Source organism: Paenibacillus sp. V4I7, assembly GCF_030817275.1.
In the GTDB taxonomy this organism is placed as follows: Bacteria; Bacillota; Bacilli; order Paenibacillales; family NBRC-103111; genus Paenibacillus_E.
In genome coordinates this window covers 519,043-980,415 of the sequence record NZ_JAUSZD010000002.1, presented here as the reverse complement: position 1 = coordinate 980,415, position 461,373 = coordinate 519,043, and the positions used below count along the sequence as shown (strand labels likewise).

Annotated in this window: 430 protein-coding genes, 1 tRNA gene, 1 other RNA gene, 8 pseudogenes, 3 riboswitches and 1 other annotated feature (2 of these 444 cut by a window edge); of the genes and pseudogenes, 141 read left to right on the top strand and 299 right to left on the bottom strand. The window is 44.2% G+C overall.

Annotation, left to right across the window (positions count from 1 at the left end; translation table 11 throughout):
- Both QFZ80_RS05700 and QFZ80_RS05695 read right to left on the bottom strand, forming a co-directional pair.
- Nucleotides 1-549 carry the 5' end (the start) of a glycoside hydrolase family 88 protein gene (locus QFZ80_RS05700; RefSeq protein WP_307555657.1) on the bottom strand. 561 nt of this gene lie to the left of the window's left edge, so the window shows 549 of its 1,110 coding nt (coding positions 1-549); the start codon lies at nucleotides 547-549; its stop codon lies beyond the left edge, outside the window.
- 70 nt (nucleotides 550-619) lie between these two features.
- Nucleotides 620-3,130: a glycoside hydrolase family 2 TIM barrel-domain containing protein gene (locus tag QFZ80_RS05695; RefSeq protein ID WP_307557699.1), complete on the bottom strand. Its 2,511-nt coding sequence runs from the start codon at nucleotides 3,128-3,130 to the stop codon at nucleotides 620-622.
- Nucleotides 3,131-3,262: 132 nt separating this feature from the next.
- Here QFZ80_RS05695 and QFZ80_RS05690 point away from each other — a divergent pair, with 132 nt between their 5' ends.
- Nucleotides 3,263-4,141 (top strand): helix-turn-helix domain-containing protein, encoded by an 879-nt coding sequence (locus tag QFZ80_RS05690; RefSeq protein ID WP_307557697.1) that lies wholly within the window; start codon nucleotides 3,263-3,265, stop codon nucleotides 4,139-4,141.
- 63 nt (nucleotides 4,142-4,204) lie between these two features.
- On the opposite strand, the gene QFZ80_RS05685 is transcribed toward QFZ80_RS05690, so the two are convergent.
- The gene (locus tag QFZ80_RS05685; protein WP_307557696.1) at nucleotides 4,205-5,158 is read right to left on the bottom strand and encodes a fused MFS/spermidine synthase; all 954 of its coding nucleotides are present in this window, start codon (nucleotides 5,156-5,158) and stop codon (nucleotides 4,205-4,207) included.
- A gap of 209 nt (nucleotides 5,159-5,367) precedes the next feature.
- Here QFZ80_RS05685 and QFZ80_RS05680 point away from each other — a divergent pair, with 209 nt between their 5' ends.
- The gene (locus QFZ80_RS05680; RefSeq protein WP_307557693.1) at nucleotides 5,368-6,624 is read left to right on the top strand and encodes a glycoside hydrolase family 18 protein; all 1,257 of its coding nucleotides are present in this window, start codon (nucleotides 5,368-5,370) and stop codon (nucleotides 6,622-6,624) included.
- A gap of 2 nt (nucleotides 6,625-6,626) precedes the next feature.
- Here the strand turns inward: QFZ80_RS05680 and cdaS are convergent, their stop codons facing one another.
- From cdaS to QFZ80_RS05645, 7 genes are all read right to left on the bottom strand, one after another.
- The gene (gene cdaS, locus QFZ80_RS05675; RefSeq protein WP_307557691.1) at nucleotides 6,627-7,268 is read right to left on the bottom strand and encodes a sporulation-specific diadenylate cyclase CdaS; all 642 of its coding nucleotides are present in this window, start codon (nucleotides 7,266-7,268) and stop codon (nucleotides 6,627-6,629) included.
- A 494-nt stretch (nucleotides 7,269-7,762) separates the two neighbouring features.
- A complete protein-coding gene (locus QFZ80_RS05670) occupies nucleotides 7,763-8,113 on the bottom strand; it encodes a DoxX family protein (RefSeq protein WP_307557688.1) in 351 nt (116 codons plus the stop codon).
- Between the two features lie 38 nt (nucleotides 8,114-8,151).
- Nucleotides 8,152-8,418 (bottom strand): VOC family protein, encoded by a 267-nt coding sequence (locus QFZ80_RS05665; protein WP_307557686.1) that lies wholly within the window; start codon nucleotides 8,416-8,418, stop codon nucleotides 8,152-8,154.
- Between the two features lie 224 nt (nucleotides 8,419-8,642).
- Complete coding sequence (locus QFZ80_RS05660) at nucleotides 8,643-9,611, bottom strand: ROK family protein (RefSeq protein WP_307557683.1); 969 nt, start codon at nucleotides 9,609-9,611, stop codon at nucleotides 8,643-8,645.
- A gap of 213 nt (nucleotides 9,612-9,824) precedes the next feature.
- Nucleotides 9,825-10,139, bottom strand: coding sequence for a hypothetical protein (locus QFZ80_RS05655; protein ID WP_307557680.1), 315 nt, complete (start codon nucleotides 10,137-10,139; stop codon nucleotides 9,825-9,827).
- A 357-nt stretch (nucleotides 10,140-10,496) separates the two neighbouring features.
- A complete protein-coding gene (locus tag QFZ80_RS05650) occupies nucleotides 10,497-10,976 on the bottom strand; it encodes a CBO0543 family protein (protein ID WP_307548132.1) in 480 nt (159 codons plus the stop codon).
- A 190-nt stretch (nucleotides 10,977-11,166) separates the two neighbouring features.
- The gene (locus QFZ80_RS05645) at nucleotides 11,167-12,039 is read right to left on the bottom strand and encodes a hypothetical protein (protein ID WP_307557678.1); all 873 of its coding nucleotides are present in this window, start codon (nucleotides 12,037-12,039) and stop codon (nucleotides 11,167-11,169) included.
- 344 nt (nucleotides 12,040-12,383) lie between these two features.
- Here QFZ80_RS05645 and QFZ80_RS05640 point away from each other — a divergent pair, with 344 nt between their 5' ends.
- A complete protein-coding gene (locus QFZ80_RS05640) occupies nucleotides 12,384-12,557 on the top strand; it encodes a hypothetical protein (RefSeq protein WP_307548134.1) in 174 nt (57 codons plus the stop codon).
- On the opposite strand, the gene QFZ80_RS38815 is transcribed toward QFZ80_RS05640, so the two are convergent.
- From QFZ80_RS38815 to QFZ80_RS05580, 13 genes and pseudogenes are all read right to left on the bottom strand, one after another.
- A complete protein-coding gene (locus QFZ80_RS38815) occupies nucleotides 12,514-12,762 on the bottom strand; it encodes a MerR family transcriptional regulator (RefSeq protein WP_373460373.1) in 249 nt (82 codons plus the stop codon). The genes QFZ80_RS05640 and QFZ80_RS38815 overlap by 44 nt on opposite strands.
- Nucleotides 12,763-12,877: 115 nt before the next feature.
- Nucleotides 12,878-13,657 (bottom strand): IucA/IucC family C-terminal-domain containing protein, encoded by a 780-nt coding sequence (locus QFZ80_RS05635; protein ID WP_307557675.1) that lies wholly within the window; start codon nucleotides 13,655-13,657, stop codon nucleotides 12,878-12,880.
- 68 nt (nucleotides 13,658-13,725) lie between these two features.
- Nucleotides 13,726-14,511, bottom strand: coding sequence for an HpcH/HpaI aldolase family protein (locus QFZ80_RS05630; protein ID WP_307557674.1), 786 nt, complete (start codon nucleotides 14,509-14,511; stop codon nucleotides 13,726-13,728).
- A gap of 54 nt (nucleotides 14,512-14,565) precedes the next feature.
- Entirely contained in the window at nucleotides 14,566-15,759 is a 1,194-nt protein-coding gene (locus QFZ80_RS05625; RefSeq protein WP_307548137.1) for a type III PLP-dependent enzyme, read from the bottom strand.
- A 2-nt stretch (nucleotides 15,760-15,761) separates the two neighbouring features.
- Nucleotides 15,762-17,006: an MFS transporter gene (locus QFZ80_RS05620; protein WP_307548138.1), complete on the bottom strand. Its 1,245-nt coding sequence runs from the start codon at nucleotides 17,004-17,006 to the stop codon at nucleotides 15,762-15,764.
- Nucleotides 17,003-18,820 carry an IucA/IucC family protein gene (locus QFZ80_RS05615; RefSeq protein ID WP_307548139.1) on the bottom strand — a complete coding sequence of 606 codons (1,818 nt, stop codon included), beginning with the start codon at nucleotides 18,818-18,820 and terminating at the stop codon, nucleotides 17,003-17,005. The genes QFZ80_RS05620 and QFZ80_RS05615 overlap by 4 nt, the downstream gene beginning before the upstream one ends.
- A 48-nt stretch (nucleotides 18,821-18,868) precedes the next feature.
- Complete coding sequence (locus QFZ80_RS05610; RefSeq protein WP_307548140.1) at nucleotides 18,869-20,083, bottom strand: type III PLP-dependent enzyme; 1,215 nt, start codon at nucleotides 20,081-20,083, stop codon at nucleotides 18,869-18,871.
- Nucleotides 20,067-21,980, bottom strand: coding sequence for an IucA/IucC family protein (locus QFZ80_RS05605; protein ID WP_307557671.1), 1,914 nt, complete (start codon nucleotides 21,978-21,980; stop codon nucleotides 20,067-20,069). The genes QFZ80_RS05610 and QFZ80_RS05605 overlap by 17 nt, the downstream gene beginning before the upstream one ends.
- 3 nt (nucleotides 21,981-21,983) lie before the next feature.
- Nucleotides 21,984-23,771, bottom strand: a complete 1,788-nt coding sequence (locus QFZ80_RS05600; protein WP_307548142.1) for an IucA/IucC family protein — start codon at nucleotides 23,769-23,771, stop codon at nucleotides 21,984-21,986.
- A 22-nt stretch (nucleotides 23,772-23,793) separates the two neighbouring features.
- Nucleotides 23,794-24,849: a 2,3-diaminopropionate biosynthesis protein SbnB gene (sbnB, locus tag QFZ80_RS05595; protein ID WP_307557669.1), complete on the bottom strand. Its 1,056-nt coding sequence runs from the start codon at nucleotides 24,847-24,849 to the stop codon at nucleotides 23,794-23,796.
- A gap of 23 nt (nucleotides 24,850-24,872) precedes the next feature.
- Entirely contained in the window at nucleotides 24,873-25,859 is a 987-nt protein-coding gene (gene sbnA / locus QFZ80_RS05590) for a 2,3-diaminopropionate biosynthesis protein SbnA (protein WP_307548144.1), read from the bottom strand.
- 149 nt (nucleotides 25,860-26,008) lie between these two features.
- Nucleotides 26,009-26,428, bottom strand: coding sequence for a helix-turn-helix domain-containing protein (locus QFZ80_RS05585; protein WP_307557667.1), 420 nt, complete (start codon nucleotides 26,426-26,428; stop codon nucleotides 26,009-26,011).
- A gap of 51 nt (nucleotides 26,429-26,479) precedes the next feature.
- Nucleotides 26,480-26,761, bottom strand: a pseudogene (locus tag QFZ80_RS05580) (iron chelate uptake ABC transporter family permease subunit); the annotation flags it as partial.
- Nucleotides 26,762-26,947: 186 nt separating this feature from the next.
- Between QFZ80_RS05580 and QFZ80_RS05575 the strand changes: the two are divergent.
- Nucleotides 26,948-27,130, top strand: coding sequence for a hypothetical protein (locus QFZ80_RS05575; protein WP_307557665.1), 183 nt, complete (start codon nucleotides 26,948-26,950; stop codon nucleotides 27,128-27,130).
- 402 nt (nucleotides 27,131-27,532) lie between these two features.
- Here the strand turns inward: QFZ80_RS05575 and QFZ80_RS05570 are convergent, their stop codons facing one another.
- Nucleotides 27,533-27,895, bottom strand: coding sequence for a nuclear transport factor 2 family protein (locus QFZ80_RS05570; RefSeq protein ID WP_307548149.1), 363 nt, complete (start codon nucleotides 27,893-27,895; stop codon nucleotides 27,533-27,535).
- Nucleotides 27,896-28,326: 431 nt separating this feature from the next.
- Between QFZ80_RS05570 and QFZ80_RS05565 the strand changes: the two genes are divergently transcribed.
- Complete coding sequence (locus QFZ80_RS05565; RefSeq protein ID WP_307548151.1) at nucleotides 28,327-28,569, top strand: hypothetical protein; 243 nt, start codon at nucleotides 28,327-28,329, stop codon at nucleotides 28,567-28,569.
- A 147-nt stretch (nucleotides 28,570-28,716) separates the two neighbouring features.
- Here QFZ80_RS05565 and QFZ80_RS05560 read toward each other — a convergent pair whose 3' ends face one another.
- The 4 genes from QFZ80_RS05560 to QFZ80_RS05545 all read right to left on the bottom strand — a co-directional run bounded on the left by QFZ80_RS05560 (nucleotide 28,717) and on the right by QFZ80_RS05545 (nucleotide 30,652).
- Nucleotides 28,717-28,845 (bottom strand): stalk domain-containing protein, encoded by a 129-nt coding sequence (locus tag QFZ80_RS05560; protein ID WP_307557663.1) that lies wholly within the window; start codon nucleotides 28,843-28,845, stop codon nucleotides 28,717-28,719.
- On the bottom strand, nucleotides 28,842-29,780 hold the full coding sequence (locus QFZ80_RS05555) for a hypothetical protein (RefSeq protein WP_307557661.1): 939 nt from the start codon (nucleotides 29,778-29,780) through the stop codon (nucleotides 28,842-28,844). Before QFZ80_RS05555 ends, QFZ80_RS05560 begins: the two co-directional genes overlap by 4 nt.
- 279 nt (nucleotides 29,781-30,059) lie before the next feature.
- Nucleotides 30,060-30,395, bottom strand: coding sequence for a hypothetical protein (locus QFZ80_RS05550; protein ID WP_307548155.1), 336 nt, complete (start codon nucleotides 30,393-30,395; stop codon nucleotides 30,060-30,062).
- 14 nt (nucleotides 30,396-30,409) lie between these two features.
- Nucleotides 30,410-30,652, bottom strand: coding sequence for a hypothetical protein (locus QFZ80_RS05545; protein ID WP_307557659.1), 243 nt, complete (start codon nucleotides 30,650-30,652; stop codon nucleotides 30,410-30,412).
- A 75-nt stretch (nucleotides 30,653-30,727) separates the two neighbouring features.
- Here QFZ80_RS05545 and QFZ80_RS05540 point away from each other — a divergent pair, with 75 nt between their 5' ends.
- On the top strand, nucleotides 30,728-31,123 hold the full coding sequence (locus tag QFZ80_RS05540; protein WP_307548157.1) for a MerR family transcriptional regulator: 396 nt from the start codon (nucleotides 30,728-30,730) through the stop codon (nucleotides 31,121-31,123).
- 16 nt (nucleotides 31,124-31,139) lie between these two features.
- Nucleotides 31,140-31,466, top strand: a complete 327-nt coding sequence (locus QFZ80_RS05535) for a YnfA family protein (RefSeq protein ID WP_307548158.1) — start codon at nucleotides 31,140-31,142, stop codon at nucleotides 31,464-31,466.
- 117 nt (nucleotides 31,467-31,583) lie between these two features.
- Here the strand turns inward: QFZ80_RS05535 and QFZ80_RS05530 are convergent.
- Nucleotides 31,584-31,823: pseudogene (locus QFZ80_RS05530) on the bottom strand (AraC family transcriptional regulator); the annotation flags it as partial.
- A 61-nt stretch (nucleotides 31,824-31,884) separates the two neighbouring features.
- Between QFZ80_RS05530 and QFZ80_RS05525 the strand changes: the two are divergent.
- On the top strand, nucleotides 31,885-32,934 hold the full coding sequence (locus tag QFZ80_RS05525; RefSeq protein WP_307548160.1) for an acyltransferase family protein: 1,050 nt from the start codon (nucleotides 31,885-31,887) through the stop codon (nucleotides 32,932-32,934).
- Nucleotides 32,935-33,185: 251 nt separating this feature from the next.
- Here QFZ80_RS05525 and QFZ80_RS05520 read toward each other — a convergent pair whose 3' ends face one another.
- Both QFZ80_RS05520 and QFZ80_RS05515 read right to left on the bottom strand, forming a co-directional pair.
- Entirely contained in the window at nucleotides 33,186-37,610 is a 4,425-nt protein-coding gene (locus QFZ80_RS05520) for an OmpL47-type beta-barrel domain-containing protein (protein WP_307557656.1), read from the bottom strand.
- A gap of 776 nt (nucleotides 37,611-38,386) precedes the next feature.
- Nucleotides 38,387-38,602 carry a helix-turn-helix domain-containing protein gene (locus QFZ80_RS05515; protein WP_216625547.1) on the bottom strand — a complete coding sequence of 72 codons (216 nt, stop codon included), beginning with the start codon at nucleotides 38,600-38,602 and terminating at the stop codon, nucleotides 38,387-38,389.
- A 206-nt stretch (nucleotides 38,603-38,808) separates the two neighbouring features.
- On the opposite strand from QFZ80_RS05515, the gene QFZ80_RS05510 reads away from it, so the two are divergent.
- Complete coding sequence (locus QFZ80_RS05510) at nucleotides 38,809-39,198, top strand: helix-turn-helix domain-containing protein (RefSeq protein ID WP_307557654.1); 390 nt, start codon at nucleotides 38,809-38,811, stop codon at nucleotides 39,196-39,198.
- A gap of 7 nt (nucleotides 39,199-39,205) precedes the next feature.
- Here the strand turns inward: QFZ80_RS05510 and QFZ80_RS05505 are convergent, their stop codons facing one another.
- From QFZ80_RS05505 to QFZ80_RS05485, 5 genes are all read right to left on the bottom strand, one after another.
- Nucleotides 39,206-39,928, bottom strand: coding sequence for a metallophosphoesterase family protein (locus tag QFZ80_RS05505; protein WP_307557652.1), 723 nt, complete (start codon nucleotides 39,926-39,928; stop codon nucleotides 39,206-39,208).
- A 23-nt stretch (nucleotides 39,929-39,951) separates the two neighbouring features.
- Nucleotides 39,952-40,260, bottom strand: coding sequence for a Dabb family protein (locus QFZ80_RS05500; protein ID WP_307557650.1), 309 nt, complete (start codon nucleotides 40,258-40,260; stop codon nucleotides 39,952-39,954).
- Between the two features lie 29 nt (nucleotides 40,261-40,289).
- Nucleotides 40,290-40,979, bottom strand: a complete 690-nt coding sequence (locus QFZ80_RS05495; RefSeq protein ID WP_307557648.1) for a metal-dependent hydrolase — start codon at nucleotides 40,977-40,979, stop codon at nucleotides 40,290-40,292.
- Between the two features lie 93 nt (nucleotides 40,980-41,072).
- A complete protein-coding gene (locus QFZ80_RS05490) occupies nucleotides 41,073-41,978 on the bottom strand; it encodes an ATP-dependent DNA ligase (RefSeq protein ID WP_307557646.1) in 906 nt (301 codons plus the stop codon).
- A gap of 75 nt (nucleotides 41,979-42,053) precedes the next feature.
- Nucleotides 42,054-43,160 (bottom strand): threonine aldolase family protein, encoded by a 1,107-nt coding sequence (locus QFZ80_RS05485; protein ID WP_307557644.1) that lies wholly within the window; start codon nucleotides 43,158-43,160, stop codon nucleotides 42,054-42,056.
- Between the two features lie 88 nt (nucleotides 43,161-43,248).
- Here QFZ80_RS05485 and QFZ80_RS05480 point away from each other — a divergent pair, with 88 nt between their 5' ends.
- A complete protein-coding gene (locus QFZ80_RS05480; protein WP_307548177.1) occupies nucleotides 43,249-43,542 on the top strand; it encodes a Rieske (2Fe-2S) protein in 294 nt (97 codons plus the stop codon).
- Between the two features lie 76 nt (nucleotides 43,543-43,618).
- Nucleotides 43,619-45,016: an amino acid permease gene (locus tag QFZ80_RS05475; RefSeq protein ID WP_307548179.1), complete on the top strand. Its 1,398-nt coding sequence runs from the start codon at nucleotides 43,619-43,621 to the stop codon at nucleotides 45,014-45,016.
- Between the two features lie 2 nt (nucleotides 45,017-45,018).
- Here QFZ80_RS05475 and QFZ80_RS05470 read toward each other — a convergent pair whose 3' ends face one another.
- The gene (locus QFZ80_RS05470) at nucleotides 45,019-45,645 is read right to left on the bottom strand and encodes a LysE family transporter (protein WP_307548181.1); all 627 of its coding nucleotides are present in this window, start codon (nucleotides 45,643-45,645) and stop codon (nucleotides 45,019-45,021) included.
- Nucleotides 45,646-45,805: 160 nt separating this feature from the next.
- On the opposite strand from QFZ80_RS05470, the gene QFZ80_RS05465 reads away from it, so the two are divergent.
- Nucleotides 45,806-46,570 carry a MerR family transcriptional regulator gene (locus QFZ80_RS05465; protein WP_307557642.1) on the top strand — a complete coding sequence of 255 codons (765 nt, stop codon included), beginning with the start codon at nucleotides 45,806-45,808 and terminating at the stop codon, nucleotides 46,568-46,570.
- 179 nt (nucleotides 46,571-46,749) lie between these two features.
- Here the strand turns inward: QFZ80_RS05465 and QFZ80_RS05460 are convergent, their stop codons facing one another.
- Nucleotides 46,750-48,117, bottom strand: coding sequence for an MATE family efflux transporter (locus tag QFZ80_RS05460; protein WP_307564036.1), 1,368 nt, complete (start codon nucleotides 48,115-48,117; stop codon nucleotides 46,750-46,752).
- Nucleotides 48,118-48,311: 194 nt separating this feature from the next.
- On the opposite strand from QFZ80_RS05460, the gene QFZ80_RS05455 reads away from it, so the two are divergent.
- On the top strand, nucleotides 48,312-48,434 hold the full coding sequence (locus tag QFZ80_RS05455) for a hypothetical protein (protein ID WP_307548185.1): 123 nt from the start codon (nucleotides 48,312-48,314) through the stop codon (nucleotides 48,432-48,434).
- Nucleotides 48,435-48,494: 60 nt separating this feature from the next.
- Here QFZ80_RS05455 and QFZ80_RS05450 read toward each other — a convergent pair whose 3' ends face one another.
- Nucleotides 48,495-49,514, bottom strand: a complete 1,020-nt coding sequence (locus QFZ80_RS05450) for a Gfo/Idh/MocA family protein (protein WP_307557640.1) — start codon at nucleotides 49,512-49,514, stop codon at nucleotides 48,495-48,497.
- A 5-nt stretch (nucleotides 49,515-49,519) separates the two neighbouring features.
- Nucleotides 49,520-50,362, bottom strand: a complete 843-nt coding sequence (locus QFZ80_RS05445; RefSeq protein WP_307548189.1) for a sugar phosphate isomerase/epimerase family protein — start codon at nucleotides 50,360-50,362, stop codon at nucleotides 49,520-49,522.
- Between the two features lie 159 nt (nucleotides 50,363-50,521).
- On the opposite strand from QFZ80_RS05445, the gene QFZ80_RS05440 reads away from it, so the two are divergent.
- Nucleotides 50,522-51,421, top strand: a complete 900-nt coding sequence (locus QFZ80_RS05440) for an AraC family transcriptional regulator (RefSeq protein ID WP_307557638.1) — start codon at nucleotides 50,522-50,524, stop codon at nucleotides 51,419-51,421.
- Between the two features lie 108 nt (nucleotides 51,422-51,529).
- Here the strand turns inward: QFZ80_RS05440 and QFZ80_RS05435 are convergent, their stop codons facing one another.
- The 10 genes from QFZ80_RS05435 to QFZ80_RS05390 all read right to left on the bottom strand — a co-directional run bounded on the left by QFZ80_RS05435 (nucleotide 51,530) and on the right by QFZ80_RS05390 (nucleotide 64,059).
- Nucleotides 51,530-53,242: a hypothetical protein gene (locus QFZ80_RS05435; protein WP_307557636.1), complete on the bottom strand. Its 1,713-nt coding sequence runs from the start codon at nucleotides 53,240-53,242 to the stop codon at nucleotides 51,530-51,532.
- A 36-nt stretch (nucleotides 53,243-53,278) separates the two neighbouring features.
- Nucleotides 53,279-54,577 (bottom strand): efflux RND transporter periplasmic adaptor subunit, encoded by a 1,299-nt coding sequence (locus QFZ80_RS05430; protein ID WP_307548195.1) that lies wholly within the window; start codon nucleotides 54,575-54,577, stop codon nucleotides 53,279-53,281.
- A 12-nt stretch (nucleotides 54,578-54,589) separates the two neighbouring features.
- The gene (locus QFZ80_RS05425) at nucleotides 54,590-57,694 is read right to left on the bottom strand and encodes an efflux RND transporter permease subunit (protein ID WP_307557634.1); all 3,105 of its coding nucleotides are present in this window, start codon (nucleotides 57,692-57,694) and stop codon (nucleotides 54,590-54,592) included.
- A gap of 307 nt (nucleotides 57,695-58,001) precedes the next feature.
- Nucleotides 58,002-59,570 (bottom strand): IS1182 family transposase, encoded by a 1,569-nt coding sequence (locus tag QFZ80_RS05420; RefSeq protein ID WP_307557632.1) that lies wholly within the window; start codon nucleotides 59,568-59,570, stop codon nucleotides 58,002-58,004.
- Nucleotides 59,571-59,692: 122 nt separating this feature from the next.
- The gene (locus QFZ80_RS05415) at nucleotides 59,693-61,093 is read right to left on the bottom strand and encodes a sensor histidine kinase (RefSeq protein ID WP_307557630.1); all 1,401 of its coding nucleotides are present in this window, start codon (nucleotides 61,091-61,093) and stop codon (nucleotides 59,693-59,695) included.
- Nucleotides 61,090-61,767 carry a response regulator transcription factor gene (locus tag QFZ80_RS05410; protein WP_307548203.1) on the bottom strand — a complete coding sequence of 226 codons (678 nt, stop codon included), beginning with the start codon at nucleotides 61,765-61,767 and terminating at the stop codon, nucleotides 61,090-61,092. The genes QFZ80_RS05415 and QFZ80_RS05410 overlap by 4 nt, the downstream gene beginning before the upstream one ends.
- 28 nt (nucleotides 61,768-61,795) lie before the next feature.
- A complete protein-coding gene (gene queC / locus QFZ80_RS05405; protein WP_307548205.1) occupies nucleotides 61,796-62,512 on the bottom strand; it encodes a 7-cyano-7-deazaguanine synthase QueC in 717 nt (238 codons plus the stop codon).
- 54 nt (nucleotides 62,513-62,566) lie between these two features.
- Complete coding sequence (locus QFZ80_RS05400; protein WP_307548207.1) at nucleotides 62,567-63,247, bottom strand: 7-carboxy-7-deazaguanine synthase QueE; 681 nt, start codon at nucleotides 63,245-63,247, stop codon at nucleotides 62,567-62,569.
- Complete coding sequence (queD, locus tag QFZ80_RS05395; RefSeq protein WP_171640389.1) at nucleotides 63,247-63,720, bottom strand: 6-carboxytetrahydropterin synthase QueD; 474 nt, start codon at nucleotides 63,718-63,720, stop codon at nucleotides 63,247-63,249. Before queD ends, QFZ80_RS05400 begins: the two co-directional genes overlap by 1 nt.
- Nucleotides 63,721-63,789: 69 nt before the next feature.
- On the bottom strand, nucleotides 63,790-64,059 hold the full coding sequence (locus QFZ80_RS05390) for a hypothetical protein (RefSeq protein ID WP_307555661.1): 270 nt from the start codon (nucleotides 64,057-64,059) through the stop codon (nucleotides 63,790-63,792).
- Nucleotides 64,060-64,263: 204 nt separating this feature from the next.
- On the opposite strand from QFZ80_RS05390, the gene QFZ80_RS05385 reads away from it, so the two are divergent.
- Nucleotides 64,264-64,893, top strand: a complete 630-nt coding sequence (locus tag QFZ80_RS05385; protein ID WP_307548209.1) for a nitroreductase family protein — start codon at nucleotides 64,264-64,266, stop codon at nucleotides 64,891-64,893.
- Between the two features lie 62 nt (nucleotides 64,894-64,955).
- On the opposite strand, the gene QFZ80_RS05380 is transcribed toward QFZ80_RS05385, so the two are convergent.
- From QFZ80_RS05380 to QFZ80_RS05350, 7 genes are all read right to left on the bottom strand, one after another.
- The gene (locus QFZ80_RS05380; RefSeq protein WP_307548210.1) at nucleotides 64,956-66,035 is read right to left on the bottom strand and encodes a hypothetical protein; all 1,080 of its coding nucleotides are present in this window, start codon (nucleotides 66,033-66,035) and stop codon (nucleotides 64,956-64,958) included.
- A gap of 145 nt (nucleotides 66,036-66,180) precedes the next feature.
- Nucleotides 66,181-67,611 (bottom strand): glycosyltransferase, encoded by a 1,431-nt coding sequence (locus tag QFZ80_RS05375; protein ID WP_307548212.1) that lies wholly within the window; start codon nucleotides 67,609-67,611, stop codon nucleotides 66,181-66,183.
- Between the two features lie 20 nt (nucleotides 67,612-67,631).
- A complete protein-coding gene (locus QFZ80_RS05370) occupies nucleotides 67,632-69,257 on the bottom strand; it encodes a hypothetical protein (RefSeq protein ID WP_307548215.1) in 1,626 nt (541 codons plus the stop codon).
- Nucleotides 69,258-69,373: 116 nt separating this feature from the next.
- Nucleotides 69,374-70,171 carry a Cof-type HAD-IIB family hydrolase gene (locus QFZ80_RS05365; RefSeq protein WP_307548216.1) on the bottom strand — a complete coding sequence of 266 codons (798 nt, stop codon included), beginning with the start codon at nucleotides 70,169-70,171 and terminating at the stop codon, nucleotides 69,374-69,376.
- Nucleotides 70,172-70,287: 116 nt separating this feature from the next.
- A complete protein-coding gene (locus QFZ80_RS05360; protein ID WP_307557628.1) occupies nucleotides 70,288-74,793 on the bottom strand; it encodes a PKD domain-containing protein in 4,506 nt (1,501 codons plus the stop codon).
- Nucleotides 74,794-74,821: 28 nt separating this feature from the next.
- Nucleotides 74,822-77,269: a CARDB domain-containing protein gene (locus QFZ80_RS05355; protein ID WP_307557626.1), complete on the bottom strand. Its 2,448-nt coding sequence runs from the start codon at nucleotides 77,267-77,269 to the stop codon at nucleotides 74,822-74,824.
- 12 nt (nucleotides 77,270-77,281) lie between these two features.
- Nucleotides 77,282-78,325, bottom strand: a complete 1,044-nt coding sequence (locus tag QFZ80_RS05350) for an S-layer homology domain-containing protein (RefSeq protein WP_307557624.1) — start codon at nucleotides 78,323-78,325, stop codon at nucleotides 77,282-77,284.
- Nucleotides 78,326-78,872: 547 nt separating this feature from the next.
- Between QFZ80_RS05350 and QFZ80_RS05345 the strand changes: the two genes are divergently transcribed.
- The 4 genes from QFZ80_RS05345 to QFZ80_RS05330 all read left to right on the top strand — a co-directional run bounded on the left by QFZ80_RS05345 (nucleotide 78,873) and on the right by QFZ80_RS05330 (nucleotide 81,637).
- Nucleotides 78,873-79,319 (top strand): flavodoxin, encoded by a 447-nt coding sequence (locus QFZ80_RS05345; RefSeq protein ID WP_307548221.1) that lies wholly within the window; start codon nucleotides 78,873-78,875, stop codon nucleotides 79,317-79,319.
- A 21-nt stretch (nucleotides 79,320-79,340) separates the two neighbouring features.
- Entirely contained in the window at nucleotides 79,341-80,051 is a 711-nt protein-coding gene (locus tag QFZ80_RS05340; RefSeq protein WP_307548222.1) for a hypothetical protein, read from the top strand.
- A 17-nt stretch (nucleotides 80,052-80,068) separates the two neighbouring features.
- Nucleotides 80,069-80,902 (top strand): beta propeller repeat protein, encoded by an 834-nt coding sequence (locus QFZ80_RS05335; protein WP_307548224.1) that lies wholly within the window; start codon nucleotides 80,069-80,071, stop codon nucleotides 80,900-80,902.
- Between the two features lie 138 nt (nucleotides 80,903-81,040).
- Nucleotides 81,041-81,637, top strand: coding sequence for a hypothetical protein (locus tag QFZ80_RS05330; protein ID WP_307548226.1), 597 nt, complete (start codon nucleotides 81,041-81,043; stop codon nucleotides 81,635-81,637).
- A 73-nt stretch (nucleotides 81,638-81,710) separates the two neighbouring features.
- Here the strand turns inward: QFZ80_RS05330 and QFZ80_RS05325 are convergent, their stop codons facing one another.
- Together QFZ80_RS05325 and QFZ80_RS05320 are read right to left on the bottom strand one after the other, a co-directional pair.
- Nucleotides 81,711-82,451 carry a pseudouridine synthase gene (locus tag QFZ80_RS05325; RefSeq protein WP_307548227.1) on the bottom strand — a complete coding sequence of 247 codons (741 nt, stop codon included), beginning with the start codon at nucleotides 82,449-82,451 and terminating at the stop codon, nucleotides 81,711-81,713.
- 6 nt (nucleotides 82,452-82,457) lie between these two features.
- Nucleotides 82,458-83,966: an RsmB/NOP family class I SAM-dependent RNA methyltransferase gene (locus tag QFZ80_RS05320; protein ID WP_307548229.1), complete on the bottom strand. Its 1,509-nt coding sequence runs from the start codon at nucleotides 83,964-83,966 to the stop codon at nucleotides 82,458-82,460.
- A 145-nt stretch (nucleotides 83,967-84,111) separates the two neighbouring features.
- On the opposite strand from QFZ80_RS05320, the gene QFZ80_RS05315 reads away from it, so the two are divergent.
- Nucleotides 84,112-84,621, top strand: a complete 510-nt coding sequence (locus QFZ80_RS05315) for a thioredoxin family protein (RefSeq protein WP_307548231.1) — start codon at nucleotides 84,112-84,114, stop codon at nucleotides 84,619-84,621.
- Nucleotides 84,622-84,672: 51 nt separating this feature from the next.
- Here the strand turns inward: QFZ80_RS05315 and QFZ80_RS05310 are convergent, their stop codons facing one another.
- The 12 genes from QFZ80_RS05310 to QFZ80_RS05255 form a co-directional block, all read right to left on the bottom strand.
- Nucleotides 84,673-85,761 carry a GerAB/ArcD/ProY family transporter gene (locus tag QFZ80_RS05310; RefSeq protein ID WP_307548233.1) on the bottom strand — a complete coding sequence of 363 codons (1,089 nt, stop codon included), beginning with the start codon at nucleotides 85,759-85,761 and terminating at the stop codon, nucleotides 84,673-84,675.
- Between the two features lie 129 nt (nucleotides 85,762-85,890).
- On the bottom strand, nucleotides 85,891-87,090 hold the full coding sequence (locus QFZ80_RS05305) for a Ger(x)C family spore germination protein (RefSeq protein WP_307548236.1): 1,200 nt from the start codon (nucleotides 87,088-87,090) through the stop codon (nucleotides 85,891-85,893).
- 21 nt (nucleotides 87,091-87,111) lie between these two features.
- Nucleotides 87,112-88,638, bottom strand: a complete 1,527-nt coding sequence (locus QFZ80_RS05300) for a spore germination protein (RefSeq protein ID WP_307548238.1) — start codon at nucleotides 88,636-88,638, stop codon at nucleotides 87,112-87,114.
- 253 nt (nucleotides 88,639-88,891) lie between these two features.
- Nucleotides 88,892-89,059: a hypothetical protein gene (locus tag QFZ80_RS05295; protein ID WP_307548240.1), complete on the bottom strand. Its 168-nt coding sequence runs from the start codon at nucleotides 89,057-89,059 to the stop codon at nucleotides 88,892-88,894.
- On the bottom strand, nucleotides 89,052-89,480 hold the full coding sequence (locus QFZ80_RS05290; protein ID WP_307548241.1) for a DUF309 domain-containing protein: 429 nt from the start codon (nucleotides 89,478-89,480) through the stop codon (nucleotides 89,052-89,054). The genes QFZ80_RS05295 and QFZ80_RS05290 overlap by 8 nt, the downstream gene beginning before the upstream one ends.
- Nucleotides 89,481-89,483: 3 nt before the next feature.
- The gene (yjbM, locus tag QFZ80_RS05285; protein ID WP_307440529.1) at nucleotides 89,484-90,281 is read right to left on the bottom strand and encodes a GTP diphosphokinase; all 798 of its coding nucleotides are present in this window, start codon (nucleotides 90,279-90,281) and stop codon (nucleotides 89,484-89,486) included.
- 26 nt (nucleotides 90,282-90,307) lie between these two features.
- Entirely contained in the window at nucleotides 90,308-91,405 is a 1,098-nt protein-coding gene (locus QFZ80_RS05280) for a quinone-dependent dihydroorotate dehydrogenase (RefSeq protein ID WP_307557621.1), read from the bottom strand.
- A gap of 154 nt (nucleotides 91,406-91,559) precedes the next feature.
- On the bottom strand, nucleotides 91,560-92,393 hold the full coding sequence (locus QFZ80_RS05275; RefSeq protein ID WP_307557619.1) for a PRD domain-containing protein: 834 nt from the start codon (nucleotides 92,391-92,393) through the stop codon (nucleotides 91,560-91,562).
- A 17-nt stretch (nucleotides 92,394-92,410) separates the two neighbouring features.
- Nucleotides 92,411-93,859 carry a PTS transporter subunit EIIC gene (locus tag QFZ80_RS05270; protein WP_307557617.1) on the bottom strand — a complete coding sequence of 483 codons (1,449 nt, stop codon included), beginning with the start codon at nucleotides 93,857-93,859 and terminating at the stop codon, nucleotides 92,411-92,413.
- Nucleotides 93,860-94,001: 142 nt separating this feature from the next.
- On the bottom strand, nucleotides 94,002-94,841 hold the full coding sequence (locus QFZ80_RS05265; protein ID WP_307557615.1) for a carbohydrate ABC transporter permease: 840 nt from the start codon (nucleotides 94,839-94,841) through the stop codon (nucleotides 94,002-94,004).
- A 42-nt stretch (nucleotides 94,842-94,883) separates the two neighbouring features.
- Nucleotides 94,884-95,789, bottom strand: a complete 906-nt coding sequence (locus QFZ80_RS05260; RefSeq protein WP_057306952.1) for a carbohydrate ABC transporter permease — start codon at nucleotides 95,787-95,789, stop codon at nucleotides 94,884-94,886.
- A gap of 86 nt (nucleotides 95,790-95,875) precedes the next feature.
- Nucleotides 95,876-97,231 (bottom strand): ABC transporter substrate-binding protein, encoded by a 1,356-nt coding sequence (locus QFZ80_RS05255; protein WP_307557612.1) that lies wholly within the window; start codon nucleotides 97,229-97,231, stop codon nucleotides 95,876-95,878.
- Between the two features lie 369 nt (nucleotides 97,232-97,600).
- On the opposite strand from QFZ80_RS05255, the gene QFZ80_RS05250 reads away from it, so the two are divergent.
- Nucleotides 97,601-97,735, top strand: a complete 135-nt coding sequence (locus QFZ80_RS05250; RefSeq protein WP_281366891.1) for a hypothetical protein — start codon at nucleotides 97,601-97,603, stop codon at nucleotides 97,733-97,735.
- Nucleotides 97,736-97,880: 145 nt separating this feature from the next.
- Here the strand turns inward: QFZ80_RS05250 and QFZ80_RS05245 are convergent, their stop codons facing one another.
- The 7 genes from QFZ80_RS05245 to QFZ80_RS05215 all read right to left on the bottom strand — a co-directional run bounded on the left by QFZ80_RS05245 (nucleotide 97,881) and on the right by QFZ80_RS05215 (nucleotide 107,215).
- Nucleotides 97,881-99,434: a L,D-transpeptidase family protein gene (locus tag QFZ80_RS05245; protein ID WP_307557610.1), complete on the bottom strand. Its 1,554-nt coding sequence runs from the start codon at nucleotides 99,432-99,434 to the stop codon at nucleotides 97,881-97,883.
- A 129-nt stretch (nucleotides 99,435-99,563) separates the two neighbouring features.
- The gene (locus QFZ80_RS05240; RefSeq protein ID WP_307557607.1) at nucleotides 99,564-101,186 is read right to left on the bottom strand and encodes a stalk domain-containing protein; all 1,623 of its coding nucleotides are present in this window, start codon (nucleotides 101,184-101,186) and stop codon (nucleotides 99,564-99,566) included.
- A 19-nt stretch (nucleotides 101,187-101,205) separates the two neighbouring features.
- Entirely contained in the window at nucleotides 101,206-103,053 is a 1,848-nt protein-coding gene (locus tag QFZ80_RS05235) for a FecR family protein (RefSeq protein ID WP_307557606.1), read from the bottom strand.
- Nucleotides 103,054-103,080: 27 nt separating this feature from the next.
- On the bottom strand, nucleotides 103,081-104,928 hold the full coding sequence (locus QFZ80_RS05230; protein ID WP_307557604.1) for an adenylate/guanylate cyclase domain-containing protein: 1,848 nt from the start codon (nucleotides 104,926-104,928) through the stop codon (nucleotides 103,081-103,083).
- Nucleotides 104,929-105,098: 170 nt separating this feature from the next.
- Nucleotides 105,099-105,332, bottom strand: a complete 234-nt coding sequence (locus QFZ80_RS05225) for a ferredoxin (RefSeq protein WP_047686106.1) — start codon at nucleotides 105,330-105,332, stop codon at nucleotides 105,099-105,101.
- 74 nt (nucleotides 105,333-105,406) lie between these two features.
- Nucleotides 105,407-105,907: a molybdopterin-guanine dinucleotide biosynthesis protein B gene (gene mobB, locus QFZ80_RS05220; RefSeq protein WP_307557602.1), complete on the bottom strand. Its 501-nt coding sequence runs from the start codon at nucleotides 105,905-105,907 to the stop codon at nucleotides 105,407-105,409.
- Between the two features lie 6 nt (nucleotides 105,908-105,913).
- Nucleotides 105,914-107,215, bottom strand: a complete 1,302-nt coding sequence (locus QFZ80_RS05215; RefSeq protein ID WP_307557600.1) for a DNA polymerase IV — start codon at nucleotides 107,213-107,215, stop codon at nucleotides 105,914-105,916.
- A gap of 214 nt (nucleotides 107,216-107,429) precedes the next feature.
- On the opposite strand from QFZ80_RS05215, the gene cimA reads away from it, so the two are divergent.
- Nucleotides 107,430-109,049 carry a citramalate synthase gene (gene cimA / locus QFZ80_RS05210; RefSeq protein ID WP_307557599.1) on the top strand — a complete coding sequence of 540 codons (1,620 nt, stop codon included), beginning with the start codon at nucleotides 107,430-107,432 and terminating at the stop codon, nucleotides 109,047-109,049.
- 76 nt (nucleotides 109,050-109,125) lie between these two features.
- Here the strand turns inward: cimA and QFZ80_RS05205 are convergent, their stop codons facing one another.
- Complete coding sequence (locus QFZ80_RS05205; RefSeq protein ID WP_307557597.1) at nucleotides 109,126-109,659, bottom strand: TlpA family protein disulfide reductase; 534 nt, start codon at nucleotides 109,657-109,659, stop codon at nucleotides 109,126-109,128.
- A 136-nt stretch (nucleotides 109,660-109,795) separates the two neighbouring features.
- Here QFZ80_RS05205 and QFZ80_RS05200 point away from each other — a divergent pair, with 136 nt between their 5' ends.
- Nucleotides 109,796-111,100 carry an MFS transporter gene (locus QFZ80_RS05200; RefSeq protein WP_307557595.1) on the top strand — a complete coding sequence of 435 codons (1,305 nt, stop codon included), beginning with the start codon at nucleotides 109,796-109,798 and terminating at the stop codon, nucleotides 111,098-111,100.
- Nucleotides 111,101-111,151: 51 nt separating this feature from the next.
- On the top strand, nucleotides 111,152-111,580 hold the full coding sequence (locus tag QFZ80_RS05195) for a M67 family metallopeptidase (protein WP_307564034.1): 429 nt from the start codon (nucleotides 111,152-111,154) through the stop codon (nucleotides 111,578-111,580).
- Here QFZ80_RS05195 and QFZ80_RS05190 read toward each other — a convergent pair.
- Genes QFZ80_RS05190 through QFZ80_RS05180 form a run of 3 tightly spaced genes read right to left on the bottom strand, consistent with a single transcriptional unit; the run spans nucleotide 111,574 to nucleotide 114,858 of the window.
- Nucleotides 111,574-112,308: an exonuclease domain-containing protein gene (locus QFZ80_RS05190; protein WP_307548271.1), complete on the bottom strand. Its 735-nt coding sequence runs from the start codon at nucleotides 112,306-112,308 to the stop codon at nucleotides 111,574-111,576. The genes QFZ80_RS05195 and QFZ80_RS05190 overlap by 7 nt on opposite strands.
- Before the next feature lie 37 nt (nucleotides 112,309-112,345).
- Nucleotides 112,346-113,434 carry a DUF294 nucleotidyltransferase-like domain-containing protein gene (locus tag QFZ80_RS05185; protein ID WP_307548273.1) on the bottom strand — a complete coding sequence of 363 codons (1,089 nt, stop codon included), beginning with the start codon at nucleotides 113,432-113,434 and terminating at the stop codon, nucleotides 112,346-112,348.
- A 38-nt stretch (nucleotides 113,435-113,472) separates the two neighbouring features.
- Nucleotides 113,473-114,858 carry an ammonium transporter gene (locus QFZ80_RS05180; RefSeq protein WP_307548275.1) on the bottom strand — a complete coding sequence of 462 codons (1,386 nt, stop codon included), beginning with the start codon at nucleotides 114,856-114,858 and terminating at the stop codon, nucleotides 113,473-113,475.
- 305 nt (nucleotides 114,859-115,163) lie between these two features.
- On the opposite strand from QFZ80_RS05180, the gene QFZ80_RS05175 reads away from it, so the two are divergent.
- Both QFZ80_RS05175 and QFZ80_RS05170 read left to right on the top strand, forming a co-directional pair.
- Nucleotides 115,164-115,604: a MerR family transcriptional regulator gene (locus tag QFZ80_RS05175; RefSeq protein ID WP_307548277.1), complete on the top strand. Its 441-nt coding sequence runs from the start codon at nucleotides 115,164-115,166 to the stop codon at nucleotides 115,602-115,604.
- 21 nt (nucleotides 115,605-115,625) lie between these two features.
- Nucleotides 115,626-116,318 (top strand): zinc metallopeptidase, encoded by a 693-nt coding sequence (locus QFZ80_RS05170; protein WP_307548278.1) that lies wholly within the window; start codon nucleotides 115,626-115,628, stop codon nucleotides 116,316-116,318.
- A 57-nt stretch (nucleotides 116,319-116,375) separates the two neighbouring features.
- Here QFZ80_RS05170 and gltC read toward each other — a convergent pair whose 3' ends face one another.
- Nucleotides 116,376-117,260 (bottom strand): glutamate biosynthesis transcriptional regulator GltC, encoded by an 885-nt coding sequence (gene gltC / locus QFZ80_RS05165; protein ID WP_307548280.1) that lies wholly within the window; start codon nucleotides 117,258-117,260, stop codon nucleotides 116,376-116,378.
- A 161-nt stretch (nucleotides 117,261-117,421) separates the two neighbouring features.
- Here gltC and tpx point away from each other — a divergent pair, with 161 nt between their 5' ends.
- Nucleotides 117,422-117,940 (top strand): thiol peroxidase, encoded by a 519-nt coding sequence (gene tpx, locus QFZ80_RS05160; protein WP_307548282.1) that lies wholly within the window; start codon nucleotides 117,422-117,424, stop codon nucleotides 117,938-117,940.
- Between the two features lie 162 nt (nucleotides 117,941-118,102).
- Here tpx and QFZ80_RS05155 read toward each other — a convergent pair whose 3' ends face one another.
- On the bottom strand, nucleotides 118,103-118,492 hold the full coding sequence (locus tag QFZ80_RS05155) for a DUF1499 domain-containing protein (RefSeq protein ID WP_307557593.1): 390 nt from the start codon (nucleotides 118,490-118,492) through the stop codon (nucleotides 118,103-118,105).
- Between the two features lie 208 nt (nucleotides 118,493-118,700).
- Here QFZ80_RS05155 and QFZ80_RS05150 point away from each other — a divergent pair, with 208 nt between their 5' ends.
- Together QFZ80_RS05150 and xylB are read left to right on the top strand one after the other, a co-directional pair.
- Nucleotides 118,701-119,195, top strand: a complete 495-nt coding sequence (locus tag QFZ80_RS05150; RefSeq protein ID WP_307557591.1) for a GNAT family N-acetyltransferase — start codon at nucleotides 118,701-118,703, stop codon at nucleotides 119,193-119,195.
- A gap of 146 nt (nucleotides 119,196-119,341) precedes the next feature.
- The gene (xylB, locus tag QFZ80_RS05145) at nucleotides 119,342-120,859 is read left to right on the top strand and encodes a xylulokinase (protein ID WP_307564031.1); all 1,518 of its coding nucleotides are present in this window, start codon (nucleotides 119,342-119,344) and stop codon (nucleotides 120,857-120,859) included.
- Between the two features lie 63 nt (nucleotides 120,860-120,922).
- On the opposite strand, the gene ssrS is transcribed toward xylB, so the two are convergent.
- The 3 genes from ssrS to cshA all read right to left on the bottom strand — a co-directional run bounded on the left by ssrS (nucleotide 120,923) and on the right by cshA (nucleotide 123,980).
- A non-coding RNA gene (gene ssrS, locus QFZ80_RS05140) (6S RNA) lies at nucleotides 120,923-121,104 on the bottom strand.
- Nucleotides 121,105-121,154: 50 nt separating this feature from the next.
- Nucleotides 121,155-122,000, bottom strand: a complete 846-nt coding sequence (locus tag QFZ80_RS05135; RefSeq protein ID WP_307548287.1) for a YesL family protein — start codon at nucleotides 121,998-122,000, stop codon at nucleotides 121,155-121,157.
- A gap of 366 nt (nucleotides 122,001-122,366) precedes the next feature.
- Complete coding sequence (gene cshA / locus QFZ80_RS05130) at nucleotides 122,367-123,980, bottom strand: degradosome RNA helicase CshA (RefSeq protein WP_307548289.1); 1,614 nt, start codon at nucleotides 123,978-123,980, stop codon at nucleotides 122,367-122,369.
- 280 nt (nucleotides 123,981-124,260) lie between these two features.
- Here cshA and QFZ80_RS05125 point away from each other — a divergent pair, with 280 nt between their 5' ends.
- The 5 genes from QFZ80_RS05125 (at nucleotide 124,261) to QFZ80_RS05105 (ending at nucleotide 127,236) form a co-directional block, all read left to right on the top strand.
- Nucleotides 124,261-124,797 carry a DUF4178 domain-containing protein gene (locus tag QFZ80_RS05125; protein WP_307548290.1) on the top strand — a complete coding sequence of 179 codons (537 nt, stop codon included), beginning with the start codon at nucleotides 124,261-124,263 and terminating at the stop codon, nucleotides 124,795-124,797.
- 50 nt (nucleotides 124,798-124,847) lie between these two features.
- Nucleotides 124,848-125,537: a DUF4247 domain-containing protein gene (locus QFZ80_RS05120; RefSeq protein ID WP_307548291.1), complete on the top strand. Its 690-nt coding sequence runs from the start codon at nucleotides 124,848-124,850 to the stop codon at nucleotides 125,535-125,537.
- Between the two features lie 176 nt (nucleotides 125,538-125,713).
- A complete protein-coding gene (locus tag QFZ80_RS05115) occupies nucleotides 125,714-126,532 on the top strand; it encodes a YitT family protein (protein WP_307557589.1) in 819 nt (272 codons plus the stop codon).
- Between the two features lie 141 nt (nucleotides 126,533-126,673).
- Nucleotides 126,674-126,868, top strand: a complete 195-nt coding sequence (locus QFZ80_RS05110; RefSeq protein ID WP_029193437.1) for a hypothetical protein — start codon at nucleotides 126,674-126,676, stop codon at nucleotides 126,866-126,868.
- Nucleotides 126,869-126,999: 131 nt separating this feature from the next.
- Complete coding sequence (locus QFZ80_RS05105) at nucleotides 127,000-127,236, top strand: Sec-independent protein translocase subunit TatA/TatB (protein ID WP_057306978.1); 237 nt, start codon at nucleotides 127,000-127,002, stop codon at nucleotides 127,234-127,236.
- A 46-nt stretch (nucleotides 127,237-127,282) separates the two neighbouring features.
- On the opposite strand, the gene QFZ80_RS05100 is transcribed toward QFZ80_RS05105, so the two are convergent.
- Nucleotides 127,283-128,437: an MFS transporter gene (locus tag QFZ80_RS05100; RefSeq protein WP_307548295.1), complete on the bottom strand. Its 1,155-nt coding sequence runs from the start codon at nucleotides 128,435-128,437 to the stop codon at nucleotides 127,283-127,285.
- Between the two features lie 108 nt (nucleotides 128,438-128,545).
- On the opposite strand from QFZ80_RS05100, the gene QFZ80_RS05095 reads away from it, so the two are divergent.
- Complete coding sequence (locus QFZ80_RS05095) at nucleotides 128,546-129,727, top strand: putative glycoside hydrolase (protein ID WP_307548297.1); 1,182 nt, start codon at nucleotides 128,546-128,548, stop codon at nucleotides 129,725-129,727.
- Between the two features lie 72 nt (nucleotides 129,728-129,799).
- On the top strand, nucleotides 129,800-130,753 hold the full coding sequence (locus QFZ80_RS05090; protein ID WP_307548299.1) for a D-2-hydroxyacid dehydrogenase: 954 nt from the start codon (nucleotides 129,800-129,802) through the stop codon (nucleotides 130,751-130,753).
- A 57-nt stretch (nucleotides 130,754-130,810) separates the two neighbouring features.
- Here QFZ80_RS05090 and serS read toward each other — a convergent pair whose 3' ends face one another.
- From serS to QFZ80_RS05065, 5 genes are all read right to left on the bottom strand, one after another.
- Nucleotides 130,811-132,094 carry a serine--tRNA ligase gene (gene serS, locus QFZ80_RS05085; protein WP_307557587.1) on the bottom strand — a complete coding sequence of 428 codons (1,284 nt, stop codon included), beginning with the start codon at nucleotides 132,092-132,094 and terminating at the stop codon, nucleotides 130,811-130,813.
- Nucleotides 132,095-132,402: 308 nt separating this feature from the next.
- Nucleotides 132,403-133,371 carry a 6-phosphofructokinase gene (pfkA, locus tag QFZ80_RS05080; protein WP_307548302.1) on the bottom strand — a complete coding sequence of 323 codons (969 nt, stop codon included), beginning with the start codon at nucleotides 133,369-133,371 and terminating at the stop codon, nucleotides 132,403-132,405.
- 34 nt (nucleotides 133,372-133,405) lie between these two features.
- Nucleotides 133,406-134,431, bottom strand: a complete 1,026-nt coding sequence (locus tag QFZ80_RS05075) for a tetraprenyl-beta-curcumene synthase family protein (RefSeq protein ID WP_307555667.1) — start codon at nucleotides 134,429-134,431, stop codon at nucleotides 133,406-133,408.
- Between the two features lie 31 nt (nucleotides 134,432-134,462).
- Nucleotides 134,463-135,095, bottom strand: coding sequence for a hypothetical protein (locus QFZ80_RS05070; RefSeq protein ID WP_307557585.1), 633 nt, complete (start codon nucleotides 135,093-135,095; stop codon nucleotides 134,463-134,465).
- 28 nt (nucleotides 135,096-135,123) lie between these two features.
- Nucleotides 135,124-135,438, bottom strand: a complete 315-nt coding sequence (locus tag QFZ80_RS05065) for a hypothetical protein (RefSeq protein WP_307557583.1) — start codon at nucleotides 135,436-135,438, stop codon at nucleotides 135,124-135,126.
- 226 nt (nucleotides 135,439-135,664) lie between these two features.
- On the opposite strand from QFZ80_RS05065, the gene QFZ80_RS05060 reads away from it, so the two are divergent.
- From QFZ80_RS05060 to QFZ80_RS05005, 12 genes and pseudogenes are all read left to right on the top strand, one after another.
- Nucleotides 135,665-136,999 carry a multi antimicrobial extrusion protein MatE gene (locus QFZ80_RS05060; RefSeq protein ID WP_307557581.1) on the top strand — a complete coding sequence of 445 codons (1,335 nt, stop codon included), beginning with the start codon at nucleotides 135,665-135,667 and terminating at the stop codon, nucleotides 136,997-136,999.
- Nucleotides 137,000-137,021: 22 nt separating this feature from the next.
- Nucleotides 137,022-138,206 carry an MFS transporter gene (locus tag QFZ80_RS05055; protein ID WP_307557579.1) on the top strand — a complete coding sequence of 395 codons (1,185 nt, stop codon included), beginning with the start codon at nucleotides 137,022-137,024 and terminating at the stop codon, nucleotides 138,204-138,206.
- Nucleotides 138,207-138,231: 25 nt separating this feature from the next.
- A complete protein-coding gene (locus QFZ80_RS05050) occupies nucleotides 138,232-138,921 on the top strand; it encodes an ABC transporter ATP-binding protein (RefSeq protein WP_307548312.1) in 690 nt (229 codons plus the stop codon).
- Nucleotides 138,918-140,270 carry an ABC transporter permease gene (locus QFZ80_RS05045; protein WP_307557577.1) on the top strand — a complete coding sequence of 451 codons (1,353 nt, stop codon included), beginning with the start codon at nucleotides 138,918-138,920 and terminating at the stop codon, nucleotides 140,268-140,270. The genes QFZ80_RS05050 and QFZ80_RS05045 overlap by 4 nt, the downstream gene beginning before the upstream one ends.
- Nucleotides 140,271-140,283: 13 nt before the next feature.
- Nucleotides 140,284-141,387, top strand: a complete 1,104-nt coding sequence (locus QFZ80_RS05040) for an efflux RND transporter periplasmic adaptor subunit (protein WP_307548315.1) — start codon at nucleotides 140,284-140,286, stop codon at nucleotides 141,385-141,387.
- Nucleotides 141,388-141,473: 86 nt separating this feature from the next.
- A complete protein-coding gene (locus QFZ80_RS05035; RefSeq protein WP_307557575.1) occupies nucleotides 141,474-142,121 on the top strand; it encodes a nitroreductase family protein in 648 nt (215 codons plus the stop codon).
- Between the two features lie 316 nt (nucleotides 142,122-142,437).
- Nucleotides 142,438-143,538, top strand: coding sequence for an amidohydrolase/deacetylase family metallohydrolase (locus QFZ80_RS05030; RefSeq protein WP_307557573.1), 1,101 nt, complete (start codon nucleotides 142,438-142,440; stop codon nucleotides 143,536-143,538).
- Nucleotides 143,516-144,619: a DgaE family pyridoxal phosphate-dependent ammonia lyase gene (locus tag QFZ80_RS05025; protein ID WP_307557571.1), complete on the top strand. Its 1,104-nt coding sequence runs from the start codon at nucleotides 143,516-143,518 to the stop codon at nucleotides 144,617-144,619. Before QFZ80_RS05030 ends, QFZ80_RS05025 begins: the two co-directional genes overlap by 23 nt.
- A gap of 1 nt (nucleotide 144,620) precedes the next feature.
- Nucleotides 144,621-145,376 carry a 2-dehydro-3-deoxy-phosphogluconate aldolase gene (gene dagF, locus QFZ80_RS05020; RefSeq protein ID WP_307557569.1) on the top strand — a complete coding sequence of 252 codons (756 nt, stop codon included), beginning with the start codon at nucleotides 144,621-144,623 and terminating at the stop codon, nucleotides 145,374-145,376.
- Nucleotides 145,369-146,385 carry a sugar kinase gene (locus QFZ80_RS05015; RefSeq protein ID WP_307548325.1) on the top strand — a complete coding sequence of 339 codons (1,017 nt, stop codon included), beginning with the start codon at nucleotides 145,369-145,371 and terminating at the stop codon, nucleotides 146,383-146,385. The genes dagF and QFZ80_RS05015 overlap by 8 nt, the downstream gene beginning before the upstream one ends.
- A gap of 11 nt (nucleotides 146,386-146,396) precedes the next feature.
- A complete protein-coding gene (locus tag QFZ80_RS05010) occupies nucleotides 146,397-147,110 on the top strand; it encodes a GntR family transcriptional regulator (RefSeq protein ID WP_373460372.1) in 714 nt (237 codons plus the stop codon).
- 82 nt (nucleotides 147,111-147,192) lie between these two features.
- A pseudogene (locus QFZ80_RS05005) lies at nucleotides 147,193-148,021 on the top strand (GntT/GntP/DsdX family permease); the annotation flags it as partial.
- Between the two features lie 162 nt (nucleotides 148,022-148,183).
- Here QFZ80_RS05005 and QFZ80_RS05000 read toward each other — a convergent pair.
- Both QFZ80_RS05000 and QFZ80_RS04995 read right to left on the bottom strand, forming a co-directional pair.
- Entirely contained in the window at nucleotides 148,184-148,381 is a 198-nt protein-coding gene (locus tag QFZ80_RS05000) for a cold shock domain-containing protein (RefSeq protein ID WP_028556542.1), read from the bottom strand.
- A 127-nt stretch (nucleotides 148,382-148,508) separates the two neighbouring features.
- On the bottom strand, nucleotides 148,509-149,225 hold the full coding sequence (locus QFZ80_RS04995) for a class I SAM-dependent methyltransferase (RefSeq protein ID WP_307557565.1): 717 nt from the start codon (nucleotides 149,223-149,225) through the stop codon (nucleotides 148,509-148,511).
- 253 nt (nucleotides 149,226-149,478) lie between these two features.
- Between QFZ80_RS04995 and QFZ80_RS04990 the strand changes: the two genes are divergently transcribed.
- The 5 genes from QFZ80_RS04990 (at nucleotide 149,479) to QFZ80_RS04970 (ending at nucleotide 153,475) form a co-directional block, all read left to right on the top strand.
- On the top strand, nucleotides 149,479-149,670 hold the full coding sequence (locus QFZ80_RS04990; RefSeq protein ID WP_307449492.1) for a hypothetical protein: 192 nt from the start codon (nucleotides 149,479-149,481) through the stop codon (nucleotides 149,668-149,670).
- A gap of 275 nt (nucleotides 149,671-149,945) precedes the next feature.
- Nucleotides 149,946-150,782 carry a TerC family protein gene (locus tag QFZ80_RS04985; RefSeq protein ID WP_307548332.1) on the top strand — a complete coding sequence of 279 codons (837 nt, stop codon included), beginning with the start codon at nucleotides 149,946-149,948 and terminating at the stop codon, nucleotides 150,780-150,782.
- 88 nt (nucleotides 150,783-150,870) lie between these two features.
- A complete protein-coding gene (locus QFZ80_RS04980; protein ID WP_307548333.1) occupies nucleotides 150,871-151,053 on the top strand; it encodes a hypothetical protein in 183 nt (60 codons plus the stop codon).
- A gap of 248 nt (nucleotides 151,054-151,301) precedes the next feature.
- On the top strand, nucleotides 151,302-153,092 hold the full coding sequence (gene pepF, locus QFZ80_RS04975; protein ID WP_307555669.1) for an oligoendopeptidase F: 1,791 nt from the start codon (nucleotides 151,302-151,304) through the stop codon (nucleotides 153,090-153,092).
- A gap of 65 nt (nucleotides 153,093-153,157) precedes the next feature.
- Complete coding sequence (locus QFZ80_RS04970; RefSeq protein WP_307548336.1) at nucleotides 153,158-153,475, top strand: LapA family protein; 318 nt, start codon at nucleotides 153,158-153,160, stop codon at nucleotides 153,473-153,475.
- Nucleotides 153,476-153,530: 55 nt separating this feature from the next.
- Here QFZ80_RS04970 and QFZ80_RS04965 read toward each other — a convergent pair whose 3' ends face one another.
- Nucleotides 153,531-154,352, bottom strand: a complete 822-nt coding sequence (locus tag QFZ80_RS04965) for a DUF92 domain-containing protein (protein ID WP_307548338.1) — start codon at nucleotides 154,350-154,352, stop codon at nucleotides 153,531-153,533.
- 245 nt (nucleotides 154,353-154,597) lie between these two features.
- Between QFZ80_RS04965 and QFZ80_RS04960 the strand changes: the two genes are divergently transcribed.
- Entirely contained in the window at nucleotides 154,598-155,785 is a 1,188-nt protein-coding gene (locus QFZ80_RS04960) for an HD domain-containing phosphohydrolase (protein WP_307557563.1), read from the top strand.
- A gap of 66 nt (nucleotides 155,786-155,851) precedes the next feature.
- On the opposite strand, the gene QFZ80_RS04955 is transcribed toward QFZ80_RS04960, so the two are convergent.
- Both QFZ80_RS04955 and QFZ80_RS04950 read right to left on the bottom strand, forming a co-directional pair.
- Nucleotides 155,852-156,478 carry a fumarylacetoacetate hydrolase family protein gene (locus tag QFZ80_RS04955; protein WP_307548343.1) on the bottom strand — a complete coding sequence of 209 codons (627 nt, stop codon included), beginning with the start codon at nucleotides 156,476-156,478 and terminating at the stop codon, nucleotides 155,852-155,854.
- A gap of 17 nt (nucleotides 156,479-156,495) precedes the next feature.
- Nucleotides 156,496-157,773: a CapA family protein gene (locus QFZ80_RS04950; RefSeq protein ID WP_307548345.1), complete on the bottom strand. Its 1,278-nt coding sequence runs from the start codon at nucleotides 157,771-157,773 to the stop codon at nucleotides 156,496-156,498.
- A gap of 154 nt (nucleotides 157,774-157,927) precedes the next feature.
- Between QFZ80_RS04950 and QFZ80_RS04945 the strand changes: the two genes are divergently transcribed.
- From QFZ80_RS04945 to QFZ80_RS04935, 3 genes are all read left to right on the top strand, one after another.
- Nucleotides 157,928-158,701, top strand: coding sequence for a metallophosphoesterase family protein (locus tag QFZ80_RS04945; protein ID WP_307557560.1), 774 nt, complete (start codon nucleotides 157,928-157,930; stop codon nucleotides 158,699-158,701).
- A gap of 76 nt (nucleotides 158,702-158,777) precedes the next feature.
- A complete protein-coding gene (locus QFZ80_RS04940; RefSeq protein WP_307557558.1) occupies nucleotides 158,778-158,996 on the top strand; it encodes a hypothetical protein in 219 nt (72 codons plus the stop codon).
- 131 nt (nucleotides 158,997-159,127) lie between these two features.
- Complete coding sequence (locus QFZ80_RS04935; protein WP_307557555.1) at nucleotides 159,128-160,696, top strand: IS1182 family transposase; 1,569 nt, start codon at nucleotides 159,128-159,130, stop codon at nucleotides 160,694-160,696.
- A gap of 91 nt (nucleotides 160,697-160,787) precedes the next feature.
- On the opposite strand, the gene QFZ80_RS04930 is transcribed toward QFZ80_RS04935, so the two are convergent.
- Nucleotides 160,788-161,423 carry an O-methyltransferase gene (locus QFZ80_RS04930; protein WP_307548349.1) on the bottom strand — a complete coding sequence of 212 codons (636 nt, stop codon included), beginning with the start codon at nucleotides 161,421-161,423 and terminating at the stop codon, nucleotides 160,788-160,790.
- A gap of 136 nt (nucleotides 161,424-161,559) precedes the next feature.
- Between QFZ80_RS04930 and QFZ80_RS04925 the strand changes: the two genes are divergently transcribed.
- Entirely contained in the window at nucleotides 161,560-162,711 is a 1,152-nt protein-coding gene (locus QFZ80_RS04925) for a THUMP domain-containing class I SAM-dependent RNA methyltransferase (RefSeq protein ID WP_307548352.1), read from the top strand.
- A 379-nt stretch (nucleotides 162,712-163,090) separates the two neighbouring features.
- Here QFZ80_RS04925 and gloA2 read toward each other — a convergent pair whose 3' ends face one another.
- The 5 genes from gloA2 to QFZ80_RS04900 form a co-directional block, all read right to left on the bottom strand.
- Nucleotides 163,091-163,486, bottom strand: coding sequence for an SMU1112c/YaeR family gloxylase I-like metalloprotein (gene gloA2 / locus QFZ80_RS04920; protein ID WP_171690071.1), 396 nt, complete (start codon nucleotides 163,484-163,486; stop codon nucleotides 163,091-163,093).
- A 76-nt stretch (nucleotides 163,487-163,562) separates the two neighbouring features.
- Nucleotides 163,563-164,441, bottom strand: coding sequence for an exopolyphosphatase (locus QFZ80_RS04915; protein ID WP_307557552.1), 879 nt, complete (start codon nucleotides 164,439-164,441; stop codon nucleotides 163,563-163,565).
- Between the two features lie 169 nt (nucleotides 164,442-164,610).
- Nucleotides 164,611-164,916: a hypothetical protein gene (locus QFZ80_RS04910; RefSeq protein WP_307548358.1), complete on the bottom strand. Its 306-nt coding sequence runs from the start codon at nucleotides 164,914-164,916 to the stop codon at nucleotides 164,611-164,613.
- 102 nt (nucleotides 164,917-165,018) lie between these two features.
- Nucleotides 165,019-165,113, bottom strand: a riboswitch (cyclic di-GMP riboswitch).
- 111 nt (nucleotides 165,114-165,224) lie between these two features.
- Nucleotides 165,225-166,448 (bottom strand): MDR family MFS transporter, encoded by a 1,224-nt coding sequence (locus QFZ80_RS04905; protein WP_307557550.1) that lies wholly within the window; start codon nucleotides 166,446-166,448, stop codon nucleotides 165,225-165,227.
- 377 nt (nucleotides 166,449-166,825) lie between these two features.
- Nucleotides 166,826-167,827: a glycine-rich domain-containing protein gene (locus tag QFZ80_RS04900; RefSeq protein WP_307557548.1), complete on the bottom strand. Its 1,002-nt coding sequence runs from the start codon at nucleotides 167,825-167,827 to the stop codon at nucleotides 166,826-166,828.
- Between the two features lie 111 nt (nucleotides 167,828-167,938).
- Here QFZ80_RS04900 and QFZ80_RS04895 point away from each other — a divergent pair, with 111 nt between their 5' ends.
- On the top strand, nucleotides 167,939-168,823 hold the full coding sequence (locus QFZ80_RS04895) for a TIGR01777 family oxidoreductase (RefSeq protein ID WP_307564029.1): 885 nt from the start codon (nucleotides 167,939-167,941) through the stop codon (nucleotides 168,821-168,823).
- A 54-nt stretch (nucleotides 168,824-168,877) separates the two neighbouring features.
- Here the strand turns inward: QFZ80_RS04895 and QFZ80_RS04890 are convergent, their stop codons facing one another.
- Nucleotides 168,878-170,368 carry an esterase-like activity of phytase family protein gene (locus QFZ80_RS04890; RefSeq protein WP_307557546.1) on the bottom strand — a complete coding sequence of 497 codons (1,491 nt, stop codon included), beginning with the start codon at nucleotides 170,366-170,368 and terminating at the stop codon, nucleotides 168,878-168,880.
- Between the two features lie 170 nt (nucleotides 170,369-170,538).
- Here QFZ80_RS04890 and QFZ80_RS04885 point away from each other — a divergent pair, with 170 nt between their 5' ends.
- A complete protein-coding gene (locus QFZ80_RS04885; protein WP_307557544.1) occupies nucleotides 170,539-171,033 on the top strand; it encodes a glutathione peroxidase in 495 nt (164 codons plus the stop codon).
- Between the two features lie 52 nt (nucleotides 171,034-171,085).
- On the opposite strand, the gene QFZ80_RS04880 is transcribed toward QFZ80_RS04885, so the two are convergent.
- Together QFZ80_RS04880 and QFZ80_RS04875 are read right to left on the bottom strand one after the other, a co-directional pair.
- Nucleotides 171,086-171,307 carry a YuzB family protein gene (locus QFZ80_RS04880; RefSeq protein WP_307440352.1) on the bottom strand — a complete coding sequence of 74 codons (222 nt, stop codon included), beginning with the start codon at nucleotides 171,305-171,307 and terminating at the stop codon, nucleotides 171,086-171,088.
- Nucleotides 171,307-171,609 (bottom strand): iron-sulfur cluster assembly accessory protein, encoded by a 303-nt coding sequence (locus tag QFZ80_RS04875; protein WP_307557542.1) that lies wholly within the window; start codon nucleotides 171,607-171,609, stop codon nucleotides 171,307-171,309. The genes QFZ80_RS04880 and QFZ80_RS04875 overlap by 1 nt, the downstream gene beginning before the upstream one ends.
- A gap of 217 nt (nucleotides 171,610-171,826) precedes the next feature.
- On the opposite strand from QFZ80_RS04875, the gene QFZ80_RS04870 reads away from it, so the two are divergent.
- Genes QFZ80_RS04870 through ytvI (QFZ80_RS04860) form a run of 3 tightly spaced genes read left to right on the top strand, consistent with a single transcriptional unit; the run spans nucleotide 171,827 to nucleotide 174,103 of the window.
- Complete coding sequence (locus QFZ80_RS04870; RefSeq protein ID WP_029199371.1) at nucleotides 171,827-172,186, top strand: winged helix-turn-helix transcriptional regulator; 360 nt, start codon at nucleotides 171,827-171,829, stop codon at nucleotides 172,184-172,186.
- A 38-nt stretch (nucleotides 172,187-172,224) separates the two neighbouring features.
- The gene (map, locus tag QFZ80_RS04865; protein WP_307557540.1) at nucleotides 172,225-172,971 is read left to right on the top strand and encodes a type I methionyl aminopeptidase; all 747 of its coding nucleotides are present in this window, start codon (nucleotides 172,225-172,227) and stop codon (nucleotides 172,969-172,971) included.
- 19 nt (nucleotides 172,972-172,990) lie between these two features.
- Nucleotides 172,991-174,103, top strand: coding sequence for a sporulation integral membrane protein YtvI (gene ytvI, locus QFZ80_RS04860; protein WP_307557538.1), 1,113 nt, complete (start codon nucleotides 172,991-172,993; stop codon nucleotides 174,101-174,103).
- Nucleotides 174,104-174,163: 60 nt separating this feature from the next.
- Here ytvI (QFZ80_RS04860) and QFZ80_RS04855 read toward each other — a convergent pair whose 3' ends face one another.
- Nucleotides 174,164-174,946: an AraC family transcriptional regulator gene (locus QFZ80_RS04855; protein WP_307557536.1), complete on the bottom strand. Its 783-nt coding sequence runs from the start codon at nucleotides 174,944-174,946 to the stop codon at nucleotides 174,164-174,166.
- Nucleotides 174,947-175,069: 123 nt separating this feature from the next.
- Here QFZ80_RS04855 and QFZ80_RS04850 point away from each other — a divergent pair, with 123 nt between their 5' ends.
- The 4 genes from QFZ80_RS04850 to QFZ80_RS04835 all read left to right on the top strand — a co-directional run bounded on the left by QFZ80_RS04850 (nucleotide 175,070) and on the right by QFZ80_RS04835 (nucleotide 179,210).
- The gene (locus QFZ80_RS04850; protein WP_307557534.1) at nucleotides 175,070-177,319 is read left to right on the top strand and encodes an FAD-dependent oxidoreductase; all 2,250 of its coding nucleotides are present in this window, start codon (nucleotides 175,070-175,072) and stop codon (nucleotides 177,317-177,319) included.
- An 80-nt stretch (nucleotides 177,320-177,399) separates the two neighbouring features.
- A riboswitch (ZMP/ZTP riboswitch) is annotated at nucleotides 177,400-177,479 on the top strand.
- Between the two features lie 60 nt (nucleotides 177,480-177,539).
- Nucleotides 177,540-178,391 (top strand): bifunctional 5,10-methylenetetrahydrofolate dehydrogenase/5,10-methenyltetrahydrofolate cyclohydrolase, encoded by an 852-nt coding sequence (locus tag QFZ80_RS04845; protein ID WP_307557531.1) that lies wholly within the window; start codon nucleotides 177,540-177,542, stop codon nucleotides 178,389-178,391.
- 126 nt (nucleotides 178,392-178,517) lie between these two features.
- Nucleotides 178,518-178,697 (top strand): hypothetical protein, encoded by a 180-nt coding sequence (locus tag QFZ80_RS04840; RefSeq protein ID WP_171690084.1) that lies wholly within the window; start codon nucleotides 178,518-178,520, stop codon nucleotides 178,695-178,697.
- A gap of 312 nt (nucleotides 178,698-179,009) precedes the next feature.
- Nucleotides 179,010-179,210 (top strand): DUF2524 domain-containing protein, encoded by a 201-nt coding sequence (locus tag QFZ80_RS04835; RefSeq protein ID WP_173185512.1) that lies wholly within the window; start codon nucleotides 179,010-179,012, stop codon nucleotides 179,208-179,210.
- A gap of 38 nt (nucleotides 179,211-179,248) precedes the next feature.
- On the opposite strand, the gene QFZ80_RS04830 is transcribed toward QFZ80_RS04835, so the two are convergent.
- The 7 genes from QFZ80_RS04830 to QFZ80_RS04800 form a co-directional block, all read right to left on the bottom strand.
- Complete coding sequence (locus QFZ80_RS04830) at nucleotides 179,249-179,458, bottom strand: hypothetical protein (RefSeq protein ID WP_029199363.1); 210 nt, start codon at nucleotides 179,456-179,458, stop codon at nucleotides 179,249-179,251.
- Between the two features lie 103 nt (nucleotides 179,459-179,561).
- Nucleotides 179,562-180,437, bottom strand: a complete 876-nt coding sequence (locus QFZ80_RS04825; RefSeq protein WP_307557529.1) for a M14 family metallopeptidase — start codon at nucleotides 180,435-180,437, stop codon at nucleotides 179,562-179,564.
- Nucleotides 180,438-180,597: 160 nt separating this feature from the next.
- Nucleotides 180,598-181,407: a glutamate racemase gene (gene racE, locus QFZ80_RS04820; protein WP_307548377.1), complete on the bottom strand. Its 810-nt coding sequence runs from the start codon at nucleotides 181,405-181,407 to the stop codon at nucleotides 180,598-180,600.
- Nucleotides 181,408-181,524: 117 nt separating this feature from the next.
- Nucleotides 181,525-182,511 carry a polysaccharide deacetylase family protein gene (locus tag QFZ80_RS04815; RefSeq protein WP_307548379.1) on the bottom strand — a complete coding sequence of 329 codons (987 nt, stop codon included), beginning with the start codon at nucleotides 182,509-182,511 and terminating at the stop codon, nucleotides 181,525-181,527.
- A gap of 87 nt (nucleotides 182,512-182,598) precedes the next feature.
- The gene (locus tag QFZ80_RS04810; RefSeq protein WP_307548381.1) at nucleotides 182,599-183,018 is read right to left on the bottom strand and encodes a disulfide oxidoreductase; all 420 of its coding nucleotides are present in this window, start codon (nucleotides 183,016-183,018) and stop codon (nucleotides 182,599-182,601) included.
- A 108-nt stretch (nucleotides 183,019-183,126) separates the two neighbouring features.
- The gene (locus QFZ80_RS04805) at nucleotides 183,127-184,290 is read right to left on the bottom strand and encodes a glucose 1-dehydrogenase (protein WP_307557526.1); all 1,164 of its coding nucleotides are present in this window, start codon (nucleotides 184,288-184,290) and stop codon (nucleotides 183,127-183,129) included.
- An 18-nt stretch (nucleotides 184,291-184,308) separates the two neighbouring features.
- Nucleotides 184,309-186,345: a glycoside hydrolase family 15 protein gene (locus QFZ80_RS04800; RefSeq protein WP_307548386.1), complete on the bottom strand. Its 2,037-nt coding sequence runs from the start codon at nucleotides 186,343-186,345 to the stop codon at nucleotides 184,309-184,311.
- Nucleotides 186,346-186,517: 172 nt separating this feature from the next.
- On the opposite strand from QFZ80_RS04800, the gene QFZ80_RS04795 reads away from it, so the two are divergent.
- Nucleotides 186,518-187,177 carry a helix-turn-helix domain-containing protein gene (locus tag QFZ80_RS04795; RefSeq protein WP_307548388.1) on the top strand — a complete coding sequence of 220 codons (660 nt, stop codon included), beginning with the start codon at nucleotides 186,518-186,520 and terminating at the stop codon, nucleotides 187,175-187,177.
- 122 nt (nucleotides 187,178-187,299) lie between these two features.
- Nucleotides 187,300-188,415: a phosphodiester glycosidase family protein gene (locus tag QFZ80_RS04790; protein WP_373460014.1), complete on the top strand. Its 1,116-nt coding sequence runs from the start codon at nucleotides 187,300-187,302 to the stop codon at nucleotides 188,413-188,415.
- A gap of 48 nt (nucleotides 188,416-188,463) precedes the next feature.
- On the opposite strand, the gene QFZ80_RS04785 is transcribed toward QFZ80_RS04790, so the two are convergent.
- Together QFZ80_RS04785 and QFZ80_RS04780 are read right to left on the bottom strand one after the other, a co-directional pair.
- Entirely contained in the window at nucleotides 188,464-188,835 is a 372-nt protein-coding gene (locus QFZ80_RS04785) for a YtxH domain-containing protein (protein WP_307557525.1), read from the bottom strand.
- Nucleotides 188,836-188,849: 14 nt separating this feature from the next.
- Nucleotides 188,850-189,296, bottom strand: coding sequence for a DUF948 domain-containing protein (locus QFZ80_RS04780; RefSeq protein ID WP_307548390.1), 447 nt, complete (start codon nucleotides 189,294-189,296; stop codon nucleotides 188,850-188,852).
- A 169-nt stretch (nucleotides 189,297-189,465) separates the two neighbouring features.
- Here QFZ80_RS04780 and QFZ80_RS04775 point away from each other — a divergent pair, with 169 nt between their 5' ends.
- Nucleotides 189,466-190,098 carry a bifunctional 4-hydroxy-2-oxoglutarate aldolase/2-dehydro-3-deoxy-phosphogluconate aldolase gene (locus tag QFZ80_RS04775; protein WP_307557522.1) on the top strand — a complete coding sequence of 211 codons (633 nt, stop codon included), beginning with the start codon at nucleotides 189,466-189,468 and terminating at the stop codon, nucleotides 190,096-190,098.
- Between the two features lie 43 nt (nucleotides 190,099-190,141).
- On the opposite strand, the gene QFZ80_RS04770 is transcribed toward QFZ80_RS04775, so the two are convergent.
- Complete coding sequence (locus QFZ80_RS04770; RefSeq protein WP_307557521.1) at nucleotides 190,142-190,774, bottom strand: helix-turn-helix transcriptional regulator; 633 nt, start codon at nucleotides 190,772-190,774, stop codon at nucleotides 190,142-190,144.
- An 84-nt stretch (nucleotides 190,775-190,858) separates the two neighbouring features.
- Nucleotides 190,859-191,290 (bottom strand): DUF86 domain-containing protein, encoded by a 432-nt coding sequence (locus QFZ80_RS04765; protein ID WP_307548396.1) that lies wholly within the window; start codon nucleotides 191,288-191,290, stop codon nucleotides 190,859-190,861.
- Between the two features lie 272 nt (nucleotides 191,291-191,562).
- Here QFZ80_RS04765 and QFZ80_RS04760 point away from each other — a divergent pair, with 272 nt between their 5' ends.
- Nucleotides 191,563-192,615 (top strand): acyltransferase, encoded by a 1,053-nt coding sequence (locus QFZ80_RS04760; RefSeq protein ID WP_307548398.1) that lies wholly within the window; start codon nucleotides 191,563-191,565, stop codon nucleotides 192,613-192,615.
- Between the two features lie 13 nt (nucleotides 192,616-192,628).
- On the opposite strand, the gene QFZ80_RS04755 is transcribed toward QFZ80_RS04760, so the two are convergent.
- Complete coding sequence (locus QFZ80_RS04755) at nucleotides 192,629-193,294, bottom strand: tetratricopeptide repeat protein (RefSeq protein WP_307548400.1); 666 nt, start codon at nucleotides 193,292-193,294, stop codon at nucleotides 192,629-192,631.
- 222 nt (nucleotides 193,295-193,516) lie between these two features.
- Here QFZ80_RS04755 and QFZ80_RS04750 point away from each other — a divergent pair, with 222 nt between their 5' ends.
- Nucleotides 193,517-193,777 carry a hypothetical protein gene (locus QFZ80_RS04750; protein WP_307548401.1) on the top strand — a complete coding sequence of 87 codons (261 nt, stop codon included), beginning with the start codon at nucleotides 193,517-193,519 and terminating at the stop codon, nucleotides 193,775-193,777.
- Nucleotides 193,778-193,795: 18 nt separating this feature from the next.
- Here QFZ80_RS04750 and QFZ80_RS04745 read toward each other — a convergent pair whose 3' ends face one another.
- Complete coding sequence (locus QFZ80_RS04745) at nucleotides 193,796-194,197, bottom strand: hypothetical protein (RefSeq protein ID WP_307557518.1); 402 nt, start codon at nucleotides 194,195-194,197, stop codon at nucleotides 193,796-193,798.
- A 60-nt stretch (nucleotides 194,198-194,257) separates the two neighbouring features.
- Nucleotides 194,258-196,084 (bottom strand): SgrR family transcriptional regulator, encoded by a 1,827-nt coding sequence (locus tag QFZ80_RS04740; protein ID WP_307557516.1) that lies wholly within the window; start codon nucleotides 196,082-196,084, stop codon nucleotides 194,258-194,260.
- A gap of 114 nt (nucleotides 196,085-196,198) precedes the next feature.
- Between QFZ80_RS04740 and QFZ80_RS04735 the strand changes: the two genes are divergently transcribed.
- Nucleotides 196,199-196,348, top strand: a complete 150-nt coding sequence (locus QFZ80_RS04735; protein ID WP_307548407.1) for a hypothetical protein — start codon at nucleotides 196,199-196,201, stop codon at nucleotides 196,346-196,348.
- Here QFZ80_RS04735 and QFZ80_RS04730 read toward each other — a convergent pair.
- On the bottom strand, nucleotides 196,326-196,841 hold the full coding sequence (locus tag QFZ80_RS04730; protein WP_307557514.1) for a VanZ family protein: 516 nt from the start codon (nucleotides 196,839-196,841) through the stop codon (nucleotides 196,326-196,328). The genes QFZ80_RS04735 and QFZ80_RS04730 overlap by 23 nt on opposite strands.
- A 16-nt stretch (nucleotides 196,842-196,857) precedes the next feature.
- Nucleotides 196,858-197,145, bottom strand: coding sequence for a hypothetical protein (locus tag QFZ80_RS04725; RefSeq protein ID WP_171690102.1), 288 nt, complete (start codon nucleotides 197,143-197,145; stop codon nucleotides 196,858-196,860).
- 210 nt (nucleotides 197,146-197,355) lie between these two features.
- Here QFZ80_RS04725 and QFZ80_RS04720 point away from each other — a divergent pair.
- The 4 genes from QFZ80_RS04720 (at nucleotide 197,356) to QFZ80_RS04710 (ending at nucleotide 199,527) form a co-directional block, all read left to right on the top strand.
- Nucleotides 197,356-197,428, top strand: a tRNA-Ala gene (locus QFZ80_RS04720).
- Between the two features lie 832 nt (nucleotides 197,429-198,260).
- The gene (locus tag QFZ80_RS38810; protein ID WP_373460371.1) at nucleotides 198,261-198,668 is read left to right on the top strand and encodes a CBO0543 family protein; all 408 of its coding nucleotides are present in this window, start codon (nucleotides 198,261-198,263) and stop codon (nucleotides 198,666-198,668) included.
- Nucleotides 198,669-198,742: 74 nt separating this feature from the next.
- Nucleotides 198,743-198,964, top strand: a complete 222-nt coding sequence (locus QFZ80_RS04715; protein ID WP_307548411.1) for a hypothetical protein — start codon at nucleotides 198,743-198,745, stop codon at nucleotides 198,962-198,964.
- Nucleotides 198,965-199,143: 179 nt separating this feature from the next.
- Nucleotides 199,144-199,527, top strand: a complete 384-nt coding sequence (locus tag QFZ80_RS04710; protein WP_307557512.1) for a VOC family protein — start codon at nucleotides 199,144-199,146, stop codon at nucleotides 199,525-199,527.
- Between the two features lie 140 nt (nucleotides 199,528-199,667).
- Here QFZ80_RS04710 and QFZ80_RS04705 read toward each other — a convergent pair.
- A pseudogene (locus tag QFZ80_RS04705) lies at nucleotides 199,668-200,540 on the bottom strand (carbohydrate ABC transporter permease).
- A 72-nt stretch (nucleotides 200,541-200,612) separates the two neighbouring features.
- Nucleotides 200,613-201,563 carry an ABC transporter permease gene (locus tag QFZ80_RS04700; protein WP_373460013.1) on the bottom strand — a complete coding sequence of 317 codons (951 nt, stop codon included), beginning with the start codon at nucleotides 201,561-201,563 and terminating at the stop codon, nucleotides 200,613-200,615.
- A 145-nt stretch (nucleotides 201,564-201,708) separates the two neighbouring features.
- On the opposite strand from QFZ80_RS04700, the gene QFZ80_RS04695 reads away from it, so the two are divergent.
- The 3 genes and pseudogenes from QFZ80_RS04695 (at nucleotide 201,709) to QFZ80_RS04685 (ending at nucleotide 203,210) form a co-directional block, all read left to right on the top strand.
- The gene (locus QFZ80_RS04695; protein ID WP_307548415.1) at nucleotides 201,709-201,870 is read left to right on the top strand and encodes a hypothetical protein; all 162 of its coding nucleotides are present in this window, start codon (nucleotides 201,709-201,711) and stop codon (nucleotides 201,868-201,870) included.
- A gap of 80 nt (nucleotides 201,871-201,950) precedes the next feature.
- A pseudogene (locus QFZ80_RS04690) lies at nucleotides 201,951-202,466 on the top strand (TerD family protein); the annotation flags it as partial.
- Nucleotides 202,467-202,535: 69 nt separating this feature from the next.
- Nucleotides 202,536-203,210 carry a vWA domain-containing protein gene (locus tag QFZ80_RS04685; RefSeq protein ID WP_307555675.1) on the top strand — a complete coding sequence of 225 codons (675 nt, stop codon included), beginning with the start codon at nucleotides 202,536-202,538 and terminating at the stop codon, nucleotides 203,208-203,210.
- Between the two features lie 186 nt (nucleotides 203,211-203,396).
- Here the strand turns inward: QFZ80_RS04685 and QFZ80_RS04680 are convergent, their stop codons facing one another.
- Nucleotides 203,397-204,566 (bottom strand): MFS transporter, encoded by a 1,170-nt coding sequence (locus QFZ80_RS04680; protein WP_307557509.1) that lies wholly within the window; start codon nucleotides 204,564-204,566, stop codon nucleotides 203,397-203,399.
- Between the two features lie 139 nt (nucleotides 204,567-204,705).
- Between QFZ80_RS04680 and QFZ80_RS04675 the strand changes: the two genes are divergently transcribed.
- The 4 genes from QFZ80_RS04675 (at nucleotide 204,706) to htpG (ending at nucleotide 208,129) form a co-directional block, all read left to right on the top strand.
- Nucleotides 204,706-205,038 carry a winged helix-turn-helix transcriptional regulator gene (locus tag QFZ80_RS04675; protein WP_307548419.1) on the top strand — a complete coding sequence of 111 codons (333 nt, stop codon included), beginning with the start codon at nucleotides 204,706-204,708 and terminating at the stop codon, nucleotides 205,036-205,038.
- Nucleotides 205,039-205,082: 44 nt separating this feature from the next.
- Entirely contained in the window at nucleotides 205,083-205,742 is a 660-nt protein-coding gene (locus QFZ80_RS04670) for an NAD(P)H-binding protein (RefSeq protein ID WP_307548420.1), read from the top strand.
- Between the two features lie 16 nt (nucleotides 205,743-205,758).
- A complete protein-coding gene (locus QFZ80_RS04665; protein WP_307557507.1) occupies nucleotides 205,759-206,106 on the top strand; it encodes an MmcQ/YjbR family DNA-binding protein in 348 nt (115 codons plus the stop codon).
- A gap of 142 nt (nucleotides 206,107-206,248) precedes the next feature.
- Complete coding sequence (gene htpG / locus QFZ80_RS04660) at nucleotides 206,249-208,129, top strand: molecular chaperone HtpG (protein WP_307557504.1); 1,881 nt, start codon at nucleotides 206,249-206,251, stop codon at nucleotides 208,127-208,129.
- 182 nt (nucleotides 208,130-208,311) lie between these two features.
- Here the strand turns inward: htpG and QFZ80_RS04655 are convergent, their stop codons facing one another.
- Both QFZ80_RS04655 and QFZ80_RS04650 read right to left on the bottom strand, forming a co-directional pair.
- The gene (locus QFZ80_RS04655; protein ID WP_307557502.1) at nucleotides 208,312-208,503 is read right to left on the bottom strand and encodes a transposase; all 192 of its coding nucleotides are present in this window, start codon (nucleotides 208,501-208,503) and stop codon (nucleotides 208,312-208,314) included.
- A 563-nt stretch (nucleotides 208,504-209,066) separates the two neighbouring features.
- A complete protein-coding gene (locus QFZ80_RS04650; RefSeq protein ID WP_307548426.1) occupies nucleotides 209,067-209,240 on the bottom strand; it encodes a hypothetical protein in 174 nt (57 codons plus the stop codon).
- A gap of 83 nt (nucleotides 209,241-209,323) precedes the next feature.
- Nucleotides 209,324-209,420: riboswitch (cyclic di-GMP riboswitch) on the top strand.
- Between the two features lie 39 nt (nucleotides 209,421-209,459).
- Between QFZ80_RS04650 and QFZ80_RS04645 the strand changes: the two genes are divergently transcribed.
- Nucleotides 209,460-209,651, top strand: a complete 192-nt coding sequence (locus QFZ80_RS04645) for a hypothetical protein (protein WP_307557500.1) — start codon at nucleotides 209,460-209,462, stop codon at nucleotides 209,649-209,651.
- 164 nt (nucleotides 209,652-209,815) lie between these two features.
- On the opposite strand, the gene nrdR is transcribed toward QFZ80_RS04645, so the two are convergent.
- The gene (gene nrdR, locus QFZ80_RS04640; protein WP_029199331.1) at nucleotides 209,816-210,295 is read right to left on the bottom strand and encodes a transcriptional regulator NrdR; all 480 of its coding nucleotides are present in this window, start codon (nucleotides 210,293-210,295) and stop codon (nucleotides 209,816-209,818) included.
- A gap of 115 nt (nucleotides 210,296-210,410) precedes the next feature.
- Here nrdR and QFZ80_RS04635 point away from each other — a divergent pair, with 115 nt between their 5' ends.
- A complete protein-coding gene (locus QFZ80_RS04635; protein ID WP_029199330.1) occupies nucleotides 210,411-210,635 on the top strand; it encodes an alpha/beta-type small acid-soluble spore protein in 225 nt (74 codons plus the stop codon).
- A gap of 101 nt (nucleotides 210,636-210,736) precedes the next feature.
- On the opposite strand, the gene QFZ80_RS04630 is transcribed toward QFZ80_RS04635, so the two are convergent.
- The 5 genes from QFZ80_RS04630 to polA all read right to left on the bottom strand — a co-directional run bounded on the left by QFZ80_RS04630 (nucleotide 210,737) and on the right by polA (nucleotide 216,475).
- Nucleotides 210,737-211,315, bottom strand: coding sequence for a lytic transglycosylase domain-containing protein (locus tag QFZ80_RS04630; protein ID WP_307548432.1), 579 nt, complete (start codon nucleotides 211,313-211,315; stop codon nucleotides 210,737-210,739).
- The gene (coaE, locus tag QFZ80_RS04625) at nucleotides 211,312-211,908 is read right to left on the bottom strand and encodes a dephospho-CoA kinase (RefSeq protein ID WP_307548434.1); all 597 of its coding nucleotides are present in this window, start codon (nucleotides 211,906-211,908) and stop codon (nucleotides 211,312-211,314) included. The genes QFZ80_RS04630 and coaE overlap by 4 nt, the downstream gene beginning before the upstream one ends.
- Before the next feature lie 81 nt (nucleotides 211,909-211,989).
- Complete coding sequence (locus QFZ80_RS04620; protein ID WP_307557498.1) at nucleotides 211,990-212,733, bottom strand: MntP/YtaF family protein; 744 nt, start codon at nucleotides 212,731-212,733, stop codon at nucleotides 211,990-211,992.
- A 97-nt stretch (nucleotides 212,734-212,830) separates the two neighbouring features.
- The gene (gene mutM, locus QFZ80_RS04615) at nucleotides 212,831-213,691 is read right to left on the bottom strand and encodes a DNA-formamidopyrimidine glycosylase (RefSeq protein ID WP_307557495.1); all 861 of its coding nucleotides are present in this window, start codon (nucleotides 213,689-213,691) and stop codon (nucleotides 212,831-212,833) included.
- Between the two features lie 123 nt (nucleotides 213,692-213,814).
- Entirely contained in the window at nucleotides 213,815-216,475 is a 2,661-nt protein-coding gene (polA, locus tag QFZ80_RS04610) for a DNA polymerase I (RefSeq protein WP_307557493.1), read from the bottom strand.
- Between the two features lie 133 nt (nucleotides 216,476-216,608).
- Here polA and QFZ80_RS04605 point away from each other — a divergent pair, with 133 nt between their 5' ends.
- Nucleotides 216,609-217,358, top strand: coding sequence for an HAD family hydrolase (locus QFZ80_RS04605; protein WP_307548442.1), 750 nt, complete (start codon nucleotides 216,609-216,611; stop codon nucleotides 217,356-217,358).
- On the opposite strand, the gene QFZ80_RS04600 is transcribed toward QFZ80_RS04605, so the two are convergent.
- Together QFZ80_RS04600 and QFZ80_RS04595 are read right to left on the bottom strand one after the other, a co-directional pair.
- Nucleotides 217,344-218,015 (bottom strand): GGDEF domain-containing protein, encoded by a 672-nt coding sequence (locus tag QFZ80_RS04600; protein WP_307557491.1) that lies wholly within the window; start codon nucleotides 218,013-218,015, stop codon nucleotides 217,344-217,346. The genes QFZ80_RS04605 and QFZ80_RS04600 overlap by 15 nt on opposite strands.
- A 38-nt stretch (nucleotides 218,016-218,053) precedes the next feature.
- Nucleotides 218,054-219,091, bottom strand: a complete 1,038-nt coding sequence (locus QFZ80_RS04595) for an EAL domain-containing protein (RefSeq protein WP_307557489.1) — start codon at nucleotides 219,089-219,091, stop codon at nucleotides 218,054-218,056.
- Nucleotides 219,092-219,282: 191 nt separating this feature from the next.
- Here QFZ80_RS04595 and QFZ80_RS04590 point away from each other — a divergent pair, with 191 nt between their 5' ends.
- Nucleotides 219,283-220,860: an ATP-binding protein gene (locus QFZ80_RS04590; protein WP_307548446.1), complete on the top strand. Its 1,578-nt coding sequence runs from the start codon at nucleotides 219,283-219,285 to the stop codon at nucleotides 220,858-220,860.
- Nucleotides 220,861-220,920: 60 nt separating this feature from the next.
- Here the strand turns inward: QFZ80_RS04590 and phoU are convergent, their stop codons facing one another.
- The 5 genes from phoU to QFZ80_RS04565 all read right to left on the bottom strand — a co-directional run bounded on the left by phoU (nucleotide 220,921) and on the right by QFZ80_RS04565 (nucleotide 224,970).
- Nucleotides 220,921-221,580, bottom strand: coding sequence for a phosphate signaling complex protein PhoU (phoU, locus tag QFZ80_RS04585; protein WP_307548448.1), 660 nt, complete (start codon nucleotides 221,578-221,580; stop codon nucleotides 220,921-220,923).
- A gap of 305 nt (nucleotides 221,581-221,885) precedes the next feature.
- Complete coding sequence (locus QFZ80_RS04580) at nucleotides 221,886-222,725, bottom strand: MBL fold metallo-hydrolase (protein ID WP_307557487.1); 840 nt, start codon at nucleotides 222,723-222,725, stop codon at nucleotides 221,886-221,888.
- 164 nt (nucleotides 222,726-222,889) lie between these two features.
- A complete protein-coding gene (motB, locus tag QFZ80_RS04575; protein ID WP_307557485.1) occupies nucleotides 222,890-223,696 on the bottom strand; it encodes a flagellar motor protein MotB in 807 nt (268 codons plus the stop codon).
- Nucleotides 223,693-224,487 carry a flagellar motor stator protein MotA gene (motA, locus tag QFZ80_RS04570; protein ID WP_307548454.1) on the bottom strand — a complete coding sequence of 265 codons (795 nt, stop codon included), beginning with the start codon at nucleotides 224,485-224,487 and terminating at the stop codon, nucleotides 223,693-223,695. Before motA ends, motB begins: the two co-directional genes overlap by 4 nt.
- A 24-nt stretch (nucleotides 224,488-224,511) precedes the next feature.
- The gene (locus QFZ80_RS04565; RefSeq protein ID WP_307548456.1) at nucleotides 224,512-224,970 is read right to left on the bottom strand and encodes a MarR family winged helix-turn-helix transcriptional regulator; all 459 of its coding nucleotides are present in this window, start codon (nucleotides 224,968-224,970) and stop codon (nucleotides 224,512-224,514) included.
- A 310-nt stretch (nucleotides 224,971-225,280) separates the two neighbouring features.
- Here QFZ80_RS04565 and QFZ80_RS04560 point away from each other — a divergent pair, with 310 nt between their 5' ends.
- A complete protein-coding gene (locus QFZ80_RS04560; protein ID WP_307557483.1) occupies nucleotides 225,281-226,150 on the top strand; it encodes an aldo/keto reductase in 870 nt (289 codons plus the stop codon).
- Nucleotides 226,151-226,235: 85 nt separating this feature from the next.
- On the opposite strand, the gene QFZ80_RS04555 is transcribed toward QFZ80_RS04560, so the two are convergent.
- From QFZ80_RS04555 to QFZ80_RS04480, 16 genes are all read right to left on the bottom strand, one after another.
- Nucleotides 226,236-226,499: an HPr family phosphocarrier protein gene (locus QFZ80_RS04555; RefSeq protein WP_307548460.1), complete on the bottom strand. Its 264-nt coding sequence runs from the start codon at nucleotides 226,497-226,499 to the stop codon at nucleotides 226,236-226,238.
- Nucleotides 226,496-228,223, bottom strand: coding sequence for a phosphoenolpyruvate--protein phosphotransferase (ptsP, locus tag QFZ80_RS04550; RefSeq protein WP_307555677.1), 1,728 nt, complete (start codon nucleotides 228,221-228,223; stop codon nucleotides 226,496-226,498). Before ptsP ends, QFZ80_RS04555 begins: the two co-directional genes overlap by 4 nt.
- Nucleotides 228,224-228,252: 29 nt before the next feature.
- Nucleotides 228,253-229,410 (bottom strand): mannitol-1-phosphate 5-dehydrogenase, encoded by a 1,158-nt coding sequence (locus tag QFZ80_RS04545; protein ID WP_307557481.1) that lies wholly within the window; start codon nucleotides 229,408-229,410, stop codon nucleotides 228,253-228,255.
- On the bottom strand, nucleotides 229,407-229,844 hold the full coding sequence (locus QFZ80_RS04540) for a PTS mannitol transporter subunit IIA (RefSeq protein ID WP_307548464.1): 438 nt from the start codon (nucleotides 229,842-229,844) through the stop codon (nucleotides 229,407-229,409). Before QFZ80_RS04540 ends, QFZ80_RS04545 begins: the two co-directional genes overlap by 4 nt.
- Nucleotides 229,845-229,867: 23 nt before the next feature.
- On the bottom strand, nucleotides 229,868-231,907 hold the full coding sequence (locus QFZ80_RS04535) for a BglG family transcription antiterminator (protein ID WP_307557479.1): 2,040 nt from the start codon (nucleotides 231,905-231,907) through the stop codon (nucleotides 229,868-229,870).
- Between the two features lie 63 nt (nucleotides 231,908-231,970).
- Entirely contained in the window at nucleotides 231,971-233,404 is a 1,434-nt protein-coding gene (locus tag QFZ80_RS04530; protein WP_307557477.1) for a PTS mannitol transporter subunit IIBC, read from the bottom strand.
- A gap of 755 nt (nucleotides 233,405-234,159) precedes the next feature.
- Nucleotides 234,160-234,903, bottom strand: a complete 744-nt coding sequence (locus QFZ80_RS04525) for a LutC/YkgG family protein (protein ID WP_307557475.1) — start codon at nucleotides 234,901-234,903, stop codon at nucleotides 234,160-234,162.
- Nucleotides 234,896-236,413 (bottom strand): LutB/LldF family L-lactate oxidation iron-sulfur protein, encoded by a 1,518-nt coding sequence (locus tag QFZ80_RS04520; RefSeq protein ID WP_307548472.1) that lies wholly within the window; start codon nucleotides 236,411-236,413, stop codon nucleotides 234,896-234,898. The genes QFZ80_RS04525 and QFZ80_RS04520 overlap by 8 nt, the downstream gene beginning before the upstream one ends.
- The gene (locus QFZ80_RS04515) at nucleotides 236,400-237,143 is read right to left on the bottom strand and encodes a (Fe-S)-binding protein (RefSeq protein ID WP_307557472.1); all 744 of its coding nucleotides are present in this window, start codon (nucleotides 237,141-237,143) and stop codon (nucleotides 236,400-236,402) included. Before QFZ80_RS04515 ends, QFZ80_RS04520 begins: the two co-directional genes overlap by 14 nt.
- A gap of 112 nt (nucleotides 237,144-237,255) precedes the next feature.
- Nucleotides 237,256-238,023 carry a DeoR/GlpR family DNA-binding transcription regulator gene (locus QFZ80_RS04510; protein WP_307548476.1) on the bottom strand — a complete coding sequence of 256 codons (768 nt, stop codon included), beginning with the start codon at nucleotides 238,021-238,023 and terminating at the stop codon, nucleotides 237,256-237,258.
- 9 nt (nucleotides 238,024-238,032) lie between these two features.
- Nucleotides 238,033-239,532, bottom strand: coding sequence for a rhamnulokinase (gene rhaB, locus QFZ80_RS04505; RefSeq protein WP_373460011.1), 1,500 nt, complete (start codon nucleotides 239,530-239,532; stop codon nucleotides 238,033-238,035).
- On the bottom strand, nucleotides 239,529-240,749 hold the full coding sequence (gene rhaI, locus QFZ80_RS04500; RefSeq protein ID WP_307548478.1) for an L-rhamnose isomerase: 1,221 nt from the start codon (nucleotides 240,747-240,749) through the stop codon (nucleotides 239,529-239,531). Before rhaI ends, rhaB begins: the two co-directional genes overlap by 4 nt.
- Nucleotides 240,750-240,781: 32 nt before the next feature.
- Entirely contained in the window at nucleotides 240,782-242,851 is a 2,070-nt protein-coding gene (locus tag QFZ80_RS04495) for a bifunctional aldolase/short-chain dehydrogenase (protein ID WP_307557470.1), read from the bottom strand.
- 387 nt (nucleotides 242,852-243,238) lie between these two features.
- Nucleotides 243,239-243,808 (bottom strand): 50S ribosomal protein L25, encoded by a 570-nt coding sequence (locus tag QFZ80_RS04490; RefSeq protein WP_307548483.1) that lies wholly within the window; start codon nucleotides 243,806-243,808, stop codon nucleotides 243,239-243,241.
- A 98-nt stretch (nucleotides 243,809-243,906) separates the two neighbouring features.
- Nucleotides 243,907-244,848 (bottom strand): DUF1861 family protein, encoded by a 942-nt coding sequence (locus QFZ80_RS04485; RefSeq protein ID WP_307557467.1) that lies wholly within the window; start codon nucleotides 244,846-244,848, stop codon nucleotides 243,907-243,909.
- Entirely contained in the window at nucleotides 244,820-245,113 is a 294-nt protein-coding gene (locus QFZ80_RS04480; protein WP_307548487.1) for a helix-turn-helix domain-containing protein, read from the bottom strand. Before QFZ80_RS04480 ends, QFZ80_RS04485 begins: the two co-directional genes overlap by 29 nt.
- A gap of 207 nt (nucleotides 245,114-245,320) precedes the next feature.
- Between QFZ80_RS04480 and QFZ80_RS04475 the strand changes: the two genes are divergently transcribed.
- Genes QFZ80_RS04475 through QFZ80_RS04465 form a run of 3 tightly spaced genes read left to right on the top strand, consistent with a single transcriptional unit; the run spans nucleotide 245,321 to nucleotide 248,719 of the window.
- On the top strand, nucleotides 245,321-246,541 hold the full coding sequence (locus QFZ80_RS04475; RefSeq protein ID WP_307548488.1) for a glycosyltransferase family 4 protein: 1,221 nt from the start codon (nucleotides 245,321-245,323) through the stop codon (nucleotides 246,539-246,541).
- Nucleotides 246,541-247,647: a glycosyltransferase gene (locus tag QFZ80_RS04470; RefSeq protein WP_307548490.1), complete on the top strand. Its 1,107-nt coding sequence runs from the start codon at nucleotides 246,541-246,543 to the stop codon at nucleotides 247,645-247,647. The genes QFZ80_RS04475 and QFZ80_RS04470 overlap by 1 nt, the downstream gene beginning before the upstream one ends.
- Nucleotides 247,640-248,719 carry a mannose-1-phosphate guanylyltransferase gene (locus QFZ80_RS04465; RefSeq protein ID WP_307548492.1) on the top strand — a complete coding sequence of 360 codons (1,080 nt, stop codon included), beginning with the start codon at nucleotides 247,640-247,642 and terminating at the stop codon, nucleotides 248,717-248,719. Before QFZ80_RS04470 ends, QFZ80_RS04465 begins: the two co-directional genes overlap by 8 nt.
- Before the next feature lie 7 nt (nucleotides 248,720-248,726).
- Here QFZ80_RS04465 and QFZ80_RS04460 read toward each other — a convergent pair whose 3' ends face one another.
- The 4 genes from QFZ80_RS04460 to QFZ80_RS04445 all read right to left on the bottom strand — a co-directional run bounded on the left by QFZ80_RS04460 (nucleotide 248,727) and on the right by QFZ80_RS04445 (nucleotide 253,191).
- The gene (locus QFZ80_RS04460) at nucleotides 248,727-249,932 is read right to left on the bottom strand and encodes an MFS transporter (protein WP_307557465.1); all 1,206 of its coding nucleotides are present in this window, start codon (nucleotides 249,930-249,932) and stop codon (nucleotides 248,727-248,729) included.
- Nucleotides 249,933-250,116: 184 nt separating this feature from the next.
- Entirely contained in the window at nucleotides 250,117-250,734 is a 618-nt protein-coding gene (locus QFZ80_RS04455; RefSeq protein ID WP_307548494.1) for an SLOG family protein, read from the bottom strand.
- Nucleotides 250,735-250,857: 123 nt separating this feature from the next.
- Nucleotides 250,858-251,883, bottom strand: a complete 1,026-nt coding sequence (locus QFZ80_RS04450) for a dienelactone hydrolase family protein (RefSeq protein ID WP_307557463.1) — start codon at nucleotides 251,881-251,883, stop codon at nucleotides 250,858-250,860.
- Nucleotides 251,884-251,907: 24 nt separating this feature from the next.
- Nucleotides 251,908-253,191, bottom strand: coding sequence for a Gfo/Idh/MocA family protein (locus QFZ80_RS04445; RefSeq protein ID WP_307548497.1), 1,284 nt, complete (start codon nucleotides 253,189-253,191; stop codon nucleotides 251,908-251,910).
- Between the two features lie 169 nt (nucleotides 253,192-253,360).
- Here QFZ80_RS04445 and QFZ80_RS04440 point away from each other — a divergent pair, with 169 nt between their 5' ends.
- The gene (locus QFZ80_RS04440; protein WP_307557461.1) at nucleotides 253,361-254,182 is read left to right on the top strand and encodes a helix-turn-helix transcriptional regulator; all 822 of its coding nucleotides are present in this window, start codon (nucleotides 253,361-253,363) and stop codon (nucleotides 254,180-254,182) included.
- Between the two features lie 96 nt (nucleotides 254,183-254,278).
- Here QFZ80_RS04440 and uxaC read toward each other — a convergent pair whose 3' ends face one another.
- The 3 genes from uxaC to QFZ80_RS04425 all read right to left on the bottom strand — a co-directional run bounded on the left by uxaC (nucleotide 254,279) and on the right by QFZ80_RS04425 (nucleotide 257,779).
- A complete protein-coding gene (gene uxaC / locus QFZ80_RS04435) occupies nucleotides 254,279-255,679 on the bottom strand; it encodes a glucuronate isomerase (protein WP_307557459.1) in 1,401 nt (466 codons plus the stop codon).
- A gap of 193 nt (nucleotides 255,680-255,872) precedes the next feature.
- Nucleotides 255,873-256,805 (bottom strand): VanW family protein, encoded by a 933-nt coding sequence (locus QFZ80_RS04430; protein WP_307548502.1) that lies wholly within the window; start codon nucleotides 256,803-256,805, stop codon nucleotides 255,873-255,875.
- A 164-nt stretch (nucleotides 256,806-256,969) separates the two neighbouring features.
- Nucleotides 256,970-257,779 (bottom strand): phytanoyl-CoA dioxygenase family protein, encoded by an 810-nt coding sequence (locus tag QFZ80_RS04425; RefSeq protein WP_307557457.1) that lies wholly within the window; start codon nucleotides 257,777-257,779, stop codon nucleotides 256,970-256,972.
- A gap of 169 nt (nucleotides 257,780-257,948) precedes the next feature.
- On the opposite strand from QFZ80_RS04425, the gene QFZ80_RS04420 reads away from it, so the two are divergent.
- On the top strand, nucleotides 257,949-258,722 hold the full coding sequence (locus QFZ80_RS04420; protein ID WP_307548507.1) for a helix-turn-helix domain-containing protein: 774 nt from the start codon (nucleotides 257,949-257,951) through the stop codon (nucleotides 258,720-258,722).
- 70 nt (nucleotides 258,723-258,792) lie between these two features.
- A complete protein-coding gene (locus tag QFZ80_RS04415; RefSeq protein WP_307557455.1) occupies nucleotides 258,793-260,025 on the top strand; it encodes an aminopeptidase in 1,233 nt (410 codons plus the stop codon).
- 64 nt (nucleotides 260,026-260,089) lie between these two features.
- Here the strand turns inward: QFZ80_RS04415 and ileS are convergent, their stop codons facing one another.
- From ileS to QFZ80_RS04385, 6 genes are all read right to left on the bottom strand, one after another.
- Nucleotides 260,090-263,170: an isoleucine--tRNA ligase gene (ileS, locus tag QFZ80_RS04410; RefSeq protein WP_307557453.1), complete on the bottom strand. Its 3,081-nt coding sequence runs from the start codon at nucleotides 263,168-263,170 to the stop codon at nucleotides 260,090-260,092.
- 78 nt (nucleotides 263,171-263,248) lie between these two features.
- Nucleotides 263,249-263,507, bottom strand: a binding site (T-box leader).
- Nucleotides 263,508-263,564: 57 nt separating this feature from the next.
- Nucleotides 263,565-264,965, bottom strand: coding sequence for an allantoinase (locus QFZ80_RS04405; protein ID WP_307548512.1), 1,401 nt, complete (start codon nucleotides 264,963-264,965; stop codon nucleotides 263,565-263,567).
- Nucleotides 264,966-265,047: 82 nt separating this feature from the next.
- Nucleotides 265,048-266,112 (bottom strand): ABC transporter substrate-binding protein, encoded by a 1,065-nt coding sequence (locus QFZ80_RS04400; protein WP_373460370.1) that lies wholly within the window; start codon nucleotides 266,110-266,112, stop codon nucleotides 265,048-265,050.
- A 102-nt stretch (nucleotides 266,113-266,214) separates the two neighbouring features.
- Entirely contained in the window at nucleotides 266,215-267,096 is an 882-nt protein-coding gene (locus QFZ80_RS04395; protein ID WP_307548516.1) for an ABC transporter permease, read from the bottom strand.
- The gene (locus tag QFZ80_RS04390) at nucleotides 267,096-267,839 is read right to left on the bottom strand and encodes an ABC transporter ATP-binding protein (protein WP_307440174.1); all 744 of its coding nucleotides are present in this window, start codon (nucleotides 267,837-267,839) and stop codon (nucleotides 267,096-267,098) included. The genes QFZ80_RS04395 and QFZ80_RS04390 overlap by 1 nt, the downstream gene beginning before the upstream one ends.
- Nucleotides 267,840-267,961: 122 nt before the next feature.
- The gene (locus tag QFZ80_RS04385; protein WP_307548518.1) at nucleotides 267,962-268,651 is read right to left on the bottom strand and encodes a GntR family transcriptional regulator; all 690 of its coding nucleotides are present in this window, start codon (nucleotides 268,649-268,651) and stop codon (nucleotides 267,962-267,964) included.
- 357 nt (nucleotides 268,652-269,008) lie between these two features.
- Here QFZ80_RS04385 and rocF point away from each other — a divergent pair, with 357 nt between their 5' ends.
- Nucleotides 269,009-269,926: an arginase gene (rocF, locus tag QFZ80_RS04380; protein WP_307548520.1), complete on the top strand. Its 918-nt coding sequence runs from the start codon at nucleotides 269,009-269,011 to the stop codon at nucleotides 269,924-269,926.
- A 58-nt stretch (nucleotides 269,927-269,984) separates the two neighbouring features.
- On the opposite strand, the gene QFZ80_RS38805 is transcribed toward rocF, so the two are convergent.
- Together QFZ80_RS38805 and QFZ80_RS04370 are read right to left on the bottom strand one after the other, a co-directional pair.
- Nucleotides 269,985-270,083, bottom strand: a complete 99-nt coding sequence (locus tag QFZ80_RS38805) for a galactosyltransferase-related protein (RefSeq protein WP_373460010.1) — start codon at nucleotides 270,081-270,083, stop codon at nucleotides 269,985-269,987.
- A 207-nt stretch (nucleotides 270,084-270,290) separates the two neighbouring features.
- The gene (locus QFZ80_RS04370; RefSeq protein WP_307548524.1) at nucleotides 270,291-270,566 is read right to left on the bottom strand and encodes a glycosyltransferase family 2 protein; all 276 of its coding nucleotides are present in this window, start codon (nucleotides 270,564-270,566) and stop codon (nucleotides 270,291-270,293) included.
- A gap of 92 nt (nucleotides 270,567-270,658) precedes the next feature.
- On the opposite strand from QFZ80_RS04370, the gene cysC reads away from it, so the two are divergent.
- Nucleotides 270,659-271,183, top strand: a complete 525-nt coding sequence (cysC, locus tag QFZ80_RS04365) for an adenylyl-sulfate kinase (protein WP_307548526.1) — start codon at nucleotides 270,659-270,661, stop codon at nucleotides 271,181-271,183.
- Nucleotides 271,184-271,261: 78 nt separating this feature from the next.
- On the opposite strand, the pseudogene QFZ80_RS04360 reads toward cysC, so the two are convergent.
- A pseudogene (locus tag QFZ80_RS04360) lies at nucleotides 271,262-271,717 on the bottom strand (GDP-mannose 4,6-dehydratase); the annotation flags it as partial.
- A gap of 62 nt (nucleotides 271,718-271,779) precedes the next feature.
- On the opposite strand from QFZ80_RS04360, the gene QFZ80_RS04355 reads away from it, so the two are divergent.
- The 5 genes from QFZ80_RS04355 to QFZ80_RS04335 all read left to right on the top strand — a co-directional run bounded on the left by QFZ80_RS04355 (nucleotide 271,780) and on the right by QFZ80_RS04335 (nucleotide 274,350).
- On the top strand, nucleotides 271,780-272,289 hold the full coding sequence (locus QFZ80_RS04355) for a hypothetical protein (protein WP_307548527.1): 510 nt from the start codon (nucleotides 271,780-271,782) through the stop codon (nucleotides 272,287-272,289).
- Complete coding sequence (locus QFZ80_RS38800; RefSeq protein ID WP_373460009.1) at nucleotides 272,249-272,725, top strand: glycosyltransferase; 477 nt, start codon at nucleotides 272,249-272,251, stop codon at nucleotides 272,723-272,725. Before QFZ80_RS04355 ends, QFZ80_RS38800 begins: the two co-directional genes overlap by 41 nt.
- A 95-nt stretch (nucleotides 272,726-272,820) precedes the next feature.
- Nucleotides 272,821-273,096, top strand: coding sequence for a DUF1796 family putative cysteine peptidase (locus QFZ80_RS04345; RefSeq protein WP_307557448.1), 276 nt, complete (start codon nucleotides 272,821-272,823; stop codon nucleotides 273,094-273,096).
- 160 nt (nucleotides 273,097-273,256) lie between these two features.
- A complete protein-coding gene (locus QFZ80_RS04340; RefSeq protein WP_307548531.1) occupies nucleotides 273,257-273,964 on the top strand; it encodes a DUF1361 domain-containing protein in 708 nt (235 codons plus the stop codon).
- A complete protein-coding gene (locus QFZ80_RS04335) occupies nucleotides 273,961-274,350 on the top strand; it encodes a glyoxalase superfamily protein (RefSeq protein ID WP_307557446.1) in 390 nt (129 codons plus the stop codon). Before QFZ80_RS04340 ends, QFZ80_RS04335 begins: the two co-directional genes overlap by 4 nt.
- A 137-nt stretch (nucleotides 274,351-274,487) precedes the next feature.
- On the opposite strand, the gene QFZ80_RS04330 is transcribed toward QFZ80_RS04335, so the two are convergent.
- Nucleotides 274,488-275,906, bottom strand: coding sequence for an aspartate ammonia-lyase (locus QFZ80_RS04330; RefSeq protein ID WP_307548535.1), 1,419 nt, complete (start codon nucleotides 275,904-275,906; stop codon nucleotides 274,488-274,490).
- A gap of 602 nt (nucleotides 275,907-276,508) precedes the next feature.
- Here QFZ80_RS04330 and QFZ80_RS04325 point away from each other — a divergent pair.
- Entirely contained in the window at nucleotides 276,509-277,708 is a 1,200-nt protein-coding gene (locus QFZ80_RS04325; RefSeq protein ID WP_307557444.1) for an ornithine--oxo-acid transaminase, read from the top strand.
- Nucleotides 277,709-277,952: 244 nt separating this feature from the next.
- Here the strand turns inward: QFZ80_RS04325 and QFZ80_RS04320 are convergent, their stop codons facing one another.
- The 3 genes from QFZ80_RS04320 to QFZ80_RS04310 form a co-directional block, all read right to left on the bottom strand.
- Nucleotides 277,953-278,630, bottom strand: a complete 678-nt coding sequence (locus QFZ80_RS04320; RefSeq protein WP_307557442.1) for a carbohydrate-binding family 9-like protein — start codon at nucleotides 278,628-278,630, stop codon at nucleotides 277,953-277,955.
- A 24-nt stretch (nucleotides 278,631-278,654) separates the two neighbouring features.
- The gene (locus tag QFZ80_RS04315) at nucleotides 278,655-279,098 is read right to left on the bottom strand and encodes a DUF2663 family protein (RefSeq protein WP_307557440.1); all 444 of its coding nucleotides are present in this window, start codon (nucleotides 279,096-279,098) and stop codon (nucleotides 278,655-278,657) included.
- 118 nt (nucleotides 279,099-279,216) lie between these two features.
- Nucleotides 279,217-279,450 carry a cold-inducible protein YdjO-related protein gene (locus QFZ80_RS04310; RefSeq protein ID WP_307440156.1) on the bottom strand — a complete coding sequence of 78 codons (234 nt, stop codon included), beginning with the start codon at nucleotides 279,448-279,450 and terminating at the stop codon, nucleotides 279,217-279,219.
- Between the two features lie 156 nt (nucleotides 279,451-279,606).
- On the opposite strand from QFZ80_RS04310, the gene QFZ80_RS04305 reads away from it, so the two are divergent.
- The 5 genes from QFZ80_RS04305 (at nucleotide 279,607) to QFZ80_RS04285 (ending at nucleotide 287,318) form a co-directional block, all read left to right on the top strand.
- On the top strand, nucleotides 279,607-280,872 hold the full coding sequence (locus QFZ80_RS04305) for an MFS transporter (protein WP_307557438.1): 1,266 nt from the start codon (nucleotides 279,607-279,609) through the stop codon (nucleotides 280,870-280,872).
- Nucleotides 280,873-280,991: 119 nt separating this feature from the next.
- Nucleotides 280,992-283,361, top strand: coding sequence for an AraC family transcriptional regulator (locus tag QFZ80_RS04300; RefSeq protein ID WP_307557436.1), 2,370 nt, complete (start codon nucleotides 280,992-280,994; stop codon nucleotides 283,359-283,361).
- Between the two features lie 412 nt (nucleotides 283,362-283,773).
- The gene (locus tag QFZ80_RS04295; RefSeq protein WP_307557434.1) at nucleotides 283,774-285,426 is read left to right on the top strand and encodes an extracellular solute-binding protein; all 1,653 of its coding nucleotides are present in this window, start codon (nucleotides 283,774-283,776) and stop codon (nucleotides 285,424-285,426) included.
- Nucleotides 285,427-285,496: 70 nt separating this feature from the next.
- The gene (locus QFZ80_RS04290; RefSeq protein WP_307557432.1) at nucleotides 285,497-286,426 is read left to right on the top strand and encodes an ABC transporter permease; all 930 of its coding nucleotides are present in this window, start codon (nucleotides 285,497-285,499) and stop codon (nucleotides 286,424-286,426) included.
- Between the two features lie 73 nt (nucleotides 286,427-286,499).
- The gene (locus QFZ80_RS04285) at nucleotides 286,500-287,318 is read left to right on the top strand and encodes a carbohydrate ABC transporter permease (protein WP_307564024.1); all 819 of its coding nucleotides are present in this window, start codon (nucleotides 286,500-286,502) and stop codon (nucleotides 287,316-287,318) included.
- Between the two features lie 67 nt (nucleotides 287,319-287,385).
- Here the strand turns inward: QFZ80_RS04285 and QFZ80_RS04280 are convergent, their stop codons facing one another.
- From QFZ80_RS04280 to QFZ80_RS04240, 9 genes are all read right to left on the bottom strand, one after another.
- Nucleotides 287,386-288,219 carry a CPBP family intramembrane glutamic endopeptidase gene (locus tag QFZ80_RS04280; RefSeq protein WP_307564022.1) on the bottom strand — a complete coding sequence of 278 codons (834 nt, stop codon included), beginning with the start codon at nucleotides 288,217-288,219 and terminating at the stop codon, nucleotides 287,386-287,388.
- Nucleotides 288,220-288,221: 2 nt separating this feature from the next.
- A complete protein-coding gene (locus tag QFZ80_RS04275) occupies nucleotides 288,222-288,776 on the bottom strand; it encodes a PadR family transcriptional regulator (protein WP_307548554.1) in 555 nt (184 codons plus the stop codon).
- A gap of 313 nt (nucleotides 288,777-289,089) precedes the next feature.
- A complete protein-coding gene (locus tag QFZ80_RS04270) occupies nucleotides 289,090-290,412 on the bottom strand; it encodes an IS4 family transposase (RefSeq protein WP_307557430.1) in 1,323 nt (440 codons plus the stop codon).
- 199 nt (nucleotides 290,413-290,611) lie between these two features.
- Nucleotides 290,612-292,369, bottom strand: coding sequence for a glycoside hydrolase family 2 protein (locus QFZ80_RS04265; RefSeq protein WP_307557428.1), 1,758 nt, complete (start codon nucleotides 292,367-292,369; stop codon nucleotides 290,612-290,614).
- Nucleotides 292,370-292,543: 174 nt separating this feature from the next.
- Complete coding sequence (locus tag QFZ80_RS04260; protein ID WP_307548558.1) at nucleotides 292,544-292,822, bottom strand: hypothetical protein; 279 nt, start codon at nucleotides 292,820-292,822, stop codon at nucleotides 292,544-292,546.
- Between the two features lie 59 nt (nucleotides 292,823-292,881).
- Nucleotides 292,882-293,967, bottom strand: coding sequence for a GerAB/ArcD/ProY family transporter (locus QFZ80_RS04255; RefSeq protein WP_307548559.1), 1,086 nt, complete (start codon nucleotides 293,965-293,967; stop codon nucleotides 292,882-292,884).
- 274 nt (nucleotides 293,968-294,241) lie between these two features.
- Complete coding sequence (locus tag QFZ80_RS04250) at nucleotides 294,242-295,441, bottom strand: Ger(x)C family spore germination protein (protein WP_307557426.1); 1,200 nt, start codon at nucleotides 295,439-295,441, stop codon at nucleotides 294,242-294,244.
- Nucleotides 295,442-295,455: 14 nt separating this feature from the next.
- A complete protein-coding gene (locus QFZ80_RS04245; protein ID WP_373460008.1) occupies nucleotides 295,456-297,024 on the bottom strand; it encodes a spore germination protein in 1,569 nt (522 codons plus the stop codon).
- A 25-nt stretch (nucleotides 297,025-297,049) separates the two neighbouring features.
- On the bottom strand, nucleotides 297,050-298,288 hold the full coding sequence (locus QFZ80_RS04240; protein WP_307557424.1) for a GerAB/ArcD/ProY family transporter: 1,239 nt from the start codon (nucleotides 298,286-298,288) through the stop codon (nucleotides 297,050-297,052).
- On the opposite strand from QFZ80_RS04240, the gene QFZ80_RS04235 reads away from it, so the two are divergent.
- Nucleotides 298,283-299,962, top strand: coding sequence for a DUF2339 domain-containing protein (locus QFZ80_RS04235; protein WP_307557422.1), 1,680 nt, complete (start codon nucleotides 298,283-298,285; stop codon nucleotides 299,960-299,962). The genes QFZ80_RS04240 and QFZ80_RS04235 overlap by 6 nt on opposite strands.
- 161 nt (nucleotides 299,963-300,123) lie before the next feature.
- On the opposite strand, the gene QFZ80_RS04230 is transcribed toward QFZ80_RS04235, so the two are convergent.
- Both QFZ80_RS04230 and QFZ80_RS04225 read right to left on the bottom strand, forming a co-directional pair.
- A complete protein-coding gene (locus tag QFZ80_RS04230) occupies nucleotides 300,124-300,939 on the bottom strand; it encodes a putative periplasmic lipoprotein (RefSeq protein ID WP_307557420.1) in 816 nt (271 codons plus the stop codon).
- Nucleotides 300,939-301,955, bottom strand: coding sequence for a hypothetical protein (locus QFZ80_RS04225; protein WP_307557418.1), 1,017 nt, complete (start codon nucleotides 301,953-301,955; stop codon nucleotides 300,939-300,941). Before QFZ80_RS04225 ends, QFZ80_RS04230 begins: the two co-directional genes overlap by 1 nt.
- Before the next feature lie 200 nt (nucleotides 301,956-302,155).
- On the opposite strand from QFZ80_RS04225, the gene QFZ80_RS04220 reads away from it, so the two are divergent.
- Nucleotides 302,156-302,950 (top strand): HAD family hydrolase, encoded by a 795-nt coding sequence (locus QFZ80_RS04220; protein ID WP_307557416.1) that lies wholly within the window; start codon nucleotides 302,156-302,158, stop codon nucleotides 302,948-302,950.
- Between the two features lie 213 nt (nucleotides 302,951-303,163).
- Here QFZ80_RS04220 and QFZ80_RS04215 read toward each other — a convergent pair whose 3' ends face one another.
- The 3 genes from QFZ80_RS04215 to QFZ80_RS04205 all read right to left on the bottom strand — a co-directional run bounded on the left by QFZ80_RS04215 (nucleotide 303,164) and on the right by QFZ80_RS04205 (nucleotide 306,669).
- Nucleotides 303,164-303,919: a DUF975 family protein gene (locus QFZ80_RS04215; protein WP_307557414.1), complete on the bottom strand. Its 756-nt coding sequence runs from the start codon at nucleotides 303,917-303,919 to the stop codon at nucleotides 303,164-303,166.
- 13 nt (nucleotides 303,920-303,932) lie between these two features.
- Complete coding sequence (locus QFZ80_RS04210) at nucleotides 303,933-305,507, bottom strand: phytoene desaturase family protein (protein WP_307557412.1); 1,575 nt, start codon at nucleotides 305,505-305,507, stop codon at nucleotides 303,933-303,935.
- 388 nt (nucleotides 305,508-305,895) lie between these two features.
- On the bottom strand, nucleotides 305,896-306,669 hold the full coding sequence (locus QFZ80_RS04205) for a phytanoyl-CoA dioxygenase family protein (RefSeq protein ID WP_307548569.1): 774 nt from the start codon (nucleotides 306,667-306,669) through the stop codon (nucleotides 305,896-305,898).
- Nucleotides 306,670-306,808: 139 nt separating this feature from the next.
- Between QFZ80_RS04205 and QFZ80_RS04200 the strand changes: the two genes are divergently transcribed.
- On the top strand, nucleotides 306,809-307,678 hold the full coding sequence (locus QFZ80_RS04200) for an AraC family transcriptional regulator (RefSeq protein ID WP_307548571.1): 870 nt from the start codon (nucleotides 306,809-306,811) through the stop codon (nucleotides 307,676-307,678).
- A gap of 63 nt (nucleotides 307,679-307,741) precedes the next feature.
- On the opposite strand, the gene QFZ80_RS04195 is transcribed toward QFZ80_RS04200, so the two are convergent.
- Entirely contained in the window at nucleotides 307,742-308,590 is an 849-nt protein-coding gene (locus QFZ80_RS04195; RefSeq protein WP_307548573.1) for a phytanoyl-CoA dioxygenase family protein, read from the bottom strand.
- Between the two features lie 166 nt (nucleotides 308,591-308,756).
- Here QFZ80_RS04195 and QFZ80_RS04190 point away from each other — a divergent pair, with 166 nt between their 5' ends.
- Nucleotides 308,757-309,641 carry a helix-turn-helix domain-containing protein gene (locus QFZ80_RS04190; RefSeq protein ID WP_307548575.1) on the top strand — a complete coding sequence of 295 codons (885 nt, stop codon included), beginning with the start codon at nucleotides 308,757-308,759 and terminating at the stop codon, nucleotides 309,639-309,641.
- Between the two features lie 144 nt (nucleotides 309,642-309,785).
- Here the strand turns inward: QFZ80_RS04190 and QFZ80_RS04185 are convergent, their stop codons facing one another.
- Entirely contained in the window at nucleotides 309,786-310,868 is a 1,083-nt protein-coding gene (locus QFZ80_RS04185; RefSeq protein WP_307557409.1) for a Gfo/Idh/MocA family protein, read from the bottom strand.
- A 189-nt stretch (nucleotides 310,869-311,057) separates the two neighbouring features.
- Between QFZ80_RS04185 and QFZ80_RS04180 the strand changes: the two genes are divergently transcribed.
- On the top strand, nucleotides 311,058-312,158 hold the full coding sequence (locus QFZ80_RS04180; protein WP_307557408.1) for a MerR family transcriptional regulator: 1,101 nt from the start codon (nucleotides 311,058-311,060) through the stop codon (nucleotides 312,156-312,158).
- Between the two features lie 34 nt (nucleotides 312,159-312,192).
- On the opposite strand, the gene QFZ80_RS04175 is transcribed toward QFZ80_RS04180, so the two are convergent.
- From QFZ80_RS04175 to QFZ80_RS04165, 3 genes are all read right to left on the bottom strand, one after another.
- Nucleotides 312,193-312,909, bottom strand: a complete 717-nt coding sequence (locus QFZ80_RS04175; protein ID WP_307557405.1) for a response regulator transcription factor — start codon at nucleotides 312,907-312,909, stop codon at nucleotides 312,193-312,195.
- A 97-nt stretch (nucleotides 312,910-313,006) separates the two neighbouring features.
- The gene (gene pnpS / locus QFZ80_RS04170) at nucleotides 313,007-314,803 is read right to left on the bottom strand and encodes a two-component system histidine kinase PnpS (RefSeq protein ID WP_307557403.1); all 1,797 of its coding nucleotides are present in this window, start codon (nucleotides 314,801-314,803) and stop codon (nucleotides 313,007-313,009) included.
- A gap of 149 nt (nucleotides 314,804-314,952) precedes the next feature.
- On the bottom strand, nucleotides 314,953-316,503 hold the full coding sequence (locus QFZ80_RS04165) for a fumarate hydratase (RefSeq protein ID WP_307548587.1): 1,551 nt from the start codon (nucleotides 316,501-316,503) through the stop codon (nucleotides 314,953-314,955).
- 116 nt (nucleotides 316,504-316,619) lie between these two features.
- On the opposite strand from QFZ80_RS04165, the gene QFZ80_RS04160 reads away from it, so the two are divergent.
- Together QFZ80_RS04160 and yfbR are read left to right on the top strand one after the other, a co-directional pair.
- Entirely contained in the window at nucleotides 316,620-317,756 is a 1,137-nt protein-coding gene (locus tag QFZ80_RS04160; RefSeq protein WP_307548589.1) for a polysaccharide deacetylase family protein, read from the top strand.
- A 35-nt stretch (nucleotides 317,757-317,791) separates the two neighbouring features.
- Nucleotides 317,792-318,373 (top strand): 5'-deoxynucleotidase, encoded by a 582-nt coding sequence (yfbR, locus tag QFZ80_RS04155; RefSeq protein WP_307548590.1) that lies wholly within the window; start codon nucleotides 317,792-317,794, stop codon nucleotides 318,371-318,373.
- Between the two features lie 106 nt (nucleotides 318,374-318,479).
- Here yfbR and QFZ80_RS04150 read toward each other — a convergent pair whose 3' ends face one another.
- From QFZ80_RS04150 to citZ, 5 genes are all read right to left on the bottom strand, one after another.
- Nucleotides 318,480-318,914: a hypothetical protein gene (locus QFZ80_RS04150; RefSeq protein WP_307548591.1), complete on the bottom strand. Its 435-nt coding sequence runs from the start codon at nucleotides 318,912-318,914 to the stop codon at nucleotides 318,480-318,482.
- A gap of 242 nt (nucleotides 318,915-319,156) precedes the next feature.
- Nucleotides 319,157-320,731 (bottom strand): DNA-binding protein, encoded by a 1,575-nt coding sequence (locus QFZ80_RS04145; protein WP_307548593.1) that lies wholly within the window; start codon nucleotides 320,729-320,731, stop codon nucleotides 319,157-319,159.
- 197 nt (nucleotides 320,732-320,928) lie between these two features.
- Nucleotides 320,929-321,870 (bottom strand): malate dehydrogenase, encoded by a 942-nt coding sequence (gene mdh, locus QFZ80_RS04140; RefSeq protein WP_307548597.1) that lies wholly within the window; start codon nucleotides 321,868-321,870, stop codon nucleotides 320,929-320,931.
- A gap of 52 nt (nucleotides 321,871-321,922) precedes the next feature.
- A complete protein-coding gene (icd, locus tag QFZ80_RS04135; RefSeq protein ID WP_307548598.1) occupies nucleotides 321,923-323,221 on the bottom strand; it encodes an NADP-dependent isocitrate dehydrogenase in 1,299 nt (432 codons plus the stop codon).
- A gap of 350 nt (nucleotides 323,222-323,571) precedes the next feature.
- Nucleotides 323,572-324,684 carry a citrate synthase gene (gene citZ, locus QFZ80_RS04130; protein ID WP_307548599.1) on the bottom strand — a complete coding sequence of 371 codons (1,113 nt, stop codon included), beginning with the start codon at nucleotides 324,682-324,684 and terminating at the stop codon, nucleotides 323,572-323,574.
- A 301-nt stretch (nucleotides 324,685-324,985) separates the two neighbouring features.
- Here citZ and QFZ80_RS04125 point away from each other — a divergent pair, with 301 nt between their 5' ends.
- On the top strand, nucleotides 324,986-326,521 hold the full coding sequence (locus tag QFZ80_RS04125; protein ID WP_307557400.1) for a Ppx/GppA phosphatase family protein: 1,536 nt from the start codon (nucleotides 324,986-324,988) through the stop codon (nucleotides 326,519-326,521).
- Here the strand turns inward: QFZ80_RS04125 and QFZ80_RS04120 are convergent.
- Entirely contained in the window at nucleotides 326,487-328,619 is a 2,133-nt protein-coding gene (locus QFZ80_RS04120) for an RNA degradosome polyphosphate kinase (protein WP_307548602.1), read from the bottom strand. The genes QFZ80_RS04125 and QFZ80_RS04120 overlap by 35 nt on opposite strands.
- 194 nt (nucleotides 328,620-328,813) lie before the next feature.
- Here QFZ80_RS04120 and ytvI (QFZ80_RS04115) point away from each other — a divergent pair, with 194 nt between their 5' ends.
- A complete protein-coding gene (gene ytvI, locus QFZ80_RS04115) occupies nucleotides 328,814-329,950 on the top strand; it encodes a sporulation integral membrane protein YtvI (protein WP_307548604.1) in 1,137 nt (378 codons plus the stop codon).
- Between the two features lie 24 nt (nucleotides 329,951-329,974).
- Here the strand turns inward: ytvI (QFZ80_RS04115) and QFZ80_RS04110 are convergent, their stop codons facing one another.
- From QFZ80_RS04110 to QFZ80_RS04075, 8 genes are all read right to left on the bottom strand, one after another.
- Entirely contained in the window at nucleotides 329,975-330,370 is a 396-nt protein-coding gene (locus QFZ80_RS04110) for an FxsA family protein (protein ID WP_307548607.1), read from the bottom strand.
- A 14-nt stretch (nucleotides 330,371-330,384) separates the two neighbouring features.
- The gene (locus tag QFZ80_RS04105) at nucleotides 330,385-330,849 is read right to left on the bottom strand and encodes an acyl-CoA thioesterase (protein ID WP_307548610.1); all 465 of its coding nucleotides are present in this window, start codon (nucleotides 330,847-330,849) and stop codon (nucleotides 330,385-330,387) included.
- Between the two features lie 154 nt (nucleotides 330,850-331,003).
- On the bottom strand, nucleotides 331,004-332,758 hold the full coding sequence (gene pyk, locus QFZ80_RS04100) for a pyruvate kinase (protein ID WP_171691116.1): 1,755 nt from the start codon (nucleotides 332,756-332,758) through the stop codon (nucleotides 331,004-331,006).
- Complete coding sequence (locus tag QFZ80_RS04095; RefSeq protein ID WP_307548612.1) at nucleotides 332,751-333,725, bottom strand: acetyl-CoA carboxylase carboxyltransferase subunit alpha; 975 nt, start codon at nucleotides 333,723-333,725, stop codon at nucleotides 332,751-332,753. The genes pyk and QFZ80_RS04095 overlap by 8 nt, the downstream gene beginning before the upstream one ends.
- Nucleotides 333,715-334,581 carry an acetyl-CoA carboxylase, carboxyltransferase subunit beta gene (gene accD / locus QFZ80_RS04090; RefSeq protein WP_307548613.1) on the bottom strand — a complete coding sequence of 289 codons (867 nt, stop codon included), beginning with the start codon at nucleotides 334,579-334,581 and terminating at the stop codon, nucleotides 333,715-333,717. The genes QFZ80_RS04095 and accD overlap by 11 nt, the downstream gene beginning before the upstream one ends.
- 67 nt (nucleotides 334,582-334,648) lie before the next feature.
- Nucleotides 334,649-334,837: a hypothetical protein gene (locus QFZ80_RS04085; RefSeq protein ID WP_028554922.1), complete on the bottom strand. Its 189-nt coding sequence runs from the start codon at nucleotides 334,835-334,837 to the stop codon at nucleotides 334,649-334,651.
- Between the two features lie 174 nt (nucleotides 334,838-335,011).
- On the bottom strand, nucleotides 335,012-335,512 hold the full coding sequence (locus QFZ80_RS04080) for a phosphatidylglycerophosphatase A family protein (protein WP_307548617.1): 501 nt from the start codon (nucleotides 335,510-335,512) through the stop codon (nucleotides 335,012-335,014).
- A 71-nt stretch (nucleotides 335,513-335,583) separates the two neighbouring features.
- Nucleotides 335,584-339,213, bottom strand: coding sequence for a DNA polymerase III subunit alpha (locus QFZ80_RS04075; protein ID WP_307548619.1), 3,630 nt, complete (start codon nucleotides 339,211-339,213; stop codon nucleotides 335,584-335,586).
- A gap of 124 nt (nucleotides 339,214-339,337) precedes the next feature.
- Between QFZ80_RS04075 and QFZ80_RS04070 the strand changes: the two genes are divergently transcribed.
- The 3 genes from QFZ80_RS04070 (at nucleotide 339,338) to QFZ80_RS04060 (ending at nucleotide 340,556) form a co-directional block, all read left to right on the top strand.
- Nucleotides 339,338-339,670, top strand: a complete 333-nt coding sequence (locus QFZ80_RS04070) for a YtrH family sporulation protein (RefSeq protein WP_171642929.1) — start codon at nucleotides 339,338-339,340, stop codon at nucleotides 339,668-339,670.
- An 86-nt stretch (nucleotides 339,671-339,756) separates the two neighbouring features.
- On the top strand, nucleotides 339,757-340,158 hold the full coding sequence (locus tag QFZ80_RS04065) for a sporulation membrane protein YtrI (RefSeq protein WP_307548622.1): 402 nt from the start codon (nucleotides 339,757-339,759) through the stop codon (nucleotides 340,156-340,158).
- A gap of 104 nt (nucleotides 340,159-340,262) precedes the next feature.
- Complete coding sequence (locus tag QFZ80_RS04060) at nucleotides 340,263-340,556, top strand: YtpI family protein (protein ID WP_307548624.1); 294 nt, start codon at nucleotides 340,263-340,265, stop codon at nucleotides 340,554-340,556.
- On the opposite strand, the gene QFZ80_RS04055 is transcribed toward QFZ80_RS04060, so the two are convergent.
- From QFZ80_RS04055 to QFZ80_RS04035, 5 genes are all read right to left on the bottom strand, one after another.
- Nucleotides 340,553-341,881 carry a DRTGG domain-containing protein gene (locus QFZ80_RS04055; protein ID WP_307548626.1) on the bottom strand — a complete coding sequence of 443 codons (1,329 nt, stop codon included), beginning with the start codon at nucleotides 341,879-341,881 and terminating at the stop codon, nucleotides 340,553-340,555. The two genes, QFZ80_RS04060 and QFZ80_RS04055, sit on opposite strands and share 4 nt — an antisense overlap.
- A gap of 179 nt (nucleotides 341,882-342,060) precedes the next feature.
- The gene (locus tag QFZ80_RS04050; RefSeq protein WP_307548628.1) at nucleotides 342,061-342,348 is read right to left on the bottom strand and encodes a hypothetical protein; all 288 of its coding nucleotides are present in this window, start codon (nucleotides 342,346-342,348) and stop codon (nucleotides 342,061-342,063) included.
- A gap of 93 nt (nucleotides 342,349-342,441) precedes the next feature.
- Nucleotides 342,442-343,170, bottom strand: coding sequence for an oxygen-insensitive NADPH nitroreductase (gene nfsA / locus QFZ80_RS04045; protein ID WP_307548629.1), 729 nt, complete (start codon nucleotides 343,168-343,170; stop codon nucleotides 342,442-342,444).
- Nucleotides 343,171-343,383: 213 nt separating this feature from the next.
- Nucleotides 343,384-344,439, bottom strand: a complete 1,056-nt coding sequence (locus tag QFZ80_RS04040) for an acyltransferase (protein ID WP_307548631.1) — start codon at nucleotides 344,437-344,439, stop codon at nucleotides 343,384-343,386.
- Between the two features lie 189 nt (nucleotides 344,440-344,628).
- Nucleotides 344,629-344,964 carry a YlbF family regulator gene (locus tag QFZ80_RS04035; RefSeq protein ID WP_307548633.1) on the bottom strand — a complete coding sequence of 112 codons (336 nt, stop codon included), beginning with the start codon at nucleotides 344,962-344,964 and terminating at the stop codon, nucleotides 344,629-344,631.
- Nucleotides 344,965-345,136: 172 nt separating this feature from the next.
- On the opposite strand from QFZ80_RS04035, the gene QFZ80_RS04030 reads away from it, so the two are divergent.
- From QFZ80_RS04030 to QFZ80_RS04010, 5 genes are all read left to right on the top strand, one after another.
- Nucleotides 345,137-346,513 (top strand): YheC/YheD family endospore coat-associated protein, encoded by a 1,377-nt coding sequence (locus tag QFZ80_RS04030; protein WP_307557398.1) that lies wholly within the window; start codon nucleotides 345,137-345,139, stop codon nucleotides 346,511-346,513.
- A gap of 9 nt (nucleotides 346,514-346,522) precedes the next feature.
- On the top strand, nucleotides 346,523-347,650 hold the full coding sequence (locus QFZ80_RS04025) for a YheC/YheD family endospore coat-associated protein (RefSeq protein ID WP_307548637.1): 1,128 nt from the start codon (nucleotides 346,523-346,525) through the stop codon (nucleotides 347,648-347,650).
- 99 nt (nucleotides 347,651-347,749) lie between these two features.
- Entirely contained in the window at nucleotides 347,750-349,114 is a 1,365-nt protein-coding gene (locus tag QFZ80_RS04020) for a YheC/YheD family endospore coat-associated protein (RefSeq protein ID WP_307548639.1), read from the top strand.
- Complete coding sequence (locus QFZ80_RS04015; protein WP_307548641.1) at nucleotides 349,114-350,241, top strand: YheC/YheD family endospore coat-associated protein; 1,128 nt, start codon at nucleotides 349,114-349,116, stop codon at nucleotides 350,239-350,241. The genes QFZ80_RS04020 and QFZ80_RS04015 overlap by 1 nt, the downstream gene beginning before the upstream one ends.
- A gap of 6 nt (nucleotides 350,242-350,247) precedes the next feature.
- Entirely contained in the window at nucleotides 350,248-351,381 is a 1,134-nt protein-coding gene (locus QFZ80_RS04010) for a YheC/YheD family endospore coat-associated protein (RefSeq protein WP_307548643.1), read from the top strand.
- Between the two features lie 44 nt (nucleotides 351,382-351,425).
- Here QFZ80_RS04010 and QFZ80_RS04005 read toward each other — a convergent pair whose 3' ends face one another.
- The 4 genes from QFZ80_RS04005 to QFZ80_RS03990 all read right to left on the bottom strand — a co-directional run bounded on the left by QFZ80_RS04005 (nucleotide 351,426) and on the right by QFZ80_RS03990 (nucleotide 354,003).
- The gene (locus tag QFZ80_RS04005) at nucleotides 351,426-351,806 is read right to left on the bottom strand and encodes an ArsR/SmtB family transcription factor (protein WP_373460007.1); all 381 of its coding nucleotides are present in this window, start codon (nucleotides 351,804-351,806) and stop codon (nucleotides 351,426-351,428) included.
- A gap of 23 nt (nucleotides 351,807-351,829) precedes the next feature.
- Nucleotides 351,830-352,828, bottom strand: coding sequence for a cation diffusion facilitator family transporter (locus QFZ80_RS04000; protein WP_307557394.1), 999 nt, complete (start codon nucleotides 352,826-352,828; stop codon nucleotides 351,830-351,832).
- 203 nt (nucleotides 352,829-353,031) lie between these two features.
- A complete protein-coding gene (locus QFZ80_RS03995; RefSeq protein WP_307548649.1) occupies nucleotides 353,032-353,256 on the bottom strand; it encodes a spore germination protein in 225 nt (74 codons plus the stop codon).
- 78 nt (nucleotides 353,257-353,334) lie between these two features.
- Entirely contained in the window at nucleotides 353,335-354,003 is a 669-nt protein-coding gene (locus QFZ80_RS03990; protein WP_307557392.1) for an HAD family hydrolase, read from the bottom strand.
- 265 nt (nucleotides 354,004-354,268) lie between these two features.
- On the opposite strand from QFZ80_RS03990, the gene nagB reads away from it, so the two are divergent.
- From nagB to QFZ80_RS03970, 4 genes are all read left to right on the top strand, one after another.
- Entirely contained in the window at nucleotides 354,269-354,997 is a 729-nt protein-coding gene (nagB, locus tag QFZ80_RS03985; RefSeq protein WP_307557390.1) for a glucosamine-6-phosphate deaminase, read from the top strand.
- A complete protein-coding gene (gene nagA, locus QFZ80_RS03980; RefSeq protein WP_307557388.1) occupies nucleotides 354,994-356,166 on the top strand; it encodes an N-acetylglucosamine-6-phosphate deacetylase in 1,173 nt (390 codons plus the stop codon). The genes nagB and nagA overlap by 4 nt, the downstream gene beginning before the upstream one ends.
- Before the next feature lie 176 nt (nucleotides 356,167-356,342).
- Nucleotides 356,343-357,101 (top strand): YdcF family protein, encoded by a 759-nt coding sequence (locus QFZ80_RS03975; RefSeq protein WP_307548658.1) that lies wholly within the window; start codon nucleotides 356,343-356,345, stop codon nucleotides 357,099-357,101.
- 784 nt (nucleotides 357,102-357,885) lie between these two features.
- Nucleotides 357,886-359,208 carry an IS4 family transposase gene (locus QFZ80_RS03970; protein ID WP_307556960.1) on the top strand — a complete coding sequence of 441 codons (1,323 nt, stop codon included), beginning with the start codon at nucleotides 357,886-357,888 and terminating at the stop codon, nucleotides 359,206-359,208.
- Between the two features lie 240 nt (nucleotides 359,209-359,448).
- Here the strand turns inward: QFZ80_RS03970 and QFZ80_RS03965 are convergent, their stop codons facing one another.
- Genes QFZ80_RS03965 through QFZ80_RS03955 form a run of 3 tightly spaced genes read right to left on the bottom strand, consistent with a single transcriptional unit; the run spans nucleotide 359,449 to nucleotide 360,533 of the window.
- Entirely contained in the window at nucleotides 359,449-360,018 is a 570-nt protein-coding gene (locus tag QFZ80_RS03965; RefSeq protein ID WP_307548660.1) for a manganese catalase family protein, read from the bottom strand.
- A 15-nt stretch (nucleotides 360,019-360,033) separates the two neighbouring features.
- Nucleotides 360,034-360,300 (bottom strand): spore coat protein CotJB, encoded by a 267-nt coding sequence (locus QFZ80_RS03960; protein WP_307548662.1) that lies wholly within the window; start codon nucleotides 360,298-360,300, stop codon nucleotides 360,034-360,036.
- Nucleotides 360,297-360,533 (bottom strand): spore coat associated protein CotJA, encoded by a 237-nt coding sequence (locus QFZ80_RS03955; RefSeq protein WP_307557386.1) that lies wholly within the window; start codon nucleotides 360,531-360,533, stop codon nucleotides 360,297-360,299. The genes QFZ80_RS03960 and QFZ80_RS03955 overlap by 4 nt, the downstream gene beginning before the upstream one ends.
- A gap of 211 nt (nucleotides 360,534-360,744) precedes the next feature.
- Between QFZ80_RS03955 and QFZ80_RS03950 the strand changes: the two genes are divergently transcribed.
- Complete coding sequence (locus QFZ80_RS03950; protein ID WP_307557384.1) at nucleotides 360,745-361,431, top strand: C40 family peptidase; 687 nt, start codon at nucleotides 360,745-360,747, stop codon at nucleotides 361,429-361,431.
- A gap of 76 nt (nucleotides 361,432-361,507) precedes the next feature.
- Here the strand turns inward: QFZ80_RS03950 and QFZ80_RS03945 are convergent.
- The 9 genes and pseudogenes from QFZ80_RS03945 to QFZ80_RS03905 form a co-directional block, all read right to left on the bottom strand.
- A pseudogene (locus QFZ80_RS03945) lies at nucleotides 361,508-361,711 on the bottom strand (HAD family hydrolase); the annotation flags it as partial.
- Between the two features lie 51 nt (nucleotides 361,712-361,762).
- Entirely contained in the window at nucleotides 361,763-362,809 is a 1,047-nt protein-coding gene (gene ytvI, locus QFZ80_RS03940; RefSeq protein WP_307548666.1) for a sporulation integral membrane protein YtvI, read from the bottom strand.
- 14 nt (nucleotides 362,810-362,823) lie between these two features.
- Complete coding sequence (locus tag QFZ80_RS03935; protein WP_307548667.1) at nucleotides 362,824-364,161, bottom strand: hemolysin family protein; 1,338 nt, start codon at nucleotides 364,159-364,161, stop codon at nucleotides 362,824-362,826.
- Nucleotides 364,162-364,186: 25 nt separating this feature from the next.
- Nucleotides 364,187-365,314, bottom strand: a complete 1,128-nt coding sequence (gene yfkAB, locus QFZ80_RS03930; protein WP_307557382.1) for a radical SAM/CxCxxxxC motif protein YfkAB — start codon at nucleotides 365,312-365,314, stop codon at nucleotides 364,187-364,189.
- 128 nt (nucleotides 365,315-365,442) lie between these two features.
- The gene (locus QFZ80_RS03925) at nucleotides 365,443-367,671 is read right to left on the bottom strand and encodes an MMPL family transporter (RefSeq protein ID WP_373460006.1); all 2,229 of its coding nucleotides are present in this window, start codon (nucleotides 367,669-367,671) and stop codon (nucleotides 365,443-365,445) included.
- A 64-nt stretch (nucleotides 367,672-367,735) separates the two neighbouring features.
- Nucleotides 367,736-368,866 carry an HD-GYP domain-containing protein gene (locus tag QFZ80_RS03920; RefSeq protein ID WP_307548672.1) on the bottom strand — a complete coding sequence of 377 codons (1,131 nt, stop codon included), beginning with the start codon at nucleotides 368,864-368,866 and terminating at the stop codon, nucleotides 367,736-367,738.
- 118 nt (nucleotides 368,867-368,984) lie between these two features.
- Entirely contained in the window at nucleotides 368,985-369,797 is an 813-nt protein-coding gene (locus QFZ80_RS03915; RefSeq protein WP_307548674.1) for an undecaprenyl-diphosphate phosphatase, read from the bottom strand.
- A 112-nt stretch (nucleotides 369,798-369,909) separates the two neighbouring features.
- A complete protein-coding gene (locus QFZ80_RS03910; RefSeq protein ID WP_307557378.1) occupies nucleotides 369,910-371,370 on the bottom strand; it encodes a bifunctional metallophosphatase/5'-nucleotidase in 1,461 nt (486 codons plus the stop codon).
- 68 nt (nucleotides 371,371-371,438) lie between these two features.
- The gene (locus QFZ80_RS03905) at nucleotides 371,439-371,909 is read right to left on the bottom strand and encodes a hypothetical protein (RefSeq protein WP_307557376.1); all 471 of its coding nucleotides are present in this window, start codon (nucleotides 371,907-371,909) and stop codon (nucleotides 371,439-371,441) included.
- A gap of 128 nt (nucleotides 371,910-372,037) precedes the next feature.
- Between QFZ80_RS03905 and QFZ80_RS03900 the strand changes: the two genes are divergently transcribed.
- The 3 genes from QFZ80_RS03900 to QFZ80_RS03890 are packed head-to-tail and all read left to right on the top strand — an operon-like array spanning nucleotide 372,038 to nucleotide 374,932.
- On the top strand, nucleotides 372,038-372,739 hold the full coding sequence (locus QFZ80_RS03900; protein ID WP_307557374.1) for a molybdenum cofactor biosynthesis protein: 702 nt from the start codon (nucleotides 372,038-372,040) through the stop codon (nucleotides 372,737-372,739).
- A 22-nt stretch (nucleotides 372,740-372,761) separates the two neighbouring features.
- The gene (locus QFZ80_RS03895) at nucleotides 372,762-373,826 is read left to right on the top strand and encodes a ThiF family adenylyltransferase (RefSeq protein ID WP_307557372.1); all 1,065 of its coding nucleotides are present in this window, start codon (nucleotides 372,762-372,764) and stop codon (nucleotides 373,824-373,826) included.
- Between the two features lie 56 nt (nucleotides 373,827-373,882).
- Nucleotides 373,883-374,932: an HD-GYP domain-containing protein gene (locus QFZ80_RS03890; protein ID WP_307548685.1), complete on the top strand. Its 1,050-nt coding sequence runs from the start codon at nucleotides 373,883-373,885 to the stop codon at nucleotides 374,930-374,932.
- Here the strand turns inward: QFZ80_RS03890 and QFZ80_RS03885 are convergent, their stop codons facing one another.
- From QFZ80_RS03885 to QFZ80_RS03820, 14 genes are all read right to left on the bottom strand, one after another.
- A complete protein-coding gene (locus tag QFZ80_RS03885; protein WP_307548687.1) occupies nucleotides 374,933-375,322 on the bottom strand; it encodes a DUF350 domain-containing protein in 390 nt (129 codons plus the stop codon).
- Complete coding sequence (locus QFZ80_RS03880) at nucleotides 375,319-375,966, bottom strand: signal peptide protein (RefSeq protein WP_307557370.1); 648 nt, start codon at nucleotides 375,964-375,966, stop codon at nucleotides 375,319-375,321. The genes QFZ80_RS03885 and QFZ80_RS03880 overlap by 4 nt, the downstream gene beginning before the upstream one ends.
- Nucleotides 375,963-377,159, bottom strand: a complete 1,197-nt coding sequence (locus tag QFZ80_RS03875; RefSeq protein WP_307557368.1) for a glutathionylspermidine synthase family protein — start codon at nucleotides 377,157-377,159, stop codon at nucleotides 375,963-375,965. Before QFZ80_RS03875 ends, QFZ80_RS03880 begins: the two co-directional genes overlap by 4 nt.
- 5 nt (nucleotides 377,160-377,164) lie before the next feature.
- Nucleotides 377,165-377,797 carry a hypothetical protein gene (locus QFZ80_RS03870; RefSeq protein ID WP_307557366.1) on the bottom strand — a complete coding sequence of 211 codons (633 nt, stop codon included), beginning with the start codon at nucleotides 377,795-377,797 and terminating at the stop codon, nucleotides 377,165-377,167.
- Nucleotides 377,794-378,015: a hypothetical protein gene (locus QFZ80_RS03865; protein ID WP_307548694.1), complete on the bottom strand. Its 222-nt coding sequence runs from the start codon at nucleotides 378,013-378,015 to the stop codon at nucleotides 377,794-377,796. The genes QFZ80_RS03870 and QFZ80_RS03865 overlap by 4 nt, the downstream gene beginning before the upstream one ends.
- Nucleotides 378,016-378,130: 115 nt before the next feature.
- Nucleotides 378,131-379,234, bottom strand: a complete 1,104-nt coding sequence (locus tag QFZ80_RS03860; protein ID WP_307557364.1) for a C40 family peptidase — start codon at nucleotides 379,232-379,234, stop codon at nucleotides 378,131-378,133.
- Between the two features lie 180 nt (nucleotides 379,235-379,414).
- Entirely contained in the window at nucleotides 379,415-380,812 is a 1,398-nt protein-coding gene (sufB, locus tag QFZ80_RS03855; RefSeq protein ID WP_047676683.1) for a Fe-S cluster assembly protein SufB, read from the bottom strand.
- Between the two features lie 72 nt (nucleotides 380,813-380,884).
- Complete coding sequence (sufU, locus tag QFZ80_RS03850; RefSeq protein ID WP_307548698.1) at nucleotides 380,885-381,319, bottom strand: Fe-S cluster assembly sulfur transfer protein SufU; 435 nt, start codon at nucleotides 381,317-381,319, stop codon at nucleotides 380,885-380,887.
- Nucleotides 381,306-382,532 carry a cysteine desulfurase gene (locus QFZ80_RS03845; protein ID WP_307548700.1) on the bottom strand — a complete coding sequence of 409 codons (1,227 nt, stop codon included), beginning with the start codon at nucleotides 382,530-382,532 and terminating at the stop codon, nucleotides 381,306-381,308. Before QFZ80_RS03845 ends, sufU begins: the two co-directional genes overlap by 14 nt.
- Nucleotides 382,529-383,824: a Fe-S cluster assembly protein SufD gene (gene sufD / locus QFZ80_RS03840; protein WP_307557362.1), complete on the bottom strand. Its 1,296-nt coding sequence runs from the start codon at nucleotides 383,822-383,824 to the stop codon at nucleotides 382,529-382,531. Before sufD ends, QFZ80_RS03845 begins: the two co-directional genes overlap by 4 nt.
- 88 nt (nucleotides 383,825-383,912) lie before the next feature.
- Nucleotides 383,913-384,743 carry a Fe-S cluster assembly ATPase SufC gene (gene sufC / locus QFZ80_RS03835; RefSeq protein ID WP_307548704.1) on the bottom strand — a complete coding sequence of 277 codons (831 nt, stop codon included), beginning with the start codon at nucleotides 384,741-384,743 and terminating at the stop codon, nucleotides 383,913-383,915.
- Between the two features lie 167 nt (nucleotides 384,744-384,910).
- The gene (locus tag QFZ80_RS03830; RefSeq protein ID WP_307548707.1) at nucleotides 384,911-385,480 is read right to left on the bottom strand and encodes a DUF1802 family protein; all 570 of its coding nucleotides are present in this window, start codon (nucleotides 385,478-385,480) and stop codon (nucleotides 384,911-384,913) included.
- 155 nt (nucleotides 385,481-385,635) lie between these two features.
- Nucleotides 385,636-385,848: a hypothetical protein gene (locus QFZ80_RS03825; protein WP_307557360.1), complete on the bottom strand. Its 213-nt coding sequence runs from the start codon at nucleotides 385,846-385,848 to the stop codon at nucleotides 385,636-385,638.
- Nucleotides 385,849-385,897: 49 nt separating this feature from the next.
- The gene (locus QFZ80_RS03820; RefSeq protein ID WP_307557358.1) at nucleotides 385,898-386,350 is read right to left on the bottom strand and encodes a Dps family protein; all 453 of its coding nucleotides are present in this window, start codon (nucleotides 386,348-386,350) and stop codon (nucleotides 385,898-385,900) included.
- Nucleotides 386,351-386,557: 207 nt separating this feature from the next.
- Here QFZ80_RS03820 and mtnK point away from each other — a divergent pair, with 207 nt between their 5' ends.
- Both mtnK and mtnA read left to right on the top strand, forming a co-directional pair.
- Entirely contained in the window at nucleotides 386,558-387,784 is a 1,227-nt protein-coding gene (gene mtnK, locus QFZ80_RS03815; protein WP_307548713.1) for an S-methyl-5-thioribose kinase, read from the top strand.
- Nucleotides 387,781-388,872, top strand: coding sequence for an S-methyl-5-thioribose-1-phosphate isomerase (gene mtnA, locus QFZ80_RS03810; protein ID WP_307548715.1), 1,092 nt, complete (start codon nucleotides 387,781-387,783; stop codon nucleotides 388,870-388,872). Before mtnK ends, mtnA begins: the two co-directional genes overlap by 4 nt.
- A gap of 57 nt (nucleotides 388,873-388,929) precedes the next feature.
- Here the strand turns inward: mtnA and QFZ80_RS03805 are convergent, their stop codons facing one another.
- The 13 genes from QFZ80_RS03805 to QFZ80_RS03745 all read right to left on the bottom strand — a co-directional run bounded on the left by QFZ80_RS03805 (nucleotide 388,930) and on the right by QFZ80_RS03745 (nucleotide 403,300).
- Nucleotides 388,930-389,886, bottom strand: a complete 957-nt coding sequence (locus QFZ80_RS03805) for an AraC family transcriptional regulator (RefSeq protein ID WP_307548717.1) — start codon at nucleotides 389,884-389,886, stop codon at nucleotides 388,930-388,932.
- Nucleotides 389,887-389,916: 30 nt separating this feature from the next.
- A complete protein-coding gene (locus QFZ80_RS03800) occupies nucleotides 389,917-390,936 on the bottom strand; it encodes a Gfo/Idh/MocA family protein (protein WP_307557356.1) in 1,020 nt (339 codons plus the stop codon).
- A gap of 104 nt (nucleotides 390,937-391,040) precedes the next feature.
- Complete coding sequence (locus tag QFZ80_RS03795; RefSeq protein ID WP_307548721.1) at nucleotides 391,041-391,871, bottom strand: M15 family metallopeptidase; 831 nt, start codon at nucleotides 391,869-391,871, stop codon at nucleotides 391,041-391,043.
- 305 nt (nucleotides 391,872-392,176) lie between these two features.
- Nucleotides 392,177-393,472, bottom strand: a complete 1,296-nt coding sequence (locus QFZ80_RS03790) for a homocysteine synthase (RefSeq protein ID WP_307557354.1) — start codon at nucleotides 393,470-393,472, stop codon at nucleotides 392,177-392,179.
- A gap of 176 nt (nucleotides 393,473-393,648) precedes the next feature.
- Complete coding sequence (locus QFZ80_RS03785; protein ID WP_307548725.1) at nucleotides 393,649-394,533, bottom strand: ABC transporter ATP-binding protein; 885 nt, start codon at nucleotides 394,531-394,533, stop codon at nucleotides 393,649-393,651.
- A 2-nt stretch (nucleotides 394,534-394,535) separates the two neighbouring features.
- Nucleotides 394,536-397,421: an ABC transporter permease gene (locus tag QFZ80_RS03780; protein ID WP_307548726.1), complete on the bottom strand. Its 2,886-nt coding sequence runs from the start codon at nucleotides 397,419-397,421 to the stop codon at nucleotides 394,536-394,538.
- 19 nt (nucleotides 397,422-397,440) lie between these two features.
- Complete coding sequence (locus QFZ80_RS03775) at nucleotides 397,441-398,475, bottom strand: efflux RND transporter periplasmic adaptor subunit (RefSeq protein WP_307564017.1); 1,035 nt, start codon at nucleotides 398,473-398,475, stop codon at nucleotides 397,441-397,443.
- Entirely contained in the window at nucleotides 398,465-399,133 is a 669-nt protein-coding gene (locus tag QFZ80_RS03770; RefSeq protein ID WP_307555687.1) for an ABC transporter ATP-binding protein, read from the bottom strand. Before QFZ80_RS03770 ends, QFZ80_RS03775 begins: the two co-directional genes overlap by 11 nt.
- Before the next feature lie 257 nt (nucleotides 399,134-399,390).
- Nucleotides 399,391-400,113 (bottom strand): amino acid ABC transporter ATP-binding protein, encoded by a 723-nt coding sequence (locus QFZ80_RS03765; protein ID WP_307564015.1) that lies wholly within the window; start codon nucleotides 400,111-400,113, stop codon nucleotides 399,391-399,393.
- Between the two features lie 13 nt (nucleotides 400,114-400,126).
- Nucleotides 400,127-400,774: an amino acid ABC transporter permease gene (locus QFZ80_RS03760; protein ID WP_307548727.1), complete on the bottom strand. Its 648-nt coding sequence runs from the start codon at nucleotides 400,772-400,774 to the stop codon at nucleotides 400,127-400,129.
- 83 nt (nucleotides 400,775-400,857) lie between these two features.
- The gene (locus QFZ80_RS03755; RefSeq protein ID WP_307564012.1) at nucleotides 400,858-401,649 is read right to left on the bottom strand and encodes a basic amino acid ABC transporter substrate-binding protein; all 792 of its coding nucleotides are present in this window, start codon (nucleotides 401,647-401,649) and stop codon (nucleotides 400,858-400,860) included.
- A 223-nt stretch (nucleotides 401,650-401,872) separates the two neighbouring features.
- Complete coding sequence (locus QFZ80_RS03750; protein WP_307548728.1) at nucleotides 401,873-402,175, bottom strand: YunC family protein; 303 nt, start codon at nucleotides 402,173-402,175, stop codon at nucleotides 401,873-401,875.
- A 105-nt stretch (nucleotides 402,176-402,280) separates the two neighbouring features.
- On the bottom strand, nucleotides 402,281-403,300 hold the full coding sequence (locus QFZ80_RS03745) for an AI-2E family transporter (protein WP_373460368.1): 1,020 nt from the start codon (nucleotides 403,298-403,300) through the stop codon (nucleotides 402,281-402,283).
- A gap of 200 nt (nucleotides 403,301-403,500) precedes the next feature.
- Here QFZ80_RS03745 and QFZ80_RS03740 point away from each other — a divergent pair, with 200 nt between their 5' ends.
- Nucleotides 403,501-403,998, top strand: a complete 498-nt coding sequence (locus QFZ80_RS03740) for a hypothetical protein (protein ID WP_307557352.1) — start codon at nucleotides 403,501-403,503, stop codon at nucleotides 403,996-403,998.
- Between the two features lie 45 nt (nucleotides 403,999-404,043).
- On the opposite strand, the gene QFZ80_RS03735 is transcribed toward QFZ80_RS03740, so the two are convergent.
- From QFZ80_RS03735 to QFZ80_RS03695, 9 genes are all read right to left on the bottom strand, one after another.
- Nucleotides 404,044-405,909 (bottom strand): sensor domain-containing protein, encoded by a 1,866-nt coding sequence (locus QFZ80_RS03735; RefSeq protein ID WP_307557350.1) that lies wholly within the window; start codon nucleotides 405,907-405,909, stop codon nucleotides 404,044-404,046.
- 14 nt (nucleotides 405,910-405,923) lie between these two features.
- Nucleotides 405,924-407,459 carry a PAS domain-containing sensor histidine kinase gene (locus QFZ80_RS03730; RefSeq protein ID WP_307557348.1) on the bottom strand — a complete coding sequence of 512 codons (1,536 nt, stop codon included), beginning with the start codon at nucleotides 407,457-407,459 and terminating at the stop codon, nucleotides 405,924-405,926.
- Nucleotides 407,460-407,594: 135 nt separating this feature from the next.
- Nucleotides 407,595-407,957: a DUF423 domain-containing protein gene (locus QFZ80_RS03725; protein ID WP_307555693.1), complete on the bottom strand. Its 363-nt coding sequence runs from the start codon at nucleotides 407,955-407,957 to the stop codon at nucleotides 407,595-407,597.
- A gap of 36 nt (nucleotides 407,958-407,993) precedes the next feature.
- Complete coding sequence (locus QFZ80_RS03720; protein WP_307557346.1) at nucleotides 407,994-408,296, bottom strand: hypothetical protein; 303 nt, start codon at nucleotides 408,294-408,296, stop codon at nucleotides 407,994-407,996.
- 89 nt (nucleotides 408,297-408,385) lie between these two features.
- On the bottom strand, nucleotides 408,386-409,306 hold the full coding sequence (locus tag QFZ80_RS03715; protein WP_307557344.1) for an AEC family transporter: 921 nt from the start codon (nucleotides 409,304-409,306) through the stop codon (nucleotides 408,386-408,388).
- A gap of 34 nt (nucleotides 409,307-409,340) precedes the next feature.
- Nucleotides 409,341-409,781 carry a MarR family winged helix-turn-helix transcriptional regulator gene (locus QFZ80_RS03710; protein ID WP_307557342.1) on the bottom strand — a complete coding sequence of 147 codons (441 nt, stop codon included), beginning with the start codon at nucleotides 409,779-409,781 and terminating at the stop codon, nucleotides 409,341-409,343.
- Nucleotides 409,782-409,960: 179 nt separating this feature from the next.
- A complete protein-coding gene (locus QFZ80_RS03705) occupies nucleotides 409,961-411,544 on the bottom strand; it encodes an extracellular solute-binding protein (RefSeq protein WP_307557340.1) in 1,584 nt (527 codons plus the stop codon).
- Nucleotides 411,545-411,608: 64 nt separating this feature from the next.
- Nucleotides 411,609-412,523 carry a carbohydrate ABC transporter permease gene (locus QFZ80_RS03700; RefSeq protein WP_373460003.1) on the bottom strand — a complete coding sequence of 305 codons (915 nt, stop codon included), beginning with the start codon at nucleotides 412,521-412,523 and terminating at the stop codon, nucleotides 411,609-411,611.
- Complete coding sequence (locus QFZ80_RS03695) at nucleotides 412,510-413,433, bottom strand: ABC transporter permease (RefSeq protein ID WP_307548743.1); 924 nt, start codon at nucleotides 413,431-413,433, stop codon at nucleotides 412,510-412,512. The genes QFZ80_RS03700 and QFZ80_RS03695 overlap by 14 nt, the downstream gene beginning before the upstream one ends.
- 272 nt (nucleotides 413,434-413,705) lie before the next feature.
- Here QFZ80_RS03695 and QFZ80_RS03690 point away from each other — a divergent pair, with 272 nt between their 5' ends.
- From QFZ80_RS03690 to QFZ80_RS03680, 3 genes are all read left to right on the top strand, one after another.
- Nucleotides 413,706-415,979 (top strand): helix-turn-helix domain-containing protein, encoded by a 2,274-nt coding sequence (locus QFZ80_RS03690; protein ID WP_307557338.1) that lies wholly within the window; start codon nucleotides 413,706-413,708, stop codon nucleotides 415,977-415,979.
- A gap of 42 nt (nucleotides 415,980-416,021) precedes the next feature.
- A complete protein-coding gene (locus tag QFZ80_RS03685; RefSeq protein ID WP_307557336.1) occupies nucleotides 416,022-416,954 on the top strand; it encodes a hypothetical protein in 933 nt (310 codons plus the stop codon).
- A 79-nt stretch (nucleotides 416,955-417,033) separates the two neighbouring features.
- Nucleotides 417,034-417,273 (top strand): NHLP leader peptide family RiPP precursor, encoded by a 240-nt coding sequence (locus QFZ80_RS03680; protein ID WP_307548749.1) that lies wholly within the window; start codon nucleotides 417,034-417,036, stop codon nucleotides 417,271-417,273.
- A 50-nt stretch (nucleotides 417,274-417,323) separates the two neighbouring features.
- On the opposite strand, the gene QFZ80_RS03675 is transcribed toward QFZ80_RS03680, so the two are convergent.
- The 10 genes from QFZ80_RS03675 to QFZ80_RS03630 form a co-directional block, all read right to left on the bottom strand.
- A complete protein-coding gene (locus QFZ80_RS03675) occupies nucleotides 417,324-419,222 on the bottom strand; it encodes a sensor histidine kinase (protein WP_307557333.1) in 1,899 nt (632 codons plus the stop codon).
- Between the two features lie 166 nt (nucleotides 419,223-419,388).
- A complete protein-coding gene (locus tag QFZ80_RS03670; protein ID WP_307557331.1) occupies nucleotides 419,389-420,609 on the bottom strand; it encodes an amidohydrolase family protein in 1,221 nt (406 codons plus the stop codon).
- A 59-nt stretch (nucleotides 420,610-420,668) separates the two neighbouring features.
- Entirely contained in the window at nucleotides 420,669-421,448 is a 780-nt protein-coding gene (locus QFZ80_RS03665; RefSeq protein ID WP_307564008.1) for an ABC transporter permease, read from the bottom strand.
- A gap of 134 nt (nucleotides 421,449-421,582) precedes the next feature.
- Nucleotides 421,583-422,920: an FAD-binding oxidoreductase gene (locus tag QFZ80_RS03660; protein ID WP_307557329.1), complete on the bottom strand. Its 1,338-nt coding sequence runs from the start codon at nucleotides 422,918-422,920 to the stop codon at nucleotides 421,583-421,585.
- Between the two features lie 21 nt (nucleotides 422,921-422,941).
- Nucleotides 422,942-423,739: an ABC transporter ATP-binding protein gene (locus QFZ80_RS03655; protein WP_307555700.1), complete on the bottom strand. Its 798-nt coding sequence runs from the start codon at nucleotides 423,737-423,739 to the stop codon at nucleotides 422,942-422,944.
- A gap of 47 nt (nucleotides 423,740-423,786) precedes the next feature.
- Complete coding sequence (locus QFZ80_RS03650) at nucleotides 423,787-424,608, bottom strand: creatininase family protein (protein ID WP_307555702.1); 822 nt, start codon at nucleotides 424,606-424,608, stop codon at nucleotides 423,787-423,789.
- A 220-nt stretch (nucleotides 424,609-424,828) separates the two neighbouring features.
- Nucleotides 424,829-426,208, bottom strand: coding sequence for an amidohydrolase family protein (locus QFZ80_RS03645; protein ID WP_307557327.1), 1,380 nt, complete (start codon nucleotides 426,206-426,208; stop codon nucleotides 424,829-424,831).
- 36 nt (nucleotides 426,209-426,244) lie between these two features.
- On the bottom strand, nucleotides 426,245-427,339 hold the full coding sequence (locus tag QFZ80_RS03640) for an ABC transporter substrate-binding protein (RefSeq protein ID WP_307548758.1): 1,095 nt from the start codon (nucleotides 427,337-427,339) through the stop codon (nucleotides 426,245-426,247).
- 201 nt (nucleotides 427,340-427,540) lie between these two features.
- A complete protein-coding gene (locus QFZ80_RS03635) occupies nucleotides 427,541-428,536 on the bottom strand; it encodes an aromatic ring-hydroxylating dioxygenase subunit alpha (RefSeq protein ID WP_307557325.1) in 996 nt (331 codons plus the stop codon).
- A 59-nt stretch (nucleotides 428,537-428,595) separates the two neighbouring features.
- Nucleotides 428,596-429,981 carry an amidohydrolase family protein gene (locus tag QFZ80_RS03630; RefSeq protein WP_307557323.1) on the bottom strand — a complete coding sequence of 462 codons (1,386 nt, stop codon included), beginning with the start codon at nucleotides 429,979-429,981 and terminating at the stop codon, nucleotides 428,596-428,598.
- 268 nt (nucleotides 429,982-430,249) lie between these two features.
- On the opposite strand from QFZ80_RS03630, the gene QFZ80_RS03625 reads away from it, so the two are divergent.
- The gene (locus QFZ80_RS03625; protein WP_307557322.1) at nucleotides 430,250-430,711 is read left to right on the top strand and encodes an Lrp/AsnC family transcriptional regulator; all 462 of its coding nucleotides are present in this window, start codon (nucleotides 430,250-430,252) and stop codon (nucleotides 430,709-430,711) included.
- A gap of 62 nt (nucleotides 430,712-430,773) precedes the next feature.
- On the opposite strand, the gene QFZ80_RS03620 is transcribed toward QFZ80_RS03625, so the two are convergent.
- The 21 genes and pseudogenes from QFZ80_RS03620 to QFZ80_RS03520 all read right to left on the bottom strand — a co-directional run bounded on the left by QFZ80_RS03620 (nucleotide 430,774) and on the right by QFZ80_RS03520 (nucleotide 460,514).
- Nucleotides 430,774-431,730, bottom strand: a complete 957-nt coding sequence (locus QFZ80_RS03620) for a 3'-5' exoribonuclease YhaM family protein (protein ID WP_307548767.1) — start codon at nucleotides 431,728-431,730, stop codon at nucleotides 430,774-430,776.
- 188 nt (nucleotides 431,731-431,918) lie between these two features.
- Nucleotides 431,919-433,169 carry an NAD(P)/FAD-dependent oxidoreductase gene (locus QFZ80_RS03615; protein WP_307548768.1) on the bottom strand — a complete coding sequence of 417 codons (1,251 nt, stop codon included), beginning with the start codon at nucleotides 433,167-433,169 and terminating at the stop codon, nucleotides 431,919-431,921.
- A gap of 93 nt (nucleotides 433,170-433,262) precedes the next feature.
- A complete protein-coding gene (locus tag QFZ80_RS03610) occupies nucleotides 433,263-435,902 on the bottom strand; it encodes a winged helix-turn-helix domain-containing protein (RefSeq protein ID WP_307557319.1) in 2,640 nt (879 codons plus the stop codon).
- A gap of 81 nt (nucleotides 435,903-435,983) precedes the next feature.
- Complete coding sequence (locus tag QFZ80_RS03605) at nucleotides 435,984-437,234, bottom strand: stalk domain-containing protein (RefSeq protein WP_307557317.1); 1,251 nt, start codon at nucleotides 437,232-437,234, stop codon at nucleotides 435,984-435,986.
- Between the two features lie 13 nt (nucleotides 437,235-437,247).
- On the bottom strand, nucleotides 437,248-438,459 hold the full coding sequence (locus QFZ80_RS03600) for a VWA domain-containing protein (protein WP_307557315.1): 1,212 nt from the start codon (nucleotides 438,457-438,459) through the stop codon (nucleotides 437,248-437,250).
- A gap of 3 nt (nucleotides 438,460-438,462) precedes the next feature.
- Nucleotides 438,463-440,835 (bottom strand): DUF5682 family protein, encoded by a 2,373-nt coding sequence (locus QFZ80_RS03595; protein WP_307557313.1) that lies wholly within the window; start codon nucleotides 440,833-440,835, stop codon nucleotides 438,463-438,465.
- Nucleotides 440,793-441,884: an ATP-binding protein gene (locus tag QFZ80_RS03590; RefSeq protein ID WP_307564005.1), complete on the bottom strand. Its 1,092-nt coding sequence runs from the start codon at nucleotides 441,882-441,884 to the stop codon at nucleotides 440,793-440,795. The genes QFZ80_RS03595 and QFZ80_RS03590 overlap by 43 nt, the downstream gene beginning before the upstream one ends.
- A complete protein-coding gene (locus QFZ80_RS03585; protein WP_307557310.1) occupies nucleotides 441,860-443,674 on the bottom strand; it encodes a HEAT repeat domain-containing protein in 1,815 nt (604 codons plus the stop codon). Before QFZ80_RS03585 ends, QFZ80_RS03590 begins: the two co-directional genes overlap by 25 nt.
- Before the next feature lie 313 nt (nucleotides 443,675-443,987).
- Nucleotides 443,988-445,427 (bottom strand): SWIM zinc finger family protein, encoded by a 1,440-nt coding sequence (locus tag QFZ80_RS03580; RefSeq protein WP_307557308.1) that lies wholly within the window; start codon nucleotides 445,425-445,427, stop codon nucleotides 443,988-443,990.
- A gap of 133 nt (nucleotides 445,428-445,560) precedes the next feature.
- Entirely contained in the window at nucleotides 445,561-447,927 is a 2,367-nt protein-coding gene (locus QFZ80_RS03575; protein ID WP_307557306.1) for a helix-turn-helix domain-containing protein, read from the bottom strand.
- Nucleotides 447,928-447,970: 43 nt separating this feature from the next.
- Complete coding sequence (locus QFZ80_RS03570) at nucleotides 447,971-451,165, bottom strand: glycosyl hydrolase (RefSeq protein WP_307557304.1); 3,195 nt, start codon at nucleotides 451,163-451,165, stop codon at nucleotides 447,971-447,973.
- Between the two features lie 78 nt (nucleotides 451,166-451,243).
- Nucleotides 451,244-451,954 (bottom strand): exo-alpha-sialidase, encoded by a 711-nt coding sequence (locus QFZ80_RS03565; protein ID WP_307557302.1) that lies wholly within the window; start codon nucleotides 451,952-451,954, stop codon nucleotides 451,244-451,246.
- Nucleotides 451,893-452,279: an exo-alpha-sialidase gene (locus tag QFZ80_RS03560; protein WP_307557300.1), complete on the bottom strand. Its 387-nt coding sequence runs from the start codon at nucleotides 452,277-452,279 to the stop codon at nucleotides 451,893-451,895. The genes QFZ80_RS03565 and QFZ80_RS03560 overlap by 62 nt, the downstream gene beginning before the upstream one ends.
- Before the next feature lie 14 nt (nucleotides 452,280-452,293).
- Complete coding sequence (locus QFZ80_RS03555; protein WP_307557298.1) at nucleotides 452,294-453,217, bottom strand: dihydrodipicolinate synthase family protein; 924 nt, start codon at nucleotides 453,215-453,217, stop codon at nucleotides 452,294-452,296.
- A 31-nt stretch (nucleotides 453,218-453,248) separates the two neighbouring features.
- Entirely contained in the window at nucleotides 453,249-454,901 is a 1,653-nt protein-coding gene (locus QFZ80_RS03550) for an extracellular solute-binding protein (protein ID WP_307548780.1), read from the bottom strand.
- A 124-nt stretch (nucleotides 454,902-455,025) separates the two neighbouring features.
- Nucleotides 455,026-455,910, bottom strand: coding sequence for a carbohydrate ABC transporter permease (locus QFZ80_RS03545; RefSeq protein WP_307548782.1), 885 nt, complete (start codon nucleotides 455,908-455,910; stop codon nucleotides 455,026-455,028).
- 18 nt (nucleotides 455,911-455,928) lie between these two features.
- Nucleotides 455,929-456,837: an ABC transporter permease gene (locus tag QFZ80_RS03540; protein ID WP_307548783.1), complete on the bottom strand. Its 909-nt coding sequence runs from the start codon at nucleotides 456,835-456,837 to the stop codon at nucleotides 455,929-455,931.
- 383 nt (nucleotides 456,838-457,220) lie between these two features.
- Nucleotides 457,221-457,442, bottom strand: a pseudogene (locus QFZ80_RS03535) (RtcB family protein); the annotation flags it as partial.
- 1 nt (nucleotide 457,443) lies between these two features.
- Nucleotides 457,444-458,226, bottom strand: a complete 783-nt coding sequence (locus tag QFZ80_RS03530; RefSeq protein WP_307557296.1) for a nucleotidyltransferase domain-containing protein — start codon at nucleotides 458,224-458,226, stop codon at nucleotides 457,444-457,446.
- Between the two features lie 392 nt (nucleotides 458,227-458,618).
- Nucleotides 458,619-459,074 (bottom strand): DIP1984 family protein, encoded by a 456-nt coding sequence (locus tag QFZ80_RS03525; RefSeq protein WP_307548787.1) that lies wholly within the window; start codon nucleotides 459,072-459,074, stop codon nucleotides 458,619-458,621.
- 27 nt (nucleotides 459,075-459,101) lie between these two features.
- A complete protein-coding gene (locus tag QFZ80_RS03520; RefSeq protein WP_307564003.1) occupies nucleotides 459,102-460,514 on the bottom strand; it encodes an RtcB family protein in 1,413 nt (470 codons plus the stop codon).
- Between the two features lie 163 nt (nucleotides 460,515-460,677).
- On the opposite strand from QFZ80_RS03520, the gene QFZ80_RS03515 reads away from it, so the two are divergent.
- Nucleotides 460,678-461,373: the 5' portion of a helix-turn-helix transcriptional regulator gene (locus QFZ80_RS03515; protein WP_307557294.1), read on the top strand. 630 nt of this gene lie beyond the right edge of the window; the window shows 696 of its 1,326 coding nt (coding positions 1-696); it begins with the start codon at nucleotides 460,678-460,680; its stop codon lies beyond the right edge, outside the window.

Sequence of the window (461,373 nt, the reverse complement as noted above, 5' to 3'; positions counted from 1 at the left end):
GATAAAGTGTTCCACCACCGTATCTGCATGCGCCTTGCCTACATGCTCAAACCGTGGATCAGCAGACTCTTGTGCGGCCCAAAACAAAAGAGACAAGTTCATAGACGAATCTACGATAGACCAACCGATTTTCTCTTGATTCCAAGCTCTCAGAAACTGACCAGCCAGATTGAAGCGTCCAGTCAAGAAGTTTGCCGCAAACAATCCACGGCGCTTACCGTCTTGATCGCCTGTCAGCTTGTATTTGATGATTGCCGTCGGCAGGAATTGAAAGCCTACATCATGATGATAGTTATTAGTCTCGATCATCTTCTTTTCAAACTTCTCGTCCCAGCTCCAAGCCGCTTTTTTGTAATGCTCCTTGCCGGTCATCTCGTGCATAATCCATAGGATGCCTGGCCAAAAGCCGGATGTCCACCAATCGTGCCGCATGTCATCGTAGATACCATCTGCCTTAGCCACATGCGGAGATTTATCCCCAAGCTGTTCGATCATTCTATCTACTTTAACCTGCAGCGCCTCCCATACGAGGGGCAGTGCTTCCTTCATGCTTGCCGCGTTCTTCCACTTGTCAGCTTGAATCGTTGTCTTGTTCTCCATTCGATTCACTCCCTTGGTTTTATTGTAAAGTGATAAAAGCAGTAGCCATGCCTTCACACTTCGCGCTAACGACCGAAGTCGGCAGTTGAGCTACCTTGCCTGCTTTGACAGCAGCCATGGCTGGCCCGCCCGCAGATATGAACGCAGTCTCACCGATGGCAGCCGCACTTCCACCCTGCGGATCGATATAAATCCCCGCACGTCCAGTTGCCAGCTGTACAAGCCGCGAGCCATGGATCGTGCCAAGACCATCAAGCAGCTTGCCATCGCCGCTAAGACCGAAACGAATGAAATGAGAAGCATCCGGGCAAAAAACACCCTTCTCGTCAAACATACGCGCTTCCACATAGATACGACCATCATCCTGCTTTACTGACGTAAGCTGAAGCTCTGTCGGCTCCCCCCATGTCTCTGTCTGGTAATTGAAGGTCAGCTCATCTTTCACGATGATGCCTTCCTTCTCAGCGATAACCTGCACATGGTTCACGCCAGGCTTGAAGGCCGTGTTCCAACGTAGACCCGCACAAGGAAAGTCATTGGAATCTCGCAGTTTTAAGCCTAAACTAACCCCATTAAGGAAAAGCTCCGCCTTAGAGCAATTGGAATAAACCTTTAGGTACTTCTGCTCATCCTCATCACCCCAACGAACTGGCATCGTGTGACCGTAGATGCGCACCATAGGTTCCTTAGACCAATAGGATTGGAAGACATAAAATGCTTCCTTCTTCGTCAAATCACGTTCAACGATTCCCTTCATATTCAAATACGGAATCGGTGAATCCGGACGAACTGGTGTGGCGAAATCCTTGAAGGACCATTGTGCCGCGCCTGTCAGCCAATCCATCCCCTCTTGGCATTTTAAATACCAATCGATCATTTCACAGAAGTAGGTCTCCGACCAATCACCGTCCCGAGAGACTCGCGTTTCGCCACCAGTAAGTAAATAATCCCCATCTCGCTCTTCCGTAGCTCCGTTTCCACGAGGGATATACTCGAAACCCGTGTAAGTTTTCTCTACATGCCGAGTTGGCAAATTATCTGCCCCCCATTCCATATGGAAAAAGGAGTCTACCTGTTCAAAGGCCATCCTGGAGCTTTTCTCGTAGTCGGTGTATATACCTCGATACCACCCAGCCCAAATCGAAGGCGAGTAGACATCAATAATATCTTTGCAAAACTCACATCGCCGTATTGCGGTCAGACGCCCCGCATCCAACTGGTGTGACAGGTCATGAAGCTCTTTCATAAAGCCACGGATTTCTTCTTGGTCAAAATAATCAAAATCGCATTCCCAATCATTTTCATTGCCAAGCCCCCAAAGAATCACGGATGGATGATTGTAATGCTGAGAGATCATCGCGCTTAGCATGTCGCGACATTGCTGCCGGTAAGCTTCGCCCCCTAATCCTCCACGACACCAAGGAATTTCCTCCCAAACCAATATACCGAGCTCATCGCAAAGATTCAGTACAATCCTCGATTGCTGGTAATGCCCGAGTCGAATAAAGTTAGCGCCCATGCGCTTAATCAATTGCATTTCTTCACGAATCATCTCTTCTGTCATTGCAGGCCCAACACCAGCATGATCCTCATGTCGATGTGTACCGCGAAGCAATAACCGCTCACCATTCAGCTTGAAAGGACCTTGCTTCATGAACTCAAAGAAACGAACCCCGAATTTCTCGTTAACCGTAGTCTCTCCATGGACACTCGAAAGTGTCACATTACAACCATACAAGACAGGTTGATCCGTCGACCAGAGCTGAGGGGTATCAAGCTCGAATACCGTTAACTCCTTTTCCCCTTCCCACGGCATGAAGCTCACGTTTGAAACCGCTATCACACGGCCCGTTGGGTCTGTTAATTGGATCGTCAATTGCAGGTTTTCGTTCAAGCCCTTCGGATTATATAACGCAGCACGAACTTTCACTGTACTGGAGGATATCGAATCCGAACCGGAATCCATCGACTTTTGCAGGGCTTGTGTGTCTGTCTCGATATGTACTTTCTCCAGCGATATTGCTGGCACATAGACCAAATTCAGATAGCGATACACACCGCCATATAGGTGGAAATCACTAGCATCTGATGGAATCGTCTCAAGCTCACGGCTGTTATCGCACATGACGGCTACGGAGACTTTACCCACATAGCGTTCAATTTCCCGCGCTCGTGCAGCTGCTTCCGTCATATCAACCGTGAATTCATCATACCCCCCAAGGTGCTCGCCCACCTGCTCGGTATAAACAAATACGCTAGAACGCTGTCCAGCTCCTTCGAAGTGCAAGAGCGTTCGCCCGTTCGGATACGGATTGTTCACCTCCAGCTTTGTGCGATACCAGCCCTGACCTTGATAGTACTTACTGTCAGGGTCCATCGTGTCCAAAGCATTGTAAGAATGCGGTAGCTCGACTTGCTGCCATGGGACATTATAGTGATTTTGGAGCTTATCGCCCCGCCATACCTCCCACACGCCTCCTAGACTCCCACAGTAATGCTCCCAATTCTGAATCAACCGTTGACCAAGCAATGTCTATCACTCCCACCGAAATTCTTGCCCTCAGTATAGCAAAAATCAATCGAACAGAGTGTAGTGCTCTTATGGTAAAATGTTGTTGTGTTATGATTTAACATATGAGAGAAGATGGGAGTCATTTGGACCATGAAGGTAATGAATTACTTGAACCTTAATCAACACCCTGCACATCTTCAATTTTACCGAAATCGGACAAATGCATTTGCTGAAATCTATCATGCGCATCAAGGTATGGAAATCCTTATTGTCCACGAAGGCACTGGTACTGTCGTTGTGGAACAACAAATTTTCGACCTGGCTCCTGGCATGCTCTTTTACTTCAGACCTTTCCAACTACATCGGATTCGCATGAACGAACTAGCCCAGCAAGCGTACATCCGATCTTTTTTCGTATTCGAACCTGCGCTGCTTGATGGCTGTTTGACGGCATTCCCTTCTACACGTGAATTTTTCCAGAAACTTTGGAAAGACCCCCTGTCTATTCAAAAGATAAGCGGATTAGACACGGAGGCTCTGCATAACTTGCTCCAAGCACACCAACATACAATTGAGCATGCCAAACCGGAACATTTGCTGGAAGAGCAATTGTTCTTCTTGACCAACCTGATGCATCATTTGAAAACTTCCTATCCATTAACCGGGTACAACCTATCCACAGAACGCAGTTCCAAAGTAAAGTCCTCATCCATTGCTGAGAAGGTCATGGAATGGATTGAAATCCATTACATGGAGCCCTTTGAGCTTAATCAACTCGCACAGGCCATTCACTTATCGCCAAATCACATTTCCGCGGTCTTTAAGCAAATCGTAGGCAGCAGCATTACGGAATATTTGACCGCGAGACGCATTCGTCAAGCCTGCTTATTGCTTAAAACAAGTGACATCTCTATACAGGGAATCGGTCAGGCTGTAGGTCTTGGGAACTTCTCTTATTTTTGCCAAATGTTCAAAAAACACGTGGGATTGACCCCCCATCAGTTTAAACGGGCGTCAGACCAACCATGAAAGATTCATATATTAAAAACAGCAAGAAAAAAAGAGGACTATCCCACAGCCCTCTTTTTATCCTTAGCGCGCTACGGCGCTTTTCTGATCAAGATGATAATATTTATATAACCTCAGGTTTTTCAAGCTATTGGGTAGCGCTGTATTTCTTGATTCAAGAACTTCTTCCGGCAATTTGAACAATGTTGAAAGGTTTTTGGGTAGTGTTTGGTTGGGGACAGAAACTTTCTTTCTGCCAGGGATAAAGTTTTTAAACGAAGCGATTTGGAAGCCCCAATCTCCGAAAGATGGGACATAAACAAAATAGCTTTTCGTATTCATGCCTATGCTTTTCAACGTATGATGAATGCTCCAATATACGCGCGGCATATCTTCAGTTGAATTAGATTGGATGACAATCATGCCGTCTGGAGCAAGCGATTTGACTACACGTTTAAAAAATTCTTTTGTGTACAGCTTACTAATCATTTTGTCTGATGGATCGGGAAAATCAACGATAATCACTTGATAGGATTTGGAAGTAGGGAAAAATAATTTTGCATCCATTTGATGAACCTTTACACGTTTATCAAATAATGAACGATGATTTAATGTAGATATAGGCTTTCTTTTGGCTACTTTGATAATTTGGGGATCCAACTCAACCAGATCAACCGTTTTTACATCCTTGTATTTAAGCACTTCTCTTACTGCGAATCCATCGCCACCCCCTAATATCAAAACATTACGGCGATTAGGCGACATCGTCATTGCCGGGTGAACAAGTGCCTCGTGATAAAAGCGTTCATCCAATGAACTGAATTGCAGCTGCTTATCCAAATACAACCGTACATCTTTCGCTTCGAGCAGGATGATGTTTTGAAACCGACTTTTACCTTTATATATGATTTTAGGTTTCCTTTGCAATAAATGCTTTAGTGTGTACTGATCCCATATATCCCCCCGCATTTGAATAGAGGTCGTTTTTTTAGGTATCAACTTTTTAATCTTACTTGTAGTCTTTGCTATTTTTTGCAATGATTTCACCTCACATAATAATTACTGTCTCCTTGAATTTTCCAAGCAAATTAAAATTATGATATGCCATAATTTTCAAGAAAGTGTGGGCTGCGGTTCTCCTCGAATGGCCTAGCGTGCCAGTACGATGCAGCTGTTCTGAAACATGCTCACTAACGAATATCTATGAAAGGAAGTATCTTTGCTCAGCTGGGGGGAATAAATTTCATATGTTTATTTATACTGTAAAAAATGGAGATTCTCTTTTTTCTATTGCTTCACAATTTCAATTTCCCCTCGATAAAATTCGTGAAATAAACGGCTTGATCGATCCAACACTAGTTCCTGGTCAAGCTTTGATAGTTCCATCAACTGTTTATATTGTTCAGCCCGGAGATTCGCTCTACGAGATATCCCAGATGAGTTTTCTATCCGTGGATACCCTTCGTAAAGCAAACGGGCTTCAAAGCGATATATTATCTATAGGCATGAAGCTGTACCTCCCAGCGCGAATCAAATATCCGGAAGAAGGTTTGAGTTATTTCATTCCTGCTACACCTGAACAAATTGAAATGACTACCCGTAACTTCTCACCATACAATGCCTACTTTGGCATTTTTGAATACCACATTACCGCGGAAGGGAACTTGAGCACTCTAAATAACGATGAATTAGCCGTAAGAGCTTCGCGGAAACATAGAGTTGCTCCACTGGCGACAATTACAAATTTAACTCCGGAAGGGTTCAGTCCCAATGTGACAAGACAAGTACTTAACTCTCCTGAATTAAGGAACCGTTTAATTAACAATATTTATAATTTAGTGAAAACAAAAAATTATGCTGGCGTTAATATTGATTTTGAGCAGATTCGTGCAGGGGAAAGGGACTTGTATACCGGTTTTTTACGCTCATTGAACGATCGTTTGAATCCGGAGGGATTCTTGACATCGGTCGCCCTTCATGTAAAAAAAAGCGATAGCGATTATCCTGGTTATGATTACGGAGGGATCGGTGCTGTCGTGGATTTCGTTTTCATAATGGCCTATGATTGGCATGAAACGCATTCTGGTCCTGGACCTGTCGCCCCAATCGATGAGATACGTAAAACCCTCGATTATGCCGTGCAGCGCATGCCTCGGAACAAAATTATTCTAGGGGTACCCAGGTATGGGTATGACTGGACGATGGATAATGGAAATGTACTCAACGCTAAAGCTGTTTCCGTTACTGCAGCTACCGAAACAGCTATGAAGTATGAAGTGCCGATTCAATATTCAATTCAGCATCAACAACCCTATTTTACATATTGGGACGAGAACGGTAAGAGACACAGCGTGTGGTTTGAAGATGCGCGAGCCCGTGCAGCAAAATTTCAAATAGTTGTCGATTATCGTCTTAAGGGTGTAGGGGCGTGGCAGCTCGGTTTGAATTTCCCGCAATCCGTTTTCTTAGTGGGACAGTTTTTTTATCAGAAAAGAGTGATTTGAATCTATCGCTCAGTTATCGGCTGGACCATTGTATCCAAAGAATTAATGGGGTGCAGGACTCCCTTATAGGCAAAGGAAGCATTGCCGGTTTCCTCTGAAACGACGAGTACAAGAGCATCGGTTCGTTCTGTCAAGCCTATCGCGGCACGGTGTCTTGTCCCCAGTTTTTTGTCAACCGTTATATTAGATACTGGTAAAACATTCGCAGCCGAAACGATTCGATCGGATTGAATCAATAGAGCCCCATCATGCAGCGGGTTGCCAGGGTAAAAAATGGCTTCCAATAACGAGTAAGTCAACGTTGCTTCCAACCTAATGCCTGAGTGCATAAACATATCCAGCAGATCGTTCCTCTGGATCACGATCAAAGCACCATGTCGGCGTTCCGACAGATGCTGAATACAAATGGACAAGTCTAAATAATGGGTCGTGAAAGAGGATAAATAACATTGCAGATAGAAGGAAGCCGCTGTGGACTCAACTTGTTTAAAGGCTTCTCGAATATCGTCAAATCGACTTAAAAGACAGTTATTTTCATCATTATCTAAGGTATCCAAGCTGCATTGAATTTCAGCGGAGATGTGGCGCAGCTGTTGCCTCAACTGTTCTTTCATCGGGGATATATCACAATTTTCTTGCTGCACTCGTCACACCTCAGAACTTCATATTATATTCACGAATAAGTTGATCAACCTTCCGTATTCCTATGAATTAATATGTACATCCTTCCTTATATGTATTACTTTAATTAGCATTCTGAAACAATTCTAATAAAAAAGGACCCACAGCAACATGCTGCGGGTCTTCGTTTACATATATCTTCACAATCATTTCCATTCGGGACTACATCTCAATCAGAAACAATTCTTCCAAATCCTTATCTAGCAAATCACTCAAAAAACAATTACCTACAACCTGAACGGGCAGTATTCCAGCTTAACCGGAATGGTAGGTCAACTGTCTCTGAATGCCGTCTCCTTTACACCGGAGGGTTCTTCTGCGTTGTATTCCAAGTTCTTCGCGCGTTCCATGGCCTTCGCCGGGGCAGTCGTGGCTCGGCTCCTCTTGTCCCCTTCGGGTTCAGTTTCACGATGCGGTAGGATTCATTTTCATATGCTTTCTTAAGAAAAGGGAAGTATCAGACCGCCGCATTAACGATGGTTAGAATGATGATTAACGAAGTAAACATGAGGGCCGGTGCCGTTTTACCAATCGGATCTTTGACCCTGAAATGCGCGAGGCACGCCAGTAACATCGTAATTCCAAGCCAAATGCAAGCCCACGTGACCGCCTCTGAATACCAGTAGCCGATGATGAGTATAGCGGCACCGACTAACTGGACGACGCCTGTGACGACACGAAACGACTGTGGTATTCTAAGATTGTTGAAAATATCTACCCAATATTTGGCCCCTAAGGTCTTTGCAGTGCCTGAAAATACATAGTATAAGGCCAGCAAGCTTTGAAGAACGATGAAAAGAACAGTCATTAGGATTTCCTCCCTTTATTTTAAGTAACAGTGATTGATCACTGGTGTCCTCTTGTGAGAATTCGGAACGTGACGCCAAATTTATCCGTTACATTGCCGTAAGCGGGGCTGAAAAAACTTGCCTGCAGCGGCTCATTTACTTGACCGCCCTGCTTCAGTGCTTCAAAATATTGGGTAGCTTTGTCTTTGTCATTGGTTTGAACAACTATGGTCACTTGCGTTCCCTTCTGGTAGCTGCTGCCGGTAACATTGTCGGTGAGCTGAAGCTCCGATTCGCCGATTTTCAAGATGGTGTAGCCTATCAAATCTTTCTTTTCTGGAGGTCGATCTTGTTATGAAGCTATCGTTTTCCGTTAGCGCCGAAGGGATCACCCAATTACTTCCATAACCATGACCCGTATTTGGCGATACCTTCGCCTATTCTTCTTTCTCCCAGAAGCAGCAAAAAAGATGTGACCGCATGGATTGCAGTTACATCTTTTGTCTCGTTCATCGTTTAGGCTACATAATCCCCATCGATGAAACTCGCTTATGAAGGCATCTTATTGTTCGCATATGCGGCTGCGCCGATCATACCAGCTTGTCCACCTAATTTCGCTTGTTCTATCTTACAAGCATGGGAAGAAAGCTTTAATGCATGATTTCGGGCAGTATCGCGTACTGAATTTAGCAAGCGATCACCAGCCGCCGACATTCCACCACCAACTATAATTACTTCTGGATTTAATAGGTTGATTACATTCGAAAGACCAAATCCAAGAATTTTTCCTGTTTCATGCATAACCTCAATTGCAAGAGAATCTCCCAGATCGTATGCCTTTGAAATCATTTGGGCAGTAATTGCCGTCCGATCGTCTCCCACCCATTGCAATACGGCACTTGACCGACCTTCCTCAAGCTTGTCTGTAAAGGTTTTGACCATTCCTATCGCAGACACGTATCTCCCTAGACAGCCTGAGCTTCCACAACGACAAGGACGACCTTCCCGGTACATATTCATATGCCCAATTTCGCCCGCGCTAGATGTTGTACCGTAGAAAACCTTTCCATCATTTATAATACCCGACCCTAAACCGGTACCTAACGTTATCAATACCAAGTTTTTGTAACCAACGCCTGCACCAAACAGCCATTCACCGTACATATTTACCCGCACATCATTGTCGATAAAAACAGGAAAGTCAAAATTACTTTTCATTTGATTCACAACATGAATATTTTCCCAATCTGGAAAGTTTGGTGAAAATATGGATAGACCTTCATCTGGATTAAGTAAACCAGGGATTCCCATACCCATGCACTTAATAGAAGTTTGATTGATTCCTTCGAACAACATCATCTTTTGAACAATTTCTTTAATTCTGTTTAACACATAAGTAGGTCCTTTTGCTGCTTCCGTGGGGTCACTTCTTTCGTGAATTTTTTGAAACTCCGTGTTGAAAATTGCAGACTTAATATTTGTTCCACCAAGGTCAATTCCAATCATATATTTACTCATAACAATCTCCGTCCTCATATATATATTCAAATATTGTAAATTACTTGATTATTAAAATGAATGGACTTTTGAGACTATTATTATGGAAATTTATCACTAAAAAAGCCGCAATATAAGCGGCATGTAATGGGATAATATTCTTTTCATCTGACAGATGGGATGATCTCAGTCCTGTCTTTCGCAATCATGAAGCTTATCATCGAGTTGATCTCTTTATTGAAGAAAGGAATCGTTTCTAAGCCAAGACCCACCTTCATCAGTGCTTCGGTAACACATCGTTGCAGCTTGGAGTGCTCCCTTTGCCGCTTCCTCTATCGAATTATAACGGTTTTCCATTGCAACAAGAGGTCCGGCATTGTCTGCACCTCTATAATAATGACTGAGCTCATAAAAGTAACTGCTCTCCCGATTTTTGAGAATGTGAATTCCAATATATATGCCATCTATTCTTGCTTTTAAACATTGTACGACTTCGTGTACGGATTCAATATTTGCATGGACATTCTCGAGCTCAGATAAATTTAACATGCTTTATGCCTCCATGTCATCGTTCATAATAAGATAATCGATCCACTTCAAATCAAGGTATCGAGGATAGTTTATCCAGATTACTGAAATCGATTCAATTTCAGAGGTCAGCTTCCTTCTCCTATTTATTGAACTCTCGTTCCTCTTAGCGCAACGAGGCGACCGTATTTTTGTTATCCTGGAACTTTAGAGTGATTTAAACAACTCTCCTTCTTTTCTTCACCTGTGTTTCCACGAGATGGTCCTTTTTTCAGTATTCAAACTTCGACTGACCAATTGGTCTGCGTTTAACGGGTTAAAGCGGTTTGTATGTTACCACTGTATACGAAAATTTCCCATCAAAAAAAACTTAGTCAGCTAGTCAGTCGAGTTGTTTGTCATCCACTTCCGATAGATTCTTACATGGATAATTAACATGTAATATATAAAAGGGTAGATTAAAAATGAATAAAATAAGTTCCATTTAATATGCCACAAAATACCGACCACTAAAGTTAACCACTCGTACAGAGTAGAAAAAATGGCCCAGCCCATAAGGTAAGTAAATTTTTTCCACCTAGAAGATGCGTAAGGATACCAATTAATAATCATAGCTGCTGCTGCTGGATAAATTCCTAACACTATTAACAGTGCACTAAACTCTACTTTTTCCACCTCGAAAAAACCCCATGCTTTAAAATGAAAGCTTGCATAACCATCAGCTATTGAACACGCAACAAGCGCAAAAAGTACTGTTGAATATAATTCAGAATAGCTCAAGCGTTTACGCATAAAAAATGATGTGGTGTTAAAAAGTAAAATTGTAATAATTAATACAATCCACTTCAGATAGACCATCCCCTTCTTCAATTAGTATTGGCGTAGGGGTAGGGAATTAATTCCTCATATTTAAGCTTATCTTCCTGATTCTCAAACTTCTGAATCATTTCCCATGATGATCATATCCATTGTTAGAATCTGTCCTTGTAGGCTCGGTTTCACGAAGGGTCAGCTCTGAAGATTCTTCAAAGCTTCATATTGGACATCCTTATGTGTTGCCTTTTTGCCGCCTTTTTTGTTCGTAGGATAACTCCCAACGGTCGTACAGCAATACGAGGAAAACTGGCACGACATACCGCAAAGCCATTAAAACATGGTTCCAACGATGGTAGATGAGCCACCCTTTATAATGAGAGTAGTACGCGAATGAGATTCCCAAACACGCGATGGCCGCGAAAACAACATATTTTAGCCGGCGTGGAAACATTGGAATGAAAAGCACGCATAACCATGTCAGAACATCACCTGAAACAAGATCGGTAAACCGGCAATCGGCCATACGGTCGGCAAACACTCCCGGTCTGTATTGATACATCTTAAGAAGCGGCTCTGCAAAAAGGGCGCCTATCCACATGATGATCGTGTGAGAAAAGCAGAGCAGTCGAACCCTATAAGGTAAGGGCGGATCGTAGGTGGCAAGACGCGGTGCCAGGTAGGCTCCGACGCGGAAGCCGACCACATAAAATGCGGCGGAATAAGACAAGTTCCAGCGAATGTATTTCATATACCCGGTTTCCAGGTAAATCCACTCCAGTAGTGTAAACAGCGCTGCAAATAAGAGAGAGATCGCCCAAGGGCGGTTGCTTTTTCTCGCGAAGTAAACAAATATTATGAAAGCGACAGGCAGTATCAACGTATCGGCAAAAATAATGCCCAGCTCATTTTCGTCCACCGGATTTTTCGCCAAATGGGTTGGAAATTTGTACAGATTAAGCAGCAGATTTAAAGATACCTCGAGCATATCTGCGCAAAATACGGCGATCGAGTAGGAAGCGAGAAGCGTATGCCAGGAAAGTTTCTTTTTCCGAAGAAGCGCTATCATCCAAACGACAAAAACAGCCAGATTGATAATATAAAGCATCTTGATGCCACTCCCGATCTGCAAAATGATTTTTCTAGTATTCGTCTGGGGATGAACATTTATGTAGTTAGGGAACTTGGCCAGCAATCTCATCTATAACAATCCCCGGGCCTGCGTTTCCAGTACCCGGGGATTGTTTAAGTTACGGCAGCGACGGCGCAGCGCTAAGCACGATGTGCGCGACCGTTAATTTAGAGATGGATAAAGTGAACATGTTGCCAAGTTAATTCCGCTATTACCAAACACAATCTACTATTCTGAATAATATAAATCATTTATAAGAGGTGAGATTTTAACAAATATAATGGAAGCTGTTACAAGTTTTTTTAAGACATTTACCGACGATGAGCCAAAACCTCCTCTATGTCGGTGACGTTATGGATGTATGGAAATATCTTGTATTTATTGAGCAGGCTATCGTCCTCGAACAAGTTGGAAGGAATACGACTACGGACCCAGATCTTCTCGATTTACTTAATGAAGCCATTGCCTTATGTGGATCACATTCGGGACTCTAACAAAGAAAATAGGATGATCCATTTCGGACCAGCCTATTTCTTCGTTACATATCGAAATATCTGCAGTATCCAGCTCGTTGTACAATAGATGGTCGAAAAACCGGTACCAATTCCCCTCCCTTCGTGGAATTCGGAGCAGCCCGGCTTTTTCCCAGTGGCGGATGGTCGTAATCGGAATACCGGTTTTCTCGGAGACCTCACAGATCCCCGTTGAGCGACTGGTCCATTGAGAAGAATTCCTATGAATTTATCATGGCCTTGTCGGGAATGAGATAAAAAAAACCGCAATTTAAGCGGATTGTAATGGGATAATGTTCTTGTCACCCGATATCATGTACGGCTAAGTACTTCTCGATGCGCCGCTCATCAGTAATTAGCGGACATGTGTAGCAGTAGCGGTCTCCGCCTGGCAGACAGTAATTCAAACAACACTTTTCACGCAGCAAAATATGCCGATCGTTATAACAAGGAACTATAACTTGACGAAAACTGTGTATAAGCGGATTTACCGTTTTCTCCCGGAACCACAGGTGATTCGCTTCTTCCATCATAAAGCGGTAATCTTCTTCAATTCGTTCTCTTAACCACAGTGACTGAGCTTGATGAATCCATTCCTCTTTCCAGTATGTGAGATTGTACGATAAAGTTGCCCATAAATTGGATTCCTGTATGCCAGTGTACCTCTCTGTCCGTTCAAAGACACGGCATACGTTGTCCGAAAACAAATGCCGGAAGTAGAGTTCTCTTCTCTGTTCACGTGTTTGCAGTTGTTGAAGCTGTTGAAATTCACCGGAATCTACAATCCGATAATGAATCCCTTCCTCTCCAACGACAACCCTTACGTTTGGCAACGACAGGTCGAGGCCGTATTGGTGATGCATATATGTATGGACAGCGCCGGCAATTAACGAGCAGTACCTTTTGGCAAATAACGAACCGGTCACCTTCGGGGCAGGTGATTTCATGAAATCCCCAAAATCCTCCATGAGGTGAACAAACTCGATCTCATCCTCCAAACAGGAACCGGATTCAGGATTACTGCCGCTTCCGAAGACGATGTTATGGCTATTATGCAAAACGGTTGAATCAAAGGGGAGCATATTCACAATCTCCTGATCAAATAAGATAAAACTCTCATTGATTATGATAATCGTTATCAATTAAGATGTCAAATAATCTTAATTTTCATTTCCTTCACATATTTGTTTAAGTGGTCTTGAAGCGCCCGAAAAGCAATGCCTCTCTCGTCACTGAGCACATAAGCTTTAACATCCGATTCTCGCCACTCATCCATTTCGTCAAGTTTTCGGGGAATTGCACAAAATGGGATGTCCTTCTTAACCGCTGAGGAACAGACGGTTCGCACTGCTTTTCTCACAACTTCATGTTGTGTTTGCCAGGGTACTCCGTACGATTGCGAAAGATCGGCCGTACCTACCATAATCATATCTATACCTTCGACACTTACAATTTCCTCAATCCGTTCAACGCCTTGTTTGCTTTCTATCATCGGGATCACCATGATTTCATCATTGGCTCTACTCATATACGCGAGAAGACTGTTTTTACCGAACGCACCTGGGCGTCCGCCGTTTAAACTCCGTTCCCCTTGCGGGAAATAACGGCTCGCTTTCACAATAAATTCTGCCTGTTCTATGCTTTCAATATGCGGAACGACGATACCGTAAGCACCGCCGTCCAAAGCACGAAGAATCGCTCCGGCATCAGCCTCCGGTACTCTGACCAAAGCGGTCAGATCAACAGCTTCCGCCGCACGAATCATATGCTCTATAGTCTCGGGATTGATCAGTACGTGTTCTGTGTCAATAATGACGAAATCATAACCGGCTAAACCGATCATTTCTACCACAACTGGCGAAGGGATGGAACAGAACAGCCCGAATACTTCCTTTCCTTCCCGCAATTTTTGTTTCAGACGATTAGTTCGAAGCATAGTGGCCCTCCTTAGAGCTTTCCGTAGGAAAGCTTTCTACGTAAGCATGGACATTTACTCGATAAATATATGATCCGGATGCTTAAGACTGCTAAAATCATGAGCGGAAATCGACCACCCGTATGCCCCTGCATAAGTAAAGACGATGACATCCCCTATGCGTACATTTGGAACGAACACGTCACGCGCCAAGACGTCCTTGTGGCTGTTCATCCTGCCGACAATCGTGACAGGGGAATTCTGAGTCCCTCCCCGCGGAAATGGATACGACCAACGATCGATCGACAAAACTTCAAACGGATGATTGTGCTTCCAAGCCCCAGGGAGCAGAAAATGATGCAACCCGCCTGCAATTACAACAAATGTAGTTCCCTCTTTCTCCCTGATATCCAATACTTCAACAGCGTAATATCCGCAGGAGGCGACGGAATACCGGCCGCACTCGAACAGAATGGAAGTCGGTATGTCTGCCGCTATGCCGTTTAGTTGCTGCACCAATTGCGAAGTAAAAGAGGTGGCTAAGAACTGTTTATCTATTCGTTCATAATTAACGCCAATGCCCCCGCCCACATTTAAAATGGTCACATTCAACCTGTATTTTCGTTTCCAGAATTGAAATCGGTCAAGATAATACGCGATCAATTCCGCGTGCTTACAGTCATCAAGGTTATTGGATAAAGAATGCAAATGAAAACCTTTTAACCTGAGCTGGGGGAATTTTCGGATAAACTCGAAAGCCTCGTCTATTTGGCTTTCATCAACTCCGAATTGCGTAGGCACTCCCGCCATCTGCAGTGTCCCGACGGGTAAAGGCCCCTTTAGATTTACTCGTAATAAGATATCCACCTTGGTTTGGCGTCTCAAAGCAATCCATGCGAGCCGTTCTACTTCATGGAAACTTTCAACATGAATCAAACTTACTTCCTGATCAATAGCACCTTCGAGTTCTCCATCAGTTTTACCCGGACCGCCGAAAATAATAGGAATATCCTTATCTACAGCTCTTACTTTGCAAACCTCTCCTATAGAGGCAACTTCAAATCCGTCAACAATCGGCGCTAATGCTTTCAAAATGGCTGCCTCTGAATTGGCTTTGATCGCATAATAAAAACGATAAGGGGGAGGCAATTGGCTCTTCCATTTGCGCACATGCTCTTGTAAGCGCTCGAGATCGTATAAGAATGCGCAAACCGGAAGCTGCGGATGATAATCTTTCAATTGGTGAATGTGTTTCACGATCCGTTCCATACTTACTCCTTTACTATTTTTCCATTTACAGGGCTGCGTGCGGAGATCGGCGGAATGTCTCTATGACTCCGAATAACCATTGCAGCAATAATAAAAACAAATCCAAAACCGGCCATCGTCATCTCCAGATTCGCAAATCTGCCTAACCAAGCTGCACTCATTCCTCCCGATATTTGTCCAACAACTAACACACTGCTTGTCAGACCCATTCGAAATCCGCGATTTTCCTCCAAAGATGCTCTTGAAACTACGAAAAAGACAGACTGGATTAATGCGCTGAAGCAAAATCCTTGAACCAATCGCAGAACTAAGATCCATTCGATCTGATTGCATAACGGCTGGAGCATAATCGAAACACCGCAGCCAAGCGATGCCCAGAAGAAGTTCTTTTCCACAGGATATCCGTCATTTCGCCTGCCCCACCAAGAAGAACTTAACCAGCCTGCGCCCCATGTTAGCGCTTGACTCACACCAACCCACGCGGCGGCATTCTCCGGAAGAACAATTCCTTCCAGAAACTGGGCAAATACGATAACGAGTCCATACACACCCACATTTGCGCACAAGCCTACAAACAGGAAAGATCTGATTTTACGGTGAACCAGTAAGTCTGTTAAGGATTGAAGCAAGTTACGGCCGCTATATCCGGTTGCATGCTGAACACGATGTCCGCGATCCTCACGAAGGAATGCCATAATTAGAAGGGACAAAAGGATCAGCAAGCCTCCCATCGTCAACAATACCGCTTGAAACCCTAACATGCCGACGAGCAATCCGCCAATGAGCGGTCCGGCCAACGAGCCGGCGGCGACGGCACCCTCCAGCTTGCCGAATACTTTGCCGCGAACGGCTTCCGGCGCTTGAGAACCTACAAAAGCTGCACCTGCGTCGACGACTCCGCCAAACGCTCCTTGAAACAGACGAACGATTAATAATTGAAGGGGGGTTTGAACGAACCCCATTAGAATTAATGCGCCCGATAAACCGATCAGAGCCCGGACAACCATCCGCTTTCTTCCCCATCGGTCCCCTAACCTTCCCCACAACGGCGCTGCAACCATATAGGAAACTGCCGGTGCGGAGAGCGCAAGGCCGCTCCAGAACAAATTATCGGATGTTTCCGAAACCCCTAAATCCTTCATATAAAAAGGCAATAAAGGCACAATCATGGTCAGGCTTACCACAGAGAGAAAATGCCCGCTCCAGAGCATGCGAAAATTGAGCTTCCACCGGTTTTCGTCCATCATCGCATCAGCTCTCCAACGATCAGGAACGGATTGGTCAATGTGCCTTTGCCTGACGGCATACTGCCGACCGCACCACCCTGCTGTTCGAGCAAAGGGGTTATGCACAATTTGTAAGGCCAAGTTTCCCTGTGAAAAAGGATATCCTCGATCAAGATGCGCTGCGGCTCAGTAAAGCCCGCTCCCTTTACATGAAATTCTAAACTTTCTTTCAACACATCCCATAAATCCCATTCGGAAATGCGATATCGCTGAGAACATGCATCCATAATCGAACACAGATTTACCTGTATACCAAGAGACTGTAAGTAAAATAACAACTCCTCAGGTGTGCTGTTGTATAACGAATTTGCGCGGTTGGCATTGACGATATAGCCAGGATCTTGAAGCCCAGCCTGGGTTACCCAAGGAAGATAAAGTCTGGTTGTATCCAAATCACGCAATAATAAGCCTTCAATTCGACCGTGCTTGATAACGAGCATGACATTTTGCCCGTGAATTTCCGGTAATATGCCGCAGCGCAGGAGACGTAATACAACACAGAAAAAACGATCGCATACCTGTTTAAAGAAAGTGACGATTTGATCTTTCTCGACATCCCCTTGATTCACCAATAAATCATCCAAGATATGAAACGTTCTCTCGGGATCAACGACTGCAAAAGCGGACATCGGTAAACATTGTACCGAATCATCCGCCATGAACGTTTGCGGATAATTTCGGATCAAACAGGAAAGATGGCGCGGGCGATCATCGAAGAAGTCAGCTTCATGCGGATGATAAGCCCACCATTTCGTCTCATCACACAGGTGCAGGCGTTCTGCAAGATGAGGATCCGAACGCTTTGCTTCCTCCAATAAACGTTGGGCCTTCTCTCCGTTAATCATGTACAAAGCCGGTAAATACCGCACCGCACCAAGCGAAACAATACCTAACGGAAGCTTCAAGTGATCTTCGCCGCCATGCATAGGAGCAAGGGAGCGTACCGAGGATGTCGGCACGTAGTCACCGATTTGTACAGGTAAGGGCACACATATTTGATTGCTGAACTCCTGACCAAACTCTCGTAATAATACGGATTTCATTTGCCATGGATGTACCGGGAAAGCGACGTAGTCATTTCTGGAAATTCCGCATCGTTCCATTGCCCCCGTTATCTGTTCTTGCTCATTTGGCGATAGCAGATAACCATCTGGCGATTGCTCAGGAACGGTCTGTCCGCTTAACACATAATCCCGCCTTACCGCCACCCACTTCATGGTGAGCGTTTGATGAAATTCTGCGCCATACGTACGGTATTCCTCCGCATCCCAGCCTCTTTTTATTCTTGACGTAGGGTGAAAGGGGCGGTCACGGAATGATGACCACTGCTCCGCATCAATGAAACGGGACAGAGCTGGCCGGCGATTCGACACATAGTTTCGATACGCTTCCATAGACAAACTAGTTTGTTCCTCAGCCAGCTGAAGATCCGCGATAAACGGCTCCAAATTTGGATAGGAGATCCCCTTTTTTTCGGCAGCGAGCGAGCTGAGCAACCACATTAACGTTGGTGGATCAAGATGCCTTGTTTGTGTGTTTCCGTTGTTATCCCGATCAACCTCAATCACTTCCCACGAACCTAATTGGTAGGGAAGGAGGCAAGTAGAAACGGCAGGAAATACAATATAATGATGCTCCGATTCCAATGGAATTTTGATAAAACATACGTCTCCCCGATCCAAATGATCAAATACGGATATCGTAAAAGGAGCCGTTCTCATGATTTCCATCTTTTCCAGAATGCCAAACACATTTTCCGCTAATATCGCATTCATCAAGTCTATTCCTATTTGTCGTGAAGCTCCGAGCATGATGACATCAACCTACCTTCCAACAGGGATAGGCGTCGTTTGGCTTACATAGATGTGTTCCGGATGCGGATGGCTCAAAAAATCGTGATGCGAAATCGACCAACCGTATGCCCCGGCGTATACAAATACAATCACGTCGCCGATTCTTAATCTGTCTAAACGCACATCTTTGGCTAATACGTCTTTTGGGGTGCAAAGCTGCCCGACAATCGTAACGCTATCATCTGTCAGTTCTTTTCGTTTAAACGGATATTTCCAATTCTCGATAGGAACTACTTGAAAAGGATGACTGTGCTGCCAAGACACGGGTAGACGGAAATGGTGCGTGCCGCCTCGAACGATAACGAAAGTTTTTCCATGATTCTCTTTGATATCCAGCACTTCGACCGCATAATATCCGCAGGAAGCAGCGATATATCGGCCGCATTCAAATAAAATCGTCTTATTGTGAAACTGATGCCGATCGATACATTGCTTCAATCCATTCACAAAGGTATCCCATTGAAATTGTGCTTGCAGGTTCGAATAATTGACCCCAATGCCACCGCCTACATTGATATAGGAAACTTGAAGCCGGTAGGCTTGTTCCCATTCCTTCACTTTCGTGAAATAAACATCCATCAACTCGACATGCTTCTCCGCATCCAGTTGATTAGAGATGCAGTGCAGGTGAAATCCTTCTATATTCACATGCGCACAAGAGGCAGCTTGCAACAGCACAGACTCTATTTCGCTTTCATGTATACCAAATTGCGTTGGGGTTCCGGCCATCTGTAAGGTAGCCGAAGGCAAAGGGCCATTTATATTCATCCGCAAAAGCACGGAAACTTGCCGTTCCATCGTTCCAGCGATCCATTCCAATCGCCGCAGTTCATGGATACTCTCGATATGAATCAACTTGACGTTATGTTCAATGGCTCCCCTTAGTTCGTCATCCGTTTTGCCCGGTCCGCCGAATATAACGGGAATATGCGGATCCGCTTCTCTAGCCTTCATGATTTCACCTATCGATGCGGTTTCAAAGCCGTGAACGACATCTTTTAACTGCTGCAAAATTCGGCGTTCCGAGTTCGCCTTCATGGCGTAAAACAACCGGACATTTTCCGGCAGTGGGCGCACGACTGCTGAAGCGTGCTCCTTCAAAGCATCTAGATCGTAAATGTATGCACAAAAAGGCTGTTCTTGGGATTGCTTAACCTCCCGAATCAAATCAACTACTTTTTCCATCGTTAACTCCTAATATAGGGATCTTTGAGCGTAGCTCAAAGTCTCTCCGCTTTGGCAAAGTTCCAAAAGTATTCAGAGGGTTTTGAACGTCATGTACGCGAAATTCGGAATCGCCAAACAATCTTCTTTTCGTTAACTGTTCGACCTGAATCGTTTCCGCAAACAAATCAAAAAGTTCGAACCGCTGCTGAAGCTGCGGGTGCTGCTCTTGATATTGCCTTATCGTATGAGCTACTTTCGACCAGAATACCGTTTCCGGAACCTGATAGTGCTCTTCCATAAAAAGTGCGGCCTCAGCCAAGTTAATAAAAAAGAACGCGTCGTGAACAAAGTCTCTGACCACATCAGGGCGATCCGTTTCAATGAACGAATTGCGGTTAATTTTCGGATGATGGGAAGGAACAGGCATGAGCGCCGGATATTGCTGCGGATCCGCAAGGTGCTCTCTGGAGAAGCGTATCCCATCGTGGAAATCTTTCAGCGCAAGCCGTGTCGGGAAGCCGTTTTCATGGACTAGAATCATGTTTTGGGCATGAGACTCCAAAGCGATTCCATGAGCGTAGAGCATGTGAATAAGCGGAACCACCGAAACTTCAATATAACGTTCCATCCACCGCTCAATTCCATGCTCCTTCACCCAACGGTCTATAAAGGGACGACCGTTCACTTCCACATGCGTAACTGCATTAAACGGCACTGCCTCTTCCTTCGGCTTCAAATATGTATGAATACTTTCCCGCCAAATGGTCCCAAGCACCCCATATACTTTGGATTGCAGCAGCTCGGAAACATCCGCCGAACGATAAGCTGCGCCTGCGATTTCCTTCAGCAGAATGAGGCTGCACTTTTCTTTCAGGAACAGGTCTTGATCCAGTAATTGCGACAGCCAATCGGATATAATCGGCGCATTCAATATCGTATGAGCAGCCAGAATTCGCCCTGTGGATGTATTAGTTATGCTTAGCGGCAGCTTTACATAGGGTTTTGTTGGAAGCGATGCATTGGCCAGTGTACGAATTGACTGCTGCGGCCGGTAATCTTCCTGCCCTTCTCCAAGCCAAATCACTTCATCTTCCCAACAATGCTGATTAAATTCAGTCGAGATCACGTTTTCCCACTGCCATGGATGAACAGGCAAATAGGTATACTGGTCAGGGTTCTTCCCTCTGTTCCGCAAATTCGTTTGAAATTCACCATACAAGGAATCACCCAGCTGCTGTTTGATAAATGCAGCATACTCTTTTCTGCTGGTTACCAGGCAATTGATTCTCTCTTTAGCAACAGCAACCCATACAAGGCGAATCGAAGGTTTAAATTCCGGGCCATACGCCATATGATCCGTTAAATCAAAACCGATTCTCGATTTATAGCAGGGATGATAAGGATGCCCGTCGATCAGATTGGATTCCAACAGGTCATAGCTTCTCTCCTTGCCTTCCAAGGTTTGAGGGGATCGGTAATAATGCGCTAATGTATCTTTCAACAACGTTTGTTGGATTTCATCGATGAATTGCAATAACCGTCCGGTATCGACATCGGTGTTCTGAAATATTTCAACTAGAAAAGTCGCTAACGATACGGCCTCGTGCTCATGCTGCGAGGTCACGCGCTGGACAGGCTGGGCATTTAACCGTATTCGTTCGAAGCTCACCTTTCGCTTTCCTTGACACATGTACTTGACAATGGATCCGTCATTTCCGGTTCCGTTAATGGTAAAAGCTACGAAACCACTTTCTAGATGCTGCATGTTGGGCTGCACAATTCCTTCATATATTAGCGATTCTATCAATTGCCGGAAAATTCGTCTGCGGACATCTATATACGCCTGGGAACGAATGATTTGATCCCACTGCTCCCATAGTTCTTTATGTTTCTTTTCAATCATGAAAATACTCATTATTCACCTCATGGACATTGGATTGGGAATTTCTACATATATCGGCGTTTCGCCTCGCTCAAGAAAACGACTGATTAAATTCGCTTTGGCAGGTAAAGTTGGGCGGCTTAGCAAATCTTCAATACATGCATTCAGATAGGAAGGCTCGTTTGTCTGCATTGTCAATAAAACGTCTGTCACAATGCCCCATAATTGCATCTCTTCTATCGAACCGTATCTCGCCAGCGTACTGACTAGGTGTCCGATGTGATTGACGAAGAAATAATATTGCAATCTGGACCATGCTTCGTCTGTCGAGTAGAGTAAAGGACTTTCAGGTTGGACGATCGTAGGGATCCATCCCCGTTGCTGCGCATGCGAGCAGGAGACGCTTACTCCCTCAAGATCGCGCACATAACAAGTGAACGGCATGCCCCGATGTATACGAAGCAGACAATTTTGGACATGCGCTTCCAAGCTAACCCCTTTCTCACTGAATAATCGCAAAATGGGTTTCACAGTAATCTCAGCATAAGCGCGGAACCATGGTTTCAAATCCGGCACTTCATTACCGTACTGGCTGCGCATCAACCTGAATAACAGGGGCTCAGTCTCATCAGGCTGCACTTCGAGCAATGACGCAAGAACGTGCGGTGGGTTATCATCCTGAAATTCCGGAGGATTGTCGCGAAACAAAACCGCAAAGCTTGCTAGTAATTGTTCATCCTTAGCCCCTGAAGCATGTTTCACTGAAACGGTTCTAAAGCCTTTTTCCAGCAAAATGGTAAAGGATTCGTTTTCGATCTCATTTTGCAGGCTGCGAATTAGCCTGCTTGCGGCCAATGTCCGCTCGATCTGTTCAAGCGTGTTGACGCGAATAAAATTCGTGATCCTTACATTGAGCGGCAGTTTATAAAAATAATGGTGCTCAGGATCCCAAACCGTTCTCACCGAAGAGGTAGGGTAAACCGGATCGCCAAGAGGTCCCAAATAGACCAGCTTGCCCGTCTGAAGCAGTTCTCCGACCCGCGATTGCTGCAGACAATATTGTGCCTGCCAAGGGTGGCAAGGGATCAAGGCATAATCCGTCTGGTTCGCTCCCAGTTTGCCTTTGGATTGCAGAATCACACTTTCCGCAACCGGCTCTGCGAACTCTTCTTCAAGGTACTGTTGTGCGATACTGTCCGGACTCACTGCGAAATAATGAAGCTGAAAGGCTGAACCCATTTCCGGCGGGAACGCTGACAGATCATCGGGTGAGAAGCCTTCCGAACTTTTGGGTGTTGGATGAAAAGGGTGCCCCCAAATCAACGATTGCTCTGTCTGGATATAGAGATAACCGTTTGCTCCATTTGATTTTCGGTCCCTGAAAGAATCGGCATAACGGACCGTCTTATCGATACTATTATGAATCTCTTTGTGCAATTGAGAATGCTTCTGCGCCGTATCGGATGACTCATGTATGCTTGCGATCTCATCCAGGATCCACTCGATGACATCCCTATTCGAAATCGGTTTAACCAATTTTGTAAGTAACCATTCGGCATAAAAGTCACTTCCAAATCCATGGTGCCCAAACAGCGACCAATAGCTCAATTCACCATAAATCGTTTTGTCGACATGCTTGAGTTCAATTTTGAATGGAGTTCCTTTCCATTTATCGTCGAACACCATAGGTAAATCCGTTATCCTTGGATCGAAAATGCCGCACTCCCGTAAAAAAGTGTTCAGCAGTCTTTCAACCGCAGCTTGTTCAGCCACATTAATCTCGAGGGAACGTTGCTGCTGTATCATAAATCCGCCTTGTACCATGTTGATTCCTCCCCGCTTTCTCTCAATATAGAGGAAGCCTTACTCCGACACGCTCAGAGCGCGCCTTGTCATAGATAACTTTCGCGCAAGCAATATCTTCAATCGCCATCCCCATCGGGTTAAGTATAATAATTTCATCGTCGGATTCCCTGCCGGGCTTCCGGCCGATCACAATCTCCCCTAATTCGGCATGCAGCCGTTCACGGGAAAACTTTCCTTCAAGCACCAGCTGATTTATCACTTTCTTCTCGCGGTTGGACTGCTCCCAGTCATCAACAATCACTTTATCCGCTTTAAGGAAAACGTCTTTATGCACATCCATGATCGAGATATTGCTGACAAAAGTCCCCTTTTGCAGCCACTCAAAAGGAATATAGGGTTGATCCGTTACCGTGCAAGTGACCACGACCTCACCCTGCCGTACTGCCCGCTCGGCGGTCTCAATCAGAATGATATTCACAGCAGGGAAGCTTCGGTTTAATTCTTCTTGTAATGCTGCGGCGGACTGCTTATTCAGATCGAATAAGTAAATCGTTTCGATACGGGGGAACTGTTCAAGCATCGACCGCATCTGTGTCTTGGCGATAATTCCGCAGCCTAAGCAGGCTACCTGAGTAAACTGTTTTCTTGCCAAATGCTTCGCCGCGATAACGGTTACCGCCGCCGTCCTCATGCTGCTGATCAACCCTGCTTCCAAAACCGCAACGGGATAATTGCTTTCCGGATCATTGAGGATAAGAAGCCCGCTGGCCCGTTCCAATCCGCGCTTTGCCGGATTATCGTGCTTGCTGCCAATCCATTTAATCCCCGAAACCGCCGTTTCGCCGCCAACATGAGCAGGCATGGCAATGATCCGATCGGCAATATGTCCCTTCTCCGCATCCACCCGCAAATACGGTTTGAGCGGTTGTACGAATTGACCCTGCGCATGCAGGGTCAGCGCCTCCGTAATCCCCTCTACATAAAGGTCCGAATGATTGCCGCCCACCTGTGCAATCGACGCTTTATTTAAAAACAAGATCTCCGGCTCTTGAATGCCCCCCTCTTCTATTTGTTCCATAAGCTGCTCTGTTTTCATCTTTACCTTCCGCCTCTCTGTTTTTATCGTGCAAGCTTGGCTGACCATTCGTCGTTATACACCGTATCCAGATACCGTTCTCCGCGATCCGGCAGGAGCGTAACGATACGAATAGGCCTTGCGTCCGACGGTTTGAGCGTAGGGATTAGCTTGTGAATCGCAGCAATGACAGAACCTGACGAACCTCCCGCAAAAATGCCTTCCATCCGCAGCAGCTCTCTGCATCCCTGAACAGACTCTCGGTCACTGGCGTGTATCACGCCATCAATCTCCGCCCGATTCAGAATTTCAGGCACACGACTTGCGCCAATACCAGGGAGTTCTCGATGAGCAGCTGGCGAACCGAAAATAATGGAACCAAGCGCATCGACCGCGATCACCTTCATTTGTGGGAACTTCTGCCTCAGCCTCCTGCTCGTGCCCATGATGCTGCCGGACGTACTGACTCCAGCGATAAACAGGTCCACATGGTCGAGATGCTCAGCAATCTCGCTGCCCGCCCCATGAAAGTGCGCTTTCCAGTTGTTTTCATTGGCATATTGATTGATCCAGAATCCGTTCGTTGTTGTCTGCAGCAGCTCTTGTACCCGCTTTATTCTCGTTTGCAAGTAACCTCCCTGGTCGTCTCGCTCTTCCACCATATCGACGTGAGCGCCCATCTGCCGTAAAATATGTAAATTGGTCTGAGCGATTTTGGGGTCTACCACACAGGTGACCTTTATGCCGTAAATGAGCCCCATCATTGCGAGCGCAACACCTAAATTTCCGGAAGTGCTTTCAATCAAATGCGTATGTTCATGTATGTATCCATCCCGAAAGCCTTGCTCAATAATGAAACGAGCTGGGCGATCCTTCATGCTTCCCCCCGGGTTCATGTACTCCAGCTTGGCGATAACCTCAATGTCCTGCTGCGGGAATAACCGGCTCAATCGAACTAACGGTGTGCCGCCAATGCAATCCTTAACGGAATCCTTGATACCCTCTTTGAAAGCCACTTGCTCCGTGATCATTCTTGTACAACCTCCTTCATCCATGGATGTTCAATGTTTAACCAGGATCTAATTTTTGATAATGATTATCATTATCATATATAAATCGTAACATTGAACAAATGGAGTTGTAAATGATCATTTCCGACGATAAAAACCAGTAAAGATCATCAGATCTGATTACGCACTTCTTCTTGTCTACTCTTCAACGCATAGATGAAATCGACTCCAGATTCGTGGATGCCCAATATCTTTTTGATATTCTGGATATGCTTTCTTACCGTATTTTCAGAAAGAAACAATTGTTTGGCGATTTTTTGCACGGAGTAATTGGCTGCCAGGAGAATGGCAATCTCCTGCTGTCTCACGCTTAATTCCGGATAGCAGGAACCGCTTCTTCCGTCACCCGTCCGCTCTTGTGTATCCATTTCAGTATTCGCTTCCTTCGTTTGGGAAATCTGAACGGATGAATGAAGCTCCAGGCTAGACACTTCCCCGATGATGCGGTTTAACATAGCAATGACTTGTTCCTTTTCATCGGTATTAGTTGTATAGGCATCTATAAGGAGTCTGTGCTTCGTATAGGACATTGTCTCACCTCCAACAAAAGAGGGCATAATTCGCGAGAATATGCCCCTGTTTTATTTAGTCTCATCCTTATTAAGCTGATTTTCGTGTTGCTGAATATCGATAAAGCAAATGATAAAGAACGGCGCGCCGACACCAGCCGTAAATACACCAACAGGAATATCGTGCGGCATAAAGGCCGTCCTTGCAATCAAGTCTGCCAATACGACCATCAAACCGCGAATTAATGCCTACATGGGAAGAACACCGCCGAAGGGAGGCCCGACCAGCTTTCGGGTCATATGTGGAGCAATGAGATCGACGAAACTGATGCCTCCGGCCACCGCAACTGTGGATGTCATCACTCAATTGCATATATTGATAACGATTATCATTGTCAATACAAAGTTTACTTTGACTGGGTTAAATTGTCAATAATTAATTGATAATGATTATCAATTTCGAATTTGAACACGTAAGAAAAGTAGGTACTCCCGGACCCGGAAGCACTTTAAAGGAGACGATGAACATGAGAACGGTGTATGACACGCAGCTACTTGGAAAAGGCTATTTTGAAAAACAACGATTTAACTATCACGGTCCTTGCTGAGGTTCAGGAGAGATGGGATGAGTTTGGCAACGAGTTTCCGTTTTTTTTCTTTGCTGACAAACTACTCAACCTAGCAGCAGATGCTTTTACGGAAGGATACGATGAAGTAGAATAGCAGGTTAAAAGCGGTTCAAAAAGGTGGAAATGCTGAAAAAGAGCTGGGGGTTCCCAGCTCTTTTTTCAATGTTGCGAGTAAAAGAAAACCGTCTCTTGGTAAGGTGGTTATTGAACTAACGTTCTGCGTTTAGAATTCCTGTAAAACGAATAATTTGGTCTTTGTAAAAATACAAAGCTAAACAAGTTGATCGTCGGTGTGGAGCCGACCGGACACTACTGGCTCTGCCTTGCCCATTGGCTGGCCGTTGAACATCAGGCCACCGAGTTTATCACTTGTAGCTTGCTTGTTCATTGTAAATGGAACTATCGTTCCCCGTTAATGTAATGACATCTTGTGCAAAATCTGCATTTACTCCAAGCAGCTGCAATGATCAACTTTGAATAAGCAATAACTGAAGTATCACGATACGGAACTACAATGTCCTGAGACAATTTGCCATTTCTCCATACGATACTGCCAAACACGAGTGTAACAGAAAACGCCTTCAAATGGAGTTCCGAAGGTGCCAGTTAGAGTCACTCGTGTAACTGTTACGGCTAACATATCTAAGAGTCTAATTCTTTGGTCCAAAACATCAATTCCAGTAATTTTCAAGTTTCCTGATCGATGAGCTTCAATATCAGTTTCTTTTGATAAAATTTGTCCGAAATGATTGACGAAGATAAGGTCGTCAGCGATCAGTTCATCTAACAGTTTCACATCACTGGTTAGCATTGCTTTCCGAAGGAGTTCTTCACAAGCAATAATTTTAGTTTCATCCACAAAAAAACCTCCTTTTAGTGTCTGTCTAATAAACCATTCTGTCAAAGTACGATTAACTATACAACCATTTTGTCACTCTCAAATAACATTCTTCTTAATCAAATCTATTTCGTAATCCTGCCCGTTAGCGGAGTGAAAGTCTGCCACGCGGCAGCCCTTCTGATGTTGAACTATTGTTTCTCGTTAGCTCAATGACTGACCCAAATTATTTTAAAGCATTCGTTGTGTCATATTCCTTAGTGCGTAAATTAATTTTCATGACTCCCCCCTACTTATCCATTTTTCTTCTCGAGTAGGTGATATCTTTTAGACGTTTATTAAATGAAATGTAAATGGGTGTCTGACACGGTGCAAAAGTACTGCTGCGAGAATATATTGACTAGGGTAATGACCATCCGCTACAGACCATTTTCCGAAGGGAATGACTATTAATGCCTATCCGTAATCAAGTACTAAGCGCTGTGCAGCCGGTTGTCCATTACGGTTTAAGAGAAGCAGCACATACTTCAGTTGAACATGCAATGTTTGAAGTTGCTGCTATAACCTATTTGATGGGAAGAGGCTTTGATTACTACACGGCTCATCGACTGGTAGAAAGCTGGGAAATAGCAGAAGCATTTCCTCCTTATCAGGGACCATCGATGCCCCATTATCAAATGTACCATCCGATATAAAATGGTAACAGGCAGACGGTTCGGAATAATTTCCGGGCCGGTTGTGTTTCTTTCTGTCAACCGACAAGACTCCCCGCACTGAGCACTACCTGGACGTAATACAAAAAAAGGAGCCCGACAAATTTAGTCGAACTCCTTGAAAATTGATTATTTTTTTGGTGTGATGGTAATTCGTTTTGCGGAAATTTCATATTGTACGTGCTGTTTCAAATTCTCGCTCACAAACCGAACAGGAACCATCGTCGTATCATCAATAATTTGTGCAGGAGCATTCATCGATGCTTTTGCTCCATTGACAATAGCATCCGGATGATTTCCGAATCTTTAGGTTCTGAATCGATGTCTTTTTGTTCTTGAGACGCAGAACCTTCACTTTTCTCCACTGGCTCTGCCGCCTCTAATACATAAGAAAAATGGACTTTTGTTGCCGTTATTTTATCGAATTGCACTTTGGCAAACGTTTCATCCGAAGTAGTGAGAAGAACCAAATCTCCGACTTGGATTTCTGCTTTGACTACAGTGCTTAATTCTTCACGTGTGTTGGTGATTCTTTTGATCGGGTCGGTCAGCTCTTGGTCATAGAGAACTTTACCGCCTTTTCTATAATCTATTGCCCATAATTTTAAATTATCAAATTTAAAGTCCACGGCGCTCGCGTTTTTCGTCATTTTTTGTGTATGTAAATCATATCCAGTTAATTGACCTTGCTCGTTAAGAATCGGAAACTCCAGATCGTAGATTCCGGTTCTCACCTCACCCCAATAGATAAGATCTAATTGATCATTAGGAGTTACACTGGAGCTTTGCGGTTCTTTCGGTTTAGTCACAGGTTGTTTCTCCACCGGTTCAGCCGCCTCTAATACATAGGAAAAGTGGATTTTTGTTGCTGTTATTTTATCAAATTTCACTTTGGCGAACGTTTCATCCGAAGTAGTGAGAAGGACCAAATCTCCGACTTGGATTTCTGCTTTGACCACAGCGTTTAATTCTTCACGTGTGTTGGTGATTCTTTTGATCGGGTCGGTCAGCTCTTGGTCATAGAGCACTTTACCGCCCTTTCTATAATCTATTGCCCATAACTTTAAATTATCAAAATTAAAGTCCAAAGCACTTTCGTTTTTTGTCATTTTTTGCGTATGTAAATCATATCCAGTTAATTTACTTTGATCGTTAAGAATCGGAAACTCCAGATCGTAGATTCCGGTTTCCACTTCACCCCAATATGCTGGGGAGCGACATTTCCCCTTATTTTTCACTCCTAGTTTAATAACTGAGAGAAGCTAGCGACCTTGATGCATCTAGTATATGATGACGTAATTCTGAACAAAAAAATGAGATAGTGTCTGAGACCAGGGTAGCAGTTTATCGAGCAGTTCCTGATCCCAGTACTGCAAGTATCGGCCCCTATGTTAGGCTGCCGCAGATTCCGGCAGCCCTTATTGATTGAACTATAGTTCTGCGTTAGCGTAATGAGTACACAATCTCGCTGATTAACTGATTATTACATTAATCTTATCGATAATATCAGAACGTAAGAATGCTTTTGCTTCATGGTTACCAGTTAATTGAAGCAAAACTGACTCAGTTTCGCTACTTGCTATCACAGTAAAGGTTAAAAACGGACAGCATTTTCTCTCCATACTAACCCATTCATTCACAAGGTGCAGCGTTTCCGAGTCACCCTGGAATTGATACTGGTACCCATTTTCAATCTCCATAATACCGATCCTTCTTATTTCAAGCTCTGCCCAAACGTTTTTGTATTCGACACGCTGCTCTTTTGTAAAAACAGTATGGCAACAAGTATCCGGTATTTCTTTACCCATACTTTTATCCCCCTTCACTTCGAACAAGATTTACAACTGCATCCTGATATTGAACACGATGCTCCGGATGCCTTGCGCCGCTTATAGATAACGACTCCCGCTATGATAAATACAAGTGCCAATACGGCGATAAATTCCAAATCCAGGAAAAACGATGAAAACCCAAGAGCTGCTGCCCCGCCGAGCAGCGGTATCGCACAGCACAGAGCGCACGCGCCCAACAATCCAAGACTTGCAAGAAATCCCTTTTTTTTCATTTACTTCATCCTCCCATGTGAGATATAGTGTAAGTATAAAACTTAAAGTCAACTTTAAGTCAAGGGGTGAAATTTATGGCGGAGTTAAGTATTGGTCAGCTGGCGGAAATGGCAGATGTGAACGCATCAACACTTCGTTATTATGAATCCATCGGTTTGTTACCTCCTCCGAATCGGAAAAACGGTCAACGTCGTTATGATGAAAGGCTACTTGACCGCATCAATTTTATTAAAGTTGCACAGCAGACTGGATTTAGCATTCAGGAAATCTTAGTTTTATTAGAGGGCTTTGAAACGGATAATTCACTTTCCGAGCGATGGGAGCAGATGGCAGAGCAGAAACGCTCCGAGTTAGAGGAGAGAAAGAGACAGATCAATTCAATGATCAAAATTTTGGACAACGGTTTAAGCTGCAAATGCATTACCTGGTCAGAATGCATGGAGAATATTCAAACCAAAGGTACGTGTTAGGAAGGAGAATTTCTTTGTGCTGTTAACTATATTCATTTTTGTGCTTGCTGGACTCGCTGAAATTGGCGGAGGTTACATGGTTTGGTTGTGGTTACGAGAATCAAAGCCCCTTTGGTATGGTATTGTCGGGAGTATCATCCTCATTTTGTACGGTATCATTCCAACTTTGCAAAGTTTCCCTTCGTTTGGACGGGTCTACGCGGCTTATGGTGGCGTATTTGTTATTCTCGCTGTTTTATGGGGATGGTTAGTGGATAAAAAAGCACCTGATATGTACGATTGGCTAGGAACTGGTATTTGCATTGCAGGCGTGTCTGTAATGTTATGGGCACCTAGAAGTTAATGCTCTGATGGTACATCTCACCACACAATCCTACCCGTTAACGGAATAGGCCACCGAATTTATCACCGGCAGCCTGCTAGATCTTGTTATGAAACTATCGTTTCCTTTAGTTTCATAACAAACTTTCCCAACTCGCCTTTCAAGTGTGCATTTGGTTTTTTCCCACGACATATCAATTAGTTTCTGCATAAATCCATCTTTTTTCGCACTGTTCCAAAGTGTAGGAATTGCTTTAAATGCTCTACATATTTTTACTGGAATACTTTTTCCAATTATTCTTAATTCATAATCAAGATTCTCGATTCTATACTCCAATTCGGCAACTCCTTTAATTGAAACTTGAAAGGAGATCCTAGGAGTGGAAACAATTGCCTCTATAAGTTATAATGTTCAAAACTGAGTAAGGGGAATGTTGCCTATGAAGATAAGGATGCAATATTTGGATGTATGCAAAGGCATTGGTATTATTTTAGTTGTGTTAGGGCATATATTTCTAACAAATCCTATACGAACTTGGATTTATTCTTTTCACATGCCCTTTTTCTTCTTTTTATCTGGGTATACCCTTTACCTTAGTAGGACTACGGATTATAAGGAATTTGTATTAAAGCGACTTAAGTCTTTAATTATTCCATACTTTATTTTCGCTTTTATTTGGTACATCTATTGGCTTGTAATCGAAAGAAAATTCAGACCTGAAAGCCTAGACATAAACAGATTCAAACCTTTGTTGGGAATACTTTACGGAACCGGTAGTGACACATGGCTAGTTTTCAACATAGTTCTGTGGTTCTTGCCGTGTTTCTTTTTTACAGAAATATTTTTTCAATGGCTTGCCCAAAGCATAAAGAAAAGTAGAAATCTATTTATTGTTTTGCTGGTCAGTTCAGTTGTTGGGTATCTTATAAGTCTCTTCTTAGGATTTAGACTTCCATGGGGAATTAACATTGTATTTACCAGTGTGGTTTTTTACGGATTAGGATACCTTTTTCATAAGAGTAATTTGAATAACAAATTAACATCCACACATGAGTACATTTTTATTATTTTACTATTGATTATCAATGTAATTGCAGCCTTTATTAACAAACCTGTTGATATGAATTTTCTTATTTTAGGGAATTATTTTTTGTACTATATCGCAGGCATAAGCGGCTCGTTATTCCTATATTTAGTCTCCAAGAAAATAAAGAGTGGCAATTGGTTAACTTTTCTAGGTAAGAACACCCTTATTATTATGTGTATCCATGACCCAATAAAAAGAATTGTTGTAAAGATTATCTCTGCGGTATCTCATATTCCAGCGGATACTTTAAGACAGTCAACATGGGGATCGATGATTTGTCTAATTGTATTAATGTTGATACTCGTACCTGCTATTCACATTATTAATAAATACATGCCATTTCTATTAGGTAAAAAATACACGATTGTCAAAGAGCCAAAAGTTTCAAAGGTTAATGTATAAACCTTCAGCATTCTTTTACTAACGAAGTTCGTATGCACAATAAGAAGTCCCTCGCTCCGAGCCGATCGGGGCTATTTTATTTTCGGGAGCGCTAGTAAACTCCTATTTCCAGTAATGGTCCCAATGTAATGAAATGGACTATCGCCTCGAATTATGAGCTCGGTGGCTATCCAAAGCGGAGCGAAGGGCTGTCAGCGTTAATTTCAAATCAAAGAAAAGCCGCCCCACAAAAGGACGACTTTTCATTAATCTTATTGTGTTGACCATAGTTTGATCAATGCATTTGCATCTGCATGAAGAATAGCTTTTACGCTATTGTCTACATCTTTTCCTAAAGCCGGATTGTTAAGATGTTTCACAAAGTCCTGCATGTGCTTTGCAGCCTGATCTTGTCGGTTTTTATCAAGTTGATGCTGCGCTTGATTGAGGGCATTGCTCAGTTGAGATGTTAATGCGTTGCTAAGCAGCGATTGATAGCGATTAAGCAAAGCATTCATAGCATTTATGCTGGTTGTCACATTGAATTGGAAATTCTTTTGAAGTCTATTTCCAGCTATATCTTCCATAACGATAGCTGCAGAATAGCTGCCAACCTTACCTGATAAATCAATGACGATGCTTGCTCCCTTTGTCAGATCTACCGCATATACAGCATCACTAACACTGATCTGTGCAGAAGCTACACCTGACAGATTATCGGACACCTGGAAGGTTAATGGAAGATTGTCATCAAAGGACTCTCCCTCCTTTAACTCATTCCCATTAATCATAAATGCAAAGTTAGGAAGTGTCGTGTCGACTTTTACTGTCTGTTGCCTAGTATCTTCAACATTTCCAGCGCGATCCTCTGAGTGATACTGAATGGTATATGTTCCGTCTTGCGGTAGTGTAAACGGTCCGTAATAAGCCATCCAATCCCCATTCTCACTTAGTTTGTACTGAGTCTTATCTACGCCGGACATATCATCCGTTGCATTTAGTGTTACTACATTGCTGGTGTACCAGCCGTTGTTAGTCGTACCTGCCATAACTAGTTCGGTAACCGGCTTCGTTTGGTCTAATAATAACGATATGGAATCTGACATTGGTGATTCTACGGATACGCTTGTATGGCTAACCTTATAATAATATCTTACAGCAGGATCAATTCCGCTGTCAGTGAAGCTCGTTGTGCTCCCTTGATAAATAGGCGTGTAGGTTCCATCCGCATGATTGGATCTGTATAGCGTATAGGACGTAGCTCCTAAAGCTTTTTGCCAGGAAAGTGCAGCAGAATTTGATGTTGTCGAATCTACCTTAAGCCCCATCAAAGGATTATGAGTCTGCGAATTGTCAACGATCATCATCCAGTTAATCAATGGATCTTGCGACGCAGTATTTCTCACGGTTATTGTGATTGTGCCGTCCGTTACGTCAACTATATTGCCATAGACCGTATTTGATATAAAAGTGATGGCATTCTTTTTAACCCCATTCATATACAAGTCTGCTTTTCTGGTGGTATTATTCCAAATATCATTAAAGCCCGTATAAACGGTGTAGGACCCATTTTTTACAGTAAACTTGTAGGTCAGGTCAGTCCCTGCCGGGGAATTACTTACATTTCCACCATTTAGGTATCTGAGTGTTGAAAAAATATCTCCACTGGCTGAACCTGCAGGATTAGAATTCGTTCCTACATAGCCCCAAGGTACTATATCAGCTGAATTATACGCCTGTTCAACAACCTCCTTATTAACAAGTGTATCCTGAAGGTATGAGGTCATAAGGTTGTAATCACTCGTCGCATATCCGCCGCTGTTTACGACATATATGGTCTTATCAGGAACTGCGTAAATTTTAAAGCGTAACGTTTTGTTGTTAAACTGCGGAAGTGTGGCCTGTAAAGAATAGACACCCGGAAGTGCAAATGTATTTGCCGTTATTGGCAAAGAATTTACTGACCAAGTCACAGAAGTTGTAGTTGCTGCTGCTGCACCACTTGGTATAACTTCTATTTGACTCGGTAAATCCAGTACAGTTCCAGTTGCAACAACCTCAGGTAATTTAATATTTATGTCCATCTTCCCCATGCTGTCTAATAAATCTGTAGACCAACTGCTGTACCATCTTATGGATATATCCGTACCTTGCCCAAATTCAATCGGCAGCCAGACATATTTGGCACCGCCATTTGTAGTAAACTGTCCACCATTCCAATCATCCCCCACGTAGATAAATTTTCCTTTCGCCGGATCAACAGGAATAACAGATGCTGATTGAGATTTAAAAGCTGACATTGGGTCTGGATCCGATGACGATGTTCTGACAAATGGATTAACCGGAGCTGACCATGGCCCAAACATTTGATCGGCAACGCTGAATTTATTTTCATTCGGAGCCCACCCCGTCGCACCGGAGGTGATTAGATAGTACTTTCCGCTAAATTTGAATACGGCTGGAGCTTCACGCTGTGTGCCTGGGCCAACTCTAACATAATCTATGCCGTGAACTCCCTTATAGCTTGTATCGCGGACAAGATGACCATTTGCATCTACATTGCCGTCCTTATGCCAGCCTGCAACATCTGAATAATCATCCAATAGCTTGGAAATGTAGAGGGTCAGGTTTTCTTCGCTGGAATAAATGAGATAGGCCGTACCGTCATCATCTTTAAATAGATTCATATCACGTGCCATGCCCGGGTTGCCAGGCTGATAATCGATCTCACCCGGTGGAGCTTGATCCATACGGTAGCTCTTTTGGTAGATGAATGGACCCGTAGGTGAATCACTGAATGCATAACCTGCTTGCGCTTTTCCATAGTTTGCACTGTTATTATAAGGGTCTTTATCTCCGTCAATATGAGCCCACATGACATATTTCTGTGTTTTATCATTATAAATAACTTTTGGTCTTTCAATAATTCTGCCCGCTCTTATATCAGCCCAGACGTTTAACGTATCGGTCCGACCGGCATAAAGTTTAGAAATTAACGGATCGTTAGTAAAATCGTCCATTGATTTCACCATCGTTAATGCCATGCCCTCGTCAGTCCAATTGTAAAGATCCGTGGAAGAGTAAACTCTCACCCCGGCCGCAGGCCACGCACCTGTATGATATTCGCCATACCAGTAGTATTTTCGAGTTTTTTGATCATACATAATACCTGGTCCATGGGCATCAATTGGACTGCCATTGGTACTTGCCCATGTCGTACCAGGCGTAATTGATGTTCTCACGGTTCCTACACCAAGAGGGTCCGATAAGGACGAGGTGACCCCATCTATAACCGCATTGATTTTATAAAAATACCCCGTACCCTGCGTTAATCCAGTATCTATAAATTCCGAATTAGTGCCGCTGTAAACCTGATTATAGGTTCCGGTTGCGCTCGAAGACCTACTTATCTTATAGGTTGTTGTTGTCCCCTGCACTTTGTCCCAAATTAATGTTACGGATGTATCAGAAATTGAAGCTGCTGCAAAGCTTCCTGGAGCATCATATCTAAATGTGGTAGCCTGTACGGAAGCTGAAGTGGATTCTCCGATCGTGTTGTAAGCTCTTATCTGATAACTATATGCTGTGTTTGGTGTTAATCCTGTATCAGAATAGCTTAAGGCGATTCCATCATACACCTTAGTGAACGTATTACCTGCATCAGATGATCTGTATACTCTGTAGCCGGTTGCTTTAGCTGCTGCTGTCCAACTTAAATTGATTTTTGACGAATTTACGGCAATAGCCGTCTGTCCCGTAGGAGCAGGAGGTGGCGCTGGAGTCGTCCGTACACTTAGTTCGGGTGACCACTGAGATTCCGTCAGTCCGCCATATACAAACGCTATTTTATAATAGTATGCTGTGTCAAAGATTAGCCCGGTATCTACAAAGCTGTTAGTTGTGCTGTTGGAAACAAACGAATATCCTCTGCCAGCTGTCGTTGAACGGTAAATATTGTAACTTGCTGCTCCATCTACCGGAGTCCAATTTAATGAGATAGAGGAATTGTTTTGGGAGTCGGATTGAAGGACTGAAGTGTTGACAGCCGGCGCGCCTGTTACCCTAACATCATCGACATAAACGGCCTGCCACTTATTTCGGATTCCTATTTTGCCATTATTGAAGGTAGAGTCAGTCTCATCAAAAACAAGCTTATCGATTCCGTTGTTAACGATGTAGCATCGAATGGAATTGCCGACCAATACCATTTTTAACGTATACCCTGTATTTTTGCTCAATGCGTAACTTTGACTTTTTATAACCGTGTCTGTACCGTTGACCCTTTTTGAAAGAACCAAAGTACTCGTTGTTTGCATTTGAAAATAATAAAAATTTCTAGAGTCCTGAACACGTGCCAGAATTCCCGGATAAGCCCCGCCTGCTCCTGTGTTGAAACGCATTGTAACGGTCGAATCCGTCCATGCAGAATCTCCTGCGGTTATGATTCCTTCACCGGTGTCCGTCTGATTCAATGCCTTATTACTGGCATCAGCTGGATCAGGATTGACTTTCCATGTTCCGGAGGTTGGTGTCCATATGGGATTAGCCGTATAATCTCCATCCGAAAAATCATCTTGCAAATAAATCGCAGGTGCTGCGGGTGCCGCTGAAACAGATGTGGAATGTCTGAAATTAAGAGATATTACTAATGTCAAGAGCAGAAACCATGCTAATCGTTTGTACTTTTTATTCACCATTTTCCCTCTCCTTTGCTGATTTGAGTATTAATTGTAGCAATCCTCCAAGTCATCAAATTTTGTGCAGCGCTTTCATCACAGTTTATATTCTAGAGACCAAGTGCTCTCAAACATAGTCTACATTCAATAAAATACTGAACATTTCTAACTTCTTAGAGTGAACAAACCATACTTTTATGAACTCATCAAAAAGCAGGTGGTTTCTTCCACTCTACCATTCCTGATCATCTTGTTTTACATAATATTCATGATATGAGAAGAAGAGATAATTCTTATGACACCTAAAAGACTCTCACCATTTCCCCTCCTTTATGACATGTACAAGAATATGTCCAGTTCACGTCTTCAATGTTTATCAGCATAAAAAAATGACCCACGACCAGGCGGCTCGCCTTCGCGGATCATTTCATATTTGTAGGGGTTAATAATGTTCATCCTCCCGCCTTATCCTCTTCTCCCTTATGATTCAGGTATAACCACTGAGGAGGAATAATGAATGAGAATGGAGCAAGGAATCAAAAGTTTTGCCCTAGTAGGTGCTATCGGAGCCTGTGTGTTCGCGACCGTACCACTATGGTTAGTTCGCATTGAATTTATCTCTCCATGTTGACCATCAAGTTCCTTAATTGCCCCGCACAAAAGTGAACACCCGCTAACGAACTTTATTTTCCACTAACAATCTTTATTTTCCTTGATCACTAAAAAAAGAGGACCCACAGCAACATGCTGCGGGTCTTTGTTTACATATACCTTCACAATCATCATTTCAATTCAGACTACATCTCAATCAGAAACAATTCTTCCAAATCCTTATCTAGCAAATCACTCAATTTCTTAGCTGTGGATGGGCCCACTGATTTAATAGATCGCTCAAGCAGACTGATATAAGCATGACTTAAACCCGAGTGCTTCGCCAACTCTCTCTGGGAGTAACCTTTAATGACTCTCGCTTTAATAAAAACATCGGTCTTCGCCAAGATCTTTATATTCATTCTGCTGCATAGACCCCCGTTCTCATTTTGTTCCCCTCACGAACATTATACCATTGATTTTTACTTATGCAACCATTTTTGTTTACATAAGTAACCAAATGTGGATCTATTTTATCCGTTACTCCAATTGTAATTACTTTAGTAAACTGCTACTATTATATCGTTTACTAATGTTTACTTTTGTAAGTGAGGGTGAGTGAGAGTCTATGTATTTCTACGATAAATTAAAAGATATGCGCAAACTAAAAGGCTTCACCATCCGTGAGCTTGCCGACCGTTCAGGAGTCTCAGCAGCTTATATTTCCCAACTAGAGAACGGGAATCGCGGCATACCTTCACCGGAAGTATTAATGAAGCTTTCAGAAGGGCTTAACACTTCCTACTCCGAACTGATGGATATCGCTGGATATCTAGAGTCTTCTCCCTCTGAACAACAATTTCAAAGCAATCCCGTTAATTTGCGACGTTTTCTCCGAGAGAATGAGCTCATGTTTGATGGTTTTGTACTTACGACCGAAGATAAAGAATGGGTAGAGCGTATGCTAACCGTCTTATTTTGGAAAGATCGTCAAATGAATACATCCGACGGTCAATGATTCTTTCTTATTTCACAAGACCGTTTCGAACAATTCTTGTCATCATTTCTGCGTTTGGATACTTAGCTTCTTCATATTGCTTGACCACGTCTTCAATCCGATATGGAACACGTTCAATTGAGGTTCGGATTTGTCCATTTTCAATTTCTACAATGGCATAGGCAGCTTTAGGCATACCGTCAAAAGGCAGACCTACACTTCCGATATTCAACAGTATTTCACCTTCCATATAACGAATAAAAGGCCTGTGGATATGAGCATAAATGAATATATCCGCATCAGAAGCGGACATTAACTTCGACTTCAGCACCTCATCGCCAGCACCTGGAAGAACAATTTCGAACAAGCTTTCTGGTGTCGCATGGAACGCATGAATAGAGATCCCCTCTATCTCAAGCTTCATTTCAGTCGGCAGACTCGCCAGATATTCGATATCCTGCTTGTCCAATTGCGCAACCGTCCACTCCCGTTCCATCTTCATCATTTCAATAACCTGTTCCGGGACTTCTCCTTGATTTACGCCGCGCACAACCCATTCATCAGCGTTTCCTTTAATAACCTGAGTGTTTAAAGATCGGATCAAGGCAAGAGATCGTTTGGGATCCGGTCCACGGTAGCAAAGATCGCCAAGCACATAAATACGGTCTATCTCTTTCTTAGTTATATCTTCTAAAACGGCTTCGAGAGCGATTGAATTCCCATGTATATCCGAAATAAAGGCTAATTTCACTCGGTTTTCCCCCTGTTTATCACTCACTTCACGATTGGGTAGTCAATCACTATGACATTCTCGATAATTCCCTCTAAAGATTTCACGAATTGCTGGTGCAAAGGATGTGGTCCGTATTGTCGTAAAGATTCTTGATCTTGAAAAGTCACACGAAGCCCTAATGTGTATCCTTGCACTTGCTCTGTTTCTTCTGTCACATTTATACCGGCAGATAAATCGACGATCCCAGGGATATTATTTTTAAAAGACAATATGGTTTCAAGCAATTTCTTTTCCTTCTGTGGATCTAAGTTCTCATTAAATTTGAACGAAACCAGGTGCTCAAACATCATGGCTAAAAAAGCCTCCTTTAGGATTAATTTTAGATTGTTAGACTTTGACCAGGTTCTATGACAACACCCTTAATCCCCTCAGAAGCCAGACTATCAACAAAAGCCTTCGGATCCTGCTTAATGAGAGGAAAAGTATTGTAGTGCATGGGAACGACCATTTTTGCTTGTAAGAACTGTGCAGCGATAACAGCGTCGCGTGGGCCCATGGTATAGTTGTCGCCAATTGGAAGGAAGGCAAGATCAATAGCATTTAATTTGCCCAACAATTGCATATCTCCAAAAAGGCCCGTGTCCCCTGCGTGGTATATCGTTTTCCCCTCTGCCGTAATGAGAAAACCACTAGCCATCCCTGTATAAATATTTTCTTTAGTTCCGGGCGGGTTATAAGAAGAATCGTGCAGCGCCAGTGTCATTTTTACTTTACCAAAGGGAAACTCATATTCTCCGCCGATCCCCATTCCATGGGATTGTGCGCCTTGGAATGACAAGTACCTTCCCAAATCATTGGGTGCAATAATGGTGGCTTGATTGCGCTTTGCAATCTCTAGTGAATCACCTAAATGATCGGCATGCCCATGTGTGACGAGTATGTAATCGGCCTTAATATCTTCCGGTTTCGTAACGGCTAGAGGGTTATGGTTCAAGAACGGATCTATGATGAGCGTATGTTCCTTTAATCGAATCTCAACACAGCTTTGTCCATGAAAAATAATGTTCATTATAATCGCTCCTTTGTAATTAACTGATTTAAATTAAGTGTTCTTGATTGGACCTGAGCCTATTTTAGCATACTTTATTTACCACTTGTTTCTTTAAGATTCCCATTTACATTCCTCAGGCTTCTTATCCGGCAAAAAACCACGAAATATTGTAGTCCTTAGTTGATGCGTGTCTGTTCGTTCCAAATATTCTATCCGGCAGCACAAGCGAGGTTCGATCCACTGCGTTTTCTCATCCCTGACCGTGTTCAATTGCTTAACTATTACTAAAAACATTTGCTTATCTTCTGATAGAAAACCAAACTCAACCACACCAACAGGTTTATTCTTCACCGTTCTGAAATTCAAGCCGATAACAAGGCCAAAAGGATTCGTTCTGTAGCCCAAAATAACAACGTCAATCGACTTAAAGTATTTCATTTTCAACCAATCGTCACTTCTGGTATCCAGTTGGTATTTGGAATTCTTTCGCTTCGCTACAATGCCTTCCATATTTCGTTCTTTCATTAACTCAAACAGCGCCTTACCTTGTCCTCCTACGAACATGGTAGGCATAATAACGGGTGTAGAATCGACGATGTCGCCAAGCCGCTGCTTTCGCTGCGTTAACGATTCATCCAAATGAGCTCTATCTGTGTAAAGGACATCAAATACAACAAATGTTACGGGATGTGTGTTAAGAGCGCGATTAATCCTAGCAGAATTACTCAACCGGCCACGATAAGAGAAATCATCAAATACGGGTCTGCCACCACGTAAAACAATTCCCTCACAGTCAAAAATCGCCGTATGAGCCTTGATTGCCGCTGCTGCTTCCTTTAATTCCGGAAATTTGCTTGAAATCAGCATACCATTACGTGTGAAAGCTTCAATACGATTCCCCTGCTTATGTATGAGGATTCGCCACCCGTCCCATTTGGGTTCAAATATATAATTCTCGTCATCAAAGGCTTCTTTACCGATACTGACAATCATTGGCTTTATTGGCGCAAAGAGCATTTCTAACCACCCCATAACACCAGTGTGGCTCTTTCGTATCCGATCTAAACAGCTTTCATGGGTTCGGGTTATCTATCAGCCGCTCACACCGGTTGCTTCTCTCATTTTCACATCCAGCCGCTGGAATGCTCTCCTAAGCTCATCTTTGGGTATATTCGCAAAGCGATCACCAATCGTTACTTCATAACAACTAGTTGTCTCGCTGCTCTCTCTTACATAGTGCGTTAAGCCCATTCCCGTCTCCTCGTACAAGGCTACTAATATAGGTTCAAGCTTCTCTTTCGGCAGATCAACATGCACATGAAACATGTTAGTCACAGGTACTAACGGTTTTGTCACAACGCCTTGGCATTGATTATAGTATCCAGCAAGAACTTTGGCTTCTTCATAATACTGATTCATTTTAGGCAATCTCTGTTTGAAATAATAGCTGGCACTGAGGATATACGGATAAAGGCTAATTAAATCGCCTCCGTATCGTCTTTTCCATACTTTGGACTCTTTTGTAAAAGCTTCATTGCCTGCAAGTATGGCTCCTGCGATCCCGCCAATCCCTTTGTAAAAAGAAATATACACACTATCAAAAAGCTCACAAATTTCTGCTGCTGTTTTTTGATAATAGGGGAGGATCTCGTACAATCTGGCTCCATCTAGATGCAGTTTAATCCCTTTTTCCCGACAATAAGTACAAATGGCAACAAGCTCCTCGTAATCCGGCAGCTGTCCGCCAATTTCACGTTGAGGTAATTCTATCAATAGACAAGCTATATCGTCCTTCATATGAAGAACATCTTCTAGTCGGATCAATCTGTCTTTATCCCCAAGCAAAATAGTTTCAATTTGATGCAATTCTTTTAAACCATCTTCTTCATGTATTTCCAAATGACTTAACGGATGATAAGCCACTTTCTTAATGCCTTTCCTGTCACACCAGATTCTTAAGGCAATTTGTTGTGCCATGGTTCCACTAGGGAAAAATACGGCTGTTTCTTTACCCAAGAATGTGGCCATTTCTTCTTGAAAATTTTCGATAATTTGACCTGAACCATAACTATCACTGTCCAGGTTCCCATCCAACTCATTGAATGCTTCTTTCAAAATTTGAATGTTTCTTTTACTATGGCTGCCTACTGGATAACTAGCTTGATTAAATGCCTCTAATAATGGGTTATTCTTGCTCATTTTTATATACTCCTTTGTCACTTTTTCATTTGGTGAAATAATAGCCGTGACTTATAATCAATCTAACCTGGTTGAAAAGGAGAACAACATGAAAGAAATCAAAATCGGAACAAAAGATCAATTCACATCATTTCCGGCAGAGGTTGAAGTCGAGGATAACCTGTATTTCCTAACGGAGATGGAAGGTATTTATACCCTACTATCTAGTGTTTGCCCTCATGCCGGTTACACCGTTGACCTTGAAGATGGAGAACTCGTGTGTCCGCTGCATGGATGGACGTTTGAAGTACATACGGGTCGTTGCCATAATGTGCCAAGTGCTAGACTCCACTCGTATGAGGTCATCCTAAGAGACAGCACTCTTTTAGTTCAGATGGGTTAATTTCTAAGTATATTTTACCAATGGATAAGCTATACTAACAGCTGTTATTTCTAGACGAACGGCATTAGGAGGCTATATGTCCACAAAAGCAAAGAGTGATAAGTCAGGACAGATGAAGTGGTGGCAGCTATCTTTGCTTGGAGTTGCCTGCACGATTGGTACGGGTTACTTCTTAGGCTCTGGGATTGGTATCAAAATGGGCGGTGGATCCGTCATTTTCATGTTCATTCTGGCAGCCATAGGCACTTATATTGTCTTTGATGTCTTGGCCCGAATGACGGGAGCGGATCCACAGCAAGGATCTTTTAGGGCATATGCCAAAAAAGCATATGGGCGCTGGGCAGGCTTCAGCAGCGGATGGGTCTATTGGAGCTCAGAGCTCTTAATTATGGGAAGTCAGTTAACAGCTTTGTCCCTCTTTACCCGATTCTGGTTTCCAGCGGTACCTATGTGGATTTTCGCAACGGTTTACGCCTTGATTGGACTGGGTGTTATCTTACTCGGGACAAAAGCATTCGAGCGCACAGAGCATGTTTTTGCCATTATCAAAGTATCAGCTATCGTTATGTTTCTCCTTATAGCAGGCGCTGCTGTCTTTGGATTTATTACAGGTGGAGCTCATCAACCGAGATTCCGGGCGACCACAGAAACCTTTTTGCCAGCTGGGTTAATGGGCTCTTGGTCCTCTTTTATTTATGCTTTTTACGCCTTTGGCGGTATTGAAATCATGGGCTTAATGGCCACACGATTGAAGCGGCCCGAAGAGGCACCTAAAGCAGGAAACATCATGATCCTTCTTTTAACGACGATCTATATCGCATCTCTTATTCTTGCTTTAACCTTGATCCCCTTGAATGCCTTACAGGGAAAGGAAAGCCCGTTTCAGGTTGCTTTGGGAAGTTATAATCTGCCTTTTGTCCCTCATGCGTTTAACGCTATCCTAATTATTGCTGGATTCTCTACAATGGTGGCTTCTTTATTTGCGGTGACAACTATCCTTATCACTTTAGCCAAAGATCATGATGCCCCCTCAATCTTTGCCAAAAAAACATCAGGGAAAAGAAAAATGCCTTTATTCGCCATCGGTTTTACGACTGGAGGTATAGCTGTAGCGGTATTGATGGCTCTCTTGCTGCCTGAGGAGCTCTATGAATATGTAACAACAGCAGCAGGGATTATGCTGCTCTTGAACTGGCTCTTCATCCTACTATCATCAGGACGCTTACTACAACTATCCGTTTGGGGAAAGATTAAACGATATCTGGGCATGGCTCTAATCCTTACCGCGATCACGGGTACAGTCTTTCATGAAACGAGTCGACCAGGATTCTGGATAAGCCTCTTATTTGTCGTGATTATAGGCTTGGTTACATGGGGCATGAGCTTCAAATGGAAAAAGAACGTTCACGCAGCATCTTATAAAGCGAAAGAACTGCCAAATCCTAAACATAATAATCGTGAAGGAGCGACCTAACGTTATCCAAAGAGGGCATGGAAGGCCTTAATCCCAAAATGTAACCCAAAGCCGATCAGGGATAGTCCTGATGCGATAGATATGACAGAAAGTGCGCGAGTCGTGAGAAATCTTCGAAACGTACTGGCTAACGAAGCCATAAAAACATCCCACATACAAATACCAGTGAACATAACTCCCGTATATAATAATACGTGGTTTCTATCGAATTCAGCAATTGTTTCCGCTAAAACCGACCCATAGATACCAAGCCAAAAGAGTATGGACAAGGGACTTGTTATAGACATGAAAAAACCGGAGAAAAACGATTTCGAAAGTGTAACTTCGTTTCTATAAGCTTCTTCTTTTATTTTCCCCGCATCAATCAAACTTTCGATACCCGAGTAGAGTAAAATAAAGCAGCCAAATAACCAAAGAAACGTTTTCATAAAAGGCGTTGTTAGAAAATGTACAAGTCCGAAGTAAATGAGGATCATTAACAATGCATCAGCTATCAGTGCTCCAATACCCACTACCCAAGCATGAAAAAAACCTTTCTTAATTCCTCTGTCTAATACAGCTGCATTAATAGGACCAATAGGTGCAGCCAGCGATAAACCCAGAAGAAAAAAACTAAGAATCGTATACAACTAAATCACCCATTCATTAATTGATATGTACATGCTTCAAGGCTCGTATCATCCTATTCCTAGAGTAAGACTTGTATTACTTACAGAATTAAATTTCAAAAAAGCAGTTGACATTCACGCTACGTAAAGCTGTACAGTTATGTTGTCAGGAGGTGAACAGATGGAATACACCGTGCAGCATCTGGGCAAATTGGCTGGGGTTAGCACCAGAACGCTTCGATATTATGATGAGATTGAACTTCTTAAGCCGGCAAGAATCAACTCGTCAGGATATCGAATCTATGGTCAAGCGGAAGTGGATCGATTACAACAAATTCTGTTCTACAGAGAACTAGGGGTAAGTCTGGACAGTATTAAAGAAATAGTTACCGCCCCTTCCTTCAATGGAGCCAATGCCCTGAAAGAACACCATGAACAACTCCTCGACAAAAGAAAACAATTAGATTTACTAATTACAAATGTAGAAAAAACAATTGCCTTAACCGAAGGGAGAATAACCATGACAGATAAAGAGAAATTTGAAGGCTTCAAGCAAAAGATGATCGATGATAACGAGGATAAATACGGGAAAGAAATTCGCGAGAAGTATGGCGATGAAACCGTAGATATATCTAACCAAAAAATCAAAAACATGACACAAGAACAGCAGGACGAGGTAACGCGATTGACGAATGAAGTAATAACTACATTGGCTGAAGCTTTCAAAAATGGGGACCCTGCCAGCGAACTGGCTCAAGCAGCCGCGGATTTGCATAAACAGTGGTTAACCTATTACTGGAACGAGTATAGTAAAGAGGCGCACGCTGGCCTAGCCCAAATGTATGTGGATGACGAACGGTTTAAGGCTTACTATGATGAAAAGCAGCCCGGTACGGCTGAGTTTCTAAGAGATGCCATCCATATCTACACTGGTTTGAAGAAGTAATTCTATTGAACGGGACACTAGCACTATTTCTATTATCTCCGTTAACATCCAGCTCTTTTTAGAAGAAACTGAATATACTAGTATTGCACCAGTCACCAGCAGCGACCGTGCATGTCACTCCAACGAAAGAAGCACAGAACCCTCAAGGGTCCTGTGCTTCTTTACATTCTAATCGCATTCTACTTGGCGATTGTTCCTACATTTGGCTTCACCAGCGCCTTGCTCTGCCATACCCGGCTCTTCCACCTTAGATACATGAATAGACCTCTCACCCATTCATCTACCGCAAATGCGACCCACACGCCAAGCAGTCCCATTTTCATTACAATGCCAAGCCAATACGCAAGCGGCACCGCGATTCCCCACATGGATAGAATCCCCATGAGAACGGGAAATCTCGCATCTCCAGCGGCACGAAGGGAGTTAATGACAACTAGATTGAATGTCCGGCCAGGCTCTAAGAGAATAGAGAGTACTAATATACTCGAACCCATCGCAATAATTTCCGGATTGTCAGTGAATAGCCCTATCAAATCTTTACGGAAAATAGATGCAATTCCCACAACTACAAAAGTCACAAGGAAGCTAATCTTTAAGCTTCGAATTAGCTTATGATAGGCCGCCTTGAATGCTCCAGCACCTACCATATGACCAACAATAATCTCAGTCCCCATGCCTATTGCCATGGCTAACGCCATGAAATAGTTGGTTATATTCATCATGTATACATGAGTGCTCAAAGCCGATTGACCGATAATATTAATAAAACTGACGATCATCATATGCTGAGATTGCCAGGACAGATGCTCGCCGGCTGCAGGTATGCCAATGCTCATGATTTGCTTCACAATACGGTTATCAAATGTGACATAGTGTTTAAGACGAATCGGTACGGGAATACGGCGATATAAGATGACAATCAGAACGATAAGCCCAATAAGACGACTTCCCACAGTGGATACTGCGGCTCCAGTTACTCCCCATTCGGGAAAACCAAGGTTTCCAAAGATAAGAAGAATGTTACCGGCTACATGGATCAGGTTCACTCCCAACGTCACGAACATGACGTCTCTCGTTTGACCATTGGAACGAAGCACAGATGAGATAGCGTAGGACAACGCCTCAATCCATATGAAAGCGCCAATGATGCTTAAATATCTTTTGGCGATCTCCGTCTGCTCCGGCGCCAAATTCATTAGCCGCATCAGCGACTCACCAAAGACAACCAATAAAATGCTAACCAAAATACCAAATATCAAATTTATCGTTATGGCGAGCGCTGAAATGCGGCTGGCTTCTTTGGCCCTGCCGGCACCAAGATTTTGTGCGACTGCTACACTCGTTCCAAGCCCAACGAAGCCAAACATCAATATACAGAAAACAATGATTTCGTTAGCCAAGCCGACCGCTCCGGTCACTTGATCCGAAATACGGCTGAGCATAAACACATCTGCCGTTCCCAGCATCATCCGCAAGACGGAATCAATGAATATCGGCCATGTGACCGCGAATAGACCAAGCTTTTTCCAAGATGCTGTTGACTCCATGTTTTTCAATCCCTAACTCCCTTAAGTTCAAATGCTATTAGTGTAGGATACGGAAGCGATTACAGTCAAATGCTATTAATATCCATCAAATTAAACTTTGTCACGTGATACCTAAAATTGAACTAAACGTGAATAATAACCCTGAGACTGCTCACAATAATGAAGGTTTGAAATATATCTAAGGATGTGGGCTAATGTCGAACAAACAAAAAAATCAATCCAATCAACAAAAAGGTCAAAAAGCAAGTGAAGACAACAAAAACAATAATAACAGCAATAATGGCATTGATGATGCAAATAAACATCCAGGCAATTAATAATCTTACAAAAAACCTTGGAAATCATAATGATTTCCAAGGTTTTTCGTACACACCAAGCTATTTTACCTTAACCCATGCACCACGGTTGTCCGCAGATTCGATTTCAGCCTCAGCAATTTCAATGCTGCCCATCGTACTGGAGGGAGTCGCTACTGCAATACTTTCACCGGAAAGTAACGTCTCAATAAAATATTTAAGTTCGTTATAATAGCCCATTTCCGAGGATAGCTCAGGACTGAAGCCTTTTCCTTCGTTCACATTTACTTGTAAGGAATCACCTTTGAAAACGATATTGCCTTTTTCAAAATTAACTCGGAACTGCATGTCGAAGCCATAGTCGCCTTCAAGCGTCCAATCTGCTTGAGCATTGATGACTTTGCCATCTTCATATAGATAATTGGCAGAAACCACATCATATCCGCTGCCGGGAACAACATTGCGTGCCAAACACGATACGGATTCTGGCTTACCGAACAGCCAATGTATCATATCAATATCATGAACGTGCATATCTAACAATGCTCCGCCGCTTTTCTCCTTCTGTGTAAGCCAAGGTCCCCAGGTCGGAGTAGCTCCCCCGCGATAGAAATAACCACCCAATGCTTGACCAAACGTCTTCTCTTCAACCACCTGCTTCAGGTATACATAGGCCGGCCAGAATCTCAAGCATTGACCTATCATTAGCTGCTTGCCATTCGCCTCGGCTGCCTGAATCATATCTTTACATTCCGCAGCATTCAGCGCCATCGGTTTTTCACACAAAACATGAAGACCATGATTCAAACATTGAACCGCTATGTCTCTGTGCAGATAAGTAGGCAATGCAATATCCACGTAATCAAGCTGTTCCTTCTCAAGCATTTCGGTCACACTTGTATATTTATTGTAGCGACCGAAGTCAATGCCAGATGAACCCGTATCAATGTTGCCGGCAGCCGCGCGACCTTCGAGCTTCTCATTGTCAATATCACATATAGCCACAATCTGAATGGGAACTCCTTCTGACTCCAGGCGAACGTAATTTTCTAGATGAGTCCTACCCATAAAGCCTAATCCAATTAATCCGATTCTCAGCATGTTGATTACTTCCTCCCTAAGATGGCGTCCATTGCACCCGATGTATTATAAATAATCTGTTCGCCATGATGCGTATAACCCGGAATCATTTCGGCAATGACATAATCGTCATACCCGATAGCTTGAAGGGCTTTCATAACCTCTGGATAATTCACATCACCGGCTAGAAGATCAACAAAACCATGCAAACCTCCTGCGGCGCGGCGGTAATCTTTGAAATGCACTTTTTTGATACGTTTATTTAAAATGGAAATCCAATGCTCCGGATAGCCGGCATATAAGACATTCCCTACGTCAAAGTAAGCGCCCACATATGGCGAATTGATTTTATCGATAAAGTCTCTCATTTCAAGCGGGGATAGTAAGAATTTATTCCATACGTTTTCTATACCAATGGAAACCTTCAATGATTGTGCAACATTGGAAAGCTCGCTTATGCCTTCCAAAGCGTAGTCATAGGCTTGATCATATGGAACCACTTCAGAATCCGGAATGAAATCAACGCCAACAGCACCTGGCACAACCAATATCGTATCTACACCCAAAATAGCAGCGTTCTCCAATTGTTTCTTGACGATGTCTTTTGCTTTTTGACGCGTTTGTGCATGTCCACTTGTTAAAGAATATGTCCAGTATAATCCACTGGCTAAACTCGAGAGCGCAATGCCCTGATCTTCCGCAATCTTACGGTATTCCTTGATTTCGCTTTCTTTACTTTCCAAGCTTAATTGGCCCGTCTCGTTTAAAGCCAGCTCAATGCCGTCAAATCCGGCTTTCTTAGCAACAGCGATACATTGTTCTACCTTCATGGAGCCTGGAAATGACCACATATTGATCCCTTTTTTCATTGTTATCTCCTCCGTCTCTTCCCTTTATTATAAAAGAGCTACACTCGATAAGATTTATCCAAAAAGCCGATTTATTTGCACTTTTGCAAAAATGGATATGGTAAAATAAGATTAAAAATGAGTTTGGAACAAGAACCACCCTGAGAGAGGACGAGCAGCATGGATTTCCCAAGTATACAACTACAGGAATCACTTACCATTCAAACCCTCTTTTCCTTTCATTACTTCGAGTACGCAAAGGGATTTGTATTTGACGGAGAACAGCATGACTTCTGGGAGATTCTTTACGTGGACAAAGGGGAAGTTGAGATTCGAGCCGATGATCACATTCATACCCTTCATCAGGGAAATATGATCTTTCACAAACCCGAGGAATTCCATACGGTTAGCGTTAAGCATGAGCATACACCGCCAAATCTTATCGTCATATGCTTCGAGTGCACGTCCCCAGCCATGACTATTTTCGAGAAAAAGATTCTGGCATTAGGAGACCGGGAAAGAAATATCCTATCCCTCATTATCCAAGAAGGGTTTCAGGCGTTCCTGCCCCCTTTTGACAAGCCAACCGTTCATCATTTGGAAAGAAATCCGCATGCGCCTTTTGCCAGCGAACAAATGATCAAATCCTATTTAGAGGTTTTGTTAATCACACTCATTCGGAATCAAGAGCAAGCTTCCACGCCAGATTCTATGAAATACAAGCAATCATCCCTTCAAAAAGAAAAAGCCGAACAACGAATCGTTCAGCAAATCATGGAATATTTGAAAGCCAATCTCTCTCAATCCTTCACACAAGACCATTTATGTCAAAAGTTTCACTTGGGCAAAAGCCGATTAAAGGAGCTTTTCCAATCTCAGATGCAGACAGGCGTCTTGGAAGCCTTCAAATCCCTCAAAATTGAACAAGCCAAAACTTTTATTAGAGATGGCCGTTATAATTTTACTGAGATAGCAGCAATGTTGGGGTACGCCAGCATTCACTATTTTTCAAGAGATTTCAAGAAAACCGTTGGCATGCCGCCATCTGACTATGCAAAGTCCGTTAAAGCTCGTCTGTAGCGATGAACAGTGGCTGTTTCAAACTAACATGGCCTGATAGCCACCACCATAAAAATGAGAAGGCAAGAATAACCTTGCCTTCTCATTTTTTATTTATTCAACTGGCACTTATTTGATGACTTTCAATAAGCGTTTAGCCGTTCCATTCTGCGTTTCGATGGTTTCATACACATTGACAGTGAAAGGATAGCTGAATTGATCAGTTGTAATATTCGTAGCATCCAACAATTGTTTCCCACTGATTAATTTATTTACACCTGTGAAGGAAGCGTCCTTAGAACCGACAACACGTCCGGCGTTATCAACAATTTCAAATTTCAATTTCGAGAAGTTGTTGTCAACCACGACATTTTCTTTTTGTTTAATGTCTAGATCAAGTCGGAACTTGTACGTATAGGTCAATTGAGCAGTCGTCTGTGTGCTTACTGTTACATCATTGAACGTCAGATCAAATGGATATAAGGAGATGGTAGAATCCGTCTCTTCCTTCTGTACATCCGTTTGCAGAGCGGCAATCGTTGTTGTAAAAGGTGCAGCAGCCACTGAATCGAGCAGCTTTAACGAGAAGCTGGTGCTCTCTTCGGTTTGCGGCACAATGTAGGAGTAGCTTACCACGTAGCTTAATCCAGGATTTAGCATCGTCGTTACATTCGTTTGACGGGACCCTTGATAAGTAACACCCTGTGCATTGACCAATTCCGATAGGAAAGCAGGAGTAGCAGTAGGCGTTGTACTTGTATTCGTTAATTTGAACTTAGCTACCGCAGTTTGGTAGCCTTCACCTGGATTCTCATGCAGATGAAGCTCCATAAGCGATACTTCTGTTGATTTACCAACAACTTTGGTCAAAGCATCAAATGTGATCGGCTGACCAATTGTATAAGGTGCTGCAGCAGAATTCCCTTGCTCTTTCGGCCATGCGATAGCTAGTTTACCTGTTGTTAGCGTGGTGGCTTGACCTCCACCTTTGGGTACAAACGTATCCGTCGATAAAACGAGAAGGTTAGACAACGTCACACCATTTTCAACGGGAATCGCAAAATGAATGTATTTCTTTTCGCCGGCCTCCAAAGTCACCGGGTCTACTTCGGAACGATTGCCTTCATAGTTCTTCTGCTCAGACTGAGCGTCCGTACGGAAAGCAGGAACTGTTTCCCGCCCAGCTCCAGGATTACTAGCCAATACCGTCACAACAGCCGCGCGGCCTGATGCCGTATTTTGCATAGAAACCTCGACAGGTGAATACGTCAATCCTGAATTAACCCCAGGAATGGTGAATGCTTGACCCCATGCTAAGTTTTCGAGGCTCTGCAAAGCCGTATTTCCCGTACCTCCGTACCACACGGATTTAGTTGGCATAGCTAGCAGTGTTGTTTCCACCTTTGGATAGGAATAGATATCCACATTGACGAAAGATAATTGCTCAATTTGACCAATTTCCTTGCTATCAATGGAAGTCATGTACACAAGCTCGCCGATTTCTTTGGGCTGCAAAGCTTCTTTATTGCTAGCACTTGGTTTCAATGTATACGAAACGCCACTTGCCGTTTGAACACGAAGCTCGTGTTCGGGAACTCTGTTCTGTACGGCGCCTCCGTTATACAATCGAATAGTAACCGCAAGCTGGGAACCTGACGCGGTTGGCGTCACCGCTGCACTTTTAATTGCAGCTCGTATATCAGCTGTCAATCCGTAATTGACAGTTGGTGCAGAGACAATTGGCGTCGTCGAGTCAGCCGCCCATACGGTTGTGCCTCCTTGAACGATCATTGCTCCTAGCATGATGGCTGTCAGACTAGATTTCCATGGTTTGTTTTTCATTTAAGTATTCTCCTTATTGTGAAATTTCGCTGATGTCTATTTGGCTGCTGGTGTTGTTGTTGGTTGCTGCCCCGCGCTAGCAATGTCTACTTTTTGTCCGTCTTTCAAAGTATTCTGTCCGGTAGTAACCAATTGCTCGCCGTCTTTCACGCCTTCGATTACTTCTTGATACTCCCCGTTAATGCGTCCTAATTTCACTTTCCGTTTCTGATATTGGTCACCTTGCTGAACAAAGACAATCGTATCGGACTCTTCACGAATGATGCTTAATGTAGGAATAGCAATCACTTGTTCTTCCGTTTCAGTCGTAAGCTGTACCATAAATCGATTACCAGGCTGCAGCAGATGATCGCTATTTGGAACTTCCAGTTCTAACGTGTACGTTTTTGTTGCAGCACTCATAATAGGTGCCAAGTAGCTAATTTTAGCTGTTCCTTTTTTGTCAGGCGAGTCCGGATTATAGTAAATGAGTTCTTGCTTTCCTTTAACAAGTAGGAAATTCGTTTCCGTAAGCTCCGTTTTGATTTTGATCGGATCAATCTGTTGGACTTGCCCAACTTTCCCTGCCGCGGCAGCTACGGTTTGCCCAACCACTACATTGAAATCGGTAAGAATGCCGTTACCTGGTGCCTTTACTTGATAGTTCTCTAAAGAACGAGTCGCATCTTCTAGTGCTAGACTTGCAGACTCTGCTTGCGTTTGAATAGCCGAAATCGAATCGGAGTTATCAAACGCTGAAAGCTTGCTTTGTGCAGCATCTAGATTCATCTGAGCGCTATCTAGTGCTTGTTTGGATTGATCCACCTGATGCTGAACGGCGATGCCTGCATCATATTCATTACGAATTTTGTTGTATTCCTGGGTAGCATTCTTGAGTGCAGTTTGCGATCTAGTTACATTGTCCAACAGATCTTTGCGGTTATTTACTTTATTATCCTTTGCTTGTTGCAAGGATTCTTGGGCACTTCTTACAGAAAGCTCACTTTTCCTTTTGGCAGATAAGGCATCTTTATTATCAATAACGAAGAGTATTTCCCCCTTCTCAACATACTCTCCTCGTTTTTTCAGCACTTCCGTTACCTCACCGCCCGCTTTCGATACAACATCAAGCGTCGTTCCTGCCGCTACATCAGCAACTTGTTCGATCGGATTGCTAATTTTCTGCTTCTTTATGACATCTGTTTTAATCGCCCTTGGTGCTAACTGCACCGTTGCAGCCCCTTTTGCACCTGGTGCTGAACAGGCTGACACCAAGACCGCTGCTGCGGTCAATAACGCTATCACTCCCATCGAACGGGATTTGATTTTTCGTTTTTGCGAACTATCGTTAATCATCTATGTGCCTCCTTATACCTCTAACATCGTTTTTTCGTTTTCTTTATTACGCTTGGACATACGACCTATACGGCTCTTTATACTTTCAATCAATTCGTACACAATCGGTACGACAACTAATGTCAATAGCGTAGAGGTAATCAGACCACCGATAACGACTACACCCAGTCCTTTACCGATTAATCCACCTTCTCCAGAAATACCGAGCGCTAGAGGAACCAATGCCATAATGGTAGCTCCAGCGGTCATAATAATGGGACGAAGTCTTACTTTCCCCGCTTCAATTAAAGCATGGCGTACCGTGTATCCCTCTTCGCGCAGTTGTTGTGCACGATCAATTAGTACAATCGCATTCGTTACTACGATCCCAATAAGCATGAGGAAACCAATCATAGAGGTTACGGTTAAAGGCTCTCTTGCAATGACAAGTCCTAGAAGGCCCCCAATCACAGCAAGCGGTAGAGAGAACAAGATGGCGAATGGTGCACTTGCGTTCCCAAAGGCCAGGACCATAATCAAGTAAACCACGAATATGGCGGCAGCCATCGCGATGAACAATTGCATAAAGCTTTCATTCACATCATCCGAAACACCGCTAATTTTTGGTGTCACGCCATCAGGCAATTGGATATCATTCATCGCTGCAGCAAGCTTGGCGCTCACACCTGTCTTATCTGCAGAATTGATTTTTGCTGTTACTTTCACAAGTTGCTGCTGTTCCTCACGTGCAAGTGAGGCAGCGCCTTTTGTTTCATTAACCTTAGCTACTTCCTTCAGTAAGACCCTTGAACCATTCGCGCTGGTCAATGGGATATTACCTAGTTTTTCTAGTGTATCTTTGTCTGATTTGTCTAACGATACCGTTGTTGTATAAACGATATTATCGAATTTCATGTCTCCTAGATTTTGCTTTTGAATCCACGCACGTGCAGTATCACGAACGGTCGATGAGCTTAATCCGTATGCTCTCGCTTTCTTCTGATCTACAGCAATTTCTATTTCTGTTTTCGCATCACTCAGGTTATCCTCAACTTCACTAAGCTCAGTGAATGTATTCAACTTTTCTTTAACCAAACCGGCTGCTTTCTCTAATTGAAGCTGATCCTCACCTTGCAAGGTATAGGCAAAATCAGTGGATGAAACACCGAAATCCCCTTCCATGGCTTTAGGCTCTACTTCGGATCCGCTTGGCAGCTCAGAGAGTATATAAGCTTTCATTTCATCTTTCACTTGATTCGGATCTACTTTATCATTCACTTGGACAAAAATTTGCGAAGCATATGGCGTCCGTTCGTCATCGTTGCCAGCATACCCAACTAATGATTCGACGAATTTAAAAACAGGTTCGCCATTGGAATCTTTCGAATCTAACAAGATGGTTTCGATTTCTTTTGTTTTCGCATCTGTTGCCTCAAAAGAGGTTGCATACGGCATCTTTATCTGAAAATACATCGTTGTCGCAGGCTTCGTACTAGGCAAGAACGAAACCGATAGAAACGGTACCGTCGCCGCAATAGTTACAACAAGCATTAGCCCTGAAATCAACAGTGTTTTAATCCGATTTGTCAAACTCCACGTCAATGCTTTTTCATAGAATGTTGTTAGTTTAGTTGGCTTTGATTCATCATGATGCCCTTTACCCGGCTTACTGCGAAGAACGAGCAATTTAGCGAGCATTGGAATAACCGTCAAAGCTACAATTAAGGAAGATAAAAGTGCACAAGCAATCGTTAATGCAAAGGGTCTAAAGAACCCTCCCACAACACCCGTTACCAGAGCAAGTGGAGCAAAGACCCCTACAGTTGCCAAAGTTGAGGACGTAATAGCCATCGAAACCTGCTTTGTTGCCAAGGCGATAACGGATTCTTTGCGTTCTTGTGCTTTTTCCAATGAGGCATATATATTTTCAATAACAACAATAGAATCATCGACTACACGACCTACTGCGATAAAAATACCACCAAGAGTCATCGTATTAAGTGTTAAGTCTAATGTCGACATCAATAACAATGTGATCAAAATGGAAAGTGGAATGGAGACGAGAACAATGAGTGTCATCCGAATGTTTCTCAGGAAAATGAGAATCATCAAGGAAGCCAATACCGCCCCTACAACTCCTTCACGTACAAGTCCTGTAATGGACTCTTTAATTTGATCTGCACTATCATAAGTATTTTTGAAAGTAATGTTTGGTAGTGTCGTTTCCCACTCATGAATCAGCTTCTCGATGGATCCTGAGAAATCAACCGCATTCGCACTGCCTGCTTTGTATAAAATCATACCAATAGCTGGCTTGCCATCCAATCTACCATTGAAGTCAGATTCCGTTATCGCCTTTACCTTGGAGACTTGATCTAGTGTTACGATATCTCCTTTAGGTGTGGTGATTTCGACCTGTTCCAAATCGTACAAGCTTGATAAATTACCAGTGACACGAGTCATCTTATTGTTGCCGCTAATTTCTACACTACCGATCGGACTCTTCGTCGCGGCGGAATTAATCGCATTGCTCACTAGAGCCGGTGACAATCCATATACATCAAGCGCAGCAGCATCTAGCTCAATATCGAGCGATGTGCTTCTGGCACCAATAACGTCCATATGGTCGATCCCTTTAATTCCTTCAAGACCTGGCTTGATTTTATCTTTAAAAGATTTGTCGAGCTCTGTTTGGCTTACCCCGTCATTGGCAAAAGCGACTAAGTAATTCGAAGGGAATGATGCCGCACCAAAAGTGGAGGCTTTAGGCGCACCTGCCGTTGCTGGAAGAGAAACTTCAGCCAGCATGTCTTGAACGGCCTGTTTTTTCTTATCAATATCTACATTTTGTTTGAAAAGAACGATAATCATGGAGAAATTATCACTCGAAGTTGAAGTAATGGAATCCAGATCTTCAATGTTCGCTAGCTTTTCTTCAATCGGAGCCGTAATTTCATCCATGACATCCTTGGGAGCCCCTGTATAAGTTGTTGTTACAGCAACTACTGGAAAAGAAACGTTTGGCATGTTCTCTACTTTAAGCTGCGTGGATGAATAAAATCCGCCTACAAAAAGCATGATCATGATAATGAATAATGCCGAGACATTCTTCATGGAAAATTGTGTTAATCGATTCATTCCTGTACTCCCCTCATGACAAGCGTAAACTTATTTTCATCAAATGTTTATACGCTAACCATACAGGTTCAATATGAACCCAATATGAACAAAATAAAAAAGAAGGTCACCAATATCTCCGAAATAATCACGGGGATCTATTGGTGACCTGTCTATAAGAAACTTCAAGATTACGTATGTTATGGGTTAAGGCTTGGCAGGGTTACATGCTTTAATAGGAAAGAGGGTGTCCCAAAAGCCATGATAGTCTTGGTGTGTAGGACACTCCAGATCGTTAGAAAAAGTGAATATTTGAATGAAAAAGGAGCTAAGCGGCTTGTACGTGCTTAGCTCCTTTATTTTTAGCGTCCATCGCTGCTTTCTTCAGCAAGTTATGGGCAAGCGAAAGCCACCCGACCTCTAGACTTACTTTGGGTAAGCCTCGAAGCAGGAATCTTTTGAATCCGCGGTTGTTCTTGATGTCACCAAACACAGGCTCTGGCTCAATCATACGCCGTACTGCTAGCGCGTAACCTTCTTCGCTACGGAGTTTGTTGCGCGCTTGGTTCTTTAATCGCAAGTAGTTCATGCTTACTTTAACTTCGCGATTACCTTGGGCTTTCGTACACTGTGGTTTCAGCGGGCAACCTTCACAGCTTGCACTCCGGTAATGGCGGTACTCGATTTCATATCCACTCTCCGTTTTCTCTTTGCTTGCTCTGCGGAAAATGAGGGGTTGTCCTGTCGCACATGTCCACGTATCTTGTTCTTCGTCATAGGTCCAGTTGTCGATTTTACTAATATCCTTTTGCCACGCTTTGTTTTTCTCACGGTGATAGGTGCTATATTTGACGATGGCTTCGACTTCATTTTTCTCTAAATAGTCGTAGTTCTCTTCGCCGCCATATCCCGCATCAGCGATGATCGTGCTCGGCAGCTTGCCTAGTTGCGATTTTACTTTTTCAAGATGAGGGATGAGGCAGCGTGTATCGGTAGGCCGTTGGTGTACGCTGTAGCCGAGGATAAATTGATTTTCAGTGCCGATCTGTACATTGTAACCCGGCTTAAGTTGGCCGTTTCGCATATGATCTTCTTTCATCCGCATGAACGTAGCATCTTTGTCGGTCTTACTGTAGCTATTCCGACTCCCTAAAATTTCTTCATGTGTTTCATACTTTTGAAGTCGAGGAAGAAGATCTTTTCGAAGTGTGCGTACGGCTTTCTTTAGCGACTTGTCCTTCGGGTTTTCCTGCAGTCTTTCTTCCAATTGTTTGACAGCGATCTCTAATTTTTCACTTGTGATCTCAGACGCTCCGCCCAGTTCGCTTAGGTCTTGGCCAACATGCATCTGCTCTTCTTGCTTCTCAGCTTCTTCGATCGTGGCAAACAGCGTCTGCACTTTCTCCTGAAGCTTGGCCTTATGCTTCACAACCGCTTTACCCCAAACAAAGGTATACCGATTGGCATTCGCTTCAATTTTAGTACCGTCAACAAAATAGTGCTCTAGTTGAACGTACTTCTCGTCGGCCAAAAATTGAAGAACCGCGGTAAATACGGTCTCCAGCAGGGCTTTCATCCGTTCAGAACGAAAACGGTTAATGGTGCGGAAGTCGGGTCGTTGTCTGCCTGCAATCCACATGAACATGACGTTTTCGCGGACAGCCTTGGCGATCTGTCGGGAGGAGTAAATACGCTGGGTGTAGGCATAAATGATCACTTTTGTTAGCATCTTAGGGTGATAGCTATCTCTTCCGCCTCCAGGGTAAGCTGCGTCGAAAATGACGTCATCCAGTTGATTCACGGCGGCGTTTACAATGCGAACGAGGTGATTTTGAGGAATATCTTCCTCCAAGTCCATTGGCAGGCAAAGTTGATCCATGGTATATTGAATGTACAAAGAAACCGTCTCCTTTTGTAAGTGGTTGGGTGGTACCTCCATTTTACCAAAGAACGGTTTCTTTTTGTTTACAAAATGAGAGGATGCCCCTCAGTCATTTTATGACTTTTGGGACACCCTCCTTATTTTTTAGTTGGATATCTCAGTATCGGTATCGTAACGATAAACAACGTTCCTATATCGATCTCACTCTGCAGTTCAATAGTACCATGGTGTAGCTCAACAATTTTCCGTACAATCGCAAGTCCCAAACCGCTTCCGTCTGTTTCGCGATGTCTGGACGCATCCGCCTTATAAAATCGTTCAAATATCCGTTCTTGATCAGAGGCAGCGATTCCCATTCCACTATCTTGAATGCGAATACGAATCCGGTCATTGAGAGGTTCCAACTGAATTTGTATCTTCCCTCTTGAAGGTGTGAACTTGATTGCGTTCCCAAGAAGATTCATCCATACCTGACTTAATTGGTCTGCATCCGCGGTCACTTTCACTCGAGGAAGCTCCAAGTCAAGCTCCAATTGCTTACTGGACCACTGCGGCTCATAGAACACAACAACTCTACGTAATTGTTCATCTAGATCGTATGTGGTTGGGTGAAAAGGATGATGCTCTGATTCCAGAGAGGCCAGCTTTAATAGATTATCACTAAGGCGGGATAATCGCTCACTCTCGCGTTCAATGATTTCCAAGTAGCGTCCACGCTCCGCCTCGTCAATTTCTGAACCCCTAAGAGCCTTCGAAAAGCCTCGGATCGACGTAAGAGGGGACTGGATTTCGTGGGAAACGTTCGAAACAAAATCTTGCCGCATCTGCTCCAACTGCTTCAGTTCGCCAGCCATATGATTAAAACTTTGGGCTAGCTGCCCTAATTCATCCTTTTGTTTCACAGAAACATGCACATTGAAATTGCCTCGAGCTAACCGTTCCGTAGCCAACGTCAACTTCTTTAATGGATTTACCAGATAACGAGATGCGATGAGAATGAGTAAACTGCCGACAATAAGTACGATGAGAAGTACAGTAATGACAGCTGTCTTCACTTGACGACGAGCTACCTCGGAGAAGGTTGGATGAATGAAAAGGGCAAAAGTTTTACCATCAACTTGAAGAGGCAGTCCTACCTTAACCCGATTGAATGGATCTTTGGGCATCCCGTAGTCTAGGCTTTTATAAATGCTGCCATGTAGAACATAGGCCACTTCCGATGCTTCAATAAGAGGATTCCCTTTTTTATCTAAAGTGATCGCCGTCGCCGGCTCTCCGTTTTCGTAAAATAAAGTCAAGACGTAGTTATCATTTAATCGGTTGCTGCCTGCCACAAAAGAATCAAGATTCTTCGGCTGAATTTCTTCACTCAATGTGACTAGCTGCCGGCCTATCGCGAGCATTTCTGCTTGAAATTCCGTGGTAATCAGATTTCTGAAAAAGACCGTTGCCAGCGGAAAGGCGACTGACACACTAACTACAACAATGGCCAGAAATGTCAGCACAACGCGCAGATAAAGCGACTTAATCTTAATCATGTATTCACCTCGAGCCTGTACCCAAGGCCGCGAATGGTCGTAATACGAAATTCTTCCGTTAGTGGTTCGAAACGCTCTCGCAAACGTTTAATATGCACATCAACCGTTCGGTCATCACCTTCATAATCCATACCCCAGATCTGCTCAATAAGCTGCGTACGGGTGAAGATTTGTGCCGGATAACTAGCAAGCTTATAGAGGAGCTCGAATTCTTTTAAGGGAAGCGCCAAGCGTTGATCCTGCAATCGAACCTCAAATGCCGTCCGGTCAATCATCACATTACCGAGTGTGATCGTCTGAGAGGCGTTGATCCGATAACGTTTAAGCAAAGCTTTTACACGCATCACTAACTCCACAGGGTCAAAAGGCTTCACAAGATAGTCGTCCGTGCCAAGCTGAAAACCTTTCACCTTGTGGACTGATTCGCTTTTGGCTGTCACCATAAGGAGGGGCAAATCTGTATATTGCGCTCTTAATTCGCGACAAAGTTCCCAACCGTCCATCAATGGCATCATGATATCCAATACGACTAAATCCGCCGGTGTTGTTTCAAGCATGCTGAGCGCTTCTTGTCCATTGCTTGCCTGCATGACTGTTAAGCCTTCTCTAGCCAAATAAACGCGAATCAACTCTCTGATATCTGCGTCATCATCCACCACCATGATTCTGGTCACGAAACGCTCCGCCTTTCTTGCAGGAAACTTAAGCTAGATATGGTATTGGATCTTTTGAACCCGCTTCTTCAAAGCCTTTCAACCGTAAACGACAGCTGTCACAAACGCCGCAAGCTTCCGCTTTTCCATTGTAACAAGACGTAGTTAGTTCGTAAGGAACGCCGATCTTCAAGCCTTCTTCCACAATTCGTGCCTTGGTCCAGTCAATAAGTGGGGTTTCAATCGTGATCCCTTTCCCTTCAACACCGACCTTGGTCGCAAGGGCAATCACTTCTTCCACTTTATGAATAAATTCCGGACGACAATCCGGATATCCACTGTAGTCGAGGGCATTCACTCCGATATAAATGGCTTCTGATCCCGTTACTTCGGCATAAGAAGTTGCTATGGAAAGGAATAGCAGATTGCGTCCAGGTACATACGTAACTGGGATCTCAGATTCCTCTGACCCTTCCATCAATCCATCCACAACATTAGGAACATCAATGTTATCATCCGTTAATGCGCTGCCGCCGAAATCACGCAAGAAATCTAGCTTGATGATCTTATGACGACCACTGACACCATAATGCTCAGCGACTTGCTTGGCATTCTCGATTTCAATTTTGTGACGCTGACCATAGTCAAAAGAAATCGGATATAGCTCGTATCCCGCTTCTTTGGCAAGTCCCATGCATGTTGTACTATCTAATCCGCCACTTAGAATGATGACGGCTCTTTTATTATTTTCATTGCTTGCGCTCATAGTAGACACCTCTTTTTCTTCTTGTGAAAAATGAAAAATAAGTAGATACGCGCTTTAAACGCCGCGCATCGCTGGATCCCAAATGATCTTATGCAGCTGCATGTTCAGCTTCACCTTGGACAACCCTGCGTCAAGCATGAGCTCGACGAGCTTGCGCGGCGGCATGGTCTCCCACACCGGGCTGAACATCGGCTGCGCTTTCGTCGGGTGCTGCTCAAGCACTTCCACCGCGGTGCGGAAGTCATGCTCGCTGCCGATGACGAACTTCAACTCGTCCTGCTCGCGCAGCAGGGCGAAATTGCTCATGATCATCTGCCCCATCTCGCCAGAGTCGGGCAGCTTAAAGTCCATGATGTATCGCACCTTCGGCGATGCGACACGCTCCACGAACAGTGCGAGATCGATCGCGCCGTTCGTCTCGATATGCAGGTCATCGACCTGCTCCAGTTCAGCGAGCGCGTCGATTAACGCGAGTGACTTCTCGCCGTACAGGAGCGGTTCGCCGCCGGTTAGGCAAATATGCCGGGAGCGATACGTCTGGACCTTGCTGATAATTTCAGCAATGGTCATGACGTTCTCCGCTTCCGCGGGCGGGTAGCTGTACTTGGTATCACACCAGGTACAGCGCAGGTTGCAACCAAAAAGACGGACGAAGACCGTCGGGAACCCGGCACGGGTCCCTTCGCCTTCAACCGTCTCGAAGATCTCGACCATCGGAATGCGGATATCTCGCATTACACATCCTCCTCCATCATCGAGCGTGTGATGGCCGCATAACTAGTCGGCGTTTCCCACAGCCGGATTTCTTCCAGCATGATCGCTGGATAAAGTTGTTCTTCAAGCAAAGCTTGATGAATTTCCTCATACATCCAGACGACCATATTTTCAGCGGTTGTATTCATAGCAGGCAGCACATCATTCAAATATTTATGGTCCAATCGGTCAACGACACGTTCTTTTGCAATACGTTTAATATCACCAAAATCTATAGCGATCCCCCGGCTATCCACTTTTCCGCGCATAATAACTTGCAGCTTATAGGTATGTCCGTGCAGATTTTTACATTTTCCCTCATAACAATGCAAATGATGCGCACTGTCAAACGTAAATTCTTTGGAAATCAAAACGGATTTGTGATGATATTTTAATTGGTTCTCTTGGATGTCACGCCCCAACATTTGCACATCTCTGGGGATATCGTAGCTCATATCTATCACCTCATAATTATGAAAAAAACAGTACTCTACATTCTATCACGAAGAGACCGTTTTTCACAATCAATCTTGCAGTTTTCGTCTTCCCTTTTGAGACCAGTCCAAATGACCGCGAATTTCCTGAATCCGTTCATTCTCATTGCGTAAATCCGATTCAATTAGAGCTGTAAGACTTTCAATTTGATCTACCACAGTATCGGGAAGCTCAACCTCTTCAACTGATTTTACAATATAGAGTAAACATTGCAGCGTCTCATCCATAAGGCTCTTCTTCTTGCCGGTTAAGACGACTTCTGAGAGAAAAATAAGGTGACTCAGCTCTTTTTGCGTCATTTTCAAGAGGAACATCCCCTTTCTTGCTTCCATTATCCAACATTTTCCGACATCGTGAAAGACTCTCTTGACAACTTAAACTATAACATTTATGATTACAGTAATCAGTTTGCTGATTGGAATTTTTTTCAAATGATAAAATTGAATGCTTTTAAGCAATGGAAACACACTAAAAAGAATTTATAAACCTTGGAGGGAAACCTAATGAGTACAGAAGTTAAATCCGAAGTTCTTAAAGTTTTAGAAGAGCGTCATTCCGTAAAGCAATATCAAGCTGGGCACAAAATGCCGAAAGCCGATTTGGAACAGCTTTTGACGTCCACGTCACAAGCACCATCTTCATGGAACCTTCAACACTGGAAGCTTCTAGTTATTGAAGATCAAGCTCAAAAAGAGAAATTGCTTCCTATCGCATATGGACAAAAGCAAATCGTAGAAAGCTCCGTTGTTATCGCTATTCTAGGCGATCTCGAAGCTAACAAAAACACAGAACTCGTTTTTGGTCCAGCAGTTGAAGCTGGCCACATGACAAAAGAATTATATGACACTCTTGCCGGACAAATCGAAGGCGCATATCAATCCCCACAAGTTGCTCGTGACGAAGCTATTCGTAACGCTTCCTTAGCAGCTATGCAGCTAATGATTGCTGCTAAAGCACTTGGCTATGACACATGCCCAATGGGTGGTTATGATGCTGCCAAATTCGTTGAAGCTTTCAACGTTCCAGCACGTTATGTACCTGTTATGCTGATTAGCGTAGGCTTGGCTGCTACCCCTGCTAGATCCGCAGGTCGCCTTCCTTTGGATCAAATCATCGTTTCCAACTCTTTTTAATTAAAGAAAAGGCATGACTTCCATCTAGTATGGGAGCATGCCTTTTTTCATTTGGTGCTAGCTCAATGATACTGATCCGTTTCAAACCAAATTTCATCAATTAGCTTATTTCTATACAGCATGGATACATTAAATGTTTCATACTCTTTTTCTTTATCCAACTCTTCAAGCAATAATGTCGCAATTAGCTCTCGATCATCTGAATCCCCTGGTTCGCGGAAATCAATGAAACCTGTTAGTTGGCGCGAACTAATATCCACCGTTGCAGTACCAATCGGCAAGCCACCGTAGGATTGCTGATAAATTTCATACGTGAGTGTATCGCCATCATCTCTGGCCAAATTAATCGTGTAATCTTCCGGAGAAAGAGGCATCGTATCTTCTTCTATGTCATCAACCAAATCTAATAAATCAATGTGCGTTAATTCCACCGTATCTACGGTTTCCCCATTATAGATCATGTTAAAAATAAACGTATCCGTTTCATCCTCATTGAAATCTTCGACAATGAGCTCTGACACCCTATCCATTTCCTCATCAAAAGGATCAAATCTCCATGATATATCGCCAATCACATCAGTACCATACATATGAAGCGTAATTTCAGCTATGAGCTCCGAGTCATTATCATAAACATGATAATCCACACGGTTTCTACTTTCACCTACAATTACAAGCTCATAGCCCTGTTGATTCTTGCGTTCCCGGATCATCTCCATTTGATCTGGGGCATTCTCTGAGTCGATGTCATCGAATCGGGTTTCGTCCCTCACCCATTCATAATCAACTTCATCGTCATGCTCGTGACGCGTGTACGAATGCGAGTCCTCTTCGAGCATGGTAGGTTCTAAGGCATGATCTGACGCGATAACGAAATCATAATCACTATAACTAACTAAAACCTCGCACTCTTCAATAGCCAGTGCATCAATGACATTCTGAATATACGACTGAACGAATTCATACACCTTCTGTTTGTCCATGGTCGTAATGGACTGCTGCTCCAGATGAATCGAGCCTTTGAGTCGATCCGATTCCCTGTAGACTAGCGTTAACGTACCGACAAACTTCCCATTGTACATAATATCGCAGACTTCTCCGCCTGCCGTTTTCAGGTCGGGTCTAAGCATAATATCGGCCACGACTTATCTCGCCTCCTCTACAGTTCTTTTGATACTTCTGTAGATTGTCCCAACATCGTCCAAAATATGAGTATTCAGGATAAACGAAAAAAGACGGTTCCAAAAGTCATGGTCGTACATGACCGAGGAACCGTCCTTTTGTTATTTACTTTGGATTATTTAAGCGTTGGCGTTCGGCTTCGATGGTTGCGAGTCGTTGACCAACGACTTTCACCAGGCGTGGATATTGCCTTAACATATTAGAATAAGCTGTCCTCGCTGTAGAAAACTTTCCTGCACAAAACGCGATGTCTCCCAAAGCCATATCTGCCTTCCACTCCCCAATCTCATGATTAGGGGAAACGATACTCCGAAAGGAATGGAATGATTCTTTCGCCTTTTTAAAGCCAGACTCTGCATCTCTGTAAAGCTGATCGGCTTGCTTCATTCGAACTTGTGCAAGCATATAGTGCGCATCAGGGAAATCCGATTGGTAATCCAAAGCTTTCGTACAATACACGGCTGTCTGCTCCCAATCCTTGCGTTGGAAATAAATATCCATTAGATATTTATAGATATCAAGCAACCTTCCAAAAAGCGGGTGAGGTATCGCTCTTCGCTCCGCTTCGATCAGAGCCTCCACCGCATCTGCTTCTTTACCCGCTCCAAGTAGTTCTCTACCCATATAGAACCACCAAGCTGGATTATCCGAATCTTCCTCAATCATTGTTCGCAACAAGTTCAGGTTCCGATCAATCTTCTGCTTACTTGCCATAATATCTGGTTCATATCCATCGTGAAACACTCTAACCTTTACTTTGTGACGAGCGGCTTCATTGTTATAAATACCCGATTCCGTTCCTACCTGTTCATGAACCCTCCCCCAGTAGCGAAGCCCACGGCCCAGGGGAAATAATCTCGTCTGTGAGAAATTATGTTTCACATGATTTTGAATCTGATTGATTTGCCACAAACATAAAATAGTTGGTACTACCGAATCATGATAGATACCTGCCGCCTCTCTGACAGCATCTCTATCTTCTTTCACTAAATACTCGTCTGCATCGATCCAAAAAACCCAATCCGTATGCATATGCAGCAATCCTGTATTGCGAGCCGCGGCAAAATCGTTCGTCCACTCATAAGGAATGATCGTAACATTGGGATACCCCGATGCAAGCTCCGCTGTGCGGTCCGTGGAACAATCGATAAGAACAATGTGATCGACTGCGCCTTGAAGTGAGTCTAAACATCGCTGGATGGTATCCTCCATATTATACGAGATGATGCCTGCTGTAATGCTGACCTTCCTTACGTGAAGCAAGCCTTCGATATCTACACGTTCATCGCCTGAAGGAACTGATTTGAGTGCTTCCAACACAGGAGCAACCCATGTAGCTTCCGGATCGAGCAGCCATGCTCGCTGGAACGCTTTATTCGCGGCGTCGCCGTAGCTTTGATGCATTAATGCTTCTCCGAGAAACACCCAGTTTTGTGCTTCAAGGGGGTTTGACCTAATCATGTCCTTTGCCGCCAACTCTGCTTCCTTGTATCTTTGTTGTTGTAGATGTTCGATGATAAGAGCGCTACGTTGCATAGGTCACCTTATTATTCTGTTTAATAGGTAAAAGGTACAGTGTATACAAATTCATTTTTATAATTTAAAGTAACTGAAGTTGAACCTGTTCCGTTACTCTCTGAATAAACCGTATTATAACTTCCAAAAGGGGATCCATTTTTAATAAAAGGAGAACTTACTACTACATCGTCCCATTCTAAATCACTTGTAAATAATTGTGTAACTTCAAATCCACGATTTGAATTAGTTATTACCAAAGGGATCGCTCTTATTTGCATTTTATCTTTAATAGTTACATTATTTGTTTCATCTTTTGCTGTTACCGTGATGTCTATCGGACTATTAGTTGCAGCATTAATTTCCGAACTAAAATACAATGAATTTGTATTATTATCAATACCATAAGTTAATCCAGTGACTGATGAATTGTTTAAATACACCGAATATGTAACAGAAGAGCCAGGAAAAGGTACTAACAAACTTTGCAAATTCAAGTTTAAGTGACTACCTAAAATTATCTTCCTATTCACTAGACTATCTCTAGGAGTAACAATAAACTTACGATCTTCTCTCTCATCTCCGTTAATGGCCGATATTGTATAAGTCTCAGCATTTAAGGCTGGTGTGAAAGTAGCCTCTGTACCCAAAATAGTCAAATGGTCTGAGGCTCCATTAAGATCAAAATAAGTATTAGGATTAGTAGTGAAGTAGTTAGCTAAATCAATAGTAATGGAAGATTCTGTGTCTAAGATAAAGTTTTCAATTTGAGCAATATGAAACGGGAGCTTCCCTTTCGTCAATCCTCCATGATGATCAACTATAAGAACATTTAGGTCAAAGTCACCTACATTTAACGGGGTTAACTCATAACCAAAAATGTAATCTCCCTCATATTTCGGTGTAATTTGAATATTCTCATTATTTTTATCTATAAAGATTACATCCAACATGTTTTCATCATTATCACCAAAGTAATTATTGATTTGCTCTTCAATTTCCCAACTTTGAATTGGTTCTCCTACTACGCCTTGAATTTTATCCGTTGTTTCCAATTGGTAAGGAGCTGAATTTATTGAGTCATACTCAAATGGGTCATAGTTATTTACCGTTTTAGGACTTACATTTCGGAGTAATCCTTTAACTTGGTCATTCGTCTGATCTTGTTCAGAGGATTGATTCATTAGTTTAAGAACATCAGAAATATCAAACTTATATTCATCCGGATTCCCTGTATTAGGGACTACAATAACTTGGAAAGTATCTGTGATCTGAGTGTAAGATAGTTCTTCTTCTTCTTCTTCTTCTTCTTCTTCATACCTTATTCCAGTTACGGTAAATGTCGCTTTACCTACGGAACTAGTAGTAATTTCATAGACCCCATGATTTCCTAAAGTGAATTTGCCCTTAGCGATGTTCAACTCAGTCTCATTCTGTGCGACAGACATATATTCAGCACTGTACAATGAATCTAAATCAATATATTTGGTTCCGTTTAATGGTATAACAATCGTCGTTATTTTCTCTACTGGAGTTGGAGGTTCAGAAGATGTTGCATACCCCTGCTGAGCAGGAGCCACCATAAAAGGCACAGCCAAAATCGCTGTGCTAGCAATTGCCCCTACTATTTTCTCCTTTTTACTATAAGCTTTCTTCTCTTGCCCCATTTTTACACCACCGTTATCAATTTTCTTTCTCTTATTCTACCATACGACATAATATGGAAGAACCCCCTAAAACGACAAAAATCCTCAAAAACCGAGGATTTTATCGAATTTTTATATTATAAACAATATTTCAAGATAGCCTCACGCACACCCTCGTCATTATTAGAAGATGTTACCGCATCCGCTGCTTCTTTCACACCTTCTGGCGAATTCTCCACAGCGATGCCGAGTCCTGCAAATTCCATCATTTCGAGATCATTATAGTAGTTGCCGATAGCCATAATCTCACTAGGATCAATCTCTAATGAAGCAGCCAAAGCTTTCAAAGCGTTGCCCTTATTGGCCTTTGCACTCATCACATCAATAAAGAGGTCGCCACTGCGAATCATCCGCAAATGACCGTATAGCCTCTGTTCTTCCCATTCCTTTTGAACGCGATCCAAATCATGCTGGCTAAAAAGTGTAAATTTCACAATCGGCAGCCCCAGCTCCGAGACATCTGTTACGAGTTTGGGGTTAATCAGAAACTTTTGATACATCTGTTTTTCGTACTCGCTGATCCGTTCAATATACATGTTAAAAGAGGTACATACATCAAAATGAATACCTTCTCTCCGCACATAATCCAACATAGGCTCAATTTCAGGATGCGTAAAAGCAAACTCATTGACTAACGTCTGGCCCCGTTCATCCGCGTGAACTGTCGCCGCGCCATTGTGTGTAATCATCGTTCCCTCAAGCCCAAGTTGTTGTAGGATTGGAAGCGTGCTCGCTGGAGCTCTTCCGGTACATAACACAATGTGACACCCTTGATCATGTACCTCTTGAATCGTTTCAATCGTGCGTTCTGTTAATTCATGCTCATCATTTAAAAGAGTTCCGTCTACATCCAGTGCTATTAATCGATATTTCAAGGTTTTCTCTCTCCCTTGTACTTCGCCTTTTTATCGATTTATTGTACCATAGGAACATTGTGTATTCATCGATTTACATAAAAAAAAGACAGTTATCCGAAGATAACTGCCACCAATTATTGAACCCTATGAACTCCGACTGACTTATTGACATTGCCAATGATTTGGACAGGAATGTCCTCCTTTTTCACAACACCGTTGTGGTAACGAATTTGAAAATGAATGGTTTGCAGCCCTTGAGGCAAGCCCTCCGCGAATGACTGGAATTTCGCATCAAATAGTTCTCCGCTAAAAGAGGTCGCATCCCCTCCCGCTGCAACTAAACGTTCAGTCACATAAAGCGCATGCCCATCTAACCCTGTCGTATCAATCCAAGCTGTCACTTCGTCCACAGGAGCAGGTGAACTCTTGCTAGAAACTATGAAAATTTCCCCAGAGTAGAAGTCCTTAGGTGCCGAAACTGTTTGGTGACCGCTCTTTTCATGCAAAATCAACCAGTTGTCTGTATAAGTTACATCCGATTGTATCGTCAAGGGCATTGCAGCAATCATTCTAACTGCGGTATTGGAAAGACGTCCATCTGATACAGTTAACGACACCTTATACATACCAGGCACTAGGTAGTGATGCGAAAAATCCTTTGTGGAAAAAGTAGTTGTAACCCCATCAGGCTGCTCTAACTTCCACGCATAAGTTAGAACATCACCATCTGGGTCGAAAGAGGTATTGATGCTTGTCACTACCTCTCCCTCCCAAACCGGCTTTGGAGTCCAATCAAATTCAGCTGCAGGCGCTCGATTGATATAAAACCATGTTTGGGCTGAATAATCTGACCAAGTAGCCCCATCAAATACTCTGACTCTGACGCGGAGTTTTTGACCAGCTGGCAGCTCCTGATTGACCATCCAATTCCCTACGTTTGCATTAGTCCCCTGATAGAACTGCCCTGAGTCCAGTAACAATACATCATTAGCCTCATTGGTAATTTGCATTTGGAAATAAGTGAAGGTTGTACCCGGATCAGGATCGGTTTGGCTCCATTCAAAAGTAGGCCGCAGCTCGGAAAAAATGGTAGGCGCAGCTTGCGTCCCGCTCGGAATCGTCATGCTGGCTACTGGAGGTCTATTGGTTGTGAACCAACCAGTGTTTGACCATTCAGACCAGTATCTCTCATCGTGAACTCTTACTTGAACTTGGAAAGGTCCATTTTGATCCTGGATGTAAGGAAGATAAAACCACTCTGTAGCATGAGTATTCCAAGTAGTAGCGATTGTATAGTAATCGCAGTCGTTCCAAGAATTACTTTCGCTATCATAACTACAAAAGTGTGCATAGTTACCGTATCTTTGAGCATCGTACACATTCCCATACTGATTATACTTAACTTGAACACCATTAGCGTCTAGAATACGGTATTGGAATGTGCGATATTCCGTAGGAGTGTCTGGGTCACTCTGATTCCAAGAAGGTTGCAAAAATCCAGAAGTGATAGGTGTAGGATTAGACTGTGAGCCATTCGGATATGTCAACGTTGCGGTTGGAGGAAAGCCCTTTGCGAAATATCTCTCAGACCAGCCTGACCATTCACCCTTCTCATCCTGAACTCTAATTCTCACCTTATATGTTTGATTAGGCTGTACGGTCATCGGGTAGGAATAATTCAACGAAACAACGTTACCATCACTAAGCGAATTATGCGTTCTAGCAACAACGGGGTTATTCTGACTAACCCATTGATATTGCGGATTGTTGTAGTAGTTGTAATAGTAGTATTGCACGTCTATTTCCGAGCGTACAATTCGGCTATCAGCATCGTAATCTACCGCATTCCAAGTAAATAAAGGATTACTCCCTGCTGCTCCAGACGGATTATTCATATCCGTACTTGTATGGCTCGTGATATCAACAAAAGGCGCATGATTCGCAGGTGGTGAGTCTAGCCACAATATAGCTTCTGCCCAATCAGACCACGCACCGTATTCATCTTTAACAGCTACCCTAAACGTATAAGCCCCCATTTCTTGTACTCTCGTTAATTTTCCATTTACCGTTGTACCATCTGGTTTTATGTACTCATATCTTCGCTCAATTATTCCTCGAGAAGCCGAATAATCAATGCCAGTTGGTTCCGTAGAGTAAGTCCAGCTGTTTAACCAACGATCAGGATCATAGCTCTGATCATCGTAAGTTACGTTATAATAGATATCTTGATTTACATTCAAAACCCCTATAGGTCTACGATGGATCAATACATTTCTAGAATACGGGTCAGATTCAGACATGTACTCAGCAAAGGCTGAATTCGGATATTTAAAGCCAACAGGTGTAGGATCATCTGCACCAATAAAGGTTAATTTATAAACCCCTACCTTATCTAGTGTTTTTATCGGATCTCCATTAAATGTTTGATTATTGTAGGCTGAAAGTCCACTTTTACCATCCCCCGAATCTAAAAATTTCGTCGAGTTCGTTTGCTCGTACTTCCATTTATCCTTACTAATCAAATGATCGTCACTTTCAGGATCCACAAACTCCGTAGAGTACGTCAGTTCTTCCCCCACAATGCCGGTATCGCTAATTTTATTGTTGTCTACAATCGGCACTTTGACATAGAAATTACGGAAGTGAGAGCCATATCCACCAATGAAAAATCCATAAGTACCTTCTGTTATTGCAAGATCGGTTACTTCCATAATAGGAACTGTACCCATCCGTACCTTTATTTTTCCACCTCTAACACTAACCTTCATGTTGTTAAAAGAGGTCGTAGACAACCAGACTGGCGTTGACTGTAACTCGGTACGCACACCACCAACGAACTTCGATAAGCTTATTTTGTTTGTTGTAAACTCTAATCGATACATCGTATTGTTATTAGTTGCCCTGAAGATTAAACCCGAAGGGGCATTCACATTCGTATTCACACTTGATTGTAAGAAATCGAACACGTAATCTGCGTCTGCAACACTCGTATCCTTCTTCATGGTTTGACCAATTTCCGCTAAAGCGTAGCTAGAAGGACTAGTCGTTCCACCATTTATCTTATAGTAGTAGAATTTACGTTCAGATTGACTATCATCTTCATCATAGTGAGAAACATAGCTGCCTACACTACAAGAACCACAAGACGTCCATTGGAAGTTCCATCTTCTCAACTTATAATGCTCTTCTTGAAGAACGACTTGAAACTCTCCATCTGCACTTAATCCTGCCGAGGATACCGTATATCTAAACCTCTCTTGAAGCGTTTGTTCGTGAGAGAAGGTATTAGTTGGTCTAGTTCCTTTGGTCGTATATGATGCGAGTTGGTTTGCATACTTATCGGCAACAACGATTTTGTTCATACCATCAACGATATAGACATATCCATCAGCCGATACAGAATAATTCACATCGACTAAGGTTGAACTATCACTATCTGAACCGTCACCTCGTATTACGCTGCCATCCTCATACCTAGAACGATTATTAAAGTAGATATCTTTGTATATTTCTAATTTTTTAGTAACACCTGTTTGTTTATTATAAGAAACAAAGTATTCACTAATCGTTCCTGCTCGGTTACTACTAGAACCCCAACTCCCAGAACTATATGTATCCGTAGTTAAATTCATTGGTTGTTCTCGATATAGATATACTTCTGAGTCCTCATAAATGCCCGTTAGAGTAGGAGCAGGTGTTACTGTATTCGCAGGTACTTCTAAACCAGTCTCTACATCAAGCCAAGTCGTCACTACACACCAACATCCGTAGGAATAGGTACCTCCAAGTGATACCTTAGTTCCATCATTGTTTAGTTTCAAGTTAGGATGAGGTGATCTTACTCCACTTTCACTAGAAGAACAGTCACCAGAACAGCCATCATAGTTGTATTGACCAGAACGTTTCCAAGATACTGTACCATCAGCAGTTTTACGATAAATAGTCCATGTCTCAATATAATCATTATCGTTATAATTGTAGGCATTGTAGTCTACTGAATAAGCTCCACCTTTAGCATCATATGCTAGATACTTGCCTGGATTATCCGGTGTAGGCTTATTAGGAATATACTTTTGTTGTACATAATCATAAGTATTTCCCAAACCTCCATCTATCCTAGTATTAGTCCCGTCAAAAAATGGAATGGAACCAATAGAACCAACTCCATATCTGTTACCCAAAAATTGTGTATTAAATAACTGAGGAACAGGGAAAGTATGCCAAGCGTTATAGTTTGTTTTTTGGTACTGTTCAGGGGTAATAGTTAACCCAGTGGCAGGGCCATTAAAAGGCTGTTTACCATAATGAGATGTTAAACCATTGGTAGCAGTGTTGTAAGTAAATCCAATATCCTTAACTTTATTCAAATTAGGATTAGTTAAAGATGAACCTTGCCACTGATCCCCATATGCCATTAGCATTTCATTTTCCAGTGTTGTATGAAACAAAGGAGGTTCTGGATTCGCACTTGTGACCGTAAACGAAACTTCGGGAGAGTCATTTTTGATATCAACCACATAGCTTCTGGTATTCGTTAAACCCCAATCCTCCTTTGTTTTTACCGTTAATCTATACTTACCTACCTTAGGAGCTGTAAGAATAGCCGGCCCACCAACGGATATCGGTATATTTAAAGGCATATGGTCGTTGAAAATTCCATCGTCATTGCTATCGTACACATATGTAATTGACGTTTCTACGATTACATCTCCATCGGGACTGTAAGATAAATCCCTGAACTGAACATTTCCTCTTACAGCAAAAGATTGGTAGGTTGATAACAGCTACTGGAGGTTTATCCTCTACAACGTTTATGTTTTTAATTGCTATGTTTTCCGGCAAGCTGCGTACTCCGTAATTGTCCTTTACTTCTAAGGTTACAGTCTCTATACCGACATTGGGATAAACGGGGAGATTATTCGTCCAAAAATACTCCGTTATCGTTCTGTTCTTAGCTGGTTTGCTGCAAGCTCCATTTATCGCATTAGCTGCAAGTGGGCGGTTTTGTACGACACGGTTTGGTACGTTAATACAGGGTAAAGGCTCAGGACGCATGATAGTTATGGTTGCATCCTTTTGTGTACAAGCTCCCTTATCATCACACATTTTCGCAGTTATAGTATGGTCACCGGCTGTCGATGCCGTTAACCATGTAAGCTTATCCTCACCCTTTAGATAACCCATAGAAGGAAAGCTCTTGATCCAATTACTTGAGCTGCTTGGAAATAACCACTCGAAAGTTACGATATCATCGTCAGGATCGTAGTGGTTAGGTGCAATTTCTGGCAACAACCTTACATTTAATTTATCACCAACAATGGAATCGGATATAGGAGTCCTACTATAGTAATCAGCATCAGCAAACCATCCAATCTCAAATTGAGGTGGTCTATTCGGAGGTTTTGGACCAACTGTAAACTTGCCTTCATAGAAATATGAAGTTCCCCCACAACTATCCTCAAGCTTATATTCAATAACTACTTCGCCGCTTGTAATATTGCCTGGATAACCCGTAAAACCCATCATCCCATAAGCAAAAATGGACATATCACTCACAGAAGTACTACTTAGCGAACTCCAACCGTACTGAATATATGCACCCGTAGTTTGGGATAAAATGAACCTACCTCTAACAGGTGTACAACCAGAGGGAATCGTCCAATCTGCTTTAATGAGGTTGGAATCTTTCCAAGGAATTGAGGGCTTATCGGCTGAGGTAGTTCCGCTAAAGTTTCCACCGCTTGGTGTACAGCTGGCTTGGGGAGTAATGATCTGAGTAAGTATGTTATTAGAGGCAGTTGTTTCTGAGACAACGTCATTGGAGTCAACGGCTAGCGTGATGCTTTTCATACTGCTGAAGGTGTAGGGGATAATCTCGGTTTTGGTCTCTCCTGAGGTAAAACCAGATGTGTAGGAAAAAGTTTTGAACACTGTGCCGTCTGCGGCTAGGGTTACTTGGAAGGATGTTCCACTTGAGATGGATACTCCGGAGTTTTTGAACTTGATGGTGAGGTTGGTGCTAACATTTGATAGTACGCAAGCGCCTGCGTCGATGGATATGGATGCTAGATCGGGTTTGTCGGGTGGAACAAAAGTGACTTCTATGTGGGTTTGGTACTTGTAGGTTTCGCCTTTCCATTTGCCGATAGCGTACATGTGGTAATTACGTAATAGACCATATGGTGGTGTTTGGCCCCCCGTGATTGCATCCAGTTCTTCATAGTCTGTAGGACCCACTGAATCGTCAAGGGCTAGCATTGTTCTGATCATCCCTTGGCCGTCTGTTTTCCCTTTTCCATATGATAACGGAATTGCCTGTGAATCTGGATGCTGTTCAGCTCCAACAATTGCGATGGCACTCTGGACTAACTTATCGCCATCTGTTATTTCAGGTGATCCGAGTTTTAGTGAGACAGAAGACTCATCCAAAAACCAACGATTGGGTCGAACTACCTCATAAGCAGTTGTAACTGCCCACCCTTCTTTACTAAAATCTTTTATACCATCTCCGCTTGCAGGTGAATCAGATTGACCTGAAATTTTGTATTGATCTGTATCATAGTTATAACGTAAATCTGGTCCATTTATTGTACCTCCAATAACACGATAATCGAAAGGCATTGCTGTATACCTATATCTTCCTGCAGTAGGTATACGACCAGGATAGGGAGAAGGATTTCCGTATACGCCGTTAAACTCAACAGCAGGAGTCTCTTCACCCATGTGTTCCCATATAATTCCTGGAGGTTGTCTATAAATTTGGTGTCCTGGTTTTGTTTCAGATATACCATATACAGGAATTTCGATCCCATTTAAGGATGCTATATTAATTGTGGAACCCATAAAACAGCTCGAACATGCTAGTTCTGTTCCATTATTAAATATTTTTACGGAAGTAATAGTACCAGATAAAAAAGGACTAATATCCTTATTTATCTGCTTTGACGCTAAGGCAGAATACTGTGTATCCACAAAATACTCCTTAAATAATCCTTGTTCATAATCATAATACAAAGTTTTGGAGCTAGCAGCACTCGCTGGGAAACTATCAATAAAAGGTGCAATTAACTGTGATATTAATAAAATTAAAACGATCCTCGAGATTAAGCTTCGCAAAATAATTACCTCCTAAGGCCTTGCCACATCAACCTCACTACCTATCACGTCAAATACTAAACCAGTTTTAGCGAGGTCTTTTTTTATACCATAAGCTACATAACCCGAATAAATTCCTGGGACAGCGAAACGTACAGTTCTTGGTAATCCGTCCATAGAGAGAAGCAAAGTTCCAGTTCGATCATATAAAGTGATAAATTGATTGACGAAAAGATTAAAATTGTCCTCAGCCAATTCTTCTACTTTAACAGTGAATTTTGCTAACACCACAATATCCCTGTTTTTATCTACGTTACGATGCCATTTTGACATATCGACATATCCCATATATGGATCATTCTCATCCGACGGATCTGCAATAACCACCTGGTCTAAAGTAACCGTAGCACCCTGCCCCGCACTCCATGTCTCGCCAATATTCTTGGGCTTTAGTCCAAGAACATACTCGACATTACTATTCGCCGTCTCAATCAGTGCCTGACTAATCGCATACTTATCTACCGGTAACTTTTCACCTTTTTTTGCGGACAAGATACGCTCAATAATCGTTATCGCCTGTGCTCGAGTACTTGTCCCATAAGGCGCTAAATCTGTCGTACTAACACCATGAATCAAACCTAATTGAACAGCATCAAGCATTGACCCCTTCAGAGCTTTATCCACACTCCGAGCACTTAACATAGCCATTTCAAAGCGTTGAAGTGGTTCATTATATCTTTCTGGAAATTCCACTGGAATAACACTTAACTCCTTCAGCCTGTTAACATAAGGCACGTACCAATCATTTCCCTCAACCTTTTCTACTTTTTCACCTGCTGCAGAAGATAACATTTTGATAAACTCTGCACGGCTAATCGGTAAATCCGGTTTAAAACTTCCATCGTCATAACCATCCACGTATTTCTTTTCAACGGCTGTTTGAATGGAAAGCTCTGCCCAATGCTGATATGTGTCCATGAACTTACTCGGGCTTTGTGCTGAGGAATTAATCGCATCATACCCAATGGATGCTGCGCATAATACCGAACATAAAATAATTGAAAACCTTTTTCTCATAATAATCCCCTCTTTCTATTGGTCATCTGTATATACAAAACGTGACATATCAATATCGATCGATAGTAGCGAATTATATAAAAAACCGCCCAGCAATCGCCTAGCACACAGCGACACATGGGCGGTTCTTCCGCACACATTCCATATTCTTCTTGTTTAAAAATACCATAAACTAGTAGTTTTGTAAATCTCTAATTTTAAGATGTTACTTTTCCGCTTCGTTATCCTCCTCCTTGAACTTAAAGTTTTTTAAGATAATTGTTGCAAATGGATTGACTTTACAAATGAGAATGGTTATCATTCAAAATAGTAAATGAAAATGAAAATCATTATCAATATAACTTTATTCAGATTGGAGTGTGTTAGAACGTGGGACTTTTGTTTGAAATGGTTAAAAACAGGGAAAGTCACCGAGATCAGGAGTGGACCTATTCTCAAGAGAATACGAATTCCATGAATGTACAGGAACTATCGACATTATTTGTTTTACAAACTGGAGAACTTCGTAAGCAGGAATATGACATCATAACAATTAGGGGGAATTAGGATGAGTAGAATCATTATAGTTTTTGCAAGTATGACAGGTAATACGGAAGAGATGGCAGATGCGATTGCAGAAGGATTGATAGAGGTAGGCATTGAGCCTGTTGTAAAGAACGTAATCGATACGAACGCTGAGGAGATTACCCACTATGACGGTATCCTACTTGGCAGTTACACATGGGGAGACGGAGATTTAGCAGACGACTTTCTCGACTTTTACGAAGAGATGGATGACATTCAGTTAGATGGGAAAAAGGCGGCAGTATTCGGATCATGTGATTCTTCCTATTCCGAGTATGGAGCAGCCGTTGATACATTAGTGACGAAACTGAAGGACCTAGGAGCGGAAGTAACTCTGGATGGCTTAAAGATTGAACTGTCTCCTTCAAAGGATGACAAAGCACTATGCCGACAATTCGGCAAACAGTTCGTGCAATCGTTGGGCGTATAGTCCACTAATTATAAATTTACAATGAACATACAAACTGAGTATAAGGTTGCATCACTGCCGCTACTTGCCGATTACCAACTCGAGAGTTGGATACGTGCTTACTTTTCCGAACATGGTCACACATCTCCCCAAGACTTGGATTGGAAGCAATTAACCCAATATGCAGCGTATCACGCTATTAACGAGTGGTATTCCCTGTATCCTAAATCTAGAACTAAGCAAACACTGACCGAATTGTTTGATCGACGATGGACCAATAAAGTACATAAGTTCCTTTCGTCAGAGTTTTATGAAGATGTCAAACACATTGTGACCGCTCATCTGTATGGTTTCCTATCAGATACTGGTAGCTCGGAAAACCCCCTTATACTGTTCGAAAATATGAATGTTTGGGTCAAAGAGCTTGACATTAGTCTATCGATGATCGTTCAGGTCATGGAATCATTCAAGAGTTCATTCGTTATCCATAAATATATGATAGATCCGTGTCAAGCGGCGATGGAACTATTCGTCCATATGACAGTCGTATTCTGCTATAAGGCATTCGGTCAGCTTCCAGAACATCTGAGTATCTTTCAGTTGATGAGTGGCGAACGTCATACCATATCTACACTGGACTGCGATCTGAGTAAATCGATGGATTATCTTCGACTTGTAAAAGAGGTCTATAACGAAAGCCGCACTTGTTCGTGCTGCGCCACCACATCCAGTACCGGACGAACTATCATGTAAATAGTAGGAGGAGCTTCATGGATTCAAATCAATTATGGCACTCAACCTATGATATGCTGCCGCTCGGCTTCTCAACATTAGCCGCTTCAGATGATGGGATTTTATTTGCTGGTACATTGGGTTCAGGCGTGTATCAATTCTCCGCCCTTCGCTCCTGGGAACGCGTTTCCCAGGGTTTCCCTGAAGGAATCCTGATCCATCGACTTGATTGGGTAGATGCACAATTATTCGCGTCTACAAACCATGGGCTGTATCGATTGGATGATGATGTTTGGCAAGCAACGTCATTACGTGCCCCCTGCTATCATACACTAAGTTGGGGAGATCAGTTAGCATTAACGGATAGTGGATTGATGTGTAGAGGTAATGGGAAATGGCTGCCATTCGCTTATCCTGAGAAGAAAACATTCGATCTAATGGTCACGCCGCATTTTCTTTTTCTTGGCTACGAAGAAGGTATCGCCTACTATGATGTGTTTATGAGCGAATGGTGGAGTGTCTCCATGGATCAGCCGATTAAGAGCTTGGCAGTATACAATCAGATGGTTTTGGGAACAACAGCCAAAGGTGGTTTGGTACTGGGGAATAAAAATGGCGGTTTTCAACAAATACAGTTTGAAGGTATATTCATCTATCGCTTGGTAGCCAATAACGGAGATGTCTACGCGTGCGCGAACTCAGGTATTTATAAAATATCTGATTTAAAGGGGCGCATTATTCTTCGCTCTATGAACATACAAGCGGCTGTGACGGACCTCGTAATATCGAACAATATCATGTTTATTTCCACGCTGAACTCTGGTATACGGTATAGTACGTTGAATAGATCTGGTTTTCAAAGCAATTTGTAATTCCAATAGTATAGGGCCTGTGGCTGCTTGTTTCTTATTTGAAACGGCAGATCATAGGCTCTTTTTGCCATAACGATTGTCATATGTGTGCTAGATTTAGAATAAGTAGTAATAGAGAAGAAAAGGAGGACCGCTTGTATGCTAACTTTAAAATCATGGACTAGTTTTTTTAACAAGGAAACACCTGAATTGTATGAAACCGTTAAAGTCCGTGCACCTCGCGATTTTTTTAACCGGGCAGAAGTTTTTATTGAGGATATCCAATACACAACAAATCAAGAACTGCTTGGTATGAATATAACGTTCCTCGTAAAACTATTATTTGATAATTTTCTTGATCACGTACGCCAAGATAAAGATTTGTATGATTACTTGTTGGATTTGAGAGAAACCTACAGTCATTTTTTAACCACGAATCCTAACGTTGTAGGTAACAATCTGCGAGATATCAATAGAGTTGCGAAGTTTCAATGGAGTTTGTCTAACGTGTCTAGTTTGGCCAGTACAAGAGATTATTTGACCCTTAATATAGACATCCATCCAAAAGAAGTCAACCGAATAGCCGTATTTTTCGATGATTGGGATTGTAAGTATGAGATTCCTTTAGGTATGGACCTGAATGAGCTTTTGTCGTTACTCTTTATTGAATTCATCACAGAACTAAGGAACGGACTTGCTGAGGAGACCAAAAAGGAGATTATTGCATCCATCTTAAAGAAATGGGAAGAGCGTTAGCAAGATCCAAAATAAAACACGCACAATCTGTTTCGTACAATCCCGTGACTGTGCGTGTGATTCGTTATTAACTTTAAGTGGCATTCTGCAAAGCAAGAAGTTCATCTTTACTCAACTCTCTCGCCTGACCCAATTCTAAACTTGGATCTAAGGCAAGTGGCCCCATCGAAATTCGTTTCAAGTATACGACTTTTTTGCCTACGGCTTGAAACATTCGTTTCACTTGATGGAATTTGCCTTCCATGATCGTTAGTTCGATTTCCGAAGGCTCATCTTCAGACTCTTTGCCGGTCTTTAAAATTTTTAAAATACCAGGAAGTGTTTCATAACCATCGTCCAAAGTAACGCCTTGGGAAAATGCTTCGCGGTCTGATTCGCTTACCTCCCACTCCACTTTCGCGAAGTAGGTTTTGGGTACATGTTTACGTGGAGAAAGAAGATTGTGGGCCAATTTCCCATCGTTCGTTAGCAAAAGAAAGCCTTCTGTATCCTTGTCCAGGCGTCCAACAGGGAAAACCTCGAATGGTGCATAGGCCTTATCCAAAAGGTCCACAACCGTGCGGTCACGATTGTCTTCTGTGGCAGAGACGACCCCCTGCGGTTTATTCATCATGAGGTAAACGAATTCACGGTACATCACCGGTTCACCGTTTACAGTGATGATATCGGTATCGGGATTCACCTGCATACCGCTGTCTTTGACTTTCACACCGTTGACGAAAATCGCGCCTTCTTTAGCCAGGCGTTTGAGTTCAGAGCGTGTGCCGATGCCTACATGGGCGAGTATTTTATCGAGCCTTTGTGTTTGTTTCATGACCGCTTAGGTCCACCTCCAGCCGGGCGGGTATTCGTTCTTCAGCATCCCGTCATGCCATTTGCCCCAGCCGACGGGATGCCCTTCAATGCAGACCAGGCAGTAGCCTTTGGCTGCCTTGGTCACTTCCGGGTCGCGGATGATCTCGCTCTCCGCGACTTCGAGCGTCTCGCCCTTCAGGTACCGAAGGGCTCGCTCGTCGCTCGAAGCCAAGCTCAGCGCTCGCTTGGCTTCGAGCATGCGCAGTCCCATGGCTAGCGCATGGGACGGTTCGAATCGGCCGCGGTGCAGCGCGCCGATGTACCAGCCCGGCCGCACGACTTTCAGTCCGTGCAGCTCGGGCAAACCTGCCGGCGACGCATACGCGTGCTCGCCGTAACACACGAGCCGCTCTAGTGCGAAGGGCTCGCTGCGCAGCAGCTCGCCCGAGAACGCCTCCAGCGGCTCCAAGCTCACAGCCGCGCGAGTCGACGTCTCCGCGCGCCCCTTCCGCAGCGCCTCACGGCTGCTGCGCTTCCCCGCTACTGATGCCGACATAACGTCGGCTTCAAAAGATTCTACGACAGCTTCCACATCCGAATCCCGCCGAAGCACAGCAACAAAATGCCCCTCACCCCGCAACCGATGCGGCCAAAGCCGAGCAGTCCCAGCCACCGCCTCCCGAGCGCGGTCAGAAAACTCCCCCTCACACCAAGGCAACCGCAGCCAATCCGGCCTTCCAGCACCAAACCCCTCTACCGGAACCACATCAAACGCCGAATGCTTGTCCAAAAACTCTGCGATCTGCGCTTCATTCTCCTCCGGTGAAAACGTGCAGGTCGAATAAACAATCAGTCCACCGGGCGCAAGCATTTGGGCAGCCTGACCCAGCAGTTCTCTCTGCATGCTAGCAAATTCCTGAACAGAATGACGCTCCCACTGCTGCATCATCTCTTCTTCTTTGCGGAACATCCCTTCACCCGAACAAGGCGCATCTATTAATATTTTATCAAAATAGCCATGGAAGGCCTTTAACATCCGCTCCGGCTTCTCATTCAAAACGATCGCGTTTCTAACACCCAAAAGCTCAAGGTTTTTCACTAGTGCCTTCACACGATCAGAATGAATGTCATTAACAACAAGAACCCCTTCGCCTTGAAGCTTAGCGGCTATTTGCGTTGACTTCCCGCCAGGTGCGGCACATAAATCGAGTACACGCTCCCCTGGGCGTACTTGCAGCAATTCTACAGGAGCCATTGCGCTTGGCTCTTGAATATAGTAAAGCCCAGCATGATAATAGGGATGCTTACCCGGGCGTTCACCTTCTTCATAATAAAACCCCTCGGAAACCCAAGGCACCGCTCTCAGCGCAAATGGACTTTTCGCCAAAAAATCCGCCTTTTCCACCTTTACTGTGTTCACCCTTAATCCAAACGTTCTCGGTTGGTCATACGATTCCAGAAATTGCTCAAATTCATTTTCACCCAATAAATCAATCATCTTTTCTCTAAAAAGAGCAGGCAGCTGCTTCGTCATCCGGACATCTTCTCTTTCATCTTTTAATATCGGTATTATATCTAACTTGTCACCAAACAGCCAATTATTTTCAAAATACCAACAGGATATGCTATACTTTTTATAGAAGGTAGTAGAAAGTAAACATTATAAAGAGGTGCATACATTGAAGAAGCTGCTTATTTATCTAGGCATTGTTCTTGTTTTATTTGGAGGCTTATATTTCGTTAATCAGCAGTCTACCAAATCTTCGGACAAAGCTAATGCAGGCAATCCATATGGCGTTGCCGCATCCAAATTAAATCCGGAAACAGTGAAACAATTAACGGATCCGAACTACCAGAACCTCATTCTACCGAAGGATTTGGATCAAAGACTGAAGAACAAAGAAACATTTTTCCAATATTATTACGCTTCGACCTGTCCACATTGTAAAGTAACGACCCCTGTTCTTGTTCCGATACAAAAAGAGCTTGGTATTGATGTTAAACAGTTCAACTTGGAGGAATTCAAGGATGGCTGGCAGAAATATAAAATCGAATCCACACCTACACTTGTCTACTACAAAAATGGTGTAGAAGTCGAGCGAATTGTGGGCGGAGTTCCTGAGCCAGGCTCAAACGGTGGTAACACGCCAGAAACTTTCAAAGCCTTTTTCCAAAAGTATAAAGGTTAATCCTACGATAAAAGCAGCGGAGATTCCGCTGCTTTTTCTATTCACCTAACGTTATCGTGTTTTTCGAAAAATAGCCATAACGAGTAATAACAGAGGGATGACAAACCCGAATGTCCCTGAATAGAAGACCCATATTTTAGACGCAAATTGAATGAAATAAGCCGTGTTAGGGTAAGCAATGACCGAAAGAACGACTAATATCATGCCCAAAGGTAGATAAAGCTGCCGAACATCCCTCAGATTAAATATTTCACCGAAAGTCATTGTGGCCGCATAGAAGCATATGGAAAGCTTGAAGTAAATGGTAATAAACCAGATCCCTGCCATGAAGACCTCTAGACGTTCAAGGATAGAACCAATACTAATTTTTTTGGCTAAACTATAGCTCGGATACATTAGAACTGCCGTTAAAGCATCTCCCATTACAAGAATGGATAAGAGCGATATGATACTTAATAAACTTCCGCCAATGGAAACCCCGACTAGGAATGATCTCCTCAGTTTTTTCGTTGAATTCACGAAAGGAATAATCATTAAGAAGACAACAAGCTCCAAGTATGGAGTTCCAATAAGTGGAACCGCTGCACGTACGATAGGTTTCAATCCATAGCCAAAAATAGGCTTCAAGCAGTCAATTTGCATTTCGGTGGGGAGTAGAACGCACATAAGGAAGAAGAATATTAATACCCATGGCAGGAAAATTTCCGAAGTTCGAGTGAATGTCTCCAACCCATTTCGAATACCAAGAATGATGACGCCTAAGAAGAAGATATGTGTGAATGGCAGTGGCGTGTCCACTAAAACCTGTGCTGAGATAAAATCCCCAAGATTGCGAAGAACGAGTGCCGCCAGAATGAAAAAAAAGAAAAAATAAAGTAAGGACACCGTTTTTCCCATCCACTTCCCCATAAGTTCCTCACTATAAGCAACCAATGTTTGTTGGGGGAATCGTTTTCCAAGCGCTTGATACAGGATAACTAGCAATAAACCGACAAGTAGACCCAGAATAGAGGCAATCCATGCATCCTGCTTAGCCTCATAAGCAAGTCCCGAGGGAGCTATGAGAATAGAGCTGCCAATTGTAAACAGGATAGTTAGTATGGTAAATTGATGGACGCCAATTTTTCCTTTCTCGATCATAGGACACACCTCTACTTTAGGATACCAAAAACGAAATCACTGACAGGCTTATAGAAGAAGGTAATCAAGTCAAGTGGGTTAGGTGTTTGGAAGCAATGATCATGTTCAAGAGAATTGTTAGCATTCGAATCAATCCTCCCCTGAACGCTCGATAATCGAATTATTCGTTGTTCCCAAACCACGAATATGAACATCGGTATCGATGTTCACTTTCAACTTGGAGAATTCGTTCTCCCAATCCGATTTTACTTTCAACCAGGTCTTGGGGGAGACATCTTCTATGGCTTCACCAAAGCCGAAAATATCAGCTTTGTTCTGTTTGGCCTTTTTAATTGCAGAAGTCATAATCTGTTTTAGCTTAGTTTCAGTGATTTGTTCTAGTTCATGAATGGTGTTAGGATCCAACAAATCGATCTGGCATTGAACTTCACTTATATTTTCCTCCACGAATAAACTTATGTTAATTTCTGGATTGCCGTTTACAATTTGACCTTTAACCTTTGTATTTGTTCGGTTGACCTCAATGGATAATGTTTCGCCTTGGGGACAGTTGAGATGCCCCATCGTACTTTTAACGTTTCCCATGATGTAGTTAAATCCTTTACTTTCTTCTTCGTTAAGCCAGTCTACAAGCTTATCTTTCTTAAATAGAGCTATTCCTGAATACTCCAAATAAGAAGGAGGCGTAGTCTTTGATAAATTAGATTCCGACATTCCTTTCTGCTTATCTCCTTGAATCCGAATTCCAGTCAGTACAGAATTTTTTGTAGGTGTAGCAAGGTTGGAAATAAACCGATCCAGTTCAACGCTAATGGTTGGTGCCCACGCTCTCTCAGACGACTCTAGTGTTTTAAACATTTTATTAGCTGGAATTCTTTCTATTGGGGTCAAAATTTTAAGAATACTGGCAGCCGTCGTGTCTCTGGCAACAATTATAAAGAAATCTGATCGGACTTCATGATCTCTTGCGAGGCCATCCATCACCTTGGAAATACCTTCCCGTGCAAGTTCTTCGCCAATCACGAGGATACGTAAATGAGAAGCAAATATTTTCCGAGGGCTTAATGTCGTCAACTTTCTAACTGCTTCTAACGTTGAAACCCCCGTCGCTGAAATGGTTGTAATTGAAGTACTATAGCCACTCCCTTTTTTAGCTGCTACTTCGCTCGGAATCACTATCTGTGCTGTAACTAGATAATCTTTTCCACTTTTATCTATTCCTACACCAACCGTTATGGCCAGATCATTTAATTCATGTCGATCCCAACAACCGGAGAGCACGGCGCTAAATAAGATAAGTGTACAAAGAATACGACCTAATCTTTTCATCTGGCATAGCCCTCCTCCCTTTTACTTCCGTGTTGGTTTCGTTGTTGGGGTATTATTTTCCCGAATGTTATTTTTTTGACTGATGAAACGTGGTCTAGAGAATAGTCCCCATTGAGGGAATCTAAGAATGGTATCTTTCTGGTCATCAAGGACAAAAGGTGCCATAGGAGCCATATACGGCACACCGAAGGAGCGCAAGCTGCATAAATGTTGGACCATCGCGATTAAGCCAACGGTGATTCCGAATAAACCAAACGTTGCGGCAAAAATCATCAGAATAAACCGTATAATGCGTATGGAAATGCCCATGCTAAAAGCCGGGATTACAAAGTTGGAAATAGCCGTAATGGCAACGACAATTACCATTGCCGGTGAAACTAACCCTGCATCGACAGCACCCTGCCCAATAACCAAGGCACCTACGATAGAAACAGCTTGGCCTACTGTCTTGGGGAGACGGACACCAGCTTCACGCAGGATTTCGAAGGTAACTTCCATAAGAAGTGCCTCAACAAAAGCCGGAAAAGGTATGCCTTCTCGCTGGGCGGCTAAGTTAAACAGAAGCGAGCTGGGCAATAGCACTTGATGAAATGTTGTTATGGCGATATAGAACGAAGGTGCCATCAAAGAAATAAAGAAGCACATATATCGCAATATGCGAATAAGTGTGGCAAATTCAGCCCGTTGGTAATAATCTTCAGCGGATTGGAAAAACTGGGTGAACAGTGCGGGCGCCTCAAGCACGAAGGGAGTTCCATCTACTAGGATGGCCACGCGACCCTCAAGCAGTCCTGACGCAATGACATCGGGTCGCTCTGTATTGTACAGAGTTGGAAAAAACGTTAAGGTTTCATCCTGAATAAGTTCCTCGATATTGCCACTTTCCAGAATCCCATCAATATCGATTCGTACAAGCCGGAGACGTATCTCTTCAACAATTTTGTCATTTACGATTCCATTTATGTACATGATAGACACTGTGGTTTGAGTGACTCTGCCAATCGCCATGGTTTCTAACCATAAATTGGGGCTCTTTATTCGTTTGCGAATGAGGGATATATTCGTGCCGATCGATTCCGTGAATCCATCACGAGGCCCTCTTACGACGGATTGCGTTGAAGGCTCTTCCACAGAACGCATATCTCCGCCAGCCGTATTCACAGAAAGTGCAAGTGCATAGCCATCGATTAGAATAACAGTCTCACCAGATAACATATTCTGGCACAATACTTGAAAATCTTCGATCGTTTTGACTTCTCCACAGGCATGAATGCTGTTCCTAATCAAATCTGTTGAATCATATAAACCGGTATTTATAGCTTCGATGAGCTGGGCTGTTCCTGTAAGTAGAGCATTCGTCACTTCTTGAAAAAATGATTTATTAACTAATTGATCTAAGTATACGTAGCCAATCTTATTGTTATTTTCGGTATCCAAGCACAATTCGCCGATTACAATATCGGAGCTATGTCCAAAAATCATTTTGATTTGAGCGATGTTCAGTGCAATATCAAGATAAAGGCTTTGCTGCAAATCGGGTTGCTCCATTGGCTCCCGCTCCTGTGAAAGGGGGGGAGTTGATTTCTTTCTGTTAAATAGTTGATGTAGCGTTTTCGTCCAAGATTTCAAGAGCTCGCCACCACCAAATTCATAGGAATAACTATAACTATGTCTTATGGAAAAGTTTTCCCACTTCCCGTCATTTTATGTATGAAAGGCCGGGCAACTCACTCCACACAAAAAAAGGACTTCTACCACCGCAAGGTGGGAAGTCCTTTCTCTATTTCAACCCCTCAAAAACTCAACTACTTGCACTGGTATATTGGCGTAAAGCAATCTTCCATAACGCCCTCGTCAATCCGAAACAAACCATTGCAATCCCAACACTCCAAATGACTTGCCATCCACTGATTCGAGGCTCTCGCTCATGTACTTGATAATATTTGCTCAGCTGTCGAACCTCAATCATGGCCTTCCTCCTCTTCCTGCCCAGGAGGGTGCAGCTTCAATTTCGCAAGAAGTTCACTCAGTTCATCATCTAGGATGTGAATGTTAAGGTCATAAGGAGCGAATGGTTCTTCCTTTATACGCAACAGCTTTGTTAAGTACTCCCCACTATCTCGGACCAATCTTTCCAAATCAATGCCGAGCGTATGTGCAGGGTATGGCGCTAGCTTATCAAGTCCTGCGCTAAAGAGTTTGATAGAACCGCTTACGTTTCCATTGGCATGATGATAAAGGCCCACTGCAACCTGCAGTAGACCTTGGTATAAGGGACTTCGGCCTTCCTCCAGCCAAAGCTCCTCCATCACTTCATGACATTCGAAATAGTCTCGCTGATCATTGAAATAGTATAAGTAAGCCACATATAAACGATCGTAGGAACTCATAGATCAGTTACTGTCTCCTTTTTTCGCTCTAGCGATTGCAGCCTCAATATCGGACGACAGATCACTCAAACCTTCTTCTGTCTCCCATATTTCGTTAAATCTCAGCTGAAATTGAGCGGCTTCCCGAACTCTATGATAGAAATAAAGCTCCTGAATGTTATTGAGTACGATATTTACCAAATTCGAGTTATCCTCAAACATCTTCTGAGACGCAACAATCTCACCACGAATGCTGGACATTTCCTGATCCAACAGATAAGCAGCCTCGGCTGCTTTACTAAGGCGTGCTCTAACCTCAGATGGCAATTGTTCTTTATATTTATAATTCAAAGAATGCTCGATCGTCGCCCAGAAATTCATAGCGAGCGTCCGAATTTGCACCTCAGCTAATATTCGTTTCATACCTAAAGCGGTTTGAACGGGATATTCAATAATAATATGAAAACTACGATAGCCACTCGGTTTCTTATTCGCAATATAATCTTTTTCGTAGACTACATTCATATCCTGTCTGCTGCGAATCAGCTCGGCCAAGCGATCAATGTCTTCTACAAACTGACACATAATCCGAATCCCAGCGATATCCTCGATACCGGACTCTAATTGATCCATCGGGACACTCAAACGCTTCGCTTTCTCTAGTACACTTGATATCTTTTTGACACGTCCCGTTACAAATTCAATAGGTGCATACTCTTCTCTACTCTTGAGTTCGCCACGCAGTGTCTTAAATTTTACTTTTAGCTCCTCCACCGCTTGTTCGTAAGGCAGGAGAAATTTCTTCCAATCTCGTCCATCCATCCTTTTATCCTCCATTCTGAATGAAGTCAGTGCTGATCTGCGCCGATTGCCTGGGAAATATGTGTATATCCGTCTCTCCTCAGCAAATCTTGAAGACCTTTATTCAAGCTTGTAAGCATCCCGGGTCCTTCATAAATAAAGCCCGTATACACTTCAACTAAGCTTGCTCCTGCCCGAATTTTGTCATAGGCATCTTGCGCAGTAAATATCCCCCCGGAACCAATGATCGGCAGCTTGCCTTCCGTCAGTTGATAGACACGTCTAATAACCTCCGTTGTTCGCTGAGTTAGAGGCTTTCCGCTAAGTCCGCCTGCTTGCTCGCGATTAGGGTGTACCAGTCCTTGTCTGCTGAGTGTTGTGTTCGTGGCAATAATCCCAGAAATACCGCTATCCTTAATCGTATGCACGGTTAATTCAAGTTCTTCATCCGAAAGATCCGGCGCAATTTTAACCAAAACAGGTTTACCTGAATGACCATTCTTTTTCTCTTGAAGCTGCATTTCCGTTGTCACTGCATCAAGCAATCGCTTCAAATCGTTCCCATGCTGTAAATTACGCAAATCCGGTGTATTTGGTGAGCTAATATTCACAACAAAGAAATCACCATATGTATATAACTCCCGAATACATGCTCGATAATCCTCTTCGGCCTGTTCATTCGGTGTCGTCTTATTTTTACCTATGTTAATAGCAACAGGTATGTCACGTTTACCTGTCTTCATCAGGTTTTTTGCCATTATGTCAGTACCTACATTATTAAAGCCCATTCGGTTGATAAGCGCCTTGTCTTCCGGAAGACGAAATAGCCGCGGCAGCTCATTGCCCGGTTGTGGCTTTGGTGTAATTGTGCCTACTTCCATGAAACCAAAGCCTAGTTGTGAGAATCCCTTAACAGCCTTGGCATTTTTATCTAAACCAGCTGCCAGACCTATTGGATTTGCGAATTGTAGTCCCCATAATTGTTGGGCCAAGAGGGGTGAAGAGGGCACTCCATACATGGATTTCAGTAATTGCTTCCCACCTGGCAAGCTCCCTAAAGCACTTAGCCCGTCAATCGTAAGATGATGCGCCTTCTCCGGATCCATTCGGAACAAGATTGGTTTTCCTAACTTCTTATACAGCATGTCCTATGCACTCCGTTCTCTAATGACTCTAACAGTCAGTTTAGCTGACAACGTGCAAATATGCAATCCACTGAAAGGCATTTCACCTCTATTTCAAACAAAAAATCCCTGCTCCATGAAGGTTGCAAGGGAATCCAGATTAGCTATTAACAACCTACGCTTCTGTTCGTTGAAGCAGTCGTTCCAGATGCATCGTCAAGTAACCCGTTTCATCGTCAGGCACTTCTAATTGAAGAGAATCACTTAGCATGAGAGATAATACCTTCGCCTTCACATAGGTGTCTCCATACTCCTCTTTAATCTTTTCAAGCAGCGAGTTCTGGAGTGTCTTTTTTTGTTTAACCCGTTCAATGACACCTTTCAAATGACTAATGAACCGCAGCGTTGAGAAGGAATCATCGAAATTAAAGCCCAATTCTTTGGCAGACTCGATCGTTTGCGAGACTACTCTAACTACCGCTAAGGAATCAGAAGCTTGCTCTTTTTTACGTGCGCCATTGAAATGCATCGCCAAGAAGGCAACCTCATCTTCCGGCAATTTCACATCCAAATGATCATTGAGGAAATCTACGGACTTCTTGGCTACTTTGTATTCCTCAGGATACATATACCCAATTTCATAAGCGAATGGATTCGTGATGAAAATACCGCGCTTTTGCCGTTCGACAGCAAAGTTAATATGATCGACCAGCGAGGCGTGAATCGTTTCGGAGAAGTCGCCTTCCAGCACGCTCTGCGCATAAGCGATGACTTCCTCCGTAATCCCGATAATTTTCAAATCAACCGCATTCAGAATTTGTTCGTAGTTTTTAAGAACTTCAGATGTATGCAGGAGAAATTCTTGTGTGATTTCGCCTTCGCTAATGAGCATTCCTGGCGTTTTTTTGAATCCAATTCCTTTACCAAAAGCAATTGAATTTTTCCCTGATGTCAAATGTGCCATCACCACATTATGGGACAGTACATGAATGATCGTCCGTTCAATCATAAGACACCTCCGCGTTCTTAGGCTTGTCCTGATTTGTCTTTTTGCTGGTGAAGCAAGGGTTTAATACTTTCTCTAATTTGTTCCGATTCCGTACCAAAAACAACGTGTACGTTTCCTTTACCAAGTCTGATAACCCCAATAGCACCAAGGTCTTTAAGCTCACTGTCCATAATTAAATTTTCTTCACTCACTAGGAGGCGTAGCCGTGTAATGCAAGCATCGATCGAAATAATGTTAGAAGGTCCGCCAATATGCCTTAGAATGCTGGCTGGACGGTCTTCTTTCTTTTCTTCGATGGCCACCAGGGCTTCTTCTGCTTCAAGCTGAACAGCTTCGTCCTGACTGGGCACTTTGAATGGAAAAAAATGAAGATAGGTCCGAAATACAACATAATAAAGGAAGAAGTACCCTATCCCAACAAGGACAATCCAATAAGGATTCGTAGATTGATGCCAGCTAAGAACGAAATCAATAAATCCGGCTGAGAAACCGAATCCCATTTTAACCTGAAGCATATTCATTAACACCATGGAAAAGCCAGTTAAGACGGCATGAATCAGATATAAGCCTGGTGCTAAGAACATGAAGGCAAACTCAATTGGCTCTGTTATGCCTGTTAGGAAGCTGGTTAATGCTGCACTAAGCATCACAGGAACAACAAACTGACGGTTAGAAGATGAGCTTCTAATTAAAGCTAAGGCTGCTGCAGGAAGCCCAAACATAATCACGGGATAAAAACCTGTCATGAATAGTCCCGCTTCTGGGTCTCCAGCGAAAAATCGTGAGATATCGCCATGCAGCAATTTTCCCGTTGGTGTGACATAATCTCCGATTTGAAACCAAGCTATATTATTAATAATATGATGCAAACCCGTTGGGATGAGTAGCCGGTTCATCATTCCGTAAATGAATACGCCAATGTTCCCATTATCAACGATCCACAACCCGATAACACTTATGCCCCTTTGAACGGGAGGCCAGATGAAACCCATCAACACCCCTAGGAAAACCATGACCAAAGATGTAATCAACGGAACGAATCGCTTGCCTCCGAAAAATCCGAGTGCCTTGGGCAGCCGGGTATGTTGGAACCTGTTAAAGAACATGGCAGATAGCATGCCAACGAGCATACCGCCTAGAACACCCATATCCAGCCGGTCCGCAGAGTCAGTCCCCACTTGAAAATGTTTCAAGACATTGTCGAACACTAAATAGCCAACTGCAGCAGCAAGTGCTGCTATCCCGTCTCCGGACGTTAGTCCAATGGCTATACCTATTGCAAATATGAATGGCAAATTATCAAAAATCGCACTTCCGCCTAACTCAAAAATCTGAGCCACCTGCATAAGAAATGGATCACTAAACGTCATTTTTCCAATACGTAAAAGAATGGATGCCGCCGGCAGCACCGCAATCGGAATCATCAATGAACGTCCTATTTTCTGCAATATATACATAGCTCTCATGTCATGATCCCCTATAGAAGCCTACAAGTTTGGCCGTTTCTTGTTTGCTCTTACCTATCCCAATTATAGTAGAAAGAACACCCTCCCGAAAGGATAAAATCCTCTAGGATAAGGTGTTTTTTCTATGCAACCAATTATACAATTATTTCACGGCACCTGCAGTAATTCCACTCGCGATTTGACGTTGAAAGATCATATATACAATCAACGTTGGAAGTGTCGTTATTAGCAGGCCTGCGAATAACGGTCCCCACTCAACTCGATACTGCATCTCTGCCTGCATAACAGCAAGACCGATTGGAAGCGTGTACTTGGTTGGTTCATTGGTCAAGACAACCCCAAGAAAGTACTCGTTCCAGTTATTCAGCATATTTGTAATCATCACCGTGATTAGACCCGGTTGAGACAATGGCAGCATAACACGGAAGAACGTACCGTAATGGGAGGTCCCGTCAATAATTGCCGCCTCTTCAATTTCTTTTGGCAGCGATTTGTAGAACCCTACAAGCAAGAAAATTCCAAAAGGAAGATTGAGTGCCGCATAGACCAGAATTAATCCTAACCATGTATTGATTAAGTGCAAATCATTCAATAAGAAGAACAATGGAATCAGTGCTAGTGCGAACGGTATCATCATGGACGAGATGTAGATCGTAAAGAGGATTTTGTTCCCTTTAAAATCATACCTAGCTAGGATATAGGCTGTCATTGCAGCAAGAATCATCCCCAGAAGGGTACTTCCAACCGTCACAACAATGGAGTTCAAGAAATAAGTGCTAAAATTATATTTGCTCCAAACATAGGAGAAGTTTGACCAAAGCAGCGGGTATTTAGGCAATGCCCACGGGGCATTTAAGAAAAATTGCTCATTATTTTTGAGCGCATCCAGCAGTGTCCAAATCAATGGATACAGGACGGCGACGCTCCAGATAAGAAGAATGATCCAGACAAACATTTTGGCTAACGGGTTTTTAATGATCATACGATGGTTCCCCCTCCTTCAGTATCATTTTCTAGAATGACCTTAATGCATTTCGATTGTTTCTTGGCGCATGATACGCTGCAGAACAAGGGTAGTAATCAGTGAAACGATTAGGATCATGACACCGATGGCTGCTCCATAACCGAAATGATATTGTTGAAAAGCCATCCGATACAGATAAGATCCCATAACTTGGGTCGTATTATCAGGCTGTCCGCCGTTTGTCATTAATTGAACAATGACGAATGATCCATTAAGTGTTGTAATGACAATGTTAACAATGGAAACCTTAATTTGCTCCCAGATGAGCGGCATGGTAATGTGGCGGAATTGCGACCATTGACCAGCTCCGTCTATATTAGCTGCTTCGTAGTAGGAAGCAGGAATATTCACGATTGCAGCAATCATCAAGATCATATAGAAGCCGATACCAGCCCAAATCGTAGGGGGTAATAGCATCCAGATCGTATGCTGTGGAAATCCTAACCAAGTAATATCGACTTTATTTCCTGTGAATAGTGACAAGAACGCATTCAGGAATCCAATTTGTGGATTGTAGATGAAGTTCCAGAGCACACCAATAACAACAACGGAGATCACATTCGGGATAAAAAATATGGCACGGAAGAAGCCAGAGCCTCTCAGCTTGAAACGAGTTAAAGCAACAGCGAAGAACGTCGCCAGAATCATAATGCCAATGACTTTACCTACGACTAAAAAATAATCATTCCCGATGGCTCTAAGTACAATCGGATCCTTAAATAATTCGACGAAATTATCAAACCCAATAAACGTGCTATTCTCTGACATTCCTGACCAATCATAGAATGACTTCTGCAAAGCCTGTATAACAGGGTAGATCGTAAACACACAGAAGAAAAGAAAAGTCGGAATGATGAATGAAGCGATGAACAAATTCCGTTTCCACATTTTCGAGTTGGTCTTCATTCTATCCTCACCGTCCTATCATTAAAATGGCGGAGAACTCCTAAGGCTAATGCCTTCCTAGTTCTCCGCACTGCTTCATTCAGTTCCTATTTCTTTTGTTTCGCTACGACATCAGATACACGTTTTACCCACTCTTCTGGGGTAATTGTACCAATCGTTAAAGCCACTGATGCATCTTGCATCGCTTTGTCAACGTCAGCCGCGAAGGAGACTGTTGGCACGACAACTGTTTCAGGAGATGACAAGAATTTCGCCGCATCTTTAACGAAGTTAGGTGCTTTGGAGGAAGAGATGTCACCTTTTATATTAGAAGGAGCACCGCTCAACTCCGCCCACTGGGAAGCTTGTGTTTTAGAGAATACGAATTGCATAAACGCTTTTGCTGCATCTTTGTTTTTCGCTTTTTTCGCAATTGCAAAAGTTGAAGTGGACGTATTAGCTACAACTTTTCCACCTTTATCTTGTGTGATGGAAGGAATGAATCCGAAATCAAAGGAAGCTGGAACGTCCTTGGCCATTTCGTTTGGCAGCCATAGACCGTTCGGGATGAAAGCATCTTTGTGCTGCAGGAATAAGGATTGGGAATCCGTGTGGTTGATTTGTACGGATGCTTTATCGATGTAACCTTTGTCACGAAGCTGAACGATTTTATTAAGACCTTTAATGATAGCTGGGTTTTTCCAAGCTTCTAGATTATTCGTAGACATGTCTTGCAGTAATTTGTAGTCATTGTTGTTTGCGGACACGATTGCTGGAAGCAATACGCTGCCGTTGATGTAGTATGGATATTTACCCGTGTGGATGAAAGGATTAATTCCAGCACCTTTAATTTTCTCACTGACCGCTAAGAATTCTTCGAAATCTTTTGGCTCAGCCCAACCTTTATCTTTGAACAGTGCTTTATCGTAGAAAATACCCCATGAGCTCATTACGAAAGGAATGTTGTAGATTTTGCCATCAAACTCTTGGGGTTTCTGAGCAAGCAAATCAATGATTTTATCACCGTCAACGTTTTTAGCATCTTTGATCCAATCCGTTAAATCTTCAAGCTGTCCGTCTGTAACCATTTGGCGATCGAACAATTCAGGTCCGTCGATATATACGAAATCAGGTGGGTTACCAGCGATCCAACGGGGTTTCATTTGTTCGTTGATTTTTGGTCCCGCACTTTCTTTAATTTTCAGATCAGGGTTTGCTGCTTGGAATTCAGCAATAACTTTTTTCCACCATTTGTCGCCATAACCGCCAACAAAGTACTGGATTTCAAAATCACCGGTTAATTTTTTTGGGCCAGCAGCTGTTGGAGCCGCTGAAGCTGCTGTCGTAGGCGCCGCCGATGCAGCTGGTTTCGTTGTTTCAACTGGTGTTGATTTACCACAGCCTGCTGCTATAAGTACCATGGACGCAGCTAAGCCCATTGTTGACCATTTTTTCATATTCATGTGTTCATCTTCTCCCTTTTTTAATAAGTCTGATGGTATTTTATGAAGTAGCGTAGTCCTAAATTTAACTTGCTTAGTAGTTTGCGCTACCAACCCCCTTCAGGTTTCATCATTTTTGGCAAAAATAAAAAGGGCATAGTTATAGAAGAAGACTTACATTCTTCAATAACTAATGCCCTTACGGTAACATGTTATTAAAACTGACATATTCAATTGATATTCGTGTTTCGTGTGATTAAATCTTACAATAAAATGACATAGTCGTCAATACTTGATTAAAATTCATTTATACATTCATATTCTATGAACGACCCTACTTATGCTATGATAGAACCATATTCTTTAATCCCTAAGGAAAAGGTGATTCCTATGTCCAAACGTAAACCGATCATGTCCAATCGTAGAGCCAAAGAAGAAGTTAATAAGAAAGCGATCATTTGGACAGGATCCATTTTGCTTGTTGTCATCATTACTATGACGTTACTGATCATTTTGGACAAATGATTAAGAAATAAGTGATTGAAATCATCACATTTTGAATTGTAATCGCTTTCTACATGGTTGTCAAGAGTAAAGCTTGGAACGCTAGTACAACATGACAAAAACCGTCCGAAGTATATTCAGACGGTTTTGTTATGTTTCCACTGAGTTAATCAAGCCATTTATATTTCTTACTGGGATTGCTGTCATTGGTCTGCAATGGAAGGCCAAAGGATTGATCCGGCTTCCCTCCCCCAGCACCGAGACCCGGGCTACCGCCGCCATTACCATTTCCACCATCCGAATTTGAAGAAGGAGGTAATACCCCTTTACCAATCGTCACCTTCGTTTCATGGGTCACCATGTTATAGAGCTCTTCAACGTCCGCTTGCTGCATGCGAACACAGCCATGTGATTCATCTTTCCCGATGCTGGAAGGCTTATTCGTACCATGAATCGCATAAAGTGTATCCGATAAAGTCATCCCTCGACTGCCAAATTCCCCATTCGATTTGCCATTCGGATTGCGCACCTTTTCACTAATGAAGAACTCTCCCTGCGGCGTTTTCTCGCCTCCTAAGCCAACTTGATAGCTCCGGATGATGAAATCACCACTAACGAGAGCCAAACGATGCTTATCGGTATCAATAACAATCCTAAGCGGTTCCAGCAATGGGTCTGCGGAAACTTTCGGTTGCGAATTAGATGGCGCGGCCTGCTCTTTGAGCTCTTGTTTCGGCTGCTCTGTTTTATCCGCCGTTTGTACCGGATCCTGCGCATTCCCCGCTTTCCCGCTTTCGTTAATCTTACTTATAGCTTGAGGGAACGCCTCCTGCATCTCAGGAGTGAGTCCTGGCAAGAGATTATTGGGGTAAGGTTTCGTGAGCTGTTCAGGTTTCTCTGGCAGTGTCCCTGTCTTTTTTTGGTAGGCCTGGATTGCGCTTTGTAAGACAATAGCTTGCTCACGCTCATGCATCCAATTAGCTATGACGGGAACAAGCGCGGAGCCATCTGCGACCTCACAGGAACAAATCTGAGACTGGTAATACGTTAATGCTGCCGAACCCCCGCCTCCCCCGTTACCCTCAACGCTGATCAAAGGCTTCACTGACCTGTTCCACTCGTTCCATTTACCATCTGCACTCCGGGGAGCTTCCATGATGACAGATTCCCCAGCTCCTGATCCTGAAGATGACAGAACTTGCTGCAGCTTCTTACCCCAATCCCCATTAGAGAAATAGAGCTTTAATCCAGAAGGTCCTTCCTGTTTAGGAGTTACAGGTACATTCACTGCCGCTTGAGCTGCAGCAACAGTCTCATTCGGAATGTCCCCCATATCCTTCTTCGCTAAATCCATTGCGGCGGGAACAGCTAGCAGGATTAGAATAACCATGAAAGGCATCCATTTCCCTTTACCGCTGGACTTACTTTTAACAGACGTCTCAGTAGTGCCTTTATGTAAGACTGAAGAAGGTCTAGTAGGTAAAGGACCTTCTATCGTTATTTTCTGGCGTTCGAAAGCTTCATAGATCTCCCCAGACTGCGCGAAACAATACGCCGCTTTGCCTTCCTTTCCTTGCGCTGCGTATTCTCTGCCTAATAAGTACCAAGCCATTTTATGATCAGGATGTTCTTTCACATATTTTTTGAGATAAAGAGGATCTTCGATCGGATTATGTTGGAAAAATCGTTCCAACTGATCAATGCGATTCTTGTCCTTCAATCTAGAAAACCTCCTATCGACTACTTTGTAACTCTCTTTCATTTATCGGCAAAAATTGCCTAGAGATGAAGTCATGAAAAAAAGAGCCTGGACAAGGGTTTCCCCTGCCAAGCTCGTCTTGCGGATTGCTTATTTCACATATGATTTCGTGCGTAAAATGGCTGTTTGGTGAGCGGCATCCCACTGGACATCCAAGCCGATTTGCTCTGCGAAGAAACGTACCGGCACATACGTACGATCTTGCTTCACATAAGGAGAAACATCCGTCACTTGGTTGCTGTCTGTTTGACCTATTTGTTTTCGTACAACGCTTGTTTCACCAATCGTCAGCTCAACCGTAACATCACCTTTAATAAGCTGAACGACAGATTTCCCAGCTTGCCGGGCATATTTGACTTCATAGCCAAATGTTTCACTTATGGCACGAACTGGAACCATTGTACGTCCACCCTGAATCTCAGGCTCTGCATCGAATGAAATCACTTTATCACCATTCACTACTTTTACTCCGTTATTGTTTGCTAGATTTCCCGGCAACTGATAAGGAGCTATTCTACGAATTTTGTTATTAGAGGAGTCTGCTACCACAATATTACCTTGAGCAGTTACTAGAACGTCGCTAGGATTGTAAAACTCAGCTGCTTGTTCCACGCCGTCCGCTTCACCTGTTTGGACTGTTCCTGCAATCGTTGAAACCTCTCCATTCAGCAAATAACGAATCACATGATTCAGACTATCTGAGATTAAAACTCCGCCTTCGGAAGTTACTGCAAGCCCTTTAGGGAAGTCAAACTTCGCCTTAAGCGCGTCTCCATCTGCAAAGTCTCCACCTGCATATAACTCATTTTTATCATAGATTGTCTGATTGCTTAAAACGGGTGTCGATCCAGCCACCGTAGTCACAGTCCCTGCTTGGAGGTCGATATAACGTATACGTTGGTTGCCTGTGTCACTTACATACAAATTGCCTTTGCTATCTAAAACCAATCCAGCGGGTTCATTGAACTTCGCTGTGGCTAAGCTGCCATCTTGGAATTCACCCGCGAAGGAAGCTTCCCCTGGACGGATTTCAATAGCTCGAGTCGCAGCCGCATTCAAAGTAGTAACACTGCCGTCAACTGCTATTTTACGGATAACATGATTGAGTGAATCCGCGACATACACGGTTCCATCTGCAGCTACCGCAACATCACTTGGGTGATTAAAGTTTGCCTCAACACCTTTTCCATCCTTACTACCAGGAACGCCATTTCCAGCCAACATGGAAACTTGTCCATTCATATCCACTTTCCGAATTGCATTATTAGCTGAATCAGCTACATACACATTCCCATTAGCATCTACAGCTAACCCTGTGGGCGCATTGAAAAAGGCTTCTGACGATTTCCCATTAACAAGCCCTCCCGTAGGAAAGCCTTGGTTATTCTTCGTCACGACAACTTCTGGACCTGCGAAAGTCGTTACTTTTCCATCTAAAATTTTACGAATGAGATGATTCCTTGTATCAGCTACAAGAATACTGCCATCTGAAAGTTGAACAACACTGCCCGGAGCACGGAATGCCGCACTTAGCGCATCCCCGCTCTTATCTTCAAAATCGCCGATTCCCGCGAAGGTAGACACGTCCGATAGGATCTGTCCACTGCTGGATAATAGAGCATCCGTCGACAATCCTGCCGCCCATACGGATGAACCTCCCAAAAAGGTTGCGGCCATTAGGGATGAAACGAGTATATGTTTTAAGGGTTTCATTGGTTTCTCCTTATTCTATTTATAAATTGTTAGGACCACTATTGGGAGGTAAAGTGACAGTTGTCTCAGGTTTCACAGGAATTTCTATTTTTTGAACGTCTAAACCATTTTTATGAACAATAACGATTTTTTCGACTTTAATAGTATATGTCACTGGGGCTGGAACTACTGTTGTCTCTAACAAATGGACATTAAACGGAATTGTAACTAACCTTTTAGTCCCATTTATCGCTTCAACATTATCAGAACCCGAGCCAAAATTTGTCACTGCATACACAAGCTCTTTCTGTGAGACGTTAGAATATTCTTTAATATGATCTGCACTATTGCTTTGGCTAAAAATATCAGAATTACTCACCCAAGGGTGATCCTCATCAACGTTAAGAGTAATATTGGAACCGTAGGATAAGTGCACTTCTACTCCATAGATTGTGTTGCTGCCGACAAAGTTACTTAGATTTACATCTAAATTGAATAATCCGAAGTTGCTAACAGAGCCTGGTGTAAGACTAATACTTGGTGTTAATACTGGTGTCCCTGGATCTGTATCCCCTGAATTCCCCGAATTACCACCTGATCCCGGTACTGAAGTATTTGTCCCATTCTTCTTATCATCAAAATCCTTCTTCTCTTTATCTGTGTAGCTTTCTTTCAATTTAGCTTCAGCATCTGCTTTAGCCTTCTCCTCTGCCACTTTCGTCGCTTCGAGAATCTTTTTCTGTTGTTCTTCCAAAACTTTAAGCGCAGCAGCCAGCTTTTTTTTGAGTTCTTCTTGCTTCTTCGCTTCTTCAAGTTGCTTTTTGAGCTTTTCAGCTTCAAGCTTTTGAAGCAGCTCTTTCTTTATTTTTTCTTTCTCTGCATCAACACCTGCAGTTTTATCTAATTCTTTAACTTTGTCTAAATCTAATTTCTTCTCTTGTTTATCGATTTTTGCATTTGCTTGTTCAATGATTTTATTCAAAGACTCTTTATCAACCTTATTTTCTGTGAGAGCCTTCTTGGCAATATTACCAATTAAGTTATCTAAGTTTTGTTTCACTTTATCTAATCCAGCTTGATCCTTCACAGTTAAAGAAGTATCATCCACGAATTTACCATCTTCGATTTCTTTCTTTTTCTTAGCGATAAAAGCATCGTTCTCTTTATCTATTTCGGCTTTGTTCAAGATAATCTCTCTAATGATTTCAGGTGAAGCATCCTTAATAAAATCATCTAAATCAAGGAAATCTACTTTAAGTGACAGATCATCCGTCTCATCCCTAGAATCCAAAGAAATTTGTTGTGTTGGATATAAGTATGTAATTGAAGACTTTTGAGTAGAGTCAGTTCCATTCTTTACAGTCGATGCAGAGACTTTCCCTGCTCCAACCGCCATCTTAATTGCGCCCGTTTTCGGGTCGACGGTAACAAAGAACTGCGTTCCACGTACACCCATTACGGCCGTTGGTGTCTCAATTTCAAATTCATCATCTGATCCAGCTAATGATTTCACCTTGACCCACATGGAACCGGCCCATACTTTAAGCTTGGATTTCTTATTTCCATCTGAGGTATTAAGGTCTGACACGTTAATCTCAGCATTTTCGCCTAAAGTTACATCTGCATCCCCATTGCTCAAATTAAGGGTGACAGATGAGCTAGCTCCTGTGTAAACCGTGTCGCCTTGATTTAAACTCATACTTTCATAGGCATCGTACGATTTGGAACCTCCGCCTTTCTTGATCGTTACATCACCGGATAATGCTGCAATGACAGCTACTCGAACGGTTTTTGCGTCTACAGGTTTTACAAGCAGCGCTGAGACCAAACTAAACACTAAACAAAAACTTAAAAATAATGACACAAATGATTTCTTAGTTTTTCCCACACCAAATTCCTCCCCAGCATTCATTTATTAGAGATTCCCGATAACTTCATAAACAGCCACGGGCTTTTCTTTTCCTTTTACCTTAATTTCACCGATGGATTCTATCTCAAAAAGGTCTTTGACCCTCGCGTAGGTCTGTTCACTGATTAGAATTTGACCTGGTTTCGCGTTCGCTTCTAATCTAGCTGACAAGTTGACCGTATCTCCTATAGCCGTATAATCGAGCCTTAGGTCTTCAGAACCAATGTTTCCAACAACCGCAGGTCCGCTGTTAATACCTAGACCGAACTTCACTCCGATGCCATACTTTTCAATCAACCTCTGCTCAAGAACAGTAGCCTGCGACTTCATCTCAATAGCTGCTCGCACAGCCATCTCCGGGTGATTGTCATATTCAATCGGAGCGCCGAACATCGCCATGACACCATCACCAATAAATTTGTCAAGCGTCCCATTAAATTTGAAAATAGCTTTCGTACATACATCCAGATACTCATTCAACACTTGAATAACTTGCTCTGGCTCTAGTCGTTCCGACATAGGGGTAAACCCGCGAATATCAACGAAAATAAGCGAGATATCTTTACGACTGCCGCCAAGCTTAACATCTTCGCCTGACTGCAGCAGCTCGTCTACAACCGTTTTGGAAACGAACCTTCCGAAGATACCGGTTACACGGTTGCGCTCCTTCCGCTCTTCCAGGTAATGACTCACCAACGACCAAATGTAGATCGTAACTAAAGCAAATTGCGGGTATACAAGAGGTGCGAAGGTTGATCCCGCAATGTAGAAGGTTAACCATACGCCACCATAGATCACGAACATTCCCAGAAAAATAATTAGAGCAGTTTTGCCTTTATATCTATGAAATAAGAAAATGGCAAGCAAAGAAATAAGCAAGATAATACTTACGCCAAAAGGCTTACTTGTATCTTTATAAAACTTGCTTTCTAATAAAGTTTGAATCATATTCGCATGTATTTCGATTCCAAACATCTTAACAGAGCTGATCGGTGTTGGGTATTCATCCTGCATGGCCGTGACGAAAGGCCCTACCAGAACTATACTGCCTTGCAATGGTAAAGGATTTTTACTATTAATTACATCAATGAAAGATAGTGATTCATAGCCTGTTGTTGCATCTACTTTCTGCCTTGGCAGTGTGAAAAATTCAGTCGTAACTTGATTTCTTTCGTTTGTTGGCATTACTTTATTGCCGCGCTTCCATTGTCCAGTTGCTTCATCTCGCTTCACTTTGTCCTTATCATCCAAAACTAGATTGGCGAGCGCAACGCTGAACGCAGGTATGTATGCTCCATTCTCATCCGGCAGCCCAACTGGCAGCTTCCGAGCCTTACCATCCTTATCGACAAACACATTAATATGTGCCATTTGCTGTCTACTGGTTGTTAGTGTTGGAGTGGGGTAGTCTATTTTCTCAGGCACAAGATCGCCTGCTTGCTTTTGCTTGGAGGGATAGTTAATTTGGACGGGCACGATAACATTTTGATACTTGGCCAAAACATCAGCCAATGCTTTATCGTCAGCGGGGTTTTTCGAAGGTTCAGCTAACACGACGTCGATACCAATTGCTGCTGCGCCTGACTGCTCTAGCTTTTCTATCAATTGCGCATAGGTAGATCGATCCCACGGAAATTTCCCAATTGCTTTAAGTGATTTCTCATCAATCTTAATAATTTTGATGCGATCCTCTGGCTGACGTTCATCCACAGATTTAGCTTTCCGCAAAACATCTTGGAGGGGACCCTCAACAAAATAAAACAAGCCGCTAGAGTTAACGGTGTAGAAATATGTCGAAAATAACATCAACACAAGTCCTACTGCTAAAGTCTGAATCCATTTCTTCTTACCCATAAGATCCTCCCCATGTTTACTAGATTCATTGTAAGATGGCAAGTAGAAAATGGCAATAAATAGTTACAAGTAAATACAATTTTTATCAAAAAAAGAGCTCAATTCCTTTGCAGGAACTGAGCTCTTTCGACATTCTGCGAATCACTTCACAAAATTATGTTTTATACTGATTAGCTAAAAGGTGTATCCGCAACTTTAATGGAATCCGTTGGGCAGCCATCTTGTGCATCCTGTAGATCATCAAACAGATCTTCTGGGATTTCAGTTACCCCTTTGTTGCCATCTCCATCAAAAATCACTTCAGCCAAACCTTCATCATCGTAATCATAGATGTCTGGAGCTGTAGCTCCGCAAGCGCCACAAGCGATGCAAGTATCTTTATCAACAAATGTATACTTTGCCATGATTTCTAACTCCTCCTCAAATTATCCTCAATGTAAAATATAATATAAATACGGACAAAGTTCAAACCTTAAAATTATTTGCTCCCAAAATATCGTTCAATAAAGTCAGCCATACCAGGGATATTGTTCAAATCGAAGGAAGGAAAAGCAGATAATTGAAAGTTGAAATCGTCCATATCTGTTGCAATAGCTATGGGCTCAGGCTCAAGAGCTTGAATTATTTCACTTTGCTCTATTGTACGAAAAACGGCAATCTTTGGATGCTTTTCCTTCTTGAAGCCTTCGATAAAAACATAGTCTAGATGTGCATAAGCACTTAACTGTTCTTCTAGACTTGGATTTCGCTTCTTCTCGAACACATGAATCCCATCTGGAGATAGAGTTACAACTGCTTCTGCACCCGACTCTACAAAAGTCGTGGAGTCCGTCCCTGCGGCTTCTTTATAATGTCCATGCGCATCATGTTTCATTACGGCTATCCGATAGCCGCGCTGCTTCATTTCCAAGATTAGCTTGGCCACTAACGTTGTTTTTCCACTGTCCGAATAGCCGGCAAAGCCAATACAATGTGCCATTTTTCATCACTTCTCCTCTTCTTTGTGAAGGGGATTGTTCCTCAAATGGTCCATTTGCAGGGATGTCCCTCTCGCTTTATGATTTCTAATCAACGTTGCAGGATTGTCGCCCATCATCCCCGCGGTTAGAATCGCATTTTCCCCGAATTTATCACGAAGCCCGTCCATAATGCGGTTCAAATTTTCTCGTTTGGGCTGCTTTTCATAATCGAATAGATCCAACTGAACGAACGTTTCTTCCTTCATCGTTAAATTTTGCAGCGTAATCCCAAGCAGCCGAACAGGGTTACCTTCCTCCCATTGATGATCATATAACTGACAGGATGTTCGATAAATATCGTCCATATGTTCGGTTGGCGTAGGCAAGGTGACGGATCGTGTAATCGTCCTCATCTCCGGATCACGAATCGTAATTTGGATCGTGGATGCCATTAGCTCCTGCTTGCGAAGTCTTCTAGCTACTTGATCCGCCAGATTTAAGAATACTCGGTGAATTTCTTTGGTATCAGTAAAATCCTGCGGCAGCGTCGTAGTATGCCCAATTGACTTGCTCTGTTCTTGTTCGGGGTTTACAAGTGAATGGTCAATCCCATTAGCCGAACGCTTCAGATGTGCACCTAAGATGCCAAAGTGCTTACTAAGCAGCACCTCGTCCCCTACCGCTAGCTGACCTAACGTATGGATGCCAAGTCTAGTCAGCTTATCCGCCGTCTTTTTGCCAATCCCATATAAATAGTTACACGGTTTGTCCCACAATACAGAGGGAACATCCCGCAGACGCAGCACAGATATCCCATTCGGTTTCTTCATATCGGAGCCCATCTTGGCAAGCAGCTTATTGGGAGCAACGCCAATCGAACAAGGCAGCTTCAATTCCTGCATGATCTTCTGTTGAATGTTATTCGCAATCTCAAGTGGGGTTCCAAATTGTTTGGACCCTGTTATATCGACGAAACACTCATCGATTGACATGGATTCCACCATAGGCGAATAGCTATAAGCAATCTGCATAAACCGTCTTGAGAAACTTCGATACAGTTCGAAATCAGGTCTTATCAGTATCAAATCTGGACACAACTTCAGCGCCTGCCTAACTTGCATGCCTGTCTTGATCCCTACAGCGCGCGCAGCATAGGATGAAGTAACAATAATCCCTTTACGAAGCTCAACACTACCAGCAACAGCCAGAGGCTTTCCTTTATATAAATCAGGCTCAACAGCCTCATGAACAGAGCAGTAGAAGGCATTCATATCTATATGCAAAATGACTCTACCTTGCTTGGGATAATGATGCTGAGTTGTCACCATTTATATTCCCTCCCATTGATAAACGACCTACTATTAGAGCCATTTTCAGCATACAAAAAATTATTCTTTCAAGCAAACGTATTTTTGCGTTATGATGTCTTTACCCATACTCTTATGGTATAATCGTAAATTATACATTAGCGCTTTAAAGCAAGCACAAGCACCTACACATCAAGCACCGAAGTCACTTTGCTAGCTTTTGAAGGAGGAACCTATGCCAACATCAGTCAAAATCTTCGACACCACACTACGAGACGGAACGCAAGGAGAAGGCATCAGCTTATCCGTCGAGGATAAAATTAAAATTGCCCGCAAGCTCGATGAGCTTGGGGTTCATTATATTGAAGGCGGATGGCCTGGCAGCAACAGCAAAGATATTGAATTCTTTGAGCGTGCTCGTGACATGAAGTTCACGAATGCGAAGATTACTGCATTCGGAAGCACACGTCGTAAGGATTCCATCGCTGCGGATGACATTAATCTAAACAGACTCGTGGAGTCAGGCGCTCATGTAGCAACCATCTTTGGTAAGTCCTGGGACTTCCATGTCACAACAGCTATTCAAACTACACTTGAAGAAAACCTTGCTATGATTTATGACTCCGTTCTTTATTTAAAAAGCTGCGGACTTGAAGTCATCTATGATGCAGAACATTTCTTCGACGGTTACAAGAATAATCCCGAGTACGCCTTGCAAACAATCAAAAAAGCACAGGACGCTGGAGCTGATTGGATAGTCCTTTGTGACACCAACGGCGGCTCTTTACCTGGCGAAATTACCTCTATTGTCACTACCGTTAAACAGAATGTCACCACTCCCGTTGGCATTCATGCTCATAATGATTGTGAATTAGGTGTGGCAAACAGCCTTGCTGCTGTACAAGCAGGAGCAAGACAAGTTCAAGGAACCATCAATGGCTATGGAGAACGCTGCGGTAATGCTAATCTTAGCTCCATTATCCCTAACCTTCAGTTGAAGCTTGGCTATTCGGTTATTTCCGAGGAGCAACTGAAATCATTAACGCCTGTTTCGAGATACATTAGCGAAATCGCCAACATGCATATGCCTGTTAATCAGCCTTATGTTGGGAATGCTGCATTTGCGCACAAAGGCGGTATTCACGTTTCAGCCATTCTCAAAGATGCTAGTACGTATGAGCATACGAAGCCTGAACTCGTCGGCAATAAACAACGTGTACTTGTTTCAGAGCTTGCAGGGCAAAGCAATGTGCTTGTGAAAGCCCAAGAACTGAATCTAGACTTTAATAAAGAACATCAGAAAACCAAAGAAGTCATTGAGAAAATTAAAGATCTCGAGCATCAAGGCTATCAATTCGAAGGAGCCGATGCCACACTTGAGCTTTTGCTGCGTGAAGCATTCGAAGGCCTGGAAGAGATTTTCACATTAGAATCGTTCAAAATGCTTGTTGAGAAATCCGCTAATCAATCGGTCGTTTCCGAAGCCATCGTTAAAGTGAAGGTTCATGGGGAAACGATCTATACCGCGGCTGAAGGCAACGGTCCTGTAAATGCTCTTGACAATGCCTTACGTAAAGCGCTGATCCAATATTACCCCGATATTAAGAACGTCCATCTCTCCGACTATAAAGTACGTGTCCTTGATGTCAAAGGTGCTACTGCCGGTAAGGTTCGGGTTCTAATGGAATCAACTGACTTCAACACAACGTGGAACACGCTTGGTGTATCTAGTAACATCATTGAAGCTAGCTGGTATGCACTTGTAGATAGTTTACGCTATGCACTAATCGGAAGAAAACGCGTAGAGCCGGTAAATATAGACCAACAAGAGCGCCTAGGTTTAGTAAATCATTAATGATTTATCTCTAAAAGAACATACAAGAAAAGCTGCAAAGAGTAAGCCAACAATCGGCGCTCTCTTGCAGCTTTTTTTATTCTTTAATGAGACCTGCAATTTTCTTGTCCAAATCTTTAGGAGAAAGTACATGAACGACCTCGCGAATGACCCCATTTTTATCGATTAAAAAACTGGTTGGTATCGCAACCACTCGATAGGCATCCGCATTCGTTCCTTGCTTATCTATTAACACCGGGAATGGAAATTTGTAGGTTTCCACAAACTTCGTAATGTTCTCCATTTTATCGCCGGGTGTCACATTGACCGCATAGAGATCAAACTGCCCTTGATATTTGTTATACACATTTACCAAATCCGGCGCCTCTTCCTCACATGGACCGCACCATGAAGCCCAGAAATTAACGAACAAAGGCTTCTCACGCGCTCCGCCAATCGTGTAGTCTTTCCCATCAAGCCCTTTCAACGTAAACGAGGGGGCCAAGAAATTCACTTTTGGCGCTTGCTCAGTAGGCATAAGCGTCTCTTTATTCTGACGCTGAGCGTTTTGATAAATAGCAAATCCTGCTAATATAACCACCAGGGCTATCACAAACATATTCTTTTTCAATGCATATCCACCTCCACTCTGTCTATATTATCTCCAATTCCGCGTAAATTCCAACATCAATGAAAATCCAAAGTATGCTTTCAACTATTATGGGAAAAGTAAACATACATTATGTTCTGAAAGGACTCACATTATCATGCATACAAAAGAAGCCAATGGCAAAAAAAATTCGGAAAACATATTTGAAGACAAGTCTGAAAACAACACTAAAAACAACACTAAAAACAAATCTAAAAACAAAAAAGGCCACATTTGGGAATACATCGCAATAGCAACGATTCCCTTAGTTCTTGTGCTAGGTAATTCGATGCTAGTCCCCATTCTACCTGATATGCAGGAAAGGATGGGCATCTCGCGCTTCCAGAGCTCTCTCGTCATCACCTTGTTCTCCATTACAGCCGGTCTTATCATTCCTGTATCGGGTTATTTATCAGACCGCTTTACACGCAAAGCTGTTATCGTCCCTTCACTTATTGTTTACGGCTCTGCTGGCGTTCTAGCAGGCCTTGGAGCTGTTTGGAACTCCTATCCTATCCTGATAACAGCACGAGCTATACAAGGCTTAGGAGCAGCTGGGACAGCCCCTATCGCGATGGCGCTTGTAGGAGATTTGTATAAAGGCGGGACCGCGAGTAAAGCGCTTGGGCTCATAGAGGCTTCTAATGGAGCTGGTAAAGTCGTAAGCCCGATATTAGGTTCTTTATTAGCTTTGATCGTTTGGTTTGCACCATTTTTTGCTTTCCCTATCTTCTGTGTGTTGGCACTGCTCGCAGTTATCTTTATGATTAAGGAACCTCCTAAAGAAAAGGAAGCGGAACCTCTTAAGGCTTACTTGAAGCAAATTCGAGGCATTTTTCGGGAAAAAGGTCGCTGGCTCATCCCTGCGTTTTTCGCTGGCTCCATTTCGTTATTCATTCTGTTCGGTGTCCTTTTCTACTTGTCTCAAATATTGGAAGAAGAACCATATAGCATCGAAGGCGTTCGCAAGGGACTTATTCTCGCGATTCCTTTGCTTGGTATGGTCATTACCTCCTATACCACCGGTGCCAAAATCAAAGAGAACGTCAAATTGATGCGCTGGTTAATGAACATCGGGCTCATCATGATGACCGTTTCGCTAGCATTAGCTATCTTCCTAAATACCAATCTCTACATATTCATCGGTTTACTTACACTAAGTGGAATAGGCACTGGTCTGCTGTTGCCTTGCTTAAATACACTGATTACCGGATCTGTAGAGCGTGAACAGCGCGGAATGATAACCTCGTTATACAATAGTCTCCGATTCATTGGTGTAGCTTGCGGTCCACCACTTTTCGGATGGCTCATGAACATTTCGGACCAAGCCATATTCATCACTGTGTCTTCCTTGGCACTTCTTATGCTTGCACTCGTGTTCTTCTTTATTAAACCTAAAGGGGAAATGACTAAAAAAGCATGATATACTAACCTCATTCTAACATGCACATTGATTAGGAGGGGCGGATTGAGGGTGATTGTCCATATAAATGAAGTACTATACGAAGATCTTATCATCCACAGCTTGCAACGCCTTCCTGAAGAAGCATGCGGCTTCATTCTCGGCGGACAATCCCATGAGAAGAATGCGGAACTGCAAGCTCGCACCTTCATTCCTTTACGGAATAGCGCAAGTAACCCACTGAATCATTTCCAAATAGATCCTGCAGACATGCTTCCTTATCTAATGGACAGGAATAATCCTATAATTGGCCTTTTCCATTCGCATCCGACGGCACCTCCGCTCCCCTCGGAACAGGATCTACAAACACTCTGGCATTCGATTCCTACCTATTGGATCTTATCCTTCCAGCAACCGCAACACCCTGAACTACAGCTTTACCAAATAAAAAAAGCCCCCCAGACCTCTTATCACAAACTTGCGTTTGTCATCGGTCAGTGATGGCTTAATAAGGCGTACAAATCACCTAAGGTATCTACATTCCTTGATTTTATTTCTTCCATGAATCTAGACCACAGCTGCGCAGTCATAAGGGAATCCTCAAGCGCATGGTGACGATTCGTTACCGGAATATCATAAGCATGAAGCAGAGAGTCTAAACTCAAATTTTTCCTCTTTGGCATTAGCCATTTGGCGATCATCATGATATCGAGAACACGATGTGATAAGCTCACTTTGGACGTGCGCCATAGGGCCGAATTCAAGAAGTTTTTATCGTGCCCTGTTGCATGAGCAACCAATATTCTTTGCCCAACAAACTCCAAGAAGTCACTTAACACTCCTATTAATTCAGGTGCTTCAGCAGCCATTTCGTTCGTAATGCCGGTAAGCTCAACAATCTCATCTGGAATCTTACGCTTTGGATTTACCATACTATAGAAGGTATGATTACTTTGCACTTCACCGCCAATGACAGAGACGCCACCGAACGAAATAATTTCATCACCGTTATATGGAGAGAAGCCCGTCGTTTCCAGATCAAAAACAACGATTTCCATCGAGTGAAGCGGTATCTCAAAAAGGGAATCTTTCCTTTGTTCCTTTAACATGGAGCGAATAAAAGCCATCTGCTGAGCACTTTGCACATCAAACATAGACGTAAGAGCTGGTGTAAGACCACCCATTTTGTACAAATGCCACATTCGCCCAGCTGTACGCATGTCTTTCATCTCGAATCACCACTCCCTATCCCTGACATAAACTCCGTTATTTCAAATCTTTTCCCGTCTCTATATGTGAACTAATGGATTTTCTAACATATTTTTGTAATCCCATCCCAGTACGCAGGCAATGTTTTAATTCTTGCTTTATCTCCTTGGTCAACTGATTAGCGTTTAGTTTACCTCTTGTCGTATACATCTCATCGTCGAGTTGATAAGGTGTCAAATCTCTAAGCTTAAGCGCAACTCCAAAAGCAGCCTGCCATTCAACTGCTAATTGCATAGGAATGAAGGAAGCTTCCTGCAGCAATCTAATTCTCTCCAACGTAGATGAGTGCATGATCCCTGCTTCAATAGCAAGGAGTCGAATCCCATTTACGATAGGAATATAGGCACCATATTTAATATCAAACCCACCTGCATCCTCCCCATATCTTTCTGTAATCAGATGCCCGAATATACCCATTGTTATTCGATGATGGAGTGTATTGGATAACAAATACTTCAAGACACTAGGATGTTCCTTAACATAAGCAAGAAACTCGCTTTTGAGCCGATCTACCAAAGCTTTAGAACCGAAGATACAGCGCATGTCAGCCAGTATGAGTAAATATCGAGCATTTTCCCAATTCGGCTCCATAAACCATGCTGTCATCATCTCAATATACATGGATAATGGCTTTCGCCATTGCTTGTTACTCGAGATCACATTGCCTTCACAAGGCGGATAGCCTAAAATATCAAGCCCACGAAGGATACAATCTACAAGTTTGATAAAATAGTCATCTAATTGTTCCTCTGTGTGATCTTCACTTTCTTCATATATAAGTCCGTTATCTTGATCGCTCCACAGCGTTTGTTCACGTCTTCCTCCACTACCCAGCAAAATAAATGCATATGGAACAGGCGGTTTCCCATACCCTTCATCCTCCAACATATGTTCTGCAAGTTCTATCGTTCTGTGAATGAAAGCATCGTGTATTTGATTTACTTTTTGCCCAATTTCAGTTGAATGAGAGAAAAGGAGATGCTCCCGAAACATCTCATGCACCTGATCTCTGGTTATTCGCATCTCATCGAACTGTTCCGATTGATAGATGCGTTCCAGGATCTGTTCCATTGAGAGATGATTCATGTTGCATCCCCTTTGCCTAGTAGAAAGTGTATGTTGTATTAACCGGACATGCCGTTTTGAGCTGCTTTTTTCATTTGTTCTGGATATCCGTAAGAACCATGTTCAGACAAATCCAGACCGATAATTTCTTCTTCTTCTGTAACACGAAGACCAATTGTAGCTTTAAGTATACCTAGGATAATGAAAGAAAGAACAAGTACGAATGCGAATGCTCCAGCTAAGCCCAATGCCTGAATGCCCAATTGGTGTAAACCACCGCCGTAGAATAATCCTGCACCACCAACACCAACCTTCGCTGAAAGCTCAGGTGTAGCGAACAAACCAGTGGAAAGAGTACCCCAAATACCTGCGATACCATGAACGGAGAAAGCGTAGATCGGATCGTCGATTCCAGCTCTTTCAAACCATTGTGCTGTGAAGAATGTAACAATACCAGCTACCGCACCAATGACGATGGCAGCCCATGTATCAACGAATGCACAAGCTGCTGTAATCGCAACAAGCGCTGCAAGAACACCGTTTAACATACTAGGAATATCTGCTTTTCCGAAGTACATCCAAGAAATGATTAGAGCCGCAACTCCACCTGCCGCAGCAGCCATGTTCGTTGTAAGAGCAATATAACCAAAGAACCCATCACCCATTGCACTTAGTGTACTACCTGGGTTAAACCCGAACCAACCGATCCAAAGAATGATAACACCGAGGACGGATAACACTTGGTTGTGACCAGGAATCAAGTTTGGCGTTTTATCTTTATTATATTTGCCAATACGAGGTTTTAACAAGATGGTAGCTACAAGCGCTGCTGTTGCACCTTGTAAGTGAACAACCGTGGAACCCGCGAAATCTTGCATGCCAAGTTTACTCAACCAGCCGCCGCCCCATACCCAGTGAGCAACAATTGGATAAATGATGACAGTGAATAAAATTCCGAAGATAAAGTAAACAGGAAGCTTTGCTCTTTCTGCAAATCCACCCCATGCAATCGCTAAGGATACGCCAGCAAAAGCAAGTTGGAACAAGAATTTAATACCAATAGGTACATCAGAGTACGAAAGGGAAGCGAATGCCGCTGTAGCTTGATCTTCTAAGCCAGTAACGAAGAAGCCCGTTGTTCCGAAGAACGCATTTCCGTCACCGAAGGCGAAACCGAAACCTACAGCCCAGAAAGCAATGGCGCATAAACCGAAAGTTAAAATTGTTTTACCGGCTACGTGACCGGCATTTTTCATTCTAGTAGACCCCGCTTCTAATAAAGCAAAACCAGCTTGCATGAAGATGACCAAAATAGCTGCCAACATAATCCAAACCGCATTAATTGCACTTTGAAGTTGGGGTACTGTTGCATCGTCCGCAGCAAATGCGAGAGTAGGGAATAATAATGCCATAACGCCGAAAGCTAACAACAATTTCTTAACCATACGACCACTTCCTTTTAATGTTATATTAAGTAACATGTAATGAAACTCTTAATGTCATTATATACAGGTTAAATGGGTTTGACAATAGGATTCTCTTTAAAAAATTGAAAAAAGCGAAAAATAACCTCACATCGAAGAGGCATAATTCGTGTTTTCGTTCATAGATCGAGCCAAATATTACGATTCCTACCCTGAATTCAATGTCAGCTTTGATAAGTAATACGTTTGACTGTACGGTTTGTAATCAGGTATCATTAATATATAGTAGAATTCATACATAACATTGGAGTAGAGGTGAACTTATTATGGGGAATGAGAAGCTTTATAAAATCGGGGAACTAGCCAAACTTGCCGATGTCAGTTCTCGAACCATTGATTACTACACCAAGCTGAGCTTGATCGAACCCGAGAAAAGATCAGATACGAATTACCGCCTTTATAGTGCTGAAACTTTAAATCGACTTAAACGTATTGAATCTATGAAGAACGAGAAATATACCTTAGAGGAAATCAAAGCGAATTTACAACAATGGAGTAAAGTGTCGCCAGATGATACAGTGAGAGATAAGCTGACATCTATCCAGATTCATCTAGAGCAGTTAATGAAAGAAGCTAAAGAGCTGGGACCCATCATCCAACAGTTGAAACCAAATCAAATGAAGAAGCTTTCCCGTATTCTTACTCAGCCAACCGCGGCCTGTATTGAAGCGCTAATTGTTCTTCTAGGTAAAAATCCGTTCTCATAACGAAATACGGAGGAATGTCAAATGTTCTTTTTTCATCCCATGGATTTTCTAATAATAATTGCATTCGGACTTTCGTTGTGGGCCTCGTTTCGTGTTCGGGGAACATTCAACAAATGGTCCAAAGTTCCAATTTACTCAGGAATGACGGGGGCTCAGGCGGCAAGGCGCATGCTTGATGCTAATGGACTATATGATGTCCCTGTTGAAGCTGTACCCGGAACCCTATCCGATCACTATGATCCGCTAGCCAGAGTAGTACGTTTATCTGAACCCGTCTACTACCAAAGCTCCATATCTGCTGTTGCTGTGGCCTGTCACGAGGTAGGTCATGCCATTCAACACCAAGTTCACTATCCAATGCTTGTAGCAAGGCACCGCATGTTCCCGGTTGTTAATATCGCTTCCGGTGTAGCTCCCTTGCTCATACTAGCCGGTTTCTTTTTCCAACAGATCCCATACCTACTCGGTCTTGGTATTATCTTTTTCGCAGCAGCCGTTGCTTTTCAATTAGTTACATTACCAGTAGAATTTAACGCCAGCTCAAGAGCCCGAGATTTAATGATCGCTGAAGGCTTCATCTCTAATGAAGAAGAACGCGGGGTGGCCAAAGTATTGAATGCAGCCGCTCTTACGTATGTTGCAGCAGCTTTAATCTCCGTTCTTGAACTTCTGAAATATATCATGATATTTAATGGTCGTAATAGTGACGACTAAACAACATAAAAGCTCATCTTGTGAGGTGTCATTCACACCCACAAGATGAGCTTTTTTTCATTGAAAATATTCACATAGAAACCGTCTGAAAACTTCAGCTACCAAAGGTAGCTTTTCACCTTTTCGGCGAATTAAACCGACAGTTCTAGTGACCACAGGATCGGTCACGCGAATTTTGACCGGTTGCATTTGACCGCTTTCCATTAAAGCCATGGACGGAAGCAAGCTCACCCCCATACCCGCGGCTACTAATCCACGAATGGTATCTGTTTCTTCACCTTCGAACTCAATCTTCGGAACGAAGCCCGCTTTCAAGCACGCCTCCATCACAATCGTACGCAGCGTATATTCTTCACTAAACATAACGAATGGCTCATTCTTTAACTGCTCCAGTCGTATGGATGTGTAATCAGCAAGGATATGGTTGGAGGGAATAATCGCATACAGCTCTTCAGTTAGCAAGATTTCACCCGTAACATGTTCATGGGATTCTGGAAATGGCGAAATGAAAGCCAGATCTATCTCTCCCTTAGAAACATCTCGGATTAAGGATGTATAGGTCCCTTGACGAAGCCGAAATTTAACGTTAGGATGATCTTTTTTAAAGGCTGCAACGACAGCAGGGAGCAAATTGATGACAAGGCTATGTGGAAACCCAATGCGAATTTCCCCGGCTTCCGGGTCAAGAAATTCATGTATTTCGCCAACAGCGCGTTCCAAGTCCGTTAGTATCCCCTCGACCCGGCTTAAGAATAAATGACCTACTGACGTAAGATGAAGATTACGACCTTTTTGCACAAACAAATTAATGCCCAGCTCTTCCTCTAAAAGATGAATCTGCCGGCTAACAGCTGACTGTGCCACATGCATTTCTTCTGCTGCTTGGGTTACATGCTGCTTTCTTGCTACTTTTACAAAGTACTGCAATTGTCTTAATTCCACTTGGATAAATCCCCCGACTTTTCTTACATGATTACGAGCTTATGCGATCTTTAAACATTTAAATTATAGCCTTACTGTAACGATTGGACAACCTAAGTTGAAAAAGCTTATAATAAATAAGTTGTTATTTAGCATGGAAAATAAAGGAGGAAACAATTCAAATGGCACAAGAACGTACTGGTGTTGCTACCATTAAAGGCAATCCGATTACTTTAGTAGGACCTGAAATTAAAGTGGGTGATAAAGCACCTAACTTCACGGTTAACAAAGATTTGATGACTCAAGTTTCCCTCGCAGATTATGCAGGTAAAGTAAAGCTGATCAGCGTTGTTCCATCTTTGGATACAGGCGTTTGTGACGCACAAACACGCCGCTTCAATGAAGAAGCAGCAGGTCTGGGCGACAATGTTGCTGTTCTGACCATCAGTGTTGATCTTCCTTTTGCACAATCCCGTTGGTGTGGTGCGGCAGGTATTGATAAAGTAATCACTTTGTCCGATTACAAAACAAAATCCTTCGGCGAAGCTTATGGCGTATTGATCAAAGAGCTTCAACTTGATATGCGTTCCATTTTTGTCATCGATGCGAATGATACCGTTCAATACGTTGAGTACCTGAGCGAAATGACGGCTCACCCTAATTATGAAACAGCCGTAGAAGCTGTCAAAAAATTAGTTTAATACGCACAAAATAAAACAGCAAGGAGGCCTAGCTTCCCTGCTGTTTTTGTTTCCACATAAGTAAGGCTAGTTTTCGTTTTCCGAAAACCACTTTCTTATTAGCGATACAACTTTCATCTAACCGCGGTCGCTCATCATTGAATGGCCTCGATAAGAGTTTTCTCATCCTTCAATCTTATATGAAGCAAGTTTTCTGTCTAATTGTTTATAAATATCTATAATAGTACGGTAATTGGAACCCAGATCCCCCATTGAGCCTCGGGATGCTGAATAAATGTCTACCGCTGTTTTCACGGGATTAATCCCAAATAGCGTTAACGTAACATCCTGTGTTCGTCCAGTCACTGTTTTACGTTCCGCAAGAATTTCACCTACATTTTGAACTTCGTGGAGAAGTTTATATCCCGGCGTTTTTTTCAGAACGGCTGTGACTTCTTCCCATACTTGTTCTTTCGGAAGCTTGTAATATCTTGTTTTAAGCAAAGGATCTTTGGCTTTATCTCCGGTCGTTTCATGACTGCGAATTAATCCGATTAAAGTTCTCTTAAGCAAAAGCCTTTTCCCCCTTCAATGAAGTGCATATAGACCACTTGCCATTTCTACACTGCTCTCTATCTTACCATTGTTTAGGCTTAAGAAAAAGAGGGGAAATAAAAATCGGAAGGATTGCTCCCAGATTTAACATTAATATTCCATATTTTATTATCCAACTTAGGACTCATTCACTTTGGCGTTATAAACAAGGAGGTATTCAACGATCATGCTGATTCGCCCAGCTGAAAGCGATACAGATATTAGGAAGGCTTATGAGATCGAAACTGCTGTTTTCTCAAAGGAGGCGGCTGCCTCATTAGAAGCTTTTCAGATGAGAAAGCATGTGTATGGATCCTATTTTCTTGTAGCAGAAAATGAGCTTGACCATCAAATTATCGGCGTAACCAATAGCGTTAAGATACATAATAAAGAACTGGCTGATGACAGTATCAAGAAAGAGACACAGCACGCTGAGGAAGGACAATACCTCTGTGTATTAACTATAGCCGTACATCCGTCCTACCAACGACGCGGGGTTGCCACTGAACTTCTGCAACGTATCATCGAAGTAGCCAGAAAAGATGATTTAAAAGGCATTGTTTTGATGTGTGAAGAGCATTTAATTTCATTCTACGAAAGAAATGGATTTCTTTATGTAGCTCCATCAAATTCTCAGCATGCTGGCATCCAGTGGCATGAAATGAATTTACTATGGAAATAAATATCGCCATAAGCAGGATTTCTGTTATAACGTGCGAATATAATAACAATAATCTTTGTATATTTATTAAACAAACAAAGAATATAGAGGAAACTACTAAAATACAACAACTAACCAACAAAGGGTGAATCTTCGTGTCGTATTTCATGGGCTTAGATTTAGGAACTTCTGCAGTTAAATGCATTCTAGTGGATGACACCGGTCAGGTGATTGGCAGCCATAGCGTTGAATATCCGCTTCAACAGCCCCATCCGGGATGGGCAGAGCAGCATCCTGAGGATTGGTGGAACGCCACAGTCAAGGGTATCCGCGCTCTCTTAGAGAAAACAAGCGTCGCTGGCGAAGCCGTCGCTGGCATTGGCTTCTCCGGCCAGATGCACGGGTCGGTATTCCTGGACGAGGCGCAGCAGGTCATCCGGCCTGCGCTGCTTTGGTGTGATCAGCGCACCGCGGAGCAGTGCGCTTACATCGAGTCGACCGTCGGCGAAGCCGAACTCGGACGACTAACGGGCAACCGGGCGCTGACCGGCTTCACCGCGCCCAAGGTCATTTGGCTCCGGCAGCATGAGCCGGAGCATTACGCGCGCGTTCGGCATCTGCTGCTGCCGAAGGACTATGTCAGGCTGCGCCTGACGGGAGCGTTCGGCATGGACATGGCCGACGCAAGCGGCACCCTGCTGCTGGACGTCGCGCACCGCAGCTGGTCGCAGACCGTCACTGAGCGGCTGGACATTCCTATGGAATGGCTGCCGCCGCTCTATGAGTCCGGCGATGTGGCCGGACACCTGCTGCCTGAAGCGGCCACCCTAACCGGCCTAGCCGCAGGCACGCCTATCGTAGCTGGAGGCGGCGATCAAGCTTGCGGCGCCGTAGGTGTTGGCGTCGTACGCCAAGGCATCGCCTCTGTGGCGCTCGGCACGTCCGGTGTCGTCTTCGTTCACGACGACACCTACCAAGTCGATGAAGCTTATCGGCTTCATTCCTTCTGTCACGGTGTGCCTGGAAAATGGCACCGCATGGGGGTCATGCTGGCCGCTGGCGGCTCGTTCCAGTGGTGGCGCAACCACTTTGCGCACGAGGAGCTTGAGCGTGCGCAGCAGGAAGGCAAAGACGTCTACGAGATCCTGACGTCTACAGCCGCCACAGCTCCCCTCGGGAGCGAAGGCTTGCTCTTCTTGCCTTACTTATCCGGTGAGCGGACACCACACCCCGATCCGAAGGCTCGCGGCGCCTTCATCGGTCTAAACCTACGGCACGAGAAAGCACATCTCACCCGTGCCGTTCTCGAAGGCATTACCTTCGGGCTCCGCGATTCGCTGCAGCTAATCCGCGAGTCCGGCATTGAAGTTACCGAGCTTCGCGTGAATGGCGGCGGTGCCAGAAGTCCGTTCTGGCGTCAAATGATTGCTGATATCTTCGGTATCCCTGTGGTCACTGTTAATTCCACAGACGGCCCTGCGTATGGCGCTGCTATTATGGCTGCTTCCGGCGTACTCCAAGAGGATATAACTACTCTCTGTGAGAAATGGATTCATGTCACCGATCGTGTAGAGCCAATTATGGATAATCAAAAACAGTATGAAGCCTATTATCAAATATATCGCGGTCTTTACGGAACTCTGCAGAATACATTCCATCAGCTAAGTGATTTGGCTGGTCATTGAAAATAAAATAAAATAAAAAGAGGTTGAATCAGGAATCTACCTGATCAACCTCTTTTTAATACAAAAAAACCCGCCTATGCCGTCCGGTTTTGGTGCTTCAAACCCGCTCTCGCAGGTGGGTGTCCGCAGAGGTGTATTTGAGGTCCCCTTTCGAGGGCATGTCAGCCACACTTCAATGTAGGTCTCCCTAGAAACAGTCATTGGTTTAAAACAACTTAAAACCGTTACGTACATCGCAGGATTCTTTTGTAGTTCTTATTATAGTGCCGTACCGGTTGATTATCAACTGGTAGGTTTAGTCTCTAGTCTTTTCATTCTCATCTTTTTTATGCAAGCTAATTTCTGTCTTACTTTCTTCTTCACTTTCAGTTACAGCTTCTGCTTCGCTTTGTGCTTCCTCTTCTTGCGCTTCAGCAAGCCTCTGTTGTTCCTTCTCTTCTAGTTCTTGCTGCTTCGTTTGGAGTTTGGTGAAGCTGCGGTTAAACTGCCAGAACGAGAAGGTCGCCATAATACTTCCCATAAAGAAAACGACAAGGAAGAAATTAAATTTGGTCATACAAATGTAAAGGATGGCTCCGTTGCAAAGCAGCAGAACAATCGAATTGATTGGATTGCCAATGGTAATCAATATAGCATTCTTCAAAATTTGAAAAATCTTCATATGCAAATGAACCATAATCGAGAAGAAATTGAACAAAGAAATGATAATAATGACCGTGAAAGCGATAAACAATACGGCCAATAGTTTCAGTGAACTCCCCTGTTTCAAATAAAAGAAGTAGTTCACCGCAATGATCACGAAAATGATGACGAAGAAAATACCACCTACCATGCTCTGCAGGTAGTTTTCTTTATATCCGCGGAAATATGTTTTCAAAAGTGGTACATCTTCTTCTCCAGTAACCCATTTCCGAGCTACAGCAAACATCGCGGAAGTTGCAGGAAATAAAGTAAACGGTGCCAAAATGGCGATAATGGGTAGTGATGCCTTCAATGCATCAACGGATGGACTCACCAAGCCCATAAAAGCAAAAAAGAAAACCGGAATCGAACATAGCATCCAAAGCAGATTAATGACTGACAACCGCATAATCCACTCCGATATTCTGTACAGTCCTCCCATAACTCCTCTAAACTCCAAAACTGCTTCCTCCTTAGCGTTTCCTTCCGGAAACTTTCTACGTTGATTGTTAAAACGCATACATCTTAAGCTGTCTTACTTTTTACATTGGTTTAATTATAGCCTATTTTTCAACATATAGGTAGACGTCTAGTCGATCTAGGTTCTTTTACATAGTATAGTATTGTCAATAAGAACTACACCCAAAAATTTTTCAGGAGGTTGATATGATGTCTCATCCAGTTGGAACATCCGCAGGTGCCATTTTGGTTCTCTTCATCTTGCTCGTTATCATTACTAGCTCTTTCGTACTGTAAACCATATACGCAAGGTAAAAAGGCGAAGATCCTTCAGGATCTCCGCCTTTCTTTTTTTGGGTTTTAACCCTTATTTATTCACTAATGTATCTTCGCTCTTACGAGGAGCTCTGGAACGATCGCGGTTCCCGGAATTGTTGCTTCCGTATTCACGGTTTCTGGAAGATGAACTGCTTCCACCTTCTCTGTTTGAACCGTAATCTCTGCTATCTTTACGCGGGTAACGGGAGTTCGAGCTGCTGCTGGAACCAGCACCGGAGCTGTATCCGCCACCTTGACGACGATCTCCTGATCCTGAACTTGAGCCATAGCCGCCGCCAACTCGTCTACCTGAGCTGCGTACATCGAATTTTTTCTTTCTTGCACGAATTGGATCCTCTGGTGTTAACTCAATATTCGTTTCCTTTTTGTCGCCTGTCAGAAGCTTCATAGCTGCAGCAAGGAGATTTACGGAATCATATTGTTCTAACATTTGAATAGCTAGGCCTTTGAATTCTGCTTGAGCATCATTTTGAAGCACATCAAGAATACGCTCAGCTGTCATTTTTTGTTTACCTTCAATGGCTTCAGCCAAGCTAGGTAATGGTTTTTTATTAATTTTGTGGCGTGTAACTTTCTCGATAAAGTGCAAGTGATCGATCTCTCTAGGTGTTACGAATGTCCAAGCTGTACCTTCTTTACCAGCGCGGCCTGTACGACCAATACGGTGAACATAGCTTTCTGGATCTTGCGGAAGGTCAAAGTTAATTACATGCGTAACGCCGGATACATCTAGACCACGCGCGGCAACGTCTGTTGCTACAAGTACATCAATGCTGCCGTCACGGAATTTTCTCATGACATTATCGCGTTGATTTTGGGATAAGTCACCATGAAGACCTTCAGCTGCATAGCCTCTTTTTTGAAGAGCTTCTGCCAATTCATCAACCCGGCGTTTTGTACGACCGAAGATGATGGCAAGATCTGGAGCTTCCATGTCGATCAAACGGCTAAGCGCTTCGAATTTTTGTTTTTCGTGCAATTCGATATATGCTTGGTCAATCAATGGTGCACTAACTTGTTTCGGGATAACCGATACGTGCTCAGGGTTACGAAGAAACTGTTGTGCCAATTTTTGAATATTGGATGGCATTGTTGCAGAGAACAACATCGTGTGACGCTCTTCTGGTACTAATTTCAAAATGGACTGGATATCATCCATGAAGCCCATGTCAAGCATTTCATCCGCTTCATCCAAAACCACTGTTTGCACATCGTCTAATTTGATTGTTTTTCGGTTAATGTGGTCAAGTAGACGTCCCGGTGTACCGATAATGATTTGCGGTTTTTTCTTCAATGCACGAATTTGTTTAACGATATCCTGTCCACCATAGATGGGCAAGGAACGAATGCCTTTGAAACGACCGAGTTTCTCAATCTCTTCCGCAACCTGGATGGCAAGTTCCCGTGTAGGACACATGATAAGAGCAGAAATGCGCTCTTCTTTCATATTGATTTTGTGAATAAGCGGAATACCGAAAGCAGCTGTTTTACCCGTTCCTGTTTGCGCTTGCCCGATTAAATCCCGGCCTTCCATAGCCAACGGAATCGTTTTTTCTTGGATCGGTGTGGACTCTTCAAAGCCCATCTCGGTAATAGCGCGTAAAATCGTTGGCTCTAAACCAAACTCTTGAAATGTTTTCAAATATATTCAATCTCCTTTTGTACAGGGCAGGCTAATGCCTTGTATCTTTTTTACCCTTAAGTACGACTTCCTATCCGTGTCTATAGTTTTATTGGTGGAATACACTTTCGATTTATCATCTTCCATGATCCAACTGGCCGCCCTTAAGAACATCTAAAATATTATAGCACAAGTCATACACACATTTCCAGTAGCGTCTTACATAATGCGAACGAAACCTAACGCATAAGCTAAACGTATTACAAGGTAGCACAATAAACGGAATAGAGGAGAGTTTGCAATGTCCATATTTAAACGAGTCAGCAGCATCCTGCGTAGTCAAAAACAAGAACCAACAACAACACCTATAGGTAATCCACTTGAAGATGCCCGAGTTGGGGATATTGTTAATGTAGACTTAGAGGAGTATGTTGTTTCCGGCAAGGTCATTTATTTTGACCGCGGGTTTGCTCCACATCGTTACGCTTATTATTTACAAAACGGCAAAAATATTCAGTGTTTGATTGTGGAAAAAGGGCGAACCTATGACTGTTTCCTTTGCAGCTTTGTGGAAGGCGCATTAGATGACCCGAATGATGTCCCTACTCGTTTAGAGCTTGACGAAGATGTTACCTTCGAATTGGAGTTTCATCGCAATGATGTCACTCGGACTGAAGGAAACACCGATTTCCGCAGCGGAGACGATATCATCTTTTGGAGATATTTTGGACCGGACCATAGATTCTTCTTTCTCCAATGGCAGGATGGCAAATTTATTGCTCTTGAAGGAGAGCGCACACCGGGCAATCAGATTAAATTTTTAAAATCGACGCCCTAGACAACCTATGTTATCATTAGAAATGTTTGGAAAGGAGGGATTACTGAAAAGTGAAAAGATGGACTTCATGGGTTTCTTTCTTATTGATCATCGCCCTTCTTACCGCGTGTGGCGCTGATGCCGGACGTTATATCAAAGATCAGTATCCGTTAGTTAGTGTTGACGGCAAAGGGAGCAATCTCTCCAAGGTTTATTTAGTAGAAAACAAAAGCGTCCCAACTGTATCAGCTGAATTAGCTGCGAAAGAGTCACCGAAGGAAAAGAGCAAGGATTCTGACGATCAAATGTTCCTTGTTTATAATGATAAGGTCATTAACGTCCAAAAGGACCCTAGTGAGAGTAAAAACACACTTGTTCAAATCGATAGTATTGAATATGCCAAATCACATTACGACTCCTCGTTCTTGCAAGGTTATTTGACAGCCACCCTGCTTCAATCCTTATTCGGTGGGGGATGGTACAATAGCAAACGGCCTTACGACTATAGAGGCTATACCCGGACACCGACTTATAACACAGGTGGCGGTAAGGCGACTACACCAACTACGGATGTATCAAAGGATAAGAAACCAACAACATCTGATCGAACGGGCACCTTCAATGGCGGTACAGGCACCCCAAGTTCAGGAAGCGGCTCCACAACACGTAGGAACGACGGCTCAACACCTAATAAGGTAACTAAGCCATCCGTTAGTAAGCCAAGTACATCTAAGAAGACGGGCTCCTTCAAGAGACGCTAATCACTACTTCTATAAAGCTGTTGTCCATGAATTGGACACAGCTTTTTTTCATCCGTAAAGGGTTATCTATTTCCATTACAGGTCATTTAATTGAACTAAGGTAAATTATGATTGAAGTTTTATAAGAATGAATTATACTTGCTTTATGCTGCATACTATTTTAGAGGTGATTTTTTTTGAAAAAGGCGCTAGATGCTTTCATTATTCTAGTTGGCGCACTGCTTGTTGCGGTCGGCTTCAACATGTTCCTCATTCCTCACCAATTGCTTAGCGGCGGGGTTTCTGGATTTGCCATGATTATTGGTTATTTTACGAATTTTAACATTGGCTTCTTGTATTTATTGTTTAACCTGCCATTGATGATTTGGGGATTGGTTTCAATTGGTCGCAGATTTATTATGATCAGTGTGGCATCGGTCATATTAACGGCATGGTTAATGCAAATTATACCTACCAGCTATGTCGCGCAGGAACCCATTCTTGGTGCAGTCTTTGGGGGAGTACTTATTGGTATAGGAAGCGGTATCACCTTAAGAATAGGTGGCTCAAGTGGAGGCTTTGATATCGTTGGCTTGATTTTGACCCGAAAATTCGATTTCCCTCTCGGTACCATTCTTTCATCAATGAACGGTGTTGTCATTGTTGCACTTGGCTATTTCAAGCAAAATTGGGACCTAGCTCTTTACTCGATGCTTGCCATTTATATCAGTGGCAAAGTTGTAGATTCTATACATATTCGCCATGTCAAAGTGACAGCGTTCATTGTAACAAAACAAAAGGAAGAGCTGCTTAACGAGCTCCTTCTACTCCCTAGAGGAGTAACTTTAGTTAAGACGGAAGGCGCTTATACGAAACAGCAGCATGATATGTTAATGACCGTCACTACGCGCTATGAACTCGTAGAGCTAAAGCGAATTATTAAGAAGATAGACCCGAAAGCATTCGTAAATATCGTTGAAACCGTTGGTGTCGTCGGAGAATTCCGCAAGGCTTAAGTGAGAAACCTCTATAATCGTGCATCCGCCTCTTTATTCCAAGTTGAATTGTGTTATAATGATAATAATTTCATATAGTTCTGGTTTCATCGTGAGTGGTTCAGGCGTAGTTCTTATTCTAATCTTTTGATTGGAAGGGTGATGCTTGTGGAGACAGTCAAATTATCCAGGATTGTAATGAAATTAACACCCGAGTTGTACCCCTTCTTAACCAGCTATGAGCTGGACTCCGAGATCGTCCTCCGTTTTGGTATTGAGGCGCTCGAAGCGGAAGATGTTATGGAAATTATTCAGTTCAGTATTACGGAACATCATAAAGACGCCCTTTATCATTAAGGGGCGTCTTTTTCTGGTCAGCTATCGCTTTATTCATACAATGTTATTGAGTTTGTAATAATTAGGGTATATAGGTTATGATAAGAACATGATATAATAGTACGAAAGATAAACTAATGGAGGTGTCTGGAATGGGAGCATTATCTCCTTGGCACATCATCTTAATTGCAATTGTTGCCCTTCTTTTGTTTGGGCCTAATAAACTGCCTGAGCTTGGCAGAGGTTTTGGCAAAATGTTTCGTGAATTCAAAGATGCAACGAATGGAAATGGCGGTAATACAGCTACGGATGATCAACCTGTACCGGTCCGTAAAGAGATTAATCCTGCAGAGGTCACGAATACCGAATCAGGACAAGTTCAGAAATAAGTCCAAACACCCGGCTAATTTTGCTACCGGGTGTTTTTATTTGCGATTAGCTTCTTCTACGCATTACGACTTGTGTACCGAAAAACATACCTGCGGCTATTGCCGACATAACTGACGCAAACACATACATGCTTGCGCCTCCCCACTGCTCACTCAACCATCCGCCTACCGATCCACCGATAATACCGGCAAGGCCCATGAACACCATCGCAAGAATGGATTGACCCGTTGAGCCAAATTGCTCGGGAAGCAGACGCACAACATACTGTACCGCAACGATCCACAGAACAGCAAAGGTGAGCATATGTGTCGTCTGCAAACCAATTAGCACCCAAGGATCGCTGAATAACGTGTAGAGTAACCAACGTATCGTATATAAAATCGAAACAAGACCTAAGATGGTCAGTTCGTGATAGCGATGTATGTACCGATTGATATAGGCAAATACCGGAATTTCGGTGCATGCCGCAATTGCCCATGCCCAGCTGACCATAGAGTCCGTAGCACCTAATTTATTCAGATATAAACCTAATAGTGCATCGTTCATTCGATGTGGAATTGATATCATCAGAACCATGACCATAAACCATAAGAAGTTTTTATTTTTGAAAATAGTACCGATCGCACTTAATGTTATACGCTGTCCGCTGCCCTTCTCGTCTTTAATAAAAGCAAGCAGTAAAAATGGGAAGATCCACAACGCCCAATAAAAATAAGGTATGTTGGCTACCCCGCCTAATTCTTCGAGGAAAAGACCCGAAATTAGAGCAACACCCGAGAATCCGATAGAACCCCATAATCGGACGGATCCATAAGACATTCCACGCTGCGCCGTTGATTTGACAACCAAATTATCGATGAGTGGAACAGATGGCAGCAAGAAGAAATAAAGCAGTAAAATAAATCCAAGTGTAAGCCCAAAGCCTTTTGTTAAAAACAGACCAAAACTTCCTAGTAAGGAAAGGCTCCAAAGTAAAAATACGATATTCTTCACCGAGTTGAATCGGTCGCTGACATATCCCCAGAATGGCTGTGCGAATATGGAGATGAACGGACCAATCATCATTAAGAGTCCAATCTCGCTAGCTGAATAGCCCTTGCTTTGCAAATATAAAGGTAAATAGGGCAATAAAATGGCACTAGAAGCATAGTAAAAAAAATTAACACCAGATAACGAAATAATTTGTTTATCAAGTTTCAACAACGGCTACCTTCTTTCTACAAACCTCAACAAATTTCCTCTGTGCGTAGTTTCATGCTTGCTTTATAATAAAAGCTAGAATCAAAGATTGGAGAGGACTTATACATCATGGAAATATTACTTGCTTCACTTGCCCTTATCTGGGGTAATGTAACGGCCGCTAACCCGGATGCCAGCTTTGAACAGCTCGTGCAAGCTTCTCTGAATGCGAAGAATGCAGTGGCGATTGTTCAACCTACACCATCCCAAGAAACAGATCCTTTAGCACCTGTAAACAAATTGGATCCGCAGAAGGACGCACCGGCAATTAAAGGTGTTTACGCCACAGCTCATAGTGCGGGTGGATCTCGGCTCAATACACTTGTGAAGCTGCTCGACGACACAGAACTGAACTCACTGGTCATTGATGTCAAAGATGATTGGGGCTACATCACTTGGGAAACAGGGAACACCGAGCTTGATGCAATGGGCACGACTCAGAAAATTATTGGTAATATGCCAGGTTTAATGACCACCTTGAACGAACATAACATTTATCCAATTGCTCGTATCGTTGTATTCAAGGACACGATTCTTGCCAAAAAGAAACCAGAATGGTCTTTCGTCAATCCAGATGGAACTCTGTGGGGTAACGGTAAAAACCCACCGGATAGCTTTGTAAATCCATATAACAAAGAAGTATGGGATTACAATATCGCTGTAGCAAAAGAAGCCGTAAAAGCTGGATTTAAAGAAATTCAATTCGACTACGTCCGATTCCCGGAAGGTTTTGAGAAAAGAGCTGACATTCTCAAATATACAAAGGATGAACGTTCACGTATTGATACTGTCGCTTCCTTCGTCAAATATGCCAAAGAACAATTGCAGCCACTTGGCGTTCGTGTATCTGTCGATATATTTGGCTATGCGGCCTCTGTTCCGGCAGCCGAAGGCATTGGTCAAGATTTCGAGAAAATCTCTCAGAATGTCGATGTCATCGCTCCCATGATCTATCCGAGTCATTACAGCACAGGCTGGTTTGGCTCCAAAGTGCCGGATGCAGCGCCTTTTGTCACGATCGATGGAGCATCCAAGGATACAACCAAGAAGCTGGAAGCTATTGATAAGAAAGGTTGGAAGCCGATCGTTCGACCTTGGATTCAAGATTTCACCGCTTCTTGGATACCTGGTTACATCAAGTATGGTAAACATGAAGTGGAAGAGCAAATACGTGCGTTGAAAGAAAACGGCGTTGAAGAGTTCCTCCTATGGAACGCCAATAACAACTACACACCTAATGTAAAATACTAACATGGAGACACCCTGAGGGCACTAAGAGCTCTCGGGGTGTCTTCTCACAGACATTAAAAGGAGTTGAAATGAATGAAAATTGTCGCCATTACTGGAATGGATTTGACTACCATGCAAGAGCAGATGCCGCAAGACTTGAAGGAACGCTGCCGATTTCATTGGTTTAAATCTTCAAGTGAAGCCGGGGAACATATTGCAGATGCAGATGTAATTATCACAGCTGGCCGCATGAATCCGGATACGCTCAAGCAGGCATCCAAACTGAAATGGATGCAAACCATTTCCGCCGGCGTGGATAAGCTTCCTCTCCAAGAGTTTGCGCGGCGTAATGTCATACTGACGAATGCCCGTGGGGTACATACAATCCAGATGAGTGAGTTTACGCTAAGTCTCATGCTGCAATGGGTTCGTAAAGCGAATCTTCTTCATGAGCGTCAGCAAAGTAAAGTTTGGGACAATCAAGTTAGTTTTGGTGAGCTTTATGGTAAAACGATTGGCATTATTGGTGCAGGTGCAATCGGCGAAGCTGTTGCTCGCAAAGCAAAGGCTTTTGACATGACTGTCATTGGGTTGAATCGTTCCGGTTCGCCTGGGCCTGCCTTCGATTCAACGGTCAGCGGAGAAGAAGGCTTAAAATCTTTGCTTACACAAAGTGATTTCGTCGTTCTTCTACTTCCTAGTACTGCTAAGACGCGAGGTTTCTTGACCAAAGAACATCTGCGCTTAATGAAACCAAGTGCTTTCTTAATCAATCTGGCTCGCGGTGATGTCATTGAAGAAGAGGATTTGATACTTGCGCTGCAAGAAGGCCAGCTGGCAGGCGCTGCACTCGATGTTTTTGAGCAGGAGCCATTACCGTCAACCTCTCCCCTGTGGAACATGAATAATGTTATCCTGACTCCACATATCGCTGGATCTTCGGCTCACTATGCAGAGCGAGTTTCCGCCATTTTCTATCATAATGTGAGAGCTTTTATAGATGGCACCGACATGATGAATGTTGTTGATTTAACAGAAGGTTATTAACATACGATAACGTACCACATCCCCAAAGTGGAACCCCTAGGGATGTGGTACGTTATTTTATTTGTTCGGTATGACCGTGAGCCCTCTCATATAAGGTCTTAGAGCGGCTGGCAGATAGATCGAACCATCTGCTTGCTGATGATTCTCTAGTAAAGGAATTAGAATTCTTGGTGAGGCGACAGCCGTATTGTTAAGGGTATAGCAATAACGCAGCTCACTGTTCTCATCTCTATAACGTAAGCCGCTGCGACGAGCTTGAAAGTCAAGAAGGCTTGACGACGAGTGCGTTTCACCATAAGCATTACGGCTAGGCATCCACGTCTCAATGTCATACTGCTTGTAGTTTTTGGCGCCCATATCTCCTGTACATACAGCAACGACGCGATAAGGAAGCTCAAGTAAATCTAGAATATCTTCTGCATTCCGTGTAATTTGATCTAACATCTGATCAGCTATGGCGGGATCATTCTCGCAAAGAATTACCTGCTCAACTTTAGCAAATTGATGAACACGATATAATCCGCGTACATCTCTGCCTGCCGAACCAGCTTCTTTGCGGAAACAATTCGATACGGCTGCCAGTTGTATCGGCCCTTTTGATAAATCTATCATTTCACCCGCATAATACGAAACCAATGGACCTTCCGATGTGCCAACTAACCATTTTTTTTCATCCTGCAATTCATAGGTCTGATCCTTCCCAGCGGGGAAAAAGGCTGCATTCTGCAGCGTCTCTTCCCGCACCATCAGAGGGACATCCATCACCGTGAACCCTCGATCTGATAGCAGATCAAGAGCAAGCTGTTGAACAGCTCTGTGTAGGTATAGCCCCATCCCTTTGAGGTAGTAATTCCTGCTTCCAGCCACCTTAACTCCACGAGGGAAATCGATTAAATCCAATTCCTCACCGATTTGCATATGATCACGAGGCACAAATTCAAACGAGGTAGGCTGACCTACTACTTTCCGTACAACATTATCTTGATCAGTAACCCCGAGTGGAGTTTCAGGTGAAACCAGATTCGGAACAGTAAGCATCAGCTCCTTAAACCGCTCTTCCAGTTTCGCAAGCCCCTCTTCATTCTCCGTTAATGTTCGGTTCCAGCCGCGAACCTGATCTTTCAAAACCTCGGCTTCTCCCATTTTCCGCTCAGCCATACACTGCGCGATCTGAGCAGATGCACGATTGCGTTCTGAGCGCAGCTGATCCACTTGTTGATGGAGCAGCCTTTTCTTCTCATCTACCTTCAACAGCTCATCGAGAGGACATTCTACACCTTTATTTTGAGCCGCTTCCTTCACTTGATCTCGATGCATACGAATCCATTTGATATCCAGCATACTACTCACCGCTTCCTTTTCTATTATGGGAAAAAGACAAAGAACGCCCCTGTCCGATTGGGACGAGGAGCGTTCTGCTCGCGGTGCCACCCAACTTGATGACGACATCATGATGTCATCATCCGCTTGGTTCCGCGATAACGGGCGGTGCCGGTTTATTTAGAGCAAGGCGATGTATTCTGCGCCTTACCGATCATGAACGTCTCCGAGTTGGATGCTCTTCACAGACCTAATGTCGATTTGTATATTGTTCGATATTATAAACGAAGATATGAGTCAGGTCAATAGCGTTTGTTCCCATGTAGAATTCACTGGGATAAACGGCTTGCCAATTCATAAAGTTCTGTATTAAATGGACGCTTCGTATTGACAACTAAATCAATATCGGTAGCTACTAATTCACCTTTGATAACACCGCATGCTTTGGAAGAATCGCCTTCCATGAGCTTACGAACAGCGAAATCACCGAGACGGCTTGCCAAGATTCGGTCATTATGCGTAGGTGCTCCGCCGCGTTGAATATGGCCAAGAACCGTTACACGAGGCTCAATACCAACATACTCTGTAATCTGCTTAGCAATCCCATCACCGGTTCCCGCTCCTTCAGCAACGAGAATGATACTGTGACGTTTGCCATGGGAGAAGTTATCCTTCATACGGTTAGCTACTTCATTAACGTCGACCTCAACCTCAGGAACGATAATCGTTTCCGCACCGCTAGCTAGTCCAGCGTAGAGAGCTATCTCCCCACAGTGACGTCCCATCACTTCTACAACGGATGAACGTTCATGTGAAGTCATCGTATCACGAAGCTTGTTAATCGCATCCACAACAATGCTCACTGCTGTATCAAAACCGATTGTAAAATCAGTGAATGGGATGTCATTATCAATTGTACCAGGCAGGCCCATCGTTTTGATGCCCAATTTGCTTAACTTATTGGCACCTTGATAAGACCCATCTCCTCCAATAACGACCAACCCATCGATACCGCGTTTACGCAAGTTCTCGGCACCAATTTGTTGCCCTTCCGGCGATAAAAACTCTTTGCATCGAGCCGTTTGTAGAATCGTCCCCCCGCGTTGAATGATATCTCCAACGCTGCGCAAATCCATTTTGCGAATATCATCGTTAATTAAACCATGGTATCCACGTTGTACGGCATAGACTTCGAGACCATGGAATAATGCGCTTCTTACGACCGCACGGACCGCCGCATTCATTCCCTGAGAGTCTCCGCCGCTTGTTAGAACGGCAATTGATTTTACTGCTGACATTTCATTTCCTCCTTCAAATTCTTCTGAATGTCATTCATGATGACGTACGGATGTACATGCTATTTAGCCAGAAAAATAACCGGGTTAATGGACTATTTTTCATAAGACGCTTCGATATTTTCTTCACTTGCTGTTGGCCGTTGACCTTAGGATCCGACAAATATAGCGCAAGCAAACCTTCGATTATCATACGATGAAATCGCGGATGTTCCAAGAACAAAATTTTGCTACGAGCCTCTTGCACGATAAAGGCAATTCTCTCAACGGTTGTTTCCATGGATTCATAATAGCTGCAAAAGTTCAGGTCTCCACCCAAGATATCTTCTTCCTGGTCGATTAAATAATCAAGCAGAATATGCAGCCCGCACACATAGGGGAAATAAGCCTCCCGTATAGAATCGACCTGCTTTTCACTCAAATGAGGATCACAAGCTGCAAGGAAAAGCATAAACATGCCTAACGTTGAACCTGTGGCTGCTGCAAATTCATTCCAAGAAATTTGGCTATACCTATGATGATGTTGATCCCACCACTGATGAAGCTCAGGCTCACGCATATCCTTGCGAATATGCTTGTACACTTGTAAGTCGCAGTATAAAGCTACGAAATCTCGCACCTGATCGGCTACTTGTGTATATGACGGAAGCAGACTAATACAGGACTGACACTTTTGGACGAGCTCTGTTAAATAGTTTCCGTCCTCTTTCTCATGTCTGTATGCATAGTAATCGTTCAAAGGCTTAGAAGGATCAACAGCATCCAACATCGATTGGTGTAATTGACGAAAATCTTGGGGATCCAAGGATGTACTGCGATCACATAGATTATCCAGATAATCGCTAATCGTTTGAAACGCAACAATGAGCGGGATGAGCACATGACGCATTGACAAATTAGCAGCCGCATAAACAGCGCCGCCTTGACAATGAAATTGTTTCGTTGAGATGCTGGCTAGTGCTTGAGTACGCAGCTCGCTATCTGGGATATTTTTCGCCTTTGCTTTCCATATGGAAAGCTGATCGCTTACGTCCGGTAAAATGTAACGGTACACCCTGACCATTAATCTAACTGGGCCTTTTGGAACCTTTGTGCTACTTCTGTCCAATTGCTTCAAGCAGACTTCCTCCACAACTTTGTTCATAGCAATATTGTAACAATAACTGCATTTCATATCGTTGAATGTGCCGTAACCATTGATCAACAATAGGATTTTGAACTAAGGATACTTGTAACTCTACGATATCTATGAATACACAAGGGATCCATTCCGGAGAAGTAATAAGCACTTCAAGCTTCAAACGAAGGGCTTCATTGTCCAAATCAGCCAAGTCTTTTACAGTCAAATAATCGCTCACACATTGTAGTAAGTTAGAGAAAATAGGATGATGACCGACATCGTTGAACCAATACTTCGCATTGCTGTAGTCCCCCTCCATCCGATGCATTAGAGCATGCCAGTAGCTGCCTGTTGCATTCGTGATTTCCTGGGCAATATCATGCGATTTATCTAAACTCTCATTCAGTAAAAAAAGACCCGCTTTAATCGCCAATCCATAAGACTCTTGCCCCGGACTGCCTTGGATCATCATAGCTGGGACAAGCGCTTCAATGCGTGCATCCATACTTACATCCCATTCTTCAATCGGATATAAAGTAGGTAGATGCTCCAAGAGCGGCTTTGCAATAGCTTCCAGCCAGTTATCTCCATCCTTATTGCTATGCATGCAGTCATTCTCCCTTCATTGACAACCATTATTGGTGGGTTTTCGATTCCAATTCCTGATTCGCCCGGAACCAAAGATGAAGATCATTTATGATAGAAGCTAAGTCAGCAATTTCGGAATTCAAACGGCATGATGCGGGAAAATCGTCTTCCTTGTCCAACTGATTTTGTTTGTAAATAATCGTTGCCTCTAGCTTCATAATGCGGTCCGGAATTGCACCGCGAATTTGTTCCCAATGTAATAAAATATCAACACGCACACTGGGCGGATAATCCTCCCACTCTACTTCTATCACGGGAATCTCAATGCCAAGTCTGGCATCATACTGGAAATAGCAGCTCATTCTTCTGTTAAACCTCCTTGCAGTAAAAACTGGCTGCGACTTGTTCAAGAAACATTCTACCTTTAAATGTATCACTTCAAACCTTGGGTTTCCAGTTAAAATTGTATGTCAACCTGATTTCATTTTCTGGTATACTTAAATAACGTTTTTAAAAGGGGATTTTTAGTAAGAGTTATGCTTACAAAGCTAGTTTTGCTAAAGCAAAACTCTAAGGAGTGCGATTTAGATGACCGCTAAGACAATAAAAGAAAACATCACTTGGAAACAGCTCATCTCCTTTTTCCTCCCTCTCGGCCTTTCAGCAACACTAGTTACCCTCTCGCATGTTATTATCAATAGCACCTTGGCCAGGGCCGATAATCCGGAAGTGGTCATTGCCAGCTATGCGCTGCCTTTAAGCTTACTTGGCTTAACCGAAAGACCCGTTGTTTTGCTGCGACAAGCTTGCTCAGCTCTTGTAAGAGACCGTATCTCCTTTCGAGCCATGGCTGCAGTAAGTTCTTATGTATTCGCCTGCATCATCCTAATTGGTCTCATTTTATGTTATACGCCTGTTGGAGAATGGGTATTTCTTTATTTTTTTGGAGTTGAACGTGAATTATTAGACACTACACTTAGTGTTTATCGCATCTTGATGTACGTTAGCATTTTCTCAGGACTACGGTGCTTATTTCACGGTATCATTATTTTTAATATGCGGACCAAATGGTTGACTATTGGGATGTGCGTGCGAATCATCGCTATGTATTTGTTATCGTTATATTTTATTACTACAGATAGTGTTTCTAGTGGCCGTGTTGGCGCGATTATTTTCTTAGTGGGAATGATTATTGAAGCTATGGTTGCTGTATGGGAAGGAACCACCTTACTTCGAACCGTCATTCCAGAGAAGGCGCCTGATCATCCGATTGAAACCAAACAACAAATTTTCAGCTTCTATAAGCCCCTTCTGTATTCTTCGATCATTGCCGTCGTCATTGGACCCGCCATCAATGCCATACTAGGTAAAACAACGCATATTCATTTAGCGATCTCCTCTTATGCGATTGCCGGTTCCCTGACTCAATTGGTTTTGAGCTTCTTTTCCTACATTCATCAAATTGTTTTGAATTTCTACCGCAAAGATGCGAGAACTGTCGTCCGTTTCGTATTCCTTCTTAGCTTTATTCCAGGAGCACTCATCGCTATACTTGCCTATACAGCTCTAGGACCTTGGTTTATGACACATGTCATGGGTGTTAATTCCGAGCTGATGCATGCAAGCTTACTTGCCATGCGTATATTTATGATCATGACGATTGTATTCCCTTGGCTTGATTACATGAACGGTATTATTATGCTGAGAGGCCAAACGAAAATCATGGTTTTATCTCAATCTGCGAATGCTATTGTTACCGTGTTAACCTTATTCATCACCATTTCTAATGCACCCGGCTGGAATGGCTTGATCGGCGCTCTCGCGCAATCTGTTGGTATGCTAGCTGAGCTTCTAGTCGTGTTCTTTATACTCAAACGAACGTCTGAAAACGGGCAAACATATTTTTCTACAGAAAATTTGTAAAGAAATCGAGTGATAACCACTGATGAAAACGTCTAATCCTACAAAGCCACAAGACCAACTACTCAAATTGTTCACGTTTTCCTTTTTTATGACGATGGGTATTGTCGTTACTTTTTTCCCGCTTTACTTTGATTACAAAGGATATTCCAAAATTCAGATCGGTTTGCTGTATGCCATTGGACCACTGATTGGGATAGCGACCAACTTGCTGTGGGGATTCCTTAGTGATCGCTTCCAAACGGTAAAGAAAATTATGATCATTCTGATTATTGGGCAGTTGATCACTGCCATCTTGGTATTTACAGCGGGTTGGTTCTCCCTGCTGTACATATGCTTAGCGATGTTTTTCTTCTTCCAGCAGCCCGTAAATTCATTGAATGACAGCCAGTTAATGCTAAGTATTCGAGATAGCGGTAAGAGCTACGCCTCCTTCCGCGTCTGGGGTTCCATCGGTTTCGCCGTATCAGCCGGTGGTTTTGGGTTGCTTCTTCGACACTACGGTACAGGGCTTACGCCAATACTATGCCTACTTACTATTAGTTGCACGTTAGTCATCGTCTTTTTGCTAAAAGATGCGCGTCAAGGTGGCAAGAAGATGGCCTTCGGGGGCATGCTTAATATCATTCGTTCCAAGAAATTCATCTGGTTCTTAGTGTTAGTTATTATTATGTCCGTTTCACATCGTTTCAACGATGGATTCCTAGCCTTGTACATGCGCCAGCTTGGGGCATCTGATTCCCTGATTGGGTATGCTTGGATGACCTCGGCGCTTAGTGAAATACCGGTGTTTTTCTTTCTGAGCAAACATGGACATAGGTTCAAAGAATTACCCCTGCTTGCCTTTGCCGGAATCGTATATGCCGTACGATTCTTCATTATGGGCTCTATTCAAGATCCTACTTGGGTCATTGGCGTTCAATTGTTACATAGTTTAACATTCGGTATCTTCTTATTCACGGCCAATCGCTATATTAGCCAAATTGTACCTGATGAGTATCGCTCTTCTGGGCAAGCCATCTTCGCTGTTGCTTGGTCTAGTATTGCGGGACTAATTAGCGGCACGTTAGGCGGTTGGATTTTTGATTTAGCTGGTGGAAGCACAGTCTATGTCTTTGCAGCTTGCTTATCGATCGTCGCGGCCATTGGGTTCCTAGGTACGCATATATTTCAAAACGATGAAAGTGAAAGTATGCCCAGTGGTCGATGAGTTTTAAAATGAAGGGGTTGTTCACGTGTTAGCCATTGAACGGTTATCTCACAGTTTCCGCACAGGCCAAGAAGAAACTCCCGTACTTCATGAGCTTAATTTCCGAGTGGAGCAAGGAGAAATGGTTGCTCTACTCGGCAGTTCAGGCTCTGGGAAATCAACACTGCTAAATTTAATGGCAGGCCTGATGAAGCCCACCCGTGGTAGTATTTTAATCGCTGGACAGGCCATTGAGAAAATGAGCGAAAACCGCTTGGCGGAATTTCGGCGGACTCATATCGGATTCATCTTCCAATCTTATGAATTAATACCACATTTAACCGTTCGCGAGAATGTAGAACTGCCACTTGTATTCCAAAGTGTCGCAAGTCAAGAACGTAAACAAAGAGCGATGGCTCTCTTACAGCAGGTCGGTATCGGGGACAAGGCAGATATGTTTCCGTCTCAGTTATCTGGAGGACAACAGCAGCGTGTCAGTATTGCCCGCTCCTTGATCACGAAGCCAGCTATCGTTTTTGCTGACGAACCAACGGGCAATCTGGATACGAAGACAGAAAAAGAGATCATCGATCTACTCATTGACTTGAACCGGAATGGCATTACGTTCGTTATTGTTACCCATGAGCATGAAGTTGCACGCAGAACGCAGCGCATTTTGCAGCTTCGCGATGGTTATTTACTGGAAGGAAACGATCAGGAAGGTGAAGCCGGATGAAACTTAAAGATTACCTTCGTCTTGGCTGGGACCAGCTGCAGCGACGCAAGGTTGTGACGGCCCTTTGTACCGTTGGAATTGCCATTGGCTCGGCTTCCATTATGGTTGCCCTTGGCTTTGGTGAATCTATTCAACACTACAGTCAGAAGCAAATGAGCTTTTATCTCAAAACCGATGAAATCACCATCGTTGATCAAAACAGCGATCCTAACAGTCCTTCTAAAGTTACGTCAAGTAAGCTCGATCTCATTCGTACGTTTCCGCATGTTAAATCGGTGGCTAGTTTTCAAGATTTAGGACAATTCAGATTCACTGTCGATGATGGTAAAGAAAGCTACCTTGACCTCAAGGCAACAGAGTTGAGTACTTTAGAGGACTTCGACTCCAAGTTCCAACAGGGTGAGGCGAGTGATCAGGATAATAATATCGTTCTCAACTATGGGGCTACGCTTGGTGTCTTGGATACAAAGACGCAGGAAGTACGTAATAAACTTATGCAGCAAAATCCTAGCAAGGAACAGTCTGAAACCTACCGTCAAATGGGTGCTATTCCATACCCGCTATATCAAAAACAAATCTCGTTGAAATCGAATAGTAACCAAGAGCAGCCAGGGAACCCATCAGGGACGAACACCATCCAACCAAATGAGGTGACAGTTCGCGTCGTCGGAGTACTTAAGAAACCCGATGGATTGCCAGAGTCCATGCTGCAAGGGAACAAAGCTGCCTATGTATCCCCAGAAACAGGTCTCAAAATTCTACAAGCCCAAAATAAGTCCTCAACAAATAGACATGTTCAATATTCAGAAGTTAGAGTCAAAGTTGATAGTAGTATGAATGTGAAACAAGTAGATGAAATGATTAAAAAACTTCAACTCACAACACAGACTAATTTGTATCAAGAAGATCGTATGAAAGGCGAGTTTGCCATTGTTAGATTGCTGCTCACCGGTGTTGGCCTATTTGTACTCTTCGTAGCTTCCATTTCCATCGTGGTCGCGATGACGATGTCCACTCATCAGCGCCGGCGACAGATCGGAATCATGAAAGTACTTGGCGCGAATTTGAAACAAATCCGCAATATGTTTATCGTGGAATCTTCACTTCTAGGCATGCTTGGTGGCTTTGTTGGTATTTTGCTCTCTTATTGGGTCATATGGGGAATTAATCTTCTCATTATCAAATTCGACTCCACTAATAGCAGTGATCCCGTTGAAATTTTGTTTATCAGTTTTTGGATTCTTCCTGTCGGCATGTTTTTTGCGATTATGACAGGCGTCCTTTCGGGTTTATACCCCGCAGTTAAAGCTTCTCGAACCGATGCACTAACAGCAATTAAACGAGAATAGGAGATTGTTTAGCATGAGGAAAAAGAAAACATGGATGCTAATTCTAACAGCCGTCATTGTCTGCGGCATTAGCAGCTTTCTATACATATCAAGCCATCCTAACCAAATGAATACAAAAAATGCCGATGCAGGTTCTGCGTTCAATGCCCTACAATTCAAAGTCACAAAAGAAGATCTGGTTAACAGCATTGAAGTGAAAGGGAAGTCTTCTTATGAGAAGGAGACGCGCGTCTACGCACCCTTCAGTGGTGAAATAAAAGCTTGGCACATAACAGACGGAGCTCAAGTAACAAAGGGACAGCCGTTATTTGAGCTTGATGCCTCACCGCTAAGAAGTGAAATTGCAACCTTGCAATCTAACTTGAAGAAACAAAAGTTGGAAGCCGATCTAGCCAATTTCAAAGCTGCTGGGCCTGGGGGGGATACTGGCAGTGTCGCTGCAGGTGCTGTTAGTGAAGATGATGCCCGCCAGCGCTTTGCCGCGTCAGAAGGGCGTAAAATTCAAGAGCAGTTGAATGCAGTCAATGATCAATCCATTCAATTGCAGTTGGCGAAGAAACAAGAGAAAGTGGAGCAAGCTTCCTACGTTGCACCTGAGAATGGCATCTTCTTATTCGAAGACTCCTCCAAAATCCCTAAGTCTATCGAGGAAAGCGTGCGTATCGGTAAAATCGTAGATTTGACGAAATTACAGTTGGTTTGCACGGTTGGTGAATTTGATGTATTTCGTATTAAGCCAGGCATGCTCGTACAAGTAAAAGTAGATGCCCTAAAGCAGAGGAAGCTTCAAGGTAAAGTTGAAAAAGTGTCCAAATTTGCCAAGACTGGTACGGAGCAAGGCACAGGTTCCGCTCAATTCGAGGTTACCATTTCTTTAGAACCAAATGAGCAGTTAATTGCCGGTCTCAGCCTCTCAGGCACGATAGAAACAGATAAAAAACCTCAAACCATAGTCGTACCCACTTTAGCCGTACTTCATGAGAAAGAAGTCTACTACGTGATGCTGCAGACTGCTCAAGGCGTAGAACGCCGTGATATTGAGATTGGGATGGAAACCCCCGAGAAAACCGAAGTACTAAAAGGTCTGAATGAAGGCGACACGGTTGTGCTGCAATAGCAACTGCTTTATAATAAGGATAAAGTCTTAGTACCAAGTAACAAAATATGCACATTTCAAGCAGCAAAGGTAGGTAGTTGTTCTTTATGAATTATGAAGATTTTAAGACGATTGTACTAGAGCGCCGCAGTGTTCGAAACTTTACAGAGCAAGAAGTTGCCACGGAAGATATTCGTGAAATTATCGATTGCGCCAGATATGCACCCAGCGATACGAATTCCCAGACATGGAAGTTTATTGCGATAAGAAATACAGAGAAAATCAAACATATCGAACAATTAACCTGGGACCAACTCCATCTCCGTGCGGCGGCTGCCGAGGAAAAAGGACTTTCTAGAGAAGCCCGCTTGTTGGTGAAGTCTTTCGGCCCCTACGCTACCGCATTCTCCGATGCTCCTGTTCTTATCATTTGCTTAGCAACGCCTTACGAATCGAAGTTCCGTGATCGTATTTTTGATCCGATTCAGCTCGTCGAAGACACTGTATGGGCCGAAGAAGGCATTAAGAGCTCCTGCTTAGCCTCTCAGAACCTGATGCTCGCCGCGCACGCTAGAGGCTTGGCAACATGCCCGATGACGGGCCCTGTGCTTCTGGCCCAAGATCAAATTCGCGCTTATCTGGACATTCCAGAAGAATGTCAGATTAATATGGTCATCGCCCTCGGTTATCCGAAGGATCGTCCAGGCAAACTGGCACGCAAAGAAGTCGATGATATTCTTCAAATCATCGACTAATACGATTCATGATTGGAGCTGCCGCCTTCGCGGACAGCTCCTTTTGTTTTTAGACGCGTTTGTTTTCAAATCCGCCTTATTGTGTGATTTCCCCCGGTCAGAGGAATTGAATTCCATTGCTTATTTCTTGGCAAAATTTAATTTTCAAACATTATAACGTTATATTTACTTAGCTGCTTTTCTGTGCTATTGTAACATTATAACGTTATATTATTTACATCATTATCACAACCCTCTCCTACATATGTGAGGAGATATCTAGGCAATCATAAATGTAAGCGTTAATAAATTGAGTTGCAGAAAAAGGTGATAAGCATTGCAAGAGAGATTCGTATTGCACAATGTAATGCACGTCAATGGAGATTGTCTCGATATTGTAATTGAAGACGGAAAGATCGCCGAATTGACCAGCTCTGGGGATGGACATGGGCAGCCTATTTTTGATTATTCTGGTGTTTATGTCTCGAGTGGCTGGATTGATCTACACACCCATGCCTTTCCTGATTTTGATCCCTACGGCGATGAAATTGATGAAATCGGAATCAAACAAGGCGTAACCACCATTGTAGACGCTGGAAGTTGCGGAGCTGACCGAATTGCTGACTTAGTTGCAAGTAAGGAACGAGCTCTAACGAACTTATTCGCTTTTTTGAACATTTCACGAATTGGTTTAAAAAGAGTCGATGAATTATCCAACATGGCGTGGATAGATCATGAAAAGGCTGTGCAGGCCGTAAAACAATATAAAGATATCATTGTTGGATTAAAGGCAAGAATAAGCAAAAGTGTTGTTCGTGATTGCGGCATTGAACCTTTACTCGCTGCGCGTGCACTTTCTCATGAAACCTCTCTCCCCTTGATGGTTCACATCGGTTCAGGACCGCCGAGTATCGAAGACATCCTTTCACTTTTAGAGAAAAAGGATATCATTACACATTATCTGAATGGGAAAGCTAATAATCTTTTTGATGAAGCTGGAAAACCGTTACAGGCGTTTACGAAAGCCATTGAAAGAGGCGTACATCTGGATGTTGGCCATGGCACTGCAAGCTTTTCCTTTAAGGTTGCGGAGGCAGCAAAACAACATCAGATCGGTTTAGATACCATTAGCACAGACATCTACCGAGGGAACCGATTGAACGGCCCAGTATATAGTTTGTCCCATGTACTCTCGAAATTTCTTTACTTAGGCTACACTCTTAAAGAGGTCATCGCAGCGGTCACCTCACATGCAGCGAATTGGCTCCATAAGCCAGAGCTTGGTCGAATTCAAATTGGTGACGTTGCCAATCTAACCCTGTTTACGGTTCAAAATGAACCGACTACACTTGTCGATTCTGAAGGTGACCAGCGTATAGCAGATCAAATCATACAAGCCAAAGGAGTGGTTGTGAATGGCTCTCTCATTAAATGCTAAATATGGTCTAAAGCGTGTAATCAATGCAAGCGGACGAATGAGCATTCTAGGTGTATCTGCTCCGACAGATACGGTCATGGAAGCCATGAAGCATGGCGGGCAAAACTACGTTGAGATTGCGGATCTCGTTGATAAAGCAGGCAACTATATCGCCCATATCCTAGGTTCCGAAGCTGCGGTTGTCGTCAATTCGGCCTCAAGCGGCATTGCACTCTCTGTCGCGGCTGTTGTGACGGAAGGAAATCGCCGCAAGAGTGAACGACTGCATCAAGATCCTATTGCCAAAAACGAAATCATCATGCTAAAAGGTCACAACGTTCAATACGGAGCCCCTGTTGAAACAATGCTCTACTTGGGAGGCGGTAAGCTCATTGAAGTTGGTTACGCCAATGAGGGTAAAGCTGAGCATATCGAAGATGCGATTACTGAACATACAGCTGCTATTCTTTACGTGAAATCTCATCATGCCGTCCAAAAAAATATGATTTCTGTTGAAGAAGCCTGGGAGATTGCACAGCGTAATGGTGTTCCGCTGATCGTAGATGCAGCTGCAGAAGAAGATATTCAAAAGTATGTAAAATACTCAGATCTTGCCATATACAGTGGTTCAAAAGCCATTGAAGGTCCTACTTCAGGGATTATTGGCGGGAAGCGTAGCTATATCGAGTGGGTAAAAGTACAACTGCATGGTATTGGTCGAAGCATGAAGGTTGGCAAAGAAACCACTTTTGGGTTACTTCAAGCACTTGATGAATATGGCGTCAAAGAAGATAAAAGCGAACAAGAAAAAGCAGCTTTACAAGTGTTAATGCCTCTCAGTGAAATGAAAGGTTTAAAAGTGACCATTGTACAGGATGAAGCAGGTCGTGCGATTTTCCGTGCACGCATTCAAATTGATCCTGAGCAAGCAGGAACTACGGCCAAGGAAGTTGTCACAGGACTGCAGAGTGGTGAGATTGCTATCTACACACGCGATTATGGCGTGAGACAGGGTTATTTCGATATCGACCCACGTCCGCTTCAAGGCGATGATATTGAAGTTATCGCTGCTCAAATACGTAAACTAGTAGGAGGCAAATAACATGCCCAACATTACAAAACGTTTCTACAAAGGCCGTGCGGCATTGAATGTATTGGCTAATAGTGTAGAGAATGCTAAAGATATATTTGAAGCAGCGGAAGGTTACGTACTTGTCGGCGTTCTATCCAAAGATTATCCGACGGTTGAATTAGCTGTAGCCGCAATGAAAGAATACGGAAAAGCCATTGATGAAGCCGTATCAATCGGACTTGGCGCTGGCGATAATCGTCAAGCTGCGGTTGTCGCAGCCATTGCGAAGCACTATCCTGGCAGCCACATTAACCAAGTATTCCCTGTCGTAGGTGCAACGCGCGCCAATCTTGGTGACCAAGAAAGCTGGATTAACAGTTTGGTCTCCCCTACTGGACGCGTTGGCTACGTCAATATATCAACAGGTCCAGTAAGCGCTGGGCAATCCGAGCATGCCATTGTACCTGTGAAAACGGCCATCGCGCTTGTCCGCGACATGGGCGGCAATGCCTTGAAATATTTCCCGATGAATGGCTTAAGCTGTGAGGACGAATTGTGCGCTGTCGCGCAAGCATGCGGAGAAGAAGGTTTTGCGTTAGAACCGACCGGCGGTATCGACATGGATAATTTCGAAACCATTCTGCGTATCGCGCTGGAAGCTAAGGTTCCACAAGTCATCCCTCACGTGTATTCATCGATCATTGATAAAGATACGGGGAAAACGAATACCCAAGACGTTCGTAAATTACTGGCGATCATGAAAAAATTGGTTGATCATCATGGCTAAACGAATTGCTGCTTTTGGAGAGGTCATGATGCGATTGCAGGTGCCGGGATATGAACTCTTGTCCCAAGGCAGCAGCTTGAATTATTCTTTCTCCGGTACAGGCGTGAACGTAAGCTCAGCACTGGCGCGTTTAGGGCATACCGGGTACCTGATATCCAGATTGCCGACTAATGCCGTGGGTGATGCTGCGGAATCGTATTTGCGCAAATTAGGTATCACACAATCGTTCATTGTTCGAGGCGGCAGTTACTTGGGCATGTATTTTTTAGAAAATGGATTCGGTGCGCGGCCCAGTCGCGTGACCTATTCTAATCGTCAGGAAAGCAGCTTCAACACAGCCCCTGAACATACTTATCCTATTACTGAAATCGCTAAAAATATGGATATCATACATTTCTGTGGTATTACACTGGCTATGAATGATCGGGTGCGTGAGCACATGAAAGCCTTGGCTAGAGCGGTCAAAGCGCAGGGCGGCACTGTTGTTTTCGATTGTAACTATCGTCCCGCCCATTGGGGCGAAGGCGGTTATGCCAAGGCTAAACCGCACTATGAGGAAATGCTGCAGCTGGCTGACATTGTCATGATGAACGAAAAAGACGCGATGTTTACCCTCGGCATGCATACCGATCAGATCGAAAGTCAAGAACAACTGATGGAGCTGATTCCAGCAGTTGCGGGGCAATATCAGATCTCTGTCATAGCAGGTACACACCGTCAGATTAACGGTGACAACACGCATTCGTTGCGCGGATTTATCTATAAAGACCAAAGCTTCACCTTTTCTAAACTGCTCACGTTTTCTATCTATGATAGAATTGGTGCAGGAGATGCCTATACGAGCGGTATTGTACACGGAGAAGTTCAGGGATTTTCACCGGAGAAAACCGTTGGATTTGCAGCGGCTGCCGGCATGCTTGCACATACCATTGTAGGCGATACTCCGATGTCATCAGAAAGCGATATTCTTCGTGCGATGACCGAAGCCGTAGGCGATGTAGAAAGGTAGTGATTGAATTGGTGAACTTATCCCGCAATAAAAGACCTTTATATTTACAAATCATGAATATCCTGAAGGATCGCATCTTACACGGTGTGTATCCCTTAGGATCGAATATACCGTCGGAGCCACAGCTAGAGCAGGAATTCGATGTCAGCAAGATCACAATTCGCAATGCCATCAAAGAACTTGCGCAAGAGGGATATTTGGAAAAGAGCAGCGGCAAAGGGACCAAGGTTATACGAAATGCTTCTACATCCAAGCTTTCCAAATGGAAGCGTTTCACAGAAGTTTTGGTTGAAGAGGGCCATCAAATTCATAAGCAATTGTTGCGAGCCGAAGTTGTAACGAATGAGGTAGGCACAGAACCTTATCAATTATTTGGAGAGCGCTGCTTGTTCATCGAGCGTCTTTATCACTTGAATGACACACCTTATATTCACTACTCCCACTATCTATCTATGCAAATGTCAAATTTCGAACTTTCGGATTTGAATGATCAATCCTTGTACGAATTGCTTGAGGAGCACGGAATTGCCTTAGAAAAGTATCGAGATGAGTTTGCTGCTGCCACTGCTCCTTCTCATGTGGAAGAAATCTTGCATGTAAAAGAAGGAACCCCTCTATTGAAGAGAATACGTTATTCGTATGATGAACGAGGCAATCTGATCGAATTCAGTAAAGGTTATTACAGCACGGTCATGCACAACTATGTAGTTAATTACGACAGTTAAGATACACGGAAAAGCGCAGTACCTTTTCTCGCCCTACACGATGATAACGCTTACTACACCATGGAGAAGAGGGATTATATAAGCGTTAGGTACGATTTTAGGAAAAATGATGTCAGATTCAGGCGCTGGTACACAAGTCGCCAATTTCTTTATACGAGTCTTTGGTGAAAAAAGATTGCCTTGGGCCATGCTGCTCTCCGGTTTTATTATAGGGATCCCTGTATTTTTTGATGTAGGGATTGTCATGCTGCTGCCTTTGGTCATCTCCATTCATAAATCAACGAAACAAAATATTTTGTTAATCGGCTTGCCTGTCATCGCCGTATTATCCATTGTTCATGGTCTTGTGCCGCCGCATCCCGGGGCAATGACGGCCAACGGCATCTTTAAAGCCGATATCGGAAAAGTTCCTATCTACTCTCTCATCATTGCGATCCCTGCAGCGATCATTGCAGGTCCATTGTTTGCTAAATGGGTGCATAAGCGCGTGACTCCAGAGAATGATTATCGGTGCTGGCGGCGGGTTTAAACAGATCCTTATCGCGAGCGGCGTTGGTACATCCATTGCTCAAATGGCCGAGAATATCTCCCTTTCTCCTATTGTTCTAGCTTTCATGGTTGCTGGATTAATCCGAGTCGCAACAGGTTCGGCGACAGTTGCATTAACGACAGTGGCTGGTATTGTTTCGCCGATTGTTGAGCATATGTCAGGCGTGAATTTGGAGCTGCTCGTTATCACCACAGGCGCAGGGTCGCTCATGCTCTCCCACGTCAATGACGCCGGTTTCTGGATGGTAAAAGAATACCTCGGGTTAACGGTCAAAGAAACGTTTAAAACGTGGACGGTACTCGAGACACTGCTCTCGTTTATTGCTTTTGGAACCGTGCTGATCGTCGATATATTCGTATAACATTGTCTGCTTTCAAAAATATAAATAAGCCTGTACATCTCCTCAGGGGAAGTGTACAGGCTATAGAAGAATTGCAAAAAAGACAGCCCCGAGTGGATACGGGTACTGTCTTTTGTTGTTTGTGCTATGACACTCTATTTATAAGTGGGAAGTCCCAGTTTCTTATAACTTGGTGACGTTAGCTGCTTGAGGACCACGGTTGCCTTGAGTAATATCAAACTCAACGGATTGGCCTTCTTCTAATGTTTTGAATCCTTCGCCCTGAATTGCGGAGAAGTGAACGAATACATCGTCGCCTCCATCAACAGAAATGAAACCGTAGCCTTTTTCTGCATTAAACCATTTAACTGTACCCTTCAAATGAACAACCTCCTAAAAATATCGCCATCTATGACGAATAAGGAAATTATACCATTATCAAGGTTATAAATCAACGAAAAAAACGCTGTGGATAAGCTAATATTAGTTGATGTACCAACGTTTTCCACTATGTAGAAGGGTGTTTAATTATGCATAAATATTGATGAGAATTCGGCAAAAAAGGCAGTCTCGCTTCTCTTTTTTGGACCAAACAACCTTCATTTGTGAGCTCATTTATTAATTCTGAGAGCTTGCCATATTCGACTTGCCGAAAATTCAATAACGGATAAATACGCACTTCGCCACCAGGCTTACAGGCACGAAGCAGTTCCTTAACGGCTGCCCGATGAAAAGCGTAGTCGAATTGTTCTTCATATAGAAAGAGAAAATGACTGCATAAAACAAGGTCAAAGCTCGCTTCTGCAAATGGAAGTGAAGGAAGACAAGCTGCATGATACCTGGAAGCTGCATCTTTACTCGAGAAATCATTTACAAACTGCTTAAGGCCTTTGACACGTCCAGCTTTGTGTTTGTCAACAGAACCATAATACGTCCAATCATACACATCTACTAACTTTTCCATTTTGGCTGCAACAAGCTCAATCTCTTGCAGACCATGCTCCGCGATCGCCTCAGCAGATTTCTCATACAAAGGATCAACCGCTTCTGAAAATATACCTAGCTGCCGCGCCTCTACCGTAAAGGAAGATGCACCGCCTGCAACATCTAAAACTCGCTTACCCATTAAATTTTCGGTCTGCAACATAAACATTTTCTCATATTCTGCGTACGATCTTGAGGTCATCGCAACCCCAACCTGCTCATAAACACGCTTTTGTTCCATGCTCATCTCTCCTCTGCTCAACTCTTGGCCTTGCCTAACTGCCTCATAACCCATTCCCTATGGAAAGGATTAGGAGGATTTTATCATGGGACCGTGATTGGAGGCAACAAGAAATTGACAGCTGCTTGTTTGGAAATCGCCACTTTTTGTGGTACGATTGCTTATATCTTTGAGCTCAATGCAGAAACGAGGAAAACAAGTGTCAAATCAACCTTTTAAGAAACACGTTATTTACAAAAAAGATAAATGGAACATGCTGAATGTCGAGGTACAGGGCAGTAAAATCGTTCTCACCGAAATAACCGATCAATGGGGCGAAGAGTGTCATACCTTCATCGGACGACCAGCTATGTTGCACTGGGCTAGTGAGCGGTTTGCTAAGGACAAGTTCCAAGGTACGGATGAAGAATGGCAAGCTATCATGGATGCTTTCAAAGAAGTTTAATTCTTTGGTCCAAATGCCTTGACTTTCACATCCACCCTTCTTATAATTAAGTTATAAGTTCATACGTATCACTCCAAAGGGGAGTAGCTGATACAGTAAAGTCGTCAATTCGGATCCTCATCAGGTCCCGGCTTTATTGGCAACGACAAACGTTGTTAGCAAGACCTTTGCCATGTTTATTGGTGAAGGTCTTTTTTGATGAATTAGAGCCTTCACCGGTCACCGGTGCTAGGCTCTATTTTTTTCAAAAAATACGCTAAAGGGAGTGTTCGCTCATGGATTGGTTATCATCAGGTTTCTTCGTCTCACTACTCAGCATTATTCTCATTGATTTGGTACTTGCGGGGGATAACGCGATCGTTATCGGTATGGCTGCACGTAATTTGAAAAAAGAAACACAAAAGAAAGTTATCCTCTTGGGTACGGTTGGCGCCATCGTTATTCGTGCTCTGGCAACAATGGTCGTCGTTACTCTTCTGAAAATCCCTGGTCTTCTACTGATCGGCGGTATTCTTCTCCTTTGGATTTCGTATAAACTGCTTAGTGAAAAGAAAAATCACGATCATATTAAGGTCAAAGACGGCATCTGGGCAGCCATTCGAACGATTATTATTGCTGATGCCGTGATGGGTCTCGATAATGTCATTGCTGTAGCCGGTGCTGCTCATGGAAATTTTTTACTTGTAATTATCGGGCTTCTGGTTAGTGTACCTATCGTTGTTTGGGGCAGTACGCTGTTCATCAAATGGATTGAGAAGTATCCGTCGATCCTATATATCGGTGCAGGTGTGCTCGTATTAACAGCTGGTAAAATGATTACCGGTGAGAGTTTCCTTGCCCCTTATTTCAACTCAAATCCGCTTGGCAAATGGTTGTTCATTGGTTTACTCATCGTAGTAGTGCTTGCAGCAGGCAAATGGTCGAAAATGATTGGCTACCAGGTCGAAGTTGGGGACAGCGGTCAGCTTACACTTCCTAAGGAATTAAGCGATGAGGCACAGATTGCTGCTGAAGATCGGTTTACCGTCAAAATGGATTCTCGCGGCAAGTTCATACTGGTCAAAGCGGAGGATGATGAAAATCCGGATGAAACGATGCAGCATGCTGGCTGAAAAAGGAGTTTTCATTTGCACAGCGAAAGTTAGTATCATGCGTTAGTTAGCAAGTGTCATACTCTATAGGGATAAGGATGATTCAACAATGACCGATTCCGGATCTATCATCACATTTGTACTCGTATCCTTCTGCCTTGCCATCATTTTGATTATGAAAAAAGACAGCCTTCCGGCACAAATGAAACGTTACTTAGCCTTACTGGCGATTGTTATGGTCTCGTTATCGTTTGTACTAATCTTAATTAGCTTCTTTGGAGCCGGAATGTAAATTTACTTCCTTCCAGCTTTTTCATATAATCATAAATGAGTGGATTAACGGTCATACTAGGTGAAAACCATGTTATGGGATTTTATCAAACACATCCCATGTGGGAATATGCCGGGAGCGTGACCGTAATGCGCTGGATTTATGTGACTGCGGCAATGGGACTGCTTCTAAGCTCGATCCCTGCAGTCGAATTACACGCAAGAGATAGCCGATTACCCCAATCTCAAAACAAGGACAGGAGGGCTCCGATGACTCAAATATTGGAACGCAAGCAAGTACCGGCCGAGCACCGATGGAATCTGGAGGATTTATTTGCCGATCAGAAGGCTTGGGAACAGGAATTTCAGGATGTGAAAAACTCGCTTGGCAAAATCAGCGCCTTCCAAGGAAAACTAAGCGATCCCGCAACGGTAAAGCAGTGTTTCCAGTTGGAGGATGAAGTCTCTGTGAAAACAGAAAGACTGTATGTTTATGCCAACATGAAGCACCATGAAGATACAGCAGAACCAACCTACCAGGCCTTATCTGATAAAGCAAAAAAAATTAGTGTCGAAGTAGGAGAAGCGCTCTCCTTTGTTTCACCAGAAATTCTCAGTTTATCGGATGAAAAGCTTAAGCAGCTGGTGGAAGATCCTTCTTTATCTTTCTATAAGGACACACTCGAAGAAATGATTCGCCAGAAGCCGCATACCCTATCCAAGGATCAGGAAGCCCTGCTTGCCCAAGCGGGTAACATGGCTGGAGCGCCAAGCACCATCTTCGGTATGCTGAACAATGCTGATTTGAAATTCCCGAAAATTAAGAACGAAAAAGGCGAAGAAGTCGAACTTACGCATGGAAGTTACATTCAATTCCTAGAGAGCCGCAACGCCGAAGTTCGAAAAAATGCCTTCCATGCTGTCTACGAAACTTATCGCAACAATAAGAATACAATTGGCGCAACGCTTAGCGCGAATATTAATAAGAATATCTTCTATGCCAAGGCTCGTCACTATCCTTCCGTTCTTGAATCCACCCTGTTTGGGGACAATATTAAGAAAGAAGTGTACACGAACTTAATTTCTACTATTCACGATTCTTTGCCGCAGCTGCAGCGTTACCTGAAGCTCCGCAAGAAGCTGCTTAAAGTCGATGAATTACATATGTACGACCTATTTGCCCCGCTGGTTGAAGAGTTCAAGATGGACATCACTTACCAGCAAGCCAAAGAAGAAATTATGAAAAGTTTAGCCCCACTGGGCGAAAACTATTTAAAAATTCTTCAAGACGGCTTCGATAACCATTGGATCGATGTCTATGAGAACAAAAATAAGCGGAACGGCGCTTATAGCTGGGGTGCCTATGGCACACATCCTTACGTGCTTCTGAATCATAAGGACAACTTGAACAGCATGTTCACATTGACACACGAAATGGGTCACGCCATTCATTCGTATTTGTCCGATGAGAACCAAGAGTACCGTTATGCGCAGTATACGATTTTCCTTGCTGAAGTCGCTTCTACGCTTAATGAGGCACTGCTCATGGACTATTTATTGAAACGCGTAACGGATCCGAAAGAAAAGCTTTATTTGCTAACTTACTACGCGGATCAGTTCAGAACAACGGTATTCCGTCAGACAATGTTTGCTGAATTCGAAATGATTACCCACGAGAAATCAGAAAACGGAGATTCCCTGACTCCACAGGAATTCAGCGAAATCTACTATGGCTTGAATAAGCTGTACCATGGGGATGCCATGGTCGTGGATCAGGATATCGAGATGGAATGGGCTAGAATTCCTCATTTTTACAACAGCTTCTATGTGTACAAATATGCAACGGGCTTCTCGGCAGCAACCAGCTTTGCGAAGCAAATTCTGGATGAAGGCCAGCCTGCCGTAGACCGTTACTTGGGCTTCTTAAAAAGCGGCGGCAGCGACTACTCACTTAACATCTTGAAAAAGGCCGGCGTAGACATGTCCACACCGGAACCAATCAAGCAAGCGATGAGTGTCTTCAGCTCCCTACTTGATCAAATGGAAGAGTTAACGAAGTAATTGTTCTGATAAAGGTTGAGGGCGTACGCCTTCAACCTTTTCTCAGGTGAAAGGATGACTGATGGATGAAGATGCAATGGATTCTCATATCTGCTTTAATATTCGCCCTCATAACGGCAGTTTTTGCCGTCATTAATGTCGAACCGGTTCAAGTAAATTTCATGTTTGCTCAGACATCCACACCCTTAATCCTTGTCATTTTAACATCCACCTTGTTAGGCGGTCTGATTGTCGGCCTCTTCGGAATGGTACGTCAATACAAGCTGCAGCGTACAGTTCGCCATTTGGAAAAGCAGCTACAGGATGCCTTATTCCCCCCAGCTCCCCCGCAACCGGCGAATGATAAAGACCAATCTGAACCAAGTGGTTCAACGGTTCATTAAGCATACAAAAACAACCCTGCTGCACAGATTGCAGTAGGGTTGTTTTGTAGTTATTTTAAAACAGAGGATTTATCCAAACACTTAATGCTAAGCACATAATGCCTCCGACTAGCGAGGATACGGCATTGACCATATCATTTGTCATCCATCTCATACCGCGAATCTGTACGGCTTTCTGGCCACAATGAAACTGTTTCTCGATGGTTTTCCCGCAAACGTTACACCGATACATCACTTGAAACGTCGCTCCTAGCCAAGAATCTGCCAACGAACCAATCAAACCAGAAACAGCACCCAGTATGAATAGTACTGCAATTGCCCCTCCCTCATACTCTAACTCAATCATCTGACTGAACCATCCACTAACCAAACCAATGAATGCTCCTCCCAGCAATGAAGCCAGCAGTCCTAATCCCGTTACACCACCCGATGTGCCAGCCGGAACACGCTTGCCGTTAATAATTGAACGCGGTGTAGATAAACTCATTCCACCGATTTCCGTAGCCCAAGTGTCTGCATTGACCGTTGCCATAACCCCAACAAATACAATCCACCAAGCTGGATCGGGCCAAACCGCATTCCCTATACATAGCAATAAACCGAGACCGCCATTTGCAGCAACTTGTCCGGCATCGCGTCTTCCACCTTTGGCATAACCGCTTTCTGCTGTAGATTTACGTTGATGCTTGAGTTTAGATAATAAGGTAGAAGATATGAAGAAGGCGATAAGTGTCCCAAACCAAGCTAAGTTTCCCAGTGCAAACATCGACGTACCGAGCAGCATAGCAGCAGCCAAGCCCGATAAGGATAAGGAACCCTTCCAATAGGCCGCACCTGCGATGATCAAGCTTCCCGCTAAACCCCAAATCCACTCCACATGCAGCACTCCTATTCTTCTTTCCATACAATATATAGGGATCTTTGGTCGGAGACCAAAGTCTCTCCGCTTATAAACCGTTCAAATATCTCTTATTGTATCATAGTCGTATTCGAGGCTGTATGTTTACAATCCTTTCGTTAAGATCGACAAATTCATCTTAATTTTCAGTTAACTCGACAAGATGTAACCAATTTCTATGAAATTTATGATAAACTAAGTTCGGTGAATGTTAGGAGGCTGACATGGAAAACGAACAATTCGATATAAATTCCCAGTTAAAAAGAGACCTGGATCCTCAGGAGATGCTGCGCGTCATCTTTGACTATGCAGCCAAAATTGCTAACGAACGAATCCTAGACAATGTACTTATGCTGATGGCCGATATGGGACGAGAAATGATTGTCTCTGATCGATGTACGGTCTGGTTGCTTGATACGAACAAAAATGAGTTATGGTCCAAAGTAGCTCATGGTCTCGATGAAATTCGCATACCTAGTACGGCTGGTCTTGTCGGCTATGCTGTAACGAATGATAAAGCTGTATTTATTCATGACGCTTATTCGAATGAAGAGTATAAGTCCTATCTCATGAATGGAGCTCTTCGAACGGACCAACAAACGGGTTACCGCACCAAAGCGCTCTTGGTTATTCCGTTCCGAAACAGCCAAGGTGAAATTATAGGTGCTTACCAAGCCATTAATAAGCTAACGGCAAGTGAGCAATTTTCAGATAAAGACATGGAATATTTAACGTTAGCTTCCTCCTACGCGGGTAAGTCCTTAGAATCTGCTTTGCTTACGAATGAGATCGAGGAAACGCAGAAGGAAATTATTTTTCGAATGGGGGAAATTGGTGAGAGCAGGTCCAAGGAGACAGGAAATCATGTGAAGCGTGTAGCGGAATATTCTTATCTCTTAGCCTTAGGATTAGGTATGAATCAAGAAGAAGCTGAATTGTTGAAAATGGCTTCTCCCATGCATGATATCGGTAAGGTAGCTATCCCTGATAGTGTCTTAAACAAACCAGGGAAATTAACGGATGAAGAATTCAAATTGATGCAGAACCATACACGTATTGGCTATAACTTGCTCAAAAACTCCAATCGCCATATTCTGAAGACGGCTGCTGTTGTCGCTTATGAGCATCATGAGAAATGGAACGGGCGCGGATACCCACGCGGAATCAAAGGTGAGGACATTCACATCTATGGCCGAATTACAGCGATTGCTGACGTATTCGATGCACTCGGCAGTGAGCGTGTTTACAAAAAAGCTTGGGAGCTCGATCGGATCTTGCATTTGTTTAAAGAGGAGCGGGGCGAGCATTTCGACCCCAAAGTGGTTGATTCATTTTTCCAACAGTTGCCAGACATCCTTCGGGTTCGAGATCTATATTCGGATGCTGCTTTAGAGGATCCAACAGAAGTATGATCAAGGAAAAATAAAGGGCAGTTCTCTCAGGTCATCAATGACCTTAAGAGACTGCCCTTTAATCTGTTACATGTTAATCGTAACAGCTCCGAATAATTCTTCGCCCCATATTAGCTCCAAGCGATCACCCTGATGTACAGGACCTACCCCTTCAGGAGTACCTGTGTAGATGATATCGCCAGCACCTAAACCATAATGTTTTGCAATGTAATCAATGATGGTTTGAAGATCGAAGATCATATTACTGATATTGCCGTTCTGCACAACCTGTCCATTCTGACGAAGCTGGAAGTTCGCTTCTGTCAGCTTTGAAGCTCCAGGAAATGGTCGGAATGTACTGATTGGTGCAGACTTCAGAAAGCCTTTGGCAGGCAGCCATGGCTGACCTTTCTTCTTAATGACGTTCTGAACATCCCGAAGTGTGAAGTCAATGCCGAGTGCATACTTGTCGACAATCTCATCCACTTGGATGCCTTCTGTATAAGGCTTAGCGATATGTAAGACAAGCTCGGCTTCATAGTGAATCTCACCTTGATCACCGGGAAGCGTCAACTCTCCCCCATTTAGAGGGGTGAGTGCATGTGTCGGCTTGGTAAAAATCATGGGTTGATCGGGAACATCATTCCCCAGTTCAGCGGCATGTGCCCGGTAGTTGCGACCTACGCAGTAAATATTGCGAACAGCATCTGTCATGTTAATTGCTCCTCATCTTATTTCTTGCTAACATTTCCTTGCGCGTCCACTTGAGCGCCTATTGAGATTTTACTCAAACGCTGAAAGAGCTTTGCACCATCTTCCGTACTCATCGGAGTCGGCAGAGCTGCTTTGGTCAAAATTGGCACAAGGTGGATATCGCATTGTTTATCCTTAGAACATGAAGCCTCTAGGATAACCGTCTCCCAAGTCTTTGGGTTATCATTCGTTGTAAAAATGAAATTGCCTAGACTATAGGCAATCCATTTGCCTTTGTATTGCTCAAAGCCTTGTAAGACATGTGGGTGACCGCCTACGATGAGATCAGCGCCAGCATCGATGTAGCGATGGGCCAGGTCTTTCTGATTCTTATCCGGATTATCGCTTCTTTCCACTCCCCAATGGGCAACGACAACAACCAGATCAGCGCTTTCTTTTGCTTTCTGAATGGCTTCGACTGGCAGCTTGTAGCTATACGTTTCAGCTACGCCTGCATGGCCAGGACCTGCTTTCCACGAAGCCTCTGGAACGACACGGCTGAAGCCGAAGAAAGCAATCTTCACACCCGCTTTTTCCACGATGACTGGTCGGTAAGCTTCTTCCAAATCTTTGCCCGCTCCAACTCGCTTAACGCCCTCTTGATCAAGGGCATCCATCGTGTCCAGTAAACCTTCTGTCCCATAATCCATCACGTGGTTATTCGCTAGATTAACGAGATCAATGCCAGAAGCTTTCAGGGCAGGTAACGCCATCGGTGAAGAACGATAGACGTAATCCTTACTTTGAACTGTCCCTCTAGTTGTTATGGGTGTTTCTAGATTAGCAATCGTATAATCGGGCGTGCTCAGAAAGTCTTTTACATTTGTATAAGGGTAATCATAGCCTTTTTGTTTTAAAATATCTTCCACTTTGGAGGCCATCAACACATCACCCACAAAAGTTAACTTCACTTGCCCGCCACTGCTCGTGGGCTTACTCGATGCGATAGGAGCAGGAGTCGGGATAACGGCCTTTGCCGTAGACTCTGGGCTAGGCTTTGCGCTTGGCTCCGCACTAGCTGTACTTTCTGTATTCGTTGGTTTGGTTGGAACAGGCGAAACACTAGCCACTGGTGAGGATGCTGAATCTTGCTCTTCTGCTGATTTACTGTTCGATGTCCAATAGGAAGCGCCTATGCCAATAGCAAAACAGGCTGCTGCGGCAAGCGTGAGTCCCCCAATTGCTTTAAGCGGGGTCTTCTTGTTTGCAATGCGTTCTTTTTTCGGTTTACGGTGACGATCTTGTCTGGATTCCAATCAAAACATTCCCCTTTCCCCCTACAAATTATAGCAGAAGAAACCCTCGTTGGGTAATAGTAAGAGACTCTCATTTTCAGATTCATCATCCTTGTGGTATAACAGAAGCATAATGAAGTTCATTTGAGTTTATCAGAGAAAGGGAACGAAAACGTTGGAGAAAATCGCAATCATATCGGATATTCATGGTAACTTACCCGCACTGGAAGCTGTGCTTTTAGATATTGAACGCCGAGGCATTAAACGCCTTATTTGTTTGGGCGACCTTGTGGGTAAAGGGCCTGATTCCGCTGCTGTCGTTGACCGTATCAAGGAGGTATGTGAATCCGTTGTTCAAGGAAACTGGGATTTGGGGATTACCCTCCCGCAGGAGCAGACTGCCGGATTGTGGCATCAGCAGCAGCTTGGTAAGGATCGGCTCACTTATTTGAAACAGCTGCCTTTCTCCGTTGATTTGAATGTAAGCGGCAAATTGTTCCGACTGTTCCACGCTTCTGCACAAAGTGTTTATCATAGAGTGAAACGTAAAGCATCCAAGGAAGAGCGTCTCGCGATGTTTCAAAATACGGAGATGACAGGTGCGTCGACGGATGGGAAACAGCCTGATATTGTCGGCTACGGAGACATTCATATTCCCTATCTCATAACGATCAAAAACCCATCGGAGAAATGCCCTGTGAAGCACGCGAGCAGCGGTCTGATGCTCTTCAATGTTGGTAGTGTGGGAACACCCTATGACGGTATTCCGCAAGCCTGCTACTGTGTTTTAGAGGGGGAAACCGATAGCAATGTGCAAGCTGGATTTGCGATTCAATTCGTACGCGTACCTTATGATATTGAATTTGCTGTTCGCTTGGCTTACGCTGCGCAAATGCCAGAAAGTCAACGATATGAACTAGAGATTACTACAGGTCTGGTTCATAAATGAAGAGTGAGAAATAATCATGGGAATTTCTTCCACAATATGATAATATAGGCGTATCATTGAAAGTGAGGATCTATCCATGAGGCTGAACTGGCGTAAAATTGTTTTGATCGTCGTATGTGCAGAGTTATTATTTATCTATTGGAACGGCATCAATGCTATTTCTTTCAAGAAGCAAGAAGTCACTCACCCTAGTACCACATCACAACCAGTGCCTCCGTTAACGCAAATCAAACCAATTACTCCTGGCAAATTAAGCGAGTCTGACTTCCATATACCAGATCAAAAAGCATCTTAAACCAATGAAAGAGGGTGTCCCAAAAGTCATAAAATGACTGAGGGGCATCCTCTCATTTTGTAAACAAAAAGAAACCGTTCTTTGGTAAAATGGAGGTACCACCCAACCACTTACAAAAGGAGACGGTTTCTTTGTACATTCAATATACCATGGATCAACTTTGCCTGCCAATGGACTTGGAGGAAGATATTCCTCAAAATCACCTCGTTCGCATTGTAAACGCCGCCGTGAATCAACTGGATGACGTCATTTTCGACGCAGCTTACCCTGGAGGCGGAAGAGATAGCTATCACCCTAAGATGCTAACAAAAGTGATCATTTATGCCTACACCCAGCGTATTTACTCCTCCCGACAGATCGCCAAGGCTGTCCGCGAAAACGTCATGTTCATGTGGATTGCAGGCAGACAACGACCCGACTTCCGCACCATTAACCGTTTTCGTTCTGAACGGATGAAAGCCCTGCTGGAGACCGTATTTACCGCGGTTCTTCAATTTTTGGCCGACGAGAAGTACGTTCAACTAGAGCACTATTTTGTTGACGGTACTAAAATTGAAGCGAATGCCAATCGGTATACCTTTGTTTGGGGTAAAGCGGTTGTGAAGCATAAGGCCAAGCTTCAGGAGAAAGTGCAGACGCTGTTTGCCACGATCGAAGAAGCTGAGAAGCAAGAAGAGCAGATGCATGTTGGCCAAGACCTAAGCGAACTGGGCGGAGCGTCTAAGATCACAAGTGAAAAATTAGAGATCGCTGTCAAACAATTGGAAGAAAGACTGCAGGAAAACCCGAAGGACAAGTCGCTAAAGAAAGCCGTGCGCACACTTCGAAAAGATCTTCTTCCTCGACTTCAAAAGTATGAAACACATGAAGAAATTTTAGGGAGTCGGAATAGCTACAGTAAGACCGACAAAGATGCTACGTTCATGCGGATGAAAGAAGATCATATGCGAAACGGCCAACTTAAGCCGGGTTACAATGTACAGATCGGCACTGAAAATCAATTTATCCTCGGCTACAGCGTACACCAACGGCCTACCGATACACGCTGCCTCATCCCTCATCTTGAAAAAGTAAAATCGCAACTAGGCAAGCTGCCGAGCACGATCATCGCTGATGCGGGATATGGCGGCGAAGAGAACTACGACTATTTAGAGCAAAATGAAGTCGAAGCCATCGTCAAATATAGCACCTATCACCGTGAGAAAAACAAAGCGTGGCAAAAGGATATTAGTAAAATCGACAACTGGACCTATGACGAAGAACAAGATACGTGGACATGTGCGACAGGACAACCCCTCATTTTCCGCAGAGCAAGCAAAGAGAAAACGGAGAGTGGATATGAAATCGAGTACCGCCATTACCGGAGTGCAAGCTGTGAAGGTTGCCCGCTGAAACCACAGTGTACGAAAGCCCAAGGTAATCGCGAAGTTAAAGTAAGCATGAACTACTTGCGATTAAAGAACCAAGCGCGCAACAAACTCCGTAGCGAAGAAGGTTACGCGCTAGCAGTACGGCGTATGATTGAGCCAGAGCCTGTGTTTGGTGACATCAAGAACAACCGCGGATTCAAAAGATTCCTGCTTCGAGGCTTACCCAAAGTAAGTCTAGAGGTCGGGTGGCTTTCGCTTGCCCATAACTTGCTGAAGAAAGCAGCGATGGACGCTAAAAATAAAGGAGCTAAGCACGTACAAGCCGCTTAGCTCCTTTTTCATTCAAATATTCACTTTTTCTAACGATCTGGAGTGTCCTACACACCAAGACTATCATGGCTTTTGGGACACCCTCTTTTTATTACTTCACTCGTGCTAAAGCCAAGCCATCATAAGCTGGCAGGATGGTGCTTTCCAAACGCGGATCAGTGGCGATCAATTGATTGAAAGTACGCATCGCCTGAACTGAGGCTTTGGTTTGGTTCGCATCGACAACTTTTCCTCGCATCAGTGTGTTATCCCCCGCAATAATGGCGCCAGGATTCGCCAGTTTAATTGCGAGCTCCAAATAATTCGGATAATTCACCTTGTCTGCATCGATAAAAAAGAAATCAAATCGCTCTCCCTGCTCAAGAAGCTCATTCAGATGAATGAGTGCTTCGCCAATCCGGTACTCAACGAGCTCGCCAAGGCCCGCTTCGGTCACATTTTGCTTGGCTACATCAGCAAATTCTTGTTTTAACTCAAGCGAAATCAGCTTGCCGCCCTCTTTCAAGCCTCTCGCCAAACAAATCCCGCTATAACCGCCCAAAGCACCTACTTCCAACACCTTCGTTGCGCCTATCATCGTGACCAGCATAGTGAGCAATCTGCCGTATCCTGGTGCTATCGATATTTCAGGCATATTATGGGTGCGTATGACTTCCTTAACTCGCTCTAGAACGGTATCTTCTTCGTATAAACCCTCCATATAGCTCTCGGCTGTTATGGTTTCCATGTTTTATCCTCCTTAGAAAAATCATCAAAGTATCCACTTTGCGTGTTCCGTTTGTAAGTGTAACCTATTTGTCCTATACTTGTTAATTGTATGAGTTTATTGAGCGATGTACAACCCGGATGGAAGGAATCTAAACATGCCACAACAAATTGAACTAATCGCAACTTGCCCAATGGGACTTGAGGCCATCGTTGCTCGCGAAATCCGTGATCTTGGCTACAACGAGGTGACTGTCGAGAATGGCCGTGTCCGATTTCTTGGCGATGAGCTGGCCATCTGCCGCACCAATCTTTGGCTCAGAACCGCCGATCGCATCTTGGTACTCATGGGCCAATTTAAGGCCGTGACTTTCGATGAGCTTTTCGAAGGCGCCAAAGCGCTTGCTTGGCCGGACTGGATTCCGAACGATGCCGAATTCCCTGTGGAAGGGCGTTCCCATAAGTCACAATTATCTAGCGTTCCCGCTTGCCAAGGAATTGTGAAAAAAGCCGTCGTGGAGAAGCTGAAGCTTCGCTACGGAACGGAGTGGTTCCCTGAGAACGGAGCACGCTACGTGATCGAAATCGCACTCCTGAACGATATCGCAACGCTAACGATCGACACTACCGGCGCCAGCTTACACAAGCGTGGCTACCGCAAGCTCGTGACCGAAGCGCCGCTCAAGGAAACCATGGCGGCTGCGATGATCCTCCTGAGCCGCTGGAAGGTCGACAGACCGCTCTACGACCCGTTCTGCGGGTCTGGAACGATTCCGATCGAGGCTGCTATGATCGGATGGAACATCGCGCCAGGACTGCGGCGCAGCTTCCCTAGCGAGGCGTGGGGCAATATCCCCCGCAAGCTGTGGGACAAGGCTCGCGACGAGGCCTTCGACGCGGTTAAAGATGATGTTCCGCTGAACATCATTGGCAGTGACATTGATCCCTCTGCCATCGAAGTCGCAGAGGCTGCCGCGAAAGCCGCCGGCTTGACGAAGCAGTTCAAGCTGCTCGTGGAACCAGTAGCTAAAGCCCGCCCACGCGGAGACTACGGCTGCTTGATCACCAACCCTCCTTATGGAGAGCGGCTTGGTGAAGCGCAAGATGTAGAGGTGGCGCTGCGCCAGCTCGGTGCACTCACCGCTCCCATGCCTTCATGGAGCATGTTCATCTTAAGCCCGAGCACACAGCTCGAGCACTATATGAACCGCCGCGCGGATAAGAAGCGCAAACTATTTAATGGTCGGATCGAATGTAACCTGTTCCAGTATCTTGGACCATTGCCACCGCGCAGACAAACGGACAAGTGAGAAAACCTCTATCGAGGCCAATCAGGGATGTGCGACCGCGTTTAGCGAGGAGAGACTTTGGTCTACTACCAAAGATCCCTATATGCGGAGAGACTTTGGTCTCCGACCAAAGATCCCTATATTAGGTTTTATCGCCAATAAGAAAGCGGTTTTCGGGTTCCGAAAACTTATACTTTCTTATGTGGAAAAATAAAAATCCCTCAACGGCTCATCCGACCGAACTGCATGCATGCAGCGGTCAGACCAAGCTAATGAGGGATTTTATTTTATAAACAAAAACCAAATCAATAACGCCCATATGGGAATGGACACAAGAATACTCCATAGGCAGCCTTTGGCAAACCTCAGCTTCGGCTCCTGTTCTGTCCTTTCTTGGCGATCATTTCGCATGTTCCACCAACTCCAAGGGCAGACCATCCGGATCTGCAAAAAAAGTATATTGGTCACCGGTAATAGGATCAATCCTTACCGGTTCTACCGCAATCCCCTTGCTCTCAAGTTCCTTAACGCTTTGTTCCATATTCGGCACGACAAAAGCCAGATGCCTAAGACCCCTTGCCTCAGGCTGGTTAACTCGCAGCGGAGGATTCGGAAATGAAAACAACTCGATCTGCTGCTCGGTCTTCCCGATGCGTAGATCCAACTTATAGGAGTCACGTTCTGCACGATATGTTTCGTGTATGACTGTTAATCCAAGTAAGTCGACATAGAAGTGTTTCGATCGCTCATAATTGGAGCTGATGATCGCCACATGATGAATTTGTTCTAACTCCACTCCATTGCCCCCTGTCCCCATTTCGTGAAAAACCGCTTTCCGGGAACTCCCCATCCTGCGGTCCGTTTCACTTATTTTATCCGTCTGTTCTCATCGTTTCAACAATTTTCTTCAAAACTTCCTCAGCGTGCACATAGTCAACTTGGCAAGTACCAGCTGCATGATGACCGCCTCCACCATTTTGGAGCATCAAATTGCCAATATTCGTTTTGGACGAGCGATTCACAATGCTGTGACCACAAGCAAAGACGCAGTTTTGTTTATTTCGGCCATCGACGACCCAAATCGAGATATTTTGCTCCGGATAAAGGGCATACACCATGAAACGGTTCCCTGGATAGATGGTTTCCACATCACGAAGGTCGGTAATAATAACATTGCCTTCCGTCCGCGTATAGGTTTGAAGCATATCACGATATAAGGCATCTAACTCAAAATATCGCGAAACACGCTCTTTCACATCTGGTAATTCCATAATCTCATGAACGGACATCGTTGCACAGTGCTCCACAAGATCTTCCATCAATTGATAATTACTAATCCGATAATCGCGATAACGGCCTAAACCCGTTCGAGCATCCATGATAAAAGATAATAAATCCCATCCGCTTGGGTTCAAAATATCTTCTTTGCTGAACTGCGCCGAATCCGCTTTATCTACCCCACGCATAATATCATCGATATCACCGAAGGTCTCAGGCCCTCCATAGTAATCATAAACAACACGTGCCGCACTTGGCGCGATACGGGTTTCCCCTTTGAATTCAATCTTTTCGCCCATCCGCTCAAGTTCACTGGAATGATGATCGAACCACAAGCCACAAGCCGCTACATAAGGGACATTGGCCAAAATATCGTTTTCCGAAACCTCTATCAAACCGTCCTGCATATCTTTGGGATGGACGAATTTCATTTCATCCACCATGTTTAAATCTTTTTGAAAAGCATCGCGCATACTAATCCATCAAAATCCGAACGAGTGATTAATCTCATGCATGTATCCCCCTAATAATAGTTCCAAAGCACTACTAAAATCCACAATCATTATATCAGCTTGTGTCAATTTGTGACAATCATTTTGTCTTTATAAATCCCTTACAGCTGGTAATAAAAAAACGGTACGCCTAGATAGGCTGTACCGTTCTTAATTTGGATGATAAACATTGATAAAGCCTTGTCAAAAATGCTTCAATTTGCGACATCGGCGGCATTTTCACAGAAAGTTTAACCTCGCCCTTCCAGTAGAAAATCAAGATGCTATTGTTTCTCCCGTGAAACATTTCAACATCCCAACAATTTTCATTTAACGCGTATTCTTCCCGATTAATCATGAGCTTTGGTCCATCCGAGGAAGGCACCAAACGGGCAACATGATTACCACATAGTGAAGTCACTTTTTGTTCTTCTTGTTGTATTCCTTCTGATTGCATGCTGCTGGATCCTCCTTTTATTTTTACATGAATTTGTTATGACAGAGAAAAACCCCACCATAGTGAACCGATCGGAGGGGTTCTGATGTTGATACCCAATCGTTCGGCGGCTGGCTGGCTGCGAGTCCGGTTTGCAGGACAAGGAAGCCCCTTTAGCTTTGCGTCACTGGCTTTCGCCAGCTTTGCCTTTGTCGAGATGTCTTGCTACATATCTGAAGAACTAAGAGTAATAAATATGTACACTCTCAAGGATACGGGAAGTCGTTTTGAAATCGAATAGTTCCTAAGAACTAATTTTGCATTATTTTTCAAAAAAATTCTTTTTTCGACGTATTTTTCGCCATCATTTGACGAATTGAGCCTCTCCAGTAGAAAATGGATCCCGCAATTGTAAGAACAGCCATAAGAACATATAACGTATCTCCACCATAAGAAACGAGCAAGAACCCACCTACCCAGGGTCCAATAAAGTGGCCTATGTTCGTTAATGTTTGAGCGCCAAAATAGGTGCCACGCATATGCTCGGGAGCTAATTTGTCAATCAACATATTAGCAGCGGGGTAATTTAGAATCTCGCCAAGGGTGAAAATACCCATCGAAATAATTAGCCATACCAGCGAGTGGGAAAATGCAAAGCCGACATCCCCTAACGCAAACATTAGGTTGCCAATTACAATTGCAGCGACTGGCGTGTACTTTTCGGCCAACCGAGTAAGTGGAATCTGCATGACAATGACCACAATCGCATTCACACTCATCAAGATCGCAAACATTTTCACGCCATCGACAAAACTCTGCTCCAAATATTGCGAAAGTGTCACCATCACCTGGGAGTATCCGATAGCTCCAATAATGCCACCAAAGATATACAAGCGAAAAGTCATATCACTGCGAATCACTCGCACAGCAGAACCGAAAGTAACCGAAGATTTCTTCTCACCCTCGATTTTCTTGATGCCAAAAGCGATGAGCAGTGCGTAAAGAGTGACCGCATAAATAAAATAAATGATTCCTGTGATGAGAAAAGGCAGCGCACCGTTCATCGTAGCGAAAAAGGCACCCAAAAGTGGCCCGACTGCAACACCAAGATTAATAGCCATATACCGCATCGAAAATACTTTAAGTCGCTTCGCAGGTTCTGTGAGATCTGCCATCAACGCCTGCGACACGGGCTCATAAAAGGATCGGCACAAGCCGTTCAGCATATTGAGCAGCATAAACAGAATTGGTAATTTAACCATGCTGAAGCCTAAGAACACGAACGCCCAGCCGAAAAGCGCCGCCAGCATGATAATGCGCCTTCCGAATCGGTCCGATAAGGTGCCCCCAATAAAACCGCCTACGGTCCCAGCCAAAGAACCCATCCCAATGACAATTCCGATCATCACCGCACTCATCGACGTATGTCTGGCTAAATAAATCGCGAGAAACGGCAAACTCATAGAGGACGCGGCCCTAGCCATAACGGTTCCAAGTATTAACGTATGTACAATGGGATGATAAGAATTTAGAAAACCACGCAATCGATTCATTAGAGATGACTCCTATCGCTGTTTAATTTACCGAAGGTCAAAGAAATCGACACCGAATTCCAATTATACACGAAAAATGACGATATGTGTCTCCAATTTGGCTCTAGTTTTGAATCTGTGAGCCGCTGACTTCCTTTAGATTCATCCTCGCGGGCGACACCCTTGTCTTAAGCTAATGGCTACTACTGCCTTCGCCATTCAGGACTTGAAACCTGTAGATAGCGCCCATGCTGGGCGCACAACAAAAGACACCCTCCGACGGAGAGTGTCCAAAAGAAAGTTTTCATCATGTTCCTAGTGTCCATTCACCGCTTTACCCGGAACCCCAGTCGGGGTCATGCGATTTTACGAACAGAATGCTGCTTCCGCAGCTTACGTTAACTGCCGCCGCATCCAGACCCGCAGCTCGACCCTGACGAGCAAGAAGAACCCGAGCCGGAGCTGCAGCTGCTAGAGCTACCACTACCTTGATCTCCTGAGCTGTCGTTATTGCTTCCATAGCCGCCACAACCCGATGAAGAACAGCTGCTTTGCTTGTATTTCTCCGATTCTAGTCCAGCCTCAGGCCACTGCGAGTTCATCCCGCTTGTATAGTTACCATTATCCTGAATGGAGAAGAACATCATGGCTCCTGCCATATACACCATGTTGTTCGGGTTTGTTAGTGAATCCTTCCAGCCTGTGTCCTCAAACCTGCGACTGTTCACTGAATGTCTGGCTTCTTTAATCGCCTGCGTGATTAGTACGCGGATCGTCTCTGCAACTTCTGGATACCGCTTCGCCTGCTCCATATCGAACCATTGCTCGGCGATTTCTTCTTCATTCGCTTTGCGAAGCAAATCTGTACGTTCCTCATCCAGCGGATTGCGGAAAAAACCGTTCCAGCATCGTGAACTCGTTGGAGCGAACTCGAACAAGTGCGCATATACCCAATCGAACCAAGCACGTTCACCCGGCATTTGCTTCGGTTCACGTTCAGGTGAATGATGAATAACGCCACCAGCGAATTGATCCCCGAACCGTTGATATTCTCTCGTAAACATCAGCATCTCATGCCAAATTTCATCGATTTCGCTGCTAAACATCGGAGTTCTTTTTAAAATGAGATTCATCAGGAAAAATCGCTTTAATTCGAACCATTTACAGGCAAACTCGTCATCGGACATGGAAGGATTCCCAGCTTTTACGCGATATTGGAGTCTTTCTACATAATCAAGTGGAAGTGCACTATTCAGCTTAGTAACGATACGTTCTAACGGAACTCCTTCTAGCAAACCAAGCCCTTGGGGTAGATCTGAAGCTCGAAAGTCCGGTTTGGATTTGCCTACGCGACTTCTCTTGGACGGTTTGGGTGATTTTCGGAATAAAAAACGAAACATTTGGCATCCCTCCCTATTTCCAATATAACATAGTAATGTAAAGAGAAGAATAACGCAGATTGGAAAACATTGTATATAGGCCCTATAATAAAAGAAAGGAGGTGCTGAATGATGAAAGTAGCAGTCACCGGCGGCAGCGGGTTTATAGGCAAACGATTGATTTCTCATTTGCAGCAGCAAGGTCATGAAGTCATCAATATTTCACGTTCACCCAGAGCTGTTATAGAGCATGTACGCACCGTCACTTGGGATCAACTAAAGACGGATTCGAGCGCATTCGCAGGACTGGATGCCATAGTAAATTTAGCTGGTGAGTCGATAAATCAGCGTTGGACAGCTGCAGCCAAAGAACGAATCGTTGGGTCTCGTCTAAAAGCGGCTGTGCAAGTGGCTCAGCTTGTAGAACGCATGGATGTGAAACCGAAAGTCGTCGTTAATGCTTCAGGAATGTCCGTTTACGGGACCTCAGAAACCGAAACCTTTGACGAACGAAGTCCGCATCGCCCTGTGGATTTCTTATCGAAGGTAGTCGAACAGTGGGAAGCCGCGGCTGATCAGATACAGGGAACACGAATCGTAAAAGTCCGCGTTGGCCTTGTTCTAGATGGCAAGGAAGGCGCATTCCCAAAAATGGCCTTGCCTTATAAGCTTGGTGTTGGCGGTCCCATAGGCAGCGGCAAGCAATGGCTCTCCTGGATTCACATCGATGATATGGTGAGGCTTATCGATTTTTGCATTCAGAATGAAGCGATTCTAGGTCCTGTTAATGCGACAGCGCCGAATCCGGTCACGAATAAGGAGTTTGGACGGGCCTTAGCGAAAGCAATGCGGAGACCTAATCTTTTCCCGCTTCCCGCTTTTATTTTAAAAATAATGTTCGGTGAGTTATCTACGCTGCTTTTGGAAGGTCAGAAGGTGCTCCCTCGCGTATTATTAGAGCATGGCTTTACGTTTAAATATTCTTTCGTAGACAAAGCCCTCGCTGATATGGTTTAAATAATAAAACCCAGACCACGGAGAGCGCCTCGATGAACTGGGTTTTCGTTTACTTTATTTCGTGGATAAGTCGTCTGAAACTTGAATAAGTTGTAATTGTGTTGGCGCGCTTGTTAGTGTTAATACGCCTTTATCGTCATAGCTAATACCGAAGTCATTGTCGTTAACAATCGCAATTGTATTTTTGTCAACAACCGTCAAGCCTTCAATCTTCTCATACGGGTATCCTAGTTTAGCAATATCGACAATTAATTCCTTGCTAACTGGTTGAATACCTTGGTCTTTGAGCTGCTGAACGGATAGGCTTTCCAAGTTTTTGCTTGTATCTTTTCCTAAAATATTCGTAGCCTTAGAGAAATCGGATTTGTAAATTCGTTTCAGCTGTGCGTCAGCACCCGCATTCTTATCACGCTCATCCACAAGCAGCTCATCACTGGATAGTGCGGAGAGATCACTGATCACGATATCTTTTTGATTCACTTTAACGAACATGCCAGCTTGCTCAGCCACATAAACATACTCACCCACAATTTGTTTCGTGGCTAGGTCCATTTTGAGGATACGCAGATTTCTGGATGACTCCCCTGTTTTCTTATCCGGATTTGCCATTGGACTTTGAATGGACGTATACAAGAATTTACCGTCTGGGGAAATCGTCACCCCTTCGAATCCACGGTTGGAAATACGCGTATTGTAAACCTCAGGCAGTGTATCAAAAATTGGCGTTTGAGCACCGGCTTGAACGAGCTTGTCTTTAGCGCCTTTAGGGACGTAGCGTCCTAGTATCGTGCCATCACGTTTCACTTGAAGAATGGATGGGCGATACTCATCTGAAACCCAAAATGTATCGTCAGATGGGCTATATGCGATACCTTCCAGATCAAGACCATCCGGATCATAAGCCAGCTTCGTAACACCTTTCTCATCATACGGTACTTCATCAATTCCAACCAAGTTCGGCAGTCCTGTTATGTATTTGCTATGGCTTACTTTATCTAATTTGCCATCCGGAAGCGAGAGTTTGATCGTCTCCAAGATTTCAATGTTTCCGTTCGTAATTTTGAATTTATAAATACGTGGCGTGTAGTTATCGATCGGGAATGTGCGAAGTTTATCTTTACCTACTTCACCGTTGGGTCCACGATCTGCCAACGTATAGAACGTATCTGCAGCATCTTTAGCTAAGTGAACCAGACCTGAGAACCCGCCTTCTTGAATACCTTTATCAAGCACAGGAGCATTTTTCCACTCAAATTTACCAGTCACTTTAGGAATATCTTTAAGCGTGATGGATTGATTCCATTCATTCCATTCGATTTGTTTACCAAGCGCTTCACCAATGGTACGAAGAGAAACATATGTGCTACCGTTAATGACAACGGGATCTTTATCAAGCGTAAGCGTTTTCCCGCCGGAAGTTAGTTGAAACTTTACAGCAATAGCCTCCAAGGTAGCTTGTCCTGCGGATACGACAGTTGTTGTAAAAACGGCACAAATGGCCGCAAGTACAATTAGCAGTCGTTTTCTTCTGAGTAATCTTTTCATATAAACCCTCCATCATCTAATAAACTTTCACTGTGATAAGCATAATGTTTATATATTCGTGGAGTGTCAGAGGGATATGAAAAAAATGTAAACTAAAAAAACAGCTTTTCAAATCCGTTAAAATTGCACACATTTAATTTGTGTAAGATAAAACAAAGGAGGCGGCCCTTTTGAACGTTCATCAATTTACAGTTCGTACAATCCGCGGTGAAGAAAAGTCTCTTGCTGATTACCAAGGTCAAGTGCTGCTTATTGTGAATACCGCAACGATGTGCGGCTTTGCTCCTCAATTCAAAGGACTTCAAGAGCTCCATGACACATATAAGGAACAAGGTTTTAGCGTGTTAGGATTTCCGTGCAATCAATTTAAGGACCAGGAACCCGGCGACGATACTCAAGTCGAGCAAGCTTGCCAAATTAATTTCGGTGTTACCTTTCCGTTGTTCTCCAAAATCAATGTGAACGGCGCAGACGCCCATCCGCTTTACCAATACCTGAAAAAGCAGGCTTCAGGTCTTCTCGGTTCAAGCATTAAATGGAATTTCACAAAGTTTTTAGTTGATCAGCAAGGCAATGTGATTAAACGATTCTCCCCTACCACTTCACCAAGCAAAATAGACAGCCAAATTCGCAAGCTGTTGGAGAAATCAGCAGTTCATGCTTAATTTCTTTGAATGTAAAAAAGCATCCAACCCCAAAGTGGGCGGATGCTTTTTCTCATTTTACATACTTTTTTGCCTTTTCAATCGCTTCGTCTTCTGTTGGTGCTGTCACATAGCGTCCATTAATAAAAATAAATGCAAATCGGGAACAAGGACCGCAATATGATTTGCAGGCAACTTTGACTTCAGCATCGGGTGCAATGACACTTATCTTAGAAAGGGCAGTCTTCACTTTCATGTGTTTGCATTTATCACAAATGCGAATATCATTGCGCATTAGTGATCTCCGTGATTCCCCTTGCTTGGGTTCGTAATCATGAAGCCTTCTTCTGGTGTGTAGAAGTAATCAATACGGATGCCATCCAGCAAAGGCTCATTTTTATCTAGAATAACGTCAATACCTTTATCTGTGCTTACAAGGACGTCATTTTCTGATTTATCGTCAAGACCCAAACCATAGTGAGCATGGTCACCGTGCGAATGAGTCACTTGAACGCGAACCAATAATCCTTTGTTTTCTTCTTTATCAAGCTCCAAATGAAGTACTTTAGCAGCATTACGAGAAATTTTGACGTTCATATGTACACATCTCCTGAAACATTAATTTTTATTTCTTATTGTAAAGAATCTAAGGCACGAAATCAACCTTTGCCCCAAGTCATCCCTTACTTCTTGCTAATTCACTAAACGAACTTTAAAATACATAGTAGTGAGCACAAAGAGCACTAATTACACGGAAGTAACTAACTTACATATAAGTTAGTTACATACATTCAATTTGAAAGGAAGCGGTCTTATGTCAACCCTAGAGAATGAAAAAGTCGCTCCACTCAGCAACTATGTTCCTAAAGTACCCAAAGAAATCGAATGCTCGGTTGAGAGAACACTTGAAGTTATTGGTGGAAAATGGGCTTTTCTCGTGCTTCGCGAATTATTTTGCGGAACGAAACGTTTCGGCGAGCTGCAGCGCCAGATAACTGGAGTCAGCCCTAAATCATTAACGGATATCCTTCGTCACCTTGAGGAACATGGGGTTTTGGAACGAATGGCTTACCCTACGGTTCCTGTTACGGTCGAGTATACTTTGACACCCAAAGGCCAGGATTTGCATCAAATAATAAAAGAAATGAAGTTATGGTCAGCAAAGTGGACATAATGAATAATTAGGGAATATCACCAGAGGAGTGGAGCAAGATGATCACAATCAAATCAAAAGAACAAATTGAAAAGATGGGCAGAGCGGGTCGCATCCTGGCTGATTGCCATAAAGAAATTGCCAAGATAATTCGACCTGGTATAACCTCCTGGGAAATCGACCAATTCGTAGAGGGCTTTCTGACTAAGCACGGGGCCACTCCTGAGCAAAAAGGGTATCACGGTTATCAATATGCCACTTGTGCATCCGTCAACGACGTGATCTGTCACGGTTTTCCTAAGAAGGAGCCTCTGAATGACGGCGATATTGTAACCATCGACATGGTTGTACGTATAGATGGTTGGTTGGCAGACTCCGCGTGGTCTTATGCGGTGGGTAACATTTCTCCAGTTGCCGAGAAATTGCTGAAAGTAACGAAAGAATCTTTATACAAAGGAATTGAGCAAGCTGTTCCCGGCAATCGTATCGGTGATGTGTCGCATGCCATCCAAGTGTACGCTGAATCGCATGGTTTTTCCGTTGTAAGAGATTTTATTGGTCACGGGATTGGCTCCGAAATGCATGAAGAGCCGCAAGTGCCTCATTATGGACCAGCAGGCAAAGGGCCGCGGATTAAAGAAGGCATGGTCTTCACGATTGAACCGATGCTTAATGTAGGTAAATACCATTCCAAAGTAGATCAAGATGGATGGACAGCAAGGACTTATGACGGCAGTTTGTCCGCTCAATATGAACATACGATTGCCATTACGAGTCAAGGGCCGATTATTTTGACCGAACAATAATGATACCGGAGGAACATGCATGATTTCTTTTTACAAGAAATATTGGAGAACAGCCTTTGACATTGCTCTCATTGTTCTAACCGTCTATTTATTCATGCTGTTATTTAGTTACCTGTATCGCATCGCTACCCCTATCTTCCTGGCTCTGATCATTTTCATGATGATCGAGCCTTTTGCTCGGTTTTTGAACCGCAAAGGGATACGCAAGTCAATCGCATCGGCGATTTCGACCTTAATTTTCGTCCTTATCATCCTTGGCGCACTAACCGGTGCCGCTGTCATTTTCACCAGCCAGATCATGAGTCTTGTCGATAAGGTGGATGAATATCAAGCGGTGTTCAACGATCAAATTGTGCAAAGAATTAGCGATTTGAATGACCGATTCCAAACGCTGCCACCTGACGTTATTGTGAAAGCCAAAGATTATGCTGGGCAATTCGCCGGCAACGCTTCCAAGTTTATCATTGCTTTCTTATCTGGATTGGTAGCCTCGCTGACATCCTTCTCAACCTTCATGTTCAACTTCATCGTTGGGATTATATTAGCCTACTTCCTTAGCATTGAAATTGATTCTTGGAAACGCCTTGCAGGTGAAAAAACACCAAAAACCTTCAAATCCGTCTTCTTTTTTCTTAAAGAAAATGTGGTGAAGGGTATCGTCTCCTACATAAAAGCGCAAGCCAAATTGATCACTTTGACGTTCATAGTTGTATTTTTCGCCTTGCTCATGCTCGGCGTTAACAATGCTTTCTCGATTGCGCTGTTGTCAGGCCTCTTCGATGTACTGCCATTGCTCGGCGTATCCACTTTGTTCATTCCATGGATCATCTACCTGTTTATTGTTGGCCAAACGACCCTAGCGATCTGGCTAAGTGCCTTACTCCTGGTCGTCATCCTCGTCAGACAAGTTATGGAGCCAAAGATTACTGGGGAATCACTTGGGGTATCGGCCTTTACGACCTTAGCCTTCATGATTGTATCCCTTTCCCTCTTTGGATTTGCAGGGGTCATCCTTTCACCTGTATTGATCATTCTGATCAAAGCTCTGTATACGCAAGGTTACCTACAACGCTGGATTCGGAAGCCTGAAGATGAGTATGTTCAAGGCAAATTACCTTATAGCGGACCTTAGTGTCCCAAATCAACGAAAAAAGGCTCCAGCTTTTCCTCAGGAAAAGTTGGTGCCTTTTTTTTATACGCGATGCCTGCTTCGGTAGATCGATGGAGCCATGCCCATTTTTTGCGTAAAAACGCGGCTCAAATAAAAACCGTTTTCGAATCCGCATTTCGCGGCAATCGCATCCAAAGTAAGCGTTGATTCCTCCAGCAAATGCCGAGCCCTTGTGAGACGCATCTCATTCAGAAACTCAGAAGGTGTTTGCCCGAACGCCCTGCGAAACTTACGGGTGAATTGTACGGGGGTTAGTCCCAGCGTTACAGCCAAATCCAATAGGGATAGGCTTGCATAAGCATATTCTGTCATGTATCTCCGGGCCTTCTCCATCAACAAGTCGACTTCTGTGGAAGGGTCATCTTTGCGATCTCGCTCCATTTTGACCAAACGTAATAAATCGTTCACCATGTGCTGTTTATGCAGCGTGCTCTCTTCATCCCAGCCGGGAAGCTGTCTCAAATATCGATAATTGGAAGATAAACGATCTGTATCGTTAATCGTCAATTTCCCTTTCCAGAAGGCTTCATCACCTAAACTAGGTTTAGACAACCATACAAACTGCAGGAAGTGAAAGGACAGGGGTTCAAGTGTTTTCCTCTGAAACACGGTATGGGGTGGACAGATGACAAAGTCTCCGAACTCCGCTTCGCCTTTCTGCTCCCCAACTCGATAGAAGAATCTGCCGTCTTCTACGGCAAATATCGTCCAACAAGGATACTCATCTTCTTCTAGCATAAACGCCACTTTACGGTGCCAATAGACATGGGAGATGAGCTTAATAGTTACATCACGAAAAGACACTTTTTCACCCCTTCCACATTGAAATAAAGTATATGTTTATTGTAACTGTCTGCATGTTAAATGAGAATAGGATATTTTACAATGAAATTAAAGATATCCTATGAACTAGTGAGGTGCTAAGTTATGAAGCATGAAATCGTTTTATCAGACATAACCGTAGTCGGCGGAGGATTAGCAGGTGTTTGCGCGGCAATCGCTGCAGCTCGGTTAGGCCAAAGCGTCTCTCTCGTCCAAAATCGTCCTGTCCTTGGCGGTAATGCCAGCAGCGAAATTCGCGTCTGGGTTTGTGGTGCTACCTCCCACGGTGTTCATCGAAATGCTAGAGAAACTGGTATCATGGGTGAACTATTTGTGGAGAACCAGTACCGCAATATTGATGGAAACCCTTATATCTGGGACCTGATCGTACTGGAAAAAGTCAAAGCAGAGAAGAATATCACGTTGTTCTTGAACACGGATGTCCATGAAGTCCACGCCGATGGTGACGAGACAAGTCGAACGATTCGTTCTGTCACAGGCTGGATGATGGGATCTGAACGACGTATTCGTTTTGACAGTCGAGTTTACCTCGATTGTACAGGCGACGGGTTAGTCGGTTTCCTCGCAGGTGCGAAGTATCGTATTGGGCGTGAAGCCCAAGAGGAGTTTAATGAGGAATGGGCACCACTTGTCGCGGACGATATTACACTTGGAAGCACCTTGCTGTTCTATACAAAAGACGCAGGCCGCCCGGTCAAATATATCGCACCAAGCTTCGCGAAAGACATCACACAAACCACTATTCCTATGAAACGCGTCATTCGCAGCGGAGATAATGGCTGCGCTTATTGGTGGATTGAATGGGGCGGTGAGCATGATGTTGTTCATGAAAATGAGCGAATCCGGGATGAGCTGTCCTCTGTCATCTATGGTATTTGGGATTATATCAAAAATTCCGGTAAATTCGAGAGTGAAAACCTGACGCTCGAATGGATCGGCTCCATTCCGGGGAAACGGGAATATCGTCGTTTCGTGGGGGACTACGTGCTCAACCAGAACGATATCATCGCCCAGGAGCTGTTTGAAGACCGTGTCGCTTTCGGTGGCTGGTCGATCGACTTACATCCACCGCAAGGGATGTATGCCACAGCCAAAGGATCTAAGCACATGCATATAGACGGCAATTATCATATCCCGTTCCGTTCCCTCTACTCCGTCAACGTGACGAATATGCTGATGGCGGGACGCAATATCAGCGCGTCCCACGTGGCCTTTGGCACGACTCGCGTCATGGCGACATGTGCCGTCATAGGCGAAGCCGCGGGCACAGGAGCCGCGCTATGCGCGGCAAAGGGCATCTCCCCCCGCGAGCTGCACATCAGCCACTTGAGCGAGCTTCAGCAGACGCTGCTTCGACAAGACGCAGCGGTCCTCGGTCTGAAGAACGCGGATGCGGCCGACCTCGTGCTCCGCGCTGAGATGACCGCGTCCAGCACCATGACGCGACTTGCACTCGAGCAATCTGCGTCGGTGCTGCCGCTGATCGCGCATGTGGCGCTGCTCGTGCCCGTAGATCCGTTCATTGACGGCATCGAGCTGCTGCTGGATGCTTCGGAGGCTACGGAGCTGACAGTCGAGCTCTGGAGCACTGGGAAGCCGCAGAACTACGTCCCACACACACAGGTGACGTCTATTCAAGTGGCAGTGGCTGAGGGTTCTCAGCAGTGGGTAAAGGCAGCCCTTTCTTGGCGTCCTGAAACCGCTCAGAATGCTTTTATCATTCTCAGAAGCAACCCGGTGCTTTCCGTTCATCTATCCGCCAAGCCTCAGACAGGCGTGCTGTCCTTCAAACATGATGCTGCATCAGAAGACACCGTAGATTTCGGTGATATGCATCATCATCAGCCGGTCATTGATTGGAGCGCTAAAGCATTCAATCGGAAGCCAATCTGCTTCCGTCTGCTCTCTCCTACATCCGCATTCACAGCCGATAAAGCCGCCGATGGGTATAAGCGTCCTTACGGAGGCCCACATCTGTGGTCGTCGGCTGGCTTGGATGCCTCCCAGCCAGAATGGCTTGAAGTCAGTTGGCCGGAGGCTGTGCGGATTCAGAGCGTACATCTCACTTTCAATGATGACGTGAACGAAGATTTAATTAATTTGCATCATCATCGGACGGAATTCGAGATCATTCCTGAACTGGTCAAAGACTACAAACTTCAGGCCTTCATCGGCGGTGACTGGACTACAGTGGCTGAAGGGCTCGATAATCATACGCGCAAACATGTTCATCTTTTACCGGAAGCTGTGACGACGGATCGACTTCGTGTGGTCGTTGAAGCGACGAATGGGACGGAACGGGCAGAGATTGTTGAAATTCGTTGTTATGGTTAATCGAAGGCAATCAACAACAGCCATAAATCATTCTAAGAGTTGCATATTCTATAACCTGCAATTATGATAAGATCAATTAAAAGTTGATGTGTGACTGGCGAAGCATGGATACCCATGAGGAAGCACATTGATGTTACAGCCGTACGCCTGGGCAGAGGTAAGGGGATTCATCCCCTTGCCTCTTTGTGTTTTTACAAACAAATGAAGGGTTGAGGGTAAAATGAATTCAGAAAAATTGATTTTGGATGGTACACGCGTTGCGAAAAGCATCAAAGAAACGTTAGTCGAAAAAATCAACCAACTGTCTGTAAGAGGTATCCAGCCATGTTTAGCTGCGATACTTGTTGGCGATGACCCTTCTTCCGAAACCTATGTACGTATGAAAAGCAGTGCATGCAAGCAGCTAGGCATTGATTCCAGACGAATCCACCTAAATAAAGCAACGACAACAGAGGAGCTTGTTGCCGTTATCCAACAATTAAACGCGGACCCTCAGATCCATGGTATTTTATTGCAGCATCCGGTTCCACACCATATTGACGAAAGAGCCGCGTTTGAAGCTATTCAGATCGAAAAAGATGTGGATGGTGTTACCATGCAGGGCTTTGCTCAAAATGCTTTTGGAATGGCCAGCTTTCCATCCTGTACCCCAGCCGCCATTCTAGCTATTCTTGATTATTATCAGATTCCAATTGAAGGCAAGCACGCGGTAATCGTTGGTCGGAGTCCTATTCTAGGTAAACCCGTATCACTTATGCTGCTGAATAGAGACGCAACCGTAACCATTTGCCATTCAAAAACATGTAATCTCCCCCTCATCATCGGATTAGCTGATATTGTCGTTGCAGCCGTTGGTAAACCTGCATTTATTCAAGGAGCATGGATAAAGGAAGGTGCTGTCGTTTTAGATGCTGGATATAATGCTGGTAATATTGGCGATGTCGATTTCGATGCTTGTCACAAAAAGGCCAGCGCAATTACCCCTGTCCCTGCTGGAATAGGCCCGGTGACCATCGCAATGCTGCTCAAACACACCGTCCTTGCTGCCGAAAAAAGTAAAATGATTACTTGAGTTTCCGACATTCTTTTTTCTAAAATAGGTCTTAATAACCCTTGCTTAACCTTACATGGTATGTTATATTAAAAGTGCATCAAATCAAGGTTTCCACTTCAAAAAGTTGACATAGGAGTGATACAAATGGGCAACAATTCCGTACAAATCCCGCAAGGTGAAGAATTGATTCGTGTAGAAATGACGGTTAAGGAAGCGCTTGCATTGACAGGCACTAAATTTAACCAAAACCACAAATTAGAGACAGATGCGATCAAGAAGGTTAAACAATCCTTAGAAGATAAATTGCTGACACCGAACCATTAATCCATACTCAACTCACCGCATATAGCCCTGACGAGCGATTTCAAATCGCTCGCAGGGCTTTTTTCATTAGATCCCTCATCCCTCAATGGCCTTGGTCGAGGATTTCTCGTTTTTATCGTATCAAATTCAGCTGAATGCTTATAATAATCACGCACCGCTCAAAATCCTACATCATAAGGAGTGAACAACCAAATGTCAGAAGATCATAAGCAGCAAGGGCACGCCAGACAAAACACAACGACACGAACACAAGATCAAAGCAGTAACAAGAAAGGTAAGAAATAACGCTATTCCACATCAGGAGGCCGATATATGCTCGATCAGTTAGAAAGCAATTATGACTGTGCGAATGCGGGCTCTGACCTGCATAGTTTAAAACAAGAACTTGAACAATTCCAAGGGCAAGCAGCCTCTTCAGACAAAGAACAAGAAGAGCATCGGAATCGACTTGAGAATCAAATACGTTTTATTGAAAATAAGTGTTCCATCCCAAGCGAACATATCCCGAAATGAAGAAAGTCCACGCCTTTTGAGGGGCGTGGACTTTTGCATTAGTTGACTTTCCTTCTTGTCAAAATACACGGAACACCTTTACCGACGGCTCCTGGTTCAGACATCATGGCCAAATACCGAAGTCCTCTTGTGCACGGTGTCTTACAAACCGCACACGTGGACGATTCCACAAGCCTCATCGTGTATTGCACTCTGGATGAAAGTTCTTTCTTCTTGGATGCCTTGCCCTTCCCTTTAGGTGGTGCCATATCCACGCCTCCCAACTGTTTCCTTACTTCAGTATATGAAGTCTGGGCGGAACGGTTCTTGGGAAGCATGCTCAAGTTCGTTATACTTGTCTATGACAAATTTTTAAAATTCCATCGCCGTCAATAGGATCGGAACCAATTCCTCATAGAGTGCAGCGAAAGATTCCACGGGCAATGGGTTTACCCCAAATCCTACTTCAACGGTAAAGCCGGGTCTACGAAATTGTTGGATGAACCAGTCTTTGTAACCCGCGTCACTGTCCGTCAGTTTAACAGCCTGATAGCTGCTGACCAGGGCTAATCGCTCGGCAAATGCCTCAGATTCCGATGGCTCATAGTCGCGATAATTCCAATAAATCTCCCTACCCTGGGTATGCAGCGCCACCACAAGCTCAAAATCATGTCTTTCTGTAAATTGAGCTAAAGCTGCTGCCTCCGGTTCCGTTAACGGTGCCTCTCCACTGTAATCGCGCTCACCAGGTCCAGCCTTCTCTCTACGCATTGCCTCTTCTTCCCAATGTGCAGGGAACTGGTCATTGAGATCAACACCGCGAATATTGGCCTTCCAATTTCTGAAATCCAGCGATCCTCCATTCCAATTCAACAGCGGATCTCGGAAAGGATGTTCTTCGGTAACGCCAGACAGTACAAGTTCCACGCCATCAGGATTCACCATGGGTACAACCCAAAGTGAATACTCCGATAGTAGACGTCTAATGTTGCTGCCATGCCATGCCGTCCCTCTTGCGTAGGAGCAAGCAAGGTCTTCCACGAATTGCATGAGTAACGGTGTCGTTATCCATTCATTCGCATGCAGCGCTGCATTGAAATGAATCTCTTTCGTACCTTGACCAATTCGCAAAGCTGGTATGCTTTTCCCCATCACACTTTCGCCTATCTCTTCTACATGAAGAAAAGGATATATCTTGCAGAGCCGATTCAGTTCTTCACAAAGTGTCCAATACCCGTATCCTAACACACGACCACCTCACAGCCCATTTACTTAGTTCGTATGGCTATGATTATGCCCGCAGGCTTCGAATCATGCGGATTCATGCGGAGATACCTTTAGCACGCTATACAACTTAGCTTCCTCTAAAAATGCAAATAGACCCTCATCAGGGTCTATTCGCATTCACTCATAAAATATTAGGCACCTGCCAAACGACAGGCGTTATTGAAATTTGCTCTTTCAGCCAATTCTGCGCAATTTGTTTAAATAATTCGGGCTCACCGCTGCAAAAAAATTGATGGATAGGAAGCTGCCCCGATGAGGCCAGCATGTCGCGGTGATAAAGGATCGTGCTGATCTCTCTTGCCGTTTCGTCTGCCGAAGAAATCAACGTCACATCCGGTCCCATGACACGAGAAATGGCCTCTACAAGGAAAGGGTAATGGGTGCAGCCTAGGATTAAGCAATCTATCGGTTTGCCGATTAGCTGTCTAAGCGATTGCTCGACAACCTCATTTGCACTCTCCGCACCGAAAAGCCCTTTTTCTACGAACGGCGCTAACAGTGGGCAAGCTTCGCTATATACTTGAATGTTCGGTGAAATCAACCTTAACGCATGGTCATATGCATGGCTGCGAATCGTTCCATCCGTACCGATAACTCCAATAATACCACTTCGCGTAGTTTTGATCGCGGCTCTCGCTCCAGGCGAAATAACGCCAATCACGGGAATGGACACCCGTTCACGAATATCTTCTATGGCCACTGCCGTTGCTGTATTACAAGCGATAATAATCATTTTAGGATTAAATTGAATTAAGTACTCGACAATTTGCCGAGTGAAGGTTCTTACTTCTCCAGCAGAGCGGGGACCATACGGACTTCGCGCTGTATCTCCGAAATAAATCACTTTTTCCTGCGGAAGCTGTCTCATTAGTTCTTTTACTACAGTTAATCCTCCGACTCCGGAGTCCAGTACGGCTATCGCTTGCTGCACACCTATCCGCTTCCTTTGCCGGTTAATGAATTACGTAACCACATGGATAGGATATGAGCGTACAAGCTGAAAGGTACCTAGGTGAAAGTATCAGATTTCTGGTCTGACACCTATTCTTTAGGAATGGAGTTCACTCACAATTCCGAATTCATAGCCTTTTTTCTTGATCTCTTTGCAAATACGGGCCAGTGCCTGCATATTTTCTAAAGATCCTTGATGCATCAAAATCACATTACCATCATGCAAATTATTCATAATGTCATTGTATGGATCCTCTGCCCCGTTGGCTCTCGGTTCCCAATCTCGCATAGCTGTAGACCAGAATACAGAAGTATAGCCCATGCTGGAAACTAAGTTCAAATTATGTAAATTGTAATGTCCATAAGGAAAGCGGAAATATTTCGCGACTTCTTTACCTGTAAGTTTTTTATATAACGCTTCGAAATCCGTAATTTCTTTGCGAATCTGATCATCCGTCATCTCATTAAAGTCGTTATGCGTCATCGTATGGTTGGCAACGAAATGACCATCCGCTACAACCTTTTTCAAATACTCAGGATTTTTCTTAATGTTATTGCCCGAAATAAAGAAATTCGCTTTCACATTGTTTTCTTTTAGTGATTTAAGCATGAGATCGACTTCTATTAAAGGACCTCCAGCATCGATCGTTAAATAAACCTTTTTGCCGGTCCCGATCCAAACTGCTTTCTGGTCCTCCGTTAAGGATTTTGTTTCTTTTGGAAAATCAGGAACTTGCCCCGTTTTCTTTTTCATGTAATACCAGGAATAAGGCACGCGATCGCCAGTCACTGACTTGGTTTTGGAATAATTACCTACCACTGCTGGCTTTGGTGTTGCGGTTGGTTCTGGGGCTGTTGTTGGCTTCGGTGTCTTACTGGGAACGGGTGTGGATTGAGGTTTAGGTATGGGTTTAACTGTTGATTTAGGCGTTGGAGTTGGAGTCGCCGCTGCAGTTGTTGTTGCTTGTGGCGTAGAGTTTTGGGCTTGACTCATGTCTGGGGATAATAGGCTTATGTCTGCACAACCGATCAATGTTGCGCTTAGAACGATCAGTAGTGCAGCACTTTTGGTAATTGGCTTCATCGTAGCACCTCGTTGTTAGAATGAATACTTACGTACTCATTTCGACAGCGCTAGACAATTTCCCTGCCTATTTTAGGTAAACGGTGTTTATTTCGTAGCTCGATACGTCATAAATTGAAGAATTGTGATGAGAATAAAAGCTGTGCCAGCAAGCATAGGAATCGTGATGAAGCCCAGCCAGTTCAAGTAATCGACATCACATGGAATAGGGCCGCAGCCTGTTGCTGATTCGTGAAATACACCCGATTGCAGCAGAACATGATAGATGGAAATACAAGCTCCCCAGATGGTCAGCGGCAGCACATAGATGGTTAATTTGTAGTCTCTGCGCACGGCTGCAATGCCTAATAGGATAACTAATGGATACATAAGAATACGTTGATACCAACATAATTTACAAGGAATAAAGTTCATTATCTCTGAGAAATACAGGCTTCCCAATGTGGCTATTAATGCAAGTAGCCATGATAGGTGCATCCCATTATCTCGCAACCATTTATTTGACATCAATGCTCGTCCTCCCCTTCCTTCTCATTATAAAAAAATTGTGAAAGGAAGTCTAACAAGAGCGAAAATGGCCAAGCAGTTATCAACAAGCCTGCTTGGCCATTTCCATTAAACGGAGAAGCTATATATAACTTCATTCGTTTGTTTCACGAGATCATCCCACTGTTCCACAGGTACAATATCCACAACAGCTTTGATCGGTATGTTGTTAAAATCCAGCTTTGGCACGTCTTCCAAAGTCATCCGATTCGTAACCAAGCGGTCGAGCCAGCCTGGAAACTGCTTCTCCATTTGCTGTAAACGGTAAATGGCAGTCTCAAAATCTTTGCGTGAAGCGTTAACCGAACCGATCACGCATTTATTCTCCAGCACCATGCTCTGATTGAGCATGTCAGATGAGATCTCCAGCTTACGGTCCGCTGGCGTGACACCCAGCAGCGCCAATACACCGTTCGGTGCCAGAACAGACATAGCCTCGAAAGCTAGAGGGCTGTAGCCTGTGCATTCGAGGATCAGATCTATCGGCTTGCCGAGACCATCGGCATAAGCCGTCATAGTTGCCGCGCTGCCGCTGTCAGCGCCGGCCTCCTTGTACACACCTCCGCTATCCTTCACAAGCTGCGCTTGTAGACTATCCTGCGGAGATCTGGACCAGACATACACATCTAGCCCCAGCAGGCGGCAGGTCATCGCAGCGAGCAAACCAAGCGGTCCAGATCCGAGTATGAGCGCAGTTCTCGGCTCCCAGATTAACCGCTGTTGGACACGCAGAACTTGGTCCCACACTTTCTCAACGATGCTCTGCGGCTCAACTAGTACCCCATGCTTCAGCAGTTCCTTCGGCACCTGAACCAAATATCGACCTTCCTCTAAATAATACTCGGAGAGGAAGCCGTGAGCCCCTTTAATGCCCCGTTCTACAAACTCACCGGTCTGACAAAAATCCGAATGACCATTGCGACAATTGACGCAGCTTTGATTTCTACAAGGCCGCCTTACAATGGCAGTTACGAGATCCCCAAGCTGGAATCCACTTTCCGCCCCAACTTCAGCCACAACCCCTAGCGACTCATGCCCCGTGGTCAAATCATCTTCACCTTCGGGAGGAACGCCGTATTTCTCCTGTAGAATTTCCTTGTCCGTGCCGTCAAGTCCAACTGCTAGCACCTTTACAATGACTTCCTGAGGGTGGGAAATCACGGGGTTCTTCACATCTTCAAGCTGAATAGTCGGGTTCCCCTGTCGAAGTTGCTTGACGCGAATAGCCTTCATTGCTTCCTCTCCTTCCAACTAATGAACGACGGGTTCCAGTACTTTATCCTCACTCGCATCAGCGGCTTGCTTCGTTCCCTTCGAGGTCAATAATTTTAATTTCGACAAATATTCTTGCGTCACCTTAATAAAGGAAGCATGTGACCATGTCAGTGGTGAAACAGACATAGGCTCTCCTGTGAAAGGATGCACTTGCTCAGCCATCACCCCTGAAGGCGAAGCATGTAGAATAGCCCAACGCATCAATTTTTCCGCTTCCAACAAGTCCTGAACGGTTTTGGCAGATGCCACCAGCCATTCTGCGTACCAAAGGGTACATATGAACCAAGGATTGCCAGGTACCTTAGCTACGTCATTGGTGACTTGATGATAATAGTCGTTCTCATAACGGGCGATACCGCCGATATCCGTATGTACCCACAATTTTTCCTTCAGAATCTTCATCGTTGCCACAATCCGCGGATCTTCAAGCTCAAACAAGCCGAAATCAAATAGTGCGTACATACTCATATCCAGCGTGTAATCCGGCACATACGTATTTTGTTCATAATTCCAATATAAAGCCCGTAAAAAACGATTCTGATCGGGTGCATACAGATGCTGATCAGCAGCCTTCTTCACTTGTCCTGCGATATCGGCATAGTAGATGGAGCGTACTTTATCCTGATGATATTCGGCAAAACGTGCTGCTGCTATAAGACCGGCATACACCGATGATACCGTGAAGGCTAGTACGCCATAACGCTCTTCCCAGAGATCGTAGGAAGGCAAAGGAAGTCCGGATGCATCGCGGTAACGAACAAGAAAGTCAGCTGCGGGCTTCACAAATTTCTCATAATCCTCACGTGAGTTCTCTATGGTTCCAGCCAGCTTGTGGTGATGCCATAACGTATACAGCACGAGAGCTGTCTCATCTTCTTGAATCGCAAGCTGCTTGTTCCCTCGACTATCCACCCAGGGATGCCAGCTCGAGCCTACCGAACTATCAGGGTTATACTTGTGCATGAGATAGCCCTCAGGAGTAAGCACCTTCTTACAGAAATCAAAAAATTTCCTAGATAATTCATAATAACCCGCCCGGTCTAGCGCATGTGACACCAAAGCGCCATCACGCGGCCACATGTACGAGTAGGTATCCTTGGCAAATTTCAAAATATCCGAATCATTCGCCGCAATGATGGCGCCTCGATTATCGACATTTGTTCTGGTAATCAACAAGCATCGCTTATAAAATGATTCCAAATCAGGCTTCAGCAGTGATAGCTGATGGGCATCTTGATTCACCCATTTCACCCAATGATCGTGAGTTCGTTGCAATAATGCTTGCGGGGTCGCTGTGCGAAGTAATCGCTCTAAACGCTCTACCTCCTGCTTCGTACGCCCAAAACAGATCCAGAACCAGGCTTCTTTCACGCTTTTTGGCGGTAGTTTCAACGTCAATTCAATCACACCATCAACGGATCCCTGGGCGATCGCATTTCCCCCTAAATGACCATCCTCCGCATCTCGCCATGTTCCTTCCAAACCGTGAATCCCTTTTTGTCCTGTTGCATAGCCGCTTGGCATTGCTTTCTCTGCGTCAGGAGACAAGCAAGATAGTGACATATAACGATGACCCTTATAAAATAAAAGGGAATTCAACTCAGGATCATAATAAATCGTGTCTCCGACGCCATTTCCATAGATTTGGAGATCCAAATGAAAATACAGTTTAATTTCTCTTTCCACATCAAAGCGGTTTTCTACCTTCACCTTGCGTAAAAAAACATTCTGCTGAACATCGACCCCATCACGAATAACGAAGCCGAGACCTAACCTTTCATGGGCGCAATCCGCGTTAGTAACAAGCGAATCTTCCAGATAATTGAGCTTTTTTGAAACCTCAGGATCGTCTATCCAGAAGAATCCTTCCGGACACCAAATGCCAAAATGTGAAAGATGATCGCTAGATTGATTCTCTTGACCTACTAAAGGGTAATACATGTCACGAATATTATAAGCAGCGTCGAAATTAATGAGTACATTCCCGTTTCCTATGGGTAAATCTCTTGCCATTCCATCAGCCTCTTTCCAAGATATTGCTACTAATTTACCAATTTGAGTGCTTAAATATGCACGCGGCTGTTCTTGGCTGGATTTTGAGGTAATTGGCACCAATTCGCGCCTTAAATATGTTCTTTTCAATCGAATTCATTTACAATTAAAACATATGGAGGGATACGTTATTATGAAACAATTAGAAGGATTCGGTAAATTTTTGGAAAGCTTGCGGGGCAAGATGTCTTTGCGTGAAGCGGCTCATAAAAGCGGACTTTCGCATGCCTACATCAGAGACCTTGAACTAGAGCGGAATCGTTCGACCAATGAGAAAATCAAACCCTCTCCTGTCACGCTGAAAAAGCTGTCGGATGCCTACAACTTTTCATATACAGAACTCATGGAGAAAGCAGGGTATCTCGAAAAAGAGGACGTCCATGCAACCAATGAGCAGGAGCTAGTCCCTATGTCGGATACCCTGTTTATTGAAGTCAGTACAAAGGAAATTACTTACCATACACGAATTGGCAAAGTTAGCCGAAGTGTGAATTCTTTACTGGATTTCAGTCATTTTCTAGATAAGCTTGAAGAACAAGGATTTAAGAAGATGGATACAGACTTATTCGTCAACCTAAATCATGTACAGAAATACATCGAAAAAGAAGGAAAACTCTATTTCGATCCTCTAGGAGTCAGCAAATTTGTCGTTATCGCTGCAATTCGTCAGAAGAAATACCATGATTTAATCGTCCGCAGCATAGCACGCAACACAGGAATGGGATTGGAGTTTCAATATGACCGTAACTCCGCAACGGATTCACTTTTCCAGTCTTTAAAGCGGCCTATTTAGGGAACAACTTACAAAAAAAGGAGAAAAGTTCATTCATTTATGAAACTTTTTCTCCTTTCTTTTCGTTTATTTATATGGATGGTTAGATTGATTTTTTGGCAGAGAGGATAGGTAAAGAATAAATGGCTGTACAACAAACCACCTCCCAGCAGTCTTCTCGTGTAACGAGAGTTAAACGCAAAAGATCGGCGGGAATGAGCTTTATCGTGTATGGGGTACTTGGGTTTACCTTACTTTCTGTAATGTCCTTATGTTGGTTTTTCCTTACTTCCTCAGGTTCAAATGTAAGATTAATGATGGCTGACACCTTGATTACAACCCAACACCGGGAGTGGGCCAAGTATTTGATAGGTTCTACAGAGTTACAGAAACGCGTGGAAGCCTATTGGAAACAATTCGACGAAATGGGCGATGAGAAAGATAAAGGATTCGTTGAAATTGATCATAACACCCCTCTTACCCCCGTTGTTGCCAAGAAAGATTTGGTCACAATTGAGCCGATTTCGGGATCAAATTTCAAAGGACAGCTCGTCACGATTTCGGATCCTAAGAAGCTTCGAATTGCTGTACCTGAGAAAGTAGGTAAAGGGGAGAAAGTCTCCTCTATGGTCAAAAGAACCGGAGCTATTCTCGGTATTAATGGCGGAGGATTCATCGATCCCAATTGGGAAGGAAACGGCTTCCAGCCTGAAGGAATTGTCATCTCCGGGGGCAAAATCTTTTATAATGACAAAGGCATGAACGGCACAGTGCAAGTCGTTGGTATTGATAAGGAAGGCCGCATGATTGCAGGCAAATACAAGGTTTCCGAACTTGTGGATATGGGCGTTCAGGAAGCTGTTTCGTTCAGTCCTCGCTTCATCGTGAATGGCGTTGGGCAGATCAAGAGCCAAGCCGATGGCTGGGGAATCGCTCCGCGGACCAGCATGGCGCAGACGAAGGACGGCTCCATTCTATTCGCTATCATCGATGGCAGGCAGAAACATAGCATAGGAGCGACACTGTATGATATACAGCAGATTTTTCTAGAGCATGGCGCTATAACGGCTGCGAATTTAGATGGCGGCGCCTCAACGGTACTTGTTCATAAGAATGAGATCATCAACAAGCCATCAAGTGAATACGGGGAACGTTACCTCCCTACAGCGTGGCTTCTCTTCGATCATCCGGAAACAGCGAACATCAAGAACGTTTGGGAAGGTTTAGATATTCGCAAAATTGATCCTTCCAAGTGGTAAAAGAAAAAGCAGAAAGCTCTATTCTCAGAGCTTCCTGCTTTTTTTGTTTTAACGATTTCCTAGAATAACCAAATCTTCCGCCGCCTCGCTTACTTCTTCAACCGGGGAGTCCAGTTCTTCGTCACTTTTGGTCTCTTTCCAGGAACGAACGGTATCCACTACATTAACGGCTGTGTCTTTTGCTTTTTCATATAGATCAGAAGTTGTTGTGCTCACTGTTTTCGCGACTTCTTGCGTTTTTTGACTTACGTTGTTTGCGATTTGCGCGGTTTTGTCGCTAACCACTTGGGCTTGCTCCGCAATATTACTTCTTAATTCACGGCCGGACTTCGGTGCAAACAGAAGCGCTGTTGCCGCTCCGAGTAAGCCTCCAACAACCGCACCGATGAGAAGATCTTTACCTTTTTTTTCATTGGACATGAGAAATCCACTCCTTAATTGTCTGATTTGGCACGTAGATAGGCTTGCCATCTTTGCCACAGCTCAAAACCCGTCGTTGCCCACTCCATGGCGTCTTGGATTCGCTTCTGGTGCGTATGTACAACCTTTTCCGCACCATGAATCGAGTCGTTCATCACACGTGAGGCTTTGCGAAGTGCAGAAGCGACATCCCCTATAGCAGCTCCAGCCTTCTCCACTGATTGGATACTCGGCTCTAATGTAAGTATCTGCATATGCACCTCTTCGGTGAGCAGCCCTACCTTCTTCATCAATTGCTCCGCTTGCTCTGCTGTCTCAGCTATGTTCATCTTAGCTTGAGCAGCAGTCTCGCCCAACTTGCCTAGTATCTGCACAATGGCAACCAACATGCGAATGGCAAAGCCGACGAGCACGATAAAAGCAACTGCTGAACTGAAGATACTTATCTCTATCCATGTCATGACGGGCACCTCCTGGGAGCTAAGCTGTGAGGTTGGATAACGGCTTCTAGACGAATGCCTATGATTTACTACAGTATAGGTAGGAGCAGCTTGTTTTGACACAAAAAAGCTGGAAAAATTTCTGAGACCTGTCATAATAAACTTAAACTAGAACACTTGGAGGATTAAGATGAACAGAGAGCAAGGACTTAAAGAAATCGAACGCACCCGTATCATTGCCATCGTTCGAGGTATACAAGAAACCCATATTCTCTCTTTAGCTGACGCACTTCTTAAAGGTGGCATTACCGTCATGGAGGTCACACTCAATACACCAGGGGCTCTGCGTATGATTAGTGAGCTGCAGGACAAATCGGGTCAGCACATGTTTATTGGTGCTGGTACTGTACTAGATCTAGAAGATGCTAAGAAAGCAGTCCAAGCTGGTGCTTCGTTCTTGGTAACTCCGAATATGGATGAGGAAGTTATCCGCCACGCTAGTACGGAGGGGATTCCGATTTTCCCAGGCGCAATGACACCAACAGAAATCGTTAAAGCATGGAAGGCTGGCGCTACGGCCGTTAAAGTATTTCCGAGTGCGAGCTTAGGTCTCACTTATATCAAAGAATTGATGGGTCCTTTAGACCAAATTCCACTGATTGCCGTCGGTGGGGTTACTGAAGAGAATATCAAACAATTCCTAAACATTGGTTGTTACGGATTAGGAATCGGTGGCTCCTTAATTAATCTCAAAGAAATCGAAGCCGGCCGCTTCGAGTGGATTACAGATAAAGCTGCCAGTCTTCTTGCTGCTTCGCGTTAGGACATACAAAAAAACCATCTCCCTCTGCATGTGAGGTTGATGGTTATTTATTTTGACTTATCATATAGACGCACTTGCTGGCACCCTTCGCTAAACACTCGGTTCGCTCCACGTTCGCGTCAAGTAAATTCCGAAACAAGGCTAATTCACACTGACAAGCTTGTGTAAATGTATTCGCCACCTGCGTAATCGGACAGTTATGTTCACTAAACATATACGTGTCCTCACCAAGCTGTGACCAGTCTACCATGTATCCATTCTCGTTCTGAATAAGCGCTAACTCAGCCACCCGTTCTTCCAAGCTTTTCTCGCTCATACGCGGTTGATACCGGGCTTCAAGCTTAGCTTGCCTGCCTTCAAAAAGACGTTCGATCTTCTCTTGACCTTCGCCTTCTAATAATTCATCTAGCAAATCGAGCGTCAATTGCATGTATTTCTTGGGAAATAATTCATCTGCTTGCGGAGCTAGTGTGTACACGTTAGACGGTCTTCCCATGGCTTGCCTAACCAGCTTCGTTTCAAGCAGATCATCCTTCTCCAAGGAATGGATATGACGCCTGACAGCCATTTCCGTAATTCCGAGCTGTTTGGAAATATCATGGACACTTAGCGGTCCCTGAGTTTTGAGCATAGAAAGAATCACTTTACGCGTGGATGTCTCAAGTGCATGATTCACTCTCTCACCTACCTCGGACCTGTCATTTAAGTCTCATTTTACAGCATTGTTAACAATAAGTAAATTAAGAAACAACTATGTATGTTATTCCAATTCGCTCTTAATAAAAGCTCGAACACTCCCTGCAAATTCCTCGAAAGCAGCTGGAAGTTTCGGAATTAACGGATTCAATTCCTGGCGGTTCCAGTCAACATAATCCTGGACAAGAGGCTTCCTGAGCTTCACGAGCTGAAGCAGCGTCACTGTCAATGTTTCTGAATAAGCGCCTTCTCCGTGTACAATTTCCACGATATCCTCATAGCTGCTAGCATCTCTTAGTATAAAAGCATCGATCAGCAAGCTGCCTATATCTGTCACTGTTTCAATCGCTAAATGCAGCACACGTTCCTGCGCAAGCTGCCATACAAGATCATTAGTGCCTTCCGCCCACTGTGCTTCTAATTGCTTGCTAGCATCAGCTAAAGCGGCTAGAAACTGAATTCTTTGATTGATCTGTTCATGATTAATAAAATACATGGGGCTATCTCCGTCCTCTTTTTCGCCATTTCGTCCAAATCATCATTGCAAAAAAAGTAATAATAACCAGAAAAACTAACAATACAGCCTGCATGACGTATTCATAACTCACGTTCATTCACCCTCTTGACTCTCACTTGGTTCATTCTACTCTCAGTTTATCGCGGGTGCGGGGGAGCGTCAAGCCGAGTAAGATTCTCTTGGAAACCGTATTGTTCTCTCATTTCTTTCATGATAGAGTGAAAAAAGTGAAAAAAGGAGAGTCATAGATTATGTTATCCAGGCCCAAGCTTACCGAAATCGACATCTTACGCGCTATTGCGATCATCGCAGTCCTCATCATTCATAGTACTTCAAGCGCGACTCAGCTACCGTTAGGAACTGGGTCTCATACTGTATTTTTCATCCTCAACAAGGCCAGTTTATTCACCGTTCCATTGTTTATTTGGATCAGTGGTGTTGTCTTATTTTATACGTACTACGACCGCTGGGAGCCTGGAATGGCGCGGGTTTTCTGGACAAAACGGTTGCGAAAAATTTTGATTCCCTATGTCCTATGGTCACTTTTTTATTACCTATTCAATCAATTCCTATTTCATGGCAAGATTAGTTTTGACGTCGTACACGTAATCAAACTGCTTATCTCGGGAAATGCCAGCTATCATCTCTATTATATGGTCATTATTGTTCAGTTCTATCTCTTATTCCCCCTACTGATGACGGCTATTAGACGGTCTCATTGGTTTCGTCACGGTCAGATACCTATTGGTATCGGGGTTCAAGCAGCTGCCTACAGCTTTCATCATTGGGTGTATCCTCTTCCAGAATACGCCTCACTTTTTCTAAGCTATTCAGCCCTATTTGCTTTCGGCGCTTTCGTGGGCATTCATTATGCGGCGATTGTTGCTTGGTCAATCAGGTTTAAAAGTTGGATTTGGAGCATCATGCTTCTTGCAGGTGCCGCTTTTGTCGGGATGCTATTGCTCCATGAATACGGGCTCGCAGCTATCGAAAATTCATGGTTCGAGCTAGCACTTCTCCTATATTGTATGGCGATCCCGCTATGCTGTATCCATTGGGGTCGTAAGAGGCTGGAAAGCGGTTCACCGTACGGCACCGCGTTATCTGCCTTAGGCGGAGCTTCTTTCGGCATCTATCTCGTGCATCCCGCGCTACTGACGCTTTGGGATCGCATCGCGCCAGCGCAGGAGCAGCTCTGGCTGTACGATCTACACACGGTCGCGTCGATTCTCATCGGACTGTTTGGCTCTTGGCTGCTCGTGCGGCTGTATGCGAGCGCACGAAGAAAAGGTTCCGCCAACTGAGCGGAACCTTCTTTCATTTAAAGCGAGCTAATAGCGCCCATCGCCGCTGCTGTCTGCGGCTGTAACGCGGCAAGCCGCGGTAAATATCCAGCGCTTCGCGGTAAGCGCGCTTGGCGTCCTCAGCGCGGCCCAGCTGCTGGTACAGCTGGCCAAGACGGTAGTAAGCTTCAACCGACGAAGAATGCAGGTCTCGGAATTGCTCGATGAATTGCGCCGCTCTCTCTGGGGATGATGGAGCCAAAGCTTCACCAAGTCGTAAATAAGCCTCCCCAAATTTGACCCTTGGATTTAATTCTACCGCTTTGAGCATATAGCTTTCGCCTTTGATGAGATTCCCAAGCTTAAGGTGGCAAAGGCCAATCTCATAGTGGACGTCAGCGGATTCTTCCATAATAGGCAGGATTTGTTCCAAGTAGGGCAGCGCTTCGCTGAACTTTTTGCGCTCGATTAGAATCCTTGCCAACTCCAGCTTCGCAGACGTATTATGCGGATTAGCGTGCAAGTCAGTTCGCAGCCTAGATGATCTGCGGCCTAATTGAAATGGCTTGAATATATTTGGCGTTAACCCGATAAATCTTCTGTCCAGCACGTACAGGATAACTAATAAAATAAGAAGTGCAACAAACGGATTGCCAACAAGACGCCATAATAAACCAAAGGCAAGTATTTTGAGAAGCACGATAAACCCTCCTTCCGACTTCCTTATCCTACCATAATCTTCCTTGTCTGGTCATCCCTATTCAAAGAAAAAAGCACTCAGCACTCAGCTAAGCACTTCCACTATTTACTAATTATCACCTTACAAAACTCGCTGAACAGCTGCAATCATCTAAAAGGTGGATCACTCATTCGAGATTTTTTTGAAGCGGTGCTATAATGAAAAGAAAAAGGGAGTTTATCTATGAACGATCCACGTAAAGAAGTTTGGCATAAAAGAAAACAACTGGGAAGATCCAAGTATTTAATTCTGTTCGGCCTGCTCCCTTGGGGCATCGGACTCACGTTATTGTTTAGTGTCATCGAATTTCTTAGGCTTCAAGAGATCAATTGGGTCTGGGTACCGATTCGTCTACTCGTCTTCGTCTTCATTGGTTTCTTCGTGGCTAACGCACGCTGGCACGCCATGGAAAGCCGCTACGAACCATATTCTAGACGACCATAACGGTCGTTTATTTTTTTATTAATGTAAAAAGGTCTGATCTTCCACATCGTGTGTATAAAAAAGCGAAGCGGTATGAGTACGTCGAAAATGCTCTTCCAGCTCTTTACGAATCGAACCAAACGATAGGATCTCTTTTATGAACGCCTCGCGCTCGCCCCACTCTTTATCATGCTCGTTGTTATTAAACAATTCCTCAGAAACATCTTTAAACGCCTCATGTAAATTGTTATCATACCAGTCGATTTCATTCGATGCGTCTTTGCGATACACATGTCTCATGTCAATATCGTTATCTTTCGTCGGTGTGAATTCAACTAGTAAAATCTCTTTTAAGCCTTCGGCTTTAACTTCGATATCAGCGCACCGAACATCATTACGTTCCGTGAAGCGAACAATGTTCGCCTGTTTAATTTCCCTCATGTCATACCCTCCTAATGTTACCTTTCATAAGGAAGAGTATTTCCAGTTTTATAAGATTTATCAAACGCTTGGAGTGAACCATATTTTCCGAAAATCAACCCAACCCAAATCGTTAATGCTCACTCCCTTGATCGAGTCATGATACGTGGTTTGCTGAGAACGATGGAGCACGAACAGAAATGATTTCTCCTCCTGAAGTAATTCAATCAATTCGTTTAGCTTGCATATGCGCGCTTCTTGACTTGGATTTTGGAGAATTTGCTCGATTTCCGCATCAACCCAAGCCATTTGATCGCTATTTAAATGGGCGCGGACGTAGCTATTGCTTTGCTTAAGCGTCTGAATAATATGAAGATCATAATCGCTTTCCATACAAATGTGATAGAAGATGAGATCCGCTTCCTGAATCGTGTCCAGCCCCATCATATCTGACTTACTCCGGGTCGACAGTTCAATCCTAACTCCAATTTTGGAACACTGCTCACAGATCCATAACGCATCTTCGTTGTTGTTACTATAAATGTACATGTGAAGGGGCTCGCCGTTATAACCCATTTCATCAAGAAGACGCTTAGCCTCAACGAAATCAGTACGATAATCGGAGACCGCTCCTTTGGGATCCAACGTCGGTAGAAAACTGCTGGCAGGCGCTTCTCTGAAGCCTCCAAGCTCCTGAATCATTCGATCACGATCCATTATTAGGTCAATAGCTTTGCGGAAACGAGTATCCTGCTGAGGCCCTTTTTTATTCCGATTAAAAGTAAGCAAGCTGCAGCCGAGAATCGACTGCTCAATCTGATGCCATTCCGTATCTTTACCGACCGCACCAACAGGTTTACGGGAATTCGTATGGTCGCAAAGTACTTGCACCATATCCCAACTAGGGCCAACCTCAGATAATTCCTGCGGCAAAAGCCAAATTTCCACTTGATCCAGATGAGGCCTAACCCCAAAATATCCATCGAAAGCACGAAGTTTACAGATATAATCATCATTTCGTTCAAGCCTAAATGGTCCTGTCCCAATGGGCATACGTCCGAAGATTCCCTCGTTATCCCGACAAATATCCTCCGGCAGGATAGCCATCGAGGAATGAGATAACTGCTGCAAAAAGAGCACATTCGGCTGCATCAACTCGATAGCAATCGCGCTTCGATTCAGTACCGTCATATTCTCAATACTCTCGGTCATCCAACCTTGACATGCCGAAGGGCCAAGCTCCTTTAATCTCGAAAATGTGTAAAAAACATCATGCGCCGTCATCTCTCTGCCATGATGAAACAGCACGCCTTTTCGCAAATAGAACGTGTAATGTAAGCCATCCTCGCTAACTTCCCAATAATGCGCCAAATGAGGCTCGAAGATCGTTGTTTGCGGATTGTACACAACCAGCGTGTCAAAGATTTGATTAATGAGATGGCAGTCGAATGCATAAAAAGAGTGCGCCGGATCCAATGTTACCAACCATTTGTAGACCGGAAACCGTAGTGTGTCCTTATAACGCTCCTCAAGTTCGACTGCACGATAACCAAAAAAACTGAACAACCAATCGATGAAAGAGTCCTGCAGCGCCTCTCCTCTACCCAATTGATGTATCAGTTCAATCGTTCCTTTATAATCGCCTCGGCCCGCCAACTCCATCGCCTGCTTCGAAATCATATCCTCCGAGGAGACAAGAAACGTAATTTCGGAGACATTACCTCTTCCTCTTCCAGGCTTCCAATATACCCAGCCTTGCTCCATCATTTTTTTAAGCAAAATCTTAACATTACGCGTTGTACAATATAATCTATCTGCCAATTCATCTAACGTTATAGGCTGTGGTTCATGTTCTACCCCATGTTCAAAACTAGCTCGAAGCTCTAAGAAATGGGTCAAAAGCTGCATACTCAACATCCTTTCCATAAAAGGGGAAATAGTTAAAGAGAATTATACTCTTTTTGTTCCCCTTATTCTAGATGTAAACTAGATCTAACAGGAAAAGAAAGGAAGGTGAACCGTATGCAACCTACAGATCTATACGTATCCGAGAAGCTGATGCAATGGCAGCAGCAAGATTTGGAAAGCGAAGCTCGCGAGCATTGGAAATGGAAATCAGTTAAAAAAAGAAAAGTCTACATGCTTCTGACTAACTTATTCTTCTTCGTTTAATCCTAGTTCTTATCCAAAGAACCACTAGGACGAGGAGAACCGCCAGAAGTATACCCACGGCATCGACCGCAACATCAACCCCATGCCCCGTTCGACCCTTTACAAAAGTTTGATGCCATTCATCGGAAGCCGCATAAACGAATGAAATGATGGAGGAGGTGAGCAGTGCCATGATGACTTTTACACGCTTCGCCAGCAGTGCTAAGGACCAAAGCAGGGCAAGGATAGCGAACTCGCTAACATGCCCTGCTTTTCTTATGAAAAACTCGATCGCACCGATGGGGTCTTGCCACGAGATCTTTTGGTCGTCATAGAAGAACTCCCAATGTGGGAATATGTTCATTAGTTCAACGCCCGCAAGTTTGGATTCCAATAACGGCCGCAAGCTCTGCTGCTGATACGATTCTGCCGACTTCAAAAAGATAAACGCCATCCAAAGGACGGCTGCAGATAAGAAAAAATAATAATAAAATTTCGAATATGGTTTCGACATGAGTGAATCATTCCCCTTAAGGATTCAATTTCTTACGAATGCTGAATAGAGCAAAAAATTCAATAACCATCAGATTTACTGCGGATACCCCATAAAAGGCCATCCCAAACATCATGCGGAACGGATCATCTGTCACCGACTTCCACCAAAACGCAGCAGCCAATGTCATAACAATATTCAAAGCTGTCGTTATCCAGAAAGAGAACCCCAATCGATTCGTTTTCCGCATTAACCACACACCGATAACAAACGGAATTACAAAAGCTGCACCTAAGAAAACCCAATACAACACCGCATTCGACACTCTCCGTCACTCCCACACGATCAACTAGTATATTCTAATAGGTTAGCATGAATAACCGGCTGAAAACAACGTTTGCCACTCTTTGCAACAGAAACGTCAAATGGCTATGCATGGAAGAAAAACTATAGTAAAATTCTCCGACACAGGACTTGCTTGAGCTGAATAATTCATGTATAATACGAAAAGTCGACATTAATTGAACGACATTGAGGGGTCATAGCTCAGCTGGGAGAGCGCTTCGCTGGCAGCGAAGAGGTCAGGGGTTCGATCCCCCTTGATTCCATACTAGAAAAAACGCGGTCCTTCGGGATCGCGTTTTTTGTATGGAATTGGGGGTGAGAACCCCCGAGGGTTCGCCCGCGCGGACGGAGCGTATGCGTAGGAGCACGGCGTTTGAATCTACTGCTAAGTTCGTCTGCGTCGAGTCTTCTTCGTCAGCCATTTAAATCAAGATTCATACATCCCCCTTGATTCCATACTAGAAAAAACGCGGTCCTTCGGGATCGCGTTTTTTTATGTGGAATCGGGGGTGAGAACCCCCGAGGGTTCGCCCGCGCGGACGGCTCTTTAAGATCTTTGCCCTTCTGCGAAATTCGAATCGGTTCTCAGAACGAAAATCATACTTCATTGGATTTTTCCAATGGAATCTACTTTCAGTCTCTGAAATTCGTGCTTCTATTAGAATAATCCAATGGAATTGACTTTTTGGCTGCCAAATCCCTACTTTCACTGGATTAATCCAATGGAAGCAGCAGGCAGACTTCGAAATTCACAAGTGGGAGCTGATATATGTATCTTCACCCACATCAATACCCTATGTCGGGCAAATTTCCCGTGCGGCTCTGGTCTACATCCATACTAATACTTTTAAAAAAACCATGAGACAATTTACATAAATGAAAGAGCTTTTCAAAGATTGTAAGTAACGCCATGTCGCTCAACATTTCAGTTCATTAATGTCTATCTACTACTTCTGAATTAAAGATTAAAACTCTTCACTTTTGACGATAATTCAAGTATTAAAATAACGGGACTGATAATTATGGATATGGTCATTCTATATTTAGCTTGGATTATTACTGTTCTTCTTCTTGTGATATTTATTAAACCGGAAAATTCCGATCCAAGCACAAGTAAGCTTTTTATTCATGCAAATTCCCAGTTGGTTATTTGGTGCTTGGGTTGTCCAAAAAGGATTCATCGAATACCCTGTAGGATTTCTTAAGATGATTTACAAATCAAGTTTTACTTTTGAATATTTCGTTTTCCCTGCCGTAAGTGCCATTTTTAATGTTCATTTTCCTAAAGACAGATCATGGTTTGTTAAATCTATTTACATCCTTAGTTTTCCAACCGTTATTACAATAATTGAAGTCAATCTAGAAAAGTATACTCAACTGATTAAATACTTAAATTGGGCTTGGTATTGGAGCTTCATAAGCATAACCTTCACTCTATTAATTTCATACGGATACTATCTGTGGTTTTTCAAAAAAATAAAGAACATGTATGGTAATTCATAGATATAAAAAAATTCCTATTCACCTCTAATCAATTGTGATAGATTGATTTTATAACCAGTTGGAGGTATCTCATTTTGAATCCTGTCACCGAGAATTTCGTTAAGAAACATCATAAATATTTGTCCGATAACCCCAACGAATTAGAGAGTTTCGGCTCGATCTATGATCACATGCTATATTACTTAACCAGTATTCTGGGTATTGATGAGCAGCAAGCCTTGCAATGTATCCTTGATCTCAAAGCGGATATATCTTGTGATCTTCTTCCTCACATAGTTAAAAGTGAAATCATTTGAAAGCGGTTTAATTACCGATTCAATTGGATCCGATCCTAGTTACGAGCTTTTCACCAACCAACCAGATTAATCCGTACCTTTTAAGGTTGCTCTAGTATTAACGATAAGAGCTCAGAAATAATCACTTCTACATATAAAGGAGAAATGACAATGACCAAAGAATTTTGGCTCAATCTTCGGTGAGGGACCTACATAAGTCAAAAGAGTTTTTCACCAAGCTTGGATTTTCTTTTCATCCGAGACATCACAATAGTGATGATGCCGCTGGCTTACTAATCGGAGATAGCCATGTTATTGTGATGCTCTTCCCGGAGTCCACTTTCAAAAGCTTCACGAAAAATGATATTACAGATACCAAGCAAGGCACCGAAGTATTGCTTTCCATTGATGCTGAGAGCAAAGAAGAAGTAGATGAAATGTTAGAGAAAGCAGTAAAGGCTGGCGGCACTATCTACAGTGAGCCCCATGATCAGGGTTGGATGTACGGCGCCGGATTCACTGATTTGGATGGTCATCGCTGGAATCTGCTGTATATGGATATGAGTAAGATGCCGAAGGAGTGAGAGGCAATTCCTAATCAGCCTCATCGGTGTAACATGAAAATAGGATGTATAAAAGAAGAACACTGCAACCATTAAGGTTACAGTGTTCTTCTTTTCATAGAGCTTCATAAGAGAGCCATTTCCCTGGCTGATTCATCCCATCATTCCTTGACAGCACCGATAGAAATCCCTTTCACAAAGAACCTTTGCAGGAAGGCGTAGACCACCAATATTGGCAGGGCGCCGATAAAAATTTGAGATGCCCGAATTGTACGTTGAGATTGACTAGCAACTGCTGATAAATCAATCTTCGACATATCCGCTTGAACAATTATGGTTTGCATGAAACTTGCAAGCGGCAAATGTTCAGCATCTTTCATATAGATCAAGCCGTCAAAATAAGCGTTCCAATGTCCAACCATCGTAAACAATGTAATCGTGGCCATGGCCGGTAATGAGATCGGTAAGTAAATCATGACGAAAGTTCGAAAATGACCGGCTCCGTCAATGAAAGCAGCTTCCTCGAGATCTTTGGGAACGTTACGGAAGAAGTTAAGAAGTAGAATGAGGTTATAGACCGCTACCATTCCTGGCAGGATAAGCGCCATCATCGTGTTCATCAAACCGAGCTTATAGATAAGGATATAGTTTGGAATCAGGCCCCCATTGAACAGCATGGTTATGACAAAATACCAGAGATAGCCGGTGCGAGCGCGAAAGACGCGAGTGTCTTTCGAGAGCGCGTAAGCTGCAATTGCGTTAACGAACATCGCAAGCACCGTTCCAAGGACAGTCCGTTTTATAGATACTCCAAGTGATGTAAGAAATTGGGCATTGTTAAACGTTTTTTCGTAGGCTTCAAGTGTAAAACCAATCGGTCAAAACGTAACCAACCCGGCGTTGGCAGGGGCATTTGAGCTTAAAGACACCATCAGTAAGTGGAACAACGGCAGTAGGCAAAGAATAGAGATTATAATTAACAGCGCATTGTTAAACATGGTAAATATGCGATAAGATAATGTTTTGTGGTACATATGTTGTCCTCCCTAGAGTTTTCGTAAGAAAACTGGCTTCGTAAGCGTTACTTAGTTTTCATAAGCATTCACTTAGAAAATTCGATACCCAGCGAATCTATAAGCAAGACGATAGGATATGATGATTAGAATTAAGCTGATCAATGATTTGAATAGACCGACTGCTGTTGCGAAGCTGAATTGCCCACTAAGAAGTCCTTCCCGGTACACAAACGTGTCGATAATATCCCCCTGCTGATAGATCAGAGGACTATATAAATTAAACACTTGGTCGAAGTTCGCATTCAGTACATTGCCCAGAGCCAAAGTTGCAACTACGATTGCGATCGGTATTAGTGATGGAATGGTAACATGCAACGTTTGCTTTAAGCGGCTCGCTCCGTCGACTTCAGCTGCTTCGTACAACGCTGGATTAATGGCAGTAAGCGCTGCTAGGAAGAAAATCGTATTGAATCCAAATTCTTTCCAGACATCACTGAAAATAATGTTAAATCGGAACCAATTGCCGTCGCCTAGAAAGAAAATCGGCTTAATACCGAACACACTGGAAAGGAACTGGTTGACAAGCCCCGTCTGGGCGAGCAAATCAATCAAAATTCCTGCGAGTGTGACCCAAGAAAGAAAATGGGGAAAGTAGACAAGTGTTTGAATAGACCTTTTGAGCCCCATGTTCCTTACCTCATTCAATAACAAGGCGAAAATAAATGGAATGATTAAGTTCATCACGATCTTCGTACAAGCAAAGAACAGGGTATTCCACGTAATTTTCAAAAAATAATCATTCTCCAACATATAACGAAAATGCTTCAAGCCGACCCACGGGGAGCCGATTATTCCCAATCCTGATTTATAATCCTGAAACGCCATAACGATCCCCGTCATTGGAAGATAAGAAAAAATGAAAACCAATATGACAGCCGGCAGCACCATGAGATGAAGCATCCATGGTTGTTTGTAGCTGTTTTTCCTTTTAACGCCTTCGGTAGCCTTGTGGGTCACTTGATGTACTGTATTTGCATCCATAGCTCTCTACCCCGTTCCCTAAAACTCATTTGTGTATTTTGAGAAACCCTGATATATATAGTATCAACAAACGCTGCCCTTAAACTATAAGACAATGTTAGGATGGATAGGGTTTTGTTAGGGATATCTTCTGGGGGGATCAGTTATGGAGCTGCAAAGAGGTATTGCGTTTGTCAAAAGAAGGGTCGGTCCCAGGTTTAGTCTGTTTGCCAAAATGAACGGTCTTATTATCATTTTGTTCATCCCGATCGGCTTCGAGCTGCTAGTTGTTGCCACAGCCGAGGTAGCGCAAGATAGCAAGAGGTAAACGGTAGTAAATGGTCGAAAATAGATATCATGCTTTGAATGACAGCTTATTTAAAGGCCATGATTTGAGGAGATGAACATATGTTACTGTTGAAAGGACAAAAAATTGATATCACAAAAGGAACAGGTCTATCTAACCTTATCCTGCAATTCGGGTGGACATCGTCAGTTGCCGCAATGAACATTGATGCTGCCTGTTTTATGTTGTCGGAAAATAGCCGATGCGAACGGGATGAGGATTTTATATTTTACGGCAATCCATCTGCGCATAGCGGAGCAGTGAATCATAAACAAATAAATGGCATAGACAAGGAAGCATTCAGCATCTCTTTGTCCAAGCTCCCGAAGAGCGTTGCGAAAATGGCTTTTACCCTAACGATTCACGAGGGCGAGAAGCATGGACATATGATGAAGGATATATCGAATTCCTATTTACGACTCGGTAATGTCGATAATGGTGAAGAAATATTCCGGTTTGAATATGGTTCAGATCTTTCCAAGGAGACAGCAATTGTAGTCGGCGAGTTATACAGTCACAATGGGGAATGGAGATTCAACGCAATTGGAAGCGGATTTTATGGAGGATTAGCGGCATTGTGCACGAATTTCGGACTTGAGATCGCTGAGGAAGATGAGCAAGAAGTGGCTGCAGCAGCGGAGAAAACGATCTTATCGTCTATCGATTTACGTAAGAAAATCGTTCAGATCACATTGGAAAAGAAAAAGTTGACCAACTTTACCGCCAGAGTAGGCTTAGTTCTCGATATCTCAGGATCAATGCAGACGTTGTACAAGAACGGAACGGTTCAGGAAGTGGTGGAGCGCATACTGGCTGTCGCTTGTAAGTTTGATGATAATGGGACACTAGACGTCTGGATCTACGACAACGAATTCAGCAGATTGCCTTCCGCTACGGAGGATGATTTCGAGCACTATGTACAGAAGCATATTATGAATAACAAGACGATACATAAGTTTGGCCGGAATAATGAGCCGCCCGTCATGCAGGACGTGATTCGTAAATATACCGTTGAAGAAGACTCCTCTATACCCGTATTTATGGTATTCATCAATGACGGCGGTGTCGTAAAACCCATCAAGAAAGTCATCACCGAATCTTCCGTACAACCGATTTTTTGGCAATTCGTAGGCATTGGCGATTCTGATTTTGATGTGCTGAAGCAGTTGGACACGATGGAAGGACGAATCGTAGATAACGCTAATTTTATTCACATTGAAGATATTGCTTCGATTTCTGATGAAACGCTATATAATCTTCTATTGAATGAATTCCCTTTATGGCTTAAAGAGGCAACGGCCAAAAGAATTATTCGGAATTAAAAATATTTAACAAGGACAACCCATTAAAGGTTGTCCTTGTTTTGTGTTATGTTTAAATTTTTCATTTATCTCTTGAAGCTCAATAGCCATATTAGATAATGACTCTGAGGACGCTGCGATTTCTTCCACAGATGCCAACTGCTCTTGTGCCGCTGCGGAGACATTATGAGTAGCGGAGGGCAAGAATCATTCAGGACTATAACTGTGAACCTTCTTCCCCACCCTAAAACTGAGGAAGGCTGCCGCCAACCCGAGCGCCACTATCATGCTTGCCATCCATGGATGATAGAAGACTGTCGAAGTCGCGTTCGCCATCACTCCCCCCGCTCCAGCTCCCACCGCTAATCCCAAATGAATGATGGATGTATTCAAACTGAGAACGAGATTGGATGACAGCGGCGCTTGTTGAATAAAATACGTTTGGATTGCTGGACCGGTCACGAACATGGAGAACACCATAAGAGCGATTAACATTAGACTGATAACTAATGATTCTACAAAAAAAGGCAGTAGAGCTAGAGCTGCTACATGAACGATAATACTTAGCGTAATGACGCGAGCCGCTCCCCATCTATCAACACCATAACCGCCTAAACGAGAACCGATAGCTCCAAAAATACCGAAAACAAGCATAATGATGCTTATATTGGAGGCCTTCAAATGTAGAACGTCTTGTATAAATGGCGTCAGATACGTAAATAAAATCGAATTACCCGATTCCCTAAAAAAGGTGAGGAACAAACCGCTTACGATGACGAGACTTCCCAACACTTTAAATTGCTGCCCGAACGGAACCGGAGCGTCCCCTTCGATCTCTGGAAGAAGGCGGAAGATTATAAATGTAATTAACAGGCTGAATAAGCCTAAAATAATGAAAATGGCTTGCCAACTCCACCAATTGGTGATGGCAATTCCAATCGGGACCCCTAATATCATAGCGCTGCTAAACCCAAGCACGATCGTGCCGATCGCACTTCCTAGTTTCTCAGCAGGCACTAATTTGGCAACCGCACCAAACACTACGACAAGGTAAACGCCTGCGCTTACCCCAAGAATAATACGAGAAACCATCAAGACCGAAATCTCCGAACTCCCAAAAGAAACCAAGCAACCCAAGATAAATACAGCCAATGAGCCTAGCAGCACTTTCCTACGCCCCATCCGGGAAGTAAGGGACACAATGATGGGGGTTCCAATCGCAAACGCAAGAGAATAGGCTGTGATTAGCTGCCCCGCTAGAGCGATAGAAATGTTTAAGTCTTCAGCAATGACATGAAGAATTCCGGCAACAACCAATTCGGAGGTCGCCGTTAGAAATACCCCTAGGGCAAGGATGTAGATAGACAGTCGATTCATTCGATTCATTCCTTTCTGCTATTCCGTGATCGTTTTATTGAAGTATAATAAGGTTACGATAATAATGTAAGAAGGCAAAATATTTGGACATTATCCAAGTATTTTGACTAACTAACTATAAGTAAGAAGGTGAAGCCACATGGAACCATTACAAGAAGATGTGCATGACTTCTCTAACATCTGTTCCGTATTGACTATACTTGGTGCCAAATGGGCCTTCCTAGTGATCGCGGAGCTATCTAAAGGCCCCAAACGATTTAAACAGCTTCATAGAGATTTAGCGATCGTCAAGACACAATCCTTAACGGATGTGCTGCGGCATTTAGAGCAAAACGGGATTGTTCTCCGTCAAGTAACTCCAACTGTACCCATAATGGTCGAATATTCATTGACGGAAAAAGGAATTGATTTTCAGACCGCTCTGAAAGAGATGGATAAATGGGCCAAGAGATGGGAAAGCAATAACCCCTAACGAAGATTCGGTCAAATCAAATGAAAGTGAAAGGTGTGTTAGATTTGAACGTCCTTCTTTTCGGAGCTACGGGTATGGTCGGACAAAGCGTGCTGCGCGAATGCCTCCTCGATCCTCAAGTTCAAAGTGTACTAGCTGTAGGTAGAAACACCACCGGTCAGAAACATCCCAAATTGCACGAACAGGTACAAGCTAATCTTCTGGATCTATCTGACATTGAGCATAAACTGTCGGGCTTCGATGCCTGTTTTTTCTGTCTTGGTGTCTCTTCCGCGGGTATGACCGAAGACCGCTATCGGGCAATAACCTATGATATTACCATGCATGTTGCTGAGACATTAGTGAGATTGAACCCTAACATGTCGTTCTTCTATGTAACTGGAATGGGAACCGATAGTACGGAAAATGGCCGCAGTATGTGGGCACGGGTGAAGGGAAAAACGGAGAATGATTTGCTAAAGCTTCCTTTTAAGGCGGCTTACATGTTCCGTCCAGGAGGTATTCTTCCATTGCACGGCGTCAAGTCCAAGACTAAACTATACCAAAGCATTTACACCATAACGAAACCTCTCTACCCTTTGTTAGAAAAATGGTTCCCGAATTCGGTTACGACTTCAGAAAAGATCGGACGCGCAATGATCAAAATTGCCAAGCAAGGTTATCCAAAATCAATTATTGAGGGCAGGGATATCAATCTCATTTGAGAATCGAGGGAAGATCATGGTTACTGCTGATGAAATTAGAAGCTTCGCGCTGTCATTACCGGAAACGGAAGAACATGACCATTGGGAAAAACCTTCCTTTCGTGTACGCAGCAAAATTTTTGCGGTTATCCAACCAGATGGTGTGTCACTCGTGATTAAAACGACCAAAGAAGATCGACCGGCTTACACCATGATGGATCCTGATGTTTATCAGATGCCAGACAGCTTCCAAAACTTAGCCTTTATGATTATTCGATTGGATCGTATCCATCCTCAGGAATGTCGTAATATGCTTACGCTAGCCTGGAGCCTTGTAGCTCCTAAGAAAGTCGTAAAAGCTTTTAATGGTGCGATAAGCTCATAGCAAAGTTGCTTGAAGCTCATATCGCATGAAATATTGACATTGAAAATTAGGAGTGTTATAAAGATAGGGATGGCACTCGAAGACTGAGAGTGCTAATAATCATCTCTGACTAATTTCTACATATTTGAAAGGAGATCTCCCATTGGAAAAGAAACAGTTTCAAGCTGAATCCAAGCGCTTATTGGAAATGATGATCAATTCGATTTATACGCAAAGAGAGATATTTCTAAGAGAGCTTATCTCCAATGCTAGCGATGCTATCGACAAAATTTACTACAAAGCTTTAACCGATGACACGTTAGTTTTTGACAAAGATAGTTATTTCATTAAAGTGATGGCCGACAAAACGAATCGCACACTTACACTGCGTGATACGGGTATTGGTATGACGAAGGAAGATTTGGAGAATAACCTGGGGATCATTGCGAAGAGCGGATCTTTGGCCTTTAAGAAAGAAAATGAAGCAAAAGACGGTCACAATATCATCGGCCAGTTCGGTGTTGGCTTCTATTCAGCGTTTATGGTTGCAGATGTCGTAACCGTAATTAGTAGAGCTTTAGGCAGCGATGTTGCTTACAAGTGGGAGTCCACTGGCGCTGATGGCTACACGATCGAAACGGCGGAGAAAGACGAAGTGGGCACAGAGATCATCCTGAAAATTAAGGATAATACAGAAGATGAGAACTTCGATGAGTTTTTAGACGAGTATCGTTTAAAAGCAATCATCAAAAAGTATTCCGATTTCATTCGTTACCCGATTAAAATGGACATTACCGGAAAAAGGCTGAAAGAAGGCAGCGAAAGCGACTTCGAGGATTACCAAGAAGAGCAGCATGTCAACAGCATGGTTCCAATCTGGAGAAAAAACAAAAGTGAACTGACTCCGGAAGATTACGAGAAGTTCTATCACGAGAAACATTACGGCTTCGACAAGCCGCTCAAACATATTCACGTTAGCGCAGATGGTGCTGTAGTCTATCAAGCTATCCTCTTTATCCCGGAAAATATTCCTTTTGACTATTATTCTAAAGAGTATGAAAAGGGCTTAGAGCTCTACGCCAATGGCGTATTGATCATGAACAAATGTGCGGACCTGCTTCCTGACTACTTCAGCTTCGTTAAAGGAATGGTTGATTCAGAAAGTCTATCGCTTAATATTTCCAGAGAAATGCTGCAGCATGACCGTCAGTTGAAGCTAATTGCCAAAAACATTTCGAGCAAGATCAAAGGCCAGCTGCAAAGCCTGCTGAAGGACGAAAGAGAGAAGTATGAGCAATTCTACAAATCCTTCGGCCGACAGCTTAAATTCGGTGTCTACAGCGACTACGGAAGCCATAAGGACCTCTTGCAGGATCTATTGATGTTCCATTCCTCTAAGGAGAAAAAGCTGGTTACGCTGGACGAATATGTGGCAAGAATGCCGGAAGATCAGAAGTATATTTACTACGCTTCTGGAGAATCGATGGAAAGAATTGATAAGCTTCCACAAACAGAGCTCGTCACGGATAAAGGCTATGAAATTTTGTACTTCACCGATGATATCGATGAGTTCGCGATCAAAATGATCATGACCTACAAAGAGAAAGAATTTAAATCCGTTTCAAGCGGCGATCTTGGTATTGAAGTGGATGACAACCAAACGGAAACAGAAGCTGACAAAAATGACAACAAAGAGCTTTTCGATTATATGAAAGACCTATTGTCAGGCAAAGTTACAAATGTAAAAGCATCCAAACGTCTTAAAAAGCATCCTGTGTGCTTATCGACGGACGGCGATGTGACGATCGAAATGGAAAAAATCTTAAATGCCATGCCGAATAATCCTAACGTTAAGGCTGAGAAGGTACTGGAAATCAACGTCAATCACGAAGTTTTCGTATCCTTAAAAGACGCTTTTGACAAAGACAAAGAAAAGCTGAATCTTTATACGGCTTTGTTGTACAATCAAGCGCTCTTAATCGAAGGATTGCCTCTTCAAGATCCGGTTGAATTCACGAACGATATCTGCAAAATCATGGTTTAATACGATTAAAGGGGCTGTCTCAAAAGTAACATTATAGATGTGTGGGACAGATCCAATTGTTTAAAAATAGTGAATATTTGAATGAAAAAGGAGCTAAGCGGCTTGTATGTGCTTAGCTCCTTTGTTTTTGGTGTCCACCGCCACAGTGAATGTGGGCAAGCGAAGCCACCCGACCTCCAGACTTACTTTGGTAAGCCTCGAAGCAGGAACCTTTTCGAACCGCTAGCCTTCTTCGCTGCGGGGCTTCTCACGTGGCTGGTTTTTAAACACAAATACTTCATGCTCACTTTGACTTCACGCTGGCCTGCAGCTTTCGTGCACTGCGGTTTCAACGGACATCCTTCACAACTTACACATCGGTAATGACGTTCCATACTTCTGGACGGCTATACCCCAAACAAAGGTATACCGATTGGCATTGGCTTCAATTTTGGTGCCGTCGACAAAGTAGTGCTCAAGTTGCACGTATTTATCGTCAGCAAGAAATTGAAGAACCGCGGGCCTATCTCACAGTCAGCTTCGGCGACTTTTTGCACAGCAACTTTTGCTGCAATGATGTATTTCATCGTTAGATTCAAGTTGAGGTCGCATTACGATTGCTGCAACGATGTTTTATATCGTTACGAGGGCGATTGGGCGAATAACTTTTCATAAAAGGTTGATGGAACGATGTTTTACATCGTTGCAAGGGAGCTCAATCATCATTTTAATGCTGTAACGATACTTTTCATCATTGCGTCACAGGTCGGTAAACTCTGCGTGGACTGTTTATCTCTCAGACATATTCGACTACTTTTTGAAAAGTTCAGCTCCCACTTTAAGTATTCGCAATCTGTCTGCTACTTCCATTGGAAAAATCCAATGGAAGTATGAATTTCGTTCTGAATACCGCTTAGAGCAAATGTCCCAGAAAGTAAGTATGCCTTTTTTTATATGATCAACCACTCTTATAATCGGGAAAGGTTTCCTTTACCTCATATTGTTTCTTCGAATCCGAGTTTGCATACACATAAGCCAATAAGCGATCTTGATCAATTCCGAGAGAGTTAGCAACTTTTACGATATCTAATTCATAAGAAATGCTTGGAATTTGATTGGACTTGACGGACATATGCTTCAACCATCCTTCGAATAATGTAATTAATGGAAACTCAATCGGTAAATATGATATAGTTTTCTTACAAACATAAATCGGTACGATAAAGGCAAAACCACTGAAAAGTGGTGACGCAAAGCTACAGGGACTAAAATGGCATTCTGTGAATGTCCAAAATGTCAGCCAGCTACCGCCTCCGTCCGATTCATGTAGAAAGACTAGGAGGGAACAAAGATGATGGGAAAAATTTCGGTGGATGGTAGAATGAGTATGGATGTACAGCAATTAATTGATAACTTGCACCTTCCAGAAAGTGATCTTTTGAATATGTTCTCCTTTAAGTTTGATAACAACGTTTTAACCCAAGATGAAGCTATTCGGTTTATTCATTTTCTCCGAAGTGAACTGGACAAACGCACTCAATAAAGGAATTATGCACGAAAGCACACAAAAATACAGTCGGTTGATGTCTAAAGATTTATTTTTTTCAAATATATTTTAATCGCACAATTGTTGATTTCACGGGAAAAAATGAGAAAAGACAACGGGAATCCCGCTGTCTTTTTCTTATTTTTTGTCATATTTAGCGATTATTTATCCCGGAGAAGTCCGGTGTCATGCTTTCCCAATATTTGCGTTAACTCCTTCAGGAACATATTAATGTCCTTAAACTGCCGGTATACGGAGGCAAAGCGAATGTACGCCACTTCATCGACGGGGTACAGCTGTTCCATGACGATTTCTCCAATGCTTAAACTATCCACTTCAGCATGAGCCGTGGTGCGAAGCTGCATTTCCACTTCAGAAACCATCATCTCAAGCCTCTCCATCGATACAGGTCGCTTTTCACAAGCTCGAATCAAGCCTCTTAATATTTTCTCTCGACTAAATTCTTCCCTACTTCCATCTTTCTTAATCACGATTAACGGAGTTTCTTCCACCATCTCAAATGTGGTGAATCTTCTCGCGCATTTCTCACATTCTCGACGACGACGAATCGATTTGTTTTCATTGGCTGAACGTGAATCAAGAACTTTCGTACCGGAATAGTCACAGAACGGACACTTCATTCGCTATCTCTCCTTTCTCTCTTCTCTTCTTTGATCTATTACCATATGTTACATGTCATGAACTTAGGAGATATGCACACAATACTATTACCAAACGACAAGGAGGTGAACAGACATGGGCGCAGGACAAAACCGTAACAGCAATACTTTAGTTGTTCCTCAAGCTAACGCAGCCTTGGATCAGTTAAAATACGAAGTAGCGCAAGAACTTGGTATCGCCATCCCACAAGATGGTTATATGGGTAATATGGCTACTCGTGATGCTGGTGCCATTGGTGGTAACATCACTCGTCGCTTAGTACAAATCGCAGAGCAATCCTTGGCTGGTCAATTCAAGTAATCTTGAATCCTAGCTATTGAGCTCTAAAACAGGAAGTATTGGACTCTAAGCCCCCAAAAGGAGCTAGTCCAATGCTTCTTTGTTTATGTAGAGACGGAATCCTAATCCTTCTTTCCCCACTGCTGAGAATAAAGCTTCGTGTATTTCTCGTAATAATAGAGTACCCGCTGTACATAGTGACGTGTTTCTCCGAATGGAATCTGATTAATATGCTCTTCTGAACCATCCCAAACGTCATTTTGCTTCCATTTATTCACATTACCTTGACCTGCATTATAAGCCGCAATCGCATAAATTAAATTACCATTATAATGCTTCTTAAGCCAGCTCAAATACCAAGAACCAAGATTAATATTTACGTCCACTTTTAATAAATCTTCCTGCACATGAGGCCCTAAATTCGTGGATTCTACAATCCACTCTGCCGTATCAGGCATCAACTGCATGAGGCCTAAAGCACCCTTGCTTGACTCCAAATGATATTTATAATTCGTCTCCACCCTAATAATCGCAGCAATTAGAAATGGATCTATATTGTGTTTCGCCGCGCTCTGCCTAATTTCCTGCTCAAAATAGATCGGGTACAGCTTTCTTCCGATAAAATCACTATTCATAAAGAGAACCAGAACAAAACAAACAAGAAGCAGGGCAAAAACTCGTTTTTTACGTAAAAAGGTCATGAAAGCCCCTTTCCTAACCAAAACCGCTCCACTTCAGCGTTAGTTTCTTCCCATGTACCGCTGTTGTCAATGACAACATCCGCGAATTTACGTTTCTCCTCAATGGACATCTGAGCATCAATGCGATTATTCGCCGCACTTTCTGACAGTCCATCTCGCTGCATTAGCCGCTCCAACTGGACTGGACGGGGTACATAAACAACCATAACTTCTTGAAACATGAAGGATAAATTAGATTCGATTAATAAAGGGACATCGACCACAACAAGCTTGTCTGGAAATTGCCGTTCATAGGCCTCCATCTGTTCACGTATTTGTGCACGAATTGGCGGATGCAGAATACTTTCCAGCTGCTTGCGTGCCTCCGTATTACCAAAAATGATCTCGCCAAGCTTCTTGCGATGAAGTGAGCCATCTACCTGAAGAACAGCTTGTCCAAAATGTGCAGCAACCTGTTCAAGAACAGGGCTGCCGGGCTCGACGACATCGCGGGCTATCATATCCGCATCTACTAATAGGGCGCCGCGGCTAACCAGCATGGCGCTAACCGTGCTTTTGCCGCAAGCGATACCTCCTGTTAACCCGATATTCATGGGCAAATCTCTCCTAATCGTTTTCCACTCGGAAAACTTTCTCATATCCCAAAGATTTACGAAATACAGTAAAAGGACGTGCTACAACAATTTAAATAGACCCATGATAATAAGTACACATCCCGGAAGTACAGACAGTTTCTTCATCCAATTCATCTCCGCATACCGTAAACCAAACCGCAAACCTAATGCAATAAATAAACCACTTGATATCGAAATGACGGAAGCTGTTAACAGTGGAACGAAACCAATTAAAGCGGCGCCAATGCCTGCACCGAACGCATCCAAAGATAGCGCCAAACCAAGCAATGTTGCCTCTGAAGCCGAAATATTACCCGATTTGTCAACGTCTGCAATGGATGGCGTTCGCAAAATTTGAATAACCAGTCCGAAGCGTTTCAGCTCGATATTCAATATTTCCTTCGTTCTCTGCAACGTATCAAACGTGAGAATTTCTCCAGAACCCGGATGCTTACCCTCTGGTAAAGGAAGAACACCGCTTATCGATGCTTGATCTAAAGATGCGACTCTCCCCCGTTCCTGATGCTCTTGAGGCTTTTGTTGTCTCATTTGTGCCAATGCCCAGATGCCAATTCCGATTAATATAAGAGCACCGATTCGCTTAGCTACCAAGAGAGACATGAAGGACGACATCAGTACACCGATCTGCATCGAGCTGTAGATAATGATACCAGACCAAAGCGATATAATCCCAATGGAGAGGAGTGGAATTCGTATTTTACGTAATCCATACATCACACCGACGCCGAAGCCGTCCAAGGAAACTGCGAAAGCAAGAATAAGTAGTGAAACTACAGGAAGCATAATACCCCTCCTAAGAGTTATACCTAGAAACTAGCTTGTAAGCCGTTTATCTAGGCTAATTACTCCATATCATATGGGGAGGGGGGGCTTCAGGTGCCTATTTCTCTGACTTCTTTCGGTTTCTAGTCCGCTTTAACGGTTGGCAGGTTGGGCAAATATGCGTTCCTCTGCCGCCAACAACGGTTTTGTAGATCTCACTCCCGCATGTTTTACAGGGCTCGGACTGTCTGCCATAAATGTTCAGTTGATGCTGGAACAAGCCAATTTCGCCTTGTCCATTCACATACGATTTGATGGAGGACCCACCAACTTCAACTGATTCACGAAGGGTACGTATGATAGCTGAGTGAAGGAGTACGAGTTCCTTCTTGCTCAACGAGGAGGCTTCGCGCTCTGGATGAATGCCAGCCAAGAAAAGGGACTCGTCTACATAAATATTCCCGATACCCACGATATATTCTTGATTCAGCAGCAGCGGTTTTATCTTCGTCGAACGATGAGCGATCCGGTCTCGAAAAACCTCGAAGGTGAAGCCTTCATCAAGCGGTTCAAGTCCAAGCTTATGCAGCGGAGGCTGCGTGAGATCTTCCCCTTTGGGAAACAGATGCATCGTTCCAAATTGTCTAACATCCTTATAGCGGAGCTCGCTGCCATCGGTGAAGCGGAACAACACATGGGTGTGAAGCTCCAACGGATCTTCACCAGCATACAGACCGTACCGTCCTTCCATCCGCAGATGAGAAACCATGACGTAATCAGTAAGTATGAAGCGCAGAAATTTCCCTCTGCGTTCTATCGTCTCAACCGTCTGACCTTGCAGAAGAACCTCAAACATATGAATATCGTCCGGCTTTTGGATGATGCGAGGCAGTCTGACCTGAACTTGCTCAATCGTTTTTCCGGTGATTAAATTGTTCAGCGTACGTCTGACCGTTTCGACTTCGGGTAGTTCAGGCACGGATGTTCACCTCTTTTGTGTTGTTGATTGGCCAAGCGGGCGAGAAGGCGAGGCCGAGAGTGCCGGATTGGCTCGCTCAGGGGCTACGTCCTCCGGGTTGACCGATTTCAGTACTAGTGCAACTTACTTGGCATCGTACCAAGTAAGGCCGAAGTCGACGTCCGCGCTAAGCGGGACATCCAGTTTAAGGGCTGCAGCCATGACTTCCGGTACTACCCGGCGCATGGTCTCAAGCTCCTCTTCGGGGACTTCAAAGACGAGCTCATCGTGTACTTGAAGCAGCATGCGGCTCTTGAGTCCGTCTTGTTTCAAACGGTCGGCCATCTGGACCATGGCTAGTTTAATGATATCAGCAGCCGTCCCTTGTATCGGCGTATTCATCGCTGTTCGTTCAGCGAAGGAACGCAGATTAAAGTTCGATGCCGTGATCTCGGGAAGATAGCGGCGACGCTGCAGCAAGGTCGTGACATAACCGTCCCTGCGAGCATCCTTCACGATATCGTCCATATATTTGCGAACCCCTTGAAATACAGCAAAATACTGTTCAATGAACTGGGCTGCATCCCTGCGGGTAATGTCTAAGTTCTGGGACAAGCCGTAGTCGCTGATGCCGTAAACGATCCCGAAGTTGACGGCTTTGGCCTGACGGCGCATGTTCGCGTCGACAGCGCTCTCTTCTACCCCGAAGACGTCCATGGCTGTCTTCGTGTGGATGTCCATATTCTGAAGGAACGCTTCCTTCAGATTCTCATCCTGCGAGATGTGCGCAAGCACGCGCAGCTCGATCTGCGAGTAATCCGCAGCAAGAATGTACCATCCAGGCTCGGATGGAACGAATACCTTGCGGATCTTACGGCCTTCCTCCAGACGAATAGGAATATTCTGGAGGTTCGGGAATTGGCTGCTGAGCCGGCCCGTGGCGGCAATCGTCTGCCGGTAATAGGTATGCACCTTACCGGTCTCCGGCCGCACCTCTTTAAGCAGCCCTTCGACGTACGTCGATTGCAGCTTCGCAAGCGAACGGTAGTTCAAAATCTCCCCTACGACTTCGTGGTAGGGCGCAAGGCGCTCAAGCACCTCGGCATCCGTCGAGTAGCCGGTTTTGGTCTTCTTCCAAGCTGGCAGCCCCAGCTTCTCGAACAAGATCTCGCCAAGCTGCTTCGGCGAGTTGATGTTGAACTCTACGCCGGCGAGCGTGTAGATGCGGGTCATGATCGCATCCAGCTTGCCTGCAAGCTCCACGCCGAATGCTTTGAGCCCCTCGGCATCCAGCGCTATGCCGCGCAGCTCCATCTCCGCGAGAACGCCTGCTAGCGGCAGCTCTAGCTCGTAGAAGAGGCTATGCATCTCACTCTTCTCCAGTTCTTCGCGCAGCACGGGCACGATGCGCGCAATGGCCATCGCTTTGCGGCCCAAGTGGTCGCTAAGCGCAGCAAGCTCAGGCAAGCGAAACTTCGCTCCCTTGCCGAACACTTCCTCGTCGGTCTTAACGCCCGGCAGGCTGTACTTGCCCGTCAAGCCGCTCAAGCTAAGATTCGACTCTGTCGGATCGAGTAAGTAAGCGGCCAGCAGAGCATCGAAGTCCACCCCTTTGAGGTGGATGCCTTGCCAAGCCATCACCAGCTGGGCACGGTGCTGGTCGAAGAGCTGCTTCTTCTTGGAATCATCGCCTAGCCAAGTGCGCAGCGGCTCGCCCGCTTCGCTCTTCAGCAGCGCTAAAGGCACGAAGTAAGATGTATTCGTTTCCCCATCATACGTAAACCAGACAACGCCAACCCCCACAGCTTGATGCGGATTTTCCCCAACAGCCTCAACATGGATGGCAGCGTTATCGCCTATTTTACCAATCAACTCATCCATGTTGTCTTTGGTTACAACAACTGCAACCAAACTCTCGACAACTTGATCTTCCGACACGCTGCTTGGCCCGAAATCCATCTTTTCCAGGAGGGATTTGAATTCCAGCTTGCGGAACATACTGGATAAAGCTTGTCCATCAAAGCCATCGTAGCGGAAAACATCCCACTCGGTTTCCATCGGCACTTCGCGGAAAATCGTCGCAAGTTCCTTACTCATGATGGCGTCCTTGGCATGCTCTTCCACTTTTTCTTTCATCTTGCCTTTGAGGCTAGCCGAATTGGCCAGAACTTCTTCCACGGAACCAAACTCATGTAACATCTTGAGTGCCGTTTTTTCCCCGACACCCGGAATGCCTGGAATATTATCCGACGTATCGCCCATCAACCCTTTGAGGTCGATAATTTGAGCAGGCGTGAGGCCGTATCTCTCTTTTATTTCTGCAGGATTATAAAGATCAACTTCACTAATTCCTTTACGTGTGATCGCAACGGTCACATGCTCAGAAGCCAGCTGCAGCATATCCTTATCCCCCGAAACGAGAAGCACCTTCTCGCCTCTTTCATCAGCTGCCTTGGTCAAGGTTCCAATGATATCGTCAGCCTCATAGCCTGTCAGCTCAAACTGTGGAATCTTGAAAGCTTGAAGCAGCTCTTTGATCAGCGGAAACTGCTCGGAGAGCTCAGACGGCGTTTTGGCACGTCCACCTTTATATTCCGTGTATTCTTTGTGTCTAAACGTTATTTTCCCAGCGTCGAACGCAACGAGAAAATGCGTAGGTTTTTCTTCTTCTATTAATTTCAGCAGCATCGTTGTAAATCCATAAACCGCATTCGTGTGTAAACCATTAGAATTACTGAGCAGAGGTAAAGCATAAAAAGCTCGATTCGCGATAGAGTTACCATCAATAATAATAAGCTTATCCATAAGTTCGCACCCCGATTTTTGACATACTTCCTTCATCATAGCATACGAAATAAAAATAAAAAAACAGTTCCGCACATAAACATGTATGGAATCCATTATTCAATGGGCCGGTCTTCAGAAGGAGGTTCTCCATATGAGCCCTTTTTTCTCACCAATACGCAAAAAGGTTATTTTTTTCGATATGAATAATACGATCCTGGATCGCAGACAATGCTTTGATTCGGCATTCCTTGAAGTCATGAACGACTTTACAGCAAGATGGGATCCGGGCGAAATGCTTTTTACAGCCCAAGAAGCCCTACAAAGCTATAAGATGGAGTGGAGCCGTCACCGAAAGGCACCGATTAGGAGTCCCATATCCCCTGATGAGCTGCGCCACATTTGTTTGCGTAAAGCTCTTCAGCCTATGCCGGTGAACGTAAGTCCTGCTTTTACACGGTCTTTTTTCGAACAGGTAGAAGAACAGGAAGATAACTTCGTTGCCCTCTTTCCCGGTGTTGAAGACACACTTGAGGCGTTATCACATAACTATAAACTGGCTATCATTAGTAATGGAAATCGGAAGAGGTTGCAGAGCAATTTGGAGAAAATGAAACTTACCAGGTGGATCGATCAAGATCGTTTATTTAGTTCGGAGAAGGATGGACCGCGAAAGCCGCACCCCGCTATCTTTGAGAGAGCCCTAAAGACGATGAGCACGGCTTCAAACCAAAGTGTTATGGTTGGAAATTCGTGGCGTAATGATGTGGTGGGGGCCGCGTCAAGCGGCATGGATGCGATCTGGATCCATCCGGGGAATATTAAGAAAATATCGGAGCGCCGAATCGGCAAACAGAAGGTCATCATAATCCGTTCTTTTAAACAATTGTTATACACATTCTAATTCAATGAAATAATAAATACTTCCTTGATGCGCTTTTGCTTTCTTTTTGAGTAAAGCCGCTGTTTGGGAAATGTGTTCGAGTGAAATGGGAGATTCGCAGACACAGACGACTAAAGATAGCGAAAGCGTAACTCCCTCGCTCTTTACCTTGTTGCCGCTCCGATCCCATACATACTCCCACTCCTCATCCTCATAGAACATCTGCACACCTTGTTCGAAGCGGCGAATGATTTCCTGACACAGTTGTTTTGGAGATAACGTGGCTGAGATCGCGATAAAATCATCGCCTCCCACATGCCCGACAAAATCATGCGGAGTCCCACAAACCGCAATGGATTGCTGCATAACATCCGCTGTATATTGAATCAGTTGGTCCCCTTTTTGAAATCCAAACCGATCATTGAACCACTTGAAGTAATCCAAATCCGCATATACCACATGAAACGGTTTGTTCTCACTTATCCTCTTGTTCAATTCGCGCTTGATTTGCAAATTGCCTGGCAGTCCTGTTAGTGGATTGGCCACACGCGCAGACTCCATACGTACATTCGTTATACTCTCAAGAATCGTTCGGATGGATGCTACTCCTCCCATCTTCCCATTACTTGTAACGATGACAAGGTCGTATAAGTGGTTGATTGCGCGTGAGGTAGCCATTTGTGATACTTCCTCAACAGGCATGAGCTCGTCCACAATCAGCGGCGATTCATCCATAATGCTGTCAATGGTTCGATTCCAGACAAAGAGAAGGCGTATTGCCCGGTTAATTGCTGAAATAAACGGTCTTTCATCATGAGGCCAGCCGGCACTTCTTCATCCACGATGACAACACCCACAGCCTCTTGATTTTTTTTGAAGTATTCAGCCACTTCCGAAATCAGTTTTTTCTTGTCAAACACTTTCACAGGAGTTTTCAGGTCGCCAATGTTCCAAGTCATATTGCCTCCTTGTACTTTGCGATGCTGCCAAATCAGCATTTTATGGGTGTCCTGTACCTTCGCGGGAGATTCATTTGGCTTTCCAAGTAAAAAGCCTTGGGCATAATGCACGCCGAGTCGTGTTAATTTGGTTAGTTCGTCCGCATGTTCAATGCCTTCAGCAATAAGGGAAATGTTCATTTTATGGGCAAAAGTAACGAACGTTTCAAGGATATACTCTTTTACTTTGTTTTTATGTATATTTTCAATGAGGGAACGATCAATCTTAATAAAATCCGGTTGAAGTTCCGCAATCGCTTGTAGGGAGGAATATCCCGCACCAGCATCATCTATGGCAATTCGATAGCCTTGTTTACGGTAATGCTCCAGAATCTTTTGAGCTAAGGAGAAATCCTCAATCGAACTTCTTTCCGTAATTTCAAAAACGACATTGCTGGGGCGCAGACCGTATTTCTGTAAAATCTCAAGCGTTTTACCAGGAACAAACCCGGGATCATAAAGCACTTGTGATGAAATATTGATAAAAAGCAATTGCTGCGGATGCTCCAAAATGGATCCTTGAATCGCTTTTTCACGCGCAATCTGCTCAAGCATATAGAGCTCACCTTGCTGTTCTGCGAATTGAAACATGGATAAAGGTGAATGAAAGGGACTATCTTTGGGACCTCGTATTAACGCTTCATACCCCATGACTTGACTATCCTGCAGGGAGATAATAGGTTGATAAACGGAATAAATGTGCTCTTTATTTATCATATTATAAAATTGTTCCAGCATTTCTGACTGAGTATTCATGTCCATCATTCCTTACCTGAATATACTTATTTCTCTAGTCTATCAAACCAAATGACTGGCTTTATTATCCATATGTAAAATGTATGTAAAGACTTTACGAAAAAAAGAGGGAATTCAAACTTTTCCCCGAAAAAGAGAGGGATGGATTGTTAGGTGCGTACAAGCTTGTACAAGCACGGAAAGGATTTGAAATGGAACAACAAGTAAAAATCTTGGCGGTAGATGACCGTTACGAGAACTTGCTGGCTCTGAATAGCATTCTGGCCTCTTCCAACTATGACGTTATTTCGCTGCAATCAGGCGAGGAAGTTCTGAGATATTTATTAAAAGAACCCGCTGATCATATCGCTGTCATCTTGATGGATGTGCAAATGCCTGGACTTAGCGGCTTTGAGACGGCCGAACTGATCAAGCAGCGGAAAGCTTGTCAGGATATTCCCATCATCTTCCTAACGGCTCTAAGTACCTCTATTGAGCATGTGTTGAAGGGCTATCATGTGGGCTCTATTGATTATTTATTCAAACCTATTCATCCTAAAATGCTGCGCATGAAAGTCGATGGCTTCGTTAACATGCACCTCAATCATCAAAAAATCAAATATCAAAGTGAACTGCTGCATAAGCGAACGCTAGATCTCGAAGAGACCAATCGTAAGTTGGCTGAAGCGGAAGAGAAATTAAAGCAGCAAAATTTTCTTTTGGAACAATGGGTGGAAGAGCGAACAGCCGAATTAGTAGATGCTCATGAAAAGCTGATAAAATCACAAGAACACTTCAAGAAAATGTTCATGCTCTCTCCATCTTTGATGGCTATCCGCCGTCTACCTGACCTCACCTATCTCGAAATTAATGAAAGCTGGAAACAATATACAGGCTATGGCGATGAAATCATTGGAACAACACTAGATCTTTTACGAGCTGAAGTGGGTGATACAAGGAATTTTAATGATGTCATCCATAATTGCAAGGTCAAGTATGAAACCAAGTCTAAGGAAATTCGAACAGCCCTGCTTTCAACGGAAATCATCGATATTGAAAATGAAAGCTGCTTGCTAGAAGTTGCCGTCGATATCACGGAAAGCTTGCGATTTGAATCGGAAATGGCTCGTCTAGCCCAACTCAATCTAGTTGGGGAAATGGCCGCCGGTATTGCCCACGAGATTCGCAACCCGATGACGACCATTCGTGGCTTCCTCCAATTATTTCGCGAGAACGATCGTCATATGCAAAAAGAATACATCCCCATCATGCTAGAAGAGTTGGATCGAGCGAACGAAATTATTACCGAATATTTATCCCTAGCCAAAAATAAGCAGTCCCACCAACAGCCCGAAAATATCAACCGTATTATCGAAATGCTCCTCCCCCTCATCCAAGCAGAAGCCGTCATGTCCGGCAAGCATGTTCATTTCCAATTCATGGATTGTCCCGTCATTCAACTCGACGATAAGGAAATGCGTCAACTCATATTGAATATGTGTATGAATGGTCTGGAAGCCATGAGCCTCGGCGGTAAGCTGAGAATTGAAACATATACCGAGACCGAACATGTCGTCCTGCTTATCGCTGATGAAGGTATAGGAATTAATGAGGAACATCTGGAGAAGCTAGGAAGACCTTTCTTCACGACCAAAGACGAAGGTACAGGGCTTGGTTTAGCTATTTGCTACAGCATCGCAGCCAGGCACCATGCATCGATTGAAGTTCAGTCAAGTGAAAAAGGAACTACCTTTCTCATTCGCTTTCCGATTACAGCCTCACGCACATGAAAAAGGGACGCTCACAAGTCTTAATGACTTAGGAGCGCGTCCCTTCTATACTGGATTTTATTACACATTCAAATCCTTGCGTTTCCCTGTGACCATATAAATAACACCTTCACCGATATTTGTTGTGTGATCGGCTACACGCTCTAAGAAATGAGCAACAAACAATAAATGGGTTAATTGACGGTTACGATTGTAATCCGAACCCATCATCCCCATCAATTCCTGCATCACCGAGCTGTATAGCTTATCCACGCGGTCATCCATCTCGGCAAGCGATGCAGCTCTATGAACATCTCGCTCCGTATAAGAAACGAGGCTCTCATGAAGCATCTCAATGGCAATATCGGCCATTTCAGGAATGATTTCGAGCGGCTTAACAAGCTCTTCTCCAGCGAGACGGATCGTAATCTTTGCAATATCTACGGCATGATCAGCAATTCGTTCCAAGTCTGTAGCGATTTTCAAAGCCGTTCCAATGATTCGCAGATCACTTGCCATTGGTTGTTGTAAAGCAATTAATCGAAGGCTAAGCTCGTCTATCGTCATTAAATAATCATCAATGCGGTCATCATTTTTAATAACTTGCTGCGCAGCATTCTCATCGAACTTAGCTAATGACTCCACCGACTTGAGAATCAAATCCTTAACGCTTTCCCCCATATCCTGTAATTCTTTTTGCAAAAGTGACAATGATTGATGAAACCCAGGTCTTGCATCCATTTTGTGTCTCTCCCCTCAGTTGTAGTTTGCTGTTGTCCCCGGACAGGCCTAGAGCATACGGTTCAAGGTGCTCATGTAGGTGGATTCCCCACACGAATAATAAATTTAATTTGTCCGCTTTAATCTTATGCTTGGTCGCCACGATTTATTTCCCCAAGAGAAGTCTTCTTGTAAAATTTAAATAATACTAACGTTAAAATCCCTCTACTCTTCCCTATCGGAAGCTTAGAGGGATTTTAAATTTTCGAGTAATACGATAAAAGCGTATCTAATGTAATCTAAGACAGGCAACCTATAATTACTGCCTAATGCACAAACCGACCTTCCTCAGGAATCGCTATTTTCTCGAAATCCTCCGCCAGACGGCCTAGTTCGCGGCTTAGTTCTTCACCGTTCATTGGTTTTCCATGTCCCGTTATCGCTAGAGTTGGATGTAACGCTTGAAGCTTTCTTACCGAATCCCCGGCTGCTTGCCAGTCTGTCGTGAAATACTTGGGAGGTCCGCTTATTTCTTGTTCTTGTGTGAACACCTTGTAAAGTGATTCTTGTTTAACGGTAACGAAGGCATCACCAGCAATTAATGAACCATCTTTGGCTCGAAAAAGAGAAATGTGTCCTGGTGTGTGTCCCGGTGTATGAATCCACTGCCATCCCTTCAGTCCAGGAACGATGCCATTAGCAGGTAAAGGATGTACATGATTACCGATGTCAATACCGTGGTTTGGAAACAGGGGCGACAGCTCGCTTACAAGCCCGCCATCTACCGTTGAATCCCCTTTAGGATAATTAGATTTTCCTGTCAAATAAGGGATTTCCAACTCATGCGCATATACCGGAACATCCCAGTATTCCAAAAGACTTTCTATAGCCCCGACATGGTCGAAATGTCCATGCGTCAAAATAATCGCCGTAGGCTTCTTATGGGCTCCAAAACGCTCCTCAGCGACACGAATGATCTCATCTGCCGATTGCGGCATGCCAGCGTCAACTAAAAACCATTCTTTATCCCTGCTTGTTGGGTTGCCAATGAAACAAATATTCACGATCTGAATGCAGTAACCATATATATCAATGGCTATTTCCTTGCCTTCACCGCTGGATAATGTTGTCAGCGGGATATACGTATGCTCATATGTATGCTCCATATAAACCTCTCCTCATCATTGCAAATTCCACATTACTATCCCCATTTTGCTATTAAATTACTCCATATTTCTCAATATGAAATGTGTTATTGAACAAAAAAAAAGGCCAGAGTCTAGCGACTCTTAGCCTATCTTTTCATAATAAGTCTTAGGGGTAATTGCGCTTATTTCGCAATCTCATCCGTCGCTTTAATGTTACGCAAGATGCTCACTTCAACTCGGCGGTTCTTCGCTCTACCTTCTGTTGTATTATTTTCTGTGATCGGCCGGTATTCGCCAAATCCGACCGAAGAGTAGGAAGCAGGTTCAATTTTACTGTTATTCAGAAGTATTTTCATAAAATTGACTGCACGCTTGGCGCTTAGATCCCAGTTCGTTTCAAAATCTGCTCGATGAATCGGGATATTATCCGTATGACCTGCTACTTCAACCTCATATCCAGGATAATTCCCCAACAAATTAGACATGGAAACAGCTAGTTTTTGTGATTCTTGTTTAATCGTAGCCGAACCTGAATCAAACAGTGCACGGTCACTAATCGTAATGGTCAGCTTCTCATTATCCAGCTTCGTGGTTAGCTGCTCACTCATGTTGTTTTCTTTAATGTACGCATCCATGCTTTGCTTTAACTCTTTGAGATCCTTCTCTTCCTTCTGCAGCTTGGCAGCCAGCTGACTGTCGGTTTTACTCTCTTCCTTCGGCGGAGGGTTCTGGTTCTTATTATTATTTTTGGTAGAATTCGCCGCATCATCAATCGGAATCAAATTCGACATCGCGAAGGGCGCTTCCCCCCCCGAGAAGGCATTGTTCAAGGACCGCATTATCGAATCGTATTTCTTAGAATCCACCTGACTAGATGCAAACAAAATGATAAAGAGGGCTAGAAGCAAGGTAAGCAAATCCGCATAGGGAATGAGCCAGGTTTCATCAATATGTTCTTCATGATCCTCATGCTTCTTCTTTTTACTCACTGCGAAGCGGCCCCCTTCGAATCTTCGTCATATGACGCTCGTTCACTATTGGCAACGAAGATCATCATTTTTTGCTTCACGGAATTGGCAGATACACCGGATTGAATGGAAAGTAGTCCTTCCACGACCATAAGTTTAATTTCTACTTCTTTCTTAGACTTTTGCTTCAGCTTATTGGCAAAAGGGTGAAAAATAACGTACCCAAGGAAAATCCCGAACATCGTTGCAACAAAGGCTGCTGAAATCAGATGACCTAATTTCTCTACTTCACTCAAATTACCAAGCGCAGCAATGAGCCCAACAACGGCGCCAAGTACCCCAAGTGTAGGTGCATATGTACCTGCTTGCGTAAAAATACTTGCATATTTCTTATGTCTTGTTTCCATCTCCGCAATATCTTCGAGCAATACGTCACGTACGAAATCTGCGTCATTTCCATCAATAATGAGGCGCATGCCGCTTTTCATAAAAGGGTCTGACAGCTCTTCTGCTTGCTTTTCCAAGGAAAGTAATCCTTCACGACGTGTAATGGATACCCATTCGATGAATGTTTCGATCAGTTCTTTTTTAGGCATTAATTTCTGTTCGGTAAAAATAATTTTCAATAAGGTCGGAATCTTCTTTATTTCTTCCATTGAAAAAGCGATAAATAAGGCCGATGCTGTACCACCAAAAATAATTAAGGCAGCCGCAGGATTCAGCAGTGCAGCCAGGCTTGCCCCTTTCAATACCATACCCACACCAATGGATATAAAGGCTAAAACAATTCCGATTAGTGATGACTTCTCCATATTCAAGGCACCTCTCCCTATGATCTAATTTTCATGAGTTGTCATGCTTCCTAAAGATCTCAACAAGCTTGCCAACGTTTCCTGTTCTTGCCCCAGTTTAGAAAAAAAACGGCGATCGGCTTGCTCGACTATGTCTATTGCCTTGGATATCAACCTCTCTCCAGCTGGAGTTAAAGAGATTGATTTGGCCCGCGTGTCCGTCGGATGTTCCTTGCGAATGAGGAAACCTTTCTTTTCTAAGTTACGAAGTACTTGTGATGCCATCATGGGATCCATATGCGAATGCATGGCAATTTGAACCTGTGTCACATCCTCGAGAGGAGATTGAGAATTTAACCACTCTGTGGTTGCCAGCAAAATAAATTGAACATGCGTGAGATCCAAATCATGCAGGGCATAGCGAAGATTTTTTTGCCATAGATTCGTAACCTGCCAAAGATGAAATCCTGGACTATCATAGGGCTTTCCGTGTTCCGTTGTCATTGACCCTCCGATAATTCAACAAAAAATGGTATATGTACATATAATAAGTTTATTTATTATTTAATACAATCATTTTTTGTCGAAAAATAGGACTAAAGTCATGTTTTTTTTGTGAATAAGCAAACAATTTGACGAATGTTAGCGTCCTTCTCCTACTTATTTTATACTTGAGAAGAGTCAATTCCTGCTTGAACCGATCTCAGTGTGAAGAAAACCTGTTTTATATTAAAATTTGGTATGACCAGGTATCTCTTTTGGAAACGATAGGAAAGATTGAAAGTCGCAATCTTACATACGAGGAGTGAATTATGTGGAGAAACGTTCGTTTGGTTCGACCGGGCAGCAATTTCCTATTCTGAGCTTTGGTGCTCAGCGCATTGTCGATGAACACCAGTGTACAGAAGATGAGGCGATTCAAATTGTAAATCGGGCAATTGACGAAGGAATCACCTATTTCGATACAGCACCAAGCTATTCGGATGGACAATCTGAGGAACGACTTGGCAAAGCGTTGGCACGCGATGGTCGAAGGAAAGATGTATGGATTGCTACCAAAACGCATGATCGAACAAGAGACGGTTCCCTGAAGCTGCTGGAAGCAAGTCTGAAGCGCCTGCAAACGGATCATGTCGAAGAATGGCGATTGCATAATATCATGACGATGGAGGAACTTGATCAGTGCTTCGCCAAAGGCGGAGCGCTAGAAGCGCTTCTTGAAGCCAAGGAACAAGGGATGATCAAGCATATCTCGATCAGCGGTCACACGAATCCTAGAGTTCAGTTGAAAGCGATTGAACTCTGTGACTCGTTCGACAGCGCGCTTGTTGCCTTATCCGCAGCAGATCATCTCATCTACAGCTTCGCTCATGAGTTTTTGCCTAAAGCGGTTGAGAAAGGTGTCGCTATCATCGGCATGAAGGTTATGGCGCTCGGTAAGCTGGCTCCTTGGTACGAGAAAGCACTCCAATATACGTTCTCGCTGCCGATATCTACCGCAATTGTCGGTATGGAATCCATGGCGCAGCTGGAACAAAATCTAGCCATCGCTAAGAGCTTCAAGCCGATGACTGAGCTGGAGCAGCTCGAATTTCTCAAAGAAATTGCCCATCTTGCTACCCCCGATGTGCTGCGTTGGAAATCAACCGATTGGGTGTCCGGTGAATGGTACGTACGTAATTAATAATAGAAGCCAGCAAGTTAACGCCTTGATCGCAGGCATTAACTTGCTGGCTTTTCAATTGAAATAGATTCGGTTTGCCACTCGCTTATTCTTCGAAGATGTAAGTCAGCAGCGCCCCTAGCTCTTTGATTGCCTGCTCCTCTTGCTCGCCGTCCACTTCCAATGTTACTTCGTCATTCTGTTGAATGCCGAGTGTCAGCATACTAAGCGAGCTTTTGCCGTTGACCTTCTTTTCGCCTTTGATCACATTCACTTTGCAAGGGAATGTGCCAACCTTCTGAACGAATACTTTCGTCGGACGGGCATGAAAGCCGGATGGATTTAGGACAGTAAATGTTTGAGATATCATTTCAAGTCACTCCTTGTCTTCTGTTCTACGAATTGTTTAATCTGGGATTGGCTGCTCAAGGATAAAATCTGCTCCGTGTAGCCTGCCCAATCCCTATGTGAAGTTTGTTTAATTAAGGCTCTTGCCGGCAAAATCGAGCTGGCACTCATACTAAATTCATGGAGTCCCATGCCGAGAAGAATCGGTATGGCGGTTTCGTCACCGGCCATTTCTCCACACATGCCAACCCATTTCCCTTCTTTTGCAGCTGCCTGTATAACCATTTGAATTAATCGCAAAATAGCGGGATGGCAAGGTTGGTATAAGTAAGAAACGGTCTCGTTCATCCGATCTGCCGCCATTGTGTACTGGATAAGATCATTCGTTCCAATACTGAAGAAATCGGACTCTTTCGCCAAGAAATCCGCTGCTAGCGCTGCAGCCGGCACTTCAATCATAATACCGACCTCTATGGTTTCAGAGACGGCAATTCCTTCTAGAACAAGCTTCTCTTTCTCTTCTTGAAGCAATTGCTTAGCAGCCAGCAGCTCATCCACAACGGCAATCATCGGGAACATGATTTTCAATTGTCCATAGCTGCTTGCTCTCAGAAGCGCCCTTAGCTGTGTACGAAACAGATCCTGCTTGCTCAGACATAAACGAACCGCTCGCAAGCCAAGGAATGGATTACTTTCAACAGGGAGCTTCATGTACGGGAGTTCTTTATCTCCACCTATATCGAGTGTACGTATAACGACAGGTTTATTGTCCATGCGTTCCAACACGTGCTTATAGACCTGGAACTGCTCCTCTTCACTCGGTAGAGCGTTGCGTCCCATATAAAGGAATTCCGTCCGAAACAAACCGATACCTTCCGCCCCGTTAGCTAATACCTTCTGTAAATCTTCAACACTGCCTATGTTGGCAGCCAGTTCTACACGGTGACCATCTGCTGAGATCGTAGGTCGATCAAGCAGCTTGCGCAGTTCGACTCTACGCTGATCATATGCCGCTTTGCGGGCTTGGTAGCTCTCTACCTCTTCATCGCTTGGAGCGATGAGTACGGCGCCCTCTACGGCATCCATAATAATCATGGTGCCCGTTTTGATTTCCACTGCCGCTGCTCCTGCTCCAACAATAGCTGGCACCTCAAGCGAGCGAGCCATGATCGCCGAATGAGAAGTACGGCTGCCGATCTCCGTTACAAAGCCAAGCACATAATCTAGATTTAACTGTGCGGTATCAGATGGCGTCAAGTCTTCGGCTATCAAAATACAAGGCTCGTTAATAGCCGAGATCGCTGCATAAGAGACACCACGAAGTCGGCTCATAATCCGGCCAGTGACGTCACGCACATCACTAGCGCGTTCCCGGAGCAGCTCGTTATCCATGGAGCTAAGCACTTCGATGAAGCTCCTTGCTACTTCATGCAGCTTATATTCAGCATTCAAGCCTTCGCCTTCAATCCCTTCGATAATAGCATCGATATAATCCGGATCTTCCAAAAGCATCAAATGTGCCTCAAAAATTTCAGCTTTTGCTGCACCCATACGCTGCTCGGTCAAATCTTTAATCTCTTCTAACTCTAGTTTTGCTTCTTCGATAGCTTTGCGGAAACGTTCTACTTCTATAAGAGCGTCTGCCACTTTCTCTGGGGCAGTTTCGTAATGATCATTGTTCAGCCGAAAAGCTTTCGCTATCGCAATGCCGGGGGAAGCAGCAATGCCGGTTAGTCGTTTTGTCATCATTTTAGCCACTAGGGAACTCCCCTTTCTCATGAAAGATCTGATTGTTGTAATTGTTCATATTGGGTTTTAATCATCTCATGTATCAGATGGTCTTCAGTGATAGTCGTATACTTCGTTATCGTTTGAGCAACTCCGAGCTTTCGCAAATCAGCTTGAATCTGGGCGGCTTCAGGATCTTCCTGATCCTTAAATAAGAAAGCGGCGGCCATTGCCATAGCTGAATAGGTCGGTTTCATCCCAAGCTCAAAGGCCTGCAAAGCAGGACGAACAAGACGATCATTGCTGGATAACTTGCGAATCGGTGATCTTCCTACCCGCGTAACCTCGTCAATCAAATGGGGGTTTATGAATCTGTTCAATATTTTATCGATATACTGCTCATGCTGAGCAGGATCGAAGCCGTGCTTTTTGATAAGCAAGGCGCCGGTCTCATGCATCACATGGCGCACTAACGAGGCAATTTGTGAATTCGCCATCGCATCTTGAATCGTCTTAAAGCCATGTAAATAGCCAAGATAAGCAGCGCTGCAGTGTCCTGTATTCACGGTAAACAGCTTGCGCTCAATGTACGGCTCCAAATGTTTCACAAAATGGATACCATCAATGCGATGGAAGCCCTCCAACATTTGGGACTCGTCAACAACCCATTCGTAGAAGGGCTCAACCGTAACTTGCAGCGGGTCTTCATTATGTTGGATTGGAACAATCCGATCGACAGCAGCATCAGGAAATACGATGCTTGCGTCTACTTTATTACGTAGATCTTCACGAAGATGAGTGTACATGTGTTCTTTGAGCTGCGTACTACCGCCAATCGCATTCTCACACGCAATAATGTGAAGCGGCGCCGCGCCGCGTTCGATTCGCATTTCAATGCCTTTGGCGATGCCGGGCGCAATATGCTTCAGAATGCTGACACCCACTGCTGTTGTAACCAAATCAGCCTCAGCAACGGCTCTAGCTACATCATCTAAGTTCTTACCATTAATCGCTGTAACATTAGAAACGGTCAACGTTTCTTTATTTTCATTAGCTAAGCGTACAGTATATGACTTCCTCTCCTTCAGTAGCTCTACCAAGCTATCATTCACATCGGAGAAGATCACCTCATAACCGGCTTGGGACAAAATTAATCCAATGAACCCCCTGCCGATGTTTCCTGCACCAAAATGGACAGCCTTCATGACGCCATCCCGCTTTCGAAAATTTTCACCATTTCTTCAGGCGTCGCCGCTTTCATGATCAGCTCTATGTTCTCATCTTCGGAACAAATCATCGCAACATTCGTTAAGATATCCAGATGATCACTACCCGCGGCTGCAATACCGATGACTAGGTTGGCTTTTTCGCCTTCACCGAAATCCACACCCTCCGGAATTTGCACGATCGACAATCCTGTCGATAAAATCAATGATTTGGAATCCTGCGTACCGTGCGGGATGGCCAGACCATTTCCCATATAGGTGGACAAAGTTTGTTCTCGTTCCAGCATTTTATCGATATATGCAGCTGACGCATGACCTGCATCTACTAGTAGTTGGCCTGCCATCCGAATGGCCTCGAATTTATCCTTGGGCTTAGCGTTTAGTTTAATTTTATTCGTTGATAAGATCGTCATGGTAATCTCTCCCTATATCCGATTTATTTTTTATTTTCTAAAAAGGCGGCGAGTTCCTGGGATAAAAAATGCTTGATCTCAGACTGCGTCCCCGATTTCAACAGTTCGATCATTTCTGGAATCAATAGAAAAGAACTTATTTCACTGAGCACTTCTAGGCTTTCTTTCGAAAGCTCCTTCGGACCGAGCATGAGCAGGAGCTGCTTTACGTCTGACGCCATACCTTGGTCTAACTGCAGGTCGTCCTTTAATCGAAACAATGTGAAAGAAGGCTTCCTAACCTGCTCGCTTCGAATGTGAAAGAGGGCTAGCCCCGTGTCTGGGATAACTTGACTGCTTAAACATTCTCTTTCAAGCAGCAGGTTAACGATTAGTTCTACTTCATCGATCACACCTGAGTGTCTAACATATTCACAAATGACCTCCAGAGTTTCTCTCAGGCTGTCAAAGGATTGCTCGATGTGATATACCGTGAATTGATCTATGATGCTGACAATTTCGTTAATATAGTGTTGAATACGATGCAATCTGTTCGTTGAATCAGTGTCTTGAGGCGATTCACCACGTTCTCCAGCTTCTTTTTGCAGCGTAACATTTTGAATAAATAGCCTTAATCGCTCGGCTTCTTCTTTAGTTAACAGTGGGCTTAGCTTCAAGTACTGATCTTCGTCCAAAGGCAAATCTACTGTTGATATAATCAAATCGTATTCCTTTTCAGGGATGCGCGCTGCTTCAAACCAAGAAGCATGACCGATAATATCAATTTGCGGAAGTTCCTTCGTAAGTCGTACGGCCAACATTTTGGAAGTCCCGATCCCACTTGTGCATACGAGAATCGCTTTTACGTTACGCCTGAATTGCTTTTGCCTCTCGATAGAAGCTCCGAAATGCATGACCAGAAATCCTATTTCTTCATCAGGTACGGCAATTTCGGTTATTGTTTTATCTACAGCTCTCCGTATAGCATCAAATAGAGCTTCATAATCTTTCTTGATTTGCGATAAAAGCGGATTGCGTATGATCGCTCCTGCTTGAAGTCGCCTCAAAGCGGACTCCAAATGGCTAAGCAGCCCCTCTCGTAATGAACGATCATCGCTGAAACGGACCGCGATGCTGTTCTCCATGTTCCGGATGAGCTTCCATACGATTTCCATATAGCTTAGTTCTTCCAAAGAAAGCAGCTGATTCGGATGTTTGATTGACTTGGGCTCCAGTAATTCAGCTAAATAAAAAATTTCTGGTGTTGTTAATTCAATTGGAATTACCTTCGATAGCTGCTCAATCGTATGCGTAAGCAGCTTATTTAGGCGAAGTGAGTAAGGTTCAGGGTGAAGTTCAATCTGTCTACCCTGCTGAATTCTAGCGATAGTTATCGAAATATGAATAAGCAAATTGGTGTAATCCTGCTCGGATAGCTCACTTAAACCTTCATCTTCAGCAAGCCAAAGAGCGGCCTCCACCTTAGTAAAGTTTTCTTTCCCAATGAGTTCCAACAATCTTTGTGTAACTGGCGAATGCGAATTCACATTCTTACCAAATAGATCGGCTTCATCGAGACCGTCTTTGGCAAGCTGTGCAATCATCCTGCGTTTATTCGCCTCGGAACCGCTCAAACCAACACCATACCCTCTTTTACGTACAAGGATGAGGTCAGACTTCTGAATCCAGCTATCCAACTCATCGAGATCGTGCGTGATGGTTGGGACTGTTACGCCTAAGTCATGAGACAAAGTGAATAGCTTGACAGGCTCATCTTCTTGCAGTAAGGTGCAAAGAATCATAGTTTTACGATCTTCGGCAGAAAATTCAATGTCCATCATCCCATATAACATTCGCCGGAACGCCTCTAGTTTTTCCGGTTCTGCTTGTAGATGTATCCCTTTCCCTGATTTTTTTTGCAAAGTTAATCCATAAGCTGCCAAAATCGTCTCCAACTCGGACAGCTCCCTATGAACCGTTCTTGTGCTTACATTGATTTCTGCAGCGATTTCTCCTGCTGTAATATCCTCTGTTCGATTCATTAACAGCTCTAGGATTTGACGATTCCTGTTAGACAGGCTCATGATATTTCTCCTCACGAACAAAATGGAGATAACGCCGGCAAATAGCCAGCGTTAGAAAGGGTATTAACTTAATCGTTTCACAAGTTCATCGTATTCTGGACTTTTCATGAAATTTTCGATAGAAATGTGTTCAGCCTCCGGAGCCTTATTACGTGCTCGATCGGTTAATGATTTATGTGTGATAACGATATCTGCATCAGGTGGAATCTCGCTAATTGCTGTGTTGACCACAATGACATCGATAGCAGCTTCTTTCATTTTCTTTCTTAAAATGGAAGCTCCCATTGCGCTTGACCCCATGCCTGCATCACAGGAGAACACAATTTTTTGTACCTCGGAAGCTGGCGTCAATGTTGAGCCGCTGACTTTTTCAGCTGCAGCGGCAGCGGGAGCTTGTTTCATTTCTTTCATTTTCGCTGTTGCCTGCTCCAAATCTTCTTCATTCTCGGTTTGTTTCGTCGTTTTCAACAACAATGCACCGACTGCAAAAGTGACAATCGTAGATGTGATAACCCCGGTGAAAATCGGCAGCATACCGCCTTTAGGAGCCATGGCAATGTAAGCGAAAATGCTTCCTGGTGATGGCGGAGCAACTAGACCTGCATTGAACAGGGAGAATGTGAACGTACCCGTTACGCCACCTGCAATCACAGCCAGGATCAGTCGCGGATTCATGAGAATGTACGGGAAGTAAATTTCATGGATACCGCCAAAGAAGTGAATAATAGCTGAGCCAGGAGCCGAAAGTCTCGCTGCTCCACGTCCAACAAACCAATACGCGAGAAGGATACCAAGTCCTGGACCGGGATTGGACTCCAGCATGAACAAAATCGACTTGCCTGTTTTGGAGGCTTGATCCAAAGCAATCGGACTTAGCACACCATGATTAATCGCATTATTTAAGAACAATATTTTACCTGGTTCAATCAGAACGTTCGCTAGTGGGAGCAGACCTGCATTCACAAGTGCTTGAACCCCGGAAGCAAGAGCTTTACTCACGACCTGAACAGCAGGACCAACTACCGTGTAAGCAAGAACGGCAAGTATAGCGCCGATGATGCCTGAGGAGAAGTTATTAACGAGCATTTCAAAGCCGGATTTAATTTTACCTTCAATCGATTTATCGAACTTCTTGAGTACCCACGCAGCGAACGGACCTACGATCATCGCCCCAAGAAACATAGGGATATCCGTTCCGATGACAACCCCCATCGTGGTTACAGCGCCGATGACGCCGCCGCGTGTTCCGTGTATCATCGTACCTCCCGTATAACCAATTAGAACAGGGAGTAGATAAGTAATCATGGGGCCGACGAGCTTAGCCAAATATTCATTTGGAATCCAACCTGTCGGAATAAATAAAGCCGTAATTAATCCCCAAGCGATAAATGCACCAATATTAGGCATCACCATACCGCTCAAGAAACGACCGAAACTTTGTACTTTCACCCGGAATCCTCCGGAAGATGCTTTCTTTTGTGCAGCAGTTGCACTCATTAGGTTAACCTCCCTTTGTCTCTTTCATGTTCTTATCGTAATGCAAAAGCGCTTACATATTCAATCAAATCAAAATCCCTTTTCGTCATGAACAATGTTGACAACATTTTAACCAACAGGTCATCTCAGCTTATGTCATCCTTGGACGAGCGTGTTTGTCATTGTTAATTGCACAGTAAGTTACGCCGAAGATAATTCTCAAATACATGCGAATGAGTACGTTGTAGTACCGCCGCATGGTGGTAGTCAACACTTGTTTAAATATTCGTTTTATTCGATGGTTCTATCCGTGTATTCTATAGCAGAAAGAAATCGAAGAAATTGTTGTACGTAGTACGTAGTACAACTTGTCTTCCAACTTGTTCTCTTACTTCTTTTACTACTACTATTACCACTACTCTCTTACCCTCACACTCTTCCATATCTCCCATCATTCCAACACTCCCATCACTTCTACTACTTCCAAACTTCCAACATTTCCATCAACTCCACACTTTCACTACTCCCGACACTTTAAGCACTTTCACCATTTCCACCACTTTTACCACCTCAAACATTTCAAACGCTTCCACCGCACAATCCAACAAACAATGAATCACGAAAACATCATCACTTTCCAAGTGATAATGCATGTATCCACAATCTCAATTTAGTAATATTCGCAGCTAACTATGTATGACAGGTGTATACCTTCACTTGATAAATATAAAAAGAGCCGCAAGAGAAAATATTCCCTTACAGCTCTTTGTCTTTGGTTACTCAATGATAAGTGCATAAACGATGCCGGGTCCATGTACACCAATGGTCAAATCATTCTCGATGTCGGCTGACCGGCTCGGACCCGAGATGAAATGAATACCTGCCGGTCTGTCTTCGGCAGCAAGGTCATCGAATGGGCGCAATACTTCGCCCAGCTTTGTTTTTATTCGATCCACCGGGATGATGGCAATGAAGGTGGTTGGCAGCAAGCTGACACTTCTTCCCCTGGTCGCAGCGGAAGTGACCACTAGTGAACCTGTGTACGCGACAGCGTGTTCGACGGCCACGATGCCGATGTCCGCTCCAGCGGCCTTCGCGACAAGCTCATCTTTGGCAGCAGGATCAGCACCTTCTGCGTTCCACACAGTGATGTCGGTTTCCGTGTCAGCAAGCGCAGCACGAAGGGGCTCTAGCTCAGCTTGATCCTGAATGATCAAGTGCTTCGCTTGTGTCTTGCCGATAAAGTCGGCAATGAAGGCTTGCGCCTCTTCCATCCCCTTCAAACGCTGGGTATGACCTCCGGCCTTCTGCCAGTTCGCCATGAACAAATGAATACGCTCTTCAAGTGGGAGATCCACCTGCCCCCAGAATTCAGGAGCCCCCTTCATAGGGTGCGCGGGGGCTGTTTGCATTGGCTTTGCTCTGCCTAGCCGATTCGAAATATTAGCAAAGAAGGCCTCCTGATCCTTAAGGGCTTCTTGTTGAAGCTTCTGGAGAAATGCTGCATCTGATTTAGCCATGATGATGTCCTCCTCCGCCGTCTTTACGATCTGCCACAAGCTTCTCCATGCGGGCTTTCATCACAGAATCAAGTTCAGGGAAGGTGCCTTCTAATCCCTGCTCGATGTCTTTCCACGATTCACGGAATGTCTTCTTCGCCATGCTTGGCGCATAACGGTAGGAATTCCAACCTTTCAACGGACCTATCTTCGCTTTGATATGACCATCTCGAACTAACAATTTCTGCCCAATACGGCCGAGTTTAATTAACGCTTTAACCCGCTTTGCGTCGGACATCAAGAAATTAAAGCCTTTCATGCCGACCTTCTCAACAAAATCCGTCGCCCCGCGTTCCACTTTGCGTTGACGGAGATAAATGAGCATATCATGCAGCGGTATCTTCACTGGGCATGCCTCATAACAGGCACCGCACAGGCTTGAAGCACTTGCAATATCGTCCCATTGGTCGACATTTTTATTAAGTGCCGGCGTAAGCACAGCGCCGATCGGACCACTATATACACCGCCGTAGGCGTGACCGCCGATATGGCGGTAAACTGGGCAAGCATTTAAGCATGCCCCACAGCGAATACAGTTCAGCAATTCCTGGAATTGCGGATCTCCTAGCTGCAAGGAACGTCCATTATCCAAAATGATGACGTGCATTTCTTCGGGTCCATCGCCATCCTGTTGTCGCTGCGGTCCAGAAATCACAGACATGTACACAGTTAGTTTCTGTCCTGTAGCCGATCGCGGCAGCAGGGTCGCCATGACTTCGAGATCGTCCAATGTAGGAATGATTCGCTCCATGCCCATGAATGTGATTTGTGTCTTAGGGATGGTACTAACCATCCGCGCATTGCCTTCATTTTCAAAAAGAACGATAGATCCCGTATCCGCAATAGCAAAATTACAGCCCGTCATCCCAATGTCAGCTTCAAGAAACTTCTCACGCAGTTTTCTTCGAACATAGCCAGCCAATATCCCTGTGTCCGGCTCAAGTTTCTCGCCAGCATCCTCAGAAAGCAGATCGGCGATCTGATAGCGATTTTTGTGAATCGCCGGAATAATAATATGCGAAGGCGTCTCGCCTGCCAGCTGAATAATATATTCGCCAAGGTCCGTTTCAATCGCCTCGACACCGATTTGCTCAAGCGCATGGTTGATATGCAATTCTTCGGAAACCATCGACTTGGACTTAACTACACTTTTCGCCTTCTTGTGCTCGGCGATTTGCATCGTCAAACGAACAGCGTCTGCGCTATCTGCTGCGAAGTGAACATGCACGCCCTGCGCTCTCGCATTTTCAACGAATTTGCCAAGATAATAGTCCAAGTGTGCAATCGTATGCAGCCTAATTTGCCTGCCTCGCTCACGCCATTCTTCCCAGTTCCCAAGCTCTTCGGAGGCGCCTAGTTTACCGTTTTTAAGCCGTTCGGTCGTGAACTTAACCGCATTGCGAAGAAAGTCATTGTTCAGTGCGACTTTGGATCTTTCCTTGACGGTCCCACTAGGTTTATGATCGCTCATGCGCCAGCTTCACTCCCTCTGCCAATAATTCCGCTAGATGCATGACCTTCACGGGTTTTCCACGATAGGATAAATTACCTGCTATATTCATTAAACATCCCATATCGAGTCCAACTAACACTTCTGCTTCTGTTTCCAGCACGTGATCCGACTTCTCAGATACCATAGCACCTGAAATATCACACATTTTCACCGCAAAAGTCCCGCCAAATCCACAGCAATCCTCCGCATGAGGAAGGGGTACAAGCTCCAAATCACGGATATTTTGCATCAGCTGCATCGGTTCCTCTTTAACACCTAACAGTCGACTGCCGTGGCAGGACGGATGATAGGTCACTTTGTGAGGGAACACGGCCCCCAAATCAGTAACACCCAATACTTGCACGAGGAACTGCGTGAATTCATATGTTTTTTCGACTAAGTGATTAGCTCTTGCTAGATTGATAGGATCATTTTCAAACAGCTTCGGATAATAATGATGAATCATACTTGTGCATGAACCCGAAGGTGATATCACAAAATCACTGTCTTCAAATGCTTGAAGCAGTGTCATCGCGGAACCTCGCGCCTCATCCCAATAGCCACTATTGAAGGCAGGTTGACCGCAGCATGTTTGAGTCGCAGGGAAGTCCAGCTTGACTCCGTATTTTGCAAGTAAGTGAACCATAGATTCGCCAACCTTGGGATACACAAGGTCGCTTAAGCACGTAATAAACAAGGATACTTTCATGATTGCAGCTAACTCCCTTCCTTAATCGTTCCCTCCTCAGAGGCATTTGGTTATACAAAAAACCATCCTCAGTACGAGAGAGAACATACTGGTGATGGAAGGAACAATGATTTTAACTTTTATCTAATTGAAGGACATGCACGCCAAGTTCGCGAATCCGTTCCACGTCTTCCTTATTGGTTTGCCCATCTGTAATGACATGCTTGATTTCAGGCCATCCTGCGACCTGCGTCAAAGATTGCATGCCGAATTTACTATGATCAGCAAGTAGGTAAGTTTCATCAGCAATACTGATCATTTTGCGTTTAATAAGCGCTTGCAGCTCGTTAGATTCGCTAATTCCACGCTGGATATGAACCCCTTTGCAAGATAAGAATAGCTTATGAACATGGTACATATCCAAGGACCTTTCCGCTAGTGGCCCTACATAGGACAACGACTTAGGAGAAAGAAGTCCTCCAGTGGAAATGACTTGGATTTTCTCCTTACCACTAACCTCAAGGGCTACCTTCATCGAATTCGTGATGATCGTCAGCGGCATATCGGGAATAATTTTGGCCATATACCAAGCCGTTGTACTTGCATCTAGAATGATCCGATCATGCTCTCGAATATGCGATACCGCTTCCTTCGCGATGCTGTTCTTGAAATCCGCATGCGCCGTTTCCCTTTCCATGAAGGGAACTTCCGACTGCGCTTCCTTCACACTGACAGCGCCGCCATGGCTGCGCATCAGCTTGCCTTCGCTTTCTAACCGATCCAGATCACGTCGTATCGTTTCTTCCGTTACTTGGCACAGCTCGCTGAGCTCCGTTACGCGAATACTTCCTCTTTCATTCACCAACTGAACGATTCTCTGCCATCTTTCCGCTACCAGCATCGTATTCCCTCATTTCACCGTCGATCGGGACGCCACCTGACAAAATGCTGCATACGCTGCCTGCCAACCCGCTCCATCCTGAGGGAGGTACGTTTTGACCGGAAACGAATTCCGAATCAGCTTTCTGGCTTCGCGCAAATTCGCAATATACCCTAGTGATATCCATTGTACTACAAGGTTACCTAAGGCACTACCCTCAACAGGACCCGCCCAAACCTCGCGCAGTGTAGCATTTGACGTGAATTGACAAAGCAGCTCGTTCTGGATGCCGCCACCAACGATGTGAAGACCTTGATACTTCTTCCCCGATAGCTGTTCTGTTCTTTCTAGAATAAACCGATACTTCAAAGCCAGGCTTTCCAACATGCAACGAACAATTTCACCTTCCGTTTGCGGTACAACCTGTTCCGTTTCCCGGCAGTATTGCTGAATTTGCTTCGGCATATGCTCAGGATTCAAGAACATGTCGTCATCCGGATCGATGAAGCATTGGAAAGGCTTCACCTGCTCGGCAAGCTTGACTAACTCAGCAAAGCTGATATTCTTGCCTTCCTTGTCCCATGTACGCTTGCATTCCTGAACTAACCATAAGCCCATGATATTCTTAAGCAATCGGTTCGTACCATAAACGCCGCCTTCATTGGTGAAATTCCAAGCTAATGCCTGTTCACTTAGTACCGGCGCCAACGTCTCCGTTCCGAGAAGTGACCATGTACCGCAGCTTAAGAAAGCGAAATCTTCTTCTAAAGCAGGAACCGCGACTACAGCAGATGCTGTATCATGTTCGCCTACGGCAATGACAGGAATCGAAGGAACATCAAGTTCATCACAAATCTCTTTGGTTAACGCGCCGACTCTAGTCCCTGACGAAACCGGTTTCAGTAGTAGTTCACCAGGAAGGCCAAGCTGATCTATGAGCTCCGTGTCCCACGTCTGCGTTGTCGCATTAAAAAGTTGCGTCGTTGTGGAATTAGTGTACTCGCTATGTTTTTCTCCGGTTAAGAAGTATCTGAGCAAATCAGGAATCATCAAGAACGTATCTGCCCGCTGCAGAAGCTCTGGATTTCTTTCTTTTAACGCATATAGTTGAAAAATCGAATTAAATTGAAGGAACTGAAGACCTGTTTTGGCATACAGCTTTTCACGACCAACAAGGTCAATAACCTTATCCATGACATGATCCGTTTGATGGTCCCGATAGTGGTAGGGATTACCGAGAAGCTCACCATTTGCTGCAAGCAGCCCGAAATCTACCGCCCATGAATCTATCGCCAGGCTTTCGATGTCCGTATAACCCAGATGCTTCATTTGTAAAATACCTTGTTTCAATTCATGAAACAATCTCAAAATGTCCCAATGAAGGTGGTTTCCCACCTTCACCGGATCATTCGAGAAGCGGTGAATTTCCTCGATCGTAACGATGCCCGCTTCGGAATCAAGTCGTCCGACGATCGCTCTGCCGCTGCTTGCTCCCAAATCAAAGGCCAGTACGCAGGAGGGCTTACTCACCAGCTGGCACCGCCTTTGCCACGAGCATTAATGCTTTCGTCGTAGCCGCTTTCTAGGTAAGCTTTCATCGGATCTACAGGTACACCGATCTCTTCACGGACGGCTTGCAGAAGCGGAGTAACATCGAATTCGAATGCTTTACGAACAGCATCTTCTGCGCCAAGAACGTCTTGGCGTTCTTGAGCGTCTCTAACTTCATCGAGGTTGATCAGCAAAGCTTTTGCATACTGTGTTTGCACGTTAAGTACAGAACGCAGCATCGCTGGAATTTTACGCTCGATATTATGGCTTTGATCAATCATATAGGCAATATTGTCAGCAGCCTGACGGATTTGTGGATTTTTATCGTTCGCTGCATCAATGATTTGGTAGAAAATCAGGAACAACTCATACGGATTGACTGACCCCACGATCAGATCATCATCCCCATATTTGCGGGAGTTGAAGTGGAAGCCGCCCAGTTTATTTTCATCTAACAAGTAAGTCACGATATGCTCAATGTTCGTTCCTTGCGGGTGATGCCCTGTATCAACAAGCACTTCAGCTTGAGGCCCCAATTTGTTCGCCAAATTGAATGCCATCCCCCAGTCCGCAAGATCCGTGTGATAAAACGCAGGCTCATAGAACTTATATTCAATCAGCATACGCATGGTAGGCGTCATGGCTCCGTACATTTCTTTAAGCGCTTCATACATCCATGTTTTACGAGCTCGAATATCGACTTGCCCAGGGTAGTTGGAACCGTCAGCGAACCAAAGGCTCAACACATCAGAACCTACTGTCTTAGCAATGTCTACACACTCTAGCAAGTGATCCGTCGCTTTGCGGCGAATAGCTTCGTTAGAATTCGTCACACTGCCAAAGATGTAATCATCCTCTTGAAAAAGGTTAGGGTTTACAGCTCCGATTGAAACACCGAGATCACTTGCGTGCTGTCTCAGCTTTGCGTAATCGTCCACTTTGTCCCAAGGAATATGGATAGCAACCGACGGGCAAACACCCGTCAGTTTATGGACCTGCGCAGCGTCTTCGAATTTCTCGAAGGGATTGCGCGGAACACCGTTTTGCTTATAGACTTTGAAGCGAGTTCCAGAATCCCCGTAGCCCCATGAAGGGGTTTCTACTTTGAGGGCTTTTAGCTTAGCTTTAACAGCTGCTAGATCAATGCCTCTATTTGTTTGTAGCTCTTCGAACAAGGCGTATGCTTTATCGCTCATCGGATTATATCTCCTTTTGGTTATGGAAGTAATTAGCGAGTGAAGGCAGCCGGAACGCCACCGTCAACTGTGATCATACAACCTGTCGTTTTGTCTGCTTTGGAAGAAGCGAAGTATACGATAGCTTCCGCAACATCTTTCGGGAAAATGTTAACGAGCAGCGTTGTTCTTTTGCGGTAGTGCTCTTCCAGTTGATCCGGTTCAATACCGTAAGCTGCAGCCCGTTCATTGCGCCAGCCGGAATTCCAAATCGCGGAGCCTTGAAGAATCGCATCTGGCAATACCGAGTTCACGCGAATGCCGAACTCTCCGCCCTCAGCAGCGATACAGCGTGCTAAGTGAATTTCAGCCGCTTTGGCTGTCGAGTAGGCAGAGGCATTTTTGCCTGCGAATACCGAGTTTTTGGAGCCGACGAATACCATGCTGCCGCCGATGCTTTGTTTTTTCATAATTTTAAAAGCTTCTCTAGCTACGAGGAAGTAACCCGTACTGAGCACGTTCATGTTCAGGTTCCACTCTTTAAGTGATGTTTCGTCAAAAGGACTAGAAGTCGCAAGGCCTGCGTTATTCACGATAATATCGATACCGCCATAGCTGAGAATCGATTCGCGGTAAGCGGCTTCCACTTCCTCTTCTTTCGTTACATCCATTTTAACGGCAATGGCTCTGTTTTCGCCATACTGCCCGTTCAGTTCGTCTGCTAATTTTTGTGCGCCTTCCAGATTCAGGTCAGCTAGAACGACATGTGCGCCTTCTTTTAAAAATTGACGAGCCGTTACGCTTCCGATTCCACCTGCGCCGCCTGTGATGAAAGCAATTTTACGAGAGAATTCCGCTTCAGCCGGAGCCAAAGTTAGTTTATAAAGTTCAAGAGGCCAGTACTCCACATTAAAAGATTCATTTTCGCTTAAGGAAACGAACGTTCCGAGAGCTGTTGCGCCTCTCATTACGGCAATCGCACGGTGATAGAGAGCTCCGCTTACTTGTGCATTGGACCAGCTTTTACCTGTGTTGATCATCCCGATACCTGGTATCAGGATAACGCGAGGTGCCGCTTCGTTCATGACGTCGCCTTCATTTTTGTTGCGGTCAAAATAAGCTTTGTACTCTTCTTTATAAGCCGCGATTCCAGCGTTCAAAGCTTCAATTAAGGAAGTCACATCACGGGAATTGGGATTCCAATCAATATAAAGAGGCTTCATTTTCGTATGAACCAAGTGATCCGGGCAAGCCGCACCTACTTGGGATAACACAGCTGCATCTTTACTATTAACGAACTTCAGAACATCATCCGCGCTGTCAGTAGTCAGGATCATTTTCTTCTCATTGCTCACTGCTCCGCGAACGATAGGCAGGACTTGTGCCAAAATATCTTTTTGCTCGGACTCGGAAAGGGACTCGTACTTCGCTCCGCCATAAAGGCTGCTCTCGTTCACACGAGCTTCAATGAAACTTTCTGCTTCTTGAATGATAGCCAAAGTCTTGAGGTAGCTCTCTTCCGACGTTTCGCCCCAAGTAACCAGACCATGCTTCTCCATCAATACAAGCTCAGCCTTTGGATTGTTTCTAACGCCTTCCGCGATCATTTTGGATAGTGTAAAACCAGGACGAACATAAGGTACCCATACAAAACGGTCACCGTAAATTTCTTTCGCCAACTCACGTCCGTTATGTGCACAGCAGAGACCGATAATCGCATCAGGATGCGTATGGTCAACGTTTTTGAAAGGCAAAAATGCATGTAAAAGCGTCTCAATAGAAGCACGCGGATGTTTGCTGTCGATCATACAATTCACAAGGTAAGCAACCATTTCTTCGTCGGACATTTCATCTCTCTCGAACAACGGACGAATGTCTTCCATTCGAAGACCTGTGAAATTCTTTGCTTTCATTGTAGCAAGGTCTGAACCGCTGCCCTTTACCCACATCACTTCTACATCACGACCGCGGAAATCCTTCTCGATTGTTTTGTACGATGTGTTACCGCCGCCCCAGTTGGCAACTGCACGATCTGTCCCTAATAAATTGGAACGGTACACCAGTTCCTCTACGCCTTTTGATACTGCATTCGCTTTTTCCGCTTCCCACAAATTCGCAACCATAAATACCCTCCTAATATAGGGATCTTTGAGCGTAGCTCAAAGTCTCTCCTCTTTACATCCCATGAGTATGTGTTTGTTCTTGATGGATTCATCGTATCACATCTTTGTTTATTTTTGAATACTTATTTTTATTTTTGTTTCAAAGAAAAACCAAAGCATAACGGACTTTAAAACTAACATATGAACAAAAGCAAAAAACCACAGGTCTGTCATTTCGAGACTGTAGGGATAAAATTCTCTATTCTGCCTCTCTGGCATAAATGAAGGAAAGCAAAAAATCCCCTTGCAAGCAGAAGTGCCTGAGTTCATAAATCTATGAACTTAGACACTTCCTGCCGTAAGGGGATGTAACCATTCTATCTATATTTAATGTTTGATTGATTTCTTCTAGGCTGTTGCTTCGACTTCCTCATGCACGGTTTTAATTTGAATCATAACCGTATTCGGATCCGTCAACACTTCAATGCCATCTTTGAAAATCAGGTCGGAAACGAGAAGCTTGTCGCCAGCATCAAGACCACTAATATCCACTTCCATTGAAGTCGGCAAATCACCAGGCATACAACGAACTTCTACTTCATAGATTTCGATTTGCAGTACCCCGCCAGATTTAATGCCAATTGCCTCTCCAGAAAACTGAATAGTCACTTTGCTGTCCATGATTTCAGTCATGTTTACATGATGAAAGTCGATATGCAGCAGATTGCCAGACATGGCATCTTTTTGAACGCTCTGAACAACGACCGGAATTACCTTTTCATCGGCTGTATTGCCTTGTAGAATAGCTCGAGGATTTTTTTTCAAAATATCCAGCATTTCTTTTTCATTTACTTCTAATGATAAAGTATCTTTACCAATCCCATATAACACAGCCGGGATGCGTCCCTGTTTTCTTGCTTGATTCATGTGGGACTTTGTTTCACCAGTGCGCTTGTTCAATTGAATAAATTTACTCATTTGTTTGTTTCCCGCTCTCTTTGACCATAAATTCTTGTCAAAATGAGTATAACATGACCATAAAATCTAGTCAAACTTTGATGAAAACCCACTCGTTTCTATTCATATTCCATAAATGGATCAGGGATCTCAATCTGATAAGCCTCAGCATCACTAACGCCAACAGAAAGTACGGCTCGCCCATTGCCTAACCGTATAAGCCCACCGCTAAAAATAACATCTTCAAGATCAGGCCGTTTGCCAGGGCCTCTTGGAAAATCACTTCTTGCCGCAATAATTTTCATGGGTGTTTTTTCACAGGTCTCAGGGTTTATCGAAAAGACCATGGAATAATAGTGCTTGTTTCCTACGGTATCAAAGCAAGCTATATGTCCCAGAACGCCTATATGACCATTCCCCAGTAAATGCGCTTCGTTCGCACCGCCCCATTCTTCGGAGACAAATTGTTCTCTAAGAATTTCCGCATTTATGAAGGTTTGCTCATTGAGCTCTTCCAGCGAGTTGATGATTGTAAATCCGATTTGCCCTCTTCCACCTCTTGCTCCTTGCGGTCTAGTAAAGACACCTACTCTACCATCGTTAAGCTCAATTAGACGAATATCCTTCATCGTACCGGGTCCAGACGAGAAGTGACATAATGAATCTATTTGAAACCCACGATAAAATTGGGTAACCCACGATACAATCTTATTCGGATTATCGACAGCCGTGATGACTTCAACTCCGCCAACTATTAATTCACCTTTGATGATGGTCATACATGGATCTTGCAAGTTATAAGTGTGTGTATGTATTCGGGGACTCCAAACCTGATTTTTGCATGTAAAAAAGAAGACTTGAGAGAACTCACTATCCCGTTCCTCAACTCTTCCTAAGATGAATTCCTCCCCGTCGTACTGAAACGGGGCCGTTATATTGTATACATCGCGATTTCCAACCCCAGAGAACACTAGTTTTTGCACTTTTGTTAATCTGGGGTTTGCATAAAAGGTTTCCAGAAGCTGTTTACAGCTATCTGTTGTTATCGATTTCCTTGTCATTGACGTCCTCCTGATAATGCATCGATGCATCTATCGTCCAATCACTTTCCACATCCATTTCGATGCCAATGAGCTGCCCAGGCTGGACATTAAAATACAGACAAAGCTTCAGCAATAAATCCCTAGGATACTGTACCATCTCATCCTTATACATACGCCGAACGGAGTCAAAGTGATAGTTAATCTCTTTAGCGAGCTTACGTATAGATAATTTGGGGTCGTGATTTTCCATGACTTCTTTTAGTTTACTGCGTATGACTGACACACATACACCTCCTCCATAAATATATAGGGTATGCAAGGGTGAGTCAATAAATTGACAAGAAAAAATGGTCATGTTATAGTGAAAACAGGAAATAATTTGGAATTTTCTGAAAATAAAATACCCCTCCCCCCCAAAGAATTAAAGACCTATCTTTAGATTCTTTTTTTTGTGTTCCAAAAATCGCAAACCAACATGGAGGCTCATTATATGAAGTATACAAGCAGCAATCGGAATATCGTTTTTCTTGGCACCAGCCTGCCGAGAGAATGCGGCATAGCTACATTTACTCAAGATTTATTAGATGAACTACAGCACATCAAAGGCTTTAACAAGCCTCGTATCATTGCAATCAATAACAACGAAACTTATGACTATCATGAGCAAGTGATGAGGGAAATTGACCAACATAAGCTATCAGATTATATAGAAACAGCCGATTATCTTAACTCGTCAGACGTTGATCTTCTCGTTATCCAGCATGAATTCGGTATATACGGCGGAGAAAGTGGAGAATACTTGATTCCATTCGTCGAGAGGCTGACTATACCGTTTGTCGTCATTTTTCATACCGTGTTAACGAAACCTTCTGCCAAGCAGCGTCACATCATGAATCGAGTTGCAGAGCTAAGTGTTAAAGTTGTCACGATGGCGCAATCTACAGTAACCGATTTAATCTCCATTTATGGCGTTGATGCCGCCAAAATCGCTTTCATTCACCATGGCGTCCCCCATGTCCAAACCGGTTCAAGATCAGAACTCAAAGAGCAATATGGCTTTGCAGATCGGAAAATTTTATCCACCTTTGGCTTTTTAAGCCCTGGTAAAGGAATTGAATACAGCATTGAGGCCATGCGCGGAGTGGTCAAACAGCACCCGGATTCTCTCTATATCATTTGGGGGAAAACACATCCGGTCGTTAAACAAGAAACAGGCGAGGTATACAGACAAAAGCTGATGTGTCTTGTGGAAGAATTTGATTTAACGCGTAACGTTCGCTTCGTCGACAAGCTACTAACGCAGGATGAAGTCATTCAATCCCTGGTCATGTCAGATATTTATATGACTCCTTATTTAGGAAAGGATCAAGCTGTTAGCGGAACATTGGCATACGGAGTTGGTTATGGAAGGGTTATTGTCTCCACACCATACCGTTATGCCGAGGAAATGCTGGCAGAGGGCAGGGGCTTACTGGCCAACTTCCGCGATTCAGCCTCCTTGGAAGCTTGCATCCTTCAATTACTGAATGATCCTACTAGAATAACGGAAATGGAAAATCGTACGCTCGAACTCGGAAAAACCATGCTGTGGAACGAAATTGCCAAAACCTATGCCGCTATCTTCCAAGAAAAAACACTAGATTCAGGGTCAACTAAAGTAAATCCTTACGATGCCAGCTTTGCTAAAGTAAAACACTTAGGAGTGATTTAATGCAAGTACAAACGATACTGCAGTTTAAGTCCGATTACATGCGCAGGATAACGGATGATACAGGCATTTTTCAACATACCAAGTTTGGAGTACCTGACCGGTCGAAAGGTTATACGACGGATGATAACGCACGAGCATTAATCGCAGCCGTTTTATTGTATAGCAGCCAAAAAGACTCCAGCACGTTAGACCTCATTCATACTTATGTTTCCTTCATTCACCACGCACAGAATACAGATGGAAATTTTAGAAACTTCATGGATTATAACCGTTCATTCATGGAGGATAGCGGCTCTGAGGATTGTCAAGGACGCACACTATGGGCATTAGGATTCGCGCTCGCCCATTCCTCCTTTCTGCCTGATAATGTACTTAATACCTGCCGTTATTTAATCAATCAGGCATTACCGCATATTGAGAAGCTAGGTTCTCCTCGTGCTGGAGCCTATGCGATAATCGGTCTAAGTTATTTAATAGAAACCCCTGATGCTTTAACTTACTCCTTCCCCTATCTCCACACCCCAAGCACCGCAGAAGAAAAGGCTTTTCTACCAAGAGCATTCATCATCAATGTGATCGAAAAAATAGCGGTCCGACTGCACAATCAATATATTCACAATAAGGGTAACGGTTGGAATTGGTTTGAAGACAGCCTTACCTACGGAAACTCCATGCTGCCATGGGCACTTTTAAAAGCATCACATATCTCGGAAAACATTAGTTTGAAGGAAACTGCTAAGGAAAGCCTGGATTTTCTAGTATCCAAAACCTTTGCTAAAGAAGGTTATTATAAGCCGATTGGCAGCCATGGCTGGCAGTTGCGAGGTGAAAAGGCCGCTCTCTACGACGAACAGCCGATTGAGGCCTGTGAAATGCTTCTTGCTTGTAAAGAAGCCGCGATCGTGCTCCATGACCCAGCTTATCTGAAGATAGCAGCCTTATGCTATGAATGGTATTTAGGCCATAATTCATTAAAAATCTCTCTCATTGACCCTCAAACTGGAGCTTGTTACGATGGCATCCATGCCACAGGGCTGAACCTTAATCAAGGCTCTGAGAGCATCATTTCCTTCTCCATTGCCCATTTGGTGATGCATCATGAATAAATTTGCTACCATCCTTGCTGGCGGGGGCGGAACTCGCTTCTGGCCGCTGTCTAGACAAGAGATTCCGAAGCAGCTTCTAAACATAAGCGGAAATGATATTATGCTAAACGATACAATCGAACGATTCAAAGGCATTATCCCACAAGAAAATACCGTTATTGTTACGAATCGTTCTCAAGCGGTTCTGCTGGAGAGCATCATGCATAGCAGTGTTTCGAAAAGCAACATTTTGATCGAGCCCGTTGCCAGAAACACGGCTGCAAGCATACTTTTCGCGGCGTTATCTATAGAAAAATCATACGGTGATTCCTTAATGGTCGTCTTGCCTTCCGATCATTATATAACCGATGAAGAACAATTTCGGCTTACGTTAGACGAAGCCTGTACGGTTGCGATGAAGACGGACAAAATCGTTACCATCGGAATTAAACCGACATTTCCATCGACTGGGTACGGTTATATCGCCTTTGATAAAGAACCTATCTCTTCAAATCCTGTTGCCGTATACGAAGTAGCTGAATTTGTAGAAAAACCGAACTTTCAGAAAGCGCAAGGCTATCTGTCATCAGGTAATTATTTATGGAATAGCGGCATTTTCATTTGGAAAACTTCCGTCATTATTGATAATTTCAAACGTTACCTGCCTCGGCTCTATAAGACAATGCTTCCAATCAGCGATTATCTGGGCACGGATCAGGCAGAGGAAATCATTAATAACATCTATCCGACGCTTCAAAACATTTCGATTGATTACGGGATCCTTGAGCGCTCTGATGAAGTCGTTGTTCTGTCTGGTCAATTTGGCTGGAATGATATCGGCAGCTGGGATGCGCTCGGCGCGATCTTCCCACCGGATCCATCGGGAAACATTATTAAAGCAAATCATATGGGCATAGATACACGAAATTCGATCATATACGGAAATGGCAGACTAATCACGACAATTGGCGTAGACGGCTTCATTATAGCGGATACTGGGGATGCACTTTTGATATGTCCCAAAGACAAAGCACAATCTGTTAAAGATATCGTTGACCTGCTGAAGGAAAAAGGAATGACTGAGTATATTTAGCCTGCCCTTACTCTGGTGAAGATGATGGAACGGCCACCACTTTGGGACCGCGATATTTGAAGAAGAAGGCCACACAGATAAGCGCCAAACCGTTGATGGCAAAAACAAGCGGAATACCGAACCAGCCGCCCAAAAAGCCACCGATAATCGGACCGCTCATGGTTCCAAGCTGTGTAGCGGATTGATTTAAGCTAAACGCTCGGCCTCTAAAGCTGGAATCCGTAAATTTCACAATAAGTGCGTTTAATGCCGGGTAGACGGCAGCAAAAAATAACCCATAGCTAAACCTCAGAATACCAAAGGCCAGCAAATGGTGAGTGCCCAACTGAAGTAGATTCCCTATTCCTCCGCCAATTAGGCCGATGAACAATGTTTTGGAGTAGGTGATTTTCTGTCCGAGTTTCCCCCATCTCGGTGCTGCAATGACGGTTGCGACTCCCACCGCTGAGAAAATAATGCCTGAACTCAGCGAAGCTGAGCTTTGGCTGCCGCCCATTTGCAGCACATAGATGGTAAGCAGCGGCTCGACAATCATGACCGAAGTTGCCACCAACATGGTGACACCTAGAATCATCATGAATGGGCGGTTATGAGCAGCTGACTTCAAATCATCCATAACACTCGATCTCGCAGCCGAGCGGTTAAAGTTCGTTTCCTTAGCCCCAAACAGCCCGATGAAGGCTGCAATTAAGACGACACACCCCGAGACTAGGAACGATTCTCGGTTTCCCACCCAGTGGCTGACGAATCCGCCTACCAGCGGACCGATGACACTTCCGGCGGCTCCTGCCGTTGACATAACCCCCAGCGCATAACCAACTTCTTTTTCAGGCGTGTTCGTGGCTATTAAGGCAATGGAAGCAGGTACAAAACCGGCAAGCAACCCCTGAAGAATCCGAACGACCAGAAATACGTAAGGATCATGGACGAAAAAGGTCGCAAAATAAAGAACGCTTAGGCTGAAGCCTGAGCGAATCAGCATCGGTTTGCGGCCATACTTATCCGCCAAAGAGCCCCAAAAAGGCGCGATTAGCGCGCTAGCCAAAAAGGTGATGCCAAACGTAATACCCGACCATGCTTCCAGCCCTTTATCAATGCCAAGCTCCGTGTGCAGAAAGATAGGTAAGAAAGGAACAGAGATCGTATACGCCATTCCGCAGAAAAATACACCAATCCATAAAGTGATGAGATTACGTTTCCAGGAAAATGCCAAGTGTTTTACCCCCTGATGCTTGATGACTGAACGACCACATACAAAGTTCTCCCGATAACCATGCTACATTATGTATATTTTATCATATTGTTTGAAGATTAGAAATTACAACATGTGATGCCCTGAGTCAAATATCAATAGCCGTCTCACAAGGTCTATAACCTTTTGAACGGCTATTTATTGTTTATATTTCTTCAAAATCCGTAGGGTTGCCGGCGTCGGCGAAATCGAAGTCTCCAGCCAGATCTCCCGACTGGTCACCCTGTTCATCTTCGGCGATATTTTGCAAATCATAGGCATTAATTGTGATAATCGGGTAAGCATGATTCGTCGCTATCTGTACTGCCTGTTGTTTCATGAATTTTGGAGAGCCCTCTGTATCTTCATCATAAACAAGAATGATGCCGTCCGAATTACGGAGCAGAAACTTATCTCGTTCCTTGAACTGCCAAGGTCCTTCATATTTGGTTTTTGTCACGCTGTTCACGTAATTCGCGCGTTCCATGACACTGTTATAGCTATTTTTCTTATCATCGCTCCATTTTTCTTCTTGCTCAAGAAAAGGGGTAACGACAGCTAATTTCAGCTCTGGGTAGGCTCCTCCTCGGAGTTCAAGCACAGCCTCAGCCGCCCACAATTCGACCCCCCATTGTCCACTCACAACGACCCATTCTAATCCTTCATCCATAAGTGCGATGAGTCTCTTTTTGATCGCTTTTTTGATAATCGGAATGCCTGGGTGCTTTAAAGAAAAAATGCCCAGCTCAGATGCTTTATAACCCGTTATTAAGACTCGTTTCAAAAGAGGTACACCACCTTGTTGACTCTACCTATCAGGTTAGCATAGTTACGCCTCGATATAAAGAAAGCTTTAATGTACAAATACAGCAAAAGGAAGAGCCGCAGCTCTTCTTTTTCTATATCATTAAGATCCCAAAGCCTCAACCAGCCAAGGGTAGGCCTGACTCCCATTCACTTCATGAACACCTTCAAAGAGATGAACCCCTAACTTTTCACCCGCACCCGCTTCAGCGTACACTTGACGCAAATACTGAATCGCCACTTCCACTGTTTTTATCGGAAAAATAGGATCCTGCTGGCCAGATTCAATGAACAGCGGACGAGGAACAAGTAACCCGAGTAATTCGGGGAGCTCCGAATATTCCAAAACACCTGGCAAGTAATTGTCGATGCAGTGGCGGATCTGCATAATGCTTCCTTTGAATGTATTCACAAAGGCGCACAGTACCGTGGCTTTGATTCGTTCATCTATCGCTGCTGTATATGCGGCGACAAGTCCGCCACCCGAGAAACCGAAGCATCCCACACTTGCTGGATCCACATCCTCGCGTGACAACACATAATCGAGCGCCCGCCGCGCCTCTTGCACACGCAATCCTGCCAACGATATGCCATATAAAAGCAGATGTGACGCAAGTGTTTGACAGGAAGAATTTCCGACTTGCCCATCATTCTGATCCGCAGCGAGTCTTCGATCTCCGAATCCGATGATCTCAGGTACGACCACTATGAATCCGCGCTTCACCAATTCCAAGGCATAATTGCCGTGAAGATCCGGCTTACCTGTGTTTTCAGTCCCATCCGGATGGAGTCCAACAATCTGCCGACTACCGTAGCCATGTCCGTGCAAAGCCAGCACCGCTGCTGTTCGTTTGGTCATCCTTTTTGGTAACAGCACATAGGCGGGAACTCGAAACCCCCAGACCGTACCGAACTCGATACGCTCACGAATATGATCTTCAAGCTCGGTGCGCTCTAGGAGAACAGGACGAAGCTCATCTTGTTCTTCCAAAGCTATATCTAGAGACTTGACCAGGCGCCGCTTCAATCTAATCTTGGTCTGTTCGGCGTTCTCGGCCCGTTTCTGCTGCAGACGTTTATTCTCATAGGAGAGATAGAGATTTTCCATGATTGAATCTGGATTCCACAAGTAATTCCCACCTCCGTCTACCTTTTAAAAAGTAACCAATTTATCCACTGCAACCGGTTGCCCCGTACGCAGAGAAATATTCCCGGCAATACCGGTCAAAATCGACATCGCCCCATCCACGTGAGAAGCCGCTCGCTCGAAGCGATCCTCTGATGGTTTATCAAAAATATCCTTTAGGAGAACAGGGTCACCGCCGCCATGTCCGCCAACACCTTCTTCTATTTGCACTCTGTAAGGAGCCTCGAACATCGGAAATACCCTGATCGTCTTTTCTTTCAAAGCACCTTCTTCGTCTTTCCGACCACCGGAATTGACGTACGATTTCTCGACAACTCTCATCTCGATACGACCCTTGCTGCCATTGATTTGCACATTAAAGCCTTCCCAAGGCATATAAGCATTAAGCGAGTAGGTGAGAATGGCTTTGTTTTTATATCGGACCATAACGCCCATTGTATCTTCAATACTAATTCCATCGCCGAAAACGCTCTGATCGCGTTGGTAGCCATCTTCGTGTTCCGCATCTAAATATAGACCCTTGAGGTTTTTATTTTTATCTAAATGAAGCGCAAAAGGATCACCTATCGCGTTTTCATTCCCTGTCGCACGTTGATAAAATTTGGTCACACCGCGCTTTTCGGCATTTTCCCTGCCATAAAACATCAAGCCGCCCATCGCAAAAACCGTCTCCGGACGCGTCCCTAACCAGAAGTTCACAAGATCAAAATGATGCGTTGATTTGTGTACAAGCAAGCCCCCGCCATTGCGCTTATCTCTATGCCATCTACGGAAATAATCCGCGCCATGCTCAGTATTCAGCAACCACTCAAAATGTACGGAATGAACATCTCCAATCGTCCCATCCATGATTAACTCACGAATTTTCGTATTATGCGGAGCGTAACGGTAATTGAATGTCACACGAAGCTGCCGCCCTGTACGTTTAATCGTATCGAGAATTTCTTGACATTTCTCTTCATCCACAGTCATCGGTTTTTCCGAAATAACATCGCAACCAAGCTCCATCGCCTTGATAATATACGTATGATGCGTACGATCAACGGAGGTAACAATGACATAATCAGGCTTTTCTTTACGAATCATTTCCTCGAACTGATCCGCTTTATACGTGGGAACAGCGTTATATTCATATTTATTGACGAGTAAGCCATTTGTAAAATTCATTCTCGTTTGATTTATATCGCAAATCGCAACTAGCTCTGACGTTTCTTGAAAATCCTTTACAATGGCGCCATAGAAAAATTCCGCTCTTCCTCCGGTACCGACTAGTGCATAACGTTTTTTCATAAAAGTGAACCCCTCTCGAGTATGAATATGTCTTTAGTTTCAAATGTCCTACCTCAAGATTAATACAATATTTGTTGTGTTTCTAATCAAATCTTGCTTATTGACTTTTATTCCTTGCATATCTTGCTATATAATAGTTATAAAAGAACGAACGAAGAGGTGTCCACTTATGGTACTCTACGAAATTGAAAGACTGCGCAGAGATCGCCCCTACTCTATGACAGTGAATCATTTTCATGATCACTATGAAATTTATTATTTACTCAGCGGGAAACGCTACTATTTCGTACAGGACCGTTCCTACCTGATTCAAGAAGGCGACCTCGTCTTTATCGATAAAAACGAGCTTCATAAAACACGAAACACGGATACCCTTCATCACGAGCGCATTCTGCTTAGCTTTGATGATAGTTGGATACGTTCTATTGATGAGGATGCATCTACACATTTACTCGTTCCTTTTCAACAGAAACAGCATATCTTTTCCCTAACAGGTACGAATCGCACTTTTGTTGAGAACCTTCTATTCAGCTTATTGCGCGAGCAGCAGCAGACCCTAAGCGGCTGGCAGCTGAACAGCAAAGCCCTGCTCACGCAACTACTCATCTTCTGCTCGCGTCTCACAGATAAGTTAAGCTCTGCTCAGGAACTCCCGCAAACACACAATCCCAAAATATTCGAAATCGTCGCTTATATCAACGAACAATATAGAAACCGTTTGACGTTAGCTTCGATCTCCGAAAGCTTTTATATTAGCCCAAGCTACTTTTGCCGTTCTTTCAAAGAAACGACCGGCTTTTCGTTCATCGAATACTTGAACAATGTTCGAATCCGAGAGGCTCAGCGGCTGCTGCGAGAAACGAAGTTAAAAGTCATCCACATTGCCGAGCAATCCGGCTTCGATAGCGTCGCTCACTTCGGCCGTGTGTTCAAACAAGTGACTACACAGACGCCGCTTGAATGCCGCAAATTGATGCGCCATAATATATGACCCTTACACCCACTACCCTCAGCAACTAACGCTAGGCTGCTTCATAAAGAAAAAAACCTTCGCGCAGGCAACAACCCCACACGAAAGTTTTCTATTTTAGAAGCCGAAATATTGCTTAGCATTATTATACGAAATCCCTTGAACCAGCTGTTTCAACAGCTGTTCATCGTAAGGGAATTCTCCCGCTTCGACCCATTCGCCTAACATGTTACAGAGGATTCTGCGGAAGTAGTCATGTCTTGTGTAGGACAAGAAGCTTCTGGAATCTGTCAACATCCCTACGAATCGGCCAAGCAGTCCAAAATTCGCTAGCGATTTCATCTGCGAAACCATACCATCTTTGGTATCATTGAACCACCAAGCGGATCCTAATTGAATTTTGCCGGGAATACCATCGCCTTGGAAGCTGCCCATGAGGGAAGCGAGAATTTCATTATCACGTGCATTTAAGGAGTACAGAATCGTCCTAGGCAGCGAATCAGCAACAGCAAGAGAGGATAACAAACCTGTTAAAGCGCTCGCTACCGGGCTATCATTAACAGAGTCGAATCCGGTGTCCGGGCCCAGCTTCGCGAAAGCTCGTCCGTTATTATTACGGGAAGCATTAATATGATACTGCATCGCCCAATCCAGCTTCTTGTACACGCCCCCTAAGAACAGCAAGGTGTGCGCTTTATATTTTTTTTCTTCTTCCAAACTAACCGCGTTGCCAGCTAGAGCCGTTTTAAAAATCTGATCCACTTCTTCTTTGGTTGCTGCAGCGTACGGCACATAATCCAAAGCATGATCAGACACTTTACAACCAACTGAATCAAAAAACTGCGCTCTGCTCTCTAATCCTGCCAGCAGGTCATCGTAGGAGCTGATCATAATGCCAGCGGATTGCTCCAATTGGGCGATCCATGGCAGGAAAGTGGCGCGATTGATTTCAAGCGCTTTGTCAGGCCGGTATGAAGGCAGGACTTGCGTATTAAAATCTTTGATCTCTTTAATTTTGATGTGATATTCCAGTGAATCCACCGGATCGTCTGTTGTGCAAATGACCGTTACTTTCGAATTCGTAATGAGATCTCTAGCGCGGGAACCGCCTTCTGCGAGCTTTGCGTTCACTTTTTCCCAGATGGCAGGCGCGTTCTGCTCGTTAATAATGTCATGAACCCCGAAATATGTTCGAAGCTCCATATGAGACCAGTGGTACAGCGGGTTGCCAATAGCCATAGGAACCGTTCCAGCCCATGCTAAGAAGCGATCGTAATCACTAGCTTCACCGGTGACTTTTGCTTCCTCCACACCGTTGGCACGCATCATTCTCCACTTATAATGGTCGCCATACAGCCAAGCTTCCGTTATGTTATTGAATTGTTTATTTTCATAAATTTCCTTAGGACTTAGGTGGCAGTGATAATCAATAATCGGCAGATCTTTGGCAAATTCGTGGAATAGATGAACTGCGGTATCGTTGGTAAGCATAAAATTCTCATCTAAAAATGTTTTCATAAAGCTAAATTCCACCCTTCTCAAGCTGAATGATCTGCCCTCTATTCTAGCGAAAGGTGACCCGAAAATCTTGTGATTTTTTGCTTTCATTTTGTAAAATATGCATATATTGACCTCATCTCCGGCATGACTCTGCCTCTGACAAACAAAAAGCCCCATACACCAACCATCACGTTGGAACGGAGCTTATCATTTACGGAACAGGCTGACCTACATTTGTTCCCGCTTGTATTTCATCTGGCAGATCATCGGATGCACTCGGAACATGCCGCGGCTTATAATTAATGACATCGGAAGACGAAATACTAACGTAGACACGGCCAGGTAAAGCCTGAGCCCTTATCAAAATAGGCTGATTGTAGTTGTTTTTAAAGGTGAAGTCAGGACCTCCCCAATTCACTGTAGCATCCCTACCTGACGGAACATAGGGGACAGATCTGCTGTGCGAATATCTTTCTACAATTTTGAGACCAGCACGATCTACCGCGTTAAACAAAGTAGAAGAAATTTGGCAAATACCTCCGCCAATCCCTTCAGAGAATTCTCCCCTTACAATGATCTTTGCCGGCATATACCCCTTCCCTCGCGTCCGAACGCCAACAACACGATTGAAGGAAAATGTTTCATTTGGTTGAACGACATAATTATTAATAGCTTGAGCTGCAAGCTTGATGTTCGTATAACGATATTTATTATTCGAATTAAAATAGGTAACATAATAACCAATGGGACGCACACGAATACTCGCTAGCAGTTCGCTGTCTACTTTGGGATAAACAGATAACAGAGGCACTTCAAATTTCATCGGACCCTCTCGATAGTAATGCTCATAAAATTGCTCAACAAAAGCCTGACGATTCAGTCTTGCGCCTGCAATCTCCTTCACGATTCTTCCCTCATCATTAATGGTTGCATTAATCGGCTTACGATATATATTCTTATCGATCACGTCCGTAAGCCGGTCTACTCGTTCCTTATCAACGATCGGCATATCAAGAAGATTGACTGTATACGATTCCCGCTGCACATTTGCTATGCTATGACCCATATTGTCATTCGTTATTCGAAAGGGCACTTCACTCTGCTGCGCAAGAAGCAACAAACCCAGTATCCAACTATAACTCATAAACGCTATCACCCCCTCCTCTAGTGTAAACAATTGAAAAGATTCCATACTATGTAAAATGGGATACCTGTTTCGTTCGAAAGTTCAGGAGTCCACAGCATCAAAAAAAAGAACCGGCCAACATCCATAGATGTCAGACCGATCCCTTATGGCAATATGAAAGATTAGTGCGGATACACGGCTTGGAATTCTTCGCCGCACGGTCCCCCATTAGGGTTAACCTCTAAATCAACGGTCGTTCCATTCTGCCGATGCAATGGTCGATAGTGGTTGCTAATATGGGTTGCCGATTCGTTTACATAATGACAAATGAACGCCCGACGGAATCGATCCTTCGTTTTATTTCGGTAAGAGCCATGGATGAGATTCCCGTTAAAAAAGAGAACGTCGCCTCGCTGCATGATAACTGGCATCGCTTTTTCATCTTTCGGCGGCTTCACATAGTGAGTCGTAAATGATTCTTTGTCATCAGCGATGTCCGGACAGGCAATTTCGAATGTATTCGTTTTGGGCACAACGAGTAAGCCGCCATTTTCATCATCTGCAGCATCAATGGCCGTCCACGCTGCTATGCAATTACCAGGTTCGACCTGCAGATAGAAATTATCCTGATGAAGCGCTTGGCCGCGAGAGCCCGGCGGCTTGTAATAAAACATGCTTTGCGCGGCTAGCGCCTCTTCGTCATACAAATCTGCTAATACATCCATAACCGGCTGGTGCAGCATATATTTCTTTGCTGTCTCACTAAAGCGATGTGGATGCATAACTCGCGGAAATCTTTTTAACGGATCAGATCCATCCGCTTGTAAATCCGGTTCAAATAATCCTGGTACCGTATGGTGGCTAATCTCCTCAAAGGTATCATCAATTTCAGCCAAATTTTGATCAGTAAACAATCCTTTTACGATTAAATAACCTTCTGATTCGAATTGCTGTTTTTGTTCATTTGAAAGCTTAAGCAGTGTCCGTGACATGTCGGTCCCCTCCATGAGTAAGTTTAAGATCGTACTTCCTTATGACATAATCATATCGAAAGCTCCACAGACATTGAAGTAAGAATGATGCTAATTACTCATACAATCCTGCTATTTCCTGATATACTTGTAGTAAATTGCTGCAGATGATGAAAGGAACTACATGACCATGATATTCGATGACTTCACCTTTTTAGCCGGGCATTTTATAGAGCAAGATACGTATGTAACCAAGCGGCCGCAGGGACGAAACGATTGGCTCCTTACTTTCACACTTGAAGGTGAAGGCTTCTTTAATAACTCAGGCAATGAACGAAGCTGCAAACCTGGTGATCTCACCCTGCTGAAACCAGGAATACCGCAGCACTACGGTACGAAGAAAGATCATACTTGGCATTTTGACTGGGTACACTTCCCCTCGATCTTCACAGAAACCAATCTGCTGCCGGATGAAGATCAGCTTATCCTTACCATCGAAAGTGAGTCGATTCGCGAACGCATCCACCGAGCTTTCACACGCATACTGGAGGATTCCCGAGAGCGCGGTGAATATTGGTTCGAACTGTGCTGCAGCTCTTTGCGGGAAATCCTCCTTATCATGGCTCAGAAAACAAACAAAAAAGTCGATGCGCGAATTGAGGAGGTTCTCCACCTGCTCTCCCAACAGATGCGTCAACCTATTCGGATTGAGGATTTGGCTCAGACTGTCGGGCTCTCCCCTTCGAGACTGTCCCATCTTTTCAAAGCCAGCACAGGATATTCCATTATCGATACGCTCAATCGGATGCGGATACAACAAGCCGTGCTAATGCTAGAGCATACCGGACGGAGCGCTTCGGAGGTTTGTTATGATGTAGGCTTTCAAAACTATAATCACTTCACCAATCAGTTCCGCAAATGGTATGGCATGAACCCAAGTACATTCATGAAAGAACGACGGTAAAATTTATTTGACAGTTGACTGTCGGCAGGATAAACTGCAAGCAAGATTAGAAAAAAAGAGGAGGATTCCTATGTCTTTTGAAAGTAATCTTGATAAATATGCGGAGCTAACCGTCCGCGTCGCTCTGAACATTCAATCCGGCCAATCGCTTTGGATTCATGCACCCATTCATCATCCCGAAATCGTTCGACTTATTGCCCGTAAAGCTTATCAAGCTGGAGCCAAACACGTACATATTGAATGGCAGGATGAAATCTGCACACAAATCAAATATACCTACGCGCCTGATGAAGCATTCCATGAGTATCCATCTTGGAGAGCGCAAGCGCTGGAAGAGTTAGCTGATCATAACGGCGCCTATTTATGGATTGATGCCGATGATCCTGAATTGCTGAAGGATATTGACCCAAGCCGCATTTCCGCAAACTCCAAAGCCGCAGGCGCTAAATTAGTTAAGTGGAGAGAAAGCATGTCCTCCTATCAGATGACATGGTCGATCATCGCCGCGCCTTCTTCTGCTTGGGCGAAGAAAGTGTTTCCTCATATGGAAGAGGAAGCCGCAATCAGCGCTCTATGGGACGCCATTTTTCAAGCCACACGCGTAGATCAAGAAGATCCAATCCAGACTTGGATCGATCACAACGCGACACTTCGGAGTAAAAGATTGCAGCTTAACGAGAAGCAATTCCGTAGAATCCATTACCGCGCCCCAGGCACAGAACTAACTGTCGAGCTGCCTGCTAATCATATTTGGCGAGGCGGTTCCGCCACCAACGGAACGGGAGGCTTCGATTTCAACCCGAATATCCCGACGGAAGAAGTCTTTATTTCTCCTCATCGAATGGGTACTCAAGGTATAGTGCGCAGCACGAAACCATTGAGCTATCATGGTAATTTGATCAACAATTTCACGATCACCTTCGATAACGGACGTGTTGTTGACTACACGGCAGAACAAGGCTTTGAGTCGCTACAAGCGATGATCGATATGGATGAAGGAGCACATTATCTGGGTGAAATCGCACTCGTTCCGCACGTATCGCCAATTTCGAACTCCAACTTGATCTTCTTTAATACGCTGTATGATGAGAATGCCTCTAATCATTTGGCCCTTGGAAGAGCCTTCCCTACATGCATCGAAGGCGGGACTTCGATGTCCAAGGAAGACCAAGAGAAAGCGGGCCTTAACAACAGTCTGATTCATGTTGACTTTATGATCGGCTCTGCCGAGATGGATATTGACGGCGAACATGCAGATGGCACGATAGAACCCATTTTCCGCAAGGGGAATTGGGCATTCTAGAAATTAAAAAGGGTAGTACCGAGAGTCATGATAACCATGCCTCTAGGTGCTGCCCTTTTTTCAGTTACTCTATAAGCAAGCGGAGATTGTTGTCCCCAATTAAGATGGATTCCATGTTTTCTTCAATAGCGTATCTTACACTGGAAAGCAGGACGTTCTCTTGCAGAACATGATCAAAACGCTCCAACGCCTCTTTCAACACCAGATTGACATCGAGAACAAGATCAACTCGTTTATCAATAGGCAGCTCCAGCTTTTTACGATAATCCTGAATGGCACGTATGATTTCTCGTACAAGACCTTCCTGTTCCAATTCTTCCGTTATGGATGTATTTAAAGCTGCCGTGATCTGGTTACTGGAAGCTGAAGCAAACCCTTCTTTCGCTTGTTTTTCCACAAGCAACTCATCCAGTGTGAGATGGAGTTCCTCTCCCTCGATCGTTACTTCGAGAAAACCGTTATCGACCGCTTGTTTGGTTTCTGAAGTAGACAATTGCTTCAAATGGTTTTGCAGGGGGCCAACGAATTTACCGTACTTTTTCCCAGCTACCTTAAGATTCAGCTTCACATTGAAGTCAACAAACCCGCTGTCGCTTTGTTCTACACGGATTTTTTTAATGTTTATCTCATCTTTAATGATTTCCTCAAAACGACTTAGATCGAAGTTGTTATCGAGCGAAACGATCAACTCGGAGAGAGGCTGGCGTGTCTTGATACCTGTATCATTCCGAATAGTTCGAGCCAACTCAACGATCTGCCTTGCGGTTTCCATGTCATTCTCGAGCTTTATATCGATAGCTGATTGCATCACTGTTGGGTAATCAGCCAGATGAACGCTGCCTTCTCCGCCGAGGTTACCGTAAATGTCCTCGGCAATGAGCGGCGCATATGGCGCTATCATCCGCGAGAGTGTCAGCAGCACTTCACGCAGTGTTTGATACGCTGACACTTTATCAACGGTCATTTCACTGCCCCAGAAACGATCGCGAGAACGACGGATGTACCAGTTGCTCAGCTCGTCGACAAACATTTCGATTTGCTTCGCCGGGTTTAGAAAGTCGTTAATTTCCAAGCCCTTACTGACATTTTGCAGTGTGCTGTTTAGTCTTGATAATATCCAGCGATCCAATTCGTTCGCGTGCTTTTGAACCGGATGGTCTTCGTGCTTATACTGGTCAATCGTTGCATATAACGCATAAAAAGCATGTGTGTTATTGATCGTATCGACCACTTTGGATTTCGCTTCGGCAACAATTTGCTTAGAGAACCGTTTGCTGTTCCAAGGTGCGCTGTCTGACAGCAGGGCCCATCGAAACGCATCTGTCCCAAATTCATCGATGATTTCCCATGGATCGATGCCGTTACCTTTGCTTTTAGACATTTTTTGTCCGTTCTCGTCCAGTACATGTCCGGTAGAAAGAACGGCTTTGTAAGGCGATTTGCCATTATACAACGTTGAAACAGCAAGCAGACTGAAGAACCAGCCCCTTGTTTGGTCAATCCCTTCGCAGATCATATCCGCTGGGTACTGCTCATTAAACAACGTCTCATCTCCGAATGGATGATGATACTGCGCAAAAGGCATTGAACCGCTATCGAACCAGACGTCGATCACCTCAGGGGTTCTCTCCATGATGCCTCCACAAGAGCAGCGCAGTTTCACTTCATCGATGTAGGGCTTATGCAGCTCCAAGCTTTCGTCAATTGGCTTTACTGATTTTTCTCGCAAATCTTTGTGGCTTCCCGGTGCATACTCCACTCCGCAATCCCCACATAACCAAACGTTAAGCGGGGTCCCCCAATAACGATTACGGCTGATGTTCCAATCGACAAGCTCTTCAAGGAACTTGCCGAAGCGCCCTTCACGGATGTGGGAAGGGTACCAGTCGATTTTACTGTTGTTTTCGATCAATTGCTCTTTAATTGCGGTCGTTTTGATAAACCAGCTCTCCATCGCATAATAGAGCAGCGGGGATTTACAGCGCCAGCAGAAAGGGTAACTATGCTCATAGCGCTCTTTGGAAAATAGCAGGCTGCGTTCAGACAAGTTTTTCACGATATCGACGTCACAATCTTTGACGAAGCGTCCAGCGAAGTCAGTGATCTGATCATTGTAACGTCCTGCCAAGTTCACTACATTCACAAAATCCAGTTCGTGTCGACGGGCTGTTCGGTAATCATCTTCACCATGCGCCGGAGCAATATGAACGATACCCGTACCACTCGTATCCATAACATAGTCTGCGTCTACGACGATATGTCCTTTGGTGGGGCTAATATACCCAAAAGGAGGCTCGTAGGCAGTGCCGACGAATTCCAATCCTTTATGCACAGATAAGATTTCGTAGTCTTGTTTGAATACTTTTTCCGCGAGATTTTTCGCGACGATGTAAACTTCACCTTTTTGTTTCACTTTAACATAATCGATGTCTTTATTTACGGCCAACGCTACGTTCGCAGGTAGTGTCCATGGCGTCGTCGTCCAAGCCAGAAAGATTTCCTGTCCGTTTCTACTCCTGAATTTTACTGTGGCACTTAAATCTTTCACATCTTCATAGCCTTGAGCCACTTCGTGAGAACTGAGCGTTGTTTGACAATCCGGACAATAAGGGCTTACACGGTGCCCATTGTATAATAGCCCTTTGTTATGGATTTCGGATAAAATATGCCAAACACTCTCGATATAGTCGTTATCCAACGTAACATAGGGGTTATCCATATCCGTCCAGTATGCGATTGCTTCCGTCAGTTCACGCCATTGCTTTTCATATTCAAATACGCTGCTTTTGCATTTCTCAACAAATTCGGCTACTCCGTATTTTTCAATCTCTTGCTTTCCAGAGATACCAAGCTGCTTCTGCACACCAAGCTCGACGGGCAAGCCATGTGTGTCCCAACCAGCTTTGCGGATGACTTGGTACCCAGACATTGTTTTATAGCGGCAGATGAAATCTTTCACAACACGACCAAGCACGTGTCCGATATGGGGTGATCCATTTGCCGTTGGCGGTCCTTCGTAAAAGACGAAGTTCGCTTTACCTTTGCGGCTTTCGATGGATTTGCGGAATGTATCATTCAATCTCCATTGCTCAAGAACACGCAATTCGCGGGTTCTCGCTTTTTCTTTCACATCAATTTTTCTCATGTGTCATACACACTCCTCTATTAAAATGATAGGGGCTAACCATGAAACGATTTACAGAAAACAAAAAAATCCCGTCCCGTAAGGGACGAGATTACATCTCGCGATACCACCCTAGTTCCATCATGATCATAAAGATATGATCATGATAGCTCTCGTTCTACGTACTATCATACGCGGCCCTTGTAACGGCGGGATCCCGGGTCAGCTTACTAGAATTCCTTCAGCTTTCCTTCTCAGAGGGGATTTTCGGCTAAGTCTTGAATGTTGGCTTTCAGCGCAAGGCCAACTCTCTGGAAATCAAGGGGATTAGCGTACTCGTACTCGTCAATGAATTTACATGAATTAAGAACACTCAGTTAATTCATTTTTACATCAACTTCATTGAATGTCAAGTTCACTCACCTTCGTATTGCAACGTACCTACTTTATTCTTATTTGGACACCATTTGCCAGCCTTCACAGCACTGATCCCCTTCGCTTCTTCATAGACAAGATTCCCTCTGCTCCAGGTAGCCCGCACTTTACACCCCAGTTCCTTTCCTACATAAGGACTATGCTTATGACGATACAATAAGTGTTCTGTTTGCAGCACATATGGGGCATTCAATGAAATCATGACAAGATCTGCATCGGCGCCTAGGCGGATATCTCCTTTGTTAGGAAGAAGACCGAATCGCTCAGCCGGCGCGTAGGACAGCATATGACTTAACTGACTAAGCCCGATCCCCCGCTTCAAGTGTCCTTCATCAATCATAAGTTCTAGTGAGCTTTGTGCTCCCGATATGCCACCCCATGCTTCAAAGTAATTGCTAGATTCCTTCAATGTGCTTGGACTAGGGGAATGATCCGATGAAATCATATCAATATAACCAAGGCGCAAAGCCTCCCACAACCGTTCCTTCTCATCTTCACTACGCAGTGGAGGCGCACATTTGGCCGTAGGCCCTATTCGTTCTAAGTCATCCTCCGTTAGGATTAAATAGTGCGGACAAGTCTCCAGCGTCACGTTAACCCCGCGCCTCTTCGCATCCATAATGATCTTCACAGCAGCCTCGCTGCTGATATGAACGAAATGCAGGGGACACCCTGTCTGCTCTGCATAAAAGAGTGCTCGATTCACCGCTTCGAGCTCAGCAAGAATCGGGCGTGTGGACGTATAGTCTTTCGCCGTGACTTTGCCTTCTGCCTGTTTCTCCCGTCCTAAGCGTGAAACAAGTGACTCGCTTTCAGCATGAAGCGCCAGCACTCGGTTCATTCGCGCAATGCTCTTCATCCCTTCCCACAAGGTGAGGTCATCTACCTCACGAAATGCTTCCTCTCCCGGGTCACCCGGCGAAGACATGAAAGCTTTGAAACCAATGACACCAGCTTCGCTCATGGGCTCCAAATCATCCAGATGCCCCGGCACCAGTCCACCCCATATGGCGTAATCGACCGATGATTGTTCGCGAGCAGCTTCCAGCTTCATCTCCATCGCGGAGACGGTAACTGTTGGCGGAACGCCGTTAAGCGGCATGTCGATGTATGTGGTACATCCGCCTGCGGCTAATGCGGCAGAACCCGTGGCAAATCCTTCCCAGTCCCCCATTCCGGGTTCATTCAAGTGGACATGGACATCAATCATACCAGCCATGATGACCATGCCGGAAGCATCAACAACTTGCTCTGCTTCCAGCGTAATCCGCTCATCCAATCGCGAAATCTTGCCATTCTTAATACCTATATCCAAAAAACGGACTTCATCTCGCAAAACAACGGAGCCGTTTCGAATGATCACATCTAATAATTCGCTCACCCTGTTCACCTCGACTGTACTTACATTCATAATCTTCAGGACCGAAATAAGCATGCTGTCTCGACCCTGAACATGAACTTACTTATTTGAATTCAACTTTTACAAGTGATGAATCTACAGCTTTCAACAAGCTCAAATCATGGTAAGTATCTGGTTTCGGAATGGTTTTAATATTACCTACAGCTTTTAGATATTCACCTACGGCCGCACCGTTACTGCCATTTACGTAAGTATCATCTACTTCCATCGAGTATACATTTCGGCTCATGATTTGCGTCAGCTCTTCAACACTTAAGTGAAGCTCAGGAGCAAGAATCTTGATCGCTTCATCGCGGTTCTTGTTAATATAATCCGTCGCCTTTTTGAGACCAGCAAGCACGGCTTTAATCGTATTCGGATTTTTCTTAATAAAATCGTCTGAAACCTGCATCGTTGTATGAACGCTCATCCATTTCACATCGCCTTTTTTGTCAGGCAGCTCACTCTTCGTTCCGCTGAACAAGAACTTGCCTCCACCTTGAATCGCTTTGGTAATAAACGGTTCCCAACAAGCCAGGGCATCAATATCACCTTTTTGCAAAGCAATTACCGCATCACTTGGCGCTATATTGACGTATTTTATTTTGCTTACATCCACACCAAGCTCTTTACCCATATTATCAATTGCGATCTTCACGTCTGCTCCGTTGGGGATCCCAATTGTCTTGCCTTCTAAGTCTTTGGATGTCTTCAGTTCTAATTTCTTGGAACCGACGACAGCTTGCGTACCCGCAATTTGCGCTAGGGGTGTAACAATTTTCACAGGAACGTTCGATGATTTTAGAATAATGTCCATAAAATTCGTTTGAATCGAGAGTGGCGCGCTGCCGCCGGCAACCATCGGTCCGATATCCGGTCCGCTTTCAATCAGTTGACTGGTCACATTTAATCCAGTTTCTTTGAAATAGCCAAGCTTATCTGCAATAATTTGTTGAGAGGAAATCTGTGCATCACGTACGCCGACTAACGTAATATCTTTCATTTCCGGAACTGCCGCCGCGGCAGCCGTAGCTGCAGGTGTTGTTGTTGTCGCTGCAACAGCTGTTGTTGCTGCGGGAGCCGTTGTACTTGTCGTCGTTTGTTTGGAACTACATGCTGTCACTACCATAGCTGCCGTTACGAATACCAAGAAAGATTGAGCCCATATTCTTTTGTTTTTCATGTGTTTCCCTCCACTTTTCTTTCTCTTTTTTCGGGTCATCATTTGCTTCTATTTCTCAACAGCATCTCTCATGCCACCCTTACGCCACGCCAAGACCCTCCTTTCCAAAATTTTCACTAAGCCTGAAAACAAACTGTATGACAAGCCAATTAAAATAATGGCGACAAACATGTTGGAAATTTTGAAATAATTTCTGGCATCCACGATGATATAACCAAGCCCTGATTTCGCGCCCATCATTTCAGAGACAATTAAAGCCGAGAAAGACAGACCCAGACTGACCCGCGCACCTACAATAAAATTTGGAATCGCCGATGGAATCATAACCCGGGTAAAGATTTGCCGCTCTGAAGCGCCTAAACTAAGGGCAGATCGAATGAGTGTAGATGGCACTGACTTAAAACCGTCAACTGTATAAACAAGTACAGGAACGAATGTTGTCCAAGCTATTAGCAGAACTTTGGGAAACTCTCCGATACCGAACCAGATGATGAATAGCGGCAGCAAAGCCAAGGCTGGAATCGGACTTACGAGATTGAGGATTGGAGACATCCATCGTTCAAACGTTCGGAATTTGCTCATTAACACTCCGAACAATACAGCGAATAAGCAACCAATGACGAATCCCAAAGCAATACGAATTGAACTGGAAACTAAACTTTCTAACACGATCCCCGTCTTCGCCAGTACCCAGGCATCCGACACAATCAGGGTTGGTGGAGGTAGGAATATCGGATTAAACCAAGCAAATCTCTCATTTAACTGAGAAAACACTTCCCAAAGGACGAAAAAGGTAACGAACGGCATGATGTTCCATCTCTGCATAAAACTTTCTTTGTACCCTTTGCGCTTCTTCAGCTGCTCTACACGCTTAGTCCCAGTTGGAAGCAAATCACTGTCAGCAACGACCGTTACCGATGTTTCACTCATCAGATTGCCTCCTCTGTTTCATCTTCCATCAAAATCCGCTCGATGCTGCGCATCGCTTTACTAAATCCAGGAGATTCAAACGTGCGTGGATGCTCAATTTCGATGGAAAACGTCTCTGCAATTTCGCCATCCTTCATCACAACCACCCGATCAGCTAGATAGACTGCTTCGCTAATACTGTGAGTAACGAATAGGATAGTCGGTCTAAGCTTTGCACATATGCGCCTAAGCTCTCTACGCATCATGTCCCTGGTCAAAATATCGAGAGCACCGAATGGTTCATCCATCAACAAAATTTCTGGTGAGCTCGCAAGTGCTCTAGCAATTCCTACTCGCTGCTTCATACCGCCAGATAATTCGGCTGGATAATGATTCGCATAGGCTTCAAGTCCAACCAGACTCAGGAATTCCTTGCCGATTTCTTTGGCTTTCGCCTTGGACGCGCCTTGTACTTCAGGCCCAAATGAAATGTTTTCGAGAACATTGTACCAAGGGAACAAAGCATGATCCTGAAAGACCATTCCCCTTGATTTCGATGGGCCTTTTATCATCTCACCATCGACCTTTATTTCACCTTCATCAGGGAGCAAATATCCGGCCACCATATTCAGAAGTGTTGATTTACCGCAACCGCTATGCCCTAAGATACAAATAAATTCATGAGAATTCACCGTTAAGTCAACTTGTTTAAGCACGACGCGATCTCCAAAGCTCTTCCCCACTTGCTTCGCCGTTAATTTCATTCCCTCGCCCCTTCCATAGCTCTCAACTTTGTTCGAAGCATTTGCATGTTGTATGCAATTAACGCTCAACATCACACACAAGATTGTATACAATCTCTCGTAAAAAAATGGGCACAACTCATTTATCTTTTGACGGTTGCATAACTTCTGGACTTAAAAATATCTGTAAGTGAATGCGGCTTCACACCATGTTCTTCGAAATCCAAAGATGCTTCAATCTCGCTTAAATGTTCAACCATCAATCGTTCAGCTAAATCCGCATCCCCTAACTTAATGGCCGCTAAAATTTGCTCATGATCATGGCAATACCTATTTTTCTTCATCCCATAAAAGGCGATAATCACATAAGTGAGTGCAATCAATTCTTCCAAATAATGATAGTAGTAATAATTGCTCGCTAATTCAGCAATGCGGAGGTGGAAATCACCCGTAATTCGTAGAGCTCCCAGTAGATCACCCTGCTTATGCGCTTCATGCTCATCATCCAGCATTATTTTTAATTGTTGAAACTGATCGTCTGTCAACGTACCACACACTTTACGGATCGCCGCCGCTTCAATCACTCTGCGCATTTCGAACACTTCTTTAGCCTCATGTGTGGATGGGCAAGCAACAAAAGTACCTTTGTAAGGAATGACGGTTACTAACTTCTCACTCGCCAGTCGGCGGAGTACATTGCGTACAGGTGTGCGGCTCACTCCAAAAGATTCTGCCAGCACTTCTTCGACTAACTGCATATTGGGACGAAGCTTTTGTTCGATAATGGCATCCTTAATTGCGGTATACATGTCTAGTTCATTTGCTTGTAACATAAGGACCTGTTCTCCAATCCCCTGATGAATTGTTTAATTCACCATGATCGTAATGAAAATAAGATTTCATGTCAATATACATAACACTAAAAGCCTCATCTTTTAGAATAACAAACAATATATCACGTTAACTTTGTTTTCGATGATAAAAAATGGCTATTTACACTTGCATTTATTATATTTTTGTTCATACGATGTTATATTTTCTTACATACCCTCTTATAAAAGAGTTAAGCTGTTGCTTACGGCAGCAATTGCCACAGGAACCAAATTAAAATCTCCAATTATGAGCTGGGTTATGATAATCTAATTACAAACGAAGCTTTATCTGAAGCCCAAACAAGAGGAGCTGATCGCATGAGTACCAAACCGACTATTGCTGCGATTACTGTGCCATTTGATCTTGGAGCAGGTCGACGCGGAGCCAGCAAAGGACCGAAAGCCATTTTACAAGCAGGTCTAATTCGAGGTCTACAGCAAATGGATATCACAATCGATCATATTGCTGATATTCGTCTACCGGACGATAAAGCAACTCCCTTGGCAGCTGAAGTTGATCAAACCAACCTCAAGTATTTGGCTGAGGCTATCGAGGTAAATACACTACTGGCTAAGCAAGTCTCTCAGGTCGTGGAACAAGGACGCTTTCCTCTCGTCATTGGCGGCGATCATAGCATAGCTATCGGTACATTAGCTGGATTATCCGGCCATTATCAAAACTTAGGTATCATTTGGATCGATGCTCATTCGGACCTAAATTCAGCAGATACAAGTCCATCCGGTAATATTCATGGGATGTCATTGGCCGTCAGTCTAGGGATGGGGCATCCCTTATTGACAAGCATTATGGGCAGTCATGACAAAGTGAAAGCGGAGAATATCGTCCTTATTGCAGCACGCTCCCTCGATGAGGGCGAGAAGAAACTCATTCGTTCTTTGGGAATCAAATGCTATACCATGTATGATATAGATCGCAAAGGAATGGCTTACATTATGCAAGATGCCATTGACTATATAAGCAGTAAAACGGACGGCGTGCATGTTAGTTTTGACGTCGATTCTCTGGATCCGATTGAAGCACCTGGAACTGGCACGATTGTAAAAGGTGGACTTCATTACCGCGAAGCTCACTTAGCTGTTGAGATGCTGCATGAAGCAGGCATTGTGACCTCAGCCGAATTCGTTGAGGTGAATCCTCTTCTTGACGACAATAACAAAACATCCCACTTAGTCGTTGGCTTAATTAGCTCCTTGCTGGGCAAACAAATTTTATAGAATGAAAACAAAAACAAGACATTGATCCTCGTGAGTTCACTTAGGATCAATGTCTTGTTTACTGCACACTGCATCTGTAACCGTGCAGCCAAAGCTTAATCGACAGTTCGATATCTTCGAATCCCCAAACATTAAATCCTCGATCAAAGCCGTCCACATCAAAAAAAAGTACTCCTCTCCAGCGCCAAACAAGCACCAGGCAAGATCGGGGCTGGAAATACGGTCTCCCGCCACCTCCTCCATTTAACTGCCATATGCTTATTCAGTGTCTGGCCATAACCAATGAGCAAAGGCGCATGTGAACATACGATTCCCCGCGATACGGCATCCGAATGTCCGGATAAGATCGGTTTAAGCAAGCGGTCTATCCATAGATCTCCAAAGAATAGATGGGCATCGCAGAATAGAAATACTTGCCTATAGCCTGATCTGCCCCCTTATTTCTTGCCATCGCCGCACCTATACCATCGGTTTGGATCACTCTTACTTGCCCGCCATACAGATTAGATGCGATAAAATCACAGCAACCGTCAGAAGAGCCGTCATCCACTACGATGATTTCGAATGGGTATGCCGTTTTTACACGCAGTGCGGATTCGATTGTATTTTTGACATGGACGCCTTCATTTTCCGCGTCCAACTTTTGTCTGCTCCTTGTTTGTCCGTTTCAGGATAAGCCTTTTACTCATACGATATCGAAAGTTACCATAACGGATTGGGAGGGAAAACCTATTGCAAAAAGGTGTTACTGTTTGGTTTACAGGGCTTTCAGGTGCTGGGAAAACAACAATCAGCGGCTTAGTAGAAGCGGAGCTTAGGCAATCGGGCAAAAAGGTGGAAGCACTGGACGGCGATGTTGTGCGAAGGAACTTAACGGCTGATCTTGGTTTTTCTAAAGAGGATCGATTTACAAACATACAAAGAGTGGCCTATGTGGCGACGCTGCTTACCAGAAACGATATTATTGTTCTTGCGTCCTTTATATCCCCGTATCAGGAGATGAGGGATTATTGTCGGAAGGAGATCGGTTCTTTCATTGAGGTGTTTGTTAAATGCCCCTTAGAGGAATGTATCAGTAGGGATGTGAAAGGACTCTATAAAAAGGCACTGAAAGGGGAAATTTCGCATTTCACCGGAATTACGGATCACTTTGAAGAACCGATGAACCCCGATGTTGTCGTTGAAACAGGGGTTGAAACCCCGCAAGAGAGCGCTGCGATCATCATGGCTTATTTGGCGCGTAATCACTATGTATAAAGGCAATAGCCCTAGTCCTAAATTCAAAAGGACTAAGGCTGTATAAATCAGATTCTTACTCGGCAGCTCATGCTGAATTTATGTCTGCGCCCGCCAATAGTTCAATAAATCTTTCATTGTTTGTTCAAATGGAATTTCTGGTTTCCAACCGGTTTGTTGATGAAATACGCTGTAGTCACCTAGCAGAATCTCTACATCCGAAGGGCACAAACGGGCAGAGTCCTCCCGGATCTCAATATTAACCGTGCTAAATGATAATAATTGGTTCAACATTTCCTTGATGGTATAACAGGTTCCGGAAGCGATATTGTAACACTCTCCTGCTTCTCCTTTTTCAAGAGCATCCCAATAGGCTCGCACGACATCCCTGACATCCGTAAAGTCTCTCTTAGCCGTAAGATTGCCTACACGTAAGATTGGCTCTTGTTTACCCTTTTCAATATCGGCAATTTGCTTGGCAAAATTAGATGTGACGAAGTTCTCACCTCTGCGGGGTCCCGTATGATTGAAGGTTCGGGTTCTAACGACATGTATGGACGACAGTTCTAAAACACATATAGGAATTTATCTTGGATATTCTGGAAGAGTGAGCATGGATGGAGAAGGTATCGGAAGGTTTACTATTGAGAAGTAATGATACGGCTATTTATGTGACGGCAATACAGGAAAATTCTTTAGAGGTTGAGCGAATATTTGAACGACTATTAATTAAGTATCCGAGTTCACTAATCATAAAAATATCGGATGATATGGTCTGGATTAATGAGAATATTCCAGTACACGTATGGATCGTCCCTTATGTCGGCTTAGAATCAGCCATCCAATTCCAGACGCCCTATATTCTATGCTTACATGATTTGGTATATCTACACTTTAAGGAGCTTTATTATGCATTGTATCCAGACTTTTGTTATAGATTGGATGGTATCGTTCATAATGTTGTGGGAAACGCAGCTGCAGTCGTCTTCCCTTCCAACCATATTCGCAATACCGATGGACTGAACCATCTTACATTAAATATGAAAAAGACAAAGGTTATTCGCTTAACTGCTCCTGTTGAAGAGTATGCGTCATACTTTAGTATTTACAGCTCCGTATCTGCATAGCCCTAAATCAGCAGAAATTTCCGGAATACTAAACGGATGTAACGATATAGAGGCCCGTAACAGTGTTATTTTTCTAGATAGACTACCATCAAGTGATCTTCCGTCACTCTATAAATATGCTATAGCCACGATTGTGCCTACGCTCTTTGAGGGGAGCTGTCCCTTCCCCATATTGGAGTCTTTGGCAATGGATACCTCGGTTGCAATAGGTAGAATTGAGGTTACTGAAGAAGTTATTGCAGAAATGGATGCCTTTATAACTTTCGACCCTTATTCTGTGTGTGAAATCGAAAAAGCAATCCACGACCTCTGGATGCACAAAACAACCTTATTGCCTAGGCAAAAGCTCGCTATAAGTAATGTACTACAACGGAAATGGTCCGAGGTTGCGGGCGAGTATTACTCATTAATCCATCAAATAATGGATTCAAACTGATGGAGCACATGTACAACACTACAGCCCATGAAATTTATGATAGGCCTGACGAAACACTCACGCTGGATTAAACCAGACTACATCGGCACTTATGATTGGCCAAATGTTCAAGCATAACCGGAATATTTTATCATATAGATTCCGTACACGATTTTCTGGCAGCTGCAAATACCCCAACTTCATTTCCACAATATAAGGATAAATATAATCGTCGTATTCAACGCCTCTTAAATTGTATGGAAACGAATGAGTGGATTCTTTTTGTTCGCTCTGTTGCAACCTATGAGGAAGCTAACGAGCTTGAAAAGATATTATCAGGTCTCGTTAAACATCATTTTTGTATACTTCTGATTTTAAATCGGAGATTCTAATAAAGTTACGGAGAATAGCAGTAAATCTCAAAGCCGTCTTCCCATCCAATCCCCTCATGCTACAGTTTTTGCTTGTTGTAGTTTGCAAATAAAGGTAAAATGGAGACACAATCTTGGACAGGCATCACTACCAAAATACAAACCAAACGTGGAGAATACAATGAAAACCTTAAATCATTGGTACCTGAATCTCTTCCTGATCCTACTCTCTTCTTCCACAGTTGGGGTCTATTTTTTGTTCAAAAACCAAACCTATTTTGAGTTTCTTCTTTGGAACTTATTCCTCGCATGGATTCCGTACATCCTTGCTGCGGCAGCCTATTTTATACATACCCGAAAATCTACGATCTTCAGAAAGTTCATTTTAATCGTGGTCGGTTTAGCCTGGTTGTTATTCCTGCCAAACTCTCCGTATGTCATAACCGATTTTATACATTTAACGATTTTGAAGGACTCATATGTCCAAAAAGGAGCATTCTCCTTTGCCTATTGGTATGATTTTTTCATCATCTTCTTATTTGCATGGAACGGTCTATTGCTAGGGTGCAGCTCCATGTACATGATTCAAAAGATTTGGAAAGAGCGATTCAATCATGTTGTTTCATGGCTGATCATCGCAATGACCGCGCTTCTATCCGGGTACGGCATACTTTTGGGAAGAGAATATCGCTTAAACAGTTGGGACGCTTTACGCAATAACGGCATACTGGAAATCCTACGAGAAACTCTGCATCAAGATGCCATCATTTTCTGCTTATTAGTCGGATTTGTTATCATGACGGTTTACGTAACCTTTTATGTACTCGTAAATGGCTTAGGCAGTTCAAGAAACTCAAGTACATACATAAACGATAAAACAAGGAGATGATTGTTATTACAACCATTAAAGGTGTCACGCCCATTTTCAGAATGTTCGATGAGAGGAAGGCAAAGGAATTCTACATAGATTACTTGGGTTTTTCGTTAGGGTGGGAGCATCGTTTTGAGAGTGATATGCCCCTTTATATGGAGGTCAGTTTAGGTGAATGTAAATTACACTTATCTGAGCATTATGGGGATTGCAGCCCGGGTGCAGCGGTTCGAATAGAAATCGTGGACATAGAAGCATTTCATTCTAGCTTGATAAATAAAAAATATAGATATTCTCGCCCCGGTATAGAAACCAGCCCGTGGCATACCAAAGAAGTCTGCGTCACGGATCCGTTCGGGAATAAGCTGACTTTTTATGAACCGTTAAAAGACCATATGGATTAAGACCTCGCAGGCTGTAGTCCAGGAAGATGATGTAAAAAATGCCCCCAACTCATCTACCGATGGGTCGGGGGCGCTCGTTTTATGAGCAGGCTTTAGCCAGATGTCGTAGACTGCAAAGCTTCCTTCACCCAGATGCCCTAATCGGCAGGTTGCAGCAATCTATCACCAGCGATGCCCGGCGTGGTCATCTGTATGGGATTGAGGATTTCTTCAATCTCCTCAGGTGTAAGCAGCCCACGCTCTAGGATGAGCTCTTTGAGCGTCATACCAGTGCGAACAGCTTCTTTCACTAATTGCGCGGCGACTTCGTAGCCGAGATGCGGGTTCAAGGCTGTGACGATGCCAAAACTTTGCTCGACATAAGTCGCGCAGCGCTCGCGGTCGGCTTCCAAGCCCTCAATCGCAAAGCGCTCGAACACGTCAGCCGCGTTCCGCAGTATTTTCAGCGATTGTAGAAGGTTGAACGCAAGTACGGGGCCCATTACGTTAAGTTCGAATTGACCTGCTTCGCAGGCCAAGCAGATGGTATGGTCGTTGCCAATGACTTGGAACGCCACTTGATTCACAACCTCCGGCATAACAGGGTTTACTTTACCCGGCATAATGGAAGATCCTGGTTGTCTCGGCGGCAGTTTCAGTTCCCCTAAGCCTACGCGAGGACCTGAAGCCATTAATCGAATATCATTGCATATTTTTGAAAGGTTCACGGCGCATACTTTCAGGGAAGCGGATAGCTCCGTGTAGGCATCCATGTTTTGGGTGCCGTCGACCAAATGCTCGGCTAGTTCAATGGGTATGCCTACCTGCCCTTTTAGATGAAACATAACGCGTTCCACATACTCAGGTTTCGCATTAAGCCCTGTTCCTACAGCAGTAGCCCCCATATTAACGGTCAAAAGCCCCTTAGAAGCATGACGGATACGATTGATATCACGCTGGAGGACACGTGCATAAGCGCCGAATTCTTGGCCCATACGAATAGGAACTGCATCCTGGAGATGCGTTCGTCCCATTTTAATAACATCATCAAATTCCGTTTCCTTACGTGCAAAAGCACTCTGGAGTGAAATCATCGTCTCTATCAATTGTTCAGATAAACGGTACGCGGCAATTTTGATGGCGGTAGGGATAACGTCGTTTGTGGATTGCGACATGTTGACATGATTATTCGGATTACAATGGAAATAATTGCCCTTTTCCTCGCCAAGCAGCTCCAACGTCCGGTTAGCAAGCACTTCGTTCATGTTCATATTGATGGAGGTTCCCGCTCCGCCTTGAATAGAATCAACAATAAACTCCTCAAGCAACTGACCTTGTCTTACTTCTTCAGCGGCTTTGACTAATTGTTCACCGATTTTTTTGGGCAGCATGTGTGTTTCCATATTCGCTAATGCAGCCGCCCTTTTTACTTCTGCCAGAGCTGTAATGAGTTCTGCGTGAATTTTAACTCCCGTAATTGGAAAATTCTCTAATGCGCGCATCGTTTGAATGCCGTAATATGCTTGGGATGGAACTTGTTTTTCACCTATAAAGTCTTTTTCAATGCGATGAGTCATCGTACACACCATTCCTTTTTCTACAAAGTATATTGCTCGATGTTGCGAAGTAGGTGTTCCGAAAATCCTTCTATCTCAGTGCCGCTAGACCTATGTCTTTCATTTCCCCCATTAAGCTCTCGACAAGAAGCCGCGATTTCCTTAGCATCATCTTTCGATTGATGAGATACTTGCTGAACGCCGTGCATGGCATTCATAAGCGCTCATCTGAAGAATTCGCGACCGCTTTCAAGAATCCTGCACATATCTGACACGTCCTGTAATAAATTTTTGACCACTGATCAATTTAGCCCGCTTCTAATAATATTTCCTATTTTGACATTTCAAGTCTTCACATGTTGCAACATTACATAAGGATTTGCACATAATGATTGAACTTGGCCAATTTCGTGAAGACTTGTATCACTGTCTAAAGCAATGTATTTATATATGCTAGGAGAAGCACAACCGCATAGGGGATTTACCTCATAGGATTTATATTGCCACGTTCATGAGTTGATGAATACAATGGATTAAACAAGCTCGCTTTGTGAGACCTTCAGAAAGTTACAGAGAATGCCGGCGAGCTTGGCTTACAAGCTGCACGTCAGGGAGGAATTGTTATGGATACGACAAGTTCGATGATTATTGAAAAAACGGAAAAATACGGGGCTCGCAATTACCATCCGCTGCCAATCGTAATATCGAGAGCGGAAGGCGTATGGGTCGAGGATCCGGAAGGCAACCGCTACATGGATATGCTTAGCGCTTACTCCGCCTTAAATCAAGGACATCGTCATCCTCACATTCTGAGAGCGCTTCATGAGCAAGCCGAGAAGGTTACATTAACATCTAGAGCTTTCCATAGCGAGACGTTAGGTTCGTTTTATGAAAAATTAGCGAATTACACCGGTAAGCCGATGATTTTACCGATGAATACCGGTGCCGAAGCGGTCGAAACCGCAGTTAAGGCTGTTCGTCGTTGGGGCTATGAAGTGAAAGGGATCCCCGCCGATCAAGCTGAAATTATTGTCTGTGAAGGGAATTTCCACGGACGGACAGTCACGATCACTTCCTTCTCATCGTCGCCGGAATATCAACGCGGCTTCGGGCCTTTTACGCCGGGATTCCGCATCATTCCCTACGGGGATGCGGCGGCGCTTCGTGAAGCCATCGGGCCGAACACGGCGGGGTTCCTGTTCGAGCCTATTCAAGGCGAGGCTGGTATTGTGATTCCGCAGGCCGGTTACCTGCGGGAATGTTATGAGCTATGTCAGGCGAATAAGGTATTGTTCGTCGCGGACGAAATCCAGACGGGATTCGGCCGTACGGGTCGCCGCTTCGCTTGCGACTGGGAAGATGTAACGCCGAACCTGTACATCATGGGCAAGGCCCTCGGCGGCGGCGTGTTCCCGATCTCGGCGGTCGCCGGAGATCGAGAGGTTCTTGATGTTTTCGAGCCGGGTTCCCACGGCTCGACGTTCGGGGGTAATCCGCTCGGCTGCGCCGTCGCGATCGCGGCGCTGGAGGTCACCCTGAACGAGCGCCTCGCAGAGCGCTCGGATGAGCTTGGCGCTTATTTCCTGAAGCGGCTTCAGGAAATCCAATCTCCGCAGATTACGGAGATTCGCGGTCGTGGGCTGTTCATCGGCATTGACCTTAAGGTTTCAGCGCGTCCGTTCTGTGAAGAGCTGAAAGCGAAAGGTCTACTGTGCAAGGAGACACACGAGCACATCATTCGCTTGGCTCCGCCCCTTACGATTACGAAGGAAGAGCTCGATTGGGCTTGGCAGCAAGTAAATGACGTGCTGAATGAGGCTTAGCTCATCAAGAATAATAAGCAAAAATAAGCCCTCTAGCTTTTGTTGAAGCTGGAGGGCTTTGCTTTAAGAATGTTTTTCATCGTTAGCGAGTCACCCTTTGCGCACCTCTGCCACTTTAGCGATGAAAAACATCGTTACAGACCACATTCGCGCGCCACCACCACTTTAACAATGATAAACATCGTTACAGCACCCCCACTATTCTATACCCCTTCCCGCCAACCGATTCCGCAGGATTCTGTTTCTATTCTTTCACAAAAACAAGGGTCCCGAATCGATGCGGCATATGGAAATCGACTTTCCCTGTGGGGGACCAAGCCCAGTAATGTCGATTTCCTTCTATATCATCATCAATTCTATATAAATTCCAACGCCATTCAGCGCCATGCTGAGGTGTCCGGTTTCCCCCATGCTCTTGCTCTTGCTTTTGCTCCTGCTCTTGCTCCAGCTTTTGCTCCTGCCCCCGCTCCCGATCCAAATCTGCAAAAGGAATTCGCAGATCATAAGTCTTCCACCCATCAGCCCCGTCCAAAACCTCGGTATGCATTCCCTTCGCATCCCATGCAACATCTATCTCTTTATCCCCACCGTTATAATGGATCAAAGCATCGAATACGACGTTGCGCGGACTCACTTCGAACTCGTAATAAACCGCTCCGGTACCGCTTTTATCAATAAAAACCTCAACCACATCTTCCAAATAAATAGGATCATCTCGTCGCTCCATCGTTGCCACGACGTGATCATCCTCGCATTCGAATCGTATATGCAAAGCATCAGTTGTCCAACACGCGCGAAAGCGAGTCTTGAGCCGCGGCTTCTCTCCCGTTACAACTTCCCTTAAATAAGGGGCCTCAACCTCAATATCTTCCCACTTCCGTATCCCGTTCTCTGCATCGATATAGCGACATTCATATCTCATCCGTTCCGTCATCCTCGCTCCCTATTAACTCTTGTACACAATATTAATATCATACTCGTTATGTAGAAAGCTAGAAATTTGATCCCGAGATTCCGACTTCACGTCCTTTAACCAGGATGCGTCCAACTTATCGATGACTTCCATTCTTAAATTCTCGTATTTCGACTTCGCTTTTTCAATTCTAGTCACACGATTTCTTGTAAATAGGAACAAAGAGATACAAGCAAGGAGCGAACCCGATAGAAGCCTATTAGAAATAAGCAAATCTAGGATGGCTAATGCATTGCCGCCTGAAACTAATAAAACCTTTCGATAGAAAGAGATAATGAAATAAAGAATCAGGCCACCTGTTAGAATGGCGAATAAAGGTTGCGTATCTTTGAGCTTGTCCCATTCCTGCTTCCTATCCCGAAGTTTGTAGAGTATCTTGATCGCATCGTCACTTAGATTAAGTTCAGGCCATTGCATAACGCATTCCCCCTCTCTAGCATCTTATGCTTGGTCACTGCTATTCTTTCCAAAAAAAAAGACCAGCAGCATCTCTCTTCACGCTAGGGCGAAGATGCTATTGATCTTTTAAATTTTACTAGAAACGTTTTTTCCCAACTAAAAACTTTTTATTTCCTTTTTTAACTGTCACAGGCACATGCTTATAGCTGCGCACCATCTGATTTTTACATAATGGACAAGTCGGTAAAGCTTCCGTAACGAATTCTTTGCGAACCCACGCTTTACAATCTGTCTCTTTACATTTCCAAATTTCAATCTGTTCGACTTCTGGCTTTTGTTCTTCCGTCACGGTACTTGTTGGTGTTGACATTCAGTTATGTGCTCCCTGCTTCGTAGATTAGACTACTTATTATTATACAGATCAGATCGAATATCAAGTCTTTCTCGTGTTCAAACTTATTTACCGATGGTAGAATAGAAAAGGCGGTTGCAATTTAGACACAGAATACAAAGGTAGGAATTTTAAATGACAAACTTACTACGTGAATGGAAGTCACAATTTCATGGTTACAGCCGAAATATTCTACTATTCTTTTGGTTTAATTTTGTATGGAACTTAGGTTTAGGTATGTTTGGTCTCGTTTATAACCTTTATGTTAGAAGTCTCGGCTATGACCAAACGACTGTTGGCAGCATGGTTGGCATGGCGTCTCTGGCCGCGGCCATTATTCTTATTCCCGCGGGCCTAATGAATGATCGTTTCGGGCCTAAGCGTGTCATTACATTTGGACTCATTTTTACCATCATAACATTGACTGCTCGTTCCCTTATTGAAGCCAATGAGGGGATGCTCATATCGTCATTCTTAGGCGGTATGGCTCTTGCTGTTGTTTCTGCAACCATTCTTCCGTTTATGGCCAACAACTCTACCCCACAACAGCGCGTTCACCTGTTCAGCTTTAACATGGCTCTTGTCATGCTAGCGAATGTAGTTGGTATTGCACTGGGGGGCGTTCTCTGTGACCTTTTTCAATTCATTATCGGTTTAGACGAAATTCAAAGCTTGAGATTTACATTATTAATTGGAGTCGGTATCGCAGCACTTGGCTTTATACCTATGGCTTTTTTCGAGAAAAGTGAGCAAGAAATACAGCCGCGCAGCGAATCACTAAAATGGAAACAAGTGTGGAGCGTACATAAACCATCCATACAGGTTATTGGTATTTTTTGTTTATTAGGCTTGTTGTCATCCATGGGTGGGGGCATGATTGTCCCCTATTTAAATGTGTATTTTGAAGATCGCTTTGACGCTTCCAAATCCGCAATTGGCATCGTCGTAGCTTTAGGTCAAGCCGCAACCGCGATTGCTTTTCTCATTGGACCCATGATTGTAAAAAGATTTGGAGAAGTTAAATCTGTCGTATACCTGCAGTTATGTTCAATTCCATTTCTCCTCCTAACCGCTTTTTCTGCTAACTTTTACTTATCATCGGGTGGATACTTGTTCCGACAAGCCTTAATGAACGCCGCTAATCCTTTTTATAATTCGATCAAAATGAGCTACGTCAACCGATCACTCCGGGGATTAGCATCCAGCTCAGGGGAAGCGGTTTTTCATCTAGGTTGGTTCCTTGCTTCTCCCCTAAGTACAGGCCTTGTTTTCCACTATGGCTCTTACTACGGATACGCGTATGCTTTCTGCATCACAGCTGTAGTCTATACAGTAATCTCCTATTTATTCTACTTCTTTTTCGGAAAAAATCGGTTTAAACCCGTTGATGAATCCGCATAAAAAATTGCTTCTTTCTATCGTTGACTTGAACGATGGAAAGGAAATACAATACTTGAGAGCGCATTCATTTCTATATCCTAGTGCTCATTATCGATGATCGATTGTGAGGGGATTTGCTTATGCGGAATAAAATCTTCTTTAATGGACAAAGTATCGTCTTAACGTGGATGATTTCCTATATCGTCATTCTACTTTTACCTGTGGCGATCGGCTTATTATTGTACATGGAATCCAGTAAAACACTGAAGGAAGAAATTCAGCAAGCCAATGATTCTCTTTTAAAACAAGTTCGGGAAATTATGGACAATCAGTTTAAAGCCATGGAACAACTGAACTTCGAGATTACGTGGAATGTAGGCGTCCAGGAGCTGCTCTATTCGAATAAATATGAAGCATTTCCCAAAGAATATAGATATGATGCTTATCAAATCTCACGTGTCCTTTCCATGTACAAAACCTCCTACCCGCTAATTGATTCTTTCTATATTTATTTGAATAAAGATCAATCCGCTATTCTTCCTACCACCGTTAGAACAAAAAACTTTGCCTATGAAACTTTACATATGAGCGATGCTTTCTCTTTCTCTTCCTGGCAAGATATTGTGACCCGAAGCAATTTCAAAGGCTTTATTCCCATGTACCGGATTGGTGACGATAACAAGCTGCAAAAAACGGTAGCTTACATCAGCACATACCCACAAGAGCATAATAAACCACTGGCTACCAATGTCATTATGGTCGATCAGTCACGTATTATTGGCGCCATTCAAAATATGGAAATTTTCAACAAAGGTCACGTACTTATCCTAAATAATGAAAATCAAATTTTAGCTTCCAACTCCACAGATTCACTTCCTGCCGATTTTCCTTTTGATAAATTAGAGAGCTCGTCTAACTTCTATTACACCGATTCTAGTGGCGAGAAATATGAAGTTTTCAATATTCAGTCACCTCGTTCCAAACTAAAATATGTGTCTATGATGCCCAGCACTGTGTATTGGAAAAAAGCCTCTCACATCCGCAACCTGACTTATACGAGCATGGCGATCAGTTTGCTTGGTGGGGGTATCCTGACCTACGTATTTCTAAGAAGGAATTACAATCCAGTACGTCGGTTGGTTCAAGCATTTTCCAAAAAACAGACCCTACAATCCCGTCGAAGATATAATGAATTTCATTTCATACAAGAAGCCGTGGACAATACATTAATCGAAATTGCCGATTTCAAGAGTAAAATGGAGCAGCAGCGGCATATTGTCCGCTCCCACTTTATCGAAAAGCTGCTGAAAGGAAAACTAGACAGCCAAATTCCTATCGATGAGGCCTTAACAACCTTTGAAATGAAACTAGACCGGCAGGATTTTGCCGTCATGCTATTTGTTGTCGATAAGAGTGAACCCTTTTTTGAACGAATTAACCATACGCCCGAAGGGGACAAATGGAAACTTCTTCAATTTATTATTATGAATGTCGTGGAGGAGCTGTTATCGGAGCGGCACCGCGGTTATGCAGCCGAAATTGACGATACCCTTGCTTGTTTAGTCAATTTAACCATGGAGGATGGATATAGCTCCAAGCTGGAGTTACTTAGAATCGCAGACAAAGCGCAAACTTTCCTCTCATCGACCTATGACATTCATCTTACAATTTCAATTAGTAGTATCCACGAACGCATCGCTAATGTACCTCAAGCTTTCTTAGAAGCCCTAGATTCCATGGCCTTCAAGCTTGTTATGGGTGGACCAGAGATTCTATCATATGATGATTTGCAAGCAAATGTCACTTGCGAGTCTAATACTGGCTATTATTATCCAACGCAGATTGAGCAGCAATTCATGTATGCCGTGAAGCTGGGGGAGCTTGAAGAAGCACAGCTGATTCTTACCGAGATTATGAATAAAAACTTTGATAATCCTGGCATTTCGGTCTCCCTAACGAAGTGCCTCATGCTCAACTTAGTAACCACCATGATGAAAAGTATTAGCGAAACCGGAGATATTCAGGAAAGCTTTTTTATCCGCAACCCTAAACTGCTCGACCGACTTCTATGCAGTAAAACCGTTCAAGACATGCAGCTCCAGCTCAGTGAGATGCTCGAGCAAGTATGTGCTTACACGTCCGCTAAACGGCAGCATACGATTTCACATACACGACAGAAAGCACTGCAGCAATTAGTAAATGAAGTAACGGCCTACATCGAACATAATTATACAGATGCCAATCTGAATGTCACGATGATTGGCATCCACTTTAACCGCAAAGCCACCTACCTATCGAAGCTATTCAAGGATTATGTGGGAGAGGGGCTGCTCGATCGCATTAATAAGGTCAGAATCGAAAAGTCCAAGCAGCTGCTGGGGCAGCAAGAACAATCGGTAGGCGATGCAGCTTACGGGGTAGGCTTCAATGATATTAATGCTTTTATTCGGGTTTTCAAAAAGGTGGAGGGCATCACACCAGGGAAATACAAAGAGCTGATCGAAAAATAAATGATATGACGTAATTACTGTTAGTTAAGACAGCCGCGGTGCCCCTTTTTTCACATATAAGGTAGTTGCAACGTTCCTGCCCCTGACCAGCTGCGATATTCTGCCGTTCCTCAAGCAAATATTGGCTATTTTGATGAAGCAATTGGATATTTTGTAGATTCTACACGCAGAATTCGAGAAGCAATTGGATATATTGCAGATAGTTGAAATGGAAGCGTTATCATATACTTAGGTCAGACATACGGCTCCTAGGCTAACATAAGCTTAAACCGTTTTCCAGGGAAACTCATTATCGCTTCGCGACCCGTTTTCTTAATTCGGCAATGCTTACACTGCCAGTTTTTCTGGCGAAAAACTCAGTAACGCTTTCGATGCCAGTTTTTCTGGCGAAAAACTCTTAGGAGGTCAACCTATGAAAAAGAACAGAAAAAAAATGTTCACCATGCTGGTTGCAACATCATTGATGGGGAGCTTAACTGTCGCATGTACATCCAACACCCCGACTGCAGTTGATACGGCAAGTCCTAAAGCAACTACTGGGGGAACGACGGCTCCGAACACAACTGCTGTCACTTATCCGCTCAAATCGGACAAAACATTAACTTACTGGGGCGAGCTTCCCGGTAACCTAACTGGCGTAAAAGCAGCCCATGCAGATGTTCCCTTCTTCCAAGATTGGCAGAAGAAAACAGGCGTTCCATTGAAATTCCTAGCTCCACCTACGAACCAAGGCGCTCAAGCTCTGAACGTTATGTTAGCATCAGGTGATCTGCCCGATATGATTGAGTTTGATTGGCAGGGAGCATTCCCCGGGGGGCCTGAAAAAGCGATCAAAGACGGATACATTCTGAAACTGAACGATACGATTGATAAATTTGCTCCAAATTTAAAGAAATACCTCAAAGAGCATCCTGATGTTGATAAACAAGTAAAAACCGATAATGGCAGCTATTATTCCTTCCCTTTTATCCGCGGCGATGATTATCTGCGTGTGTACCAAGGTCCTATCATTCGGAAAGATTGGCTTGATGATCTAGGTCTGCCTGTTCCTCAAACCATTGATGAGTGGTACACAACACTTAAAGCCTTCAAGGAGAAAAAAGGCGCTACAGCCGCTTTCTCTGTCGTAAGTGTTCCCAGACCTTTCAACGAGCTAGGAAACGGCGCTTTCGCCGGTGCCTTCGGTGTGACACGTGATTTCTACATCGATAATGGAACAATTAAATTTGGTCCAGCTGAGAAAGGCTACAAAGACTTCCTTGCTACTTTTCACAAATGGTATGAAGAAGGACTCATCGATAAAAACTTCGCAACGGCGGATGGTAAGGCTTTAGACGCTAACATGGCCTCAGGCGCAACAGGTGTTACCGTACAAAATGCAGGTGGCGGAATCGGTAAATGGCAGCCGCTAATAACGGCTAAAGATCCTAAAGGAGTTCTCATCGGAGCTCCATATCCGGTTCTCAAAAAAGGTGACATCGCAATGTATGGTCAGAAGGATCCAGCGAATTCGCCTGGAGGTATGGTTGCTATTACAGCTTCTTCCAAAAATATTGAGACCGCAGCGAAGCTTCTTGACTATGGTTACTCCGAAGAGGGCCATAATTACTTCAACTTTGGAACCGAAGGTGTTTCGTATAAAATGGAAAACGGATATCCGAAATATACGGACCTTGTCATGAAAAATCCTGATAAATTGGCACCTGCGCAAGCGCTGTCTCTCTATGTCCGCGGTAACTATAATGGTCCATTCGTCCAGGATAAACGCTATATCGAGCAATATCTGGCTTTGCAAACACAACGTGATGCCGTTTCTACTTGGCAGAAAACGGACGTTGATAAACACAAATTGCCTCCTATTACAGCTACACCAGAAGAAAGCACAGAGCTTGCCAAAATCATGACTGACCTCAATACACTAGTCGACGAAATGACGCTCAAAATTATTTTAGGAACAGAGCCCGTCGATAGCTTTGATAAATACCTGGAGAAATTCAAATCCGTTAAGCTAAGTCGTGCTATTGAAATCAAAAAGGCATCCTTAGATCGTTTTAACAAAAGATAGATAACAAGCCAAGGGGAGGGCTGCGGCTCTCCCTACTTTACTAGAATCCCATGGCGAAAGGAGAGATATCATGCGTAAAGCAGGGGAAACAACCTTTCAAATACGCTTCAAGCGCGATTTTCTGCTGAATAAATATTTATACCTGATGATGGTTCCCGTTCTGGCTTACTACTTTGTTTTCCATTATGCGCCGATGTATGGAGCCTTGATTGCGTTCAAAGAGTATACCCCTAATAAAGGTATTCTAGGTAGTTCGTGGGTTGGCTTCCAACACTTTAATGATTTCTTCAGCAGCTATTATTTCTGGCGAATTCTCAAGAATACCGTCATCATTTCACTGTACTCCTTATGCTTTGAATTCCCTGCTCCCATTATTTTGGCGATTCTTATTAATGAACTAACGAATAAAAGGTTTCAACGCTTCGTGCAGACGGTCACGTACATGCCGTATTTTATTTCGCTGATCGTAATAGCCGGAATGATCAAGGATTTTACGAACAACGGCGGTTTAATTAATAACTTTCTGACTTACTTTGGCTTCAATGATACGGCTATGCTGCAGAAACCAGAATTGTTCCGAACGATCTATATCTTATCTGAAATTTGGCAAAAAATCGGATGGGAATCGATTATTTATTTAGCTGCACTCATGGGCATTGATCAGGAGCAGTACGAAGCGGCGAAAATGGACGGGGCCAACAGAATCAAACAAATTTGGCATATTACCCTACCCGGTATCCTCCCAACCATTGCGATCATGTTCATTTTACGCATGGGAAATTTATTGAACGTTGGCTTTGAGAAAATTATTTTGCTCTATAACCCCAGCACCTACGATACGGCAGACGTCATCTCTTCTTTCGTGTATCGCAAAGGGCTTATAGAATTTGGTTGGAGCTACAGCTCAGCGGTTGGTTTGTTCAATTCTGTGATTAATCTAGCCTTACTCATTGCAGCAAACAAAATAAGTAAAAGGATAAGTGAAAACAGCTTATGGTGAGAAAGGAGGTGCTGAAGTGAATACTAGCTATTCGGACAAAGTGTTTGTCACGATCATCCACGTCCTCTTGCTCATGCTTGTCGTCGTTACCTTATATCCACTTCTCTATGTTACCTTTGCTTCGTTTAGTGACGCCGGCCAATTGATCACGCATAAAGGGTTCCTGATTAAGCCTCTGGGCTTCAGCATTGAAGCTTATAAAAGCGTTTTTAATAACCCTGCTATTCTAAACGGTTACAAAAATACGATATTCATCCTCTTTTTCGGTGTCATTACGAATCTAGTTGTAACCGCTTTGGGCGCATATGTTCTCTCTCGTAAAAATGTCATGTGGAACCGTGTATTCATCTTCGTTGTCGTATTAACGATGTTTTTCAGCGGTGGACTTATTCCTCTTTATCTCGTTGTAAAAGGCGTTGGATTAATCGACTCGCTTTGGGCGACCATTTTACCCTTTGCTGTCAACACATTTAATCTGATCATCATGCGAACAGCTTTCATGGCAGTCCCAGAAAGCTTGGAGGAATCTGCTAAAATGGATGGGGCCAATCATTTTGTGATTCTTTTTCGCATCATCATTCCACTCTCCATGCCTGTTATTGCCGTAATGATCTTGTACTATGCCGTTGAGAAATGGAATGGTTGGTTCTATGCCTCCATCTTCCTAAAGGATCGTGATCTCTACCCGCTCCAGCTTACCTTACGGGAAATATTAATTGCGAATAACACCGATTCCATGTCATCAGGTGCTAATGCTGCAGAGCAATTCCAGATTGGGGAGACGATTAAATATGCAACCATCATGGTAGCTTCGGTCCCAATTCTTATCTTGTATCCCTTCGTGCAAAAGTACTTCGTCAAAGGCGTCATGATTGGCGCTGTCAAAGGGTAAAACAAATCGCCGTTCGCCTCTTAAACGAGGTGACGGCGATTTGTTTATTCTAAACCGGGAGCTGCGGCTATGTTGGGAATCCAGGAGGACCTTGCCGAAGTGTCGTTCTTTTTCTTCTTTTATACATCCATACACCGGCAAGTGCTGTTAAGACAATGGCGATGATTCCTTCCGGACTGGGCATAGCCAAATAACTAAATTCTGCTTTCACAAGAACGAACTTTTTCAGAATCAATGTATCAATGAAGGCATTTCCAGCCATGTGCATGAAGACGGCTGGCCAAACGCTTCGAGTCATCAGCAGAATCTCACCGTACAGAACCGCCATGACGATCATGCCAAGCATCATGCGAGGGATAAAGGTGATCATGCTTTCCGTGGTCTCCACGAATAGAAATAAATAAGGGAAGTGCCACACGCCCCAAATGAACCCCACAGCAATATGAACGATAAAACGATGATAACCTAGCGTATAAAGCTTTGGAGCCAAATAGCCTCTCCATGCAAATTCCTCAAAAATGTTTTTGATGAGGCTTGGTACAAGAGCTAAACCGACTGCTGTTAAATAGTGCGAAGACATTGGGGACATATCCGTCCACCCCAAGCTTGAACTGATTCCGACAATCACTATTGTCATTAGAGGAAAGAATAACAGGCTCAATATATAAAGAAATACGTTTCCTTTGACCCGAGGTCTGATGCCGAAATCTTTCCACCCATCTCCCATCCAACTGCGCAAAATGACCATCGTCAGAAGCGGAGACACAATCCAAATCAATTGTCCCAGACTGCCATTCTCATCCGTACCGGCCTGCAAATCAACTAGCCGTCCGATCCAGCCGCAGCTTAACGCAACAAGCGAAAAAATAATCACATTCCGCAGCGTTTTGTTATCCGTCATTTTCAAGGTCTCAGCTCCTCTTTTATTTTGTGTACATATTTCTCGTACCACGCCTTCAAGAAATCATAATAATCACTTCCGAATTCCAAAGTATCCAGCCTGCTTCTCACCTTCGGGTTGTTGAGTAACTCTTGGTTTTTCCCTAGTTGTTCCCGATTCATTTGCTGAAACATCTTCAAAGTGGACCGGACCGTTTCGATCTCATTCAAGTACGCTTCGATGATATCGAGTTTTCTAGATTCTTCGACGTAGTTGAAGAAGAACATTTTGACGAGTGCGGGATCCCTTGGTTTGTCTAATGCGATCGGCTCACCAGCCCAACTCAGGAATTCCTTTTCTCCTTTCTCTGTGATCGAGTAAACCTTCTTGTTCCTCCCCCCCTGACGTACCTCCGTTAAATGAACATGCCCATTCTGAACGAGTTTCTTTAAGGCAGGCTGTATGCTCCCTTGGCTGGAATTATAGAAAAATCCGGTGCTTGCCTCCATGCTTTTCTTAAGATCATACGACGATTTATCCCCGTCCAGCAGCAAACCCAGAATAATTTTGTCCTGCATGATGGATACCTCCTTTTATTTCTAATAGACATGTCTACTAGACATATTTAATTTAACTTAATGTTATTCCCTTTATTTGCTTCTGTCAACATGATTACACATTGCAGCCAGCAGATCGTCACAAGCAAAAAGGGAACCCCGAAGGACAATGTCATTAAGTTAGGCCCAAAGACAAGACCGTGAATAAAAATAGAATCCAAAACGGCATGGGAAAAGCCCTGTGCCGTTTGTTTTCTTGCGCCAGCAAGGAAAAAGCGTACAGCAAACAAAGCGGATGAACTTTCCGCTTAAAAAAATGTTCATGTGAAACGAATTATGCTACTCTGTAGACGAAGCTAACAACGGATTTGTAGCGGATTTTGCGCGTATTCTGCTGTCCTGGGCGGATGGGTCGAATCGGCAAAATGTTTTTGCGAATCAGTGCTTCAACATCGGGCGGGGGTTCATCGTCCCTTGAGCGCAGGAAATGTCTACAAACGTGAACGGCAACTGTGAAGTTGACTTGGTATTGGTGCCGTTTATCCATTTGGGAAATGACTACGTGCGAGGTAATCATTTCAGCGAAATTGTACATGATCATTCTTGCGAAAATCTCTTGGGTGATGGACTCTTGTCTCTTTGCGTGAAAATTCGTCAGACCTACCGTGTATTTTAATGCCCTGAAAGAGGTTTCGATGCCCCATCGCATGTTGTAAATGGACTTGATTTCATCGGATGGGAAATCAGCGGCAGAAAGATTCGTAATGACGGTTTCATAAGCGCCATTTGGCAAGACGAAACGAACAACCCGAAAGGAAATCGGGTAAAACAAGTTCTCATGCAAATCCAAAAAATCAAAGGTAGACGTGGAAGGGACGAACTTGTAAATCTCGGGATGAGCCCTGACCTCTTTGGTTTGTTTTTTGGTGAGTGTCAGATGAACGTCCAGATCAAACGCTCCGCCAGAGGGCAAACGCAAGCCCGAAAGAATACCACTGGAATCCAAATCCTTTACCCGTATGACATAATTCCACCCTTTTCGTTCAATATGAGCGAAATTGTTGTAACTTTCATAACCTCTATCGGCAGTAACAATGGTTTTGCCCTTGATGGGGGAACGGTCAACCATAGCAGCCAGCGCCCTTCCCTCATTGCTCAACCTTCGTGGCTGAATAATCGCATCCACATAAAGTCTATTGCACAAGTCATAGGCTGTGTTCAAATGCAGAAGGTTATAGCCTTTTGTGTTCGGTTGACTTTGAAAATAGGTGTCCGTGTCCGCAGAGTCAGTTGCGATATGCAAATCCGAACCGTCAACGGCAAGTAATCGATACCCACGGTAGTCCTTGATATCGGTATACGATTGCGTAAATTCGTGAAACAAGAATTCCACAGCAGATGGCAGGATTTTATTCCTCTGTTGGACAAATGCAGAGGTGGTTGCGGTATTTACGTCATAGCCCTGCGATTTCAAGAGTTCCTTATATAAGCTGTTGCCCCCCATTGAGATCAGGAGTTGCATAACCGTTTCAAAGGGAAGCTTTTTCTTTCGGGTAAAATCTTTTTCGGGGTTTTTGACAAAAGGTGCTGGTGCAGCTGACATTTCTCGTATGAGGGATGTCAGTGTTTCTTTTAGCGAATTCGAGTACTCATCCATTGGCGTAACCTCCTCGTTTTTTCAAGGGGCTTCGCCACACATTTCCAACTGCTTGTCAAGTTCTTTTTTCTTTTGGACGTAAAAAAAGAGCGGGTTATCTTTTCGATAACCTGCTCTTTTTCTTGATTTTGGCCTTTCGCCTTAACTTAATGACATTGCCCCGAAGGATTCCCTTTCATCTTAATCTGTGTAAGCCAGATTACTTGCGATCATTAATAGCTTTAATGATTTCTACAGGAATTTTCGGCTTTCTATCATAGGTTAGAAGGCCGTTAATTTCCTGCTCAACGTCGGTTAACTGCGTGTAACAGTATCCCTGTACAACGCCTGAGTTTAACAGAGGACGTATGACAGCGCGCAGCTTTTTCTCATAATCCTCGTCATTATCCGCCCCGGAATATCCCCAACCTTCCCATTCGCTTTTCTTGTAAGCAATACCGCCAAATTCGGTAACAAGAATCGGCTGATCTTCATAAGGGAAGCCTTCAACAAATAAGCGGCGATTCGCTGGCATCGCATGAACAGCTTTATCGATAGAACTGTAGCGCTCTTCCAGCACACCTTCACGCCACTCATAGTCATGAATGGTGAACAGATCCGTTTTCACTAGCTCCCAACCATCGTTAGACACAACCGGACGCATCGGATCAAGCGATTTAGTCAAATGATACATGGTCAAGGCATGCTGCTGCTGCAATTTATCGATTTGAATATTAGGCACTCCCCAGCTCTCATTCAGGGGCACCCAGGCAATAATGGAAGGATGATTGTAATCGCGCTCGATAGAGCCAATCCACTCATTCGTAAATCGACTAACATACTTCTCTGTATATTCGTACGCATTAGCAGCCTCGCTCCAGACGACTAATCCGAGTTTATCGCACCAATATAGAAATCTTGGATCCTCCAGCTTTTGATGTTTCCTCGCACCGTTAAAGCCCATTGCCTTCGTTAATTCGACATCTTGCTTGATCGCTTCATCACTAGGCGGCGTCAAATTGCCATCTGGAAAATATCCCTGATCCAGAACCATTTTCAAAAAATAAGGGCGGTTGTTCAAGCATAATTTACCGTCTTCGATGGATACCTTACGCATGCCGAAATAACTCGTTACCACATCTACAGCTTGATTATCAACCAGCAGCGTGAATGTGACGTCATATAAATTCGGATGATCAGGTGTCCACCAAGCTCCGAGCCCATGATCGTTGAAATCATTCAGGCGAATTTTTCTCGCCCCGGAGCTGCTTCTCATCCCATACGTATCTTCCGAAACGAGTTCTCCATTAAATGAAATCTCTACTTTGAGCTGTAGCTTGGCACTTGAGTCAGAACCCTGGATAAAGAATTGGAATTCCACTTGTTTCTCATCGATATCCGGGGTAATTTTCACTTTGTCCAAGTAGCCGTCGGCAGATACCGCTTCCATCCACACGGTTTGCCAAATGCCTGTCGTCCTTGTATAGAAAATACTTGCGGAATCCGTATGCCAATATTGCTTTCCTCTCGGCAGCGTAACATCTTTGCTATAATCCACCGCTTTGACAACCAGTTTATTCGTCCCAGCCTGAAGCGCATCCGTGATGTCAGCATGGAAAGGGGTATGCCCACCTTCGTGCTTAGCAACTAGCACCCCATTCACCCAAACCGAAGCTTCGTAATCCACCGCTCCAAAGTGAAGAAGAATCCGCTTATTCTGAAAAGCTTCGGGTAAAGTTAGGTCTCGGCGGTACCAGACAACATCGTGAAACTCATTACTCCCAATGCCGCTCAATTTACTTTGAAAAGCGAATGGCACTTGAATGGTCTTGGATAACTTTCTATTCCCTAAATGCCACTTCTCTTTACTGCCCACACGATCATCATCGAATTCAAATTCCCATTCGCCATTCAGGTTGATCCAGCTATCTCTTACAAATTGAGGTCTAGGGTACTCAGCTCTTGGTTGGTTGGTCATCGGTCATCATTGCCTCCATATAATTAATTTAAAAGTTAACTAAATAACATAAATAACTCTTAAATTATTATCATATCAAGCTCCCATAATGTCAATATGCGTTATTTAATTAACTTTTAAGTAATGCAAAAAGAACACCTCTTTCGAAGGTGTCCGTTCTTTTTTACCATATATTCAATCGATGTATCCGGCAAACCCCTTTTTCATTAAATAGTCCATCTCAGCTTCCAAAATGGTATCTACCGTCAGTTCTGTCAATTTCACATCGGGTCTGCCCAGAATATGATCGATCAGTTCATCGCTATCAATATCCACTTCCCCTTTGGCATTTTCTTCTGCTTTACTAATAAAAGCTTTCTCATATTGCAACACTAGCTGAATTTGCTGAGTATCAGCCTTCGTTTTTTCTACGATGAATTGTAGAAGCTCTTGCTCGTTTAATTGCTCAGTCATTTGAAGTCATCTCCTATTGGTTGTTTATGATATTGTAGCATAGTTGCTCGTGTTTTTAATTATACTCTCTTTCGTATGACGGCTGTACCAATCATACACACAGGTATCAGAAATCCAAATGTGCAAGCGTAGGTAAACCATATTTTAGAAACAAAGTTAAGAAAGTAGCTTGTATTTGGGTATGACACAATGGATAAAACGATCATAATCATCCCTAAAGGGAAGAGCAGGGGACGAATTTCTTTCATCTTCATAATTTGAGCGAGACTAAGGGCTGAAGCATAAAAACAAATCGTAAGCTTGAAGAATATTGTGATAAACCAGATTCCCGCCATAATGACTTCCAATCTTTCCAAAAATCCTCCAATACTGATCATTTTAGCCAAGTCATAGCTTGGATACATTTGCCTTGCAGTCGTGCCTGCACCAAGAACCAGAATCGATATCAGGGATATAATGATCAATATGACTCCCGCGATCATCGTTCCCATAAGAAATGCTTTATTAGCTTTTTGGGCGCAATTCACATAAGGAATAACCATCAATAATACGATAAGTTCCATAAATGGGGTTCCGATAAAGGGTAAGCTCGCTCTGATAATAGGCTTAAAGCCTCCGCCAAAATAAGGTTCAAGTTGAACGAGTCGGATCTGAGGCAGCAGAAAAATGACCATAGCACAAAAGAAAATCATAACCCAAGGGAAAAAAATTTCCCCGGCACGCGCAATGGTTTCAAGACCGTGCCAATTTGCCATAATTACAGCTGCGAGAAATATCATGATTGTAAACTGAAGCGGTGTATCTGGGAGAACCTGAGTTGTCATAAAGTCGCCAATGTTTCGCAATACAAGAGCAGCAAGGAGGAAAAAGAAGCTAAAATAAAGTAAGGTAACTATTTTCCCTATCCAAATGCCGAAAATAGCCTCGCACATCTCCACCAAAGTTTGCTTAGGAAATTGCCTTACCAATGCACTATATAAGTAGACTGTCAGTAATCCAATACTTACTCCCAGAATGGCGGCTATCCATGCATCTTGCTTTGCTTCCACGGTGAGGCCTGCTGGAGATATTAATATGGAACTTCCAACCGTAAATAGTGTGACTAGAATGGTGAATTGTCGGATACCAATAATACCATTTTCCATTTCTTTATTGTTCCCTCCTCTCGTTCTATCTAATTTATTGCAAAAGCCTTAGTATGAACTCACTAAAAGGTTGAAAAACAAAGGTGATCAAATCTAGAGGGTTGGGCAGCTTCACACGCAAACTTTGGGCAATGCTCAGGAATGTACCGAGCAATAATAAACAACAAAAAATAAAGAATTCTTTATACTGCCTTTTCTTCCTAAGCTTTGGGATCTCCAGCATCGCGATAGCCGTAGAGACCAATAGTATCATAGCGATTGTCCACATTTTTGATCATTCCTTTGAATTTTGTACCAGAGGATCACTTACGGTGCCCAGGCGACGAATCTTCACATCTGTATTCACATGTACAGGTAAATCATGGAATTCTTCCTTCCATTTGTCTTTGTTCTTATTCCAATATTTGGGGGCCGCGCGATAAATCGCTTCACCAAAGCCGAAAATATCCACATTATATTTTCTTGCTTTTTGAATCGTCGATTCGATAATGGTTTTCACCTCTTTTTCCGATAATTTCTCCAGTTCTTCAATGGTCTGAGGATCGAGAAGATCGATCTTGCATTGGACTTCACCCACATTCTGCTCAACAAAAACATCAACATTAATTTGCGGCTTGCCGTTCTCCACTTTTCCTTTCATTCTCGTTTTCGCTCGTACCACTTCTACGGCTATAATCCCGCCCGTTGGACAAGTTATATGTCCGATCGTGCTCTTAACGTTGTCTAAAATATAATTGTAGCCTTTGCTTTCTTTTTCATTAAGCCAACCGATAAGTTTGTCCTTTTTAAAAATGGCTACACCCGAATATTGCAAGAATGCAAAAGGGGCTGTTCGATTCACATTACTTTTATTTTCACTTTTACTCGGATCTCCGTTGATTTGTATGCCTGTTAATACAGGATCTTTTCCTTCTGTTTGCAGATCGGAAATTAACGTATTTAATTTTACTTTAACCGAAGGCGCCCAAAGCTGTTCGGACAACTCTAAAGTTTTAAACATTTTATTTGAGGGAATTTTCTCAATAGGTGTAAGGATATTTAATATATTCGCAGCCGTTGTTCCTCTGGCTACAACAATATTGAAATCAGCTCGCATTTCATGATTCCTTGAAATCCCATCCAGTATCGGCGTAATCCCTTCTCTAGCCAATTCTTCGCTAATCACAAGAATCCGAAGATGAGAAGAGTACACCTTTCTTGGACTCTGTGTGGTAATTTTTCTTAATGCTTCAAAAATGGTTTTGGATGTAGCTTGAAAAGTGCTGACAGGCGCAGCCAGTCCGACCCCGCCCTTACTTGAAGCCACTTCAGCAGGGTTAACAATTTGAATCGTCACCTGCACTTGATCATCTTTTTTATCAAAACCCATTCCAACCGATATGGCGATATCATTAAGCTCGCGCCGACTCCAACATCCCGTGAGTAAGCCAATCATAATAAACAAACCAATGAAAAGCATGACACATCTTCGCATGATGACTCCTTTATCTAGGGCCTGGGTTCAGGCTTATTTGAAGAAGCATTGTTCTCTCGAATGTTATTTTTTTGACTGATGAGTCGAGGCCTTTCATGTAATGCCCATTGCGGCAAACGAAAAATCGTATCTTTCTGATCCGCTAGGATAAAGGGTGCCATTGGCGACATATACGGAATTCCGAAGGACCTTAAACTGCACAAATGAAGAACAATAGCGATAAGCCCCACTGTAACGCCATATAAACCAAAAGATGCCGCGATAAGCATTAAAAGAAATCTCAAAATTCGAATCGTTATCCCCATATTGAATGAAGGAATGACAAAATTGGAAATGGCCGTGATGGCCACGATGATAACCATCGCCGGAGATACCAAACCTGCTTCTACTGCGGCTTGCCCGATGACTAGTGCTCCTACAATGGAAACAGCTTGTCCGACAGTCTTCGGCAACCTCACACCGGCTTCTCGAAGGATTTCGAAGGTGATTTCCATGACGACCGCTTCGATAAAAGCTGGGAAAGGGATTCCTTCTCTTTGAGCGGCTAAACTGATCAGAAGTGAGGAAGGCAGCAGTTCTTGGTGAAAGGTGGTTATGGCAATATATAGCGATGGAGCCAACAACGAGATGAAAAAACATACATAACGTAGTAAACGAAGGAGTGTTGCAAAATCCGCGCGTTGGTAATAATCCTCAGCAGATTGATAAAATTGAGTGAATAACGCAGGTGCCATAAGCACAAAGGGAGTGCCATCGACAAGAATAGCAATACGTCCTTCCATTAAGCCTGCGGCAATAACATCAGGGCGTTCCGTATTGTACAGAGTAGGGAATGGGGTGTATGTTTCGTCTTGGATCAACTCTTCAATATTGGCACTTTCAAAAATCGCATCAATATCAATGCGCCCAAGCCGAATTCTTGCTTCCGCCACCAACTTGTCATTCACAATGCCATTCATATACATGATGGCGACGTCCGTTTTCGTCACACGCCCGATTGTCATGGATTCCATCCATAAGTTGGGGTCTTTTATTTTACGTCTGATCAGCGCGGCGTTGGTGCTTAACAGCTCAGTAAACCCTTCCCGAGGTCCCCTTACGACTGATTGAGTCGTTGGTTCTTCAACGGAACGATGTTCCCCGCCCTGTGTATTCGCCGCTAACCCCTGTACATATCCATCCAGTAAAATAACCGTTAACCCCGATAAAATAGATTGATATAAGGTATCAAAATCAGGAATTTCGCGAACTTGACCGAGGGTGCTCACTGAACTTCTTAAAGCGTCCAGCGGGAACTCACATGAATCAACTTTTAGATTTTCGGTAAGCAGGGTTTGAATAGCGATTGGACTAATCAGTCCATTCATGTAAATGACTCCTATTTGTACCGGATCTGCGTCATTCAGATGTATGGTCTGCGTAATGAGATCGCTACTATTTCCAAAGGCTTTCTTGACTTTGTCGAAGTTAAGATCAAGGGACCCCTCGAGTAATTCCTTTGAAATTGAGAAGCCACTCTGATTGAACCGAGCATCAGTTGAGTTGTTATAATTATTCTTAAGAATTTTTTTAATAAACTCCACGAATTCGCCCCCTATTCAAGTGATCTTAGTTCTTTGTTAGTGACTTTCGAATTGCGGCAACCCCTAGTATGAGAACCGGGTATAGGAGCCCCATGGTTAGAGCGTAGGGAACCCAAATTTTGTTATCAAATTCTGCCAAATAGGCAACATTGGGATAGACCACAAGCGAATAAACAACCAGAATCATTCCTAAAGGTAAAACGAGCGGGCGATAATTTGCCATATTTAAAAATTGTGCTAGTCCTATAACAAAACCATAAAAATAGATGGTTGTCTTATAGTAAACAGTTAGAAACCATATTCCCGCTATAAGGATTTCAACACGTTCCAAAAAATTACCAATGCTGATCTGTTTGGCCAAAGCATAGCTTGGATACATATGTCTTTCTGTCATTTGAACTCCTAATACCGATATGCATAAAAAGGTGATAATGACGAAGAACACTCCACCTAGTAAGGTAGCAATCAGAAAAGCTTTTTTTGCTTTGCGATATTGATTGACATGAGCAGGGAACACCATGAATAGAACGATAAAAGGAAGTGAAGCAGTACCCGCCACCGATAAGGCTCCTTTTATCAAGGGTTTTACTCCAGTTGTGAACATGGGCTGCAGCTTTTCAATTCGAACCTCCGGTAAAAGACATAGGACCAAAATAATAAATAGCATTATGATCCACGGAAAAAAAATCTCTGCAGCACGAATTAAGGTTTCAAGTCCAAGCCGCACCCCCATCACAACAACGAGAGCATAAATAATATTGATAGCTTGAATAGGCGTATCAGGCATCACTTGCGTGTTAATAAAATTTCCTAGATCGAACAAAACTGTAGTTGCTCCGACAAAAGAAAATAAAATAAAAAATAAGGAGAGTAGTTTTCCCAGCCATTTACCAAACACTTTTTCATTATATTGAACTAACGTCATGTCGGGAAAAGAATCACTAACCCTGTTGTATAAGCAAACGACTAACAAATTTAGGACAACTCCCAATATAGCTGCGAGCCATGCATCTTGTTTGGCATCAGCAGCAAGCCCCGATGGAATAAGCAGGATTGTCGTCCCAATCGTATAGATAATCACAAGTACAGTAAATTGGCGTACTGATATTTTAACGTCTTTCAACATAAATTCCCTCACCTGGTGATTCCATTTAATGATACTATTCCCATATTCCCAAGAATCATTAACAAGATATGGATTTTCTAATTGTTTCACATCATGATTAGGATTAAAGTATAGATAAAAGGGAGGGCTTTTATGCATTTGGAGTCACGTGTTGAGGCACTGGAATTGAAGGTCAAAGAACTCGAAGAACAACTGAGTATCCTGCTTGAAAGAACGAGCAAGTCGCAAGCTCAGCAAGTACATACGACGCAACCAACATTTGATCAAACACCGCAATCCACGCAGCACCGTCAGCATGAGGTGACAATACCCATCAAACAACCTGCGCCCCCAAGAGATTGGGAGCATTTGATCGCTCGCGTGTGGCTGCCGCGGATATTCATCGTCGTCTTTCTGTTAGGTGTCCTATGGGGCTTTACAGCAGCCGTTAATGCAGGGATTATCACCGAACCAGTTCGCTGCATACTGGGTGTCATCGTCGCTGGCTTCATGTATTGGCAAGGAGAAGTCCAAATTCGCCGCAAACGCATGGCTCTTGGGCAAGTGCTGCTCGGTGGATCCAGCGGGGTCCTTATTTTATCGCTTTTCGCAGCACATATGCTATTCGCGTTGATTCCATCCACACTTGCGTTCGTTCTATACATCGTATCTATCGCTGCTAGTGTATTTACTGCGGTCCGTCACCGCTCCCAGGCACTCATGATCATTACCTTACTCGCTGGTTACCTAGTGCCTTTCCTAGTCGATTCAGCCAAACCAAATATTTGGGTATTTGCAGGCTATGAAGGGTTATTTTCAATGGTCATGATTGTGTTATCATTGCGCTATTCCTTTCGTGGCGCTTATTTTACTGCGTTTGGAGTTCTACATCTTCCTTTACTCTTTTCAACTCTATTCGCAAATGAAATGGGCAACCGACCTGCTATCCTTACCGTCGTTATTTTGCAGCATTTGCTCCTCTTTGCGATATCTATCCTACGTTCTAAAGACAACCAGATTGGGCAGCGAATCACTTTATTCTTTAGCTTTGGCCTGCTCGCGGCGTGGACGTACGGCCTATATGGCGATTCCAAAGATCGTGTCTTCTATGAATGGATGCTAGCGATATGGTCGCTTCTCTATAGCGGTACTTCTTTTTGGCTGTATCGTCAAAAGAGAGCTTTCTCCGTTCCGCTATCTATTGCAACGTTCAGCGTTTTCCTTTGGCTCATCTACGTGCTGCACGCGGATCAAGCCGGCTCCGCCATTCTTGTAGAAGGTGCAATCGCGCTATGTTTAGGTGCTAAATTCAAAAGCAAACTTCAGCAAATCAGCGGGGCTATCACTTATTTCATTGGGATGTTGTTCGTCCTCACTCACCCAATACGTGATCTATTGTCAGCCGAATCCTTTGCGTGGCTTGTACTCGTGGCAACCATTGGCAGTCTATATGCTTTCTACCGTGCCACACTTGAAGAAGGCCGTGCTCGAACTGAAATTAGTCTCCTCCTGTTATGGATGGAGTTAATACTCTTACTTGTCTATCTCACACAGCTGACTAATTCCCTGACACGAACGATAACCTATGATTACCAGCATTTGATACTTTCAGCAGTCTGGGTTGTTTACGCCATTCTACTCATCGTCTTTGGACTCATTGTCCAAAAGCCTAAAGCAAGGCTAGTGGGTATCATCTTCTTATTCGTCACCCTACTCAAAATTATTTTCATTGATTTACCTGACGTATCAACAACTGTTCGCGCTATCCTGTTCATAGGACTTGGAGCCATTGGTGTAGGTATTTCTAGATTATTTTATAAACGGAAGGAATAGATTTCTCACGCGAAAAGACCGCCCCGAGCCAATAAAAAAAAAGAGACCCACAGCAACGGGCCGTGGGTCTTAAGGTATATATATTTTAAAGGGGGTCGAGTTTTATTATAAGCCTGTTTCATTAAGCCGAGATGAATAACACATTTCTTTTTGATTACAAATTATATTTTTATGATAAAAGGGACAATGAACACTTCATTACGATGCTGAAATTGACCCCAGATTTTGTAGATGCCACTTTTGGGAAAGTGGATGGTGAAAGCTGCATCAGGTCCGGAAGCTTTCGAATCATTCGGATGCACATGAACGAACTCCTTGGCATCTGAGCTTATAGCCACCACATGACCTAGACTGCCTAGATAAGGCTGCAAATCAGTTACAGGTTTTTTCGTTTCAGCACTTCTAATGGCAAAGTTCATTTTTAAATCCATACCCGCCATCAAATGGTCGAAGGAAAGATTTACTTCTTTGTCGCCGACTCTTTTCGTAAGATTCGTAACAGGTAGAAGTTTTTCTTCTTTCTTTTGCTGCCCATTAATCGTTACCCAATGGGTTTGAATCGTCTCACCCATGCCCTGCGGCGTAAAATCGGCGATCAGCTGATAGTGGCCACCAGCCGGGAACTTTGTCTTAATTTCAAATCGACCTCCACCGACATATTCGGGATGAAGATGGTCAAAATAGGTAAGATCCTTACTGACAACGATCAAGTGCAGCAGCTTTTCATGCATGATATCGAATTTATCAATCGGTTTATTCCATTTATTTTGGATGAGAATCGTCACAGATGCATCCTCATTAGGCAAATATTGCTTCGACACGACTGAAAAATGAGCAATCGCGTCACTTTGGTGGACATGTGTTGAAGAAGATGTAGTCGTAATCGGCATCCCCATCATGTCATGTTTTGTGGGCCGCGTACCGCAAGCGGTGAGAAGGAGTGTCATACCTATAAGGACAATTACCGTTGTTCTCATCAGCTTTTTCTATGCACAATTGGAGCCGCTAGAATGCTTAACCCCATTGAACAGAGCCCACAGATGAACATCGTTCCTCCCCAAAGCTCCGGCGCCCAATCCAATGTATGAAAAATACTCAAATCCGCAAAATATAAGCCCCAGATTAAAACAGGAATCAAAAAGAAAGCAACCTTATATCGCCAATCGCTCGCTTCCAACTGTTTAATGGATCTAAATATCAAATCAGCAGCAATCCCGCTAATCAATAAAATCACAATAGATCCGTAATGAGAAAAGCCATCCAATATCGCCATTAGTACCGCTTGGAAAACAAAGAAATAAGTGACGGTACCGAATGGGAGCTTCCATCTTCTTATAACCAGCATGACAGGTAAGACTAACAGCATCGTTGTAACTAGGAAATCCACGACAGCTCTTGCAACCGCATCTTCTTCCCTTGCCATCCATAGATTTTGACGAAATGACCAAGCATACATGAGAAAGAAAGCCATGACAGCAAAGGTTAATGCAACCGAGGTCAAAGCAGGCAGCAATTGGCGAAAGGTAGGTGAAACCTCATCTTCAGCGCAACTTATCGCACGGTATGGACTGGTCAGGATCATAAGTGCACCTGTCAGTAAAATCAAATGTGTTGGGCTCAACAACGCTGCTATATTCTCCTCAATTCCAAACACCGTATGCCAGTACATATCACCAAGACCACCTAAGAAAAAGATGATCACTCCTGCCACGCCAAGCTTGTAACCTGTCGGGATTGCCTGCACCCAAGTTGCATGACTGACCCTAGACTTGTTCTGATAAGTCAAATAGAAAATCCACACGGCACATGCCAGATACCCCGAATACAAAATGGCATGCCAAGGCGTAAAAAAGGTTTCAACGACACCGTGGTTATGAGCAAAGCCGTCAATAAATAAACCAACGATAAGCCACATCCCCATCAACATCGTGATCGTATGCTTGAAATTACCGATATTCGTTTTCGATTGCTGCATAGGTACCAGGACTGACAAACCCATCATCTCCTCAAATTTGTCTTCATACCCATATTATATGTCATAGCCTATGACATAGACAGGATAATGGAGATGACATCCTGCAATGCAGGATCTACGGCATCAATTTTTTTAAATGATTTCCCCTTACTTTACGGTTGACTTCCTTTTATTTATGGAGCAAATTAATTATAGGACGTAGGGGAGGATTGTTTACAATGAAACCTATCAAAGCGATTATTTTCGATTTAGACAATACGTTACTATGGGATGAAAAAAGTATAAATGAAGCCTTTCAAGAAACATGCCGTATCGCTTCCGAGTCCGTCAACGTGGATCCTTCAGCACTTGAAAGTGCGGTACGTGATTCAGCTGAGCATCTATTTCGTACAATGGACTGTTATGCATTTGCTAAAATGATTGAGGTTACTCACTTGGAAGCACTCTGGGGACGCTTCGATTCGAAAGAGCATCCTTCCTTTCTGGAGCTAGAACAATTCGCCCCTATCTACCAGAAGGAAACTTGGAATCAAGGCTTACTTAAACTGGGCATCGATGATCCCCAATTGGGCCAAGTGCTTGCCGAGCGATTTGCTCGTGAGCGAAGAGAGCGCCCCTTGGTTTATGAGACAACTTTCGAGGTATTGAATGCTTTGAATCACAATTATCAACTACTGCTAATGACGAACGGCGCTCCCGACTTGCAGCAGGAAAAAGTAGACAGCATTCCTGGTTTAGCGGCTTACTTTGATCATATTCTTATATCCGGCTCCTTCGGCAAAGGGAAACCTGATCCGACTATTTTTGAGCATGCTCTGAATCTGCTTGGTACCACTGTGCAAGAAACCATCATGGTTGGCGATAATTTAGATACGGATATTAGAGGGGCGTTAGGAGTTGGCATGCGGAATGTGTGGATCAATCATCATAACCGCACGGCGCCGATTCACAATCGCCCTAGTTATGAAATAGCCACATTACCTGAATTGCTGGGGATTTTAAAGCCTGAATAGCGTTCACGAAATAAAAGGAATATGCGGCTTCCATGACTATTAGATGTCCGAATAGATTCCGTTGCACAATATCCAATGGAATGATATATTCACGAATAACATGTTGAATTTCATTGTATTTGCTCATTAGCTGCTCGATAATAAAAAAAAGGGCCAATCGACGTCATCGATTAGCCCTTTTTGCTACAAACTGCCCTCTTTCACAAGAGTCCATTATTTAAAAAACAAATTCAACTCCGCGCTGCTGCTTATCCCATCATGTAACGCTTGTTGACGAAGGACCAAGTAAAGCTCCGCTTTGGTTGAGTTATAGTAAGGCAGTACGAATAAAACACCTATTCCCAGTGCCAACGTACCTAGAATAAACCAACCAATAAAGGAAAGATCCAACACAAACATTTTCCACTTCTGCCCACTTGTCATTTGATTGCTTAGATCAACAGCTCTCTTCATCCCAATTCCAGGATTATCCCCCAAAATATAAGGCGTCATGCTGTATGCATACGACTTCACGATACCTGGAATAATGAGCAGCAAAAACCATAAGAAGTTAAGTAGGCCGCTCCAAAACATACCCTTAACAATTGCTAAGTAATTGTCTTTCGTAAATGAATAAACGAGATAGTTCATGTTTACATCATCTTGTGCAGCTTGTTTAAAATATTGTTGTACGCTCACTTTTAGCGGAGCCACAACGAAGATATTAAAAGCTAACGCCACTAGACCAATCACGGCTGCCAAGAAGACAATGATAAGGATAATAGCGAGACCTGCTCCGTCGGAGATATCGCCCATTCCGCCGCTAAACCCGGGAAGACTCATCGATGTACTTCCACCCGAATTAAATGAGCAGCTTGATACCCCGCCACTCACCACCGCAAATACCAAACTAACCAGAAAAGCTTTCCAATACGATGTCCGCAGAACGTTCTTTGCTCTGATCTTTAATTCCCTGCGCGTCCAATACAAATTATCTCCCCCTTTATTTCAACAGCTTTTGGGCGACAATATAACCCGATCCTCCATTGATCCCGTGCCCTGGCCAAGTTGCCGCACCTAGCATATACAAGTTTGGAATCTCTGTTTGATGGCTTGGCTGCCCCGGCAGTGGCCGAAACAGATAGCTTTGCGCCAAATCATGGGCTCCGCCATATGGATCACCTGGACCAGAATTTGGATTGAATCTGGCAATCATGTCTGGCGTAACAACGGCATGACCAATAATTGCACTCGGGATATTAGGGATATGCTTGCCTACAATCGTAAGTACTCGCTCAGCGAAACGCTCTGTAAGCTCCGGTGTCCAACTGCCATCACCGATATCGATAAGGCCAGCGGCATCGCCGCGAGGGCGGCAAGGTACCTCCAGTACCTGAATACGCATGATGGCCTTCCCTTCAGGCGCACGAGACGGATCCAGATTCGTGGAACAATCCACCGTGAAAGTCGGTTTTGCTGGAAGCAAATCCGCCATTCCTTGCGCAATGGCCTGTGTGAATCCATCAAGTCCATCCGTTAAATGCGGCTGACCGACCTTAGTAAAGCGAGCATCTGGCCACTGCGGCGGTTCACTCAGAGCGAGATGGATCTGTACACAGCCCCTACCGTAGCGGAACCGCTTCGCTTGTTCGATCAGCGGGGGACTAATTTCAGCATCAGCCAAAAGGGAGAGATAGAGTCGATCTGGACTTGTTGACGCAACGACTGCTTGCTTCGCCCGATACTCCTCTCCCTTCGAAGTCCGCACACCAACTGCACGTCCGTTCTTCACGACAATTCGCTCCGCTTCCTGTTCTGTGAGGATGACACCACCTTGGTCCTGAATAAGCTGGGCAAGTGCTTGGGCAAGCTTTTCGCTTCCACCTTCGGGAATTGGCATTCCCCCTCCCATTAATGCCATTGCTGTGAGAGGCACCCAAATGCCGCTGCCGACTTCATCAGGCGTACGCCCAAGATGAGATACCCACGGCGCCAACATTGATCGGAGTACAGGAGATTGAAAAGAACTTACGGTATTACGAGCGGTTGAGAAGATGGAGGCCGCAAATTCGGAGTATCCTTTACTTCCCTTATTATGTAATAGTTTCTCGATGATAGTTGAGGCTTTGGAACGTGATAGATCCAAATTAAATAAAGCAAAAACATCCGCAGCATAAGGATTGAATGCCTTGAACATGGCCGCTAAAGCAGCTCCATCGCCAGGGGCAAGTCGTTCGGCCTCTGCAAGTAACGCCTCGAACGATCGTGAGAATACCGCCGTTCGCCCGTCCTCCATAGAGACTCCAGTTGGCAGGTCCGTGTTTAAGTAGCGTAATCCGCGAGCCTCAAGTGCTTCACCAAGATCGGCATAGGCCGGACCTGTCAATAGTAGAGGGTGAGCCGCAGCATAGACATCATGCTTGAACCCCGGTAAAGTAAGCTCCTCCGTACGCAGGAAACCGCCTGGACGATCATTTTTCTCCAGAACGAGTACGCTCCTCCCAGCGCGTGTTAAATAGGCAGCCGTAATCAAAGCATTGTGGCCGCTCCCAATTAGGATGACATCGAAAGTTTTCAACTCCCATTCCCTCCTCACAGTGACTTCCATCATGGATAATACTAACCTAATGGCTGTGAGAGGTTTGCCTCTTCTTGTCGACAGATCCAATCCTATTTTCTATTCATCATTTTAATAGGTTATAATAGATTTATCTTAAAATAAGAGGGACAGATATGACAGAATCACAACGTATTAACTGCATGAAATGCCAACATTTCTACATTACATGGGATGCCAATTTCCCAAGAGGCTGCAAAGCATATGGCTTCAAAACACAGACAATGCCCAGTCTTCGTGTACTTTCGTCTTCTGGCAAGCCCTGTATGAACTTTGAACCGAAAGCAGATTCCAAACAGAAGTAATGAAAAAAAAGAGGCCACCCTAAGGCGCCTCCTACTTCCTTCTACTAGATGATTTTAAAATCAGGTTTCACCTTCGTGAAATTCGGATTCTTCCCGCTAACCATAAGACCCATACCCCAATCAAAATGCGTATTTTCGGTCGGAAAATCACTGGCGTCGCGGTATTGGAACAATACATTCCTTCTTGTTCTAGAGCTCTTATTCGATTCTGATCCGTGAATTGTCAAGTAATTGAAGAACAGAACATCACCCGCTTCAGCTACGCAAGGCGTCCCCTCTTTAATCGGATACTCCTTATGATTCAAATAATAAGAGCCCACATGTGGCAAGGAGCCAGTGCGATGCGAACCTGGAATGACACGCAGGCAGCCGTTCTCCTCATCTGCATGATCCAGATGCACACTGGCAGCTAGCATGGAATGCTTTTCGTGCGGAAAATAAGGGTAATCCTGATGCATCGGGAAAGCTGCGCCATTCTCTGGCGGTTTAACGAGCATTTTGGAATGATGCAGCTGCACGTTAGGACCAATAATCTGCGTCAGTACAGCAGCCATATTCGGATGAATCACGGCTCGCATAAAAGCGGCATCGTGATAATGCACATCATGAAAGCCTTTTAAGACTAGCTTTTTCAGCTCCTCTGCCGGAAGAAAGTCGCCCTGCCATTGTGAATTATGATCAGCCTTTGATTGTGCAGCACGGCTAATGATCCCCTCTACGCCTTGTCTCATTTCTTCAACTTCCTGTTGATTGAAAACTCCCTTAACGAGTAAATACCCATTTTCTTTATAAAAATCTACATCTTTTTGTTCGATCACAGGCCATTCCTCCATTTATCCGGTTGATATTTATTCGCTTTCTTATTTATAATTATAGGAAAATGAATGAATTCTGTCTTTTTCTCCAAAGGACACTTTTTTGCAGAATAAGGACATTTCAATATAAAGGATGAAGCCTATGTATCTATGTAAAGAAACCGATTCTATGCTTAATGAAGTCCTTAACGTCATTCATGGACCCGCTGCTTGCTTCAAAATTCAATATTGGGGAGTTAACCCTTGCCTGTTTGACAATCAGCCCCATAAGCATTCTTTCTTTGAGGTTTGTTATGTCATGGACGGTGAGGGAGAGTATACGGAAAATGATATTGTCTATCCACTTAGAGCAGGTACACACTTTTGCTCGCGACCGGGAATTAATCATCAAATCCGCACAAAAGAAGGCTTATTTATTGCTTATGTCGCATTCGAATTAGATGAAACACAAAGCGATGATACTATGCGTGAAGCCTTCAGCGATCTAGCTGAGCATGCCGAGGTTTGCATCCATGAAGCAGATCATCACCCAACTGCCCACTTGTGGAAGTCACTCTTGATTCGAGAAGGGAACGGGAGCTTGCCGCCTGCTGCGATTCCCTCGCTTGCCTACGCACTTCTAGTATCCTTTCTTTCATTATTCGGAAAAGACATGACTAAACCTTACTTTCACCGTAAAAATACACATATTCTGCTGCAGCGCGCCAAGCTTTATATCCGTGATAACTTATCCCAGCCGCTTCATCTTGGACATGTTGCTGGTTATCTCAACGTCTCAGAACGTCATCTATCACGCTTATTCTCTGAGGGCATACATGAAACTTTTACCGACTTCATTCGAAGTGAACGCATACGCCAAGCGGCCCACCTGCTTCTGACAAGCGAGCTTTCAATTAAGGAAATTGCCGAAGTCACAGGCTTTTCTTCTGTCCATTATTTTTCTCGTACCTTTATGGAAGAGAAGAAGCTGCCACCAGGCAAATTCCGACAGCAGGAAAAGATTCGTATGTAAGATAGTAACTCTTTTCATAAAAAAGCTCGCCCCCTCTTCAAAAAATGAGGGGGCGAGCTTTGTTTAATTAGCTTCACGGCTGTAAACCAATGGATTTAACGCAGTTGCCGCCAAATCGCCTGGTTGAATGCCGGGAAACCAAGCTTTCAAATCATTCTCACGCGCTTTACTATCCGGCTCGGCTACTCTTATTCCGTCGGCGTAATAAATCACGGTCATCACTTTACGCATGGTGTCCGTAGGGTTTCCAGGCGCGCTGTGCAGTGTCCACCCGGAGTGGAATGTTGCATCGCCTGCCTCCATGGCGCCGTGAGACATCGTTTCGAAGCCTTTGCCTTCAATGTACCCGGCAAGCGTTCGATGGGATTCGTCGGAAATAACCATTTTATTAATGTAGCCCATAAGATGGGACTCCGATGCAAAGGTCATAGATCCCACCTCTTGGGAAATGGGAACTAACGGCATCCACATGGTAATCGTCTTGTCTGTATCGAGCGGCCAATAGATTTGATCTTGATGCCACGGCGTATGACCTCCGTGAGGTTCTTTAAACAGGGCTTGATCATGATAAATTCGCACCCCATTCACCCCCATTAAATCAGCCGCGATTTTGGCAAACCGTTTAGCTAGAACGAATCTCTGGATCGCTTCACTTTTCTCCCACAGATTTGAGATTTGAATAAAGGCCTTTCCATACGTATCTCGCTGCTCTAGTGGCTTGTCATGCTTGTTCAACTCTTTCACCAAGTGACTAATAACAGGCTCATAGGCAGCGATTTCTGACTTGCTTGCCACCTGTCTAAGAGCAATATGTCCATTTTTCTGATAGCTTTCTTTCTGCTGTGCAGACAATTCATAGTTGTCTTCCAAAGAGGGTAACTCATTTCTTTTATTTGTTTCCGGAATGCTCATCCTCTGCTCACCTCTTTGTATAATTATAGCTTTATTATAGAAGGCATATAGTTCGAAATCTTTGTCAAACAAGGTTTTATTATTGTCAAAAACAACTGGATTATATGTACAATGAAGGACTACAATAAGATAAGAAAAGAATGATTGGTACGAGAAAGGGATCTGCATGCTCAACGTATTATTGAAACAACATTCGATTGTTCCATTTGTTAGGCAAAGTGAATTTGCTGTTCGAAAACCGTGGATATATCCGGAGCGCAGGTTGCTTGATTACTTATTCGTTTATATTCAAGAGGGCACTTGCTGTTTTTGGGTAGATCATAAGAAGTATATGTTTCAAGCGGGTCAATTCTGCCTCGTACAGCCTGGAAGCTTACTAACGCTCGAAGGGCTGACTAACACAGTTACGCCTTATATTCATTTTGATTTATGTTATAATTCCGAACGCGAAAACAGCTTCCCCACCCGACCCGGTCAGATTGATTTATCGGCTTATATGAACCTGATGCAGCCAACAATCAATGATCTATTTGGGATTCAAATGCCAGTTCATGTCCATCCCTCCAACCCATCTAAATTGAAAGAAACGCTTTTTCAGGTTATTGAGTATGCGCAGCAACAGGACCCGCTCATTCAACTTAAAACCCAACATTTCGTTACGGAAATTATCATTTCTCTACTAGAAACTTACTATCAGGCGACACAGACACCTACACATTCGTTCAACTGGATTACTTCTTACTTTTCCAATCATCTAAGCGAACCCATTTCATTAGAGGACATGGCGAATCGAGCTAGCCTATCTGTTTCCAGATTTAGTTTCATGTTCAAGCAGCGATATGGGATCTCGCCTCACCAGTATTTAATCAACATGCGGGTTAATCACGCCAAGGAACTGCTCACAAACACAGATCTTAGTCTCGAATCTATAGCGCTCTATTGCGGTTTTGCTGATTTACACCATTTCTCCAAAATGTTCAAGAAAAGAACGGGGTCTACACCTGGTGAACATCGAAAAGCTAACAAAAGCATTTTATGGGAAAACCTCTAGGCCATTCAAAGATGAGCGACCTAATAGGAAAGCCGTTTTCTGGAACAGGAAACTTATACTTTCCTATGTGGTAGCACAAATAATCCCCTTCCTCAATAACATATCGAGGAAGGGGATTTTTCATTTCCCAGGAAATAGTCGAAACTAGTCGAAATAAACGGCTTTCCCTGTTTTTGCTGATTCATAAATAGCTTCTAAGATTTCGGATACGACACATGCTTGCTCAGGGGTTACAACCGGATCTGTATCATTTTCGATCGCTTGAATCCATAGGCGCATTTCTAAATCCGGCGCACTTTCTGTTTCACCATCGTAGAAGGCTACTCCGCCAGCTTTCAATTCAACTTCGGTCGTGTATAAGCGGCTGTGCTTTTCACCATTAATTCGAAGACCGCCTTTCATATCAGCGCCGCCTTCTGTTCCGCTTAGTGTACATTTCGCTTCATCCACTTCAAGTGTATTAAGCGCCCAGCTTGATTCAAGAATAATCGTAGCACCATTTTTCATTGTAATCATACCAAATGCGGAATCCTCAACTGTGAACTTGGAAGGATCCCAAGGTCCCCAAGCATTTGCTGCATTTTCTCGTTGGGATAATTTATGATAAGAAGTACCCAATACAACCTTCGGCTCATAGTTGTTCATCATCCACATTGTTAAATCAAGTGCATGCGTACCGATATCGATCAGCGGGCCTCCGCCTTGCTTTTCCTCATCAAGGAAAACGCCCCAAGTAGGTACCGCGCGGCGACGAATCGCATGAGCCTTAGCGAAATAAATCTCACCTAGCTCGCCTTCCGAGCACAACTGGCGTAAATGTTGGCTATCGCCGCGGAAGCGATTGTTGTAACCAACTGTGAGCTTCTTGCCTGTGCGCTTAGCTGCTTCCACCATACGGCGTGCATCTGAAGCTGTTTTGGCCATCGGCTTCTCTGACATGACGTGCTTGCCTGCTTCTAATGCAGCAATCGTGATTTCCGCATGTGAATCATTTGGCGTACAGACATGAACGATGTCAATGGTACTGTCCTTCAGAACCTCGCGGTAATCTTCATATACACGAGCGTCTTCTTTGCCATACTTAGCAGCAGCTTCTTGCGCTTTTTCAGAAATAATGTCACAGAAAGCAACCATTTCTACATTCTTTAATTTGTTCAAACTTGGCATGTGCTTGCCATTGGCAATACCTCCACAACCAATAATTGCTATACGATACGTTTTTGACATGATGATCCTCCTTAGAGTCTTACTTTAGTAAAACTTCATTCGTAAAATAAGCCTTAGCATGTATAACCGTTAGGCTTCTCACAATTGCTCATAGCTAGTACTATATAAGAGTATAACAAAAACCTACAAAAATAAAATTTCTGATCTGGCGAAAATTGTATGCAATTGTGCCATGATGGAGGACCATACATGCTTATTAACGAAATTTCCCGCAAACTTGGCATCACAGCCAGAGCCATTCGCTTCTATGAGCAGAAAGGACTGTTAAAACCTGCAAAGCAGAAAGACAATGGCTATCGAACCTATACGGAGCAAGATGCGTGGAGACTACAAACCATTATCTCATTACGGGAAGTCGGAATGACACTGGAAGATATTCGTCAAACCTTAGCCCAAACCGATTTAAATCAACAAGAGGAAGTGCTAAGCGCCCTGCAGATGCAGCGTTCGATGCTGTTTGAACAGTGGACAGAAATGAAACAAATCATTGGAACAATGGATCAGATGATCCAAGCCGCTCAAGGAAGCAGCATACTGCCGACTGAACTGCTTTACGAGCTAGCTCAGCAAAGCAAGGAGCTGCGTGACCTACGGGGAAGCTGGCGTGACCATTGGGATTTCGACCGAAAGGCCCAACTGTTTGATGAGCTGCTGCAGCCTGCTACTTCGTTTGTAGATACCACAGAAAACGGCACCCTGAACGACATCGAAACGAGCAGCGCTCCCGTATATACTAGCTACGAAACAGCATTAGACAAAATCGCCCAGCTTATCTCTCCTGCTCAGGGCCTTAAGGGGCTTGATGTAGGTACAGGCACCGGCAACTTAGCCGGCAAGCTGCAGCAAATCGGCCTAACCATGTCAGCCATTGACCAATCCAAGCAAATGCTCAAGCTTTGTGCTGCCAAATATGGTGACATCGAACTCAAGCTCGGCAATGTACTGGCCATTCCGTTCATGGATGGAACGTTTGATTATGTTGTCAGTTCGTTTGCCCTTCATCATCTGACAGAAGCGCAGAGGGAGCTCGCCTGGGGTGAAATGCTGCGGGTATTGAAACCGGGCGGAGTCGTATGCATAGCCGATTATATGATGCAAGACCGAAATGAGGCAGATGCATTTCTAGCCAACCTCATCTCGACTAAAGCTACTAAGCTGCCTATGATGCATGAGCAAGTCGATCTCTACATGACGCATACTCATCTAACAGAGTGGTTACTCTCTCATACTCGCCAAGTTAAATCGGAGCCATTGGGAAACAGCATTTACGTTGTTTACGCACAAAAATGAGCCTGGGCCGCTGTTAACCAGCACCCAAGGCTCATTATTTTTTGACCATACTTGCTACCAGCTTATAACCAACGCCACGGATTGAATCGATTTGAACAGACTGTTGATTCATTTCCAGCTTCTTACGAAGCGAGCTCACATGAACATCTACGGTTCGTTGGCCGCCAATATAGTCAAAACCCCAAACGATATTCATTAGATCGTCTCTTGTTACGACGACGCCCGGGCGCTGCACGAGATAAAGCAAGACCTCAAACTCCTTCGGTCTTAACGGAATGGATTCCCCGTTCAGAACGACTTCATATTTCTCCGGATAAATGAACAATTCACCCGCCTGAATCACTTTCTCATTGCTCTTAAGTTTGTCCGCTGCCACGTCCTCCGATTGTGTTCTTCGCAGAACGGCAGAGACGCGGGCAAGCAATTCCGCCACCCCAAAGGGCTTCGTTATATAATCATCAGCACCGTGCTTAAGACCTTGCACCACTTCATCCTCAGCATTACGTGCCGTTAAAATAATAACAGGTGTGCTGTTTCCTTTCTGCCTAAGCTTCGCCAATACTTCGAATCCATTCAGTCCAGGCAGCATAATATCCAGAATAATTAAGTCGTAAGTCTGCTGCAACGCCTCTTGAAGCCCATCGCCACCATGATCGACAACCTTCGTATCATACCCGTCCTGAGATAGGTTGTACGATAGCAATCGAGCTAGAGTTGGCTCGTCTTCAATAACTAGTATTTTTTGTGCCATGGGATCCCCCCGCGTTTACAGTATATTTACATTGCACAACCTCATCTTACCACATGATTGTAAAAACAATGTAAATGTTTCATCATCGCTGTGTAAATTAGTGTATAACAGGCAATTCAATCGTAAACCGCGTACCGACGCCAACATCACTATCGACCCGAATCGTTCCTTTATGCAGCTCAACTAAGTGCTTCACAATCGATAATCCTAATCCCGTTCCGCCTGAGCTTCTGGAGCGCGCTTTATCTACACGATAGAATCTCTCGAAAATTCGCGGTAAATCCTTCTTAGGAATGCCCATACCCGTATCCGAAACAATTAACCGCAGGCGTTCATAATCCCCATCAACATTCTTATCGAGTGGTTCTACACGCACTTTTACTTTGCCGCCATCATGTGTATATGCAATACCATTAGAAAGCAGATTGATGATAATTTGCCGTAACCGATCTTCATCCGCCTCGATATAAATATCGTCATCGACCAGCATACTTAGTTCTATATGCTTCTTCTCCGCTTCTTTTCGTAACACACTTAACGATCTCTCAAGAAATTCAGGCAAGTAAATCGGCGAAAAATTCATCGGAATCCGCTTCGATTCAATTTTGGACAACTCCAGAATATCCCCAATCAATCGATTCAACCGCTCACTCTCGTCAAAAATGATCTGTAAGAACGACACGGCCGTTTCCTTATCGTTTAGCGCACCAGCCAGCAGTGTTTCGGCAAAGCCTTTAACGGCGGCAATTGGCGTCTTTAATTCATGCGATACATTCGCGACGAATTCACTGCGCATCCGCTCAAGTCTGCGTACAGCTGTAATATCGTGAATAACGATAAGAACACCCGACCATTCCTCATCTTCATGGGCAATTGGACTCAAATGAATATCGAGAATTCGCTCTGCCGGATAATAGAAAACCATCTCATCGCGAATTGAATCTTGTGTCTCTATGCATTCTTGAATCAACTTTGTAAATTCATATTGCTGCTTGGCTTCATTATATTTCTTCCCCAGAAGCTCCTGCGAGGAGAAACCTAAAATGTATTCCGCAGAAGGATTTAAAAGCATAATCCGCTCTTCACGGTCAATCATCATGATTCCGCTCATCATATTTTCCATAACACCTTGAAGCCTGCGTTCATTTTCCTGAATCCGTGCCATTTGCTGCTGCAAACTTTCGGACATGCGATTAATCGCCTGACCCAGCTGTCCAACCTCATCATTACTGTAAGCAGGAACACGTGATTGGTAGTTCATATTCGTAATTTGCTGGGCTACTTTTGTCATCTTCTCGATGGGGTGAGTAATCCCCTTCGCAATCCGATAACTAACGATTCCTGCGATCAGGAACAAAATGATCAACCCGGAAATCAGGAAGTACCATAAGCTGCGGATCGACTTCCCTACTTGTTCCAAGCTCATAGAAATACGTAAAAATCCTGTTATCTCCTGCGCTTCATTCTTTACTGGAATAGCGGCATACAGCATATTTTCCTTCAGTGTATCGCTATAACGCGTAACATAGCCGACTCCATTCGCTGCTGCTGAAGCAATCTCCGGTCGATTCAAGTGATTGTCCATCTGTTCGGGTCTTTGATCGGAGTCACCTAGTACTTTTCCATCTGCTCGAACATACGTCAATCTCTCATTCGTTGCTTCTTTAAGGTTTCTGGCTTGTTCAGAATAGTAAGAAATCAACTCCGCATCGGTACCTTTTCGGTTCCAATCCCCAGTTACCATAATTACTTGCAGCTCGCGTTCCATATTGTCTTGAAATGACTTTATGTGAGAATTCTCAAGCACCTTTGCCATGAAAATGCCCGCAATCAGCATCGAACAACCAATCAATAAAATCAAAATAAAAGTGAGTCTGGCACGGAATTTGGTCATCTGATTCTAAGCCTCCGATGGTTTCAGTCTGTCCATTTTCATGAGTAAAAACAAAAAGAAAAGGGCTACTCTACATAGTATCCCTTTCTTCCGTGCCTAATCCAGTATTTTTTTTGTAAAGATGAAGGATAAGTGCATGACTTAGAAAATTATTTGAAAACAGGTTCTTTCAGTGCTGCCAGCTTCTCAAGTGAATTCTTCTCTACGTCAGCATGCAGGCTGTTACCGTGTGAATCCATCGTTACAATAGCAGCGAATCCTTCAGTTTCTAAGTGCCACATCGCTTCCGGTATACCGAATTCCATGTAGTCAACGCCTTCAACCTTCTTAAAGCACTGTGCGTAGTATTGCGCAGCACCACCGATAGCGTTTAAATAGACGCCGCCATGATCTTTCAAAGCTGCTAACGTTTTCGGTCCCATTCCGCCTTTACCGATGACTGCGCGAATACCGAATTTCTTGATAATATCACCTTGGTAAGGCTCCTCACGAATACTTGTCGTCGGTCCAGCCGCTTTTACGTGCCATTCGCCAGCTTCATCCTTACTCATCACCGGTCCGCAATGATAAATCGCAGCCCCATTCAGATCTACCGGCGCATCATGATCCATCAAATATTTATGCAGCGCATCGCGTCCTGTATGCATCGTACCATTAATGACTACGACATCACCGACTTTCAGGCTGCGGATTTGCTCTTCAGATATTGGCGTTGTCAATACGATCTCACGACGTTCTTCTTTTGGCGTATTCTTAGCTTCTTCTGCACTCGCTTCGAAAGCCTCTTGGAAAGAAACCTCTGTCCCTCTTGGGTAGGACCAGCCATTGATTTCGCCTGTTTCCGCATTCAAGACGACGCCTTGACGACGGAACGCCCAACAGTTGTAAGCAACGGAAACGAAGAAGCTTGCTGGCAATCGGTTCATTACGCCAACTTTACAGCCAAGTAATGTCACTTGACCGCCGAAGCCCATTGTTCCAATACCAAGCGTATTGGCATGCTCCATGACGTACTCTTCTACCTTGCGCAGCTCCGGATGTGGATTCACATCATCAACATGACGGAATAATTGGTGCTTAGCCAGCTCGTATCCGCTAGTACGGTCGCCTCCAATACCTACGCCGATGAAACCCGCGCTGCATCCTTGACCTTGCGCTTGGTAAACCGCATGCATCACACATTTGCGAATGCCGTCAAGATCACGTCCCGCTTTACCTACACCTTCAAGATCGGCAGGCAAGCTGTATTGAATATTTTTGTTCTCACAGCCGCCGCCTTTTAGAATCAACTTCACTTCGATATCATCACGTTCCCATTGCTCGAAATGAACAACCGGCGTACCAGGCCCAAGATTATCTCCGCTGTTTGCACCTGTAAGGGAGTCTACGGAGTTCGTGCGCAGCTTACTGGCTTTGGTTGCATTCGCAACCGCTTCTAAGATTTGCTTCTTCATGATAATTTGGTTTGCCCCAACCGGACAGTGTATAATAAACGTTGGCATACCCGTATCCTGGCAAATTGGGGATACATTGCATTCCGCCATATGGATGTTATCCGCAATGCGGGATAGAGATAGTGCAGAACGCGTGCCTTTGTCCTCATTTTCCTGAGCGGCTTGTACCGCACGGCGCACATCACCGGGAAGGTTTGTGGAAGTTTCGACAATCAAATCGTAGACGCTTTGATAAAAATGCTGCATGACTAGGTCTGGCTCCTCTCTCAAATACACACATAATAATAATTACAAACTATTATAACATACCTCCCATGAAGAGTTCGATGGTTCTTGTGAGGAAAACAAGGAGATTCGCTGACATGTACAAAAGAATCGCAATTTCGATTCTAGTTAGCCTGATTGGGCTCACCCTTTTGCTTACGCCGCTGCAGGCTAAGCGCTCCGGGGATATTTACTACCAGGACCAAGTAGCCGTTCTTATGTATCATCATGTGCATGAAAAAGACACTAGCTCTAGCACAATTACAAGCTCGCTGTTTCAAAATCAGCTTCAGTCCCTACTTAGCAAAGGCTATCATTTCATTTCCTTAGAAGAGTTCAAACAGTTCATGGAAGGCGCTACCGTTCCATCCAATGCCGTGCTGGTTACATTCGATGATGGCTATCAAAGCTTCTACACAGCGGCCTATCCGATTTTGAAAAGCTTTCGAATTCCCGCTGTAAACTTCGTTATTACGAATGACTTAACGAATCCGCTTGGCTCCTACATCCCTTCTATGTCGAAGGAACAAATCAATGAGATGACGCATGCCACGAACTTTATCGATATTGGCTGCCATACGGACAAACTACACCACAAGCTTCCAAGTGGTAAAGCTGCTCTAGTTGGAAGATTGGATGCTGAAAGCGATGATGCCTATAAGCAGCGTGTGTTCAAAGATACGCAAGCTTGCATCGGCAAGCTTGCTGGGTTGACAGATGTGCCGCTTGACACGATGGCGTACCCATTCGGCATCACATCGCCAGCGGCGACAGAGCAGGCTGCGGAGGCGGGCATCCGCTACGCCTTCACGATTTCGCCGGAGATGGCGACGCGAAGCGCCGATCGCCTGTTGATCCCGCGGATCAATGCGGGCAGCCCCGGCATCACGCCGGAGCTGCTGCATCGGCAGATACAGCGCCGGGTCATGGCGCAGCCGGGCAGTGCCCCACTGCGCGTGGATGCGGCCGCTGCCGCAGCGCAGCTTGGCGGCAGCGCTGACCTAGAAGGCGGAGTGCTTCGCCTCCGCCTCGGGCAAGAGGCATTCACCCTGCAGGTGAATGCGAAGGTAGCGACGCGCGAGAAAGCGCGCGTCACGCTGCGGCAGCCTGTGCTGCGCGAGCACGGACTGGTCACGATCGCGCTAGATGATCTTGGCGCGCTGATCGGGCAACCGCTCGTCTACACCCCTGCCACCGGAAAGGTGGCTGCTAGGGTGACGCCGAGCGTCAAATAGGCCATTAGATAGATTAGAACGAGAGGAGTTAACCGATGAATCATCATTTTTTCGCTTACTTATATCGACTAAAATATATAGATCGCTGGAGTCTCATGTGGAACATGCGCAGAGAAAACGTAGCAGAGCATTCCTTCTATGTCTCGACGATTGCACATATGTTATGCACCATTGCCAACGAAGTATATGGACGGAATGTTCCGACCGACCGCGTGGTATCCATTGCTTTGTTCCACGACGCTTCGGAAGTACTAACGGGGGATATCCCCCAACCTGTGAAGCATAACAATGAGCAAATACGGCGGAACTTCCGTGAAATCGAAGATGTTGCAGTCGAACGGCTTATTCAAACCATTCCACCGGAAATCAGCAGCATCTACCGTAAGTTAATTCAAGATCCTGACCCTGAGCTCTACCGCTGGGTGAAAGCCGCCGACTTGCTCGAAGCTTATATCAAATGCTTAACTGAGCTCTCTACTGGCAATCGTGAATTCGTCGTCGCGAAGCAGCAAGTTCTGGAAAGTTTACAGAAAATGAACATGCCTGAAGTTGATTATTTCCTCGAACATATGAGCGCATCATTTGAGAAAACATTAGATGAAATAACATTGGATTAATCGACACACCTGAGAAACTCTCTAACCTGTTTCAGGCCCCGAAAAATGCAGAAAGAGCATGTCATCCAGAAGATGAACATGCTCTTTCTTTTCTGTTTCGTTAAACTTACGACAACAGCTGCGGATTCGTCATAATCAGTACAGCCACGATAACAGCGACGGCTGCAATCCAGCTGAATGTTTTAATTTTAGCGGCATCAGAAGCTGTGCTTTTACCTGCTTTGCTATTTGCAATCAGCTTTTTGATTCTACCACCGATCATACCTGTTATTGCTCCTACAATCAGAAGAAGAACAATGGAAGAGATCATCCATAGGACGGACGGCATCGGATCTACTTGACTGACCATTGCGCCACCTGTAAGGAAGGTAACAATCAGTGAAAATTGACCGATGCGATTGATCTTAGCTATTACGCCGACAAAACTCTCTTGGGCAGCACCAGACAAAGTTGCAGCGCGCCCCACTAAGAATGGGAACATGACATACGCACCAAGCAATAACGCACTAACGACATGTAAAAAAATCATAACTGGATACATTTGGACAACCTCCGCAATTTTATGTAATGGTTTTCTTAAGTATAACCGAACTTGAACAGTCCCGACAAGAAAGCGATCCCATGAATACCACTAATTCACTATATCTACACATAACTGTGACTAATTCTAGTAATCCCCTCATGAAAAGAAAAAATAACCCAACGAACTCGTCATGATAATGAGCGCGCAGGGTTATTTTCACTTTCTATTGAATCCATCAGATGGCCTGTTAGCTTAACTTTTTAAGGCAGTGGCTCAGCTGGAACGTTGGCAATGGTAACTGCCTTTGTAAATTTAGCAGTCGTGTTTTGCCTCAATCGCATATTAGCAGAACCCGTAACGCTCGGGTTAATTTGAATACTCACAATCTTCTCCGCATGACCGGTTGCGTCAGCTGTTAATGAGAAGCTCGTGCTGTAACCGTAGGTGGAAGGCCATGTCCCATTGCTATTTTGAACCTTAGCGACCTGGGTGCCTGAACTATTATAAATACCAATATTATAGCCGGATGTTGTTGAATTTGCTGCTAGCCCATTTAGAATAATCTTCACTTGAAAAACAGCCTGATTAGGCAATTGCGCTTGATGGACAAAAGCAAATGGATCTGTCGTATTCGTGGCGGAACTATATCCGTAAGATCCTACCTTAAATGTTGAAGGATCCCACCACTTATAACCAGCTGCAGGTGCTGCCCAAGGCTCGGCCTGCGGCTCAGTCGTATTAGCCGGCTGCTCCCATGAATAAAGTGTAGTTGCTGAATCCAATGTAAGGCCTGGCACTTGCGTTAAACTTGTATAACTTTCTTTGGTTGCCAACCAGTTCACCATATTTACTAAAAGAGCAGCATCATTCTGCTCTTGGAATCCCGCATACGTAGTTTTCGTACCGCCTGTCTCTTCCCTCTTATACTTTGGCGTTACATCTTCAACTGGTGAGGAATCGCCAATGAAACCGGCTTTGCCTGCACTCACTTTGGAAACTGCGACATAAGGACCTTCTGCTACACCTCCACCGTTGTATACCCCTTGATCCACAGCATTAGCCCACTTCGTCGTCGTTGCTGGCAGGTAAACAATACCTTTGGCTTTGTTCGGGTCTGTAACCGCCAAAGTCGAGCCTGCATGCATAGCGACCGTGGAGACACCACTCGTAATGTTAAAAGCCTGAGATGGGCTCACGATGTTATTCGCTGTAATATCACCTAAGGCGTTATAACGGAACTTCACACCGAAATTGGCCGACAACCAATCAGAGCTTGCAACACCCTGCATGGCTGCCGAAGCTGCTTCTGCTGTGCTCATACCCGCAGCTGGATTGGTCCACGCGCCGCGGCGAAAGCCATTGAATACTTCCGAAGCGTCCCAACGATTTTTATTACGATCTGCATTGTAATGATCACCAATGAAGAAGATGCTGCCGCCGCCTTGCACATACTGCAGCATGGCACTTTGTTCAGATGTCTTGTATGGAATGTTAGCCTCACCAACAACGAACACATCATACGCTGATAAATCAGTGAGTGTAATGGCTGTACTCTTACGCAGTTCTTTTACAAAATAGCCTGCATTTCCTAAAGCGTTAGCAAAATCAGAGAAAGCGCCGTCAATAACCCAATCAGCTGCACCTGCCGTTTGACCGTGCGTATTGTCGAACAGCACCTTTTTGCCATTCGCCGTTGTCGGCGTTATCGATGGCGCGGGGTCATTCGGACCTTCCGCAAAAGCTTGTGGAACAATGCCTAGTAATGATACGGATAATGCTGCGGTTAAACAGAGTCTTCTCCAATTTCTTGTTCCTAGCAAGCTTTTCTTCAACATCAAATCCCACCATCCCATGGATTTTTTAGCCAATTATGCTGGCCTATGCCTATCGTAGCATAGACCATTAGGCGGGAATAGTAGTTGGAAAACAATTTACAAAATTAACAAAAAATTGTGCATCGCCACAATAAAATGAACAAAAAAAGAACCAACCACCTATTCGCATAGGTAATTGATCCTTCATCCAAAGCTTATTAACCTGTTACAACTTTGATTACGTTGCGAACAGAGTTTGCCGTTTTGTCCAAAGCTGTTTTCTCTTCCTCAGTCAGCTCGATGTCAAGAATTTTCTCGATACCGTTAGCACCAAGTACAGTTAGAACGCCCATGAACAGGTTGTCATAACCATATTCGCCTTCAAGAAGAGCGATGGTTGGGATGATACGTTTTTTATCTTTAAGGATTGCTTCTGTCATTTGCACAAGGGAAGCCGCTGGTGCGTAGTATGCACTACCGTTACCAAGTAGGTTAACGATTTCGCCGCCGCCAGTACGTGTACGTTGAACGATCGCTTCAATACGATCAGCTGGGATCAGCTTCTCGATTGGCACGCCGCCAGCGTATGTGTAACGAACGAGTGGAACCATGTCATCGCCGTGGCCACCGATAACAACCCCTTTAACATCCTCAACGGATACATTCAACTCTTGAGAGATGAACGTCAGATAACGAGCTGTATCGAGTACGCCGGATTGACCGATTACGCGGTTTTTCGGGAAGCCAAGTGCTTGGAATGCTACGTAAGTCATCGCATCAACTGGGTTACTTAAGATGATAACGATGGAATTAGGAGCTACTTCTCTCACGTTCTCACAAACGGATTTCACAATTCCTGCATTCGTGTTTACCAAATCGTCGCGGCTCATACCCGGTTTACGAGCGATACCTGCAGTGATGATGACGATATCGGAATTAGCAGCATCCGCATAGTTAGAAGTACCCGTGATTTGGCTATCGTATCCTTGTACCGGTCCTGCTTCGAGCATGTCGAGCGCTTTCCCTTTTGTAGGGTTTTCCAGTTGCGGGATGTCGAGAAGAACAACGTCACCTAGTTCTTTTTGAGCTAACATAAGAGCAGTTGTTGCTCCCGTGAAACCTGCGCCGACAACGGTAATTTTATTACGACGAATTGCCATTTGAGATGTACCTCCTAATAGTTTTTAGTAGATCAACTTTTCTCAAAAAAAATTAAGCCATGTTTTTGATGATTTCGTTCGCGAACTCGGAACATTTGATTTCTTTCGCGCCTTCCATCAAACGAGCAAAGTCATAAGTTACGGTTTTGTTATTGATGGATGTTTCCAAACCTTTGTAGATCAAGTCAGCCGCTTCCAACCAGCCAAGGTGCTCAAGCAGCATAACGCCAGATAGGATTACGGAACCTGGGTTAACTACGTCAAGACCAGCGTATTTAGGAGCTGTACCATGTGTTGCTTCGAAGATCGCGTGACCAGTCAAGTAGTTGATGTTTGCTCCTGGAGCGATACCGATACCGCCAACTTGTGCAGCAAGTGCATCAGACAGGTAGTCACCGTTCAAGTTCAATGTTGCGATTACGTCGAAGTCAGTTGGGCGAGTCAATACTTGTTGCAACGCGATGTCAGCAATTGCATCTTTTACGATGATTTTGCCAGCTGCTTCTGCATCTTTTTGAGCTTTGTTAGCTGCTTCTGCGCCTTCTGCTTCTTTAATGCGATCGTATTGTGCCCATGTAAATGTTTTGTCCGCATATTCACGCTCAGCAAGCTCATAACCCCAGTTTTTGAACGCGCCTTCTGTGAACTTCATGATGTTGCCTTTGTGTACCAAAGTTAGCGTTTTACGGCCATGTTTGATCGCGTACTCGATTGCAGCGCGTACCAAACGCTCAGTACCTTCGGAGGATACTGGCTTAACGCCGATTCCTGAAGTTTCTGGGAAGCGAATTTTGTTAACGCCCATTTCGTCTTGAAGGAACTTGATAACTTTCTTAACAGCGTCGGAACCAGCTTCCCACTCGATACCAGCGTAGATATCCTCTGTGTTTTCACGGAAGATCACCATGTCAACCAACTCAGGACGCTTAACTGGGGATGGAACACCATTGAAGTAACGAACTGGACGGGAACATACGTAAAGATCTAATTCTTGACGAAGTGCAACGTTCAGGGAACGAATACCGCCGCCGATTGGCGTTGTCAAAGGTCCTTTGATGGACACGATGTATTCGCGCATAGCTGTTAATGTATCGTTAGGTAACCAGCTGTTGTATTTGTTAAAAGCTTTCTCGCCGGCAAAAACTTCGTACCAAGCGATTTTTTTCTCGCCTTTGTATGCTTTCTCAACTGCAGCATCCAGAACGCGTACGGAAGCAGCCCAGATATCAGGACCTGTACCGTCACCTTCGATGTAAGGGATGATTGGGTTGTTAGGTACTTGCAGAACACCATTCTCGATGGTAATTTTTTGACCTTCTTTTGGTAGTTCGTAGGATTCGAATTGTGGCATGATAAGTTCCTCCTTAGATTTGTATAAAATTATTCGTGAACATGTGGCGCATTACGTTGCGTGCTTTTGGCAATGCCTTCCGACCGCTGTTATCATCCTGTCCAATTGAATTTCTTTTATGGTATGGACAGGATTCTAAAGGCGGACACTACGTTTCTTCAGGCACTGCCAAGCACTCCACTTAGCTACTAGGTGTAACGAGGCACTTTTAAAGCAAGTTTAACTCGTCACCGTAGAAGTATGTAGGTAAACACACAAAAAGTGACGGGAGTTGCGGTACGCCCAGGAAAGTCGAAGTCCCTGAAGCTGGGTACCGAACTGCCCGCACCTTGAGCCTGCATGTATGCCGATTAGCGAGCGCTAATTGGAATGTATTTTTGGTTAACCGGACCTGTGTACTCAGCACGAGGACGGATCAAACGGTTGTTTTCGTACTGCTCCAAGATGTGGGCAGCCCAACCTGATGTACGGCTGATCGCGAAGATCGGCGTGAACAAGTCGCGTGGGATTTCCAACGTCGTGTATACGGAAGCTGAGTAGAAATCAACGTTTGGTTTCAAGCCTTTGAGGCTGGTAACCAATTCGTCTGCTTTAATGGACATTTCGTACCATTTGAGATTGCCAGTTAGTTTACCAAGCTCATAGGACATTTTTTGCAAGTGTTTCGCACGCGGATCTCCATTTTTGTAAACACGGTGTCCAAAGCCCATGATTTTGTCTTTACGCTCTAATTTATCGTTGATGTAAGGAACTACGTTCTCTACAGTACCGATCTCTTCCAGCATCGCCATAACAGCTTCGTTCGCACCGCCGTGAAGAGGTCCTTTGAGCGTGCCGATCGCTGAAGTAATACCGGAGTAGATGTCTGTTAATGTAGCAACAGTAACGCGTGCAGCGAATGTTGAAGCATTCAGCTCATGGTCAGCGTGTAAAACTAATGCTTTGTCCAAAGCTTCGATAGCGATTTTATCTGGTTCGCTACCTGTTAGTTGGTACAAGAAGTTAGCAGCAACAGAAGCATATCCTGGGGAAGCTAAAGGTTCTTTACCTTCACGGATACGAGCGAAAGCTGCGATAATGCCAGGAATTTGTGCTTGCAGCTTGATCGCTTTACGCACATTGGATTCAGGGCTCAAATCGTTTGCTTCATCATCATACAGAGCAAGAGCCGATACTGCTGTACGAAGAGCAGCCATGGAATTAACATCTTTCGGGAATGCTTTGATCTGGTTGATTACCGCATCAGGCACCTTGCTGTAAGCGTTCAGGTCGCTTTGCAGTTTCTCAAGCTCAGTTTGGTTAGGCAATTTGCCGAACCAAAGCAAATAAATAACTTCTTCAAATGTCGCATTTTCTGCGAGGTCATCAATATCAATCCCGCGATACGTTAACACACCATCTACAATGGAGCTGATCGACGAGGTCGTGGCTACAATTCCTTCTAAACCTTTGGTTGCAGACATGGGAATCTCTCCTTAGCTACTCTATTAGCAAAAAATTGCTTTTTTCCTAACTTAATAATAAAGTATTTTGCTTAGTAAGTGAACAAAAGCAGACATAAAACTTCATTATCACTATCATAAAGAATCTTTTTGGCGGAAACCACCACTGTTATTGAGCCATTTCTTCAAAATACACGATACAAGTTTTTGTTAATTTCATCGAATTATGCAACCCTAGCAGCAAAAGTTTGTCGAGACGTGTTGTGATTGATACAATGTAGGCAAAGTAAAAGTGATTTTTCTCTGAAAAAGGAGCAAATACATGAGCAGCAGCACAAGTATCGGCATCATTGATATCGGATCCAACTCGATTCGACTCGTTATCTACGAAATTAATGCCTTTGGGGCATACCGTGTTGTCAGTGAGCATAAGGATTCGGCTAGACTCAGCGAGCGCATCGGTTCCGATGGCATTTTACATAGCAAAGATATTATTTCTATTGTCCCCATTCTATCCCACTACGCTCTGCTATGCAAAGTTCATGAAGTTCAGACCATAAGGGCTGTAGCAACGGCAGCCATACGTAACGCGGCCAATTCAGCTGAAATTGTGCGAATTCTCCAGGAACAGACCGGACTTCAAATTGAAGTATTGAGTGGAACTGAGGAAGCTCGATATGGCTATTTAGGCGTAATCAATACCATCGATATACGGGACGGCTTGATCATTGATATTGGCGGAGGAAGCACGGAAGTCACATTGCTTCGTAACCGGAAACTGCTGCACAGCGTTTCCTTTCCTTTCGGTGCGGTGAACACAACACGCCAATTTACGAAAAATGGGAATCTGGCCGAGCAGGAAATGGGCAATATTCGTCGGATGGTTGAAGATGCGATTTCGGCTCATCCTTGGATTGCCGGTTCTCCCAATCTGCCTATGATTGGTCTAGGCGGAACAATTCGAACCCTTGGCAAAATAAGCCAAAAACGCAGCAAATACTCGCTTCAGCTTGCCCACAATTATACGCTGAAACCAGGGGAGCTTCGTGATTTCCTCCTATTGTTAGCCGGCATGCCTTTGGAAAAACGAAAAAAAATAGATGGTCTCTCCAAAGAGCGTGCAGATATTATGGTTCCGGGACTAATCATCATGGACACCATATTCGAAGCAGCAGGTTCATCAGCGTGCATTATCAGCGGATCAGGACTTCGTGATGGCCTCTTCTATGAAACATTCGATCCTAAGCACCCAATCAAGGAGGATGTTCTAGAAGCAAGTATCAATAATTTACTTTTGCTCCATCCGAACGCCGCTGTGAAGCATGCCTCTCACGTAGATAAATTCGCCATGCAGCTTTATCATACGCTCACTGCTTCGCCCGAATCGGAAGATCGAAGCCAAAGATACTTGCATACCGCTGCCCTCTTGCATCGAATTGGAGCCAGCGTCCATTATTATCATTACCTCAAACATACACAATACATGATGACTGGGGTTCAAATCGACGGTCTCAGTCATCGAGAAATTATCATTTGCTCTTTCATTGCAACTTACAAAACAAAAAGCCGGACCCACCAACAAGTCCTAGCTTACAAGGATCTTTTGATGGAATCCGACGCGGCATTAATTGTAAAGTTAGGTACACTGCTTAAATTAGCAATGGCTTTGGATCAAAGTGAGACGCAGCCCGTTCAAGAGCTGCAAATAACGAAAACCGAATCGACCTTAACACTCAAGCTGTTATGTATCCACAACCCCATTATGGAGCTAAAGGAACTCGCGGCTATCAGCAAAGATTTCGAAAAAATCTGGGGGCTGAGGATTAAGACCCAAGCCGGAGTTTTTTCCAAGAAGTAATTTTCATCGCCTCGAACTGGCTCCGATAAGGGGTCAGTTCATTTTTTATGCGACTATACATCCCGTTAGGCATCAGCTCTCTAGCTTTGACGTTATCATGCAGGGTGACATTCAGAATTTGAATCATCACTTTCTTCATTTCCGGATCAAGAACCGGGCACATCAACTCAATACGACGTGTCAAATTACGTGTCATCCAGTCGGCTGAGGATAAATAAACATCAACTAATCCGCCATTTTCGAAATAATAAATGCGGGAATGCTCCAAGAAACGATCTACAATACTCCGAACCGTAATATTCTCGCTAATCCCAGGCACCCCTGGACGTAAGCAGCATACGCCGCGAATAATTAATTCAATCTTCACACCTGCTTGCGACGCCGCATACAAGGCATCTACCATCTCTTGATTGGATAATGAGTTCATTTTTGCAATAATTCGGGCTGGTCTGCCCGCTCTAGCGTGCTCAGCTTCACGTTCGATAAGCTCGAAGAGCTTATCCTTCAAATCCGTAGGAGCCACTGCGAATGACTGCCAATCATGAGGCGCAGAGTAGCCAGTAATTTCATTGAAAAGCGCGGAGGCATCCTCTCCAATCACACTATTTGAAGTGAATAGCCCTACGTCTGTGTAAAGACGGGCTGTGCTGTCGTTATAATTACCCGTTCCCACATGGACATATCGGCGGAGAGTCTGCTCTTCTTGTCTAACGACGAGTGTGATCTTGGCATGCGTTTTGAGCCCAACAAGTCCATAAACCACATGACAGCCTGACTTTTCAAGCATTCTTGCCCATGCAATATTCCGCTCTTCGTCGAATCTGGCTTTCAGCTCGACAACTACCGTAACCTGCTTCCCGGACTCCGCGGCTCGGGCTAACGCTTGAATAATCGGCGAGTTTCCACTCGCTCTATACAATGTCATTTTGATCGCGAGCACTTTCGGATCGTAGGCTGCATGGATGATGAAGTCCGTTACTGCGTCGAACGTTTCATAGGGATGATGTACCAATACATCCTTTTGCTTTAGAACCTCGAAGAAGTCAGTCGTATCCTCAAATTCCATGGGGTATTTGGCTGTAATACGCGGATAGCGAAGATTTTCATAGCCATTCAACGTACCGGCCAGCTTCATGAAGTAGGTGATGTCCAGCGGACCGTCAATTTCAAAAATTTGTTCTTCAATCTCGAACTCTTCCTGAAGCTGTGCTAGTGCATAAGGATGAATGCCCTCTTGTACTTCAAGTCGAACAGGAGAGCCCCAGCGTCTGCGCCTAAGCTCCTTCTCGATCTCCTCAAGCAGATCTTCCGCCCCTTCTTCATTCAGCGTTAAATCGGCGTTTCGGGTCACCCTGAACCCATGAACGGAAATCGGAATGTATCCACTGAAAAGCGATTCTATATGATGCTCGATCAATTCTTCAATAAGAATAAATTCTGTTTTTTTGCTATTTGGCCGTGTTGGCACGGGAATATAACGGGATAAATTGCTCGGTACTTGAACGATGGCAAAATAAGGCTCATCATCCGGATCATCCCCTTCTCGCACAAGCAAGACGGCTAAATAGACAGATTGATTATGTACAAGTGGAAATGGACGACTTTGATCCACAGCCATCGGCGTTAATACTGGAAAAATAATATCATGATAGTAAGCATCCATGGCTTTTTTCTGTGTCGTATTCAAATCTTCAAATTCCGTAAACACAATGCCTTCTTTGGTTAACAGTCTCGTTACTTCACGATACGTTTTGTACTGTTCTGTTACCATTTTGGCAGTACGCTTCATAATTCGTTTAATAAGGCCGGCAGGGGTGTAGCCTGTAAAGTCTTTCTTGGTATACCCAGCCTTGATTTGATCCTTCAGTCCTGCGACACGAACACTCATGAACTCATCAAGATTACTGGATACGATTGCCAGAAATTTCACACGCTCAAGCAGTGGAGTGCTCGCATCCTGTGCTTCCTCCAGAACACGCCAATTGAACTCGATCCAGCTTAAATCCCGATTTAAGTACTTGGTCGAAATCTCTTTGACTTCCTTGACTTCTTTGAGCTCTTTAACTTCCTTCAAATCAGGTTCGCGCGCAATACTCATAAAGCCTCCACTTATATTTTCATATGTTTTCTATCTGTGCCATTTATATCTTCATTGTACTATGCGTGCTCTACACCGACAATGCAGAATCCCCTGTTTTAATATATGAAGATTTTGTAAAGGTGATGTTATTTCCGTATTTATCCATGATCATGTTACAATGAAAAGACTTGAAACAAGGAGAGAAAAAAATCATGGGTATCCTGAATCCACGTTTAGTTCACCAGATTTTCAGGGGCATTTGGGTGGCACTAATTATTGTTCTAATTGGACTCGCTTTCTACTATGTAATCCCACTGATTTACCCATTTATTTTCGGCTGGATTCTAGCTCTTATGCTTAATCCCCTTGTGAACTTCTTCCAATTCAAGGTAAAATTGCCGCGCTGGCTTGCCGTGACCTTATCCATGTTGTTATTTCTTGGTGTCATGGTTACAGCCATAACCTTACTTGTCGCGAATATAGTCGTAGAATTAGGTTCACTTGCGGATACCTTGCAGATTCAGATTAACCGCTGGGTGGAGCAATTCAATGTTTTCATTAATTCTACAGCTTTCCAGGATTGGATTGAACGTATTAATGATTTTTTTGAAAATAACCCGAAATATCAAGAAACTGTCAACAACAATTTATCTTCGACAGCAGGCTCCATTGCCGACGTGAGTAAGTTCATTATTGGCTATGTATTTGATACTTTGAAAAGATTTCTAACTTCTTTGCCGAATATCGCAACCATCACCATTATTGTTATGCTCGCTACCTTTTTCATTAGTAAAGATTGGTATCAGCTTATCAAACGGTATAAAGGGATCTTCTCCGACATGATCGTGAAGACTACCCAATTGATTCGGACCGATTTGCAAAAAGCACTGTTCGGCTACATGCGCGCCCAACTGATTCTTGTTTCGCTAACCGCTCTTGTGGTCATCATTGGCTTGTTGGTCTTGCGCGTTGACTATGCCATTACCATCGGCTTATTAACAGGCTTAGCAGACCTGATGCCTTATTTGGGGACAGGTGCGGTCATGGTGCCCTGGATCTTGTATGTATTCTTTGCGCAAGGAGACTTTTTTCTCGGAATCGGCCTCAGTGTGCTGTATGGCGTCATCGTGATTGCCAGACAGATTATGGAACCTAAGGTGCTCGCCTCCTCAGTCGGATTAGACCCTCTGGCTACGTTAATCGCCATGTTCGTTGGATTGAAACTATTCGGACTCCTCGGGCTTATTGTGGGACCTGTGACTCTCATTCTGATAGCTGCGTTCTATCGCGCAAGAATCTTTCATGATTTGGCGGCTTACATACAAAAAGGCTCGGTTCCTCCCAAATAGGCGGGGTGACCGAGCCTTTCTTCTTTATCTACGCTTTATGATATTGATTCCGCCTCTGCCGATTTGCTTTTGAATCAGTGCAAGCAGCATAACCTTGAAGATCGGTCTCGTGTAAGGAAAAACAAGTAGAAATCCTAAAATATCCGTGATAAATCCCGGTGTAATTAACAAAATGCCTCCGATGAAAATACAGATTCCATCTAACAAATGCTGTGCCGGCAGTTGGCCCTGAGACCACTCAAACTTGGCATACTCCAGCACCTTGCGTCCTTCCCGCTTGGCGAAATAGGCACCAAGGAAGCCGCTTATAATAATTAGCGCGAATGTTGTCCAGCCGCCTACAAAATGCCCAAGAGTAAGTAGAAGCGTAATTTCTATGGCAGGCACTAGAATAAAAATGGCAAGAATAATACGAAACATAAGCTCAGCCCCTTTTATGAATACTTAGCTAACAGCTGCCATAATTCTGGCGCTTCCTTCTCTATACGTACTGGCTTCCAAGAAGGATTCACCCAAACGTGATGAGTTGCACCCGTCACAAGTAATTCCCCGGTAGGTTGTGCAGCCGAATCTACGGTTAGCGTCATCATTTCTTCCGAAACTTTACGAATTTCATAGGCAAAATGGAGCCGAACACTGCTCATGTCAATCACTCGCGTGTTCACGCAAACCATATCATCATAACGAGCAGGCTTCTTGAACTTAATCTCCGCTTCAACAAGCGGCAGCAACAGCCCCTTCTCCTCAATTCGCCGGTATGGGTAACCAAGCTCCCTGATAAGCTCGGTCCGCCCAATCTCGAACCACGTCAAATAGTTGGCATGGTACGCAACCCCCATTTGATCCGTTTCTTCATATCTCACACGAAACTGATGCTGATGCCAGCGCTCCTGAGTCATGATGATGTATTCCTCCAATAACAAGTCTTAGAACAATTATAACACAGCTAGGACTAGGGATGGGTAATGCCGAATGTGTACTCGTTTTGTTTTAGAAGTGCTATTAAAATAAAAAAAGAGTGAAGCCTAATAATCGCTTCACTCTTTGCTATACCTACAGAACGCTCGCTTGACCAGAGTAGATGACGCCAACTTCTGGATAGATAGAAACTTCTGTGCCATCTTTGATTAATTCCACTGCGTTCTCAACGCCTACAATTACAGGAATTCCAAGGCTTAAAGCGACTACTGCCGCATGGGAAGTGATTCCGCCCACTTCGGTAATCAACGCTGAAGCTCTTTGTACAGCTGGCATATATTCTTTGTCCGTCGATACCGTTACAAGTACTGCACCGTCTACCATTTTCGCATTCGCTTCTTCTGGTGTACGAGCCGTTACAACGATACCTGTAGCTGTTTGCATGCCGATACCTGTTCCTTTGGCAATCATCTCACCTACGTGATGAACCTTGATCAAGTTCGTTGTTCCGGAGCGACCAACAGGTACACCTGCCGTAATAACAACGATATCACCTAGAGATACGATCCCCGTTTTAATGCTGCTTTCTACCGCAAGGTTGAACAGCTCGTCCGTCGTTTTTGCTTGCACGCCCATCACCGGAATTACACCCCATACAAGGGATAAGCGGCGAATGACTTGCTCGCTAGGCGTAACTGCGATGATTGGTGATTTCGGACGGTATTTGGATACCATTCTAGCTGTATATCCACTTTCCGTAGCTGTTAAGATCGCTTTCGCACCCAACTCCAAAGCTGAGTTAGCTACCGCTTGAGAAATCGCTTCAGTTACAGTAACTTGCTGCGCTTGCGCTTGACGAAGGAAAATTTCTTTATATTCCAAAGCCGCTTCCGCACGCTCAGCGATACGAGCCATCGTTTGCACGGACTCAACTGGATATTTACCAGCAGCGGTTTCACCGGACAACATAACAGCATCCGTTCCGTCAAACACCGCATTGGCTACGTCACTTGCTTCAGCACGCGTTGGACGCGGGTTACGCTGCATCGAGTCGAGCATCATCGTTGCTGTAATAACCGGCTTACCTACGATGTTACATTTTTTGATCATTTGTTTTTGAACAACAGGAACATCTTCAGCTGGAATTTCAACCCCAAGATCCCCGCGAGCAACCATCAGACCATCGGATACTTCAAGGATTTCGTCTAAGTTGTCAACGCCCTCTTGGTTTTCGATTTTACTTATGATTTGGATGTGTGAAGCATTGTGTCTTTCCAACAATTCACGAATTTCCATAACGTCACTTGCTTTACGAACGAACGAAGCCGCGATGAAATCTACGCCTTGCTCGATACCGAAGACGATATCATTAGCATCTTTCTCCGTGATACCCGGAAGGCTGATTTTCACACCTGGTACGTTAACGCCTTTTTTACTTTTAATCGTTCCGCCATTAACAATGCGGCACTCGATTTCGGTTCCACGAATATCAACAACCGAAAGGCCAATCAAACCATCATCGATTAGAATGGTAGATCCAACAGCAACGTCCCGCGGCAGATTCGAATATGTAACTGAGATACGATCTGCATCACCCAAGATTTCTTCTGTTGTCAAAATGATGTGCTTGTCCTGAACAAGCTCAATAGGCTCTTCTTTCAATTTTCCCGTACGAATTTCCGGTCCTTTGGTATCAAGCAAAATAGCTGCTACTTTGCCTGTCTCAGCGGATGCAGCGCGTAGGTTGCGGATACGTGCGCCGTGCTCCTCAAAATCTCCGTGGGAGAAGTTAAGACGGGCAACATTCATTCCCGCTTCTAGTAGTTTTTTCAAATTCTCTTGTGATTCGCTTGCAGGTCCAATGGTACAGACAATTTTCGTTTTACGCATGGTTTCCCTCCTGAGTGAATGTGAACCGGCCGATCTCTCTAAATTTGCGGTAACGGTCCTCGAGCAGCTCCTGTTCGTTCATACTTAGCAAATGCTGAAGCTGTTCCCAGATAGCTGTTTTGATCAATTCTGCTTGTGCTGCTAAATCCCGGTGAGCGCCACCTTTAGGCTCTGGAATAATACCGTCGATCACTTTAAGCTCCAAGATATGATCCGCAGTAATTTTCATGGCTTCTGCCGCGTGTAAAGCTTTGGAAGCATCTTTATATAAGATGGAAGCCGCGCCTTCGGGACTAATAACCGAATAGATAGCATTCTCCAACATTAATACCTTGTTACCTACACCTAACGCGAGTGCGCCACCACTGCCGCCTTCCCCAATAACAATACAGATGATCGGCACACGAAAAGAGGCCATTTCCAGTAAATTTCTGGCAATCGCTTCTCCTTGGCCGCGCTCTTCTGCAGCATTCCCAGGGAATGCCCCCTTGGTATCAATAAACGTCACAATAGGACGCTTAAACTTGTTCGCTTGACGCATCAAACGCAGCGCTTTACGGAACCCTTCCGGATGCGGACAACCGAAGTTACGAGCAATATTGTCCTTCGTATCTTTCCCTTTTTGATGACCGACAACCGTAACCGGAATGCCGTTCAATTTAGCTAGTCCACCTACAATCGCAAGGTCATCCCCATAAAGGCGATCGCCATGAAACTCTATGAAATCCGTGAAAATGGTTCCAATATAATCAATCGTTGTTGGCCTTTGCGGATGGCGAGCCAACTGCATTTTCTCAGCAGAAGACATATTCGCATAAAGCTCATCTTCGAGTTCAACATATCTTTCTTCCAAACGGCGGATTTCCTCTGAAAAGTCAATTTGCTTCTCTGCGCCAAAAGTACGCAGTTCCGCAATCTTCTTCTTTAGTTCCGCCAGCGGCTGTTCAAACGGCATTTCACCCGCCATAAGTCGCCTCCCCCTTCACTCCGTGCATGTCTAACAGCTTGATTAACGTAGGACGCATATCCTTACGGCTCACGACCTTGTCGAGCTGACCATGCTCGAGATTGAATTCAGATGTCTGGAAATTGTCCGGCAGCTTCTGTTTAATCGTTTGCTCAATAACACGACGGCCTGTAAATCCAAATGGTGCAGCCGGTTCAGCAATAATAATATCGCCTAGCATAGCAAAACTCGCAGATACGCCGCCGAAAGTCGGATCTGTAATAATAGAAATAAATAATCCGCCTTCCGCGCCGAGCTTGGACAAAGCAGCGCTTGTCTTCGCCATTTGCATCAAGCTTAGAATGCTTTCTTGCATACGAGCTCCACCTGATGTGGAGTAAATGATAATTGGAACTTTCTTTTGAGTTGCAGCTTCAACCGCTCTGGTTATTTTTTCCCCAACAACGGAGCCTAGTGATCCACCCATGAAGTCAAAACTCATAGCCGCAACAATAACCGGATAGCCACCAATCGTACCTTCACCGGTCATAATTGCATCTTGTAATTTCGTTGTGCTCTTCGCTTTATCTAATTTATCTACGTAGTCAGGGAACTCCAAAGGATCCTCGGAGATCATGTCAGCGTCGTATTCCAAAAACTGACCTTCATCGAGCGTTAATTGGATACGTTCGGGCGCGCTTAACCGATAATGATAGCCACAAGCTGTACAGACTTTTAGATTCTTCTCAAGCTCTTTGCTCGTTTGGATCGTACCGCATTTCGGGCATTTATTCATTAAACCTTCGGGAATATCCCGTTTTGTTTTCTCGGAAGGAATCGTTGCATATTTACGCTTTTGAAATAAATCCTTTAGCACATTTCCACCTCTACTTGGCTATTATCTTGAACTTCTGACAAGCCACGTTACTTACTTCTACTTTTCATTATCTATGTAAAATAGAATTAAGCACTTCCTGTACTTCCTCTAATTCGCCTTCAGGTACGACGATTTCGAACTGATTTTTGGATAAAGAGATACCCCGAACTTGTACGAGAAATCCTTCTTCCGTCAGCCTCTGTTTAATCCGCTCTGCAATCTTCGCGGTAGGAGCTATGTATATCACCGTCCACATGAAAAAAAAACCTCCTATGACGTGCAACTACATGGATTAGGGCAAGTTAGCAACGATGATAATTAACATCCTACATAAGCATAGGCACACACAATGGAATAATGATATCATAATTTCTCTTTTTCCCGCAACAGAGCACGTTCATGAAAAAAAGTGAAGTCTGAACTATTTGAGCTAGTCCAGACGTAATTTACTGCTATAATCAGGCGCATGCTCATTCTGATGAGCGATTCTGGCTGAAGCGGCTGCCGCCAAACCACAGATCAAATCATCCAGAAAAACATGTACAGAACTTCGATCATCATTCAATGTTCGAATAATACCCATTTTTTCCTTATCTAAATAGCCAAAGCTAGTCAAGCCAATCATACCATATACATGAACAATGCCTAGGGCCAGAGTTTCATCGACGCCGAACAGGGGTTCATCCGCTTCAAGAATCGATTGCAACGGTTCGGGCAGTAGTTTTTTCTCAGCCAATTCATCAAGAGCAATGCCCGTATACAGCGTATACTGCACTTCCCGCTTGGCGAGAACAGCCAGCACACTCTCGATACACTCTTCTTGCGATAGTTGATCATTATAGGGCCTCTGCAGCTTGAACACAATTTCAGAGATTTGCTCTACCGTTACACCGCGTTTTTGCAGTAACTGGATCATATGTTGTTCAGTCATAAGTCTCCTCCTACGCATGTATTAAGCCCCTGAAATGCCGGGTTCCTATTCATATGCGAAGGATGCACTCTTTATTTCACTCTGACCGAATCTTTACCCATGATGGTCTCAATCATACGGAACAAATCCTTCGAAGGATCGACCAAATATTGGTCGCTCAGGGCCAAGAGCTTGTTGCTGCTTTCGTAGAAAAGCGCAACCGCGAGCCCACCCTTGTGCAGCTTCAGCAGCGCTTTCAGCTGCAGCAGCTTATCCGGCTGCTCGCAGTCAGCCGAGATCTTGACGAACACCCGCTGCGCCTTCGGCTCCGCAGCGTTCGTGCGCGCCGGCTGCGCCGCAGCGCGGGACTCCTGGCGGCCCGCCGCAGGGGCCGCCTGTGTGACAGCGGCGGGGCTGCGTGCGCCGCCTGAGATGGCAGCCGTGCGCGCTGACGGATCGCTGACTACGTCAGCTGATCGCCTATGCGCCCCTGGCTGCCGGCGGAGCCGCTGGACGCCCGCAGGGTCGTCCAGCGCGACAAGCTGCTCCGCGAGCAGCTTGGGCGGGTCCTCGTCCTGAAGCTGCAGCTTCGCCCGGACGAGGACGAGTCTGCCCTTCTGCACGAGCGGAGCCGCATTCTTCCAGGTCTCGGGGAACAACACCACCTCTATCCTTTCGATACGATCCTCCAGCTCCATGAACGCCATAGGCTGCCCCTTCTTCGTGACGATCGTCTTATTCGCGAGGATCATCCCCGCTACAAGAACCTCGCTGTTATCAGGCAGCTCGCCTAGCTGATGAAGCATAACCGCTTCGATCTCCCCAAGCTGCTCCGCATAGGCATCAAGCGGATGTCCGGATATATACATGCCGAGAAGTTCCTTCTCGAGCTCCAACTGTTTGCTCTGCGGCATCGGAGGTATGTTCGGAACTTCCACCTCCCAATTCGGTTCTTCAACGAAGCCGAAGAGGTGAAGCTGCAGATCATCCCGTTCCTTGCGCCATTTGGTTGCGGAGGCGATGGTTTCATCGAGAATAGCCATCAGCTGGGCGCGATGCCCGCCTAGCGTGTCAAAGGCTCCACCTTGAATGAGCGATTCAATTACTCGCTTATTACATACGCGTAAATCAACACGTCTGCAGAAATCAAGCAAGCTCTCGAACTGTGACTGTTTCCGTTCATTAAGAATAGCATCGATGGCTTGAGTGCCTACATTTTTGATCGCAGCAAGTCCGAAGCGGATCGCCCCGGCCGCAGGATCCGGTGTAAATACGGTTCCGCTGCCATTGACATCAGGCGGCAGCACAGCCAATTTCACCCGTCGGCATTCATCCACATATTCGGCTACCTTCCGATGATTCCCCATGACAGCCGTTAACATAGAAGCCATAAAATAGATCGGATAGTGCGCTTTTAAATAAGCTGTTTGAAATGCCAGCACCCCATATGCCGTTGCATGCGCACGCGGGAAACCATAATCAGCAAAACGCACGATCATATCATAGACATGATTAGCCTCATCGGCGTTAAAACCTTGACGCAAGCTGCCCGAAACGAAATGTGCCCGTTCTTCATCCAGCACTTCCCGCTTCTTCTTTGACACTGCTCGTCTTAACAAATCTGCTTCGCCTAAGCTAAAACCGGCCATTGATGAGGCAATTTGCATAATTTGCTCTTGGTAGACGATAATGCCGTACGTATCCCGAAGGATAGGTTCTAACGTAGGATGCGGGTAAACAACCTCCATCTGTCCGTGCTTCCCAAAAATGTACTTAGGTATAAACTCCATCGGACCTGGACGGTACAAGGCCACAACGGAAATAATATCTTCAAACACTGAGGGCTTCAAGTCCTTCAACACCTTGCGTACCCCAGATGACTCTAATTGGAAGACACCCGTCGTTTCTCCCTTACTAAGCATACCGTAGGTTACAGCATCCTCATCCATATCCAGCACATCAAAGTTGAGTCGAACATCTTCCATCTGTGCAATCCAATCAACCGTTCGTTCTATAATAGACAGCGTCCGCAAGCCGAGAAAGTCCATCTTTAACAGTCCGATGGCTTCCAAATGCTCCATCGTATACTGGGTAAGAGCTGTCTGTGCCGTCCCTTCTTGGAGAGGGACATACTGCGTTAACGGTTCTCTGGAAATGACAACCCCTGCAGCATGCGTTGAAGCATGGCGCGGCATTCCTTCAACACGCATCGCCATTTCAAGCAACTCTGCTGTCTTGGGCTGTCTGGCGACCAGCCCCTTTAAATCAGAACTAACCTGCAGCGCTTCCGATAAGGTCATTCCTAGTTGATTCGGAATTGCCTTAGCCGCACGGTCAACATCCCCATAGGGTACATTTAACACACGCCCGACGTCCCTTACCGCAGCTTTAGCCGCCATCGTTCCGAAGGTAATAATTTGCGCGACATGCTCGTGCCCATATTTGGCAACCACGTAGTCAATCACTTCATCCCGGCGTTCATCGCTAAAATCGATATCAATATCCGGCATTGTAATCCGCTCTGGGTTAAGAAAACGTTCAAACAGCAGCTTATATTTAAGTGGATCCACATTCGTAATGCGCAGTACATACGCAACTAGACTTCCGGCAGAAGATCCCCTGCCCGGCCCTGTCATGATACTCTTTTCGTGCGCAAAACGAATAAAATCCCATACGATCAAGAAGTAATCGGAGAAACCCATTTTCTCAATAACGCCTAACTCATACGTAAGACGTTCTTCTGCTTGTTTCCGCAGCGGTGAATCCGCTGTATGCCACTCTGATTTAGCAGAATAACGCTGTTCCAGCCCCTGCACACAGAGCTTTTGCAAATATTCACCTGCTGTAAGGTGATCTGGAATCGGACGAAAGCTAGGCAAAATCGATTTACCGAACGTAAGTTCGAGTTCACAGCGTGAAGCTACAACACTCGTATTCGTAAGCGCTTCGGGGACATGGACGAATAAACGTTTCATCTCCTCTTCGCTTTTCAAATACATCTGACTTGTCCCCATCTTAAGCCGATCTGTATCCTCCACTGTTTTGCCTGTTCCAATACAGATGAGAATGTCCTGCATCACATGATCCGGTTCAGTCACATAATGCACATCATTCGTGGCAATTAGCGGGATTCCGGTTTCTTTACTCAGCTCGATCATTGAGATCATCACTTTTTTCTGTTCAATCATCCCATGATCTTGAATTTCCAGAAAGAAGTCATCGCCGAAAATGTCACGATAACGCTCCGCCGCTTTTTTGGCTTCGTCGTGACGATTGTGAAGCAAATGCTGGGAAACCTCGCTGCCTAAGCAGGAGCTTAGACAAATAAGTCCCTCTGAATGCTTGGCTAAATGTTCCAAATCGATGCGCGGTTTATAGTGAAAGCCCTGTAAGTGCCCGATTGAGCAGAGCTTCATTAAATTTTGATAGCCTTGAAAATTTTTGGCGAGCAGAATGAGGTGATAGATCGGCTGTTCCTGTCTAGTTCCTTTATCGCGAATAGATCCCGCTGTGAAATAGACTTCACAACCAATAATTGGTTTAATGCCTCGCTGTTTGCAGGCTTTGTAGAAGGCAATGGCGCCATACATGACACCGTGATCCGTCAATGCCAGAGAGGTCATGCCAAGATCAGCCGCTCGGGAAACAAGCTCCTCCATACGTGCTGCACCGTCTAATAAACTGTATTCACTATGAACATGCAAGTGTACAAACGAACTCATCAGCATGTCCTCCCTTCTTTCATTTTATTCCTTGTATTTTATCATATTGGTGCTAGGCATTCCCATACATTAAGTATAGAGAGTTTGTCCTCTTTAACTTAGCCGGAAAGGAAGCGATAAGGACATGTATGTCTTTTGGGCAAATATTATCGTGTATTTCTGTATTGCATTCGGGGTCGTATTTGGAGGCAGCATGTTAAGTGGAATAGCAGCCGTGCTCACGCTTCAATCACCGACGGAAAAAATGCTGACCATTGCAGAAAACATTAAAATCTGGGCCATGGTAGCTGCTGTTGGCGGCACGATTGATCCTATACGCTATATTGAAAGCCATGTAGCTATAGGGCATTTGAATCCCGCTATTAAGCAAATCGTTCTGATTATTGTTGCCTTTATTGGCGCGCAGATGGGCACTTCACTCATTCAAATGATCTGTAAAGGGGGCAATCAGCCTTGAGGATCCCTCCTTTTGCCCGATATCAACGTCTGCTTTCGAGCTTAGGACTGATGCTTTCGGGAGCTATCATAGGGAGCGCAATCTATATGAGCATTCATCAGTATAACTACACGCAACTATATGTGGAGATGCATAAATATTTGCAAGAAAATCGTGATTTGCGTGCCGATATTGACAGCTTAAACAAGACAAAAAATAAGCAATCCTTAATTAATGTCGTCAACGTACACTTGGTTCAGAAAAATCAGGAAGAACTCATTAGTGAAGATATTCAGAAAGAAATTGAGAGCGATATTAAAAGCGAGCTCAAGCTCGTTATTGGCCAAAAGGCCGCGTTCGTGCGGGACTCACAGCCCCTTTATGAAAGAATTATTACCCAGCGGACCTATATATTGCATGATAAAAAATACGTCGTTGAGGTCAAATCCATCATATTGATTCAAACCGAGCTGACTGTCTGGATTACGGCCCAAGAGAAACGAACATAACCGCCTTGAGGACTTTTTAGGTGATAGAGGTAATAGAATATTGCAATCTTTCATTAAAATCGCTAAAGTAAACAGTAAACTCGCCTAAAGGACGGATTAACCAGATGTTCGCCATTCAAATCGCTTTATTCTCCCTTATTTGCATACTGCTGGCGCTATCCTTGTATTTCAGCTTCCGGTCTCGACGTGAAACGGATGCGGCCAGACGCGGTTTATTCTCGGCCCGCATGAATATTTGTATGGGTTTGATGCTCGTTCTGATTGCCATCACCCAACTCTTCTTCTTTAGTGAATCCAGCTTTCGCCGTATCTTTGGCACCGTGCTGGTCTTGCTAGGTCTGTTCAACTTATTCGCCGGCATTCGCAATCACGGGCACTTCGATCGCATGCTGCGTTAAATGACTTGAGCGGTTAGCATCGCTTTGGAAACCAAAGTCCCAGCGTGATAAATTTCTACATCTATTTTGCCAAACTTACGGCTCACCTCAATGATGGTGGGCCGTATTTCTATTTTGGAGTCAATTTGCAGCGGTTTTAAGAAATAGGTCGACATATTGTCCATGACAAGATCCCCCTTCTTATGTTCTTGCACGATGCGATAGGCTGCTTGGGTCATCAATGTTGTAAGAACACCTTCCGATACCGTACCCAAATGATTCGTCATCTGTGGGGTGATAACGCCATGAAACTGCAGTGTCCCCTTCTCGTCCCTAACTTCTTCCAGTCCAGACCAGATTAAATCCTCGAACGTTTCACCATTCTGCGGCTGCTTCTGAATATACTGCATGGCTTTCAGCACATCGCTGCGATTAAGCACGCCAAGTATTTTGCGGTTTGTATCCACGACTGGCAGCAGTTCAATGCCTTCCCACACCATCATGTGAGCCGCTGATGCTACCGAAGTTTGTGGCGTTACAGTAAGCGGACTGCGCGTCATAAGCTTATCTACCGTTTGTAGAGAATTAGCACCCACCATATCCTTCGAGGTCACAACACCGATAATTCGGTTCCACTCGTCTACGACAGGAAAACGGCTGTACCCTGTATCCTCAGACATGCGCTGCCAATCCTTCAGTGTACTATTTGCCTTAAGGGCATATAGGGAAGCACCTGATGCCAGGATGTCCTCCACAAGCATTATCTTCTTCTTGATCAAACGATCGTATATGGCTCTATTAATCATGGAGGCAACTGTAAATGTATCGTAGCTGCTCGAAATAATGGGTAGTTCCAGTTCATCTGCAAGGACTTTCACCTCTGTACTGGTGTTAAATCCCCCCGTGATGAGCACACCTGCGCTTTGTTCCAAAGCACAGATATGGGCACGGTTGCGGTTACCAACGATAAGAAGGCTGCCTGCCTCAATGTAGCGCATCATGGCATCTTGTTCCATCGCGCCGATAACGAACTTGTGCAGCGTCTTATGGAGTCCCTTTGAGCCACCGAGCACTTGCCCATCGACCATGTTTACGACTTCAGCAAAAGTGAGCTTATCAATGTTCTGCCGCAGTTTTTTCTCGACTCTAACAGTTCCGATTCGCTCTTTGGTCGAGACCAGACCTTGATTCTCGGCCTCCTTAATAGCTCGGTAAGCCGTTCCTTCACTGACTTCCATGTTCTTGGCAATTTTGCGAACGGAGATCCGGCTGCCCAGCTTTAAGCTTTCAATATAGCGTAAAATTTGTTCATGCTTCGTTAACGTATCCACGGATTGTGTATCCAACTGTTACACCTCATTCGCTTCTTCCTGTATTACTCTGTACTACTAGTATAATCGTTACAGAGCGCAAGAACAATGAGATCAGCTTTTCCTAAATAAAAAATCCAACCCTATTGGATTGGATGCTTTATTTGTATTATAGCAAACATACGTTCGTTGTCAAAATGGAAATCTCTTCTTCGCTACTTCTTGAACTGCAGAAGTTTCCGACGACCTTGAACAAGCTGCTCCAACTGCCATTTCTTCATCCGATTGATGCGGTTTAGCTCTTTGCGCTTCTCTTCATCCACACCAAGTATTTGATGCAAATGAGAGGCTGTCACAAGCAGGGCCATCACGACCCAGATGACACTAAATACCATAGGCAGCGACCCTACGTCTCGAAACTCCAATTGGGGAACGGAGTAAAATAGCATGCCTAATGCTAAGCTCATGTAGACGACATTTTTAAAGCCTTTCAAAATGACCACTCCTTTCGCTTTAGATAAAAAAGAACCTATCTCATCCTATTTTCATTGTATGAGACAAGTTCTTTTTATATGTTCAAAGCGAAAGATTAAGGCTTACTCAACCTCGAAACCCTGGGAGCTTAGGAAGGGTTTCATGTGCTCTCTCGGCCGCTGCGCTTTGGCGGCCATATCCTTGGACCAGGTCGTATCGACCTTGCCATCGGTACGAACCTTCATATAGTCGCGGATGCTCTCGTCGTAGACGTCGACCGCTCTTTCGTTATCCGTATACCGATCCTCATGGTATACGGCTTCTCGCGGGAGCCGCGGCCTCAGCAGCGGCTCTTGGTCCGGCATACCGATGCACATGCCGAAGACCGGGTATACCAGCTGCGGCAAGCCTAGCAGCTGGGACACCTCAGCGGGCTTATTGCGCAGCCCGCCAATATACACCACGCCGAGTCCAAGTGACTCGGCGGCAATGGCTGCATTTTGCGCAGCTAATGCAGCGTCTACCGTGGCAACGATGAAATTCTCAGCGTTGCCAGTAACCGGGGTGTCCCCATGACGGTGGACAGCCTGCGCGTATCGATGCAAATCCGCGCACCACACTAGGAACAGCGGACACTCGCTGACATAAGCTTGATTGCCGGCTAGCGCGGCAAGCTGGTTCTTCAGCCCGTCATCCGTAACGTGGATAACGCTATAGGCTTGCATATTGCTGGATGTAGATGCCGCTTGAGCGGCTGTCAGAATAGCGTCCAGCTGTTCCGAGCTTACTGGCTCATTCGTAAACTTACGAATGGAGCGATGATTTTGCAATAAAGAAATGATTTCGTTCATCCATCAACAACCTTTCTTCTATATGTAGCATATATTTAGAAAGTCTCCACCGATATGGTCGACAAACTGTCATGAGCTGAGCAACCTCGACTTCATTAAACCAGACTGTCCAACAATCCGTCTCTGCAATTATCCGATACCCGAGAGGAATTTTCAAACACATAACGTAAACAAACAAACAAAAAAAGACCCACCATCTGGGTCTTTTTCCCTTCATATTGACAACACTTTTCTTACTTTTCTATATAGCAGCGTGAGTACCCACGGTATCGCAACAATCAGCACAAAAACGATCCCATTATACACGTTAAAAAGTAAAATCGAGCCAGGCATAGTTACTTTGTATTTCCATAGGGATAACAACGCTGGATGCATCAGGTAGACACCAAATGATACCGAACCTAGCGAGACGAAGAAGCTTGCCACTCTGGTTGATTTTTGGAGAAGCCATTTCGCGATCCAGATAAAGCTTACACCGATGCTAATGCTATAGAGCAGCCATAAAATTTCGTACCACGTATTTTCAAACTTATATCCTTTTAATCCCAATTGGTAAAGCATCACATAGGCCAAACCACTGAGGCATGCAGCTGGCAGCACCCAGCCTTTGTTCCGCTCCATCCAAGAACGAAAGGCACCGTAGTTCATGCCAATTGCACCGCCCACGAGGAAATACCCGAAGTACGTGATGCAAAGCTCTGGTTTATGACTAATCGTACCGAACCAGTGGCTGTAAATGTAAACGCCTGCTTGAATGGCTAGTCCCCAAAGCGCCAGCGTTCGGCGAAACCATGGCGCATTTCTAACAGCCCAAACTAGCAGCGGAAACAGCAGGTAAAACTGTACAATAATAATCATGAAATACAAATGATAGCCGGAATCAGCCCATTTTAACTGTTCCAGAAAAACACGTAGATCAATTTTAATCGGGTGCCCCGGCGTCCAAAGCCAAGGATTATATATATAGTAGAAGAAGGACCAAACGATATAAGGAACTAACACTTGGCGGACACGTTTCCAGTAGAAAATGCCAGCCTGTTTCGCGCTCCACTTATCCGTATAAATGTAGAACAATACAATGCCACTCAAAAAAATAAAAACCGGAACTGCGAAATAGCTTATTTTGTTAAAAAATAAAATGATTAGTTCGGTGCTGCTCCCCTTCAAAGCCGGATCCACTGTCCAGTCAGCAGTAACATGAATCAGAACGACTGCAAGGATGGCGAAGGCTCTAACGATATCGAGCTCCGTGATTTTTGCTTTTGCCATAACGGTTTCAAGTCCTCTTTTCCTAATAAATACCCTTTTACTATAGACAGTTTCGAGTTATTTCGCAACAGCGAGCCTAGCATAAAGGTATCCTTCTCTTAGATTGTTTACTAAAAAAAGAGTGCAGCCCAAGAGTAGACTTCTAGACGAATAGACCGCTAGACTTCTCTACGAGGGATACACTCTTTTTTATTTCAACATTGCTTCTAACGGCTCAGCAATAATCCGCTGCACATCTTCCAGTACGATAGACAGTCGGCGCTCTGCGTCGAATAATTGGTTAATACGTGGATTGAGAGCAAGCTCCTCATAGAGTTTCTGCAATTGTTCCATATCTTCTTGCGGCGGCATGTCGCCCCCAGCCATTTTCTGCTGCAGCTCATTTTGACGATTGCGGAAATCTTCCAACAAGCTCTTACTGGATGCATCGCCGTTAATGATGGAGCGGAACTCCTTCATATCCTTGTATTCACGGCTCTCCTTAATTGCTTTTGCCAATTCATAAGCCTTATCATGTACATTCATTTTATTTCCTCCTCATTTTTCATTTGTTACGGCCTAAGTACTTTCTCAACGAATAAAAGGGCACTTTCGGACAGATGCCTAGGCACCAAGGGAAATATGTCCTCATATGATGGAGTAGTTTACTTTGCTTAAGCAGCAATGCCATTTTTGATGCTGGAAGGAGTGTTCGCTATTGACCCGGACGAAAGTTGGAATATCCATTCAAGGCACCAGCATCTATTTGGATGATCGGACCGTTGTTCTAAGTGAAGCCATTGCAAAAAAATGGAAAGTTCCGTCCAATCAAACGATTACTATGCGATTTGGCTCTGCCAAGCAGGATGTCAAAATTGTCACTGCCTCAACGACCAACAGTTTACGTGTAAACCCTGCTCTCGCTTCCAAAATTGGTCTTCATCATGGGGCTCAACTCAATCTCCATTATAGGCAAAACACAAGCACCTTGTCGATCGGACCCTTGATTGGCGTAATGATTAGCCGGGTTTATGCTAGCTCAAATGATCGTCCATTCGGTGCTATCACCGCTTTTTGTAAAGAAATGACGGACGCATGTGACCTTTTTGGGGCTATTGTGTGCTTTTTTCCGCCTGATGAAATGCGTGCCAATGCCCAAACTCTAACCGCGTATTCGTATTCCAATGGTTCCTGGAGCAAAAAAACGTTTCCGATTCCCAATGTTATCTATAATCGACTTACCTCGCGCAAATATGAAAACATGACCAATGTTCAACAATTCATGAAAGACGTCAAAGCTCGCCATGCCACTGACATCTTTAATGAGAAATATTTGAACAAAACGGAAGTATTCGAGGCCTTGCGCAAAGATAACACCCTCCATGGATATTTACCCGAATCCTATCTCTTCAAAAACTATCAGATGTTGAAATCCATGGCCGCACGCCATCCGGTCTTATTCCTTAAACCGATTACCGGAAGTTTAGGTAAAGGAATCATTCGCATTCGCAAGGAAGCAGGAGATGGCTTTACCTGTCACTTCACGAACCTCGCTGGGGCTCGCAAACAATCTTTCTCCTCGCTAACCGCTGTGTTTCAGGCCTTATCCGGCAAGCTCAAAACACAACGTTATCAGCTACAACAAGGACTCGATCTCATCACTTCCGACGGTAATCCTGTTGATTTCCGAGCTCTTGTACAGAGGGGAGCCCTAGGGCAATGGGCCATAACGTCGATTGTTGGCCGAATTGCAGGAACGCAGCATTTTGTCTCTAACCTGGCTCGTGGCGGCAGTCTTACGACCGTGCCTGGAGCACTTGCTAAGTCATCGTTTTCGTCAGCTACACGTGTCTCAGTCTTGGGACGATTGCGCAAGGCTTCCCTAGACATCGCCAAAGGGATTGAAACACAAATTCCCAATCATTTTGGTGAGCTAGGAATCGACCTTGCTGTAGATAAAACGGGGAAAGTTTGGTTGCTCGAAGTGAACTCCAAGCCGTCCAAGGATGATAATACCCCTCTTAACAATGAACGGAAAATTAGGCCGTCTGTTAAACAAATCGTGCAGTATGCGCGTTTTTTAGCGAAGTTCTGAGGTGAAAACATGCGGTTAAGCTCAACTCGTCCCTTGTTAGGGATCATGGTGACGGAACAGAATCGAAAGCTGCCTTTTGCAAGTTCAGACTTTTATGAGCATCTCACTTCTTATGGTGATAGCGAGGGTCTCGACGTGTTCGTTTTCTCACCGAATCGTATCGATTGGAAGCAAGAAATGGTGAGAGGTTACACCTACCTGAGGGAAACACAAGAGTGGATCATGAAACTCTTCCCTCTACCTTCTCTTATCTATGATCGATGCTTCTTTAGCAGCAAAAACAGCTATAGGCAGTACCGTTACCATGTTGGCAAGCTGCGTGCGAAACCCCATATTCGTTTTCTCGGTTATGGTTTGAGCGGAAAGTGGGAAGTGGGTCAGATCCTACAGAAAGACAACGCATTGCAGCTCTACTTACCTCAAACGAGCATGCTGTCAAGTGGCACCCAGCTAAGAAAATGGCTTCGTACAAGGAGCGACGTTTTCCTCAAACCACAGGGTGGCAGCCAAGGCAGAGGTGCATTGCACATTCACAAAATAAGCACAATGGACGATAACAGCTCTTTTTATATAAAAGGGCGCGATGCCCATAATCACCCCATAGAGCGTGATTTTAAAGACTTTGATTCGTGCTGGTTTTGGCTTCGCAACCTAATTGGTATGCGACCCTATCTGATACAAGAATACCTAACTCTCCATTCAACAGAGGGAATGGCTTACGATGTACGTTCCCTTGTGCAAAAAAACGGCCGTGGGCAATGGGAAAGTACCGGCATGGCCGTACGTATTGGCAAACCTGGAAGCATCACCTCCAATCTACATGGCGGAGGCACAGCTGAAGATGTGACCTCGTTCCTTACCAAGGAGTTCGGTGTCTCGAAGGCACATGAGCTTATTGCCACACTCGATATGCTTTCAAGCCGAATTCCCCCTTTTCTGGAAGCTCATCATGGGCGACTGGCTGAGCTTGGTATTGATCTAGGGATTGATATCTGTGGTCGCGTGTGGATTCTTGAAGTGAACTCGAAGCCGGGCAGGACGATTTTCAAACGAATGCGTAACGAGAAAGCAAGCAAGAAATCCATTGCAAACCCTATACATTATGCTGGATTCTTACTCCACAAAAAGCTGAGTTGAGTTTGGCTTTGCTGGTATGTGCCAAAGTAGGCAGAGGTCATATCTGCCTGTTTTGACACGGAAAGCCCCGTAGGGCAACAAGTTTAGGAGGGTAACCTAATGAGTTTGACAACGTGTATGCTCCACGCCGTACAACGAACAGATAGATCGGTCTACTTAACAAGTGAACTCGTCAAAGCTTTACGGTTAACCGGCAATAAATCGATAACTGTAAAGGTTGGCAGTAAAAAAGCGACCCTACCGATCCGTCTGATCAAAAAAAGTGGTCAGCATATGTACATTCCGCTTTCCCTGATGGCCTCCTTACGCATTCCTCGAACAGGAAGTGTGTTCGTAGCCAGTAACAATAATAAAGAACTTCGCATCGGTCCAGTCATTGGTATCTTAACCAACGTAATGAGCGGTACATCACCATTCGGTTCAAAAACAGGATTCATTCGCCAAGTCATGAGTACAGCCTCATCGAAGTCCTTCGCTTTCGCTTTCAGCCCCAGCAGCGTAAACTGGACTCAAGAAACCGTTACAGGCATTATTCCGAAAGAAGGCGGAGGTTGGATACGCAAAACATTCCCATTGCCCGATGTTGTCTATAATCGGCTGTCTAGCCGCAAAGCGGAGAAATCAGCAGGGATGGAGGGCTTTAAGGACCGATTTGTTCGAAGAGGGATTCCCCTCTTTAATTGGAGCTTCTTTGATAAATGGGACGTTTACAAGATGTTAGATGGCGATGATGCTTTCCGCTTCGTCCCAGAATCCCGGATCAATCCTTCTGCGGATCAAATTAAGGAAATGCTGGATAAACACAAGTTCATTTACTTGAAACCAACGGCTGGATCTTTAGGCATAGGTATTTTCCGTGTGACTTATAACCCTAAGCGAGGTTACTTCGTTCGCTATCGCAAAGCTGGTAAAAATGTTCTCATTCGTTATGGAAAATTCGATGGTTTGATGCAAATGCTTGGAACTGGACGTGGTCGGCTAACGAACTACGTGGCACAGCAAGGGATCCGTCTCATTGAAATCGATAGCTGTCCGATAGATTTCCGCTTCCATTTGACGAAGAACGGCAATAACAATTGGGTGGTAGCAGCGATCGGGGCGAAGAAATCAGGCAAAGGCAGTGTTACCACCCATATCCGCAATGGCGGTCAATTGATGACGCCCGAACAGGTACTGCGTCAAATCTACGGCACTCGGGCGGAGCAAGTGCTTACCAATGCCAAAGAAACGGCTATTAAGCTCGCCGAGGGCATCGAGAATAACTATAACCATTTGCTTGGAGAGCTCGGATTCGATATCGGGATTGATCAAAGTGAGAAAATCTGGATGTTCGAAGCCAATGCCAAACCGGGGAGATCCATTTTCAAGCATCCCTCTTTGAAAGAAGGGGACGTCGCTACCTTACAAAATATTTACGAGCACTGCCTCTTTTTGAGCCGCTTCCGCTCAAGGAGGGAAAACTAATGGGATTCTTCCTGCATGAGATAAGACAAAAGCCTACTCTTGCCATTCTTACCATTAAGGATAGTAAGCGTGTATTTCGCGGCAATTTGGACAATTTCCGGGATTTAATTCAAACTGGTGAACGACTTGGTGTTGATGTATACATTGTGACTACGAAGGACTTCACCTTATCCAGCCCCGAAATATATGGCTATCGCTTTAATGACGAAACCAGAAAATGGAGCAGGGAACTCGTTCCCGCTCCACAAGTCGTATACAATCGTATTCCCTATCGCAAGATGGAAATGAAGCCTGAGGTCCAGCAAACCATTCAAGCATGCAATCGCAGCTCCAGCATCCATTTATTCAATCCTTCCTTCTTCAACAAATGGACCTTGTTCGGATGGTTAAATAGTGCCAAAGAAAGCAAACCTTATATGCCCGATACGCAGCAATTGAACTCGGCTAATGATCTGACTCAGCTACTGCGTAAGCATGCCGTTCTCTACTTAAAACCGGTAAAAGGTAAAGCAGGGAGAGGTATTATGCGCATTGATCGATTAACTGCTGCTAAGGGCCGCAGTAATTACCGGCTGAGCCGTCAAGATGATAAGAAGATGGCTTATAGTTACCACAACTCCACGGATGAGCTCTGGAATGAATGGAATAAACACCGTGGTAACCATGACTACATTGTGCAGCAAGGTATCGCATTAACAAGATACAAAGATCGTGCTTACGATTTACGCGCATTGATCCAGAAGACGTCCAAAGGTGCCTGGAGTGTGTCTGGTATTGGAGCCCGTGTAGCAGGTAGAGCCAGCATCACGACACATGTACCTCGCGGCGGGTCAATCGACGAGCCACGCAAACTGCTTACGAGTGTATTTGGTGCCACGGAAGCCAAAAATATTTTGACGCGAGTTCGCAAAGCCGCTGTTACACTCGCTGCGCAAATTGAAAGGTCATCCGGCAATCAACTTGGCGAAATGTCTATGGATATTGGTGTCGATACCGCAGGACATATCTGGTTCTTCGAAGCTAATTCGAAACCAATGAAATTCGATGAACCCAAAATTCGTCAAAAATCACTTGAACGCATTATCCGTTACAGCCTTTACTTGATCAATCATGGGAGAAGAAGGTGATTATGCTTGTCTTCGAAACGACTGGGCGTACTCGCTATTTATTTAAGTAAAACACGGCTCGAAGAGCTATCTTACTTTCAGCGGCTAAGTAGGGAAGGAAAGAAACTTGGTGTTCAAGTTGAGGTATTTACCCCGGATGACGTGGAAGGTGACAACGCTGTTCGTACGCTGACGTATGATTTCGGTCTGGGGAAATGGATTCGCAGGCGTACTTCTTTTCCCCCTATTATTTATGATCGCTGCCGGTATAAAGCGGCGGCAAATTATCAGATGCTCAAAGCATTTCGTAATCGGCATGCCAAGCTTACCTATTTAAGTAAACCTTTAGCTAACAAATGGTCGATGCATCAAACCCTATCAGAGAATGAGAGCATCCGCCCCTATTTACCTGCTACTGTCCGATATAGCTCCGTGCAGGAGCTGCTGAAGTTTCTAAAGAAGCATAAGCTAATCTATGTAAAACCGAAGAATGGCACGGGTGGAAGAGGCATATTACGAATTGAACAGCTCGGTTCTGATCTTTATTTATTACAAGGAAGGAATCAGCAGCGAATCATCATCGCTCCATTCCGCGCTACGGAAAAACAGCTTGCGATCAAACTGCATACCCTGAAATTGAGCCCCGATTATGTGGTTCAGCAAGGAATCCAGCTAACACTGAGGGATGGCCGTGTGCATGATTATCGTTTGCTAATTCAGAAAAATGGCCGTGGCGAGTGGGAAGTGACCGGTTGTGCGGGCCGTATTGGTCCTCATCGCAGCATCACTTCGAATCTTCATGGCGGCGGAAGTGCAGTAACCCAGGATAAATTGTTAGCCTACCGTTTTTCTTCGGAAGAAAAAATAGATGCAATTAAGAAAGAGATGAACAGCTTTGCGCGTAAGCTCGCTGACTATTTGGAAAGTAAATTCGGTAAGTTGTGCGAGTTAGGTATGGATATTGCCGTAGATCCCAAAGGAAATGTTTGGCTGCTTGAGGTCAATCCTAAGCCATCACGAGAAGTATTTCGCAAAATTGGTCAACATTCGATCTATCAGAAGGCGGTTACAAGGCCACTTGAATATGCTGTCTGGATGATGAAACAAAAGAACGTAAAAATAGAAGAACAAAAATCGGAAGAAAAAAAGGCCGAATCATAATGCAAGCAATCGGAAGCGTCAGCTAAAGACTAGCAGCTTCCGGCCTACATATGCTGAAGATGCCCCAAAGTTTGAACAAAAATTTGTTCAATATGGTCATCGTCTAGCGAATAAAAGACCGTTTTCCCCACTTTACGTCTTTTCACAATGTGCAAATCCCGCAAGTAGCGAAGCTGATGTGAAACAGCCGACTGCCCCATCGCAAGAAGCGTTGCAAGATCATGCACGCATAGCTCCCTTTGCTGCAGGTAATAGATCATTTTAACCCTTGTCGGATCTCCTAACGCTTTGAATACCTCCGCAATCCCTACCGCTTGCTCCTCCGTTATTTGAGGTTCCTGCCTAAGCTGTACCGAGCCAACACCTGTACAAGTACATGTGTCCTCACCTTCACTTGCTTCTATCCATATTTTTTCCAAGATCATCCCTCCTTAGCGATTTACTTTAGCTATACTTTTAATTCCGGATGGGCGTTAGTCGAGTTTTCGATTTGAATAGTAGCATGAGTGATTTGAAATCGTTCCTCTATTTGATGAATAGCTTTCTGGAGGACTACCTGACTATCATGATCATCCGCAATAAGTAAATGGCAGCTCAGAGAATCAAGACCTGAAGTAATCGTCCAAATATGTAAATCATGTACATTAATAACACCATCAATGCTCTCCAGCACCCGTTTGACATCCACATATGATACAGTGGTCGGAGTTCCCTCCATCAATATATGAATCGTCGATTTCAGGACGGTCCAAGCACCCTTAAGAATAAGTAGAGACACAATGATACTAATGATTGGATCAGCCGCATACCAACCGAAGATCAGCATAGCTCCACCGGCTATAATAGCTCCCACAGAACCTAAAGCATCACCTAGAACATGCAGGTAAGCGCTGCGCAGATTGAGATTGCCATGCACATCCCCTTTACGCATAAGTGCCCAAGCACTAAGTAAATTCGCCATTAATCCGACGCATGCAATGAGCATCATTGAACCACTGGCAACAGTAGGAGGATCCATAAATCGCCCAATTGCTTCCCAGATAATGAGCCCTGCTATTAGAAATAGTGTGACAGCGTTGAATAGAGCCGCTAAGATTTCAATTCTATGAAAGCCATAGGATTTATGAGCTGATGATGGCTTGGCTGCGAACCAAAGGGCGGTGAGACTTAATAGAAGAGAGCCCGCATCACTTAACATATGGCCTGAATCCGAAAGCAGCGCCAAACTATTGGTCCATAAACCGCCTGCAAACTCTAAAATCATGATACTCGCTGTTATACATAGCGCAATAAGGAGTCCCTGTTTATTTCCGCTGTGCCCATGGTGGTGATGACCATGATGATGTCCATGGTGAGCGTGATCGTGTCCTTGATGACCATCATGACCGCTGCAATTAGAGTGATCTTTGTGTTGATGTGATTGTACGTCAGACTCATAATGCTGCATGGAATTCCCTCCCTGTCTCTCAACCCTTTAGAATGGAATGATGCTATTGGATTTATTCATGGCATCACAATATATGAGCATTTACTCATATATCCATAATAGTAAGTTAAACAGGCTAATGTCAATATCGTTTCTTCAAAAAAAAAGATCGATTCATTTGCTCAATATTACGTGAGCTTGAATCGATCTAACAAATCTAACTGCTATGTCCCTGTTGCGGCTTTGTTCGCTCCAGCCTCTATCCCATCCGGGTCAAACGTGATCGTCGCACTAAACAGCGTATTGGATACCCCGAAATCTCCTGTTATCGCACCGCCGCTGCCGGCATACGATTTGGATGCACTTGTCGGAGCAATTACGCAAGTATCGCCGTTTACCAGACTTCCTTCATTCCTAATAACGTTGAATACTCCTATAAAAGAAGGCATTTCTGATCAGCACCCTTTATCTATCAAAGTTCTACAGTGTATGCCCATCTAGCCCTATTTGCGACAGCCTACTCTTAATTACAAATATTCAAGCAGTTCGGCGAAGCTGCGGATTCGTATATGCGCACCCTCTAGCTCTCCTGGCTCTCGAAAACCTGCATAATCGCAAGCGACTACGGTAAGGTTATTCTGAAGTCCTGCCTCCACATCGGAGGAGCGATCGCCAACCATCCAAGCTGATTGGATATGATGTGTTTCCAGCAGTATTTTTACTAAGTCTACTTTGGATCTCGTTCGATATTGCCCTGCACTGTACAATCCTTCGAATAAATGCGCAATACCTCTGGCTTCAATAACATGCCGCACATAATCTTCGAGTCCATTGCTTGCGACAAATAAACGAATTCCTTTATTATGTAAAGCCTGTAACGTCTCAGCTACTCCTTTATAAAATTCGCCTTGCCCCTGCTGCAGTCCCTCCACTTGATACTTGATCAGCAGTTTATCAGCTTCCTGACGAGTTCTCATCTGTGCATCCGGTAATACCCGCTCCCAAATGTGCTCAAGAAGCATGCCTAGCGCCCCCAGTATTCGCTCCTCTGGTGGAGTCTCACCGACAAATAGACCTTTAGCTCTAAGCTCATCAAACGTCTTATGGTAAGCAGGCAGAAGTAAGGTCTCCGTCTGAAATAATGTTCCGTCCAAGTCAAATAGCATCGCTTCAGGTTGTTTTCTCTGATTACTCATTATCAAGCTCCTTCTATGCTCAGTATCGAAAAATAATGTAATGATCTTAGATAAGAATGGCAAACATACCCATGTAAGTCAATATTCATATTTAGGAAAAAGCCTGTTGCCGATAAGAAAAAATTCAGTTATGATTGAAATGAGAGTAATTTGTTTTTAAAATGATATTTTTATGCAAAATACCATCATAATTAATCAAAATAGGTATCATATCTTGCAAACATCCTATTCGATAACTTATCTTTTGAAAGTGAGGAAGACGATCATGAATCTTCATATTTTTCAAAATCAACAAGAGCTGAATGAAGCAGGGGCTGGTATTATTACCTCGCTTGTCCAAATGCAGCCTAAAGCGGTATTGGGTCTAGCCACTGGTGGAACACCTGTAGGTATTTATGTGGAGCTTGTTAAGGCTTACAATAAAGGACGTGTTAGCTTTAAATCTGTCACTACCTTTAATTTAGATGAATATGTCGGCTTACCCGTAGATCACCCAGAGAGCTATCACGCATATATGCAGCAGCATTTGTTTGCACATATTGACTTACCTGCTGCTGCAGCCCATATCCCCAACGGAAATTCAGCAGATCTAGATGCGGAATGTGAGCGTTACAACCAACTTTTGGAAGAAGCGAAACAAATCGATTTGCAAATTCTCGGCCTAGGACATAACGGGCATATTGGTTTTAATGAACCCGATCATTCCTTGATCAGCGGTACACACCGTGTAGAATTAAAAGCGGAGACTCGCGAAGCGAATGCACGTTACTTTAACTCCATCGATGAAGTACCGACTCATGCTTTAACCATGGGTGTAGGCACCATTTTGAAAGCCAAAACGATCCTGCTGATCGTTCGCGGAGCGGATAAAGCCGAGATCGTACATCGCGCACTTACAGGTCCGATTACAACGAAAATTCCGGCAACCCTTTTGCAAACTCACCCACACCTTGTCGTTCTTCTTGATGCTGAGGCGGGGAGGCTTTTTGAATGAGTGAACTTGTAATTTCGGGGGCTAAGATCGTTACGGAGCAGGGAATCATCGAGCGAGGCATCCTTCATTTGAAGGATGGCTTTATTGCTTTTGTCGGCGATAGGTCCCAGTGGGATCCTTCAGCTGCAGGTTCTGCCGCTAGATCAGTCAATGCTCATGGAAGCTGGTTGTTACCAGGATTCATCGATGTTCACGTTCATGGTGGTTACGGCGCTGATTTCATGGATGCGAATCCAGAGACACTTGACATTATCACTCGGTTTCATGCCTTACACGGCACCACCGCCATGCTGGCTACGACGATGACAGCGACTCGAGATGCGATTGATCGGGTACTTGGCGAAGTAGACCGCTATAAGAGCCAAGAGATGCCATACGCTCAGCTGCTTGGCGTACATCTAGAGGGTCCTTTCATCTCACCCAAATGGGCAGGCGCGCAGGATCCGAACCTCATGGTACCGCCTCAGCTCTCATGGATTGAAGACTGGCACGAGCGCTTTCCGCAGCTCATGAAGCAGTTGACCTTGGCCCCCGAACGCGAGGGGGGCCTTGAGATGATCGCGTGGCTGCGCGATCATGGCATCGTTGCCGCCTGCGGCCACACCGATGCGACCTATGCCGACATTCAGTCGGCGGTTCGCGAGGGGCTTACGCATGCGGTGCACACCTACAACGCGATGAAGCCGCTGCATCATCGCGAACCTGGAACCGTCGGTGCGATACTCACCGACCAACGCATCAGCGGCGAAGTGATCGCTGATGGGCACCACGTGCACCCAGCAGCGATTCGCCTGCTGGCCATGGTGAAGCAGCCGCATGGCTTGCTGCTGATCACAGACGCCATGTCAGCCGCGGGACTCGGCGACGGGCAGTACGACCTTGGCGGGCAAGCCGTGACCGTACAGTCGGGCGTAGCCCGGCTGACGGAAGGCGGCGCGCTCGCCGGCAGTACGCTGACGATGATCGAGGCGCTCCGGTTTATGGTGCGCGAGGTCGGTGTCAGCGTTGAAGACGCGAGCCGCTTCGCAAGCGGCAACCCTGCGAGGCTTCTGCGCCTCGAGGCGTCGCACGGCTCGATTGCGCAGGGCAAGCAGGCTGACTTGCTGCTCGTCAGCCCTGAATTAGAGATCGAACATGTATGGGTTCGCGGCAAAGAAATGACAGATTAAGTTGGCTTGACGCACATATTCGTTGATACTAGCCCCGACTTCGTTAATCGCGAAGCCGTGGCTTTTTGCATTTCGCTATTTTGAAGCTCTTGTAAATTTGCAGGAAAGTACCAACTTTTGTCGAAAACCCCTAACATCATGCTTGAGTATACACAAGAAAGGGTTTGACGCCTGATATGATTTATTTGATAAAAATTGCTTACACCCTATTATTCCCTCCTGGAATTATCATACTTCTTCTCGTGGCTATAGCTTTATGGCTGAAACAAAAAAAGGAGTACCTCGGTACACTTCTTGTGGGTCTTGCCGCACTTCTTCTAGGCGTATCCTCCATGCCTTATTTCGGCAATACATTACTGAATTCCATTGAAAGAAGGTATACACCACCTGTTCAAGTGTCCGGCGACGTGCTAGTTCTACTAACAGGAGGTGCAACCTTGGATAATCCAGACCCTCTCACCAAAGGGGAAGGATATCTGACAGGGAACACGGCCGCGCGTGTATTAACGGTTGCTGAACTATATCGAAGCACAAAGCTGCCCATCCTCTTGTCTGGCGGTCAAGTGTTTCGTGACTCGGGCAATGAATCTCAGATTGCCAAACGGCACCTTCTCGCGCTTGGTGTTCCCGAATCATCCATTTCCATGGACGATAAGAGTCGCAATACCGAGGAAAATGCCTTGAATACACAAGCTATTCTCACAGAAAAAGGCTGGAAAGCGCCAATTCTCATCACATCTGCCTTCCACATGGCCCGATCCGTTAAGCAATTCCAAAAACTCAAAATTGACGTAGTCCCCTACCCTACCGACTATATTTCCCAACAGAAGCAATACCTCAGTATCAGTAAATTCATTCCATCTTCCAGTGGTTTATCCACCACAACAATTGCGCTGAAGGAATTCTTAGGCTTGTTTGCAGCAAGGAACAATTAGACGGATAGCCACTTATTACGCTCGTACATGCTATACTCTTCCCCACTCAATCTTGTGCCTTTACCCCTACTGTCCTTTCCGGATGAGGATGAATTGCAGAATTGGCAAATAGGCTCGGAAACCGCGCTTTCCACTAGTGGTGCTTGAGATAAGCGCGGTTTCCGAGCCTAAAGTAAGTGAGAGCAGCGATGAAGTTAGGGGATGTCGGCTGAGAAATCGTTTTTGGTACTTACAGATGAGGACGAAACGTAGAGTTGGCGAATAGGCTCCAATACCGCGCTTTCAACTGGTGGTGATTGAGATAAGCGCGTTTTCCGAGCCTAAAGTAAGCGAGAGTAGCGATGAGGTTAGGGGACGTCGGCTGAGACGTCGGTTTTGGCACTTACAGATGAGGATGATACGTAGAATTGGCGAATAGGCTCCGATACCGCGCTCTCAACTAGTGGTACTTGAGATAAGCGCGCTTTCCACTAATCGGCCTTGAAGTAAGCTCGGTTTCCACGCTTAAGTCTGGAGTTCACTGAGATAAGCTCAAAATCCGAGCTTATCTCTACTGTCGACTAAGATAGTATCCGTCAGCAATGATAAACATCATCTGATTAAAAGCAAAAAGCAGGCCTCTCGGCCAATGTCATTAAGTTAAGGCGAAAGGCCAAAATCAAGAAAAAGAGCAGGTTATCGAAAAGATAACCCGCTCTTTTTTTACGTCCAAAAGAAAAAAGAACTTGACAAGCAGTTGGAAATGTGTGGCGAAGCCCCTTGAAAAAACGAGGAGGTTACGCCAATGGATGAGTACTCGAATTCGCTAAAAGAAACACTGACATCCCTCATACGAGAAATGTCAGCTGCACCAGCACCTTTTGTCAAAAACCCCGAAAAAGATTTTACCCGAAAGAAAAAGCTTCCCTTTGAAACGGTTATGCAACTCCTGATCTCAATGGGGGGCAACAGCTTATATAAGGAACTCTTGGAATCGCAGGGCTATGACGTAAATACCGCAACCACCTCTGCATTTGTCCAACAGAGGAATAAAATCCTGCCATCTGCTGTGGAATTCTTGTTTCACGAATTTACGCAATCGTATACCGATATCAAGGACTACCGTGGGTATCGATTACTTGCCGTTGACGGTTCGGATTTGCATATCGCAACTGACTCTGCGGACACGGACACCTATTTTCAAAGTCAACCGAACACAAAAGGCTATAACCTTCTGCATTTGAACACAGCCTATGACTTGTGCAATAGACTTTACGTGGATGCGATTATTCAGCCACGAAGGTTGAGCAATGAGGGAAGGGCGCTGGCTGCTATGGTTGACCGTTCCCCCATCAAGGGCAAAACCATTGTTACTGCCGATAGAGGTTATGAAAGTTACAACAATTTCGCTCATATTGAACGAAAAGGGTGGAATTATGTCATACGGGTAAAGGATTTGGATTCCAGTGGTATTCTTTCGGGTTTGTGTTTGCCCTCTGGCGGAGCGTTTGATCTGGACGTTCATCTGACACTCACCAAAAAACAAACCAAAGAGGTCAGGGCTCATCCCGAGATTTACAAGTTCGTCCCTTCCACGTCTACCTTTGATTTTTTGGATTTGCATGAGAACTTGTTTTACCCGATTTCCTTTCGGGTTGTTCGTTTCGTCTTGCCAAATGGCGCTTATGAAACCGTCATTACGAATCTTTCTGCCGCTGATTTCCCACCCGATGAAATCAAGTCCATTTACAACATGCGATGGGGCATCGAAACCTCTTTCAGGGCATTAAAATACACGGTAGGTCTGACGAATTTTCACGCAAAGAGACAAGAGTCCATCACCCAAGAGATTTTCGCAAGAATGATCATGTACAATTTCGCTGAAATGATTACCTCGCACGTAGTCATTTCCCAAATGGATAAACGGCACCAATACCAAGTCAACTTCACAGTTGCCGTTCACGTTTGTAGACATTTCCTGCGCTCAAGGGACGATGAACCCCCGCCCGATGTTGAAGCACTGATTCGCAAAAACATTTTGCCGATTCGACCCATCCGCCCAGGACAGCAGAATACGCGCAAAATCCGCTACAAATCCGTTGTTAGCTTCGTCTACAGAGTAGCATAATTCGTTTCACATGAACATTTTTTTAAGCGGAAAGTTCATCCGCTTTGTTTGCTGTACGCTTTTTCCTTGCTGGCGCAAGAAAACAAACGGCACAGGGCTTTTCCCATGCCGTTTTGGATTCTATTTTTATTCACGGTCTTGTCTTTGAGCCTAACTTAATGACATTGGCCTCTCGGCCCGCTTTTTGTTCCTACATCTATCTACATCTACCTAATTCTAACTCCCAGACCTCACTCCTGCTTAAAAAACCTTCTGCGCTTCTCGATCATCCTTCAAAATTTCAACAGCTTCTCTAAATCGCAGGGAATGCACAATCTCCCTTTCACGGAGAAACTTTAGACTGTCCTGCAGATCAACATCATCGGTTACATCAATCAACCATTGATAGGTTGCTCTTGCTTTCTCCTCTGCGGCAATATCCTCATAGAGGTCCGCGATGGGGTCTCCTTTGGCTTGTATGTAGGCAGCCGTCCAAGGTACACCGGATGCATTCTGATAGAAGAGCGCTTTGTCGTGGCTCACATAGTGATCGTCCAGACCAGCCGCTTTCAGTTGCTCGATGGTTGCATCTTTTGTAAGCTTATACACCATTGTCGCAATCATTTCTAAATGGGCGAACTCTTCTGTCCCAATGTCCGTTAGCAGCCCCACCACCTTATCTGGGATCGAATAGCGTTGATTCAGGTATCGTAGTGCCGCAGCAAGCTCCCCATCAGCGCCACCATATTGCTCGAGCAGAAGTTTAGCCATCCTAGGGTCGCATTTACTGACCCTGACCGGATACTGAAGCTTCTTTTCATAAATCCACATACGGTTTCCTCCTCCTCAGACTTGCCATGGCCATGGGGGTTCACACCACTGCCAAGGATGTTTCGTATAACTTTGACCGTACGGCATCAAAGGGCCAAATTCCATCTCAAATTGCTCGACGATTTGTTTTCTTTTCTGCGCAAACTGATTGTATTGTTGAATGGCCCCTAGGTCATCCGGATGCGTATCCAAATATAAAGTCAGCTCAATTAATACGAAATCTACAGCTTGCAGATCGTGAAGCTGTTTGTAATAAGACTCTGGTAACATGGGTTCACTCATGTCAATGGGCCCCCTTCTACCGCTTTGGACTCATAAGGCCCGTAAAGTGCCGGCCAGAGCGTTCCTTTTTTCAGTGCTTCATAGGGGCTAAACTGTGACAAGCCTGGCGGTTGAAAGTGGATATATAATTGTGGCGGTGTGTTGTAAAACTTCACTCGAATGGGCGGACAAGGATCAAATGGACCAATGAATGGGAAATATTTTTTAAATTGTGAATGCGAATGCATATGCATATCTCTCCTCCTCTTCTGTCTTGGGAGTAAATGAAATCAGGCGTAGCAACAAAGGCCTATATGCTCGTTATATGCGGCATGACTTGGCCAAAATCACATGTTTTCCAACATTTCCATATTGTATGGGTTAATCGTAGACGGCTACAATGAAATCAATCGTTATAAATAACGATTGATAAAGAACCTACATACACCATGGGAGGAAACTACGATGACTAATCCAAAGCTGATTCTCGCAACTGCTGCAATACTCGTGACAACCTCCGTAAGCAGCTTATTCCCCCAATCTCCTGTTTCTGCCGCTACCTCAACAACAAGCAATACAGCTTTGACGCAAGGAATGACGAGTTCCTCTGTATCAGAGCTGCAGAGAAACTTGAAAAGCCTCAGTTTTTTTACATATCCAACTGTAACCGGTTACTTTGGAACAATAACTACACAAGCCGTTAAAGACTACCAGAAAGCTTATCTCCTTCCTTCCACAGGGATCGTAGACGCTGCAACGAGGCTCAGTATCGCCCATGCCGTAACCAAACGTACGATGTTGGTAGATGCCATGAACTTCGTTCGAGTACCTTATCTTTGGGGAGGTGTGACACCTCAAGGCTTTGATTGCTCTGGCTTTGTCTATTACATGTTCAACAAACATGGGATACCCGCTGTACGGACGACGTCTAAAGGCCTTTTTGATTCAGGAATCTCAGTGAGTCTACCTAATTTGCAGCCAGGCGACTTGGTTTTCTTTGCAATTGCAGCTCCTGGAGTGGTAGACCATGTAGGCTTCTACATAGGGAATGGGCAGTTCTTATCCGCTACGAGGTCTGCTGGCATTTATCCTCAGAGTATGATGAATTCGTATTGGGGACCCAAATATGTAGGATCCAAGCGCGTATATTGAAAAAAAGTCCCTGCTGCGTTGCCATATGGCAACTAAGCAGGGACTTCTGTTTTATGAAGCAGCTTTCGAGGGCGTACTAATTTAGATAAGGAATAAGTTCATGAAGCTGACTAACGATTGCGAGCGGTTTCTTATCGGAGTCGGAAGCAGGAGGAGTTTTACCATATTTATTGAGCCAAACTGCCTTCATGCCGATTTGCAGCGGACCAGCTACATCCGCTTCCCATGAGTCACCTACGAATAAGGTATCCTCTGGCAGCACTTTGAAATAATCAAGGGCTAGTTGATAAAATTAACTTCATACCCTACCACCCTGTTCCTATACTGTGGCTCAATCCAGCTTGATATTTAAGTTCAACAGACCAGCTTTACGCATAGCTTGATAAATAATAACAACCAACGGCCCTAGAAAGAGTCCTGTTATTCCTAATAACTCAAAACCAACGTACAAACTGATCAAAGCAGCGAGTGCATTAATTCCAACAGCATCACTTAGCACTTTAGGCTCTACAATGCGGCGGAATATCGTCAAAACAAGGAAAAGGATTAACAATCCTACACCCATTCCCGTGTGTCCAATCAGCAGTTGATAGACGAGCCAAGGAATAAACACAAGCCCGGTACCAATCACAGGAACGAATTCCATAACCATCACTAATAAGGAAATGGCTAGCGGATATTCAGCTCGTAAAACAAGTAAGCCTATAAACGTGACCAAATAGGTTAATACGGCCATGATGAGTTGAGCTCGAATGAAGCCAAAGATAGCTTCCCGCAGGTAAGTCAGCACGTTTTCCATCTTTCCTTTGGATTGCTCCTCAAACATCGACAGAAACGCCATCCTCAGCTTGGGTAAACTAAACATAAACAAATATAAGGCGATGACGTACATAAGCATTAAAATAAATAAATTCGGAATTTTTCCAGCCATATTTAAAAAGAATCCAGAAATACCGCTTAAAGCATCTGTTAACGCCCCTGTTAAGGTTTCTGTACTGCGTTCCAGCCAAGTTTGCACTTGTGCCGCCATGTCTGGTGACAAGGAATCATAGAACACCTGAGTACGGTTGACAGCTTGATCTACATACTTATTCACTTCATTCATATAATTTGGCGCTTTGCGGCCAAGGTCAATGAGCTCAGTGACGACATTTAACCCTATGAAATAAAATAAGGTCAGCGTCAACAGCGTAAAGACGGTACAAATGATCGAAGCAGCAATCAACCGATTCACCCTCATGGCACGCATGAAAACCACGGTTAGAGGGTCCAAGAAAATAGCTGTCACAAGCGCGAGTAGGAATGGCAGCCCTATGGTGAACAATCCGTACAATAGCAGTAATCCAAGTACCATGATTAGGATGGTCTTAGGCGACATTAGGACTCCTCCGCTTATTCATCTACAGGTCTGACAGCGTTGATTTTGGTTATGTGAACGCGTACGATACGTAATCGATCCACTTCGGACACCTCAAACACATGGTTGCCGAAAGCCACTCTTTTGCCTTTTATAGGAATACCTTCAAGCTTCTTAAACAGCCAGCCACCGATAGAGTCCACATCATCGTCGTCGATATCCAGATCCAGCATATCGTTCAAGTCTTCAATCAGGACACGGCCGTCAACGGACGTATACTTATCTTTCACCTCAACACCTGGCCGCTCATCGATATCGAACTCATCGTGCATTTCACCAACAATCTCTTCCAGAATATCTCCAAGTGCTAGAAGTCCTGCGGTACCGCCGTATTCATCAATAACGATAGCAAGTTGGGAATGTTTTTTTTGCATTAATTTTAATACTCGACTTATTTCCATCGACTCTGGAACATTGAGAATTGGACGAATAAAGTTTTTAATTTCCTGCTCTTCATCCGGATCAGCTGTCAGCAAATCAGCAATGTGTACGAAACCGACAATGTTGTCCTTATCTTGGTCAGCTACAGGGTAACGTGTATGCTTCGTCTCATGGACCATACGCAAATTATCGATGAAGCTTAGCTCTAGGTATAAACAATCCATATCCGTCCGCGGCAGCATAACCTCACGGGCAATACGTTCTGAGAATTCAAAAATATTATCGAAAAGCACCATTTCATCCTGATCGATATGACCGCTTTTGACACTTTCATCCATCAGGATACGAATCTCTTCCTCCGTATGGGCAGCCTCATGCTCGCTTGCCGGCTCTACACCAATCCATGACAAAAATTTATTTGCCGTACCATTCAGCAGCCAGATAATCGGGCGAAACAGCCTGTAGAAGAATAACAGAGGTGCTGCAAGCCATAGCGAGGTTAATTCCGCTTTTTGAATCGCGAACGATTTCGGGGCTAGCTCACCAAGCACAATGTGAAGGAACGTAATAAAGCCAAATGAAACAATGAAAGACAATGTCGTCGTATAAACCGAAGTCTCCACTTGAAGCTTATGTAAGAGGGGTTCCATAATCAACTCCGAGATGGCAGGCTCACCGACCCAGCCTAGTCCCAGAGAGGCAAGTGTAATCCCCAATTGTGTTGCTGATAAATAAGTATCTAACTTCGACGTTACCTTGATGGCGTACTTCGCTTTGCCGCTGCCTTCATTGACTAACTGTTGAATGCGTGATTGTCTAACCTTCACAAGCGCAAATTCAGCAGCAACAAAGAAACCATTGAGCAGGACTAATATAATAACTACTATCAGGTTAAGTACAATGGATCCGAAATCAAACGAAGTATGTGGCAAGCGTATATCTCCTTCAGTAATATGATTAGATGATAGCTTTGCGGCTTTTGAAATCAACAGAACGGTAATACGAATCAGCTACCAGCAGGTTAGGGCCACAACAAGAAGCGCTGCTGCAGAAGCAGTTTACACGCTGATTCAGCGGATTATTCTCCCAACGGGCAAAAATGGTATCTAACTGATCATCATGGATATTACCTAGAGGTGGTTCATTTGCAAAATCCGTGACGAACACTTCTCCTGTAAAAGTGCTCACATTCAACCGATTGCGCCCATCCGGATCATTACGCACGGTTACATTCGGCTCCTCGCGAAGCCTTTTAACCAATATTCTGTCCTCTTGAAGATCGTTGCAAGCAAAGAATGGCAGTGTGCCAAACAGCATCCACATGTCACGATTCCGGCTGTCTAACAACCGATGAATGCTCGATCTTAACTCGTCCAGTGATACCATAGGAAGATGAGAAGCAAAGGAACTGGCATACATCGGATGAATTTCATGGCGCTTGCAGCCCATTTCATCAATCAGCTTATGAATCTGAGGTAATTTCTCATGCGTGCGTGTATTAATCATCGATTCCGCTGAAACATAAAGTCCACCTTTGCTAAGCGCAATTGTATTTTCAACCATGCGTTCATACATGCGCGCCGCGGTATCATGACCAACAGGATGTCCACTATTCACAAAGCCGACTTGATGGAAATCGTCAGCATTCAAGTAATTGAAAGAAATATGCATGACATCCAGATAAGGAGCGAGAAGTTCATACCTGGCTAAGTCAAGCGTTAAATTGGAATTGATTTGCGTACGAATACCGCGCTCCCGTGCATATTTAAGGATTGGCAGCATATAGTCTTTGACGATCTTGATGTGATAGGAAGGCTCTCCACCGGTTAAGCTGATCGTTTCTAAATGCTCAACCTGGTCCAGCTGCTTCAAAATGATCGGCAAGGGAATACGTGGTCCTTCCGACATGGTTAACGAATCCCCAACTGCGCAATGCTCACATCGCATATTGCACAAATTCGTTATTGTAAGCTCTATACTTGTTAGTACGTGTTTCCCGTATTTGCGATAAGACCGAATAGGGTCCCATGGATCGTAAGCGGGGGTTAGCTCCGGTAGGATGGAGCTTGTTCCATTCATATTCATGCTGTTACACCTGACCTATCATTTCCTATTCACTTGCTAATTGTTCCTATCATGCCTATACCTATGCCCTTTATTGTAACTTATGATTCGTAAAAAAGGAAACGGCGGCATCGGAATTTGAACTTCCGCTACTGCTTCTCTGCTTTCGACTGCGTACTCATTCGCAGCCACTTAGGTGCCCACCAGTTCGCATCCCCAAGCAGTTTCATGAGTGCCGGAACGAGCATCACTCGAACTATGGTCGCATCGATCAGAACAGCGAGACCTAAACCGAGCCCCAACGCCTTCATGATTTCGATATCTGTAAAAATAAATGATCCTACAACGACAACTAAAATAAAAGCAGCGCTTGTTATTAAGCTTCCCGTTTTCTTAAGCCCTTCAGCCGTACTCTTATCATTGTCACCGCTTGCTTCATACTCCTCCATAATGCGAGAAATCAGGAATACTTCATAATCCATGGATATGCCAAACACTACACAAAAAATGATAACTGGCAGTGTTGCACTGACGTAACCAATGGACGTTATGTGCAGTAAATCCGCCATGTAGCCATGCTGGAACACTAAAACAACAACACCGAGACTCGCGCCAAGACTCAGCATGTTCATTAATACAGCCTTGAGCGGAAGCAAAACGGACCTAAAGGCAAGCAATAGTACGATGTAGGTAATCCCCATCACAAAGGTTAATACTTCAGGAATTTCATTCTGAATGCGATCTATAATATCCAGCCTATAGGCCGGTCCGCCTGTGACTGCAATATCAAGTCCGTCCTTACTTAAGCTGCGAAGTTTTCGGACAAGACCATCCGTCGCTGGATCATCGGTATCTTTCTCAGGCACTACAACCATCAGAGCTGTGTGTCCTTTTGCAAATTTATTGCCTTCTATTTGTGCTTTGACGCTTGAATCCCTTAGCATAGCTGCTAATTCATCATCCGAATGTTGACCTAGTGTACTGATAAAACTCTGCACTTCCTTTACACCAGATACCCCTTTAACCTGTTCACTATAAAACCGAATTCGACGAATCGATGCCTCTTCCCATACTTCTCCTTGTGTATGAATAACAATTTGGATGGGTCCCATCATACGCGGATCATAGGCCGCCTTCAATAATTCCGAGCCATATCGGGATTCGTAGCTGGGAGGCAGCACCTCAGCGTTCGGTACATTTAACTTCATATTCCCTATCGGGGTCATGGTGTAGATTAGAGCACCGCCGACGATAACAACCAATAGAACGGGCCGTTTTATCACAGCATAAGCGATTCGTTCCCAAAAGCGGGACGTTTCTTGCTTGCGAAAGCGTTTAGGAACAACCTGCAAAGAGTTAATCCGTTCACCAAGTATACCGAGAAGCGACAGCAGCATCGTATTCGCGACTATAACAGATATCGATACGACAATTACGCCGCCCAAACACAAGGAGCGGAAAAAAGTGAGATCTACGAACAGCATGCCAAGCAGCCCAATCAGCACCGCTATACCGGAAAAAAAGATCGATTTCCCAGCCGTCTGACAAGTCATTGCCACAGCTTCAGCCACATTCTTCTGTACCTTGAGTTCCTCCCGAAAGCGACTGACAAGAAACAAAGCATAATCAATTCCTACGGCAAGACCGAGCATCGTCACCATATTCGGAAGAAAGTTCGATAAAGATTGGTGCTGTGCGATAAAATAGGTGATCCCTAACGTAAGGGTAACGCTCATAAGCCCAACAATCATAGGTAATAGCGCCGCGACTAGCGTGCCAAACACGATTAATAATACAATCAGCGCAATCGGTAGACCAATCGCTTCTGATTTGGCAATATCGTGCTTACTCGCTTCCTGCATATCATGCAAAATAGCAGGTCCGCCAGTCACATATACATTCATACCATTTGGCGGATGCACGTGTTCCTTAAGCTCTGGATATTTCTCCAGAGCAGGGTCGGTATCTAGATTTAGCGATACGGTTACTGCCATCACATCTAGGTGACCTTCGTTACGAGGTGTCGCTACGAATTTCACACTTTCTACATACGGCAGCTTCGTAAGTTCGTTCAGCGAATCCATAATGGCTTCTTGATGGACTTTGTCCGTCATGTTGAGCCCATCCCCCGTATAAACCAGGTTCAACATCGTAAGCGGGACACCAAGCTCATCCCGCAGTTGAATTAGGCCACGATCGGATTCACTACCTTTAGGCGTAAAGCCGTTGTCTTTGAGCATACCTGGTGCTTTCTGTGCAAATATAGCAAAGCTGAGAAACAGAAGCACGCCAATAACTAGTACGAGCCATCGGAAACGATGCATGGCATATCCCCATCTCCAAAACTTCCCTTTCACAGCTGTTTCTCTCACATGCATCCCCCTAATTTGCAAAAAGAACCTGGATTCCCAGGTTCTTCATACTTGTTATCTATATTTTATCTTAAAATATGGTCGGCATACTTTCTGGATCAAATTCGCCTACTTTAATTTCCCCAATTTCTGAAATTAATGTAGAAAGCTTCGTTGACAGGTCAATTTCATACGGTTCTTTGAGCACTTGACCGGATTGATCCTCCAGCACACGAACGATCGGCCTGTGTGGCACGGTTACGTTTAACTTAGAAACAATGCCAAACTCCCCGGTATTCAATCGAACGGTTATGCCTAAGGGGTAAATCGCGATTTTATCACGAAATAAGGCAATCTGACTTTGATCATACATCGTGCCAGAGCCCGCGAACAATTGTTCCATAGCTTCATGCGGCAGTAAAGGTCTTCTATATACTCTTGTAGTGGTCATAGCATCATAAGAATCGACTAAACCAATCCATTTGGCAAATTCATTAATTTCTGTACCTTGAATCCTACGCGGATAACCGCTTCCGTTAATTCGCTCATGGTGCTGAAGAGCACAATGCGCCGACAGAAGAGGAATGTTTGGTTCGTCTTTCAAAATGTTAAAACCGTATGTCGTATGATTCTTCATCTCAGTAAACTCTTGTTCGGTCAATTGCGAAGGCTTGCGAAGAATACCAAGCGGTACTTTCGTCTTACCAATATCGTGAAGCAAAGCTCCCAATCCGAGTGTTTCAAGGTTCTCACGACTGTACCCATAGCTAATTCCCAGCATGATGGCATAAATACTTACATTCACAGAATGCTGAAATAAATAATTATCTTTCACATTCATATTATTGAGCATAACCATAGCCCCTTGATGAGCGCTTAGATCGTCAATAATCATTTTCATCACATCTTTGAAATTACGACCGATGTCATAATAACTAACGGCACCGCGTTTGTTTGAATCTTCCATGACCTTCTTAAAGGTATTGCGGATTTCGAGAACAGCTTTCGTTCTCGTTTCATCTTGAATAATATCCTCTTGAATGATGTCATTGGTCCGAGAATCTTGAATATATATGTAGTCGATTCCGTATGTAAAAAGTCGATCAATGAGTCTCTGAGAAAGCTCAACATTAACGGCCAGCAGGACCATACCATCGTCGTTGTAAATATTCTTGGCCAACCTCATTCCAGGGTGACACATGTTGATCGGCATTAACAGCATTTCAGGACCCCCGCATAGGTGAGCGTTACTTTCTATTTAAATGTAATAGATTTCACAATAAAGTTCAATAAAAAAAACCGCATCATTCGACGCGGTTCGATAAATAAAAGAGTTATTGTTACTTTAAGTACATATAAAGAGCGAAAATGATGGCTAATGCAAACCGGTAGTAAGCAAAATACGTTAATTTCATATTTTGAACAAACTTGATGAAAGAGAAGACAGCCAACAACGCTACGATAAATGCAACGACAAAGCCTACTGCGAAAAAGGGTAGATCATTCAAGGAGAGTGCGTCGTAGTTTTTGAGAATATATACGCCAGAAGCTCCAAACATAATGGGAATCGCCATAATGAAGGTGAAGTCTGCAGAAGCGGCTCGGCTTACGCCGGAGAGCATCCCACCGGCAATCGTCGATCCAGACCGAGAGAACCCAGGCCAAATGGAAACCAATTGCCACAAACCGATAAAGAATGCTTGACGATACGTTAAATCATCCAAAACCTCAACACTTGGCTTTTCCTTCTTCTTCTCCGCGATGATCAACAAGATGCCCCCAAGGACAAGCCCGATCAATACCGTTGTTGCGTTAAAAAGCTTCTCATCGACGATATCATTAAACATGATGCCGATAATCCCTGCTGGTAGGATACCGATGAGAATGTGCAGTAAATTCAGTTTATTCCCAGCTCTACTCTCGCTTTTCCTTTTAACTAATCCGAATAAGGATAAAATCCGTTTCCAATAAATGAGCACGACGGCCAGAATAGCACCTAGTTGGATGAAAAAATTAAAAGTTTGCATCACTTCATCATTTTTGGTGTTTAATAGGCTTTGTGCTAGAATCATATGCCCTGTAGAAGAAACCGGTAAAAACTCAGTCAATCCCTCTACGATCCCTATGATGATCGCTTCAAAAATAGTATGCATGGTTTCCCCCTATGAGTTGAGAGTTTATAGATGTACTCCTGTCCAATTATCTATTCTACCTGTAACTTGGTAGATCTGACAACTCCTTCGACAAAGGTCGTGGTTGTTCGACTTATTCGTTATTTGCATTAGGTCTTCTATCCGTAAATCTTAGGAAATGACTGCTTACTATCGCGTCTTCGTCGCGAAGCTCAAAAGCTAGTACATCACGGATAAATTCAGGCAGCATATACGTCACCTGTTTGCCGCGACCGAGCGATAAATAACCTGAGCCGAAAGTAAACATGTCGATCGTGCCAACGACATAGTCACGACTAAGGTCTAAAGGCTCATCGCCCACGTTCACCGCGATGATGCGTTCGTAAGGTGCACGTGTGCTGTCGGTCATGACGGTCAATCCGTCGACACACAGCACGCCCAGCACCTCGCCACGGAAGCCGAAGCCGCGAATCGGCTTCTCCATGAACTCGCCAAGCAGCGACTCTTCGAGTGCTTGCATCAGGTCCGCCCCGCTGAGCAGCAGCCGGCAGGGGTTGATCGGACCTGGGCAGATTTCCAGCAATCTGCCGCGTGTCAGGCGCCCCTCCTTCAGTCCCTGAAGGAGCTGGCCGCTATTGACCAGCCCGATTTCGGCGCTGGTCCAGCGGCGAATCCCTGCGGCAAGCAAGTTGCCGAGCGGGGATTCGCCGTACCAATCGAGGCGCAGCGGTTCCCGCAGCTGCGCCACCTCCGCATTCAGCGCCGCTGCGCTGGCGATGCGGTAGTGCTCCAGCAGCTCGGTAACGCTGCTGTCTTCTTCACTTGCGTCCGTCATAGGGACGACGCGGCCTTGGAGCTCCACGATCCGGCGCTGCGCCGGATCGTAGGCAAGTTCAATATGGCCGGCATACTGACCGAACTTGCCGGCCGCGCAAATATAGGTGCCGCTGAGCAGGAGCGGCTCCTCCAGTACATGATGCGTATGGCCGCCGAGGATGATATCGATGCCTTCCAGCTCCTCAGCCATACGTTGATCCGAACGCAATCCCAAGTGGGACATGACAACAATGATATCCACCCTTGGGCGAAGAAGCCTAGCATAGGCCTTTACAGCTTCGAGTGGGTCCGTTACATGCCATCCAAGCAGTTCATAGTACGCTTGATAAGCCGCTGTTACCCCGATGATTCCAATGGTGAGACCCGATTTCTCAATCGTAAGTGTAGGAAGCATCCAATCCGGCGTCTTATTCGTCGCCACTTCTATAATATTGCTGCCGATAATTGGGAATTTGGCATGCTCCTTCACAACCGTTCTTAACAATTCCGGTGTGAACGTCAGCCCTTCATTATTACCCATGACCATCGCTTCATAGCCGGTCACGTTCATAATTTCCAAGTTGGCAGAAGCATTCGTGCCTTCCGTTTCAGGGCGCATCCGGTCCATATGATCGCCAATATCAAGTGTCAACACCTGATCAGCCGGCCACAGTCGACGCACACGATCAAAGTACGCGCTAATTTTGGGCATCTGTTCAAAATGACTATGAATGTCATTCGTATGTAATATAACGAGTCGTTGCAAGGGCTCAGACACACCGTTCACCTCTTTTCTTTGTAAGTCAGATCCGAAGCATGTCTAATCTTATGCACTAGAATGGCCTCTCATTTCTTGAATTTTAGCTCATCAAGTGCCACTCTGTTTTTGAATCCGAAAGTCGCTTCTTCCCCGAGCGCCTGATCATGAAGAAACCACACTTTGATAACACTTTTGACATTGAGACATTCACTGCTGCCATCCGGCACGTAAAGACGAATCGGATAACCTTTCTTGAGCGCTTGTCCATCTTGAGCATATAGAAATAAGGCGGAATCTAATTGTGACCAAGGCATTAGTGCTTCAAATTCGTCTACTGCCTCCACTTTCAGATGCGTAGGTTCTTCAGCATGCCCTCCATTACGGCTTCTCTTCCAGCTCCGATACCACGATTTCAAATCAAAGGCATCTCCCTGCACATTCGGTACACGCTCCTGAAGCGATAACTGCTGCTCAGCAAGTGCAACCATCTCGGATATCGTGAATGCTTCATTTTTTATATGTAGGTCTGACACTTGTATGCGCAAATCTTCTTGCATGAATACATTTCCCCTCTCATCATTAAGCGCCATTTATTATCCAATTGCTCTACCCATTATACCATTTTCAGGTCAAAATATGATATGCTGTAAGGGATTCCAACAACTAAGCCATTAGGAGCAGAGCCGTGAACATACACATCCAACTCTTTGCAGGTTTGGTAGACCTATTCGGGACTTCCATCCTAATTATAGATATCGAACAAGAATCTATTTCTATTGAGCAGCTCAAAAAGCAGATCACAGCAGCCTATCCGGCAGCTTCCTCTCAACTTGCGACCTGTTTTTTTGCTAAAAATCAAGCTTATGCCGGAGATCAGGAAATCGTCACAGCTGCCGATGAAATTGCACTGATTCCCCCTGTGTCAGGCGGTCAACCATCTAAGTATGAAATCACCCACGATACGATTGATCCATCCAAGGTAGCTTCTAAAGTCAACCACCCCAATCACGGCGCTTCGCTTGCTTTCATAGGGACAACAAGAGAGATGACCTATGGGCAGCGGACCGTCCTTTTGGAGTATGAAGCCTACATCCCGATGGCACTCAAAACCATGGAAACCATCGGTGAAGAGATAGAAAATCAGTGGCCAGGCACGCTTTGTGCAATTACTCACCGTTTGGGCAAGGTCGCTATTGCCGAAGCTAGCGTCGTTATTGCCGTTTCATCCCCGCATCGCGTCCATTGCTATGAAGCGAGTCGGTATGCGATTGAACGCCTAAAACAAATCGTACCCATTTGGAAAAAAGAGATATGGGAAGATGGCTCGGAGTGGAAAGGCAGCCAAACAGGTCCCTGGAACCCGCTCCAAACGCCACAATTCGAATAAACCAGACAGGAGATGACCACACTTGGACACTCATTTACGTAGAGATCAGAATGAAGACGTTGATACGCGCTATTCCAGACAAGTCCTGTTTTCCCCCATTGGTAAAGAAGGACAGCGCAAACTCGGAGGAAGTCGAGTTGCTATCGTAGGAATGGGTGCTCTAGGCACCGTTCTTGCCAACCATATGGTTCGTGCAGGGGTCGGTTATGTACGACTGATTGATCGTGATTTTGTCGATACTAGCAACTTACAACGACAAATGCTCTACGATGAAGAAGATGCAGCTTCCACCACACCCAAAGCGATTGCAGCAGCAAAACGGTTACAACTCGTAAATTCGCAGGTAACGATTGAGCCTCATGTAACCGATCTGAATTCCTTGAATGCTGTAAAGTTATTAAGCGATGTAGATTTAATTCTTGATGGAACCGATAACTTTTCGGTTCGCTTCCTGATTAACGATGTAAGTATCAAACTAGGGATTCCTTGGATTTATGGAGGTGCTGTCGCCTCTAGAGGAGTCTCTTTGACGATCCTTCCGGGACAAACACCATGCCTTCGCTGCCTTTTCACACAAGCTCCCGCCGCAGGCACGACTGAAACCTGTGATACTGCTGGCGTTATTGGCGGAATCATTCATGTTGTAGCTTCCTTTCAAGCAACGGAAGCTCTTAAATTGCTTGTTGGCGCGAACGAACAGCTTAATCTTAGAATGCAGCAATGGGACTTATGGTTCAATCAGAATTCAGCGATTAGTGTCGCAGGTGCGCTTAAATCAGACTGTCCCGCCTGCGCAATGAAGCAGTTCGATTACTTAGAAGTCGGTGTGGAAAGTGACACGATTCAATCCTTATGCGGTCGTAATTCCGTCCAGATTCATCCGGTAATTCCTTCCGACAAACCCCTTGAATATTGGGAAGAACGATTAAAACCACTTGGACCGGTAGAGAAAAATCGCTTCCTTTTAAAGTTCGAAGCAGCCCCGGATTTGCACATGATCATCTTTCCAGATGGCCGTGTCCTTATCCAAGGAACCGAAGATTTAATTCAGGCTAAAAGTCTTTACAGCCGATATATTGGGATGTAGTATAACCATATACCTACGGAAAACCGATGGATTATAGGACTAGGAGAGGAGCTTCTATGCGTATACATGTGCTTCAACTTATTGTGGGTGATAAGCTTATTTCTGATTCCTATAATATGGTAGGACTTCATCTTCTTTCATCAGGCACTGTCGTTGATAGCGGAGATATTTTGATGCTCAATCGCCACAATGTAGAATATGTCGATATACACCCTAGAGGGAATGAAGCCGTTAATGAGTTTGAAGAGCCTACAGTCCGACAAGCAAATAGCAAGCAATTACACTCTTTTAACGATGCAATCACCGGTATAAAAGATATATTTGCTGCCGTACAAAACGGAGAATCTATTCATATTGAACTTATAGAATCCGCTTTCAATCCGATGATAGAAGGCTTTCAGGAGGAGAAAGACGTTGTTTCGTTACTGCTTTCTTTGAACAGCAATGATGATTATACGTACCAACACAGTGTGCAAGTAGGTATGTTATCCTACTTTATTGCTAAGTGGATGAATAAAAGTGAGAAAGAAGCCCTTCATATTGGAAAGGCAGGCTATCTACACGATATCGGCAAAAGTAAAATCCATTCAGACATTCTACATAAACCCGCAAAGCTAACCAACGATGAGTACAATGAAATTCAGAAACATACGATATATGGCTATGAAATCATCAAAAAATCCTTAAATGACAATCCCCTTGCTCTCGTTGCTCTAGAGCACCATGAACGTATGGATGGTACAGGCTATCCTTTACGCAAAAAGAGTACAGAAATCCATTCATACTCGCTTATAATTTCGGTTGCAGACGTTTACAGTGCTATGATCTGCAACCGGGTTTACCAGCAAAAACGTGATCTACTGATCGTTCTGAAGGAACTGTACCGCATGAGTTTTGGCCAGCTTGATCCAAAAATAACTCAAGTATTTATCCGCAACATGATTCCTAATTTTATCGGTAAGAAAGTATTACTAAGTGACGGACGCGTCGGTACGATCGTCATGATAAATCCAACTGATTTCTTCCGACCGCTCATTAACATTAATAATCAATTCTTGGATCTATCACAACTTGGCGACGTAGAAATAACGAAAATCGCCATCTAATTAAATAATAAGACTGCTGACTGCAATTGCGATTCCAATATAGACGGCAGCTAGCAGCGTGCCAACCGCTACATTCCCTTGCTTTAGTTGATCAGATAGCTTCACACCTGGTGTAAGCCAATCAAAGATCCAATACGTAGCAAGCAAACATACATACCCTACCGCGAACCATAGGCTCATATGCCAGATCGAAGAATTCGTGTAAGCCGCAATGCCTAATACAATCGCTGTAGCTATAAATTTACCACCCATGGTGATGCCGACGGCTACATTGCCATTGTTTATTTCCTCCATATCGCGGTAGGGCGTCATTAAACTAAACACGTACATACCTGCGAATTGCAGCAGGACAATCACAAATAAACTAATTACTATATCCAAAACTATCATTCTGCCCACCCCCGAAATTTCGCCATAGCTTGATCAAAATTACTGTAATCGTGTACTTCCTCTAGAATAACCTGTACTTCCTTCTTGTTTTTAAAGCTTATATAACGTTCCTCTGGAATGGGCTGCTTCACTTTCTGTCCTGTTGGTAGATCAGCTACCGCGAAATAGCGAAATTTTCCATCCTGCTCCGTTTTGTAAACCCCTACTAATTTCACATCCGTCTTAATTTCTATTTTTAACTCCGCTAAATCTTTTTCAGCTTCTTCCTTCGTTTTAAATGTCTTAATTGGCTTCCATTGCGAAAGTGTAACATCGTTCTTCCCTTGATCATCTGTTTTCATTGTTGCCTGCATATAGCTCAGTACCCACACTTGGTCCCCTGTAGCAAAATTCTGATCGTTCGAAATCCGTTCATTATTCGGCAGCAGGACCATATCCCCATCCAATAAATCCCCGACTTTTACCTGCTGTACTTGATAATCCCACGGTACTTCACCACTCATACTACTTGTGATTGGGGGACTTCCAACTGTAGTCTTACTCAAAACGGATGGTTTCTTATGAAGTGCACTGCTAATGGCCCAAATGATTAGGATGCATACAACGAAGCCCGCTGCCATTAGCCAAAATCGTCCTTTTTTCAAGGTGCTTTCACTCCTATCGCTACAAATTGACTAGCATTTCCTGTAATCATCCCACCTGCTCTCCCTAATAGCCCGCACGGTGTTCCGTTAAGGACAAAGAGACCTGTTAATAAATGTTTATTTCCATGAGCAAAAGATAGCTCGGGTAAATCGGCTCGCTGCTGATAAACACGCTTGAAAAACACACTCGTATCAAAGCCAACTTCATCTTTGACCTCTAATTCACCCTGCGTGTTATACAACTCAACCGAGCCGCCTTCTCTACCGAACATGGATTTGGACACGTAATCACCTGTAAGATCAGGCGTCATATAAGTAGGCAGCATATAGGTCCTTATTGCCTCATGCTCATCTGAGGTGAACAATTCTGCGCCTTCCTCATGCAAGCCCCATATGATGGCTTGCAAGCCTTTTGACTGCAAGATGACCGCATGTAATGGATTGAAAACTTGTATGAATCGTTCTTCAATCGCATAAGAGAAGGCCTCTCCTCCATCATCAATGCCCATCCATTCCTTTGGGTATAGCGCAAACATTTTGTTGATGATTTGGTTCTCTCCGACCTTAACGACGCCTTCGTCAATCCATAAATCCAAACAATCGAAACAGGTTACCTTTCTTCCGCTATGCGCTACAAGAGCATCTATGGTTCCCGTATCTTCAACATGCTTTCCATATGCAATGCAGGTAGCAAAGTCAGGCGCTTCGATCTCCCACGCTGAGCGGATTAGTTCTTTCATAGCATGGTTTGGTGATTCTATTCCCATTTGATCACATAACCAGGGTGTAGCGATCGCTGCTTCTACATACCCTGTAGGTGTATCTGCATTCAGCTCTAAAAGCTTAATACCGCCTTCCTGATTCACGGTAAAATCAAACCTTGCATATCGACTAATGAAGCCCGCGGCACCCGGCTCGAGTCGATCTAACCCATCCCACAGCACTTCAGGAATAGACAAGAGCTCATATAATTCCCTCTTCCCTTTCACATAACGAACCGTCTTATCAAACACGCGCCACAAACCTCCAGCCGCATGGATAAGTTCTTCGTATGCATGTCGCTGCATAACCACTAGTTGGTCAATCCAGTACGCTTCCTCTTCCATATCTGCCCATGTAAAACCAAGGCCTGCCAGCTGCAGCACCCTATGATCTCTGTTGGGAGAAGGCGTCCCGATGACTTCATATATCACAGAAATTAACCTCCCGAACTGGAGCTTGACGAAGAGCTGAAACCACTTGATTTACCGCCAATACTACTGGAAGAGGTTGAGGTCGATTTGGAGCTTGATGTTGTTCCGCCGCTCGCACTGTTTGACGATGACTTATTAGTTGTAAACGAGCCTGTTCCACTCGAGGTTGTTGGTGTCTTCGTTGTGGATCGATTTGAGAACGAATTCGGTTGATAGGTTTTCGTCACATATGGCGTATTTGAACGATAATGATAGGAACGGTGATTGCTGCCCCAACTGCTTGATGAGTAAGGACTTACCGTATTAAAGATCAAATGGTATAGTAATAAATCATCCCAACCAAAACCACCGCCACCGGTTATCTGGTTCATTCCTCCAAAGCCCGTTGAGCTCCCCCCTGCTTCAGGCGTAGGAGATGGAGAAGGCGACGTCGTTTTATTATCCGATAGCACGGGCACGGGCAAACTCCAGTCAACCGAAGGGTCGTAATAAGCTTTGACGTCTTCAGAAGACCATTCAACCAGCTTAGATACAGCACTCGGATTTGGAGACTCTGCGGCATGCGCTGATAGCAGCAGCATATGACTTACAAGCATGATGCCTATAGAGGTGGAAAGTACTTTAAGCGGTCGTTTCACTGCCTGTTCCCTCCCCCTCCTGAGCTTACCGTAACCAACAGAAGCTCAAAAACATTAAGATCTAAGTTCAATCTTCCTTCAATCATTTCATATTCCTTACCGCCAATAAGAACAAAGTTAGCTACATTTAAGGCTTGAATGAGTTGCTCATCCCATGGGCGTTCACTAATTTTTTGTAGCTGTCCGTCCACCAATTTTTCGAAGAGCGCAATATTCATCGATTCAACTTCCTCCATTCAAATCTTTATACTAGATAAAACGCGCGAACAGACCTTTTGTTTCAATTTATTGAAAAATAAAAGAAGTCTATCCCGAAGGATAGACTTTAACGAATTAATATGCGATGCGTTTTGCTCTTAGAAACGTTGATTTCCAATACGCTTTATTAATATTAGTGATCTGAACACCATTCTTTGGTTTAGGTGAAGCATGGAGCATTTGCATGTTGCCTATATAAATACCAACGTGTCCAACTGTTTTATTGGTTTTGAATCGACCTGGTACATAGAAAAACATCAAATCACCTTTGCGTAAGGATTTTCGGCTAACCAAATTCCCATGCGCCGCTTGTTGACGAGCAATCCTCGGTAGCTTTATACCATATTTTCCAAATACATATTGGGTAAACGTCGAGCAATCAAATTTTCCTGTTTGCGGATAAGGTCCTGTACCGAACTTATATTTCACACCTAAGTATTGTTTGCCTTTGTTAATCATTGCATTAATATTAATGTTCTTAAGAACTGGCATTATTTCTTCCTGATTAGTGGATGCCCACACTTCAAGGTCATCCCCATCTTGTGGCATAGAAGCCGGGTTCGCTCCCGAACCTTCACCTTTGAAAGGATCCGTCGGATCATCGCCAAACTCAAGCTCCACTGTATTACCGCGGGGGTCGTTATCATCTTCACGCTCAATTGGAGCAACCGGAGCAGCATGAATCAACAATTGACCATTCTGCACTTCATAAGACATATCTTCTTGAAATAAGTCTGCCAAAGCAGAGACTGGTAAATAAGCCGTATCCCCCTCCTTGATAAAGGGTTGGCTAACTCGGATTTCTGAACCATCCTTCATCGCTTTCGTCGAATTCATTGTCACTTCGTAGTTTGCGTCATAATCGCCAATTAACAGCTTCTGATTGCCTTCCTCCCAGTTTGACTGGAAATTTAAGGTTTCGATAAGTTCACGTGCAGCTACATAATTTACATTGTTAATCGCTTTAATGGGTACAACAGCGTCACCATTACCTAATGTCGTTCCTTGTCCTGGTTGTGACAAGCTCTGAGACTGCATATTACCTGTACCTGATTGTGCTGTAGGATTCTGCGTTGGTGCCGCATTATCAGGGCTGACATTATCCCTCCCACAAGCGGTTGTAGTTGCCATCATGACTACTATGCTACCAATTGCTGCTACTTTAAGCCTTTTCCACATCGCTTCTATTCTCCTTTAGGGACACATAATTATCCTCTATAGAGTGAGACAAGTGGCTTGCAAATATGCATAAAAGGCCATTTGAACTGCTTGGATCATCTTGGAAGCTTTGCCAGACAAATATTAACTAAAAAAAGCGTGCCCGAGAAACTCGGGCACGCTTTAAGTTGTGTATATCAATTAACCGATGGAACCTTCCATCTCAAATTTAATGAGACGATTCATTTCTACGGCATATTCCATTGGAAGTTCTTTCGTGAACGGCTCAATGAAGCCCATAACGATCATTTGCGTTGCTTCAGCCTCAGTAAGACCGCGGCTCATGAGGTAGAACAATTGGTCCTCAGATACCTTGGATACTGTTGCTTCATGCTCTAGCGTAATGTTGTCGTTCATGATTTCATTATATGGAATCGTATCTGACGTTGACTCGTTATCTAGAATCAACGTATCACATTTGATGTTTGCTTTGGAACCTTGGGAGTTGCGTCCGAAGGAAGCCAGACCACGGTACGTAACTTTACCACCGTGTTTGGAGATCGATTTGGATACGATCGTCGAAGTTGTGTCAGGCGCCAGATGCGTCATTTTCGCGCCAGCGTCTTGGTGCTGCCCTTTACCAGCTACAGCGATGGAAAGAACCATCCCTTTAGCGCCGCGGCCTTTCAGCACAACAGCTGGGTACTTCATCGTCAGCTTGGAACCAATGTTACCATCGACCCATTCCATTGTAGCGCCTTCTTCTGCAACCGCACGTTTTGTAACGAGGTTGTAGATGTTCGGTGCCCAGTTTTGAATCGTTGTGTAACGTGCACGGGAGTTTTTGAGACATACGATTTCTACTACTGCGCTATGAAGGGAGTTTGTGCTGTAAATAGGAGCAGTACAGCCCTCTACGTAGTGCACGAAGCTTTCCTCATCGGTGATGATCAATGTACGCTCGAATTGTCCCATGTTCTCGGAGTTAATACGGAAGTAAGCCTGCAATGGAACTTCACATTTTACGCCTTTAGGGACATAGATGAAGGAACCACCGGACCATACCGCACTATTCAACGCAGCGAATTTATTATCGCTGGGCGGAATAATAGTTCCGAAATATTGTCTAAACAGCTCAGGATATTCACGAAGAGCCGAATCCGTATCTGTAAAGATAACGCCTTGGTCTTCAAGTTCCTTTTGCATGCTGTGGTAAACAACTTCAGATTCATACTGAGCCGATACACCAGCTAAGAATTTTTGTTCCGCTTCAGGAATACCAAGTTTGTCGAATGTTTCTTTAATTTCTGTAGGAACTTCTTCCCACGTTTTGCCTTGCTTCTCAGACGGTCTTACATAGTACTGGATATCATCGAAATCCAGATCATCCATGTTTCCGCCCCAACGTGGCATTGGCATTTTGAAAAATTGCTCCAAGGATTTCAAACGAAACTCAAGCATCCACTCAGGTTCGCCTTTAATTCTGGAGATTTCTTCAACGATTTCACGAGTTAAGCCTTTACCCGATTGAAAAATCGATTTGTGCTCATCTCTAAAACCATATTTATAATCCTCGAGATCTGGCATTTGTTTAGCCATGGTTGATTCCTCCTTAGAATTTTTGTGCAGTAACCCAAAAACAGCTTTTCTATTCTATGCATCGCTTTTGCGTTAGTTATCGGTTTTTTGAGAATGTTCAATCCCTTTGCGAAGTGCGTTCCATGCCAGGGTTGCACATTTAATACGTGCTGGGAATTTATTTACACCAGATAACGCCTCAATATCTTCATATTCAAACTCAACAGGTTCGCCCTTCATCAAGCCAGAAAAGCCATCAGCCATCTTCAGAGCTTCTTCGATGGTCTTACCTTTGACCGCATCCGTCATCATAGATGCAGAGGATAAGCTAATCGAACAGCCTTCACCTGTGAATTTGGCCATCTTCACGACACCATCTTCTACCTGCATCTGCAGGGAAATTTTATCGCCACAAGTTGGGTTATTAAGATCAATGGTAACTGCTTCGCCAGACTCAAACTTCCCACGGTTGCGCGGTGTTTTATAGTGATCCATAATCACTCTACGGTATAAATCATCCAATTGCATGGCCGAAGTACTCCTTTGTTTTTTGTAAGGCCAACACAAGTCGGTCAATATCAGCTTCTGTATTGTATAGATAGAAGCTTGCACGAGCCGTAGAACTCACCTCAAGCCATCTCATTAAAGGCTGACAGCAATGGTGACCGGCACGCACAGCAACTCCTTCCGCATCCAGAACGGTTGCGACATCATGAGGATGCACATCGCCTAGATTAAACGTTACGAGTCCTGCACGGTTCGCAGTAGGGCCATAGACAACCAGATCCTCGATCTGAGTCATACGCTCCATTGCATAATTCGTGAGCTGAATATCGTGTTTGTAAATATTGTCCATACCGACTTCTTGAAGAAAATCGATTGCCGCGCTGAGGCCAACAGCTCCTGCGATAATTGGTGTTCCACCTTCAAACTTCCAAGGCAGTTCTTTCCATGTTGACTCATAGAGATCCACATGATCAATCATCTCGCCACCAAATTCAACGGGCTCCATATTCTCTAGCAAGGCCTTCTTTCCATACAATGCCCCGATTCCGGTAGGGCCACACATCTTGTGACCGGAAAGCGCGTAGAAGTCGCAATCCAAATCTTGTACATCCACCTTCATATGTGGTGTGCTTTGTGCGCCATCGACCATCATCTTCGCACCATGCTTATGGGCGATTTGGGCGATTTCTTTGATTGGATTAACGACACCCAGAACGTTGGAAATATACACAACCGAAACGATTTTCGTACGATTAGTTATCGTATTTTCAACATCTGCAAGCGAAATCGAACCATCAGGCTGTAAAGGAATATATTTTAAAGTAGCGCCTGATGCCTTGGCAGCTTGCTGCCATGGAATCAGGTTGCTGTGATGCTCCATCGGTGTAAGGACGATTTCATCTCCTTCACGCAATACGGATTTCGCATAACTGCTTGCTACAATGTTGATAGCCGTTGTCGTACCTCTAGTGAAAATGATTTCCTGCTCACTGGATGCACCAATGAACTTAGCCACTTTGGCTCTGGCTCCTTCGTATGCATCCGTTGCACGGGAACCTAGGGTATGAACCCCGCGGTGAACGTTCGCATTGTCCCACTCATAATAGTGCTTCAGTGCTTCAATCACCTGAATAGGCTTCTGGGAAGTAGCAGCACTGTCCAAGTACACCAGCGGATGACCGTTCACTTCTTGCTTCAGAATGGGAAAAAGTTCACGTATCTCCGAGGTATTCATTGTCCCAGCTTCCTCTCCACTAAGCTTTGCAGCTGTTCTTCAACGCTCTTAATTGGAATTTCAGAAACAACTGGTGCCAAGAATCCGTAGATAATTAAGCGCTGAGCTTCTTCCTTCGTAATCCCACGAGACATCAAGTAGTGAACTTGTTCCGCATTCACTTGACCAACGCTCGCTGCGTGACCGGCTTTTACATCGTCCTCATCAATAAGAAGAATCGGATTCGCATCGCCGCGTGCTTTCGGGCTAAGCATCAACACTTTCTCTGTTTGTTGACCGTTACAGCCTTGTGCGCCTTTTTCGATCTTCGTAATCCCGTTGATGATCGCTGTTGAGCTATCTCTCATAACGGCACGAGTAATCATGTCGCTTGTCGAAGCTTTGCCCCAATGAACAGCGCGTGTTGTCAGGTTCAACTTCTGCTCATGAGTTCCTACACAGATCACTTTAGCATCGGAGTCGGAACCTTTGCCCTTGAGGATAGATGTTGTATCAGAAAGTGTGTTACCGTAGTTCATTTCACCAACTACCCACTGAATGCTCGCATCGTTATCGATGATCGCACGGCGGTAAGTCAAGTCCGTAACGGATTCTTCCAAGTTATGAACGGATGCATAGTTAACGCGCGCACCTGGTTTCACGAATACTTCAACGATTCCGTTTTGTACCATCGGAACACCGGATACGGAAGATACAAAATTATCTACATAAGTAACTGAACTAAACTGTTCAGCAACAATCAAAACATGCGGTGTGAACGTAGCTTCGGCATCATCGGTTACAAATAATGCTTGCAGCGGAAGTTCCACACGAACGTCTTTCGGTACATAAATGAAAATACCACCGTTCCATAGAGCAGCATGCAAAGCTGTTAATTGATTTTCGTTAGCTTCTACAGCTTTCATGAAGTATGGCTTCACCAAATCCGCATGATCGCGAATGGCTGTTTCCAAATCTGTGAAAATAACGCCTTGCTGGTTCAATTCTGCCGATACTTTGTTGAACACGATACCGGAGTTGCGTTGAACGATCAAGTTATCGGAATTGGCTAATCCTTTGGCAACTTCAGGTAAAGCATCGATCGAAGTCAAAGGGGCTTGTGATTTATGGGAACCATAGGAGGAGATGCTCCAACGGTCAATTCTCGTCTTTTCTAGCGCAGGTAATTCCAAAGAATTCGCTAACGCTAACCCTTCTGTACGAAGGGCAGTCATCCACTCCGGCTCTTGTTTGCTGCGAGAGAGCTCGATGATAGCATTAGTATCTATGGAAAGTGTTGTTTGAATGCTCATGGTTTCCTCCATTTATAGGGATCTTTGATCGAAGATCAAAGTCTCTCCTTTCTGGGACCTTGGGTCGTAGACCAAAGTCCCTCCTCCTTTAGTACTTCGGTCCAGGCGTGTTCATTGGAACTTTGAATTCTTCCGTGTCTTGACCAACGGTTTCATCCACGATGCCGAGCTCTTCTTTGATCCAATCGTAACCTTCCGATTCCAAACGCTCTGCAAGCTCAGGACCACCGGATTTTACAATACGACCTTGCATCATAACATGTACAAAATCAGGTTTAACGTAGTTGAGCAAACGTTGGTAATGCGTAATGATTAAGAAGCCACGATCTTCGCTGCGCATAGCATTAACACCTTCAGCTACGATACGTAAAGCGTCGATATCGAGTCCGGAGTCAATTTCATCTAGAATAACAAACTTTGGCTCAAGCAAAAGCATTTGTAGAATCTCGTTACGTTTCTTCTCCCCACCGGAGAAGCCTTCGTTCAGGTAACGGTGCATAAATTCTGGGTTCATTTCTAGCTGCTTCATCTTTGCTTCCATTTGGCGAATGAACTTGATCAACGAAATTTCGTTGCCTTCACCGCGGCGTACGTTCATCGCACTGCGCAAGAAGTCAGCATTCGTTACGCCTGTGATTTCACTTGGATATTGCATGGCTAAGAACAAACCAGCGCGTGCTCTTTCGTCCACAGCCATTTCAAGAACATCTTCACCATCTAATGTTACAGAACCCTCTGTTACTTCATATTTCGGGTGACCCATCAGAGCAGCCGCCAATGTACTTTTACCTGTACCGTTTGGTCCCATGATAGCATGAATTTCGCCGCCTTTAACTTCTAGGCTGAGACCCTTTAAAATTTCCTTTCCTTCGACGTTCGCTTTTAGACCGTCTATTGTAAATGTTGATGAATTCGCCATTTCTTAAGCCTCCATAATGTGTTTGAATGTACAAGATAATGACAACCATTTCAATTGATTATCATTGATTCTCATTAGAATAATTCTATTATAACTTACTATGTTAAATCAAGAAAGGGCATTTGCATGAAAAAGATGGTCATTTTCTGAAAATGCTACCTTTTTAATTACGCCAAAGTATGTTTAATTTCAGCAACCATCGCTGCAAACTCCCCATCGCTCAAGACGGGAACCAAAGAAGACTCTTCTGGTACATCAGTCCCAAGCTCAATCCATGATTTGCAGCCTATATAGGCTTGCTCGATCGGAATACGCAAAGGTTGTACCAATATATATACCCTTAACAACATGATATGAATCGGATTTTTGCGTTTCCACTTTAATCTTTCTTCTGTGAAATTTTCGGTCCAAATGTGATAGGGATATAGTTTATTCAACTGTTCTTGATCACTTACCTCTATATCTTCAACCATTCGAGCATAGCTGTTAATGGTTACATGCGTATCCTCTGCACGCCAACCTATTAGAGATTCATCGATAACCCCTCGGTAATCTTCCTTCAATAGTTCTTTTCTCTGATGTTCATACGTTGGATAGAGAAAGAAATCAGCGGATTCCACTTGAAAATCTTTTGTTTCCTCAACAATTCCTCCCTTACGCATAATAAAAATTTGCGTACCATCTTCCAATGCTTTAACAGCCGATGCCCATTCTTTCAGGGCCTTTGGTTTCCCCATGACGCAAACACCTCGTTCTCCTCATTAATCTTATTTATTATAAGGAATCTGAGGCCACAAAACAATGTGACGCAACTTGGCATACACAAGATACGACCACTATTGACAAACTATAATAAAGGGATGGCCAAATGGGGCCACCCCTTTACTCTCATTTATTTCGAAGTTTCGGCGTAATACGTTGGTTGTATGCGGGTAAACTGATCTTGATTTTGTTTCATGGGATTTGGGTCAGCAGCCGCGCTAGGAGCATCAGCATCGAAAGCGATCAGGAGCAAGAAGAAGCACGCAGCCACAACAAGCAGCAGATTCAGGATTTTCATCACAATGACATCCTCCAGAACTGTTTTGCTCCCAAGTATAGCCAAGATTCATCATCCACATGTTTGTTCTGGTTAAAGATTTTGTAAACTTGGACTAGCCTAGGAACGACTGTAGCATCCAGCGATGCTTTTCCAAGGAAGTTTGAATAGCTAAAAGTATATCGGCCGTCGTCTCATCTTGAACCTCTTCACAAGCCTGCATGCCGGCTTTTAATTCTTGCGTAAGGATCGTGAAATCTTCTATAACAGCTTCGACCATTTTCGTGGGGGTTTCTGTACCCGAAGCCTCTTTAAGGGACGATAATTCCATAAAAGCTTTCATTGTAGCCGCCGGCTGACCACCGATAGAAAGCAACCGTTCAGCCAGCTCGTCCACGTGAAGGGCAGCTTCATTATATAGCTCTTCAAATTTAACATGCAGCGTGAAAAACTGATTACCTTTCACATACCAATGAAAGTTGTGCAGCTTGACATAAAGTAAACCCCAATTTGCAATTTGCTTATTCAGAACAACTTGGATAGATTGAGTTAAGGACGTTGTCACCATAGTAAACCTCCTGATCTTTTATTTATCGGTTATATTCTGTTCATGTACACGTTAATTTACGTTAGAAGCGCTTATTTTATGTAATTTGTGCAACATTTCCAAAGTTAGTATTTCAAGCAGCTACATTTTGTCTTATACTAGGAAAAGACAATTAAAACATAGTAAGTTAGTTGGAATTAAATCCAATGAATCATAGGAGGTTACTACATGTCCACTTATCATCCTTTAAGTGAAGTCCAAGCGATTGAATACGCACGTCAAATTCCAAATCTGTTTCAACCGAGCTCAGACTTAACTAGTCATGAAATCGGCGACGGCAACTTAAATCTCGTTTTTCGCATATCGGAAACAGCTACAGGAAAAAGTATTATTTTAAAACAAGCCCTTCCTTATGCCAAAGTTGTCGGCGAATCCTGGCCGTTAACACTGGACCGCGCACGAATTGAAAGTGAAGCGCTCTTAATTGAAGAAGGCTTGAATCCAGACCTCGTACCTCATGTTTATGCCTATGATGCTGATTTGGCGCTTACCGTGATGGAAGATCTTAGTGACCATGTCATTATGCGCAGAGGGTTAATTGAAGGTAATCAGTACCCACTCTTTGCTGAGCATATCGGTCGCTTTCTAGCAAATACGTTATTTTTCACATCGGATCTAGGCAAAAACCAACAAGAAAAGAAAATCCAACAAGGTCGATTCATCAATCCCGAGCTTTGTAAAATTACAGAGGATTTGATCTTCGATGATCCATATCGCGATGCAGAAACGAACAATTTCGAAGCTCACATCCGCGATGCGGCAGAACAGCTTTGGGCGGACAGCGAGCTTCACTTTGAAGTAGCTATTCTTCGCAACAAATTCCTTACAAGTGCACAAGCGCTCCTTCATGGCGATCTGCACACGGGAAGTATCTTTATTAAACCTGATTCTACGAAGGTGATTGATCCAGAGTTCGCTTACTATGGGCCGATGGGTTTCGATATTGGCGCTGTACTCGCGAACCTACTCCTCAATTTCGCTGCTCAAGAGGGATGGAGTAAGGATAGTGAGAGCCGTGCTTCCTATCGTGCATACTTACTACAAACCGTGAAGGACGTATGGACCCATTTCGAAACGAAATTCCGCACTTTATGGAATGAGCATGGTGTAGATCGTGTATTTCAAACACCTGGCTATCAAAACTATTTTCTAGCCAATCTGCTCCAAGACACAGTCGGTTTCGCCGGAGCTAAAATGGTGCGCCGTATTGTTGGCCTTGCACATGTGGCTGATATTGATAAAATCGAAGATGCAGCTGCAAGAGAGCGTGCACAGCGCTTGTCGTTAGCAATTGGCACTTCATTCATTCGTACCCATCGTCAAGTGAAATCCATCGATGAGCTTATTGCCATCGCCACCCAAGAAACTGCTGCAGAAAGAGGATCAGTCCAATGACGAACACGAACAACAAAGATTTAGAAGTGCAAAACCTCGAGAACCAAGGTGCCTTGCAATCCTTGCGTTGGAATGGCAAGCAGCTTGATCTGCTCGATCAACGACTGCTGCCGGAAGAGATTGTGTATTTGCCGCTGGAGACACCGATAGAGGTGTGGGAAGCGATCCGGCATTTGAAAGTTCGCGGCGCACCAGCGATAGGAATCGCCGCCGCGTATGGGGTTTACCTAGGCATCCGTGAAGTGGATGCTCAGTTGGACGGGCTTCTGGCGGAAGTCCAGAAGCAGGCGGACTACCTGGCGACATCGCGTCCGACAGCGGTGAACTTGTTCTGGGCGCTCGATCGCATGCGAGCGCAGGCAGTGACTTTGGCAGGAGCAGGCGTAAGTCCGGCTGCCTTCAAGGAAGCTCTCCTGGACGAAGCGCAGAAGATTCAAGCAGAGGACGAGGAGACGAACCGCCTTATTGGCGAACATGCGCTAACGCTGTTCGAGGATGGATTCGGCGTGTTGACGCACTGTAACGCCGGGGGCTTAGCGACAGCCAAGTACGGCACGGCGCTAGCGCCGTTCTACTTGGCCAAGGAAAAAGGCATGAACATCAAAGTGTTCGCGGATGAGACCAGACCAGTGCTTCAAGGCGCACGGTTGACCGCCTTTGAACTGCAGCAAGCAGGCGTTGACGTAACGCTGATCTGTGACAACATGGCCGGCGCGGTCATGTCGAAGGGCTGGATCCAGGCTGTCATCGTAGGAACAGACCGTGTAGCGGCTAACGGTGACGTTGCCAACAAAATCGGCACCTACAGTGTAGCCGTACTGGCGAAAGCGCACGGCATACCGTTCTATGTGGCGAGCCCTCTCTCCACGATCGATCTGAATACGCCTACGGGCGGAGACATCCCCATTGAAGAACGTCATGAGGATGAAATTACACAAGGCTTTGGTAAACGCACAGCTCCTCTAGGAGTGAAAGTATTTAATCCAGCCTTTGACGTAACACCTAACGAGTATGTGACAGCAATTATTACCGAAAAAGGCATAATACAAGCCCCTTATACGGAAAACTTGCGGAAGCTGTTCGACTAAAAAAAAGCTGTTCCCTGACGTAGTAGATCATTCTACGAGGGAACAGCCTTTTTCTTTTTATACATGATTCAATAGTTGATCACGATATTGATTCGGAGTAACACCATGCGCTTTCTTAAAGACATAGTGCAAATAATTACTAGATGCAAAGCCATTGCTTTCCGCAATTTTGTCAAGGGTCAACGAGGTTTGCTGCAGCTCGCTGCATACATGTTTCAAACGTACCTGTTCCAAGTATTCGCTGAACGAGATGTTCGCCTGCTCCTTGAAGATGCGCTGAAGCTGCCTTGAACTGATCTGCAAGCGTTCTGCTACTCCTTCAAGTGTTAGTGGACGACGGAAGTTATCTTCAATAAATTGAATGGCTAGCTGATACCGATAGCTCTTCATATCACGCGCAGGCAGGTTCACCCCTTGCTGGTCCGCCTTATAGGCCCCCACTGTCCTTAACAACATTTGCACAATGGATTGCTTAATGATCGTGTACTGCCCCAGCTGATTGCTTCTCCAAGCTTCATAAGCGATAAGAAAGCACTTCATGGCTTCCTGACGGTCTAAAGCAGGGACATGAGGAAGCTCGCTCAGCTGCCTTAAGCATGCATCTGCCTCAGCAATCTCCCATGCTTCTCCCCATGCTTCTGGGACAGGCATAGAACCTCGCTCATCCTCACCTTGATCCAGCTTTACGATATCCACATGCAGACATAGTTCACCCATTGCTTCCCGCTCATCGGCCTCTTGGCGATGACTGACGCCTGGTGCCGTAACATAAAGCATACCTTCTTGAAGGGGATGCGAGACGCCGTCCAGAATCACCCTGCCTTTGCCATAGGGGATGTAATGAATTTCATACTCGGAATGTTGATGAAAGTCTATAACCATGCCCGCAGGAAAGGAAGTCAGATGACAGCGCAATACTCGAAGTCCATAAGAACCCCATCGGAAGCTTAACTCCAAGCGATCCAATGCCATTGGATTCTCGAGCATGGGTTCAAAGTAAAATGGCTGACTCATCCGTAGTCCCTCCTTTTTTACCTGCAAAAATTACTTAACTAGTGAATCAATTCGCACCTGCTGCTTGGCTGCAACGGAACGATTAGAAGCCTCCATCAGCTTCGTTAAATCCACAGCGAGCCCAATATTTTCAACCGCTTTTGTCCCATTTTGAATATGAGCTACCCACTGATCGAATGCAGACGGATTCGCTTCTGGACCGTTCTCATACGCCACCCATTGCGTGCTTGCATCTGCAAGCTTTTTCGTACGAAGTAAGACTCTTCCATCATGGTCGGAATAAAGCACACTGCCATCGGTACCGTGAACTTCAATCACAAACGGTGAAAATGCGTTCACAAAACCAGCTTCAACGATGCCAAGAGCACCATTTGCATACTGGAGGGTTGCTACAGCATTATCTTCAACTTCTCTGCCTGTTACATAGCCATAAGAAGCGCTTACAGCTTCAGGAAGCCCTAACAATAATCGAGTTAAATACATAGGATGACAACCGAGATCAATTAGGGCGCCTCCGCCACATTGCTCTGCATTGTAGAAATGCTCAGGCAACCACCCGTTCGGATTGGCATCCGTAGAAATGCCGCCATTGTGTGATAAGCGTGTTCGAACGAGTGTAATCTGGCCCAATAATTCTTTCTGGACTATTTCTTGAATCGCTAACGTATAAGCTGGATTCAAACGAGGCAATGAGACTGTCAATGTCACACCCGCTTCATTAACAGCATTCAGAATCTCATTAACTTCATGTAAGGTTGGTGCAATGACTTTTTCTGTGAAAATATGTTTACCTGCCTTCGCAGCAGCGATCATTACGTCTCGGTGTAGGTTGGTCGGTGTATCCACAACAACAGCGTCAATTTCCTTATTGGCTAATAACTCCGCTAGATCTGTGTAAAAGGCCACACCGCGCTTCGCGGCTTCCGCTTGCCCACGTTCTGGAAGCTCATCCCAAACGGCAACAATCTGGGTATCTGGATGCTCCTCTACTTGTTTTGCATAGTCTTTTGCATGCACGTGCCAAAAACTTAACATCGCTACTTTAATCATGTTAACCTCCAAATAAGTGACTTGGATTCATTGTAACATGCCATAACATCTTGATAAATTTCGAATTAGCGACAGAATAAGGTGCAAAATAGTGACACCTTTTGCTACTTGGTTACAGGCACCGCATTGTAGTACTCTTCCAATGTCAAGCTTTTGGCTGCCATTTCTTTCGAAACATCTACGCCCACATAACGTATATGCCATGGCTCGTATTGATAACCGGTAATCGTTGTTTTACCTTTGGGATAACGAACAATAAACCCGTACTCCGCAACATGTGTTTCAAGCCATTTCGCTTCCTTAGTTCCAGCAAAGCAATCTTCCGCTGCACACTTCCCGTCCCTGCCCGTTACATCTATGGCTAGCCCAGTTTCATGCTCACTCGTCCCAGGAACAGCACTGTACATTTTGGCTTTCTCTTCGCCGTCTCTAAGCACATAACGCTGGAAAAGAGCTTTCTGCGTCGCATAAGAGCGATAAGCCGAAACGCCAGATAGGTGGATACCGTCCTTCTCAGCTCCAACAAAGAGTTTTTCAATTGCACCGGCAGCGGCTTTACGCATTTTACGTTTTTCACTTTTCTCAGCAAAAATAAATGGAATGTCAGGATATACTAAATCAGTCGGCTCGTAGCTCGACGGCAGTGAATATTGCTTATTTACTAAAACAGTTATACTCTCCGGTTTCGCAACAACTTGGATAGCACCGCTCTTTGGCGGAACGGCTGAGGGTGATGGGGAAGCCGAAGGAACTTTTGTCGGTGTTATTGTAGGCGAAGGAGAAGGGGATGCAGAGGGTGCAGGACTTCCCAAACTAACCGGCGGAGTAGCCGTTGCAGTGGGACTACCTGAAGGAGCTACTTCCCCCTTGCTGCATCCTGTTACTATGGTTAACGCCAATAGTGTGGCGAGCGTATATTTCAACTTGTTGTTCATGATCTTCTTCTGGTTGCCTCCTCAAATAAGTTAAACTTACACATGAATAGACTTCTGATCTCGTGTAAAAGTTGCAACGCAAATGAGAAAACCTCTTCGAGGCCAATCAAGGATGTGCGACCGCGTTTAGAGGTAGGTTTATCGCCAATAAGAAAGCGGTTTTCGGGATCCGAAAACTTATACTTTCTTATGTGGACAAAAAGACTGCAATTTTAGGTTTTAGCCTAGATCACAGCCTTCTTATTTTATGCGTATTCGTGTAAGGTTACAAGTTTAGAACTCGTAAAATAATTCCTTTTGTTCTTCTAGCCTTGACTTGATGCAATCGCTTGTTCCAAATCATAGATAATATCTTCGATCGCTTCCGTACCCACCGACAATCGAATAAGTCCCGGTGACACACCGGCAGATACTTGTTCCTGCTCATTCAATTGTGCATGCGTCGTGCTTGCAGGATGAATAATCAATGACTTCGAATCTCCGACATTCGCCAAATGCGAGAATAGTTTAACGGAATGTATCAGCTTCTTGCCTGATTCCATACCGCCTTTGATACCAAAGCTCAAAATAGCGCCTTGCCCCTTCGGCAAATACTTCTGAGCAAGTTTATAGGAAGGATGGCTTTCTAAGCCTGCATAACTAACCCATTCTACGGATTCATGTGACTCTAAAAATTGAGCAACCTTAAGGGCATTGGAACTGTGGCGTTCCAAACGCAAATGCAGTGTCTCAAGTCCTTGCAATAAAAGGAACGAACTATTAGGAGAAAGCGAAGCCCCTAAATCTCGAAGCAGCTGAACCCGCGCTTTAATGATGTAGGCAATAGGACCGACAGCCTCGGTATAGACGACGCCGTTATAACTTGGATCAGGCTTCGTCAAACCAGGAAATTTACCGCTTGCAGCCCAATCAAATTTACCACTATCTACAATAACACCGCCAATCGTTGTTCCATGTCCGCCAATGAACTTGGTTGCGGAGTGAACAACAATATCGGCCCCATGCTCAATCGGTCTAAGCAAGTAAGGACTTGGGAATGTATTATCAATAATCAAAGGAATTCCGTTTTCATGTGCGATAGCCGCTACAGCCTCAATATCGAGAATATCCCCCTTGGGATTACCGATCGATTCCGCGTAAATGGCTTTGGTCTTGTCCGTAATCGCACCTCGGAAATTTTCCGGATTGCTCGGATCAACGAATTTCACTGTAATGCCTAGTTTAGGCAAAGTATTGGAGAATAAATTATATGTACCTCCGTACAAAGAAGAAGCTGAAACGATTTCATCTCCTACCTCAGCAATGTTCAGTATGGAGAAGGTAATGGCTGCCTGACCGGATGCCACAGCCAGAGCGGCAGGGGCACCTTCCAACGCGGCAATCCGTTTCTCAAATACATCAGACGTAGGGTTCATAATACGTGTATAAATATTGCCAAATTCCTTGAGTGCAAATAAATTTGCAGCATGGTCCGTATCGTTAAACACATAGGACGTCGTTTGATAAATCGGTACAGCCCTGGAATTGGTCGTCGGATCTACCTGTTGACCTGCATGAATCGCTAAAGTTTCCGGTAAGTACTGGCGTTCTGAATCTGACATTACACATGCCTCCTAGGATAAATATAAATGGAAATAAAAGTAGTCATTCCTTCTAAATCTGATAATTCCCACTGGAATAGTATACATTCATTCTAATGGAAATATCTAGGTAAAGTCAATATAACATATTGGAATTTTTTTCTATACCAAAATGTACATGCAAGAGCGGGCCTTTCTCAAGATTGGTCTGGTGGAAGAAGAACAATTCGTCCATCCTCCATCGCAACGCGAACTTTATTCGTATGGGAAGCACCAATCGATTCGAGGAAGTTAGCAGGAATTTGCAGTCTGCCCGCCTTGTCAACAACCGCGTATTCGACATGAGAATCACCTTCTGCAGCAACGATTCCTTGCTCCAGTTCCAGCAATTCCTCCTGATACGATTTGCGCCGCAGTATCTCCGAGGAGGTTTTACCGTCACGAATGGCAACGACGCGGTCTACTTTCTTAGCTAGAAGAGGATCGTGTGTTACGATAACAACCGTTAAACCGAAGCTCCGGTTTAGCTCACGGAACAGATCGAGAATTTGATTCGCCATCTTCGTATCGACAGACCCTGTAGGTTCATCAGCGAGCAAGAGCCTAGGCTGATTAGCAAGAGCAATAGCAATTGCCACACGCTGCTGTTCTCCACCAGAAAGCTCATTTAGCTTATTATTTCTTCGGTGGCTCAAACCTACAGCCTCCAGTAAATCTAATGCTCGATGGCGCTTGCGTCGTCCCTGCAGCAGGATAGGCAGCTCTACATTTTCCAAAGCTGTCAAATAGGGGATCAGGTTGCGTGCATTATTTTGCCAGACGAAGCCAACGGTTTGCCTTTTATACTTCACCAGATCCGATTCCTTAAATTTCAACAAATCCTTCCCGTCTACGTGCAGAATACCTGCCGAAGGTCGATCTAACCCTCCCAACATATTCAACAACGTCGATTTGCCACTGCCACTGTTGCCGATAATCGCCATCAGCTCTCCCTCCTCAATATGGAGATCAAGCCCTTGTAAAGCGACAACTTCAATGTCAGCCGATTTATAAATTTTAACTAGGTTTTCACAGTGAATCATCCTTAATCCTCCCCAAGCTTAACGGCTTGATGAATCTTAATTCTGGACAGCATCGTGCCGAGTAATAGTAGACCCGTCCCTATCATCACAGTGACAATGACGTACAAATGCAGCTGATCATTCGGATCAAAGCTCACTTGAAAAGGCGGTACTTGACTTGATGAATCGAAAGTTAATTGAAATAACGGAACAAACAATCGGCTGGCCGTATTTCCCGTAATCATGCCGATTAGAACAGCTGCGCCAGAAGTTAATAATTGTTCGGCTATTAGCATTCCAATCAACTGCGCAAAGGAAATTCCCATCGCCCGAAGCACACCGAATTGTAAGATCCGTCCGGACAACGAAAGCACCCAGTACAGAAGAAACCCAATAAAGCTTATGCCAATAGCAATCAGGAAGCCAAGCGTCATAACGCCATTCACAGCCAATTGGAATGGATCATTCTTGGAGAGAACCAACATTTGCTTCGTATCCATTAAATTTGTGAGGGGTATATGTTTAAGCTCTAGCTCCTCATACAAAGCTTGACTGGTCATATCCGGTTTTAGCTTTAGCCAAACATCATACGGCTCTACAGCCATATTATTTTGAATGTAGGCTAGATGCCCAATAACTAACTTCGGTGCATCCACTTTACTTTGCTTTGTCGTGTCAGAGCTGCTTCCTGTTTTAGTTCCAGCGGTTAAGATCGGATTGGGATTCCAGCTCGGCCAGTAATCAATAATCCCATACACAACACAAGTGGCTCCCTCTACATCTCCCCATCCTAAATGCACCACATCGCCCACTTTGGCTCCAGTTTCTTCGGCAATAGACTTGGAAATAAGTACGGCTTTGGAATCAGTTGCCAGTAGGTTTAAATACTCATAAAAGTGATGATCGAGCAAATGGTCGCGGAGCCAGGCTGTTTGACCGAATTCATCGGTATCAATGCCCATAAACGCTATTTTTTTCGTTTCCTTGCCAAAGGCGAAATAAGCATCTTTTTTATAAAATACTCGAGCTGCTGATTCCACACCTGCCAACTGTGTAAAGGGCAAGAATGGAGGTTCCGTATATTGGACTCGCTTCTTAACAAGAGGGATAGAACTCGCTTCTTCCTGATTGCCAGACGGTCCTGACTCTGGAGGCGGAGCATCATTGTCCCATTTGGTTTGCAGAACAATATCCGCCCCATTCTTATAACGGATCTTCTCTTCAATATTTTTGTTCATTGTCCTTGCTGCGCTGGCACTAAACAACCCTGTTGCAAGTGTCATGATGATAAACAGCATGATGAATTGATATTGTGTGGTTGATCTGCCCACTTGAAGCAGCGTTGAATATAAATAGGGAGGCCACCATTTTCGTCCGATGAGATAGAACAGTTGAATGACCCATGGATATATCCGCAGTAAGAACAGGCCCATGGCAAATATGAATAAAGCCGGCACTACGAAAAGGAGTGGATCTACTTTCATGTCCATAGAGTCCAGCCCTAAGGCTACGAGATCATTCATCCGTCGGTTAAAGCTTTGTAATAAATAGATAGAAACTGCCAATAAGACAACATCGAGAAACATTTTATGTACAAAAGAGAGCTTGTTCTTCCTCGCCATGGTTTGTTTATGACTAACAATTGTAGCGCGAGTGGCGAGTACAGCGGGAACTAGAGTCATACAAACCGATGCGGTTACGGCAATTAAAGCGTATTGATAGGCCTCCTTATTAAGCTTGACTTCCATCGCTGCTCGCTGGACAAACGTTAGGAATCCACTCGATGCACCTAGTATTTTCGTTAATTGCAGGCCAATTAAAGGACCAACTAAAAGTGCAACTCCCCCTAATAAAATACCTTCCAGCACATAACCTAGCAGAATCTGAGTCCGGCTTGCTCCTCTGCTGCGCAGCACGGCAATCTCTGTTTTCTGTCGTTCTGTAATCAAATTCGCAACCATGAATAAATAGAAGGCTAGCAAAATACTAATCGGCACATTAAGCGACCACAGCATAATTCTGAGTTTTTTCTCTTTTTCACCATACATTTTCAATGTGGTAATCGCTGGATTTTTGACCGTATGTGTGTTGAAATGACTGTTTAAATAGCTGGTTACCCTTTCATGTGTGCTGGTGTAGGCTTCAAGCCCCTCCAACTTCAATTGATGATAATCCAGTATGTAATTCCAATAGGAAAATGTGTTGGGAAAACTTTTGTTTTTCATAAAATCTTTTTCAAATAAGGCAAAGGGGATGAAAAATTTTGTACGCGAGTCGCTCATATTATTCGTCCAATACAGATCGGCAAAATCAGTTCGATCGATAACTGCAACCGGCTTTATTCGGATGTTTTGTTTCAAATCTTTGTTAACGATGGTTAATTCATTGCCCAGTACGATCTTTAATTGCGTCAGCAGTTCTGGGAATACCCACGCTTCATACACACCATCCACAGGTTCTGCTGAAGGCATGACACCGTCAACAATTCGAATATGCTTTTCCAACTCCGACATCGCTGTTAATTCAGCTGAACGGTTCACTTTAGGGTCTACTTTACTTGGATCGCTAGGTGTAAGCTCGAAATTTACTGTGCTGCGCGTTATCGTAGATAGGAGAATCGGCAAGCCGAATTGCTGGCTTTGTTCTGCCATAAAGGCATCCGTTTCCGCTAAAAGCTGATCTCCGCTTTCTTCCATTAAGTAAGCAGAATGATAGGCATGCCCAGGATATTGCTGTGTGTTGGTTTGTAGAACTTCCAAATCTTTGATCAGCATACGCTGTAAAATGGCGTGTGTATAAATGGGCATTGAGCTGGCCAGTGCGACCGAAATAATTAGCCCCACCAGTAAACTAAGCTCTAACCAGCGGTTTTTGACCATTTTACGGAGAATCATCAGAAATAAAGCCATTGCTATCCTCCTAAAGATGCTAGTTATTTAAAATAACATTCTGACCTTCCTTAAGTCCGGTTCGGATTTCCACTTCTGTCGGGGTTACAAGCCCTTTCTCTACATCGATTTCCTTCCGACTTTCTCCCATCAACACTTGAACGTAATCTCTGCCTAGGTAACTCCGAAGACCTGTTCTTGGTATGACAATGACATTTTCTCGTTTCTCAACAATGATCGTTATGTCTCCGGATGCACCGATCGTTGCTCCCTCCGTTCCATCGGGAACCCCAACAATAATCGTTTTAGCATTTCTTTCGGCTTGCGCTTTGTTGTCTGATGGAGGTGAGCTTGAGGGCGTTCGCATCACTTTGCCTTGTATCTTATTTCCAGAGGAACCGATCTTCACTTCAACATCCATGCCAACTTCAATACCGGAAAGAGCACTCGTATCTGAAGATTCGTAAGATAGCTGTAACTTTGTAGGATCAGCGATGACCACAAGCGTACTGAAGGCATCCACGACATTTCCCTGCTGTGCATCGGTTAAGTAAGTTACCACTCCCGCGGAATCGGCCGTCAGCCTCGTCTTGTCTAGCTGGGATTGAAGGGATGCCAACTGAAGCTGCGCGGCTTCGACATCTATGGCCTTCAAACGATTGGAAAGCACTTGATCAGGGTCAACCTGCCTCGTTTGCACACTAGCAATCTGGGCTTTCTCCAGATTCAGTTTTTGAAGGGCAATCCGAGTTTCTAAGTCGCCTTTTTCCAGTTCAGCAAGCACATCCCCCGGCTTTACGGTATCGCCTAGTTTAACGCGCAATCCAGCTAACCGATGACCTGACTCTTTAAAATAATAGTTGGTCGTTTGACTAGACTTAAAGGTTCCAACAACACTGACCTTCCTCGTTAAACTGCCTCTTTTCACTTCGTAAAGGTCGAAATTTTCTTTCACGGGTTTGATTAAAGGCGGTTTAAGTGCTTCCTCTTCTTTGGGCAGCAGAGAGCATCCTGCTAGTAAAAGCACAGCACTTGTTATTAAAACGAGCTGAGAAGCAAATTTATTAACCTTCATCGACAATGGTACCATCCTCCAATGCATACACTTCATCTACAATTTCCATAATAGCGAGATCATGCGTGGTCAAAATAATTGTCATTCCTTCTTGCACCAAATCCTTGAATAGTTTAAGCACTTGGAGGCCCATTCTGCTATCTAACTCAGCTGTAGGTTCATCTGCCAATATCAACTTAGGCTTGTGTGCAATGGCCCTGGCAATGGCAACCCTCTGTTGTTCTCCCCCGGAAAGTTCGTAGGGACGATGCTTCATTCTCGGCTTCAATCCAACGAAATCTAGCGCTTCTTCAGCCAAACTCTTATATTGATTGGGGTGAATACCCGAAATGCGCAATCCAAACTCTACATTCTCGTAGGCGGACATATAAGGAACCAAGGCAAAAGATTGAAAAATAAGTCCGATCTGCTTCCGTCTGACTTCATTGCGCTTCGCCTCAGATAAACGGCTGATTTCCATGCCTTCTAAATATACGGTACCCTCCGACGGATGATCGAGTGCCCCTAATATATTGAGCAGCGTTGTTTTACCAGATCCTGATCTTCCCCGCAAAGCTACCAGCCTGCCTCTGGGAATACTTAAATGAGCACCCCGCAATGCGTGAACGGCTCCCGGTCCTTTCCCGAAAACACGTGTAACGCCAATTGCTTGCACCATGGGCACTTGATCTTCATACGTTTTCAAAGTTAGCACCTCTTCAGAAATGGAATCAAAATGACAAGCATAGAAATATAGAGAAACATGCTTTTTGGAAGCGCTTAAACAAATGAGTAAAGCTATGTAATAAATCACCCTTTATTTTCAATATACGATAGTTACCTTCATTATAAATCTATCTTTTACCAAAAAGATACAAATAAAAAAGAGGATCGGCATACGATCCTCCCTTCTTACTTCTATTCTTTTAAAAAGTGCTAGAGCACTTTAGACAGAAATGATTTCGTTCGTTCCTGCTTGGCGTTTTCAAAGATTTGCTCTGGCTTTCCTTCTTCGATAATAACGCCTTGTTCCATAAACATAACGCGGTCACCGACTTCGCGAGCGAAGCCCATTTCATGCGTTACGACAACCATAGTCATCCCTTCTTTGGCCAGTTGTTTCATTACACCAAGCACTTCCCCGACCATTTCAGGATCCAGAGCCGATGTAGGCTCATCGAACAGCATGATCTTTGGCTCCATAGCCAGTGCTCTTGCAATAGCTACACGCTGTGCCTGACCGCCCGAAAGCGAGTCTGGAAGGGCATTGGCCTTATCTGCAAGCCCAACTTTATCTAGAAGCTCTAGCGCTTTCTTACGCGCTTTATCCTCTGGCCATTTTCTCACTTGAAGAGGTGCTAACATAATATTATCAATGACTTTCATATGCGGGAACAAATGAAACCGCTGAAAAACCATCCCGAGTTCCATACGGATCTCATTGATCTTATTCATCGGATCCATAATCGATTTGCCTTCAATCAAGATACTGCCGCTATCCGGCTGTTCTAACAGGTTCAGACAACGCAAAAATGTCGATTTCCCTGATCCGGATGGTCCTATCACCACAAGAACCTCTTGGTTCTGAATATCTGCACTAATATCTCGCAGGACGATATTATCCCCGAACGATTTTTTAAGATTTCTAACTTCGATCATAGCCGTCATATTTCTACACTTTCCTTTCCAGATAAGCAAGCAGCTTGCTTAAAGAGTAAGTGAGAATGAAATAAATAAGAGCAGCTGTCAAATATGGTTCCCAGACTTTGAAGTATTGGCTGCGCATCGCATTAGACCAATACATCAATTCTGGTGCAGCAATAACAGCGAATAGGGAAGAGTCTTTAATCAGCACGATAAACTCATTGCCAAATGGAGGAATCATTCGTTTAATCGCTTGAGGCAAAATAACCGATTTCATCGTTTGGAAGTGGGTCATTCCTAGCGAGTGCGCGGCTTCTGTTTGTCCTTTATCGATGGATTGAATACCAGCCCTGAAAATTTCGGCCATGTAGCCTGCTGAATTCAAAGATAAGGCAACAATGGAAGCGATGATCGCATTCGTTGTTCCTATGAATAATGGAACGATTCCAAAGTGGACAAGCAATATCTGAACAAGCAGCGGTGTGCCGCGGAAAAAATTGACGTACATACTAGTCGGCCATCTTAAGTAGGCACGGTGAGACATTTTACCTAATCCAACAGCTAGCCCTAGTACAGAGCCGAACAGGATGGAAAGAATGGATATGCCAATAGTCCAAAGCGTACCCTTGAGCAATAAAGGTAAATATTCAACAATGATGTCAAAACGAAAATCCATTCCACACTTCCTTTCTTTCATTATTTTGCTATTTACAGAAGAAAAGCATGCGCAAGGTTGAAGTCACGCATGCTGTTGACCTATTATTTTTGTTCAAGAAGTTTCTTTGTATCAGGCTCTTGACCGAACCATTTTTTGTACACTGTTGCATAAGCACCGTTCTCAATAACTTTCTTGATCGCCGGGTCTAGCTTTGCTTTAAGCTCACTGCCTTTAGGCAACAGAATACCGTAGTATTCGGACTCAAAGTTTTTCGGATCAGAAATCGTGGTGAATTTCTTATTCGGATTATTTTTCACATATTCACGAACAATCGCTATGTCGGCAACAACTGCGTCAACACCGTTATTTTCAAGCTCCATTAAAGCTAATGTATTATTATCCAGACGTTTCAAGGATGTGTTCTTCTCACCCATAATCTTGCTCATTAGCGTGTCAGCCGTTGTAGAAATTTGAACAGCCACTTTCTTGTCTTTCAAGTCTGTCGCGCTTTTGATCGGGCTGCCTTCTTTAACAAGAATCATGTTCGTAGATTCGAAGTAAGGGATGGAGTAATCGTAAGTTTGTTTACGCTCATCTGTAATTGATACGCTGGAAATTCCTGCTTGAAACTCTTTCCCTTGCTTCACACTTGTTAGCATAGTATCCCAGCCTGTGTTCGTGACCTCGTAGGAAAGACCTGCTTCCTTCATCACTTCAGCAAGAAAATCGATATCAAAGCCTGTCATCTTATCTTTATCCATATATTCCATTGGTGCATAGGCAGCATCAGTCGCAAATTTATACTTCGTACCACCACTTTCCTTAGAACCACAACCTGCTAGTGCTACAACTAAAACTGCAGTTAGTACAAAAAACAATAATTTTTTCAAAATAATTCCCCCCGTTCTATGTAATGACGAATCATATTTTAACACTTGGTCAATAAAATAACAACGCCTTCATTAAGGAATTTTGCTAGAAATATATTGAAGATGGCTATTTTTTCACATTTTTAGATTTGTGCACAATGGAAAGAATGCTGGTTGGTCATCGTGCTCAAACAAATAAAACGCCGAGATCCTAAGATCCCAAGCGTTCTAATTTTGGCATTCAACTTTACATCATTTTCAAAATGGCTTCCCGTCCCGTCATCCCAGCTACAATACCCAAATCTTCTGCAGTGAGCGTCACCGATTCAAGCGGCGCTTTCAGAAGTTCCTCAATCGTCCGAACCCCCGTTGCCCGTGCAGCTACAATATTCCTGTCCCTCAAGCGTTCATTGAGCAGCGCAACATCGAGAGCGCCACACATAATGTAACCTTTGTCCGTAGTCACAATCAGCAGCGTTGTTTTCGGCAGCTTAACCTCTATAGCGATTGCTGTATGTCCTTCAAGGAGAATGGGTTCTACGCGCATCATGCTCTGCACAGCTCCTCTTCGCAGTCTTACGGTAGTATATGCGCGATCGGCTAGTACGGTGTGAGAAAGGTTTGAAAAGTTTCGGCAATGTTTTCGGTCACTGAATCAGCCTGCATCTTTTGCTGCATCTTTTGCTGCATCTTTTCCTGTATCTACGTCTATTATGTCTAACAAAAAAATAAAGATAGGAATTCCCACGATCAAGCCCCATGTACCCAGATAATGCTCTGAGAAAATCAGAATAATGAACGTGTAGAACATCGGAAGATTCATTTTGGAAGACATTAGCTTGGGGTTTAAAAAATACCCTTCTAGGAAATGAAGCACCATGATCACTGAGATTACGTAGATCACCATTAGATGTCCGCCTAAATTATAGCCAATAATACCTAAAGGAAGTAATGAAATAAGAAAGCCCGCTACAGGAATTAAACTAAGCAGGAAAATCATAATGGCTAGCGCGAAAAGATATGGGAAACCCAATACCCAAAGTCCAATTACAGTAAATACCGTATTAAAAAGGGCTATAAGGAGTTGTGCCTCGATAACTTTCCCGAAAGATAAGACGAATTTCTTACCGAAATACTCTAATTCTTCATACAGCCAAGAAATTTTGCTTTCTCTCAATCGAGAAGTAAAGGCAATGATTCTTTTCCTCTCGAAGATAAAGAAGAAACTCAAGATCGTTGCTAAAATAAAGGTGGTCCCCCAATTGCTGATTCTAAGAATATATTCAAATCCTTGTTTCACATAAGCTTGTAAATTTAAATCCTTTAATGTTTTATACATATACCGAGAGATTTCATCTTGAGGTGCTGGTAAATTCGTTAATCCGACTAGAATTTCTTTTAATTGCAGGATTTGCACAAAAACCTTCGGCAAATAATTAATAATTGCAACGACAAACCCAGTAATCATGATTAGATAAAGTAAGATGAGGATAACTTTACTATTCACCGTAATGTATCTACTAAGCTTTCTGGTCACCAAGTTTTGAATACTGCTCATAAGGAAGGCCATTAAAAAGGTTAAGAGAACTAGGTTAAGCATGTCTCTTATGGTAATCAATAATAGACCTATAATGACAAGGATTGAAAACCTCCGAACTGTTAAATTTAGAAACATCTTCCTAAATTGCTCCATCATTTCGCGTCTCCATTTCAAATAATCAAACATTATCTTGTTCTTTCCCTTATTAGTTTACAGAAATAAAGTTGCTATAGCAATTTAAACCATCCAGATTCATGTAAAAAGCAAGCTATTTTTAGGTATGATATCATGATATAGTAAGTGCAAGAGCAATATCTGGGCAGCAAGGAGGCTATATGAGTCAAGGAAAAGCAAACACAAGTCCGAATGGACATTTATTTACCGTAGAAATTCTGATTGAAGATGCCACAAATGGCCTTGCTATGGAAAAACTCTTTCATCTTCTGAATGTGGATACAGTCAAGGATTACAACATTATTAATGGCATTCAACTTGGCAAGTTGATTGAACTTAACACAATAAAAGAGAGCACCTCTCCGTTATTACCAAGCAAAAAAAAGGCTGCTGTCCCACCTTCAACTGTAACAGACACAGCGAAAGCCACCTCCAACAGTGGAGCTTCAGATAAAATAATTGAACAATTGGAAAGTTTCAAAGTGAATAATACGTTAATCCGTTTAACGGTTATCAAAGGTCAGGGAATCAAACTTAATCTTCCATGCCGTATTTTGAATTTTGATAGCAGTAATCAAAATGTATCCGTATATCATGTAGATGAGAAGCAGGTCTACTTATTCAAATTGAATGAAATTGATGATTATGTCGCATTCTAGTTAAAAAGGAAGAGGGTATCCCAGAATAAGGATACCCTCTTCCTTTTATTTGGCATGAACGGACACTGCCGAAGCATTCGGGATACCTGTTTTTAGCATTTTCTCCAGTTCATCCGCACTTACAGGTGGACTAAACCAATAGCCCTGCACCTCATTACAGCGATTCTGATGCAGGAAATGCAGTTGATCTTCGGTTTCTACACCTTCAGCAATAACCTTCAAGTTCAGATGGTGCGTCATTGCAATAATCGTGGCCACGATGGCCGCGTCATTCGGATCCACCATGATATCTCGAACAAAGGAACGATCGATCTTCAGCTTATCAATCGGAAATTTCTTTAAGTAGTACAGCGAACTGTAGCCTGTCCCAAAATCATCAATGCTTACATTCACACCTAGCTCCTTAAGCTCAAGCAAGGACTGAATAGCATGATCAACATCCATCGTCATGCTTTCGGTGATTTCAAGTTCCAAATACTGTGGATCAAGTCCTGTTTGTTCTAAAACATGTCTGATCTTGCCTTTGAGATTGTGCTGAAAAAACTGCCGCATGGACAGATTCACAGATATCGGCATCATCGTATACCCTTGGTTCTGCCATGCTTTATTTTGCTTACATGCAGCGCGCAGTACCCATTCACCGATCGGCACGATCAATCCGGACTCCTCCGCAAAAGGAATGAAATAGTTTGGTGAGATGAAGCCTTTCTCTGGATGATCCCAGCGAATTAAGGCTTCGACACCGACAATGCTTCCCGTCTCAATGTCGACCTGGGGCTGATAATATAAGACAAACTCATCCCCGACTATCGCCCTGCGAAGCTCACTCTCCAGCTTAAGTCGATTGATTGAAACCGATTTCATGTCCGTATTGAAGATCTGAAAGTCGTTGCGCCCCTTCTCTTTCGCTCTGGCTAATGCAATGTCAGCATATTTCATAAGTATATCCGCATCGTCGGCATCATCCGAGGATATCGCAACGCCGATACTAGCTGTAATATGTAGTTCATATTGTTCCAAAAGAAACGGCTTTTCGAGGACACGATTAATCTCTGCTATAACCGCAATTACGTCATTAGAATCAGCTACATTCGTATAGAAAAAGGCAAATTCATCGCCTTCCGTACGAGCCAAATAATCATTGTCCGTTACACATCTCGTGAAACGCTCTGCTAGCTGCAGCAGCAGCATGTTTCCGTAATCATATCCAAAGCTGTCATTGACCAGCTTGAAGCGATCGATGTCCAAATAGAAGACGGCTACCTTTTGTCCAATTGATTTGGTAATACTGAGCCGCTCATTCAAGTTATCTCTGAACATGCGCCGGTTCGGCAGCCCTGTCATATCATCATAATAAGCCATATAGCGAACTTGCTCATCGCCGCGCTTACGCTCTGTGATATCCTGGCAAATAAGAATATTGCCTTTGGAATTAGGCTGCAAATCAACAGGAACAGCCGTAACGTGCAAATCCACCCGGTAGCCGCTTTTATGTATAACAGCTGTTTCAAAGGTAACTGGCGTCCCGTATTTCACTTGTTCAATCTGGCTACCTGTCCGCTCCAGCTGCTCTTTTGTAACAAAGCTGATAAACGGTTGATTGAGCAGCTCTGACACGGAGTAGCCAAGGATGGTTTCTGCCGCTAAATTAATCCGAATAAATTTACCCTCTTGATCAAAAATACCAATCGCATTCGGATTGTGCTCAAATAGGGAATCAAGTACATTTAAATACGTGTGATCCCGCGGCATTTCGTTTATTAAGGATTGTGTACTTCCACCCTTTCTAAGCAGCACAATAAGCAGCACTAGTGAGGCAAGCAAACAAATCCATGCAGCATACGGCTTTACGTAAAGGCTTACGAATATGGCGACTAACAGATATCCGCCAATATATAGCCGGTTTTTCACAAATTAGCCTCCTCTTACTGCTCACTATAGGTAATAGGAAGCGTCACACTGACAACCGTTCCTTCTCCCACTTTACTTTCAACCATAAACTGGCCATGATGATCCTCAATGATTTTATTCGTAATCATGATGCCAAGCCCAGTCCCACTTTCCTTTGTTGTAAAGAAGGGCTCTCCAAGTCTAGCCAGCGCATCATGCGGTATCCCATGCCCTCTATCTTGAAACAAAACACGCACGGCTTTGTCCTCAACTGAAAACAGGTGAATATTGATTTGTCCGCCATCTGGCATTGCTTCCATCGCATTTTTGATCAGATTTATGAAGGATTGCTTCAGTTGGTTTTCCTCACAAAGAACAAGCGGCAAATGATGCTCCATAGCAACAACGAACTGAATGTCGTTAATAATGGCCTGTGTTTCAAGCAGGGTAATGACACTTTTGACAATATTCTCGATACTTTTGGGCTGGTAGTGTATGAATTGCGGCTTAGCGAGAACGAGCATTTCTGTAGTAATCAGTTCGATCCGCTCTAATTCGGACATCATAATATCGTAATATTCTTTCTTATTTGGAGCACCTTGGTGCAGAAATTGCATGAATCCTTTGAGTGTAGTCAATGGATTACGAATTTCGTGGGCAACCCCAGCAGCAAGCTGCCCGATAAGGGACATCTTGTCTGACCTACGGAGCATTTCTTCCGCACGCTGCCGCTTAGTAATATCCTTGAATGATAGAACAACACCAATAATTTGATCTTGATCCAAAATCGGCGAAGTCATGTATTCAACCGGAAACGAGTCTCCATTTTTTTTATAAAAGATCTCGTTTGAACAAAAACAAACCCCTTCAAGCATCGTTCGATATAAAACAGTTTCATTCTTGTTTTTCAAATCTTTATCGGTTCCACATGCACGTGTCAAAACGAGATAAGGATTCTTCCCTACCAGTTCTTCATAGGTGTAACCCGTTAAGCACTCCGCCGCTTTATTCAAAAACGTAGTGCCAAAATGCTCATCGATGCCAAACATACCATCTGAAACCGCATTTAGAATGAGTTGATTGTGCTTATGATTCAGCAGGGATTGATAATCACGCCTGCTTTCCTCAAGCTTGTGTTCCAAATTCTTTCTTTCTGATACATCTTTAATCTGAACCACTGCAAGATGGGGATTGGGATCCTTATCACGAACATAGGAAACTTGAACAATTCCCCATATCATGGAGCCATCTTTATGGATAAAGCGATTCTCTCTTTGAGAAGATTCACACTCACTACGAAGGGTCTCTTCACATAGTTCTGCATAGGTAGCTACATCATCAAGATGCGAAAACTCTTGAATATGCAGACCAATCAGTTCTTCTTCTGTGTAACCTAAGAGGCGGCATAACGATGTATTTACCTTTAGTAACCTGCCGTCCAGACTAACGATTGCCATTGCAATGATTGTGCAACCAAACAATTGATGATATAACTCATGGCTTGTGAGTAGCTTTAGTTCCGAAGCAATTGGCTTACCCGTTTCTGATTGGTTCCCTATGAAATCAGCCATGCGCCACATCCTTTTAATTAAGGAAGAATGATCAAATCCATCATGGATATCTTTCTACATGATCTGCGCTTTTTCCTGCTAAGATGACACAAAACAATGAAAAAAGAGTCAGATTCTCTGACTCTTTCCATTTTTTTATTTGTAAGCGGCCACGGCCAGAAGTATCCATCCAACCAAGAAACTCAGCCCGCCTAGCGGAGTAATGGGTCCAAAAAATTTGAGTCCAGTCAAACTCAGCGCATATAAACTACCTGAGAACAAGATAATCCCAATAAAAATAGCCCACCCCGATGCATTCACCATAGAGCTATTTGCCAACTTATCCGACAAAAGAGCAATAAGGATGAGAGCTATCGCATGAATCATGTGATATTGTACGCCGGTTTGAAACACATCTATCTTATCTGGAATCCTTTGTTTCAAATAATGAGCCCCAAAAGCGCCTAGAGCGACTGAAAGAAACGCATTCGCACTGCCTAACAGTAAAAAAAGTTTCATCATTCTCGTCTTCTTTCCTTTCCGTAACGATTTAATTTATTCCACTTCACCAATATCATGCTGACCGACAATTAACCGCACGGGCTCCAAAAACACACGAGTTACCGAAGGCTTTTTGATAAGATCGAGTTCAATGTCTACAACCTTGTTACGAGCGGTTTTGCCTTCTCTTTTGTCATAAACAACATCAAATTGTTTCAGACCAAGCTGATAAATCACAACAGAAGAACCAATCGTTAATGCATTCGATTCGAATTCGCCGTGGTCAAATAATACCTCTGACAAAATCTCTTCATTCATATCCACAAGCGTAACATACTGACAAAATTGGTAAAGCATTAAGGAAGTCCTCCTTTATAGATAAGTATGGTTACCCATTCGCCGAAAAATGTCGAAATTCCTGCTAACTTCATGATTCCCATCCATGTTCATATAAAATCCAAACAAAAGATAACAACTGGAATTGTAAACATACTAAATAAAGTTGAAGTAAAGACAGCCTGTGAAGAAAACTCCGGTTCATTCTCATATTCAATGGCCAGCAGCACACTGCTTAGAGAGGTGGGCACAGCACATGAGAGAATCAATGCTTTGGCTGTAATGCCTTCAATCCCAAGCAGCCAAACAACGAAAAATCCGAGCAGCGGTCCTGCAGCAAGTCTTAGTATATTTGATACGAGCACATTAGAAAAATGAAATTCCCATTTCATACCGCCAAGCTGCACACCTAGGGTCAGTAAGGCCGTCGCCATAAAAGCGTTTGAAATATACTCCAGCGGTATATGAATCGGTCCTGGAACAGGTAAATGGAAATATCGCAGCAGCAAAGCAATCGGAATCGCATAAATGACCGGTAAGGAAAGAATGGTTTTCATCGTTGCTTTCCAGGTTGATTTATGTGCATTTAAGGTATAGATACCATATGTATTGGGAATTAACGTTTGCATAATCATGATCACGATTTGGATAGATAAGGTATAGGCATTCCCGCCAAAAACAGTTTGATTCAGCGGTAGTGCGTAGTTAGCACTATTATAGAAAATAACACTATTCCGCATGGCAATACGCATACCGCGCTGCATCTTTTTCAACCGAATAATAACCTCTATGCTAGCAAAAAGGAGACTAAAGAAAAGGACAAAAAACAAGAGAACCTGCATTAAAATAGGCAAGTTCATTTCGGACTCATACAGCTTAACAAAAACGAGCGCGGGTGAAAACACATAGAAATTAAGCTTCGATAATGTCTTAATATCAATGTGGAAAGCGCGGTACATTGCCGCGCCGATCGCAATCATAATGCTAATAGGTACAATGTTATTCACTAAAATGTATATGAAATAACTCATTCCAGATCCTCACTTCAAAACCTATAGTCGTTCCTTAATCGAACGCATTTACGCTGCTTATAATACGTTTTAACTGTTCATTGAACTTGTATATTTCTTCAGGAGACAGCCCGCTTGACGCAAGCAGCGACTGTGGAATACAAAGCGCCTTATCGTAAAGGGCAAGACCCGCTTCTGTGATTTGAATATTCACGACACGTTCATCTTCAGAAGACCGTTTCCTTTGAACCAATTGCTGACTTTCCATCCGCTTAAGCATAGGTGTCAAAGTACCCGAATCAAGATCGAGCTTCTCGCTAAGCTCTTTGACTGTGCTTTCCTTTTGATCCCAGAGAACCAACAGCACCAAATATTGCGGATAGGTAATCCCCAAGCCTTCAAGAAATGGGCGATACATGCGAGTAATGGCTCTGGAACTTGCATATAGACTAAAGCACAGTTGATTTTCAAGCTTTAAAAATTCATTGCTGCTCATCCTCTTCATTTCCTTTCATTCTCGTCATATTGTGAACAATCATTTTGCTTCCAATGTATATAAAATTGACGCTACTGTCAATGTGAATAGTTAGATCCTATAGATGAAAACGAGAAAGGGACTCGCAGCAACTGCCATCCATGATGACAATACACTGCGAATCCCCTCAACTTACTTACCTATTTAATCCCTGCACTTTTCACATATTCCAGCCATTGCTTCTTATATTCTGCTTGAACTTTCTCCAGCCCGGCTGTTTTGGCTTTTTCCATAAATGTTTTGAGTCCGCCTTCCACATCGGCTACGAGACCCGCTTCAAGTGGAAATAGATATTGCTTTTCAACTTGCTCCAAAGCGGCTTTCTCGGCTTGATAGCTCGTATAGTCTTCAGCAAAGCCTGTAAACTTGTCTGGTGATGCTATTTTATCAAGATCTGCGAAAATTTTCTTCACACCGTCATAACCTTTATCGAACAGCATGAATTCAGGATTTCTCCAAGCCCAACTTTGCATACCTTCTCTAGGGAAGCCATTGCTGTTGGTATCGCCAATCATCGTATAGTATCCGTTCTCAACCTTATAGTTCTTGCCTTCAATTCCATACTGGGACAACAGATTGTAGCCTTTGTCCGTAACTAATTTCTCATAAAATGCAAGAGCTCTTTCTGGGTTTTTACTGCTCTTTGGAATAGCAAATCCATTATGAATCGGATGAACAGGCTCAGCATGCCCTTTAATCAGCGGAGCCGGATAGTAATCGAGCTTCCAGTCCGGATGTGCACCAGCGATTTTGATCTTCTGATCGTTATAACGGCTTGGGTTATCGCCTAAGTTAGCCGCAGCTTTACCGTTTACAATCAAATCTGTCAACGAGTCCTTAACATTCAGAACGTTTTTTGTCAGGTAGCCTTTATCCTGCCATCTTTTGTAGGTTTGCAGCTCTTTCAAATGCTCAGCGGAGCCCCAGTAAGAAGTGACTTCCGAGGGATTTTTATAGGAAATGTCCATTCCGTAAGGAAGTGCCCCAACCGGATCAATGGTTAAATTTTTATAAAGATCGGAAAGATTCGTTTTCACATCGCTGTTAGCCGCTAATGGAATCATATCCGGTACATTCTTTTTGATTCCATCCAGATAAGCTTCGAAGTTGGCAAGCGAATCCGGCTTAGGCAAATTGAATTTCTCCCTTAGATCTTCACGCCAGATAAAGCCAGTTGTCACATACTCTTTATAAGTAGCAGGAACAGTATAGATTTTCCCGTCAATTTTAACGGCATCCCACATATCTTTCGGCACAAAGCTGTTTAATTTAGGAGCTGCTTTCGGGAGCAAATCATCCAGCGGCAGGAACGCTCCTTTTTTCGCGTAGGCTTGATACTGCGTCCAATCCGCTGTAAAAATCAAATCGACCGGCTGTCCTGACGAGAGAAGCAGCTTGTATTTCTGGTCCCAATCTGTCCATGTTGTGAAATTAAATTTTACTGTCGCATTCAGATCTTTGAGTGCCATCTTATTGATTTCTTCTTCAATTACGGGAAGATCCTTAGGCGCAGGGCCTAACATATAAAATTGCAACTCTACTTTCTTGGATGTATCGAGACCTGGGGGCTTGCTGGCAGCGGAAGCCTCAGGTACTTTCGTTGCTTGCGCTCCTGCTGTAGGACTGGCTGCAGGTGTTGTTGAACTGCTGCACCCGGCAACTACGGAACCTGCTAGCGCAAGTACCATAGACACGCTGTACATCTTTTTTGCATTACTTTTCATATAAATCCTCCCTTTTTATGATTGAATCATATATGTTAGCTGACGGAATGTATCCGTTTCAGTTCTAACCTTTGACAGCGCCAATCGTTAATCCTTTGACGAAAAACCTTTGTACGAACGGATATAGAAGGAGAATTGGACCCGTAACAATCATGGCCATAGCCAGTTTGGTGGATTCCGTTGGGATATCCTGTCCAAATGATACCCCCGTACTCACGCCTAGCTGCGAAACGGCTGCAGCTGTATTAATAATGTTATACAGAAAATACTGCAGTTCGTATTTATCCTGGTCGTTGATAAACAGCGACGTAGAGAACCAACTATTCCAATAATGCAATGCCAGAAATAACCCTACTGTTGCAATACCTGGCATCGCTAAAGGAAGAACCACACGATAATAAATCGTAAAATCGTTGGCACCATCAATCTTCGAAGACTCTGTAAGCTCCTCCGGTATGGAGGATTTAATGAAGCTTCTCATTAATATAATTAGGAAAGGAGTCATGAGCCCTGGAAAAATAAGCGCTGCATACGTATCCGTCAATTGCAAATATTTGGTGATCATAATGTACCAAGGCACCAAGCCTCCGCCAAACAGCGTAGTAAAATAAATGTAAAAGGAAAGTTTATTACGGTACTTGAAATCTTTTCTTTGCAAGACATATCCGGCCATCGTCATCATGAATAATCCAAGCGTCGTACCAACGACGGTAACGAAGATCGTTACCCCGTAAGCCCTAAGTACTTTTCCTGGGAAAGTTAGAACGGCTTCATAGGCTGCAAGGGAAAATACTTTCGGAATCAAATGGTAACCGTCACGAACAATCGATTCATTATCCGTAAATGACCCAGATATCAACAGTAAAAAAGGGAAAATACAGATCACGGAAATCGTTATGATAATTAGATAAGCAATAATATTAAACGCGACAGAATCAATACTGTTAGATTTCACTGGAACCCTCCTAGAAAAGCGCATACTCTTCATTTGATTTTTTAATGAAATAGTTCACTGTCATTATCAAGACAAAACCGAAGAAGGACTGAAACAATCCGGCTGAAGTCGCCATCCCGATATCGAATGTTACTTTTAGTGAACGAAATACGTAAGTATCCAGAATATCCGTTGTATTGTACAAGATCCCGTTGTTTCCAATGAGCTGATAAAAGAGATCGAATTGACCTTTCATAATACTTCCCAATGAAAACAGGAGTAATATGATAAAGGTTGGCTTTAGCATTGGCACCGTAATGTACCAAATCCGTTGAAATATATTCGCGCCATCGATTTTCGCGGCTTCGTAATATTCATCGCTAATGCCTGTAATGGTAGCGAGGTAGATGACCATCGTATAGCCCAAGTTTTTCCACACATAGAAAATGACCAAAAGGAAAATCCAGGCTGTCGGCGTGTTATAAATATCCATCGGATTCGAACCCAATGACTTTAGCGTGGTATTCACAAAGCCCGTGTCAAAATTAAACAAGTTATATGCAATAGCATTCAATAAAACAAACGATATGAAGTAAGGTAAAAACATGACGGATTGCGTGATCTTCTTAAATGCCTTCCCTTTCATTTCACTTAACATAATCGCACAAAAGATTGCTGCGCCATTGACAAATAAAATAAAAGCAAGGTTATAAGCTACCGTATTTCTCGTCAGTCCCCATAGCGCTCCCGACTTCCATAGGAATTTAAAGTTTTCTAATCCCACAAATGGACTTCCGAATAACCCGCCATTAAAATCGAATCTGGTAAAAGCGAAGTAGATCCCAACCATCGGCACATAAGAATTAATGAAAAAGAATACTAATGTTGGCGCTATCATGAGAAACAAAATTTTGTTTTTGTTTAACTCGTACAAGAATCCATTCTTTCGTAACATGCTGCGAAGCCTCCCTGCCTATTTTTGAATGTTGATCTGTTTGATGTCATGCTCGAATTATATACACTTCAAAAACTTCCGCGCTAGTGAAGATGTGATACCAAATATGAATAATTTGCAGTAAAAGCCCCTTATTTACGTATGTACATTTTAAACATTCATGGATTTTCCGGATTTTTCAGTGCTTTTTCCGCCTTCCGGCTCATCTGGTTCCATTGCAAGTGTAAAATAGGTACGATATACTTTTCCTACGAACAAGGGGGTATTGTCTCATGATGCAGCGCACTCAGGACAACAAAAACGTATATCGAAATATACTACTGAGTATCATTTTATCTATTGTCATCACTCTGCTTGTATCCTCTACCATTCTTTATTTTAATTTCGATAATATTGCGCTAAAGCAAGTGTATGAATCCGACTCAAATAGCCTGATGCAGACAAGCCAGGAAATTCTCAAAGTAACAGAGACTGCAACCTCCTTCTCCTTTCAAATTTACAGGGATTTTGTCATCTCCAAGCTGTTGTTTTACGATAAACCTGATATTTATGATATAACCAACGCCATGCAACAGTTGAACAATTATCGCTTCGCGATGCCATTTATTGATTCCATCTATGTGTATAACGGCAAATCAGATCTTTTCTACGTCAGCGCCAACAATTTTCAAAGTGGTATTCAAACTAAATCCACACTAGGCGATCAAGGCATGGTCGATATTTTGGACCATTTTCAGGATTACATGCCTTTTCTACCTGTTCCCAGAACATTTAATCCAGTTGGCAACGATCAACTTACGGTCTCTAAAGTCGGTATTTATTCTTATCTGTGCTATGATGCGATTAATATAAATAAATCCTTAAACTCCGCAGTAATTGTAAACATCTCGGAATCGTTCATTAACAAATCCCTAAAAAACGTAGCAAACAGCCGTTCCAGCAGCGAATTTATTATTAACAAGGACGGCATTCTTCTTTCGACAGATGGTTCTAATCCCGTATTAAGCGATTACTCGAACAAAAATTATATTAAAGACATCATTGCCAATGCTTCTTCTCCTGGGTACCTAGTAGACACTGTTGAAAACACCAAGTCGTTGATTTCATACACTGCGCCGGATTCATTAGGTTGGCGATATGTGCGTACGACACCTTATTCCATCATCACGAAAGAAATTAAGAGCATGAGAACGAAAACAATTTATATCAGCTTGAGCTTACTTCTTGCGGGTTTACTTGTTTCGTTCTTCACATCGCGTAAACTTTTCGATCCCATCGATAAAGTCATACGCAACTTAAAAACATTAGAAATCGAGAAAAGAGACAATCTACAAATCTTGCGTCAAGATTTCCTGAGAAATATTATTATGGGAAGAGAGGCCTATCACCCGATTGCCTTGCAAGCAAAATTGCGTTATTTTGGATCAAAAATAACCATTCAGCATTCTTCTTTGCTAATCATGGTGAAAATTGACCACTTTACAGAAAACGTTAATAAATATCAAGATCAGTTTAAATTGTTAAGATATGCAGTAATGAATATATGCACAGAGATTAGCTCCCCCCTATTTCAAGCCGAAGCCATTGACATGGGCGATGACCATATTTTGCTGCTGCTTACCGCACAGGAGTCCGATTTCGAATGGGATCATGATGCATTCATGGCTATACTCCACAAGATGCAAACATCCATTGCCGACTATATTAAACTATCCGTCTCCATCACCATAAGTCCCTTACAAGATAATGCGGGGCCATGCATTCACCTCTATAAGCAGCTGTTGGAAGCTTCTTACCACCGATTGTTTAGAGGTCATGGATGCATCATTTGGTCTGAAGAGATCATGGGGTATAGAGCTAAGGAGTATAAATTTCCAACACAAAAGGAAAAACAACTGGTTGATTGTCTAATGACCGGAGATTCAGCCGAAGCGGAAACCATTTACACTGATATCATTAATGAAACCGCCGAATACCCTTATTCTGTTGTTCATTTGGCTATATCCCATTTAACACTTAGGGTTAATAACGTTCTCAATACGATCAATAAGAATAATGCCCTAGCCCTTCCGCTTTATTTGGATACAACAATAGCTTCCCTGAATCAAGTCGAAACCATTGAAGAAATTAATTTTCAGTTTTACCAACTGTTTGAGCACCTTCACAAAAAGATAGATGAAAAAAGAAGCTCTAAGCATGTGGATTTAATCAAAAAAATGAATGACATTATCGAGAGAGATTATGGGAACCAAAATTTATCTATAAATTCCATCGCCGATGAACTAGATATGTCTCCTATTTATATTAGTAGGTTATATAAACAACATACGATGGTAGCGCTTATAGATTTGATCCAGGACGTACGTATGAATAAGTCGAAAGAGCTGCTCATACACTCTTCCCTCTCTGTGGCAGAAATTGCGGAAAAGACCGGATTCACCAGCGACTCTTATTTTTATAGGAAGTTTAAGAAGTATAACAGTATTACACCAAACGATTTCCGAAAACAATATAATCGAAATTCAGAAGTTCTGACGAATGATTAAATAGCGGAGGGTACCTCCTATTCAGAAAGGGATTGATGATAGATGAACTGGTTCCTTGCTCATGAGAAAGATCTTGATGACGTATTTGCCGAGGCAGAACGCATCGTTAGCGCATTTCCAGCACCGCTAGATCATCTCGGACTTGCCTATCTAGCTACCTTTGACGGGAGAAAAGAAGAAAGCACTAAAAATTATATCTGTTACCTTCTGCCGTATTGGATGAAAGACATTAGTGAACTGCCACCAGCGTCGATGAATAAACTCTCATTAGCGAATGTATTCGTAATGCTCTACTATTTTATACAAGACGATATCATGGATTCAGCCAAAGGTGATCATAAGGACAAGCTGCCTCTCGCCAATTTATTTCATATGCAGTTCCTCTCCATTTATAGAGAATTGTTCCCTGCTGGATCGCCTTTCTGGGGTTATTATGAGACGTATATCATGGAATGGTCTGAAGCTGTTACCAATGAGCAGCAATCCGATTACTTCCATCACGACATTGGCAAAGTCGCTAAGAAAGCAAGTCCGGTCAAAAATGCCAGCACAGGGGCACTACTTTTAGCAAATCAAGCTCACCTTATCCCTGTCGTCACAGCGGCTGTTGAACAAACGCTTATCACTTTACAAATGCTGGATGATTGGGCTGACTGGGAAGAAGATTTGGAAGAAGGTTCTTACAACTGCTTATTAGCTTCACTGCGTAAGCGTATACAGCTTTCAACGGATAGTCCGGTATCTCCGGAAATGGTGAAGCAGCAGTTGTATGTTCATGACTTTTTGGAGTTCTATGGACAAATCGCCATTACTCATCATGAGCAATTACTAGGTTTACAAATATCCATGACACAAATGATCAATTTCCATGACTCGCTTGTGCAAAACATTCAAAAAGTAGCCCTTGAAATCAAAGAAAATAGAAAAATGTTAACATTAGGTGGATTCTATTATTTTTTGTCGAAAACTAGTTAATTTTGATAGATTATTCTGAATTCTCATGCTATAATTTTTTTGTAGGAAAAATTACCCAATTGACAAGGAGTGATTTGTAATGTCGAACAATGGAATTTTAAAAGAAAAAATTATTCAAAAAGCTTGGGAAGATGAAGCTTTCAAGAACCAACTTATCGCTAATCCCAAAGCCGCGCTAAAACAAGCATTTAACATCACTCTTCCTGATGACATCACAGTTAAAGCGGTTGAAGAAACCTCAACTGAGTTTGTTCTCGTCATCCCTACGAATCCCGCTAAAGTATTAGTTACTACGGATGCTGTTGCAAGCGTCTGGTAATTACAAATAACAAAAAGAGGTGCCACGCAATTTTGCGCAGCACCTCTTCTTTATTTTACAGCTATGGAAGGAAACCTTAGGACTACCTCAGTACCTATGTATTTTTGACTTTTAAATTCAATGTGCCCCTTCATAATTTCAATAATTCGGAAAGTAACCATGAGTCCAAGTCCGGTCCCCTTCGTTTTGGTCGAATAGTAAGGCTCCCCTAATTTGGTTAACTGCGCAGGTTCAATACCTTCTCCATTGTCTTTAATATGAATGTAAACTTCTCCAGCTTTCTCATAGGACCATATATGAATCTGGCCATCCACCTGAAAGGCCTCAATACTATTTTTGATAATATTAATAAGCACTTGTTTTAATTTGGATGAGTTCCCTTTTATAAACAAATCATTAGGTATACTAACGGTTATCCGCCCACCGTGTAATGTGGCTAATGGCACAATAATACCTTCAATTTGGGTGATTTCTTTGGAAACATTTAAGTCAACGAATTCATCAAGCTGTGGCTTTGCAAAAGTCAAAAAGTCAGTAATGATTAACGAAGCTCGGTCTAATTCCTCAATGGCTATTCCCATGTATTCTTTGTTCTTATCATCTGTTCTAGCTGCGACAAGCTGTAAGAATCCTCTTGTTACTTGCAAAGGGTTTCTTACCTCATGAGCCACAGATGCCGCTAACGAGCTTATCATCTCCATCTTATCCGAGAGCTGAAGCTGATGATTGTAAAATTCTAATTCCTTGGAGTAGTTGATCATATGCTCTTGGTTGATTGCAAAACGTCTACCTAATATTACGATAAGGGCAATAATAAATCCTACTACTCCCCATTTCCACAAGAAAAACTGATATTTTTGAGAACTGGCATAGTAGCATATAAGATCAAGCGTACCCATGAGAGCTAATAAAGCAAAGCCAGATGAGAAAATACCCGCTTCCTTATTTCCTCTTTTCACGAATACAATGGATAAGCCAATAATTAAAATGAATTGAATGATCATAATAGACCCCAAAATGGTAACAGATGCAAAGAAATACGCTTTGATAAATCGATAATCATTGAGTTGATTAATAAACATAAAGGTGATTGAAATAGCGGAATAAATAATCTGGAATTTTCTAAACGCTCTAATCCACTTGAAATTCCCATTATCAAATATTTTTTCAAAGAAATAGGTGAGTGTTGGTAAAAAAACAGCTAGTGAAATATCAAATAAATCAAGAAATAGATCGCCATACTTCGTGAAATTTGCGTACATGAAAGGGGAATACGTAATAAAAATTGTCCCTAGAGTTAAGATAAGTAAACTAAGTGAAATCCAACTCGCTAGTTGAATTTGCTTCAAAAAGAAAGAACATATCAGCATAATCGCTGCAATAAAAAGAAATGCACACCCTAGAATGATGTTCTGCAAATCCCGAAAAATAAATGCTCGAGTTAAAGCTGAATAATGATCCAGTTTAATTTCTGAATGTAAACCCAAGCGGTCCATTGAAGTCCCCAACCTTAAATATACGAATTCCCCCCCATCTTCACTACTAATTGGAAACAAACTTCTCTGTTCGTCGTATGGAAAATCAAAGTTGATTTCTCGAACTAATCGATCTCCAATATATACCCATAGATGCTGGGCATAAATTTGTTCAATGTAAATGCCATAGTCTTTGGGTACATCTGGCGGAAGCTGGAATCGAACCCATGCCGAGGAAATATCTTTCGGTTTCTCGGGAGGCAAGTCGCCATTCCTGACTGTTATCCATTTATTTGAAGGTGAAGGAATCACGACATTATCAATTCCTTCGGCGGAATCACTCCACAATATATTCCACGCTGGAATCGGTTTCAAATCCGCTTGCTCATCGGCATAAGCATGTGAAGACATGAATCCATAACAAATAATCATAACCAACATCGTTTTCCAGAGTACAAGAGATATCCGTTTCATTCATTTTCCTCCCTCGAAGAAAACTGTAAGTAATTAACAATGTTATAAATTCGACAGGTTCTAAAAGCTTTCCTTCTTATTTACTGGTAAACATAAGAAAAACAAAACTTAAACAACCCCCTGCGAAATAACAGGGGGTGCCGCTTATTGTATACATATTTACATATTATACTATTGTGAACAATTGGCTCCTTGCAGGCACAGTTTCAGCAACAATGCGGCCTTGGCTCACAACATAACGACAACTTGGCTGCTCACGAACAAGATCCATAGCATCATCCCCTGGCAGCAGGATAAAGCTGGCAGGATGACCAATCTCGAGCCCGTATTCCTGAAGCTGCAGGGTGTTCGCTGCACGTGTCGTGATCATACGCACAAGCTCCGCCACTTCCTCGCGCCCCGTCATATGTGCTAAATGAGCAGCGATGTGAGCTGCTTGCAGCATATTACCAGTACCCAGCGGATAGAAAGGGGTCTGAATATCATCATGCGCGATGCTTACGTTAACGCCAGCCGTCCATAATTCCTTGATCCGGGTGATCCCTCGGCCTTTGGGATAGCCGTCGTATCTGCCCTGCATAGCACTATTGATGAGCGGACAGCAAACGATATTCATGCCTGAGCGCACCAGCATCCCCTGCACCTTCTGGTAATAAGCTTCCCCATAATAGGCTGCAGCATTCGCATGTGCAGCTGTTACTCGCTCGCGTAGTCCAGAACGAATCGCCAGATGGGCCACGCTTTCTAGGAATGTGGAGTGAGCATCGTCCATTTCATCGCAAAAAACATGGACAAAGCAGCCATGCTTCTCTGCTAAATTAAAGCAAATTTCAAGCGATAATAGTCCTTCCTCACGCGTAGGCTCTAGATGGGGAATCGCCCCAATGCCATCTGCGCCAAGCTCCAAAGCCTGTTCCAGACGGTGTTCATTATCGGGACAGGCGCGAATACCATCTTGAGGAAACGCGATAACTTGCAGGTTCATATAAGGTTTTACGCGCTCGCGCAAGGCAAGAAGTGCACGTAGAGCAGTCAGATTCGGGTCTGAGATATCTGCTTGTGTTCGCACATGCAGGATACCGGCAGCCATCTGCATCCGAAGCACCTTCTCTGCTCGTTCCGTGACATCTTCGTAGGTGAGCGCTTGTTTCCGCTTTTGCCATAAACCGATACCTTCGTAAAGGGTCCCGCTCTCATTCCAGGCGGGCTCTCCCGCCGTTAGGACGGTATCCAAATGAATATGGGACTCCACAAAAGGGGGGAGCAGCAGGTGACCAATCCCATCGATTTCACGTTCCCCTTGTTCGCCAATACTTCCAAGCACGGCGATTTTACCGTGTTTTACACCGATATCTATAAGACCTCGGTCCTCCAAATGTCCAAGCATACGCACATTACGAAATACAATATCCAGCAGTTAACTCACCCTCTTTACCTTGGTGCCATTTAGTTATCCTTTTTCATCTCGGATTCATGCCACGAACTAAGCAGCCATTTAGCGAAAGTGTTGACTAATAAGAAGAAAATAATGCCCAGTGCTGATGCTGAAAGTCCACAAGCGAATAAATAAGGTGTTTTTAAACGAGCAGCGGCATACGTAATCGCATAACCAAGTCCGCCTTGCCCTCCGCCGATACCGGCAATGTATTCACCGACAATAGCCCCGACGACGGATAATGTACAGGAAATTTTCAGACCGGCTACAATATAAGGCAGGGCAGCTGGTATGCGCAGCCTCCACATCGTTTGAATCGCATTCGCATTGTATAAGTAAAACAGGTTACTCATATTTTGATCCGTGGAATTTAGACCAATTAACGTATTCGAAAGCATCGGGAAAAATCCGATTAAGAATGTAATAATGACAATCGCATTCACACCCGCATCGAACCAGATCACAATGAGAGGGGCAATGGCGACAATCGGAATGGTCTGTAAAATAATCGCATAAGGATAAACACTCTTCTCAATCCATTTGGAGCTTGCCAATAGAATGGCACCTGTAACTCCTAAAATAATACTGAGGAAAAATCCGAGCACAGCTTCCAGCGTCGTTGTCCTTACAGATACCCATAGTGCATGTCTGTTTTCTATGGCTGCCGCTACGATATCGGAAGGCTTAGGTACAAGATAAACAGGAGCTTTCACTAAATAAGCAATGAGTTCCCAGCCTCCGATGAACACAACAAAAGCAACCAAGGGTGGCAAAAGATTCTTAAGCAGCATCAGGAGTCGAAGCCCTGGCGAGGCCCCGTCTTCCAATCGATTAGTCCAAGCCGCCCGTTCACGGGCAGGGAATATTTCATCCGGTAGTATTTGCAGGTATTTAGAATCTACAGCCATTGTACGTCCCCCTTCATTTACATCTCATAAATGATTTTTCCTGGATTCAGCAGCCCTCTTGGGTCATTCTCACGTTTCTTACGCTCCATGCTGCCAACTTCACCGCGTCCGCCATGATCCAACACCCAGGTATGTGGATCAAATATTTTCACGCCGATGGATTCGCAATATTGAATGATCTCGTATAAACGGTCTTCGCTTTCAAAGCGTACAACCGGAAGCGAATTTGGCGATATTTCTCCACCGCTGCGCACCCATTCAAAATGTAGGTAAACTTCGTCCCCATATTTGTCTTTAATCTTCTGAATTTGTTCTATATAGCTATCCAGCTTAAAGCCAGCTTGCAGATACGTCATGGAAGAGTCCGTTTTCATTGCCCATAACGTCGTATGATTCCATGTAAAATCCGATACCCCGATCGTTTTCCGATAATTCTTAGCCTCAATCAGATGACCGATGTGCCCGCCATAACTTTGGGCAAGAGCTTCGACTAACGGCAGCGTATCCTCATCAAATTCAAGCATAACAGCGGCCATGCCAGACTTAATCACTTTGGCAAACGGAACGAAATACGAGGGAATTGGCCACTCCATGGGAGCAATGAGTCGTTTCAGAATGGCTTCCTCTCTGGCAAGAGCTTCTCCAAATCGCATCGACTGCTCGAAGGTGTCGAAATTAGCAATAGCCTGAGCCCACTCTGTGCGAGGAGAAAGCGGGATGGTCACCTCGGTCAAAATACCGGTCGTCCCATAATTATGAATATAATCAAATAAATCACGGCCTTGGATAACCAAACGCTGCGGAGATTCTTCCATCGTATAAATGACAGCTTCCAGCACATTGCCATCCCATAGGTTCCCGTGGGTAATCGAGCCGATTCCACCGGAACCACCGCTCACAAAGCCGCCCACCGTCGCTTTTACATAAGTACTGGGGTAAATGCGAATTTCTTGTCCGACTTCGCGAGCCTTTTTATCAATGACACCTAAACGAACTCCACATTGTAAACGAGCAAACCCATGTCCGATTTCAAGAATTTCATCCATTCGGCTTAGATCCAAGACAATACCGCCCTCCAGGGGGACCGCCTGACCATAGTTACCTGTACCCGCTCCACGAACGGTAACGGGAATGTTATGACGGTAACCGAAGGCCAATACTTCTGCCACCTCGGCTTCATTGCGCGGTATGGCAACGACATCGGCCGCCTTCCTATTCTGCAATTGGCGATTAAGTACAGGGGAGTACCAGTAATAATCTTTAGAGAGCTTTTCTCTCGTTTCGCCATCGACAAACACGATTTCTTTTGCAAGCTGCTCCTGTATCTCTTTCTCCCAGCTTATATGCATGGCCATGAGCTTATTCACCCTTTCGTATCAATGATCCAAAGCGGCAGATACTTCACGAACTAAATCACTGAACTGCGTCGTTGTACGGAAGCTTTCATCTCGGGGAAAAGGGACAGGGATATCAATCCTCGCTGATATTTTACCAGGACGCGGTGTCATCACAACAACACTTGTGGATAAGAAGACCGATTCGAATACGTTATGAGTAACGAATAGCACGGTCATGGATTTATCCTGCTGCCAAATATGGAGCAGCTCCATTTGCAAGGTTTGACGCGTAATTTCGTCTAAAGCGCCGAAGGGCTCATCCATGAGAAGCAGCTTAGGTCTCGAAATGAGTGCACGCGCGATGGAAACACGCATCTTCATTCCCCCGGAGAGCTGTCTAGGCAGCACCTTCATATAGTCCTTCAAGCCGACCAGCTCCAACACGCGCTGAGCCTCTTCTTTCTGTGTTTTCTTATCTACACCGCGCAATTCAAGCGGCAATCTTACGTTAGCTTCTACCGTAGACCAGGGCAGCAGTGTATGATCTTGGAAAACAAAGGCGATATCACTTTGCTTGCGAGCTTCTTTAGGTGTCGTTCCAAACACATCTAACGTCCCTTTACTCGGCTTGGCCAGACCTGTAATCATCTTGAATATCGTTGATTTCCCACACCCAGATGGTCCAACAAAACAAAGGAACTCCCCTTCTTGTATCGTCAGATTCACATCCTGCAAGGCAATTGTACCGTTTGGGTACGTCTTAGAGAGATTCTCCATACTCACGAATTTTGGATCTTGTACATGTGAATTGGATGTATGGATCAGAGAAGCATTCATAGCCATTTACTTCATCTCCTGTATTTGATTTTTGGAACTTCCGTCCGTTATTGTTCCTTTTTCAATGACGCCATCTCAAAAGTTTGAAAGGTGAGCAACGCCTCGGCGATGTGTGCTCCGTACTTTTCAGCCATCGCATGGCCTTTCGTTATCGTTGCTTGTGTGGCATCACCAGAAATGCCTGAATGGGATAAATCATCCATGACCCAAGCAAAAGCACGATTGCGAAGGCCCAAATAACGCGAATCCGGGTAATTCGGATATTCCGTAGGAGCAAGCTCCATATGAACCCAATCGGGTTTAGCAGACATCACTAAGGAAGTTTCCATGTCACCCGCATGAATACCAGCCTGCTTCTCCAGCGGCGTTATCCACTCATCAGCGGCACCGAGTCCGCCAGGATCTAATCGAAATACAGCCAACCCCGTTTCTATACGGATTTCCCGGCCCATCATATTCAACAAATCCGTGTTGCCCCCGTGCGTATTCACCAGCACTAATTTCTGAAATCCGCTCTTACTCAAGCTTTTCGCTATATCCATCACGACAGCCATTAATGTAGTAGCTGATAGCGTTATGGTTCCTGGATGGCCAAGGTGCTCCGTACTTTTCCCATACGGAATGGCCGGCAGCAGCCATATATTCGCATCATCGGGAAGCTGTTCGAAAGCCTCGGTCAAGAGCACTTCGGAAATTAACGTATCGGTAAACACTGGCATATGCGGACCATGCTGCTCAATCGCGCCAACCGGCAGAACGATAAGCGCATCATCTTTGGTAACTTGAGCAACCTCGTGCTTACTTAAGCGGGGAAAAAAGCAGCGATCCCACGCCTTACCTTGATAACGACTGAATGACAAGCTGAGCACCTCCAAGTGAGTGGACATTATAGTACGCATAAGCTTTTATAAAAAAAGACCCAGACTCAGAGTGAGGAGCGGATCTTAAGCTTTCAAATTAGCATTGTTCAACATTAAGCTTATCTTGCTTGGAATAGCTGTAAAGCGGCGGCTACATCCGCAACCCTCTTACCTAATCGAGCTGCCATCAGAAGCTCTCTTGGATCCGGTAGGTTAGCCATTAGAACGCTCACCCTTTCGCGAATTTACGTTTATGGAAGGATACATTCTCGATTGCCTCTTGCCAATAATGAGCTAACGTCTTATCCTGCCACTCTGCTTTATTGGCAGCTATTCGAACAAAGCTTCCTTGACTATATACCCAACGGCGTTCAGGCAGCATGGTAAAGAGTTCTTCCGGCGTACTTCCCTCTATGATAATAAAATTCGCATGATTACCAGCCTTTACCTCATGAGAAGTTAGACCGAGCACCTTGGCGGGCACATCCGTGATCATGCGCAGCAGTGTGCGAAGATCATCCGGTCGTCCCATATGAGCGGCATAAGAGCCAATAAGAGCAATCTGTAATAAATCGCCTCTGCCAAAAGGGTGAAAGGGATCATGAATATTATCAGAAGCCACCGCAATAGGAATGCCTGCTTCCCAGATTTCCTTCAAACGAGTTACTCCTCGTCTAACCGGGAATCCATCATGCCTTCCTTGCAAGTACAAATTGACTGCAGGTAATGAGACTGCTTTGAGCCTAGCTTCAGCCATCCGCTCAATGATGCCGTGAGCATCCTGATTCGTCATCGAAGCTAATGCACATAAATGATCGACGGTAACTCTTCCTGAATAGCCCTCTGATTTCGTTCGCAAAGTGATATGATCGATTGTGCGCATAGCTGGATTGTCTGTTTCATCACAATGCAGATCAATCGGCACATCATATTTCTCTGCTAATTTGAATATATAATCGATATCTTCCTTAGGGGTTAATGATAAATGCGGTGCTCCGCCAATCCCATCGACGCCCATTTTTAGAGCTTCCTCTACGGCATCCACATCGAGTGACATGAAATTGTAGGGACACATCGGAAACAGCTGCAAGCTAATATAAGGCGCTAATGCTTCTTTGGCTTCCAAAGCGGCCTCAACTGTACGTAACGCAACTTCACGTGAGGCTCTTAAATTAAATTCAAGATGTGTACGAATGTGCGTTGTACCAGATGACAAAGCTTGCAAAGCCGAACGCATTATTCTTGATTTAATCTCATTTTTGGTAAAAGACGGTGATGCACTTGAATAATTGCGCACGGCCTCTTCTAACGTACCACTCCGATTCTCAACAGAAGTTAGTGAGAAAGATTTGTCTAAGTGCATATGGGCATCTACGAAGCCCGGCAATACGATTTTCCCTTCGAGGTCAATTAGCGAGACACCCGATTCACACGTACTAAGCTGCGGTTTCCAATATTCCAAAGATATTGCACCAGAATGGGCAGCATTAGCTTCTTGCTTCTGAATCTGAGTCCAAAGGCCATCACGAATCGAGAGTCGAAACAAATGCCCCTCATCCTCCATTGGCAATCGAACGTTAACTAAATCCATATTCTTGTTAGAAGCCAATGCCGCCACCCCCTGATTATTCTTATTCTTTATCCCTTACTTCTTAGGTAAAAATTGCGTTGTGAACACTTTGTCGATGTTCTCTGCTGTTTTCAAAACACCTACATCAACAAGCTGCTTTTGAACTTCTGTCCAGCGCTCTTTCGTCATAATGCCCGTACCCTTGGTTGCAGCATCTCCGCCGAATACAAAGTCCATTTCTTTAGCAGCGCTATATTTCATCATATCTAAGCCCATATCTGGATTCTTCACTTGAATGGCAGGATTGATCTCATCGGAATGATCCTTGTAATAGTCCCAGCCTTTGACCGTAGCTTCGACGAAAGCTTTCACTTGGTCAGGATGTTCAGCAATCATTTTCTCCGTAGTGAAGTATACGCCAGCGTAAATGTTATAACCGGAATCTGCATTAAGTAATGTGCCATACTCTACTTTTTGCTGATCTAGTGTGAATGGTTCGGATGTAACATACCCTTGTGTAAGCGAAGTTTTATCATTGACGAAGTTGACTAATTGACCTGTATATTTCATTTCTTGGGCTGTGTCTAATTTATATTTCTTTTTCATGAATTGCCAAAAGCTAGCTGTAGAGGCCACATACACCTTATGACCATTTAAATCTGAGAAATCTTTAATACCTGAACTTTTATGATAAAACAAGGCTTGTGGACTCTTTTGCATAGAAGTAGCGATGGCTACAACCGGAATACCCTCTTGTCTGGCTACCAAAATATCATCACCATTCGCCATACCGAATTGTGCTTTGCCTGAAGCAACAATTTGTGTTGACGAAACCTGCGGACCACCCGGCATGAGCGTCATATCAAATCCTGCGTCTTTATAATACCCTTTGGCTGAAGCTGCAAAGTTCCCACCATGCTCTGGCTCGGCGAACCAGTTCAGAACAACCGTTGCAGGTACAAGAGCCTTCGGTGCAGTTGAAGCTGTTGTTGCTGCTGGAGCAGCGGAAGCCGTCGTTGCAGCCGATGGTACTGTAGATGGCGCTGACGTTGAAACCGAGGAGCCCGTGTTGCCGCATGCGGCGAGCATACTTGTGATCATAGCTAAGCTAATGGACAAAACAACTGGGCGTTTCGCTGCAAGCGGATTAGTAAGATTAAATGGTTTCATATTAAACTTCCCCTCCATATTTGGTTTTCTCTACAAAAGAACTTATCAATCTTTAGTCAAATATAGGGTTGATGGCCTGTTCAAGTCAACGAATAGACTAACGTTTTGTATTTTCACACAATAAAAGTACGCCTTTTTATTACTTTTCCAAGGATTACTTTAGAAAAACACACTCATATATCACAAAAGACGAACATTCTCTTATATCGTGCCAATTACCACGCCTAATTCTTTCAACCAGCGACGATACGCAATGGAGAAACGATCCACCTTATGGTTGAGTTCGACCTGCAGATCCAGTGGCAGCAGCTCAGGCTTCTGAGTCTCGATTACCCTCGCATCTTGTTCAAACACGATATCCTGGAAGCGAATAAAATTCGCATCATCTACGTCATAGGCATAATTCCGCGATACCATCATGAATACAACACATTCTTCTGCGGCTACAGGCAATACCGTCAACATAATCCACAAGGTTTGACCATTGCTCGGATCTGCTTTGGACAATCGAGCGGATAAAGGCCGATAAACTTCCTTCATATATACGTAAGTCGTTCCTTCACTCTTATCCGAGCCGGAATGGGCAACGGGTTGAAAGATCGGAATATTTTCGATATAAATGCGTTCCTTCTCCTTGATAACCTGAAAGTCAGGCAGCTCCGCATAGTCGGGATGTCCGAGCAGATTCTGATGAACGAACATCAAATGAGCGAAGTCTGTAAAATTCTCAATCACCCTCGTTCCAGCCGCTTCAACTTTGTAAGGGCCACAAGGTAATGGACGAAACTCCGGATTAGCAAACTCTTCGAAATGAGGCAAAGGCGCCACGGGTTCACCTATACATACCCAGATAAAGCCGTATTTCTCTTCACATGCATAGGTTTGTGCCTTAGCTCTGAGAGGAATCTTCTCCCCCTTAGGCTGCGCCGGAATACAGACGCATTGCCCAGATGAATCATACTGCCAGCCATGGTATGGACAGACTAGGACATCCTCTTGTACCCACCCTTTGGAAAGCATGGCTCCACGGTGAACGCATAGATCTTGCAGAGCATGAACCCCTTTGCTAGAGCGATAAATGGCTACTCTTTCACCCAAAATGATGACACCCACAGGTTGGTCTTTCAGCTCAGACGCGAGGTACACAGCATGCCAATCATTTTCAAGTACAGGATCATGTAGACGTTGTAAAGCCATTGAAATCATCCTCCTTAGCGTTTCTGAAAATTATTTGTTTGGCGCAAGCCTTAAGAGAATTACTCTATATTTGAAAAAATAGGATATTGCCCAGCTAACTTAGTACGCAGAGCATCAACCCTTGCTTGGGCTCTTTGCAGAATTTCTTGCTCATCGATCCACGTGCTTATCCCCTTCTCTACAACAACCTGACCGCCAACAATAACGAGATCGACATCATTGCCGTTCGCATTATAAACCAGCGCTGAAGAAGCGCGATGCACAGGACTAATGTGCGCTTTGAGCATATCTACGGTCACTAGATCTGCCTTCTTGCCTGGTTCAAGACTGCCTAAATCAGCACTCCTTCCAACGGCCTTTGCACCATTCACTGTAGCCATTCGCAGCACATCCATCGGCGGTAATAAGGTAGCATCCAGCTCATTAACCTTATGCAAGCATGCCGTGAACTTCAGCACTTCTAAGTTATCTTGGCAATTATTGCTGCCAGGACCATCCGTACCTAGGGCAACGTTAATACCCATACGCAGCATTTCAGGTACTCTGGCAACACCTGAAGCTAAGTACATATTGGATACTGGACAATGAATGACAGAAGCTTGCACTGCACGAATCATTTCTAGTTCTCCATCATCAAGCCAGACACCATGAACAACCTGTGTTTGCTCGCCCAACAGTCCAACTTCATTTAGCAATTCCAAGTTTCGCAGGCCATAGCGAGCCATCGTTGTGTCGATCTGTTCACTCGTCTCGGCGACATGTACATGAGAAATCAGCTTTCGCTCCCGGCTAAAGGTGGCAGCCCGCTCTAAATACCCTCGGGAGCATCCATATAAATTAAGCGGCCCAAGTGCAATTCGAATCCGGCCGGAAGCAGCGCCATCCCATTCATCGAGTAAACGATCTGTGCTGTTAAATATCTGCTCCTCTGTCTCCCTTAATCGGACTTCTCCGGCCAAATCCGAGCCGCCTCTGGCCAAATGTCCGCGAATCCCTGAATCGACCATCGCTTGCAGTACACTTGCATCATTCTCTGGATACGTGTGGATATAATGGTGATCCATCATATAGGTCGCGCCCGATTTTAAATTTTCGATACACCCAATTAAAGCAGCTAAATAAAAATCTTCAGGCTCCATCGCGAGACTCATCGGCCAAATAATTTCCTTCAGCCACTGTGTGAGCGGGGAGTGATCCGACACCCCTCTCATGAACGTTTGAAACAAATGGGTATGGCCATTGATAATCCCGGGAATGACGACTTTACCCGAAGCATTGTACGTATACGCAGATTGCGAGATTAAATGGTCCAAACTCCCGTCGGATCTCCATTCCCCCACTTCACGGATCACATCATGTTCCATATACACATAGCCAGGTTTGAAAATCTGATTGGTGGCATTCATGGTCAACACGGTACCGTTGTAAATTAATTTGTTTGACATTTTACCACCTCCTTATATGTCAAATAATATGACATTGATTTGTTATTATTGATTGTGTGTTATGTTAATTAACATCATTATAGGAATGAACCTTTTTACCGTCAACTCCATTTGTAAATAAATATACTAGATATAGTTACGTTTTTATAAAAATACTAACTATTTTGATTAACATAGTTTTATTTTGGACGTTAAATTTGTTCTTTTCATGAGAATACTATGATAATATTAACAACTGTATATATTTTACGATAAAGGAGTCTTGCCTATGTTGGAGCTTCCTCACCTCGATCAAGTAGATCAAGAAATCATCAAGTTACTACATGAGAACGGCCGGATATCCTATGCAAAAATCGGGGAAACACTTAATCTCTCACGTGTTGCGATTCAAAAACGAGTCGAAAACCTCATCGAGAAAGAAGTCATCGAAAACTTTACCATTCGCTTGAACGCCACGAAATTAGGTAAAGTCGTCAGCGCTTTTTTCGAAGTCGAAGTGGAGCCGCGTTATGCTGAAGAAGTAGGTAATCTACTCTCCGCTGACCCCAACGTTATCAGTATTTATCAAATGACAGGGAGCAGCTCTCTGCATATGCATGCCTTGCTCAAAGACGATGCTGCGCTCGAAGACTTCCTCTACCAAAATATTTACAAATTGAAAGGCGTCGTACGCGTTAACACGCAAGTCGTCATTAAACGGTTTAAACAAGGGACTGGATTGGAACTGTGAGAAAAGACAAAAAAACTGCGCGAGCATCTGTGCTCACGCAGTTATCGTTGTTTAGATATGGATTATAAGTTCAAACGATACATCGCCTTATTTTCTAGTCCGCGGATCATCGGCGTCCATGCTTCTGTCTCCGGCGTTGTCATAAGAGTATCCTCCACCATCTGGAGCTTCGCATCCATCGAATCAATGTAATGCAAAGCAACAGCTTCTGGAATTTGAGGCAGTACCGGACTCCCCCATTCAGGCAAGTTGTGGTGGGACAGCACAATATGCTGTAAACCAATGACAACATCTGATTGGAGATCAATCTCATGATGTAAGGCAGCTTCCGTAATCCAGTTCGACGCCATCGAGATGTGTCCGAGCAGCTTTCCTTGCACACTGTAATCAGAAACGATCCCTAGCTGCGCGATCATTTCCTCCGGTTTGGCGATATCGTGCAGGATGATGCCCGCTTTAATTAAATCGGGATTGAGAAACGGCCGCTGTTTACAAATAAATTCACCAATCTCCAGCATCCGTACAATGTGATAAGCAAGGCCGGCGAAATAGGCATGATGATGCGTTTTGGCAGCAGGGTAATGATTGAGCTTCTCTTCGACTTTGGTCACACAAAACGAAACAATCGACTTGATGGCCGGATTCGTAATACTTTCCAAAACTTGATTTATCGTATGAATAAGATCGATTGGACTAATCGGTGCGGAACGAATGAAATCCGTAATTTGTATGCCATCCTCTGGCAGCGCCTTGCGTAATCTACCGATTTTCACCTGTAACTTATCGCGGTAGGTTTGAACTAAGCCTTGAACTTTGACCAACGTCATCGGGAAAAATGTTTCTTTATCGGTCACGCTAACATCCCATAGTTTTGCTGAGATCTGCCCACTAGCATCGCATAGAACAATGTCCATAAAATCTTTGGCAGGCGTGGTATTCGTTTGTTTGACTTCTAATTCTTTAATGAGGTAGTAGCCTACAAACTCTTCTGGTGCTTGCAATTGCTTAATTAACGTCATTTTAGTTCCTCCATATGTCATTAGGAACATTATACTACGAATTGGATAAAATTTATTACTAGAAGATAGTAGAAATTGAGAGAGACGAATAAGCCTGTCAACAACCATTCGTAAAATCATAAATGGGCCAACCGATTTCGATGATGAAATCAGCTGGCCCATACAGTTGCAGCCGGAACTACCGCTGCTCATTCTTCTACGCCATTCCCTTCCTGAAGCAAACTCATCAGCGTCTGCCCCAACATCTCGGGTTCATTAGCGTAATTGTAGATGCCAAGAAAAGCATGACACGCATCGGGATTGCTGCCGATTAATCGATTCGCAACCATTTGCTCCATAGTAACTGGTGTATTTTTTGTTATTTGGCAGGCCATTTGATAACGGGACATCATTTTCGACTCCATGGCGGTCTGGTACTTATCAGCCATCAGCTCCCAGTTTGTTTCCCAGTCGCCCGTTTCGGATAAAATGGCAGTCAATAAGCGCGCACCGTAGATCGCATCATGCATGCCTTGCCCAACCGCAGGATCCTTGAAAGAAACAGCATCTCCGACAAGTGCCCATCCCTTTCCCATTCCTTGAAACCAATCGTTATCGTAGCCCAGCAGTCCTTTAATCGGTTCGACTAAAGAAGATTCTCGCAGACGTTCAGGGAAAGTAGTTGTGTCGGAGAAGCCGACATCGACTAGCTCGCGAAATCCCGCTTCCGGATTGTTCCTAAATTTCTCAATCCATTCCTTTTTATCCAATGGGAACATAACCCCTACGACGAACAAGTCGTCACTCGTCGGAAAAACAATGGCTAAGTTATCTTTCATTATATAAAATTCTACACAGCGCTCGCCTACTTGGCGATAATTAGCGAAGTACCCCACATACGATGCAAAATCAGTAGGGACAGCCATTTTCCGCTCGCTTTTAACCAAATCGCGCAGCGTTGAATGACGGCCATCCGCTCCAACAACTAGCCTCGCATTAAACTCCTCTCGTTTGCCATCGCGGCTCAACCCTACAATTCCGGTCACCTTATCGTTATGCATGAGGACATCCGTGACTCGAAAGCCTTCCTTGGCGGTCACCTGCCTTTGAGCAGCTGCATGATCGAACAAGATTCGGTCTAGATACTTACGTCGAATACACAAACAGTGAGTTTCACCGTTTACTTCGGGATAAATCCCATCGATGACCACGCCATCCATTTGAATGAAAGCCCGTTTGTACACCGGCGTACCCGTTTGAAGCAGCTGCTCCAATACCCCCATCTCCCGGAGCATGGCTACCGAATTGTTGAAAAAGTTATGCGTGGACAGGATATCACTTGGAAACGAACTGCGATCAACGAGAAGTACCTCATAGCCGGCTTTCGACAGCTCATAAGCGAGTGATGAACCCGCAACCCGCGCTCCGATGATAATAACATCGTAATCTTTTATTGACATTTCTTCCCTCCTCACTTTCTGACTGCTATCAGCTTATCAGAAGGAAAGGAGGGTGCCATCCAACGAACGATATATACGATGGTTATATCTTTTTCAAAGTAATCGGTACTGATTTGCTTTCTGTATAGCTTGGATTCTCCCGTTAACTTGCAGCTTGCTGTAAATCCGGTGCAAGTGAAGCTTCACCGTGCCTTCAGCCAGCACTAATTTTTCTGCAATGGCTTTGTTGGACAATCCGGCAGCAATGAGCTGAAGTACTTCTTGTTCCCGAACAGTCAGCATATGCACCGAGGATTCCTTGTAATTGTTATTTCGTTCCGTATTCCGTTTGACTGAGGAAAGGGATAAAACGACTTGAAGATAGTGAAGGGAAACTCCTTCCGTTTGTAATTCCGCCATGTACTTGTTCTTCCGTACATCCGCATATTCGCGGAGCAGCGGCTCTAGTTCCGTATTGGCAAAAATACGAAGGTATCCTTCCCTCTCACCTAGGAGAAGAGCTTGATGCAGGTGGAGCATACAGGTATGGGGGTTGTTCATTTTTCCGTGTATACGCGAGAGGAACAACAGTACTTCAAGCTCCGTCATGATTCTGCCAGATGATATCCTAGCTTTCTTAAGTTGTTCGCACCAAGAGAGAGCTTCATGTGTGTTTTCTTTTGCGATTAAGGCCCCAATAAATGTCAGAAGCTCGAAATCCTGTCCGCCAATGATCTCACTTTGCCTGCTCCATGGGGACATTTCCATCCAGTGATCTACGGCCCCCATCTCTCCTATCTCTAATTGGCACCTAATCAGATAAGTGTTCAGCAAATCGTGCCAATGTGAGCTATGATGATGGGTAAGCTTTACATGTTCCATCGCTTCGTAAATGTTGGCAATCGCTTCTTCTTTAGCTTCTCTTAGCCAAAGAATTCTTGACCGGATGATCTCAGCTGGAACATACGCCCCAATTACATGACTCCGCTTAGCGATGCGGATGGCATCCTCAGCGAATCGTAATGACTCCGTTAATTGATTTCTTTCATAACAGATCTCGCTCATGGCTGTCCGTTGATAAGCCGTAAAAGGAAAATGGTAGAACTCATTCTTTTCAATAAAGGAATCGTATAATCGGTGATAACGCTCCGCCTGTTTGATTCGTCCGCAGAAGCCATAATAACTGCGAATAAATGGAATTTCTCCGTCATTCAACTCCATGCCCATGCCGAACAGCATAGGCAGCCCTTCGATATCTGGGAGATTGTCATCTTCATGCAAAGCCTGCAATTGGGAGAAACAGAGCTGGTAATTGCCGAGTAACATCGCCTGAAAGTTTTTTGCGACCTTCATATCTTCCCGAATTCCAACATAAAGCGAAGTTTCTAAGCTATTAGGTGAATCAAGCGCCTTTTGCAAGGTTGCAATATGCTCGTCCATCCGCTCCTTACGTCCCATTAATATTTCTGTCCATACTTGAATGATTAGTAAAGCGGGGCGCTCTCGGTTTGCAACAGGCAGCTGCAGCAACCAGCGATGCAGCGTGGTCAGTTCCCTTCTTTTCAAAAGCTCCGTTGCAACGCTTAGGATGAGGGTGCATGCTTGATCGTACGCCCTAGCAGCCAGAGCATGCTCAATCGCTTCCCCCAAATAACCTTGCCTTTCGAACCATTCGCTGGCCGTTATGTACAAAGAGACCGTTTCATCCCGGTGTTCTTGCTTACTACGTAAGAAATCGGCAAATAAGTGATGATATCGGTACCAGTTGCCCTCGGCGTCCAAAGAAATCACAAACAAATTGGATCTCTCCATTTCTTGCAACCGTTCCTTCTCAACCGACTGACCCGTCAGCACGGCGCAAAGCTCAGCATTCATTCTTTCCAGTATCGATGTTTTCAGTAAAAAAGTACGAATTGACTCTGGCAAATGAACAAAAACTTCTTCCATTAAATAGTCAACAACATAACGATTGTTCCCCTTAAATTGGTGCAGCGCATCTTGTTGACCCGACAAATGGGATAATACGGCCAGTTGTATGCCAGCAACCCAACCTTCCGTACGGTCGGATAACAGCTTAAGCGATAACTCGTTTGGCAAAACGCCCGTTTGACGAAGCCAAAAAGTCGATATTTCCTGCTCCGTAAATCTCAAATCAGAGAGGCCGATTTCGTTGAGTTGACCTTTGACGCGTAGTAAACCAACAGCAATCAAAGGTTGTTTACGACTGAGTATACAAAGGTGTACCTGCGGCGGCATACGATCAATAAAAAAAGCAAGCAAGCGATGAATTTCATCAGATTCAATCATATGGTAATCATCCAAAACCAGTAAGACGGAATCGGGGATCTCAAACAAATCGTTCAATAACCATGAAATCATCTGCTCGGACGAAAATGATAAAGTCTGTAGTAAAGAAAGCGACTTATGTCCAACGCTGGGATAAAGTCGATTAAAAGCAGCAATCACATAAGTCCAAAACCTGAGCAAGTCGTTCTCGCCTTGATCCAAAGAAACCCATGCCGCGGGTATTTGTTGGTTAATTGTCCAATGGCTTACCATCGTCGTCTTTCCGAATCCTGGAGGGGAAGTAACCAGCGTCACTTTGCACGTCATCGCCCTAGACATCTTCTCCATCAAATGTTGTTCTCTGGCTACATGATACGATGGTTGTTGTGGAATATATAATTTTGTGTTCAGTAAGGGATATTCATTAAAAAGAGATTTACTGAATACATCATTTGGTTTCTGACTCATTTCACAATGGTCCTCCTTTATTTGGAGGACTCCCTCCCAGACATCGTTATTCTACTTTAATCATACAAGGTACTCCTATTTTCATTCAAATTTTTTTACAGTCAGTATCCTGTTACGAGGTATATGTCTCATCGGCTCTCCTAATTTCACCCCAACTTGTTCGCGAAATGAAGCATCACTCTCGATTTTTCGAAGGAGTTCATAAGACACCAACATCCGAATGTCCTGCTTATCCATTCTCAAATAAAATTGTAGCCCGTATTTTCGATATCCAAGTTCTTCTTTTAACATTTCCGCAAAAGGAACCGTTTCTGGCTTAACTTCAATACCTTTCGAAAGATGTCCGTGGTAAGCCCGATAAGTGATCTCATTCGCTGTTAACCGCTCTATTTCAAGGCTGCCTTCCAACCCGATTTTATTCCTATATCTCATGGACAAAGTTTTGGGCCCACTCTGCTGTTCAAGGGGGAGGTGGAGAATGAGAGAAGAAGAACTGTCTACCCATTCGACTTCATAACCAAGCTTTTCCGCGATCGCGCGTAAAGGAACAAAGATTTCATCGCCAGAAACAAAAGCTTCCGGATGTTCCTGTAGGGTTTCACTTTTCACTTTGATTTTAATCTCATTGTACGCTGCGCTAATTTCTTTAGGTGCCCCTCTATGGGGAGCTAGGAGGGCATCGGGAGCTGGCTCTTCGAATTCTAAACGGTTCGTTGTATCGATGACAATTTCATTCTTATCCCTATTCCAGTCCGCCGAATACCAAAGTGTATCGCTGAAAAAGGAGAGAGGAACATACATGGAGTTGTTCGTTATGAACGACTTTTTCGAGAACCCTCTATCATGATGTTCAAAAAACACCCGGATCTCTCCCTGTCTGTGGGTAAGTATAGTCTCTGTCCGTGGAGGCAAAGGTTGTTGTTTCTCAGTCCTATCTGAGAGCCACTGAGTCAGCTTTTCTGTTCTTTCCGTACCACGAAGATGCGTGTCAAATACACTAACATAGGGTAAATCCCAGCCGTGGGAATAAAATAGATAAGTTTCCCCAACTTCGATACCGGCCCCGCATTGGTCTGAGTCATCATTGGTCAAAACAAAGGCCGAAGAATGCCCCTTGAATACTTTATCCGGTTCCACCACTGCCGCTTTCTGCGACGGATACACGGCATCCACGCTCGTGACTTTCGCCGTAAAGATCGCACTCGCTTCCAGAAAATCTTCCTCCAACGTTGTCGGCCCGCGGGAACAAGCATAAGCCGTAGGCGTTATAAAACCGATAAACAGACCCAGCAAACAAATAAAACACAACAATCCGTGAATCCTACCTTTCAAGAGCACACTCCCTCTACATCCCCTTACCATGCTTCACCCTCTCCGCAAGCACCGCAAGATCATGCCCTTTTAATGCACCTTCCATCAATTCCGGGAGCTTCTCGGGAGAACATCCGAAACAAGGGATACCGTATTGCGCCAGTTTTTTAGCAACTGCATCGTCATAAGAAGGCACGCCCTGATCAGATAAAGCGAGTAAGCAGATCGTCTTCACGCCGGCCTGATGCATGTCGACAAGCCTTTGAATCATCTCTGTCCGATTGCCGCCCTCATATAAGTCCGAGACCAAGATAAACAGCGTTTTCTTCGGCTCCGTGATAAAAGGCTCGCAATAAGCGATGGATTTGTTAATATCCGTCCCACCGCCAAGCTGAATCCCAAACAGCATATCAACGGGATCTTCTGCACACTGCTCACTTAAATCGACGACCTCGGTGTCAAAAGCAACCACTCGCGTGTCCAGAGCCGGCATACTGGCGAAAATAGAACCAATAATGGACGCGTAAATGACGGAACCCGCCATCGAACCGCTTTGGTCAATATCGAGGATGACCGTCCACTCTTTGCTGCGACGTGCTCGGTCAAAGAAGTAGACTTTTTCCGGCAGCAGGAGACCGCGCTCCTTGTCGTAGTGCTTAAGATTGTTGCGGATGGTTGTGTTCCAGTCCAGTCCCGTGGTCGACGGCAGCGGCGAATGCTGCCTGCGATTCAAGGCACCAGTAACAGCTCGGCGCAAATCCTGCGAAAGCCGCTTCACGATTTCATCTACAACGGCTTTCACTAATTGCCTTGCTGTTTCTTTCGTTTTCTCCGGAATTTTCCCTTTGAGCGCCATTAATGTGGCTACCATTTGGATATCCGGCTTCACTTGGGAAAGAAGCTCTGGCTCGAAGAGCAGCTGTTTCAAGCCTTTGCGCTCAATGGCATCGGACTGAATGACGGAGACCACGTCCGGCGGGAAAAAGGTGCGGATATCGCCCAGCCACTTGGCTAGCTTCGGGGACGAAGGCCCAAGCCCCGCTTTGCGGGAGCCACCCACGTTCGAACCGTCATCAGCACTAATGCCGGATGTCTCATCATAGATCGCGGCAAGCGCCTCATCCATGAGTTTCGACTCCTCGTCGAGCATTCCGTCTCCAGCGCCAAAAGACTGCAGCTTCTCTTCAGAAGCTGCACCCAGAATTAACCGCCAACGCTTTAATTGTTCTTGATCTATTATGGTCATAGGCTACAAATCCCCAAAATCAAAATCGTTGAGCTCATCCAGCTTCTCCTTCTCTTCCTCGCTTAACGGCTGCTGCAAAGCAGTTCCGGCGTTATCTGCTTCAACACCCCAAATATCGCCCATCATCTCGGCCACCGATGCTTTCTCCCTCGGTTCGAATGAACCGAAAGCTCGTCGCAGAAACACAAGTGAACGTTGGAATGCCTCTTTATCCAGCGATCCGATATAGGCATCGAGCTGCTGCCACAACGAAATCCTAGACAGCAGTGCGTATCGGTTGCGCATCGACATGCCTTCAAACCATCCCGCTCCCAGATCAACGGGAATCCCCGGTGAGAGGCGACGCGAAACTTCCATCGCAACACGTTCATCCGGTATTTCATTTCGCTCAAGCAATATAGCGAAGGCGAAGCCCGACAGCTTTGCATTTCGATCATCCCGAGAAGCCAGCTCTTGCAGTTTATTCAACCACAAACCGTCGTCTACCGCTTCAAAATGGTCTTGGGCAATGGTGTGCAGCGACTGAATCGCTCGAACCATGCCCTGAGCGGCATCATCGTTGCAGCCCGCGCTATCTACGAGAAGCAAGGTTCCCCGCAGGAACAACTGCTGGAGCAGCGGAACAAGGGTATCCGTTTCGATTCGGCGAATCGATCCATAACGGATCAACACCGACAGCTCGTAGGCCGCCCCTGCGACCTGCTCGAAGTTGCCTGCATCCACCGCAAGACCTTGCAGCGTAGATTTGGCCTGCTCCATTAGCTCCGTCAACGTGCAATCGCAGGCGACCCGAATGATGCGCGAAGCTTCCGCGATATCGCTGCAAACATCAAGCCGCTCCTTCAGCACGAAAGCCGCGGCCAGCTCAATCGTCTCCCCCTTCAATGTCGACTCCACCGTCTGGATCTCAGCTTCTGGCGTCCACTGCAGCACCCAGTTCTCCGCCCATGATGCGGAGTCTTGAATTACTCTTTGCTTCTTGGCAAAGTTAATGCCTAGCAATTCCAGACGGTGAAGGAGAACAGACCGCTTCAAATCCAGAAATGCCGCTTCCTCCGACTTCACCCTACGGTTTTCGCGCAAATCCAACTCTAAGGTTATAGCAACCGTAGATTTGAATTTCTCCAGCTTGAGTCGCTTGAGTTCTCTGTTCAAATCATCTTGAATTGGTGTCTGACTGACTCCTTCTGGCAATCTGCCGATGGCCGTTCCCACGTCTGTCCTTGCCAAAGCTTCTGCAATTGTCGAAAGCTCCCCATGACCAAGGCATACCGTTGCTGCATCCCGCAGGTCTTTCCACGTAGGTTGATTACCGTCGTGCAAAGCAGCAAGCGCCTCTGCTAACCTCACACCTTCGATGAGCGAGGCTGTGGATCTATAAGTGCCATGTTCCCTGAGATGAGCAGCTACCTGAGAAAAATACAAAGAAGGCAGCCTGCTCAGATCACCTTTTTGAAGGCACTGCCAGAACAACTCGAAATAAGCGGGTGCTTGGTTCCCTGCCCCATAGCCCGAGTGCGATGACAACTTATAGTAAGAATAAGGCATCAGCGTAAGCTTGGTTGTCGTCTTGGGCAGCCCCTTCATCACTTCATCCGTCATTACAGGAAAGCGGAAATCTAATGCGGAGGCATGATGTGCGCCAGTTACGATTACTATTTTCTCAGGAGCGTGCCCAGCGTTAATAGCATCCTGAATTTTGCGCCTCATGTAAGCTTCCCGAATCTCATTGTAAGCCGCCTCCTGTGGCGCAAATTGCCACTCCTGCTGAGCAGTCAGCTCCCGCATTTGAGCCGAGAATTGATAAATGCCATGGCGGTAGGCGTCTTTTTGCAAATTATGTTCAAAATGACGCTCCCAGTAAGCCTCGTAGTCTGGTTCTTCCGAAAGATCGGCAAGCTGCTGATACAGTGTCCTCTGTCCATGGACATAAGCCTGAAAATCATCGTTCTCAGTTTGATTACTCTCGCCTTTGGCAGAAGATGACCTCCGTTTCCTTTGCTCGTATAGAGCCAAGGCATGTTCGGAAGGCAGATCGATAAATTCAGCCTGTGCCCCGTTGCGGCTAGCCCACTGAAACGCCTGATACTCTGGCGAATAATCCGCATACGGGTACAACAGGGTCCTTATGGGCAGTTGATCCGTATACGCTAAAATGGCAATCGGCGGGACAACACCATGCGAGGTCAGTTCAGCAATAAACCCGCTTGCGTCGCTGGGTCCTTCAACGAGCACTGCCGTAGGCTTCACTTCATCTAAGAAAGCAAGCAGGTGAAAAGCACCTGCAGGAGATAAATGACGTATACCAAAAACATGAAACCCCTGACTGCGATCTAGTTGTTCATCTCCGAGCACGCGAAGTACAGATTTCTCCATGTCGATCCCCGCTTTTTCATCACATTTTCTAGATATTCCTTCCATACGAGGCGATCCTTCTCTTCGTCTTTCACAATAGCTCCCTGCAGCCCGGCAGCTATATCCTCTTCACTGATCTGCCCGCTGCCAAAGCTTCCTGCAAGCGCCATGCTGCCCGTTAACAGTGAGATTGCTTCAGCCGTCGAAATCACACCGCTCGGCCCTTTCACCTTCTCTTTGCCGTCGAGTGTCATCCCGCTGCGCAGCTCGCGGAAAATCGTCACAACCTTGCGCACCGCTTCCTCCTCTGGGAGCGACGCTCTCAATTCATAGCTCGTCGAAATCTCTCTGACACGTTTGCGAACAATCTCCACTTCGGTATCAATATCCGAAGGGGATGGAAGCACGATGATGTTAAATCGCCGCTTCAAGGCAGCTGACATCTCATTCACTCCACGATCGCGCGTGTTGGCCGTTGCGATGAGTGAGAATCCCCTTGCAGCGAACACTTCTCTGCCCAGCTCCGGAATCGAGATTGTCTTCTCCGACAGGATGGAGATCAAAGCATCCTGTACTTCGGACGCACAGCGCGAAATCTCTTCGAATCTGGCAATCCCTCCTGTTTCCATTGCGCGGAAAACCGGGCTTTTGATAATCGCTTGATCAGAGGGTCCTTGCGCAAGCAGCATGGCATAGTTCCATGAATAACGAATATGCTCCTCGCTCGTGCCTGCCGTTCCTTGAATGACCTTGCCAGAATCCCCATGGATGGCTGCCGTCAGATTTTCCGAAAGCCAGGATTTAGCCGTTCCCGGCTCCCCGATCAACATGAGAGCACGGTCTGTCAGCAGCGTGGCTATCGCCATTTCTACCAGCCGCTTATTGCCAATATATTTCGGAGTAATCGCGACCCCTTTTACATGTCCACCAATCAGAAACGTCAGTACCGCCTTCGGAGAAAGCTGCCACCCGGCTGGCTTCACATCCTGATCCAATTTCTTCAAAGCTTCCAATTCGTGGGTATATAAACGTTCAGAGGGTAACCTTACGACATCTTGCTTTTGATCCATCCCCATAATCCCTGTCCCTTCTCTTCGTTATCTGAGAGCTCGGTTTGTTCCGGCCTCGTTGCTATCGTTTCTGCGATTTCTAGCAGTTGATTTTTCATGCCTTGATAGGATAGCCCTTCTGCAAATTGCTGCAATCTCTCTGCATAAGTCCTTGGCAGTAAAGAAAGCAATGTAAGCTGCGCACGATCCAAGTAATAGAACTGCTTGGCTCCGCCTTTTTCCAATATATCCATGAGCAGCTTTGGCGCATCCGGATAGGTTTGGCTGAATAGGATCAACAACATATTAGCTGTTTTACTTCGGTTAAAATTAGGCAGTTCTTTGCATTTTTTGACTAGATAAGCTGTGACTTTCGGGTCAGAGTCCTGAGCAAATCTACATACGAGCTCTTCCTCATCCAATTTTACAAACAGATGCACCCATCTTGGATCCCATGTTGTAAAATCGGATGAAGCAGCCACCACTGGCTCATCTAATTGGTCTAACAGCGGAGGTGTCACTTCATACAATACTCGCAGCAAATCCTTTGCTGTCGACTGCTTTTTATCCCTAAGATCATGGCAAAAGCGTTCGTAGACGTCCTCTGGAGGAAGAATCTTGATGGCCGCTCTAAAGCTGTAAGCAATAAATTTGCGATTGTATACCTCATGTAAAGTCACTGCAAAACGGTCTGCCTCCGGCAGATCTAATTGCAGCAGAAGATCGGCAGCGGCTTCCTGTATGGTTTCCGTTTCCGGAACAATAAAACTAGGCGTAGACAGCAATTTTTCTATGAAATCTACGACTTCAGGTACACGTTTACCTTGTAAGCTACGGATGTCCGCCATTAACTGCTGTGCGGAATCTTCCACATTTGTACGTTGAACGATTCGCTGGAGCGCACTTTCTGCATGCCCGATGACACTGAGAGTCAAATCGTTGGCCTTGCATAATTGAATCGGCTCTATGGCAAGATCCTGATCCTTCGAACCCAGTGCCTTGAAAAGGCGAGCAATGGCTTGCTCCGTCCCAAGACGAGATAAGGCGAATAAGGCGGCTCGGCGTATCTCTTTTTTCTTATCATCAGCTTGCTCTAGAATAAAATCCTCTTGATCAGGATAATCGCCCAGAAGCTCAATTGCCGTGGAACGGACTTCCGTTGAACCCTGTTTGGCAGCTTGAAGAAGGAGGTCTAAGGCAGATAGTCGAAGCAAATCATGGATCAGTTCCAATCTGCGGGCGTCACCTTTCCCGCCATCCGGCCGGAATTGCTGCTGAAGCGCGGGGAGTGCCTCCATTCCGAGTGTGGGCAGCACTTTTCGATGAAGAAAATCGGGTATTTCTACATAACTGTCATCTAACGCAGAAACAGCGGCAGGTATGACGCGGAAATCATGAAACAACCCATCGTCGTACCCTTGACGAAGCTGCTCCATTCGACCCTGACCTTTTTGCGTCAATGCCTCAACAAGTGGGTGCAGCTTGCGGTAAGCGATTGTCGTCGAAAGCTTCGCTTCCGTTCCTTCCATAGAAACGAGGTCCTCTTTCGTCTCCGTTTTTCCTTGCGTGTACAGTACGGAATTCAACAGAGTACCTAACTCTAACAGCTTACTTGCCGAACCGCTCGTTTCTGCCTCCAGAACTTGACTAACCGCTTGCGCCATCCGGTTAAACACCGGCGCTGACTCGCCCAGCTTCTGCAGCTGGGGAAGCATTTTCTGCAAACGCAAATCGCCTGCCGCCATCCCGCTACCTGCAATAAACAAACGCCGCACCTCATGCTGCAGCTCAAACAATAGATCTATACTCATGAGTTCGTCTCCTAATTCTATTCGTCAATAAAGCACTACTCAAATATCAGTTCTTGAACACCTTGCTGCAAAATCATATCGAGATCTTTATAGCTGGATTGGATTATCAGGAAATTCTCCATCTAATCTGCGCCACGCTAGCGCTTGAGTCGTTCTAGCAGGAAAAACTCCTGCTAAATTAGCGTTTATTTGAAGATTGGCCGAAATTCGAATATATTAGCAGGGGAATTTCCAGTTAGGAGTCTCAGAATAACGAAGTTTGAAGCAATTTACAGGAGTTTTTCCTGTTAACATTAACATTCTCTCGAAAACATCAATAAAGCAATCGAACGACTTCATTTGCCGTAACGATGCTTAATGGCTGCGCCTCAAGTCTGTTATGCTTCCAATTGTGCTCGAACATAACCAGAAGCGCTTGATTCTGTAGGAACGCCTTATTTAGCATAGACAGCAAATGTATCGTAGGCTCACTGAGATATGGGATGTCAGAAAGGGGAAGCAGCTTGCCTTGTTCATCTAACAGCACAAAGGAAGTTTCTGTCTTCATGATCTTGGCAAATTGCAGCAATACGACAGGGCGCTTGTCCGAAAGTGGATTTTTAATCTGATTCTTCACTTGTTTAATGACTTCAGGGAATGATTTGTGAGCTGAAGCAAGGATCTTTTGAAAATCCTGTAAGTCGGCTTCGCGGAACGTCGCTTCCTCCCAGCGCACCCTTGTGTTAAGCTCCCCTGGGTATTGCGCAAGTTCTTTCGCTTCGACAACTTGAAATACGGAATCGTCTTCACGTATGTATTTCGCTGCACGGAATGGACGATACGTTCGTGTGAAATGGATCTGTCCATTTTGTAGTTCCGACCAATATCCTTCATCTATGAACTCGCCCCTTGCCTGATCCGTATAGGATCGGAACGACAACTGCATGAGTTCCGAGGACTCGCTGCGAACACGACCATACTCCCTCAGTTCTGCGATTTGCCAGGCATGCCCAATCCATTCTTCCAATGTTGATTCCGTATCCATAGGATGATCTGGATTTTCCAATCTACTGTTGAGGTAGTCCCTGCTTTTCTTGATCAACGCTTGCAATGTAGTGAGCTGTTCAATAACGTTGGTATACACGGTTTCCCGATCTTCCTCCTCGCGGAACGGCAGCATCCATTCACGAAGGGCCGTTTGGATCCCCGGGATATAATAGTTACCAAGCTGTTTGGCTTGCTCTTCAGCAGTTTTCAGCGACTTTTTGTCCAGACTTCCGAGCCCTGACTGAACAAGCTGCAGAATAAGCTTCTCAGCAATACTGATGCCCTCAAGCTGTGCAGCTATTTTCTTCATTAATGCTGACTTGTTCGTCTTGCGCTTAACAACTGGAGTATCTGGGTTGGATGCTTCTTTCTTCTTCTCTTCCCGCTTCTCCGCCTTTTCCCTTTTATCCGCAATATCTTGTGGAACAGGTGCAGTGATGAACGTCTTGCCTGATGTAAAGGCATACATCAAACCGAGATTGTGTTTGCACGGAAACTGACGGCTCGGGCATGAGCAGCGGAATACGGGATTCCCCTCTTTCGCCACATCGACCGAACACCGATACGGGTCCTTTCCGCTTCCTTTGCACTCCCCAAAAATGATCGTCCCATCTTCCGACTGACAGAGCAGCGGAAAACTATTTTTCTTCACCAAATCCTTGCCATTCTTGATGGCACTGCTGTTAAGCGCTAAACTGTCTACATACGATTCCGTTAAATAATTCATCTAGTACTCCTCATAACTTGGTTATACAAACAGTTTCCACACTGTTCCTAATTTTCCTTTTTCATGGGTATGGAATTTCCGTCGCGAATAGAACGAAGAAATAGAAAAACTAGAAAAACAAAAAAAGAGCTGCTTAATGCAGCTCCTTCTTGTGCAGGGTGCGGTATTCATTTGGTGTGATGCCTTCCACTTTCTTGAATACTCTTAGAAATGTAGTACGACTGTGGATCCCGACATTCTCGGCAATTTCGTTAACGCGCAGTTCCGTTTGTACCAGCATTTCCTTCGCTTTTTCAATACGTACCTGATTGATATAGTCTGTTAAATATTCATCTTTTTTATCTTTAAACACCCTGGATACATACTTGACGGAAACGCCCATCTCTTCGGCAATTTGTTCGAGCCCGAGATCCTGCGTGTAATGATCATGGATATATTGTTCAATCAACGATACGAGATTGCCCGACTTTGAGCCGCCTCTCTGGGCTTTCGTCATTTCGATGATTCGCGTGAAAAATTCACAAATCGTAGGCTCCAGCTCTTTCGTGCCGAAAAACGACTCTTCGAACGCACTGCCGCTATAGGGGAGCTCCCGCTCCATATTCAGTTGTGCGGCATTTTGCCCTCTTTCCGCTAAAAACCGGACACCAGTCACGTACATTTCCTTATACAGCTGAAGTGTATGCTCATAAGAAATACTGCGCTGCTCATTGCTTTCTACGATTCCCGCAACGACATCCCGCACGGCCTGCACATCGCCGAGCTTTAAGTAGTTTACTATTTTTTGCTCGTCGTGGAGCGAATACCTATAGCTGTTCTCAATCGACATTTGGTTGGAATCGACAATTTGAAATCGCTGATCTTTATTGCGCTTGCTGACCGCCGTCATCGCCTCGTTATAGGAAGCTCCAATATCATTTGCATTCGCATAAAATGTGCCAATCCCAATCGTAATATCATAATACATACGAATATCGTACTCAAAAATATTAAGCATGCGTAGGAAAGCGGGATGCAGCAGCTCCGTCTCCTGCGGACCATCCATATTAATTAAGCATACAAACATATTTTGCCGGTGATCCAATACGTAGCACGGAATTTGACTGCCTAGCAGATTCCATACAATCTTTTTTATGCCGTTTATAATAAAGATTCGTTCCGTATCCTGAATATCATCATAAAAGGCAGCCTTGAAATCAAAAAACACGGTGCAGCATATAAATCCGGAACGGGTGAAGCCGAAACCTGCCTTCAATGTTTCGCGTAAAATTTCTTCTTGGTTGATCGTATGTCCTTTTAACAAAAACAGCAGCGAATACTCCACATACTCGTGAGTCTGCTTATCATATTTCACTTTATAAAGCTGGTGGCTGTCGGACATCCGATTGATTCCCTGTTGTATGAGCTCGAACTCGTCGGCCGCTGCACTGACCTCATGCTCTCCGTTCACGGTCACGTTTTTCTGGGCAATAATGTCCCGGATATTACGGATCGGATTGTAAATGCGCAGGCTGAACACGAACGAAAATGCGATTCCCATGACCATCAGCACCAAGCACAGCAGCAGCGTCATTTGCAAAATACCGACCGTATAATGATTGAATTCATCAAGAGGCGTGAACGAATAGTAATTCCATCCGTACAAATCGGATTTCACATAGGCCACTAGGTAACGTTTACCACCGACCTCCAACTTATTCGAAGTGCTGTTTTCATCAAAAGAAGCTTTTAAGTTTTGCGCGGTTAACGTATCGTTCAAGTACCCTTTGGCATCGTACATAAGCTCCTGGTTGCCGTCGAAGACGACAAAGCTGGTTGAACCAAACACGGCTCCCCCCTTCAATGTCCTTTCTATGGTATCCACGGCGATATTGACGACCATAACAGCACTGTGGTTGCGGATCCGGTTGCTCATCACGATGGGGATCACTTGTTTGACGTTCACTTTTTCCTGAATGACTTGCGAAACCGGAAGCAGCTCCACGCTTTTATTCGAGCTCATCTTGCTCATCCAGTAGCTGGCGTCATATTTTTCATACTTGTATATGTTGCTAAAAAAGGATTCGAAATAATTGACGCCGCCGCTGACATAAACGTCCTGGTTATCGATATAAACGAACATCGAATCGGCAAAATGGCTGACGATGTTCTCGTTGCGCTGCAAAATGCGCGGCAATCGCCACAGCTCGGATTTGACCTCCAAGCTTTGCGCATTTTTGGGCATGAGCAGCGTCTGTACCGTATCATCATACAAAAAGCTGACGCTGGTTTCCTGTGCCGTTTTGATATAGGAATCCACCGCATTGGCCGAAGATTTCAGGTTCGTCGAAATACGCTGGTTAAACTCATTTTTCATGATGCTGACGGAATACCAATATTCAGAAACGCCGATAATAATAATCGGGATTAAAAGAGACAGGAAATAGCATAAAATAGTTAGGAACAGCCGGTTCTGCTTGCCTTGCATGCCGCTAAGTTGCTTAAGCCCTGGTATTTTCACTGCTTTCCCGCCCTCTTTCCGCCTCCGATGTTACGACAATAAGTTACGCTTCTTTCGACCTGATTATTTTTATTTGCTCCATTAAACCGTACGGCTGCACGATATAATCAGGAGTGAAGTCCTTACCCGTTGTACGGAAGGAGCTCCAGTCCGTAGTCGCGGTCCGTCCGCGCGCTTCATGAAACGGGCCGAACATATTGCGCGGACTGCCCATCACTTCTATTTCCAATTTGTTGGGGCCGTCGTTCAAGTATGGGGTCAGATCGATACCGTCCGCCGCTTTCCATGGCACATGTCCTGCTGTTAGGCCGTTGACCCGGATTTCTATTGTCACCGCCGAGCAATCTCCGAGCAGCAGCAACGCTTTTCTATTCGCCTCATGCTGATGATGATAATCCGCGTAATAAATGATGCTGCCGTTGTAGTGATAGTAACCCTGCAGACACCAGTCTCCTGTGTGAAGCGTGTCCGGCTCGGCCGTTATGCATCGCGCCGCGCTCACTCCGAAATCGCCTGTGATGTAGCAATCTTCCATTTCCATCGCTTGATTGTAGGCGCATGACAATTCTAATTCATTGATCCCTTGGCGGATCCCGGTTAGCAGCACTCGGTCCATGGAACGGTCCACGAACCATCCGTCGGCTGCAGAGGTCACCGATTGTCCGTTCAGGCTAATCCTGAACAGACGTGCGCCCTCAATGACAAGGTGCACAAGGGCAGCCGGCGCTTCCATGACCTGAAAGATCAGCTTCCAACTAACTGGTGTGCCATCCTGCGGATGAGCCTCATGAATCCACTTGTAACGCTGGGTAATCCCATTATAATACACCTGGCGCATGCCCAGCTTTTCTCGAATTTCACGCTGGGCCACCCAAATTTCCTTCTCTTCCGACCAGTCCGCATCCCCTATACGGTAAGCACACAGGTCCAATGTCAGCACATTGGGCATCGTTCGGCTGAACTGGAACACAGGTCCAATGGCCGCGTACAAATCATCGTCAGTCAGAGGCGCCGGCGGTTTGAAGTTGGAAGGCTCGTTCGCGATGCTGTCAGGCTGTTCCGGAATGATGACATACAGTTTGGAATCCGTCGGACCAAATCGAGCATAAAAGCGCAACTCGCCGGCCTCGGTCCAGGAAGGAACCTGTTCAATGCTGCCGGTTAGCGCGTTCCATTCTTCAACGCGGCCTGCCGCCTTTGTTTGAATACAAACATCAAACGCTTGATGCCTGTCATTATTTACGATAAATAAGGTATGTCCGTCACCGGTTTCTTTCAACAAATACAGCAATTCAGGCACCTCCGCCGCATAGCGGTTTTGAATGCTGACGGCTCTTGGCTGCAGTTGTTCAAGAGCTGCGATTAACCGGCCAGGCTTATCGACGACCGTTACTCCCGGATGGGCGTAGAGCCTTGCCGGTTCCCCCGACATTCTGCCCTCGATCATTGTCGCAGCGGGCAGAATAGCAATTACTCGGCCTCCGGCTTCCAGGAAAGCCAAGAGCAGGTCGAGTGTACTCCGCAGCATGGTGCGGACCGGAGGGATAACGACGGTCTGATAGCCCGCCAGATGGACGAACAGCTTACGGTCTTGAACCCGGCCGGCTTCGGCCATAATCGTCTCATCCCCGAGATCGAAATCGTAATGCGCTCCGAGCAGCACGCGCAGCAGATCATTAAATTCATCCCCGTAAAGGTCAATACTGGGAATATCCCGGTCCAAACCGCGTCTTGCGGCCCCGTACGGATCCGTGCCAAGCATCGACCAAGCGGATGAGGACGGGTGTAGGACGAGCATGTCCCTGACTGGCGTGCCTTCGGTAATGACCGCACCGATCCGGGCAAAATAGTCCTCAATAATACGGTTATATTTCCACCAAGAAGTCTGGTAATTGAAAACGGGCGGATAATCCCTTTTGCGGCAGCCTTTCATTGAATATAACGCAAGATGCTGCGATCTTACATTCACGCCAAGCACATACTGCCAATCACCCATCCATTTTTGCCCTTCAAATGTAAATTCCCAGCCGGTACACCCATACGTTTCAGAAATAACGAATTTCCTGCCATACTGGTTCGCCACACTCGTACATTGCTTTACCGTCATATACTCATCCGTCTGCTCGCAGAGCATATCAATGCCAGGCACATGCTGGTAACGGTAATGAGGCATCACGGCTCCACCCACTCTTGTCGCTACGCCCAAGGCGCTTTCCCACAAATAGTGCCCGGTAAAAGCCAGGCCGTTCTCTTCGCACCAATCCCCTAATTGTTTGGTATAGGACTCGCAAAATTTGTCCGATACGGTACGCCAGAAATCATGTCGGACCATCGGTGATAGGCTGCCGTTAAAATAAAGATAAGGAAGTACATCCAGAATATCATAACCACGCTTCTCTGAGAAATAATCGGGCAGCGAGTACGTCCACGGCACCCAGCCGCGGCCGGCTGTAAATGCGCAGTTGCGGTCATGGACGCCCGGCTCATCCGTGAAAATGCCAGTGATGGTACGTCCAAATTGGTCGCCCACTTCCGCTTTGTATACTTCGTAAGTAGCGTTGATGAACTGACGGACCGTATCCGCATTCATGCTGTCTGGCGGTGCTTCATCGTTAAACCATTCACTTGGGGCGGAAACCTCGATACGGAAGACGAGAAGCACTTCCTCGCCAGTAAACAAAGGAGAACGCGCCGATGCTGCAGAGTCCGCTTGGGCTGCTGCTGTCGATGAAACTGCACTTGAATCGACGGCAGCCAATTCTGACGAGGCTTCCATCGTTCCCAATGAAAGCCTCTCACAGCTGTGAACTTCATTCCCCTCGATGACCGCTTTAAACACGGCAGCCACCCGGCCGTCGTCCTCAAATGAGCCATTCCCGCGTACAACTTCTATCGTCAAACCTTTGGATCGGTATTCGTCACCATGGGCCTGTACGCTGCCGCCTGCAGAGCCAGACGGCCAACGGTCTTCATCGTACAGCCATGCCTGCATGCCAAGCTCTTCTGCTTTTGCAACCGATTCTTTTACGGCATCCATCCAAGCTTCACTTAAGTAAGGCGTCTCCAAACCGTCCCGGGAATGCATGAAAAAGCCGCCCATTCCTTGCTCTTTCATATCTTCAATCTGACGACGCAGCTCTTCCTTCTTCAAATCGTCATTCCATGCCCAAAATGGAACGGCCCGGTAAGCAGCAGGGGGCTGCTCAAATTGCTTCTTCAGTTGCGATGGCCATGTCATAACGAACCTCCTCTTTGATTCCATTGAAACATTGACTGAAGTCCAGGCTGCCGCTGTTTGGAATGCGATACCTATGCATTAAGCCATTTCGACTTCAAGACTCCAGCATACAATCCGTTCCCGCTTCCATGTGTACGTCACATTGATACGGTTCCCTCGGGCGATGACCGCCGGATACGAGTACTCTCCCGGCTCAATGGGAATCGTGAACGAACGGTATTCTGCCTCCAGAACCATGAATTCTTCCCAATACTCTCCGTTGTCTTTGGAAACGCTTAACAGAAGAGGCATGCGCGGCCCTTTATACATGCCGACCGGATTGTAAGCCAGTACGAGCGTCCCGTCATCCATTTTAGCCAAGTCGAACCCGCTGTTGTTGTTTGGCAGATACGTTCTATAGGCCGGCGACCATGTTCTTCCCGAATTGGACGAATCGCTGCGGTATATAAATCCTGCCGTGCTCCGCATGAGCATATGCACATGACCCGGCTTCGATTCCCAAAGTGTCGGCTGAATGAGCCCTTTGCCCCGCACCAGCTGCATGTCTCCCCTTGATCCCATCTGCTCCTCATTCCCATGGTTGACCGGCACCAGCTCGCTGCGTGACCAAGTTACGCCTTGATCATTAGAAATATCGGCAAAACAATCCCAAACATCACCTTCGATCGATGCAGGGGCTAACCATGTGCCGTCCTTCAGGACGATCAGCTTGTTCTTGACCGGCCCTCTACCGCCTATGTCTCCCGGCAACCAGATCGACAGGCTGGCTCCATGTCGCACCGTCATCATCCGATATAACTACCCTTGTATACCATTTCGGAATCGGGGACCCGACTTTATAGTGAAGCACAATTTGGCCGTTGTCTTTGCGGAACAGCACCGGATTCCAATGAACGAGCCCTTCTTCGTCGGCAACCTTGTACGGCTTCGACCAGTCGCCATTCGTTCTCTTGGAGCACCAGATAGCGACATCCGGGTTGCCTTCCTTGCTTCCGGCAAAATACGCTGCCAGCAGATCCCCGTTAGGGAATTCAATAACCGTCGAAGCGTGGCAGCTGTTGAATGGACGGTCTTCCTCGAACACAAATTGTTTGATTTGCTTGATCAGCTTCATTGCTTCTCACTCCTCTACAATGGGTACTTCTCTCTATATTGGCGGGTTAACGCAAACAGCTGCTCGACCTCGCGCCGGTTCGAATAGGTCATTTGCCGGTGGTCTTTGGTCCTTGTATGCAGCCCGACCGGCAGTCCTTCCAGACTTAAATAATATTTCGCATTGACCGGATAAAACTGGCTTTCGATGACGGAGGACATGCCCAGAAAATCCTGCAGCTTCTCCGCTTGTTCCTGCCGTTCCATATAATGGCGAGTTAGCCAGACGTACAGATCCGGATGAAAGTTGCCCATAATGCCACTATATCCTTGTATGCCTAAGTGCAGAGTTTCCAGCAATGTTGCTGTATTGGCGTTATATATATTTAAGCCTCCACCACGCACGGCATTCAGCTTTTGTTGAATGTGTTCGGTATGACAGCACGTATCTTTTAAAAAGGTGAATCGGCCGGTAGACTCGCACCATGCTAATAATTCCGGCGAGATTAGCCGCTTGTGAGGATAAGGACATTCATAAATGCCAAAAGGAATATCCGGTACAGCACCCAGCAGCGTTTCCGCATTGCGTTTCCATACATCTTCGGATTCATTCTGCTGAGCCAGCCTGTTACTGACCAGCACAACCGCCTGTACACCGGCTGCCGCTATCGCTTGCAGCTCAATAATTTGGTTTTCGATCGAATCTGAAATGTGTCCAGAAGCTATAACCTGGACGCGTCCCTGTGCTTTTTCCACGACAAAACGGGCAATATCCTCGCGCTCCTCAAGTGTTAAAAAAAACATTTCACTCGACTGGCAGACTGCAAAAAGTCCGGCAACCCCATGCCCAATATACCACTCGATCATTTGCTCCAACGCCTTGTAATCCACTTGATTCGAGTCGGTGAAAGGAGTCACCATAGTAGGCCAAACGCCTTTGGCGATCGGTTGAATATGCATGTGCTTATGCCACCTCCGTTTTAGGCTCCGCTTATTTTTTCTGAGACAATCTTGCCAATGCGCCATTGTAAATTTTTTCTAACTCGGTACCGCCCGTATCACGAGTTTTTTTCATAATAGCGTCGTATTCGTCGATTTTCTTAACGCCCATAATAAACTTATCGTATTCCTGCTCCAACATCGTGTTAAGCGGTGCCAAAATTTCCTTCACGCGGGCAGTTTCTTCTTTCGTAAGCGGCGGATCGATGTATGGATCGTGGTATGCTTTATCTGCTGCGACCGTTTTCCAGTATGTCTCATGCTCCGCACTCCAGCTGCCTGTCAACTTTTCAACCTGCACTTGCGGATCCATATTGGCGAACCAAGGCGTGAAGCTCAGTTTACCGGAGCCAAGATCCGAGTACATGGCATAGAAAGCGGTCGGCTGGCCGTCTTTAAACTTCATGACATAATCGGATTTCAGCTGTGGTTGGCCTTTATCATCCAATGTATGGTGAACGCCTTCTACGCCGTAGCTCATCAGGTTGGACGCTTTCTCCGTGTACATCCAGTCGATCAGTTTAATAAGCGTTTCCGGATCTTTCGCTTTCGAGCTGATCGCGTACATTTTATCCGTCAGTGTCGTTGCATAATATTCCGCTCTCGCTTTCCCGCTTGCGTTAGCCGGGATCGGAATGATCTGGAAATTGCCGTCCGGAACCGCTTTCTGCAGCTGCTTAGTATAATCCAGGGCGAAACCGCTGTTATCAAAGAAGAAGAATGACTTGCCGCTGGTCAGCTTTTCGGTCCATTGCTGCTGAGTAGCCACCGCGTAATCCTTATCCAGCACACCCGATGTAAATGCTTTATTGAAAAATGCAAGTACCTCTTTAAATTGTGCTGTAGCAGGACCGTACACATATTGTCCGCCGCCCACATCTTTGTCAAAGTAAATACCGGTACCTGAGCCCACGCCTGAGCCTAACGGATAAGCCATCGTTTTAAACAGTTGGTGGATAGGTCCGCTTCCTTTGCGAACAGAGAAAGGCGTCGAGTCCGGATAAATCTTCTTCAGCTCTGCAAGCACGGTCAACAGCTCATCGAATGTTTTCGGTGTCGGCAGGTTGTGCTTTTTCAGCAGGTCCGTACGAATAACCGGGCCAAAACCGTTCTTCAACTCATTGCGGCCGACTGCCGGGAATCCATACAGTTCACCGTCAGCCGTCAGCTTCGACATGTCCGGATTCTGATCCCAAAATTTCTTGAAATTCGGCATTAGCCCCTTATTCATGTATTGAAGCAGTGGAACAAATACGCCGGTTGAAGCAAAATTATTGACATCCGACATATTGATCTCAATAATATCAGGCAGGTTGTTGGTCGCTAATAGCGTTTTCTTTTTATCGTTATAATTACTGTTCGGAACATTTTCGAACTTTAATTTTATATTCGTCTGTCTAAAAATTTCCTGTTGTACGAGCGCGAAGTTTTTGACCGGCTGGTTCGGATGCTCCGGGAAGGTTACTTTCACTTCCCGTTCTTTCTCTGAAATTTTGCCTGACCCTGCAGCTATGGCCGGTGTGTTCGTGGTATCGGATTTTGCGGATGGCGCAGCTTCATTCCCGCTGGTACAAGCGGCTAAACCGGATGCAACCATAACAGTACATAGCGATAATGATAACCTTCTTACCCATGTTTTTTTCATGCAAAAACCTCCCTTTGAGTATAGATCATGTTACACATACCTATTTAAGTATTCACTGAGTTCCTGCAGATAAGCTGGCATCATCATCGATGCTCGGGCATCCCCCCTTTCTTTTGCTTCATGGTTACCCCTTCAACGCGCCGATCATCGCGCCTTTAACAAAATACTTTTGCAAATACGGGTAGACGACCAAAATTGGCAGTATGGTTATAATAATGACCGCAAACTTGTAATTGGCCGCAACGACCCGGAAGTTCGATGAAGCACTGCCTATATCTGCAGTCTGGTCGGCAAATTCGCCGGCAATGACGATATTTCGAAGCAGCACCTGAACCGGAAACTTATCACTGTCATTCAAGTAAATCAACGCCGGAAAAAAACTGTTCCAATGATGAACCGAGTAAAACAGCACCATCGTAGCCATAACCGGCAGCGACAATGGAATAATGATTTTGAACAGCACCTGGATTTCATTAGCCCCGTCCAAGTAAGCGGATTCCTGCAGTGCCATCGGAATGCCTTCGAAATACGTTTTCATAATAATCATATTGAACGTGCTGATAGCTGGAGGAAGCACAAGTGCCCACATCGTATCGACTAGCCCGAGCTTTTGTACCACCAGATACGTCGGAATCAGTCCCCCGCTAATAAACATCGTTAACGCGACCATAAAAATAAAAATGCCTCGGCCGTAAAAATCTTTTCTGGATAGCGGGTAGGCGCAAAGCGCCGTCATGATGACATTGATCGTGGTGCCTACTGTGGTATAAAGCAGCGTGTTGCCGTAAGTCCGCCATATATCCGGATTACTTAGAACAATCTTATACGCATCGAACGTAATATCCATCGGTACCCATTTGATCAGGCCTCTTGTTACCAAATTACCGTCGCTGATCGATACGATAAGGATATAATAGATGGGATACAAGGTGGCAAACACCAGTAACAGAAGGAACAGTATATTGAAATTGTCAAAAATTTTCGAGCCGATCGACGTATGTTTGTTCATATCTACCTCCCCTTTCGTCTACCACAAGCCGGTTTCACTGATTTTTTTGGAAAGACGGTTAGCCGTTATAAGCAAAATCAACCCAACAACCGCTTGGAACAGTTCAACAGCGGTAGCATAACTGAAATCGCTGCCCAGCAAACCTCTCCGGTAGACATAAGTGGAGATGACATCCGCAGTTTCATAAGTCGATCCGTTATAAAGCAAAATGACTTTTTCATAACCGATAGCCATTAGCCTGCCGACATTGAGAATCAGCATAATGGATATCGTTGGCGCAATTCCCGGCAGCGTAATATTCAGCAGCTGCTTCCAGCGATTGGCACCGTCGATATTAGCGGCATCATATAATTCCTCGTCCACTGAAGTCAGTGCGGCCAAGTAAATAATCGAACCCCAGCCGATGCTCTGCCAAATGCCCGAGGAGATAAAAATCGTACGGAACCATTCCGGCTTCATCAGGAAGTGAATCGGCGTACCTCCAAACCACGCAACGATCTGGTTAATCAGGCCGTCCGTAGTCAGGAAGTTGACGAGCATCCCGCACACCACAACGGTAGATATAAAATGAGGCAGGTAGCTGACGCTTTGCGCGAATTTTTTCAATCGCTGGCTTTTTAATTCGTTCAACAGCAGAGCCAAAATGATCGGGGCCGGAAACGCCCAAAACAGTTCATATACATTAATCAGCAGCGTATTACGTACCAGCTTCCAGAAGTACGGGTCGATCAAAAACTTTTTAAAGTGAACGAAGCCCACCCAAGGACTGGCCGTGATGCCTTTAACAATGTTGTAATCCTTGAATGCAATGATGATTCCGTATATCGGCCAATAATGAAACAATACATAGTAGCAAAAGGGCAAGAAAAAAATCATATACAAGTATCGGCTTCGTTTCATATTACGCAGGACAGGATGAGTCTTCATTCGTGAAACGCCAACCTCCTGCTGAACATTTGACTGATGGATAGGAATCCCTCCCAGATGTCTAGAGTTACGTATCGATTTCTCCAATACTTTCAGTACTTGGTAACCGCTTCCGTGATTTTCATTATAGGGAATGGTTTTCACTCTTGAAAGAACCGATGCAGAATTCCATGATGCACTTTTCGCACAAAACAGGCCGTGATTCAAATTTCCCAGAAGGTGCAAATATCGCACGAAAGGCTGAAATCGCAGGCGGGGCGCTGGTTTATATCGCCATACAATGGAAGAAGAGGGGCTAATCGCCCCTCCTCCGTTAGATGTTGATACTATTATGATAAGCCCTAAAGTCTGCGCTCAACATTTTCGTTTTAAAAAATTGCCCCTCAAACAGTCTCCATCGTGAGGTCATAGTTGGAACCCGTTATTCGCGATTGGCCTGTATTTAGGTAAGGCTGTGGGTTATCAAGATGACCTGCCGGAAGCGACCTCGTTGCCCCTTTGCGATGGACAAAATAGGACTGCCCTTCATGCTCTTCCTCCCACGCATAGTTATGCATAAGATCGTACAAGGTGGTCATTTCAAACTTCGACCCGAACTGTTCCTCTCTACGAACCCCAAACCTCCCTCAACGCATCTCGGAATAAAGTATCTAATGCTGCTTCTTGCTTTTCTCCAGATGCAGGGGTATGTTTGGCAGTTTCTTCAAAATAAGCGATTTGTCGATCTAAATAATCGTTAATTACCGTGATTTTCGGCTCTAAGTCGAATTCGACACCAGCCTTCTTTCGCGTCAACAACGTATATACTTCTTGCTTTAATTTCGATTCCGGCAGTATTTGCTCCACTAGGTCTTCAAATTCCATAGGTGGCATGCTGCCATGTTCTTCAATCCACTGGCAAGCTAGTATTGGGCGTAACACATAAAAATACTTTTTGATTTTCACATAATCACCTTGCAAATATTCCCGAAAGTTCCCTTTGGCCATATGCAAATAGTGATACATACTGGACCGCGGTGAAAAGGTAAATGGTGACAGCTGGCGAATTTGCTCCGTTACACCGTATTGCTCCATATATTGAATCGGCGACTGGTGCCATTCGAGTAAAGGCGGGTTCGATTTGCGAAATAAGTTCAGCGCCTTCTTCAAGTCCCAACCATTGATGTCGAGTTGATCATTGATCGGACGCTCGATGACATCTCGTTTCTCGAATAGGGATAAGTACCATTCCACAGGTCTTACGTAGATAAACCTCACATCATAATCACTGTCTTTCGATGGAAATCCCCAGGCTCTACTACCCGATTCACAGGCATAGAGGATCCGCACGCCTTCCTCTTGTTCAATTCGTTTAAGCTCACTATCTATTTTTCCTATATCAAATGTCATGGGACTCACCCTTTCTTTCGTAATTTGAGGACGCAAAAAGCCATAGACCAACTTCGTCTACGGCTTTATCATGTCAAATTTGAACTAGGCCTACTCTAAGAGTACCTACGTATTCGTCACAAGTCCGGTTGAGACCGATGGTATGAATTGCTTTATGAAAGTCCCCGTTCCCACCCTCACCATTTTGTCTGAATCAGCACTTGGTTGTAACAATAAACATAACGTGTACGATTGTAACTGTAATGGGCATTAGTTGTTTAGGCAGGATTCGAACCTACATGATATGGCCCCTCACATCAACCATCAGTTCCAACTTACCCAGTTGGCGGGCTATGCTCACCTTCAGACAAAAGGCTACCAACTTCATAATGAAAAAACTTATAACGAATAACTTACAACAACTCTGTTTTCCAATTGGCTTCTTGAATGGTCGTGTCTAGTTCGCGAAAAGCTTTGGAGTACTGATCAACCTGCTTCTGTAAATCCACAATAGATACAGTCGAATAAAACTTCACTTCTGATTTGCTAAATCTGTCTTGCCTAATAGCAGCAGCATTTATAACGTCTTGAATGATAGATCTCCGCATAGATAATGTATCTCTTTGCGCCAAAGCTTCCGCAATAGTTCCTCCGGAACCAAGTGAGACTTGCGAATTCGTCCGATTGATAGCGGTCACTAAGGATTCAAATTCATTCAAAGTGTCGTTCAACTCTTGAAATAGGTCAACAGGATTCTCAGGCGGTTGCTCGCCTTCTTGGACTTTAGCGCTACGTGTTAATCGAGCTTTCAATTGTTCCACACGCTTTTGGCAATCCGCTCTATTCATTAAAGCTTCAGCTAATTTCATTATTGTTTTCACCTCGACTATTATTTTCTAAACTCCTTTAATCGCAACCATCGGCTTGCAAGTAGCAACCACATCGGCTAGCGATGCGCCCACTACACTATCGATAATTTGATCCACATCCTTATAGGCTTGCGGACATTCATCAAGAATCGTTTGCAGGGAGCGATGATTAACGAGAATCTCATCATCCGTCCCAACTTTCATCGATTGCGCGAACTGATCGACGGTGACCAGCTCTTTTGTTGCTTTCCGCGATCTCGCTCTACCTGCACCATGACAAATGGAGTAGAAGTTTTTCAGTCCTTCCTCTTTCCCAACCATAATGTACGATGAAGTCCCCATAGAACCAGGGATTAATGCCGGATGACCCGTTTCTTTATAGGCAGCTGTATTCAGGAAATGACCTGGCGGCAGCGCTCTTGTCGCTCCCTTCCGATGGACGAGCATCGGCTGATTGCGATGAAATTCCTTTAATGCATAATTATGCATGAGATCATACAGTACGGGCATTTCCATATCTTCACCAAACACTTCTCGGAAAGCTTCTTGAACACCGAAGGCAATCATATGCCGATTACTTACCGCAAAGTTTAAGGCGGAATACATCAGATTTAAGTAGGTTTGCCCTTCATGACTTGCAATTGGCGCATATAAGAGATTCCGGTCTGGATTTTCAATTCCCCAACTTTGCATGGCTTCTCTGATAACCTTCGTGAATTCTTGACCCAACATAGCTCCCCAAGCACGTGATCCGGAGTGAATCATGACGATAACTTGACCGTCGAACAAGCCCCATTTTGCCGCCAAATCCTCATGAGCTTCTGACACTTCTAGATATTGAATCTCAATAAAATGATTCCCACCACCTAGCGTCCCAAGCTGCCCGTGGGCATACTTACGGATTTTTGCCGGCAAATTCTCAAGGTAGGCGTGGTCGAACTTGAACGTAGATTCTTCTACATGTGTAAGCCACTGTTCATTTGGAACGTATTTCTCAGGAAGTCCTTTTAATCCGTTCTGAACGACATTCATGATATCGATATCGGAATAATTCGTATTTGTACGCTCATTGGTTGGAACATATTTCTCGATCGCTTTGATTAGCGCCCTGCGAATACCCTTGTCTTGAATATCACGTTTATGCAGGGATGTCGTATGCACGCGCATGCCACAGCCGATATCCACACCAACGATGGAAGGGGAAACGAACCCGTCTTTCATGCTCCAGACTGCCGTTGTCCCAATGCAAGTACCAATACCAACATGGGCATCCGGGGTGTAGCTCATATGCACATTCCGCGGAATCCGCAGGTTATTATCTGCCATTTCGAATACTTTATTTTCAAAAGATTGAAACACATCCGGGTTAGCAAACACGTGAAGATTGCCATGCTCAAGTTCCATTTCGTAATGATTACCGCCGTGTACGATTGTTTTCATATCCATTTGGTTAACCTCCGTTTTTCTTCTAAAGCTATCTTCGCTTATTTACATGTGAACGAACATGGTGAAAGTATGACGACAGGTGAAAAGTTTTCCATGTTCTCCATATCTCTCCCCTGTTACAATAAGGAAAGGTTGAAATGAAGAGCGAGGGATTCAAATGGCTAAGGAAAGCTTTGATAAAGAAATTCAATTTCTGCGTATGCTTGTCCTCACAAGCGGGGCGTACAGTCGTCAGCAATTTGCGGAGAGGCTGGGTATCTCAGTTCATACCTTTGATAAAACTTTACGCCGACTAAAAGAAATCGTAGCCACCATGTATCAACAGGCACCGGATGTGCAAAGGAAAGAATTCGCCGAGATGCTGCGCTACAGTTATTTCGATTCAACTGATCCTATGCTGCTGTTCTTATTTCGAGCAAAGTCATTGAAAGAATCCGAAAGTCAGCGAATTTCTACGCTGCTTACGGCTTTGAATGAGCAGGCACTTACCGCTATTGAGCTGCTGGATGTATGTTGTAAAGATATCCAAACGGATTCCTCACTTCCTGATGAGAAAACAGTTCGGAACGACTTGAAATATCTCGAAGAAGTCGGGGTCATTAAAAAAGTGCCAGGACCGCGCCCCTATCGATATCGCATACATAATGATTTAATCCATGAACTTAGCCAGGATGAGCTACTTGATCTCTATGATTTCATTGATGTGATGTCGAATACGCAGGTGCCGTCGGTTCAAGGCTATTTACTGCGAGACGGGCTAAAAAAACACATGAATCGGACCTCATCGGAACCAGCATCCATTGAGCCATTCCTTTATAAATATCACTACCACTCACGTATTTTGGATGAAGCG

Excerpts from the sequence above, each read along its gene's own strand:
- QFZ80_RS04925 (WP_307548352.1), top strand. The coding sequence starts at position 161,560 with ATGCCACAACAAATTGAACTAATCGCAACTTGCCCAATGGGACTTGAG.
- sufD (WP_307557362.1), bottom strand. The coding sequence starts at position 383,824 with ATGAGCATTCAAACAACACTTTCCATAGATACTAATGCTATCATCGAG.
- QFZ80_RS05015 (WP_307548325.1), top strand. The coding sequence starts at position 145,369 with ATGGCTAAACGAATTGCTGCTTTTGGAGAGGTCATGATGCGATTGCAG.
- QFZ80_RS03525 (WP_307548787.1), bottom strand. The coding sequence starts at position 459,074 with ATGAAATTAGCTGAAGCTTTAATGAATAGAGCGGATTGCCAAAAGCGT.
- QFZ80_RS04395 (WP_307548516.1), bottom strand. The coding sequence starts at position 267,096 with ATGAGTGAAACATCGGTAACGGTCGTTGCTGACAGTGATTTGCTTCCA.
- QFZ80_RS04810 (WP_307548381.1), bottom strand. The coding sequence starts at position 183,018 with ATGTCAAATAAATGGTTGCGAGATAATGGGATGCACCTATCATGGCTA.
- sufB (WP_047676683.1), bottom strand. The coding sequence starts at position 380,812 with ATGGCTAAACAAATGCCAGATCTCGAGGATTATAAATATGGTTTTAGA.
- QFZ80_RS04650 (WP_307548426.1), bottom strand. The coding sequence starts at position 209,240 with ATGTCCGTCAAGTCCAATCAAATTCCAAGCATTTCTTATGAATTAGAT.
- QFZ80_RS05240 (WP_307557607.1), bottom strand. The coding sequence starts at position 101,186 with ATGAAACCCTTAAAACATATACTCGTTTCATCCCTAATGGCCGCAACC.
- QFZ80_RS04085 (WP_028554922.1), bottom strand. The coding sequence starts at position 334,837 with ATGTGGACGGTGATATACATAGCTCCTACCGCGAAGATTGCAGAGCGG.
- QFZ80_RS05305 (WP_307548236.1), bottom strand. The coding sequence starts at position 87,090 with ATGAAAAGATTAGGTCGTATTCTTTGTACACTTATCTTATTTAGCGCC.
- QFZ80_RS04680 (WP_307557509.1), bottom strand. The coding sequence starts at position 204,566 with ATGAATCGACTGTCTATCTACATCCTTGCCCTAGGGGTATTTCTAACG.
- QFZ80_RS03565 (WP_307557302.1), bottom strand. The coding sequence starts at position 451,954 with ATGATGACGGTGCGACATGGAGCCAGCCTGTCGATCTGGTTGCCGGGA.
- QFZ80_RS03885 (WP_307548687.1), bottom strand. The coding sequence starts at position 375,322 with ATGATAGTTTTGGATATAGTAATTAGTTTATTTGTGATTGTCCTGCTG.
- QFZ80_RS04620 (WP_307557498.1), bottom strand. The coding sequence starts at position 212,733 with ATGCTTCCTGTAGTTTCACTACTTATTCTTGCTTTCGCAGTTTCCTTG.
- QFZ80_RS04890 (WP_307557546.1), bottom strand. The coding sequence starts at position 170,368 with ATGAAAAGATTACTCAGAAGAAAACGACTGCTAATTGTACTTGCGGCC.
- QFZ80_RS38800 (WP_373460009.1), top strand. The coding sequence starts at position 272,249 with ATGCGTCATACTTTAGTATTTACAGCTCCGTATCTGCATAGCCCTAAA.
- QFZ80_RS04125 (WP_307557400.1), top strand. The coding sequence starts at position 324,986 with ATGAGCAGCAGCACAAGTATCGGCATCATTGATATCGGATCCAACTCG.
- QFZ80_RS04485 (WP_307557467.1), bottom strand. The coding sequence starts at position 244,848 with ATGACAAGGAAATCGATAACAACAGATAGCTGTAAACAGCTTCTGGAA.
- QFZ80_RS04565 (WP_307548456.1), bottom strand. The coding sequence starts at position 224,970 with ATGACAACGGAACACGGAAAGCCCTATGATAGTCCAGGATTTCATCTT.
- QFZ80_RS04270 (WP_307557430.1), bottom strand. The coding sequence starts at position 290,412 with ATGGATGAGTACTCGAATTCGCTAAAAGAAACACTGACATCCCTCATA.
- QFZ80_RS04515 (WP_307557472.1), bottom strand. The coding sequence starts at position 237,143 with ATGAAAGTATCCTTGTTTATTACGTGCTTAAGCGACCTTGTGTATCCC.
- QFZ80_RS05340 (WP_307548222.1), top strand. The coding sequence starts at position 79,341 with ATGAACATACAAACTGAGTATAAGGTTGCATCACTGCCGCTACTTGCC.
- QFZ80_RS04425 (WP_307557457.1), bottom strand. The coding sequence starts at position 257,779 with ATGTCACGGACACTGCTTAAGCTTTCAAATGAACAAAAACAGCAATTC.
- QFZ80_RS05225 (WP_047686106.1), bottom strand. The coding sequence starts at position 105,332 with ATGGCAAAGTATACATTTGTTGATAAAGATACTTGCATCGCTTGTGGC.
- nagA (WP_307557388.1), top strand. The coding sequence starts at position 354,994 with ATGAGTGAACTTGTAATTTCGGGGGCTAAGATCGTTACGGAGCAGGGA.
- QFZ80_RS04255 (WP_307548559.1), bottom strand. The coding sequence starts at position 293,967 with ATGGAAAATGGTATTATTGGTATCCGACAATTCACCATTCTAGTCACA.
- QFZ80_RS03630 (WP_307557323.1), bottom strand. The coding sequence starts at position 429,981 with ATGTCAAACAAATTAATTTACAACGGTACCGTGTTGACCATGAATGCC.
- QFZ80_RS05295 (WP_307548240.1), bottom strand. The coding sequence starts at position 89,059 with ATGATTGAGGTTCGACAGCTGAGCAAATATTATCAAGTACATGAGCGA.
- rocF (WP_307548520.1), top strand. The coding sequence starts at position 269,009 with ATGAGTACCAAACCGACTATTGCTGCGATTACTGTGCCATTTGATCTT.
- QFZ80_RS03695 (WP_307548743.1), bottom strand. The coding sequence starts at position 413,433 with ATGTTACGAAAGAATGGATTCTTGTACGAGTTAAACAAAAACAAAATT.
- QFZ80_RS04160 (WP_307548589.1), top strand. The coding sequence starts at position 316,620 with ATGTACAAAAGAATCGCAATTTCGATTCTAGTTAGCCTGATTGGGCTC.
- yjbM (WP_307440529.1), bottom strand. The coding sequence starts at position 90,281 with ATGGATGGACGAGATTGGAAGAAATTTCTCCTGCCTTACGAACAAGCG.
- QFZ80_RS04510 (WP_307548476.1), bottom strand. The coding sequence starts at position 238,023 with ATGCTGGTAGCGGAAAGATGGCAGAGAATCGTTCAGTTGGTGAATGAA.
- QFZ80_RS03600 (WP_307557315.1), bottom strand. The coding sequence starts at position 438,459 with ATGACCATAATAGATCAAGAACAATTAAAGCGTTGGCGGTTAATTCTG.
- QFZ80_RS03655 (WP_307555700.1), bottom strand. The coding sequence starts at position 423,739 with ATGAATGCTTCTCTGATCCATACATCCAATTCACATGTACAAGATCCA.
- QFZ80_RS04800 (WP_307548386.1), bottom strand. The coding sequence starts at position 186,345 with ATGGCAAGAGATTTACCCATAGGAAACGGGAATGTACTCATTAATTTC.
- nagB (WP_307557390.1), top strand. The coding sequence starts at position 354,269 with ATGAATCTTCATATTTTTCAAAATCAACAAGAGCTGAATGAAGCAGGG.
- QFZ80_RS04785 (WP_307557525.1), bottom strand. The coding sequence starts at position 188,835 with ATGTCCAATGAAAAAAAAGGTAAAGATCTTCTCATCGGTGCGGTTGTT.
- QFZ80_RS05480 (WP_307548177.1), top strand. The coding sequence starts at position 43,249 with ATGAAAGAAATCAAAATCGGAACAAAAGATCAATTCACATCATTTCCG.
- QFZ80_RS05060 (WP_307557581.1), top strand. The coding sequence starts at position 135,665 with ATGACCGCTAAGACAATAAAAGAAAACATCACTTGGAAACAGCTCATC.
- QFZ80_RS04835 (WP_173185512.1), top strand. The coding sequence starts at position 179,010 with ATGCTCGATCAGTTAGAAAGCAATTATGACTGTGCGAATGCGGGCTCT.
- QFZ80_RS04305 (WP_307557438.1), top strand. The coding sequence starts at position 279,607 with ATGACAAACTTACTACGTGAATGGAAGTCACAATTTCATGGTTACAGC.
- QFZ80_RS04740 (WP_307557516.1), bottom strand. The coding sequence starts at position 196,084 with ATGCAGCTTTTGACCCATTTCTTAGAGCTTCGAGCTAGTTTTGAACAT.
- rhaI (WP_307548478.1), bottom strand. The coding sequence starts at position 240,749 with ATGAGCGATAAAGCATACGCCTTGTTCGAAGAGCTACAAACAAATAGA.
- xylB (WP_307564031.1), top strand. The coding sequence starts at position 119,342 with ATGGGCTTAGATTTAGGAACTTCTGCAGTTAAATGCATTCTAGTGGAT.
- QFZ80_RS05495 (WP_307557648.1), bottom strand. The coding sequence starts at position 40,979 with ATGAACATTATTTTTCATGGACAAAGCTGTGTTGAGATTCGATTAAAG.
- QFZ80_RS03680 (WP_307548749.1), top strand. The coding sequence starts at position 417,034 with ATGTCGAACAATGGAATTTTAAAAGAAAAAATTATTCAAAAAGCTTGG.
- QFZ80_RS05290 (WP_307548241.1), bottom strand. The coding sequence starts at position 89,480 with ATGAGTTCCTACGATCGTTTATATGTGGCTTACTTATACTATTTCAAT.
- QFZ80_RS03805 (WP_307548717.1), bottom strand. The coding sequence starts at position 389,886 with ATGAGTCAGCCATTTTACTTTGAACCCATGCTCGAGAATCCAATGGCA.
- QFZ80_RS04490 (WP_307548483.1), bottom strand. The coding sequence starts at position 243,808 with ATGAGTAAATTTATTCAATTGAACAAGCGCACTGGTGAAACAAAGTCC.
- QFZ80_RS05425 (WP_307557634.1), bottom strand. The coding sequence starts at position 57,694 with ATGAATCGATTAACACAATTTTCCATGAAGAATGTCTCGGCATTATTC.
- QFZ80_RS05335 (WP_307548224.1), top strand. The coding sequence starts at position 80,069 with ATGGATTCAAATCAATTATGGCACTCAACCTATGATATGCTGCCGCTC.
- QFZ80_RS03730 (WP_307557348.1), bottom strand. The coding sequence starts at position 407,459 with ATGGCTGATTTCATAGGGAACCAATCAGAAACGGGTAAGCCAATTGCT.
- QFZ80_RS04040 (WP_307548631.1), bottom strand. The coding sequence starts at position 344,439 with ATGGCAAAAGCAAAAATCACGGAGCTCGATATCGTTAGAGCCTTCGCC.
- QFZ80_RS04445 (WP_307548497.1), bottom strand. The coding sequence starts at position 253,191 with ATGAAAAAACGTTATGCACTAGTCGGTACCGGAGGAAGAGCGGAATTT.
- QFZ80_RS04190 (WP_307548575.1), top strand. The coding sequence starts at position 308,757 with ATGCTCAACGTATTATTGAAACAACATTCGATTGTTCCATTTGTTAGG.
- QFZ80_RS04870 (WP_029199371.1), top strand. The coding sequence starts at position 171,827 with ATGTCAACCCTAGAGAATGAAAAAGTCGCTCCACTCAGCAACTATGTT.
- QFZ80_RS05065 (WP_307557583.1), bottom strand. The coding sequence starts at position 135,438 with ATGAGCTGCTATTTCCAGTATGATGCCAGACTTGGCATTGAGATTCCC.
- QFZ80_RS05435 (WP_307557636.1), bottom strand. The coding sequence starts at position 53,242 with ATGAAAAACAAACCATGGAAATCTAGTCTGACAGCCATCATGCTAGGA.
- polA (WP_307557493.1), bottom strand. The coding sequence starts at position 216,475 with ATGGATAAGCTTATTATTATTGATGGTAACTCTATCGCGAATCGAGCT.
- QFZ80_RS04080 (WP_307548617.1), bottom strand. The coding sequence starts at position 335,512 with ATGACTGAACAACATATGATCCAGTTACTGCAAAAACGCGGTGTAACG.
- QFZ80_RS04520 (WP_307548472.1), bottom strand. The coding sequence starts at position 236,413 with ATGAGCGATCATAAACCTAGTGGGACCGTCAAGGAAAGATCCAAAGTC.
- QFZ80_RS04290 (WP_307557432.1), top strand. The coding sequence starts at position 285,497 with ATGCGTAAAGCAGGGGAAACAACCTTTCAAATACGCTTCAAGCGCGAT.
- QFZ80_RS03675 (WP_307557333.1), bottom strand. The coding sequence starts at position 419,222 with ATGAAACGGATATCTCTTGTACTCTGGAAAACGATGTTGGTTATGATT.
- QFZ80_RS04765 (WP_307548396.1), bottom strand. The coding sequence starts at position 191,290 with ATGTATTTTATTAATCATGAACAGATCAATCAAAGAATTCAGTTTCTA.
- QFZ80_RS05250 (WP_281366891.1), top strand. The coding sequence starts at position 97,601 with ATGTCCAAACGTAAACCGATCATGTCCAATCGTAGAGCCAAAGAAGAA.
- QFZ80_RS03790 (WP_307557354.1), bottom strand. The coding sequence starts at position 393,472 with ATGTCAGATTCAGAACGCCAGTACTTACCGGAAACTTTAGCGATTCAT.
- QFZ80_RS04595 (WP_307557489.1), bottom strand. The coding sequence starts at position 219,091 with ATGAATACTCAGTCAGAAATGCTGGAACAATTTTATAATATGATAAAT.
- QFZ80_RS03660 (WP_307557329.1), bottom strand. The coding sequence starts at position 422,920 with ATGGCCATGCATATAAGCTGGGAGAAAGAGATACAGGAGCAGCTTGCA.
- QFZ80_RS05270 (WP_307557617.1), bottom strand. The coding sequence starts at position 93,859 with ATGAGAGCTATGTATATATTGCAGAAAATAGGACGTTCATTGATGATT.
- QFZ80_RS04790 (WP_373460014.1), top strand. The coding sequence starts at position 187,300 with ATGGCTGTACAACAAACCACCTCCCAGCAGTCTTCTCGTGTAACGAGA.
- QFZ80_RS04075 (WP_307548619.1), bottom strand. The coding sequence starts at position 339,213 with ATGAGTTCGTTTGTACACTTGCATGTTCATAGTGAATACAGTTTATTA.
- QFZ80_RS05690 (WP_307557697.1), top strand. The coding sequence starts at position 3,263 with ATGAAGGTAATGAATTACTTGAACCTTAATCAACACCCTGCACATCTT.
- mdh (WP_307548597.1), bottom strand. The coding sequence starts at position 321,870 with ATGGCAATTCGTCGTAATAAAATTACCGTTGTCGGCGCAGGTTTCACG.
- phoU (WP_307548448.1), bottom strand. The coding sequence starts at position 221,580 with ATGGATGCAAGACCTGGGTTTCATCAATCATTGTCACTTTTGCAAAAA.
- yfkAB (WP_307557382.1), bottom strand. The coding sequence starts at position 365,314 with ATGAATATGAATGGAACAAGCTCCATCCTACCGGAGCTAACCCCCGCT.
- QFZ80_RS05105 (WP_057306978.1), top strand. The coding sequence starts at position 127,000 with ATGGGAGCATTATCTCCTTGGCACATCATCTTAATTGCAATTGTTGCC.
- QFZ80_RS04355 (WP_307548527.1), top strand. The coding sequence starts at position 271,780 with ATGGAGAAGGTATCGGAAGGTTTACTATTGAGAAGTAATGATACGGCT.
- QFZ80_RS05550 (WP_307548155.1), bottom strand. The coding sequence starts at position 30,395 with ATGGGTAAAGAAATACCGGATACTTGTTGCCATACTGTTTTTACAAAA.
- QFZ80_RS04390 (WP_307440174.1), bottom strand. The coding sequence starts at position 267,839 with ATGAAATTAACGGCGAAGCAAGTGGGGAAGAGCTTTGGAGATCGCGTC.
- QFZ80_RS05605 (WP_307557671.1), bottom strand. The coding sequence starts at position 21,980 with ATGAGTATTTTCATGATTGAAAAGAAACATAAAGAACTATGGGAGCAG.
- pyk (WP_171691116.1), bottom strand. The coding sequence starts at position 332,758 with ATGCGTAAAACGAAAATTGTCTGTACCATTGGACCTGCAAGCGAATCA.
- QFZ80_RS04805 (WP_307557526.1), bottom strand. The coding sequence starts at position 184,290 with ATGAAGGCTATTCGCGTCAAGCAACTTCGACAGGGGAACCCGACTATT.
- QFZ80_RS05680 (WP_307557693.1), top strand. The coding sequence starts at position 5,368 with ATGTTTATTTATACTGTAAAAAATGGAGATTCTCTTTTTTCTATTGCT.
- QFZ80_RS05515 (WP_216625547.1), bottom strand. The coding sequence starts at position 38,602 with ATGAATATAAAGATCTTGGCGAAGACCGATGTTTTTATTAAAGCGAGA.
- QFZ80_RS04845 (WP_307557531.1), top strand. The coding sequence starts at position 177,540 with ATGAATTCAGAAAAATTGATTTTGGATGGTACACGCGTTGCGAAAAGC.
- QFZ80_RS05440 (WP_307557638.1), top strand. The coding sequence starts at position 50,522 with ATGGATTTCCCAAGTATACAACTACAGGAATCACTTACCATTCAAACC.
- QFZ80_RS05360 (WP_307557628.1), bottom strand. The coding sequence starts at position 74,793 with ATGCCTTTAAATATACCGATATCCGTTGGTGGGCCGGCTATTCTTACA.
- QFZ80_RS04590 (WP_307548446.1), top strand. The coding sequence starts at position 219,283 with ATGGAACAACAAGTAAAAATCTTGGCGGTAGATGACCGTTACGAGAAC.
- queC (WP_307548205.1), bottom strand. The coding sequence starts at position 62,512 with ATGAGCGCAAGCAATGAAAATAATAAAAGAGCCGTCATCATTCTAAGT.
- QFZ80_RS04330 (WP_307548535.1), bottom strand. The coding sequence starts at position 275,906 with ATGACTCATCGCATTGAAAAAGACTTTATAGGTGAAAAACAAGTTCCA.
- QFZ80_RS05150 (WP_307557591.1), top strand. The coding sequence starts at position 118,701 with ATGCTGATTCGCCCAGCTGAAAGCGATACAGATATTAGGAAGGCTTAT.
- QFZ80_RS05460 (WP_307564036.1), bottom strand. The coding sequence starts at position 48,117 with ATGGAGTCAACAGCATCTTGGAAAAAGCTTGGTCTATTCGCGGTCACA.
- QFZ80_RS05045 (WP_307557577.1), top strand. The coding sequence starts at position 138,918 with ATGAAACTTAAAGATTACCTTCGTCTTGGCTGGGACCAGCTGCAGCGA.
- QFZ80_RS05650 (WP_307548132.1), bottom strand. The coding sequence starts at position 10,976 with ATGGTCTATCTGAAGTGGATTGTATTAATTATTACAATTTTACTTTTT.
- QFZ80_RS05400 (WP_307548207.1), bottom strand. The coding sequence starts at position 63,247 with ATGCGAGATATCCGCATTCCGATGGTCGAGATCTTCGAGACGGTTGAA.
- QFZ80_RS05585 (WP_307557667.1), bottom strand. The coding sequence starts at position 26,428 with ATGTCCTATACGAAGCACAGACTCCTTATAGATGCCTATACAACTAAT.
- sbnA (WP_307548144.1), bottom strand. The coding sequence starts at position 25,859 with ATGATCACGGAGCAAGTGGCTTTCAAAGAGGGTATCAAGGATTCCGTT.
- QFZ80_RS03540 (WP_307548783.1), bottom strand. The coding sequence starts at position 456,837 with ATGAAGACTCATCCTGTCCTGCGTAATATGAAACGAAGCCGATACTTG.
- QFZ80_RS04035 (WP_307548633.1), bottom strand. The coding sequence starts at position 344,964 with ATGAATGTACATGATAAGGCTTATGAATTGGCAAAAGCAATTAAGGAG.
- QFZ80_RS05275 (WP_307557619.1), bottom strand. The coding sequence starts at position 92,393 with ATGATTGAACGGACGATCATTCATGTACTGTCCCATAATGTGGTGATG.
- QFZ80_RS03595 (WP_307557313.1), bottom strand. The coding sequence starts at position 440,835 with ATGGAGAAATCTGTACTTCGCGTGCTCGGAGATGAACAACTAGATCGC.
- QFZ80_RS04875 (WP_307557542.1), bottom strand. The coding sequence starts at position 171,609 with ATGAACGTCAAAATTTCTCGTAATGCTGCTAAAGTACTTCATTTGGAG.
- dagF (WP_307557569.1), top strand. The coding sequence starts at position 144,621 with ATGCCCAACATTACAAAACGTTTCTACAAAGGCCGTGCGGCATTGAAT.
- QFZ80_RS04005 (WP_373460007.1), bottom strand. The coding sequence starts at position 351,806 with ATGATCTTGGAAAAAATATGGATAGAAGCAAGTGAAGGTGAGGACACA.
- QFZ80_RS03970 (WP_307556960.1), top strand. The coding sequence starts at position 357,886 with ATGGATGAGTACTCGAATTCGCTAAAAGAAACACTGACATCCCTCATA.
- QFZ80_RS03795 (WP_307548721.1), bottom strand. The coding sequence starts at position 391,871 with ATGAACAACAAGTTGAAATATACGCTCGCCACACTATTGGCGTTAACC.
- QFZ80_RS04220 (WP_307557416.1), top strand. The coding sequence starts at position 302,156 with ATGAAACCTATCAAAGCGATTATTTTCGATTTAGACAATACGTTACTA.
- ptsP (WP_307555677.1), bottom strand. The coding sequence starts at position 228,223 with ATGACAAAACGACTAACCGGCATTGCTGCTTCCCCCGGCATTGCGATA.
- QFZ80_RS04300 (WP_307557436.1), top strand. The coding sequence starts at position 280,992 with ATGCGGAATAAAATCTTCTTTAATGGACAAAGTATCGTCTTAACGTGG.
- QFZ80_RS03960 (WP_307548662.1), bottom strand. The coding sequence starts at position 360,300 with ATGAGTGAACCCATGTTACCAGAGTCTTATTACAAACAGCTTCACGAT.
- QFZ80_RS05600 (WP_307548142.1), bottom strand. The coding sequence starts at position 23,771 with ATGGTACAAGGCGGATTTATGATACAGCAGCAACGTTCCCTCGAGATT.
- QFZ80_RS04285 (WP_307564024.1), top strand. The coding sequence starts at position 286,500 with ATGCTTGTCGTCGTTACCTTATATCCACTTCTCTATGTTACCTTTGCT.
- QFZ80_RS04000 (WP_307557394.1), bottom strand. The coding sequence starts at position 352,828 with ATGCAGCATTATGAGTCTGACGTACAATCACATCAACACAAAGATCAC.
- QFZ80_RS03745 (WP_373460368.1), bottom strand. The coding sequence starts at position 403,300 with ATGTTTCTAAATTTAACAGTTCGGAGGTTTTCAATCCTTGTCATTATA.
- QFZ80_RS03570 (WP_307557304.1), bottom strand. The coding sequence starts at position 451,165 with ATGACATGGCCATCGCAACTGAAGAAGCAATTTGAGCAGCCCCCTGCT.
- QFZ80_RS05215 (WP_307557600.1), bottom strand. The coding sequence starts at position 107,215 with ATGGTGACAACTCAGCATCATTATCCCAAGCAAGGTAGAGTCATTTTG.
- QFZ80_RS03820 (WP_307557358.1), bottom strand. The coding sequence starts at position 386,350 with ATGGTGACAACGTCCTTAACTCAATCTATCCAAGTTGTTCTGAATAAG.
- ileS (WP_307557453.1), bottom strand. The coding sequence starts at position 263,170 with ATGAGAAAAATTGATGTGAAAGAAAAAGCGAGAACCCGCGAATTGCGT.
- QFZ80_RS04995 (WP_307557565.1), bottom strand. The coding sequence starts at position 149,225 with ATGGAACAAAAGCGTGTTTATGAGCAGGTTGGGGTTGCGATGACCTCA.
- QFZ80_RS04110 (WP_307548607.1), bottom strand. The coding sequence starts at position 330,370 with ATGTTTCGTATTATTCTTGCCATTTTTATTCTAGTGCCTGCCATAGAA.
- QFZ80_RS04940 (WP_307557558.1), top strand. The coding sequence starts at position 158,778 with ATGAGGCTGAACTGGCGTAAAATTGTTTTGATCGTCGTATGTGCAGAG.
- QFZ80_RS03845 (WP_307548700.1), bottom strand. The coding sequence starts at position 382,532 with ATGAATACCTCGGAGATACGTGAACTTTTTCCCATTCTGAAGCAAGAA.
- QFZ80_RS04530 (WP_307557477.1), bottom strand. The coding sequence starts at position 233,404 with ATGAGTGCAACTGCTGCACAAAAGAAAGCATCTTCCGGAGGATTCCGG.
- QFZ80_RS04665 (WP_307557507.1), top strand. The coding sequence starts at position 205,759 with ATGGTTACTGCTGATGAAATTAGAAGCTTCGCGCTGTCATTACCGGAA.
- ytvI (WP_307548666.1), bottom strand. The coding sequence starts at position 362,809 with ATGTCGCCTAAGACCATCCTAATCATGGTACTTGGATTACTGCTATTG.
- QFZ80_RS04415 (WP_307557455.1), top strand. The coding sequence starts at position 258,793 with ATGTCTTTTGAAAGTAATCTTGATAAATATGCGGAGCTAACCGTCCGC.
- QFZ80_RS04400 (WP_373460370.1), bottom strand. The coding sequence starts at position 266,112 with ATGGTAGTGACAGCATGTAGTTCCAAACAAACGACGACAAGTACAACG.
- QFZ80_RS05025 (WP_307557571.1), top strand. The coding sequence starts at position 143,516 with ATGGCTCTCTCATTAAATGCTAAATATGGTCTAAAGCGTGTAATCAAT.
- QFZ80_RS05560 (WP_307557663.1), bottom strand. The coding sequence starts at position 28,845 with ATGAATGCTCCTGCACAAATTATTGATGATACGACGATGGTTCCTGTT.
- ytvI (WP_307548604.1), top strand. The coding sequence starts at position 328,814 with ATGGGTATCCTGAATCCACGTTTAGTTCACCAGATTTTCAGGGGCATT.
- QFZ80_RS04070 (WP_171642929.1), top strand. The coding sequence starts at position 339,338 with ATGTATGTCTTTTGGGCAAATATTATCGTGTATTTCTGTATTGCATTC.
- QFZ80_RS03915 (WP_307548674.1), bottom strand. The coding sequence starts at position 369,797 with ATGCATACTATTTTTGAAGCGATCATCATAGGGATCGTAGAGGGATTG.
- QFZ80_RS05545 (WP_307557659.1), bottom strand. The coding sequence starts at position 30,652 with ATGAAAAAAAAGGGATTTCTTGCAAGTCTTGGATTGTTGGGCGCGTGC.
- QFZ80_RS05565 (WP_307548151.1), top strand. The coding sequence starts at position 28,327 with ATGCCTATCCGTAATCAAGTACTAAGCGCTGTGCAGCCGGTTGTCCAT.
- pnpS (WP_307557403.1), bottom strand. The coding sequence starts at position 314,803 with ATGACCAAATTCCGTGCCAGACTCACTTTTATTTTGATTTTATTGATT.
- QFZ80_RS04420 (WP_307548507.1), top strand. The coding sequence starts at position 257,949 with ATGATATTCGATGACTTCACCTTTTTAGCCGGGCATTTTATAGAGCAA.
- QFZ80_RS03925 (WP_373460006.1), bottom strand. The coding sequence starts at position 367,671 with ATGCATGTGAGAGAAACAGCTGTGAAAGGGAAGTTTTGGAGATGGGGA.
- nfsA (WP_307548629.1), bottom strand. The coding sequence starts at position 343,170 with ATGAACGAAATCATTTCTTTATTGCAAAATCATCGCTCCATTCGTAAG.
- QFZ80_RS05325 (WP_307548227.1), bottom strand. The coding sequence starts at position 82,451 with ATGAAACAAACACAAAGGCTCGATAAAATACTCGCCCATGTAGGCATC.
- QFZ80_RS03760 (WP_307548727.1), bottom strand. The coding sequence starts at position 400,774 with ATGGATTTTCGTTTTGACATCATTGTTGAATATTTACCTTTATTGCTC.
- QFZ80_RS05415 (WP_307557630.1), bottom strand. The coding sequence starts at position 61,093 with ATGATTAAGATTAAGTCGCTTTATCTGCGCGTTGTGCTGACATTTCTG.
- QFZ80_RS04635 (WP_029199330.1), top strand. The coding sequence starts at position 210,411 with ATGGGCGCAGGACAAAACCGTAACAGCAATACTTTAGTTGTTCCTCAA.
- QFZ80_RS04735 (WP_307548407.1), top strand. The coding sequence starts at position 196,199 with ATGCAACCTACAGATCTATACGTATCCGAGAAGCTGATGCAATGGCAG.
- QFZ80_RS04200 (WP_307548571.1), top strand. The coding sequence starts at position 306,809 with ATGTATCTATGTAAAGAAACCGATTCTATGCTTAATGAAGTCCTTAAC.
- QFZ80_RS05385 (WP_307548209.1), top strand. The coding sequence starts at position 64,264 with ATGAGTACAGAAGTTAAATCCGAAGTTCTTAAAGTTTTAGAAGAGCGT.
- sufC (WP_307548704.1), bottom strand. The coding sequence starts at position 384,743 with ATGGCGAATTCATCAACATTTACAATAGACGGTCTAAAAGCGAACGTC.
- QFZ80_RS04185 (WP_307557409.1), bottom strand. The coding sequence starts at position 310,868 with ATGTCAAAAACGTATCGTATAGCAATTATTGGTTGTGGAGGTATTGCC.
- QFZ80_RS05095 (WP_307548297.1), top strand. The coding sequence starts at position 128,546 with ATGGAAATATTACTTGCTTCACTTGCCCTTATCTGGGGTAATGTAACG.
- QFZ80_RS03995 (WP_307548649.1), bottom strand. The coding sequence starts at position 353,256 with ATGCCTTCTTTTATAGGAGTATTCAACGTTATTAGGAATGAAGGAAGT.
- yfbR (WP_307548590.1), top strand. The coding sequence starts at position 317,792 with ATGAATCATCATTTTTTCGCTTACTTATATCGACTAAAATATATAGAT.
- QFZ80_RS05635 (WP_307557675.1), bottom strand. The coding sequence starts at position 13,657 with ATGCTCCCCTTTGATTCAACCGTTTTGCATAATAGCCATAACATCGTC.
- QFZ80_RS03555 (WP_307557298.1), bottom strand. The coding sequence starts at position 453,217 with ATGCATATTCAACCGATCGCCAAAGGCGTTTGGCCTACTATGGTGACT.
- QFZ80_RS05575 (WP_307557665.1), top strand. The coding sequence starts at position 26,948 with ATGACACGCAGCTACTTGGAAAAGGCTATTTTGAAAAACAACGATTTA.
- QFZ80_RS04470 (WP_307548490.1), top strand. The coding sequence starts at position 246,541 with ATGCAAGTACAAACGATACTGCAGTTTAAGTCCGATTACATGCGCAGG.
- QFZ80_RS03685 (WP_307557336.1), top strand. The coding sequence starts at position 416,022 with ATGAACTGGTTCCTTGCTCATGAGAAAGATCTTGATGACGTATTTGCC.
- QFZ80_RS03965 (WP_307548660.1), bottom strand. The coding sequence starts at position 360,018 with ATGTGGATTTATGAAAAGAAGCTTCAGTATCCGGTCAGGGTCAGTAAA.
- QFZ80_RS05070 (WP_307557585.1), bottom strand. The coding sequence starts at position 135,095 with ATGCATAGCAATAAGGATGGAGATAACTGGCTGGAAGCTATTGCAAAG.
- QFZ80_RS05450 (WP_307557640.1), bottom strand. The coding sequence starts at position 49,514 with ATGCTGAGAATCGGATTAATTGGATTAGGCTTTATGGGTAGGACTCAT.
- QFZ80_RS05430 (WP_307548195.1), bottom strand. The coding sequence starts at position 54,577 with ATGATTAACGATAGTTCGCAAAAACGAAAAATCAAATCCCGTTCGATG.
- QFZ80_RS05370 (WP_307548215.1), bottom strand. The coding sequence starts at position 69,257 with ATGGGGCAAGAGAAGAAAGCTTATAGTAAAAAGGAGAAAATAGTAGGG.
- coaE (WP_307548434.1), bottom strand. The coding sequence starts at position 211,908 with ATGAATATCGGGTTAACAGGAGGTATCGCTTGCGGCAAAAGCACGGTT.
- QFZ80_RS04745 (WP_307557518.1), bottom strand. The coding sequence starts at position 194,197 with ATGAGGGAAATTAAACAGGCGAACATTGTTCGCTTCACGGAACGTAAT.
- QFZ80_RS03715 (WP_307557344.1), bottom strand. The coding sequence starts at position 409,306 with ATGAGTTATTTCATATACATTTTAGTGAATAACATTGTACCTATTAGC.
- QFZ80_RS04325 (WP_307557444.1), top strand. The coding sequence starts at position 276,509 with ATGGATACGACAAGTTCGATGATTATTGAAAAAACGGAAAAATACGGG.
- QFZ80_RS03890 (WP_307548685.1), top strand. The coding sequence starts at position 373,883 with ATGCGTATACATGTGCTTCAACTTATTGTGGGTGATAAGCTTATTTCT.
- QFZ80_RS04840 (WP_171690084.1), top strand. The coding sequence starts at position 178,518 with ATGGGCAACAATTCCGTACAAATCCCGCAAGGTGAAGAATTGATTCGT.
- tpx (WP_307548282.1), top strand. The coding sequence starts at position 117,422 with ATGGCACAAGAACGTACTGGTGTTGCTACCATTAAAGGCAATCCGATT.
- QFZ80_RS03770 (WP_307555687.1), bottom strand. The coding sequence starts at position 399,133 with ATGGTGCAAGCAATTGGCGTTACACGTGTTTTCGGGAAAGGACCGGGA.
- QFZ80_RS04645 (WP_307557500.1), top strand. The coding sequence starts at position 209,460 with ATGATGGGAAAAATTTCGGTGGATGGTAGAATGAGTATGGATGTACAG.
- citZ (WP_307548599.1), bottom strand. The coding sequence starts at position 324,684 with ATGTCTGCAACCAAAGGTTTAGAAGGAATTGTAGCCACGACCTCGTCG.
- QFZ80_RS04095 (WP_307548612.1), bottom strand. The coding sequence starts at position 333,725 with ATGGCGGGTGAAATGCCGTTTGAACAGCCGCTGGCGGAACTAAAGAAG.
- QFZ80_RS04145 (WP_307548593.1), bottom strand. The coding sequence starts at position 320,731 with ATGTTGAAGAAAAGCTTGCTAGGAACAAGAAATTGGAGAAGACTCTGT.
- QFZ80_RS04120 (WP_307548602.1), bottom strand. The coding sequence starts at position 328,619 with ATGAGTATTGCGCGCGAACCTGATTTGAAGGAAGTTAAAGAGCTCAAA.
- QFZ80_RS05310 (WP_307548233.1), bottom strand. The coding sequence starts at position 85,761 with ATGATCGAGAAAGGAAAAATTGGCGTCCATCAATTTACCATACTAACT.
- QFZ80_RS04630 (WP_307548432.1), bottom strand. The coding sequence starts at position 211,315 with ATGACCTTTTTACGTAAAAAACGAGTTTTTGCCCTGCTTCTTGTTTGT.
- QFZ80_RS04525 (WP_307557475.1), bottom strand. The coding sequence starts at position 234,903 with ATGGCTAAATCAGATGCAGCATTTCTCCAGAAGCTTCAACAAGAAGCC.
- QFZ80_RS04195 (WP_307548573.1), bottom strand. The coding sequence starts at position 308,590 with ATGAGCATTCCGGAAACAAATAAAAGAAATGAGTTACCCTCTTTGGAA.
- QFZ80_RS04605 (WP_307548442.1), top strand. The coding sequence starts at position 216,609 with ATGAGCCCTTTTTTCTCACCAATACGCAAAAAGGTTATTTTTTTCGAT.
- QFZ80_RS03725 (WP_307555693.1), bottom strand. The coding sequence starts at position 407,957 with ATGAAACTTTTTTTACTGTTAGGCAGTGCGAATGCGTTTCTTTCAGTC.
- QFZ80_RS03710 (WP_307557342.1), bottom strand. The coding sequence starts at position 409,781 with ATGAGCAGCAATGAATTTTTAAAGCTTGAAAATCAACTGTGCTTTAGT.
- QFZ80_RS03800 (WP_307557356.1), bottom strand. The coding sequence starts at position 390,936 with ATGATTAAAGTAGCGATGTTAAGTTTTTGGCACGTGCATGCAAAAGAC.
- QFZ80_RS03720 (WP_307557346.1), bottom strand. The coding sequence starts at position 408,296 with ATGCTTTACCAATTTTGTCAGTATGTTACGCTTGTGGATATGAATGAA.
- QFZ80_RS04905 (WP_307557550.1), bottom strand. The coding sequence starts at position 166,448 with ATGAATCGATTGCGTGGTTTTCTAAATTCTTATCATCCCATTGTACAT.
- serS (WP_307557587.1), bottom strand. The coding sequence starts at position 132,094 with ATGCTGGATATCAAATGGATTCGTATGCATCGAGATCAAGTGAAGGAA.
- QFZ80_RS03580 (WP_307557308.1), bottom strand. The coding sequence starts at position 445,427 with ATGAATTATTTAACGGAATCGTATGTAGACAGTTTAGCGCTTAACAGC.
- cimA (WP_307557599.1), top strand. The coding sequence starts at position 107,430 with ATGCCAACATCAGTCAAAATCTTCGACACCACACTACGAGACGGAACG.
- QFZ80_RS04340 (WP_307548531.1), top strand. The coding sequence starts at position 273,257 with ATGAAAACCTTAAATCATTGGTACCTGAATCTCTTCCTGATCCTACTC.
- QFZ80_RS05230 (WP_307557604.1), bottom strand. The coding sequence starts at position 104,928 with ATGGGTAAGAAGAAATGGATTCAGACTTTAGCAGTAGGACTTGTGTTG.
- QFZ80_RS04795 (WP_307548388.1), top strand. The coding sequence starts at position 186,518 with ATGAAACAATTAGAAGGATTCGGTAAATTTTTGGAAAGCTTGCGGGGC.
- QFZ80_RS04695 (WP_307548415.1), top strand. The coding sequence starts at position 201,709 with ATGGAGCTGCAAAGAGGTATTGCGTTTGTCAAAAGAAGGGTCGGTCCC.
- QFZ80_RS05645 (WP_307557678.1), bottom strand. The coding sequence starts at position 12,039 with ATGCTTTATATTATCAATCTGGCTGTTTTTGTCGTTTGGATGATAGCG.
- QFZ80_RS04600 (WP_307557491.1), bottom strand. The coding sequence starts at position 218,015 with ATGGCTACCTCACGCGCAATCAACCACTTATACGACCTTGTCATCGTT.
- QFZ80_RS04320 (WP_307557442.1), bottom strand. The coding sequence starts at position 278,630 with ATGAGATATGAATGTCGCTATATCGATGCAGAGAACGGGATACGGAAG.
- QFZ80_RS04730 (WP_307557514.1), bottom strand. The coding sequence starts at position 196,841 with ATGTCGAAACCATATTCGAAATTTTATTATTATTTTTTCTTATCTGCA.
- QFZ80_RS03765 (WP_307564015.1), bottom strand. The coding sequence starts at position 400,113 with ATGATCGAAGTTAGAAATCTTAAAAAATCGTTCGGGGATAATATCGTC.
- queD (WP_171640389.1), bottom strand. The coding sequence starts at position 63,720 with ATGAGCTACGATATCCCCAGAGATGTGCAAATGTTGGGGCGTGACATC.
- QFZ80_RS03830 (WP_307548707.1), bottom strand. The coding sequence starts at position 385,480 with ATGGGGAAACCAAAGGCCCTGAAAGAATGGGCATCGGCTGTTAAAGCA.
- QFZ80_RS03520 (WP_307564003.1), bottom strand. The coding sequence starts at position 460,514 with ATGAAAACAATCGTACACGGCGGTAATCATTACGAAATGGAACTTGAG.
- motA (WP_307548454.1), bottom strand. The coding sequence starts at position 224,487 with ATGGAGAAGTCATCACTAATCGGAATTGTTTTAGCCTTTATATCCATT.
- QFZ80_RS04815 (WP_307548379.1), bottom strand. The coding sequence starts at position 182,511 with ATGAAGCCAATTACCAAAAGTGCTGCACTACTGATCGTTCTAAGCGCA.
- QFZ80_RS03905 (WP_307557376.1), bottom strand. The coding sequence starts at position 371,909 with ATGCAAGAAGATTTGCGCATACAAGTGTCAGACCTACATATAAAAAAT.
- QFZ80_RS04780 (WP_307548390.1), bottom strand. The coding sequence starts at position 189,296 with ATGACATGGATAGAGATAAGTATCTTCAGTTCAGCAGTTGCTTTTATC.
- QFZ80_RS04580 (WP_307557487.1), bottom strand. The coding sequence starts at position 222,725 with ATGGAGCATACATATGAGCATACGTATATCCCGCTGACAACATTATCC.
- QFZ80_RS03750 (WP_307548728.1), bottom strand. The coding sequence starts at position 402,175 with ATGATGCGCGTAGAACCCATTCTCCTTGAAGGACATACAGCAATCGCT.
- QFZ80_RS03955 (WP_307557386.1), bottom strand. The coding sequence starts at position 360,533 with ATGCATATGCATTCGCATTCACAATTTAAAAAATATTTCCCATTCATT.
- nrdR (WP_029199331.1), bottom strand. The coding sequence starts at position 210,295 with ATGAAGTGTCCGTTCTGTGACTATTCCGGTACGAAAGTTCTTGATTCA.
- QFZ80_RS04295 (WP_307557434.1), top strand. The coding sequence starts at position 283,774 with ATGAAAAAGAACAGAAAAAAAATGTTCACCATGCTGGTTGCAACATCA.
- QFZ80_RS03610 (WP_307557319.1), bottom strand. The coding sequence starts at position 435,902 with ATGAGTCAGAAACCAAATGATGTATTCAGTAAATCTCTTTTTAATGAA.
- QFZ80_RS04280 (WP_307564022.1), bottom strand. The coding sequence starts at position 288,219 with ATGACGGATAACAAAACGCTGCGGAATGTGATTATTTTTTCGCTTGTT.
- QFZ80_RS05125 (WP_307548290.1), top strand. The coding sequence starts at position 124,261 with ATGTCCATATTTAAACGAGTCAGCAGCATCCTGCGTAGTCAAAAACAA.
- QFZ80_RS04495 (WP_307557470.1), bottom strand. The coding sequence starts at position 242,851 with ATGGTTGCGAATTTGTGGGAAGCGGAAAAAGCGAATGCAGTATCAAAA.
- QFZ80_RS05525 (WP_307548160.1), top strand. The coding sequence starts at position 31,885 with ATGAAGATAAGGATGCAATATTTGGATGTATGCAAAGGCATTGGTATT.
- QFZ80_RS05170 (WP_307548278.1), top strand. The coding sequence starts at position 115,626 with ATGTTCTTTTTTCATCCCATGGATTTTCTAATAATAATTGCATTCGGA.
- QFZ80_RS05040 (WP_307548315.1), top strand. The coding sequence starts at position 140,284 with ATGAGGAAAAAGAAAACATGGATGCTAATTCTAACAGCCGTCATTGTC.
- QFZ80_RS05265 (WP_307557615.1), bottom strand. The coding sequence starts at position 94,841 with ATGATCATTAAAAACCCGTTAGCCAAAATGTTTGTCTGGATCATTCTT.
- map (WP_307557540.1), top strand. The coding sequence starts at position 172,225 with ATGATCACAATCAAATCAAAAGAACAAATTGAAAAGATGGGCAGAGCG.
- QFZ80_RS03740 (WP_307557352.1), top strand. The coding sequence starts at position 403,501 with ATGAGTCAAGGAAAAGCAAACACAAGTCCGAATGGACATTTATTTACC.
- QFZ80_RS03950 (WP_307557384.1), top strand. The coding sequence starts at position 360,745 with ATGACTAATCCAAAGCTGATTCTCGCAACTGCTGCAATACTCGTGACA.
- QFZ80_RS03550 (WP_307548780.1), bottom strand. The coding sequence starts at position 454,901 with ATGAAAAAAACATGGGTAAGAAGGTTATCATTATCGCTATGTACTGTT.
- QFZ80_RS03780 (WP_307548726.1), bottom strand. The coding sequence starts at position 397,421 with ATGGCTTTATTTCTGATGATTCTCCGTAAAATGGTCAAAAACCGCTGG.
- QFZ80_RS05035 (WP_307557575.1), top strand. The coding sequence starts at position 141,474 with ATGAATTATGAAGATTTTAAGACGATTGTACTAGAGCGCCGCAGTGTT.
- QFZ80_RS05280 (WP_307557621.1), bottom strand. The coding sequence starts at position 91,405 with ATGCTGTATAAGAAGTTAGGAAAACCAATCTTGTTCCGAATGGATCCG.
- QFZ80_RS04895 (WP_307564029.1), top strand. The coding sequence starts at position 167,939 with ATGAAAGTAGCAGTCACCGGCGGCAGCGGGTTTATAGGCAAACGATTG.
- QFZ80_RS04230 (WP_307557420.1), bottom strand. The coding sequence starts at position 300,939 with ATGAGAACAACGGTAATTGTCCTTATAGGTATGACACTCCTTCTCACC.
- QFZ80_RS05655 (WP_307557680.1), bottom strand. The coding sequence starts at position 10,139 with ATGTTAAATTTATCTGAGCTCGAGAATGTCCATGCAAATATTGAATCC.
- QFZ80_RS04545 (WP_307557481.1), bottom strand. The coding sequence starts at position 229,410 with ATGAAGGCTGTCCATTTTGGTGCAGGAAACATCGGCAGGGGGTTCATT.
- QFZ80_RS03560 (WP_307557300.1), bottom strand. The coding sequence starts at position 452,279 with ATGAAGCTGATCAAGCAAATCAAACAATTTGTGTTCGAGGAAGACCGT.
- QFZ80_RS05485 (WP_307557644.1), bottom strand. The coding sequence starts at position 43,160 with ATGAGCAAGAATAACCCATTATTAGAGGCATTTAATCAAGCTAGTTAT.
- QFZ80_RS05090 (WP_307548299.1), top strand. The coding sequence starts at position 129,800 with ATGAAAATTGTCGCCATTACTGGAATGGATTTGACTACCATGCAAGAG.
- QFZ80_RS04675 (WP_307548419.1), top strand. The coding sequence starts at position 204,706 with ATGGAACCATTACAAGAAGATGTGCATGACTTCTCTAACATCTGTTCC.
- QFZ80_RS04540 (WP_307548464.1), bottom strand. The coding sequence starts at position 229,844 with ATGACGATCTTATCAACGAATAAAATTAAACTAAACGCTAAGCCCAAG.
- QFZ80_RS05490 (WP_307557646.1), bottom strand. The coding sequence starts at position 41,978 with ATGCTCTTTGCGCCAATAAAGCCAATGATTGTCAGTATCGGTAAAGAA.
- QFZ80_RS04150 (WP_307548591.1), bottom strand. The coding sequence starts at position 318,914 with ATGTATCCAGTTATGATTTTTTTACATGTCGTTAGTGCGTTATTGCTT.
- QFZ80_RS05345 (WP_307548221.1), top strand. The coding sequence starts at position 78,873 with ATGAGTAGAATCATTATAGTTTTTGCAAGTATGACAGGTAATACGGAA.
- QFZ80_RS05630 (WP_307557674.1), bottom strand. The coding sequence starts at position 14,511 with ATGCTTCGAACTAATCGTCTGAAACAAAAATTGCGGGAAGGAAAGGAA.
- pfkA (WP_307548302.1), bottom strand. The coding sequence starts at position 133,371 with ATGTCAGCAGTAAAATCAATTGCCGTTCTAACAAGCGGCGGAGACTCT.
- QFZ80_RS05660 (WP_307557683.1), bottom strand. The coding sequence starts at position 9,611 with ATGAGTAAATATATGATTGGAATTGACCTTGGTGGAACAAATATTAAG.
- QFZ80_RS05520 (WP_307557656.1), bottom strand. The coding sequence starts at position 37,610 with ATGGTGAATAAAAAGTACAAACGATTAGCATGGTTTCTGCTCTTGACA.
- QFZ80_RS04025 (WP_307548637.1), top strand. The coding sequence starts at position 346,523 with ATGCGGTTAAGCTCAACTCGTCCCTTGTTAGGGATCATGGTGACGGAA.
- QFZ80_RS04240 (WP_307557424.1), bottom strand. The coding sequence starts at position 298,288 with ATGCATAAAAGCCCTCCCTTTTATCTATACTTTAATCCTAATCATGAT.
- QFZ80_RS05500 (WP_307557650.1), bottom strand. The coding sequence starts at position 40,260 with ATGATGTTTGAGCACCTGGTTTCGTTCAAATTTAATGAGAACTTAGAT.
- QFZ80_RS05300 (WP_307548238.1), bottom strand. The coding sequence starts at position 88,638 with ATGGAGCAACCCGATTTGCAGCAAAGCCTTTATCTTGATATTGCACTG.
- mtnA (WP_307548715.1), top strand. The coding sequence starts at position 387,781 with ATGACGAACACGAACAACAAAGATTTAGAAGTGCAAAACCTCGAGAAC.
- QFZ80_RS05640 (WP_307548134.1), top strand. The coding sequence starts at position 12,384 with ATGAGCCAAAACCTCCTCTATGTCGGTGACGTTATGGATGTATGGAAA.
- QFZ80_RS04535 (WP_307557479.1), bottom strand. The coding sequence starts at position 231,907 with ATGAGCCTGTCTAACAGGAATCGTCAAATCCTAGAGCTGTTAATGAAT.
- QFZ80_RS03665 (WP_307564008.1), bottom strand. The coding sequence starts at position 421,448 with ATGCTGCTTAAGAATCTTTTGCCACCCTTGGTTGCTTTTGTTGTGTTC.
- QFZ80_RS04385 (WP_307548518.1), bottom strand. The coding sequence starts at position 268,651 with ATGTTACAAGCAAATGAACTAGACATGTATACCGCAATTAAGGATGCC.
- QFZ80_RS05390 (WP_307555661.1), bottom strand. The coding sequence starts at position 64,059 with ATGACGCAAAAAGAGCTGAGTCACCTTATTTTTCTCTCAGAAGTCGTC.
- QFZ80_RS03785 (WP_307548725.1), bottom strand. The coding sequence starts at position 394,533 with ATGATTCACTGTGAAAACCTAGTTAAAATTTATAAATCGGCTGACATT.
- QFZ80_RS03775 (WP_307564017.1), bottom strand. The coding sequence starts at position 398,475 with ATGAAGGTTAATAAATTTGCTTCTCAGCTCGTTTTAATAACAAGTGCT.
- QFZ80_RS04990 (WP_307449492.1), top strand. The coding sequence starts at position 149,479 with ATGCTGAATGTCGAGGTACAGGGCAGTAAAATCGTTCTCACCGAAATA.
- QFZ80_RS04655 (WP_307557502.1), bottom strand. The coding sequence starts at position 208,503 with ATGGAACGTCATTACCGATGTGTAAGTTGTGAAGGATGTCCGTTGAAA.
- pepF (WP_307555669.1), top strand. The coding sequence starts at position 151,302 with ATGACTCAAATATTGGAACGCAAGCAAGTACCGGCCGAGCACCGATGG.
- mtnK (WP_307548713.1), top strand. The coding sequence starts at position 386,558 with ATGTCCACTTATCATCCTTTAAGTGAAGTCCAAGCGATTGAATACGCA.
- QFZ80_RS04315 (WP_307557440.1), bottom strand. The coding sequence starts at position 279,098 with ATGCAATGGCCTGAACTTAATCTAAGTGACGATGCGATCAAGATACTC.
- QFZ80_RS03990 (WP_307557392.1), bottom strand. The coding sequence starts at position 354,003 with ATGAGTAATCAGAGAAAACAACCTGAAGCGATGCTATTTGACTTGGAC.
- QFZ80_RS04430 (WP_307548502.1), bottom strand. The coding sequence starts at position 256,805 with ATGAGTTATAGTTGGATACTGGGTTTGTTGCTTCTTGCGCAGCAGAGT.
- QFZ80_RS04700 (WP_373460013.1), bottom strand. The coding sequence starts at position 201,563 with ATGGATGCAAATACAGTACATCAAGTGACCCACAAGGCTACCGAAGGC.
- QFZ80_RS04275 (WP_307548554.1), bottom strand. The coding sequence starts at position 288,776 with ATGCAGGACAAAATTATTCTGGGTTTGCTGCTGGACGGGGATAAATCG.
- QFZ80_RS04175 (WP_307557405.1), bottom strand. The coding sequence starts at position 312,909 with ATGGCACAAAAAATACTAGTTATTGAAGACGAGCCAACTCTAGCTCGA.
- sbnB (WP_307557669.1), bottom strand. The coding sequence starts at position 24,849 with ATGAAAACAGAGCAGCTTATGGAACAAATAGAAGAGGGGGGCATTCAA.
- QFZ80_RS04060 (WP_307548624.1), top strand. The coding sequence starts at position 340,263 with ATGTTCGCCATTCAAATCGCTTTATTCTCCCTTATTTGCATACTGCTG.
- QFZ80_RS05180 (WP_307548275.1), bottom strand. The coding sequence starts at position 114,858 with ATGGTTAAGAAATTGTTGTTAGCTTTCGGCGTTATGGCATTATTATTC.
- QFZ80_RS04260 (WP_307548558.1), bottom strand. The coding sequence starts at position 292,822 with ATGACTGAGCAATTAAACGAGCAAGAGCTTCTACAATTCATCGTAGAA.
- QFZ80_RS04465 (WP_307548492.1), top strand. The coding sequence starts at position 247,640 with ATGAATAAATTTGCTACCATCCTTGCTGGCGGGGGCGGAACTCGCTTC.
- QFZ80_RS03615 (WP_307548768.1), bottom strand. The coding sequence starts at position 433,169 with ATGTCAATAAAAGATTACGATGTTATTATCATCGGAGCGCGGGTTGCG.
- QFZ80_RS05610 (WP_307548140.1), bottom strand. The coding sequence starts at position 20,083 with ATGGAAAAAGTAGTTGATTTGATTCGGGAGGTTAAGCAATCCCAAGAA.
- QFZ80_RS05620 (WP_307548138.1), bottom strand. The coding sequence starts at position 17,006 with ATGATGGACGAAAACCGGTGGAAGCTCAATTTTCGCATGCTCTGGAGC.
- QFZ80_RS05455 (WP_307548185.1), top strand. The coding sequence starts at position 48,312 with ATGTCGAACAAACAAAAAAATCAATCCAATCAACAAAAAGGTCAAAAA.
- QFZ80_RS03865 (WP_307548694.1), bottom strand. The coding sequence starts at position 378,015 with ATGAATATTGCGCTCTTCGAAAAATTGGTGGACGGACAGCTACAAAAA.
- QFZ80_RS05375 (WP_307548212.1), bottom strand. The coding sequence starts at position 67,611 with ATGCAACGTAGCGCTCTTATCATCGAACATCTACAACAACAAAGATAC.
- QFZ80_RS05475 (WP_307548179.1), top strand. The coding sequence starts at position 43,619 with ATGTCCACAAAAGCAAAGAGTGATAAGTCAGGACAGATGAAGTGGTGG.
- QFZ80_RS05465 (WP_307557642.1), top strand. The coding sequence starts at position 45,806 with ATGGAATACACCGTGCAGCATCTGGGCAAATTGGCTGGGGTTAGCACC.
- QFZ80_RS03700 (WP_373460003.1), bottom strand. The coding sequence starts at position 412,523 with ATGCGCTTTTCTAGGAGGGTTCCAGTGAAATCTAACAGTATTGATTCT.
- QFZ80_RS03670 (WP_307557331.1), bottom strand. The coding sequence starts at position 420,609 with ATGCTTGGACATTTGGAGGACCGAGGTCTTATAGATATCGGTGTAAAA.
- QFZ80_RS05615 (WP_307548139.1), bottom strand. The coding sequence starts at position 18,820 with ATGAATGCGATATTAGCGGAAAATGTGTTTGGCATTCTGGAAAAGATG.
- QFZ80_RS04930 (WP_307548349.1), bottom strand. The coding sequence starts at position 161,423 with ATGGAAACCATAACAGCCGAGAGCTATATGGAGGGTTTATACGAAGAA.
- QFZ80_RS04760 (WP_307548398.1), top strand. The coding sequence starts at position 191,563 with ATGTTATCCAGGCCCAAGCTTACCGAAATCGACATCTTACGCGCTATT.
- QFZ80_RS05625 (WP_307548137.1), bottom strand. The coding sequence starts at position 15,759 with ATGGAACGGATCGTGAAACACATTCACCAATTGAAAGATTATCATCCG.
- QFZ80_RS05175 (WP_307548277.1), top strand. The coding sequence starts at position 115,164 with ATGGGGAATGAGAAGCTTTATAAAATCGGGGAACTAGCCAAACTTGCC.
- QFZ80_RS05075 (WP_307555667.1), bottom strand. The coding sequence starts at position 134,431 with ATGGTCAGGGTGTACCGTTACATTTTACCGGACGTAAGCGATCAGCTT.
- QFZ80_RS03590 (WP_307564005.1), bottom strand. The coding sequence starts at position 441,884 with ATGGATCAAAAGCAAGATGTCGTAAGGTTACCCTCTGAACGTTTATAT.
- QFZ80_RS04880 (WP_307440352.1), bottom strand. The coding sequence starts at position 171,307 with ATGCGCAATGATATTCGCATTTGTGATAAATGCAAACACATGAAAGTG.
- QFZ80_RS04555 (WP_307548460.1), bottom strand. The coding sequence starts at position 226,499 with ATGATATCTCAAACATTTACTGTCCTAAATCCATCCGGCTTTCATGCC.
- QFZ80_RS04250 (WP_307557426.1), bottom strand. The coding sequence starts at position 295,441 with ATGCGAAGATGTGTCATGCTTTTCATTGGTTTGTTTATTATGATTGGC.
- QFZ80_RS05255 (WP_307557612.1), bottom strand. The coding sequence starts at position 97,231 with ATGAATATGAAAAAATGGTCAACAATGGGCTTAGCTGCGTCCATGGTA.
- QFZ80_RS03545 (WP_307548782.1), bottom strand. The coding sequence starts at position 455,910 with ATGAACAAACATACGTCGATCGGCTCGAAAATTTTTGACAATTTCAAT.
- QFZ80_RS04440 (WP_307557461.1), top strand. The coding sequence starts at position 253,361 with ATGGTACTCTACGAAATTGAAAGACTGCGCAGAGATCGCCCCTACTCT.
- QFZ80_RS05330 (WP_307548226.1), top strand. The coding sequence starts at position 81,041 with ATGCTAACTTTAAAATCATGGACTAGTTTTTTTAACAAGGAAACACCT.
- QFZ80_RS04310 (WP_307440156.1), bottom strand. The coding sequence starts at position 279,450 with ATGTCAACACCAACAAGTACCGTGACGGAAGAACAAAAGCCAGAAGTC.
- QFZ80_RS03705 (WP_307557340.1), bottom strand. The coding sequence starts at position 411,544 with ATGAAAAGTAATGCAAAAAAGATGTACAGCGTGTCTATGGTACTTGCG.
- QFZ80_RS04020 (WP_307548639.1), top strand. The coding sequence starts at position 347,750 with ATGAGTTTGACAACGTGTATGCTCCACGCCGTACAACGAACAGATAGA.
- QFZ80_RS04850 (WP_307557534.1), top strand. The coding sequence starts at position 175,070 with ATGAAGCATGAAATCGTTTTATCAGACATAACCGTAGTCGGCGGAGGA.
- QFZ80_RS04960 (WP_307557563.1), top strand. The coding sequence starts at position 154,598 with ATGGAAAACGAACAATTCGATATAAATTCCCAGTTAAAAAGAGACCTG.
- QFZ80_RS05110 (WP_029193437.1), top strand. The coding sequence starts at position 126,674 with ATGCTTGTGGAGACAGTCAAATTATCCAGGATTGTAATGAAATTAACA.
- QFZ80_RS04915 (WP_307557552.1), bottom strand. The coding sequence starts at position 164,441 with ATGCGCGATGCTTTTCAAAAAGATTTAAACATGGTGGATGAAATGAAA.
- QFZ80_RS03640 (WP_307548758.1), bottom strand. The coding sequence starts at position 427,339 with ATGAAACCATTTAATCTTACTAATCCGCTTGCAGCGAAACGCCCAGTT.
- QFZ80_RS04750 (WP_307548401.1), top strand. The coding sequence starts at position 193,517 with ATGAACGATCCACGTAAAGAAGTTTGGCATAAAAGAAAACAACTGGGA.
- QFZ80_RS03920 (WP_307548672.1), bottom strand. The coding sequence starts at position 368,866 with ATGCTGTTAATGCCGATCAACATGTGTCACCCTGGAATGAGGTTGGCC.
- QFZ80_RS05670 (WP_307557688.1), bottom strand. The coding sequence starts at position 8,113 with ATGACTGTTCTTTTCATCGTTCTTCAAAGCTTGCTGGCCTTATACTAT.
- QFZ80_RS03975 (WP_307548658.1), top strand. The coding sequence starts at position 356,343 with ATGATTTATTTGATAAAAATTGCTTACACCCTATTATTCCCTCCTGGA.
- QFZ80_RS05260 (WP_057306952.1), bottom strand. The coding sequence starts at position 95,789 with ATGAAGACCAACTCGAAAATGTGGAAACGGAATTTGTTCATCGCTTCA.
- QFZ80_RS04265 (WP_307557428.1), bottom strand. The coding sequence starts at position 292,369 with ATGACCAACCAACCAAGAGCTGAGTACCCTAGACCTCAATTTGTAAGA.
- QFZ80_RS04985 (WP_307548332.1), top strand. The coding sequence starts at position 149,946 with ATGGATTGGTTATCATCAGGTTTCTTCGTCTCACTACTCAGCATTATT.
- ytvI (WP_307557538.1), top strand. The coding sequence starts at position 172,991 with ATGATTTCTTTTTACAAGAAATATTGGAGAACAGCCTTTGACATTGCT.
- QFZ80_RS05510 (WP_307557654.1), top strand. The coding sequence starts at position 38,809 with ATGTATTTCTACGATAAATTAAAAGATATGCGCAAACTAAAAGGCTTC.
- sufU (WP_307548698.1), bottom strand. The coding sequence starts at position 381,319 with ATGCAATTGGATGATTTATACCGTAGAGTGATTATGGATCACTATAAA.
- mobB (WP_307557602.1), bottom strand. The coding sequence starts at position 105,907 with ATGGCACATTGTATTGGCTTTGCCGGCTATTCGGACAGTGGAAAAACA.
- icd (WP_307548598.1), bottom strand. The coding sequence starts at position 323,221 with ATGCCACAATTCGAATCCTACGAACTACCAAAAGAAGGTCAAAAAATT.
- QFZ80_RS04015 (WP_307548641.1), top strand. The coding sequence starts at position 349,114 with ATGGGATTCTTCCTGCATGAGATAAGACAAAAGCCTACTCTTGCCATT.
- QFZ80_RS04955 (WP_307548343.1), bottom strand. The coding sequence starts at position 156,478 with ATGACAGATGCTGTTCGCAATATTTACTGCGTAGGTCGCAACTACCGG.
- QFZ80_RS05200 (WP_307557595.1), top strand. The coding sequence starts at position 109,796 with ATGCATACAAAAGAAGCCAATGGCAAAAAAAATTCGGAAAACATATTT.
- QFZ80_RS03690 (WP_307557338.1), top strand. The coding sequence starts at position 413,706 with ATGATGCAGCGCACTCAGGACAACAAAAACGTATATCGAAATATACTA.
- QFZ80_RS04165 (WP_307548587.1), bottom strand. The coding sequence starts at position 316,503 with ATGCAGCATTTTTATCAAAGCGTCTACGATTTGATTGTCGAAACTTCC.
- QFZ80_RS04970 (WP_307548336.1), top strand. The coding sequence starts at position 153,158 with ATGAAGATGCAATGGATTCTCATATCTGCTTTAATATTCGCCCTCATA.
- QFZ80_RS03625 (WP_307557322.1), top strand. The coding sequence starts at position 430,250 with ATGTTGGAGCTTCCTCACCTCGATCAAGTAGATCAAGAAATCATCAAG.
- QFZ80_RS04900 (WP_307557548.1), bottom strand. The coding sequence starts at position 167,827 with ATGTTTCGTTTTTTATTCCGAAAATCACCCAAACCGTCCAAGAGAAGT.
- QFZ80_RS05320 (WP_307548229.1), bottom strand. The coding sequence starts at position 83,966 with ATGACGAAGCAGCTGCCTGCTCTTTTTAGAGAAAAGATGATTGATTTA.
- QFZ80_RS05185 (WP_307548273.1), bottom strand. The coding sequence starts at position 113,434 with ATGAATCATCTCTCAATGGAACAGATCCTGGAACGCATCTATCAATCG.
- QFZ80_RS04235 (WP_307557422.1), top strand. The coding sequence starts at position 298,283 with ATGCATTTGGAGTCACGTGTTGAGGCACTGGAATTGAAGGTCAAAGAA.
- QFZ80_RS04180 (WP_307557408.1), top strand. The coding sequence starts at position 311,058 with ATGCTTATTAACGAAATTTCCCGCAAACTTGGCATCACAGCCAGAGCC.
- QFZ80_RS05445 (WP_307548189.1), bottom strand. The coding sequence starts at position 50,362 with ATGAAAAAAGGGATCAATATGTGGTCATTTCCAGGCTCCATGAAGGTA.
- QFZ80_RS04830 (WP_029199363.1), bottom strand. The coding sequence starts at position 179,458 with ATGGCACCACCTAAAGGGAAGGGCAAGGCATCCAAGAAGAAAGAACTT.
- QFZ80_RS04105 (WP_307548610.1), bottom strand. The coding sequence starts at position 330,849 with ATGACTCAGGAGCGCTGGCATCAGCATCAGTTTCGTGTGAGATATGAA.
- QFZ80_RS03620 (WP_307548767.1), bottom strand. The coding sequence starts at position 431,730 with ATGACGTTAATTAAGCAATTGCAAGCACCAGAAGAGTTTGTAGGCTAC.
- QFZ80_RS03530 (WP_307557296.1), bottom strand. The coding sequence starts at position 458,226 with ATGACATTTGATATAGGAAAAATAGATAGTGAGCTTAAACGAATTGAA.
- QFZ80_RS03585 (WP_307557310.1), bottom strand. The coding sequence starts at position 443,674 with ATGAGTATAGATCTATTGTTTGAGCTGCAGCATGAGGTGCGGCGTTTG.
- QFZ80_RS05350 (WP_307557624.1), bottom strand. The coding sequence starts at position 78,325 with ATGAGAAAAAGGTTTTCAATTATTTTATGTTCGGTATTATGCGCAGCA.
- QFZ80_RS05190 (WP_307548271.1), bottom strand. The coding sequence starts at position 112,308 with ATGAAAGACATGCGTACAGCTGGGCGAATGTGGCATTTGTACAAAATG.
- QFZ80_RS04910 (WP_307548358.1), bottom strand. The coding sequence starts at position 164,916 with ATGCAATCAGAAGGAATACAACAAGAAGAACAAAAAGTGACTTCACTA.
- QFZ80_RS04775 (WP_307557522.1), top strand. The coding sequence starts at position 189,466 with ATGAACAGAGAGCAAGGACTTAAAGAAATCGAACGCACCCGTATCATT.
- QFZ80_RS04335 (WP_307557446.1), top strand. The coding sequence starts at position 273,961 with ATGATTGTTATTACAACCATTAAAGGTGTCACGCCCATTTTCAGAATG.
- QFZ80_RS05540 (WP_307548157.1), top strand. The coding sequence starts at position 30,728 with ATGGCGGAGTTAAGTATTGGTCAGCTGGCGGAAATGGCAGATGTGAAC.
- QFZ80_RS04065 (WP_307548622.1), top strand. The coding sequence starts at position 339,757 with ATGAGCATTCATCAGTATAACTACACGCAACTATATGTGGAGATGCAT.
- QFZ80_RS05055 (WP_307557579.1), top strand. The coding sequence starts at position 137,022 with ATGAAAACGTCTAATCCTACAAAGCCACAAGACCAACTACTCAAATTG.
- QFZ80_RS03635 (WP_307557325.1), bottom strand. The coding sequence starts at position 428,536 with ATGGCTTTACAACGTCTACATGATCCTGTACTTGAAAATGATTGGCAT.
- QFZ80_RS04980 (WP_307548333.1), top strand. The coding sequence starts at position 150,871 with ATGACCGATTCCGGATCTATCATCACATTTGTACTCGTATCCTTCTGC.
- QFZ80_RS03860 (WP_307557364.1), bottom strand. The coding sequence starts at position 379,234 with ATGTGGAAAAGGCTTAAAGTAGCAGCAATTGGTAGCATAGTAGTCATG.
- uxaC (WP_307557459.1), bottom strand. The coding sequence starts at position 255,679 with ATGAAAACATTTTTAGATGAGAATTTTATGCTTACCAACGATACCGCA.
- QFZ80_RS04475 (WP_307548488.1), top strand. The coding sequence starts at position 245,321 with ATGAAGTATACAAGCAGCAATCGGAATATCGTTTTTCTTGGCACCAGC.